This window comes from Sphingomonas sp. Leaf230 (assembly GCF_001421745.1).
Taxonomy (GTDB): Bacteria; Pseudomonadota; Alphaproteobacteria; order Sphingomonadales; family Sphingomonadaceae; genus Sphingomonas.
In genome coordinates this window covers 1-379,869 of the sequence record NZ_LMKW01000011.1, presented here as the reverse complement: position 1 = coordinate 379,869, position 379,869 = coordinate 1, and the positions used below count along the sequence as shown (strand labels likewise).

The 379,869-nt window shown below is 65.6% G+C and carries 322 protein-coding genes, 2 tRNA genes, 3 pseudogenes and 2 riboswitches; of the genes and pseudogenes, 159 read left to right on the top strand and 168 right to left on the bottom strand.

The genetic code is table 11. From position 1 onward, the window contains the following. Positions 1 to 16: 16 nt before the first annotated feature. Positions 17 to 93: transfer RNA gene (locus tag ASE82_RS15945), tRNA-Met, on the top strand. Between the two features lie 1,178 nt (positions 94 to 1,271). Here ASE82_RS15945 and ASE82_RS15935 read toward each other — a convergent pair. Next, the gene (locus ASE82_RS15935; RefSeq protein ID WP_056065374.1) at positions 1,272 to 2,090 is read right to left on the bottom strand and encodes a 23S rRNA (adenine(2030)-N(6))-methyltransferase RlmJ; all 819 of its coding nucleotides are present in this window, start codon (positions 2,088 to 2,090) and stop codon (positions 1,272 to 1,274) included. A 1,229-nt stretch (positions 2,091 to 3,319) separates the two neighbouring features. Here ASE82_RS15935 and ASE82_RS15930 point away from each other — a divergent pair. Next, complete coding sequence (locus ASE82_RS15930) at positions 3,320 to 3,502, top strand: hypothetical protein (protein ID WP_056065371.1); 183 nt, start codon at positions 3,320 to 3,322, stop codon at positions 3,500 to 3,502. Between the two features lie 523 nt (positions 3,503 to 4,025). Here the strand turns inward: ASE82_RS15930 and ASE82_RS15925 are convergent. The 3 genes from ASE82_RS15925 to ASE82_RS15915 form a co-directional block, all read right to left on the bottom strand. Further along, positions 4,026 to 4,391, bottom strand: coding sequence for a hypothetical protein (locus ASE82_RS15925; RefSeq protein ID WP_056065368.1), 366 nt, complete (start codon positions 4,389 to 4,391; stop codon positions 4,026 to 4,028). 705 nt (positions 4,392 to 5,096) lie between these two features. Continuing rightward, entirely contained in the window at positions 5,097 to 6,275 is a 1,179-nt protein-coding gene (locus tag ASE82_RS15920; protein ID WP_056065363.1) for an acetyl-CoA C-acyltransferase, read from the bottom strand. A 137-nt stretch (positions 6,276 to 6,412) separates the two neighbouring features. Continuing rightward, positions 6,413 to 6,847, bottom strand: a complete 435-nt coding sequence (locus ASE82_RS15915; protein ID WP_200910739.1) for a MaoC family dehydratase — start codon at positions 6,845 to 6,847, stop codon at positions 6,413 to 6,415. Positions 6,848 to 7,004: 157 nt separating this feature from the next. Here ASE82_RS15915 and putA point away from each other — a divergent pair, with 157 nt between their 5' ends. Then, positions 7,005 to 10,052: a bifunctional proline dehydrogenase/L-glutamate gamma-semialdehyde dehydrogenase PutA gene (gene putA, locus ASE82_RS15910; RefSeq protein WP_235524762.1), complete on the top strand. Its 3,048-nt coding sequence runs from the start codon at positions 7,005 to 7,007 to the stop codon at positions 10,050 to 10,052. 354 nt (positions 10,053 to 10,406) lie between these two features. Here putA and ASE82_RS15905 read toward each other — a convergent pair whose 3' ends face one another. Both ASE82_RS15905 and ASE82_RS15900 read right to left on the bottom strand, forming a co-directional pair. Continuing rightward, the gene (locus tag ASE82_RS15905) at positions 10,407 to 11,576 is read right to left on the bottom strand and encodes a mechanosensitive ion channel family protein (RefSeq protein WP_056065355.1); all 1,170 of its coding nucleotides are present in this window, start codon (positions 11,574 to 11,576) and stop codon (positions 10,407 to 10,409) included. A gap of 11 nt (positions 11,577 to 11,587) precedes the next feature. Further along, entirely contained in the window at positions 11,588 to 12,544 is a 957-nt protein-coding gene (locus tag ASE82_RS15900; protein ID WP_056065516.1) for a DNA topoisomerase IB, read from the bottom strand. Positions 12,545 to 12,726: 182 nt separating this feature from the next. Here ASE82_RS15900 and ASE82_RS15895 point away from each other — a divergent pair, with 182 nt between their 5' ends. Then, positions 12,727 to 13,290, top strand: coding sequence for a type 1 glutamine amidotransferase domain-containing protein (locus ASE82_RS15895; RefSeq protein ID WP_056065353.1), 564 nt, complete (start codon positions 12,727 to 12,729; stop codon positions 13,288 to 13,290). Positions 13,291 to 13,377: 87 nt separating this feature from the next. On the opposite strand, the gene ASE82_RS15890 is transcribed toward ASE82_RS15895, so the two are convergent. Genes ASE82_RS15890 through ASE82_RS19885 form a run of 3 tightly spaced genes read right to left on the bottom strand, consistent with a single transcriptional unit; the run spans position 13,378 to position 15,921 of the window. Next, positions 13,378 to 14,433: an acyltransferase family protein gene (locus tag ASE82_RS15890; protein ID WP_056065350.1), complete on the bottom strand. Its 1,056-nt coding sequence runs from the start codon at positions 14,431 to 14,433 to the stop codon at positions 13,378 to 13,380. Next, positions 14,430 to 15,773 carry a putative O-glycosylation ligase, exosortase A system-associated gene (locus ASE82_RS15885; RefSeq protein ID WP_056065347.1) on the bottom strand — a complete coding sequence of 448 codons (1,344 nt, stop codon included), beginning with the start codon at positions 15,771 to 15,773 and terminating at the stop codon, positions 14,430 to 14,432. Before ASE82_RS15885 ends, ASE82_RS15890 begins: the two co-directional genes overlap by 4 nt. After that, positions 15,766 to 15,921 (bottom strand): hypothetical protein, encoded by a 156-nt coding sequence (locus ASE82_RS19885; RefSeq protein WP_165895506.1) that lies wholly within the window; start codon positions 15,919 to 15,921, stop codon positions 15,766 to 15,768. The genes ASE82_RS15885 and ASE82_RS19885 overlap by 8 nt, the downstream gene beginning before the upstream one ends. Positions 15,922 to 16,021: 100 nt before the next feature. Between ASE82_RS19885 and ASE82_RS15880 the strand changes: the two genes are divergently transcribed. The 3 genes from ASE82_RS15880 (at position 16,022) to ASE82_RS15870 (ending at position 19,709) form a co-directional block, all read left to right on the top strand. After that, a complete protein-coding gene (locus tag ASE82_RS15880; protein WP_056065344.1) occupies positions 16,022 to 17,230 on the top strand; it encodes a TIGR04063 family PEP-CTERM/XrtA system glycosyltransferase in 1,209 nt (402 codons plus the stop codon). Beyond that, positions 17,230 to 18,036 carry a hypothetical protein gene (locus ASE82_RS15875; protein WP_056065341.1) on the top strand — a complete coding sequence of 269 codons (807 nt, stop codon included), beginning with the start codon at positions 17,230 to 17,232 and terminating at the stop codon, positions 18,034 to 18,036. The genes ASE82_RS15880 and ASE82_RS15875 overlap by 1 nt, the downstream gene beginning before the upstream one ends. A gap of 104 nt (positions 18,037 to 18,140) precedes the next feature. Continuing rightward, positions 18,141 to 19,709: a spinster family MFS transporter gene (locus ASE82_RS15870; protein WP_056065338.1), complete on the top strand. Its 1,569-nt coding sequence runs from the start codon at positions 18,141 to 18,143 to the stop codon at positions 19,707 to 19,709. 251 nt (positions 19,710 to 19,960) lie between these two features. On the opposite strand, the gene ASE82_RS15865 is transcribed toward ASE82_RS15870, so the two are convergent. Then, positions 19,961 to 20,497 (bottom strand): superoxide dismutase family protein, encoded by a 537-nt coding sequence (locus ASE82_RS15865; RefSeq protein ID WP_056065335.1) that lies wholly within the window; start codon positions 20,495 to 20,497, stop codon positions 19,961 to 19,963. A gap of 44 nt (positions 20,498 to 20,541) precedes the next feature. Further along, positions 20,542 to 21,099, bottom strand: coding sequence for an RNA 2',3'-cyclic phosphodiesterase (thpR, locus tag ASE82_RS15860; protein ID WP_056065330.1), 558 nt, complete (start codon positions 21,097 to 21,099; stop codon positions 20,542 to 20,544). Between the two features lie 122 nt (positions 21,100 to 21,221). Here thpR and ASE82_RS15855 point away from each other — a divergent pair, with 122 nt between their 5' ends. The 4 genes from ASE82_RS15855 (at position 21,222) to ASE82_RS15840 (ending at position 24,011) form a co-directional block, all read left to right on the top strand. Then, a complete protein-coding gene (locus ASE82_RS15855) occupies positions 21,222 to 21,971 on the top strand; it encodes a Bax inhibitor-1/YccA family protein (RefSeq protein ID WP_056065328.1) in 750 nt (249 codons plus the stop codon). 88 nt (positions 21,972 to 22,059) lie between these two features. Then, positions 22,060 to 22,839: a transglutaminase-like domain-containing protein gene (locus ASE82_RS15850; protein WP_056065325.1), complete on the top strand. Its 780-nt coding sequence runs from the start codon at positions 22,060 to 22,062 to the stop codon at positions 22,837 to 22,839. 81 nt (positions 22,840 to 22,920) lie between these two features. Further along, positions 22,921 to 23,220 carry a hypothetical protein gene (locus ASE82_RS15845; protein WP_056051272.1) on the top strand — a complete coding sequence of 100 codons (300 nt, stop codon included), beginning with the start codon at positions 22,921 to 22,923 and terminating at the stop codon, positions 23,218 to 23,220. 236 nt (positions 23,221 to 23,456) lie between these two features. Next, a complete protein-coding gene (locus tag ASE82_RS15840) occupies positions 23,457 to 24,011 on the top strand; it encodes a hypothetical protein (RefSeq protein WP_056065323.1) in 555 nt (184 codons plus the stop codon). A 158-nt stretch (positions 24,012 to 24,169) separates the two neighbouring features. Here ASE82_RS15840 and ASE82_RS15835 read toward each other — a convergent pair whose 3' ends face one another. The 9 genes from ASE82_RS15835 to ASE82_RS15795 all read right to left on the bottom strand — a co-directional run bounded on the left by ASE82_RS15835 (position 24,170) and on the right by ASE82_RS15795 (position 32,031). After that, positions 24,170 to 24,898 carry an extensin-like domain-containing protein gene (locus ASE82_RS15835; RefSeq protein WP_056065322.1) on the bottom strand — a complete coding sequence of 243 codons (729 nt, stop codon included), beginning with the start codon at positions 24,896 to 24,898 and terminating at the stop codon, positions 24,170 to 24,172. Between the two features lies 1 nt (position 24,899). After that, entirely contained in the window at positions 24,900 to 25,661 is a 762-nt protein-coding gene (locus ASE82_RS15830) for an NUDIX hydrolase (RefSeq protein WP_056065320.1), read from the bottom strand. A gap of 173 nt (positions 25,662 to 25,834) precedes the next feature. Next, complete coding sequence (locus ASE82_RS15825; RefSeq protein ID WP_235524752.1) at positions 25,835 to 26,806, bottom strand: FAD:protein FMN transferase; 972 nt, start codon at positions 26,804 to 26,806, stop codon at positions 25,835 to 25,837. A gap of 24 nt (positions 26,807 to 26,830) precedes the next feature. Then, entirely contained in the window at positions 26,831 to 27,670 is an 840-nt protein-coding gene (locus tag ASE82_RS15820; RefSeq protein ID WP_056065318.1) for a DUF4198 domain-containing protein, read from the bottom strand. Between the two features lie 10 nt (positions 27,671 to 27,680). Continuing rightward, positions 27,681 to 28,175, bottom strand: a complete 495-nt coding sequence (locus tag ASE82_RS15815) for a DUF2271 domain-containing protein (protein ID WP_200910736.1) — start codon at positions 28,173 to 28,175, stop codon at positions 27,681 to 27,683. Positions 28,176 to 28,186: 11 nt separating this feature from the next. After that, positions 28,187 to 28,843 (bottom strand): PepSY-associated TM helix domain-containing protein, encoded by a 657-nt coding sequence (locus tag ASE82_RS15810; protein ID WP_056065314.1) that lies wholly within the window; start codon positions 28,841 to 28,843, stop codon positions 28,187 to 28,189. Between the two features lie 105 nt (positions 28,844 to 28,948). Then, entirely contained in the window at positions 28,949 to 29,716 is a 768-nt protein-coding gene (locus ASE82_RS15805; RefSeq protein WP_056065312.1) for an SDR family oxidoreductase, read from the bottom strand. A gap of 75 nt (positions 29,717 to 29,791) precedes the next feature. Then, positions 29,792 to 30,985 carry an MFS transporter gene (locus ASE82_RS15800; protein WP_056065310.1) on the bottom strand — a complete coding sequence of 398 codons (1,194 nt, stop codon included), beginning with the start codon at positions 30,983 to 30,985 and terminating at the stop codon, positions 29,792 to 29,794. 11 nt (positions 30,986 to 30,996) lie between these two features. Then, on the bottom strand, positions 30,997 to 32,031 hold the full coding sequence (locus ASE82_RS15795; protein WP_056065308.1) for an aldo/keto reductase: 1,035 nt from the start codon (positions 32,029 to 32,031) through the stop codon (positions 30,997 to 30,999). Between the two features lie 87 nt (positions 32,032 to 32,118). Here ASE82_RS15795 and ASE82_RS15790 point away from each other — a divergent pair, with 87 nt between their 5' ends. Next, a complete protein-coding gene (locus tag ASE82_RS15790; protein WP_056065306.1) occupies positions 32,119 to 33,027 on the top strand; it encodes a LysR family transcriptional regulator in 909 nt (302 codons plus the stop codon). 9 nt (positions 33,028 to 33,036) lie between these two features. Here the strand turns inward: ASE82_RS15790 and ASE82_RS15785 are convergent, their stop codons facing one another. The 3 genes from ASE82_RS15785 to ASE82_RS15775 all read right to left on the bottom strand — a co-directional run bounded on the left by ASE82_RS15785 (position 33,037) and on the right by ASE82_RS15775 (position 34,949). Then, complete coding sequence (locus ASE82_RS15785; protein WP_082441568.1) at positions 33,037 to 33,456, bottom strand: lysozyme inhibitor LprI family protein; 420 nt, start codon at positions 33,454 to 33,456, stop codon at positions 33,037 to 33,039. Positions 33,457 to 33,534: 78 nt separating this feature from the next. After that, a complete protein-coding gene (locus ASE82_RS15780) occupies positions 33,535 to 33,792 on the bottom strand; it encodes a hypothetical protein (protein ID WP_056065305.1) in 258 nt (85 codons plus the stop codon). Positions 33,793 to 34,010: 218 nt separating this feature from the next. Continuing rightward, entirely contained in the window at positions 34,011 to 34,949 is a 939-nt protein-coding gene (locus ASE82_RS15775) for a Gfo/Idh/MocA family protein (RefSeq protein WP_082441566.1), read from the bottom strand. Positions 34,950 to 35,095: 146 nt separating this feature from the next. Here ASE82_RS15775 and ASE82_RS15770 point away from each other — a divergent pair, with 146 nt between their 5' ends. Beyond that, positions 35,096 to 35,449, top strand: a complete 354-nt coding sequence (locus tag ASE82_RS15770) for a lysozyme inhibitor LprI family protein (protein WP_056065303.1) — start codon at positions 35,096 to 35,098, stop codon at positions 35,447 to 35,449. Between the two features lie 145 nt (positions 35,450 to 35,594). On the opposite strand, the gene ASE82_RS15765 is transcribed toward ASE82_RS15770, so the two are convergent. Further along, positions 35,595 to 37,418, bottom strand: coding sequence for a diguanylate cyclase (locus tag ASE82_RS15765; protein ID WP_082441564.1), 1,824 nt, complete (start codon positions 37,416 to 37,418; stop codon positions 35,595 to 35,597). 286 nt (positions 37,419 to 37,704) lie between these two features. Between ASE82_RS15765 and ASE82_RS15760 the strand changes: the two genes are divergently transcribed. Genes ASE82_RS15760 through ASE82_RS15750 form a run of 3 tightly spaced genes read left to right on the top strand, consistent with a single transcriptional unit; the run spans position 37,705 to position 40,717 of the window. Then, positions 37,705 to 39,003 (top strand): Hsp70 family protein, encoded by a 1,299-nt coding sequence (locus ASE82_RS15760; protein WP_056065504.1) that lies wholly within the window; start codon positions 37,705 to 37,707, stop codon positions 39,001 to 39,003. Further along, positions 39,000 to 39,662: a spermidine synthase gene (locus ASE82_RS15755; protein ID WP_056065501.1), complete on the top strand. Its 663-nt coding sequence runs from the start codon at positions 39,000 to 39,002 to the stop codon at positions 39,660 to 39,662. The genes ASE82_RS15760 and ASE82_RS15755 overlap by 4 nt, the downstream gene beginning before the upstream one ends. After that, positions 39,659 to 40,717: an AbrB family transcriptional regulator gene (locus ASE82_RS15750; RefSeq protein WP_056065301.1), complete on the top strand. Its 1,059-nt coding sequence runs from the start codon at positions 39,659 to 39,661 to the stop codon at positions 40,715 to 40,717. The genes ASE82_RS15755 and ASE82_RS15750 overlap by 4 nt, the downstream gene beginning before the upstream one ends. A gap of 94 nt (positions 40,718 to 40,811) precedes the next feature. On the opposite strand, the gene ASE82_RS15745 is transcribed toward ASE82_RS15750, so the two are convergent. Further along, positions 40,812 to 42,149: a sigma-54-dependent transcriptional regulator gene (locus ASE82_RS15745; protein WP_056065298.1), complete on the bottom strand. Its 1,338-nt coding sequence runs from the start codon at positions 42,147 to 42,149 to the stop codon at positions 40,812 to 40,814. Further along, positions 42,146 to 43,930, bottom strand: coding sequence for a sensor histidine kinase (locus ASE82_RS15740; RefSeq protein ID WP_056065296.1), 1,785 nt, complete (start codon positions 43,928 to 43,930; stop codon positions 42,146 to 42,148). The genes ASE82_RS15745 and ASE82_RS15740 overlap by 4 nt, the downstream gene beginning before the upstream one ends. 207 nt (positions 43,931 to 44,137) lie before the next feature. Here ASE82_RS15740 and ASE82_RS15735 point away from each other — a divergent pair, with 207 nt between their 5' ends. The 4 genes from ASE82_RS15735 to ASE82_RS15720 all read left to right on the top strand — a co-directional run bounded on the left by ASE82_RS15735 (position 44,138) and on the right by ASE82_RS15720 (position 49,600). Then, on the top strand, positions 44,138 to 45,478 hold the full coding sequence (locus ASE82_RS15735) for a dicarboxylate/amino acid:cation symporter (protein WP_268795439.1): 1,341 nt from the start codon (positions 44,138 to 44,140) through the stop codon (positions 45,476 to 45,478). 51 nt (positions 45,479 to 45,529) lie between these two features. Next, the gene (locus tag ASE82_RS15730; RefSeq protein WP_235524751.1) at positions 45,530 to 47,068 is read left to right on the top strand and encodes an alginate export family protein; all 1,539 of its coding nucleotides are present in this window, start codon (positions 45,530 to 45,532) and stop codon (positions 47,066 to 47,068) included. A 248-nt stretch (positions 47,069 to 47,316) separates the two neighbouring features. After that, entirely contained in the window at positions 47,317 to 48,513 is a 1,197-nt protein-coding gene (locus tag ASE82_RS15725; RefSeq protein WP_056065494.1) for an acyl-CoA dehydrogenase family protein, read from the top strand. Between the two features lie 4 nt (positions 48,514 to 48,517). Next, positions 48,518 to 49,600, top strand: coding sequence for an acyl-CoA dehydrogenase family protein (locus ASE82_RS15720; protein ID WP_056065292.1), 1,083 nt, complete (start codon positions 48,518 to 48,520; stop codon positions 49,598 to 49,600). An 81-nt stretch (positions 49,601 to 49,681) separates the two neighbouring features. Here ASE82_RS15720 and ASE82_RS15715 read toward each other — a convergent pair whose 3' ends face one another. After that, the gene (locus tag ASE82_RS15715) at positions 49,682 to 50,071 is read right to left on the bottom strand and encodes a hypothetical protein (protein WP_235524750.1); all 390 of its coding nucleotides are present in this window, start codon (positions 50,069 to 50,071) and stop codon (positions 49,682 to 49,684) included. A gap of 53 nt (positions 50,072 to 50,124) precedes the next feature. Continuing rightward, on the bottom strand, positions 50,125 to 51,042 hold the full coding sequence (locus ASE82_RS15710; RefSeq protein WP_056065290.1) for a LysR family transcriptional regulator: 918 nt from the start codon (positions 51,040 to 51,042) through the stop codon (positions 50,125 to 50,127). A 106-nt stretch (positions 51,043 to 51,148) separates the two neighbouring features. Between ASE82_RS15710 and ASE82_RS15705 the strand changes: the two genes are divergently transcribed. Continuing rightward, positions 51,149 to 52,675, top strand: a complete 1,527-nt coding sequence (locus ASE82_RS15705; RefSeq protein WP_056065288.1) for a CoA-acylating methylmalonate-semialdehyde dehydrogenase — start codon at positions 51,149 to 51,151, stop codon at positions 52,673 to 52,675. A 90-nt stretch (positions 52,676 to 52,765) separates the two neighbouring features. On the opposite strand, the gene ASE82_RS15700 is transcribed toward ASE82_RS15705, so the two are convergent. Then, entirely contained in the window at positions 52,766 to 53,062 is a 297-nt protein-coding gene (locus ASE82_RS15700; protein WP_235524749.1) for a GIY-YIG nuclease family protein, read from the bottom strand. Between the two features lie 137 nt (positions 53,063 to 53,199). Here ASE82_RS15700 and ASE82_RS15695 point away from each other — a divergent pair, with 137 nt between their 5' ends. The 4 genes from ASE82_RS15695 (at position 53,200) to mmsB (ending at position 57,392) form a co-directional block, all read left to right on the top strand. Continuing rightward, complete coding sequence (locus ASE82_RS15695; RefSeq protein WP_056065284.1) at positions 53,200 to 54,345, top strand: acyl-CoA dehydrogenase family protein; 1,146 nt, start codon at positions 53,200 to 53,202, stop codon at positions 54,343 to 54,345. A gap of 115 nt (positions 54,346 to 54,460) precedes the next feature. Then, on the top strand, positions 54,461 to 55,504 hold the full coding sequence (locus ASE82_RS15690; protein ID WP_056065282.1) for an enoyl-CoA hydratase/isomerase family protein: 1,044 nt from the start codon (positions 54,461 to 54,463) through the stop codon (positions 55,502 to 55,504). Between the two features lie 103 nt (positions 55,505 to 55,607). Then, the gene (locus ASE82_RS15685) at positions 55,608 to 56,384 is read left to right on the top strand and encodes an enoyl-CoA hydratase (protein ID WP_056065281.1); all 777 of its coding nucleotides are present in this window, start codon (positions 55,608 to 55,610) and stop codon (positions 56,382 to 56,384) included. 132 nt (positions 56,385 to 56,516) lie between these two features. Beyond that, on the top strand, positions 56,517 to 57,392 hold the full coding sequence (mmsB, locus tag ASE82_RS15680; RefSeq protein ID WP_056065279.1) for a 3-hydroxyisobutyrate dehydrogenase: 876 nt from the start codon (positions 56,517 to 56,519) through the stop codon (positions 57,390 to 57,392). 3 nt (positions 57,393 to 57,395) lie between these two features. On the opposite strand, the gene ASE82_RS15675 is transcribed toward mmsB, so the two are convergent. The 9 genes from ASE82_RS15675 to ASE82_RS15635 form a co-directional block, all read right to left on the bottom strand. Further along, positions 57,396 to 57,794, bottom strand: coding sequence for an MAPEG family protein (locus ASE82_RS15675; RefSeq protein ID WP_056065277.1), 399 nt, complete (start codon positions 57,792 to 57,794; stop codon positions 57,396 to 57,398). A 37-nt stretch (positions 57,795 to 57,831) separates the two neighbouring features. After that, complete coding sequence (locus tag ASE82_RS15670) at positions 57,832 to 58,053, bottom strand: hypothetical protein (protein ID WP_056065275.1); 222 nt, start codon at positions 58,051 to 58,053, stop codon at positions 57,832 to 57,834. 85 nt (positions 58,054 to 58,138) lie between these two features. Then, positions 58,139 to 59,512 carry an MATE family efflux transporter gene (locus ASE82_RS15665; RefSeq protein WP_056065274.1) on the bottom strand — a complete coding sequence of 458 codons (1,374 nt, stop codon included), beginning with the start codon at positions 59,510 to 59,512 and terminating at the stop codon, positions 58,139 to 58,141. A gap of 350 nt (positions 59,513 to 59,862) precedes the next feature. After that, on the bottom strand, positions 59,863 to 60,981 hold the full coding sequence (locus ASE82_RS15660; protein ID WP_082441560.1) for an extracellular catalytic domain type 1 short-chain-length polyhydroxyalkanoate depolymerase: 1,119 nt from the start codon (positions 60,979 to 60,981) through the stop codon (positions 59,863 to 59,865). A gap of 92 nt (positions 60,982 to 61,073) precedes the next feature. Further along, complete coding sequence (locus tag ASE82_RS15655) at positions 61,074 to 62,333, bottom strand: adenosylmethionine--8-amino-7-oxononanoate transaminase (protein ID WP_056065272.1); 1,260 nt, start codon at positions 62,331 to 62,333, stop codon at positions 61,074 to 61,076. Then, the gene (gene bioD / locus ASE82_RS15650; protein WP_056065270.1) at positions 62,330 to 62,947 is read right to left on the bottom strand and encodes a dethiobiotin synthase; all 618 of its coding nucleotides are present in this window, start codon (positions 62,945 to 62,947) and stop codon (positions 62,330 to 62,332) included. Before bioD ends, ASE82_RS15655 begins: the two co-directional genes overlap by 4 nt. Beyond that, complete coding sequence (locus ASE82_RS15645; RefSeq protein WP_056065268.1) at positions 62,944 to 64,065, bottom strand: 8-amino-7-oxononanoate synthase; 1,122 nt, start codon at positions 64,063 to 64,065, stop codon at positions 62,944 to 62,946. Before ASE82_RS15645 ends, bioD begins: the two co-directional genes overlap by 4 nt. A gap of 56 nt (positions 64,066 to 64,121) precedes the next feature. Continuing rightward, the gene (locus tag ASE82_RS15640; protein WP_056065266.1) at positions 64,122 to 64,754 is read right to left on the bottom strand and encodes a 2-dehydro-3-deoxy-6-phosphogalactonate aldolase; all 633 of its coding nucleotides are present in this window, start codon (positions 64,752 to 64,754) and stop codon (positions 64,122 to 64,124) included. Beyond that, positions 64,751 to 65,614 (bottom strand): 2-dehydro-3-deoxygalactonokinase, encoded by an 864-nt coding sequence (locus ASE82_RS15635; RefSeq protein ID WP_056065264.1) that lies wholly within the window; start codon positions 65,612 to 65,614, stop codon positions 64,751 to 64,753. The genes ASE82_RS15640 and ASE82_RS15635 overlap by 4 nt, the downstream gene beginning before the upstream one ends. A 159-nt stretch (positions 65,615 to 65,773) precedes the next feature. Between ASE82_RS15635 and ASE82_RS15630 the strand changes: the two genes are divergently transcribed. From ASE82_RS15630 to ASE82_RS15620, 3 genes are all read left to right on the top strand, one after another. Next, the gene (locus tag ASE82_RS15630) at positions 65,774 to 66,499 is read left to right on the top strand and encodes a FadR/GntR family transcriptional regulator (RefSeq protein WP_056065262.1); all 726 of its coding nucleotides are present in this window, start codon (positions 65,774 to 65,776) and stop codon (positions 66,497 to 66,499) included. A 31-nt stretch (positions 66,500 to 66,530) separates the two neighbouring features. Beyond that, positions 66,531 to 67,472, top strand: a complete 942-nt coding sequence (locus ASE82_RS15625; protein WP_056065261.1) for a Gfo/Idh/MocA family protein — start codon at positions 66,531 to 66,533, stop codon at positions 67,470 to 67,472. A gap of 82 nt (positions 67,473 to 67,554) precedes the next feature. Continuing rightward, a complete protein-coding gene (locus ASE82_RS15620; RefSeq protein WP_082441558.1) occupies positions 67,555 to 70,740 on the top strand; it encodes a TRCF domain-containing protein in 3,186 nt (1,061 codons plus the stop codon). Positions 70,741 to 70,750: 10 nt separating this feature from the next. Here ASE82_RS15620 and ASE82_RS15615 read toward each other — a convergent pair whose 3' ends face one another. After that, complete coding sequence (locus tag ASE82_RS15615) at positions 70,751 to 71,596, bottom strand: N-formylglutamate amidohydrolase (RefSeq protein ID WP_056065259.1); 846 nt, start codon at positions 71,594 to 71,596, stop codon at positions 70,751 to 70,753. A 110-nt stretch (positions 71,597 to 71,706) separates the two neighbouring features. On the opposite strand from ASE82_RS15615, the gene cpdR reads away from it, so the two are divergent. Both cpdR and ASE82_RS15605 read left to right on the top strand, forming a co-directional pair. After that, positions 71,707 to 72,084, top strand: coding sequence for a cell cycle two-component system response regulator CpdR (cpdR, locus tag ASE82_RS15610; protein ID WP_056065257.1), 378 nt, complete (start codon positions 71,707 to 71,709; stop codon positions 72,082 to 72,084). A gap of 44 nt (positions 72,085 to 72,128) precedes the next feature. Beyond that, positions 72,129 to 72,203: transfer RNA gene (locus tag ASE82_RS15605), tRNA-Val, on the top strand. Between the two features lie 191 nt (positions 72,204 to 72,394). Here ASE82_RS15605 and ASE82_RS15600 read toward each other — a convergent pair. The 3 genes from ASE82_RS15600 to ASE82_RS15590 form a co-directional block, all read right to left on the bottom strand. Then, positions 72,395 to 73,582 carry a hypothetical protein gene (locus tag ASE82_RS15600; RefSeq protein ID WP_235524748.1) on the bottom strand — a complete coding sequence of 396 codons (1,188 nt, stop codon included), beginning with the start codon at positions 73,580 to 73,582 and terminating at the stop codon, positions 72,395 to 72,397. Beyond that, positions 73,543 to 73,956: a hypothetical protein gene (locus tag ASE82_RS20160; protein ID WP_235524747.1), complete on the bottom strand. Its 414-nt coding sequence runs from the start codon at positions 73,954 to 73,956 to the stop codon at positions 73,543 to 73,545. The genes ASE82_RS15600 and ASE82_RS20160 overlap by 40 nt, the downstream gene beginning before the upstream one ends. A 152-nt stretch (positions 73,957 to 74,108) precedes the next feature. Continuing rightward, positions 74,109 to 75,506 (bottom strand): AAA family ATPase, encoded by a 1,398-nt coding sequence (locus tag ASE82_RS15590; RefSeq protein ID WP_056065251.1) that lies wholly within the window; start codon positions 75,504 to 75,506, stop codon positions 74,109 to 74,111. A gap of 657 nt (positions 75,507 to 76,163) precedes the next feature. Between ASE82_RS15590 and ASE82_RS20155 the strand changes: the two are divergent. Continuing rightward, a pseudogene (locus ASE82_RS20155) lies at positions 76,164 to 76,517 on the top strand (recombinase family protein); the annotation flags it as partial. Positions 76,518 to 76,739: 222 nt separating this feature from the next. Here the strand turns inward: ASE82_RS20155 and ASE82_RS20150 are convergent. Together ASE82_RS20150 and ASE82_RS20145 are read right to left on the bottom strand one after the other, a co-directional pair. Next, the gene (locus tag ASE82_RS20150) at positions 76,740 to 79,679 is read right to left on the bottom strand and encodes a MobA/MobL family protein (RefSeq protein ID WP_056065247.1); all 2,940 of its coding nucleotides are present in this window, start codon (positions 79,677 to 79,679) and stop codon (positions 76,740 to 76,742) included. A 358-nt stretch (positions 79,680 to 80,037) separates the two neighbouring features. Continuing rightward, positions 80,038 to 80,352 carry an HNH endonuclease gene (locus tag ASE82_RS20145; RefSeq protein WP_056065245.1) on the bottom strand — a complete coding sequence of 105 codons (315 nt, stop codon included), beginning with the start codon at positions 80,350 to 80,352 and terminating at the stop codon, positions 80,038 to 80,040. A 282-nt stretch (positions 80,353 to 80,634) separates the two neighbouring features. On the opposite strand from ASE82_RS20145, the gene ASE82_RS15570 reads away from it, so the two are divergent. Then, positions 80,635 to 81,696 carry a DNA cytosine methyltransferase gene (locus ASE82_RS15570; RefSeq protein WP_082441549.1) on the top strand — a complete coding sequence of 354 codons (1,062 nt, stop codon included), beginning with the start codon at positions 80,635 to 80,637 and terminating at the stop codon, positions 81,694 to 81,696. A 279-nt stretch (positions 81,697 to 81,975) separates the two neighbouring features. Here the strand turns inward: ASE82_RS15570 and ASE82_RS15565 are convergent, their stop codons facing one another. The 10 genes from ASE82_RS15565 to ASE82_RS15515 all read right to left on the bottom strand — a co-directional run bounded on the left by ASE82_RS15565 (position 81,976) and on the right by ASE82_RS15515 (position 100,491). Continuing rightward, a complete protein-coding gene (locus ASE82_RS15565) occupies positions 81,976 to 83,169 on the bottom strand; it encodes a PP_RS20740 family protein (RefSeq protein ID WP_056065243.1) in 1,194 nt (397 codons plus the stop codon). Then, positions 83,169 to 85,076, bottom strand: a complete 1,908-nt coding sequence (locus ASE82_RS15560) for an ATP-binding protein (RefSeq protein WP_056065240.1) — start codon at positions 85,074 to 85,076, stop codon at positions 83,169 to 83,171. Before ASE82_RS15560 ends, ASE82_RS15565 begins: the two co-directional genes overlap by 1 nt. A gap of 72 nt (positions 85,077 to 85,148) precedes the next feature. Then, positions 85,149 to 90,650 (bottom strand): DEAD/DEAH box helicase, encoded by a 5,502-nt coding sequence (locus tag ASE82_RS15555; protein ID WP_056065238.1) that lies wholly within the window; start codon positions 90,648 to 90,650, stop codon positions 85,149 to 85,151. Between the two features lie 880 nt (positions 90,651 to 91,530). Beyond that, entirely contained in the window at positions 91,531 to 94,014 is a 2,484-nt protein-coding gene (locus tag ASE82_RS15545; protein ID WP_056065235.1) for a hypothetical protein, read from the bottom strand. A gap of 718 nt (positions 94,015 to 94,732) precedes the next feature. After that, complete coding sequence (locus ASE82_RS15540; RefSeq protein WP_056065233.1) at positions 94,733 to 95,257, bottom strand: hypothetical protein; 525 nt, start codon at positions 95,255 to 95,257, stop codon at positions 94,733 to 94,735. Between the two features lie 69 nt (positions 95,258 to 95,326). After that, the gene (locus ASE82_RS15535) at positions 95,327 to 95,725 is read right to left on the bottom strand and encodes a hypothetical protein (protein WP_056065231.1); all 399 of its coding nucleotides are present in this window, start codon (positions 95,723 to 95,725) and stop codon (positions 95,327 to 95,329) included. Beyond that, positions 95,722 to 96,363: a hypothetical protein gene (locus tag ASE82_RS15530; protein ID WP_056065229.1), complete on the bottom strand. Its 642-nt coding sequence runs from the start codon at positions 96,361 to 96,363 to the stop codon at positions 95,722 to 95,724. Before ASE82_RS15530 ends, ASE82_RS15535 begins: the two co-directional genes overlap by 4 nt. Position 96,364: 1 nt before the next feature. After that, positions 96,365 to 96,883 carry a hypothetical protein gene (locus tag ASE82_RS15525; protein ID WP_056065227.1) on the bottom strand — a complete coding sequence of 173 codons (519 nt, stop codon included), beginning with the start codon at positions 96,881 to 96,883 and terminating at the stop codon, positions 96,365 to 96,367. Between the two features lie 477 nt (positions 96,884 to 97,360). Beyond that, entirely contained in the window at positions 97,361 to 98,443 is a 1,083-nt protein-coding gene (locus ASE82_RS15520) for a catalase family protein (protein WP_056065225.1), read from the bottom strand. A gap of 8 nt (positions 98,444 to 98,451) precedes the next feature. Next, positions 98,452 to 100,491 carry an L-dopachrome tautomerase-related protein gene (locus ASE82_RS15515; RefSeq protein WP_056065223.1) on the bottom strand — a complete coding sequence of 680 codons (2,040 nt, stop codon included), beginning with the start codon at positions 100,489 to 100,491 and terminating at the stop codon, positions 98,452 to 98,454. A 197-nt stretch (positions 100,492 to 100,688) separates the two neighbouring features. Between ASE82_RS15515 and ASE82_RS15510 the strand changes: the two genes are divergently transcribed. Then, positions 100,689 to 101,150, top strand: coding sequence for a hypothetical protein (locus ASE82_RS15510; RefSeq protein WP_156348922.1), 462 nt, complete (start codon positions 100,689 to 100,691; stop codon positions 101,148 to 101,150). Positions 101,151 to 101,210: 60 nt separating this feature from the next. Here the strand turns inward: ASE82_RS15510 and msrB are convergent, their stop codons facing one another. Together msrB and ASE82_RS15500 are read right to left on the bottom strand one after the other, a co-directional pair. After that, positions 101,211 to 101,660, bottom strand: a complete 450-nt coding sequence (gene msrB / locus ASE82_RS15505) for a peptide-methionine (R)-S-oxide reductase MsrB (RefSeq protein WP_056065219.1) — start codon at positions 101,658 to 101,660, stop codon at positions 101,211 to 101,213. Between the two features lie 16 nt (positions 101,661 to 101,676). Beyond that, positions 101,677 to 102,438 (bottom strand): SDR family NAD(P)-dependent oxidoreductase, encoded by a 762-nt coding sequence (locus tag ASE82_RS15500; protein WP_056065217.1) that lies wholly within the window; start codon positions 102,436 to 102,438, stop codon positions 101,677 to 101,679. A gap of 147 nt (positions 102,439 to 102,585) precedes the next feature. Between ASE82_RS15500 and ASE82_RS15495 the strand changes: the two genes are divergently transcribed. From ASE82_RS15495 to alr, 7 genes are all read left to right on the top strand, one after another. Continuing rightward, the gene (locus ASE82_RS15495) at positions 102,586 to 103,050 is read left to right on the top strand and encodes a DUF4126 family protein (protein ID WP_156348921.1); all 465 of its coding nucleotides are present in this window, start codon (positions 102,586 to 102,588) and stop codon (positions 103,048 to 103,050) included. A 48-nt stretch (positions 103,051 to 103,098) separates the two neighbouring features. Continuing rightward, complete coding sequence (locus ASE82_RS15490) at positions 103,099 to 105,162, top strand: TonB-dependent receptor (RefSeq protein ID WP_156348920.1); 2,064 nt, start codon at positions 103,099 to 103,101, stop codon at positions 105,160 to 105,162. A 313-nt stretch (positions 105,163 to 105,475) separates the two neighbouring features. Beyond that, positions 105,476 to 105,676, top strand: a riboswitch (cobalamin riboswitch). 116 nt (positions 105,677 to 105,792) lie between these two features. Beyond that, positions 105,793 to 107,691, top strand: coding sequence for a TonB-dependent receptor plug domain-containing protein (locus ASE82_RS15485; RefSeq protein WP_056065214.1), 1,899 nt, complete (start codon positions 105,793 to 105,795; stop codon positions 107,689 to 107,691). After that, the gene (locus tag ASE82_RS15480; RefSeq protein WP_056065212.1) at positions 107,688 to 108,494 is read left to right on the top strand and encodes an ABC transporter substrate-binding protein; all 807 of its coding nucleotides are present in this window, start codon (positions 107,688 to 107,690) and stop codon (positions 108,492 to 108,494) included. Before ASE82_RS15485 ends, ASE82_RS15480 begins: the two co-directional genes overlap by 4 nt. Positions 108,495 to 108,651: 157 nt before the next feature. After that, on the top strand, positions 108,652 to 109,620 hold the full coding sequence (locus ASE82_RS15475) for a FecCD family ABC transporter permease (RefSeq protein ID WP_056065210.1): 969 nt from the start codon (positions 108,652 to 108,654) through the stop codon (positions 109,618 to 109,620). Continuing rightward, a complete protein-coding gene (locus ASE82_RS15470; RefSeq protein ID WP_056065208.1) occupies positions 109,611 to 110,390 on the top strand; it encodes an ABC transporter ATP-binding protein in 780 nt (259 codons plus the stop codon). Before ASE82_RS15475 ends, ASE82_RS15470 begins: the two co-directional genes overlap by 10 nt. A gap of 49 nt (positions 110,391 to 110,439) precedes the next feature. Next, a complete protein-coding gene (gene alr, locus ASE82_RS15465; protein WP_235524760.1) occupies positions 110,440 to 111,465 on the top strand; it encodes an alanine racemase in 1,026 nt (341 codons plus the stop codon). A 4-nt stretch (positions 111,466 to 111,469) separates the two neighbouring features. Here alr and ASE82_RS15460 read toward each other — a convergent pair whose 3' ends face one another. From ASE82_RS15460 to ASE82_RS15445, 4 genes are all read right to left on the bottom strand, one after another. Beyond that, the gene (locus tag ASE82_RS15460) at positions 111,470 to 112,453 is read right to left on the bottom strand and encodes a 2OG-Fe(II) oxygenase (protein ID WP_056065204.1); all 984 of its coding nucleotides are present in this window, start codon (positions 112,451 to 112,453) and stop codon (positions 111,470 to 111,472) included. A gap of 79 nt (positions 112,454 to 112,532) precedes the next feature. Beyond that, positions 112,533 to 115,766, bottom strand: a complete 3,234-nt coding sequence (locus ASE82_RS15455; protein WP_443025116.1) for a TonB-dependent receptor domain-containing protein — start codon at positions 115,764 to 115,766, stop codon at positions 112,533 to 112,535. Between the two features lie 294 nt (positions 115,767 to 116,060). Beyond that, positions 116,061 to 117,248 (bottom strand): acetyl-CoA C-acetyltransferase, encoded by a 1,188-nt coding sequence (locus tag ASE82_RS15450; RefSeq protein WP_056065200.1) that lies wholly within the window; start codon positions 117,246 to 117,248, stop codon positions 116,061 to 116,063. Positions 117,249 to 117,281: 33 nt separating this feature from the next. Beyond that, positions 117,282 to 118,277, bottom strand: coding sequence for an alpha/beta fold hydrolase (locus tag ASE82_RS15445; protein WP_235524746.1), 996 nt, complete (start codon positions 118,275 to 118,277; stop codon positions 117,282 to 117,284). Positions 118,278 to 118,354: 77 nt separating this feature from the next. On the opposite strand from ASE82_RS15445, the gene phaR reads away from it, so the two are divergent. Further along, the gene (gene phaR, locus ASE82_RS15440) at positions 118,355 to 118,897 is read left to right on the top strand and encodes a polyhydroxyalkanoate synthesis repressor PhaR (RefSeq protein ID WP_056065197.1); all 543 of its coding nucleotides are present in this window, start codon (positions 118,355 to 118,357) and stop codon (positions 118,895 to 118,897) included. Positions 118,898 to 118,921: 24 nt separating this feature from the next. Beyond that, positions 118,922 to 119,098, top strand: a complete 177-nt coding sequence (locus tag ASE82_RS15435; protein WP_235524745.1) for a hypothetical protein — start codon at positions 118,922 to 118,924, stop codon at positions 119,096 to 119,098. A gap of 15 nt (positions 119,099 to 119,113) precedes the next feature. Here the strand turns inward: ASE82_RS15435 and ASE82_RS15430 are convergent, their stop codons facing one another. From ASE82_RS15430 to ASE82_RS15420, 3 genes are all read right to left on the bottom strand, one after another. After that, positions 119,114 to 120,556 (bottom strand): hypothetical protein, encoded by a 1,443-nt coding sequence (locus tag ASE82_RS15430; RefSeq protein WP_056065193.1) that lies wholly within the window; start codon positions 120,554 to 120,556, stop codon positions 119,114 to 119,116. A gap of 8 nt (positions 120,557 to 120,564) precedes the next feature. Next, complete coding sequence (locus ASE82_RS15425; protein WP_056065191.1) at positions 120,565 to 121,788, bottom strand: hypothetical protein; 1,224 nt, start codon at positions 121,786 to 121,788, stop codon at positions 120,565 to 120,567. A gap of 498 nt (positions 121,789 to 122,286) precedes the next feature. Beyond that, the gene (locus ASE82_RS15420) at positions 122,287 to 123,831 is read right to left on the bottom strand and encodes a CpaF family protein (RefSeq protein WP_056065184.1); all 1,545 of its coding nucleotides are present in this window, start codon (positions 123,829 to 123,831) and stop codon (positions 122,287 to 122,289) included. Between the two features lie 144 nt (positions 123,832 to 123,975). Here ASE82_RS15420 and ASE82_RS15415 point away from each other — a divergent pair, with 144 nt between their 5' ends. After that, complete coding sequence (locus ASE82_RS15415) at positions 123,976 to 125,478, top strand: S1C family serine protease (RefSeq protein WP_082441591.1); 1,503 nt, start codon at positions 123,976 to 123,978, stop codon at positions 125,476 to 125,478. On the opposite strand, the gene ada is transcribed toward ASE82_RS15415, so the two are convergent. Continuing rightward, positions 125,454 to 126,500, bottom strand: coding sequence for a bifunctional DNA-binding transcriptional regulator/O6-methylguanine-DNA methyltransferase Ada (ada, locus tag ASE82_RS15410; protein WP_056065183.1), 1,047 nt, complete (start codon positions 126,498 to 126,500; stop codon positions 125,454 to 125,456). The two genes, ASE82_RS15415 and ada, sit on opposite strands and share 25 nt — an antisense overlap. Positions 126,501 to 126,613: 113 nt before the next feature. Here ada and ASE82_RS15405 point away from each other — a divergent pair, with 113 nt between their 5' ends. Further along, positions 126,614 to 127,459: an oxidoreductase gene (locus ASE82_RS15405; RefSeq protein ID WP_056065181.1), complete on the top strand. Its 846-nt coding sequence runs from the start codon at positions 126,614 to 126,616 to the stop codon at positions 127,457 to 127,459. 280 nt (positions 127,460 to 127,739) lie between these two features. On the opposite strand, the gene ASE82_RS15400 is transcribed toward ASE82_RS15405, so the two are convergent. Next, positions 127,740 to 128,417, bottom strand: coding sequence for a dienelactone hydrolase family protein (locus tag ASE82_RS15400; RefSeq protein ID WP_056065180.1), 678 nt, complete (start codon positions 128,415 to 128,417; stop codon positions 127,740 to 127,742). A gap of 333 nt (positions 128,418 to 128,750) precedes the next feature. Between ASE82_RS15400 and ASE82_RS15395 the strand changes: the two genes are divergently transcribed. The 5 genes from ASE82_RS15395 to ASE82_RS15375 all read left to right on the top strand — a co-directional run bounded on the left by ASE82_RS15395 (position 128,751) and on the right by ASE82_RS15375 (position 133,746). After that, positions 128,751 to 129,320, top strand: coding sequence for a F0F1 ATP synthase subunit delta (locus tag ASE82_RS15395; protein ID WP_056065179.1), 570 nt, complete (start codon positions 128,751 to 128,753; stop codon positions 129,318 to 129,320). A gap of 4 nt (positions 129,321 to 129,324) precedes the next feature. Next, positions 129,325 to 130,854, top strand: a complete 1,530-nt coding sequence (gene atpA, locus ASE82_RS15390; protein ID WP_055873607.1) for a F0F1 ATP synthase subunit alpha — start codon at positions 129,325 to 129,327, stop codon at positions 130,852 to 130,854. 124 nt (positions 130,855 to 130,978) lie between these two features. Continuing rightward, positions 130,979 to 131,872: a F0F1 ATP synthase subunit gamma gene (locus tag ASE82_RS15385; protein WP_056065178.1), complete on the top strand. Its 894-nt coding sequence runs from the start codon at positions 130,979 to 130,981 to the stop codon at positions 131,870 to 131,872. Positions 131,873 to 131,889: 17 nt separating this feature from the next. Next, a complete protein-coding gene (gene atpD, locus ASE82_RS15380; RefSeq protein WP_056065176.1) occupies positions 131,890 to 133,371 on the top strand; it encodes a F0F1 ATP synthase subunit beta in 1,482 nt (493 codons plus the stop codon). A 120-nt stretch (positions 133,372 to 133,491) separates the two neighbouring features. Further along, on the top strand, positions 133,492 to 133,746 hold the full coding sequence (locus ASE82_RS15375) for an ATP synthase F1 subunit epsilon (protein WP_056065173.1): 255 nt from the start codon (positions 133,492 to 133,494) through the stop codon (positions 133,744 to 133,746). 6 nt (positions 133,747 to 133,752) lie between these two features. Here the strand turns inward: ASE82_RS15375 and ASE82_RS15370 are convergent, their stop codons facing one another. The 3 genes from ASE82_RS15370 to ASE82_RS15360 form a co-directional block, all read right to left on the bottom strand. Beyond that, a complete protein-coding gene (locus ASE82_RS15370) occupies positions 133,753 to 134,829 on the bottom strand; it encodes an acyltransferase family protein (RefSeq protein ID WP_056065171.1) in 1,077 nt (358 codons plus the stop codon). A 47-nt stretch (positions 134,830 to 134,876) separates the two neighbouring features. Continuing rightward, complete coding sequence (locus ASE82_RS15365) at positions 134,877 to 137,048, bottom strand: primosomal protein N' (protein ID WP_056065169.1); 2,172 nt, start codon at positions 137,046 to 137,048, stop codon at positions 134,877 to 134,879. 66 nt (positions 137,049 to 137,114) lie between these two features. Beyond that, positions 137,115 to 138,521: a sensor domain-containing diguanylate cyclase gene (locus ASE82_RS15360; protein WP_235524744.1), complete on the bottom strand. Its 1,407-nt coding sequence runs from the start codon at positions 138,519 to 138,521 to the stop codon at positions 137,115 to 137,117. Positions 138,522 to 138,679: 158 nt separating this feature from the next. On the opposite strand from ASE82_RS15360, the gene ASE82_RS15355 reads away from it, so the two are divergent. Then, on the top strand, positions 138,680 to 139,555 hold the full coding sequence (locus tag ASE82_RS15355; RefSeq protein WP_056065482.1) for a tyrosine recombinase XerC: 876 nt from the start codon (positions 138,680 to 138,682) through the stop codon (positions 139,553 to 139,555). On the opposite strand, the gene ASE82_RS15350 is transcribed toward ASE82_RS15355, so the two are convergent. From ASE82_RS15350 to rsmI, 4 genes are all read right to left on the bottom strand, one after another. Then, entirely contained in the window at positions 139,552 to 140,151 is a 600-nt protein-coding gene (locus ASE82_RS15350; RefSeq protein WP_056065166.1) for a DedA family protein, read from the bottom strand. The genes ASE82_RS15355 and ASE82_RS15350 overlap by 4 nt on opposite strands. A 166-nt stretch (positions 140,152 to 140,317) precedes the next feature. Then, positions 140,318 to 141,271, bottom strand: coding sequence for a glutathione synthase (gshB, locus tag ASE82_RS15345; protein ID WP_056065164.1), 954 nt, complete (start codon positions 141,269 to 141,271; stop codon positions 140,318 to 140,320). A gap of 64 nt (positions 141,272 to 141,335) precedes the next feature. Continuing rightward, positions 141,336 to 141,641, bottom strand: coding sequence for a YraN family protein (locus tag ASE82_RS15340; protein ID WP_235524742.1), 306 nt, complete (start codon positions 141,639 to 141,641; stop codon positions 141,336 to 141,338). Positions 141,642 to 141,785: 144 nt separating this feature from the next. Further along, positions 141,786 to 142,631: a 16S rRNA (cytidine(1402)-2'-O)-methyltransferase gene (rsmI, locus tag ASE82_RS15335; protein ID WP_156348919.1), complete on the bottom strand. Its 846-nt coding sequence runs from the start codon at positions 142,629 to 142,631 to the stop codon at positions 141,786 to 141,788. A gap of 10 nt (positions 142,632 to 142,641) precedes the next feature. Between rsmI and ASE82_RS15330 the strand changes: the two genes are divergently transcribed. After that, a complete protein-coding gene (locus ASE82_RS15330) occupies positions 142,642 to 143,844 on the top strand; it encodes a penicillin-binding protein activator (protein WP_056065159.1) in 1,203 nt (400 codons plus the stop codon). Positions 143,845 to 143,904: 60 nt separating this feature from the next. Here the strand turns inward: ASE82_RS15330 and hemW are convergent, their stop codons facing one another. Beyond that, the gene (hemW, locus tag ASE82_RS15325) at positions 143,905 to 145,089 is read right to left on the bottom strand and encodes a radical SAM family heme chaperone HemW (protein WP_235524741.1); all 1,185 of its coding nucleotides are present in this window, start codon (positions 145,087 to 145,089) and stop codon (positions 143,905 to 143,907) included. 31 nt (positions 145,090 to 145,120) lie between these two features. Here hemW and ASE82_RS15320 point away from each other — a divergent pair, with 31 nt between their 5' ends. Next, a complete protein-coding gene (locus ASE82_RS15320; protein ID WP_056065155.1) occupies positions 145,121 to 145,678 on the top strand; it encodes a CAP domain-containing protein in 558 nt (185 codons plus the stop codon). A gap of 154 nt (positions 145,679 to 145,832) precedes the next feature. After that, complete coding sequence (locus tag ASE82_RS15315) at positions 145,833 to 146,543, top strand: EAL domain-containing protein (protein ID WP_056065153.1); 711 nt, start codon at positions 145,833 to 145,835, stop codon at positions 146,541 to 146,543. A gap of 165 nt (positions 146,544 to 146,708) precedes the next feature. Here ASE82_RS15315 and rdgB read toward each other — a convergent pair whose 3' ends face one another. Both rdgB and rph read right to left on the bottom strand, forming a co-directional pair. After that, positions 146,709 to 147,344, bottom strand: a complete 636-nt coding sequence (gene rdgB, locus ASE82_RS15310) for an RdgB/HAM1 family non-canonical purine NTP pyrophosphatase (protein ID WP_056065151.1) — start codon at positions 147,342 to 147,344, stop codon at positions 146,709 to 146,711. Next, the gene (gene rph, locus ASE82_RS15305) at positions 147,341 to 148,057 is read right to left on the bottom strand and encodes a ribonuclease PH (RefSeq protein WP_056055360.1); all 717 of its coding nucleotides are present in this window, start codon (positions 148,055 to 148,057) and stop codon (positions 147,341 to 147,343) included. Before rph ends, rdgB begins: the two co-directional genes overlap by 4 nt. Before the next feature lie 210 nt (positions 148,058 to 148,267). Between rph and hrcA the strand changes: the two genes are divergently transcribed. The 5 genes from hrcA (at position 148,268) to ASE82_RS15285 (ending at position 151,719) form a co-directional block, all read left to right on the top strand. Beyond that, the gene (hrcA, locus tag ASE82_RS15300) at positions 148,268 to 149,311 is read left to right on the top strand and encodes a heat-inducible transcriptional repressor HrcA (RefSeq protein ID WP_056055363.1); all 1,044 of its coding nucleotides are present in this window, start codon (positions 148,268 to 148,270) and stop codon (positions 149,309 to 149,311) included. Between the two features lie 25 nt (positions 149,312 to 149,336). Then, positions 149,337 to 149,876 (top strand): nucleotide exchange factor GrpE, encoded by a 540-nt coding sequence (gene grpE / locus ASE82_RS15295; protein ID WP_056065149.1) that lies wholly within the window; start codon positions 149,337 to 149,339, stop codon positions 149,874 to 149,876. Between the two features lie 17 nt (positions 149,877 to 149,893). Then, positions 149,894 to 150,019, top strand: coding sequence for a hypothetical protein (locus ASE82_RS20285; RefSeq protein WP_268795438.1), 126 nt, complete (start codon positions 149,894 to 149,896; stop codon positions 150,017 to 150,019). 129 nt (positions 150,020 to 150,148) lie between these two features. Further along, entirely contained in the window at positions 150,149 to 151,372 is a 1,224-nt protein-coding gene (locus ASE82_RS15290; RefSeq protein WP_056065147.1) for a threonine synthase, read from the top strand. Positions 151,373 to 151,479: 107 nt separating this feature from the next. Beyond that, positions 151,480 to 151,719 carry a hypothetical protein gene (locus ASE82_RS15285; protein WP_056065145.1) on the top strand — a complete coding sequence of 80 codons (240 nt, stop codon included), beginning with the start codon at positions 151,480 to 151,482 and terminating at the stop codon, positions 151,717 to 151,719. A gap of 57 nt (positions 151,720 to 151,776) precedes the next feature. On the opposite strand, the gene ASE82_RS15280 is transcribed toward ASE82_RS15285, so the two are convergent. Together ASE82_RS15280 and ASE82_RS15275 are read right to left on the bottom strand one after the other, a co-directional pair. Next, positions 151,777 to 152,313, bottom strand: a complete 537-nt coding sequence (locus ASE82_RS15280) for a hypothetical protein (protein ID WP_056065144.1) — start codon at positions 152,311 to 152,313, stop codon at positions 151,777 to 151,779. Then, a complete protein-coding gene (locus ASE82_RS15275) occupies positions 152,310 to 152,747 on the bottom strand; it encodes a copper chaperone PCu(A)C (protein ID WP_056065142.1) in 438 nt (145 codons plus the stop codon). Before ASE82_RS15275 ends, ASE82_RS15280 begins: the two co-directional genes overlap by 4 nt. A gap of 168 nt (positions 152,748 to 152,915) precedes the next feature. Between ASE82_RS15275 and dnaK the strand changes: the two genes are divergently transcribed. The 4 genes from dnaK to ASE82_RS15255 all read left to right on the top strand — a co-directional run bounded on the left by dnaK (position 152,916) and on the right by ASE82_RS15255 (position 157,107). After that, a complete protein-coding gene (dnaK, locus tag ASE82_RS15270; protein ID WP_056055380.1) occupies positions 152,916 to 154,823 on the top strand; it encodes a molecular chaperone DnaK in 1,908 nt (635 codons plus the stop codon). Between the two features lie 121 nt (positions 154,824 to 154,944). Further along, positions 154,945 to 156,075, top strand: a complete 1,131-nt coding sequence (dnaJ, locus tag ASE82_RS15265) for a molecular chaperone DnaJ (RefSeq protein ID WP_056065140.1) — start codon at positions 154,945 to 154,947, stop codon at positions 156,073 to 156,075. 75 nt (positions 156,076 to 156,150) lie between these two features. Next, the gene (locus ASE82_RS15260; RefSeq protein WP_056065138.1) at positions 156,151 to 156,579 is read left to right on the top strand and encodes a hypothetical protein; all 429 of its coding nucleotides are present in this window, start codon (positions 156,151 to 156,153) and stop codon (positions 156,577 to 156,579) included. Between the two features lie 75 nt (positions 156,580 to 156,654). Beyond that, positions 156,655 to 157,107 carry a TM2 domain-containing protein gene (locus tag ASE82_RS15255; protein WP_056065135.1) on the top strand — a complete coding sequence of 151 codons (453 nt, stop codon included), beginning with the start codon at positions 156,655 to 156,657 and terminating at the stop codon, positions 157,105 to 157,107. A 170-nt stretch (positions 157,108 to 157,277) separates the two neighbouring features. Here the strand turns inward: ASE82_RS15255 and ASE82_RS15250 are convergent, their stop codons facing one another. Together ASE82_RS15250 and purB are read right to left on the bottom strand one after the other, a co-directional pair. Next, complete coding sequence (locus ASE82_RS15250; protein WP_056065134.1) at positions 157,278 to 157,541, bottom strand: PepSY domain-containing protein; 264 nt, start codon at positions 157,539 to 157,541, stop codon at positions 157,278 to 157,280. Between the two features lie 503 nt (positions 157,542 to 158,044). Then, positions 158,045 to 159,343, bottom strand: coding sequence for an adenylosuccinate lyase (gene purB, locus ASE82_RS15245; RefSeq protein ID WP_056065132.1), 1,299 nt, complete (start codon positions 159,341 to 159,343; stop codon positions 158,045 to 158,047). 231 nt (positions 159,344 to 159,574) lie between these two features. Between purB and ASE82_RS15240 the strand changes: the two genes are divergently transcribed. Further along, entirely contained in the window at positions 159,575 to 160,003 is a 429-nt protein-coding gene (locus ASE82_RS15240) for a calcium-binding protein (RefSeq protein WP_056065130.1), read from the top strand. A gap of 75 nt (positions 160,004 to 160,078) precedes the next feature. Here the strand turns inward: ASE82_RS15240 and ASE82_RS15235 are convergent, their stop codons facing one another. From ASE82_RS15235 to radC, 3 genes are all read right to left on the bottom strand, one after another. Beyond that, positions 160,079 to 160,480, bottom strand: coding sequence for a BLUF domain-containing protein (locus ASE82_RS15235; protein ID WP_056065128.1), 402 nt, complete (start codon positions 160,478 to 160,480; stop codon positions 160,079 to 160,081). 65 nt (positions 160,481 to 160,545) lie between these two features. After that, positions 160,546 to 160,755: a hypothetical protein gene (locus tag ASE82_RS15230; RefSeq protein ID WP_235524740.1), complete on the bottom strand. Its 210-nt coding sequence runs from the start codon at positions 160,753 to 160,755 to the stop codon at positions 160,546 to 160,548. Positions 160,756 to 160,837: 82 nt separating this feature from the next. Further along, complete coding sequence (radC, locus tag ASE82_RS15225; RefSeq protein ID WP_056065124.1) at positions 160,838 to 161,542, bottom strand: RadC family protein; 705 nt, start codon at positions 161,540 to 161,542, stop codon at positions 160,838 to 160,840. A gap of 86 nt (positions 161,543 to 161,628) precedes the next feature. Here radC and ASE82_RS15220 point away from each other — a divergent pair, with 86 nt between their 5' ends. From ASE82_RS15220 to ASE82_RS15135, 18 genes are all read left to right on the top strand, one after another. Continuing rightward, entirely contained in the window at positions 161,629 to 164,796 is a 3,168-nt protein-coding gene (locus ASE82_RS15220) for a YdbH domain-containing protein (RefSeq protein WP_235524739.1), read from the top strand. 44 nt (positions 164,797 to 164,840) lie between these two features. Next, complete coding sequence (locus ASE82_RS15215) at positions 164,841 to 165,020, top strand: YnbE family lipoprotein (RefSeq protein ID WP_082441587.1); 180 nt, start codon at positions 164,841 to 164,843, stop codon at positions 165,018 to 165,020. 1 nt (position 165,021) lies between these two features. After that, on the top strand, positions 165,022 to 165,402 hold the full coding sequence (locus ASE82_RS15210; RefSeq protein WP_056065119.1) for a YdbL family protein: 381 nt from the start codon (positions 165,022 to 165,024) through the stop codon (positions 165,400 to 165,402). A gap of 278 nt (positions 165,403 to 165,680) precedes the next feature. After that, positions 165,681 to 166,001 carry an AtpZ/AtpI family protein gene (locus tag ASE82_RS15205; protein ID WP_056065117.1) on the top strand — a complete coding sequence of 107 codons (321 nt, stop codon included), beginning with the start codon at positions 165,681 to 165,683 and terminating at the stop codon, positions 165,999 to 166,001. 70 nt (positions 166,002 to 166,071) lie between these two features. Then, on the top strand, positions 166,072 to 166,830 hold the full coding sequence (locus ASE82_RS15200) for a F0F1 ATP synthase subunit A (RefSeq protein WP_056056028.1): 759 nt from the start codon (positions 166,072 to 166,074) through the stop codon (positions 166,828 to 166,830). Positions 166,831 to 166,869: 39 nt separating this feature from the next. Next, positions 166,870 to 167,097, top strand: coding sequence for a F0F1 ATP synthase subunit C (locus ASE82_RS15195; protein ID WP_055873230.1), 228 nt, complete (start codon positions 166,870 to 166,872; stop codon positions 167,095 to 167,097). A 54-nt stretch (positions 167,098 to 167,151) separates the two neighbouring features. Beyond that, positions 167,152 to 167,646, top strand: a complete 495-nt coding sequence (locus tag ASE82_RS15190) for a F0F1 ATP synthase subunit B family protein (protein ID WP_056065115.1) — start codon at positions 167,152 to 167,154, stop codon at positions 167,644 to 167,646. Further along, positions 167,639 to 168,256 carry a F0F1 ATP synthase subunit B family protein gene (locus tag ASE82_RS15185; RefSeq protein ID WP_056065113.1) on the top strand — a complete coding sequence of 206 codons (618 nt, stop codon included), beginning with the start codon at positions 167,639 to 167,641 and terminating at the stop codon, positions 168,254 to 168,256. Before ASE82_RS15190 ends, ASE82_RS15185 begins: the two co-directional genes overlap by 8 nt. 156 nt (positions 168,257 to 168,412) lie before the next feature. After that, the gene (locus tag ASE82_RS15180; protein WP_056065110.1) at positions 168,413 to 168,733 is read left to right on the top strand and encodes a DMT family transporter; all 321 of its coding nucleotides are present in this window, start codon (positions 168,413 to 168,415) and stop codon (positions 168,731 to 168,733) included. Positions 168,734 to 169,038: 305 nt separating this feature from the next. After that, positions 169,039 to 170,964 carry an excinuclease ABC subunit UvrC gene (uvrC, locus tag ASE82_RS15175; protein ID WP_056065108.1) on the top strand — a complete coding sequence of 642 codons (1,926 nt, stop codon included), beginning with the start codon at positions 169,039 to 169,041 and terminating at the stop codon, positions 170,962 to 170,964. Between the two features lie 155 nt (positions 170,965 to 171,119). After that, on the top strand, positions 171,120 to 172,097 hold the full coding sequence (locus tag ASE82_RS15170) for a polysaccharide deacetylase (RefSeq protein ID WP_056065106.1): 978 nt from the start codon (positions 171,120 to 171,122) through the stop codon (positions 172,095 to 172,097). A 119-nt stretch (positions 172,098 to 172,216) separates the two neighbouring features. Beyond that, entirely contained in the window at positions 172,217 to 172,948 is a 732-nt protein-coding gene (gene recO / locus ASE82_RS15165) for a DNA repair protein RecO (protein ID WP_056065104.1), read from the top strand. 41 nt (positions 172,949 to 172,989) lie between these two features. Next, positions 172,990 to 174,036 carry a 3-isopropylmalate dehydrogenase gene (leuB, locus tag ASE82_RS15160; protein WP_056065102.1) on the top strand — a complete coding sequence of 349 codons (1,047 nt, stop codon included), beginning with the start codon at positions 172,990 to 172,992 and terminating at the stop codon, positions 174,034 to 174,036. Continuing rightward, a complete protein-coding gene (locus ASE82_RS15155) occupies positions 174,033 to 175,133 on the top strand; it encodes a glycosyltransferase family 2 protein (protein WP_056065100.1) in 1,101 nt (366 codons plus the stop codon). The genes leuB and ASE82_RS15155 overlap by 4 nt, the downstream gene beginning before the upstream one ends. A gap of 206 nt (positions 175,134 to 175,339) precedes the next feature. Next, entirely contained in the window at positions 175,340 to 176,545 is a 1,206-nt protein-coding gene (locus ASE82_RS15150; protein WP_056065098.1) for a trans-sulfuration enzyme family protein, read from the top strand. Further along, positions 176,542 to 176,940 (top strand): Co2+/Mg2+ efflux protein ApaG, encoded by a 399-nt coding sequence (gene apaG, locus ASE82_RS15145; RefSeq protein WP_056065095.1) that lies wholly within the window; start codon positions 176,542 to 176,544, stop codon positions 176,938 to 176,940. Before ASE82_RS15150 ends, apaG begins: the two co-directional genes overlap by 4 nt. Beyond that, positions 176,937 to 177,719, top strand: a complete 783-nt coding sequence (locus tag ASE82_RS15140; RefSeq protein ID WP_056065093.1) for a LysR family transcriptional regulator — start codon at positions 176,937 to 176,939, stop codon at positions 177,717 to 177,719. The genes apaG and ASE82_RS15140 overlap by 4 nt, the downstream gene beginning before the upstream one ends. A 41-nt stretch (positions 177,720 to 177,760) precedes the next feature. After that, positions 177,761 to 178,288 carry a GNAT family N-acetyltransferase gene (locus ASE82_RS15135; protein ID WP_235524738.1) on the top strand — a complete coding sequence of 176 codons (528 nt, stop codon included), beginning with the start codon at positions 177,761 to 177,763 and terminating at the stop codon, positions 178,286 to 178,288. A 162-nt stretch (positions 178,289 to 178,450) separates the two neighbouring features. On the opposite strand, the gene ASE82_RS15130 is transcribed toward ASE82_RS15135, so the two are convergent. Next, on the bottom strand, positions 178,451 to 179,722 hold the full coding sequence (locus tag ASE82_RS15130; RefSeq protein ID WP_056065089.1) for a serine hydrolase: 1,272 nt from the start codon (positions 179,720 to 179,722) through the stop codon (positions 178,451 to 178,453). Then, positions 179,722 to 180,576 carry an ABC transporter permease gene (locus ASE82_RS15125; RefSeq protein ID WP_056065087.1) on the bottom strand — a complete coding sequence of 285 codons (855 nt, stop codon included), beginning with the start codon at positions 180,574 to 180,576 and terminating at the stop codon, positions 179,722 to 179,724. Before ASE82_RS15125 ends, ASE82_RS15130 begins: the two co-directional genes overlap by 1 nt. Before the next feature lie 65 nt (positions 180,577 to 180,641). Here ASE82_RS15125 and ASE82_RS15120 point away from each other — a divergent pair, with 65 nt between their 5' ends. After that, the gene (locus tag ASE82_RS15120) at positions 180,642 to 181,406 is read left to right on the top strand and encodes a GcrA family cell cycle regulator (RefSeq protein WP_056065084.1); all 765 of its coding nucleotides are present in this window, start codon (positions 180,642 to 180,644) and stop codon (positions 181,404 to 181,406) included. Positions 181,407 to 181,828: 422 nt separating this feature from the next. On the opposite strand, the gene ASE82_RS15115 is transcribed toward ASE82_RS15120, so the two are convergent. Then, positions 181,829 to 182,686, bottom strand: a complete 858-nt coding sequence (locus tag ASE82_RS15115; RefSeq protein WP_082441546.1) for an outer membrane protein — start codon at positions 182,684 to 182,686, stop codon at positions 181,829 to 181,831. Between the two features lie 159 nt (positions 182,687 to 182,845). Between ASE82_RS15115 and parE the strand changes: the two genes are divergently transcribed. Beyond that, a complete protein-coding gene (parE, locus tag ASE82_RS15110; protein WP_056065081.1) occupies positions 182,846 to 184,855 on the top strand; it encodes a DNA topoisomerase IV subunit B in 2,010 nt (669 codons plus the stop codon). 190 nt (positions 184,856 to 185,045) lie between these two features. Here the strand turns inward: parE and ASE82_RS15105 are convergent, their stop codons facing one another. Next, positions 185,046 to 185,834, bottom strand: coding sequence for a hypothetical protein (locus ASE82_RS15105; protein ID WP_056065080.1), 789 nt, complete (start codon positions 185,832 to 185,834; stop codon positions 185,046 to 185,048). Positions 185,835 to 186,087: 253 nt separating this feature from the next. Between ASE82_RS15105 and ASE82_RS15100 the strand changes: the two genes are divergently transcribed. The 5 genes from ASE82_RS15100 (at position 186,088) to queE (ending at position 190,928) form a co-directional block, all read left to right on the top strand. Further along, on the top strand, positions 186,088 to 187,278 hold the full coding sequence (locus ASE82_RS15100; protein WP_056065471.1) for an aspartate aminotransferase family protein: 1,191 nt from the start codon (positions 186,088 to 186,090) through the stop codon (positions 187,276 to 187,278). A 140-nt stretch (positions 187,279 to 187,418) separates the two neighbouring features. Beyond that, positions 187,419 to 188,339: an ornithine carbamoyltransferase gene (gene argF / locus ASE82_RS15095; protein WP_056065078.1), complete on the top strand. Its 921-nt coding sequence runs from the start codon at positions 187,419 to 187,421 to the stop codon at positions 188,337 to 188,339. Between the two features lie 32 nt (positions 188,340 to 188,371). Further along, positions 188,372 to 189,289, top strand: coding sequence for an Hsp33 family molecular chaperone HslO (gene hslO, locus ASE82_RS15090; RefSeq protein ID WP_056065077.1), 918 nt, complete (start codon positions 188,372 to 188,374; stop codon positions 189,287 to 189,289). Positions 189,290 to 189,589: 300 nt separating this feature from the next. Continuing rightward, positions 189,590 to 190,294, top strand: coding sequence for a 7-cyano-7-deazaguanine synthase QueC (gene queC, locus ASE82_RS15085; RefSeq protein ID WP_056065075.1), 705 nt, complete (start codon positions 189,590 to 189,592; stop codon positions 190,292 to 190,294). Between the two features lies 1 nt (position 190,295). Next, a complete protein-coding gene (queE, locus tag ASE82_RS15080) occupies positions 190,296 to 190,928 on the top strand; it encodes a 7-carboxy-7-deazaguanine synthase (protein ID WP_056065073.1) in 633 nt (210 codons plus the stop codon). Positions 190,929 to 191,085: 157 nt separating this feature from the next. Here the strand turns inward: queE and ASE82_RS15075 are convergent, their stop codons facing one another. The 3 genes from ASE82_RS15075 to lipB form a co-directional block, all read right to left on the bottom strand. Then, complete coding sequence (locus ASE82_RS15075) at positions 191,086 to 191,796, bottom strand: hypothetical protein (protein WP_056065070.1); 711 nt, start codon at positions 191,794 to 191,796, stop codon at positions 191,086 to 191,088. A gap of 273 nt (positions 191,797 to 192,069) precedes the next feature. Continuing rightward, positions 192,070 to 192,351 (bottom strand): hypothetical protein, encoded by a 282-nt coding sequence (locus ASE82_RS15070; protein WP_056065069.1) that lies wholly within the window; start codon positions 192,349 to 192,351, stop codon positions 192,070 to 192,072. A gap of 103 nt (positions 192,352 to 192,454) precedes the next feature. Further along, positions 192,455 to 193,108, bottom strand: coding sequence for a lipoyl(octanoyl) transferase LipB (gene lipB / locus ASE82_RS15065; RefSeq protein WP_056065467.1), 654 nt, complete (start codon positions 193,106 to 193,108; stop codon positions 192,455 to 192,457). 118 nt (positions 193,109 to 193,226) lie between these two features. Here lipB and ASE82_RS15060 point away from each other — a divergent pair, with 118 nt between their 5' ends. Beyond that, a complete protein-coding gene (locus tag ASE82_RS15060; RefSeq protein WP_056065067.1) occupies positions 193,227 to 194,087 on the top strand; it encodes a hypothetical protein in 861 nt (286 codons plus the stop codon). Further along, positions 194,084 to 194,824 carry a hypothetical protein gene (locus ASE82_RS15055; RefSeq protein ID WP_056065065.1) on the top strand — a complete coding sequence of 247 codons (741 nt, stop codon included), beginning with the start codon at positions 194,084 to 194,086 and terminating at the stop codon, positions 194,822 to 194,824. The genes ASE82_RS15060 and ASE82_RS15055 overlap by 4 nt, the downstream gene beginning before the upstream one ends. Before the next feature lie 181 nt (positions 194,825 to 195,005). Here ASE82_RS15055 and ASE82_RS15050 read toward each other — a convergent pair whose 3' ends face one another. The 3 genes from ASE82_RS15050 to ASE82_RS15040 all read right to left on the bottom strand — a co-directional run bounded on the left by ASE82_RS15050 (position 195,006) and on the right by ASE82_RS15040 (position 197,077). Then, positions 195,006 to 195,605 (bottom strand): GNAT family N-acetyltransferase, encoded by a 600-nt coding sequence (locus tag ASE82_RS15050; protein ID WP_056065063.1) that lies wholly within the window; start codon positions 195,603 to 195,605, stop codon positions 195,006 to 195,008. Positions 195,606 to 195,609: 4 nt separating this feature from the next. Beyond that, a complete protein-coding gene (gene hemF / locus ASE82_RS15045; protein WP_056065061.1) occupies positions 195,610 to 196,452 on the bottom strand; it encodes an oxygen-dependent coproporphyrinogen oxidase in 843 nt (280 codons plus the stop codon). A 175-nt stretch (positions 196,453 to 196,627) separates the two neighbouring features. After that, positions 196,628 to 197,077: a tRNA (cytidine(34)-2'-O)-methyltransferase gene (locus tag ASE82_RS15040; RefSeq protein ID WP_056065058.1), complete on the bottom strand. Its 450-nt coding sequence runs from the start codon at positions 197,075 to 197,077 to the stop codon at positions 196,628 to 196,630. 203 nt (positions 197,078 to 197,280) lie between these two features. On the opposite strand from ASE82_RS15040, the gene petA reads away from it, so the two are divergent. From petA to ASE82_RS15015, 5 genes are all read left to right on the top strand, one after another. Further along, positions 197,281 to 197,847 carry a ubiquinol-cytochrome c reductase iron-sulfur subunit gene (petA, locus tag ASE82_RS15035; protein WP_056065465.1) on the top strand — a complete coding sequence of 189 codons (567 nt, stop codon included), beginning with the start codon at positions 197,281 to 197,283 and terminating at the stop codon, positions 197,845 to 197,847. Between the two features lie 10 nt (positions 197,848 to 197,857). Then, positions 197,858 to 199,189: a cytochrome b gene (locus ASE82_RS15030; protein WP_056065057.1), complete on the top strand. Its 1,332-nt coding sequence runs from the start codon at positions 197,858 to 197,860 to the stop codon at positions 199,187 to 199,189. Positions 199,190 to 199,210: 21 nt separating this feature from the next. Continuing rightward, entirely contained in the window at positions 199,211 to 200,053 is an 843-nt protein-coding gene (locus ASE82_RS15025; RefSeq protein WP_056065055.1) for a cytochrome c1, read from the top strand. 146 nt (positions 200,054 to 200,199) lie between these two features. After that, on the top strand, positions 200,200 to 200,748 hold the full coding sequence (locus ASE82_RS15020; protein ID WP_056065053.1) for an adenine phosphoribosyltransferase: 549 nt from the start codon (positions 200,200 to 200,202) through the stop codon (positions 200,746 to 200,748). 253 nt (positions 200,749 to 201,001) lie between these two features. Continuing rightward, positions 201,002 to 201,733, top strand: coding sequence for a hypothetical protein (locus tag ASE82_RS15015; RefSeq protein WP_056065050.1), 732 nt, complete (start codon positions 201,002 to 201,004; stop codon positions 201,731 to 201,733). 285 nt (positions 201,734 to 202,018) lie between these two features. Here ASE82_RS15015 and ASE82_RS15010 read toward each other — a convergent pair whose 3' ends face one another. From ASE82_RS15010 to ASE82_RS14995, 4 genes are all read right to left on the bottom strand, one after another. Next, positions 202,019 to 202,480: a MaoC family dehydratase gene (locus ASE82_RS15010; RefSeq protein ID WP_056065048.1), complete on the bottom strand. Its 462-nt coding sequence runs from the start codon at positions 202,478 to 202,480 to the stop codon at positions 202,019 to 202,021. Positions 202,481 to 202,491: 11 nt separating this feature from the next. Next, positions 202,492 to 203,802: an alkaline phosphatase family protein gene (locus tag ASE82_RS15005; protein WP_443025114.1), complete on the bottom strand. Its 1,311-nt coding sequence runs from the start codon at positions 203,800 to 203,802 to the stop codon at positions 202,492 to 202,494. A gap of 272 nt (positions 203,803 to 204,074) precedes the next feature. After that, on the bottom strand, positions 204,075 to 205,712 hold the full coding sequence (locus ASE82_RS15000; RefSeq protein ID WP_235524737.1) for a hypothetical protein: 1,638 nt from the start codon (positions 205,710 to 205,712) through the stop codon (positions 204,075 to 204,077). Between the two features lie 51 nt (positions 205,713 to 205,763). Then, positions 205,764 to 206,105: a hypothetical protein gene (locus tag ASE82_RS14995; protein ID WP_056065042.1), complete on the bottom strand. Its 342-nt coding sequence runs from the start codon at positions 206,103 to 206,105 to the stop codon at positions 205,764 to 205,766. A gap of 123 nt (positions 206,106 to 206,228) precedes the next feature. On the opposite strand from ASE82_RS14995, the gene ASE82_RS14990 reads away from it, so the two are divergent. Next, on the top strand, positions 206,229 to 206,468 hold the full coding sequence (locus ASE82_RS14990; protein ID WP_056065039.1) for a hypothetical protein: 240 nt from the start codon (positions 206,229 to 206,231) through the stop codon (positions 206,466 to 206,468). A gap of 541 nt (positions 206,469 to 207,009) precedes the next feature. Then, the gene (locus tag ASE82_RS20140) at positions 207,010 to 207,411 is read left to right on the top strand and encodes an excalibur calcium-binding domain-containing protein (RefSeq protein WP_156348918.1); all 402 of its coding nucleotides are present in this window, start codon (positions 207,010 to 207,012) and stop codon (positions 207,409 to 207,411) included. A 22-nt stretch (positions 207,412 to 207,433) separates the two neighbouring features. Here the strand turns inward: ASE82_RS20140 and ychF are convergent, their stop codons facing one another. Next, positions 207,434 to 208,531, bottom strand: coding sequence for a redox-regulated ATPase YchF (gene ychF, locus ASE82_RS14980; protein ID WP_056065037.1), 1,098 nt, complete (start codon positions 208,529 to 208,531; stop codon positions 207,434 to 207,436). A 342-nt stretch (positions 208,532 to 208,873) separates the two neighbouring features. Between ychF and ASE82_RS14975 the strand changes: the two genes are divergently transcribed. Further along, positions 208,874 to 209,938, top strand: coding sequence for an NAD(P)-dependent alcohol dehydrogenase (locus tag ASE82_RS14975; RefSeq protein WP_056065036.1), 1,065 nt, complete (start codon positions 208,874 to 208,876; stop codon positions 209,936 to 209,938). Between the two features lie 308 nt (positions 209,939 to 210,246). Here ASE82_RS14975 and ASE82_RS14970 read toward each other — a convergent pair whose 3' ends face one another. The 4 genes from ASE82_RS14970 to ASE82_RS14955 form a co-directional block, all read right to left on the bottom strand. Beyond that, on the bottom strand, positions 210,247 to 210,852 hold the full coding sequence (locus ASE82_RS14970) for a TIGR02466 family protein (RefSeq protein WP_056065034.1): 606 nt from the start codon (positions 210,850 to 210,852) through the stop codon (positions 210,247 to 210,249). Next, entirely contained in the window at positions 210,849 to 211,418 is a 570-nt protein-coding gene (pth, locus tag ASE82_RS14965) for an aminoacyl-tRNA hydrolase (RefSeq protein ID WP_056065032.1), read from the bottom strand. The genes ASE82_RS14970 and pth overlap by 4 nt, the downstream gene beginning before the upstream one ends. Positions 211,419 to 211,627: 209 nt before the next feature. Then, positions 211,628 to 212,326 (bottom strand): 50S ribosomal protein L25/general stress protein Ctc, encoded by a 699-nt coding sequence (locus ASE82_RS14960; RefSeq protein WP_056065030.1) that lies wholly within the window; start codon positions 212,324 to 212,326, stop codon positions 211,628 to 211,630. A gap of 271 nt (positions 212,327 to 212,597) precedes the next feature. Further along, on the bottom strand, positions 212,598 to 213,464 hold the full coding sequence (locus ASE82_RS14955) for a TraB/GumN family protein (RefSeq protein ID WP_056065458.1): 867 nt from the start codon (positions 213,462 to 213,464) through the stop codon (positions 212,598 to 212,600). Between the two features lie 201 nt (positions 213,465 to 213,665). Here ASE82_RS14955 and ASE82_RS14950 point away from each other — a divergent pair, with 201 nt between their 5' ends. The 3 genes from ASE82_RS14950 to ppdK all read left to right on the top strand — a co-directional run bounded on the left by ASE82_RS14950 (position 213,666) and on the right by ppdK (position 219,888). Beyond that, a complete protein-coding gene (locus ASE82_RS14950; protein ID WP_056047263.1) occupies positions 213,666 to 214,505 on the top strand; it encodes a glycine--tRNA ligase subunit alpha in 840 nt (279 codons plus the stop codon). 186 nt (positions 214,506 to 214,691) lie between these two features. After that, positions 214,692 to 217,133: a glycine--tRNA ligase subunit beta gene (gene glyS, locus ASE82_RS14945; RefSeq protein ID WP_056065028.1), complete on the top strand. Its 2,442-nt coding sequence runs from the start codon at positions 214,692 to 214,694 to the stop codon at positions 217,131 to 217,133. Between the two features lie 91 nt (positions 217,134 to 217,224). Continuing rightward, positions 217,225 to 219,888, top strand: a complete 2,664-nt coding sequence (gene ppdK, locus ASE82_RS14940) for a pyruvate, phosphate dikinase (RefSeq protein ID WP_056065027.1) — start codon at positions 217,225 to 217,227, stop codon at positions 219,886 to 219,888. A gap of 44 nt (positions 219,889 to 219,932) precedes the next feature. On the opposite strand, the gene ASE82_RS14935 is transcribed toward ppdK, so the two are convergent. Beyond that, complete coding sequence (locus tag ASE82_RS14935) at positions 219,933 to 222,071, bottom strand: GDSL-type esterase/lipase family protein (protein WP_056065455.1); 2,139 nt, start codon at positions 222,069 to 222,071, stop codon at positions 219,933 to 219,935. Positions 222,072 to 222,108: 37 nt separating this feature from the next. After that, positions 222,109 to 224,232: an alpha-glucuronidase family glycosyl hydrolase gene (locus ASE82_RS14930; RefSeq protein WP_056065025.1), complete on the bottom strand. Its 2,124-nt coding sequence runs from the start codon at positions 224,230 to 224,232 to the stop codon at positions 222,109 to 222,111. Positions 224,233 to 224,386: 154 nt separating this feature from the next. Between ASE82_RS14930 and ASE82_RS14925 the strand changes: the two genes are divergently transcribed. The 5 genes from ASE82_RS14925 to ASE82_RS14905 are packed head-to-tail and all read left to right on the top strand — an operon-like array spanning position 224,387 to position 231,716. Beyond that, the gene (locus tag ASE82_RS14925; protein ID WP_056065023.1) at positions 224,387 to 226,756 is read left to right on the top strand and encodes a glycoside hydrolase family 3 N-terminal domain-containing protein; all 2,370 of its coding nucleotides are present in this window, start codon (positions 224,387 to 224,389) and stop codon (positions 226,754 to 226,756) included. Positions 226,757 to 226,766: 10 nt separating this feature from the next. After that, positions 226,767 to 227,978: a D-mannonate dehydratase ManD gene (gene manD / locus ASE82_RS14920; protein ID WP_056065022.1), complete on the top strand. Its 1,212-nt coding sequence runs from the start codon at positions 226,767 to 226,769 to the stop codon at positions 227,976 to 227,978. Next, positions 227,972 to 229,261: an MFS transporter gene (locus ASE82_RS14915; protein WP_235524756.1), complete on the top strand. Its 1,290-nt coding sequence runs from the start codon at positions 227,972 to 227,974 to the stop codon at positions 229,259 to 229,261. Before manD ends, ASE82_RS14915 begins: the two co-directional genes overlap by 7 nt. Beyond that, positions 229,258 to 230,670, top strand: a complete 1,413-nt coding sequence (uxaC, locus tag ASE82_RS14910; RefSeq protein WP_056065020.1) for a glucuronate isomerase — start codon at positions 229,258 to 229,260, stop codon at positions 230,668 to 230,670. The genes ASE82_RS14915 and uxaC overlap by 4 nt, the downstream gene beginning before the upstream one ends. Then, the gene (locus tag ASE82_RS14905) at positions 230,667 to 231,716 is read left to right on the top strand and encodes an SMP-30/gluconolactonase/LRE family protein (RefSeq protein WP_056065017.1); all 1,050 of its coding nucleotides are present in this window, start codon (positions 230,667 to 230,669) and stop codon (positions 231,714 to 231,716) included. Before uxaC ends, ASE82_RS14905 begins: the two co-directional genes overlap by 4 nt. A 39-nt stretch (positions 231,717 to 231,755) precedes the next feature. On the opposite strand, the gene ASE82_RS14900 is transcribed toward ASE82_RS14905, so the two are convergent. The 3 genes from ASE82_RS14900 to ASE82_RS14890 all read right to left on the bottom strand — a co-directional run bounded on the left by ASE82_RS14900 (position 231,756) and on the right by ASE82_RS14890 (position 237,020). Beyond that, positions 231,756 to 234,749: a TonB-dependent receptor plug domain-containing protein gene (locus tag ASE82_RS14900; RefSeq protein ID WP_082441543.1), complete on the bottom strand. Its 2,994-nt coding sequence runs from the start codon at positions 234,747 to 234,749 to the stop codon at positions 231,756 to 231,758. Positions 234,750 to 234,952: 203 nt separating this feature from the next. After that, entirely contained in the window at positions 234,953 to 235,684 is a 732-nt protein-coding gene (locus ASE82_RS14895) for a FadR/GntR family transcriptional regulator (protein WP_056065016.1), read from the bottom strand. Then, positions 235,674 to 237,020 (bottom strand): GntP family permease, encoded by a 1,347-nt coding sequence (locus ASE82_RS14890; protein ID WP_056065014.1) that lies wholly within the window; start codon positions 237,018 to 237,020, stop codon positions 235,674 to 235,676. The genes ASE82_RS14895 and ASE82_RS14890 overlap by 11 nt, the downstream gene beginning before the upstream one ends. A gap of 285 nt (positions 237,021 to 237,305) precedes the next feature. On the opposite strand from ASE82_RS14890, the gene ASE82_RS14885 reads away from it, so the two are divergent. Together ASE82_RS14885 and ASE82_RS14880 are read left to right on the top strand one after the other, a co-directional pair. Then, complete coding sequence (locus ASE82_RS14885; RefSeq protein WP_082441542.1) at positions 237,306 to 237,563, top strand: helix-turn-helix domain-containing protein; 258 nt, start codon at positions 237,306 to 237,308, stop codon at positions 237,561 to 237,563. Between the two features lie 220 nt (positions 237,564 to 237,783). Continuing rightward, positions 237,784 to 240,813, top strand: coding sequence for a glycosyl hydrolase family 28-related protein (locus tag ASE82_RS14880; protein ID WP_056065012.1), 3,030 nt, complete (start codon positions 237,784 to 237,786; stop codon positions 240,811 to 240,813). Positions 240,814 to 240,830: 17 nt separating this feature from the next. Here the strand turns inward: ASE82_RS14880 and ASE82_RS14875 are convergent, their stop codons facing one another. The 4 genes from ASE82_RS14875 to ASE82_RS14865 all read right to left on the bottom strand — a co-directional run bounded on the left by ASE82_RS14875 (position 240,831) and on the right by ASE82_RS14865 (position 244,344). Continuing rightward, positions 240,831 to 242,036 carry an MFS transporter gene (locus ASE82_RS14875; protein ID WP_056065009.1) on the bottom strand — a complete coding sequence of 402 codons (1,206 nt, stop codon included), beginning with the start codon at positions 242,034 to 242,036 and terminating at the stop codon, positions 240,831 to 240,833. A 96-nt stretch (positions 242,037 to 242,132) separates the two neighbouring features. Beyond that, positions 242,133 to 243,560, bottom strand: coding sequence for a deoxyribodipyrimidine photo-lyase (locus tag ASE82_RS14870; RefSeq protein ID WP_235524736.1), 1,428 nt, complete (start codon positions 243,558 to 243,560; stop codon positions 242,133 to 242,135). A 100-nt stretch (positions 243,561 to 243,660) separates the two neighbouring features. After that, on the bottom strand, positions 243,661 to 243,801 hold the full coding sequence (locus ASE82_RS19545; RefSeq protein WP_156348917.1) for a hypothetical protein: 141 nt from the start codon (positions 243,799 to 243,801) through the stop codon (positions 243,661 to 243,663). 141 nt (positions 243,802 to 243,942) lie between these two features. Beyond that, entirely contained in the window at positions 243,943 to 244,344 is a 402-nt protein-coding gene (locus tag ASE82_RS14865; RefSeq protein WP_056065005.1) for a GNAT family N-acetyltransferase, read from the bottom strand. A gap of 185 nt (positions 244,345 to 244,529) precedes the next feature. On the opposite strand from ASE82_RS14865, the gene ASE82_RS14860 reads away from it, so the two are divergent. The 5 genes from ASE82_RS14860 to ASE82_RS14840 all read left to right on the top strand — a co-directional run bounded on the left by ASE82_RS14860 (position 244,530) and on the right by ASE82_RS14840 (position 249,707). Continuing rightward, positions 244,530 to 244,865 (top strand): hypothetical protein, encoded by a 336-nt coding sequence (locus ASE82_RS14860; protein WP_056065003.1) that lies wholly within the window; start codon positions 244,530 to 244,532, stop codon positions 244,863 to 244,865. Positions 244,866 to 245,164: 299 nt separating this feature from the next. Beyond that, a riboswitch (TPP riboswitch) is annotated at positions 245,165 to 245,274 on the top strand. A 53-nt stretch (positions 245,275 to 245,327) separates the two neighbouring features. Then, entirely contained in the window at positions 245,328 to 247,637 is a 2,310-nt protein-coding gene (locus tag ASE82_RS14855) for a TonB-dependent receptor (RefSeq protein ID WP_443025113.1), read from the top strand. 1 nt (position 247,638) lies between these two features. After that, positions 247,639 to 248,772 (top strand): phosphotransferase enzyme family protein, encoded by a 1,134-nt coding sequence (locus ASE82_RS14850; protein WP_056065000.1) that lies wholly within the window; start codon positions 247,639 to 247,641, stop codon positions 248,770 to 248,772. After that, a complete protein-coding gene (gene pnuC / locus ASE82_RS14845; RefSeq protein ID WP_056064998.1) occupies positions 248,769 to 249,326 on the top strand; it encodes a nicotinamide riboside transporter PnuC in 558 nt (185 codons plus the stop codon). The genes ASE82_RS14850 and pnuC overlap by 4 nt, the downstream gene beginning before the upstream one ends. 27 nt (positions 249,327 to 249,353) lie before the next feature. Beyond that, positions 249,354 to 249,707 carry a hypothetical protein gene (locus ASE82_RS14840; RefSeq protein WP_235524754.1) on the top strand — a complete coding sequence of 118 codons (354 nt, stop codon included), beginning with the start codon at positions 249,354 to 249,356 and terminating at the stop codon, positions 249,705 to 249,707. Positions 249,708 to 249,755: 48 nt separating this feature from the next. Here ASE82_RS14840 and ASE82_RS14835 read toward each other — a convergent pair whose 3' ends face one another. From ASE82_RS14835 to ASE82_RS14800, 8 genes are read right to left on the bottom strand one after another with little or no spacing between them, the layout of a single operon-like run. After that, positions 249,756 to 250,148, bottom strand: a complete 393-nt coding sequence (locus ASE82_RS14835) for a hypothetical protein (RefSeq protein WP_056064994.1) — start codon at positions 250,146 to 250,148, stop codon at positions 249,756 to 249,758. A 52-nt stretch (positions 250,149 to 250,200) separates the two neighbouring features. Then, the gene (locus ASE82_RS14830) at positions 250,201 to 251,193 is read right to left on the bottom strand and encodes a type II secretion system F family protein (protein WP_056064991.1); all 993 of its coding nucleotides are present in this window, start codon (positions 251,191 to 251,193) and stop codon (positions 250,201 to 250,203) included. 10 nt (positions 251,194 to 251,203) lie between these two features. Further along, positions 251,204 to 252,169, bottom strand: coding sequence for a type II secretion system F family protein (locus ASE82_RS14825; RefSeq protein ID WP_056065440.1), 966 nt, complete (start codon positions 252,167 to 252,169; stop codon positions 251,204 to 251,206). A 46-nt stretch (positions 252,170 to 252,215) separates the two neighbouring features. Then, positions 252,216 to 253,505, bottom strand: coding sequence for an AAA family ATPase (locus ASE82_RS14820; protein ID WP_056064990.1), 1,290 nt, complete (start codon positions 253,503 to 253,505; stop codon positions 252,216 to 252,218). Then, a complete protein-coding gene (locus ASE82_RS14815) occupies positions 253,505 to 254,137 on the bottom strand; it encodes a CpaD family pilus assembly protein (RefSeq protein WP_056064987.1) in 633 nt (210 codons plus the stop codon). Before ASE82_RS14815 ends, ASE82_RS14820 begins: the two co-directional genes overlap by 1 nt. Before the next feature lie 47 nt (positions 254,138 to 254,184). Next, a complete protein-coding gene (locus ASE82_RS14810) occupies positions 254,185 to 255,783 on the bottom strand; it encodes a type II and III secretion system protein family protein (protein WP_056064985.1) in 1,599 nt (532 codons plus the stop codon). Position 255,784: 1 nt separating this feature from the next. Further along, positions 255,785 to 256,828 (bottom strand): Flp pilus assembly protein CpaB, encoded by a 1,044-nt coding sequence (gene cpaB / locus ASE82_RS14805; RefSeq protein WP_056064983.1) that lies wholly within the window; start codon positions 256,826 to 256,828, stop codon positions 255,785 to 255,787. A gap of 49 nt (positions 256,829 to 256,877) precedes the next feature. Then, positions 256,878 to 257,351: an A24 family peptidase gene (locus ASE82_RS14800; RefSeq protein WP_056064981.1), complete on the bottom strand. Its 474-nt coding sequence runs from the start codon at positions 257,349 to 257,351 to the stop codon at positions 256,878 to 256,880. A 78-nt stretch (positions 257,352 to 257,429) separates the two neighbouring features. Between ASE82_RS14800 and ASE82_RS14795 the strand changes: the two genes are divergently transcribed. Then, positions 257,430 to 258,377 (top strand): alpha/beta fold hydrolase, encoded by a 948-nt coding sequence (locus tag ASE82_RS14795; protein ID WP_056064979.1) that lies wholly within the window; start codon positions 257,430 to 257,432, stop codon positions 258,375 to 258,377. Next, on the top strand, positions 258,365 to 259,465 hold the full coding sequence (locus tag ASE82_RS14790; RefSeq protein WP_268795436.1) for an NAD(P)/FAD-dependent oxidoreductase: 1,101 nt from the start codon (positions 258,365 to 258,367) through the stop codon (positions 259,463 to 259,465). Before ASE82_RS14795 ends, ASE82_RS14790 begins: the two co-directional genes overlap by 13 nt. Positions 259,466 to 259,468: 3 nt before the next feature. On the opposite strand, the gene rnhA is transcribed toward ASE82_RS14790, so the two are convergent. Genes rnhA through ispH form a run of 3 tightly spaced genes read right to left on the bottom strand, consistent with a single transcriptional unit; the run spans position 259,469 to position 261,838 of the window. Continuing rightward, complete coding sequence (gene rnhA / locus ASE82_RS14785) at positions 259,469 to 259,933, bottom strand: ribonuclease HI (RefSeq protein ID WP_056064977.1); 465 nt, start codon at positions 259,931 to 259,933, stop codon at positions 259,469 to 259,471. After that, entirely contained in the window at positions 259,930 to 260,880 is a 951-nt protein-coding gene (thrB, locus tag ASE82_RS14780) for a homoserine kinase (protein WP_056064975.1), read from the bottom strand. The genes rnhA and thrB overlap by 4 nt, the downstream gene beginning before the upstream one ends. Position 260,881: 1 nt before the next feature. Then, complete coding sequence (ispH, locus tag ASE82_RS14775; RefSeq protein ID WP_056064973.1) at positions 260,882 to 261,838, bottom strand: 4-hydroxy-3-methylbut-2-enyl diphosphate reductase; 957 nt, start codon at positions 261,836 to 261,838, stop codon at positions 260,882 to 260,884. Between the two features lie 157 nt (positions 261,839 to 261,995). Between ispH and ASE82_RS14770 the strand changes: the two genes are divergently transcribed. Then, complete coding sequence (locus ASE82_RS14770; protein ID WP_056065434.1) at positions 261,996 to 262,598, top strand: hypothetical protein; 603 nt, start codon at positions 261,996 to 261,998, stop codon at positions 262,596 to 262,598. Between the two features lie 81 nt (positions 262,599 to 262,679). Here the strand turns inward: ASE82_RS14770 and ASE82_RS14765 are convergent, their stop codons facing one another. Continuing rightward, positions 262,680 to 263,288, bottom strand: coding sequence for a Dps family protein (locus ASE82_RS14765; RefSeq protein WP_056064971.1), 609 nt, complete (start codon positions 263,286 to 263,288; stop codon positions 262,680 to 262,682). A 164-nt stretch (positions 263,289 to 263,452) separates the two neighbouring features. Between ASE82_RS14765 and ASE82_RS14760 the strand changes: the two genes are divergently transcribed. The 3 genes from ASE82_RS14760 (at position 263,453) to ASE82_RS14750 (ending at position 268,215) form a co-directional block, all read left to right on the top strand. Continuing rightward, on the top strand, positions 263,453 to 264,367 hold the full coding sequence (locus ASE82_RS14760; RefSeq protein ID WP_056064969.1) for an ROK family protein: 915 nt from the start codon (positions 263,453 to 263,455) through the stop codon (positions 264,365 to 264,367). Between the two features lie 87 nt (positions 264,368 to 264,454). After that, positions 264,455 to 266,365, top strand: coding sequence for a putative bifunctional diguanylate cyclase/phosphodiesterase (locus ASE82_RS14755; RefSeq protein WP_082441541.1), 1,911 nt, complete (start codon positions 264,455 to 264,457; stop codon positions 266,363 to 266,365). After that, positions 266,365 to 268,215 (top strand): sensor histidine kinase, encoded by a 1,851-nt coding sequence (locus tag ASE82_RS14750; RefSeq protein ID WP_235524734.1) that lies wholly within the window; start codon positions 266,365 to 266,367, stop codon positions 268,213 to 268,215. Before ASE82_RS14755 ends, ASE82_RS14750 begins: the two co-directional genes overlap by 1 nt. A 2-nt stretch (positions 268,216 to 268,217) precedes the next feature. On the opposite strand, the gene dinB is transcribed toward ASE82_RS14750, so the two are convergent. Further along, on the bottom strand, positions 268,218 to 269,303 hold the full coding sequence (gene dinB, locus ASE82_RS14745) for a DNA polymerase IV (protein WP_056064967.1): 1,086 nt from the start codon (positions 269,301 to 269,303) through the stop codon (positions 268,218 to 268,220). Between the two features lie 100 nt (positions 269,304 to 269,403). Here dinB and ASE82_RS14740 point away from each other — a divergent pair, with 100 nt between their 5' ends. Further along, the gene (locus ASE82_RS14740) at positions 269,404 to 270,843 is read left to right on the top strand and encodes a phospholipase D-like domain-containing protein (protein WP_056064966.1); all 1,440 of its coding nucleotides are present in this window, start codon (positions 269,404 to 269,406) and stop codon (positions 270,841 to 270,843) included. 234 nt (positions 270,844 to 271,077) lie between these two features. Here the strand turns inward: ASE82_RS14740 and ctrA are convergent, their stop codons facing one another. From ctrA to ASE82_RS14720, 4 genes are all read right to left on the bottom strand, one after another. Further along, a complete protein-coding gene (gene ctrA, locus ASE82_RS14735) occupies positions 271,078 to 271,779 on the bottom strand; it encodes a response regulator transcription factor CtrA (protein ID WP_056064964.1) in 702 nt (233 codons plus the stop codon). A gap of 152 nt (positions 271,780 to 271,931) precedes the next feature. After that, the gene (locus ASE82_RS14730) at positions 271,932 to 273,023 is read right to left on the bottom strand and encodes an AI-2E family transporter (protein ID WP_056064962.1); all 1,092 of its coding nucleotides are present in this window, start codon (positions 273,021 to 273,023) and stop codon (positions 271,932 to 271,934) included. A 364-nt stretch (positions 273,024 to 273,387) separates the two neighbouring features. Beyond that, on the bottom strand, positions 273,388 to 275,103 hold the full coding sequence (gene mqo / locus ASE82_RS14725; RefSeq protein ID WP_056065431.1) for a malate dehydrogenase (quinone): 1,716 nt from the start codon (positions 275,101 to 275,103) through the stop codon (positions 273,388 to 273,390). A gap of 254 nt (positions 275,104 to 275,357) precedes the next feature. Next, positions 275,358 to 276,263, bottom strand: a complete 906-nt coding sequence (locus ASE82_RS14720; protein WP_056064960.1) for a LysR family transcriptional regulator — start codon at positions 276,261 to 276,263, stop codon at positions 275,358 to 275,360. Between the two features lie 238 nt (positions 276,264 to 276,501). On the opposite strand from ASE82_RS14720, the gene ASE82_RS14715 reads away from it, so the two are divergent. The 3 genes from ASE82_RS14715 (at position 276,502) to ASE82_RS14705 (ending at position 278,567) form a co-directional block, all read left to right on the top strand. After that, complete coding sequence (locus ASE82_RS14715) at positions 276,502 to 277,221, top strand: pirin family protein (RefSeq protein WP_056064958.1); 720 nt, start codon at positions 276,502 to 276,504, stop codon at positions 277,219 to 277,221. A gap of 117 nt (positions 277,222 to 277,338) precedes the next feature. Further along, positions 277,339 to 277,941 (top strand): NAD(P)H:quinone oxidoreductase, encoded by a 603-nt coding sequence (wrbA, locus tag ASE82_RS14710; RefSeq protein ID WP_056064956.1) that lies wholly within the window; start codon positions 277,339 to 277,341, stop codon positions 277,939 to 277,941. 110 nt (positions 277,942 to 278,051) lie between these two features. Continuing rightward, positions 278,052 to 278,567: a YciE/YciF ferroxidase family protein gene (locus ASE82_RS14705; protein WP_056065428.1), complete on the top strand. Its 516-nt coding sequence runs from the start codon at positions 278,052 to 278,054 to the stop codon at positions 278,565 to 278,567. A 63-nt stretch (positions 278,568 to 278,630) separates the two neighbouring features. Here the strand turns inward: ASE82_RS14705 and ASE82_RS14700 are convergent, their stop codons facing one another. The 6 genes from ASE82_RS14700 to ASE82_RS14680 all read right to left on the bottom strand — a co-directional run bounded on the left by ASE82_RS14700 (position 278,631) and on the right by ASE82_RS14680 (position 288,112). Next, entirely contained in the window at positions 278,631 to 279,011 is a 381-nt protein-coding gene (locus ASE82_RS14700; protein ID WP_235524733.1) for a hypothetical protein, read from the bottom strand. Positions 279,012 to 279,111: 100 nt separating this feature from the next. Then, positions 279,112 to 281,370, bottom strand: coding sequence for a glycosyltransferase family 4 protein (locus ASE82_RS14695; RefSeq protein ID WP_056064953.1), 2,259 nt, complete (start codon positions 281,368 to 281,370; stop codon positions 279,112 to 279,114). Then, a complete protein-coding gene (locus ASE82_RS19875) occupies positions 281,367 to 282,467 on the bottom strand; it encodes a zinc-dependent alcohol dehydrogenase (RefSeq protein ID WP_200910732.1) in 1,101 nt (366 codons plus the stop codon). Before ASE82_RS19875 ends, ASE82_RS14695 begins: the two co-directional genes overlap by 4 nt. Continuing rightward, positions 282,460 to 284,544 carry a glycosyltransferase gene (locus ASE82_RS19870; RefSeq protein ID WP_200910731.1) on the bottom strand — a complete coding sequence of 695 codons (2,085 nt, stop codon included), beginning with the start codon at positions 284,542 to 284,544 and terminating at the stop codon, positions 282,460 to 282,462. The genes ASE82_RS19875 and ASE82_RS19870 overlap by 8 nt, the downstream gene beginning before the upstream one ends. Beyond that, the gene (gene glf / locus ASE82_RS14685; RefSeq protein ID WP_082441578.1) at positions 284,541 to 286,742 is read right to left on the bottom strand and encodes a UDP-galactopyranose mutase; all 2,202 of its coding nucleotides are present in this window, start codon (positions 286,740 to 286,742) and stop codon (positions 284,541 to 284,543) included. The genes ASE82_RS19870 and glf overlap by 4 nt, the downstream gene beginning before the upstream one ends. Before the next feature lie 167 nt (positions 286,743 to 286,909). After that, complete coding sequence (locus ASE82_RS14680) at positions 286,910 to 288,112, bottom strand: glycosyltransferase family 4 protein (protein ID WP_056064950.1); 1,203 nt, start codon at positions 288,110 to 288,112, stop codon at positions 286,910 to 286,912. Between the two features lie 341 nt (positions 288,113 to 288,453). Between ASE82_RS14680 and ASE82_RS14675 the strand changes: the two genes are divergently transcribed. Both ASE82_RS14675 and ASE82_RS14670 read left to right on the top strand, forming a co-directional pair. After that, positions 288,454 to 291,249 carry a DUF2339 domain-containing protein gene (locus ASE82_RS14675; protein WP_235524731.1) on the top strand — a complete coding sequence of 932 codons (2,796 nt, stop codon included), beginning with the start codon at positions 288,454 to 288,456 and terminating at the stop codon, positions 291,247 to 291,249. Beyond that, a complete protein-coding gene (locus ASE82_RS14670; RefSeq protein WP_082441540.1) occupies positions 291,246 to 292,595 on the top strand; it encodes a DUF3999 family protein in 1,350 nt (449 codons plus the stop codon). Before ASE82_RS14675 ends, ASE82_RS14670 begins: the two co-directional genes overlap by 4 nt. Positions 292,596 to 292,663: 68 nt before the next feature. Here the strand turns inward: ASE82_RS14670 and ASE82_RS14665 are convergent, their stop codons facing one another. Then, on the bottom strand, positions 292,664 to 293,506 hold the full coding sequence (locus ASE82_RS14665) for an alpha/beta fold hydrolase (RefSeq protein WP_056064944.1): 843 nt from the start codon (positions 293,504 to 293,506) through the stop codon (positions 292,664 to 292,666). A gap of 309 nt (positions 293,507 to 293,815) precedes the next feature. Between ASE82_RS14665 and ASE82_RS14660 the strand changes: the two genes are divergently transcribed. Then, positions 293,816 to 294,418, top strand: a complete 603-nt coding sequence (locus tag ASE82_RS14660; RefSeq protein ID WP_056064942.1) for a TMEM175 family protein — start codon at positions 293,816 to 293,818, stop codon at positions 294,416 to 294,418. A gap of 34 nt (positions 294,419 to 294,452) precedes the next feature. On the opposite strand, the gene ASE82_RS14655 is transcribed toward ASE82_RS14660, so the two are convergent. The 10 genes from ASE82_RS14655 to ASE82_RS14620 all read right to left on the bottom strand — a co-directional run bounded on the left by ASE82_RS14655 (position 294,453) and on the right by ASE82_RS14620 (position 304,744). After that, positions 294,453 to 296,024, bottom strand: coding sequence for a phospholipase D-like domain-containing protein (locus ASE82_RS14655; protein ID WP_056064940.1), 1,572 nt, complete (start codon positions 296,022 to 296,024; stop codon positions 294,453 to 294,455). Between the two features lie 124 nt (positions 296,025 to 296,148). Continuing rightward, positions 296,149 to 296,292, bottom strand: coding sequence for a hypothetical protein (locus ASE82_RS19540; protein ID WP_156348916.1), 144 nt, complete (start codon positions 296,290 to 296,292; stop codon positions 296,149 to 296,151). Positions 296,293 to 296,464: 172 nt separating this feature from the next. Beyond that, complete coding sequence (locus ASE82_RS14650) at positions 296,465 to 297,358, bottom strand: hypothetical protein (RefSeq protein WP_056064938.1); 894 nt, start codon at positions 297,356 to 297,358, stop codon at positions 296,465 to 296,467. 38 nt (positions 297,359 to 297,396) lie between these two features. Beyond that, a complete protein-coding gene (locus ASE82_RS14645) occupies positions 297,397 to 297,648 on the bottom strand; it encodes a hypothetical protein (RefSeq protein WP_056064935.1) in 252 nt (83 codons plus the stop codon). Further along, on the bottom strand, positions 297,645 to 299,177 hold the full coding sequence (locus ASE82_RS14640; protein WP_056064933.1) for a PAS domain S-box protein: 1,533 nt from the start codon (positions 299,175 to 299,177) through the stop codon (positions 297,645 to 297,647). The genes ASE82_RS14645 and ASE82_RS14640 overlap by 4 nt, the downstream gene beginning before the upstream one ends. 4 nt (positions 299,178 to 299,181) lie before the next feature. Further along, the gene (locus ASE82_RS14635) at positions 299,182 to 299,547 is read right to left on the bottom strand and encodes a CsbD family protein (protein WP_056064930.1); all 366 of its coding nucleotides are present in this window, start codon (positions 299,545 to 299,547) and stop codon (positions 299,182 to 299,184) included. A 40-nt stretch (positions 299,548 to 299,587) separates the two neighbouring features. After that, a complete protein-coding gene (locus ASE82_RS14630; protein WP_235524730.1) occupies positions 299,588 to 299,875 on the bottom strand; it encodes a hypothetical protein in 288 nt (95 codons plus the stop codon). 164 nt (positions 299,876 to 300,039) lie between these two features. After that, positions 300,040 to 300,213, bottom strand: coding sequence for a hypothetical protein (locus tag ASE82_RS19535; protein ID WP_156348915.1), 174 nt, complete (start codon positions 300,211 to 300,213; stop codon positions 300,040 to 300,042). A 185-nt stretch (positions 300,214 to 300,398) separates the two neighbouring features. Then, entirely contained in the window at positions 300,399 to 302,324 is a 1,926-nt protein-coding gene (locus ASE82_RS14625; RefSeq protein WP_056064927.1) for a CocE/NonD family hydrolase, read from the bottom strand. Positions 302,325 to 302,398: 74 nt separating this feature from the next. Then, positions 302,399 to 304,744, bottom strand: coding sequence for a GH92 family glycosyl hydrolase (locus ASE82_RS14620; protein WP_082441576.1), 2,346 nt, complete (start codon positions 304,742 to 304,744; stop codon positions 302,399 to 302,401). A gap of 361 nt (positions 304,745 to 305,105) precedes the next feature. Between ASE82_RS14620 and ASE82_RS14615 the strand changes: the two genes are divergently transcribed. The 6 genes from ASE82_RS14615 to ASE82_RS14590 all read left to right on the top strand — a co-directional run bounded on the left by ASE82_RS14615 (position 305,106) and on the right by ASE82_RS14590 (position 317,100). After that, positions 305,106 to 306,305 (top strand): ROK family transcriptional regulator, encoded by a 1,200-nt coding sequence (locus tag ASE82_RS14615; RefSeq protein WP_056064925.1) that lies wholly within the window; start codon positions 305,106 to 305,108, stop codon positions 306,303 to 306,305. Positions 306,306 to 306,675: 370 nt separating this feature from the next. Further along, positions 306,676 to 309,747: a TonB-dependent receptor gene (locus ASE82_RS14610; protein ID WP_082441539.1), complete on the top strand. Its 3,072-nt coding sequence runs from the start codon at positions 306,676 to 306,678 to the stop codon at positions 309,745 to 309,747. 83 nt (positions 309,748 to 309,830) lie between these two features. Beyond that, positions 309,831 to 310,925: a glycoside hydrolase family 43 protein gene (locus ASE82_RS14605; RefSeq protein WP_235524729.1), complete on the top strand. Its 1,095-nt coding sequence runs from the start codon at positions 309,831 to 309,833 to the stop codon at positions 310,923 to 310,925. Beyond that, the gene (locus tag ASE82_RS14600) at positions 310,922 to 313,291 is read left to right on the top strand and encodes a GH92 family glycosyl hydrolase (RefSeq protein ID WP_056064923.1); all 2,370 of its coding nucleotides are present in this window, start codon (positions 310,922 to 310,924) and stop codon (positions 313,289 to 313,291) included. The genes ASE82_RS14605 and ASE82_RS14600 overlap by 4 nt, the downstream gene beginning before the upstream one ends. Positions 313,292 to 313,305: 14 nt before the next feature. Beyond that, positions 313,306 to 314,751, top strand: coding sequence for a glycoside hydrolase family 125 protein (locus tag ASE82_RS14595; RefSeq protein WP_056064921.1), 1,446 nt, complete (start codon positions 313,306 to 313,308; stop codon positions 314,749 to 314,751). 21 nt (positions 314,752 to 314,772) lie between these two features. Beyond that, positions 314,773 to 317,100, top strand: a complete 2,328-nt coding sequence (locus tag ASE82_RS14590) for a GH92 family glycosyl hydrolase (RefSeq protein ID WP_056064919.1) — start codon at positions 314,773 to 314,775, stop codon at positions 317,098 to 317,100. 42 nt (positions 317,101 to 317,142) lie between these two features. Here the strand turns inward: ASE82_RS14590 and ASE82_RS14585 are convergent, their stop codons facing one another. After that, positions 317,143 to 318,900 (bottom strand): aspartyl protease family protein, encoded by a 1,758-nt coding sequence (locus ASE82_RS14585; protein ID WP_056064916.1) that lies wholly within the window; start codon positions 318,898 to 318,900, stop codon positions 317,143 to 317,145. A 263-nt stretch (positions 318,901 to 319,163) separates the two neighbouring features. On the opposite strand from ASE82_RS14585, the gene ASE82_RS14580 reads away from it, so the two are divergent. The 7 genes from ASE82_RS14580 to ASE82_RS14550 all read left to right on the top strand — a co-directional run bounded on the left by ASE82_RS14580 (position 319,164) and on the right by ASE82_RS14550 (position 324,119). Further along, positions 319,164 to 320,057: a ubiquinol oxidase subunit II gene (locus tag ASE82_RS14580; protein WP_056064914.1), complete on the top strand. Its 894-nt coding sequence runs from the start codon at positions 319,164 to 319,166 to the stop codon at positions 320,055 to 320,057. Further along, a complete protein-coding gene (locus tag ASE82_RS14575; RefSeq protein WP_082441538.1) occupies positions 320,054 to 322,153 on the top strand; it encodes a cbb3-type cytochrome c oxidase subunit I in 2,100 nt (699 codons plus the stop codon). Before ASE82_RS14580 ends, ASE82_RS14575 begins: the two co-directional genes overlap by 4 nt. Beyond that, the gene (locus tag ASE82_RS14570; RefSeq protein WP_056049740.1) at positions 322,150 to 322,776 is read left to right on the top strand and encodes a cytochrome c oxidase subunit 3; all 627 of its coding nucleotides are present in this window, start codon (positions 322,150 to 322,152) and stop codon (positions 322,774 to 322,776) included. Before ASE82_RS14575 ends, ASE82_RS14570 begins: the two co-directional genes overlap by 4 nt. Then, entirely contained in the window at positions 322,773 to 323,078 is a 306-nt protein-coding gene (locus ASE82_RS14565; RefSeq protein ID WP_056064912.1) for a cytochrome o ubiquinol oxidase subunit IV, read from the top strand. The genes ASE82_RS14570 and ASE82_RS14565 overlap by 4 nt, the downstream gene beginning before the upstream one ends. Positions 323,079 to 323,178: 100 nt before the next feature. Continuing rightward, a complete protein-coding gene (locus ASE82_RS14560) occupies positions 323,179 to 323,367 on the top strand; it encodes a hypothetical protein (protein ID WP_056064908.1) in 189 nt (62 codons plus the stop codon). A 40-nt stretch (positions 323,368 to 323,407) separates the two neighbouring features. Further along, entirely contained in the window at positions 323,408 to 323,767 is a 360-nt protein-coding gene (locus ASE82_RS14555) for a hypothetical protein (RefSeq protein ID WP_056064905.1), read from the top strand. Positions 323,768 to 323,915: 148 nt separating this feature from the next. Then, entirely contained in the window at positions 323,916 to 324,119 is a 204-nt protein-coding gene (locus tag ASE82_RS14550; protein ID WP_056064902.1) for a DUF5818 domain-containing protein, read from the top strand. Between the two features lie 261 nt (positions 324,120 to 324,380). On the opposite strand, the gene rpsU is transcribed toward ASE82_RS14550, so the two are convergent. Both rpsU and ASE82_RS14540 read right to left on the bottom strand, forming a co-directional pair. After that, positions 324,381 to 324,581 (bottom strand): 30S ribosomal protein S21, encoded by a 201-nt coding sequence (gene rpsU, locus ASE82_RS14545; RefSeq protein WP_031393196.1) that lies wholly within the window; start codon positions 324,579 to 324,581, stop codon positions 324,381 to 324,383. Positions 324,582 to 324,726: 145 nt separating this feature from the next. Then, positions 324,727 to 327,705, bottom strand: coding sequence for a TonB-dependent receptor (locus tag ASE82_RS14540; protein ID WP_056064899.1), 2,979 nt, complete (start codon positions 327,703 to 327,705; stop codon positions 324,727 to 324,729). 367 nt (positions 327,706 to 328,072) lie between these two features. Between ASE82_RS14540 and rhmD the strand changes: the two genes are divergently transcribed. The 7 genes from rhmD to ASE82_RS14505 all read left to right on the top strand — a co-directional run bounded on the left by rhmD (position 328,073) and on the right by ASE82_RS14505 (position 335,004). After that, positions 328,073 to 329,257: an L-rhamnonate dehydratase gene (gene rhmD, locus ASE82_RS14535; protein ID WP_056065412.1), complete on the top strand. Its 1,185-nt coding sequence runs from the start codon at positions 328,073 to 328,075 to the stop codon at positions 329,255 to 329,257. A 43-nt stretch (positions 329,258 to 329,300) separates the two neighbouring features. After that, positions 329,301 to 330,158, top strand: a complete 858-nt coding sequence (locus ASE82_RS14530; RefSeq protein ID WP_056064897.1) for a fumarylacetoacetate hydrolase family protein — start codon at positions 329,301 to 329,303, stop codon at positions 330,156 to 330,158. After that, positions 330,155 to 330,904, top strand: coding sequence for an SDR family NAD(P)-dependent oxidoreductase (locus tag ASE82_RS14525; RefSeq protein ID WP_056064894.1), 750 nt, complete (start codon positions 330,155 to 330,157; stop codon positions 330,902 to 330,904). The genes ASE82_RS14530 and ASE82_RS14525 overlap by 4 nt, the downstream gene beginning before the upstream one ends. A gap of 218 nt (positions 330,905 to 331,122) precedes the next feature. Next, positions 331,123 to 332,025 carry an amidohydrolase family protein gene (locus ASE82_RS14520; RefSeq protein WP_056064892.1) on the top strand — a complete coding sequence of 301 codons (903 nt, stop codon included), beginning with the start codon at positions 331,123 to 331,125 and terminating at the stop codon, positions 332,023 to 332,025. Then, a complete protein-coding gene (gene rhaT / locus ASE82_RS14515) occupies positions 332,022 to 333,089 on the top strand; it encodes an L-rhamnose/proton symporter RhaT (RefSeq protein WP_056064889.1) in 1,068 nt (355 codons plus the stop codon). The genes ASE82_RS14520 and rhaT overlap by 4 nt, the downstream gene beginning before the upstream one ends. Continuing rightward, entirely contained in the window at positions 333,086 to 334,168 is a 1,083-nt protein-coding gene (locus tag ASE82_RS14510; RefSeq protein WP_056064886.1) for a glycoside hydrolase family 43 protein, read from the top strand. Before rhaT ends, ASE82_RS14510 begins: the two co-directional genes overlap by 4 nt. After that, entirely contained in the window at positions 334,168 to 335,004 is an 837-nt protein-coding gene (locus ASE82_RS14505) for an alpha/beta hydrolase (RefSeq protein ID WP_056065409.1), read from the top strand. Before ASE82_RS14510 ends, ASE82_RS14505 begins: the two co-directional genes overlap by 1 nt. On the opposite strand, the gene ASE82_RS14500 is transcribed toward ASE82_RS14505, so the two are convergent. From ASE82_RS14500 to ASE82_RS14450, 11 genes are all read right to left on the bottom strand, one after another. Further along, positions 335,001 to 335,969, bottom strand: coding sequence for a glycoside hydrolase family 43 (locus ASE82_RS14500; RefSeq protein ID WP_235524728.1), 969 nt, complete (start codon positions 335,967 to 335,969; stop codon positions 335,001 to 335,003). The two genes, ASE82_RS14505 and ASE82_RS14500, sit on opposite strands and share 4 nt — an antisense overlap. Then, positions 335,966 to 337,510: an MFS transporter gene (locus tag ASE82_RS14495; protein ID WP_235524727.1), complete on the bottom strand. Its 1,545-nt coding sequence runs from the start codon at positions 337,508 to 337,510 to the stop codon at positions 335,966 to 335,968. The genes ASE82_RS14500 and ASE82_RS14495 overlap by 4 nt, the downstream gene beginning before the upstream one ends. Further along, positions 337,500 to 340,055: a glycosyl hydrolase 115 family protein gene (locus ASE82_RS14490; protein ID WP_056064882.1), complete on the bottom strand. Its 2,556-nt coding sequence runs from the start codon at positions 340,053 to 340,055 to the stop codon at positions 337,500 to 337,502. Before ASE82_RS14490 ends, ASE82_RS14495 begins: the two co-directional genes overlap by 11 nt. A 14-nt stretch (positions 340,056 to 340,069) precedes the next feature. Further along, on the bottom strand, positions 340,070 to 341,182 hold the full coding sequence (gene bglB / locus ASE82_RS14485; RefSeq protein ID WP_056064879.1) for a beta-galactosidase BglB: 1,113 nt from the start codon (positions 341,180 to 341,182) through the stop codon (positions 340,070 to 340,072). After that, positions 341,183 to 342,415 carry a glycosyl hydrolase 53 family protein gene (locus ASE82_RS14480; protein WP_056064877.1) on the bottom strand — a complete coding sequence of 411 codons (1,233 nt, stop codon included), beginning with the start codon at positions 342,413 to 342,415 and terminating at the stop codon, positions 341,183 to 341,185. Then, positions 342,412 to 345,435 (bottom strand): glycoside hydrolase family 35 protein, encoded by a 3,024-nt coding sequence (locus ASE82_RS14475; RefSeq protein WP_056064874.1) that lies wholly within the window; start codon positions 345,433 to 345,435, stop codon positions 342,412 to 342,414. Before ASE82_RS14475 ends, ASE82_RS14480 begins: the two co-directional genes overlap by 4 nt. Further along, on the bottom strand, positions 345,428 to 345,742 hold the full coding sequence (locus tag ASE82_RS14470) for an L-rhamnose mutarotase (RefSeq protein WP_056065402.1): 315 nt from the start codon (positions 345,740 to 345,742) through the stop codon (positions 345,428 to 345,430). Before ASE82_RS14470 ends, ASE82_RS14475 begins: the two co-directional genes overlap by 8 nt. A 73-nt stretch (positions 345,743 to 345,815) precedes the next feature. Next, positions 345,816 to 347,330, bottom strand: coding sequence for a rhamnogalacturonidase (locus ASE82_RS14465; protein ID WP_056065400.1), 1,515 nt, complete (start codon positions 347,328 to 347,330; stop codon positions 345,816 to 345,818). Positions 347,331 to 347,350: 20 nt separating this feature from the next. Continuing rightward, positions 347,351 to 348,115: an SDR family NAD(P)-dependent oxidoreductase gene (locus tag ASE82_RS14460; protein WP_056064871.1), complete on the bottom strand. Its 765-nt coding sequence runs from the start codon at positions 348,113 to 348,115 to the stop codon at positions 347,351 to 347,353. A 10-nt stretch (positions 348,116 to 348,125) separates the two neighbouring features. Next, positions 348,126 to 348,929: an IclR family transcriptional regulator gene (locus ASE82_RS14455; RefSeq protein WP_056064869.1), complete on the bottom strand. Its 804-nt coding sequence runs from the start codon at positions 348,927 to 348,929 to the stop codon at positions 348,126 to 348,128. Positions 348,930 to 349,063: 134 nt separating this feature from the next. Next, positions 349,064 to 352,249 (bottom strand): TonB-dependent receptor, encoded by a 3,186-nt coding sequence (locus tag ASE82_RS14450; protein ID WP_056064866.1) that lies wholly within the window; start codon positions 352,247 to 352,249, stop codon positions 349,064 to 349,066. A gap of 339 nt (positions 352,250 to 352,588) precedes the next feature. Here ASE82_RS14450 and ASE82_RS14445 point away from each other — a divergent pair, with 339 nt between their 5' ends. Then, positions 352,589 to 354,508, top strand: a complete 1,920-nt coding sequence (locus ASE82_RS14445; RefSeq protein WP_235524726.1) for a rhamnogalacturonan lyase — start codon at positions 352,589 to 352,591, stop codon at positions 354,506 to 354,508. Between the two features lie 12 nt (positions 354,509 to 354,520). On the opposite strand, the gene ASE82_RS14440 is transcribed toward ASE82_RS14445, so the two are convergent. From ASE82_RS14440 to ASE82_RS14425, 4 genes are read right to left on the bottom strand one after another with little or no spacing between them, the layout of a single operon-like run. Then, positions 354,521 to 355,822 (bottom strand): oligogalacturonate lyase family protein, encoded by a 1,302-nt coding sequence (locus ASE82_RS14440; protein ID WP_056065397.1) that lies wholly within the window; start codon positions 355,820 to 355,822, stop codon positions 354,521 to 354,523. 16 nt (positions 355,823 to 355,838) lie between these two features. Beyond that, positions 355,839 to 356,813: an alpha/beta hydrolase gene (locus ASE82_RS14435; RefSeq protein WP_056064861.1), complete on the bottom strand. Its 975-nt coding sequence runs from the start codon at positions 356,811 to 356,813 to the stop codon at positions 355,839 to 355,841. Between the two features lies 1 nt (position 356,814). Then, a complete protein-coding gene (locus ASE82_RS14430; protein ID WP_056065393.1) occupies positions 356,815 to 358,008 on the bottom strand; it encodes a rhamnogalacturonan acetylesterase in 1,194 nt (397 codons plus the stop codon). Positions 358,009 to 358,037: 29 nt separating this feature from the next. Further along, positions 358,038 to 358,760 carry a rhamnogalacturonan acetylesterase gene (locus ASE82_RS14425; RefSeq protein ID WP_235524725.1) on the bottom strand — a complete coding sequence of 241 codons (723 nt, stop codon included), beginning with the start codon at positions 358,758 to 358,760 and terminating at the stop codon, positions 358,038 to 358,040. A 250-nt stretch (positions 358,761 to 359,010) separates the two neighbouring features. Between ASE82_RS14425 and ASE82_RS14420 the strand changes: the two genes are divergently transcribed. The 5 genes and pseudogenes from ASE82_RS14420 (at position 359,011) to kduD (ending at position 364,249) form a co-directional block, all read left to right on the top strand. Further along, entirely contained in the window at positions 359,011 to 359,670 is a 660-nt protein-coding gene (locus ASE82_RS14420; RefSeq protein ID WP_056065386.1) for a DUF6250 domain-containing protein, read from the top strand. Beyond that, positions 359,670 to 361,103: pseudogene (locus ASE82_RS20410) on the top strand (Tat pathway signal sequence domain protein); the annotation flags it as partial. The gene ASE82_RS14420 and the pseudogene ASE82_RS20410, both read left to right, overlap by 1 nt. Positions 361,104 to 361,106: 3 nt before the next feature. Next, a complete protein-coding gene (locus ASE82_RS20405) occupies positions 361,107 to 362,408 on the top strand; it encodes an exo-rhamnogalacturonan lyase family protein (protein ID WP_443025115.1) in 1,302 nt (433 codons plus the stop codon). 110 nt (positions 362,409 to 362,518) lie between these two features. Then, a complete protein-coding gene (kduI, locus tag ASE82_RS14410) occupies positions 362,519 to 363,361 on the top strand; it encodes a 5-dehydro-4-deoxy-D-glucuronate isomerase (protein ID WP_056064857.1) in 843 nt (280 codons plus the stop codon). Positions 363,362 to 363,478: 117 nt separating this feature from the next. After that, the gene (kduD, locus tag ASE82_RS14405; protein WP_056064855.1) at positions 363,479 to 364,249 is read left to right on the top strand and encodes a 2-dehydro-3-deoxy-D-gluconate 5-dehydrogenase KduD; all 771 of its coding nucleotides are present in this window, start codon (positions 363,479 to 363,481) and stop codon (positions 364,247 to 364,249) included. A gap of 464 nt (positions 364,250 to 364,713) precedes the next feature. Here the strand turns inward: kduD and katG are convergent, their stop codons facing one another. Beyond that, entirely contained in the window at positions 364,714 to 366,939 is a 2,226-nt protein-coding gene (gene katG, locus ASE82_RS14400; protein ID WP_056064852.1) for a catalase/peroxidase HPI, read from the bottom strand. A 267-nt stretch (positions 366,940 to 367,206) separates the two neighbouring features. Here katG and ASE82_RS14395 point away from each other — a divergent pair, with 267 nt between their 5' ends. Together ASE82_RS14395 and ASE82_RS14390 are read left to right on the top strand one after the other, a co-directional pair. Continuing rightward, entirely contained in the window at positions 367,207 to 368,772 is a 1,566-nt protein-coding gene (locus ASE82_RS14395) for an amino acid permease (protein WP_056064850.1), read from the top strand. A 652-nt stretch (positions 368,773 to 369,424) separates the two neighbouring features. Beyond that, entirely contained in the window at positions 369,425 to 370,204 is a 780-nt protein-coding gene (locus ASE82_RS14390; protein ID WP_056064847.1) for a COG4705 family protein, read from the top strand. A 39-nt stretch (positions 370,205 to 370,243) separates the two neighbouring features. Here the strand turns inward: ASE82_RS14390 and ASE82_RS14385 are convergent, their stop codons facing one another. Next, the gene (locus ASE82_RS14385; protein ID WP_056064844.1) at positions 370,244 to 371,569 is read right to left on the bottom strand and encodes an NADPH cytochrome P450 oxidoreductase family protein; all 1,326 of its coding nucleotides are present in this window, start codon (positions 371,567 to 371,569) and stop codon (positions 370,244 to 370,246) included. A 120-nt stretch (positions 371,570 to 371,689) separates the two neighbouring features. On the opposite strand from ASE82_RS14385, the gene ASE82_RS19045 reads away from it, so the two are divergent. Beyond that, positions 371,690 to 372,016: a DUF1272 domain-containing protein gene (locus tag ASE82_RS19045; protein ID WP_335337811.1), complete on the top strand. Its 327-nt coding sequence runs from the start codon at positions 371,690 to 371,692 to the stop codon at positions 372,014 to 372,016. Between the two features lie 155 nt (positions 372,017 to 372,171). Here the strand turns inward: ASE82_RS19045 and ASE82_RS14380 are convergent, their stop codons facing one another. Next, entirely contained in the window at positions 372,172 to 372,642 is a 471-nt protein-coding gene (locus ASE82_RS14380; RefSeq protein ID WP_056064841.1) for a group I truncated hemoglobin, read from the bottom strand. A 12-nt stretch (positions 372,643 to 372,654) separates the two neighbouring features. Further along, positions 372,655 to 373,542 (bottom strand): DUF3034 family protein, encoded by an 888-nt coding sequence (locus tag ASE82_RS14375; RefSeq protein ID WP_156348914.1) that lies wholly within the window; start codon positions 373,540 to 373,542, stop codon positions 372,655 to 372,657. A gap of 148 nt (positions 373,543 to 373,690) precedes the next feature. On the opposite strand from ASE82_RS14375, the gene ASE82_RS14370 reads away from it, so the two are divergent. The 3 genes from ASE82_RS14370 (at position 373,691) to ASE82_RS20280 (ending at position 376,984) form a co-directional block, all read left to right on the top strand. Next, a complete protein-coding gene (locus tag ASE82_RS14370) occupies positions 373,691 to 374,290 on the top strand; it encodes a methylamine utilization protein (protein WP_235524724.1) in 600 nt (199 codons plus the stop codon). Then, positions 374,290 to 376,629, top strand: coding sequence for a putative bifunctional diguanylate cyclase/phosphodiesterase (locus ASE82_RS14365; protein ID WP_056064835.1), 2,340 nt, complete (start codon positions 374,290 to 374,292; stop codon positions 376,627 to 376,629). The genes ASE82_RS14370 and ASE82_RS14365 overlap by 1 nt, the downstream gene beginning before the upstream one ends. A 226-nt stretch (positions 376,630 to 376,855) precedes the next feature. Beyond that, positions 376,856 to 376,984 carry a hypothetical protein gene (locus tag ASE82_RS20280; RefSeq protein WP_268795435.1) on the top strand — a complete coding sequence of 43 codons (129 nt, stop codon included), beginning with the start codon at positions 376,856 to 376,858 and terminating at the stop codon, positions 376,982 to 376,984. Positions 376,985 to 377,043: 59 nt separating this feature from the next. On the opposite strand, the gene ASE82_RS14360 is transcribed toward ASE82_RS20280, so the two are convergent. Beyond that, positions 377,044 to 377,910, bottom strand: coding sequence for an SDR family oxidoreductase (locus tag ASE82_RS14360; protein ID WP_056064832.1), 867 nt, complete (start codon positions 377,908 to 377,910; stop codon positions 377,044 to 377,046). Between the two features lie 106 nt (positions 377,911 to 378,016). Between ASE82_RS14360 and ASE82_RS14355 the strand changes: the two genes are divergently transcribed. Next, positions 378,017 to 378,901, top strand: coding sequence for a LysR family transcriptional regulator (locus ASE82_RS14355; RefSeq protein ID WP_056064830.1), 885 nt, complete (start codon positions 378,017 to 378,019; stop codon positions 378,899 to 378,901). A gap of 493 nt (positions 378,902 to 379,394) precedes the next feature. Here the strand turns inward: ASE82_RS14355 and ASE82_RS20135 are convergent. After that, positions 379,395 to 379,493, bottom strand: a pseudogene (locus ASE82_RS20135) (epoxide hydrolase N-terminal domain-containing protein); the annotation flags it as partial. Between the last annotated feature and the right edge of the window lie 376 nt (positions 379,494 to 379,869).

Sequence of the window (379,869 nt, the reverse complement as noted above, 5' to 3'; positions counted from 1 at the left end):
CGCAACAGCGAAGTGTCGCGGGGTGGAGCAGCCCGGTAGCTCGTCAGGCTCATAACCTGAAGGTCACAGGTTCAAATCCTGTCCCCGCAACCAACTCTGAATATACCATAACCGCCCGGGACATCCTGAGGCGACTCTTTGTGTTTGTGATCCAGCGCATAGTGCCAACATCGAAGTACGCTGCCGCACAGATCGATCGCGAGATCGCCGCCTTCCGGCGTCAGCACCACTGCCTCGATGAGCGCGCGCAACCGTTCGAACGCCTGCGCTCTCAGCGCCCCGTCNCGCAACCAACTCTGAATATACCATAACCGCCCGGGACATCCTGAGGCGACTCTTTGTGTTTGTGATCCAGCGCATAGTGCCAACATCGAAGTACGCTCCCGCACAGATCGATCGCGAGATCGCCGCCTTCCGGCGTCAGCACCACTGCCTCGATGAGCGCGCGCAACCGTTCGAACGCCTGCGCTCTCAGCGCCCCGTCCTCAAAGGCCGCGGTGATCTGTTTGACCTTCTTGGCATAGACGCGACCGAGGTTGGTGAGCAGTAGTTCGGCATCGGTCGATGCGGCTTGAGCATTGTTCTGCTCTGCAACCGGAATTCTGCGCCGTTCAGTCCAAATCTCATCTCCTGACCAACATTGCCGCGACGACGGCCTTCAGGATAGCCTCCTCGGTGGCACTATCCGTTATAAGGCGCGGTGCGTTCGCCATTGCCGTCGTGCACGATGCGCTTTTCAACCGTAGGAAACCGCCGGAATATTTTCCATCGCGCGCCGACGGGCCGCGCATCTCGGGTCTTGTCGCTAGTTGCGCTCAGTGTTCGGCGTTGATGGTGCAGATCATACCGATATGCAGCGGGGTCGCTACGTCATTCCTGTGCGTCGCGAGCATGATGCCATGAAATAGAAGGCCATCGAACAATGTCGGACATCGGCCTGACTGCGCGACAACCGGTCCATCGCATCGGCGTAGACGATGACGACGCCGCCTGCCGAAACGGCCGCCAGCAGCGCACTCTTTTCGCGAGTACCACAGCAGACATCCATTCATGTCGGCCTACGCATCGACAAGCGGCCTTTGAAGGGCAGGAAGTGAGGTTTGGTTGCCGTTCGCAGGACCGTGGATAATCGACTATTTTTCGAACAAAACAGACCTGTCAGCTCGCCGCGAGGAACACGGACGACAACCAGCGAGAGTCACCAGCAAAGCTCTGACAGCGAACGATTCCTTCCGGAGAGGGGGCATTGCAGATTTACTTTAATTGCCCAGTCAATCGGTAGTGATCTCGCCCCTGTGTCCCTCCGGGGCTAGCACGGTGCGCAGGGCTTCCAGGAGAGGTGGTAGGGCCTGCGTGAAAGCGTAGGGCGGATTGATGATATAGAGGCCCGCGCCATTATAAACGCCGGGTTGATCGCCATCGTACAACCAATGCTCCACCCCCAACATTTTTGGGATGCCGAGCTTGCGTAGCTGGTCCTTCCAGCGCCAATGCGTAGTGCGGTCTTTCAGTGGATACCAGATCACTGTCACGCCGTGCGCCCATTTGCGGTGAGCAACGGCGAGGGTGGCTGTGATACGTTCGCGTTCGTCGGGCTGCTCGTACGGCGGGTCGACCACCACCACGCCCCGGGCGGTTCGGGGCGGCAGCATCGCCAGCCAAAGCTCGTAGGCGTCGCGCTCATGCACAGCAGCGGACGTGTCGCGCATCGCTCTGCGCAGAGTCGAGGCGTCCTGAGGATGCTTTTCGTTCAGAATTAGGAAATCCTGTGGACGTAGAAGTTGCGCCAGTATCCGCGGCGAGCCGGGATAGGAGTGTAGCTGGGGCCCCACATTCACCGCCTGTACGGCGGCGCGGTAGTCCCTCAACAAGGGGTTCGGATCAGCTAAAGCGCGCAGCACGCCCTGCGCGGACTCGCCGGTACGTTGAGCGTCCTCGCCGTCAAGGTCGTACAGGCCGCAGCCGGCATGGGTGTCGATCAGAGTCAGCGCGCCCTGTTTTTGCTGCAAGGCCTGTACAAGGGCAATCAGCAGGCTGTGCTTCACGACATCGGCACTATTGCCAGCATGGAAGGAGTGCCGATAATTCATTGCGATTCAAAATCCTGACAATCTATTTTGATGCGTACTGCTGGGCTCTGTTGCTGAGCACGAGGCGACCGGAGTAGCTGATCGAGTGCTATTATGAATTCGGGCGGCAACCTTCAACGCACTTCTGCGCGAGGCTTCGAGCCCCCGTTTGTGGAAGGGAAGGGGGCTTGGGGATGGCTTTCGCCTGATACAATGCGCTGTGTCGGGGCAATAGACGTCGTCTGCGCGAAGCAGTCATTCGATGGTTTACGCCCGACTTCAGGACCACCGCGCTACTGGCGAAAGAAGTTCGAGAGCAAGAAGGGGCGAACACGCGCGCTCGGTCAGAATTGTTGAGACGGTGTCATTCAGTCGGCAGGGCATCAACGGAAATCTGCCGGTGGGTGGCGCGAAACGCAGCCTACCGCGGCTGGTAGAGATGTCGATCGTCAAGGTCGAAGAGGCGGCAAAGGCATTCTCGAGTCACTCGCTGCGCGTGAGGGTTACGCGGGATTGTTTGTGGCCGGTGAGGATGGCGTGGGGATTGCCCAAGCACCTCTTTGATCGGCGTCGTCGACGGCACTTGCTAGGGGCGGAAGCTTGCCGCGGACAGCAATGTCGCAGTGCGCGCGTGTTGCTGAAGCTCACAAGTTGATCGCCGCCTTGTCCAACGCCTTATGGCACAGACAGTGGTCTTGGACACTGCCGAGGAAACCGCCTCAGGAGGACATCGGAGAGAGTTCCGCCATCAATCGAGGTATCCCCTTTTCGCGTCCCGCTTGCGCGCAGCGTAGTCGCCTGCCCCCTCCAGACGATGCGGTTATCGCGGTGTACCGAGACGCTCACCTCGAGACGGGGCACGATCAGACCGTACGATTGATCCGGTCGGCGCGCCGGCAATCGCATTCAAACTCGGCGAGTTCGCGGCGCCGAACCTGCTGGCAGCGATCATAAGTTGCTTCCTCGGCACCGGTCATTCGGCGCGGTCGACGGCAACGACGGCGATGAGGTATCGTTCGAATCTGATGTCCCCGCCGGTCCAGATATAGCCGGCGCGATACGCGTTGGGGCGCCAGGTGGTGCCCGCGACGGGCGGTATGACGGTGTTCGATCTTGCGGGGATCAGCGTTTGGCTTGGCTGTCGCTGATAAATGAGGGCGACCGCTGTCTAGCGGTGCACCTGCGATACGGTTCTGTACAGAGGCTGTGGCCGCGGCTTCTAGCGGTTTTGCTTTGCAAGGGCTTGCCGCATGATCGAAGCGAGCGAGTTCGGACTACCGGCGCCGACCTTCGATCGACGGGATGACAGCGACGACCTTGGCTTCTGCGCGCGCCTGGGTTTAGTCACGCTCAGTAACAAGGTAGCTGTCGCCGCACTGACCAGCTCGATCGTAGCTGGCGGGCAGGTGCTTGACCTTGTGTCGATCTGGTAGCCATTTGCTGAATGAGACCGCCTATGCCGAGGTGATCAGCCACGGCATAAATACGGACGAACTTGCGGCCAACTCCCGCCTAGACAGGTGCTGCGTCCAATACCTCAACGATGTGTCTGATTTGTCCGAAGAGGATGCGTGCTACGATAACGCGCCGATATGTGTAGGCGCTCAGTATCTGCAACACTTGCTAGCGGTACTACGCCACGTCGTCGCGTGATGAAGCCAGAGGCCATAGCCATCATAAGCTTTTCGAAACCGCCGCTTTCCAACCAAGGCCGCGGCAGTCTGGTGCGCTGTAAATACACTGGCCCGGGCTTCGGTGGCCCGCGTTTATCTGAAAACGGCGGGGTTCTTGGATATCACGATGTCTCTACTCGCCGACGGCTGTCTAGGCGATCAATTCGCAATAATCGGTTGCGCCTGAGGCTATGGGAATTACTCCAGCAACAAGGCGGCCGCCCGCCATTTAATCCGTTGCGCCTGTTACGAGCATGTACCAGGCGCAACAGTGACCCAGTGGTCAGGCCTCGGCGCTGGTGGTCAAAGGTGGCGTTTGCTGGTGTTGAACGACCAGCCAATCGTCGTGTCCCCGCATCCGTAACGTCGAGGTGCAGTGTGCTTCGTACTTCTCGTCGCCGCTCGCGCACCGCACGGTGTAGGCAACGGCGATCAGGCCATCCTGAGGGCGTGACACTCGTCGGTCTGACAATTCGACCGAATCCCAGTCGGGCGTCGCCTTGACGGCGTTCTTCGCTTCCTGTCCCTGGAAAACATACGGCGGACGGGGAAGGACCATGATGATCTCCTCGTCTATCCGCTCCTGATAATGCTCGTCGCTGGCATCCCATAAGCTGCCTTCGAATTCCCACACGCGCTGGTCGTCCATTCTATCTCTCCTTGGTAGCTCAAGCGCGGAGGATGGAAGACGGTTCCGGCGTTTTGGTGCTAACGCGCCGATATTCGTCGGCGTGTCAGGCCAAACGTCTTCGATAAATGAGGCGCCTGGCGTTGATGCAACAAACCTTCCGCTACAATTTCAACAGGGGGAGGATCGGCTGATCAATGAAGGATGATCGTGGTCTTGCGCAGACCGTCAGGTGCTCTCACATCGCCTCCAGGAGCGGTACGATCCCCGGGGGGATGCAGCAGTCCAATCCCTATTGCACGAGTAGAAGCCGTGAGTTCCGCCTGAATAGATCACGAGGTGAGCAGCGTTCCTCGTTGGCTACCGGCTCTTATGTATGAACAGGCTGTCGTCCAGCAGCTCCGATACTGAACAGAGTCGGGGGGTGTCTACAGATAGGGGCATTATTTCGCTGCCAGCAACCTCGCGTCGCAACGGTCGCTTTGGCGCCAAATCTCGTCGGGGTTAGTTTAAAGAAGGTGGCGGGCCTGCTGGACCTTACCATTCAGCAACCGATAGATTGGTCAACTTGGATTTGAAACTACTCTCTTTGCGCGAGGGAGGTCGACTGCGCAAAGTTGCAGGACGTATTGAGTAGAGCTATTAACACAGCCGGTGCCCATACAGGAAAGACGGTGGATGCAACGTCGGTATAGGCATGCGCTATACCGACGTTGCATTTCAAGGTCACAGTACTTCGAACAACCCGGCTGCGCCCATGCCGCCGCCGACGCACATCGTCACTACAACATACTTCGCGCCGCGACGCTTGCCTTCGATCAGCGCATGGCCGGTCGCGCGGGCGCCGGTCATGCCGTAGGGGTGACCGATCGAGATCGCGCCGCCGCTGACGTTGAGCAGTTCGTCGGGGATGCCGAGGTTGTCGCGGCAATATAGCACCTGCACCGCGAACGCCTCGTTCAGCTCCCACAGGCCGATATCGTCCATCTTCAGGCCGAAGCGCTTGAGCAGCTTGGGGATCGCCACCACGGGGCCGATGCCCATCTCGTCGGGTTCGGTGCCGCCGACCGCCATGCCGACATAGCGACCGAGCGGCTGGAGACCGCGCTGCGAGGCGATCTTCTCTTCCATCAGTACCGACGACGACGAGCCGTCCGAGAGCTGCGACGCGTTGCCCGCAGTGATCGTGAAGTCGGGCCCCATAACCGGTTTCAGCGACTGGAGTCCCTCCAGCGTGGTGTCGGCGCGGTTGCCCTCGTCCTTGGTGATCGTCACGTCCTTGTACGTGACTTCCTTCGTTTCCTTATTGACGATGGCCATGTTGGCATCGACGGGCACAATCTCGGCGTCGAAATAGCCCGCGGCCTGCGCGGCGGCGGTGCGTTGCTGCGACTGGAGCGCGTACGCGTCCATCGCGTCGCGGCTGATCCCGTAGCGCTTGGCGACGACCTCAGCGGTCTGCAGCATCGGCATGTAGACGTCCTTGTGCATCGCGATCAGCTGGGGATCGGCCGCGACGCGCATCTGCGGGGTCTGGACGAGGCTGATGCTCTCGACGCCGCCGCCGATCGTGATGTCCATGTTGTCGGTGATGATCTGCTTGGCCGCGGTGGCGATCGCCATGAGGCCGGATGCGCACTGGCGATCGATCGACATGCCCGAGACGGTCACCGGCAGCCCGGCGCGGAGCAGCGAGGTACGGGCGATGTTGCCGGCCTGATGACCCTGCTGGAGGGCGCAGCCGAAGACGACGTCGTCGACTTCCGCGCCGTCGATGCCGGCACGCTCGACCGCGGCCTTGATCGAATGCGAGGCGAGGGTGGGGGCGGGGGTGTTGTTGAAGCCACCGCGATAGGCGCGGCCGATGGGGGTGCGGGCGGTGGAAACGATGACGGCTGAACGCATGAGTGTTCCTCTTCTTCACTCCCCTCACGCATGCGGGAGGGGTTGGGGGTGGGCGCCCGGCCAAAGCGGGCGAAACGGTCGTGGAGAGCGGCAGCCCACCCCCCGGCCCCCTCCCGCAAGCGGGCGGGGGAGCAGTTTTAGACGAAGACCTGGCTGATCCATTCGGCGATCAGGGCGGGCTTTTCCTGGCCTTCGATCTCGACGGAGAAGGCGTTGGTCTGCTGCCACTGGCCGGGGCGCTTTTCGTCGAACGAGAGCAGCTTGAAGCGGCCGCGGACCTTCGAGCCCGACCGGACCGGCGTCAGGAAGCGGATCGAATTGCCGCCGTAATTGACGCCCATCTTCGCGCCCTCGATCGTCGGCGCGTCGGGGACCTTCGACGACAGCAAAGGCATCAGCGATAGCGTCAGGAAACCGTGCGCGATCGTGCCGCCGAACGGGGTCTGTGCCGCGCGGACCGGATCGATGTGGATGAACTGGTGGTCACCGGTCGCATCGGCGAACTTGTCGATCATGGCTTGCGTCACCTCGACCCAGTCGGAAACCGTCTCGGTGCCGATGCGCTGTTGCATCTGCGCGGTGGTGATCGTCGCCACGGCATTCCCCTCAAAGCTCATTTGGCGCTAAGCGCTGGAATGTCTCTAGGCGTACAGGCGAGCGGATCGCAAGCCTCACCCAACCGGAAGCTGGAAAATGTCGACTGCCGTAACGTCCCATGCCCGCGATATCATGGCGAAGCTGTACCGCGCGAGCGAACCCGATGTTCTAAAACCGTTGCTGGACCGCGCCGCGCTCGATTCGGATTCGCGCGAGCGGGTGATGGGGCATGCGCTCGGACTGCTCGCGGACCTGCGAGCGGCGCAGAGCAAGGGCTGGGTGAACCAGTTCCTCCAGGAATATCGGCTGAATTCGTCGGAAGGCGTTGCGTTGCTGTCGTTGGCGGAGGCGTTCCTGCGCGTGCCCGATCCCGAGACCGCGGATCTGCTGATCGCGGACAAGCTGGGCGATGCCGATTGGCGTGCGCATGCGGGCAAGTCGAATTCGAAGCTCGTCAATTCGGCGACCTGGGGTTTGGTGGTCGGCCGCGTGCTGGTCGGCGAGGGATCGACCGGGCCGCTGCGGCGCCTGATCAGCCGCGCGGGCGAGCCGTTCGTGCGGCAGGCGGTCGGCGCGGCGATGAAGATGATGGGCGAGATCTTCGTGATGGGTCGCACCATCGACGAGGCGATGAAGCGGATGCGGCGCCCCGAGAACAAGGGCTTTACGGCGAGCTTCGACATGCTCGGCGAGGCGGCGCGGACTCATGCCGATGCGCAGCGATACTTTCAGGCGTATGTCGGCGCGGTCGATGCGGTCGGGCGCGATCCGGCGGCGGGGCACTCGATCTCGGTCAAGCTGTCGGCGCTGCACCCGCGGTACGAGGTGGCGCGGTGGAGCGAGTGCGTGCCCGCGCTGACCGAGATGCTGGAGGCGCTGGCGGTGCAGGCGGCGTCGAAGGGCATCGCGCTGACCGTCGACGCGGAGGAATCCGAACGGCTGGAAATGAGCCTCGACATCATCGGCGCGGTCGCGGGTTTGCCGTCGCTGAAGGGTTGGGATGGGTTCGGCATGGCGGTGCAGGCCTATGGCAAGCGCGCGCGGCCGGTGATCGAATGGGCGAACGGGCTGGACCGCGTGATGAACGTGCGGCTGGTGAAGGGCGCGTACTGGGATAGCGAGATCAAGCGGACGCAGGTCGAGGGGCTGGCGGACTACCCATTGTTCACGCGCAAGGCGGCGACCGACGTGTCGTACCTGGCCGTGGCGAAGGACATGCTGGCGGCGGAGAATATCCGGCCGGCGTTCGCGAGCCACAATGCGCTGACGGTCGCGACGATCATGGAATGGGCGGGCAACTCGCGCGACTTCGAGTTCCAGCGGCTGCACGGGATGGGCGACGGGCTGTACGAGCGGCTGGTGCAGGAGAACGGCTATCATTGCCGGGTCTATGCGCCGGTTGGCGGGCACCGCGATCTGCTGGCGTATCTGGTTCGGCGGTTGCTGGAGAATGGGGCGAATTCGAGTTTCGTGCATCAGTTGGCGGACGAGCGGCTGACCGAGGCTGAGATTCTGGCGGATCCGGTGGCGAAGATCGCTGCGGTGGGGGGGAAGCGGCATCCTAGCATTCCGTTGCCGGTGGATCTGTTCGGGGCTGGGGGGCACCGGAATTCAGCCGGGTTGGATTTGAGTGATGTGGGGACGCTGGAGGCGACGGTTGCTGCCGTTAATTCCCCCCTCCCGCAAGCGGGAGGGGCCGGGGGTGGGCTCGCGCTATCGTCGGATGCTGAGGCTGGCGTTGGGCGTTCTACTGCAAACGGTAGCGTCGGGGGTGAGCGCGTGCCCACCCCTAGCTTCTCCCGCTTGCGGGAGGGGGATCAGGTTGTGGCTGCCATTACGCGTGCGCATGCGGCGTTTCCGGGTTGGTCGACCACGCCGGTCGACGAACGCGCCGCTTGCCTCGAACGGCTCGCCGACCTGCTCGAGAAGCATCGCGACGAACTGATGGCGATCTGCGTGCAGGAGGCGTTCAAGACGATTGGCGACGCGATCGGCGAGGTGCGTGAAGCGGCGGACTTCTGTCGCTATTATGCGCAGCAGGCGCGGTTGAACCTGCATCCCATCGAGCTGCCGGGGCCGACGGGCGAGCGCAACACGCTGCATATCGAGGGGCGCGGAGTCTGGGCGACGATCGCGCCGTGGAATTTCCCGCTGGCGATCTTCCTTGGTCAGACGGTGGCGGCGCTCGTCACCGGCAACACCGTGGTCGCCAAGCCTGCACCGCAGACTCCGCAGATCGCGGCGCGTGCGGTTGAGCTTGCGCATGAGGCTGGCGTGCCGGTTGATGCGCTGGTGCTCGTGACCGGCGGGCCGGAGGTCGGCGCGGCGCTGACCGCGGACGTGCGGATCCAGGGTGTCGCATTCACCGGGTCGACCGCGACGTCGCGGAAGATCGCGCGGTCGTTGCTCGACGACGAAACGCGGCCGATCGTGCCGCTGATCGCGGAGACCGGCGGGATCAACGCGATGATCGTCGACTCCACCGCGCTGCCCGAGCAGGTGGTGGCGGACGTGATCGCGTCGTCGTTCCGGTCTGCGGGACAGCGTTGCTCGGCGTTGCGCTTGCTGCTGGTGCAGGAGGACATCGCGGACGGCGTGATCGAGATGCTGTCGGGGGCTATGGAGACGTTGCGGATCGGGCGGTCGGGCGATCCGGCGACCGATGTCGGGCCGGTGATCGACCAGGCCGCGTATGATCGGCTGATGGCGTATCGCGAGAGCGTGAAGGCAAAGATCGTCAAGACGCTCGATGCGCCGGCGGATGGGCTGTTCGTGCCGCCGACTTTGGTGCGGATCGGGGCGATCGAGGACCTCAACCAGGAGTGGTTCGGGCCGATCCTGCATGTCGCGACGTGGGAGGCGGGGAAGCTCAGCGAGACGATCGCTCGGGTCAATGCCAAGGGTTACGGCCTGACGATGGGCCTGCACAGCCGTATCGCGCGCGCGGCCGAGGTGATCGAGGCCGAGGCTGCGGTGGGGAATCTGTATATCAACCGGTCGATGATCGGGGCGGTCGTGGGGTCGCAGCCTTTTGGGGGCGAGGGTCTTTCGGGGACCGGGCCGAAGGCCGGCGGGCCGCGGTATCTGTACCGGTTCTGTGCGGAGCGGGCGGTTTCGGTGGATACGACGAGCGCTGGGGGGAATGCGACGTTGTTGTCGTTGGATGAGGGTGGGATTTAGCCTCTCCTCAACCGGACACGGCCTACGCGTGGGTCACTTGTCGAGCACCTCCCCGGCGGAGGCCGGGGTCCAATTGGGGAACTGTGCTGACGACCGTCGCGCTTCGTTACTGCGACCTCGCCAATTGGGCCCCGGCCTTCGCCGGGGAGGTGTTGGGGCGTGGCGGCGAGCTCTTTATGTCCAGCTTGTCTCGGCCGACGTGATTTCACGGTATTCTAGCAAGCATTGTTTCCCCCGCGAAGGCGGGGACCCAGACTGGGCTCCCGCCTTCGAGGGAGAACAAGGTAGGGTAGGGCTGCCCTAACCGGCGCGTACATATCCGAAGGCGAAGACGACGAGCTACCGGGTGGATAATCAGGCGGGCGTTGCCTCCGCCCGTCGCCCCTCAGGATACGGCATCACCACCGAGCCATCCGGTGCGGCCATCATATTCACCTGGGTTGGGAAGGCGATCTCGATCTTCTCGTCGTTGAACCGCTTCAGGATAGCGATCCCCACCGCCGTCCGACCGTCGTAGAAGCTGGCATAATCCGGCCCCTTGCTATCGAACTGCACCTCGAAATCCAGGCTCGACGCGCCGAAGCCGGTGAAGCCGGCGCGGATGAAGATCTTGTCGTTGGCCTCGACGATCTCCTTCAGCATCGCGGGGACCTGCGAGCAGACTTCCGGGGGCGTCGAATAGGTGACGCCGATGACGAACTTCGCGCGGCGGTGGTTGCGTTGCGTGTTGTTGAGGATCTCCTTGTTGAGGAGGTTCTTGTTCGAGATCACGCGCTCCTCGCCGTCGATGCCGCGGATGCGCGTCGATTTGAGGCCGATCGCCTCGACGCTGCCCGAGGCGGTGTCGTAGCTGATCGAATCGCCGCGGCGGAACGGGCGGTCGAAGATGATCGCGAGCGCGGCGAACAGGTCGGCGAAGATGCCTTGTGCCGCCAGGCCGATCGCGATGCCGCCGACGCCGAGACCCGCGACGAGGCCGGTGACGTTGACGCCGAGATTGTCGAGGACGACGACCAGCGCGACCGCGAACACCACGAAGGTGACGAGCAGGCGGATCAGGCCCATCGCCGAGAGCAGCGCTTCACCTGAATAATGTTCGGACTGCGTGCGGTGCTCGATCGCGCCGAGGATGATCTCGCGCACCCACACCGCGGCCTGGAACACTGCGGCGACGGTGAAGAGGAAGTTGATCGTCGTCGCGACCTCGCCGGGGGCGGCGGAGTATCCCGCGACCAGCTTGGCGGCGAGCATGACGATGAAGAAATTGCCGGTCCGTGCGATCGCCTTCCCGACGACGATGCCCCAGCCGTTGAGCGCGCGCGGACGTTCGCAGAGCTTGCTGCCGAAGCGGCGCGCGGTGTGGAGCGCGACGACGATCACAGCGCCGATCCCGAACGCGATCAGGATCTGGAGCCAATAGGCCTGCACCCACGCGACGCTGGCAGTGACGAAGCCCTGGGCTTGGTTACCGACGTCGCCCGCGTCGAAGATCGGTTGCTTGGCGGCAGCAGTGGAATTGGACATGGGAATACTCGTCAGGCCGCTTTTGCGATCGTTGCAAGGGCGGGGGTGCCGGCTTCGAGGAAGGTGATCAGGCCACATTCCTCACGGCTTAGGTAGCGCTTGGCGCGGGGGAGGCGGAGCGCCTTGCGGAAGGTCGACTGACCGGTTTTCACCAGCGCGATCAGCGACGGGTGAACATAGCTCTTCCGCGCGATGGCGTGGGTGTTGCCTAGCCGCGCGACGACGGGTTCGAGCATCGACTTAAGGCTGAGGTCGCGTTCGGCGGACGCAAGCGCCTCGAACGCGGCGACGCTAGCGGCCCAGGTGCGGAAGTTCTTGGCGGTGAAATCGGTGCCGGTGACATCGCGGATGTAGCAGTTCACGTCGGTCGAGGTGACCGGGTGCGCGACGCCGGCATCGTCGAGCCAGGCGAACAGGTGCTGTTCGTCGAGGTCCTGGCATTTCTTGACGAAGCTGCTGAGCGAGCGGTCGGTGATCCTCAGCGTCCGCATCTTGCCGGACTTGCCCTTGTACTGGAGTTTCAGCGTCGAGCCCTTCACTTCGCCGTGGCGCTTGCGCAACGTGGTGGCGCCGAAGCTCTCGTTTGCTTCGGCATAGGCTTCGTTACCAATGCGGATATGGCCGCCGTCGAGCAGGCGGATGACCGCCGCGACGGCGCGTTCGCGGGTCAGCGAGCGTTTGCGAAGGTCGGCCTCGACCGCCTTGCGGATCTTGGGGAGGGCGTGGCCGAAATCGGCGCAACGCTCGTATTTGGCGGCCTCCTGCGCTTCGCGGAAACCGAGGTGATAGCGGTATTGCTTACGCCCCTTCTCGTCCCAGCCGACCGCCTGGATATGGCCGTTGGGCTTTGGGCAGAACCAGGCGTCGCGGTAGGCGGGGGGCAGGCCGACCGCGTTCAGCCGGTCGATCTCGTCGCGGTCGGTGATGCGTTCGCCTTTGGCATCCCAATAGCCCCAACCGTTCCGCATTTTCTTGCGGGTGATGCCGGGCTTGGAGTCGTCGGAATACACGATCTTGGTGGGCAATGCAGTGGTCCCTTGGGGGCGTCTGATTCTGACTATCTCTGCAAATGTTCGGCAAGGCGCATCGTTCCGGAACGACGGGCGCAGCGCGGTGTTGAGGGGACACGGGATTTCACTGGAGACATGACATGGCCGATCTTTCCCAAGCTCGCGTATTGATGCTCGCTGCCGATGGTTTCGAGACCGTCGAACTGTTCGAACCACGCAAGGCGCTGGAGGCGGCGGGTGCGAAAGTGACGCTCGCGTCGATCAAGACCGACCCGATCCAGGGCATGAAGGGCGACATCAACAAGGCCGAGACGGCAACGCCCGACCTGACGCTCGATGAGGTCGATACCGACGATTACGACGCGCTGGTGCTGCCGGGCGGCGTCGCCAACCCGGACACCATGCGCCAGGAAGAGCGCGCCATCGAGATTATCACCGAGTTCATGGAGGACGGCAAGATCATCGCCGCGATCTGCCATGCCCCGTGGCTGCTGGCCGAGGCGGACGTGATCGACGGTCGCCGCGTGACGAGCTTCCCGTCGATCCGCACGGACCTGGAGAATGCGGGCGCGGATGTGGTGGACGAGGAGGTCGTGGTCGACGGCAACCTCATCACGAGCCGCAAGCCGGACGATATCCCCGCGTTCAACAAGGCGATCATCGACGCGCTCGAGGAAGAACTGGCGGACGAGCCGGTCGACTGATTCTCGAGGGCGGCTCTTCCTTGTTCTCCCGCGAAGGCGGCAGCCCAGACTGGGTCCCCGCCTTCGCGGGGAAACAAGGGGGGCGGTCTAGAGCCTGTTGAGCCAGCGCTGAGCGGGGCGCTCTATTAGGTGATAGAGGGCGATCGAGGCTAGCAGGACTGTTGCGAGATAGAGCGCGATCTTCGTAGGCGATACCGCCGTCGCGTCAGCAACTAAGACGAGTTTGAACGCCTTCCATAAGATGAAGTGGCTGAGATAGGTCGCGTAGCTAGTCTCGCCGAGATAGTGCGTCCATCTCAGTTCGAACGGGTTACCGGGCTTGTCGGCGGTCAATGCCAGCAGCAGCAGGATCGCTGCAAATAGTGCCGGAACGGCCAGCGTTTCCGGCGTGCCGGCGATCCAGCCTCCTGCGAAAAGCACAGCCACCAGTGTCGCCCATACCGGGGCGCGCAAGACGCCACGCCAGCGCAACCACAACGCGCAGACGATGCTGCCCGTGGTGAACTCCCCTAGGCAGCGTAAGAGGCCGTAGCGCGGGATGTCGGTGCCGAGCGTCGGCGCATTCATCGCTAGGTGCAGGCCGACGAGGAAGCCGCCGGCAATTGCCAGTAACGCCCAGCTCGGCAAGCGCCGCCAGTCCACCGCCATCACGAGCAACGGAAACAGCAGGTACGCACCTAGTTCGGCGCTGATCGACCAAGCCGGGTCGTTCCAGGCGAGGTGATGCGTGAAGCCCCAGTTCTGGATCAACAGGATGTGGAGCGGCAATTCCGGGAAGACGAACTGCGGATCGCTGCGGCCGGTTGCGCGGAGCATCAGGGCCAATACGACGGCGCCGCCTAACGTGACCAGATGCAGAGGCCAGATACGGGCGATGCGTTTTTGCAGGAAGCGCGGAATGCTTGCCCCACCGTCATGGGCCCCGGCGGTACGAATGCGGTCGGACCAGGTCAGCCAGATTACAAAGCCGGACAGCAGGAAGAAGAAATCGACCGCCAGATAACCTTTGGCGAAGACGTCGCGCACACCGCTGGGCAGCCCCGCGATCGACAGGCGGATGTGATAGAAGACGACGAACCATGCGGCGATCCCGCGCACGCCGGTCAGCGCGCGCAATTCGTGAACCGGTGTGCGATCCGTCATGCTGGAGATGGCACGGCACGGCGGCGCATCGGCCGGAACGACTGTTCGCTTTGTTTGCGCGCCAGATACGTGTCGAGACCTATCTGCGCGCCGATGAGCATGTAGATGAACGGCTGGAACGCGATCGCGATGAACCCTGCGCCGAGCAGGTAGACGATGTGTCCGCTTTGCAGCGCGGCTGCGAGCGGTCCGGCCCAGGCAAATTCCCCGTCCGGATCGCGGTAGCGGCGACGGATGAGCTCCATGCGGACGATGCCGATCAGGTTGATCGCGAGCCATATCGCAAGGCCGGGATAGCCCTGCTCGCCGAGCATCTCGAAATAGGCGCTGTGATACGCGCGGGCCTTGTCGACCTCGACCTTGGGGGCCTCGGCAGCGCCGGGCGTGGTCTTCAAATCGTAGCGGATGTGGTTGCCCAGATACGCGTTGAAGCCCCCGCCGAACGGGTTCGCCTTCGCGTATTCGATGGTCCATTTCCATACCGCGAGCCGCGTCGAGGCGGACTCGTCCGCGTCATAGGTCTTGATGGTGTTCATGCGGTTGGTGAAGGTCGAGGGCAGGAACGGGATCGCTGCCAGCCCCAGCACGCCGAGCATCGCCAGATACGCGACCTTGCGCTTCACGTTGCGGATCGACAACAGCGCAAGCAGGCCGATGCACAGCAATCCGGTGCGCGTCGACGTGCCGACCGGGATCAGCAGGCAGGCGAAGACGAGCGCGAGGCAATAGGCCTTCACCCGCCAGTCCGGCCTGAAGATCGTCCCGTGATGTATGAACCAGACGATGATCGGGACGATCGCGATCGCCACCGCGCTGATCGTGCTGCCCTCGTACAGGCCTGAATTATTGTCGACCATCAGGTTCAACTGACCGTAACCGCCGCCGCCGCTGGCGATCGTCTTGATGCCGCCGACGACGATGATCGACGATGCGGCGAGGATCATGAACAGCAGCAACGCCTCGATCCGGACGCGCGTGCGCAGTGTCAGGGGGAGGAAGGCGGCGAAGGCGAGCGCCTTCCACACCCAGTCCCATTTCTCCTTGGCCTCGACCGGGAAGTCCGCGGCGATCGTCGTGCCCCAGCAATAGAGCAGCAGAAGCACGATTAGCACCTGTCGCCCACCGACGCGCGTGTCGCGCTTGTCGTCGGCGAGGATCCACCCGCCGACCGCCAGCGCGACCGCGATCAGCGAGATCGGCACGCTGTTGAGTAGCAGGTAGGTAAGCCGCTGCGGCGATACGATGTCGATATAGACATAGACGAGCACGAGCAGGAACGGCCGCTTGAACCCCATTCCGAAGAACGCGAGCAGGAACGCGATGAACGCGAGGTCACGCATCGTGGTGGGGTTTCTCGGTGGACTTGCGCTTCGAATCCGAAGTGTCGTGCGGGCTCGGCTCGCGATCGAGGTCGGGCCGCTTGAGCAGCAGGAACGCGGCGAGCATCATCAGCCCGTGGCTGAGGCCGAGCGCGAGATTGTCGATCATGGGTACGGCCTCCTTTCCGAATATGCGGACATCACGGAATCGTCTGTACGTATAGTCGGTTGACGCGCCGTTAAGCGATCTGTGGCAGACGGCATCCACGATGCGTATCCTTCATATCCTCGATCATGGCCTGCCGCTGCAAAGTGGCTACACGTTCCGCACGCGGGCGATCCTCAAGGCGCAGGAGGCGCTCGGCTGGACCGTCGCTGCGGTAACCGGCCCGCGGCATGGTGTCGCGCCTGCTTCGGTTGAGTCGGTCGACGGGCTGACCTTCCACCGTACGGATGCGGGCTTGAAGCCGGGGCCGGTCGGCGAGGTCGTCGGGATCGCGGCGTTCGCCAAGCGGATCGAGGCGGCGGTCGATGCCTTCAAGCCCGACATCCTCCACGCGCATTCGCCGGTGATCGATGCGCTCGCCGCGTTGATCGTCGCGCGGAAACGCAAGCTGCCCTTGGTGTACGAGATCCGCGCATTCTGGGAGGATGCGGCGGTCGGCAACGGGACGGGCACGGCGACATCGTTGCGGTATCGGGCGACGCGGGCGCTGGAGACGTGGGCGGTGCGGCGCGCGGATGCGGTTGCGGTGATCTGTGAGGGCCTGCGGGGCGACCTGATCGCGCGGGGAATCTCCGGGGACAAGATCATGGTCTCGCCCAACGGCGTCGACCTCGACCTGTTCGGCAACGCGCCGCCGCGTGACGATGCGCTTGGGGCTGAGCTGGGGCTCGACGGTGCCGACGTCGTCGGGTTCATCGGCAGCTTCTACGATTATGAAGGGCTCGATGACCTGATCGCAGCGATGCCCGCGCTGGTCGCTGCGCGTCCCAAGGCGCGGCTGGTGCTGGTCGGCGGTGGGCCGATGGAGGCGGCGTTGCGCGCGCAGGCACAGGCATCGCCGGTGGCGGATGCGATCCGCTTCGTCGGGCGCGTCCCACATCAGGAGGTCGAGCGCTATTACGGGCTGGTCGACATCCTCGCCTATCCACGTAAGAGAATGCGCCTGACCGATCTGGTCACGCCGCTGAAGCCGCTGGAGGCGATGGCGCAGGGGCGGCTGGTCGCGGCGTCGGATGTCGGCGGGCACCGCGAACTGATCCGCGACGGCGATACGGGCACGCTGTTTCCGCCCGACGAGCCGCAGGCCATCGCGGATGCGCTGGCGGGGATGTTCGCGGATCGCTCGGGGTGGGACGAACGGCGTGCACGGGGGCGTGCTTTCGTTCAGGAAGAGCGTAACTGGTCGTCAAACATTCGCCGTTATGCTCCGGTCTATGAACGGCTGATCGCGGCCGCGGTGCGGGAAAACTAATGGCAGAGTTTGCTCTTCGGACTTTGCAGCGTGGCAATCTGAATCGTCTGGTGCCGATCGTCGGTGCGATTGCCGGGGGCGTGATCGCGGCGGTGGGCGTGATGCTGTCGTCGGGCGATGCGCTGGAGGCGCTAGTGTCGGACACGGGTATAGCGGCGCTTATCCCGATGGCGGCGCCACCGCTCGGTGCGACTGCGCGCGCGATCCTCGCGCTGGGGGCGGGGGCGTTGGTCGCGGCGATCCTGTGGTCGTCGCTGTATTTGCTGTTCGGGCCGGGTGGGGTGTTTGCCGGTGCGCGACCGCGGGAAGACGGCGTGCCGGTGATCCGCCGCGCCGACGCGCATCCCGACGCGCCACCGCGCAAGCCTATGTCTGCGGCCGATCTCGGTACGCCCTTGATGGAGGTCGGCGTTGCGGGGTCGGTCGATGGGGCCGCGCGCGATGAGCGGACCATTCCCGCCGACCTCGACCTGCCGCTCGCCGCCTATGATCCGAAGGCGATGCGGCCGGTGCCGATGGAGCCTGCCCGGCCGGTCGCGCCGTTGACACCCCCGACGATGGTCGCGCCGGTGATCGAAATGTCGCCGACCGCCGAGGCGGACACGTTCGTGACTGCGCCCGTGCCGAAGCCGGTCGAGGCGCCGGTCGTCGAAACGTCGCAAACGGTGGAGGAGGTCAGCGCGCCGACGCCGATCGCCCGGCCTTTGCGTGCGCAGGCCGAGCCGACTACGCCGCCGACGATCGAGACGCTCTTGCAGCGACTGGAGCAGGGGGCGCTGCGTCGGGGGCGGATCGGGTCACACTGAGGTAGAGGCGCACCGCTCGCCTGGCGTACCCGGGCCTGCCGAAAGCGCTGTTTCTCTCTTCATAGCTCTGATACCCATAGCTCGAAAAACATCGGGGAGGGATCATGGCGAACGCCGAAACCGTTATGGGCGAGCCGGAGAAAGGTGCATCGCGCTACGCCTGGTACGTGTTGTCGATCCTGTTCCTCGTCTACGTCCTGAACTTCGTCGACCGGCAGATCATCTCGATCCTGGCGGAGGACATCAAGCGCGACCTGGGGCTCAAAGATCAGGATCTCGGGTTCCTGTACGGTACCGCGTTCGGGGTGTTCTACTCGCTGTTTGGCATTCCGCTGGGGCGGCTGGCGGACAATTGGCACCGCATCAGGCTGATGACGATCGGACTGTCGCTCTGGTCGGTGATGACCGCGCTGTCGGGCTTTTCGAAGACCGGCGGGCATCTTGCCGCGGCGCGGATCGGCGTCGGGATCGGCGAGGCGACGGCGAGTCCGTCGGCGTATTCGATCATCTCCGATTATTTCCCGAAGCGGCTGCGGGCGACGGCTTTGTCGATCTATTCCGCTGGATTGTACGTGGGCGGCGGCTGTTCGTTGTTCATCGGCGGGCTGATCGTGCAGGGCTGGAACAAGGCCTATCCGGGCGGCGGACCGCTCGGGCTGGTTGGCTGGCAGGCGGCGTTCATGGCGGTCGGCGTGCCTGGGCTGTTGCTCGCCGTCTGGATCGCGACGTTGAAGGAGCCAATCCGTGGGCTGGTTGAGGGGCTGCCCGAGCCGGAAAAGCATCCGGCGCCGTTCCGCGCGTTCGGGGCCGAACTGGTGACGATCGTGCCGCCGCTGACCTTGATCGGTGCGGCGATGGGAGGGGCGCGGGCGCTCGGGTATAACCTTGTTGCGCTAGCGCTGGTGGTCGCGGCTGTGTCGGGGCTGGTGGCGGCGGGCGAGCCGTGGCCGCAATGGGTGGCGATCGGGATCGGCGTGTATGCGGTGTTCTCGTGGGCCTCGGCGCTGAAGCGGCGCGATCCGCCGACGTTTGCGCTGATCGTGGGGACGCCGGCGTTTCTCTGCACGGTGGTGGCGTATGGGCTGAACGCGTTCCTGAGCTATGCGGCGAGTTTCTGGGCGGCGCCCTATGCGTTGCGCGAGCTTGGTGCGACGCCGGCGTCGGCGGGGTTCATGATCGGCAGCCTTGGCGCGACCGCTGGTTTCCTGGGGCTGACGATCGGCGGCGTGGTGTCGGATCGGTTGCGGCAAGGCAACCCGGCGGGGCGGTTGTGGGTGGTGATCTTCGGTGCGGTGGTGCCGGTGCCGTTCCTGATCCTCGCCTTCACCGCGTCGTCGCCGGTCGCGTTCTATACCGGGATATTCCTCGCGCAGTTGACCGCGTCGTGCGCGCTCGGGGCGGCGGCGGCGACCACGCAGGACATGGTCTTGCCGCGGATGCGGGGGACGGCGACGGCGACGTTCTTCATCGGGACGACGCTGATCGGGCTGGCGCTCGGGCCGTATATGGCGGGGCGGGTGTCGACGCTGACCGGGAGCTTGTCGATCGGGATGCTGTCATTGCTGGTGGTGACGCCGATCACGCTGGCGTGTGCGGTTGCTGCGTACCGGCTGGCGCCGGGGGCTGAGGCTACGCGGGAGGCTAGGGCGCGGGCAGCGGGGGAGACGGTTTAACCGCTACTGTTGAACCTATCCCGGCCACCCTCTTCCGTTCGTGTTGAGCGAAGTCGAGCCACCTGCGCCTGGGGCATGCCCTTCGACTTCGCTCAGGGCGAACGGGGAGGGGGCGGGTCGGTGCGCGAAACATGTGCTTCGAGACGAGCCGTCGATACGCCGCCTTCGGCGACTACTCGGTCTCTGCTCAGCACGAACGGACGTTGCGCAGGCGAATGTGCCCCTCCTGAAGATTAGGAGGGGCCACGTACTCACCCCGCCTGGAACACACCGCAGGCGATTCGCCCGCCGCTGTTGCCGGCCGGATCGGTCATCATGTCGTCGGGACCGGCATGCACCACGAACGCCGAGCCGTCCGTGTCCATCAGCCCCGCCATCGTCGCGCCGGGGATCGTGATGCCGATCGTGCCGCGGCCGTCGGTGCCGATGATCAGGTTGGGCAGGTCGCCCTCGTGCGGACCCTGCGGGTTCATGCTGCCGTGCTTCATGCCGGTCGGGTTCCAGTGGCCGCCCGCGGTCGTGAAGTCGGGGGCGTCGCAGCGGCCGACCATGTGGATGTGCGCGCCGTGCGTGCCGGGGGGCATCGCCTTGGCGTCGAGCGTGAAGCGGAGGCCGCCCGCGACTTCGGTGGCGGTGGCGCGGCCGACGTCGGTGCCGGTCGCGGTCTGGAGCGTGGCGGTGGCGCGCTGTCCCCCTGCAACGGGTGCGCCGGTCTCCATTCCAGTCTTCTCGCAGGCGGTGAGCCCAATCGTTGCCGCGCCGAGCAGTGCCAGTGTCGCAATCCGCATAGTGTCTCTCCCTGTTGATCTCTTGGCGAACCCTTCGCCGTGGCTCAGGTTCCACCCCCGGTATCGAGCGGCCAGCGCGCGACGGGTTCGTACGTCGCGCCGTCGCGGCCGAGGTGGCTCTGGTACAGCACGAGATGGGGTAGCGGGAAGGGCGCGCTTGACAGTGCGGCATGCGTCGCGAGCCAGTCCTCGATCGCGAACCCGACGCCCGCCGACCGTGCCAGCCGCGCGACGGTGATGTGCGGGAGATAGGCGCGGTGTTCGGGCGGGAGGCCGGCGCGGACGCACGCCTGGTCGACCTTGCGGTGGAGCGCGGCGAGCGCGTCGGGGGGCGTCACGCCGGCCCAGAGCGTATCGGTTCGTCCGCGCTTCTCGAACCGGCCGACTCCGATGAGCGCGACGCTCGGGGCCGGCGCGACGATCTGGCTCAAAGCGACCGCGACGTCCTCCGCGACCGGTCGTTCGACCTCGCCGATGAAGCGGAGCGTCACGTGCAGCTGTTCCTCGTCCTGCCAGCGTGCGGTGGGCACGCCCTCCATTATGTCGAGCAAGCTCTGACGGATAGCGGGCGGCGGGCGAAGGGCGACGAAAAGGCGGATCATGGATTGCGGCAGGTTAACCGCGAACCACCATCCCGATGCAACCACTCTGCTTGAAAAGCGTCCTGTAAAAGACGATATTCACCGTAACCGGCACCATGCCGGACAAAGGAGCTGATTTCACCATGGCTAATTGGTCTGACCCCCGGCCCCGCGCCGCGCCGTTCGGAACGACGGCCACGGGCCAGCGTACCGAGGCCTATGACGCTGGTCTCCGGTCGTACATGCTGTCCGTGTATAACTACATGGGCTCGGCTGTCCTGCTGACGGGCATCGTCGCGATGCTGTTCGCATGGGGCGGCGCAGAGTCGCCTGCCGCACAGGTGTTCATGAGCGGCGGCATCCTGAAGTACGTCATCATGTTCTCGCCGCTCGCGATCGTGTTCGGCATGAGCTATGGCCAGAACAAGATGTCGACCGGCACGATGCAGATGCTCTTCTGGGGCTTTGCCGTCCTGATGGGCCTGTCGATGTCGACCATCTTCCTGGTCTATAGCGGCACGTCGATCGCGGGTGCGTTCTTCGCCACCGCAGCCGGTTTCGCTGGTCTCAGCCTGTACGGCTACACCACCAAGCGCGACCTGTCGGCGTTCGGGACCTTCCTGATCATCGGCGTCGTCGGCCTGCTGGTCGCGAGCCTGATCAACATGTTCCTGCAGTCGGGCGTCATGCAGCTGGTCATCAGCGGCGTCGGCGTGCTGCTGTTCGCGGGCCTCACCGCCTACGACACGCAGCGTACCAAGGCGCTGTATGCGCAGGTCGCTGGCACGGACATGGTTGGCAAGGTCGTTATCATGTCGGCGCTGAGCCTGTACCTCGACTTCATCAACATGTTCATGTTCGTGCTGCGTCTGTTTGGTAGCAGCCGCAACTAACTCCCGCTAAGGGTGTGACGAACGCAGGGCTCGGCGGGACACCGCCGGGCCCTTTTCTTTTGGCCTCGGGACAGGAATGGGACGCGCAATGCGGCTCTCGATCGACGTGCGTCTGGATTACGGGATCACGGGGGACGCCGATGTGCTCCTCCAGATCGAGGCGGCGGCGATGGCCGACCAGACGATCGAGTCCGAGTCCCTTACCCTGTGGTCGGACAGTCCGATCCGGGCCGTGCGCGGCGAGGACGGGATCGGCCAGCGTTGCTGGTCGCGCGGACATGGGCGGTTCACGGCCGAGTATAAGGCCATCGTCGCGGTGAAGCGCGAGCGGGTGCAGCTCGAGCTGTATCCGGCGACGTCGCCGCGGATGCTCGATGGCGAACTGACGCCGTATCTGATGCCCAGCCGTTATTGTCCGTCGGATCGGTTCGAGGGGTTCGTCGCGCGCGAATTCGGGGGACTGGAAGGCGGACCGCTGGCGGCGGCGCTGACCGAGTGGGTGTATCAGTCGCTCGACTATCGATGCGGATCGAGCAGCGGGGAGACGACTGCGCTCGATACGTTTGCGTCGCGCTCGGGGGTGTGTCGGGATTATTCGCATCTGCTCGTGTCGCTCGCGCGGGCGGGTGGGATTCCGGCGCGGTGCGTGTCGGCCTATGCACCGGGTGTCGATCCGCCCGACTTCCATGCGGTCGCGGAGCTGTGGCTGGCAGGCGACTGGCGGCTGATCGATGCGACGAAGATGGCGACGTGCAGCGATATCGCGCGGGTCTGCGTCGGGCGCGATGCGACCGATATCGCGTTCATGACGGTGTTCGGGCAGGCATATCTGTGGGAGCAGACGGTGAAGGTGACGCCGCTGGATTGAGCCGCCCCGCGGAGCCCATCGCCGGGAAACAAACTTCGCTTCGACCGTTGGTCATCGCCAAGATTAAAAAGGGACGTCGCAATGACCGACATAGACAAAAGCGCGCTGGATAGCCTGTCCGTAGCGCCCGACGACAAGGATGCCGAGGGCAAGAGCTCGGGTCGCGATCCGCGCCAGGAGGCGGGCCAGGACAAGTCGATCGGCAAGCGCCTGCAGAAGAACCCCGACAGCGCCGACGCGCGTCTCGACAACGGGCTCGACGAGTCGATGGACGGCAGCGATCCGATTTCGGCGACGCAGCCGGGGTCTGGCACCGAGCCGGCGAAGTCGTCGGGCTATGACGAGGATGCCGAGCGGGCGCTGCGCGAAAAGCAGGCGTAACCCTCGCATTTGCTCAACGAACGGGCGTCGGTCAGCAACGACCGGCGCTTTTTTGTTGCCCAAACGCCTCGCAAGACGATCAAATCGCTTAGTTTCGTTCGGTTCGTCGCAGCCTTGTTGCAGCGCAACAGCTTTCATGGTCGCTTGGTGTTACGGAAAGATGACGCGCGATAGGGTCGTTGTTAACCATCCGAGCGCATAGTCTGCCGGTTCCTTGACGAGAGCGGGGTGACGACATGGCTTCCAGAATGAAACCGGCACAGGGGTCGATGACCCTCGCCGAGATGAAGGAATTCGCGGCTTTTCCGAGTTCGACGCAGCGGTATATCCGGCGTTCGCTCGACGTGGGGCTGGACCGTGAGGACGCGATGCAGCGCTGGTCCCGCGACGTGGTCGAGGCGGCAAGCATCCGGGCGCAGGCGCGGCTGTACAACAACCTTCCCGATCTGCGCGCGATGGTGCCGGACGATAGTGGGCTCGATGCGATCGAGCCGTTTCTGGCGCCACTGATGACGCTGGTTGCGTTTGACCTGGGGCAGGGGCGGCTGACGAGTTTCTCGGCGTTGCGGTTCCTGTACGAGCGGTTGATCGGGGCGGAAGTCCGGCCGTGGCTGCCATCGGCGTTCTGCGCGGCGGCGGCGCTGCCGCATCTGCATCCGGAACTGCGGCGGAAGCTGCTCCAGTCGATCAGCGAGGCGGCGGCGACCGCGTCGGGCTGGTCGAACCGGCAGCCGGCTTTCTTTCCGTATTGGGTCGAGAAGGTGGATTCGGGGACGACCTTGGCGAGCTGAAATCTCACGGGTAGCGAGGCGGACTGTCAGGGCGTTATCCACCCCGGCGAAGGCCGGGCCCAATTGGAGAGGTCGCAGTAACGATGCGCACCCCTTCGTTTAGCCAGGTCTCCCAATTGGACCCCGGCCTTCGCCGGGGGGGTACGAGGGGGATCGGATCACCGACACGCACGCAATCCCATCGACCCACGGTTCGCCTGGTCGAGATGCAGGTGATCGGCATGCGCGGCGTTGTATTCGGGGGATAAGGTCGTCGCGAACAGCTGGCAGGCGCCGTCGCGGACGTCGCGGAGGAATGCGGCTTTGGGATCGTCGCCTTTCCAGTCTCGCGCGACGGTGACGCGGGTGCCGTCGGTCAGGCGGAAACCGGCGATGTCGACCGCGTCGGCAGTCGCGTGTTCGCTCCAGTTGCTCGAATGACTGCCGGCGATGCGGCGGCAACTATAGCTGCCGAAATGATCGATCGTCGCGACGCGTGCGCCGAAGTGCCGTTCGGCGGCAGGCTGGACGATGTTCCATTCCCACATCGCCAGCGCCGCGGCGACCGGACAGGCGACGCCTAACCCGGCAGGTGCGAAGGCGATCTTTCGAGCACCGCCGGTCAGGCGCACGCCGTCTGCATAGCCGCATTGCCCCTCGCCCTTGCGTGGCGGCAGGACGGTGTAGCGCACCCCCGCGCGGTCGAGCAGCGCGCGGCATTGCGGGAAATCCTCGGTCAGCGCGGTGAGCTTGCGGCCCGTGAACAGGCCGATCGGCTGGCCGAGATCGAGCGGCGCCCAGGGCACGTCCTGCGGCCGGCCGCGCAGGCTAGCCCACAGCATCAGCGCGAGCGTCGCGATAACGACCAGCGCCACCAGCCACCCGATCATCCTCCGCACCGCGCGCATGTCAGCCGCGCACCGCGTCCGACATCGGCTCCGACGTTATCGGATAACCGAGGTCGTCGGGGATGCAGAGATGCTCGACGCCGTCGCGTATCTCGGTCCACGGCGTGACGGTGCGGATAGGATGCGCGCGGGCGTTAGCGACCGCGGCGTCGAAATCGGTGAATTGCGCGAGGCGTTCGAGATTGCGGCGGGTCGGGAAGATGATCGTCGCGCGTCCGGCATCGGTCTCGGCGAGAATGTGCGCCGCGGTGGCCCAGAACAGACGGACGTTTTCGGTCTCGTCGACCCGCGCCGCGGGAGCGTCGGCGGGCAGGCGGGCGAGATAGAAGCGCGTGTCAAAGATGCGCGCGTGGGCGTGCGCTGGCCGCCAGCGGGCGAAATATTCCAGTGCATCGAGATCGAGGGACGTGGCTGCGTCCGCCAATGCTTCACCGAACGCGGTTCCGGCGTGGAGAGCGGCGCGCAACCGCTCGAAGGCCTGGATGGAGGGCATCGGTGACAGGCCGATCGGCAGCCCGGCCTCCTCGATCGTCTCACGGATCGCGGCGATGCGCGCGGCGGTCTCGTCGTCGGGGCGGCCGAGCATAGCCGCCAGCGCGTGGTCGCCGGGATCGACGCGGCCGCCGGGGAATACCAGTGCTCCGCCCGCGAACGCCATCGCCTTGGCGCGCTCGACCATCAGCAGTTCCGGGGGGCCGGCTGGCGTGTCGCGGAAGATGACGAGCGTCGCGGCGGGGATGGCGGGGGGAAGCGCGTCGGTCATTGGCTTTGGTAACGCGCGAGGGCGGAATCGGGTAGCGTCGTGGGGGCGTTGGCGTTTCGGTGCTAGGGATACATGCGATCCGGCGCGGTTAACCTTGTTCTCCCGCGAAGGCGGGAGTCCAGTCTGGGTCCCCGCCTTCGCGGGGAAACTGGGAGACGCTCGGTTGTAAGCTGTCAGTCTGCGAGCATGGCGGCGAGTGCGGGGGTTAGGTATTCGCACGTGGTGCCGCCGATTTCGGTGATGAGGCGAGCGGCGATGCCGTGATTTCGCGCAAGGTCGAAGCCGTCCGGGCCGAGCACGGTGAGTGCGGTCGCCCAGGCGTCGGCGTCGAGCGCGGTCTCGTGGATGACGCTGGCGGAGACGACGCCGGTGTCGATCGGGCGTCCGGTGCGTGGATCTAGCGTGTGGGCGCCGCGGCGGTAGTCGCCGGAGGTTGCTACTGCCTGACCGTGCAGCGCGATTCTGAGCGGGGGGAGTGTCAGGCCGGGCGGGCTTTCGAGGTCGACCCACCAGGGGTCGCCGTCGGGCCTGATCCCGCGACCGACGAGTTCGCCGCCGATCTCGACCAGTGCGTTCGGGATACCCGCGTCGTGCAGCAGGTCGGCGACGGCGTCGACCGCGTGGCCCTTGGCGATCCCCGACAGGTCGAGTGCGGTGCCGCCGGGTTGGTGAAGATGCGCGCCGGTGGCGGCGAACGAGAGGCGAGACCAGCCTGATGTCGCGCGGGCCATCTCGATTTCGGGTATGCTAGGGGGGCAAGCGACGGGGACGGGGCCGAAACCCCAGGCATCGACGAGCCTGCCGATCGCCGGATCGAACGCGCCACCGGTAGCCTCCGCGATCGCCAGGCTGCGCGTCACGACGTGCGCGAAGTCGCGTGGGAGCGTCGTCCAGGTGCCGCCCGGCGACCGGTTGAAGCGGGACAGGAGCGAGTCCGGTGCCCAGTGGCTCATCTCGGCGACAATCCCGGCCAGCCGCGCGACGATCGCGGCGCGGATCGACGACGGATCGGTGCCGGGGGGCGCAGCGAAGCGCGCGCTCCACGACGTCCCCATCGTCTCGCCGTGCAGATCGAGCACCATCGCCGACGGATCGCGCGCCGCGAACGCCGCGGCGTCGATCGTCGGCGGCAGCGCGATCCTCATGCCGCCAAACTCATGCCGCACGCCTCAGGGCGTGAGCACTTCGAGCGTCGTGACGTAGCTCATCCGGCGTTCGGTCGCACGCGGGCTCGTTGCCTTGGCGTCGGTCAGCGTTGCGTTGAGCCAGTACATCCCGGCGGTCGGCCACGAGACGCTCAACACGCCGTCAGCGCCGGTGGTCAGCTCGCGTGCGCCCTCGTCGTTGCGATAGCGTTTGCCGCCTGGAATCACTGTCACCTTCAACCCCGCCTCGGGCTTGCCATCGACCAGGAAGCGGAACTTGGCGGTCTCGCCCGCGACCAGTTCGTCGGGGTGGGTGATCGGTGCGAACTCAAGGCCCTTGCCGGTCGGCTTGAAGACGGTGGTGGTCGGCGCGCCGGCGGTCACGAAGATCTCGTTGCGGCCCGATACCTCGGTGACCTTCACGTCAGTCGCGTTGGCGGGGATGTCGGCGACGGTCAGCGGGGCGGGCGCGTTCGGCTGCGGCGGACCGCGACGGCCGCCGAGGCGCTTCTCGACGCCATCGACCTTGAAGCTGCCCATGACGGCGGACATCTGCGTGCCGATCTTCCACGTGCCGGGCTTGTCGAGCTTGACGTCGAACACCGAGCGATAGCGCCCGGTCGCACCGTTCTGCAACGCGCCTTCGCTGCCGTCGGGCTGCCACACCTTCATGCCGTCGAGGCGGAGCGGCTGGTGATCGAAGAAGAACAGGTCGTTCGAGACCGCGGCGTCGACCGTCACCCAGCCATCGGTCCCTGAGAACACGGTGGCCGACGGCAACAGCCACATGCGGTGCGCAGACAGCGCGGCGGGGATCGACAGCAGCGCAGCGGCGGCCATCAGGCGTGCAACAAAAGGCTTCATGCTGTGATCCTTAGCGGGCGGAGATGGCGACGGCGCCGAGCTCGGTCTTGCCCGTGGTGCGGGCTCCGGCGGTAAGCGGTACGGAGACGAGTTCGCGACCACCGGTCTCGCGCGCAGCCTCGACATTGAGGACATACTGGCCGGGTTTGACGTCGGCGGGCAGGGGGATGGTGTACTGGCCCGGCGTCCGCGTCGCGCCGCTGACGCCGTCGGCGGGCATCGTCATGCTGCGGCCGCCCTTGCGCCACCATGCGCGCAGGTCCGCGAGCCATTTGGTACCGGGATCGTTGCCGCGCTTCTTGAGGTCGTACCAGACCGCCAGCGTCCGCGGCGCGCCGCCGCCGACCGGCTCCAGCCATACCGCGACATAGGGGCGATGATATTCGGCGACGTCGAGCCGCGGAACCGTGATCGTCACCGCACCGGGCGGCGCTGCAACCGCAGGCGACGACAGGGCAGGCGCGGTGATCGCCCCGCCGAGCAACAGGAACGCGGTAGGACGCATGGCGAAACCCCTCAATGGATGAACAGTATGGCGAGCAAGACGGGAAGCGCGAGTCCGGCCGCGACGATCGGCCAGGTCGAGGGCCGGTGCCGCGCGTGGAGTTGCAGCAGCAGGAGCCCGGTGAGCGTGAAGAGGATGCACGCCCCTGCGAAGACGTCGATGAACCAGAACCACGCCGCGCCCGCGTTGCGACCCTTGTGCAGGTCGTTCAGATACGAGATCCAGCCACGATCGGTGGTTTCCGCGGTGATCGCGCCGGTCGCGCGCGCAATGCTGACCCAGCCGTCGCCGCCGGGGCGGGGCAAGGCGACATAGGCGTCGCTATCGGACCATTCGACGGGCTTGCCGGCGGGATCGAGCCCGACCGCGTTCGCGACCGCCTTGGCGACGGGAACGGGGAGCGGCGCGTCGGCGGTATGCGGTGCGCTGAGCATGTGGAGCAGCGAGCGCGGTAACGTCCCGCTTTTCTCCACGACCACCGGTTTGGCACCGATCGACGCGGCGTGATTGAGCGTGATGCCGGTGATCGCGAACAACAGCATCGCGGTCAGCGACAGCGCCGCGCTGATCCAGTGCCAACTGTGCAATTGCTTGAGCCACCAGCTTCGCCATTTGCGTTTGCGCTTGGCGATCGTCGCGGGCGACGGGGAAGTTTGGGACGCGTTCACGCTGATCCGCCTATCGGCTCGCAACAGGCAGATCAAGGCTATTGAGAATAGTTAGCAGAAAAGGCGGGTGGTGCTTCGACGTTTCGTACGTCGAGGCACCAGCGATCAGCCCCCGCGGCGCGCGCGTTCGGCCATTTCGTTCAACTGCACGACGGCTTCCGGAAAGCGATGATCGGCTTCGGCATTGCGCAACGGCCGAACACGTTCGACGAGTATCTCGTTAGGCGTGGGCTGCTGCGTCCAAAGCGCCATGACCTCATCCGCAAACGCCTCCAGCGGCATGTAGCCGGGGCGCGTTTCCTGCCCGGGGGTAAGACCGGTCTGCACGCCGGGGGGCGCGATCTCGACCACCTCGACCTTGCCGTCCAGGACGCGACGCAAGGACACGGTGTAGGAATGGATCGCCGCCTTGGTCGCCGAATAGGTGGGTGCGGCGGTCAGTGGGACATAGGCGAGCCCGGACGTCAGGTTGACGATCGTGCCGCCGGACTGTGCCGCAAGATGATCGACCAGCGCATTGGTCAGCCGGATCGGACCCAGCAGATTGGTGACGATCGTGGCCTCCGCATCGGTCAGATCACGGCGGGTCGCGGCGTCCTCCAGCTTCATGATGCCGGCATTGTTGACCAGTACGTTGAGTGCGGGATGTTCGGCGACGACGCGCTTGGCAAAGTCCTCGATCGCGGCGGGGTCGTCGATGTCGAGCGTGATCGCACTCATGTTCTCCCGCCCTGCGATCGCCTCGTCGAGCGCTTCCTGACGTCGGCCGGCAACGATCACCGCGTTGCCCGCATCGTGGAGACGCTGCGCCAGCGCGGCGCCGATACCCGACCCGCCGCCGGTGATGAGGATAGTGTTGCCGGTTGGGTTCATGGTGCGTCTCCTGATGATAGCGGCCGTACAACGCAGGCGATGCGCGTTCGGTCCCCATCGTCCAGGGGGCGGCTTCTACATAGCCTCGACCGTGCCCACCGACGCAGGATGGCGGCGACTGCGCGTGGCAACCCTACGAACGCTGACGACGACCGCGATCAGCCCGAGAGCCGACGAGACGGCACCCGCCATCGCCACCGCCGGATACCCGAACCCTGCCGCGATCACGCCACCGCCGACTGCCGCGCCGATCGCGTTGCCCAGGTTGAACGCGCCGATGTTCATCGCGGATGCGAGGTTGGGCGCGTCCGCCGCGGCATGCATCACGCGGATCTGCAGCGGCGGAACGAGCGCGAAACTCGCGATACCCCAGAGGAAGATGAGGATCGCGGTCGGAATCTTGAACGGCATCAGCAGTGCGAACACGATCAAGATTGCCGTCAGGGAGGCGAGCGTGACGATCAACGTCCGGTCGACCGAGCGATCGGCGAAACGGCCGCCGAGCCAGTTGCCGAGCGTTAGCCCCAGGCCGTAGGTCACCAGCATCGCGGTGATGTAGCCGAGCGAGGCGTGGGTCACTTCGCGCAAGATCGGCGTGATGTAGGTGAACACGGTGAACATCGCGCTCGCGCCCACCACGGTCAGGCCCAGCGCGCCGAGCACGGGGCCCCGTGTCAGTACGCGCAGTTCCGCCATCGCATCGCTGCCCTCGGGCGCAGGCAAAGCCGGCAGCGTCAGCCGCAGCGCCGCCATCGTCGCCACGCCGAGCGCCGATATGCCCCAGAACGACGCGCGCCAGCCGAGATGGTCGCCTGCCCAGGTCGCGAGCGGCACGCCGACGACGTTCGCGATCGTCAGCCCCATGAACATCGCCGCCACCGCGCCCGCGCGTCGTTCCGCCGGTACGAGGCTGGCCGCGACGATCGACCCGACGCCGAAGAACGCGCCGTGGTTGAACGAGGTCAGGATCCGCGCGGCCATCAGCATGCCGTAGCCGGTCGATACCGCCGCGAGCAGGTTGCCGATGGTGAAAATACCGGCGAGGGCGATCAGCAACGTCCGCCGCGGCACCCGCCCGGTGGTAAGCGTCATCAACGGCGCACCGATCACGACACCGAGCGCATAGGCGCTGATCAGCAACCCCGCGGTCGGGATCGACACGCCTAGATCGGTCGCGATGACGGGAAGCAGGCCCATCGGCGCAAATTCGGTCACGCCGATGCCGAACGCGCCGACGGCGAGGGCCAGCAGGCCGGGATTGAGTTTCATGATGTCGTTCCTCAGACCAGCGCAGGGTTCAGCCGGGCGAAACCCTCTTGCTGGCGATAGGGCGTATGGGGGTAGGGTGGCAGCACATCGCTGGCCGTATCGAGCATAGCGACCTGTGCGACCGTCAGTTCCCAGCCGACCGCCCCCAGATTGTCGCGCAACTGGGCTTCGTTGCGTGCGCCGATGATGACGGACGATACGGTTGGGCGGCGCAACAGCCAGTTGATCGCGACCTGCGGCACCGTCTTGCCTGTCTCCGCCGCGACCGCCTCGAGCGCGTCGATCACGCGGTAGAGGTGCTCGGCCTCGACCGGCGGTGCGAATTGTTCGGTATCGTGCAGGCGGCTGCCCGCGGGGATCGGCCGGTCGCGCCCGATCTTGCCGGTCAGGCGACCCCAGCCAAGCGGGCTCCACACCAGCGCGCCGACTCCCTGATCCGCGCCGACCGGCATCAGGTCTGCCTCGTACGCGCGACCGATCAGCGAGTAATAGACCTGGTGCGCGACTAGCCGCGGCGAGCCGTGGCGGTCGGCGATGCCTTGCGCCTTCAGAAGCTGCCAACCGGGATAGTTGGACACGCCCGCATAGCGGATCTTGCCCGCAGCGATCAGCGTGTCGAGCGTGCCGATCACCTCCTCGGTCGGGGTCGATGCATCGAAGGCGTGAAGCTGGAGCAGGTCGATGTAATCGGTTCCTAACCGCCGCAACGAATCCTCGACCGCGCGGATCAGTCGCGACCGGGACGCGCCCCAGTCCTGCGGGCCGTCACCCATCGGCAGGCCGGTCTTGGTCGAGATCAACACCCGGTCGCGCCGCCCCCTGATCGCCGCGCCGAGCACGGACTCCGAGGCACCGTTGGAATAGACGTCGGCGGTGTCGAACAATGTCACGCCCGCCTCCAGGCAGACATCGACCAGCCGCCGTGCTTCGGTCTCGTCGCTGCGTCCCCACGCGCCGAACAACGGCCCGGTGCCGCCGAAGGTCGCGGTGCCGAAGCTCAACACGGGAACGCGCAAGCCCGATGATCCCAATTGCCGATAGTCCATGTGCGTATCCCCGATGTTCGCGTTGGTGCATAGATGGACGGTATGGTGCCCCCTTATTAGACGATGTGACGGCGAAGGATTTGTGACGTGGACGCAAAGATCGGGATAGGCGCCGACCGGGCCCGTGCGCTGGAGATCTTCGCGACGGTGATGCGCGAGGGCAGTTTCTCGGGGGCTGGTCGCGCGCTGGGGCTGACGCCATCGGCGGTGGCGCGGTCGATCGACCGGATCGAGACACGGCTTGGCGTGCGGTTGCTGCTGCGCTCGACGCGGGCCCTGACGCCGACCGTCGAGGGGCAGGTCTATCTGCAGACCGCGCGGCGGATCCTCGCCGACCTGGACGACGCGGAACAGCAGATCGCGGATCAAGGTGCGCCGCGCGGGCGGCTGCGGATCAGCGCCGCGCTATCGCATGGGCGGTTGTGCATCGTGCCTCTGCTGGGCGAGTTCGCGCGTTCGTATCCGCATATCCTGGTCGATTTCGCACTAACCGATACGCTCGTCGATGTCGCGGGCGGGCAGGCGGACGTCGCGGTGCGCTTCGGTCCGCTGGCCGACAGCCTGCTGACCGCGCGCAAACTGGGCGAAAGCGGCCGCGTCATCGTCGCGGCGCCCGACTATCTCGCACGGTGCGGGACGCCGATGGTCCCGGAAGACCTGCACGCGCACAATTGCCTCAACTTCAACTTTCGTCGCGTCGAACCGGTTTGGCCATTCCGCCGCGACGGGCAGGATATCGCGTTGTCGGTGAAGGGCAATATCGAGGCGAACAACGGCGAGACGCTGGGCCAGCTTGCCTGTGCGGCGGTCGGGATCGCGCGTGTCGGCGCGTTCAGCGTCGTCGACGACATCGCCGCGGGACGGCTCGTGCCCGTACTGGAGGACTTCAATCCAGGCGATGTCGAGCAGATCCACGCGGTGTTCGTCGGCGGCACGAACACGCCGGCGCGCGTGCGCGTGTTCGTCGATTTCCTCGTCGCCCGACTTGCCAGTTAATCGGGACGGTTAGCGCTCGATCGAGAGTACGCGGGCATAGCCTTCTAGTAGCAGCGCGCGGTCTCGCGTCAGGATTGTCCCGGCAGCCGCCTCCATCGGGACGTACATCGTGCCGCTGCGGGTGGCGTAGATAGCAGTTCGCGCCCTGTCCTCGGCATCCCGGAAGGTGATCCAGGCCCTTTGCGATTGGCGCAGGGATTGCGCTGCCGGGGCAGGGAGCCGCCGCAGCAGTGCCGCGTACGCAAGGTTCATGCGCCGATCATAGTCGCGCAGCGCTGTAGCTTGGCATTCGGTCTGGCCGGCGGTGGAGGCGTTGGCTTCGCGCTCCAGGCAACGCGCCAATCCGGTGCCGGTAGGATCGGCCGACGGCATTGCGGCAAGGTCGGCGGGCCATGCCAGCAGCGCCAGTAGAAGCCATGCGCGGGTCATCGGTTCGCCTCGATGCGGGTCGATCCGCGGCAATCTGTTCGATAGAAAAATGGGCCGGTGTTACCCGACCCATTTCACTTAGTTGCTGTCGGAGTTGTTGTCGTCTTCATGGTCGACGATCAGGTACGTCACACCAGCGACGATGCCGACGCCGATGATCAGCGGAACAATGCTCACGCCGGTGAGATTGCTTGCCTTCTTCGACGACGTGCCCGCACGAACCGGCGACGCCACCGAGAGCGACTGTGCCGAATTGGCGACAGGCGCGGCGCTGGCCGCAACTGGCAGGGCAGTCATGGCGACGGCGGACGCGCCGAGAATCAATGTTTTAATCATAAGTCACTCTTCTCATGGAACAGCCGTTGCGGCTGCGGGGCACCAACGATTCCAGACCGCGTGGGTTCCTGATGATAACATGTCCGGATCGGACGGATAATTGTATCGGTTATCGATGCGGACTAGTTGCTTACGATGAGGAGAATTCGACGCTCAAACCCAACCGATTTGGTTTTGAGATACTTGACGCGTATTTCTCAAGTGCCTCGGACGATGTTCTAATTAGCTGAAATATTTGTATAAGACGGTCGGTCCGGTGTTGCTTGCGCATCCGCATGGAAGGTGATGGCTTCGCAGAGCGCGTGCGTCGCCAGGATGTCTGCAGCCGGGGTGGGGCGTTTCTCTCGTACTGCCGTCAGAAAGTCCGCGCACATGTCCTCGAAGCCACGCTGACGTCCGACGGAGGTCCAGTCACCGCGCCGGTGGTGGCACTCCGTGCCTGCGGAGCGCACCAGTTCCGACATGTTCCGGACCGACTGCCGCACGCCGTTACCGATCACGTCCAGTCGTTCCTCATCGAGTCCGCTATCCCGGTGCATCGTGCCGATGGCCGTAAAGCCGTCACCGGCCAGCATCAGCGTCACCGCCTTGAGCAGCCCATGCTCAACATGAGTCTCGATCGTGCGGCGCAGTATTGGGGCAGGTGCCAGAAACAGCAGCGTGTCGACGACATGGATGAAGTCGTCGAACACCACTTTGCGCGGCGTGTCGGCCTGTCGGTGACGGTGCTTTTCCATGACGATCAAATCCGTGTCGGCACCACGAAGCGCCGCATAGTCCGGGGCAAACCGGCGGTTGAATCCTATTGTCAGGAGGGTTTCCTGGCGTTCCGCCAGCGCCACAAGCTGTTGGACTTCGGCAAGATTGTCGGCGAGCGGCTTGTCGACGAAGGTGGGGATACGCCGCTCCAGCAACAGTCGAACGAGCGCAGGATGCGCGCTGGTGGCCGCGTGGATGAACGCCGCGTCGAAGGTCGCCGCCTCCAATGCATGCTCTACGCTGGCATGAAGGTGAGGCACGCGGAACGAACGTCCGGCTTCACGGAGAACCCGCTGGTCGCGTGTCGCCAGATGGAGTTCCAGTTCGGGGTTGGCCGCCAGCACCGGCAGATATCCCTTGTGAGCGATGTCGCCCAATCCCGTCACCAACACGCGCATCGCGATCTCCGATCTGTCAATTCCGGTGCGCTAGATACCGCAATCGCGCTTCGTGCCGATACGTGGCTTCGCGGGGCTGACGATTTACGCAGTCGCCACAGAACCGACCCGGCCTTGCGACGTTGGACAGGGAAAGGAGACCTGAAATGCTGATCCTAGCGCTTGCCCTCACCCTAGCCGGCTCGCCCGATCTCGACCGCTGCCTCAACACCGGGGAGGCCGCGCAGGGTATCACCCCAGCGATGGCGGCCTGTTTCGGCGCCGACCACAAGCGGGCCGATGGGCGACTGAACAGGACCTATGCCGCCACCATGAAACGGTTGCCGTCTGCGCGTCGCGCCGCATTGCGCACGTCGCAGCGCGCCTGGATCAAGCAGCGCGACGCCGCCTGCCCGCTCGACCAAGGCGACGGCGTCGGCACGATCGAACGCCTGAACCATCCCGCCTGCCTGACCAAGCAGACCGATCGGCGCACCGCGTGGCTTGCGCGCTACCGCTGATGTGATCCCTGCCACAGCCGTTTGGAAGCGGAGCGGGGTCGGAGAGGGTCTTCAATTCGGTGAGATTCTCTATCCGGGCAATCCGGTCCTCAGCATGACGCTGTTCCAGCCAACGGCGCACCGGGAGCGGGCCGAACGGCCCGGATCAAGCCGCTAGCATGCTGATCGTGGCGCGGTTGCGGCCGTCACGCTTGGATTGATACAGTGCCATGTCCGCCGCCTGGATGAGTGTCGCGCCGTCCCGGTCCATGGCGTCGGACCAGGTTGCGATGCCGAACGACATGCTGGTCGAGCCCAGCGTGCGGTTGCCGTGCCGGACGGCCAGTTCCGCAATGGCGCGCCGCACGGTCTCGACGCGACCGGCAAGCGCTTCCGCGGTCGTGCCCGGCGCGATGATCGTGAACTCCTCGCCGCCGAAGCGGCAGATGACATCGCCGTCGCGGAACCGACTGCGCATCTCCGCGGCGACCATCTGCAGCACCGAGTCGCCGGCATCGTGGCCGAACTCGTCGTTGAACCGCTTGAAATGATCGATGTCGCACATGACGAGGCTGAGCGGACTCCCCGCGCGCAAGGATCGGGCGATCTCCAGCTTGAGCGTTTCTTCCATGTAGCGACGATTGAACAGGCTGGTGAGCGGATCGCGGATCGTCTGCTCGCGTAGCGATCGCTGCAAGCGGTGGTTGACCAGCGCGGATGCGATGTTCTCGGTCAGCACGTTCATCCGGAAGCGGTTCTCGGCTCCGATCCGTCCCTGGAGATAGAGCACGCCGATGACCTCGCCGCCCGCGAGCAGGGGTTCGCAATGATACACCTCGTTCTCCGCGACATGCCCGCAGACGATCTCGCGGCTGGGGTCTTCGACGGAGTGGCTCTGGCCGCGACGCAGCGCCCAGCACCGCTCTGGCGCAAAGCCTTCGATCGGCACGGTAATGCCGCCCCAGCTCGCGACGGGGGCAAGGCAATTACGCGAGTTGTTGTGCGCGTACAGCGCACCGGGGATGTCGGGAAGCACCTGCGGTACGAATACCCGGACGATCTGCGCCAACTCATCGTCGGTGCGCGCGGCCTGCATGCGATGCGCCATGCCGCCGAGCAGTTCGATCACCTCGCCGCGTTCGCGAAGCGACTTCGTGTTCTGCTCGAGTTCGGTGTTGACGATCTGCAATTGCCGCTCGCTGGTGCCCTGGTCTGCGACGGCACCCCTTAATCGGTCGGCCATCGCATTGTAGCCGACGGCAAGGCGGGTGAATTCTCGCGATCCCATCGCAGTGTCGATGCGGGCGTCCTGTTCGCCGCTGCCTAGCGCGGTCATCGCTCGCATCATGGTCGCCAGCGGGCGGCGGATCGCCCGGACGAGCAGCGCAAAGCTGCCGACGACGACGAGTGCGACGGCGATCGCGCCGAGTATCGCCAGTCTCTTGCCGCTTTCCAGCCGCTGAACCGCTGCGTCCTGCCGCGTGGACTGGAGCGCGCGTTCCTCATCGAGAAAGCCCTGTGCGCGCACGCTGATCGCATCCATCAGTTCGCGACCGCGGCCACTCGCGATGACCGCGACCGCGCCTGAAAAATCACCCCGGCGGGCAAGATTCAACGGTTGCAGCAAAATAGTGGAGCGCTCCTTCATCAGCAACGCGATTTTCTGCGCCCGTGCATGCTGAAGCGGATTGTCGTTGGTCTGTTCAACGACTCGGGCGATGGTTCGGGCAGCGCTATCCACAAGTTCGGCGTACGACCGAGCATAGGCTGGATCGCGCGTGATGACGAAGCCACGCTGGCCGGATTCGGCCTCGCGCAGATCGCCCAGCGCCGCCTCGGTCGTCTCGATGATCCCAGCGGAATGCGCGGCCCAGTGAACGCTCTGGCTGGCCTGATACGACGCATCGGCAAGGAGCCCCGCCAAAGACGCCAACGCGAGGAGGACTATGAGCCCGATCGCGGTGATACGCGCTGTCAGCGATACGAACATCGCGGCATGCTTATCCCCAAGAGCTTAGCGTTTGGTTACGCTGCGAGGGACCGGTCTTGTTTCGTCCGCGGGAAAGGGGCGGCCCGATAAAATCGGGGCGAACGGCGTTCCTCGAAAAAGGCAAACCGCTGGAGACCGACTCTTAACGGGCTTCCGCTGTGTGCGGTCATCCGGTCATAGATCGCGGCTCAACCAAACCCGCTCAACTGGTCCGCCGAAGCACGCACGGGGTTGCCATCCCGCACCCCGCATCGGCATAGGCGCGCGTTCATTGAAGGACGACGCGATGCAGACGGACGCTGGCGGCCCCGCCTTGGGGCTGGATTTCGGCACGACCAACAGCGTCGTGGCGCTGGGGACGCGCGGCGGGACGCCCGAACTCGTGACGTTCGCTGCCCCTGCCGAGACGAGCCCGGTATTCCGCTCGGCGTTGTGTTTCTGGCAGGACGACAGCGGCAAGGGGCTCGCGTCGGATGCGGGGCCGTGGGCGATCGCCGAATATATGGAATACCCGCTCGACAGCCGGTTCATCCAGTCGTTCAAGTCGGTCGCGGCGATGAAGACGTTCGAGCAGGCGTCTGTGTTCGACAAGCGCTATCGCTTCGAGGAGATGGGCCAGCTGTTCCTCGAAAAGCTTATTTCCCATGCGGGCGGCAAGCTCGACACGCGGCCGCACCGGATCGTGGTGGGGCGCCCGGTCGAATATGCCGGCGCGCGGCCCGACGAGGCGCTGGCGCGGACGCGGTATGACGCGATGTTCAAGGGCTTCGGGGCGGAGATCCATTACGTCTACGAACCGCTCGGGGCGGCGTATAGCTACGCGACGCGGCTGACCGAGCCGGCGACGATCCTAGTGGCGGATTTCGGCGGTGGTACGAGCGACTTTTCGGTGGTGCGCGTGGCCGAGCCGGGCGCGGCGCGGCGGTGTACGCCACTGGGTCATGCGGGCGTCGGGATCGCGGGCGATCGGTTCGATTACCGGATTCTCGACCGGCTGGTGCTGCCGATGCTCGGCAAGGGCGGCGCGTACAAGTCGTTCGGCAAGGAACTGGAGATTCCGCGCGCGTATTTCGCCGATTTCGCGGACTGGTCCAGGCTGGCGCTGATGCGCAATCGCAAGACGATGACCGAGCTGGAGCGGTTGCAGAAGACCGCCGTGGATCCGGATGCAATCGGGCGGATGATCGCGGTGATCGAGAACGAACTTGGCTATCCGCTGTATGATGCGGTCGGGTCGCTCAAGCGTGCGCTGTCGAGCGGTGAGGATGCGCATTTCCACTTTGCGGGCGCGGGGCTTGAGATCGAGGCGGACGTGACGCGGGCGCAGTTCGAAGGCTGGATCGCCGACGACGTGGTGCGGATCGAGGCGGCGGTCGACCGGGCCTTGGAGGTGGCGAACGTCGGTGGCGGCGAGATCGACCGGGTGTTCCTGACCGGCGGATCGTCGTTGATCCCGCGCATCCGCCGCATCTTCGTCGAGCGGTTCGGCGAGGCGGCGATCATGAGTGGTGGCGAGCTGACGTCGATCGCGCACGGCCTCGCGCTGATCGGCGAGCAGGACGATATTGCGGCTTGGTCGGCATGATCCCGCGCGTGCTTCTCGGGACGGCGCAGGTGCCGGGTGGGGGTGAGCTTCGCTTGCTCCAGCGTGGTGCGGAGTTCTCGATCATGCTCGGCGCGAACGAGTTGATGAACAGTCGGCTTAGCGGGTCGGAAGAGGCGTTGGCGGAGCAGGCGTGCGATCGGATCGGTGGGCGGCCAGGCGTGCGGATGCTGATCGGCGGGCTTGGGATGGGGTTTACCCTCCGCGCGGCGTTGGCTCGGCTTGGGCCTGACGCGGAGGTAGTTGTGGCGGAGATCGTGCCGGCGGTGATCGAATGGGCGCGCGGGCCTATGGCGGCGGTGCATGGCGACAGCCTTGCCGATCCGCGGACGCGTATTTTCGAGGGCGATGTCGCCGCGGCGATCGCCGAGGGCGATTGGGACGCGATCCTGCTCGACGTCGACAACGGTCCGGACGGAATTTCGCGGCCGGGTAATGACCGGCTTTACGGGGCGCGCGGATTGTCTTTGGCGCGGGCGGCGTTGCGACCCGGTGGCGTACTTGCCGTGTGGTCGTCGGCACCGAGTAAGCCGTTCGCTACCCGACTTGCCGAAGCAGGGTTTGCGGTCGACGAAGTTAGCGCGCGCGCTACGCGGAAGGGCGGCGCGCGGCACACGATCTGGTTCGCTACCAAGGCATGATCTGGCGCTGGGCCGTCTTGATCGCGCTGTCGGCGGTGATCGCGGGGCTGCTGGAGCTTGTCGGGCTGCCGGCGGGGTTGCTGCTCGGGCCGATGGTCGCGGCGGTCGTGCTGGCGGTGCGGGGGTGGTCGCTTAGCGTGCCGACGTCGGCGTTTCGCGGGGCGCAGGCGGCGGTCGGGACGCTGATCGCGGGGTCGATCACGACCGGGATCGTCGCGACGGTGGCGGATCACTGGCCGGTGTTCCTGATGGTCAATTTCGTCACGCTCGCCGCTAGCAGCGTGCTCGGATACCTGCTGAGCCGGTGGCAGGTGTTGCCGGGGACCGTCGCGGTGTGGGGATCGACGCCGGGTGCTGCGAGCGCGATGGTGTTGATGGCGCAGGCTTACGGCGCGGACTCGCGGCTGGTCGCGGTGATGACCTACACGCGGGTGGTGAGTGTGGCGGTGGTTGCGTCGGTGTTGGCGGCGGTGATGGTCGGCGGCGGGAGCGGGCATCATGTTGCGGGCACGTGGTTTGCGGCGGTCGATCCGGTTGCCGTGCTGCGGACGATCGCGATTGCCGGTGTTGGTGCGACCGTGGGGGTCGTGCTGAAGCTACCCGCCGGCGCGCTGCTCGGGTCGCTTGTGGCGGGGGCGGCGCTCAACGTTACCGGCGTCGCGCAGCCAGTGTTGCCGCAGTGGTTGCTGGCGATCAGCTATGCGGTGGTCGGGTGGCGGATCGGGCTGTCGTTCACGCGCGATACGCTGCGGGTGGCGGGGAAGGCGATGCCGCGGATCCTATTGTCGGTGGCGTTGCTGATCGCGTTCTGCGGCGGGATCGCCGCGGCGTTGACGCGCTGGTGGGGGATCGATCCGGTGACGGCGTATCTGGCGACTAGCCCGGGCGGGATGGATTCGGTCGCGATCATTGCTGCGTCGAGTCCGGTGGATGTGCCGTTCGTGATGGCGCTTCAGGTGTTGCGGTTCCTGGGGGTGTTGCTGATCGGGCCGCCGCTCGCGAAGTTCGTGGCGACGCGGCAGGGCGGTGTGCCGCCGCCGGTAATCCCGACTTAGCGCGGCAGGGCCTCATATGCCGTCGTCATCCTGACGAAAGTCAGGACCCAGGGTTACAGGGGACAGCGGTCGTGGCTCTGGGTCCTGACTTTCGTCAGGATGACGGGGGAGATTTGTTCGGGCGATACGCCTCGACGTCGATGTCGTGGCGCTTGAGCTTGTCGTAGAACGTCTTTCTCGGGATGCCGAGTGCGGCCAAGGCCGAGCGGACGTCGCCGCTGACCTGTTGGAGCACGGCGCGGATCGTCGCTTCCTCGAACTTGTCGACGCGGGCGGGGAGGGGGATGTCGCTGTCTTCGTCGACGGGGTCTTCGGCTTCCACGCGGAGCACCATGCGCTTGGCGAGGTTGTCGAGTTCGCGGACGTTGCCGGGCCAGTCGTGCTGGCCGAGATACGCTAGCGTCGCGGTGTCGATCGTCGGGACCTCGCGGCCGAACCGTTCCGCCGCCTGGTGGAGTAGGTGACCGAACAGCAGCGGAATGTCGTCGCGGCGTTCTCTGAGCGGCGGGATGCGTAGGCGTACCGCGTCGAGGCGGAAGAGGAGGTCGGCGCGGAAGCGGCCTTCCTCGACCGCGTGATCAAGGCCAGGCTTGGCGGCAGCGATCACGCGCAGGTCGAGCGCACGCGGGAGGTCGCCACCGACCGGCATCACCTCGCGCTCCTCGAGCACGCGGAGCAGTTTTGCCTGAAACGCCGGCAGCGTGCTCTCGATTTCGTCGAGGAACAGCGTGCCGCGGTTCGAGGCCTCGATCCGGCCGGTGCGCGGCAGGCGGGAGTCGCCGTCGTGGCCGAACAGCTCGATTTCCGCGACAGCCTCGGGCAGCGCGGCGCAGTTGACTGCCACGAAGGGCCGTGACCGTCGGTTGCTCCAGCGGTGGAGCAGGACGGCGACGAGTTCCTTGCCGGTGCCGGTCTCCCCCTCGATCAGAACGTCGATGTCGGCCTGAGCAATTTGGCGCATCGTTTCGCGGAGGCGGACCATCACCGGGGTCTCGCCGATCAGCGGTTCGGCGCCGACCGTTTCCTCGGCGGCGGCGCGGAGGCGGCGGTTGTCGAGGACGAGGCGGCGCATTTCGAGCGCGCGGCGTGCCCCCGCGATCAAATGGTCCGTGGCGAACGGCTTCGGGATGAAGTCGAACGCGCCGTTCTTCAGCGCGGCGACCGCCATCGCGACGTCGCCGTGGCCGGTCATCAGCAGCACCGGGATCTCGTGGTCGATCGCGGCGATCCGGCGGAAGAGTTCGAGGCCGTCCATCTTCGGCATGCGGATGTCGGACACCACCGCGCCGTCGAACCCGGCGGTAACGCGGGCGAGCGCGACGGTCGGGTCGCGCTCCGCGATCACCGCGATCCCGGCGAGTTCGAACGATTGCTCGAGCGCCCCGCGCAACACGTCGTCGTCGTCGACGAGCAGAACCGCCTGCTCGCTCAAGCCTTCACCAGGATCATACGGAAGATGGCGCCTTCTGGAGCGGGGACGAGGTCGAGCGTGCCGCCGAACTCGGTCATGATGTCGCGCGCGATGCCGAGGCCGAGCCCGAGGCCGTCCTTCTTGCTGGTCGCGAACGGAGTGAAGAGGTGGTCGGCGATGTCGGGCTCGATGCCGGGGCCGTTGTCGGCGACGGTCAGCACGACATCGCGGCCTTTCCGTCCGACCGTCACGCTCACCCGGGCATCTCGGCGGTCGGCGACCGCATCGAGCGCGTTCTGGAGGAGATTGACCAGCACCTGCTCCAGGCGGACGCGGCCGGCGATCACCGTCAGTCGCGCCTCGGGACCGTTCGGCAGGTCGAGCGTCACGCCTTTGGCGCGGAAGCGGTCGCCGATCAGCAGGCGGACGCCGTCGATCGCCTCGTCGAGCGCGACGGGGCCGATCGAGCCTGCGCCGCGCCGGGCATAGCGCCTGAGCCCGGCGGTGATCGTCCCGATCCGGCTGGTGAGGTCGACGATCGACTGGAGATTTGTTGCCGCGCGCGCGGGTTCGCCGCGGTCCAGGAACGCCGCGGCATTGTCGGCGAAGGTGCGGATCGCGGCGACGGGCTGGTTGATCTCGTGCGCGACGCTGGCGGTGATCGTGCCGATCGAGCCGACGCGGTTGGCGTGCGCCAGTTCCTCGCGCGCCTGGCGGAACCGCTGGTCGGAGGCCTCGCGCTGCTCGACCTCGATCTGGAGGCGGTCGGCGGTGGCGCGGAGTTCGGCGGTGCGGCGGGCGACCTCCGCTTCCAGTTCTGCCCGCGCGCCGACGTTGCGCTTGCGTCGCTCGTACAGCCACCACGCGCCGAGTATCGTCGCGATCGTCAGCATCGCGGCGATCGCGGTGGCCCAGCGCGTGCGCGCAGCGGCGGTGCGCAGGGCAGCGTCGAGCGGCTCCATATGCACCAGCCGCCAGCCCGAGATCGGTACCGGCAGCGATACCGTGATTGCAGGCGATCCGTCGGGCAGACGTGAGATCCCGTCGGCGAGCGTCAGTGGGGCGGGGGCCAGTGGCGATGTTCCGAACTGGCGCGTCTCGACCAGCTCGGCGCGACGCGAAGGCGAGAGCGGGCGGGTGGTGCGAAATTCGAGCTTCGGATCGCTGGAGATCAGGATGATGCCGTCGGGATCGGTGACGAAGGTCGCCATCCGGTCCTGGATCCACGCGCGCGCGATCTTCTCGAACTCGACCTTGACCACGACCACGCCGAGCGGGCGCCCGGCGCGGTCGATCCGGCGCGATAAGTACAGGCCGGGCCGCCCGCTGACGCTGCCGAGAGCGAAGAACTCGGTTGCGCCGGAGGCCATCGCCTTGGTGAAATAGTCGCGGAAGCGGTAGTCGTGGCCGAGGAAGCTGTCCGGGCGCCCGGCGTTCGAGGCGGCGATCGTCATGCCCTGCGTATCGAGCGCGTAGATGACCGGTGCGCCGGTGCGCTCTGCCAGCAGCGCGAGCTTGGTGTTGAGCGCGGGGTCGACCTTACCCGACGCGAGTGCCGCGCGGACATCGGGATATTCGCCGAGCATGATCGGCAGCAGGCGATAGGTCTGCAATTCGGCTTCGAGCAGACGAAGGTTGCTCCGCGTCTGCTGGACCGCGCGCATACGCACGCCCGCGCGCGCGTCTTGGGCGGCGCGCTGGCCGTAGATCGAGGCGACTCCCGCGACGATCACGCCAAGCGCTGCGAATGCCATCAGCACCGTCAACGCGGTGACGAAAAGGGAGGATCGGAGTCGCCTCATTTTGTGCGGATTATCACACACGCAGCGGTTACGCTATTACTGAAACATGACATTTCCCACACGTCAGAATAATCGGTATGCCAATAAATGGCTTAAAACCAACGTTTTGCGGGCTTGTGACCCCACTCTTGTAGTCCCCGGTCCGGCCCGGCATTACCGTCGCACACAACGTCCCGCGTGAGTGGACGAGAATACCAGGAGGCGATGTTGACCCTACCCACCCAGACATATGGCGTCGCGGAAACGCCCGCGCGGAAGCGCTGGAGCGGCCAGCTCTATATCCAGGTCCTGATCGCTATCGCGCTCGGCGCGGCGCTCGGACATTTCTATCCGGCGTACGGCGCGGCGCTGAAGCCGCTCGGCGATGCGTTCATCAAGCTGGTGAAGATGATCATCGCCCCGGTGATCTTCCTGACGCTCGTCACCGGCATCGCCGGCATGAAGGAGCTCGGCTCGGTCGGCCGCGTCGCGGGCAAGGCGTTCGCCTACTTCCTGTTCTTCTCGACGCTGGCGCTGATCGTCGGGTTGATCGTCGCCAACGTCGTCCAGCCGGGCGCGGGGATGAACATCGACGCCGCCACGCTCGATACCAAGGGCATCGCCGACTACACCGTGAAGGCGCACGAGACGACGATCACCGGGTTCCTGATGAGCATCATCCCGGACACGATGGTCAGCGCGTTCACCGAGGGCAACATCCTCCAGATCCTGCTCGTCGCGATCCTGTTCGGTATCTCGCTCAGCCTGGTCGGCGAGCCTGCCAAGCCGGTGCTGAACTTCCTCGAGCGGCTCAGCCTGATCGTCTTCAAGCTGGTCGGCATCCTGATGCGCGCGGCCCCGCTCGGTGCGTTCGGTGCGATCGCGTTCACGATCGGCAAATACGGAATTGGCAGCCTTGCCAATCTCGGCGCGTTGGTCGCGACCTTCTATCTCACTGCGGCGCTGTTCGTGATCGTCGTGCTCGGCACGGTCGCACGGCTGACCGGCTTCTCGATCTTCAAGCTGATCAAGTATCTGAAGGCGGAACTGCTGCTGGTGCTCGGGACGTCGTCGTCGGAAGCCGCACTGCCGAACCTGATCCAGAAGATGGAGGCGGCAGGCTGCGAGAAGTCGGTGGTCGGGCTGGTCGTGCCGACCGGCTATTCGTTCAATCTCGACGGTACCAACATTTACATGACGCTGGCCGCGCTGTTCATCGCGCAGGCGACCAACACGCACCTGACGCTCGGCCAGGAACTGTTGCTGCTGGTCGTTGCGATGATCTCTTCGAAGGGTGCCGCGGGCGTCACCGGCGCGGGCTTCATCACTTTGGCCGCGACGTTGTCGATCGTGCCGACCGTGCCGATCGCCGGCATGGCGCTGATCCTCGGCGTCGACCGCTTCATGAGCGAGTGCCGCAGCCTCACCAACTTTATCGGCAACGCGGTCGCGACGATCGTCGTCGCTCGCTGGGAGGGCGCACTCGACCGCGACAAGCTCGACGCTGCGCTGTCGGGCAAGCTTCCCGAGTTCGTGCCTGCTCCCATCGCTGCCGTTCCTGCCCACTGACGCGTACGGGGCCGGTTCGCCGGTCCCGCGTCCTGTACCGGATATTTGCTTATGACCTCGATGACGATCCGCCGCATGGCGTATGCGGCCGGCTTTGCCGCGTCCGCGCTTTCGACCCTGGCCTTTTCGAGCGCGGCGATGGCGCAGGCCGAAGCGCCGCCCTCGCGACAGGCGAATGCCGGCGCCAAGGACGTGTCGAGCACCGCCGAAGCCTCGCCGATCGCCGAGAGCTATCCCAATGCCGCGATCGGCGACGGGGTGACGGCGGGTGGCTACAACCAGTCGCGCTGGGCGGAGGACTGGTCGAAGCTGCGCGATCCGAAGAAGCGCAAGGACATCGTCGACCAGCTAAAGTTCATCTCGATCGCGGGTGATGGCGACGTCTATCTGACGCTATCGGGCGAGGCGCGGTTCCGCGTCAACCAGACCACCAACCCCAACCTGCGCGATGCCGAGGCACAGCGGCAGGACATCCTTCGCCTGTTCGGTGGTGCCGACCTGCATGTCGGCCAGCACCTTCGCTTCTACGGTGAACTCGCGCACGGTACTCTGGAAGGGCGGAATCTCGGCACCGCGCTGCCGAACCTGCGCAACAAGCTGGCCGTGCAGCAGGCGTTCGTCGATCTTACCGGGACGGTCGCCGACGTCGATGTCGGCGTGCGCTATGGCCGCCAGACGTTCGCCGACGGCCCGAACCTGCTGGTCGTGCCGCGTGACAACAACACGCTGTTCTTCGGCTTCAACGGCTTCCGCGCCTGGGCACGCACCGCCGGCGTCCGCGCCGACGTGTTCGATTACAAGCCGACCGCGTATGGCAATGGCGGTACACAGGATGACAATGCGGAGAGCGCGCGGCGCTTCTCGGGTATCTCGACGGGCATCGTCGTGCCGGAGACGCTGTTCGGCGGCTCGAAGTTGTACGTCGATCCGTTCCTTTGGCGCCTGCGCAACCGCGCGGCGGTATGGGGCACCGACAACGCGCGCGAAGTTCGCAACTTCTATGGTTTGCACGTCTGGGGCGATGCGGGGCCGGTCAATCTCGACTGGACGATCAACTATCAGGGCGGTTCGTACGACAATCGCTCGATCAAGGCGTGGCTGATCCTGCTGGCGCAGACCTACAAGCTCGGCGAGGGCAAGTCCGCGCCGCGCGTCGGCTTCCATGCGGACTATGCCAGCGGTGGTGGCGCATACGGGAAGGGCACGCTGCGCAACTCGCTCGCGCCGTTCGGCAACAACATCTATTACAGCTATCAACTGTTCGCGACGCCGACCAACCTGGTCGCGCTGGCGCCGAACGTGACGTTCAGCGTGTTCGACAAGCTGCGGCTGACCGCGGAATATCAGCGCTCGTGGCGCGATACGACGAGCGATGCAGTGTACCGCGCGAACGGCTCGGCGTTTGCCGGCACGCAGAATTTCGGGGGGAAGAAGATCGCCGATACGCTGCGGTTCCAGGCGGTGTATCCGTTCACCTCACGACTGTCCTTCACCGGGCGCTATGAGCATCTGATCGCGGGGCCTGCGCTGACGAATGCGGGGTACAAGAACTCCGACTTCCTTGCCGGCTGGATCAGCTATCGGTTCTGACGCTTTCTCCCCTCCCTGGAAGGGAGGGGCTGGGGGTGGGTCGGCTTCCGCATAGTCGAACACGCGGGGCTCAAGCTGGCCGACCCACCCCCGACCCCTCCCTTTCAGGGAGGGGAGAAGTAGTCGGATACCGTCCGGATTAACCTGCGTCGTTCGGCACTGCGTTTTCTTCGTTTTGGACCATACCGGTCCTTCAATTCCTCGATCGACTGTGGCACATGGACTCCAACATCAGGAGTCACATGGCCATGGATCTCAGCTTCACGCCCGAGGAAGAAGCCTTCCGCGACGAAGTCCGCGCGTTCTTCCGCGACAAACTCCCCGCGCGGCTCTCGACACTGGTCCGCGAAGGCAAGCGCCTCCGCAAATTGGACATGGAGGAATGGCACGCGATCCTCAACGAACGCGGCTGGCTGGCGAACCATTGGCCCGAGGAATGGGGCGGCCCTGGCTGGAGCGTGATCCAGCGCTTCATCTTCGATAACGAGTCCGCGCTCGCGCACGCGCCCCGCGTCGTTCCGTTCGGCGTCAACATGCTCGGTCCCGTGCTGATTAAATACGGCTCCGAAGAGCAGAAGAAGCAGTGGCTGCCGCGGATTCTCGACGGCTCCGACTGGTGGTGCCAGGGCTATTCCGAGCCGGGTGCTGGCTCCGATCTCGCGGGCCTCAAGACCACCGCTGTCCGTAAGGGCGACGTCTATGTCGTCAACGGCCAGAAGACCTGGACCACGCTCGGCCAGCATGCCGACATGATCTTCTGCCTCGTCCGCACCGATGCGACCGCGAAGAAGCAGGAGGGCATCTCGTTCCTGCTGATCGACATGAAGTCGCCCGGCATCGAGGTCCGCCCGATCACGCTGATCGACGGCGAGCAGGAGGTGAACGAGGTGTTCTTCACCGACGTCGAGGTGCCCGTCGCCAATCTCGTCGGCGAAGAGAATATGGGCTGGACCTACGCCAAGTACCTGTTGACCTATGAGCGCACCAACATCGCCGGCGTCGGCTTCTCGATCGCGTCGTTCGAGCGGTTGAAGGAAGTCGCGCAGATGCAGAAGAAGGGCGGGCGCTCGCTGGCGGATGATCCGTTGTTCGCGGCGCGGATGGCGCGGGTCGAGATCGACTTGGCCAACATGCAGACGACCAACCTCCGCGTGTTGGCGGCGGTCGCGGGTGGCGGTGCGCCTGGTGCGGAAAGCTCGATGCTCAAGATCAAGGGCACCGAGATCCGCCAGGAGATCACCTCGCTGACGCGTCGCGCCTATGGTTCGTATGCCGCGCCCTACATACCCGAAGCTCTGGAGGCCGGGTGGAACGGCGAGGATGTCGGGCCGGAGGACGCGGCGATGGCGGCGCCGAGCTATTTCAACAATCGCAAACTGTCGATCTTCGGCGGGTCGAACGAGATCCAGAAGAACATCATCTCCAAAGCCATTCTGGGTCTGTGATACCATGAACTTCGAACACACCGACGACCGCCGCATGCTTGCCGACACGCTCGTGCGGGCGTTGCGCGACGGCTATCCGATCGAGACGCGCAACGCGGGCGCGTATGGCGAGGCGGGATACGGTCCGGCAATCTGGCAGCAGTTGAGCGAACTCGGCATCGTGTCTGCACTGTTCGACGAGGCGGCGGGCGGCTTCGGCGGCAGCGGGTTCGACATTATGGTGGTGTTCGAGGCGCTCGGCCGCGCGCTGGTGGTAGAGCCGTTCCTGGGTGCGCTGATGGCCGGGCGCGCGCTGGCGAAGGCTGGCGGGCACGACGAGACGCTCGCCGGGATCGTGTCCGGCGAGACGATCGCTGCGTTCGCGCATGAGGATGCCGCGACGCCGGTGACCGCGACGAAGAGCGGCGATGGCTGGACGTTGAGTGGGACGAAGGCAGTCGTGCCGCAGGCGGGCGCGGCGTCGGTGCTTGTGGTGACGGTCGAGCAGGACGGCGACCCGCTCGTATTACTCGTGCCGGCGGAAACGGCCGGGGTATCGGTCCGCAGCTTCAACGTCGTCGAGGGTGGTGCGGCTGGTGACGTGACGTTCGAGAACGCCACGCTTGGCGCCGATGCGCGTGTTGGGAGCGAAGGGCAGGGGCAGGCGATCGTCGATGCGGCGGTCGGGGCGGGGTTGCTGGCGCTGTCGGCCGAAGCGGTCGGTGCAATGGAATTCGTCAAGGAAGCGACGCTCGGCTACCTCCGGGACCGCAAGCAGTTCGGCGTGCCGATCGGCAAGTTCCAGGCGCTCCAGCACCGCATGGCGACGGTGTTGCTCGAGATCGAGCAGGCGCACTCGGCGGTGATCAACGCGGCGTCGGCGTTCGATGGCGACGATGTGAAGGCGCGCGAGCGGGCTCTGGCGGCGGCGAAGTATACGATCGGGCGGACCGGCGCACTGGTCGCGGAGGAGACGATCCAGCTTCACGGCGGCATCGGCATGACGTGGGAATATGCGGTGTCGCACTATGCCAAGCGGTTGGTGATGATCGACCACCAGTTGGGCGATGAGGATTATCACCTGCAGCGGTACATCGCGCTAGGCTGAACCGGGCCTATTGGCTGTCTGGAATAGACCAAGCCAGCCCGCCCACAACGCGTTCCCCTCCCTGGAAGGGAGGGGGGCAGGTTAGTGCTTGGTCTCGACTGGAACGCCTTCGATGGGGACGGCATCCGACCCGGTCTCCACCACACCCGCCTTGACCGTGACTCGCTGCGCAATCATCGGGCGCAATCGCACCCCAACGCAGATCACCGTCGGCCACAGTAGCGTGTTGACGATGTCCAGCGAGGTGTCCTCCCAGCGCCAGGACCCGAAGTTAAGCCGGTCCATAATCTCGTTGAACGCCTCGCCCGCGACGACCACCCACCACGGAATGAACGTCCCGAACGACCGCCGCGTGATCAGCCGCGCGATCATCAGCAGGGCCATGCCGGCATGAATATGGAGGATGATATCGGGCAGGCCGGTGCCGTCGCCGATCGCGTCGATCATCTGGTGATAGAGATTGGGGATCAACGCGCTGCTCCAGGCCCGGCGATGCTGCCATGCAACATCGATCTATACGGCCCTCACTCGGGGGCGGCAATCGGCGGGGGCGACACGCCTAGCATCAGCGGCTTCAAGTCGCCGATCGTCGTGTCCAGCCAGGCGATGAACCGGTCGATCCGCGCGATCCGGCGGACGTCGCGGTGGACGACGAGCCAGAACGACCTTTGGATATCCACCGCGTCGGGCAGCACGCGCACCAGTCCCGGCATTTGGTCGCCGATGAAGCACGGCAGGATTCCGCAGCCCGCCCCCGCTGCGATCAGTTCGGCCTGCGCGACGATGCTCGAACTGCGGATCGAGGCATCGAGCCGCCCGTCGATCTCCGCTAGATAGCGGAGTTCGGGCGCGTAGATCATGTCCGGTACGTAGCCGATCAGGCGGTGCCGCATCAGGTCTGCAGTGGTCGCGATCGGTCCCGACCGTGCGAGGTGATCGGGATCCGCGTAGAGGCCGAGGTGATAGTCGGTGAGTTTTCGCGCCACCAACGGGCCGCTCTTCGGGCGCGCGAGCATCACCGCGATATCCGCCTCTCGCCGCGACGGGTTGAGGAACCCCGTCGACGCAATCAGGTCCACCGCGATCCGCGGATGCTGGTTGGTGAACGACGCGAGGCGCGGTGCGAGGATGCGACTGCCGAAGCCTTCCGAGACGCTCAACCGGATCGGCCCGGCGAGCACGCCTGCGTCGTTGCCGACGACTTCCTGAATACCGAGCGCTGACGCCTCCATCGTCTCGGCATGGTCGAGCAGCGCCGCGCCGCGTTCGGTCAGCGCGTATCCGGCGACGGTCTGTTCGAACAACGTCGTCTGGAGTCGCCGCTCCAGTCGCTGGAGTCGCCGCGACACCGTCGTCGCGTCCTGTCCCAGCAGTTTTGCAGCTGGCCCAAGCCGGTGCGTGCGCGCCAGGGCGAGGAAATACCGGACGTCGTCCCAATCCATAAACGCCTCACCCTATGCTGCATATTCGCAGAGCGATTCTGCAAACAACCCCGCTTGGCTGCGAAACGCTTATGCCCGACGGTGCGTGCAACAAGAAGAGGATGCCATGCGGACTATCGAGAATTTCGTTAGCGGTGCGGCCAGCACGGCCGAGCGCTTCGGCGACGTGTTCGACCCGAATTCGGGCGAGGTGCAGGCGCGCGTGCGGCTGTCGGGTGCGACCGATCTGGACCGTGCGGTCGCCGCGGCGCAGAAGGCGCAGCCGGGCTGGGCTGCGACTAACCCTCAACGGCGTGCTCGCGTGATGTTCGAGTTCAAGCGGCTCGTCGAGGCGAACATGGACGAACTCGCGCGGCTGCTGTCGTCCGAGCACGGCAAGGTGATCGCGGATTCGAAGGGCGACATCCAGCGCGGGCTGGAGGTGATCGAGTTCTGCTGCGGCATCCCGCACATCCTCAAGGGCGAATACACGCAGGGCGCCGGGCCGGGGATCGACGTGTATTCGATGCGCCAGCCGCTCGGTATCGGCGCGGGCATCACGCCGTTCAACTTCCCGGCGATGATCCCGTTGTGGATGTCGGGCGTCGCGATCGCCACGGGCAACGCGTTCATCCTGAAGCCCAGCGAGCGCGATCCTTCGGTGCCGGTGCGGCTCGGCGAATTGTTCGTCGAGGCGGGGCTGCCCGAGGGCATCTTCCAGGTCGTCCACGGCGACAAGGAGATGGTCGACGCGATCCTCGATCACCCGGCGATCTCGGCGGTGAGCTTCGTCGGATCGTCCGACATCGCGCATTACGTGTACCGTCGCGGCGTCGAGGCGGGCAAGCGCGTCCAGGCGATGGGCGGCGCGAAGAACCACGGGATCGTCATGCCCGACGCGGACCTCGACCAAGTCGTTGCCGATTTGTCGGGCGCTGCGTTTGGCTCGGCGGGCGAACGCTGCATGGCGCTGCCGGTGGTGGTGCCGGTCGGCGAGAAGACCGCGATTGCGCTACGGGAGAAGCTGATCCCGGCGATCGCGGCGCTGCGCGTTGGCGTGTCGACCGACAACGATGCGCATTACGGGCCGGTGGTGAACGCGGCGCACCGCAGCCGGATCGAGAACTGGATCCAGACCGGCGTCGACGAGGGCGCGGAACTGGTCGTCGACGGGCGCGGATTTGCGTTGCAGGGGCATGAGAAGGGCTTCTTCATCGGGCCGTCGCTGTTCGATCACGTGACGACGGAGATGTCGGCGTACAAGGAGGAGATCTTCGGGCCGGTGCTCCAGATCGTCCGCGCCGCCGATTTCGAGGAGGCGGTGCGCCTGCCGAGCGAGCATCAATACGGCAACGGCGTCGCGATCTTTACGCGCAACGGCCACGCGGCGCGCGAGTTCGCGGCACGAGTAAACGTCGGGATGGTGGGGATCAACGTGCCGATACCGGTGCCGGTCGCGTATCATACGTTCGGCGGCTGGAAGCGGTCGGCGTTCGGCGACACCAACCAGCACGGGATGGAGGGCGTGAAGTTCTGGACCAAGGTCAAGACGATCACGCAGCGCTGGCCGGACGGGTCTGCATTGCCGGCGATGGCCGAGGATGGCGGTCCGGCGCGCAATAACGATGCGTTCGTTATTCCGACGATGGGGTAGGAGGTTGCCGGCCCATCGCGTCATCCTGGACTTGATCCAGGATCCAGATTTACGAGGCGCTACGCCTGTGGCTCTGGATCCTGACTTTCGTCAGGATGACGGGATTGGGGTGGGGAACGGTTCGAAACCCCAGTCTTCGGCCAGATCGCGCCAGGTTGGATTGTCGGTTTCGATTAGTTCTATCTTCCAGGAACGCTTCCAGACCTTCATCTGCTTTTCGCGCGTGATCGCCGCCTCCATCGTGTCGGCCATCGCGAACCGCACCAGCCGGTTCACGCCGTATCGTTTTGAGAAGCCATCGAATGTACCCTCGCGGTGCTGAACGATCCGTGCCATCAGATTGGACGTCACGCCGATGTACAGCGTTCCGTTGCGCCAGCTCGCCATGATATAGACCGCGGGTTGCCTAGCCACATCATTCCCCCAAGTCGTCATCCTGACGAAAGTCAGGATTCAGAGCCACTAGTTTCGGCGTTCCTGGCTCTGGATGCTGGGTCGAGCCCAGCATGACGGAAGAGAGACCTATGACCAACCAGTTCGACCTCACCGACGACCAGCGCGAAATCCAAGAGCTGGCGCGCCGCTTTACCGCAGACCGGATCACACCGCACGCGGCCGAGTGGGACGAGAAGCACATTTTTCCACGCGAGACGATCAAGGCGGCGGCCGAACTCGGCTTCGCGGCGATCTATGTCAGCGAGGAGAGTGGCGGGATCGCGCTCGGGCGGCTTGAGGCGGCGCTGATAATGGAGGCAATGTCGTATGGCTGTCCTTCGACGAGCGCGTTCATCAGCATCCACAACATGGCGGCGTGGATGATCGACCGGTTCGGATCGGCTGCGGTGAAGGACAAGTACCTTCCCAGCATGGTGACGATGGACCGGCTTGGCAGCTATTGCCTGACCGAGCCGGGGTCGGGTTCCGACGCGGCTGCTCTGAAGACGCGAGCCGTCCGCGACGGCGACGACTGGATCGTGACCGGCTCGAAGCAGTTCATCTCGGGTGCGGGCGAGAACGAGGTGTACGTGACGATGGTCCGAACCGGTGAGGACGGGCCCAAGGGCATCTCGTGCCTCGTGATCGAGAAGGACATGCCGGGCGTGTCGTTCGGCGCGAACGAGAAGAAGCTCGGCTGGCATTCGCAACCGACGCGGCAGGTGATCTTCGACGGCGTCCGCGTGCCGGGGGCGAACATGGTCGGCGGCGAGGGCGAGGGCTTTCGGATCGCGATGATGGGGCTCGATGGCGGGCGGCTGAACATCGGCGCGTGCTCGCTTGGCGGTGCGCAGCGGTGTCTCGACGAGGCGATCGCCTATACCAAGGACCGCAAGCAGTTCGGGAAGGCAATCGCGGACTTCCAGAACACGCAGTTCATGCTGGCGGACATGGCGACCGAACTGGAGGCGGCGCGCGCGCTGCTCTACATCGCGGCGGCGAAGGTGACGGCGAACGCGCCCGACAAGACCAAGTTCGCGGCGATGGCGAAGCGGCTGGCGACGGACACGGGGTCTTCGGTGGTCGACCGCGCGTTGCAGTTGCATGGCGGTTACGGGTATCTGCAGGACTATCCGATCGAACGCTTTTGGCGTGATCTGCGGGTTCATTCGATCCTGGAGGGGACAAACCAGGTCATGCGGATGATCGTCGGCCGCGAACTGACGCGGCAGTGAGTCCGCGCAGCTTCGCTCATTCCTTCTGCTCCGCGGCTCCGCGTCTCCGCGTGAATCAAGAATTTTTGCACGCGGAGACGCGGAGGCGCGGAGATGGTGCTTTGGAGGTGACCGCGTGACCGATGATCTGATCGTCGAGAGTGAAGGGCCTGTCGGCCGTATTCGTCTCAATCGGCCTAAGGCACTGCACGCGCTAAATTTGGCGATGTGCGATGGCGTGCTCGAGGCGCTGGAGGCGGCTCGTGGCGATGCGGCGGTCGAGGCGATCGTAGTCGATCATGTCGAGGGGCGTGGGTTTTGCGCTGGCGGGGATATCCGCATGCTTGCAGCCTCGGGCGCGACCGACGGCGTCGAGGCGCGGGCGTTCTTTCATGCCGAGTACCGGATGAACCACCGGCTGTTCACCTATGCCAAGCCGATCGTCGCGTTCATGGACGGGATCACGATGGGCGGCGGCGTCGGCCTTGCGCTGCCGTGCCGATACCGGGTGGCAACCGAGAACACCAAGTTCGCGATGCCGGAGACGGGGATCGGGCTGTTCCCGGACGTCGGCGGTGGCTGGTATTTGTCGCGTTTGCCGGGGCGGATCGGACAGTATCTCGCGCTGACCGGGCACCGGCTGGATGGCGCGGAGTGTCTCGCGCTCGGGTTGGCGACGCAGTATCTCGCGAGCGATACGGTCGATACGGCCAAGGCGCGGATTGCGGAGACGCCTCAGGATATCGCGGGCGTGCTGGACGCGTTGGCCACGTCGGCACCCGACGCGAAGATCTTGGCTCGCAAGGACGAGATCGACCAGCTTTTCGCGTCGGACGTGCTGGAGGAGATTTACGCTGCACTCGACGCCGATGGTGGGGAGTGGGCAACGCAGACGCTCGCGACGCTGAAGACCAAGTCGCCGCAGACGATGAAGGTGTCGCTCCGGCTGCTCCGCGAGGGGGCGGGGATGGCGAATTTCGCGGATGAGATGCTGCAGGAATATGCGGTCGGCGCGCACGTCGTGCAGCGGCATGACTTCATCGAGGGCGTGCGGGCAGTAATCGTCGACAAGGACAATGCGCCGCGTTGGGACCCTGCGACGCCCGAGGATGTGACCGATCACGTAATCGACCAGATCTTCGCGCCGTTGCCTGAGCATGAGGCGTGGACGCCGGGCTGACTCGTCATCCTGACGAAAGTCAGGATCCAGAGTTACAGATGCCCACATGTGTGGCTCTGGATCCTGGATCGAGTCCAGGATGACGTAGTAATTGGAGAACGACATGGCCGAATACGAAACGATCCTGGTCGAGCAGCGCGGTGGCGTTACGCTCGTCACGCTGAACCGGCCCCAGGCGCTGAACGCGCTCAATTCGCAGGTGCTCGTGGACCTGATCGCTGCGTTCGCCGCGTTCGATGCGGATGCGTCGCAGGGGTGTGCCGTGCTGACTGGGAGCGCGAAGGCGTTCGCGGCGGGGGCGGACATCAAGGAGATGCAGTCGCAGGGCTTCGCGGAGATGTACGCGAGCAACTTCTTCGCGGGGTGGGAGAATTTCACGCGGACGCGCAAACCGGTGATCGCGGCGGTCGCGGGCTATGCGCTCGGCGGCGGGTGCGAGCTGGCGATGATGTGCGACTTCATCCTAGCCGCCGATACCGCCAAGTTCGGCCAGCCCGAGATCAAGCTCGCCGTGTCTCCCGGCATGGGCGGATCGCAGCGGCTGACGCGCGCGGTCGGCAAGGCCAAGGCGATGGAGATGTGCCTGACCGGGCGGATGATGGATGCCGCCGAAGCGGAGCGCTCGGGGCTGGTCTCGCGGATCGTGCCGGCAGACGAGCTGGTCGAGGAGGCGGTGAAGACCGCGACCACGATCGCTGCGATGGCGCCGCTGGCGGTGCTGGCGAACAAGGAAATGGTCAACGCGGCGTTCGAGACCGGGCTCGCGATGGGCGTCCAGTTCGAGCGACGGCTGTTCCACGGGCTGTTCGGGACTGAGGACCAGAGCGAAGGCATGGCTGCGTTCGTCGAGAAGCGCGCCGGGACCTGGACGGGGAAATGATCGTAATTCCCCTCCCGCTTGCGGGAGGGGTCAGGGGAGGGGCCTGCCGCGACTGCCGACGCTTTGATTGTGGCACCGCCCTCCCCCAACCCCTCCCGTGAACGGGAGGGGAGCAAGATTAGGAGAGAGAACATGGCACGGATCGGTTTCATCGGGCTCGGCAACATGGGCGGCGGGATGGCGGCGAACCTCGCGAAGAAGGGCCACGACGTTCGCGCGTTCGATCTGAGTGCCGATGCGCTCGACAAGGCGAAGGCCGCCGGATGCCTGCCGGTGGCGTCCGCTGCCGAAGCCGCCGACGGTGCCGAGGCGGTCGTGACGATGCTCCCCGCCGGCAAGCATGTCGCCGAGGTCTATGACGCGCTGTTCGTCGTCGCGGCGCCGTCCGCGATCCTGATCGACTGCTCGACGATCGACGTGGCCACCGCCAAGGAAGTCGCTGCGGCTGCGCAGGCGAAGGGCCTCGTCGCGGTCGACGCGCCCGTCTCCGGCGGGATCGGCGCGGCGAACGCGGGGACGCTCACGTTCATGGTCGGTGGGTCGGCGGAGGCGTTCGACCGCGCGCAGGGGATCCTTGCCGACATGGGCAAGGCGGTGATCCACGCGGGCGCGAACGGCGCGGGACAGGCGGCGAAGATCTGCAACAACATGATCCTCGGCGCGACGATGATCGTGACCTGCGAGGCGTTCGTGCTGGCGGAGAAGCTCGGGCTCGATGCGCAGGCGTTCTACGACATCGCCAGCGTTTCGTCGGGGCAGAGCTGGTCGATGACGACCTATGCGCCGCTCCCCGGCATCGGTCCCGATACGCCCGCCGATCATGACTATCAGGGCGGTTTCGCGGCGGCGCTTATGCTCAAGGACCTACGGCTTGCGATGGCGGCAGCGAAGGACACTGGTGCCGATACGCCGATGGGCGCGAAGGCAGCCGAGCGTTACGAGGCGTTCGCCGAGGCCGGACAGGGCGGTCTCGACTTCTCCGCGATCATCCGCACGCTGCGCGGTTAGGTCTTAGAGGAAGCGTATCAGCATCAGCAGCAGGCTGAGGATAGACACCGTCCAACACAGGCTGCGGACATATTTGATCCCGAACAGGTAGAGCGGGATGTACGCGATCCTCGCACCGAACCAGAGCCATGCGCCGATCGCACCCAGCCCGCCGGTGCGATCGGTCACGGCCAGCCCCAGCGCAAGCGCGATGAAGACGGGGTAGGTTTCCTGGAAATTCTTCAGCGCACGTTCGGCGCGACCAGCCATATCGCCGAGCGGCTTCTGCTCGCCGTCGCGGGGTCCCGCGTTCCAGTCGAGCCCGCGGTCGCGCGTCGCGGTCTGCCCCTGGATCATGATGTATGTGAACAGCAACACCGTCGACCAGCCGAGCAGCAGCAATTCCGTCGGTAAATGCGTCATGATCGATCTCCGCTAGGGCAGCGGGTCTCGAACGCTGCTAGCGTGCTTGTGTTGCAACCTTGATCTGCTGATCCGCAAGCGATTGGCGGGCATCGTGCTCGCGGTGAAACGCGCGGTCGGCGTCGTCGATCGCGCCGAGCAACGCGCCGAAGCAGGGGGCCTCGTCGATAGGATAGACGCGCGAAAGATCGTGGCCCAGCGCAAACACGTCGCGCTGCGTGAGGAGCCCGATCGCGACGATACGGTCTGGGTCGGACATGTTAGGCTCCCGTGGTGCAATATATGTTAACGCGCTCCACGTGTTATCGGTACCGGCCCATCGCGAAAACACGCCCATCGGAGCGTCAACCGAGGCCGAGCCGCTCGCGCGCCTGCCACCGAGCCATCATCAGCACCGATACCACGGCCAATCCGGTCGCCAGCCCGGTCCAGATACCGACGCCGCCCCAGCCGCGGGCAAAGGCGAGCCACGCGCCGACCCCGATGCCGATCCCCCAATAGCCGATCGCGGCGAAGATCATCGGCACCGTGGTATCCCCCAATCCGCGCAACATCCCCGCGCCGATCACCTGTGCGCCGTCCACCACCTGGAATATCGCAGCCACCGCGAGCAGCGAGATCGCCAGCGCCACCACTGGTGCGTTCGCAGGCGCATCGACGTCGAGGATAATGCCGATCAGCATTTGTGGGGCGAGGATCAGCAGCGCGGCGGTCAGCACCATGAAGCTCTCGCCGATTGCGAACGCCGCCCAACCTGCGCGCCCTATGCCGGCCCGGTCGCCACGTCCCGACGCCAGGCCGACGCGGATCGTCGCCGCCTGCGCGATGCCGAGCGGGACCATGAAGGTGACGCTGGCGATCTGGATCGCGATCGCGTGCGCGGCGAGCGGCACGGTGCCGAGCAGCCCCATCAGGAACACCGCGGCGATGAACACGGTGGATTCGAACCCGAGCGTGATCGCGATCGGCAGGCCGAGCGTCCAGACCGCGCGGTATCGCGGCCAGTCGGCGCGCCAGAACCGGCCGAGCAGGCGGTAGCGGCGGAACGGCGTGGCATAGACGATGACCGCCGCCATCGCGACGAAGCTCAGGCCGTTGGCGATGCTGCTCGCCATTCCCGAGCCGAGCAGCCCGAGCGCGGGGAGGCCGGCATGACCGAAGATCAGCAGCCAGTTGAGCCCGGCGTTGACGACCAGCAGCCCGACCATCACCACCAGCGACCAGGCGGGTTTCTCAAGCGCGGCGACGAATGCGCGTAGCACGAGGAAGCAGAGGCTCGGCAGCATTCCCCACATCACCGCGCGCACGAACCTTGCGGCTTCGTGCGCGAGCAGCGGATCCTGGTCGAGCAGATGGACTAGGATCGGCTCGGCGTTCCACAGCACGATCCACGATGGCAGGCAGAGGGTGGCGGCGACCCATATCGTCTGGCGCACGGTTCGCCGGATGTCGCGTACCGCATGCGGCCGCGCGCCGCGCTCGCGTGCGATCATCGGGACGGCGGCGGTAGTGAGGCCCATCCCGAAGATCAGGAAGACGAGGTAGAGGTTGAGGCCGAGCGTCGCCGCCGCCAGCGTGTCCGACCCGAGCCGGCCCAGCATCGCGACGTCGGTAGCGCCGACCAGCGCCTGGGCGAGATTTGTCGCGACCAGCGGCCAGGCGAGTTTCAGCGTGGCGGCGAACTCGGTGCGCCAGGGGCGGGGAGGGGTGGACGTCATGCGGTGGCTTTAGCCGGGTTGCGCGGCTTGTCGATTGCTCCCGTCGATCCTCCCCCTGTCAGGCAGGCGCGTTAGGTGGCGGAGGGTGAAAACGCGCAACTATGGTTGTCCATGCCGCCCCCTCCGTCAGGCGAAGTGCCTGCCACCTCCCCCTGGCGGGGGAGGATCAGGGCGCGATGCGATGGAAGGGCACGGGTCGAATTGCCCAACGCTTCCCAACCACTCCGTCATCCTGACGAAAGTCAGGATCCAGGGTAACGGATGGTGTCCTATTTGGCTCTGGATCCTGACTTTCGTCAAGATGACGGGGCGCGCGCGCGCTGACGTCCGACCCCACGCTGATCTCTATCCTACCGCATCAACCCAGCAGCGCGGAGGGCGTTCTCGATCGTCGCCTGGAGACCCGCGGGGGCTTCGGCGCGGGGCTTCGACGCAGGCTTCGGCGAGACGGGAATCGCGATCTTGGCGACGCGTTCGACCGGTGCCGGCTTGACCGCGGTTTCCACCTTTGCCGCCGCAACCAGACCCCAGGACTTCGCGATCACCGCCGTGCTAGAGATTCCGACGTCGAGCATGAACGGCCCCGCGGCGCCCAAGCGCTCGCCGCGCAACGGATCGATCGGCGTGCCGTGGCCCATGCCCGGCACGGTCCAGTCCTCGACGACATCGCGGCCTTCCGCGTCTGACCAGATCCGGTGGACGGCGGTGCCTATCCGCTCGGTGCGCACGGCCTTCGCATCGACGCCGTGGATGCCGCGCCATTGCCGCGCGATCGTGTCGGCGTTCGCCACGCTCACCGTCGCGTCCGCGCCGCCGTGCCAGATCGCGAGCGTCGGCCAGCGTCCGTCATGCCCGCGCGCGCCGCTGCGGACCATGTCGACCAGTGCGGTGTCGCTGGTATCGCCGTGCCCGCGCATCCGGTCGAGCGCCTGCGACACGCCGGTCGCGGTACCGTAGGCGAGGCCGCCGATCACCGCGCCGCCGGCGAACAGATCCGGCCGCGTGGCGAGCATCGCCATCGTCATCGCGCCGCCCGCCGACAGCCCGGTGACGTACACGCGGCTGCTGTCGAGGCCGTGGCGCGCGATCATGGTCTCGGTCATCTGCGCGATCGATTCCGCCTCGCCCCCGGTCTGCGCGGTGTCTTCCGACGCGAACCAGTTAAAGCAGAGGTTAGGATTGTTCGCGCGCGTCTGCTCGGGGAAGATAAGCGCGAAGCCTGCGCGATCGGCGAGCTTCGACCAGCCTGAGCCGTGGTCATAGCCTACCGCGGTCTGCGTGCAGCCGTGGAGGACGACGACCAGTGGGGCGTTCGCGCGCAGGTCGGCTGGAACGTAGCTGAAGCCGAGCAGCGCGCCCGGATTGGTCCCGAATTCGGCCAGTGGCGTCAGGCGGCTGGGCGCAGTGTCGCGCGGCGTCGGCGCTCCGGCGCGCGCCATGCGGGCGAGGGTATCGGCGATGTTTCTCACGGTAATCGAGCCTTTCGTCGCCAGCGTACTCGGCCGCGATCTTATCTCAACGTCGCATGTACTTCATTTGTTGCTGCAATGCAGCAATAGCGTCAGGAGTCTTGCCCGATCGTGTCGCATGCTTCGGCGATCGCCGCGTAGATCCGGTCGAGATCGGGATCGTCGATGCAATAGGGCGGCATGACGTAGACGGTGTTGCCGAGCGGGCGGAGCAGCAGGTCGCGCTCGCCGAAGAACGCGAGCAGGCGCGGGCCGATCTGCGACAGATAGCCGTCCTCGCCGCGGAGTTCGACCGCGGTGATAGTGCCGATCTGGCGCGCGTTGGCGATGCGGGGGTGGCGGGCGAGAGCTTCCAGCCGCGAGGCTTGGCGTGTGGCGAGGTCGGCGATCCGCTCGCGAACCGGCTCGTCGCGCCAGATCGCGAGGTTCGCGTTAGCGGCGGCGCAGGCGATCGGGTTGGCGGTGTAGCTCGACGAGTGATAGAACATGCGCGCACGGTCGGTGCCGTAATGCGCCTGGTAGATCGCCTCGGTGGCCATCGTCACCGCGAGCGGGATCGCGCCGCCGGTCAGGCCCTTCGACAGGCACAGGATGTCGGGCACCACGCCTGCCTGTTCGCACGCGAGCAAGGTGCCGGTGCGGCCCCAGCCGGTCATCACTTCGTCGGCGATGAACAGCACGTCGTGTCGTGCGCAGATGCGGCGCATCTCGGCGAGGATGTGTGCGGGATAGATGTGCATTCCGCCTGCACCGAGTAGCAACGGTTCGACGATGAACGCGGCGGGATGCGCCGCGCAGGCGGCCTCCAGCGCGTCGAGCGCCGCCTGTTCGTGCCCGGCGGCGGGGAAGGGGATCGTGCCGACGTCGAACAGCAACGGCGCATAGGCGCGGTTATAGACGCCGCGCGCGCCTACCGACATCGCGCCGATCGTGTCGCCGTGATAGCCGTGTTCGAGCACCAGGATGCGGTGGCGATCCTCGCCGCGATCGAGCCAGTAACCGAGCGCCATCTTCAGCGCGCACTCGACACTGGTCGAGCCAGAGTCCGAGAAGAACACCCGGGTCAGTTCCGGCGGCATGATCGTGATCAGGCCACGCGCGAGGTCTTCGGCGGGCTGGTGCGTCCAGCCGGCGAAGATGATCTGGTCGAGCTTGCCCGCCTGTTCGGCGATGGCGGCCATGATCTTCGGGTTGGCGTGGCCATGTGTCGTAACCCACCAGGACGAGATCGCATCGACGATCCGCCGGCCATCCGACGTGTAGAGCGCGGCGCCCTCGGCATGCGTGACGAGCGGGATCGGCTCGCGCAGGCCGTGCTGCGTGAAGGGGTGCCAGACGGGGGAGTCGATCATCGGAACGCTTCCAGGTCGAAGTTCGCAGCGAACGCCTGCGCCAGCGTCGCGGCGTTGAGCGGATCGAGGCGGGGCAGGCGGCCGAGCCGGCGAACTTTGCCGAGCGTGGCGATTGTCGCCTCACTATCCTCGACCGCGTCGCCGACGAAGGCGATGCCGAGGATCGGTACGCCGCGGCTGCGCAGCGCCTCGATCGAAAGCAGGCTGTGGTTGATCGTGCCGAGACCCGTCCGTGCGACGAGCACGACCGGCTTGGCCCACCGTGCGAACAGGTCTGCGAAGATCAGGTCGCGTGTCACGGGGACCATCACGCCGCCCGCGCCCTCGACCACCAGTGGGCCATCGACCTCTGGCAGCGCGAGACGGTCGGGATCGATCGTCACGCGGTCGATCTCCGCGGCGAGATGCGGCGAGCACGGCGTCGTCAGCCGGTATGCTTCGGGCAGCACGTGGTCCGCAGGAACGCCGAGCGTCACGACCGACGCTGCGTCGCTGCCGTCTGCGAGCCCGGCTTGCACCGGCTTCCAGTAGCGCGCGCCGAGGGCTGCGGTGAGCCCGGCGGCGAACACGGTCTTGCCGATATCGGTGTCCGTTCCGGTAACGACGATCGTCATCGCAATGCCTCTTCCATGACCGTTCCCAGAGCCTCTATATCCGCGACCGTCGCGTTGAGCGTCAACGATATCCGCAACCGCGATCCGCCCTCTGGCACGGTCGGCGGCCGTATCCCGCGCACGTCGAACCCCGCCGCCTGGATCGCGCCGGCGACGCGCATCGTCCGCGCGGCATCCTCCAGCACCAGGGGCAGGATCTGCGAGCCCGTTGCCGCGACGCCGTATGGGGCGAGCACGCGCTCCGCCGTCGCGATCAAGTCCCAAAGCCGCTCCCGCCGCGCCGGTTCATCTGCAATGATGCGGAGGGCTTCACCGACCGCCAGTGCCATCAGCGGCGACGGCGCGGTCGAGAAGATGAACCCGCGCCCGCGATTGACGATAAAGTCGCGCATGACTGCGGGCCCGCACAACAGCGCGCCCTCACACCCAAGCGCCTTGCCGCAAGTCCTCAAGGTAATGACGTTCTCGCGACCGTCGAGCGCTTCGGCGAGCCCGCGGCCGTCGGTGCCGAACACACCGGTCGCGTGCGCTTCATCGATCAGCAGCACAGCGTTGTGACGGTCGGCGATCTCGGCAAGTGCCGGAAGCGGGGCCTGGTCCCCGTCCATGCTGTAGAGGCTCTCGACCGCGATCCATACGCGGCCTGTGCCGCCCGACGCGCGCCATGCGGCGATCGCGTCCTCGAATGCATCGGCATCGTTATGCGCTGCGGCGACGAAGGTCGCCCGGGTGAGCCGCATGCCTTCGTGCGCGCTGGCGTGGATCAGCGCGTCGTGGACGATCAGGTCGCCGCGTTGTGGCAGCGTCGCGAACAGGATCGTGTTGGCGACATAGCCGCTCGCGAAGAACAGCGCCGCCTCGGTCCCGAAGAACCGCGCGGCATCCGCCTCCAGCGCCTCGTGCTCGGGCGCATTCCCGCGGAGCAGCCGCGACCCGCCCGACCCGACCGGGACGCCGCGCTGCAACGCATCGGTCATCGCCGCGCGCAATCGATCCGATCCGGCGAGTCCGAGATAGTCGTTCGAGGCGAAGTCGACGCCCGTACGCGGCCGGAGCGATCGGTACCGGTTGGCAGCCGTAAGTTTGGCGAGGTCTCGTTGCTGTTCGGCGAACATCATCGCGCGGCCCTAAACCCTGCGCGCCGCGAAGACGATCCCTGCTTCCAGTCTTGGGTCTAACCTGCGTTCCACGTCTCGATGAACGTCTTGGCGCGTGCGCCGACGTCCGCTGCGGTCATGCCTGGCGCAAACACGGCCGAGCCAAGCCCGAAGCCAGCGGCGCCAGCCTTCCGCCAATCCGCCATCAGTTCCGGAACGATCCCGCCGACCGGCAGCACGCGCGTGTCCTTGGGGAGGATCGCGCGCATCGCTTTGAGTACCGCGGGACTAGCGGCTTCGGCGGGAAACAGTTTCAGCGCGGAGGCGCCGGCGTCGAGCGCGGCGAACGCCTCGGTCGGAGTCGCAATGCCGGGGAGCGCGACATAGCCCTTGTCCGCCGCCGCCGCGATCACGCGCACGTTCGCGTTGGGCGCGATGATCAGGGTGCCGCCCGCAGCGCCGACCGCCTCGACGTCTTCGACGCGTAACACGGTGCCCGCACCGACGACCGCGCGTCCCTCGAACCGGCGCGCCAGTCGCGCGATGCTGTCGAGCGGATCGGGCGAGTTCATCGGCACTTCGAGGATCGTGAAGCCCGCCTCGACCAAGGCTTCGCCGATCGCCTCGACCTCGTCGGGCTTCACCCCGCGGAGGATCGCGATCAGCGGGCATTTCGCGAAGGCGTCGTCGAAGGCTTGGCGGTTGGTCATGCTGCAAGATCCTGGATGCGGGTGATGCCGGCGACGAACGCGGCCTGACTGTCTATATGGTGCGAGGCGCCGCCGAGCGCATCGATCGCGCTGGCATACAGCGCGCCGAGGGTTGCGTCGGCTAGGATGTGGACGGTCGCGCCGGGCTCGATTCGCGCGGCGGTATCGGCACCGATCAGCAGCCCGCTCGCGAACGAGGCGGCGTTCGTGTCGTCGGCGATCCCGAGTACGCCGCGCGCGCGGATCGCGAACAGGCTGGCGGCGAGATCGCGTTTCGCGCCCTCGGCGACACCTTCGAGGAACGCTTCACCCGGCTCGACCGGATGGCCGAGCTGGCGTGACAACACGCCATGCGCGCGGAGCAGGGCGAACAGCTCGCCGGTCATTGCTGTCGTGAACCGGGCGATCCTGCCGCCCTCGACGGTCGCCCATTTGCAGTGCGTGCCGGGTTGGCAGAGCAACGCGTCCGCCGGCACCAGCTCTATGGCGATCGCGCCCAGCAGTTGCACTTCTTCGCCGCGCATCACGTCGGCGTGCAACCCGTCGCGGTACGACATGCCGGGGACGATCGCGGTCCGGTCGTCGATCCGGTCGAGTGCGGCGGCAACGTCTGCAAGTCCTGCGGGGGCGGCGACATAGGGCACGCTACGCCAGCCGATGTTCGATCCGACCATCCCCGCGAGCAGCATCGGCAGATCGCCCAGCCGTTCGCGGATACCTGCAACCTCGGCGCCGTACTCGACGGCCGCTACGGCCGCGGCGCCGCGATCGTCGCGTTCGGTCGCAACGACGGTACCGTCCTCGATCCGGAACGCGCGCCGATTGGTGGTGCCCCAGTCGACTGCAATGAAAGGCTGCATAACTCTACCTCGACGTCGTCGCGAGCTTGACGATTACGCCCGCCTTTGCCCGCATAGTCGCCAATTGTACGATGATTGCCGCAAGCCTTCCACCGGATATCGTTGCGGCGCGTTGCAAGACGCGTGACACCAGGAGCGCGTTGCGCCAAAACCCGGCCGATGGCGACCGATACGACAGACACCGACGTTCTTCCGGCCACCGCGATCTTGGGCCGTAATCTGACGCATGGGATGCTCGACACGCTCGGGCGGGCGATCGTCACCGGGCGCTATGAAAACCGTCCGTTCCCGACCGAAGCGGAGATCGCCAAGACGCACGGCGTGAGCCGATCCGTGACGCGCGAGGCGGTCAAGATGCTGACTGCGAAGGGCCTGGTCAGCGCGCGGCCGCGGCAGGGGACCGTCGTGCAACCCGCAAGCTCGTGGAACCTGTTCGATACCGACGTGCTGCGCTGGACGCTGGAGCGTAAGTTCTCGGTCGAGTTGCTGCGGCACTTCAACCAGTTGCGCGTCGCGATCGAGCCGGAGGCCGCGGCCTTGGCGGCGCGGTTCGGCGACGCCGCGGATGAGGCGGCGATCCGCAACGGACTGGCGCAGATGGAAGCGGGCGAGGCGGGAACGACCGATCCGCTCGAGGCCGACATCGCGTTTCACATGGCGATCCTGCGGGCGTCGAAGAACCCGTTCTACGCGCAGTTCCAATCGGTGGTCTCGACCGCGCTGCGGACGTCGATCCGCTTCACCAACCGGATCAAGGGCCGTTCCGCCAATATCCCCGATCACGCCGCGGTGGCGGACGCGATCATCGCACGTGACCCGGCTGCGGCACGGATCGCGATGACGCGGATCATCGGCGACGTGCTGACGCTGATCGGCGACGACTAAGCACCGTTATACTGTAACTGAGAGGGTTTTAATGGCGACCGAGGCAAAGTCCGCAAAGCCGATCCGGCTGGCGATCATCGGCGTTGGCAAGATCGCACGCGACCAGCATCTGCGGGCGATCGCGAACGATCCGTGCTTCGAACTGGTCGCTGCGGTCAGTCGCAACGCGGTGGTCGACGGCGTCGATAATTACCACGACATCGCCGAACTTCTTGCGGCCGGACATGACCTCGACGCGGTGTCGATCTGCACGCCGCCGGTCGGACGATCCGCGATCGCGATGGCGGCGCTCGACGCCGGGCTGGACGTGATGATGGAGAAGCCGCCCGCTGCTACTCTCTCCGAAGTTGCACGGATCGAGGCGCATGCGGTTGCCGCGGGTCGTTCGCTGTTCGCAACCTGGCATTCGCGCGAGGCGGCGGGCGTGGCGCCGGCGCGCGCGTGGCTCGCCGATCGCACGGTCGAGCGCGTCACGATCGCATGGCGCGAGGATATCCGGCGCTGGCACCCCGGGCAGGACTGGATCCTGGAAGCGGGCGGGTTCGGCGTGTTCGATCCCGGCATCAACGCGCTGTCGATCGCGACCGAGATCCTCCCCGGCGACTGGGTGGTGCATCGTGCGGACCTGCAGGTGCCGGAAGGCCGGATGTCGCCGCTGGCTGCCAATATCGATCTCACCTGCGGCGACATCCCCGTCACGGCGGCGTTCGACTTCCTCCACGAAGGGCCGCAGCAATGGGACATCGTCGTTGAGACCGACGGCGGTACGCTCAAGCTGAGCATGGGCGGCGCGATCCTGGAGATCGACGGCGAGGTCACCGAGGCCACGGATGCCGAATATCCCGGGCTCTATGCCAAGTTCGCCGCACTCGTCGGCTCGCGCTCCCGCGACGTGGACGTAACACCGCTGCGGCTCGTGGCCGACGCGTTCCTGGTCGGACGGCGTACGATCGTTCCCGCCTTCGCATGGTGATCGAATACCCTGATCGAGGATAGTATCGCCGGAACGCACGCTGCCTGCATCACGTTCATCCTCGAAAGAAGGATGCGTATCGGTGCTTCAGGTCAGTCAAGACGTCGAGAATGCGGATATCGCGCCAGCGATAGCGGCGAAGCCTAGCGCGGCGGTGGCACCGCTGGCGGCGGTTATCGTCGAGCGCTTGTCCGGCGGGAACCTCGTCTACGTCGCGGCGGACGATCAGCGTGCGACGGAGATCGCTATGATCGCGGCGGCGCTCGCGCCCGATGCGCTGGTCGTCCATGTGCCGTCGAGCGACGCGCTGCCCGGCGACGACGCGCCGGCATCGCCTGCCAATGTCGGACGTCGCGTGGCGGCGTTGCGGCGATTGCGCGCGGGATCCGAGAGTAAGGCGGCACCCATCCTGGTGGTGACGACTGCCGAGGCGACGGCGGTACGCTATCCGCCGCCGCCGATGTTCGACGTGGCGCCACCGCGGCTACAGGTCGGCGATCCGATCGACATCGAGGCGTTTGCCGCGATCGCCGAGGAGGTCGGCTACCTGACCGACGATCGGATCGACGAACCCGGCGAGATCGCGGTACGCGGTGGCGTGATCGACGTTTTCCCCGCCGATCGCGAGACCCCGGTCCGGATCGAATTCGCCGATGGCCGCATCACTGGCCTGCGTGATTATGATCCGGTGTCTCAGCTCGGCTTGGGCGACGTCGACGTCGTCGAGATCGGCCGCGCGACCGAACCCGCGGTCGAGAAGGGCGTGTCGATCCTCGCGCACCTGCCGGATGCGGCGATCGCGTTCGACCGGGATGCGGAAAAGCGGCGCGATCGGTTCCTTGCCATCGCCGCAGACGGATTGCCCCGACGTCGTGCCTCCGCCGATCTGGTCCTCGAAAAGGTCTGGGCAACCGAGATCGCGAAACGTGAAACGGCCGCGTTCGACGTCGGCGACGAAATGCCCCCGCGGTTCATCGAACGCCGCGATCCGGCGCGTGCGTTCGCCCGGTTTGCCAAGGACGCGCTCGCGGATGGGCGTCTGCTGGTCGTGGGATCGCCGCGCGACCTGCGGTTCCTCCAGCCCAAGCTCGAGCGTGCGGCGAAAATCGCCTTTACGTCGATCGATCGCTGGACGGACGTCGTTTCGGCCAAGCCCGGCACCGCGATGCTGCTGGTTGCTCCGATCGATCGCGGCTTCGTCGCGAGCGGGACCTCGGTCGTTGCCGGCGCGGACCTGCTCGGGGGGCGGGCGCGTGGCGACGAGATCGCGGGCGGCAGCGCTGGCATGTTGCCGGGATTGACGAGCGAGCTGCGATGCGGCGACGTGATCGTCCACGAGGAGTTCGGGATCGGCGTCGTCCGTGGGCTCGAGATGCTGCCGGGGACCGACGGCGACGCGATCGTCCTGGAATATGCCAAGGAAGGCCGCCGCCTGGTGCCGGTGCGCGAGGCCGACCGGATCTGGCGGTACGGTGCGGAGATCGACGCGGTCACGCTCGATTCGCTCGATGGCGCGTCATGGCAGAAGCGGCGGGGCGCTATCGATGCCGCGATCGCCGAAAGCGCGCGAGACCTCGCCGCGATCGCCGCCGAGCGCGACGCACGCACTACCGACCCGATCGAGCCAGACCGGGCCCGCTACGAGAAATTCGCCGCGGGCTTCGCGTTCACCGAGACGCCTGATCAGGCAAAGGCGATCTCGACGACATTGGCGGACCTAGCGAGCGGCAAGCCGATGGATCGGCTGATCATCGGCGACGTCGGCTACGGCAAGACCGAGGTCGCGTTGCGAGCCGCGGCTGCCGTCGCACTGGCCGGGCGCCAGGTGGCGATCGCCGCGCCGACGACGGTGCTGGTCCGCCAGCATATCGAGACGTTCTCGAAGCGCTTCGAGGGGACCGGCGTGGCCGTCGCCGGTCTGTCGCGGCTGTCGAGCACTGCGGAGAAGGCACGGGTTCGGGCGGGGCTTGCGGACGGATCGATCGGCGTCGTGATCGGCACGGGGGCGATTGCCGGCAAGGGCGTCGCGTACAAGGATCTCGCGCTCGTGGTGATCGACGAAGAGCAAAGGTTCGGTGCGGCCGACAAGGCCAAGATGCATGCGCTGGGGGCGGGGCATGTCCTGACGCTGAGCGCGACGCCGATCCCGCGGACGCTGCAATCCGCGATGATCGGGTTGCAGGGCTTGTCGGTCATCGCCACCCCACCGGCACGTCGCCAGCCGATCCGCACGTCGGTCGCGCAGTTCGATGATGCGACGGTGCGCGCGGCGCTGCGTCGCGAGCGGGCGCGCGGCGGACAGAGCTTCGTCGTGGTGCCGCGGATCGACGACATGGCGCCGCTTGCCGCCAAGCTGGCCAAGCTCGTGCCTGAACTCGGGCTGGTGCAGGCGCACGGGAAAATGCCGGCGGGGGAGATCGACGAGGCGATGGTCGCGTTTGCGGCGGGCGACGGCGACGTACTGCTTGCGACCAACATCATTGAGGCCGGGCTCGACGTGCCGCGCGCGAACACGATGATCGTGCATCACGCGGACCGGTTCGGCTTGTCGCAGCTGCATCAGCTTCGCGGCCGCGTTGGTCGCAGTGGACGGCGGGGGCAGGTGATGCTGCTGACCGACGGCGAGGCGACGATCGCGGAGGCAACGCTGAAGCGGTTGCGGACACTGCAGGCGTTCGACCGCTTGGGCGCGGGCTTTGCGATCAGCGCGCGTGACCTCGATCTGCGGGGCGCGGGCGATCTGGTCGGCGAGGCACAGGCTGGTCACATGAAGCTGATCGGTATTGACCTCTACCAGCATCTGTTCGGTCGCGCGTTGCGGCTGGCGCGGATCGACCGCGAGGGCGGTGCGCCGATCGACGATTGGATTCCCGAGCTCCACCTCGAACTGGGCGGCAGCCTTCCCGAAGCGTGGATCCCCGAAATGGAAGTGCGGATGTCGCTCTACGGTCGCCTTGCGCGGCTGGAGGACGTCTCGGCGCTCGATCTGTTCGAGGCCGAGCTCGACGATCGGTTCGGCAAGGCGCCCGAGGAGGCGCTGCGACTGTTGCAGGTGGCGCGTATCCGGATGATGGCGCGTGAAGCAGGCGTCCGACAGATCGATGCCGGTCCCGCTGCGATCGCGTTCACGCCGCACGATCGGACTGCGGCGAAACCCCTCGACGACCTCGTCGAGAAGAACGGGCGCTGGATCGCCGCCGAGGGCATTGCCGACCCGATCGCGCGGGCAGGACGGATCGAGGAACTGCTGGACGCCCTGATCGGCTAGGCTCGTTCGGTCATTCGGCGGCAGCGGCGAGCGGGACAGGCAAGGCTTCGTCGGTGAGTGCCGCCAGGATCGCGCGGACCAGATCGACCACGCGCGCGAAGCCGGGGCCGGGCGCGTGGAGCTTGCGATCGAGATACAGCGTGCGGTCCAGCTCGAACTGGACCGCGTGAACGTTTGCGGCCGGGCACGCGTGACGTTCCAAGATGTGGCCGCCCGCATAGGGTGCGTTGATCGCGGTCGAGAACCCGCGCGCGACACACTCGGCTTCGATTCGCGCGACGAAGCGCGGCTCGGCGGAGTGGCCGAAGCGGTCGCCGATCACGATTCGCGATCCACCCGGCCCGAGCGGCGGCATCGAATGCACGTCGAGCAACACGGCTACGCCGAACCGGTCGTGCGCCGCCTTCAACGCCGACGCGAGCGCCGCATGGTAAGGGCGGTGATCGTTGGCGATCCGCGCGGTGACGTCGGCATCGGTAAACCGCCGCGCCCACAGATCGCCCGCCCCCGATGCACGACGCGGGACGAGCCCGAGCCCGCTGCGCAGCTTGGCGGATTGCTGGGCGAGCGGCATCGACGGCGCACCCTCGTCGAGCAGCGGATCGCGCTCGTCCTCGCGCCGGTTGAGATCGATCCAGGCGCGCGCGCGGGTCTGGACGATCGTCGTCTGATCGGTCCGTGCGGCACGCGCCACCGCATCAACGAGCCTGTCCTCGAGCGGCAGCAGCCCGGCAAGCGGCACGCGCAACGCCGTCTTGAGCGCAAGCGGATAGTCCCGGCCTGCGTGCGGGACGGACACCACCACCGGGCTCACGGGCGGCATTGCGCCCAGGCGCTCGAAGGAAGAAGACTGCATCGCACCACGCTAGGGCCAGCACCGGGTATGGGCAATCGACCTGGATATGCTAACCATTTTCAGGGTAGGGCGACCGCGGAATGTGCGTGTGAAAACGGGACTTTAGATCGATGTTACGAATTCTGCTGGCCGAGGACGATCAGGTCATGCGCGAGTATCTGACTCGAGCGCTCGAACGCTCGGGCTATGCCGTGACCGCGGTCGACCGCGGGACGGCGGCGATTCCGTTGCTCGAAACCGAGACGTTCGACCTGCTGCTGACCGATATCGTCATGCCCGAGATGGACGGCATTGAGTTGGCGCAGAAGGCCGGCGAGATGTGCGCGGACCTGCGCGTGATGTTCATCACCGGCTTTGCGGCGGTCACGTTGAAGGCCGGGCGGGCGATGCCGCAGGCGCGCGTCCTGTCCAAGCCGTTCCACCTGCGCGACCTGGTCGCCGAGGTCGATCGCCTGTTCGAGATGGATAATGTGACAGGCATGCATTGAGGGCTTGCACGCCGCGAAGAGCGCGGCTAGTGGAGCCCTCCGGCGGGCGTGTAGCTCAGTGGTAGAGCACTGTGTTGACATCGCAGGGGTCGCAAGTTCAATCCTTGCCACGCCCACCATTGAAAACCCCGCTAAGCCAACGGCTTAGCGGGGTTTTTAGTTTATAAAGCTTGCTCTTGCGCGTGCCGGTTTTGCGTGGTGTTTGCGTGCTATACCAGGCGGAGCATCTGTAACCACCGACTGCCCTACGGCCCGTAGCTTTTCGCTGGGACATCTGGACGATGACCCGGGATAGTAGAATGACCTGTAATCAGCCCGGCCGCCGACGCCCATCGATGCTCAGTTGCGTGCGACGTGCGTGGAGCGGGACTGCCACCTTGCGCGCTAGTTCAGCAGTGATGTCCTCGATCGCCCGACGCGTGTCGGCGAGATAGTGCGGGCTGAAGATCACGTAACGTCGCGTCGATGGCGGTAGCATCGCATGTCCCAACGCCAGCGGAATCTCCGTCGGCGAGACGCCGCGTTGCGCGACTAGCGTCGCCATGCTGTGCCGCATCAGCTTCGGTCCGTATCCGAGCGGGATGCCGAACCGCCTCGCCATGACGCTCCATGCCTTCTTAACGTCGGCCACCGGGCGCTGGACGAGCCAGCGGTCATCTCCCTCTTCGACGATGCTCTCATGGCAGACGAGCCGGTCATCCGTTGCCGCCAGCCAGTCGACGAGCAAGCCGGTGACCGGAAGCGCCGGACGATATTTGCGCGTCTGAATGCGTCCGGCCGGATTGAGATCGATCACGCCAGCGTTACGGTGCCATTGCTGCCGGGTCGGCAGGACCGAAATATCGTAGAGCGCATCCGGCCGCGCAAGCGTGCAAATCGCACCTATCAGATAGCGGCGTAATGGCATCAGCCGCGTCGCGTGCGCCGGACTGAGCGTCGGGTCGCCCTCCGCGGCATAGTCGAGCATTTCGGCAATTTGATCGAGCGACAGGCGGTAGCTGCGCTCCGGCGTCACCGCTGCCCGCGTTAGGTGCTTGAGCGTCGGCACCTCCTCCATTCGCTTCGCATTGAACCGCAGTGCCGCCTTGAGCTGAATGATGCTCTCCTCGACGGTCGACTTCGATCGCGTGCGCGTCGACACGGTCCATTCCCTCGTCTCGGGATCGCGCCGACGCTGGGTGATAGGGTCCACTTCGGTTCCCCAGGTCCGGAAACGCTTGAGCCACTCGTCATCCAGCACCGAAGGCAGGACCGGCTCCTGGAGCAGGCCCTGCGCAAGTTCATAATCGATGAACCGGTTGAGGAGTTTCAGCCGCGCGCGGATCGCGTCTGCGCTGCTCTGTGTCGATCCGTGCAGCGTCCAGTAATCGGTCATCGCCTGGTGGACGGTGTAGATGGCGCGTTCATCGTCACGAGGTTTGTGGATCGCCAAATAATGGCGGTCCAGCGCCTCTATCGCTAGCCGAAGATCAGCCGTGCGCGTGCTGCGTCGCTGCATCCGCCCGGAGACCGGGTCATACCAGCAGATGTAGAGGTTGGGACTGACGGGTTTGCCGTCCTTGCCGAGGAGCCGGTCGAGTTGGAACTCGCCGCGACGATAGAGATCATCCGATGACGGCACTGCGCTTTTTCCTTCAGAACTTCGCTTCGTGCCTTTCCCAGCAAATTCACCGCCCCCACCAACGTGAGCAGGTCGAGTTCGTCCGGCTTCAGGTTGATGCCCTTCTCCGTCTGGATCGCGCGGGCGATCTTGCGGTCCAGGCGTAGGATCGCGTCGGCGATCGCTGTGTTTTCGATATCGGGGGTGAGGACCGGATGGTGGTCCTGCAGCATCGTGGGATCGTCACGGGCGTCCGCGTCGATGCTACTCATGAGTTTTTTCCTTTTTTACGTGGGCGATGACCACGCAGAAGGCTTTTTCCCCTAATCTAAACTACCGTCCGCAGCTCTGAGGCAGCACGCGGTATCGTTCGAGAGGTATCAGGTCGTGGACGGGTGCCAGCCGTCTTGAACCTGGCGGTTGCTTACCTCGCGGTATTGAGTTCGTCAGCCCATACAGCCTCGGCGATTGCGGCAGCGTCCGCGGCGATCGCATACGCCCGTTTGTGCCGAACGAGCAGATTCAGTTCGAAAAGCCGCTTCAAATGCCAGTTAGCTGCACCTTCGCGAGGACTGCCGTTGTCGGTGCCAGCGAATTTAACGCTGGCGAGATGCGGGATGGTTCCAGCGCACGTCTTCAGTTTACGAGATATTTTATCAGCGCTTACCGCTGCGCCGACTTCGCCGCCCGTCAATTCGCAGATAAGGTGCCAGACGGCTCGGGTTCCCTCCGCCAGCGTGACGACAGGTGCCGTGGCATCTTCGTCTGCATCGTCAGAGGCAGCCTCGACGTCGACTGGTGACAAATCGTCAGTGACATACTCCAACAGCCCGCCGGGGCGGCGCACGAGGAAGTGCTTGCCGCGGTAGGAATCGTGCAGGTTCGATTTGGCGAGACGTAGCACGATGACGTCGTCGGCGTTGGCCGCAAAGCCGGCGTCAATGACTGGTTTGGCCTCAAAGGGCGTAGGCTTCCGGTTTCTGCCGGGTTGGCCACCCCGGGCACGTGGTCCGAGAGCCAAGCGCACCTCGACCGTCGTGCGCGGCGCCGTTGTCCAAAGCGCGACACCTCGTAGACGTGCGGCGGCATCTGCGTCCGGGTTGGTATGATCGATTTTCTGCACTTTCGGTGTGTGCCCGATGATAATCCAGAAGATCCCAAGCGCCTGGCACAAGCGGTTCACGTAGAAGAAGAAGTTCGTAACCGCGTCCGCGGCGTTCGCGTCGAAGCCTGCCATCGACGTTGCGGAGTCCATGATGACGCCAACGATACGGTCCTCTGGCCGCCTCGCCGCGTCGTTCCACTGTGTGATGAAGACGCGAATAGCCTTCATCGTCTCGGATGGTCCCCAGGCGCCAGCCGCAGCAAACAGACTTGGGTTGGGGCGGTCGAACTCTTTTTCGGTCATGCTGACGAAGGGCATAACGTGGATGCGGGAGCAGACCTCACGCGCGATTTGATCTGAGAAGCCGTGCATCTCCGTCAGCACGCTGCGAAGGCGCATGAACAATTGCTCTCGCGTGTCTTCAGCAGAAAGGATTAAGACGTGGCCCGTCCCACGGATGGCATGCCCCAGCCATTCCGGAACGTCCGATCGGCTGGCCGCGATTGCCGTTGCCATCCAGATCAGCACCTGGGTCTTGCCGGTGGATCCGGCTCCGAACCAGACCGACGCCCCCGTGCGCGGAAGAATGCCCTCGATGAGATAGTCGTTTGTCGTTTCGTGCTGGTCCATCGCGGCGGTGGCTTGCCAATGGCCCTCGACCGACTGTGAAATCCATGGCAGCAACTCATCCAGTTCCTGACGCTCTTCCTCGTTCATTCCCGATCCTCTGCTGTCCCGGAGACATTTAGAGAATGAGCGTTACCTACTGGTAACGAAGAGGCCGACTAGGAGCCGCTCGACGGCTTGGCGGAACGTGAGCAGCGTATTCAGCAATTCAGCGCAGCAGGGTTATATATATAAAGGGGTAGGCTTGATGCCTCCCTTTATACCTGCCGCTGAATAGCTGAATGCGTGCGTTCCGCAAATCGCCCGGTCTGCTCCGAACCGCGCATGCTCGAGCCTGCGCGACGCTACGTCACGCGCTCGCATATCACCGGTCCGTGGGCCACAAAATGACGAAGCGATACCGTCCGCTTGATACGAGGCAGAAGTGCCGTGAACCCCGGTCCGTTCCTACCGTTACCGGACTAGCACCGTCGTTTGCGGATGTCGTCTCAATGGGCAGGTCTTCCATCCCGTCACACAGATCGCGCCAGATCGCTTCTGCCCTTTCATCGGTCAGCCATGACGTGTCCATTTCATCCTCCTCAAACCATTCCGCTCGTTCCTTCCCCGTCTGAATCCTAGGCGCAAAAGTTCCGGCTTTCGCGCCGGTCTGCCGACAGCCGATTAGGTAGGTCCAAAAGGTAGGGAGGCGGTAATTGAGCGGGGTTCGGAAGTGCTGGGGTAACTTTAACCCCAGGATGAAATAGAATGAGTGAGATTGCTTATTACCGTGTGTCGACCGGCGGCCAGACGATCGATGCTCAGCGCAGCTCGCTGAGCAGTCTGTCGCAGCGACCCTTCGACAGGGAGTTCGTCGACCAAGGCATCAGCGGCACGACCCTTGCGCACAAGCGGCCCGGCTTTGCCGCGCTGCTCGGATATGTGCGCAGCGGCGACGTGCTCCATGTATTCGCCATCGACCGACTAGGCCGCGACGCACTGGACATCCAATCCACAGTGCGTCTGCTGATGGAGAAGGGGGTCGTTCTTGAGGTCCGTGGCCTTGGTCGGATCGCACCCGGCGTCGGCACACTGATCGTTGCAGTGCTGGCGCAGATCGCGGAAATGGAACGTGCCGCGATCGCCGAACGCACCGGCGCCGGCTTGGCGATGGCTAAAGAATCGCTTGCCGCGACCGGTCGGACGCATCGTGGCAAGATCAGCTTGGGGCGCCCGCCGAAGCTCGACGCCGCCCAGGTTCATGCCTGGCGCGTCGCACATAAGGCCAGCGCAGCGCAGACCGCTGATCAATTCGGTATCAACGTATCAACGGTGAAGCGCTATTCAGCGTCCCAGGTCGCCGCGCCGAAACGGGCTGGCTGGCTTGACGACGGGGAATCCCGCGATGACATGCTCGGGCAAGCGGTCGCGGTTTCTATCGCCATGTCTGGCACGATCAACCACGACACCGCCGTTCCCGGCGACGCTAGTCGGGCCGTCAACATAGGCCTCTCGAGCGCGCCAGTGGCGGTCGGCGCGGACGAGGACGGCGGCAAGCCCGTCGTATCCGCGCCAGCGAGTGACGATGTCGCAAAGCCGTTCGTCGGCGAGCTCGACGTGCCACTGCCCCTCGGTCTCGATGAGCCGGCGTCGGTCACCTGCTGTAAGGGCCGCGCCAAGCTCGGTGAGTATCCGATCTCGATCGACAGCGGGGACATCGAGCCACGGCGAACGGTAACGCTGACGCATAGCCGTGAGAACGGCGGGCGATTCTGCAAAGGCCGCGACGGAGTGGATCCAATCGGACGCGAGGGTAGCGTCGATTACGAGCCCATGCTCCCCTTCGATGACGCGCAAGGCCGGTTCGGCGACAATCGCGGCCGCTAGCGCGTTAATGGCTTCCTCGCGTGTCGAACGTGGCGTTGCTGTGGCCGACGCGGCTGTCACGGCCGGTTCTACGGCGGGACTTGGTGCGGTTGGCATATCCTGTCCGACCAGCTTGGCGAATTGGTCCCGCATACGCGTGCTCCAGCCGCCGCGCCTCGAGGTGGCGGGTCGGGACGGCGGCTGTGCCGCCTCCGCATCCGCAAGCGTGCGACGATAGCCCGGATGATCGGCATAAGCACGGGCGTGCTTCAAGGTCCGCGCCGCGTCGGCGTCCCCATTCTCTGCGGCGCGCTCGATGCCGTCCAGACCGAGGCTGGCGACGACGTTGGCGGCCGCGAACATGCGCTTGTCCTGAAGATCGGAAAGGGCCGCAAGACGGTTTTGCGCCATCTCGCTCAAAGCCGGCGCGGTGATCGCTGCGAACTCCGTGCGGGTAATACCGGGGACGCGATAGCCGGTCCCGGCGCCGTCCGGCGGTAGGATCGGTATGTCGTGTGTCATTATGCGGTCGAACAGAGCTTCCAGCGTCGCTCGCCCGTCAGCCTTGGTGGATGGAACCGGACGTGCCTGCTCGCGACGATCGAGCAATGCGACGGCGGCCGCCGCAACGGCGTCGGCATCGGCGCTTGCGGCCGCCACGGCGGCTCGCTGAATGGCAAGTATCGGCGCATTGCTGCGGTCGATCGCTGCGATTTCAGCGAGGAAAATCTCGGCTTCGCGTGAACGGTTGGCGATCGCCCGACGGGCCCGGCACTCGGCAGCCAACGCTTCACCGGCATCGACCGCCGCGAGGATACGGCGACAGGTATCGAGCGTCTTGTCCGGACGTGCCCGTGCCATGGCGAGCGTGACATCATATTCGGCACATTCCGCATCGTTCCGGCCTAGCACGGCCTCGGCCGCATCAAGCCGCGCTACCAATTCGCAGGCCGCCACGCCTTGGGCCTGCCTAGTGACGGAGCCGGCTTCCCGCTCGATCTCGACGAGCCGTCGACGCAGATCGGCACGGGTCTCCGCGCGCTGTTCGGCCGCTGCCCATGCCTCCCGCAACAGCGCGGACCAGAGTAATTCGGCATTGTCGATACCGGTCTTCGTTGGCACACCGGCCGCCTCGAGCGGAGCGGCTCGGGTGCCGAGCGGCTTCTGCGCCTCGCGATCGCAGCCCAGCGACCGCAGATCGCCTGGATGCAATTGGCGAGCGACGCTCAATCGGCATAGCTGTTCGTTGCAGAGATCGGCGAACAGCGTCCGCATGTCCTCCAGCGTCTTGCTGCCATGCGCACGATGGCCGCCGCCCTCTGGATCGCGCGACCATTCGCCGACCTTGTTCTGCCGATGCGGATAGCGCACCCGCTTGTGCTGACCGTCGACCGGTTCGGCGATCTCGAAATCCCAACGGTCCCCCATCCGTTTCGCAGGACGATCGTGGAAGGCAACATGGAGATGGTGGTTGCGGCGGTCATTGTGATGATCCGGTGCATGGATCGCAGCGACATACATCAGGCCGGCTTCCTTCATCGTCGCGCAGAAGCCTTCCGTCACGGCCCACCGCCCGGCCGCATCGAGCCCATCCGCAAACTCGGCAGTCAGGCGATATTGTGATCGGCCCCCACGCCCTTCTGAAGAGCGGACTGCCTGTTTGCCCTTTGCTGTGCCGAGAATCGTCGCAATCATGCGGACAAGGCCGCGCGCCGCCTTCCGGTCGAGCTTTATGTCGTCGAGCGCGACCATCCTTGTCTTACGCTTGGTTCTCGATGTAGCGAAGTTTGTCGCGACTTGGCGGATGGCGGCCGGTATCTCGGGGGCATCCGCCAGCCGCTGCCATGCCGTGGGCGAAGCCTTCTCGGGCGTGAGCGTCAGCCGGTCTGTCCCCGGCGTGCGTTCATGCTTGTGGACGGCGCGCCAGTAGGACTGCCGCTCCTCCGCGGTCGGGGCGATGTTGGTGAAGATCGCGCGCTCGCCATCGATCGTCTCCGTGGCGGACGGTCGCCCCGCGTAGTCGTCGAACCCTGACGGCGAGATCGTGATTTCCACGGCGTCTTGCCGCTCGATATAGGCACCGTGGTCGGCCGGAGCGCCGTTGGCGAGCCGCTTGCTTCCCTTGGGCGTCGTGATGCGGCAGCCGCTGTCGCTGGCCTTGCTCACCGCCTGCAATGTGAAATGGAAGGTGACCTTGCCGCCCGCGGATACGAAGCGGGTATGGAAGGCACCTGGCACCGCGAGGTCGGCGGATCGGGACCAGCGATTACCGCGCAACCTCCTGTCGGTCGCCCGATCCGTGGCGGACTGGCGAACCCGCACGGTGCGCCCGAGCGCCGCCTCCTCCTCGATCGCAAGCGCTCGCCGCAGCCGCGCCGAACAATGACCGATAGGACCGATAGGACGCTGAATCGACATAGCCGGGCTCCTTTTGGCAACACCAGCTTACAGCATGCGAATCACGGGGTGAATCACCCCCTGGCCACTTTTTGTTCTCCTATCCCGAGGGGCGTTGCCCTGACGGGCCGCGCGTCCACGTGCGCCCTTGAGGACGCGGACCCCGCGTCCTGGCGTTGCCTCGCCGCATGGCGACGCACGCAAATGTGAGCGACTCACGTTTGCGGAATTGCGCCTCTTTAAAAGTCAGGCTGGACGCAACAGCACCTGCACGGGTCAGTTGCGTCCATGCCCCTCATCGTTTGAAGCGGTGGTCGCGATGCCAGCGCACGAAATCAGGGTGCGGTCGGCTCGTCAAATGTGCGGGCAGGATCGCGTGTCACGTCGCGTTGACGATCGAGAGGACGCTGTCGGGATCGTTGGCTTGCCGCGACACCAGAATGCGCGTCTCGCTGTCGAACCCGATCAGTCCCCGGTCGAACATCCAGCGCGCCGTGCCGGACAACGCCATCCCGTTGCTGATGATGTCCGGGCCGTTCGCCTCGACCGGCTGGATATGCGCTGCCTCGATCTCGGCGCGGCCGCCGCCATTGATCAGCTTCAGCCCGGTAACGGCACAGCACTCATCATAGGCGCGTAGAACAACGCGGCGGAACACCCGGTCCCGCACGACCGGCCAGACCAAGGTTGCCACCCCTTCGCGTCCTTCATCGAAGAGGACCGGCGTGCGTTCCTCTCGACATAGTCGTTGGAGGATCGGTGTCGTTCATTCTCGGCAGTAGCGGGCTGGCGTCCTCAAGCCAGGCAGAGACGATGCGATTGCCCGCATCGCATCGCATCGCAGCTTGAGCGTGGGCGAGGAGCCTCGACTCGATGACGGATATACACGACGAAAGGTGCTCCCAAGGCCTGCATTCGACTTGCGCGCGCAGATCCCCGCGTCTACGATTCCGCTTCAATTTCGGGGAGGCGTTGTATGCTACTCAGCCTCTTCTGCGGCGCAGGCGGACTCGATGTCGGGTTCGAAGCCACCGACTATGATGTCGGCCTGGCTTTCGATCTGCGCAAGGACAGCATCGCATCCTACAATAACAACCGTAAGGGTAGACCCGAGCACGGGCATGTCGGCGATGTGTCGAAACTAACGCTCGCGAAGCTCGACGAGCTCCATGGCGAGGAGTTTGCGCCGGAGGGCTTGATCGGTGGGCCACCCTGCCAGAGCTTCAGCCGCGCGAACACAGTCTACCTCGACGCCGATCCCCGGCACTCGCTACCACTAGCTTATGCCAAGTTGCTGAAGCAGCTTAACGAGCGCAACCTAGTGAAGTTCTTCGTGATGGAGAACGTCACCGGCCTTCTGAGCGAGCGACATGCGCACCGGCTCCGACGATATGAAAAGGCATTCGAGGAAGCCGGTTTTTCGCTGAGCCGCGCGGTGCTGCTTGCCACCGACTACTCGACCCCACAGATCCGCGAGCGTCTATTTGTCGTTGGCTTCAACCGCGACCTCTACGGTGAGGCGAAGTGGACGCCGCCCGCCAAGATCCCGTTTATCGATGGCCGCCGTCCTGACGTCCGTGGCGCCATCGGTCACCTTCCCGACGCGACCTATTACGAGCGTGGCCTAACGCCGGACAAGATTGCCTACCACGTCAATCATTGGTGCATGAAGCCGAAGTCGGCCAAGTTCACCACTCCGGGCGCCCTCACGCCAGGCTATGGCGGCAATCGGAGCTTCAAGACACTCGGATGGGACAAACCGAGCCTCACAGTCGCCTACGGCCATCGCGAGGTCCACATCCATCCGAACTGCACCCGCCGCCTAAGTGTTTATGAAGCAATGCTGCTACAGGGTTTTCCGACGGACTACGAGTTGACCGGCAGCCTCTCATCGCAGATTGTCCAAATCAGCGAGGCGGTGCCCCCGCCGGTAGCGGGCGCGGTAGCGCGATCCGTCCGTGCGCAGATCGCTTGCCTGGACGCAATGCGCGAGGCCCCGCGAGATGAGCCCGAGGTGGAAACCCGCGCCTGCGCCTAGCGCGATGCGCCGACCGGACGCTAACACCGAGCATCCCCACGGCTCTTAAAGTGCATGGCACAAGTCCGCGCTTCGGATGAGTAGGTTAAAAACGTCCTCGAAAACAACTGCCGTTGCAATCGCTGCGACCTGCTAAGTAAGCCGGACACGTATTCCCGACACACCTCACGGCCATCCTATTGCACGGCCGCTTTGGCATCGGCATGTCGGCTGCCACTATACGAGGACGCCTACCATTAATCTCCCGCCCGACGTGATATCTCGCCGGGCGGATCTACTTCAGGCGGCGCGTATCTGCGGCCCGGCGAGCCATCCGCGATACCCCGGATCCCCATCAACGTCATAGTGAGCGGACTTGAGGAGCTCTGCGGCTTCGACCGTCACGGCCTCCATAAGCTGCTCGTCGCCAGCCAGTTCAGCATCCAGGTCCAGCAACCGCTCCGTAACATCGAGCAACGCCAACGCCTGATCTACCTCGGCAGCCGCTGCATCCCCCCCGCGATCCTCAACCAGCTCATACTGGTCTCTCGCGGGCGCCGTCCGCACGTCGCAGCGGAAGCCAAGCGACAGCATGTCGGGCCGCCCCGGGACGACGGCGTAGAAGCAGCTAGGCAGCATCGTAAGTCGCCTCTCTGGATGGGCAGCGCCCACGAAGCGTAACAGCCACTTGCCGAAGCCAATTGCGAAGAGCTTGGTGAACTCCTGTGGCTCGAGCCGCGTGGGATCGGCCAGCAATGCGCGCAGACCCTCCGCCTCTGTGCACAGCAAGGCCGCTGTCCTACCCTCAAATCCAGCGTTCGCGTTGATGTTATCAGTGACCGCTTGGATCAGGGCAGCGAGGTTATCGGCATCAATCCGGTCAGGCGCCACGCGCGTGGTTATGAACAGCAGCCAAGGGTGCATGGCGTTGCGCAGCTGCAGTTGAATAACTGCCGCAAGAGCGTCGATCACGGTATGCTTCCCCCGTCCCTGAGGACGCAGCGCCAAGTGGTCGCACAGATCAATGTTTACGGCGTGGAACGGGCCACCATCTCGGACCTCGGCAAACGCGATCGATTCTGCGTTCGCGACCGTCTCGAAGCGCTCACGCAGAATGGCCGAGCCCTGGTGGATGCCTGCAAGTCCACGAACCTCGCTCTCCGCGATATTCATCCGAATATCTCGCGCCGAGCCCGCCCGCACGGCGTTCAACCCGGTGAACCTGAGGTCGACTGCCGCAGCCTCGCACGCTTCGCGAAGGACCCGAACATCGAGAAGGTCATCGCCGGGCAGGCTCAGGTAGCGCAAGATGCGTGCATCAGCCGGAAAGTGCGTCTCCCGCAGGATTCCAACAAGCGACTCATGCCACTGGTAGCGGCGCACCCATTGCTTCCTTGGTCGGTGCCAAGGCTCGAAGGGGCGCTGCAGTGGCTCCTCGGCCACGCGCCGACGTGCGATGCGGCCGACAAGGTCGGCATCGTTAAACTCATCCATCAGCCACGCACTCCGAACACGGCGGCGATGTCGGCGAGTAGCGACTGCTGATCCTCCCAAGACAGATCGTCCAGCAGACCCCAGGCAGACAGCACTTTCGCTAGAGCCTCCAGCTGTGGGTCCTGGATCGCGGCACCGCGATTGTCGGCCTTCGCGGCTATCTCATCGGAGTCGAAAACCAGCACGCCGCGCTCTCGGTCGTCGAGCAACGCTTGGCCTCGCGGTGCCAGGCGCACTGTGGGCGGTGGCTCCGCGTCAGCTCCCCGCCGCGCCTGCCAGACTTGCTCGACGAGGGTGTCGAGACGCGAAGCCCGCGTGTCGGCCTCGCGGGCGCGCTTGGCCTCAAGATTTTCCTTGTTGAGACCCTTGAGCTTGTTCGTCGTCTGACGGACTGCGAAGTGAACCCACTTCTGCAGGTATTGGTAGTGCGGGTGGCTAAAGTTAAACGACTCGCGGTCGATGTTCAGCGCCGCATCAAGGCCCTCGGTTATGAACACTTCGGACATGAGCTGTCGCAGCCGCGTGAGTTCGGATACCTGGTATCCTAGGAAAGCGGGGTCGAAGAGCACGCCGCTTGCGTTGTTCACGCGCACAAGAACGCCGTTGTTTTCCTTCGGGGTGATCTTCTGGTTCCAATAGAGGTAGGCCTCGAACGTCAAAGCGCCTCCACCCTCGTCGGAGGGCACGGCGCCCAGGCCGGAGACAACCTTGCCGAAAAACATCAGCGGCCTACCGATGTCGCTGTTTCCACGCAGCTGGCTGTCGAAAGAGATTGGCCGCATCAACTCGATATCGTCTACTAGGACGCGAAACCCACCCAGCGGATCCTGCGAGCTTGTCAGCGCCAACTTCTCACCAATGGTCTCACCGCCGGCCAACAGGACCGGCTCTGCTGTTCTACTGGTCAGATTAAAGAAGCCGATGCCGTCGGCTGCCGTGAGGTCGAACGGGTGCCTGTCGATGTAGCGGACGGGGACTGCGAGGCTGAGAAGCCAGATCATCCCGAGATAGTCGTCGAGAGAATCTTCAATAACCGGGGTCGCCTTGCGCTCCCTGACCTCGTTGCGGACGGCGTCGTAGAGTTTACGAAAACGTGTCTTCGGGCTGTCCGCCGACGCCCAGGGCAGCCGCGGCTCCTCCACGAACACATCGAAGTCATCCGTGGCCACGCGGCCGATGTGGTAGCTCGGCCGCTTGGGCGGCGTGCCGTCGATGTCGCCCTTCTCGGCGCGGTCGAGTATCGACCAGCGTTCCATCCCCTGGAGCAGCTCACGCGCCTGATCGGTCAACTCCATCAGGATGATTTCGGTCCCCTGCGCATGCACGTCGGCGGCCGGCTCGCTCGTAATCGTAACCGTCCCAGTCTCGAAGACATCTCCGTCAGATATCGTCGCGAGCATCTCCTCGGTATGCGTCTTCATGACGATGACCGCGGAGGTGCGGAAGTCGTCTCCGCGACGCTTGGTGATGACCTGAAAATGGTGGGTGAGCTGGGCGACCGAGAACATCCCGATACCGATCTTGCCGATCAGCCTGCGTCCCCCGATCGAGAGCTTCGGGTCGGATGGGTCTACAGTGCCAAGACGCTTCCCCTTTGCGGTCCGCTTTGAGCTACCGCCGATGTGGGTAACGAGGTCGGCCAGCATCTCTGGCGACATGCCACGCCCGTTGTCGCGCACGATTATGCGCTGGAAGCGCGGTGCGTCAGTTTGGAGGATCACCTCAGTCGCGTCGGCATCGTAAGCGTTCGAGATGAGTTCTCGGAATGCGGACGACGGCCGACGGTAGATGCCGTCAGTCACGCGTGCGAGAACGCGGTCGTCCACGCGCAGTGTCGTCCGCACTGTCTGCCCGCTCTGTCTCCCCAGCCTTATCTCGCGCGCGAGATCTTCAGCACGGTCGGTCATGGCTTACCCCTTCCACATCGCCCATGCGCAGCACGGTGACCTGATGCAACCTGCAGGCCATAGCTGTCGCCCTCAATTGACCGGCCGCCGGATCGCCATGAACGTGGAGCGTCCGCCAACGCTGAGCCCGGCCTGGGCTCCAGCCGCCATCGCCGCTGTGATGGCCGGATGAGTGCTGCCCTGCCGCCCGTCCCAAAGTGGGTGAATGATAACCGTTGCCCGCCCACCAGCGACTACGGCTTCCAGTCCGGCGAGCGTCGTTCGGGTAGATCCTGGCATCGCGGCATGGATGCGGGCCGCCGCGTGGTCAGCCACACCGATCCAGTGCGCGGGTGTGAAGTCAATAGGAGCGGCGGCGTTCAGCGACAGCCGCGCCATATCGATGGCGAGCCGCCAGTCGAGAATGCTGTGATAGGCGAGATTTCCGTAGTCACGCATGCACTCGTGACATGACGTCTGACAGACAACGCCATGATCGTCCGGTCGCGCCATCGTCTGAAACATCCCGAGCATGGTCGGCGCAAGCATGTCCTGAAGAAGCGCCGCGAACTCTGACGGTGCGCCAAGGTGGGTGCTGTATCCGGCCCCGTTCTCCAGCGTGTCTGAGAGAAATACTTGGCCGATGACGTTACCCGCCTGATCACGCGTCGTGCGCAGACCCGCTTTGAGTTCGGCGTCGCTCACGTCGAGCCTGACTGCCGCGGCCCGTCGAAGAAGGAAACCAAACGAATACAGCGCGGCGCGGCCCTCCACATCGAGCGGGTTCGCGAAGATTCCGGCCGGCCACTGGTGCACGCCAGCCACAAGGACGTCGGTTTGGCTGATCGCGGCCAGCGCACGGGGGTCGGGACCGGCAATCGGCTGACCGCTAGCGGGATGCCCGATCTTTTCGAGCGCCTGTCGGGTCGCCCAAGTCTCGCCGAAAAACTTTTCGAACTCGAACAACTGTCCGTTGTTGTCGTTGATCACATGGACCGTCTGCTCTCCACTGTGGATCTCGAAGTTCAGGTGCGGCGTCAGCGGAAGTCCAGCCAGACCCAATTTCGGTCGAGTTGCGCGTGGCGTCCATTCGAACGTGCCGTCGTAATCGCGCTCCGTCCGATATCGGGTTCTGAAACCTCTCGGCTCGGATAGGTTCACAACTTGATAATGCGCCGGTCCAGCCCCGCACACGCTACAGTTCGCAGCGGGGGTCCCGCTTGCGTCTATCGACTGGCAGAAGCGGCAGATGCCCGTGGGGATTGGAGGTCCAAGGGGGTCAGCTACCTCATCGGCGCGCCCCCTAACCATCTGGTAGTTCACGACACCGATCGATGTGTGGATCATGCCTTCCTTCACGGTCTCCGAGCCTGGCGCGAATTGGCTAATCGCTAGGTCGAGTGGGCGATCCACGACGTCGGGCGGTGGAAGCTGGCCGCTGGGCCAGTCATGGTATAGGAACCGCGTCCTCGTCGGAAAACCGAACATGGGGAGCACGCCAGCATTGGCGAGCCGCTCACTAAGAAGTGGCTGCACCAATCGAGGGTTCGAAACGGCTGAATCGACGGCGAGGATTAGATCGTTCGCGGCCCATCCCTCTAGCGCACCTTGCCGTGCCTGGAGTTGAGGTTCCGCAGCGTGAAGGAGCAAGCTCGTTATGCTCGATATCCTGGTCGTGCTCGAGGCGATCCAATTTAAGATTTCAGCGCGAACCGTGTTGCCGCCGGGAACCGTTGGCTGATGCCAGTCCGCGGTCTGACCAAACTCCCCGTGGACATCGTAACCGGCTGGTTGGGTCGAAGACAGCGTCGCGAAGGCCTCTCGCAGCACCTCCTTGGCAAGCACTCGCTTGACGATGGGCTCCACGCTCAGGTCCACATATGGCTGAGGGGGGAGGTCGGCCGTGATCTTCGCCGGCCTCTGGAAGTAATAGTCGTCATGGCTGCGCCCGCGGCAGAGGGTCAACGCTAGGGAAAGCGCGCTTCCACGCCGACCCGCCCGGCCGACGCGCTGCTGATAGTTGAAGCGCAGCGGCGGCATGTTAGCCATCATGACTGCGAGAAGCGATCCGATGTCGACACCGGCCTCCATCGTGGTTGTGACGCTCAGCAGGTCTACCGTGTCGACCAGTGGTATCTCCTGGGGCGGCGGGAGGCATACGCCCTGAAAAAGCCGTTGCCGCTCGCGGGCCGCCTGCTTGCTCGTCTGCCCTGTCATCTCCTCGCAGTTGAGCCGGAACAAGTCGCCTGCGTGCCGAGCGAGATAGAGGTAGTAGTCGTCCTCCGTCGCGCCAGTCCCCAGCGGCTGCGCCGCACCGAGCGGCTGCTGGCAGTCTGTGCACACGGTCCCGCTCGGGTGCAGGTGAATCCGCCTGCAAGCCGTGCACTCCCAGGAAGTTTGCCCAGGGCGCGAGATCTCCAGCCGATCCGGCTGGATGAGCCAGTCGACGACGAGCGCGCCGTGTGTCAGGCGCGCCTCGACATCCATGGTCAGCGCGGCCGTGGTCCGACCAGCCGCCGTCGCGACGGCACTCAAGTAGTCATTTACGAACCCTGGCGCTGCCGCCCCTGGAGTGCCGATCGCCCTGAACGGTTCGCCTTCGATCCGCCTGCGCTCGCCCAGCAGCCGCAATACGCCGTTCGCCGCCTCAACGATTATCGGGTCTGTCTCGCCTGGCGCTCCCGGACCGACCGCCGCGAAGGCGATCTGGAGCGATTCCAAGCCGCGCCGCCCAGAGGCAAAGATTACCTTCAACACCTCCGCGTGAGCGGTGCGCCTCAGCCGCTGCAGATGGTCGACCTGCTGGACGGAAAGCCCGCTTCCCATCGCTGACGGAGGGGTCGTCAACCAATTGAAAAGGTTGCGCCAGCTGCCAGTCCGATCTCCGGTGTCGGTCCATAGGCTCTCGAGCCCATAACCTCCAGGATTGATGCCGGCCCCGAGCAGCCGCAGCTCCGCATCCGCGAACAGGTTTGCGACGAGGAACGGCCCGGTGCTGTTCGCCACGATCGTCGAAGCCGCCTGCGCGTAGGTCATCCCAGGGTGAAAGGGGCAGCTTGCGCCGGCCTGCGGGCCAGCAGCTGCCATGATGATGAGCGCATCCTGCAAAGAGGCGAGCTGAAAGTCAGCCGCGGCCCTTGCCTGCTCAGGCGTCAGCGCAGCACCTGACATCTGCAACTGAAAGGCGGCGGCACCCTGTCCTGCGACACCGAGAGCGGAGACCAAAGCCTGGCGCACGGAGTCGAGGTGATGAGCCTGCCGCATACCCGCGGAGAGCTTCGCCGCATCCTGCCGGCTGTCGGAGAAGACGACCAGCTTGCGCTTGTCATCCTCGCCCGATGGGGCGATGTCGCGCAGCAGTGAATCCGCGAGGATCTGTGCGACCTTTTGGAAACCCGTGCGCTGGCCCCGGATTGGAGATCCCCCAGCCGATCCCGAGCTGCGACCGCCCCAATCGGCATCGCAGCATGGGCAGCGCGAGGGAAACGCACCTGGCGTCTCGGAGACGCGCGCACCGGGGCGCGGCGGGCGGTGGCGCGACGGGATGAAATAGACGTAGCCGTTGCCGGCCGCGCCTACGGTCAGCATGCCTGAACCTGGGGCTAGCTGAGCCCGGCGCCACTGGCGATCCACGCGCTTCAGCGACCAGCTCCGTGTCCGTGGCGTGCGGCCACCGGAGGGCCAAAACACGGCGTAATTCTCGTAATCGCGCTCCGCGCCGGCGCGGTCGGGAACCTGTTCAAGGTCCGGGAAGTCCGGGGTGAGTCGCCAACGCTGGCTGTTATTCGTATCGGCGCGATATCCGCCAAGAAACACCTCGCCACAGGGCTCGCAGTAGAGAAGCTCCAGCACCCTGGCACCGCAGCCGCAGCCAGACGCCGGCACGTGGTGAAGTGCACCCACTTGAGGATTGTCGGCGCGCTGCGGTGCCTGGTTGCAGGCCGGGTCCGCGCATGCCCACAGCCCTTGGACGTTGCGGAACATGATGTGAGCGCGCACCGGCAGTAGCGGATCACCGTTCGGCAACTCCGCAGATGCGATCGCGGTGACCATCCCCTCCGCCGCTGCACTGGCCTGCTGCGGCGTGGAACCGGTAAATAGCCGGGAACCGATGTCAGCTGTCTGTCGCGGCTCTGGCCGGCTGCCGTCTTCATTGCGGCAGACTGACCTTAGAGCGTCGGGAGCCTCAGTGCTCGCCAGTGCCCGTCCGAGCCGAGCGGGCGTCGCCAACGACGAGCCGTCGCCAGCGCCTACGGCGATCTCCAGGGCCGCCGCCGCAGCGTCAAGTCCCTGCGCTTCAACCGCTGCAGGGAACGCCGCCAGAGCCGAAGCGTGCTGCGCTACGGACGTGCGCGCCGTGGGCGAAAGCGGCCGCTGCTGGCCGCCGATGACGGCGAAGCGTGAGCGGTCGCGGCCGAAGAAGCCGTGCAGGTAGTCGCGGCCGGCCTGATCATCGGACAGCGATGCTGAGGAGGCTATGATGCGGAGCTGGTCGTGATCAGGATGGAGTCCGAGCCGCTCCAAGAGCACCCGCAGGAGGTAGGCCACCTCCGTCCCGGGCGTGCCGCGGTAGGTGTGCAACTCATCGACGACGAGGTGAAAAACGTTGCGCGAGTCGAGTGCCAGCCAGTCACGTGTAGCATCAAAGATGGGAGCGTCGACGCCACGCATCAGCATGATGTTGAGCATGCTATAATTGGTAATCAGAAGGTCTGGCGGACTATCCTGCATGTCCCAGCGAGACCACATCTCGGCGCCGTCCATGCTCTGGAAGAACTTGGCCGCGTCGGTCGGGGCGACCGCCGCTGCATCACGCGCCATCGAGCGAAGCTCATTGCGCAGCTCAGTCAGCTTGGTGCCCGACGTCGGATCGCCAGCAACCGGGGTCCGGCCGGTGTAGCGGCCGAAGTATAGCCGGTTGCCGTGCCTGTTCGCGCCAAGCCATGTGCGAGCGGCCGCGCTGTCGAAGCCTAGGCGAAGTCGGACCAGCTGATCCTCGGCAAGAGCGTTCAGCGGATACATCACGAGCGCGCGCATGCCCGGCGGGCGCGCCACCGCGTCCTCGTGCCCGCGCTGCGAGACGCGCGGATGGAAGCGTTGGCCGCCGGGACCTGGATGATCCCACCATTCGTGCGCTGCCGGAATTGTGGCGGGCGGCCCCCATCGGTCAGATTCCGCAACCAACGCGGCGGCGATAGGGATCAGGAAGCACTCGGTCTTCCCTGAGCCCGTGCCGCTGGTCACGATCACGTCGCGGCCTTCGCGCATCGAGGCGTCTAAGGCGGCGAACTGATGCGCGTATAATTCACGGCCTGCCGGAAACAGTCCTTGGGAAACGAACCCCGAGATGTCCGCGACCTGCTGTGCCGGAAGAGATCCTCCAAGGATCGCCCTGACCGCCGCCGCGATGTCTAGGCCGCTCGACGCATATGGCGGGGCCGGCTCGATGAGCGGCTCGCGATACAGGCGCCCGTCTTGGTTCAGCAGAGCCCGCCGCTCGGCGACCAAACTGTCATATCGCAGGTCGAAAGGGCTATCGAGGTAGCGCAGATAGGTGTCGCGCATCCCCTCGAAGATTGAAACCGGATTGGTCAACTGTCAGCTCCCGTTGCAATAGCCCGAAGCGAGGCGGCGACTACCGCCGCTAGCGGAGCGTTAATCCCCGAATATGTCAGTCGTCCGCCCTCAAGAGCCGGAAGGGCCCCAGACGCAATTACGAGCGCGCGATCGATCAATCCCGGTGGGCGCGCTGCAATGGGGAAGCTGACCTGACCACGCGACAGATCAAGACGCATCGCTCGCTGCCGCCTACCGAGCGCCCAATACTTCGCGATCCCTGGCGGGACCTTCCGCGTAACGCCGGCCAACTTGTAAATGTGCCGGGTGTCGTAGTCAGACTTGAAGCGGAAGAGTCCGCGCTGCGCCCGCACCGCCTCAGCCACTGTAGACGCGACCCATGCCGTCTTCGAGCTCGAGAAGCGCTCGACCGCCCAGCCGCCAGTGGGAACCGTTGACTCCTCGAAACTCGCCAGTGGCGGCGGGACGAAGGCAGCCATGACGGCGAGCGGCGCATTCCACTGGATGGGGAGCCCGGCCTGACCCGAGACCCGAATCAGATCATCGGCGCATGCCATATCAATCCGGATTACGTCGGGTCCATCCCGCTGCTCGGTGACGTTAGCAGAGTCACCCGCGGCCGCCATCAGTCGGCCAAGAAGCGGAGCCGACCTCGCGCCGCATAGGACCGCTGAGACCGCTCCGGCAGGACCACCAGCCGCTAGGACCGGTGGGGTAACCCGCCACCACTCGCCAGATGCCTCACCGAACTCGCAGTGCGCAAGACTGTTGAAGCTCCATATCGCGCGACTGAAGGCGGAGGGTGCGCCTCGGCGCGCCGACACTAACTCCGTCGCGCGGCGCTTGAAGATGGAGCCGGAGCCGGAGCCAACCGCGGACGCCCAGAAAAGAAGCTCGTTCATCGGCGACGCTTCCGCAGCGAGCGGGCAGTGGCAAGATATCGGTTCCAAAGTGCACGTTCGGCACCGTTATCTCCGCCAGCGCGCCGGCTCGCGCCGATCGCACGCGCCCACCGGGACACGGCATCAGCTGATCCGACAGATGCGCCGGGCAACACCTTCCGTCCAATCATCGCAGGAATGGCGCGATGGATCCCGACGCCACCGGACAGCATCCAGACCGGTTCGAACCGTGGCGACGCCATGGCCACCCCCCCGTTAATCGACGTGAACGTGCAGATTTCGCCGGGACGGGCGCCAATCAACGTTCCGGATGCGCCTGCCTGGAAGAAGCGTCCCCCTCCCGGTCCCGATAGCGCGCCGGCCAGCGCCGCCGCGTCACGCCACGCAGGCCACCAGTCCCAGTCGGACGCCCCGGCCTCGATCGCGTAGTTCGCCGTGACACCGCCATGCTCAACTCGGTGCTGGCCGGCCGCGTCCCATCGGTCTGCCGTCCAGACGCCTTCTGCATCCTGCGTTCCCTCGTGACCATCAAACAGGACGGGGTCGTCCTCTGAGAGAAGGCCCAGCAGCTGGATCATCGGCGGATACCCTTCGAGCCACGCCGTTTGAGAGAGCTTTATGCCCCCGGAGAACTCGATCGAAACCGCAGGTAGGGGATCTAGCGCATCGAGTATGCCAGGTCCGCCGACGGGGAGGGATGGACGCGCCGGCCGGACCCCCCGCCAACAAATCCACCCGTCAGGCACATTCGGCCCCTCAATGCGCACAGGCTCCGGTGAACCGGTAGCGAGGATTTGCAAAAGCGCGACCTGAGAGAGGGCCTCCCGGCATATGACGACGCTTTCCTGACCGATAGTCACGCGCGGTTTGCTGACGAACCCAGCGACGCGCGGATCCGGGCTCAGAACATGCAGATCCCGCGAGGTGCGCTTCCAGTTCACTGGCATACCCGTGGCAGCGACGAGAAGCGGCTCGCCGAATGCGGCAGTGGCATTGGGCAGTGCGAGTGGCTCGAGTAGCTGCTCGTCGAGTTGGCCAAGCCAAAACTCGTCTCCGTCAAAATCGACAGCGACGTCGTCTTGCGCACCATTCGGCACGCGAAGAAGCGCCCAGAGTTCGACGCCCCAGTCGCCAGGGCCGATCAGCAGCTGGAGCGCGACATCGAGATTTTGGACTTCGGCGCCGCCCGAAGACCCTGCCACGGGTGCGCGCCGTGTGCGGGCGCGGTTAAGCCTTGGGCGATAATCCCCGGGCTTTCGGTTGTGCATCACTACGGCTTTGGCTGGCAGATCCGTGCCGGTCAGTTTCGCCGCTACCAACGCTGCGGATAGCTCCTGCACCTCCGCGTCGACATCTTCCGCTTCGGGGTTAAGGTTGAATACAGGCACCTCGACAACCGGATAGTGTTCATTCGGCGCTTTGAGTGAATGGGCCTCATCGACGGTTGCGCCCTCATAGAAGGATTCTGAAACTTCGGCCGCATCCCGCGCCCGGTCCGCTTCATCCATTGGCCAGCCGTCAGCCATGAATGTTGCCTCAGTTGGCGCTACGAAGTCGTCGCGTCCGCTTGGTGTGTCGGCAACGACCGGCGGCTCGCTCGCGGAACTCTCGGACGGCGGGTTAATCAGACCTCGATCAAGAAGGGGCGCTTCTGAGATGCCGACTCTGTCAGCTGGCGCATGATCCGGGTCATTGGCGTCGATCGACCCCAAAGACAGGTGCTGACCACCGGCGGACGTCGCAAGAACGGCGAGCGCCGAATGCTCATGGGACGTTGAGTCGTTTGGCACCTCGTTCTGAAGCGCGGCGCGATCGAGATGGCAATTGTCGAACTCGACAAGGTCTTGAGCCGTTCGCACATGAACTGGTGTGGACGCGAGCCCGTCTTCGGTCAAACCAAGGTAGGCCTCACGATTCTCATCGCTCGGATCCATCAGTCCGCCGACATCCCGCCCTATTTTGGGTTCGGATACCTGCGCATCATGCAATGTTCCCGTTGGCTCGATCTCGTCGCTGACGTCCTCCGAAACGACAATGTCGATGTGTGTGGGTTCGACAGTCGGCCCGCGGGTGACCTCCGGCTCAATCTGCAGCGACACTAAATGGACCTGATCGGGTCTCTGCGAAACAGGCACCCGAAGTTCGGGATCGCTCGCGATTCCCGGCGACAGGTTGGCCGGCTCCTCGACGTCGGCCGCGTCGATTGGTTCAACATCGTCAGGGCGGTCGCTACCCGTGTTGTCGGAGTTAATGCCGACGCGCAGTCTGTTTACGACATCGACATCCGTCCCGTAGATAAGCGGAACGTCATTGGGAAAGGGTGGGTTTAACTCGCTATGAGCAAACAACGCCGCGGGACGGGGAGGGATCGAGACAGTGCTGTCCCTTGTAACTTCAATCTTCGCAGTCGACGCTGATTTGCGCCCCGCCTGGAAAATCCGATCAAATAGCGCCCTCAGCCTCACGAGCAGATCTAGCACGGGCAAACCTCGTGCACGCCGCGTCGCACCGTCCAGCCGAACGGAATTCGATCCCAAACCTCTCCCGCAATCCCGTGCCTGTCCGACAATCCAACTCCCCCATCCGTCGGCACGCTAACGGATGCGGCTTCCGGGGCAATCGAAATCCACGATTTGAAAGCACCCGCCAGAGCTCGCGAACCTGTCACCCCATCCGTGGATCGCTACGATACCGGCTAGTTACAAACCCACGCGATACTTGGTTATCCTTGGAGAGCAAGAGCGGAGACCGCATCTTCTTGGTTCAAAATGGTCGCAGTTTACTCGCGGTAAAGTGTCTGAGCTGACTGCGTAAAGCATGCTCCGTAGATCCAACCTTAGCGGTCAGACCGCGGACCGTCGCCAATTCGGCCGGAGTGATGCTCAAGTTTGGTAGGAGCAACGGGCTCTGGCGCTAGGCCCTGAGCAGCATGCGCTCGCTGTAGATATCGCGGGCCTTGAGCGCGGCTATCTCGGCGACACGCAATCTGGGGCCGCCGCGCCCTGGCTTAGGACCACTGGGAACTTGCACAGGTGGCACATGCGGACCAGTTCGCGCGCCAAATCCGGGCAGTCGAGCGTCTGAATAAAAAGAACTGCAGCCGACACAATGGCATTCATGGTCAGCGCCGCCATCCATATGTCACATTGCTCGATCCAGAAAAGCCGACCCACCTCATTTACTTGTGATTCGGCTTCATCAAATGCCGCCAGCAGCCTTTATCCGGTCAGGCCATATGTCCTCGACGATGGAGCAGTTGGCAAATTCGGTGACCCGCGAACCGGTCCGTTGCTTCAGCCATGTCACCGCCCGGTGGATGCCATCACCCGGGGCCGCCGCCGGTTTGCCGTCGATGTGGATGAGCTCACGCGGCGACAGGCGAAAATGCCCGCGGGATTCTGGCCGGGGCAGAATCACCACACGGTTGCCCGCCTTGCTCAACCACAACTGACAGTTTGTCTGGACAAAGCAGCCGTTGTCGCACGGCATGTAGATCGTGATTCCCGTCAGTCCGTAGCTGCCAACGTCGGTTACGCCGAACTCCAGTCCGACGATATCGGGGTTGGAAAGCGTGGCCATCCGGGCCATCCGGGTCCGACCTTCGAAATCGAGGTGTTCGCAACCCGTGACGACGACGCCGTTGTGCATCTTGCGGTTGCCGAGCAAAAGCCGGGTCACCGCAACGGTGTGGGCGCGGAGGAAGACGTCGTCGTCGTTGGTCATGGCCGCTTACTCCTGTTTTCGTCCCGCATTCCGGGATCAGCTTCCCCTCCTCATTCTCGTGACGGTTGGTCAGTGACCAACTCGCCACCATTTGACCGTCGGCGCATCGACGGTGGCGATGGCGCTGCGCAGCTTTCGCAGGTCCTCCAGACGCTCGCCGAGCAGATCGGCGGGCGTGGAACCGCCAAGTGCATCGAGCGGTCGGTCGAGGGCATCGCGGATCGCACGGCTGTCATGCTCTAGCCGCCACTCCAGCCGCATCAGGATGTTGACGAACAGGCGCAGCCGCTCGTGACGAACGATGCCTAGCGGCGACCACAATCTGCCGAGCTGGATTAGATCTTCCGCTTCGGACCGATCGATCGCGAGCAGGCGCATGGCATGCCGGCAGTCAAGACCATGGGTCAGCATGATCCGTCCGGCGAGATCGACGAGCGTTGCGGCGGGATCTGAATGCGTTTCGGTCATCGGAACGTTGCCACATGATCCGCCCACATCGCCTCGACGATCAACTGTCCGGCATCGCGCGTTAGATCCTCGTCATACAAACCCTGCCGTATCCCGAGACCCGTGATCCGGCGGGGGACAATCAGTGCATGGGCATGAAGGGGGAAGGCAGCGTTGATCGTAGCCGGCGCGTGAAGGATCAGAACGGAAGCGAGCTGGCGGTCACGAGTGAACCGTTCTCTCAGGAATGCGCGCGCTCGCTCCCAACCGACATGCACGCGATCGACATCGCCAAGCGGCAACGTCAGGTAGGTGAGCAGCGCCTTTTCGCGATCGACCGCGTGCACGTCCATCTGCGCAAGCAACGTCGCCGGATCTGCAAGATAGTCGTCGGCCCCGCCGGGAAGTAGCACCTCGACACGCTCGACGTTCGGCGACCAGACGGCGAAGTCGGTGCTGACGGGAACGGAGCCGAGATGGGCTTTGCGATAACCGAACTCCAGCGCGCTGTTGGTGCGACCAGCATATGCCTTCCGCAATACGGCAAAGACGGTCCCTGTCGGCGAGAGACCAGCGGGGTTGAGATAGAGCCAGCTTTGCGGATCAGCGTCAGTAAACGTTGTCCTGGTGGATGCCTTACGTGGCTTGTTCGCGGCCATCTCAGCGTTCCCGCCGACGGGTGACTAGGCGGACGATCTCGTTCGCCGCGCGACAGACGCCGTCGCAGCGTTCATCCCAGGTAACGAACGGGGGCGTTGTCTGCAGCGCCAGCCCGTCCCCACGAATCTCTATAAAGGGGCCGACCTCGGCAGGCACCAACCACAGGCTGCGGTCGAAGTGACGCAGGAAGCTGAGCCCAGAGATGGTGAACGGTCCATCCGGTCCGACTAGCGCGATATCGACTGTGACCGGGTTCATCGTCTCCGGGAACAGGCCGGTGCGCACGAGCATGACATCGCGGCCGAAGCGGGCGCATACGCCTTCGACCTTGGCCCCGAACAGCGGCGCTTCGCACGGCGTCGCGGCTATGACGAGATTGGCGGAAGCAAAGTCCAGCGCCCCCGCCGGCAACCCGGCCAGTGCGCCGAGCGGGATTGGCGCTTCGTAGAGAGCGGCGAGCGGCAGCGACAGAACACGCTGCGAGGGATCGAGCGACTGACCGATTGGGGAGGTCAACATGGGGAAGGGCTTTCATCAGGGGGATCACCGGCCCGCAACGGATCCGGATCAGGCCGCCTGCCTTTTTCATTCGGCTGGCAGCTTCGCTGCGCACCGCGCTTCTCTCCTCCCGACCTCGCTTTAGCGGTCCTTAGATGCCCGAGTGATCGGTTCGATCGATTGTGCACCTTCCCTCCGCCGTTGCTCGACGAACACCTAAGTCACTGGTTCAAAACGTATTGGTGCGAAAAAGCGACTTGCGTGTAATTTGCGTGAAACACACCAGATTCCACGCTACGTTTCTGCTACGTTCTCGCTGCTTCGCGCGATTGAGTGACGTGAAATCAATAACTTAGCAGCTCTCCCCTTCGTTGACATCGCAGGGGTCGCAAGTTCAATCCTTGCCACGCCCACCATTGAAAACCCCGCTAGTCCCATGGACTAGCGGGGTTTTTATTTGCCTGGAGTGCTAGCGGGGTCCCCGAAGGGACCCTTGCCTCAGGCGGGTATCTGGTCGATCGTAGCGGTGTTTTCGGCCTTGATGCCGTTCTCGCCATGCCGCAGCTTCGACAGCGCGTGATAGACCTGCAAACGGGCGCGCATCACCGAACCGAGCGGGCGATGCGCCGCGAGTGCGTGCGCGGGGCGGAACGTCATCACATCGTCGAAATACCGGACGCGCGCGGCGCTATAGGCTTCCTGCCGGGGGATGCGGATCGTTCCGACCGTCAGGTAGCGGCTGTCCGCCTCGGGCCAGTCGACCGAGGTGTCTTCGATCGGCTGCGTGTCCGCGTTCGCCCAGAGCTGTACGCGCAGTTCGAATACTGCGTCGTGTTCGCCGAAATAGCGGACGGCGGCATGACGGAAACCGTCCTCGTCCTGCTTCGGGTCGAGTTCCCAGTCCTTCAGCGCGGCCTGTTCGGGCGAGGCGGGGAAGGTGCCGAGCTTGGCGACGTAATCGCCGTAGCGGATCGGACATTGGCTGAAATACGGTTCGGCGAGCGGATGGCTGAACGGGTGGCCGAAAAAGTCCGCCTTGGGGCTCTCGGTGCCGACCGCGTGCAGCGCCGTGTTCACGTTGCGCGCGAGGCTCGACACCGCGCTCTTGAAGCCCTCCGGCAAGGGCACGGCCGCACCGATCTTCTTGGCGTCGCTGAGAAACCCCTGCGCGGTGCCGGACGGAAACGTCGTGCCCGTCGCGAACACGAAATCCTGCGTGTCGGCATCGTGGCCCGACAGCTTGTCGCCGGGTACGTCGAAGATCTTGATCGCCATGCCGCGGTGCGTCGAGACGCGGTCGCCAAGCGTCTCGCCGGGTCCCTGCGCGAAGCGGATTGCGACGGGGTGCGGGCCGGGCGTCGCGAACACGCCTTGTGCGAGTTCGGGCGGCAGGCCGGGCGCGATCGTCAGTTCGCCGATCACGCACGCCGAACTCTTCGCATGGCTCGCGCGGACCGCATGGCCCTCGCGCTTCTCGACGGTTTCGGTCTGCTGCGACATGCCTTGAATGATGCCGTCGATCGATTCCTGCTCGTTGGGCTGGATCGTCTCGATGTCGTCGCTGTAGCGGAGATAGGTCATGTCGAGCCTTACTTTGCGGGTGCGAACGAGAACAGCTCGGTCTTGAGCGACGCGGGCGCATCAGGCTTGAACCAGTTGGTGTCCTGGATGTGGCTGGCGGTGACGTAGATGCGGCCGTCCGCGCCTTCCGAGAACGTGTCGGGCCAGCGCAGGCGGGCGTCGGTCAGCACCGGCTCGACATGATCGCCGACCAGCCGGGTGATGCCGTTGTTCACCGGCGACGTCAGGTAGAGCGTGCCCGCCTTGCTCATCCACAGGCCGTCGGCGACGTGCGTCTGCGCGACCGTCTTCACGCCCGCGGCCCGCGTCGCCTCGCTGACGCCGTCACGCAGCAGGGCTGTGTCGATCGAGTAGAGCGTCTTGCCGGTGAGCGCTTGGTAATACAGCGTCTTGCCGTCGTTGGAGATCGCGATGCCGTCCGCGGCGAAGGCGGGCTGGCGACCGTCGGGGCGGACGAGCGGCTTGCCGTCGGTCATCACCTTCACGGTCTTGTCGATCTGCGTCGAGCCGTGGCCGTCGAGCGCGCGGAAGCCCTTGCCGGTTTCGAGATCGATGACGATGATCGCGCCGCGCGTCCCGGAATCGGTGATGTAGCCGGTCTTGCCATCGGGCGAGAAGCGGATGTCATTGAGGTAGGTGCCCTGAAGCGCGACATCGAGCGGCACCTTGATGACCTTTGTCACGCGGTTGGTGGCGAGGTCGACCTTGACCAGCTTGGGTGCGCCTTCGAGGATCTTTTCGTTACCGGGCGCGCCGGGATCGAGCACCCACAGGTTGCCGTGGCCGTCGGGCACGATCGACTGCACGCAGACGAAGTAATCGCCGACCGGCATTTCCGCGGACTTCGCGTTGCGCCAGCTGTTCCACTTGGCGTCCGGATAGGCCTTGAGCGAGCCGTCCTTCATCACTTCGGCGACCGAGATCGGCGCGTCGTCGGTCCAGCGCGGGAAGTTGACGAAGCGGCGGCCGTCGGCGGTGACGGCGACGCCGGTCGCCTGGTGATCGAACTGCGCGACCTGGGTAAGCGGGCGACCGCTGGTCTGCGATGCGGTCTGCGCACTGGCGACGCCGATCGCCGCGGCGGCGACGACGGCGATCGCGGCAGCGCCGGCGAGGAAGGGCTTGGTCTTGGACATAATGAGGCTCCGGTCGGTGGTGTCGGACAGGTCGGCGGGATTGCCGGTGAAAAGCTGGATGAGATGGCGCGCGACCGCGTCGGGGGCTTCGCGCTGGATGAAATGACCGACGCCGTTGAGCGTCACGAACGCGAACGGGCCGGTGAACTTGGCGGGTACCGAGGTGCTCGCCGATGGCGGGTTCACGCCGTCGACCGCACCCTGGAAATACATCGTCGGCAAGGAGAGCGTCTTGGTCGCCTTCACCTTGTCCTCGAGCCACTGGCTGCGCGGATCGGGCTCGGCCTCGTTCCAGCGCGCGCGATAGCTGTGAAGCGTGACGTCGGCCCAGTCGGGGTTCTCGAACGATCGTGCGACACGGGCGAAGGTCGCCTCGTCGAACCAGCCGGGGGGCGACCAGTTGACCCAGTGGATGTGCGCGAAGCCCTTGTGGTCGTCGCGAACGGCCTGCGCACCGCGCGCGGTGGCCATGAACCAGTGATACCATTGGCGCTGCGCCTGCTCGAACGGCGGCGTCGGCATGCCGCCGAGACGGGGCGGGGTGGCGAGCATCGCCATCCGCTCGACGCGGTCTGGCCAGCCGACTGCGAGCGCCTCCGCGGTATTCGAGCCCCAGTCGTGCCCGGCGACCATGAATGTCTCAATACCGAGCCCATCCATCAGTGCGATCATGTCCATTGCCAGGATTGCGCTGTTGCCGGTGCGCGGTGCATTCCCGACGAACCGAGTTTCGCCGAAGCCGCGCAAGGTCGGCACGATGGTCCGCAATCCGGCCGCATTGAGCGCTGGGACGACGTCATCCCAGGTCGATGCGTCGTCGGGCCAGCCGTGGATCAGCAGGACCGGCGCGCCGTCGGGCGGCCCGGTATCGGCATAGGTGATTGCGAGATCGTCGGTGGTCTGGATCGGCATGATGGTCCTCGTCGGATCGGGGCGTCGGGCTCGCGGTGGAAGCGGGCGACGCGAAGGGTCCTGGTACCAAAACAGTCTCGGAAGGCTGCTGTTCCGGCGGCTAAGCCAATGATTCGCAATGATGATCGGGCGGCGCAACGTGGTGGGCCGAATTGCGATCCACGCGTTGTGGACGGCAGAACTTCAGGAGCACGACGATGGATTCACGACGTATGGCCGGCGCGGTCGCAGGTGGCCTGGTGGCCGGGCTGGGCATCACCGCGCTGTTGATGGCAGGCGAGCGCAAGACTGGCGAACCGTCCGAGATCGTCACGCTCGAACGCAAGACGGCGGAGAAACTGGGCATCGACACGCCGGCCGCGGATGCCCTGCCGTCGTCGCGCGAGCAGGCGGTCACGCAGGGCGGTCACCTGTTGCTGTCTGCGGCGGCGGGTGCGGTCTATGCCGCGACCGTCGACGAAGAAGCGTCGGTCGTCGGCTCGGGCCTGGTGTTCGGCGCGGCGTTCTATGCGGCGATGCACTGGATCACAGGGCCGTTGCTCGGCGTGAAGCCACCCGAGTGGCAGGCCGATGCGAAGACGATCGGCATGCACAGCGTGAACCATGCGGTGTTCGGGCTGGTCACGGCGCTGGGCGCGAAGCTCGCGACCCGGCGCTGAAGAGAAGTCTCGTCAAGACGTGACGGTGTGCCCGTGCGGCACACCGTTCACGCGCCATCGTCAGCCTGCCGCGTCGACCTGCGGCAGGTATGCGGCATACCCGTTGGCTTCCATCTCGGCGCGCGGGACGAACCGCAGCGACGCCGAGTTGATGCAGTAGCGCAGGCCGCCCTTGTCCTGCGGGCCATCCTCGAACACGTGGCCGAGGTGGCTGTCGGCACCCGCCGAACGGATCTCGGTGCGGACCATGCCGTGGCTGCGATCGTGCAGTTCGGCGACGTGCTCGGGCATGATCGGCTTGGTGAAGCTCGGCCAGCCGCAATGCGAATCGAACTTGTCGGCGGACGCGAACAGTGGCTCGCCCGAGACGATATCAACGTAGAGGCCGGGCTCGCGCGTGTTGAGATATTCGCCGGTGCCCGGCCGCTCGGTGCCGCTCTGCTGCGTGACGTGGAACTGCTCGGGCGTGAGCTTGGCGATCGCCTCGTCGGTTTTCTTATAGTCGGTCATGGTGATCCTCTCGCGCTCAGGAGAGCGCCGGTTGGCCGTTCGAGGCGGACAGGCCGCCGTCGACCGGCAGGTTGACCCCAGTTATATAGTGCGCGTCGGCGCTAGCCAAAAACGCGATGGCGCCGGCGATGTCTTCGGGCTGTGCTCCGCGTGCCATTGGGATGCGCTCCTCGAACTTCGCGATCAGGTCGGGCTGGTCCTTCATACCGGCTGTCAGCGCGGTGTAGGTCAGCGAGGGGTTCACCGCGTTGACGCGGACGCCGTGCTTCGCCTCGTCCATCGCGAGCGCGCGCGTGAAGTTGGTCACCGCACCCTTGGCGGCGCAGTAGAAGCTGTGGTTCCAGTCGCCGCCGAGGCCCGACACCGACGAGACGTTGACGATGCATCCCTTGTTCGCGCGCAGCGTGGCAATCGCGGCGCGGCTCATGTGGACGACGCCGTAGAGGTCGGTTTCGATGACCTTGGTGAATTCGGAAAGGTCGCCTTCGTCGAGCTTGCCGAGATGGTCGACGCCGGCATCGTTGACCAGCACGTCGATGCGACCGAACTTATCGATCGCGCGGGCGACGAGCGCCTCGCAGGCGGCCATGTCGGAGACGTCGGTTTCGAGCGTTTCGACGGTCGTGCCGTCGAGGCTGGCGGCGACCTTCGCGAGACCGTCCGTGTCCTTGTCGCCGAGTACGAGCGTCGCGCCCTCCGCGGCGAAACGACGCGCGGCGCCTTCGCCGATGCCGGAGGCGGCACCGGTGATCACTATGATCTTACCATCGAATCTCATCGATCTGTGTCCTGAAGCTTTGGGAGATACCGCGATGAACGACCGACATGCGTTCAGGTTTCCCTGTCGAATCAAGGGGATCGGCGGCGGACCCCGGCTGGTCCCGCGTGCGTTAATGCGATTGAACCTGCTTTTCCGGAGATCATCATGCTCGCATCCTTCCTGATGGGCCTCGTCGGTGGCCAGCGCGCGATGACGCCGCTCGCCGCGGTCGCCATCGCCGCCGCTCGCGACGAACTGCCCGCCGACAATGGTGCGCCGAAGCTGCTGTCGCATCCCATCGTCGCGGCGGGTGCGCTGGCGCTCGCGATCGGCGAGATGGCAGGGGACAAGCAGAAGACCGCGCCCGACCGGATCGTCGCGATCGGCCTGGCCGCGCGGTTCGTCACGTCGGCTATCGCGGGCGCGTCGCTCGTCCCGCGGCGGCAGCGGTGGATCGGTGCAGCGGTCGGCGGACTGACGGCGGTGGCCGCGTCCTATCCGGGCTGGCGTGCGCGGATGGCGGCGATGTCGCAGTACGGCCAGACGCCGACGGGTTTCGTCGAGGATGCGGTGGTTCTTGGCGGCGCGGCGGCGATTGCGCGCAACGCGGCGAAGCTTGGCGCGGCCTGACGCCGGACGTGTATTCCGGGCGGGCCGAAAAGCTGCCATGCGGCGGCGATGATCCGTATCTCGCTCTCTACGCTTGCCTTCGTATTGATTTCGTCCGGGGGTGCGTTCGCGCAGACGACTGTCGCGCCTAGCGACCAGCAGGCTGACATCGTCGTCACCGGGCGCGGGCTGGCCGATGCGCCCGGCGATCGTGCGTACGACGTCGTCACTATCGATCGTGCGCGGATACAGGCGAATGCGAGCAATCGGCTGGAGAGCGTGCTGGCCGACGTCGCGGGGCTCCAGCAGTTTCGTCGGTCGGACTCACGCAGCGCCAACCCGACCAGCCAGGGGATTTCGCTGCGCGGGATCGGCGGCAATGCCTCCAGTCGCGCGCTGCTGATCTTCGACGGCGTGCCGCAGGCGGATCCGTTCGGCGGCTGGGTCGCGTTTCCGGCGTATGCGACGGGGCGGCTCGGGCGCATTCGCGTGACGCGCGGCGGCGGGAGCGGGTATCAGGGGCCGGGGGCGTTGGCGGGGACGGTCGAGCTCGAGAGCGCGACGCCGGACCAGGCGGCGCCTTTCCAGGGCAGTGTCGCGTATGGCAGCCGGGATTCGGTCGATGCACAGGGCTCTGCGGCACTGGTGCACGGGTCTGGGTTTGCGACCTTGTCCGGAGCCTATGCGCGCGGGGACGGCTTCACGCCGACCGTCGAGGAAAGCCGGGGAATCGTCGATCGCGCCGCGCCGTACGAGCAGGCGTCGGGCGCGCTGCGGACCGTCGTCGGGATCGGCTCGAAGACCGAATTGCAGATGAATGCGAGCGCGTTCACCGATCGGCGCGACCGGGGGAGCGACTTTACCGACAACAAGAGCGAAGGCGCGGACGCGAGCGTCCGGCTCATCGGGCGCGGGCGCTGGGGGTATTCGGCGCTGGCGTATCTGCAGACGCGCGCGTTCGCGAGCAGCTTCAACAGCATCAATGCCGCGCGGTCGACCGCGATCCAGTCGTTGAATCAGTATAATACGCCCGCGACCGGGCTTGGCGGACGGATCGAGATTGCGCCGCCGCTGGGCGAGAGCATCACGCTGCGTCTGGGCGCGGATGTTCGCGAGGTCAGCGGCAAGACGCAAGAGCTGTATACGTTCGTCAATACCGTGCCGACGCGGCGGCGCGAGGCTGGCGGGAGCACGACGACGACCGGCGTGTTCGCGGATGGGAGCCTGGTCGCGGGCGACTTCACGTTCAGCCTGGGTGGCCGGGTCGACTGGTGGTCGATCGACGGTGGCTATCTGTCCGAGCGGCCGCTGGCGGGTGGCGCGGCGTTGACCAACCTCCGGTATGCGGATCGCGACGGCAGCGAGACGACCGGCCGGGCAGGCGTTGCGTACCAGCCGGTCGAGGCGATCACGCTGCGCGCGGCCGGGTATCGCGGGTGGCGGTTGCCGACGCTCAACGAACTGTATCGCCCGTTCCGTGTCGGCAACGATGCGACCGCGGCGAACGCGCTGTTGGCGCCGGAGCGGCTGACCGGTGTCGAGGGCGGGGTGACGCTGACGCCTGCGCCGGGGATGAGCATCGCCGCGACGTATTTCTACAACCGGCTGAAGGATGCGGTGGCGAACGTCACGACGACCAACCCGCCGCAGGTGTTGCCGGGGGTGACGACCTACCGCGTTCGCCAGAACCTCGACGCGATCCGCGCGCATGGGTTCGAGCTGGATGCGTCGTATCGACCGGGGCCGTTTGGCGCGCAGGCATCTTGGTCGCACACGAATTCGAAGGTCGAGGGTTCGGGGATCACCGCCGCGCTGGACGGCTTGCGACCGGCGCAGACGCCGCGCGACCAGGTGTCGGGGACGGTAGACTGGCGGCGCGATGCGACTGCGCTGTCGCTGACGGTGCGGCATATCGGGCGGCAGTTCGATGACGACCAGAATACGCGGGTGCTCGATCCGGCGACGACGCTGGACGGGTATGCGGCGCTGCCGATCATGCGCTCGCTGGTTGCGGAGGTGCGCGGGGAGAATCTGTTCGACGAGCGCGTCGAGGCGGGGATCAGCGGTGCGAACATCGTCGAGCGCGCGACGCCACGGACGATCTGGGTCGGGCTGCGCTACGGGGGGCGGTGATATCCTCCCTGCCAGGGAAACGAAGACAGCATGTTTCCCCGCGAAGGCGGGGACTAGACTGGCCTCCCGCCTTCGCGGGAGAACATTTTGGGCGAGCACTGCCATTCATTAAAGCCACCACCCCGGCGAAGGCCGGGGCCCAATTGGAAAGGTGGCAATAACGAGCCACCGCGCTCCGTTATCGACGTCTCCCAATTGGGCCCCGGCCTTCGCCGGGGTGGTGGGATGGACCATGAGCCTGCTGACTCAGCGCCACTCCGTCCGGCGGGGAGGATGAATAGGCGCCGCGTTGACCCGTGTCTGGCGCGCGACTAATGTCGCCTACGTGAAGGGTTCCCGGCGACGGGATCAAAAGGGAAGTCGGTGCGCGGATATGTCCGCAAGACCGGCGCTGTACCCGCAACTGTGACCGGATAGCGGCCACCCCGAATATGCCACTGGGTCTCGACCTGGGAAGGCGGGGTGGGCGCGGCGACCCGGAAGCCAGGAGACCTGCCTCTCACGGTCGATCCACTGCGCGGGCGGGTGTCCGGCGCGGACGAGTGCTCCGGTCATGCCGGGTTTCCTCGAGCGAGAGACGTCTGGCCGCCCGGCGAATGGTCGCTGGCGGTTCTGGTTAGGACGCAGCCGATGACGAAATTCTTCCTTCTCCTGAGTGCCGCGGCGATCGCATCGCCCGCCTATGCGCAGGACATTCCCGACCCCGACGCCCCCGAAATCGTCGTCACCGCGACCCGTGCAGCGCAACCGCTGAGCGAGATCGGCCAAGCCGTGACCGTGATCGACCGCGCCGAGATCGAGCGCCGGCAGACCACCATCGTCTCCGACCTGCTCGCGACCACGCCCGGCGTCACGGTCACGCGCAACGGCACGGTCGGCGCGCTGACCAGCGTCCGCATCCGCGGTGCCGAGGCGGACCAGACGCTCGTCGTGATCGATGGCGTGCGCGTCAACGATCCGTCGTCGACCGGCGGCGGCTTCAATTTCGGCAATCTCCTGTCGAGCTCGGTCGAGCGGATCGAGATCCTGCGCGGCCCGAACTCGGTGCCTTGGGGCAGCCAGGCGATCGGCGGCGTCGTCAACATCATCACCGCCGCGCCAACCGAAGGCGTGCAGGCGCGCGCCAACGCCGAGTACGGCTATGCCGACAGCGTGTTCGCGAGCGCGGGCGTGTCGGGCAAATCGGGTCCTGTGTCCGGATCGCTGACCGGCGGATATCTGCGCACCGACGGTATCTCGTCCGCGGCGAGCGGCACGGAGCGCGACGGCTATCGCCAATATGGCGCGACCGGGCGGGTCGGCGTCGAGTTCGCGCCGGGCATCGGCCTCGACCTGCGCGGCTATTTCGCTGACAGCCGCGTCGACATCGACGACGGTTTCGACCCGAAGACCTACGTGGTCGCCGACAGTCCCGCCTACGCCACCACCCAGGAGCTGTACGGTTATGCGGGGCTGTACGCGAACTTCGCGGACGGCCGGTTCAACAACCGCGTGGCGTTCACGATCGCCGATATCAACCGCGACAATTACTCGCAGCCCGGTGGGGACGTGACGTTTCTCGGCCGCGGCCGCAGCGAACGCTATGAATATCAGGGCGACTTCCGTCCGCTCGACCAAGTGCGCGTCGTCGCCGGCGTCGAGCGCGAGAACAGCCGCTTCAACGACGGCGTCACCTTCGCGCATACCGGCATCACCAGCGTCTATGGCCAGCTGATCGTCAAGCCGCTCGACGTCCTCACGGTCACCGGCGGCGTCCGCAACGACGACCACGACGATTTCGGCAGCCACACGACGTTCGGCGCCAACGCAGCGTTGGCATTGCGGACCGGCACCACCGTCCGCGCGAGCTATGGCGAGGGCTTCAAGGCACCGACCTTGTACCAGCTCTTCTCCGACTACGGGAACCGCGGCCTCGATCCGGAGACCGCGCGCAACTTCGATGTCGGCGTCGAGCAAGCCTTCCTCGGTAACCGCGGCCGCGTCGGGGTGACCTACTTCAATCGCCGCACGCGCAACCAGATCGACTTCCGCGATTGCAGCCCGACCGAGCTGACGACGCCCAGTTCGATCTGCGCCAATCGCCCGTTTGGCGTCTACGACAACGTCGCGCGTGCCGAAGCGGATGGCGTCGAGTTTACGCTCGCGCTGCGCCCGGTCGACGCGCTGAAACTGACCGCCAACTACAGCTATATCGATACCGAGAACCGCTCGATCGGGGACAATTTCGGCAATGATCTCGCGCGCCGGCCCAGGCACACCGCGAGCGTCGACGCCGATTACGGGTTCGCGTTCGGCCTCTCCGTCGGCGGCACCGTTACGATGGTCGGCGACAGCTTCGACGAGGCGAGCAATACCACACGTCTCGACGGCTATGCGCTGGCCGGCGTGCGTGCGGAACTGCCGATCGGCGAGCGGTTCGCGGTCTATGGCCGCGTCGATAACCTGACCGACTCGCGGTACGAAACGATCGCAGGCTACGGTAATTACGGCCGCGCGGCCTATGGCGGCGTGCGGTTGCGCCTGAAGTGAGGCGCGCGGCGATTCTCCTTGCGCTCCTGCTTGGGGGCTGCGGCAAGCCCCCAGGTGTCGCCGCGAGCGGAGGCGGGGGGATCGTCTCGACCAATCCGTGCGTGGATTCGGTGCTCGTCCGCATCCTGCCGCCCGCAAGGATCGCCGCGATCAGCCATTATTCGCAGGATCCCTCCGCGACCTCGATCCCGATCGCCGTCGCGAGGCGGTTCCGCGGGATCGCCGGGACCGCGGAGGAGGTGATCGCGCTGCACCCCGATCTGGTCATCGCCAGCACCTACACGCCGCCCGCGACTCAGGCGGCCTACGCGCGCGCCGGACTGAAGACGCTGCTGGTCGGCATTCCCGACTCGATCGCGGAGAGCCAGGCGCAGGTGACGCAGATCGCCGACGCTGCCGGAGCGCCGATGGGCGGCGCGCGGATCAATGCCGAGATCGACCGCGCAGTGGTACGCTGGAGCCGCAAGGATGGCGCTTCGCCGAGCGCGTTGCTCTATATCAGCGGCGATCTCGCGACCGGGGGGAGCACGTTGCTGAACGACATGATGACGCGTGTCGGCTTTCGCAACGCCGCCGCGAGCTACGGCCTGACGCATACCGGCACGCTGTCCGCCGAGACGATCGTGACGCAGCCGCCCGCCGTCGTGATCGCCCCTGAACGCGCCAGCCGTGGCACGACACTGCGCCGCCGCCTGCTGCCGAACACGCCGCAAGCCGTCTTCCCGCGCGTCCTGATCAATTGCGGCGGCCCGACCATTCCACCGGCGCTCGAACGCCTCGCCGCCATTCGGGCGGGGCTGTGATGCGGCGACTATACCAGAACCACCCCGGCGGCGGCCGGGGGCCAATTGGAATGGCGGAAGTAACGGAGTGCCGCGCGCCGTCACGACCGTCCCCCAGTTGGGCCCCGGCCTCCGCCGGGGTGGTGGCGGTGGTCGGCATGGGCGAGGAGGCGTTTCGATGACCCGCACGCTCAAAGTTATCGTGCTCGTCCTGCTTGTGATTCTCCTATTCGGCCTGTCGCTCGGCTGCGGCAAGGTCTGGGTGCCGGCCTCTGCCTGGTTCTCGACCGACCCGCGCTGGTGGATCATTCTCGAGCTACGTCTGCCACGTGCGGTGCTTGGGCTAGCGCTCGGCGCCACGCTCGGGCTGTCGGGTGCGGTGCTGCAGGGCTATCTCCGCAACCCGCTCGCCGACCCGGCAGTCGTTGGCGTGTCGTCGGTCGCAGCGCTCGCGGCAGTAGCGGCGATCGTGTTCGGGCTCGGCTCGAGCCCCGCGATCTTCGCCGCCGCGATGCTGGGCGCAGGCGGTGCGGTCGCGCTGCTCGCCGCGCTGACATGGCGGTCGCCGAGCGCGATCACCTTCATCCTCGCGGGCACGGTGCTCTCGAGCCTTGCCGGCGCGCTGACTGCGTTCCTGATCTCGATCGCGCCGAACCCCTATGCGGTCGCCGAGGTGATCGACTGGATCATGGGCGCGTTGACCGATCGCGGCTGGGACGACGTGACGCTCGCGCTCCCGCCGATGGTCGTCGGCGCCGTGCTGCTGATGCTCACCGGCCGCAGTCTCGACGCGCTGTCGCTCGGCGAGACTGCGGCGCGCTCGCTAGGCATACGGATGGGTCGCGTCCGGTTGCTGGTGGTGCTCGGCACCGGCCTAGTGGTTGGCGCAGGCGTCGCGGTGACCGGCGTGATCGGCTTCGTCGGGCTGGTCGTACCGCACCTCCTGCGGCCGATCTTCGGCCACCGCCCGAGCGCCTTGCTACTCCCCTCCGCACTCGGTGGAGCGGCGCTCGTGCTCGCTGCCGACAGCCTCGTCCGCCTCGCACCCGGCGCTGGCGAAGTACGGCTCGGCGTCGCGATGGCGATGATCGGCGCGCCGTTCTTCCTCGGATTGCTGGTCAAGGAACGGGGCCGCGCATGGATCTGATTATCGACACACTGCGCGTGAAGCTCGGCAAACGTACCGTCCTCCACGACGTCTCCGCGCATCTCCGCCCCGGCCGAGTCACCGCGATCCTCGGCCCCAACGGCGCCGGCAAGAGCACGGTTGTCAAGGCGGCTGCCGCGCTCGTCGACCGCAGCACCGGCAGCGTCCGCCTCGATGCGCAGGACGTCGCCAGTATGGACCCGCGCGCCCGCGCACGCGCGATCGGCTATCTCCCGCAGGACGCAACGGTCCACTGGAACATCGTTGCGCGCGATGTCGTCGCGCTCGGCCGCCTTCCGCACCTCGGCGCCCATGCTGCCCCGTCGCCCGAAGACCGCGACGCCGTCGACCGCGCGATGCACGACACCGAGACCACGCACCTCGCCGATCGCCCGGTCGGCGAACTCTCCGGCGGCGAGCGCGCGCGCGTCCTGCTTGCGCGCGTGCTGGCGGGCGAGCCGCGCTGGCTGCTCGCCGACGAACCGCTCGCGAGCCTCGACCCGTCGCACCAGATCGACCTGCTCGCCCGCCTGCGAGGCTATGCGCTCGGCGGGGCAGGGGTGGCGATCGTCCTCCATGACCTCGTCCAGGCACAGCGCGCGGCCGACGACGCGCTGCTGCTCGCCGATGGCCGCGTCGTCGCGTTCGGTCCCGTGGCCCAGGTGATGACCGCGGAAACGCTCGGCGATGTATTCGGAGTCCGGGTGGCCGGGTTGGACGACGGCAACGGCTGCCTGCTCGTGCCGGTCGGACGCATCGAGGCGGCATAGACGGTCGACGCGCCGCGCCCGCGGCACTATCCCACGCCGGGTGATCGATATTCATGCCCCCCTCCGCCTGCGCCTAGACGGCGACGCTCTCGTCCAGAACTGGCGCACGCTCGACCGCATGAGCGGCACCGCAGCGTGCGGCGCCGCGGTGAAGGCGAACGGCTACGGTCTCGGTGCGATCGAAGTCGCGAGCCGCCTGGCACACGCAGGGTGCCGCGACTTCTTCGTCTCGAACTGGCAGGAAGCCGCCGAACTCGCGCCGCTGGGCCTGACGGTTTCCGTCCTCCACGGCGTCCGCGCGGAAGACATGCCCGCCGCAGCCGCCAGCTTCGCCCGCCCGGTCCTCAACACCCCGACACAAGTTGCGCGCTGGAAGGCAGCCGGGGGCGGCGTGTGCGACGTCATGGTCGACACCGGCATGAACCGCCTCGGCGTGTCGGCGGACGACGTCGCAAGCGGCCTACTCGACGGGCTCCAGATCGAAACGCTGATGAGCCACCTGGCCTGCGCTGACGAGGATTCGCTGATGAACGCGGAACAGCGCGACCGGTTTGCGGCGTTGGTCGGTAGGACGATGGCTAAACGCATGAGCTTGGCAAACTCGGGGGGAGTCGCGCTTGGCGAGCGATATGCGTTCGACCTGACACGGCCCGGCCTTGCTCTGTATGGCGGCATCCCCCGGCCCGAACTGGGCGATCTGATCCGACAAGTGGTCAGGCCCGAAGCGCAGATACTACAACGGCGTCGCGTCTCCAGGGGTGGGAGCGTCGGTTACAATGCGCAGTGGTATGCGGCTGTCGATACCGAGGTGGGAATCGTCAACCTCGGCTATGCGGACGGCTATTGGCGGGGTTTTTCCAATATCGGAACAGCGTCGTCCGTTGCGGGCAACGATTTGCCGGTTCTGGGCCGCGTTTCGATGGACCTGGTGGCGATCGCCCTGGCGGGGGACGAGATCGAGGGGGACTGGGTGTCGTTCGACTATCGACTTCCTGCGGCGGCGGCGGCGTCAGGCATGAGCCAGTACGAGTTGCTGACAGGGCTGGGCGGCCGGTTCGTGCGGATGTGGAATTGAGCGATCATGCCGCGTTTTCGGGGCCGGTCCAGACACTGAACGGTCGCGCGCGAATCCAGCGTGTTGCGAGCCACTTGACCCCGGCGGTGACCGGTTCTCCCGCATGTTGCGTCGCCGGATCGATCGAGCCATCCGCGCGAACATTGTCGAAGATGATCGCATCGCCGGTGCGTGGCGTCACCCTGAGTGCGTTGTTCACGAAATAGGTCGCGCCGCCAGCAAAGCCTTCGTTCAGATAGACCAGGACAGTCCGGATGCGCTGGTTGCTCGTGACCGGCAATGCATCGACATGCGGTCGGAACTGCTGGCCGGGTTGGTAGCGTAATATCGACAGCGCTTCGCCTTGCCGCCAGTCTGTCCCGGTGACGGCCGCAAGGCGTCGGTTCAGCGCCTGGACGACCAGCGTCTCGCGGGTCGGGCCGATGACGGCGCCATCGGACGTGCGGACCGGGTTGGCGACGTTACGCCCGGTCCGCGGATCGGCGACCGTCGCGGGTTGAAGCATATCGGCCGCGCACTGGGCGATATGGAGGCACTCCTCCTGCGTGAATAGCCGGGCGATATGCCGAACGTCGGGGTTCTCGCCGATCCTCTGCGCGCGTGGTGGATCGATTGGCGCACCGTCTTTGGTTAGCGTCATTGCATCAAGCAGGGTCAGTTGGTCGGCGGCGACCTGATCGGTTCCCGCCGCCGCGTCGAGCAAAGCGCGGGCGCCGGCCCAATCCGCTGGGGCGCCACTGCCGTTCGCAGTCAGTGCGATCTCGACGAGCGCCGCTTCTGGATTGCCCAGCGACGTCGCCTGTCGAAGCAGGACGCGCGCGCCGGGCAAATCGCGCGGGATGGGAGTACCCGCGAGCTTCCACGTCGCATGCCGGAACAGCGCATCGATGTTGCCCGAATGGCCAGCCTGCTCGATCAGCATCACGGCGTCGCGAACGCGGCCTGCGGCGAGCAGGCGATCGGCTTGCGCAACGGGATCGTGGATCATTCGTCACCCATAAAAAAAAGGGGGCCGGTGGAAACCACCGACCCCACAATATCGCACGTCTGGTTCGTTTGGAACCGGATCAGAAGCGTGCGCGGACGCCCGCATAGAAGTTACGCCCACGGATGTCGTAGATCGAGCTGCCGGCGCCGGTGCCGGAACTGCCGAGCGGCGGCAGCTTGTTCAGAACGTTGTCGACACCGAAGTAGAACTGGAAGTCATCGCCGGCACCGCCCTGGTTCGACAGGTTCCAGGTGAACCGTACGTCGTTGTAGAAGACGTTCGGGTACTTGCGGATATCCGAGTAATCCGCGTTGACTGGTGGACAACCGGCAGGCGTGCATGCCGATTGCAGCGCGTTGAAGTCTTCGTACGCGTTCACCCACATCGGCCCAATATAGCGGAGCCGATAACCGAAGCTGACCGCACCTACGCTAAGGTCGGTGTCGAAGCGGACTTCGTCGACCGGATCGCCGAGTTCGCCGAGCAACCTGTTCTCGAATGACGGGATTGCCGGGTTCTCGAAGTTGCTGCTTTCAAGGCCATGGACATAGATCACACTCGAGTTGATCCGGACGTCGTTGGCAATTTCCGCACGGTAGCCGACGTTGACGTCGATGCCGCGACGGACGCGCTTGGCAAAGTTTACGCCTGCCGACACCAGCGAGTTGCCGAGGATCTGACCCGGCTGCTCACCGAACGATCCGGTGCCTGGCCCACGGAAGCGCGTGAAGAGCGAGCAGAAGATGTTGCTGGTCGTAGCCTGGTCATAGCAGTTGTTAGCGATCGTCTGTGCCGTCAGCGAGACGATGACGTTGTTCACCTTGATGTCATAATAATCGACGCTCAGCGACAGGCCGGGCACGGCACGCGGGGTAAACACGCCGCCCAGAGTGAGCGACTTAGAGGTCTCGGCATCCAGGTTCGGATTGCTGCCGCTGATGATGTTCAGCGAATATGAGACGTTTGGCAGTCCTGCGAGCAAGCCGGCACCGAGGTCGGCGAGGCAGTTGCCCGCACGATTGGGGTTGTTGGCGATGTTGCCCGACGCGCAAGGATCGAGGAAGCCCGGTGCGAAGTTGGGCACTGCCGGGAAGCCGGTTTCCGACACGTTCGGTGCACGAACCGACTTGCCGTAGTTCGCACGGAAGCGGATGTCGGGGATCGGAGCCCATTCTCCGCCAAAGTTGTAAGTATAGACCGTGCCGACGGAGCCCTTGTAGTCGGACACGCGCCCTGCACCGTTGAACGTCAGTTCGTGGAAGAACGGCATGTTCTTCAACAGCGGAATGCGGATTTCGCCGAACGCTTCCTTCACCTCGAACGCAGGCGGGTCGAACTCGCCGATGATGACCGCATTGGTCGCGCCGCTCTCGACGAACGGATCGTTCTGGTAACGTGCACGCTCCTTGCGATATTCGCCACCGAGCGAGAAGCCGATCGGACCACCCGGCAGTTCGAACAGCTGGCTCAGATCGCCTCCGACAAAGCCCTGGATATCGAGCTGCGACAGGCTTGCCTTGTGGCGGGCGTTGTAGCGGAAGTAGTTCGCCGCTGCCGAGTTGTCCGCGCCACCGAACGGGTTGTAGGGAACGCACGCCGCGATGTCGCTGGCGAGACGCGCGTCGCTGCCGGCGAACGGCACCGCGGAAGCCGCATCGAACTGTGCGCGGCACTGGATCTGGCCGTTTGCCGGGTTACGGCCTGCGTCGAGCGACAGCAGGAAGCGCTGCTTGTCGAGATAGCCGAACGTCGTCGTGTCTTCCTTGAACTTGCCGTAGTTGCCCGAGATTTCGTAGTTCCAGTCGTCGTTGAAGTTGCCGCGTACGCCACCGACGATCCGGTAGGTGTCACGACGGAACTTCTCGTCGCGAATTCCGGAGTCGGCAAGGACACGCGAGTCCACGAAGCGATAGGTTCCAGCTGCGATTGCCGCGCGATCCGCTGCGTTCAGAGGGCCGCCGATACCTTGACCGCCGAACGTCGAGCGGCTTCCCGTCGGCGAGCAGGCGGCCGTCAGGCTGGTGTTGCAGCCTGACGCTAGGATTGCATTGGCAAGCGTTGCGCGGTCAGCCGGATTGAGGAACGGGTTGTCGAGGCGAACGCGCTCGCGCAGATCCAACTGGCTAAAAGTCCCCTGGATGAACGACGGTCCAGCGTTGGATCCGACCGCATCGACACGATTCCACTTGGCTTCGATAAAGGGCACGAATGCATCGCTGACCTTGAAGTGGCCAAGGAGGTTGAAGTTCAACCGCTGCTGGTACGGCAGCACCGACAAAAGTTGACCTTCTCGACCGGTCTGGCCGTTGCCGCCGAGAATGCCGCCGATGATACCTTGGCCGTAACGGGTGCCGGTCTGGGGCGTGAGGCGTCCGTCCTGCGAGAAGACGTAGGTGCAGTTATACGCCGTGCCACCCGTTGTGCCGGGCGCCCCGTTGGTGGAGCCGATCCCCGTACCGCAACCGGGGTTGGTCGACAGCTGCGTGATCGGGACCAGACCATAGCGGTTAATGGCGGCGCTACGGATGTCGCGGAGGAAGATACGATCTGGGAAACCGTCGCTGCCGTTGGGCAGGCCTGCAGGATCAACATCGACGATGCCAAGTCCGTCAACGCGGCGGAACGAGGGAATGTCCGATCCGAAAACACGCTCCTGATGCGAGTATTCACCGTGCAGCGTCAAATTGCCACGGCCATCGGCGAAGTTCTTGCCGACCATCGCCGACACGTACTGATTGCCGCCGAAGCCCTTTTCGGAAACGCCAGCCTGGCCGCGGATCTGCGCGCCGTCGTAGCTGTCGCGCAGCACGAAGTTGACGACACCGGCGATCGCGTCAGAGCCGTAGACCGACGATTGAGCACCGGTAACGATGTCGACCCGCTCGATCAGGTCGTTCGGAATTGAACTGACGTCGGGCGAAACCGCGTTGTTAAGGATATCGGCTGGAACGTGACGACGGCCATTGACCAACACCAGTGTACGCGACGTGCCGAGTCCACGAAGATCGAGCAGGCTGAGACCGGCGATGCCGATGCCCGAGCCGGGATTCTGCTGCGAGAACGTGCTGCGCAGCTGCGGCAGATCGTTCAGCGTGTCACCCACGTTGGTGTTGCCGCGCTGGAAGAAGACGTCGCCAGCGATCGAGGTGATCGGGACGGCCGAGTCTAGGTTAGGGCGACGAATGCGTGAGCCCGTAACGGTGATTTCACCATTTTTGGCTTCTTGGCCGTCTGCGCTCTCCAGCGTCGTGCCGTCCGGGCAAGGCGACCCCGGGGTTGGCGTGCAAGCCTGAGAATTAGCACCGTCGGGCACTCCTCCGGCCGTCGCGGGTGCGACCTGCGCGGATGCCGCGGACGGCAGGATGACAGCTCCGGCCGCAAGGATCGTCGCAGATAGGAAATCACGTGCTCTAGACAATTAATGTCCCCCATTTTCCGGCACTTTTGCCGTTATGGGTGACATACAGCCCGCATAGCAGCGAACTGGCAAGCCTGTGTTCAGGTTGAGATGAGCTCACCTGTACGTTTGCAACCGGATGTGACAAAATCGTCACAATTTGTCACACCCGGTAGCGCTATCGATACAAAGTTACGGGATTTTGGGGTCTTACCGCTCGATACACATGGCGATCCCCATGCCGCCGCCGATGCAAAGCGTGGCGAGTCCCTTCTTCGAATCGCGCTTCTGCATCTCGTAGATCAGCGTCGTCAGGACGCGGGCGCCGCTGGCGCCGATCGGGTGGCCGATCGCGATGGCGCCGCCGTTGACGTTGACCTTCGATGCGTCCCAGCCGAGTTCCTTGCCGACCGACAGTGCCTGGGCGGCGAAGGCTTCGTTAGCTTCGATCAGGTCGAGGTCGGCTAGCGTCCAGCCGGCCTTCTCCAGCGCGCGCCTTGTGGCGGGGACGGGGCCGATGCCCATGATCGACGGGTCGACGCCGGCCGAGGCCCAGCTCTTGATCGTCGCGAGGATGGTCGAGCCGCGGCGTTCGGCTTCGTCGCGGCGCATCATCACGAGCGCGGCGGCGCCGTCGTTGAGGCCGCTGGCGTTGGCGGCGGTGACGGTGCCGTCCTTCTTGAACGCCGGCTTCACACCGGAGACGCTCTCGATCGTCGCGCCGGCGCGGATGTACTCGTCGTCGGCTACCACGGTGTCGCCCTTGCGGCCCTTGATCGTGACGGGCGCGATCTCGTCCTTGAAACGGCCTGATCCGCGTGCGGCCTCGGCCTTGTTCTGCGACGCGACCGAGAAGGCGTCCTGCTCGCCGCGCGTGACCTGGTATTGCTCGGCGAGGTTCTCGGCGGTGATGCCCATGTGATAGCCGTTGAAGACGTCGGTCAGGCCGTCGCTGACCATCGTGTCGACGAGGCTGAGATTGCCCATCTTCTGGCCGCCGCGGATCGATTGGGCGTGCGCGGAGAGCGACATCGATTCCTGGCCGCCCGCGACGACGATGGTCGCGTCGCCGGTCTGGATCGCCTGTGCGGCGAGTGCGACCGCGCGGAGGCCCGAGCCGCAGACTTGGTTGACGCCCCAGGCGGGGATTTCCTTGGGCACGCCGGCCGCCATCGAGGCCTGGCGGGCGGGGTTCTGGCCCTGGGCTGCGGTGAGGACCTGGCCGAGGATCACTTCGGAGACGTCTTCGCCGGCCACACCCGCCTGTTCGAGCGCGGCTTCGATCGCGATGCGACCGAGTTCGTGCGCGGGTACGCTCGCGAACGCGCCGAGGAAGCTGCCGACGGGGGTGCGCTTGGCGGCGGTGATGACGACGTCGTGGGGGTTCAGGTCGGTCATGTCGGGATCCTCTATGGTTGGACCCCATGTAGGTCAGCCGAGCGCGGCGATCCAGTTGGCGAGCGGTTCCCAAAGGCGCGCGCGTGCAGAGCGGCCGACGATCATGCCGACATGGCCTGCGCCAAGATCGCGGCGGTCGGCGAGGCCGATCGCGGTGGCGGCGGGGACGATGCGGTCGCTGAGCGATACGAACTCGACCGTGGGGCAGGCTAGTGTGAGCGGGGCGACCGGGGTGCCAGCGATCTCCCAGCGGCCCTTGCCGGGCAGGTCGTTGGCGATGCAGTCCTCGAACAGCGAGGCGGCGGCGGCGTAGGGTAGGGGCGCGCCGGCGTTGGCCCAGTCCTCGAGCCGGACGAATGCGCGGGCCGCGTCGCTGTCTGGGGCGAGATCGGCGAAGGCTTCGTATTTGGCGATCGTGCGTGTCGGGTCGAGTTGCCAGAAGCCGGCCTGGAGCACTTCCATCGGGAGGAGGCCGAGCATCGCGGCGGCGGGCTGGACCGCGGCCCAGGTCGCGGCGAGCGTGGGACGGCCTTCGCCATAACCAGCAAAGTGCCACGGGGCGGCGATCGTCGCGACACCGGCGGTGGGCGTGATCGCAGCGGCGCCCAGTGCGAGCGTACCGCCGAGGCAATAGCCGACCAGTACCGGCGGCTCGGGGAGTGCCTGGAGCAGCGGGACGAGCAACCGCTCGACATGCGCCGCCAGATCGAGGTCGCGGTCCGCGTCGCCGGGCGATCCCCAGTCGACCAGCCAAACGTGGAATCCTTGCTTGGCGATCCATTGCACCAGCGAAGACTCGGGCGAATGATCGAGGATGTCAGGCGGGTTTATCAACGATGGTACGAACACGACGGGACGCCCTTCGCCCCCATAGTCGCGCAGCGCGACCCGGCCGGCGCGGTGGATCGCAGGCCGCGGAACAGGGCGTTCCTCTCGCGGTGCGCCCTGATAAGCGCGCAATCCCGCTAGCGCGCGGGCCATGCGTTCCGGCGATGCTGCAGTCTCGTTGCGCAGCACGGAAAGGAACAAGGGTAAGGGCCTCGGACCTTGTTGCGGTGCGTCATCAAAGACTGTAGCCTCCGTTTCAAACATAAGACGGGGGATCCATGAAGAAGCAAAAGGCTGCCGACGGAATCGTCATCATCAAGAAGTACGCCAACAGGCGGCTCTATAACACCGAGTCGTCATCCTACATCACGCTCGATCATCTCGCGACGATGACTCGCGAGGGACGCGACTTCAAGGTGGTCGATGCGAAGACCGACGAGGACATCACGCACAACGTCCTCACGCAGATCATCATGGAGGAGGAGAGCCGCGGCGAGACGATGATGCCGGTGAACTTCCTGCGCCAGCTAATCTCCATGTACGGCGATTCGATGCAGACGATGGTGCCCGGCTATCTGGAGGCGTCGATGGACAGCTTCCGTCGCAACCACGACCAGTTCAAGTCCGCGGTCGAAGGCGCGTTCGCGAACTCGCCCTTCGCCGACATCGCCAAGCGCAACCTCGAGATGTTCGACGCCGCAACACAGGCGATGACGCCGCCCGCACCTGCGCCTGCACCCGCCGCCAGCAAGGACGACGAGATTGCGGCGCTGCGCAACGAACTCGCCAAGTTGCAGGAAAAGGTCGAGAAGCTCGGCTGAACGCTTGGACTGATGGGGGCGCCGGTGTTGTGGAGTGCAAGCGGCGGACTGGCCGTGCTGGCCGTTGTGGCGGGGCTTGGCGAACGCAGACGGCGCCGTCGGCGCGACCCGGATTCGGTGGGCTGGGTCGACTGGCCGACCGTCCAGATGCTGGCGCTGATCGGACTCGCGGTGACGATCGGCCTCGCGTTCAAGACCTGAGGTAACCGCGCCTCGTCAACGGGCAGCGTCGGTGCGCAGTCGATAGACGCTCTGCGGCAACCCGCCGATCTTCACCGAGCCGACCAGTCGATACCGCGTGGCGATCGCGCGCAGTACGAGCGCCTGGGTCGCGAGGTTCGTGGTGGGCTTGGGCGCGCGTACGACGATCACGCCGGGCCGGGCTGCGAGCAACCGCGCGACTTCCACGACCGGATCGATCCCCGTGCCGTGCGATTCGGCCGCCTGGCCCAGATGACTCCGGAAGATATACGGCGTCGGCAGGCAGGACCGGGTCAGGAAATAGAGGATCGGTTCGCTGCCATAGGCGAACATGCAGCCGCGGGGTTGCTGGCCGATCATCTGGACAAGTTCCGCGATCTGGCGCGCATTGCCGCGCCGTCCGATGCGGACGCTGGTCATGATTGTCGCCGCGAGCGCGCCGAACACCAGTACGGCGGCAAGGCGGACCATGGTCGTGCGGACGGTCGGGCTGCTCAGCCCCGTGCCGGCCGCGACCGACAGCGGCAGCGCGAGGGGCAGCAGATAGAGCAGCTCGAACGTGTGCATGATGAGGATCGCGATCACCGCTGCCGCGAGCCATCCGAGCGCGAAGCTTCCCGCCCGACGGCCACGCCACGCAAGCCAGGCGAGCGGCAGGCTCATGCCCACGCCGCCCAGCAGCTTCAGCAGGTTGGAGCTGAGCGTATCGTCGTCCTGCTGACCGAAGATCGACAGGAAATTGGCGAAGACGAAGGCGTCGCCGTGGCCGGCCGCGGCATAGACTGCCCAGGCAAGCGCGGTCGGGAACAGCGCTGCGCCGATCCACAATCCGGCATCGGCCGCCAGGCGACCGATAGACCGCCCCTCGCGATACGCGGCCCACACCAGCGTCAGGCCGAAGAATATCCCCTCGAACATGGCGGTGTACTTGATCTGCATCGCCAGGCCGATCAGCAGCATCGCACCGGCACCGCGCAAGGAGATATGCCGGTGGCCGCGCGTCGTATCGAGCACCAGCAGCGCGGCGGCCGCCATCAAGGCATTGCCCCATATTGCCGACTGCCCGCCCGCACCGTCGAACACGATGATCCACACGAGATAGATCAGCGCCGCGCCGACGCTCGCCACCGGGTTCGCATCATCGGAAGACAGGCGGCTGACGATCCGCGCGACCAGGAATGCCGTGGCGGTGGCGACGAGCGTCGCGGCAAGCTGGTACATCAGCACGCCATCGCCGCCGACGCTGCGGATGGCGGCGAAGATCAGGAACAGGCCGACCGGCTTGCGATCGAAGATGTCGACGAATGGCCATGCGCCGTGCAGCAGGCGATCGCCGACCAGCAGGTAGAATTGCTCGTCGCTATGGATCACCGGATTGCCGAAGAACGGACTACGGAGCGCGAAGGCGACGAGGAGCAGCAGAATTGCCTGCCCCGATCGGTGACGCAGGCTAAACATGGGCAGTCCTAATAAAAATGCGTCAATTCGAGCTTGCGTATGGTGCCGTCGCACAGTCCGAGCGTCACGACACGGCCGGGCATACCCGCCGTCCATGACGCGATCGGGCTCGTCGAATAGCCGCTGGTGACGGGTGTGCCGTCGATCGTGCAGATCAGGTCGCCGTCCTTCCAGCCCGATGCCGCCGCCGGGCCGCCACGCATCACGTGAAGGACTTTCAGTCGGTCCTTCTCGATGCCGATGAGCAGGCCACTGGTCGAACGCGGCGGCGGCAGGTCGGCCTTGGGACCTCGGCTGAGCACCATGCGCCGTGCGCCGGGATCGAGCAGGACGCGGTAATTCTGGAGGAAGCCGGAGCCGATCCGCCCGGCGGTGCCGATCGCCTGCGAGAAGCCGCCGGCCGGCTCGATCCGGACCTCGGCCTCGCGTGCGATCATCTCGCCGACGCGAATCTCGGGAACGATCGCAAGGCCGCTGACCGCCGGGCCGGCGAGCCCGAACGCGATCGCGCTGGTGGTGCGCAACGCCTTCAGGTCCGCCGCCTGCCATCCCGCCGCGGTGACGGTGATCGACGAGCCGTCGCCGGTATCGACCACGATCGGCGCGAGGCGCCGGCCGCCCAGCGTGAGCGCGCTTTCATACACGCTGCGTTCTGCGGAGACGCGCAGCGGTGCGCTCTCGCCCTTGAACGGCAGGCGGCCGGAGCGGAGCAGGCGGAAGCGCTTGGCGGCGTAATCGATGTCGAGCGCATGGCCGGCGAGCATGTCGGCACCGACCAGCAGGTCGACCGCGGACGCGCTGCCCGTGGCGATCGCGGGCAGATCGGCGACAGTCACGCCGCCGCCGGTCCGCGCGAGGCCCCCGAGCGCGACCGAGCGCGTCGGCATCCAGCCGAGTGCGACCGATCCGCCGATCGCGGTCGCGCTGCCACCCGCGACCAGCTTGGCGGGATCGACCGCGGAAGAGGCCTTGGCGAGCAGCGTGTAGCTGACGCCGGTGTCGAGGATCGCGGTCACGTCGCGGCCGTCGAGCTGCATCTTGAAGCGGATCTGGTTGCCGGGGGTGAGGTCGAACGCGATCCAGCGCGCTTCGGCGTCCGCCGCGAGATGGTAGACGCCGCGGTCGCGTGCGGCGGGGGAGGTCGCGGTTGCCGGAGCGGATTTCGAGGGCTCGCGCGCCGAGACGAAGAGGACCGCGATCAGCGGGACGAGAGTGAGCAGGGCACGACGCATGTGGCGCTGTCCCCTAGCGAGTCGGGGGACGGGTACAAGCGGGGGCTTCGCCGGGGCGGGGCGGAGACGGGGTGGATAGCGATGCGGCGTGCTTGCCTGCGAGACAGTATCCGCTTGGCACGGTGCGCTTTATCTTGGTCCAGTTAAGCCTGGCCTGGCGAAACAATAATTGTCCTTCCAGGAACGCGGGGGGCCAGTGTCACAAGCGGAGACGTTCGTGGATCCTGGCCCCCCGCGTTCGCGAGGGAACGGTATAAGGCGGGCTAGCCTGCCGAACCTAGCTCTAGGAAACTGGTGATAATCAGGCCGATGAAGGCCCAACCGAGATGCGCGCAACGCCTGCAGAGCACACCACCCCGGCGAAGGCCGGGGCCCAGTTGGGGGACGGTGATAACGTCGGGCAGCACCCCGTTTTTGGTACCTTCCCAATTGGGCCCCGGCCTTCGCCGGGGTGGTGGAAGTGGAGCTAGAGATACTCGATTTCGGCACGCTTCGCCCCTACAGGCACGCCTCCAGATACGCTTGGTCGAACCCGAACTGCTTGGCCTTCTCCAGCGTATACGGCCGCAGCCCCATCGACCGGTACTCGCCCAGGATCTTCCCGTCCGCCGACTCGTCCATGTATTCGAACTTGAACAGCTCCTGCGTGACGATCACCGGGCCCTCCATGCCGATCACCTCGGTAATGTTGGTCACCCGGCGCGAGCCGTCGCGGAGGCGCTTCACCTGGATGATCAGCTCGACTGAATCCGCAATCTGACGCGAGATCGCTTCCTTCGGCACCTTGATGTCGGACATCATCACCATGTTCTCCATACGCGCGAGCGCCTCGCGTGGGGAGTTGGCGTGGAGCGTGCACATCGAACCGTCGTGACCGGTGTTCATGGCCGCGAGCATGTCGAAACACTCGGAGCCACGAATTTCGCCTAGGATGATCCGGTCGGGACGCATACGCAGCGCGTTCTTGACGAGATCGCGGATCGAGATTTCGCCCTGGCCTTCGAGATTGGCGGGACGCGTTTCGAGCGGTAGCCAGTGCGGCTGTTGCAGGCGAAGCTCGGCGGCGTCCTCGATCGTCAGCACGCGCTCGCCCGGGTCGATCATCTTCGACAGCGCGTTGAGCATCGTCGTCTTGCCCGAGCCGGTACCGCCCGAGATCACGACGTTGAAGCGCGAGGCGCCCGCGATCTTCAGTGCAGTCGCCATCTTGGGCGACATCGAGCCGAACCCGGCCATCATGTCGAGCGTGATCGGTTTCGCGGAAAATTTACGAATCGAGATCGCCGTGCCGCGCAAGCTCAGCGGCGGCACGATGACGTTGACGCGCGAGCCGTCCTTCAGACGCGCATCGGCCAGCGGCGAGGTCTGGTCGACGCGACGGCCGACCGAATTGACGATCCGCTGCGCGATCTGGAACAGATGCTCCTCGTCACGGAACTGGATCGGCGCGAGTTCGAGCTTGCCCTTGCGCTCGACATAGGTCTGGTCGGGGCCGTTCACCATGATGTCGGTGATGTTCGGATCGGCCAGCAGCTCTTCCAACGGTCCGAGCCCGAGCAGTTCGTCGACCAGCACCTTTTCCAGCGCGAACTGTTCGCGGCGGTTGAGCGTCAGCTTCAGCTCGGCGAGTACTTCGCCGATGATCGGACGGAATTCCTCGGCCAGCTCGTCCTTGTTGAGCGTTGCCGCGGCCTCCGGGTCGACGCGTTCGAGCAGGCGCGGGAGCACCTGTTCCTTGATCTTGTGGATCGACTGTTCGAAGCCCTCGGTCCGGCTGTTGCCCGCTTCCCCGCTCGCATTCTGGCGATCGGACAGGCGCTGCATCGCGTCCAGCTGTCCGGCGGGCATCATGCCCGAGCTGAACCCGTCAGTCTCCCCGGGCATCGGCAGCGAATCGATCGGCGGGAATTGGGCACCGCCCTCGGGTTCCGCGCGCGCCACGGGATTGCTGCCCGAGCTTCCCTGCATCGGACGCGCGACGCCGAATGCGGGACGGGCCGACTGCCCCCCGCTGATGCCATTACGACGCCCGAATGCGCTCATGCCTGTATCCCTGGATGAATGCCGACCGGGTTAGGCGCGAAGGCTTGATAATTTGCTAACCAAAACAGGCGCGTGAAAGCGCCGCTGTCGCGCGGTGCGATGGTCAGGGTTGATCGCCGCCGCGAACTCCCCGAAGGCAGGCACATGATCCGCCTGCTGCTTCTTCTCGCGCTCACCTTCGGGTTGGCGAGCTCCGCATCTGCGGACGACATCGCCGCCACCGGGCGCGGCGTCGTGCGCGTCGTGACGATCGCGGTGGTCGACGACCAGGTGGTCGGCTTCGGCCATGGCAGCGGCTTCGCGATCGCGCCGAACCGGATCGTCACCAACGCGCACGTCGTCGATCTCGCCGAGCGCTATCCCGACAACGTCGTCGTCGGCATCGTCCCGACCGAGGGCAGCAAATCCTACCAGGGCAAGGTGATCGCGTATGATTCGCAGCGCGATCTGGCGCTGATCGAGTTCACCGGCGCGCGCCTGCCGCCGAGCGCGCTGTATACCGGGCCGATGACCGAGGGCGACCCCGTGGTGTCGCTCGGCTTCCCCGGTAACGTCGACTTGGCGACGGCGCGATCAGCAGCGGATTATATCCGGCCGATGACGCCAGTGCGGTCGGAGGGCGTGCTCTCCGGTCGCCGGGTGTTGAGTAGCGTCGAGGTTCTGCTGCACACGGCGAGCATCGCCCGGGGCAATTCAGGTGGTCCCCTGCTTGACCGGTGTGGGCGGGTGATCGGGGTGAATTCGGCGATCACGCGCGGCGAGGAGGGCGATTCGACGTTCGGGTTCGCGATAGCGGATACCGAGCTGGCCGGTTTTCTGCGCGATGCGAAACAGCCTTATGCGTCGATCGGAACGGGATGCACGTCGATCGAGGATCGCTTGCGGCAGGACGCCGACGCGGATGCGAAGGCGACCGCCGATGCGGCGTCGGCCAAGCGCGACGCGGCGACGCAGGATGCGATGACCCGCGAGGTCGCGCTGGAGAAGGCGCGGACCGAGGCCGGGCGGGCTCGCGAGAACGTCATGGCGCTTGCCGGGCTGTTGCTGGTGGCGGGGGCGCTGGTGATCGGAAGCGCGGGGCTGCTCGAATCGCGTGGCCAGCGGCGGCAGGCGGTGTGGGCGCTGGGTATCGGCGGGCTGAGCGTGCTGGTCGCGATCGTCGTATTCGTGCTGCGGCCTTCGGGCGAGGTCGACGTGCCGCTGTCCGCGCTGCCCAAGACGCGAATATCGACGCCCGATGCCGCGCTCGGCAAGCTGATGTGCACGCTGATCCCGGAGCGCAGCCGGATCACGATCTCGTCCAGCGAGGACGTGCCGATCGACTGGGGCGCGAAGGGGTGTGTGAACGGCAAGACGCAATATGTCGGCGCGAATGGTCGCTGGGACCGCGTGCTGGTGCCCGACGCCGAGCAGACCGTCTCGGTGCTGTCGTTCGATCCCGCGACGCGCGTCTATTCGAACACGCGCTATCTGATGTCGGCGGCGGGGATGGAAGCAGCGCGGACCGCGCGGGGCGTCGTACCGAACGTGTGCAACATGGATGAGGCGGCGTTGAGTCGGCTCACGGGGCAGCAGGCTGCGGTGCGTGCGGTGTTGCCGCCGTTGCCGAACGAGAAGCTCGTCTATTCCTGCAAGTCGGCGCGCTGAGCCTCGGAGGCGAGTAGTGCGCGCTTGCGGTCCAGCCCGTAGGCATAGCCGCCCAGTGCACCGCCGATCCGCTGTGCGCGGTGGCAGGGGATGACGATCGACACGGGATTCTGGCCGCACGCGGTGCCGGCGGCGCGGACCGCGGCGGGGCGGCCGGCCAGGGCTGCGAGTTCGCTGTAGGTGCGGGTTTCGCCGATCGGGATGGTGCGTAGGGCTTGCCAGATCGCCTCCTGGAACGCGGTGCCGCGGACGTCTAGCGGGAGGTCTTGGTCGCGCTCGGGGGATTCCACCGCCGCGACGACTTGTGCCGTCAGGTCCGCGAGGGCTTTGTCGCCGAGCTCGATCGTGGCGTTGGGGAAGCGGCGGCGGAGTTCGTCCGCGTCTTCGTCGAACGACACGCGGCACAACCCCTTGTCGGTGGCGGCGACGAACAAGGCGCCCAGGCTCGTGTCGGCAGTGGTCCAGCGGATCGTGACGCCCTCGCCGCCGCGCGCCCAGGCACTGGGCGCCATGCCGAGCCGTTTCGCGTCCGCCTCGTAGAAGCGGCTGGGGGCGGAATAGCCGGCGTCGTAGATCGCTTCGGTCACGGTCGAATCCTTCGATAATGCGTTTGCCGCACGGCCGGTGCGGAGCGCGCGGGCATAGGCGGCTGGGGTGACGCCGGTGGCGCGCTTGAACAGGCGGTGGAAATGATGGGGGGCGTAGCCGACTTTGGCGGCGACCTCGTCCAGCGAGAGGCGGTCTTCGGCGGCTTCGAGCAGCGCGATGGCTGCGGCGACGGCGGTGCGGTCGCGGCCGACTTCGTCGGGCGTGCAGCGCAGGCATGCGCGGAAGCCGGCGGCGCGGGCGCTGGCTGCGTCGGGGTGGAAGGTGACGTTCTCGCGCTTGGGGTGGCGCGCGGGGCAGCTTGGCTTGCAGTAGATGCCGGTGGTTTTCACGCCGACGACGAACCGGCCGTCCCACGCGCGGTCGCGGCGCTCGAACGCGGTCCAGGCGGTGTCAGTGTCGGGGGCGGTGCTCATTGGATCGGTATAGCCGGTCGCGCGGCGCGCGCATCCCGTGGCTTGCGGTCAAAGCGGAGCCAATCGGTGGTCCGGCCGTTCTTCCGTGCATATCCCCTAACGAAAGATGTCTCATGGCCTCCGACACGCCCGTCTGGTTCATTTCCGGCTGCTCGACCGGTTTCGGTCGCGAACTCGCCAAGCTCGTGCTCGCGCGCGGCTGGCGTGCGGTGGTGACCGCGCGGGATGCGGATCGGGTCGCCGATCTGACGGAGGGTGCCGAAGATCGTGCGCTGGCGCTGTCGCTCGACGTGACGGAGCAGGTGCAGATCGACGATGCCGTGGCGCAGGCCAAGGCCAAGTTCGGGCGGATCGACGTGCTCGTGAACAATGCGGGTTACGGCTATCAGGCGTCGGTCGAGGAGGGCGTCGAGTCCGAGATCCGCGCGCAGTTCGATGCGAACGTGTTCGGGTTGTTCGCGCTCACGCGGGCCGTTCTGCCTGTGATGCGTGGGCAGAAAAGCGGCAATATCATCAACATTACGTCGGTGGCGGGTCAGGTCGGGTTCCCGGGGTCGGGCTATTATGCCGCGTCGAAGCATGCGGTGGAGGGGTGGTCGGACGCGCTGCTCGCCGAGGTGAAGCCGCTTGGGATCGAGGTGACGTGCGTGGAGCCGGGGCCGTTCCGGACGGATTGGGCTGGGCGTTCGCTGAAGCAGACGCCGGTGAAGATCGCGGACTACGCCGATACGGCGGGCAAGCGGCTGGATGGTACTCGGGAGGTTAGCGGGACGCAGGCGGGTGACCCGGTGCGGGCCGGTGAAGCTATGATTGCGCTGACCGAGGATGCGAACCCGCCGCGGCATCTGGTGCTGGGGGCTTGGGGGTATGATGCGGTGACGACGAAGCTGGCGGCGCGGTTGAAGGAGATCGAGGCGCATAAGGCGGACAGTTTGGGGGCGGATTTTCTAGAGAAGTAATCTCGACCGAGCGAAATAGAATTGTTTCCCCGCGAAGGCGGGGACCCAGACTGGGCTCCCCCCTTCGCGGGAGAACAAGGAAGCAGGGAGTGGCCTTCACGTCTGTGATGCTGCCCTGCGCCGGATTCTTCCTCGTGAGCACTCTACGAGAGCCACCACCCCGGCGAAGGCCGGGGTCCAATTGGGGGGACGTTGCTAACGGAGCGCGTCCCCCAATTATTGCCACCTTTCCAATTGGGCCCCGGCCTTCGCCGGGGTGGTGTCAATAGGATGCAGCCGCTCAGCCGCCGTTGGCGCGGAACAGGTCCAGCGTCCGCTGTTTCGCCAAATCCGCACTCGGCTCGTGATAATCCTTACGCCGGTCCGAGTTGAACCCGTGGCCCGCCTCGTAGACATACACCGTCGCGTTGGGCCAATCCTTCGCGATCACCTGCTCGACCCCCTCCATCAGGATACCGTGGTCGTGGCGTCCGAAGTGCAGGATCACCGGCACCTTCGGTTCCTCGTCCGCCGCCGCCGGGATCATGCTGCCATAATAGCCGCTCGCCGCCGCGACGCCGGTGAGCTTGATCGAAGCGAACCACGCGACCGAGCCGCCATAGCAATAGCCGACCACGAACACCGGCCCGGCGGGGGCGAGCGTGTCGATGCAGGTCTGGACGTCCTTCAGCGACAGGTCGAACGGGTGGAGTTGCCGCGCGAGTTCGACGCCACGCGCGAGGCCGTCGCCCGAATAGTCCGCCTCGAAGCCAGGATGCTCGCGGTCGAACAGCGCGGGGGCCAGGACTTCGTAGCCGTCGGCGGCGTACTCGTCGCACAGGTTGCGGATGTGGTCGGTCACGCCGAAGATCTCCTGCACCAGCACGAGGCCACCGCGGCGCTCGCCGGTCGGCTGCGCATGATAGACCGCGACGGTCGCGCCGTCGGACATCGTCATCGTTTCCATCGTGCCGGTCATTCTTGCGTCCTCGTCGATTGGTCGTAACGCCTGCCAATACCGTCATTCCCGCGGAGGCGGGAACCCATAGTGGCAGGCCGTGCGGTGAAAGCGCCGATTCCAGAAGATAAGGATCCCCGCCTGCGCGCGGATGACGGAGAGGAGAGGAATCGTGGCCTTTCAACCCCTGATCAATGACAAAACAGTCACAAACCCGCCCCTCTAGCCCTCCCGCCGGGTTGCCAATCCGCGAACCCGATGCTAGCCGCGCCGCGTCCCATGAGAGGTGCTTTCGCGCCCTCTTCCCCCATGGGGCGGCACTATTTTCGGTTTCAGGCGAGGATTCAAAGGTCCGTGGAGACATCCCCCGGTAATGTCGGCGGCGCCATTCAGGCGAGCTTGGGCGGGCGTTATGCGCTGGCTCTGTTCGAACTCGCCCGTGACGCCAAGACGATCGACGCGGTCGAATCGAGCCTGGCGAACGTGCGCGACGCGCTCGCGCAGTCGGAGGACTTCCGTACGCTGACGTCCAGCCCGATGGTGTCGCGTGGCGCTGCCGTGAAGGCGGTCTCCGCGGTCGCCGACGAACTCGGTGTCGATGCGACCACCAAGAGCTTCCTCGGCGTCCTCGCCGAGAACCATCGGCTTGGCGCGCTGCCGAAGATCATCAAGGCATTCCGGACACTTGCCGCGCAGCATCGCGGTGAGATCGCCGCCGAGGTGACGTCCGCGCATCCGCTGACCGACGAGCAGGTGATCGAGCTGAAGCATCAGCTCCGCCAGCGCGTCGGCCGTGAAGTTTCCGTCGACCTCAGCGTCGACCCATCGTTGCTGGGTGGACTCGTCGTCCGCGTCGGCAGCCAGATGATCGATTCGTCGATCAAGACGCGTCTCAACACTCTCGCGCACGCGATGAAGGGCTAAGCTAATGGATATCCGCGCCGCAGAAATCTCGAAGATCATCAAGGATCAGATCGCCAATTTCGGCACCGAGGCCCAGGTCAGCGAGACCGGCCAGGTGCTGAGCGTCGGCGACGGCATCGCGCGCATCTTCGGCCTCGACAACGTCCAGGCCGGCGAGATGGTCGAATTCTCGAACGGCGTGCAGGGCATGGCGCTCAACCTCGAGGCCGATAACGTCGGCGTCGTGATCTTCGGGAGCGATTCCGAGATCAAGGAAGGCGACATCGTCAAGCGCACCGGCACGATCGTCGACGTGCCGATCGGCAAGGAGCTGCTCGGCCGCGTTGTCGATGGTCTCGGCAACCCGATCGACGGCAAGGGTCCGATCCACACCACCGAGCGCAGCCGCGTCGAAGTGAAGGCACCGGGCATCATCCCGCGCCAGTCGGTCAGCGAGCCGGTCCAGACCGGTCTCAAGGCGATCGACGCACTCGTCCCGGTCGGCCGCGGCCAGCGCGAGCTGATCATCGGCGATCGCCAGACCGGCAAGTCCGCCGTCGCGATCGACGCGTTCATCAACCAGAAGATCGCCAACGCCGGCGACGACGAGTCGAAGAAGCTGTATTGCGTCTATGTCGCGATCGGCCAGAAGCGCTCGACCGTCGCACAGCTGGTCAAGACGCTCGAAGAGAATGGCGCGATGGAATATACCATCGTCATTGCCGCGACCGCGTCGGACCCCGCACCGCTCCAGTATCTCGCACCGTACACCGGCGTCGCGATGGGCGAGTATTTCCGCGATCGCGGCATGCACGCGCTGATCTGCTACGACGATCTGTCGAAGCAGGCGGTCGCCTACCGCCAGATGTCGCTGCTGTTGCGTCGTCCTCCCGGCCGTGAGGCGTATCCGGGCGACGTGTTCTATCTTCACAGCCGCCTGCTCGAGCGTGCGGCGAAGATGTCGGACGCGAATGGCGGCGGCTCGCTGACCGCGCTGCCGATCATCGAGACGCAGGCGGGCGACGTTTCGGCGTACATCCCGACCAATGTGATCTCGATCACCGACGGCCAGATCTTTCTCGAGACCGACCTGTTCTTCTCGGGCGTGCGTCCGGCGATCAACGTGGGTCTGTCGGTGTCGCGCGTCGGCTCCGCGGCTCAGACCAAGGCGATGAAGAAGGTGTCGGGTTCGATCAAGCTCGAGCTGGCGCAGTACCGCGAGATGGCGGCGTTCGCGCAGTTCGGGTCGGATCTCGATGCGTCGACGCAGAAGCTGCTCAACCGCGGCGCGCGCCTGACCGAGTTGCTGAAGCAGGCGCAGTTCTCGCCGCTGCCGTTCGAGGAACAGACCGTGTCGATCTTCGCTGGCACCAGCGGCTATCTCGACAAGGTGCCGGTCGCCGACGTGACGCGCTACGAGCAGGCGCTACTGGCCGACATGCGCGCGAACCACGCCGACGTGCTGAAGCTGATCCGCGATACCCGCGACCTGGGTAACGAGGCGAAGGACAAGCTGAAGGCAGCGCTCGAAGCGTTCGCGAAGACTTTCGCTTAAGTAAAACTCCCTCTTCCCGCTGGGGAGAGGGTCGGGGTGAGGGGTAGTACCGCGAGGTGCCGCTCCCGTGGCAGCCCCTCACCCCAACCCTCTCCCCGGAGGGGCGAGGGAGCAGGAAGAGAAGATGGCATCACTTAAGGCCCTCAAGATCCGCATCGGCTCGGTGAAGTCGACGCAGAAGATCACCAAGGCGATGAAGATGGTCGCCGCCGCGAAGCTGCGCCGTGCGCAGGACGCGGCGGTTGCCGGGCGTCCGTATGCCGAGCGTCTCGAAGCGGTGATGGCGAGCCTCGCGGGGCGCGTCGGCATCGCGCCGGGCGCCTCGCCGCTGCTAGCGGGCACGGGCAAGGACCAGGTCCACCTGATCGTCATCGCGACGTCGGAACGTGGCCTAGCGGGTGCGTTCAACACCAACATCGTCCGCGCCGCGCGCCGCAAGGCCGAGGAGCTGATCGCGGCGGGCAAGACCGTGAAGTTCTACGTCGCCGGCAAGAAGGGGCGCGTGATCAAGCGCTTCTTCCCGAACGACATCCTCGCCGATCACGAGATGGGCCAGATCAAGCGGCTCGCGTTCAGCGATGCGCAGGAAATCTCCGAAGACCTGATCAAGCGCTTCGGCGAAGGCCAGTTCGACGTCGCGCATCTGTTCTATGCGAAGTTCGTCTCGGCGTTGGTGCAGGTGCCTACCGGTATCCAGATCATCCCGATCCCGCTGTCGGCGATCCCCGGTGCGGAAGCCAAGCCGGGTGCACCCGCCGAAGCCGTGGTCGAGTACGAGCCCGACGAGGAAGCGATCCTCGCCGATCTCCTGCCGCGCAACGTCGCGATCCAGATTTTCCGCGCGCTGCTCGAAAACGCAGCGTCGGAGCAGGGTTCGCGCATGAACGCGATGGACAACGCCACGCGCAATGCCGGCGATATGATCACGCGCCTCTCGATCCAGTATAACCGTACCCGCCAAGCCGCGATCACGACCGAGCTGGTCGAAATCATCTCGGGCGCCGAAGCGCTCAAGTAAGTCCAAGGAAGCAGACAATGGCAACCGCCCCAGAGACCCTCGGAACCACGCTCGCCCCCAAGGCCACCAACAACACCGGCCGCATCTCGCAGGTCATCGGTGCGGTCGTCGACGTGCATTTCCCCGACAATTTGCCCGCCATTCTGTCGGCGCTCGAAACCGACAACAACGGCAACCGGCTCGTCCTCGAAGTCGCGCAGCATCTCGGCGAGAACACCGTTCGCACGATCGCGATGGACGCCACTGAGGGCCTGACCCGCGGCCAGACCGTCACCGACACCGGCTCGCAGATCCGCGTGCCGGTCGGCCCGAAGACGCTCGGCCGCATCCTCAACGTCATCGGCGAGCCGATCGACGAGCGTGGCCCAGTCGGCGCAGAGACGACCGCCCCGATCCATGCTTCGGCGCCTTTGTTCGTCGACCAGTCGACCGAGAGCGCGATCCTGGTCACCGGCATCAAGGTCATCGATCTGCTCGCACCTTATGCGAAGGGCGGCAAGATCGGGCTTTTCGGGGGCGCTGGCGTCGGCAAGACCGTGCTGATCCAGGAGCTGATCAACAACATCGCCAAGGGGCACGGCGGCACGTCGGTGTTCGCAGGCGTCGGCGAGCGTACCCGCGAGGGTAACGATCTGTACCACGAGTTCCTCGACGCGGGCGTCATCGCCAAGGATGCCGATGGCAATCCGCAGTCGGAGGGCTCGAAGGTCGCGCTGGTGTTCGGCCAGATGAACGAGCCGCCAGGCGCACGTGCCCGCGTCGCGCTGTCGGGCCTGACGATCGCCGAGTATTTCCGCGACGTCGAAGGCCAGGACGTGCTGTTCTTCGTCGACAACATCTTCCGCTTCACGCAGGCGGGCGCAGAGGTTTCGGCTTTGCTCGGTCGTATCCCGTCGGCGGTGGGCTATCAGCCGACGCTGTCGACCGACATGGGCGCGCTGCAGGAGCGCATCACGTCGACCAACAAGGGCTCGATCACTTCGGTGCAGGCTGTGTACGTGCCGGCCGACGATCTTACCGATCCGGCGCCGGCGACGTCGTTCGCGCATCTCGATGCGACCACCAACCTCAACCGTGCGATCTCCGAGCTGGGCATCTACCCGGCAGTGGATCCGCTCGATTCGACCTCGCGTCTGCTCGAGCCACGCGTCGTCGGCCAGGAGCATTACGACACCGCGCGTGCGGTGCAGTCGACTTTGCAGAAGTACAAGTCGCTGCAGGACATCATCGCGATTCTCGGCATGGACGAGCTGTCGGAAGAGGATAAGCTGACCGTCCAGCGTGCGCGGAAGATCCAAAAGTTCCTGAGCCAGCCGTTCCACGTCGCCGAGGTCTTCACCGGCATCAGCGGCAAGTTTGTGCAGCTCGAGGACACGGTCCGGTCGTTCAAGGCGGTGGTCGAGGGCGAGTATGATCACCTGCCAGAGGCCGCGTTCTACATGGTCGGTGGCATCGACGAAGCCGTCGCCAAGGCCGAGAAGATGGCCGCGGAAGCTTAAGCCAAACTGCTCCCTCCCCTTTCAGGGGAGGGTTGGGGTGGGGCCTGACCGCGCGCGTCGCGCCTGCCGCACTCCCCCACCCCGACCCTCCCCTGAAGGGGAGGGAGTGAGAAGATAGACATGCTGCATTTCGAACTCGTCACGCCAGAAAAGCTCGTCCGCTCGGAGGAGGTCTACATGGTCGTCGTCCCCGGCACCGAAGGCGATTTCGGCGTCCTCGAAGGCCATGCGCCGTTCATGTCGACGGTCCGCGACGGCGGCGTGCAGATCTTCCGCACGCAGAACGGCACCCCCGAGGTCATCGCGATCAAGGGCGGTTTCGCCGAGGTCAATGCCAAGGGCCTGACCGTCCTCGCCGAACACGCCGGCGAGTAACTCCTGTCAGGCGAGCGCTGGTGCTCGCCTGATCGATACTGACGGGCGACGCTGCAACCGCGCCAGCAGCGGCCGCTCGATCCACCGATGCACCGCCAATCCCAGCATCGTCGATGCGACGATGAACGCCAGCGCGAACAGATAGGGTGACATGGTCGGGGCATAGCCTCCGACCATCCAGAGCAGCGCGATCAGGCAGGGATGGGTCAGGTACGTCGAATAGGACGCATCGCCCACGCGTGCGACGATCCGTTCGAACCGTCCCTCCGCCGATGTGTCGATCACCCCGACTACCACCAGTGCCCAGGGAATGCCCCACGTCCAGGTTCGCGCGAGACCCGAGGTACCGGCAACGGCAACTTCGATCTGAAGTGAGAGCGGCACGCCTAGCCCGAAGGCGATCCCGACCACCAGCAGCACGGTCCCGATGACGAGCGCAGGCGTCGCATAGCGTGCGCTGATCCCGCTGCGCCAAGCCATCCACACACCCACGCCGAGCGCAAATTCGAGCAGGAGCGGGTTCAGCAGCAGCCTCAAAGGTGCCCAGCCGGGATGAACGACGCTGCCGATCAGCGCCAGCGCCGCCGTGAGGGCCAGCAGCATTTCGACACGGCGCTGCGGCGCCCGCATGGCAACCGCCACGATGGCGTAGAACCCGAATTCGAACCCGAGCGTCCAGCCGGGATACAGCGCGGGAACATGGTAGCCCGCTCCGTCGAGAACGGGCAGCACGGTGATCGACATCCACGCCGCCGGTGCGGTCAACGGGTCGTGCATGATCAGCATGTAGACTGCGCTGACGCACGCGAACAACGGTACGATCCGCAACCATCGCTTTGCCAGGAACCGCCACGAATCAGCGTCCGCGGTCGCCAGCGATTGGGCCATGACGAACCCGCTGATGACGAAGAACAGGTCGACCCCGCTCGCACCGAACATCGACAGATTGGGGACCGACGGTACGAACTTGCCGGTCACTGCGACCGGCCCGGAATCGATTATGTCGGACGCGTGCATTAGCAACACGAGCGTCGCCGCGAGTGCGCGAAGCCACTGGATGGGTGCGATGCGGGACGGCGTCATCGGGCACGCATACCGGGCGGAGCGTTAAGGCCGCGTTGCCCGCACGATCAGAGGAAATTATACGGGTCGACGTCCACCGTCACCCGCGCCTTGGAAGGCCATTCCAGCTTCCCCAGCCAATCCCGTATGACTTCCTGCACGTCCAGCGCGCGCCGCGCATGGACGAGCAGTCGGTAGCGATGCCGGCCGCGCAGCATCGCCAGCGGGGCGGGGGCGGGGCCGTAGACCTGCATGCCGTCGACTTCCGGCGCACTGCGGCCGACGAGCTTGGCCGTCTCGTGCGCGCAGGACTGGTCCTCCGACGACACCACGATCGCGGCATAGCGCCCGAACGGCGGCGCGCCTGCGTCCTTCCTTGCGTCCGTTTCCGCGGCGTAGAACGCGTCGGCATCGCCGGTGATGAGCGCCTGCATCACCTGTGCCCCTGGACTATGCGTCTGGATGAACACGTGCCCCGGCTTTTCGCCACGCCCGGCGCGCCCCGACACCTGCCGGATCTGCTGGAACGTGCGCTCCGCAGCCCGCAGATCGCCGCCGTCTAGCCCCAAGTCTGCATCGACCACGCCGACCAGGGTGAGGTTCGGAAAGTGATAGCCCTTGGTCACCAACTGCGTGCCGACGACGATGTCGATATCGCCGGCTTCCATCCGCCCGACGAACTCCGCCGCCTTGGCGGGCGACCAGATCGTGTCGGACGTGACGACGGCCGTCTTCGCCTCGGGGAACAACGCCGTTACCTCGTCGGCGATTCGTTCGACGCCGGGCCCGCAGGCGACCAGCGTGTCCTCGCCCTTGCACTCGGGACACACCCGCGGCGTCGGCTCGGCATGCCCGCAATGGTGGCACGCCAGGCGGCGCGTCAGGCGGTGCTCGACCATCCAGGCGGTGCAGTTTGGACATTGGAACCGGTGCCCGCATGTCCGACACAAGGTCAGCGGCGCATAGCCCCGCCGGTTGAGGAACAGCAGCGATTGCTCGCGCCGTTCAAGCGTCTCCTGCATCGCCTTCACCAGTCGCGGGGCCAGCCAGCGGCCGCGTTCGGGCGGTTCCTTGATCAGGTCGATCGGCTCGATCGTAGGCATCTCCGCCGCACCGAACCGGCCGGGCAGCTTCAGTTCGGCGTAGCGCCCGGTCGCGACCTGTTGACGTGTCTCGATCGCGGGCGTCGCGGAGGCGAGGATGACCGGGCACCCCTCGAACTTGCCGCGCATCACCGCCACGTCGCGCGCATGATAATGCACGCCCTCTTCCTGCTTGAAGCTGGTTTCGTGCGCCTCGTCGACCACTATCAGCCCGAGGTCGCGGTAGGGCAGGAACAGCGCCGACCGCGCGCCGACCGTGACCAGCGCCTCGCCGCTCGCGATCGCGCGCCACGCGCGCCGGCGCTGGGTCGAGCGCAATCCCGAATGCCACGCGATCGGCTCACAGCCGAACCGGTCGTGGAAGCGCTTGAGGAACGGCTCGGTCAGCGCGATCTCGGGGAGCAGGACGAGGGTCTGGCGCCGATCGCGGATAGCCTGGGCCACCGCCTCGAAATACACCTCGGTTTTGCCTGACCCGGTGACGCCGTCGAGCAGCGTCGGGTGGAACGCATGCTCCGCCACGCCAGCGACCAGGACATCGGCTGCCGCGCGCTGGTCTTCTGAGAGCGTCGGCTCATGATGCTGCGGATCGGGGAGGGGGTAGGGGTTGTCGATACTCACCTCGACCGCCTCGATCGCGCCGACCTTCACCAGCCCGCGGATCACCGCGTCGCTCACTTCGGCGATCGTCGCCAGTTCGCGGATCAGGCCCTGGCGATCACCGATCCGCTCAAGCGCCTGCTCACGCTGTGGTGTCAGGCGGGGCGGCACGACTCCGGTCGAACGATACTCGACGGCGGTCCGCGCGCCCTCCAGCGCGGAGGTCGAAGCGAGCGTCATCCGCAACACCGACGCAGCCGGCGCGAGGTAATAATCCGCGGTCCACTCGACCAGCCGCCGCAACGGCGCCCCCAGCGGCGGCACGTCGGCGACCGCGAGCAGGTTGCGCAACCGGTTGTCGCCGACCTCCGCATCGGACGGCATCCGTTCGGCTTCCCACACCACACCTAGCAACTGCCGCGGTCCGAGGGGGGCGACCACGATTGAGCCCGGTCCGACCTCCATGCCGGCGGGCACGCGGTAGTCGAGCGGCCCGAGGGCGGCGTTGAGGATCAGGACACGGGCACGGGACGACATCGTGTTCGTATATGGGGACAGATCGACTCCGCGTGAACCGCTTACGTCGGGTTGGTCGATGCAGCCTTACGCGGCGTCGCGGTTCGGACGGCGTCGTTCGCCGACACGCGCACGCTTCGCCTGGTACAGGATCGTATCGGCGCGGTGGATGAAATCGCGCACCGAAAGGCAGTCGCGGTCGAGTGCGGTGATACCGACCGTGCCAGCGCTGACCATCGCGAGGCCATTCAGTGCGATCGGAAAGCGCAACGCTTCCTCCAGCCGGGCAGAGATATAGCCGGGGTTCGCGGCCATGCCGGGGTCCTCGATCAGGATCGCGAATTCGTCACCACCGACGCGGGCGGCAAAGCTGTTCTTGAGCCAGGGAGCTTTCAGGATCCGGCCGACGCCGCGCAACACGTCGTCGCCCGCGGTATGGCCGAGGGTGTCGTTGATCGCCTTGAACCCGTCGAGATCGACCAGCGCGAGCAACAACGGCGTGCCGTCGGCATGCGACCGCGTCATTGCTGCATCGAGCGTACGATCGAACGCCGCCCGATTGGCGATGCCGGTCAGTGAATCGGTATTCGCCGAGCGCCGCAAATTGACCTCGAGCGCGTGGCGTTCCGTTACGTCTTGGAAGACGCCGACCAACGCTATGGTCTGGCCGTCGACGGTCTCGCACTCGCCCAGCACGCGGACACGGCGCTGTTCACCCTGCGCGTTCTTGAAATCGACTTCGATATCGAACGGGGCACCGGTTTCGATCGTCCGCCGAAGCGATGCGTTCATCTCGTCGCGGGCATGCGGCGGATAGAATTCCATCGCCACCGGCATCTCGGGCAGGTCGCCGATCGGCAGGCCGTGGATGTGGTAGACCCCGTCGGACCATTGCAGCTTGTCGTCGGCCAGCGACACGCGCCACGATCCGATCGCCGCCATCCGTTCCGCCTGTCGGAAGACGCGGTCCTGACGGGCCAACGCAGCCGCCTGGCGATCCGCGGTCGTGGCAATCGCGATGGCCTCGCGTGCAGCGGACCGCGCGGCGATCATCGCCTCGGCCAAGGTCGCGAGATGGGTCAGCGCCTTGCGCCCGGCGTCGTTCAGCGAACGCGGTACAGTATCGACGACGCAGATCGAGCCGATCGCATAATATTCACCGCTCGCGTCGCGCGCATTGACCGGCGCGCCCGCGTAAAACCGAATACCGTCAGGCGGTTGCGTCCAGGGATTGGCCACGAATCGTAAATCGCTCGACACGTCTTCGATGACCATCGGTTCTTTGCCGAGGATCGTGTAATTGCACATGCCGATTTCGCGGGAGATCTCACCGCGTTCGCCGTCGCTCGCAGCCTTGATCCAGAGCCGATTGCTGTCGACGAGTGTTAGCAAGGCGTTAGGGCAACCCAGCATTTCTGCGGCCAACGCGACCAATGCATCGAATTCACGCTCGGGTTCGCTATCGAGCAACGCCAAGGCCTGAAGCGCAGCCACGCGCCGTGCTTCGTCTGAAAAGTTGTCTGTGATGAGATCGACAGGCGACATGAAACTCGAATATAGCGGCTGGGTTAATTTTCTTTGCCTGTTCGGGGCGTTACTGTCCACACATGCCCACCGATAAAGACCAGACGCTGGAAATTCTGCCGCCGTCGATGCTCTGGGCGGAGCATCTCGGGCGTGATCGTCGGCGATCGGTCCACACGATCCGGGCTTATCGGGCGTCGGCCGAACGGCTGACGGCGTTCCTGGTCGGACATTGGGGGGAGCGGATCACGCGCGGGGCGCTCGCACGAGTAACCGCGACAGACCTGCGAGCGTATCTGGCGCAACGCCGAGAAGCCGGGTTGGGTAACGCGTCGGCGGCGCGGGAATTGTCCGCGGTGCGCGGGTTTCTCGCCTGGGCGAACGAAGGTGCGGAGCAGCCGCGGATGCGGGGGCCGCGCGTGAAGGCGGGCGTGCCGCGACCGATCTCGCCGGCCGAAGCGGTCGCGCTGGCTGAGGAGGTGGCCGACGATGCCGCCGAGCCGTGGATCGGCGCGCGCGACTGGGCGGTGTTGCTGCTGCTGTATGGCGCGGGGTTGCGGATCGGCGAGGCGTTGACGTTGCGGGGCGATATCCTGCCGCTCGGCGAGACGATCCGGGTGACGGGCAAGCGCGCCAAGACGCGCGTGGTGCCCTTGTTGCCGCAGGTGCGTACGGCAATCGAAGCATATGTCGCGCAGACGCCGTGGCCGGTTACGCGCGGCGAACCGTTGTTCCGTGGGGCGAAGGGCGGGGCGTTGTCGCCAGTCATGATCCGCCGCGCGGTGCAGTCGGCGCGAGCACGGTTGGGGCTGGGCGATCGGACGACGCCGCATGCGCTGCGCCATAGTTTCGCGACGCATCTGCTGGGGCGGGGGGCGGATCTGCGCGCCCTGCAGGAGTTGCTTGGCCATGCGAGCCTGAGTTCGACACAGGTCTATACGCAGGTCGATGCCGCGCATTTGATAGACGTGTACCGCAACGCCCACCCGCATGGCGGGGTCTAGCCCTTCGGCTTCCAGGTCAGCACGCGCCAGCCATAGCCGATGATGATCACCACGAAGGTCGCCACCGCGACCGGGCCGACATAGCGGTCGAGTTCCTCGAAATGCGAGCCGAGCAGGATGCCGGCATAGGTGAGCACGGTGTTCCAGATCGCGCTGCCCGCCGCGGTCCAGATCACGAACTGCCAGATCGGCATGCGCGTCATCCCCGCTGGCAGCGAGATGACGGTGCGGAAGGTCGGCATGAACCGGAACACGAAGATCACCCAACCACCGCGCTTCATGAAGAAGCGGTGGATCTTCTCGACGTCGGACCATTCCATCGTCAGCCAGCGGCCGTTGCGATCGATGAACGGGCGGAAGCGCTCGTAGCCGATGTTGCGGCCGATATAATACCAGAAGTAATTGCCGACGACCGAACCCGCGGTGCCCCAGGCGATCAGCGGCACGACGCTCATGTTGCCCCGCGCGACCGCCATGCCACCGAGCCCCATGATGACTTCGGATGGCACCGGGGGAACGATGTTCTCGAGCGCCATCAACAGGAAGATACCGAAATATCCGCCCCAGGCGATGAGATCGAGGATGAATTCGGTCATGGGTATCACATACTGCCGGGATGCCGGATGTGTTCCACCGACATCACACCACCCCGGCGAAGGCCGGGGCCCAATTGGGGGACGGTCATGACAAAGGGCGGCGCTCCGTCACTGCGACCTTTCCAATTGGGCCCCGGCCTTCGCCGGGGTGGTATCCTCGCTTCGACTACCGCGCCGCGACCTTCGCTTCGATCGCATCCCAGATCATGCCCGCAACGTCCGTCCCATCGAACTTCTCGATCGCGACGATACCCGTCGGCGACGTTACGTTGATCTCCGTCAGCCACGTCCCGCCGATCACGTCGATCCCGACGAATAGCAGCCCGCGCTTCTTGAGTTCGGGCCCGAGCACCGCGCAGATCTCGCGCTCCTTGTCCGTCAGCACCGACTTCTCCGCCGACCCGCCGACCGCGAGGTTCGAGCGGATCTCGCCTTCGCCCGGCAGGCGGTTGATCGCGCCCGCGACTTCGCCGTCGATCAGTACGATGCGCTTGTCGCCCTTCGCCACGTCGGGGAGGAACGCCTGCACCATGTGCGGCTCGCGCCAGGTCATGTTGAAGACCTCCATCAGTGCCGACAGGTTGGCGCCGTCCGACTCGACCTTGAAGATCGCCTTGCCGCCATTGCCGTGGAGCGGCTTGATGACGATCGCGCCGTGCTCCGCGAGAAACTTCCGCGCCTCGTCGAGCGAGCGCGTGACGAGCGTCGGCGGCATGAACTGCGGGTAATCGAGCACGAACACCTTCTCGGGCGCGTTCCGCACCTGCGCGGGGTCGTTCACGACGAGCGTCTTGTCCGCGATCCGCTCGAGCAGGTGAGTCGCGGTGATGTAGCCGAGATCGAACGGCGGATCCTGCCGCATCAGCACGACGTCGGCCTCGTCGCCGAGGTCGAGGTTGACGGGCTCGCCGACGCTGAAGTGATCGCCGACGACGCGCTGCACGGTGACCGGATGCGCCTTCGCCCAGACCCGGCCGTCGCGGTAGTTCAGGTCCTCGGCCGAGTAATGGAAGAGCGTATGGCCACGGTCCTGCGCGGACAGCATCAGCGCGAAGGTCGAATCGCCGGCGATGTTGATGCTGTCGAGCGGGTCCATCTGGACGGCGACGGTGAGGCTCATGCGTCTTCCTTCTGTTCGGTCGAGCGCATGTAGGCGCGGGCGGGCGCGAAGTCACCGGGCGGCGTCACCCGATCCAGGCATTCTCGATATGGCGTGGTCGCGTGCCGGGGGCGAGCAGGATGACGTCGACGCGGATGTCGTCGCCGGGTCCGGCGTAGCGCGGCATCAGATACTCCGCCGCTGCGGCAACGCGCGCGAGGCGGCGTTCGTCGATCGCGAAGTCGAGTTCGGCGGAGGTCGCGCGGGTTTTTACTTCGACGAACGCGATCAGGTTGCCTTTGCGGGCGATGAGGTCGACCTCGCCGGCGGGGGTGCGGACTCGGCGATCGAGGATGCTCCAGCCCTTCAGCCGCAGCCACCAGCCAGCCAAGCGCTCGCCGCGACGGCCCGTCGCTTCCGCAACCTGTCGGTCCTGCGTGTTCCCCTTCCGTTTGCGGGAGGGGCTAGGGGAGGGCGGGGGCGGCACGTGGATGGCATGCCCTCCCCCGACCCCTCCCGCAAGCGGGAGGGGAGATCAGGCCTTCGGCTTCAATTCCAGCGCCCGCGCATACAACGCCTTCCGGTCGAGGCCGAGCTTCTTAGCCACCTCGCTCGCGGCCTGCCCGGTCGACAGGCGGGTGAGCGCCTCGGCCAGCGCAGCATCACCGTCCTCCGCACTCGCTGGCGGCGCCTCCCCCGGCGGTGCGACGACGATCACGATCTCTCCTCGCGGCGGCGCATCCGCATAACGCGCCGCTAGGGTCGAGAGCGTGCCGGTCACCGCCTCCTCGAACTTCTTGCTGATCTCGCGCGTTACCGCCGCCTCGCGGTCGCCGAGCCCCTCCAGCAGAGCCGCGAGACACGTGCCAAGACGCGGCCCCGACTCATACATGACGAGAGTCGCGCGGATCGTCGCAACCTCCGCGATCGCCTCCGCCCGCGCGTGCATCTTCGACGGCAGGAACCCCACGAACAGGAAACGGTCGGTCGGCAGCCCCGCCAGCGTCAGCGCCGCCACCGCCGCGCACGGCCCCGGGATCGTCACCACTAGATGCCCGGCCGCGCGCGCGTCGCGCACCAGTTTGAACCCAGGATCCGAAATCAGCGGCGTTCCGGCATCCGACACCAGTGCCACCGCCTGCGTCGCCATCCGCGCGATCAGCGCCGGGCGCACGCCTTCCGCGCTGTGATCGTGATACGGCACCATCGGCGTCTTCGTGCCGATGTGGCGGAGCAGACCGGCGGTGACGCGGCTGTCCTCGACCGCGATCACGTCGGCGCGGCGGAGGATGTCGGCGGCGCGCGGCGACAGATCGCCAAGATTGCCGATCGGGGTCGCGACGATGTAGAGGCCGGGATCGAGAAGAGTTTCAGGGTTCATGGGGACGGTCATGGCAGACGCGACGACGATAGGGCAATCCGCACGTACTGCAGGGCGATGGGCGACCCTTGTCGCGGCGTGCCTGCTCGGCGCGTGCCAGACGATCGTCCCGCGTGGTCCCGTCGAGCCGACGCAGCAGCGCCCGACCACGCGGCCCGTCGATCGGCCCGAGATCGGCGTCGAGACCGGCATCCCGCGCGATGCCGAGCGTAACCGCGTCGCGCTGCTCGTGCCGCTGTCGGGCAGCAACGCAGGCGTCGGCACCTCGATCGCCAATGCAACGATGCTCGCGTTGCTCGATACGCAGAACCAGCGCGTCCGCATCACCAACTACGACACTGCGACCGGTGCCGCCGCCGCCGCGCAGCGTGCGATCGCCGAGGGTGCGCAGCTGATCCTGGGGCCACTGCTCGCCGACGACGTCCGCGCGGTCGCGCCGATCGCGCGCGCCGCGAACATTCCGGTGCTGAGCTTCTCCAACGATCTCGGCGTGGCGGGCAACGGCGCTTACCTGATGGGCTATGTCCCGACCCAGTCGATCGCGCGCGTCGTCGACTTCGCCAAAGAGCGCGGCGTCAGTAACTTCGCCGGCCTCGTCCCCAACGGGCTGTATGGCGAGCGTGCCTCCACCGCCTTCCTCCGTGCGGTCGAGGGCGCGGGCGGGCAAGTCGTCTCGCTCCAGACCTACGCGCGCGGTCCCGGGGGCGTTTCCGGTGCGGTCACGCGGCTTGCGGCGAAAGCCCCCTATGATGCGGTCCTGATCGCCGACGGCGGCGCCACCGCAGCTTCGGCCGCAGCGATGGTCAAGCGCGGCAGCGGCGCTTCGACGCGCATCCTCGGCACCGAACTCTGGAACTCCGACACCGCGATCGCCGCCAAGGCAGCGCTCAACGGCGCCTGGTATGCGAGCGTTTCGGACACGCTGTACCGCCAATACGCGGCCAAATACCGCGCGCGGTTCGGGGCAGGGCCGTACCGCCTGTCGAGCCTCGGTTATGATTCGGTACTGCTGACGGTCCGCATCGCGCGCGACTGGAAGCCCGGCACGCCGTTCCCGGTGAACCGCCTGCGCGACGGCGATGGCTTCGCCGGCATCGATGGTGCCTTCCGCTTCGGCAAGGACAGCGTCGCCGAGCGCGCGCTTGAGGTGAAGGAAATCCGTGGCGGCACGACCACGGTGGTCTCGCCCGCACCGGCTGGGTTCGGGAAGTAAACTTGTTCACCCGCGAAGGCGGGTGCCCAGACTGGGCACCCGCCTTCGCGGGTGAACAAATTAGGCGGTGACGATCTCCGGCAGGATCGCGTCGAGTAGGAGGGCGCCGGCTTCAGTAACCCGCAGGCGCCCCGGCGAGTGAACGATCAATCCGAGCGCCTCCAGCCGAGCCACCGCAGCCAGGTCGACCGGTACCACGCCGGCGTTCAGCTCGGTGATCCGGTCCAGATCCACGCCTTCCGCCAACCGCAACCCCATCAGCAACGCCTCGGTCGCGCGCGTCGACGGCGTCAGCGGATCCTCGACCTCCATGCCGTGGCCATTGCGCTCGATCGCCGCCAGCCAGTTCTCCGGCTTCTTCCGTCGCACCGTGGCCAGTCCGCCGCGACGCCCATGCGCGCCCGGCCCGATCCCGGCATAATCCTGGTACCGCCAGTAAGCGAGATTGTGGCGGCTCTCCGACCCCGGCCGTGCATGGTTCGACGTCTCGTACGCCGGCAACCCCGCCGCGGCGGTATCGGCGCGGGTCGCCTCGAACAGGTCGGCCGCCGAATCGCCGTCGGGGATGACGATCCGCCCCGCCAAAGCCTCGGTCGCGAACCGTGTGCCGGCCTCGATCGTCAGCTGATACAGTGAAAGATGCTCCGTCCCGAGACTCAACGCGCGCGCCAATTCCGCACGCCAGTCGTCGAGCCGCTGCCCCGGCAATGCATAGATCAGGTCGAAACTTACCCGTGGGAACACGCTCTGCGCGGTCGCCAGCGCAGCCTGTCCCTCGTTCACGTCGTGCGCGCGCCCCAAAAACTTCAGCGCCTGATCGTCGAGCGATTGCAGCCCCAGCGACACCCGGTTCACGCCAGCACGCGCCAGATCGGCAAACCGCGCCGCCTCGACCGAAGACGGATTCGCCTCCAGCGTGATCTCGATCCCCTCGGCGAAGCCCCAGGCCTTCTCCGCCGCATCCAGCACCGCAGCGACCGTCGACGGCGGCATCAGCGACGGCGTGCCACCCCCGAAGAAGATCGACTGCAACCTCCGCCCCGGCAACACTCGCGCCTCATGCGCGAGGTCGGTGAGCAGCGCATCCCGCCACGCCGCCTGGTCCACCTCCTCGCGAACATGGCTGTTGAAGTCGCAATACGGGCATTTCGACACGCAGAACGGCCAGTGGACGTAGAGCGCGAGGTCGCCGGGGGAATTGGACCGGGGGCTTGGTGTTTCGAAGACGGGCATTATCTCGCGCATATGGTCGCACGGGGCGGCCGAAGGAAGCGCAATGACGGCACGGATGGGTTTGGCGATCGCCGGGGCGCTGTTGATGGCAGGCTGCGCACAGGGCCCCGAGCGTGTCGTCGAGCGTCGCGATACCATGGCGCCGGCACCGCGTGGTGCGAGTCTGCTCAAGACCGCGATGATGGACGGCCACAATGCCGCGCGCGCCGCCGTCGGCGTGGCGCCGCTCACCTGGAGCGATACGCTGGCGACCACTGCGCGCGCCTATGCCGAGGAACTGGCGCGCACCGGCAAATTCGCGCACGCCCCGCAACCCCAGGGCATGTCGCGCGAAGGCGAGAACCTCTGGACCGGCACGCGCTATGCCTATGCGTATACCGAGATGATGGGGCACTGGGTCGCTGAGAAGCGCGATTTCATCAACCAGCCGACTCCCGGGTTCAGCCGGACGGGCAAGTTCGAGGACGTCGCGCACTATACGCAGATCGTCTGGCGCGGCTCGACCCAGGTCGGTTGCGCGATGGCGAGCAACAAGACCGACGACTATCTGGTGTGCCGCTACTCGCCCCCCGGCAACGTCTTCGGCGAGCGCGCTTATTGATCTGGAGCAAATGGTTAGACCCAAAGTGGTGGCACTTTCTTAAGCGGTCGTCGCTTAATCTGGTTGAATGATACCAGTATCCAAACCTGATGGCTCTCGGCCCACTGGCTGCGTCGGATGCCGAGACGGCGCCGGCCTGTCCTTCGCCTTCTCGATGGCGTTCCAGCCGATCGTCGACGTCGATACCGAGACCGTCTTCGCGTACGAAGCGCTCGTGCGTGGTCCCGAGGGCCAGTCGGCGGCGAGCGTCCTCTTGCAGGTCGACGGCGCAAATCTGTACGCGTTCGACCAGCAATGCCGGGTGCGCGCGATCGAGGCTTCCGTGAAGGCCGGGTTGCTCGATACACCCGCGCGGCTTTCGATCAATTTTCTCCCGAACGCGGTGTATTCGCCGGCGGCGTGCATCCAGTTGACGCTGAAGACCGCGGCGGCGGTGGGCATGCCGACCGACCGGCTGATCTTCGAGTTCACCGAGAACGAGGAGATGCTCGATCCCGCGCATGTCGCGAACATCATCGCGACGTATCAGAAGATGGGTTTTGGTACCGCGCTCGACGATTTCGGCGCGGGGCATGCGGGATTGAACCTGCTCGCGCGGTTCCAGCCGGGCATCATTAAGCTCGACATGGAACTGATCCGCGACATCGACACGAGCCTGCCGCGGCGGATGATCGTCGAGGGCATGCTGCGGATGTGCACCGCGCTGGGGATAACGGTGATCGCCGAGGGGGTCGAAACGCTCGGCGAGTTCGAGGCGCTGCGGGGGCTCGGCGTGCGGTACATCCAGGGGTATCTGCTGGCGAAACCGGCGTTCGAGGCGCTGCCTACGGTGACGTGGCCTGTGAAGCAGGCGATCGCGGTCTGAAGCGTGACGTAATTTGCAATCCTCCCCCGCCAGGGGGAGGTGGCTGGCCCTTGCCAGATGGAGGGGGAGGAAAGGGAAACGCCTGCTCCGTGTCCTCCCCCTCCGTCACCTACGGCGCCACCTCCCCTGGCGGGGGAGGATCGATCGTTCCGCCCTCGGGGCAAATCAGAACACCGCGGCTTCGAGCAGTTTGAACGCCTCGTTCCGATGGCTGATCGCGTTCTTCGTCTCGTGCGGCAGTTCGGCATAGGTCTGGTCGTAGCCCAGCGGCACGAACACGGGGTCATACCCGAACCCGACATCGCCGCGCGGCGGCCAGACGAGCGTCCCCTCGGCACGGCCCTCGAACCATTCGACATGCCCGTCGGGCCAGGCCAGCGCGAGCACGCTGACGAAATGCGCGCCACGCGTTGCTTCCGGGCCCTTCGCGACCACCGCGTCCTCGACCTTCTGCATCGCCATCATCCAGTCGCGACCGTTCGGCGTTTCCGCCCAGTCGGCGGTGTAGACGCCAGGATCACCGTTCAGCGCGTCGACGCACAACCCGCTATCGTCGGCGAGCGCGGGGTAGCCCGATAGATCGGCCGCCGAGCGAGCCTTCAGTTCGGCGTTCGCGAAGAAGGTGGTGCCCGTCTCGACCGGCTCCGGCAGGTCGAGCTCGGCGGCGGAGACGACTTCGAGCCCCCGCCCTTCGAGCAACGCCGCGATCTCGCGGACCTTGCCCTTGTTGTGGCTGGCGATCACCAACTTGCCAGGCTGGAGCTTGCGGATCGCCTGCGGGACCTCGCCCTCGCCGCTCACTTGGCGACGGCCTTGGCCTGCGCCGCGAAGATGTCGGTGCAGCCGATCCGCGCGAGACGCAGCAGGCGGAGCAGCGCCTCCTCGTCATAGGTCGCGCCCTCGGCAGTCGCCTGCGCCTCGGCGATGTTGCCGTTTTCGAGCAGCACGAAGTTCGCATCCGCATCCGCGCCCGAATCCTCGATATAGTCGAGGTCGAGCACCGGATTGCCCTGGTAGATGCCGCAGCTGATCGCCGCGACCTTCTGCGTCAGCGGGTCGGCGGTCAGCTTGCCGCTGGCCAGCAGGCCGTCGATCGCGAGCCGCAGCGCGACCCAGCCGCCCGAGATCGACGCGGTGCGCGTGCCGCCATCCGCCTGGATAACGTCACAATCAATCACGATCTGGCGCTCGCCGAGCAGCTTGAGATCGACCACCGCGCGAAGGCTACGCCCGATCAGCCGCTGGATTTCCTGCGTGCGCCCCGACTGCTTGCCCTTGGCGGCCTCGCGATTGTTGCGCGTGTTGGTGGCGCGCGGGAGCATGCCGTATTCGGCGGTCACCCAGCCTTCGCCCTTGCCGCGCATGAACGGCGGCACCTTCTCCTCGACGCTGGCGGTCACGAGCACTTTCGTGTCGCCGAAGCCGATCAGGACGGAGCCCTCGGCATGCTTGGTGAAGCGCGGCTCGATCGTGATCGCACGCATCTGGTCTGGGGCGCGGCCGGATGGGCGCATAGTCTTGTCCTAACGGGAGTGAGTGGTTGCCCGCTGCCTAGCCTTTCGTTTGGTCGCTCGCCAGCCTTCCCCGTCATCCTGACGAAAGTCAGGATCCAGAGCCACGAAGGACAGCACTCGGTTACTCTGGATCCTGACTTTCGTCAGGATGACGGGTGAGGAGGGTGCATTCCTCTTTGTACGCCCGTCGATCAGCCCTAGATCAAAGCGATGGCCACGCCCCCCGTCACCGAACTGACCGATCGCGCGCGCGACATTTTTCGTGCGGTGGTCGACAGCTATCTCGCCAGCGGTACGCCGGTCGGGTCGAAGACGATCGCGCAACTGACCGGCCTCAGCCTTTCCCCCGCCTCGATTCGCGGCGTCATGGGCGAACTTGAAGGTCTCGGCCTGCTCGCCAGCCCGCATACCAGTGCCGGTCGCATGCCGACCGACCGGGGCCTGCGACTGTTCGTCGACGGCATGATGCAGGCGATGGAACCGTCGTTCGAGGAGCGCCAGACGATCGAGGCGCGTGCGGGCGTCGGTGGCCCGGTCGAGGAGGCACTCGCCGCGACCACGCTCGCGCTTTCCGGGCTCTCGGCGTGCGCGGGGCTGGTGATGGTGCCGAAGCGTGAGTTGAAACTCCGCCAGATCGCATTCGTCGCCCTGTCGCCGGAGCAGGCGCTGGCGGTGCTGGTCAGCGAGGACGGCTCGGTCGAGAATCGCGTGATCGCGCTGCCGAAGGGCATGTCGCCGTCCGCGCTGGTCGAGGCGGGCAACTACATGTCGGCGACGCTCGGCGGCCTGACGCTGGCCGATGCAAGGACCCGGATCGAACGCGAACTGGCGGACGGTCAGGCAGCGCTCGATGGTGCGGCGCGGACGCTGGTCGAGCGCGGGATCGCGGTGTGGAGCGAGGATGCGGATCGCCGCCCGGTGCTGATCGTGCGCGGGCAGGGGCGGTTGATCGATGCTGCCGCTGCGGCCGATCTCGACCGGGTCCGCGACCTGCTCGACGATCTTGAGGGAAAGCAGGAAGTCGCATCGCTTCTGGACAGCGCGCGGGCCGGTGATTCGACGCGGATTTTCATCGGCGCGGAGACCAAATTGTTTGCGTTGTCAGGGTCTTCGGTCATCGCTCGGCCCTTCCGCGGATTGGACGGTCGCGTCGTTGGTGTCGTCGGTGTCATAGGCCCGACGCGGTTGAACTATGCGCGCGTCGTGCCCATGGTGGATTTCACGGCTGCAACGCTCGCCCGGTTGATGGGTTGAGCCGGCCCAATTTATAGGGAAAACCATGTCCGACATCGACCAGAACACGCCTGCAGACCTGCGCGAAGAAACCGCCGAGGCCGCCCCCGAAGTGGCCTCGAACGACCGCGTCGCCGAGCTCGAGAACCAGCTCGCCGAGGCCAAGCAGAACGTCCTCTACGCTCAGGCCGAGATCCAGAACGTCCGCCGCCGCGCCGAGAAGGAAGCGCAGGACGCTCGCGCCTATGCCGCGACGGCGTTCGCGCGCGATGTGCTGTCGGTTGCCGACAATCTCTCGCGGGGGCTGTTGGCGATTCCGGCGGACCTGCGCGCGGACGACAAGATGAAGGGGCTCGTCACCGGGCTGGAGGCGACCGGTCGCGAGCTGGAGAGCGTGTTCCAGCGCCACGGCATCACCAAGATCGCCGCGGAGGGCCAGATGCTCGACCCGAACAAGCACCAGGCGATGCTCGAAGTGCCAAGCGACCAGCCTGCCGGGACGATCGTCCAGGAGATGCAGGCGGGCTACATGATCAAGGACCGTCTGCTGCGTCCCGCTATGGTCGGCGTCGCCAAGGCTGGGTAACGTGTAGGGAGAGCGGCGTGCACGATCTGGTCGGAGTGCTGATCGAGGGACTGGGCGCCGCAATCCCGGATACGTGGAAGCAGTTTTTCATTTGGCTGGCGGTGGTTGTGGTACTGACCGGTATCGTCTTCATGTTCATCTAAACACTCCGTCATGCCGGGCTTGTTCCGGCATCCACCGCGCCGCGCATTCACGGCCGCTTGGTTCGCGGATCGGTGGCCCCCGGAACAGGTCCGGGGTGACGGAGGTTTTGAGCTTCGTCAGGATAAAAAATGAACCAGAACCTCACGACCGATCGCCAGACTTTCGTCACGCATCTCGAATGCTCGATTACCGGCGAGCGATATGAGGCGGATCAGCTTCACGGGCTGTCGCGCGCCGGGCGACCGTTGCTGGTGCGCTACGACCTCGACGCGGTGCGGTCCGCGGTTTCTCGCGACACGATCGAGGCTCGCCCGACCGACCTGTGGCGCTGGCGCGAGCTGCTCCCCGTCCGCCACACGTCCAACATCGTCAGCCTCGGCGAGATCGAGACGCCGCTGGTGCCGCTGACCAGGTCCGGCGGCCCCAACGTGCTCGTCAAGGACGAAGGCCGTCTTCCTACCGGCAGCTTCAAGGCTCGCGGTCTCGTCATGGCCGTCGCGATGGCGAAGGAGCTCGGCGTCACGAAGATCGCGATGCCGACCAACGGTAATGCGGGCGCGGCGCTGGCGGCCTACGCGACGCGCTGCGGGATCGAGACGATCGTGTTCTGTCCCGACGACACCCCCGAGATCAACGTTCGCGAGATCGCGATGCAGGGCGCGCGCGTCTGGCGGGTCAACGGCCTGATCGACGATTGCGGCGCGATTGTCGGCAAGGGCGCCGCGGAAGGCCGATGGTTCGATTTCTCGACGTTGAAGGAGCCCTATCGGATCGAGGGCAAGAAGACGATGGGGCTCGAACTCGCCGCGCAGTTCGGCTGGAAACTGCCGGACGCGATCTTCTACCCGACCGGCGGCGGCACCGGGCTGATCGGGATGTGGAAGGCGTTCGACGAGTTGGAAAAGCTCGGCTGGATCGGCTCGGAACGCCCGAAGATGTTCGCGGTGCAGGCGAGTGGCTGTGCTCCGATCGTCCGCGCGTTCGAGGCGGGCGAGGAGCATGCCGAGCGTTGGGAAGACGCGAGCACCGTCGCGGCGGGCATCCGCGTGCCGAAGGCGGTCGGCGACTTCCTGATCCTCCGCGCGGTCCGCGAAAGCGGCGGGCAGGCGCTCGCGGTCGGCGATCCCGCGATCCTGAAAGCGGTCGACGCGGCGGCGAAGCAGGACGGTCTGCTGCTATGCCCCGAGGGCGGCGCGACGCTGGCGGCGTATCATCAGGCGCTGAACACCGGGCTGGTCGACGAGGACGAAAGGGTCGTTCTTTTCAACTGTGCGACCGGATTGAAATATCCGATGCCCGAGGCGCCGCAAGCGCTTGATAGAACACGACCTATCGATTTCGACGCGCTGTAAGCGGCGGATTTCTGCTGTTTGGGTGGGTCTCGATCTACCAGATCGGTGGTTGAAATTGATCCATGTTGGCTGCAACGGGGCGCCCTTCTTTACAAGAAGGGTCCCCAATGCAGAAAATCGTCCAGGTCGTTTGTGTCGTGCTCATCGCGGCGGCGGTGATGTTCGGCGGTCGCTGGTACATGTACGTCGCGCGCGGCTCGAGCCCGTATGACGAGGTCGGCATCGCGCTGAACGGCTATGCACCGGGGCCGATGCGCGCCTGGGGCTGCCACAAGATGCAGGCGCGGTTCCCGGGCCAGTTGCCACCTTACGGGTGTGCCGGGCCGGATGGTCGTAGCTGGCTCTGATCCGCGATCGTCATCCTGACGAACGTCAGGACCCAGAGCGACGGCCGGCGCGCTGAGTTACTCTGGGTCCTGACTTTCGTCAGGATGACGTGGTGTGTCAGGATGACGGGGTGTGTTGGGGTGATGAGCAGGCGTGAACGGCAGCACCGTCTCGTATTGCGCGAGCGGCGGCGCCCCCGCCACCTTCGCTCCCGCGCGCAGCAGGAAGGCGTGTCGCACAATCTCGCCCTGTTGCTCGATGCCGTAGCGATGCAGCGCCACGCCAGGCCGGAACGCATAATCGTACCGACACCACGGATGCCGCGCCAAGGGCAGGAACACGCCGCGCTGGTGCTGCCAGATGTGTGTCATCTCGTGGATGAACAATCCCTGCAACGTCAGGTTGGCGTGCGCGAAGTCGTCGCACCACAGATCGCCCTTGGGGTGGAAATGGATGCACCCCCGCGGTGCCATCACCGTATCGCGCGGCTGGAAGAACGCCCATTTGCTGCGTACCAGACCTACCTGGGAATACTCGATCGCGCCCCCGAACACCGATGCCGCGAGCGCCGTCTCTCCCTCGGTTAGCGTGCGCCTTGAGCCTGCTCCGGTCACTTGCCGACCGGGGTTCCCGCCGCGACCACGGTCGCGTTGTTTATGATGCGCGTCCCATCGGCAAACGCGAACGTCAGCGTCACGCGATCGGCGGGCTTGATCCCCGAGTTCATGTCGAACAGCATCACGTGCCGCCCACCCGGCGCGAACGCCACGTCCGTATTCGCTGGAATCTCGACCTTCGCGAGCGGCGTCATCGTCGACATGCCGCCCTTGTCCATGGTCTCGTGCATCTCAGACCTGATCGCGACGTCGGTGGTGGCCGAAATCAGCGTCGTCGGCGTAGGCCCCCCATGCACCGTGAAGTACGCCGCCGCAGGCCGTCCGGTCACCGCGCCAAGCCGCACCCAGGCCCCGTCGACGGACAGCTCCTTGGGCGGCGAGCACGATGCCAGTGCCATCGCGGCAACACCCAGTCCGAAAACGATACGCATAGGTTACTTTTCTCCGGGCCCGACCACTTGCGCATCCTATGACCGGTACAATCTTGCGGCAAGCGCGAGGCCACCTATATCGCGCCCATCATCAGAAAGGTTCCACTGCCGTAACGGGGTGGAACCGGTTTCGTATTTTCGTTTCAAGTGAGGGGCTAATCAGAACTCATGGCTAAAGTAATCGGTATCGATCTCGGCACGACCAACAGCTGCGTTTCTGTCATGGAAGGCGGCAAGCCCAAGGTCATCGAGAATTCCGAGGGCGCGCGCACCACGCCGTCGATCGTCGCATTCGCCAAGGATGGCGAGCGACTGGTCGGCCAGCCAGCCAAGCGCCAGGCAGTGACGAACGGCGACAACACCATCTTCGCGGTGAAGCGCCTGATCGGCCGTCGCTTCGACGATCCGATCACCAAGAAGGACACCGAGCTGGTCCCGTACAAGATCTCGCGCGGGCCGAACGGCGACGCATGGGTCTCGGCTGGCGGCAAGGATTATTCGCCGTCGCAGATCTCGGCGTTCACGCTGCAGAAGATGAAGGAAACCGCCGAGTCGTATCTCGGCGAGACGGTCACGCAGGCGGTCATCACCGTTCCCGCGTACTTCAACGACGCACAGCGCCAGGCGACCAAGGACGCCGGCCAGATCGCCGGCCTCGAAGTGCTGCGCATCATCAACGAGCCGACTGCGGCGGCGCTGGCCTACGGCCTCGACAAGCAGGACGGCAAGACGATCGCGGTCTACGATCTCGGCGGCGGCACGTTCGACATCTCGGTGCTGGAAATCGGCGACGGCGTGTTCGAGGTGAAGGCCACGAACGGCGACACCTTCCTCGGCGGTGAGGATTTCGACAACAAGATCGTCCAGTACCTCGCCGACGAGTTCAAGAAGGCCGAGGGCATCGACCTCGCCAAGGACAAGCTGGCGCTGCAGCGCCTGAAGGAAGCCGCCGAGAAGGCGAAGATCGAGCTCAGCTCGGCGCAGTCGACCGAGGTCAACCTGCCCTTCATCACCGCGGACCAGAACGGCCCGAAGCATCTGGTGAAGTCGATCACCCGCGCCGACCTGGAGCGGATGGTCGAGGATCTGGTCAAGCGTACGCTCGAGCCTTGCCGCAAGGCGCTCGCAGATGGCGGCCTGAAGCCCGAGGACATCTCGGAAGTCGTGCTGGTCGGCGGCATGACGCGCATGCCGCGCGTGCGTGAAGTCGTGAAGCAGTTCTTCGGCAAGGAGCCGCACACCGGCGTCAACCCGGACGAGGTCGTCGCGATGGGCGCCGCGATCCAGGCCGGCGTGCTGCAGGGCGACGTCAAGGACGTGCTGCTGCTGGACGTAACGCCGCTGTCGCTCGGCATCGAGACGCTGGGTGGCGTGTTCACCCGGATGATCGATCGCAACACGACGATCCCGACCAAGAAGTCGCAGACCTATTCGACCGCCGACGACAACCAGGGCGCGGTGACGATCCGCGTGTTCCAGGGCGAGCGCGAGATGGCCGCCGACAACAAGATGCTCGGCAATTTCGACCTCGTCGGCATCCCGCCCGCACCGCGCGGCGTGCCGCAGATCGAGGTCACGTTCGACATCGATGCGAACGGCCTCGTCAGCGTTTCGGCCAAGGACAAGGGCACCGGCAAGGAGCAGCAGATCCGCATCCAGGCTTCGGGTGGTCTTTCGGACAACGACATCGACCAGATGGTCCGCGACGCAGAGACCTTCGCCGAGGAAGACAAGAAGCGTCGTGCGGGCGCCGAGGCGAAGAACAACGCCGAGTCGCTGGTCCACACCACCGAGCGTCAGCTTGCCGACAATGGCGACAAGGTCGACGAGTCGCTGAAGACCGAGATCCAGGCCGCGATCGACGCGACCAAGGCTGCGGTCGAGAGTGGCGATGCCGACGCGATGACCGAGAAGAGCACCGCGCTCGCCCAGGTCGCGATGAAGCTCGGCCAGGCGATCTACGAGAAGCAGGCCCAGGCTGACGCATCGCCGTCGGCCGATGGCGACGCGGCGAAGAAGGACGACGACGTCGTCGACGCCGAGTTCTCGGAAGTCGACGATAACCCGAAGGCGTAACCGAAACTCCCTCTCCCCCTCGGGGAGAGGGCCGGGGTGAGGGGCAGTTCCGCGCGCTGCCGTGTGGAACTGCCCCTCACCCAACCCTCTCCCCGGAGGGGAGAGGGCTAAGAGGGCCGCTATGAGTACCCAGATAGATTATTACGAACTGCTCGAATGCGAGCGGACCGCGGATGCGGGGACGATCAAGTCGTCCTACCGCAAGCTCGCGATGAAGTATCACCCGGACAAGAATGCCGGCTGCAAGGATTCCGAAGCGCAGTTCAAGGCGGTCAGCGAGGCGTACGAGTGCCTCAAGGACCCGCAGAAGCGCGCGGCCTATGATCGCTTCGGCCATGCCGCGTTCCAGAACGGCGGCGGCGGTCACGGTGGCGGCGCGCAGGATTTCGGCGGCTTCAGCGACATTTTCGAAAGCGTCTTCGGCGAGTTCATGGGTGGCGCGCAGCGTGGCGGCGGCCGGTCTGCGGCACGGCGCGGCGCGGACCTGCGCTACGACATGGAAGTCACCCTGGAGGAAGCGTTCCACGGCAAGACGACCGAGATCACGATCGACGTCTCCGCGCTGTGCGACACCTGCGACGGCTCGGGTGCAAAGGCCGGGACGCGCGCGAAGACCTGCCAGCATTGCGGCGGCCACGGGAAAGTCCGTGCGCAGCAAGGCTTCTTCGTCGTCGAGCGGGCCTGCCCGGTCTGCAACGGCGCTGGTGAAGTCATCGCCGACCCATGCCCGGACTGCCGCGGCGAAGGTCGAGTGGAGAAGACCAAGACCCTATCGATCAACGTCCCCCCCGGCGTCGACGAGGGCACGCGGATCCGCATGTCGGGCGAAGGCGAGGCGGGTGCCCGCGGTGCGCCGTCCGGCGACCTCTACATCTTCCTCCACGTGACCAAGCACAATCTGTTCGAACGTGAAGGCACGACGCTCTTTGCGCGCGCACCGATCAGCTTCACGGTCGCGTCGCTCGGCGGGTCACTGTCGATCCCCGGCCTCGACGGCCGGACGCACGAGGTGAAGATCCCCGCCGGCATCCAGTCGGGCAAGCAACTCCGCCAGCGCGGCGCCGGCATGCCTGTGTTGCAGGGCCGTGGACACGGTGACCTCGTCGTCCAGATCGACGTCGAAACCCCAACGCGCCTCAGCAACCGCCAGAAGGAACTGCTCGAGATGTTCCGCGAGACGGAAACGGGTGACGAATGCCCGGCGAGCCAGGGCTTCTTCGCCAAGCTCAAGGGCGTGTTCGCCGGGGAATAAGCCGCACTACGATACTGAACCGAGGGGGGCGCAATGTTGGCATGTCTTTTCACCGCGATAGCCTGTTGGCTGGTCATGGCCACCGCCCCCCAGACGCCGATCGGCAAGGCGATGCGCCGAGCGCTGATCGACAAGCCTGCCGCGCGGTTGGCACGGTTCACGCGAGGCGATGCCGCGGTCATGTTCCTGCTGATGCTGACGGCGGCGATGGTTACGCTCGTCGGCGAAGGCGACGGTATCAGGCTGCTCACGCTGGCCGCCCCCGATGTCGCGATCTGGATCACGACGTTCGAGGTCTCAGCCTATGTCGACATTCTCATGGCGCTGGCCGCTGCGGCATCCAGCCTGCGCGTTCGGGGTTTCATGACGCGCTGGCTCGGCGTCTTTACTTGCCGTTCGGGTGCAAAGGCGCACCAGCGCGCGATCCGCTCGCGGAAAACGCGATCGACGGATGCCGACAACGACGACGACAGACATTGGCGTCAAACCGCGCTCGCTGCCTAATCTGGCAAGGCATGAGTTCGAGCTTGCCTGATCCACATCATCCGCCAGAATGCGAAACGAACACCGAGGAATAATATGCGCGGACAGGTTTTAGGCGTCGATCCCCGCACGGGCGAAGGACTCGTCGCGGGACAGGACGGACAGCGTTACCGGTTCGCGCGCGAAGACTGGGCGCATCGTGGCGAACCCGCGATCGGTCTGGAAGTCGATTTCGAGGCCGCCAACGATCGCGCGCTCAGCGTCTTCCCGATGCCGACCGCACCGGGCCCCCGTCGCGCCGTGCCGCCCGAGGCTCTCCCGATCAACGATCGCAACAAATACGTCGCGGCGGTCATGGCGTTCGTGATCGGCACGCTGGGCATCCACCGTTTCTACCTCGGCCGGACCGGCTCCGGGATCATCATGCTGGTGCTGAGCATCACGGTGATCGGGTTAGTCATCAGCGCGCCTTGGGCGTTGATCGACATGATCCGCTATCTGATGATGTCCGACGAGGAATTCGCCGCACGCTATCCTCGCAAGCGGTAAAGACCGGCGATCCGGTGACGTGAACTTCGTGCGATCCTCCCCCGCAAGGGGGAGGTGGCTGGCTCTTGCCAGACGGAGGGGGAGGCACGTACAAACCCCGGCTCCGTGTCCTCCCCCTCCGTCACCTTCGGCGACACCTCCCCCTTGCGGGTGAGGATCGCGTAAGCGGATCAGTCGCGATCGCGCTCCAGCTTCGTGACCTTGCCGTTATGCGGGTCGACGTGGAATTCGTACTGCGCGCCACGCCGCGCGGCTTCACCTTCCCAATGGCCGTCATCGGCCTCAATTTTGGTGACCTTGTAACCGCGCTTGGCCAGCATCGTCGTGACGCGCGCGCTGCTGATCCAGCCACGGCCCGGTTCGTCGGCAAAGGCGGGCGCGCTGGCCATTGTGGTCATGGCGAAGGCTGCGGCGATCAGAATGGGTTTCGACATGATACGATCTCCTTGTTGCGCGTATCGAACGCGAGGAAATCGATTTGGTTCTAAGTCAGACACTTACGCGGCCAGATCGACCGCGCGAAAACTCGGGCCCTAGCCGCGCCCCCTTGGAAGGGGGCGGGCGGGCCGATGGATCAGAAGGCGGTGATGACCACCCCGACCACCAGCGCTTGAGCCGCGATCGCCAGCATGGTGCTGGTCACGGTTTCGAACATGCGCATGGGTAGGTCTCCGATGCCGGAACAATATCCGGCAAGCGGGATATGGGCTTAGTTGCGCGTTGTCGCAATTTTGTAACACGTAATCGCAATTGCGTTACCTGCATTTGGGTCGTTTCGGACGTTACATCCGCCGATCCGCAACGGTCTCCCCTCCCTGAAAGGGAGGGGCAGGGGGTGGGTTGGCATCCGCAAGCGCCAGACGGGTGTGGCTCGAGCCAGCCGACCCACCCCCAACCCCTCCCTTTCAGGGAGGGGAGTAACCTTTGCCTTTAGTCCTCAGGCCGCGCCGAACACCCGTGCGAAGATCGTGTCGACGTGCTTCAAATGATAGCCGAGGTCGAACTTGTCCTCGAGTTCCGCATTCGACAGCGTCACTTCCGGATCCGCCTTCAGCAGTTCGAGCAGCGACAGCGCGCCGTCCGAGTCCCACACCTTCATCGCATTGCGCTGGACCAGCCGATACGCGTCCTCGCGGCTCACGCCCGCCTGCGTCAGTGCCAGCAGCACGCGCTGCGAATGGACGAGACCGCCCATCTTGTTGAGGTTCTTCAACATCCGCTCGGGGTACACGACCAGCTTGTCCATCACCCCGGTCAGCCGCGCGAGCGCGAAGTCGAGCGTGATCGTCGCATCGGGCCCGATGTACCGCTCGACCGACGAGTGCGAGATGTCGCGCTCATGCCACAGCGCGACGTTCTCCATCGCTGGCGTGACGTACCCGCGGACCATCCGCGCGAGGCCGGTGAGGTTCTCGGTCAGCACCGGGTTGCGCTTGTGCGGCATCGCCGACGAACCCTTCTGGCCGGGCGAGAAGAACTCTTCCGCCTCGAGCACCTCGGTACGCTGCAGATGACGCACCTCGGTCGCGAGTCGCTCGATCGAGCTGGCGATCACGCCCAAGGTCGCAAAGAACATCGCATGGCGATCGCGCGGGATCACCTGCGTCGAGACCGGCTCGACGGACAGGCCGAGCTTGCCCGCGACGTATTCTTCCACGAACGGATCGATGTTCGCGAACGTGCCCACCGCGCCGGAGATCGCACAGGTCGCGACGTCCTCGCGCGCCGCCACCAGTCGAGCCCGGTTGCGCGCGAACTCGGCATGCGCCTGCGCCAGCTTCAGCCCGAACGTCACCGGCTCGGCGTGGATACCGTGGCTGCGACCGATCGTCGGCGTCATCTTGTGCTCGCGCGCGCGGCGTTCGAGCACGTCCAGCAAAGCGTCGAGATCGGCGATCAGGATGTCGCTCGCCTTGGCCAGCTGCACCGCGAGGCACGTGTCGAGCACGTCCGACGAGGTCATTCCCTGGTGCATGAAGCGCGCCTCGGGGCCGACATGCTCGGCGACGTTGGTCAGGAAGGCGATGACGTCGTGCTTGGTCTCGCGCTCGATCTCGTCGATCCGGTCGACTTCGAACGCGCCCTTTTCCCAGATCGCGGCGGCGGCTTCCTTAGGGACAACGCCCAGTTCGGCGAGCGCGTCGGTGGCGTGCGCCTCGATCTCGAACCAGATCTTGAAGCGCGCTTCGGGCGTCCAGATCGCGACCATGTCGGGGCGGGAATAGCGGGGGACCATCGGGTTTCCTCGGGAGCGTGAAGGGTAGGGCGCGTCGCGTGCCGTTCGGCCCGCGGTTGCATGCGAAACGCGGTAGCAGGACGCAGGAGAAGGTTCAAACACCCGTCGCGAGGTATAAATCCGGGCATGTGCCGCGTATATAGTGAGCAAGCGGTTCGCTATGCCGAGTATATATCGGGCATGGTCGCAAAATCGCTTAGTAGACGCGTAGAACACTACCGGAGAGACGCAATGTTGAAATATGCTATGCTGGCCGGCGCGGTACTGGTTGCTGCACCCGTATTGGCGCAGACGACCACGACATCCCCGCAGACTTCGGCGCCGGGCGGTGCTGCTGTCGGGCAGGCCGCCCCATCTGGTACGCCAACCGATGCGGTGCCGATGCAACCCGCCGCGCGCGAGCAGCCCGCGACCGGCAGTCAGGTCGCACAGGTCGTCGACACCGAGTTCCCGACCTACGACAAGAACGGCGATGGCAAACTCAGCGCGACCGAATTCGGCGGCTGGATGGTCGCACTGAAGAGCAAGACCGATCCCTCGACGAAGCCCGACGCGCCCGAGACCAAGAAATGGGTCTCCGCCGCCTTCGCGCAGGCCGATACCGACAAGAGCAAGTCGCTGACCAAGACCGAGGTCACCAGCTTCCTGTCGCAGGGCTGACCGCAACGACACGTCCGCAAAGTGCCATCTCACGGATCGAGGCCGTCGGGTTTACGCCCGGCGGCCTTCGTCACGTCAGCCGTCCAGCGAACCCGTCGCCATCAGCGCGAGGAAGGGATCGCGCACCCGCTGCGACGCGCCGCTGAGCAGGCGCCGCATGCGCGCATCATACGCATCGACAGGATCGTCCGCGCGCCTGTGTGCCATCGTCCAAGCACCGAACTGCCGTTCATGGATTGGGATATTGTGCTGGAGCGACAGGTCGTAATGACGATCGTCCTGCGTAATACGGCCGAACGTCGCGTCGACGAATGCGGTAGGCCCCTCGATCACCTGCAAAAAATGCGTGCCGTCCGACCACAACAACCCAGTGATGTCATGCAGCGCATTATTGTGCCGGGACTGCTGCAATATTCCCACGAGATCGGCCTTGTCGCCGGCTATGGTGCTCGAACTCATGTAGAGAATCTTGCGCATCGCGTCTCCGGTCGATAGTCGCGCTGATCGCTACTATGGATCGAAGAGAAGCGACTTGCGGTAGATCAGTCGGCTTTGCGCACTCGATCTTTAGCGACTCGAGTTTCAGCCAAAATCTGCCCCTGCGCCTCGACGGCGGCATTGAGCAGCCGATCGGAAGTTTCGGCCGCGGCGTCGGGCGTCAATGATACCGCGACCCCGTCCGGCCCGTCGACCATGACCTGACCGTGCTCGGCGGTTACCTCCGAGGCTTCGTCGTGCAACTTGTTATCCACATGCAATTCCTTTGCCGTGACAACGAAGATACGGATGAAAAGGCACGAGGAGTTTCGGATGTTTCTCCTTTATCTGATTGCGTCAGATCAACCCCTGCGCGCGCAGGCTGACATGGCCGCCGGTGCCCATCACGATATGGTCGTGGACGGTGATGCCGAGCCGCTTGCCTGCTTCCGCGATCGTCCGCGTGATGTCGATATCGGCGCGGCTGGGGGAGGGGTCGCCGCTCGGATGGTTGTGGACGAGGATGATCGACGCGGAGCCGAGGTCGATCGCGCGGCGGATGACTTCGCGGACATACACCGCGGCCTGGTCGATCGAGCCCTTGCTCATCACCTCGTCGCGAATCAGCATATTCTTCGTATTGAGATGCAGCACGCGAAAGCGCTCGATCGCGTGGTGCGCCATGTCCGCGCGGAGATAGTCGAGTAGCGCTTGCCAGTTGGCGAGCACGGGGCGGTCGCTGACGTGCGACTGGAGCAGGCGGATCGCGGCGGCATGCGCGATCTTGATCGCGGCGGTCGAGATTTCCCCCATGCCCTTCACCCGGCCTAGCGCCTCGGCATCCGCGGTCAGCACGCCACCGATCCCGCCGAACTCGCGCATCAGCGCCTTGGCGAGCGCCTTGGTGTCGCCGCGGGGTATGGCGATCGCTAGAAGGTATTCGATGAGTTCGTGGTCGAGCAGTGCGTCGCTGCCGCCTTCGAACAGGCGTTTGCGGAGGCGGCCGCGATGGCCCTTCAGATCGTCCCCCCGGACGTCAGCGTCTTCGTCCGGTTCGGCCATTTTGCGATGCTAGCACATCCCTGGGCAATTGCATGACGACCTCGCTCCCGCCTATGCAGAGACCTCGAATATGGCGGAGTGCGTTGGTGAGCGAGACGAGCGAGACGGGGGCCGACCCCGGGGCCCATCCTCGCCGTACCGCGACCGCCCGCCGCGTTGCGCTGGGGATCGCGCTGCTGCTGATCGCCGCGCTGGTCGTGCTGTGGCTGGTGCGGAAGCCGATCGCCGAGGGTTTCATCGACCGCGAACTCGCCAAGGCCGGCGTGCCTGCGCGCTACGACATCGCCGATCTTGCGCTGGGCGGCCAGCGATTGACGAACGTCGTAATCGGTAATCCAGCGCATCCCGATCTGGTCGCCGACTGGGTTGAGACGCGAACCGGTGTCGGGTTGTCGGGACCGTATCTGGTGGGAGTACGCGCGGGGAAGGTCCGGCTGCGCGGGCGGCTGGTCGACGGCAAGGTCTCGCTTGGCGCGATCGACAGGTTGCTGCCAGCGCCGTCGGGGAAGCCGTTCGCGTTGCCGGCGCTCGACGTATCGGTCGCCGATGGGCGCATGCGGCTGGAGACGCCGCAAGGGATCGTCGGACTGAAGCTCGCCGGTTCCGGCAAGCTCGACGACGGGTTCCGCGGTACGCTGGCAGCGATCAGCGAGCGGCTCGATGTCGGCGGGTGCGTGATCGATCGGCTCGCGGCAACGGTGAAGCTACGGATCGACGCGGCGAAACCGACGATCACGGGGCCGGTGCGCGTGTCGCGGCTCGCCTGCGGGACGACGCAGGCGGAGCGGATCGTGGCGGATCTGGACGTCGGCCTCTCCGCCGCGCTCGATCGCTGGCAGGGTAAGGCGACGCTCAAGACAGGCGCGGCCCGGACGCCGGGTGCGACTTTGGCGGGTGTCGGGGGCACGATCGACTTCACCGGAAGCGCGGCGACGACCGGCGGCAAGGCGAACATCGCCGCCGATACCGTTCGCACGATCGAGGGCGGCGCGCGGCGGGTTTCGTTCGCGGGCACCTACCGGATCGGGCAGCAGATCGCGTTCGACGGGCGCGTCCAGGCGAGCGGGGCGGCAGTGGCGCAGAAGCGACTCGCGGGACTGACGGGCATCGGTGATGCGGGCGCCGGGACGCCCGTCGCGCCGTTGGCTAAAGCGGTAACGCAGGCGGTCCAGAAGGCCGGCCGCGGATTTGCCGCTGACGCCGACCTTCGCGTGCGGGTCAACGGTGGGCGCGGCCAGGCCGTGCTGTCGCGTCTGGCGCTCGCGTCCGCCAGCGGTGCGCGAGTGGCGCTCGGCGGCGGAACCGGGGTCGCGTTCGGTTGGCCGAACGGCGGCGTCCGGCTCGACACGGTACTAGCGATGCGCGGCGGCGGCTTGCCCGAGGCGCGCGTGTCGCTGGCGCAGGCGAAACCGGGCGCGGCGATCCGCGGTGTCGCCACCATCGCGCCTTATGCGGCGGGTGGCGCGCGACTGGCGCTCAACCCCGTCACCTTCAGCGCGACGCCGGGCGGGGCGACCTCGATCATGACGCGTGTCACGCTCGGGGGACCGATCGGTGCGGGCGGTCCCGGCAACCGGGTCGATGGTCTGTCGATGCCGGTTGCGGCGCTTTGGGACGGTCGCGGGCGGCTGGTCGTCAACACTGGTTGCGCGCCTTTGGCATTCCAGCGCTTTGCGATCTCCGGCCTCGTGCTCGATCCGTCACGGCTGACCTTGTGCCCGCTCGACCGTGCGTTGGTGCAGGTCAACGGCGCGCGGGTCAGCGGCGGCGCGAAGATCGCCCCGGCCAAGCTGGGTGGGCGACTCGGCACAACCCCAATCACGCTCGCGACCGCGGGAGCGACCGTGCGGCTGGCGGATCGCGGTTTTGCGATCGACGGCGTGCAGACCCGGATCGGCGTCCCCGAGCGAGTCACGCGACTCGATTTCGCCACCGTCACGGGCCGCATGACCGGGCAGGGCGTGGTGGGCGCGTTCACAGGTGGCTCGGGACAGATTGCCAACGTGCCGCTGCTGCTCGGCGAAGCTGCCGGCGACTGGACGCTCGTCAATGGCGCGCTCAACCTAACCGGCGCGATGGGGGTATCTGATGCCGCGCCGACGCCGCGTTTCAAGTCGCTCGCCGCGCGCACCGTGACGCTCGCGCTCGTCAACGGCACGATCACCGCGGCGGGCACGCTGTTCGAGCCGACCACCAACACCAAGGTCGCCGACGTCACTCTGACCCACGCACTCGGCGCCGGCGCCGGCAAGGCCGACCTGAATGTCCCCGCGATCGCGTTCGCCAAGGACAAGCTGCAACCCGACGCGCTCACCCCGCTGACCTTCGGCGTGATCGCCGATGTCAACGGAACGGTCAGCGGTGAGGGGCATATCGTCTGGAACCCCGACGGCGTGACCAGCACCGGCGTGTTCCGCACCGCCGGCACCGATCTCGCCGCCGCATTCGGCCCCGTCACCGGGATCGCCACCGAGATCCGCTTCACCGACCTGCTCAACCTCCAGAGCGCGCCGGGTCAGGTGGCGACGATCCGCACGCTCAACCCTGGCATTCCGGTTACCGACGGCACGATCCGCTATCAGACTCTCCCGGGCGCGCGCGTTCAGGTCGAAGGCGGCGCGTGGCCGTTCGCGGGCGGATCGCTGACGCTCGACCCGACGCTGCTCGACTTTTCCGCGCCGAAGGAGCGGCGGATGACGTTCCACGTCGCGAACATGGCGGCTGACCAGTTCCTCCAGCAGTTCGACTTCAAGAATCTAGATGCGACCGGCATCTTCGACGGCGTCCTGCCAATGATCTTCGACGAGAGCGGCGGGCGGATCGAGGGCGGCGACCTGCGCGTGCGGCCGGGCGGCGGCACGCTCGCCTATGTCGGCGATCTCAGCCAGAAGGATCTCGGCGTCTGGGCGAACATCGCGTTCCAGGCGCTGAAGTCGCTCCGCTACCAGTCGTTGCGAGTCGGCATGAACGGGCCGCTCGCGGGCGAAATGGTCACCGACGTGCGGTTCGCCGGGATCAGCCAGGGCGAGGGGGCAAAGGCGAACTTCATCGTCCGTCGCCTGCAGAAACTACCGTTCATCTTCAATATCCGGATCAAGGCGCCGTTCCGCGGGCTACTCGATTCGGCGCAGAGCTTCTACGATCCGAAGCGGCTGATCCAGCGCAACCTGCCGGCCTTGCTCCAGCAGCAGGCCGCACCGCCTCCTCCTAAGCTCCCAACCATTCAGCCTCCCGCAAGCAGGATCGTGCCATGACCGAAACAGGATTGAAGAAGCTGGAGCAAAGGCCGATCTTGCAGATGATGACGAGGACGATCGCACTAATCGGGCTGACGGCGGCCTTGCCGGGCTGCATCAACGTGTCGGCGCCCGACAAGCCGATCGAGATCAACCTCAACATCAACGTCACGCAGGAAGTGGTCTATCGTCTCGATGGCGAGGCGAAATCGTTGATCCAGCAGAATCCGGGGATATTCTAAGATGAAGACCAAGGTCCTTATGATGGTTGCCGCAGCGGCGGCTCTCGGTGGCCTGTCTGTCGCGGCGACCGCGCAGCGCGATCCGGCCTACGCCGCAGCGCGTGCGGGCGGTGAGGTCGGCGAGCAGCCCGACGGCTATCTGGGGCTGGTCGGCGCGGCGAGCGGCGATCTTCGCGCGCTGGTCAACAACATCAATATCCAGCGCAAGTCGGCGTACACGCAGAAGGCGCAGGCAAGCGGGGCTACAGTCGAGCAGCTTGCGTTCACGAGCGGCTGCAACCTGATCCTGCAGACCAACCCTGGTGAGAAGTACAAGACGCCGAACGGTGTCTGGAAGACGCGCACCGCCGGCGCCCCCGAACGCGATTCGCGCTGCGTTTGACCTAACGTGCTCCCCTCCCTGACAAGGGAGGGGGTGGGGTGGGTAGGCTGCTTGGGGACCGTGACGCCAGCCAACCGGCCGACCCACCCCCGGCCCCTCTCTTCCAGGGAGGGGAAAGAAGTAGGGGCGGCTCAATCTCATCCGCCGCCTCGATTAATGACACCCCTGTCACACCGGTTGACTTGCACCCCCCCCTTTTCTAAACGGACCGCGCCTTGGCGGGATCGCTCGTCGCTGCTTGCTTCCTCCCCGATGCGAAATCAGGTGGAGGAACGTGCGTGGCGGAGATCGAACCCGGACAGGACCCCCAGGGTGTTGAAGATCCGCGACTTTCCGCGCTCGATGAGCGATTGCGAGAGGCGCAGCATCGGGAAACGCTGACAAAGGGGCAGAAGGGGGCGGATGCCGAGCGGGGTTACTCGCAAGGCAATCGCGTCATTTCCGCTCTGATCGGGAGTCTCGTCGGCAGTGCGCTGATCGGATGGTTGATAGACCATTGGTTCTGCACTGGCCCTTGGGGACTGATCGTGTTGCTGTTCCTCGGGATAGCGGTCGCGTTCAGGCAGATCATTCGAATTTCAGGCGAACGCCCGGAGTAACCGGGCGTTTGTCGTATCAAGACGGCAGGGATTCCACGTGGCGGCAGAACAGGGCGGCAAGATCGATCCGATGCACCAGTTCCTGATCGAGCCGGCGTTCGGCTCGCACTGGATCGTTGGTGGCTATGACCTGTCGTTCACCAACTCCGCATTGTGGATGGTGGTGACGCTGGTCGCGCTTTGGGCGTTCATGATCGGTGGCATGAAGCGCGAGCTCGTCCCCGGTCGCTGGCAGATGGCGGTCGAAGGCTTCACCGGCTTCATCTCGGGCATGCTCGAGCAGAATGTCGGCCCCGGCGGCAAGCGCTTCGTGCCTTACGTCTTCTCGCTGTTCATGTTCATCCTGTTCGCGAACATCATCGGGCTCCTGCCGTTCGGCATCGTCCCGGGCGTGCATCCGTTCACCGTCACCAGCCACATGACCGTCACCGGCGTGCTGGCACTGATCAGCTTTGCGATCGTGCTGCTCGTCGGCTTCGGCAAGCACGGCTTCCACTTCTTCTCGTTGTTCGTGCCGAGCGGCACCCCGGCGCTGATGATCCCGCTGATCTTCGTGGTCGAACTGATGTCGTTCCTGGTGCGTCCGTTCTCGCTCGGTCTGCGACTGTTCGTGGCGATGACCGCGGGGCATATCCTGCTCAAGGTGCTGGCCGCATTCGTGATCAATGGCCTGAACCTCGGCGGGATGTATATCGGTCTGGTGAGCGCGCCGAGCATGCTGCTGATGATCGGCATCACGCTGCTCGAACTGCTGGTCGCCGCGATCCAGGCATACGTGTTCGCGTTGCTGACGTCGGTCTATCTGAACGACGCGGTCAATCTCCACTAAGTTTTCCATTACCTAACTGATTTTCAAAGGGAATTTACCATGGACGCACAAGCAGCAAAGATGATCGGTGCCGGCCTCGCAGCGATCGGCATGGGCCTCGCAGCACTCGGCGTGGGCAACGTGTTCGCCCAGTTCCTCGCCGGCGCTCTCCGTAACCCAGGCGCAGCCGACAGCCAGCAGGGCCGTCTGTTCATCGGTTTCGCAGCAGCCGAGCTTCTCGGTCTGCTCGCCTTCGTCACGATGATCATCCTCGTGTTCGTCGCCTAACAACTCGCTGAATTGGCCGGGCGACCGCGCCCGGCCGTTTCACGAAGGACCGACATGCCCCAGATTTCCCAGATAGCCGCTACCTACGCCTCGCAGATCTTCTGGCTGCTCCTCACCTTCGGCATCCTGTATTTCGGGATCGGCAAGGGAATGGTGCCAAAGATCGTGTCCAACGTGGACTCGCGCGAAGGCCGAATCGCGGGCGATCTGGCGGCAGCGGTCGCTGCCCGTACGCAGGCCGATACGGTCCAGGCGAACTGGCAGGCCGAAATGGACGCGGCTCGCGTCGCGGCGCAGGCCGAGACCGCGGCAGCAGCCAAGCGCGCGGCGACCGCGTTCGAGCAGCAGGTCCATGCGGCCGACGCCGAACTCGCCGAGCGTCTGGGTCATCACGATCTGGCGGTCGCGAACGCTAAGGCCGAGGCGCTCTCGAACTTGCAGGGTGTCGCCGCCGAAGCAGCACAGCAATTGGCCGCCAAGGTAGCCGGCCTCCAGGTCAGCCTGGACGCGGCGACCGACGCGGTACGCAGGACGACGGCGCATGGCTAATCCAGATTCGGCCGCAAAGGTCATCCACGGCGACGGCATGGCGCCCGAGGGTGCGATCGACAATCAGGGCCTCCAGGGTCACACGGCCGCGCCCGGCGGCGTCGAGCATGTGCCCGATCCGACCGCGCTCGGCCTGACCTCGACCGGCTGGGTCGCGGTGGCGATGATCGTCGTCATCCTGCTGATGATCTGGAAGAAGGTTCCAGGGATGATCGGCCAGATGCTCGATACGCGCATCGCCGGCATCCGCACGCAGCTCGACGAAGCCAAGGCGCTCCGTGCCGAAGCCGAAGCGATCCGCACCGAGTACGAGGCAAAGGCCAAGACCGCGCACGTCGAAGCCGAAGCCATGAAGGCTCACGCGCACCACGAAGCCGCGGCGATCATCGCTAAGGCGAAGGCTGGTGCCGAAGACCTCATGACCCGCCGCGCGAAGATGGCCGAGGACAAGATCGCCGCCGCCGAGCGCGCCGCGATCGCCGAAGTCCGCGCGCGGGCGGCTGATGCTGCGGCGAAGGCTGCCGGTATCCTCATCGCCGAGCATCACGACGCCGCCGCCGACCGCATGATGGTCGACCGCTCGATCTCCGGCCTAAGCCGCCTAAACTGATCCTGCTCCTCTCCCCTCGGGGGAGAGGAAGGGGCCCGCTGCAAAGCAGTGGGAAGGTGAGGGCACGTTCCTCCCGCGACCCATCATTATTGACGGCCGTCTCTTCCCGGGTTTCCGGCGGCCGAGTCTCCAATCTGAGCCCGTTGGAGAATATTCATGTCCTGGCTCATCCTCGCCGTCGCCGTCGTCACCGAAATTTGCTGGGCGCTCAGCCTGAAATGGGCGGCCACCGTCGCCACATGGCAGGCCTCCAGCGTCCCGATCATCCTGAGCTTCGTCAACATGGGCCTGCTCGCGCTCGCCATGCGCGGCCTTCCAGCGGGCACAGCCTATGCGATCTGGACCGGCGCAGGCGCGATCGGTGTCATCATCGGCGGCGTCATCCTGTTCGACGACAAGGTCAGCGGCATCCAGGCCTGCTTCATGGCCGTGACCGTTGTCGGCATCGTCGGCACCAAGGTCTTCGCCCAAACCTGACCTTCTGCCTTCGCCCGTAGGGCGCGTAAGATTGATTCACGCTAAGGCGCGAAGGCGCGAAGAAAAGGTGGGTTCACGCGGAGACGCGGAGCCGCGGAGGTGTTGCGGCTCGGGATGATGTACCGAGCAGCCACGAGCGGATGTAAGCCTTCGGCAGCGTGAGAGCGAACGCCGGGCGCTCGAACCTTCTCTCCGCGGCTCCGCGGCTCCGCGTGAACCAACTCCTCCCTTCTCTTCGCGCCTTCGCGTGAACATCACTGCCTTAAGCTGGCATAACCCCCTCGCACTCCCTAGATTCCTGAGCGATGTCCTCCCCCAATTCCCCCGACCGGTTCAACGAAGACAAGTCCACGTTCGCCGTCCGCGGTGGCGGTGAAGCGCCAGACCTCGCGGCAGGCGTAGCGGCGATCCGCAACGTGCTAGACACGCTGCCGATCCGCCCCGGCGTCTACCGCATGCAGGACGCGCGCGGTGACGTGCTCTATGTCGGAAAGGCGCGTGCGCTTCGGAACCGCGTAGCGAATTACGTCCAGGTCGAGCGGCTGACGAAACGCCTCCAGCGGATGGTGTCGCAGACCCGCTCGATGACGATCGTCACCACCAACAACGAAGCCGAAGCGCTGCTGCTCGAATCGCAGCTGATCAAGCGCTATCGCCCCGCCTACAACGTGCTGTTGCGCGACGATAAGAGCTTCCCGTTCATCCTCCTGCGCGACGACCACGCCTTCCCGCGCGTCCAGAAGCACCGCGGCGCGCGCCGGGCCAAGGGCAATTACTACGGCCCGTTCGCCAGCGCCGGGTCGGTCAACAACACGCTCAACGCGCTCCAGAAGCTGTTCCTCCTGCGCAGTTGCACCGACAGCTTCTTCAAGACCCGCGACCGACCGTGTCTGTTGTATCAAATCAAACGCTGCTCGGCGCCGTGCGTCGGCCGGATCGACGAGGCCGCGTACAGGGAACTGACCGAGGATGCGAAGGCGTTCCTCGGCGGCAAGTCGACCGGCGTGCAGGCCAAGCTCGGCGCGCAGATGCAGGCGGCTGCCGAGAACATGGACTTCGAACTCGCAGCTTTGCTCCGCGACCGTCTCCGCGCGCTCACGTTCATCCAGGGCACGCAGGCGATCAACGCGGAGGGCGTGGGCGACGCCGACATCTTCGCGATGGCGTGCAAGGACGGGCTGATCGGCATCCAGGCGTTCTTCATCCGCGGCGGCCAGAACTGGGGGCATCGCAGCTTCTTCCCGCAGCATACCAACGACGTCCCCGAGGACGAGGTGCTGACCAGCTTCCTCGGCCAGTTCTACGAGGAGGTCCCGCCGCCCAAGCAGATCCTGCTCGACCGCGAACTGGCGGAAGGCGCGCTGCTGGCCGAAGCCCTAGGCGAACGCGCCGGCTACAAGATCGCGTTGCAGGTTCCGCAGCGCGGCGATCGGCGTCGTCTGATGGACCAGGCGAAGCGCAACGCGATCGAGGCGATCGAGCGCCGCCAGGCCGAATCGACGACCCAAGCCAAGCTGCTGCGCGAAGTCGCCGACCTGTTCGACCTCGCCGAGCCGCCCGAGCGTATCGAGATCTACGACAACAGCCACATTCAGGGCACCGCTGCGACCGGCGCGATGGTCGTCGCGGGGCCGGAGGGCTTCCGTAAAGGCCAGTATCGGAAGTTCAATATCAAGAACAAGGATACCGCGCCGGGCGACGATTTCGCGATGATGCGTGAGGTCTTCACCCGGCGGTTCTCACGCGCGCAGGCCGAGGACCCCGATCGTGATTCAGGCGACTGGCCGGATCTCGTCTTGATCGACGGCGGCAAGGGCCAGCTCAACACGGTGAAAGCCGCGCTCGAGGAGATCGGCGTCGAGGACGTGTGCCTGGTCGGGATCGCCAAGGGCCCGGAGCATGGCCGCGATGGGCGAGAGGTGTTCCACATGCTCGACGGTCGCGAGTTCCAGCTCCCCGTCAACGCCCCGGTGCTGTTCTACCTCCAGCGCCTGCGCGACGAGGTCCACCGCTTCGCGATCGGCGTCCACCGCGACAAGCGCAGCAAGGCGATCGGCGCCAGCCCGCTCGACGAAGTCCCCGGCATCGGCCCCGCGCGCAAAAAGGCGTTGCTGATGCACTTCGGCACCGGCCGTGCGGTCCGCAACGCGAGCTTGCAGGATCTTCAGCAGGCACCCGGCGTATCGGCAGGCGTCGCCCAGCAGGTCTACGACTTCTATCATTCACGGTAGCCGCATGGACTTGGCCGTCGATCGAGAACACACAGATGGTCGTGCGGACCTAAAGACGATGACGTCCCGGATCGGGAAAAAATTATAACCCAAATCAAGTTGATTTGTATAAAATCGCAACGCCATTTTCACTACTGATTGTTACATACTAATCCGTGACTACGCCTGTCTTCCTGACCATCGATACCGAGTTCGCGTGGCGCCACCATGCCGCCGGTCTGGATTGCGACGCGATCTACGCGCGTTCGCTGGAGCCGGCGGGGGTCGGTCTGGGGTATCAACTTGCGGAACTCGCCCGGCACAATCTGAAGGCGTGTTTCTTCGTCGATCCGATGCCCGCGATCACGTTTGGGCCTGCCCCCATCCGCCGCATGATCGAGACGATCCTGGACGCCGGCCAGGAGGTCCAGCTCCACCTCCACCCCAACTGGACCAGCGCGCGGGCGGGCGATCGCGGCGTCGCGCACGACCGGTTCCAACTGTACACGTACAGCCTTGCCGAGCAGACCGACCTGCTCGTTCGCGCGACGGAATTGCTGGTCGAAGCCGGCGCGCCGCACCCGATCGCGTTTCGCGCAGGGAGCTATGCCGCGAACGACGACACGCTGACCGCGCTCGAAGGCCTGGGCTTTGCCTATGACAGCAGCCACAACGGGTCGGAGGCGCCGCACACCAGCCGTATCTCGCTTCCCGCCCGCCAGATCGCCCCGGTCCGCCGCACGAACGGCACCGGCATCGTCGAAGTCCCGGTGACGGTGATCGAGGACCTCCGCGGCAGGATCCGCACCTTCCAGCTCTGCGCCTTGTCCGCGGGCGAAAGCTACGACGCGCTCGAACATGCGGCGGTGTCGCACCATGCCGCGGTGACGATCGTCAGCCACGGCTTCGAACTCGCCAACCGCCGCGGCACACGCGCGAACGCGGTCCATGTCCGCCGCTTCCAGGCGTTGTGCACCATGCTCGCAGAGATGCGTGACGTGCTGCCGACCACGCATTTCACTGATCGCCCGGTGCTCGAACTCGACCGGGGCGACGTCCCGCTCGGCCCCGACCCGGTGCGCACGCGCTGGCGACAAGCCGAACAGCTGTGGTCGAACTGGATCTCGGAACGCCCCCGGTCGCGGCGCACCTGACACGCGTCGGTCGTGGCACAGAGGGTTCGGTTCGGCTTGCGAACGCTCGGCGTGACGGCGGAGCCTATCCGCGGCTAAATCTCTCTTCTCCTTCGAGCGAGAGCGGTACAGGGTAACCCATGCACCTCCGCGCCTCCGCCATCGTCGTCGCCGTTCGCCAGCATGGCGAGCATGGCGCGATCGTGCGCGCGCTGACCCGGAACGATGGCGTGCAGCCTGGCTACGTCCGCGGCGGGCGGTCGCGCGCGATGCGGCCGGTGCTGTTGCAGGCGAACGTCATCCAAGGCGAGTGGCGTGCGCGGACCGGCGAGCAACTGGCCTCGCTGACCGCCGAGCTGATCCACAGCCGCGCGACGCTGCACGGCGAGCCGCTCGCAGCCGGTGCGCTCGAATGGGCGACTGCGCTGGCCGCCTCCGCTCTCCCCGAAGCACAGCCCTATCCGCAGATCCACGACGCGCTCGACGGCGTGCTGGGTGCGATCGAGAGCGCGCCATCCGCCCGCGGTTGGGCGGCGGCGCTGGTCCGGTACGAATTACTGGTGCTGGCTGAACTGGGGTTCGGACTTGATCTCGACCGCTGCGTCGCGACCGGAGCGGAGGACGATCTCGGCTTCGTGTCGCCAAAAAGCGGCGCAGCCGTCTCGCGCGGGGCGGCGTTCGGGTATGAAGGCAAGCTCCTGCGATTACCCGACTTCCTGCTGGCAGGCGGTGAAGCGGCATGGCCGGACATCTTCGACGGCCTGCGGTTGACCGGTCACTTCCTCGCCCGCGACATTCTCGTCGACCGCCGCGCCGATCCGTTGGCGGCGCGCGACCGGCTGGTCGATCGCCTCAAAAGGGCGGTTGCGTGAGCGCGCACCGCCCGGCAAGGGGCCGCGCAGGAGAAACGCACATGCCCTTGATCGCGATACTGGCCGGCGACGGCATCGGACCCGAAGTCACGGCGGAGGCCCGTCGCGTGCTCGATACGCTCGGCCTCGACCTGACCTATGACGAAGGCCTCGTCGGCGGTGCCGCGTACAAGGCGGTCGGCCATCCGCTTCCGCCCGAGACGCTCGAACTCGCCCGCCGTGCGGATGCAATCCTGTTCGGTGCGGTCGGTGATCCCGACTGCGACGCGCTCGAACGCCAGTTTCGCCCCGAGCAAGCCATTCTCGGCCTGCGCAAGGACCTTGGCCTGTTCGCCAATTTGCGTCCCGCCAAGCTGTTCGCCGGCCTGGAGGACGCCTCCGCGCTCCGCCCCGAGATCGCCCGGTCGATCGACATGGTCATCGTCCGCGAACTGACCGGCGACGTGTATTTCGGCGCCAAGGGCATCCGCACCACCGCTGATGGCCTGCGCGAAGGCCATGACGAGATGCGCTACGACGAGACCGAGATCGCGCGCATCGCCCGCGTCGGCTTCGAGACCGCACGCACTCGGAAGGGCAAGCTGCTCTCGGTCGATAAGGCAAACGTCCTCGAAACATCGCAGCTCTGGCGCGACGTCGTGATCGAGGTGTCAGCCGACTATCCCGACGTCGAACTCAGCCACATGTACGTCGACAACGCGGCGATGCAGATGGTCCGGAACCCAGGGCAGTTCGACGTGATCGTCACCGGCAATCTCTTCGGTGACATCCTCTCGGACGAGGCATCGATGTGCGCCGGCTCGATCGGCATGCTGCCGTCCGCCGCGCTGAACGGATCGAACAAGGGCATGTACGAACCGATCCACGGCAGTGCGCCCGACATTGCAGGGCAGGGCAAGGCCAACCCCTGCGCGGCGATCCTGTCCGCGGCGATGATGCTGCGGCATTCGCTCGATCTGCCCGAAGCGGCGGATCGGATCGAAGCGGCCGTCGCTGCCGCGATCCTCGACGGCGCGCGCACGCCCGATCTCGGCGGCACGCTGTCGACTCGCGACATGGGCGATGCAGTGCTGGCTAACCTCGTTTGACGGGTGACCTGCTGCAACTCGCGGTCGTCATCCCGACGTTCAATGAGAAGGCCAATGTCGCGACGCTGATCGCAAAGCTCGATCAGGCACTGGTCGGGCTGAACTGGGAAGCGATCTTCGTCGACGACGACAGTCCCGACGGCACCGCCGACGCCGCGCGCGAGATCGCACGGCTCGACAAGCGGGTGCGTGTGATTCAGCGGATCGGTCGGCGGGGGCTGTCGTCGGCCTGCATCGAGGGGATGTGCGCGACCGCCGCGCCGGTCGTCGCGGTGATCGACGGCGATCTCCAGCATGACGAGACATTGTTGCCGGCGATGCTCGACCTGTTGAAGGACGGCGAGACCGACGTGGTGATCGGTTCGCGTTTCGTCAGCGGCGGCGGCACCGGCGAGTGGGACAACGACCGCGTCGCCAAGTCGGCGCTCGCCACAAAGCTTTCCCGCCGCGTGCTGAAATGCGATCTCAACGATCCGATGAGCGGCTTCTTCATGATCCGCACCGACATCGTCCGCCACCTCTCGCCGTCGCTGTCGGCGATCGGCTTCAAGATCCTGCTCGACCTGCTCACCGCCTCGCCGACGCCGCTGCGCTTCGTCGAGGTGCCGTACACGTTCCGCTGTCGGACCGAGGGCGAGAGCAAGCTCGATCACGTCGTCGCGATGGAGTATCTGATCGCGATCTACGACCGGATGTTCGGCCGCGTCGTGCCCGTGCGGTTCGCGATGTTCTCGGCGATCGGCGTGCTCGGCGTCGGCATCCACATGGCGGTGCTGACCGCGTTGTTCGTCGGGTTCGGCACGCACTTCCTGGTCGGCGAGATCGTCGCGACGCTCGCCGCCCTCACCTTCAACTTCTTCCTCAACAACGCGCTGACGTACCGCGACCGGCGGTTGAAGGGGTGGCGGCAACTGGTCGACGGCTGGGTGTCGTTCGCGGTGATCTGCTCGGTCGGCGCGGTCGCCAACGTCGGCATCGCCGCGTTCCTGTACGAGATGCGCGACGGGGCCTGGGCGGCCTCGGCACTGATCGGCGTTCTGGTCGGTGCGGTGTGGAACTACGCGCTGTCGTCTAAATTTACGTGGGGACGATACTAATCTTCTCGCTCCCCTCCCTGGAAGGGAGGGGCTGGGGGTGGGTAGGCCAGCTCAAGTCGCGACCGTTCCACGATCCGGAACCCGACCCACCCCCAACCCCTCCCTTCCAGGGAGGGGAGAATGACGGCCCTTGGAACAGGGCTTCACACCCGCAAGGCTTGTCCCCGGGCTTGTCATCGCGGCTCCCCCCCGGCAAAGCGGCGCGCATGAAGCGCAAGACCGGCCAGGATCGTTCGATCACCCAGAATTGGCGTCCCACGACGCGCGCCATTCGCGGCGGCACCGCCCGCAGCGAATATGGCGAGACGTCGGAGGCGTTGTTCCTCACCTCGGGCTATTGCTACGACAAGGCGGGCGACGCCGCGGCACGCTTTGCCGGCGAGCAGGAGGGGATGACCTATTCCCGCCTCCAAAACCCGACGGTGCAGATGCTCGAGGAGCGGATCGCGCTGCTGGAGGGCGCCGAGGCATGCCGGACGATGGCAACCGGTATGGCGGCGATGACCGCGTCTCTGCTGTGCCAGCTCCAGACCGGCGACCATCTCGTCGGCGGCCGCGCGGCGTTCGGATCGTGCCGCTGGCTCACCGACACGCTGTTGCCGAAGTTCGGGATCGCCACGACGATCGTCGACGCGCGCGATCCGCAGGCGTTCCTCGACGCGGTCCGCCCCGAGACTAAGGTGTTCTTCTTCGAGACGCCCGCCAACCCGACGATGGACATCGCCGACCTCAAGGCGATCTGCGACATCGCGCGCGAACGCGGCATCACGACCGTGGTCGACAACGCGTTCGCGACGCCGGCGCTTCAGCGGCCGATGGAGTTCGGCGCGGACGTCACCGCCTACAGCGCGACCAAGATGATGGACGGGCAGGGCCGCGTGCTCGCCGGCGCAGTTTGCGGGACCGAGGATTTCATCACCAACACGCTGCTGCCGTTCACGCGCAACACTGGCCCAACGCTGTCGCCGTTCAACGCGTGGGTGGTGCTCAAGGGCCTCGAGACGCTCGACCTGCGCATCCACCGCCAGTCCGAAAACGCGATGAGGATCGGCGAATTCCTCGAAGGCCGCGTGCCCCGCGTGCTGCATCCCTTCCTGCAGAGCCATCCGCAGCACGAACTGGCCAAGCGCCAGATGGACGCCTGCGGGCCGATCTTCGCGTTCGAGGTCGAGGGTCGCGATCAGGCACACGCACTGCTCGACGCGCTGGAGCTGGTCGATATCTCGAACAACATCGGCGACTCGCGCTCCCTGATGACGCACCCCGCCTCGACCACGCACGCCAGCGTTTCGCCCGACAAGCAGATCGAGATGGGCGTGACCGAGGGGCTTCTCCGGATTAACGTCGGGCTCGAAGACGCGCAGGACGTGATCGACGACCTCGATCAGGCCCTAAAGCAGGCCGGTCTATGAAGGCGCTGTTCCCCAACGCGGCGACGACCGATGGGGTGACGGTGCGCGTGTCGGTCAGCTATTTGCCCGAACAGTCCGAGCCCGAGCGGGACCGCTGGTTCTGGGCGTATCATATCCGCCTCGAGAACGAGGGCACCGAGACCGTCCAGCTGCTTACCCGCCACTGGGTGATCACCGACGGCCGCGGCGCGCGTCATTCGGTCGAGGGCGAAGGCGTGGTCGGCGAACAGCCGGTGATCGAACCGGGCGCGAGCTTCGACTACGTCTCGGGCTGCCCGCTCGCGACCCCGTCGGGTGCAATGCAGGGGAGCTACCAGATGGTCCGCGAAGACGGCGCCGTGTTCGCGGTCGAGATCCCCCGCTTCTCGCTGTTCGCCCCCGCGGTGCTGAATTGAAGCGCACGCATCTCCCGCTTAACGGCCTGCGCGTGCTCGATGCGGCCGCGCGGCATCTGTCGTTTACGCGAGCGGCCGATGAGCTGGCGGTGACGCCGGCGGCGGTCGGGCAGCAGATCCGCGCGCTGGAGGATACGCTCGGCGTCGTGCTGTTCCGCCGCACCACGCGCGGACTCGAACTGACTCCCGAGGCTGAGGCGGGGCTAGGCGCGCTCCGCGGCGGGTTCCTCCAGTTCGAGGAAGCCGTGCGCGCGATGCAGGCGGGGCAGTCGTCGAAATCGCTGACCATCGCAGCGCCGCGCGATCTGACCGAGAAGTGGCTGATGCCGCGGCTCGCGCAGATCGCGGAGGCGGATCCCGAACTGCGTTTCGTGCTGATCACCGCGGACGAGAATGTCGACTTCACCGAAGCCAATCTCGATCTCGCGATCCGCTGGGGTGATGGTCCGGGCGAGCATGAGGGCGAGGCGCTAGAGTCGGAGGGCATGGTGACGATCGCCAAGCCCGGCACCGACACCGAGTCGGCAATTGCCTGGTCCGGAGAAGACGGCGTCGCGCTGGTCCGCGTCACCGACGCCGGGCTCGCGATCGACGCGGCGGCGGCGGGGCTTGGCCGCGCGACCGTGCCCGAACTGCTTGCCCGCCGCGATCTGGCGCAGGCCCGCGTACGGCTTATCGGCGAGTCGCAGCCCTCGAAGGGGGGGTATTGGCTGGTCGCCCCGCTCCCGCAGTGGCGTCAGAAGAAAGTCCGCGCGCTCGTGGATGCCCTGACCGCGTGAGGCAACCCGGACGCAGACCACGGCGCGCCGGCGTATCGCCGGTGCTGAAGACGCGACGGCTTCGACTGCGACCGCTGGTCGAGGGTGACGCGACCGCGCTGCACCCGATGCTCGCCGACGCGGAGCTGATGGCCTATTCCGCCGACGGGCCCTTGGGCTCGGTCGACGACGTCCGCACGTATCTCGCCGAGGAAGCCGCACCGGGCAACCAGCGCACCTGGGCGATCACCCGCACCGGCGACGACCGCGCGATCGGCTGGGTCTCGGGTAGCGAGGCCGACGGGGCAGGGGTGACGGAGATCGGGTTCATCCTTGCGCGCGAGGCCTGGGGACGGGGGATTGCGCGGGAGGCTGTGTCGGCAGTGATTGATCGCTTGTTCGCGGAAGGCCGGAGCCGGGTTTTTGCGGATGCAGATGCCGAGAATACTGCGTCGATCACGTTGTTGGAACGCTTGGGTTTCCGCCGCGAGCGCCTGTTGCGCGACGAATGGGAAACGCATCTGGGGTTGCGCGACAGCCTGATCTACGGGCTCTGTGCTGATAGCTGGCAGGCGGCAGGGCGGGCCTGATCCCCACTTAATAAGCTGTTCTCCTGCGAACGCAGGAGCCCAGGATCACAAACGCCATCTTCAGTTACCCTGGACCCCCGCCTTCGCGGGGGAACGGCATGGGTTGGCGGTCGCGCTGCAATTAATCAGCCTATGGGGGCATTCAGCGAAAAGCAGCGAATCCTACCGCGCCGCCAGCAACGCCAACGCTCGCCCCATCAGCCCTGCAAACCGAACCTCGTTCACGCCATCATCAGCCCGGTGCCAGTTCCCGGTCGCCGCATACCAGCGCCCATCCTTGGCCTGCACCAGATAGTTCAAGCTCAGAACCCCCGGCTCGCCGCCACCCTTGAACCCGACATACCCAAACCGCTTGGCGATCGCCGGATCGACCCCCGCATTGACCGCCAGCACCGCCCGTGTCGTGGCATCCGCCCCGCGCAATCGATCCAGCAGCCCCGCCATTGCCGAAGGACTCGCAAACCATTCGACGCTGTCGATCGCCACCGGCTTCCCCGCGAACACGGTCGGATCAAGCTTGGCCGTCGCGATCTTCACCGCATTGTCCACCAGCAGCGCCCGCCGCTCGTCCACCGACCCAGCCGCCCAAGCCTTGGTCAGCGCGGGATCCCCCTTCAGCGCGAACATCTCGCGCGTCGTCATCACCGGCACGCTGCCGCCTGACGCCGCCGCCATCGCATCGACCTTCGCGCGTCCGAGCGTCGTCAGCAGCGCATCCGTCGCGGTGTTGTCGCTGATCGAGATCATCATCGTCGCGAGCGTCTGCACAGTCACCGGCGATCCGGCAGGCCAGGTCTGCAACACCCCCGACGGCAGGGATGGCGCCCCGACCTTCACGACGTCATCCCAATGCCGCTCGCCCGCCGCAACCTGCCTTGCTAGTTCCGCCAGCACCCAGAGCTTGAACGCCGACCCCAGCGGTGCAGCGACATCGGCACGGTATTCGAGGATCAGCTCGGGCTTACCCTCGCCGAGCGCGTAAAGCCCGAACCCGCTAGCCCCCGGCAGAGCACGAAACTCCGCCTCGACCTTGGCGAGGCTATCGTCGCGCGCGCCCGTGCCGGTGATCAGCAACCCGGTCGCAGCATGCTGCGCCGTGGGATCGATCACCAGCCGAACGCTTGCCGTTCCCCGCGCATAGCCAACGACCAGATCCGCGGACCATGCCGACGTCGCCGTCAACGACTCGATCTTCTGGGGCGCGCCTAGTGTCGCCTTCAGCTTCTCGACAATCGCCAAGAACTGCGCCTTCGGCACCTTCTCGCGGAAGCTCGCAGCGAAATACGCATCATATGCGCCGCGCCCGTCAAGGATCGCGACCAGCGCATCCGCCTTCGTCCGCAACGCCGGGTCCGCCACCGCGCTCTGCGCCACCGCAGCGACCGGCAGCAAGGCCACCGCCAACGCCACCAGCCAGAGCGCGAGCCTGTGCATCAGTTCTTCAGCTTCCAACCGCTCTTCAGCAACCGGTAGCAGAGCGTCGCCAGCACCAAGTCGATCACCAGGATCACGATCCCGCCGATCATCACCGGCGAGTCGGCGATCCCCAGGAACCCGTAGCGGAACCCCGAGATGATGTAGAAGAACGGGTTCGCATGACTGAACGCGCGGAACGCCGGCGCCAGCTTGTCGACCGAATAGAACGTCCCCGACAACAGCGACAGCGGCGCGATCACGAAGTTGGTGACCGCCGCGGCGTGATCGAACTTGTCCGCCCAGATCGACGTCAGCACGCCGAGCAGCGCGAGGAACGTCGCACCCAGCAGCCCGAACCAGATGATCGCGAGCGGCGCATGCGGCGTCACGTGCACACCCGGATACAGCGCCATCGCCGCCCACACGACGATCCCGACGATCACCGCGCGAGTCACGGCGCCGGCGACCAACGCGCCCAGCAGCTCACCCGTCGACAAGGGCGGCTGGAGGTAATCGACGATCGTCCCCTGCATCTTGCCGACGAGCAGCGAGAAGCTCGCATTGGCGAACGCCGGGCCCATCATGCCCTGCGCGATGATCAGCCCCGGCGCGATGAAATCGGCGAACGCGACGATCTGGCCATCGACTGGAACCGGGCTTTTCGCACCGGTCGCGATGGTGAACACGATCAGAAACAGGAGCGTCGTGATCGCCGGCGCCCACACCGTCTGAAGCTGCACCTTGAAGAACCGGCGCACCTCCTTGATATAGAGGGTTCGCAATCCCTCCCAGTTCACGCTCTTTATGACGGGAACGCCGGGGGCGGAATGCACCGCCGAATGGATTTCACCGATTGGGGGCTGGCTGCTCATAGGCGTTGCGGGTAATCGCTGCCGCTGCCGCCCGCAACCCGGCTGAGCAAGACTAAGGAACGAACATGTCCTGGACCGACGAGCGCATCGCGACGCTCAAGACGATGTGGGAGGCCGGCCAGACCGCCAGCCAGATCGCCGAAGCACTGGGTGGCGTGAGCCGCAACGCCGTCATCGGCAAGGCCCACCGCCTCGAGCTGCAGGCGCGCCCGTCGCCGGTGAAGCCGAACGATCCCGAGGCGAAGGCGGCTGCTGCTGCCGAAGCATCGGCGTCGGCTGCTGCGGCGGCCCCCGAGCCGGTTGCGACTCCGGAGCCGGTCGAGGTCGAGGCCCCCAAGCCCGCGCCGGTCGCAGAGCCCGTCGTCGCAGCGGCCAAGCCTGTTGCGCCGGTCGAGCCGGAGTCGGTCGCGGAAGAGCCTGAGGACGACGAAGACGACGACGAGGATGAGGACGAGGCAGCTCCGGCCGTCGTCGCCCCCGTCCGCGCGCCTCAGCCGATCCTGCGCTCCGTCGGCCCCGGTGGCTTCCTCCGCCAGGCGCCTGGCGAGCAGCAGCCTCCGAGCACGCCCGCACCGCCGCGTCGCCTCGTCCCCGCCAAGCCGTCGGCCGAGATGGCGAACAAGACGAGCCTGCTCGAACTGAACGACCGCATCTGCAAATGGCCGCTCGGCCATCCCGGCGAGCCCGACTTCCACTTCTGCGGCAAGGCGGTGAACCCGGGGTTCCCGTATTGCGTCGATCATTGCGGCCATGCGTACCAGGCACAGTTGCCCCGTCGCGATCGTCGTCCCACGCCGCCGCTGCCGTTTGGTGGTCCGCGACCAAGATAACATTCTAATTTGATGGCAAACGGCTCTTCCAAGAGGTGCCCCCCCGGCGAAGGCCGGGGCCCAATTGGGAAGGTCGCGGTAACTGAGCGCCGCCCGCGTTTAGCAACGTCGCGCAACTGGGCCGCGGCCTCCGCCGGGGTGGGGCACATGGAGGGGGTGGCACCCTTCCTTGTTCTCCCGCGAAGGCGGGAGCCCAGACTGGTCCCCGCCTTCGCGGGGAAACAAGCTTGCGGCTGGCAACTGGCTATCGAATGGCGGAAGCTACAGCGAGCAACGAAAAGGCCGCTTCCCGTGTGAGGAAGCGGCCCTTTCTATATCAGCTAGCCATGGGCAAAGCCCATGTCGTCGGCCGCGGCTAGCCGCGCCGGCCGGGCTTGGGCGAGTCCTGCACCAGCTTGGTGCAGGCCGCCCTTCGCCGCGCCTCAGAACCTAAACGCCACCGTGCCGCGCAGGCTGTGCCAGCGGAAGTTGTCATCCGAGCGCTTGAACGCCGTCCCGGCCGTGTTCGGCGCGAGCACGAACGGGTTGTTCGCAGGCTGCGTGCCGCGGGTCACGAGAACGCGGGCATCGTCGTCCTGATACTGGTGGAACATATATTCCATGCCGACCGAGATGTTCTTGCCGAGCTTCTGCTCGATGCCACCGCCGCCGGTGATGCCGAACTGGTTCTTCTTGCCGCTCTGCGCATAGGCGTTGGCGGTGTTGCTCGAATAGAAATCGCGGTTGATGCGCGCATAGCCCGCACCGAACGTGCCGTAGAACAGCGTCGTGTTGACCGCATAGCCGGCGCGGCCGCGGATCGAGGCTTCCCAGTCGAGGTCGCGCGTCATCGTGTAGAAGGCGGGCGTGGTCGAGAACGCGGTGACGCTGTCGCGGATGTTCGACTTGCCGAACTCGCCGACGACGCCGACGACGATGTTCCCGCGCTGCTGGTCGATGCCGACGCGGGCGTAAAAGGCGGTGTTGTCCTTGTCGTTGCGGCAGCCACGGCCACCGACGGCAGGAGCAGTGCTGCTCCGCGCTGCGCCGTTGCAGAAGCCAGGCGAGAAGGCGTTGGCACCGGCAGCGGTCGTGACGGCGTCGCCGAACCGGCCATCGAGGTTGCGATCGAACAGGATCGACGAACCTTCGTCGTTCGGCTGTACGTCATAGCCGCCCGCTGCACCGAAATAGATGCCGCTGAACGGTGCGTCTTCGGTCATCTCCTGTGCGGCGGCAGGCATTGCGGCAAACCCCAGTGTAGCGGCGCCAGCAAGCGCCACCATCATCGTCTTAGTCATATTCACTCCCGGAAACTTCATGACAGGTTTTTCATAAACGGCCGGTTCCGCGAAAGTTATCCCCCCAAAGCAACAATCTATATCAATGTGACTTTTCGATCACAGGGAGAACAAACGGAGCCTGTGGCTTTGTCCGACGCCTGCGGCTACGTTCCCGCCATGGCTGAAGATCTGTTCGCGTCCCCCTCGACGCCCGGCGCCGGCAAAACCGCCGCCAACACCTATGACGCGTCCTCGATCGAGGTGCTCGAAGGCCTCGAACCCGTGCGTCGCCGCCCCGGCATGTACGTCGGCGGCACCGACGAGCGCGCGCTGCATCACCTCGCCGCCGAAGTGCTCGACAACGCGATGGACGAGGCGGTCGCCGGTCACGCGACGCGCATCGAAGTCACGCTCGAAGCGAACAACCGCCTGACGATCGTCGACAACGGCCGCGGCATCCCCGTCGATCCGCATCCGAAATTCCCCGACAAATCCGCGCTGGAAGTCATCCTCTCGACGCTCCACTCGGGCGGCAAGTTCGCGGGCAAGGCCTATGCGACGTCGGGCGGCCTGCACGGCGTCGGCATCAGCGTGGTCAACGCGCTCTCGTCCGACACCGTCGTCGAAGTCGCGCGCGACCGGCAATTGTACCGTCAGCGCTTCGCCAAGGGGCTGACGCTCGGGCCGATCGAGCATCTCGGCCCCACGCCCAATCGTCGCGGCACCAGCGTCGCCTTCACGCCCGACACCGAGATCTTCGGCACCGAACTGAACTTCAAGCCGCAGCGCCTCTACAAGCTCGTCCGCTCCAAGGCGTATCTGTTCGCGGGCGTCGAGATCCGCTGGCACTGCGCCCCCGACCTGATCGGTGACGACACCCCCGCACAGGCCGTGTTCCAGTTCCCCGGCGGCCTGGCCGACCACCTCCGCGACCAGATCGCCGGCCGCGAGTGCGCGACCTCCGACTTCTTCTCCGGCTCGCAGGACTTCCCGAGCGCGAACGGCGAAACCCAGGGCCGCGTCGAATGGGCGGTCGCATGGCCGCTGTGGAGCGACGGCTCGTATAGCTGGTATTGCAACACCATCCCGACCCCCGACGGCGGCACGCATGAGCAAGGCCTGCGCCAGGCACTGGTCCGCGGCCTGCGCGCGTTCGGCGATCTCGTCGGCAACAAGAAGACCAAGGATATCAGCGCGGACGACGTTATGGTCGGCAGCGAACTGATGCTGTCGGTCTTCATCCGCGAGCCGCAATTCCAGAGCCAGACCAAGGATCGCCTGACCAGCCCCGAAGCCGCCGGCCTCGTCGAGAAGGCCATTCGCGATCATTTCGACCATTTCCTCAGCCACAACATGGATCGCGGCAAGGCGCTGCTGAACTATGTGCTGGAGCGGATGGACGAACGCCTGCGCCGCAAGCAGGAGCGCGACGTCAAGCGCAAGACGGCGACCTCCGCGCGGAAGCTCCGCCTGCCGGGCAAGCTGACCGACTGCTCGGCGAACTCACCCGAAGGCACCGAACTGTTCATCGTCGAGGGTGATTCGGCAGGTGGCTCGGCAAAACAGGCGCGTGACCGGAAAACGCAGGCGATCCTCCCGATCCGCGGCAAGATTCTCAACGTCGCGTCGGCGACCAGCGCGAAGATCTTCGCCAACCAGGAAATCGCCGACCTCACCCTCGCTCTCGGCTGCGGTACGCGAAAAGACTGCACGCCGGACACGCTACGCTACGAACGCATCGTCATCATGACCGACGCCGACGTCGACGGCGCGCACATTGCCACGCTGCTGATGACGTTCTTCTTTCAGGAGATGCCCGAACTCGTCCGCCGCGGGCATCTCTACCTCGCGCAGCCCCCGCTTTATCGCCTGACCGTCGGCACCAAGAGCGTCTATGCAAGAGACGACGCGCACCGCGCCGAACTCGAACGCACAGTGTTCAAGGGCAAGAAGGTCGACGTCGGCCGCTTCAAGGGCCTCGGCGAAATGAACCCGAGCCAGCTCCGCGAAACCACGATGGACCCGGCGACGCGCGGCATGCTCCGCATCACGCTCCCGCAGGAATACGAGGAGCGCGCGCAGGTGAAGGACTTGGTCGACCGCCTGATGGGCAACAACCCCGCGCACAGGTTCGCGTTCATCCAGGAGAATGCGGGGCGCATGGACGAGGAAGCGATCGACGCGTGACGTAACGGTACAGCGTGTCGAGAACGGGTGGCGATGTCGCGCCAGTCCGAAAACGCCACGGAGGCGGCCCGAGTTCGCCAAGCTTGCCACCACCACTGTGTTCACCCGCGAAGGCGGGTGCCCAGCCTTGGCTCCCGCCTTCGCGAGAGTGCAATCTAGCTGGGCACCGACGTCGCTTTCAGACGATCAGCTACTGCTTGTATGCGACCAACGTCGACGTCCGGCCGTATTTGATGTCGTTGACGTCCATCGTCATCTTCTTCCCATCGGGGGAGACCGTCATGACGTATTTGCCGATCACCTTGCCGTCGAGATAATCGGTTTCGTGCAACGTATTGAGGTTGGGCTGACTGAGCGACACCGTCGTCCAGCCGGGATCTCCGGCGACGGCGACCGTCGGGCCACCCGTCGTCGCGACGTAGGATGTGCCGGTCGGCGTCGAATACGTCACGACCTTGCCGGCCTTGGCGAAGGTGAACACGAGGCCGCTGTCGGAAACCTGGGTCTGGTTCGTCTGGCGCCACGATCCTGACGTTGCATGAGACCCCGCCGGGCCTGCCGTGACACGCTCGCTGACCGTCATGCCAGTGACGGCAATACCGTTGGGGGCGCTGGTATCGTTGAACACGGTGGTCATCGAACTATTGTCGGCGGACAGCGTCGCGGTGGCGTCGCTCATCGGCTTGCCGCCCTTGCTCGTCGTATATTTGACGGTGGCCGGATCGACGACGGTCACCGACATCGCGTCGTAATAGGCGTGGCCGGCGACGGGATGCGGCGCACCGTCGGCGGCGATCTTGACCACGGGGATGCAGCTCGAGCAGGTATAGACCCCCTGGTCGATCAGTGCAGCCGAAGGTTTGGTCGAGAGCGCGCTTTCCTTGATGTCGCCCTTCCAAGTTCCGGTGAAGGCGTCTTTGGCGTAGGCGGGCGACGTCGTGGCGAGCAGAAGTGCGATACACTGTAATGTTCTAGACATGGTGATCTCCCCTATAGTGCGGCGGGGTGATCCGAATCGAATCAAAGCGCACAGGATCCTGGCACCACGTCCTGATGATCATGCGCCTCTTCTGCCAAGTGCGGCAAGAGCTATGGTGAAATCACAAGCATCCGGCCGGTCGGCGTTTGCCGCGCAATGCCACGCGGTTGTTGCTCCCAGCCTCATGCGCTCGTATCAGGCGGTTCGGGCGGCCGATAAGGGTCGCCCTTGCTGTTTGAAGGAGCTTGCCGTCGTGACCATCACCCCGCTCATGCCCGTCTACCCGCGGTGTGGCGTGCGTCCGGTCCGAGGCGAGGGCGCGTACCTCTTCGGCGAGGACGGCCAGCAGTATCTCGATTTCGCCAGCGGCATCGCTGTCAACGCGCTCGGCCACGCGCATCCGCATCTGACAAAGGCGATCGCCGAGCAGGCCGCGACGCTGATGCACGTGTCCAACCTGTACGGGTCGCCGCAGGGCGAGCACCTCGCGCAGCGCCTCGTAGACAACACATTCGCGGACACCGTGTTCTTCACCAATTCTGGTGCGGAAGCGGTCGAGTGCGCGATCAAGACCGCGCGCCGCTATCACTTCGCCAACGGCAATCCGCAGCGGCACACGCTGATCACGTTCGACACCGCGTTCCACGGGCGCACGCTCGGCGCGATCTCGGCGACCAACCAGGCGAAGATGCGCGACGGGTTCGAGCCGCTGCTGCCGGGATTCGCCTATGCGAAGTTCAACGATCTCGAAGGCGCACTCGCGCTGATCGACGACAACACCGCGGGTTTCCTGGTCGAGCCGATCCAGGGCGAGGGCGGTATCCGCCAGGCGAGCCACGAGTTCCTCACCGGTCTGCGCAAGGCATGCGACGAGCACGGCCTGTTGCTGGTGCTCGACGAGGTCCAGTGCGGCTACGGCCGGACCGGCAAGTTCTTCGCGCATGAGCTGTACGGCATCACGCCGGACATCATGGCGGTCGCCAAGGGTATCGGCGGCGGCTTTCCGCTCGGCGCGTGCCTCGCGACCGAGGAAGCGGCCAAGGGCATGGTCGCTGGCACGCACGGCTCGACCTATGGCGGCAACCCGCTGGCGATGGCGGCGGGCGAGGCGATCCTCGACGTGATGCTGGAGGACGGCTTCCTCGACAACGTCACGGCGATGGGCGACCGGTTGCGGCAGGGGCTCGAGCAGATGATCCCCAACCACGATCATTTGTTCGACAGCGTCCGTGGCACCGGACTGATGCTTGGGCTGAAGCTGAAGAGCGACAGCCGGGCGTTCGTCGCGTTCGCGCGCGACAACCATAATCTGCTGCTGGTGTCGGCGGGCGAGAACGTCGTCCGCATCCTGCCGCCGCTGGTGATCGACGAGAGCCATATCGCCGAATGCATCGACAAGCTGTCGACTGCCGCGCGTGTCTACGTGCCCGCTGCCGACGATTGAAACTGATCCTCCCCGGTACGGGGAGGGGGACCATGCGAAGCATGGTGGAGGGGGCTTTCCCCGCAGCGTAGCGCCCGTGGAGGTCCCCCTCCACCCCGCTCTGCGAGCGCGGTCCCCCTCCCCGTGCCGGGGAGGATATTATGACCCGCCATTTCCTGAATCTCACCGACGCCGGAGCCGACGGCATCGCCGCGATGCTGTCCGATGCACTCGACCGCAAGGCGGCGCGCGCGGGCTTCCCCAAGGGCCGCGCGGACGCCGATGCGCCGCTCGCGGGCCACACGCTCGCGATGGTCTTCGAGAAGAGCTCCACCCGCACGCGTTTCTCGTTCGACATGGCGATCCGCCAGCTCGGGGGCAGCTCGATCGTGTCCGACGGAGGCTCGATGCAACTCGGCCGCGGCGAGTCGATCGCCGACACCGCGCGTATCCTGTCGGGCTATGTCGACGCGATCATGATCCGCACCGACGATCATGCCAAGATCGAGGAGATGGCGCATTACGCCAGCGTGCCCGTCATCAATGGCCTGACGGACGCGTCGCATCCGTGCCAGATCATGGCCGACCTGCTGACGATCATCGAGAGCGGCAAGGTGCTGCCCGGCCTCAAGGTCGCGTGGCTCGGCGATGGCAACAACGTGCTCGCCTCGATCGTCGAGGCCGCCGGGCTGATGCAGTTCGACGTCGTCGCCGCCTGTCCGCAGGGGTTCCAACCGGAGGAAGAGGCGATCGTCCGCGCATCGGGCCGCGCCCGCGTCGTGGCCGACCCGCGCGAGGCGGTCGAAGGCGCGGACATCGTCGTCACCGACACCTGGATTTCGATGGGCCAGGCGCATGCCGAGGCCAAGCTGAAGGCGCTCACCCCGTACCAGGTCGACGCCGCGCTGATGGCGATGGCCAAGCCCGACGCGAAGTTCCTTCACTGCCTGCCGGCCCACCGCGGCGAGGAGGTTACGCCCGAGGTGATCGACGGCCCACAGTCGCTGATCTGGCAGGAAGCGGAGAATCGCCTCCACGCGCAGAAGTCGGTGCTGCGCTGGTGCTTCGGGCAGATCGGTTGACCTGAACGGGCAGGGTCACCATCTGGCGGACGATGAACGATACGCCAAAATTCGATCCCAACGTGACCGATCTCGACCGCGCGCTGGCTTTCGCGATCCCCACGCGGAGTGCCCGCGGCCGGATCGTGCGGCTCGGCACCGCGCTCGACGAAGTGCTTGCCGCGCACGCCTATCCGCCCGCAATCGAGAAGCTGCTCGCCGAAGCGCTGACGCTCGCCGCGCTGATCGGCTCGACGCTCAAGGATTCGAGCGGCCAGCTGACGATGCAGACGCGCACCGACAATGGCGTCGTCCAGCTGCTCGTCTGCGACTATCGCGGCGGCGAAGTGCGCGGCTACATCGAATACGACGCCGGCAAGCTCGCCGAGGCCCCCGCCGAGCCCTCGTTGTTCGCACTGTTCGGCGCCGGCTATCTCGCGATCACGTTCGACATGGCGACCAGCAATGAGCGCTATCAGGGCATCGTTCCCCTCGATGGCGATACGCTGTCGCAGGCCGCACAGAGCTATTTCACGCAGTCCGAGCAGATTCCGACGATGATCCGCACCGGCATGGCGAAGGGCCCCGACGGTCGCTGTATTTCCGGCGGGCTGTTCCTCCAGCATCTCCCCGAGGGCGAGGACGGGCGCGAACGCCTGCATACCAAGCTCGATCATCCAGAATGGGAGCATGTCGCCACGCTCGGCAATACGATGGGCGTCGATGAACTCACCGACGCGACGTTGCCACTGGAAACGCTGGTGTGGCGCCTGTTCAACGAAGAGGAGGACGTCCGCATCCTCGCCGATATCCCGATCATGCGCGGTTGCCGCTGCGATCCCGAGTATATCCGAGGCGTGATCTCGAAATTTCCGTTGGAGGAACGCCAGTCGATGGCGGACGAGTCTGGCTTCATCATCGTGGATTGTGCATTCTGCGCGAAGAAATTCCCGGTGCCGGTGGAGGGGTAGAACCCTCTCCCTGCAGGGGAGAGGGAGGGGCCCGCGACGCAGTCGTGGGAGGGTGAGGGCACGGTCGCGTCCATCACGTGCCCTCACCCTCCCGCAGCCAAGGGGCTGCTCCTTCCCTCTCCCCCAAGCGGAGAGGGCAAACAGGCGTTAACCGCAATTTTACCCCTCACCCTTACCACTGGTCACGTGCTCTTATTCAGCACGTTTCTCCCTTGTGGCGCGCGTCCGCGCCAAACTCGGGGCCGCTCCGCCGGGCGGCCCCTTTCTTTTTTGCGCTCGCCGGCCTAGCGAACACGCATCATGACATCCCCTGCTCCCTTTGCGGTCGCCCTCGTCTCGGGCGGGCTCGACTCGATGGTATCCGCCGCGCTCGCGCGCGAAGCCGGCCAGCGCGTGCTCGCGCTGTCGTTCGATTATAACCAGCGCCACCGGATCGAACTCGACGCCGCGCGCCGCGTCGCCAGCGCACTCGGTGCCGAGCGCCACATCGTCCTGCCGATGGACCTCTCCGCGTTCGGCGGCTCCGCGCTGACCGCCGATATCGACGTGCCGAAGGACGGCGCGGGTACCGAAGACGGCGGCGGCATTCCCGTCACTTACGTCCCCGCGCGCAACACGATCTTCCTCAGCCTCGCACTCGGCTGGGCCGAAGCGGCTGGCGCGCGCGACATCTATATCGGCGTCAACGCGCTCGATTATTCCGGCTATCCCGATTGCCGCCCCGAGTTCATCGCCGCGTTCGAAGGTCTCGCCGAACTCGCCACCAAGGCCGGCGTCGAGGGCGAACCGTTCCGCATCCAGGCGCCGCTCCAGATGATGACCAAGGCGGATATCGTCCGCGAAGGCACGCGTCTCGGGCTCGATCTAGGCCTGAGTTGGTCGTGCTACGATCCAACGCTTGCCGGTGAGCATTGCGGCGAGTGCGACAGCTGCCGCCTGCGTTCGCGCGGCTTCGACGAAGCCGGGATCGCCGACCCGACGCGCTACGCCGTCAAGCCGGCCTGACATGAGCTACGCCGTCAAGGAAATGTTCCTCACGTTGCAGGGGGAGGGCGTCAACGCCGGTCGCCGCGCAGTGTTCGTCCGGTTCGCTGGCTGCAACCTGTGGTCGGGCCGCGAACAGGATCGCGCGACCGCGGTCTGCAAGTTCTGCGATACCGAATTCGTCGGCACCGACGGGCTTGGCGGCGGCAAGTTCGCCGATGCGCAAGCCTTGGCGTCAGCGGTAGCGGGCTTCTGGGGTGAGGGCGAGCGCGACCGCTTCGTCGTCCTGACCGGTGGCGAGCCGATGCTCCAGATCGACGACGCGATCGTCGATGCGCTGCATGCGTACGGCTTCCGCATCGCGATGGAGAGCAACGGCACGATCCCGGCGCATCCCGGTATCGACTGGATCTGCATCAGCCCCAAGGCCGGCAGCATCGTCGTCCAGCGTGCCGGGCACGAGTTGAAGCTCGTCTGGCCGCAACCGGGTAGCGACATCGACGAAGTCGAGACCTGGGATTTCGCGAACTTCCTGCTCCAGCCGCTCGACGACCCACGTGCCGATGCGAACCGCGAGGCGTGCGTGGATTTGGTGATGGAACGCCCGCAATGGCGACTGTCGCTCCAGACGCACAAGCTGCTCGGTCTGCGCTAACCCTAGCCTCACGCACCACTCCAGCTCGGCTGGGTATTGCGTAACGCTAGGTGATCAGGATGTTGAACAAAGGGAAGGCCCGGCGGCCGGTTGCCAGGTGCGAAGGGTGAGGACTGGGAGGTACTTTTCCAGATCACTCAGCCCTCGGCCAGCCCTCTCAGCGAGTCGCCATACCCAAACCGACCGGCGGCCAGTTCTGCGCGCCGCACTTCTTCACGACCCATTCGCCCTTCTTGTTCCAGCAGATCGGATCGAGGCGGATCATCATCGGTGCCCCCCGCTCGCGACCGATGTACCGGGGAAAGCGCTGCTCGCCCCACGGGATCAGGCTGTTGCGCAACTCGCGCGAGCGGGCGAGTGCGACCTCGAAGAAATGCCCGCGCGGTGCGAACACCGCATCGCGCCCGATCGACCCTGCGGTCTGGCAAAAACCGTACTGCGCCGCCACGGTGGCAAAGCTCGAATAGGTCCGCGTCCCGAACTGGTCGAGCGCGCTCTGACCCGCCCTAGGCCCCGCCGCCTTGTTCACGCGCAGGAAGTATTTGGTGAGCGTGTCGAACGCCCCCTTCAACTCGTCGCCGTGATCGGCCAGGATCGAATTATAGTTCGGCACGGTCAACAGCGTCGGTTCGAACTGGCACTGCAATGCCGCGACGTTGAGCGCCGCACGCATGTGCCACACCAGCGCCGCCCGCATCTCCGCCGACGTCGCGCCGGGCAGGGCTTGGCCAAGATCGGATTCCTCACCGGTGACGGCTGCGCCCGAGAAATCGCGCGACTGTAAAAAGAACTGCGCCGACGCCGACTGCGCCACAGCGAGCCCGCTCGACGCCACGCAAAGCGCGAGCGCGGTACGCAACACCTTCATTCCAACCTCCCCAGGGCGTTCCAAGTGATCGAATCTAAAGCGTTTCCGTGAAACTCCCAAGCGATTTTAACCTTTTCGACCCGTCGTCCGACGCCGTTGCCGGGTGGGAACGTCAGAAATTCGTCGGCGCCGAAACGATCGCTCGACGACGGAGCTGTGGGGGTGCCCCTGCACGCGCTGCGATCGCCGAAACCACCGCACTTCGCCGATAACGAAAAGGGCCGCCCGGTTGCCCGGGCGGCCCTACACAACGTCGTAGTTTCCTTGCGGAAATTACATTGCGTTGGTGGTCATCGCGTTGTTCGTCATCATGGTGTCGTTCGACATCATCGTGTCGTTCGCCATCATGGTGTCGTTGGCCATCATGCCACCGTTCGACGCGCCGTCGACTGCGGTCATGTTGTCGGACATCGTGTCCATGCCCTCAGTGGCGTTCATGTCGGTGACCATCGTGTTGTCGGTCGTGGTCTCGGTCTTGGGACCGCAAGCCGAAACAGCGAGTGCTGCGCTGGCGATCAGCGAACCGGTCAGAACCTTGGAAATGAGTGCACGCATGTGGAAGCTCCCTAGATAGAGGATTTGGCTGGCTGCTCGCCCTTAATACCCAAATCGTAGTGGACATTAATCCGATAACGCTTTGCCCTCAAGCCTCGTTTTCTCAAGGACAAGAAACTGTTTCAAGGAAAGCATCGGCCGTCAACGCCAGGGCCGCGTCGAAAGTTGCAAGGTCGGCCGGAATGCCGAGCGATTGCAGGCTGGTAACGCCGTATTCCGGCAGGCCGCAGGGCACGATACCACCAAAGTGCGACAGGTCCGGGTCGACGTTGACCGAGAAGCCGTGGAGCGTCACCCAGCGCTTCACCCGCACGCCGATCGCCCCGATCTTGGCCTCGCGACCCCGATCGAGCGTCCAGATGCCGACCCGGCCATCGACTGCGAACGCTTCGACGCCGAGTTCGCCCAAGGCTGCGATTACCCAGGATTCGAGCGCATGGACGTAACACCGCACGTCACGCCCGCGCTTGGTCAGGTCGAGCACGACATAGCCGATCCGCTGCCCCGGCCCATGATAGGTGTATTTCCCGCCTCGCCCGGTCGAGATCACCGGAAAGCGTGCGTCAATCAGGTCGCCCGGCTCGGCGCTGGTGCCCGCGGTGTAGACCGGCGGATGTTCGAGCATCCACAGCAGTTCGCGCGCGTCACCGGTGCCGACTGCGACCGCGCGCGCCTCCATCTCGGCCAGCGCATCCGCATAGGGGGTAAGGCCGGCGTTGGTCCGCCATTCGATATCGGAGAGGGGAGGGGTGGTCACCGGACCCAATTGCGCACCCGTGCCGCAAGTTGCAACCGCGACGCGCGTTTCAACCATGTGGTCAAGCGCGGGACCTTGGGCTAGTCCGCGCAGGAACGGGAATGGCGGGAGCAAAGGCATGGCGACGACAGGCGCGACGACGGGCATAGTCAACGCACGCGTGAAAATGGGAACGGTCTGGGATCGCACGATCGAGGTGCTCAACGGGCGCACCGGCATGATCGCGCGGATCGCGGTGCTCGGCATGTTGCTGCCGACGGTCGTGCGGGACGGATTCGTCGCGTTCACTTCGCGCGCAAATCCGGTTTCGATGCTGGTCGGCGCAGTCCTGACGATCGGCGCGCTTGTCGCGATGATCTGGGCGCAACTCTCGATCGTCGCGATCGCGACCGATCCGGCGGTCGATGCCGCGTCTGCGCGTCGTCAAGGGAGCGCGCGCGTCTTGCCGGCGCTTGGCATCACCGTCCTGTTGACGATCGTCGCGTTCCTGCTCGCGGTGCCGCCGATCGTCGTTCTGGTGCAGTCCGGTTTCGACTTCGCCGCTGCCGCCAATGGCTCCAGCGCACAGATGACGCCGCCCAGCGTCGGTGCCGCCAGCTTCACTGCGCTCTACGGTCTCGCCTATCTCCTCGTACTACTATGGATCGGCGCGCGATTGGTGCTGCTTAATCCGGTCATTCTCAACGAACGCCTCGGTGTCGGGGCGATCCGTCGGTCGATCCAGCTGACCAAGGGGATGACGTGGCGGATCATCGGCGTCCTGGTGCTGTTCTGCATCGTGCTGCTGGTCGCGACCGGCGCCGCGCAGTCCGTCACGGGTATCGTCTTCCGACTCGTGCTAGGCGCGGATTCCGTCGCAACGGCGGCCTTCCTTGCCGGGGTTGCGGGCTCGATCGTCACCACCGCCTTCACCGCGCTCGCCGCCGTCTTCACTGCGCAGCTCTATGTCGCGACCAGAGAGAAACACGCCGTCCCATGAAGCTCGATTTCGCGACCGTCCTCACCGACGCCTGGACGCTGTTCAAGCGCGACCGCGACCTGTTGCTGCGGATCGCCGCACCGTTCCTGTTCCTGCCCGCATTCGCACTCGCGCTGGTCGTTCCCGACCCGCCGATGCCGGACGCGGCGGCGGGTAATAACGAAGCGCAGGCGATGGTCTGGGCCGATGCGGTGCAGACGTGGGCGGCGGCGCATGGCGGCTGGTATCTGCTCGCCTATGTGATGAGCTTCTTTGGCACGTCGCTGTTCTACGCGCTGTATCTCGATCGCGATCAGCTGGACCTGCGTGGCAGCCTGACGCGCTGCCTGCGAATCTTCCCGCGGTTCCTGCTGGCGATGGTGATCGTGTCGCTGCCGGCGGGGGCGGGGCTGTTGCTGTACGCGATCCCCGGTCTCTACATTCTCGGTCGGACGATGCTGACCGGCCCGGCGCTGTTCGCCGAAGCCCCGCTCGGCGCGCTGGCCGCGATCCGCCGCAGTCTCGTACTCAGCCGTGGGTCGGGGTTGCCGCTGATGGGGCTGGCCGCGTTCAGCTACATCAGCGGCTGGCTCGTCGGCGCGCCGTTCATGATGGCCGACCGAGCCCTCCGCGAAGGCGGACAGGCCAACCCGGTAGCACTCGCGATCGTCGATGCCGGCGCCGCGGTGGCGGCCATGGCGGCGGGTATAGCGATGGCCCTGATCGCGATCTCCGCCTACCGCCGCTTGGCGCGGTAAGGAGGCGGCCCGTCTAATAGAACAGCACCTCCCCGGCGAAGGCCGGGGCCCAGTTGGAGAGGTCGCAGTAACGACGCGGCACCTTCGTTAGCAACGTCCCCCAACTGGACCCCGGCCTCCGCCGGGGAGGTAGAGATGGGCTAACGGATTGGCGACGAACTGTTCGACGAGACCGAGTGCATTAGCCCTCAGGCTTCTTATCCAGATACGGAATCTGCGGCGCCGTCTCCGGCGGCAGTAACCCGGACGCGCGCGGGTCTGGAAACGTCTCGATCGTCCGCTTCACCGCCACAAATCCCTGCGCCCGATAAAACCCCAACGCGCTCGGATGATCGAGTGTGCAGGTATGCAGCCAGACCCGCTCCACCCCCTTCGCCCAGGCCCGCGCGCAAGCTTCGGCCATCAACCACCGCCCATGACCTTGCCCCGCCAGCTCCGGGATCAACCCGAAATACGAAATCTCGCACGCACCCGCCCCGCGAAAGTCGAGTTCGAGCATCCCGACCTCGATCCCCGCCGGATCGAGCACCGCATACACCGCGATCCCCGGATCGTGCACGATCGCCGCCAGCGCATCGTCCGCCATCACCAGCCGCGAGAACCACAGCCACGGGCTCCCCACCCGCCGGAACAGCGCGCGGTATTTCTCCAGCGTCGGCCGCTCCCACTTCACCAGCCGCAACCGCGATCCCGGGCTCGGCCGCAGCGGCGGTCGCTTGCGCATTTCCAATGTCGTGACGATCGTCGCGAGGACGTCGTCGGCAACCGGGATCAGCGCCACTGGATCACGACCACGTAGCGCGCGGCGGCAGGCTCATCAGGATCGCGTCGATGTTGCCGCCCGTCTTGAGCCCGAACAAAGTCCCCCGGTCATAGACGAGATTGAACTCGGCATAGCGCCCGCGCCATTCGAGCATCTGCGCCTCTTGGGCCGCATCGAAGGGCGTATCCATCCGCCGCCGCACGATCCGCGGATAGGCATCTAGGAACGCCTCGCCGACATCGCGCGTGAACGCGAAGTCGGTCTCGAAATCGCCGTCGAGATGATCGAAGAAAATCCCGCCGACGCCGCGGCTCACCTTCCGATGCGGGATGTAGAAATAGGTCTCCGCCCACTCCCTGAACTGCTCGTAATGCGCCGGGTCATGCGCGTCGCACGCCGCCTTCATCGTCGCGTGAAAGTCGGCCGTATCCTCCTCGATCGGCAAGGGCGGGTTGAGATCGCCGCCGCCGCCGAACCAGCGCTTGGTGGTGTTGAGGAAGCGGCAGTTCATGTGCACCGCGGGCACGTGCGGGTTGGTCATGTGCGCGACCAGGCTGATCCCGGTCGCAAAAAACCGGGGGTCTTCGCCGGCCCCGTGGATCGACTTGGCGAAATCGCCCTCGAACGTCCCGCCGACGGTCGAGACGTTGACGCCGACCTTCTCGAACACCTTGCCCTTCATGACGCCGCGAACACCGCCGCCGCCCGGCTCGCCCGACGGATCGATCCGGTCCCACGGCGTGTACTCGAACGACGCGTCGGAACCCGCCTCCCGCTCGATCGCCTCGAACTCCGCGCAAATGCGATCGCGCAGGGATTCGAACCAGGTTCGGGCGGCGGCTTGCTGGGGGTCGAGATCGGTCATGCGCGGGTCTCTACCAAATCCTCCCCGGAACGGGGAGGGGGACCGTTCGGCTACTTGGCCGAAGGGTGGAGGGGGATTTCCGCGAGCGTTACGGTTGTGATGGCGAAGCGGGACGTTCGCGGTGAACCCCCTCCACCATGCTTCGCACGGTCCCCCTCCCCGCGTGCGGGGAGGATCAGCTCGGCCAGCCGCCCGTCTGCCGCAACGCCTCCGCCGCGACGATCCCCGTCGCCACGGAAATGTTCATCGACCGCAACCCAGGCCGCATCGGGATCAGCACCCGCACGTCGGCGCGCGCATGCACCTCCTCAGGCACCCCGGTCCCCTCGCTCCCCATCAACAACACGTCGTCGCTACGAAACTCGGCAACATCCAGCCGCACCGCGCCCTTCGTCGTCAGCAACACGATCCGCCCGCGCACCTGCGCCAGAAACGCGTCCCAATCGACATGCCGCACCACGTCGACCGCCCCGACATAATCCATCCCCGAGCGCGCCACGGCCTTCTCACTCCAGGTGAATCCCATCGGTTCGATCAGGTCGACGCCGATCCCCATGCACGCGGCGGTCCGCAGGATCGCGCCGACATTTCCGGCGATATCGGGCTGATAGAGGGCAATTCTCATGCCCGATCCCTTAGCGCGAAGAGGGCCGGACGGTAACCCAAAGCAAAATGCAGTTGGCAAACCCGCACCCCGCCGTCTATCAAAGGCCAGCCTCCGTGGGGACGGTCGGGCAGGGTGGGCAACGGTTCGTCGAAACCGGAAGCCCCGCCAGGCCACGAAAAAAATAACGTGCAAGGGCGAGATGAATGGCGACAGTCGACGACATGGTTCCCCCCGGCGAATCGCCAGAGCCGTTTCACGAAGAGGCCCATGATTCTCGCCGCCGTGATTTCATCAATATTGCAGCCGTCTCGTTCGCCGGCGTCGGTGCGGTCGCGATCGTCCTGCCGCTGATCAACCAGATGAACCCCTCGGCCGACGTGCTCGCACAGTCGACCACCGAGATCGACTTGTCGAAGATCCTCCCCGGCCAGGCGATCAAGACCTCGTTCCGCAAGCAGCCTCTGTTCGTGCGCAACCTGACGCCGAAGGAAATCTCGGAAGCCGACGCGGTCGACATCTCGACGTTGCGCGATCCGCAGACGCTCGAACAGCGCACCAAGGCCGGCAAGAAGAACTGGCTGATCACGCTGGGCGTCTGCACGCATCTCGGCTGCGTCCCGCTCGGCGCCGGTGAGGGCGAGAACAAGGGTCCGTTCGGCGGCTATTTCTGCCCGTGCCACGGCTCGGCCTACGACACCGCCGCACGCATCCGCAAAGGCCCCGCTCCGTCGAACCTCCACGTTCCGGACTATGCCTTCAACTCCGACACCGTCGTCACGGTAGGCTGAGGAAAACGACATGAGCTTTCCCTGGGCCAAGCAATACGAACCGAAGCTGCCGCTAACGCGGTGGCTGGATGAGCGGCTTCCCGTTCCCCGGCTCGTCTATAATTCACTCGGCGGTGGCTATCCCGTCCCGCGCAACCTCAACTATTTCTGGAACTTCGGCGTGCTCGCCGGCGCCGCGCTGGCGATCCAGATCGTCACCGGCATCGTCCTGGCGATGCATTACGCCGCCAACGGCGCGGTCGCGTTCGACTCGGTCGAGAGCATCATGCGCGACGTCAACGCGGGCTGGTTCCTGCGCTACGCCCATGCGAACGGCGCCTCGATGTTCTTCATCGTCGTCTACACGCACATCTTCCGCGGGCTCTATTACGGCTCGTACAAGGCGCCACGCGAGATGGTGTGGCTGCTCGGCGTGGTCATCTTCCTGCTGATGATGGCGACCGCGTTCATGGGCTACGTCCTTCCATGGGGCCAGATGAGCTTCTGGGGCGCACAGGTCATCACCGGTTTCTTCTCGGCGATTCCATTAGTCGGCGACACCATCCGCATCTGGCTGCTCGGCGGATTCGCGCCGGACAACGCCGCGCTCAACCGCTTCTTCTCGCTGCATTACCTGCTGCCGTTCGTGATCGCGGGCGTCATCATCCTGCACATCTGGGCGCTGCACATCCCCGGCTCGAACAACCCGACCGGCGTCGACGTGAAGGGCGAGCAGGACACCGTCCCGTTCCACCCCTATTACACGGCCAAGGACGGCTTCGGGCTCGGCATCTTCATGCTGATCTTCGCCGGCCTGCTGTTCTTCTTCCCGAACTATCTCGGCCACCCGGACAATTATATCCCGGCGAACCCGCTCTCGACGCCCGCGCACATCGTCCCCGAATGGTATTTCTGGCCGTTTTACGCGATCCTGCGCGCCTTCACCGCGGACTTCATCCTGCCGGCCAAGTTGTGGGGCGTGCTGGCGATGTTCGGCTCGATCCTGCTGCTGTTCTTCCTGCCCTGGCTGGACAGCTCGCCGGTTCGCTCGATGAACTATCGTCCCAAGGCGCGGATCGCGTTCTGGGTGCTGGTCGCGGACATCTTCGTGCTCGGCTATTGCGGTGGCGCACCGGCCAACGCGTTCTACGTGATCCTCAGCCAGATCTGCGCGGCCTATTACTTCGCGCATTTCCTGATCATCCTGCCGCTCATCTCGCGCTCTGAGCGTCCGCGGCCGCTGCCCAACTCGATCACCGAGGCCGTGCTGAACAAGCATGGCGGCACCAGCCCGGCCCACACCGCGCTGTCGACGGCGCCCACGTCGCATGGTGCGCCCTCCGCGCCGCACGCCGCGCACTGATACGAACTCGAGGACACACACATGGTTCGTCTCATCGCATCCATCGTCGGCGCGGCCTTCGTGCTGGTGCTCGGCATCGCGCTCTTCGGCAGCGTGGCGGGGGTCATCACCGATCCCGTCGCGCCGACCGCGGAAAGCGTCGCGCACAAGCACCCCAAGGAACTCGAGCTCGCCTCCAACGGCGTGTTCGGCAAGTTCGACCGTCGCCAGCTCCAGCGCGGGTTCCAGGTCTACAAGGAGGTCTGCTCGGCCTGCCACTCGCTGCGGCTGGTGTCGTTTCGCGACCTGACCAAGATCGGCTATACCGACCCCGAGGTTAAGGCGATCGCCAACCAGTGGGTGATCGAGCAGCCCTCGATCAACCCGGAAACCGGTGAGCCCGCGACGCGCAAGAATATCCCGTCGGATCACTTCCCGTCGCCGTTCGCCAACGAGATCGCCGCCCGCGCCGCGAACAACAACGCGTTGCCGCCCGATCTCTCGCTGATCACCAAGGCACGCGAGGACGGCACCGCCTATGTCCATTCGCTGCTGACCGGCTACACGACGCAGCCCGCCGCGCTGCTGAAGGAGTTCCCGGACATCAAGACGCCGACCGGGCTTCACTACAATCCGTATTTCGCGAACCTCAACATCGCGATGCCGCCGCCGCTGACGTCGGATGGCCAGGTCGCCTATGCGGACGGGACCAAGGCAACGAAGGAGCAGATGTCGACCGATGTGTCCGCGTTCCTGACCTGGACCGCCGAGCCTAACCTCGAGGCGCGCCATGCCGCCGGGTTCGCGTCGATCATCTTCATCCTGATCTTCTGCGGCCTGGCCTGGGGCGCCTACCAGAACGTCTGGCGCGACGTTAAGCATTGATGACGGCCCGGCTCCCGCGGTAAGGGCGCACGGATAGAGGGAGCGGCGGACGGGCGACAAGCCTGATCCGCCGCTTTTGTTTTGGCCGTCGCGCAACACAGCGTGTCGGCACGTCCGCCGCCCCCGCGCGGAAAGAAGGAACGCCCATGTCCGATACCGACGCGCGCAACGCCGATCTGAAGGCCCTGATCCGCACCATCCCGGACTTCCCCAAGCCCGGCATCCAGTTCCGCGACATCACGACTTTACTGCTCGACCCGCAAGGTTGGGCGACCGCGATCGAGCGGATGGTCGCGGCAGTCTCCGGCCCGGTCGATCTGGTCGCTGGCATCGAAGCCCGCGGCTTCCTGTTCGCCGCCGCGCTCGCTGCGCCACTCAAGGCCGGCGTCCTGCTGATCCGCAAGGACGGCAAGCTCCCCGGCGCCACCATCGCCGAGGACTATGCGCTCGAATACGGCACCGACCGCATCGCGATCCATGCCGACGCCTTCGCCCCCGGCGCGCGCGTCCTGCTGGTCGACGACCTGATCGCCACCGGCGGCACCGCCCGCGCCGCCGTCCGCCTCCTCCACAAAGCCGGCGCGGTGGTCACGCAGGCGCAGTTCCTCGTCGACCTCCCCGACCTGGGCGGCGCGGAAGCACTGCGCACAGACGGCATCGAAGCAACCGCCCTGATCCACTTCCCCGGCCACTGACCGCCCGGAGGACATGACCCCCATAGCCGTTCCCCCGCGGACGCGGGGGCCCAGCTAAATACCGTAGCGCACCGCTACCCTGGACCCCCGCGTACGCGAGGGAACAGTAAGGAGAGAGCGCCCCCGTGCGCACAGGCGCTGCGCCAGCCCCCAAACCCGTCAGACCCCATTCATGGAACTTGCGACATAACGACTCCGTTGTGCGATGAATGGCGGCGCGTTGTGTCCGCTCTCCACGTACGGGAGAACCTCCATGTTTATGAAGCGCTTCGGCATTATCGGCCTAGCCCTGGGTCTCGGACTAGGCGTCGCAGGCTGCACCGACGGTTACGGCTATGGCGGCGTAGGCGTCGGTTATGCCAGCGACCCCTATTACGGCGGTGGCTACGGCGATGGCTATTATGGCGCAGGCTACGGCGGCGGCTATGATGGCTTCGCTGGTTACGGCGGCCTGAACTCCTATTACGGCTGGAGCGGCGATTATTATTATCCCGGTTCGGGCGTGTACGTTTACGACCGCTACCGCCGCCCACACCGCTGGAACGGCAACCAGCAGCGCTACTGGCAGGGCCGCCAGCAATATCGCGGCAACCGCAACGACGGTGGCCGTGGCAATTGGGGCGGCTTTGGCAACCGAGGCAATGGCGGCCGGGACGGCGGCTGGCGCGGCAACCGTCCGGGCTATCAGAATAATCCCGGCACGCCCGGTCAGGGTCAATTCGGCAACGGCCGTCCCGGCCGCGGCGACGATCGCGGCCGTGGTCCCGGTCGCGACCAATTCGGTCAACCCGGCCAGCCTCCGCAGCCGGGTCAGGTAGCCAACCCACAACAGCCACAAGCGCAAGGCGGTTTCCGCGGCAATCGCGGCGACGGCGCATTCCGAGGCAATCGCGGCGGCGGTGGCCAGCGTTTCGGCGGCGGACAGCGCTTTGGTGGCAGACGTCAGGGCGGTGGCAACCGAGGCGGCGGTCGTCCGGCGCAGTAACTAGAGCAGATTTGGTTCACGCGAAGGCGCGAACAGAAGGTTTGTTCGCGCAGAGGTGCAGAGGCGCAGAGAGTAATTTAGTACGAGTGGGCGAGCCTTCGCGGTGGCAGCGAAGCTTACCCAACGCTCTGCCATCTAATATCTCTCTGCGCCTCCGCGCCTCTGCGCGAACAAACACTATCTTCGCGCTCGTTCGGCGAAGCTCAGGACGGCTTAGCGCTTTCGCGTAAATAATTACTGCATCGTCAATTCCGTCAGCCGCCCATCCGGGCAACAGCTCGGTAATCAGCCGTCGTTGGCATCCGACGGGCGCGTCGCAACTAGCCCATTAGACACGAACGTCATCACCATCACGTCGTCCTGATTGAACACCCGCATCCGGCTCTTGAAGATCCCCATTTCCGGCCGACTCGCCGATACGCGTTTCTCCAGGATCTCGGTCTCGCAGCGCAGGGTGTCCCCCGGATACACCGGCTTCACCCACTTCAACTCGTCGATCCCAGGCGACCCGAGCCCAGCCTGCTGGTTCTCCTTCAGGTTCGCGACCACCATAGACATCACCATCGCGCACGTATGCCAGCCGCTCGCCGACAACCGCCCGAAATGCGTCTGCGCGGCCGCCTCGTCGGACAGATGAAACGGCTGCGGATCGTATTTCGCGGCGAAGTCCATCACCTCCTCGCGCGTGACCGCGTAGGAACCGAACGACGCGGTCCGACCGACCTCGATATCCTCGAAATACTGCATAGCCTCTCCTCTTATCGTTGCAGCACCTTCTGGAAGGGTGCGTCGGTGCCGTCCAGCCCCGCTTCGGCCGGCAACCCGATCAGATCGCGCAGCAAAGGTTCGATCGCGACGTTGTCGAAGCTCGCAATCGTCTTGCCGCGCGCAAACGCCGGCCCGTTGGCGATGAACAGCGCGCGCATCTCCGGCGCCATATTGTCATAGCCGTGCATCCCGCCGACCGAGGCCTTGGTCGGCGCGCTCGGATCGACCCGCCAGCCGACATCGGCGAGGCACAGATAGCTCGGCACACGCGGGTTGCGTCCATAATGGAACCGCGCCGGGATCTCCCCCTTCCGCCAGCATTGCAGATGATCGTGGCGGGTCAGCAACCGTGCCTCCAGCGCAGCCTCATGCCCCGGCACCGCGAACAGGGTCGCGTACGGCCCCGTCTCGACGGTGCGATAATCCGCCTTGTCCGCGATCGCATCCAGCGCCACGACCCGCGTGCTGCTAGTCGCCGCCATGCCGTGATCCGCGACGATCACCAGGTTCGCCCGCTGCCCCAGCGCGGCAAGCCCGTCGACCAGCGCGCCGATGCTCGCATCGACATCCGCCACCGCCTGCGTCACCCCAGCACTGTCCGGCCCACCCGCATGACCCGCGCTGTCGACCGTATCAAAATACAACGTCACCAGTTTAGGCCGGATCGCGGCCGGCCGCCGCATCCAGTCGAGCACCGCGTTGACGCGCTGCGTCCCCGACACCTGCTGGTTGAACTGCTGCCAATCCTCCGGCCGCGTACCGCCGTCGATCGCGCCATGGCTGTCGGGCTTCACCTTGCCGCCGACGGCAACGTTCGCGCCCGGCCAGAACATCGTCGCGGTCCGGATCCCGGCCTTCTCCGCATCGACCCAGATCGGTGAACTCTCGCTCCACCAGAACGGATCGTCCGTCGCCATGGTGAACGTCTCCCCCGGCCGCGCCGGGTCCTCCATCCTGTTTCCAACGATCCCGCTGCGATCGGGCCGCAGACCGGTCACCAGCGTCCAGTGATTGGGAAAGGTAATGCTAGGAAACGACGGCCGCATGCTCGCGAACACCCCGCCGGCGCGCAGCCGGTTGAGATTGGGCGTCACCCCCCGGTCGAGATAATCCGGCCGAAATCCGTCGATCGACACGAGAATCGTGACCGGCGCCCGAGTCTCGCCCGGCATCGCAGCCGCCGCCATCGTGGTCGGAGCAGGTGCAGTAATCGGCGCAAGGGCAGGGGGCGTATACGGATAGGCACACCCAGCGAGCGTCAGCCCGAGTGCAGAACCGAGGAGAGCCAGCGCGTTCTTCATCATAACCGTTCGTCCCGACCAAGTGGCGAATTCGCGCGATCCCTACTCGGCACGAACGACGAGAGAAAGCGACCGTTTGCGCGGGGGTACCGGTCGCCCAACGGGCAGCACCACCCCGGCGAAGGCCGGGGCCCAGTTGGGGAACGTAGCTGAGAGGCGTTGCGCGCCGTTACTCCCACCTACCCAACTGGACCCCGGCCTCCGTCGGGGGGTAAAGGAGGTGCCGAGACGTACAGGTGAGGTGGCCACCCGCAAGACTCAGCACGGGTCGTCTACAGCCCCACCGCCAGCTTGCTGAACAACGTCCAACTCACCGGCGTCTTCCCATACGCCGCCTCCAGCGCCGCCGGCTTGGCATACGCCGCCACCGTCCCCCCGAGCGCCAACCCAAGCGGCCCCACGATCGGCACCCGGTAGGCATACCCGACCTCAGCCTTCGTAACCCGGAACTTCCGATCGTGCAGCGGATCGCCCTCGTCCGGAAAAAGCTCGTCGTTCGCCACGTTCTCGACCCTGCCAAACACCGCATGCCGCGCCGAAAGTTCATACGTCGCCTCCGCCAGGAACGCGCTCAGCTTCTCCCCCGGCACCCGGTCCTTGAGACTATACGCAAACGTCGCCGCCAGCCCGCCCCGCGCATATTGCACGCTGGCGGTCGAGCGGTTCTCGTCCTCGCCCGGATGCTGCGCCTCGGGCTCCTTCAGCCGACCATGGCTGACCTGCACCGCCCAGAACGGCGACGGCGTCCACGTCCCCCGCACGCTCCACGAATCGAGCCGCGGCGTCTCGATATTCCAGCGATGCTCGTCCGGCTCGCGCCCCTTGAACGCCGACGCCTCGAGCTGGAACGCGGGCGTCGCATACCCCGCCGTCACCACGCCGTAGGTGATGTGCGTCGAATCGAACCAGTGATGCGTGATCGGCGACATCGGCTGATACCGCGCCGACCCCCGGTGCATGAACGCGCTCGGCCCCAGCGCCGGCTCGCCGACCGGTCCGCCGTACAGGAACACGCTCGCGCCGTTCCCCAGCCGGTAATCGACCTTCGCGGCCAACTCCATGAACAGGTCGTGCGGATGCTGGCGATCGACCAGCGGCCGGTCGTTCGCCAGCTCACCCGTCGCAAACAAGTTCGTATAGCCCCGCGCGCCCATCAGCGGCTCGAGGCTGTTCATCGTCCGCAGCTGGATATGGAACCGGTCGCCCAGGTCGCGATCCGCCATCAGCATCGCCATCGACTGCACGAACGCCTCGCTCTTCCCGCGCGGGCCGCCCTGGTCGGTCGCGACGCCCCACGCATAGCCATGCGCCATCAGCATCCATTCGCCGACCTGCGCCATATACCCGCGCATCGGCCCCTCGGCCGCCGGCAGCCGCGACGTCCCGCTACCCTGGCTGTAGAACCCGGCGGAAGTCCCCATCGCCATCCCCGCCATCGCCGAACCCGCCGGCATCTTCGCCACCGCCGCATCGGACGCCGCGCGATAGGCGGGGTCGGCGATCATCGCATGCCCCATCGCGCCATGATTCATCGCCATGCCAGGCATCGCGGAATGGTCCATCTGCGCATGGTCCATGCCGGGCATAGCCTCGGGCATCGCGGACGGCGTGGTTGGAGTCGGAGGAACAACCGGAGCGGGGTGGCCCATCGCTGAATGATCCATCATCGAATGATCAACGGCACCCCCAGACCGCGACGGTTGAACCGCCGGAGTAGCCGAACGCTTAGACACCGGCCGCGACTTGGCCTTCTTCACCGTCTTCGCGGAAGCCGCATCCGGCATCGTCATGCCCGGCATAGACATGGAATGTTGCGCCACCGCAGCAACCGGCAACACCGCCGCCACGACACCGCCCGCAAGCAGCATCGCCCTCACGGCCCCAGCCGCGAGAAACCTCGATCGAGTCATAAGTATATCCTTGGAAAAGCCTGAAAATCTGGGCGCCTTAGCACCCGACGATCAAGCCTTCCGCGGAGGCCGCAAAGCCGGCGCGACGCCCGCCCCAAGATCCAGCACCGCCACGCGCTCGGTCACCATAACCGGCTCCCGCAACGCCACGCCGAGCACCCGAGCGGCATTCCAGTTCGAAGGCGGCACGCACCCGATGCACCCATGCAGCGGCGTAGCCTTCCGGTCGGGCGCCTCGTGATCCGGCATAGCTGCCGGCGTCCCGCCCATCGCCGCCATGTCCATGACGACGTCACTTCCCCGCGAAGCAGACGCGTCATGACACGCCGCCGGCGCCACCGCAGGAAACGCAAACGCTGCAAGGAGCAAAGCCAGGATCAGGCGCGCGAGCATGCCGCCGGTCTAACCCCGCGCACGACCCGCGACAACCGCGCAGTATTTCCTCGAACCCGGGAAAGCCACGGTCGCGCCAATCGCCGACTTGCCCGCGAGCCGCGAAAGGTTCAGCCTCGACCCATGAAGACCCCAACGCACCCCGAACGAACCAAAACCCCGAGCACCCCCGCCGCCAAAGTCTCGATCAGGATCGGCAAGCGCACGACCCTCGACGCCTCGATGACCACCGCCGGCCTGCTGTCGGTCGGCGCCCTCGTATCCAGCATCCTCCTGTCCAGCGCAGTCATAGTCGTCGCTGCCGGCCGCAAGGCCGCAAGACGACCACTGGCATTGCCTGATCATACCAAGGCCAACGGCTAGGGCTCAATTGCGGTCATAGACACAGTAGGGAAACATTCGGTCATGCCGATATGCTCACTTCGTTACGCTCGAACCATGGCGGCCCTACTTGTTACCGTAATTGCTGGAAGTTGCAGCAGCTTGCCTAAGCGCCTGAATGTGTCGGAAAGCCGCACCTGCCTAAGCCAAGGAGGATATGAAAGCCGCAGCGCTTTCGGCTTTCCAATCTGTCAATTCCGCTACGCCGATGGCGGAAAGGTGTGTGCCGACAAGGCGGATTGCCAAGGTCAGTGTCTCAGAAGCGTCGATGGACCGCGGCAGACACCTATTCCACCGGCCGGCGAAGCCGCAGAGGGGCTATGCCAAGCTGAACGATACAATCCCGGATGCTTCGCGACGATCGAAGGTGGTAAAATCACAGTAGAAGGCGAGGTGTGCGAGGACTGATAGCTACGTCTGCAATCTTGTTAACATCGACATCAAGTCTTTCACCATCTTTGCCTTGCCCTAAAACAGCAACCCAACAAACATTCGTAAACCACTACGCCCGTACGGTGGCGTCATGGAGCGTTCCTTTATCGCGGTCACGGCGATCGCCTCGACATTGATGTTTGCCGGTGTCTGGAAAGCCACTGAGCCGACATCGATTCCAGCCCCGGCTATCGTCGATACCAAGGCGGTCCCCGATGTGGCGATCGCCGCGCCGCCGGTACTGCGGCGACACGCCGTCGCGCCTGCACGACGCGTCGCAGACGCCGAGCCCTACAACGTCGTTCGGCCGGCATACGGATCATCGCCACCGGACCGCCGTTCGACCGGCTCCGGGACGGAAAGCTCCGTCTTCTACAGCGGATGTCGCGCAGTACGCGCGGCAGGGGCCGCGCCGCTCCATCGTGGCCAGCCGGGCTATCGTGCCGGCATGGACGGCGATGGCGACGGGATAGCCTGCGAAAACTATCACTGAGCTACCCGCCGCCGCCGAACCCTCAGCTATGCAGGAAGTGCATCACGTCGCCGTCGTGCACGACGTACGCCTTGCCTTCCGCGCGCAATTTGCCCGCTTCACGTGCCTTCGATTCCCCACCCAGCGCGATGAAGTCGTCGAACGCGATCGTCTCGGCGCGGATGAAGCCCTTTTCGAAATCGCCGTGGATCTCGCCTGCGGCCTGCGGTGCGGTGGCGCCCTCGTGGACGGTCCAGGCACGCGCTTCCTTCGGGCCGACCGTGAAGAACGTCAGCAGGTGCAGCAGCTTGTACCCCGCGGTGATGACGCGCGCGAGGCCGGTCTCCTCCAGCCCCAGTTCGCCGAGAAACTCGCCGCGATCCTCGGCCGGCATCGTCGCGATTTCCGCCTCGATCGCCGCCGACACGACGACCGCCTCGGCGCCCTCGGCCTTCGCCTTTGCGAACACCCGCGCCGACAGCGCATTGCCGTTCGCCGCATCGCCCTCGTCGACGTTGCACACGTACAGCACGGGCTTCGCGGTCAGCAGCTGCGCCTGCGCGAACACGCGCGCCTCGTCCTCGTCCTTCGGCACGGTCAGCCGCGCGGGCTTGCCCTCGCGGAGCAGCTCGAGCGCCTGGCCCAGCACGGCGGCACCGATCTTGGCCTCCTTGTCGCCCTGCATGCCCTTCTTGGCGAGGTTCGGCACGCGCTTCTCGAGGCTTTCGAGATCGCTCAGCATCAGCTCGGTGTCGACCGTCTCGGCGTCGGCGATCGGATCGACCTTGTTGTCGACATGCGTCACGTCGCCATCCTCGAAACAGCGCAGCACGTGGACGATCGCGTCGACCTCGCGGATGTTGCCGAGGAACTGGTTGCCGAGCCCTTCGCCCTTCGACGCGCCGCGCACGAGGCCGGCGATGTCGACGAAGCCGAGCTGGGTCTCGATGATCTTCTGCGATCCGGCGATCTTTGCGAGCGCGTCGAGCCGCTTGTCGGGCACGCCGACGTTACCGACGTTCGGCTCGATCGTGCAGAACGGATAGTTCGCCGCCTGCGCCGCGGCCGTCTCGGTCAGCGCGTTGAAGAGAGTGGACTTGCCGACGTTCGGCAGCCCCACGATGCCGCAGCGAAAACCCATGATATGCCCTTGGTATAAGAATGTGGTGGCGCTTTAGGGCAGGGCGCGAAGGAAGGCCAGCAAGGACGCAGGCGCGCATCGTTGGACGCCACTCGGATTAAGGCCACCACCCCGGCGAAGGCCAGGGCCCAATTGGGGGACGTTGCTAACGATGGTCGGCACCCCGTTATTGCCACCTTTCCAATTGGGCCCCGGCCTCCGCCGGGGTGGCGTCCCTGCTTGATGCGGGCGTGATCGACCCACTCGATTGCCGCAGTGCAGCAAAATAATCATACCGGTCGGTAGTTATCATATGGTCGACGCTTATATCCCGATCCCAGCTCGAGATAGACTAGGAACTCCATGACCACGACCGCCCACGGCTACGCCGCGCAATCCCCCGAAACCCCACTCGCACCGTTCTCGTTCGAGCGCCGCGAGCCCGGCAAGACCGACGTCGCGATCGACATCGCGTTCTGCGGCGTCTGTCATTCCGACCTCCACACCGCCAAGGGCGAGTGGGAAGGCACGCTCTACCCCTGCGTCCCTGGCCACGAGATCGTCGGCCACGTCACCGCGGTCGGCAGCGACGTCACCAAGTTCAAGGTCGGCGATGTCGTCGGCGTCGGCTGCATGGTCGACAGCTGCGGCGAGTGCCCGTCGTGCAAGGACGGCGAGGAGCAATATTGCGAGACCACCGGGTTCGTCGGCACCTATAACGGCCCCGATCCCGTGCTCGGCGGCCACACCTTCGGCGGCTATTCGGACAAGATCGTCGTCGACGAGGGCTTCGTGCTGAAGGTCTCGCATCCCGAAGCCGACCTCGCCGCGGTCGCGCCACTGCTGTGCGCCGGCATCACCACCTACTCGCCGCTCAAGCACTGGAAGGTCGGGCCCGGCCAGAAGGTCGGCATCGTCGGTCTCGGTGGTCTCGGCCACATGGGCGTCAAGATCGCCAATGCGATGGGTGCTGAGGTCTATGTGTTCTCGACCTCGCCGAACAAGCGCGACGACGCCAAGCGTCTCGGTGCGAAAGACCTGATCGTGTCGAAGGACGAAGCCGCGATGGCCGAACACGCCAACAGCTTCGACTTCATCCTGAACACCGTCGCGGCGAGCCACAACCTCGACACGTTCACCGCGTTGTTGAAGCGCGACGGCACGATGACTCTGGTCGGCGTCCCCGAGCACGCGCATCCGTCGCCTTCGGTCGGCAACCTCATCTTCAAGCGCCGCGCGATCGCCGGCTCGCTGATCGGCGGCATCGCCGAGACGCAGGAAATGCTCGATTTCTGCAATGAGCACGGCCTGGTATCGGACATCGAGATGATCCGCATGGACGAGATCGAACCCTCGTATCAGCGCATGGTGAAGAGCGACGTGAAGTACCGCTTCGTCATCGACATGGCGACGATGAAGACGGCCTGATCGGGCAGGGCGCGGCGTGCGCGTCGGGTGCCGCCCCCATTGCTCCCTCCCCTTCAGGGGAGGGTCGGGGTGGGGCAGTGCCACGAAGGTTAACCTATGCGGCCAAGCCCCACCCCAACCCTCCCCTAAAGGGGAGGGGGCAAGAAGGTGCCGAACGCTCCCCCAAACACTACCACCCCGGCGCAGGCCGGGGCCCAGGTGGGAAGGCCAGCGTGATGAAGCGCAGCCCTTCGTTAGCAACGTTTCCCAATTGGGCCCCGGCCTGCGCCGGGGTGGTACTTTGCACGCCGAGCTGGCTCAGCCCCCCATCACCACCGATAATTAAAACTAATACTAATCCGCTCACCCTTGGCGGCATTCGGCACGACCTCATGCCGCAACCAGCTCTCCCAAAGAAACACACTCCCCGGCTTAGGCTCGGCATAAACAAACGTCCGCAGATTCTCCGCAGCATCCTCCAGCCGCGTCGGCGCCGCCATCATCATAGGCAACCGCGGATCCTCCAGCTTCAACGCCCCAGCCCCCTCCGGAATCGCCACGTACATCGTCCCCGACACGACGCTATGCGGATGAATATGCCCCGAATGCGCGCCACCGGGCTTCAGGACGTTCACCCAAAGACTATCCAGCTTCAACTTCCGCCCGCCCAGATCGAACGCACAATCCTTCGCGAACTGCGCGACGTGCTTGTTCAGCCGCCGCACCAGATCCCCGAACCGCGGATCGCGCAGCGGCAGGTCGTTCAGCGACGCATACGAGGTATACCCGCGATACCCATGCGCCTTCGACCACGCGACGCCCGCGCGATCCGCCTTCGCCAGTTCGAGCGCCGCGTCCTCCAGTTCCTCGACCAGATCGGCGTCGCCGAGATCGGCCTCGTAGAACCGCGTGGCAAACAGGGAACGGGTGGTCATGGCTGCATCCTCAACGCGACATCGTTCATGAAGCGGACGTCGTCGCCTTCCGCCAGCCACTTGGCCTCCGCCGCGACCGCGCCGAGCATGTCGGACAACGGCTCGATCTCGGCTTTCGCATAATTCCCGAGCACGTAGCCTGTCACGCGATCCTTGTGCCCCGGATGCCCGATCCCCAGCCGCACGCGCCGAAACTCCGGTCCCAGATGCTGGTCTGTCGAGCGCAGCCCGTTATGCCCCGCGGTCCCGCCGCCGGTCTTCACCTTCACGCGGAACGGCGCAATGTCGAGTTCGTCGTGGAACACCGTCAGCGCCTCGACGCCAAGCTTGTAGAACCGCAGCGCTTCGCCGATCGCGCGGCCGCTCTCGTTCATGAAGGTCGCGGGCTTCAGCAGCAAGATCTTCTCCGCGCCGATCCGCCCCTCCTGCGTCCAGCCCTGGAACTGCTTCTTGACCGCGCCGAAGCCGTGCACCTCGGCGATCGCGTCGGCGACCATGAACCCGACATTGTGCCGGTGCATCGCATATTGCGCTCCCGGATTGCCGAGTCCCACCCAGATCTGCACGTGTGATTCTCCATAAGACGCGTCAGCCACTTAACCGTGTTCTCCCGCAGACGCAGGAGCCCAGGGTAACGGGCGATGGCGTTGCTTGATCCTGGACCCCCGCGTTCGCGAGGGAACAGGAGGGCAGGGCAAGCCCCGTAAAACGAAACGGGCGGGAAAGCCCTAGCTTTCCCGCCCGCCAGATCATCCTAAGACGAAGGGCTGAACCCTCAGTCCTTCTTCTGCGGCGTGATCTTGTCGTCGTGGTTGTCGTCGTCGTTCGGCTCAACAACCGGTTCTTCGTCCGAAGCAGCCTCGGCAGCCTGAGCTTCGGCGACTTCAGCCTCGAGCTCTTCGTCCTCGACGGTCGGCACGGTCGGCGGCACGATCGTGGCGATCGCGAAGTCGCGGTCGTCGATCGCGGGCGTCGCGCCCTTGGGCAGCTTCACGTCGCTGATGTGGATCGAATCACCGATCTCCAGACCGGCGAGCGAAATCGTGATCTCGCTCGGGATGTCCGAAGCGTCGACGACCAGCTCGATCTCATGGCGCGTGATGTTGAGGACGCCCTTGCCCTTCTTGATGCCCGGTGCGTCGTCCTCGTCCGCGAACACGATCGGCACCGCGACCGTCACGGTCGAATGCTCGCCGATGCGCAGGAAGTCGACATGGATCGGGCGATCCGAAACCGGGTGGAACGACACGTCCTTGGGAAGCGTGCGCACGCCGTTGACCATCACCACGGAATTCATGAAGTGGCCGGTCATCAGCGCCTTCATCAGCGCCTTTTCCTCGAGGTGAACCGAGGTTGGTTCCTGGTTCAGGCCGTAGATCACGGCAGGCACGCGGCCATCACGACGCAGCGCCCGGGAGGCTCCCTTGCCAACCCGGTCACGCGTCTCGGCTGCGAGCGTCAACTGGTCGCTCATCTGTATTCTCCGAAACTCGTTTGTTGTCCTTCCCGCCCACGCCTCCAGGGATGACCATGGACCGGAAGCGCGGGCGCATAGCGGAAAGCAGCGTTAGAATCAACTAAACCTGCACCCTCGCCCCTCCGGGGAGAGGGAGGGGCCCGCACGCTCTTGCGTGTGGGAGGGTGAGGGGAGGTGAGGCTCGGGACGTTTATCCCAACTCCCCCTCACCCTTCCGTCGCAAGGGCTCCTCCCTCCCTCTCCCCGAGGGGAGAGGGACTCGGGCACCTCAATACTTGACCCGCTCAGCCTTCACCCCAAGCTTAGCCAACTGCGCCTGCACGCTGTCCTTACCCGCCAGATGCCCCGCACCGACCGCGATAAACACCGTCCCCGGCGACTTCATCCGGTTGGCGACCCACTCCGCCCACCGCGCATTACGGTCCACCAGCAGCACCTTCGCCACCTCCGGCGAATCCTTGAGGCTGTCGTTCATCTCCTTGGCGAGCGCCTCGGGATCGCCCTTCGCCCATTCGTCGACCATCGTCGCCATCGTCTTCTCAAGCGTCGGCAGCTCGTCGATCGTGCTCCCCAGAAACTGGATCTGCGCGGTCTGCGACAGTCCCCCGAAATACCCCAACTGCTGCTCCGCCGTCTCAAGCCCGATCACCGGCTTCCCCGCAGCCTTAGCCGCCGCCGTGATCACCTGCTCCGGCCCGTTTGCCGCATCGTACCCAAGCTTCGACAAAGGCGCGATCGACAGGTTGGTCGCCGCCAGCCAAGGCTTGAATCGATCGAACGCATTCGCCGGCAGCCCCAGATCGGTCACCGCCTTCGCATACGCCGCACGCTTGTCCGCGGGCAGCTGCTCGGTCAGCGTCGGTCCGTCCTTCGACACGCCGGTCGCCATCACCAGCGACTGCATCTTCGCCGGATCCGGCATCACCAGCTCCAGCACCACCTGGTTCGAGCGGTCGAACGCGGTCTTCACCGCCTCGTCGAACCACGTCATGCCGGGCTTCAACACATGGATCGTCCCGAACAGGTAGATCGTCGTGTCCTTGTCCTTCACCACCCAGAGCGCCGGATCGGCATCGTTCGCGGCTTGCACAGGCTTCGGCGCGACCTGCGCACAGGCGGGCAGGGCGAACGCCATGGCGATGGCAGACAGCGCGGATCGGAACGAAACGATCTTCGAAAACAGCTTCAAGACGACGACATCCTCATTGTTGGTTTGGCCCCATGTAGGACGCCCGGCCGCAACGCACCACTTGCCTCCCGCACCCCCATCCGCCAAAGCCCGCGCGTGACCCAGCCCGTGACCCAGCCACCGACAAAGCCTCTTAGCTTCCAGCGCATGATCCTCACGCTCCACGATTACTGGAGCGAACACGGATGCCTGATCCTGCAGCCCTACGACATGGAAATGGGCGCGGGCACCTTCCATACCGCCACGACGCTCCGCGCGCTCGGGCCGAAACCGTGGAACGCCGCGTTCGTGCAGCCCTGCCGCCGCCCGACCGACGGCCGCTATGGCGAGAACCCCAACCGGCTCCAGCATTACTATCAGTATCAGGTCATCCTGAAACCGAGTCCCGCCAATCTCCAGGAACTCTACCTAGGCAGCCTCGCGGCGATCGGTATCGACATGCTGAAGCACGACATCCGCTTCGTCGAGGACGACTGGGAAAGCCCGACGCTCGGCGCCTGGGGTCTCGGCTGGGAGGTCTGGTGCGACGGCATGGAGGTGACTCAGTTCACCTATTTCCAGCAGATGGGCGGCTTCGACATGAAGCCCGTCGCCGGCGAACTCACCTACGGGTTGGAGCGCTTGGCGATGTACATCCAGGACAAGGACTCGGTCTACGACCTGGCGTTCAACGATGCCGGCGTGACCTACGGCGACGTGTTCCTGGAGAACGAGCAGGAGATGTCGAAGTGGAACTTCGAGATCGCCGACACGGACTCCCTGTTCGACCAGTTCCGCAAGCACGTCGCCGAATGCGAGAACAGCCTCTCCGCCAAGCTCCCGATCCCAGCCTACGAGCAGGCGATCAAAGCCAGCCACATCTTCAACCTGCTCCAGGCCCGAGGCGTAATCTCGGTAGCCGAACGCCAAGCCTATATGGGCCGCGTCCGAGACCTCGCGAAGGGCGCCTGTGCCGCCTGGATGGACAAACACGGATGGGCGGCGTGAGCCTCCATCCTTCCTCCCCTCCCGCAAGCGGGAGGGGGCCGAGGGGTGGGCACGCGCTCACCACCACCGCTACGCCAGCCATGACGCTCCCCACCGCCGCGCCACGTTCCACGCAAATGCTGCGCATGGACGGGCCGGGCGCCCACCCCTCGATCCCCTCCCGCTTGCGGGAGGGGAGGTGAAGATATGACTGATTTCCTTCTAGAACTCCGCTCCGAAGAAATCCCCGCCCGGATGCAGTCCAAGGCGCGTGAAGATCTCGCCAGGCTGTTCACCGCCGAGCTCGCCAAGGCCGGCATCGCCACCAGCGCGATCGTCACCTACGCGACCCCGCGCCGCCTGACGCTGATCGCGCGCGACCTGCCGCTCGAGACCGCCGCCGTCTCCGAGGAAACCAAAGGCCCCAAGACCTCCGCACCCCCGCAGGCGCTCGAAGGGTTCCTCCGCAAGACCGGCCTCACCCGCGAGCAACTCATAGACCGCAACGGCACGCTGTTCGCAGTCACCGAGAAGCCCGGCCGCGCCACCGCCGCCGTGCTCGCCGAGGCGATCCCCGCGATCGTGCGCGCATTCCCGTGGCCGAAGTCGATGCGCTGGGGGGATGCCTCCGCCAGCACCGAATCGCTCCGCTGGGTCCGCCCGCTGCAAGGCATCGTCGCGTTGCTCGGCGAAGCGATCGTGCCGTTCGAGATCGCCGGCATCGCCAGCGGCGCCGCCACGCTCGGCCACCGCTTCCACCACCCGTACCAGATCACGATCGGCGGCGCGCACGACTATGTCGAGAAACTGCGCGCCTGCCACGTCATCGTCGACCACGACGAACGCGCCACGCTGATCCGCGACCACGCCCGCGAAGCCGCAATGCAAGCCGGTCTCGAACTCATCGAGGACGAGGGCCTCGTCGCGGAGAATGCCGGCCTGACGGAATGGCCGATTCCCCTGCTAGGCCAGTTCGACCCCGCGTTTCTCGACGTCCCGCCGGAGGTGATCCAGCTCACGGCACGCGTGAACCAGAAATATTTCGTCTGCCGCGGGGCCGATGGAAAACTGGCGAACGCATTCGTCTGTACCGCTAACATCGCCGCGCACGACGGCGGCGCGAAGATCGTCGAGGGTAACCGCAAGGTCCTCGCGGCGCGGTTGTCGGACGCGAAGTTCTTCTACGACACCGACCTGAAGGTCCCGCTTGCAGAGCAGGCGGCCAAGCTGTCGAAGATCGTCTTCCACGAAAAGCTCGGCACCGTAGCCGACAAGGTCGACCGCGTAGCGAAGCTCGCCCGCTGGCTGGTAGAAGAGGGCATAGTCACCTCTGCTTCTGCTCCCCTCCCGCTCGCGGGAGGGGTCGGGGGAGGGCCCGACACAACCACCACCGCCGCGTTTGAGGCTAGCCCCTCCCCCGACCCCTCCCGCAAGCGGGAAGGGAGCAGTGAGTTGGCAACCCTAGCAGACCGAGCAGCCCGCCTCGCAAAGGCAGACCTCGTCACCGGCATGGTCGGCGAGTTCCCCGAGCTGCAAGGCCTGATGGGCGGCTACTACGCCGCCGCGCAGGGCGAGCACCCGGCCGTCGCCACCGCCATCCGCGACCACTACAAGCCGGTCGGCCAAGGCGACGACGTCCCCACCGACCCGGTAACGGTGGCCGTAAGCTTGGCGGACAAGCTGGATACGCTGGTCTCTTTTTTTGCTGCCCAAGAGTTCCCGACGGGGTCAAAGGATCCGTTTGCACTCCGGCGCGCAATGCTCGCAGTAATTTCAATCATCGAGACTTGTGAGTTGCGGTTGAACTGGCTGGCAGTTTTTGCTGAGGCCGCCGACCAAATTTACCCGCCGATCATTCAATTGAAGCTTTCCCACTTGGGGGCCGATCTTGCGTACGGCTTTTCGCTACATCGCTATCCAGATCGCCCGGACCAAGATGAATACGGATATACTCAAGCAGCGATTGCCGAGTTTTTTGACGTAGCGCGAGGGGTGGATATCGCGGTTGAAAATGCTTCTCGTCAATTAGGCGCATTTTTAATCGACCGCCTAAAAGTCCAACAACGCGAAGCCGGCGTCCGCCACGACCTTATCGACGCGGTGTTCGCGCTCGGCGGCGAGGACGATCTCGTCCGCCTGCTCGCGCGCGTCCACGCGCTCCAGGCGTTCGTGACCACCGAGGACGGTGCGAACCTGCTCGCCGGCTACAAGCGCGCCGCCAATATACTCAAGAAGGAAGCGCCGAAGGACGACGCGGCCTCTTCTGCTCCCATCCCTGAAAGGGAGGGGCCGGGGGTGGGTAGCCCTCGTGGGAACGCCGCGCCCGCCTCGGACCGACCCACCCCCAACCCCTCCCTTCCAGGGAGGGGCGAAGAGAAGGTGCTGTCCTACACCCCCGAACCCGCAGAGACTGCGCTGATGACCGCGCTCGACTCCGCCGAACCCCGCGCAACGGCCGCGATCGCACGCGAGGATTTCGCCGCCGCCATGGCCGCGCTCGCCTCGCTCCGCGCGCCGATCGACGCATTCTTTGATAGCGTTATCGTCAACGATTCCGATCCCGCCAAGCGATCCGCTCGTCTCGCGCTACTTGAGCGAGTCCGCGCCGCAGTGCACAACGTCGCAGATTTCTCGAAGATCGAGGGGTGATTTAAGGCGAAGTGCAGATGCTCCCAGCGTCTGCACTTTGTGCACTTCCGCGCCGTCTTGCGGGTAAAAACAAACACTTAGAGGACCGACCATGACCCAATATGTGTATCGCTTCGGCGGCGGTGTTTCGGATGGCGGCAAGGGCGACAAGAACCTGCTCGGCGGCAAGGGCGCGAACCTCGCCGAGATGGCGTCGATCGGCCTGCCGGTCCCTCCGGGCTTCACGATCTCGACCGATTTCTGCGCGGTCTATTACGACGAGGGCGGCCAGTTCCCGCAGGGCCTGCGCGACGAGGTCGCGACCGGCCTCGCGCACATCGAGGGCGTCACGGGCAAGACATTCGGCGACCCCGCCGACCCGCTGCTCGTCTCGGTCCGTTCGGGCGCCCGCGCGTCGATGCCGGGGATGATGGACACCGTCCTCAACCTCGGCCTCAACGACCAGACCGTCGAAGGCCTCGCCGCCAAGTCCGAGGACGCGCGCTTCGCGTGGGACAGCTATCGTCGCTTCATCCAGATGTACGCCGACGTGGTGCTCGAACTCGATCACGGCGCGTTCGAGGAAGCGCTGGAGATCGCCAAGGAAGACCAGGGCTTCACGCTCGACACCGAACTCTCGGCCGACGATCTCCGGAAACTCGTCGCGGAGTATAAGGGCCTCGTCGAGAAGCTCTGGGGCAAGCCCTTCCCGCAGGACGTCCACGACCAGCTCTGGGGCGCGGTCGGCGCCGTCTTCGGCTCGTGGCAGTCCGAGCGTGCGAAGGTGTATCGCCGCCTCAACGACATCCCCGGCGGCTGGGGCACCGCGGTCAACATCCAGGCGATGGTGTTCGGCAACATGGGCGACACCTCGGCGACCGGTGTTGCGTTCACGCGCGACCCGTCGAAGGGCGACCGCGCCTATTACGGCGAATTCCTGATCAATGCGCAGGGCGAGGACGTCGTCGCCGGCATCCGCACGCCGCAGTATCTCACCAAGACCGCGCGCGAAGACGCCGGCGCCAAGCCCGCCTCGATGGAAGAGGCGATGCCCGAGGTCTACACCCAGCTCGCCGACGTGTTCGACACGCTCGAAAACCACTATCGCGACATGCAGGACATCGAGTTCACGGTCGAGAAGACCAAGCTCTGGATGCTCCAGACGCGCGCCGGCAAGCGCACCGCCAAGGCCGCGCTCAAGATCGCCGTCGACATGGCGAACGAAGGCCTCATCACCCGCGAGGAAGCTATCCTGCGCGTCGAGCCGATGGCGCTCGACCAGCTTCTCCACCCGACGCTCGACCCCAAGGCGCACCGTGACGTGTTGACCAAGGGCCTCCCCGCATCGCCGGGTGCAGCCTCGGGTGCGGTCGTGTTCGACGCCGATGCCGCGGAGAAGAAGGCTGCGGACGGCGTCGCCGTGATCCTCGTCCGGACCGAGACCTCGCCCGACGACATCCACGGCATGCACGCGGCCAAGGGCATCCTGACCGCACGCGGCGGGATGACGTCGCACGCTGCAGTCGTGGCGCGTGGCATGGGACGCCCCTGCGTTTCGGGCGCCGGCACGCTGTCCATCGACGCGAAGGCGAAGATCATGCGCTGCGGCGGTCGCGAGGTGAAGGAGGGCGACCTGCTCACCATCGACGGCACCACCGGCGAAGTGATGATCGGCGCGGTCGCGACCGTCCAGCCCGAGCTGTCGGGCGATTTCGCGACCTTGATGGTCTGGGCCGACGAGGTCCGCCGCCTGAAGGTACGCGCCAACGCCGAGACCCCCGAGGATTGCCGCGTCGCACGCGAATTCGGCGCCGAAGGCGTCGGCCTCTGCCGCACCGAGCACATGTTCTTCGAGAGCAGCCGCATCACCAACGTCCGCCAGATGATCCTGGCGAGCGACGAGAAGGGCCGCCGCGTCGCACTGGAGAAGCTGCTCCCCGAACAGCGCAAGGATTTCACCGAAATCCTTGAGGTGATGGCTGGCCTGCCGGTGACGATCCGCCTGCTCGATCCGCCGCTCCACGAGTTCCTCCCGCACGAGGAATCGGAATTCGCCGAAGTCGCGACCGCGGCGGGCGTCGACGTCGACACGCTCAAGCGCCGCGCCGCGGAACTGCACGAGTTCAACCCGATGCTCGGCCACCGAGGCTGCCGTCTCGGCGTGACCTATCCCGAAATCTACGAGATGCAGGCCCGCGCCATCTTCGAGGCGGCGGTCGACGTCGCGGAGAAGTCCGGTGCGGCCCCGATTCCCGAAGTTATGATCCCGCTCGTCGCCACCCGCCGCGAGCTGGAACTGATGAAGGCAGTCGTCGACAAGGCTGCGCAGGCCGTGTTCGCCGAAAAGGGCCGCACGATCGAGTATCTCGTCGGCACGATGATCGAACTCCCCCGCGCAGCACTCCGCGCCGGCGAGATCGCGGAAGTCGGCGAGTTCTTCTCGTTCGGCACCAACGACCTGACGCAGACCACCTTGGGTGTCAGCCGAGACGACGCCTCGCGCTTCCTCGGGGCGTATGTCGAGCAGGGTATCTACGCCAAGGACCCGTTCGTCAGCATCGACGTCGAAGGCGTCGGCGAACTGATCGAAATTGCCGCGGAGCGTGGCCGCAAGACGCGCGCCGGCATCAAGCTCGGCATCTGCGGCGAACACGGCGGTGATCCGGCAAGCATCGCGTTCTGCGAAAAGGTCGGTTTGGATTACGTCTCGGCCAGCCCCTACCGCGTCCCGATCGCGCGGTTGGCAGCGGCCCAAGCGGCGCTCAACAAGAAGTGACGTGAAACCCCTCTCTCCCGACCCGCGGGAGAGAGGGGCGGTAATCAGCTACAAAGCCCCGCCGGCGGACCGGCCAGCGCGGGTAGGGTAGGCGGACCGGCGAGCGACGGCGTCGGCCCCGGCAGCGAAAGGTCGATCGCCCGCGCATAATAGGGATCGGCTTCCGCCTCGGGCAGCGTCACGAAACGGAACCCCATCTCGCGGTACAGAGCGAGCAGCTTGGGTAACATCCGCGCATCGAACGCGCCGACATGCATCAGCAGGACATAGGGAATATCCCGCCCCACCTGAGCCTTGGCCCGCGCCCGCGCCGCCAACGCCGCAGTCCGCGCATCGCCCAGAAAGCTGGCCTCCAGCTTGGCGATCGCCCCCGCATCCCGCTTGACCGAGCAGGCGGCGTAAACCGGGTTCCAGCTGAAATCGCTAAAACTCATCGTCACCGCCGCAGCCCGATACCCGCGAGCCCTGAGGTCGGCACGAGCCGCGTCGCGAACCGCCGGCGAACTACCCTCGGAAAGGAACGGATACCGAAACCAATGCCAGTCGGTCCCCTTCGCGGCGGCGGCAAGCGGTGCCTCGTTCCGCACCACATCGGCCGCAAACGCCGCCACACCCACCGTATCCAGATTGGCATGCGAATAGGTATGATTGCCAAGCGGCAGTCCGGCAGCACGCCACGCCGCTATCGCCTTCGCAGCATCATCCGGCGCATCAAGCCCGAACCCCGCGTTCAGAAACCCGAACGCAGGCGCCTTCGCCGCGGCCAGCGCCCCGGTAATCGCCCGAATCACATCCACCCGAGTCTGTCCGGGCACCAGCGGCCCATGAGCAGGAATATCGTCGAAGGTAAGTGCAATGGCAGGACGTTTGTCCGCGCGGTTCGAGGGGCCGACCGGCACCGGCGCCGCAACGCCAATGACCGATCGCGGCCGGTTCGACGCGCGCGAATTACCAAACAGACTCAGCGGTACGGCCTCGCCCATCGTCCGATAGCCGGCCTCCGACGGGTGCAGGTGATCACCCGAATCATACGCGGGGGACAGCCGGTCGGGATGCGCCGGATCGCGCATCACCTTGTCGAAATCGATGACGGCGTCGAACACTCCGGACGTGCGGATGAACGTGTTGACGGCCTGCCGATCCGCCTCGTTCTCCGCGGTCGGATGATAATAGGTATTGCCGCCGAACGGCATCACCGTCCCGCCGATCATCTTGATCCCGTGAGCATGTGCACGCGCGACGACCTGCGAAAAGCCCGCCGTGATCTGCGCGACGATCGCGGCATGTTGCGCAGGGGTTGCCGGGGCCTCGCGCGTCAGGACGCCAAGGTCGTTGATGCCTTCCAACACGATCGCCCAGCGCACGCCGCTGCGTGCGATCACGTCGCGATCGAAACGCGCGAGCAGATTGGGGCCAAGCCCGTCGAGCAACACGCGATTGCCGCCGATCCCCGCATTGACGACGCCGATCGCTCGTGTCGCCGTCGTTCCGCGAAGTCTTTGTGCTAGCACGTCAGGCCAGCGGGTGTTGCGCTCGGGCTTCACGCCGTAACCATCGGTGATCGAGTCGCCGATCGCGACGATCGTACCCGCCGCCGGCGCGGCAGCGACCTCGACATCCGCGATCGCATACCAGTGCGTCGTCGGCGTCGCGCCCGCCAACGTCGCGTCCGCCACTGCGTTGCCGGCCAGCGTGAAACTCGTCGCGCGAGAGCCGGGGTGGCCGGTCTGCGGGCTGGCGGCGTCCGGCAGATATAGGCTGATGGCGATGTCTGCACCGGCTGCAACGGGCAACGCGACAGCGTCGCTATACATTTCCGCGCCGGCCGGGATGACCGCGTCGCTACGGCCGGAGAAGGTCAGCCGCGCGCCGCCTTCGATCCGCGGTGTGCCGGGGGCGACCGATCGGGCGACGTGCGCACCGCCGATCGCCAGTGGGCGCGTGCCGAACGCGTTGGAGAGTCGAATGCGTACGCGTTCGCCGCCGGCCGAGACCCGCACCACCTGCCGTAGCGTGATCGCGCCGGCCCGATCGGCCGGGAGCGCATTGTCCCCCTCGGCGATCATCTGCGACGATCCCCATGTTGCAATCCAATGTGCGTCTCGGGTCGACGCAGTGTCCCGCGCGCCTGCGCCCGTCACGATCAGAGCGCCCAACACCAGCGCTACCGGCCACCGTCTCATCATCGCGTCCTCGTCCTCATATAGTGTCAGCGCGTCGCTATTGCGGGTTGCCGGGCGCGTACGGAAAGCGCTGCGCCTTGTACCATGCAAGGTCATGCGCGGGTGCCGCGGCTCCAGCCGGCAGCGGCAGGCCGTTGACCGACATCCAATAGGCAAGGCTCGCATCGCGCCACCAGCGCGCCTCGCGCTCTTGGACCGCTAGATACGTCGCGGTCTTTGCCCAGCGCTCGGCATCGACCTGCGGCTTCACGCCGTCCCACTGCCGACGCATGCCGGCCACGTAGCCGACGCCTGCATCGTAATCATGGACCATCTCCGCCCAGACCGATCGCCCTGAGTTCGTCCGGTACGTCCAAGGCACATGGTGGAACCACAACAGGTCGCGCTCCGGCGTCGTTGCAGGGGCGGCCAGCTTGCGGGCAAGCTCCGGCGCATATTGCGCAACCGCGTTGCTCCCCGTCTTGGTCCGGTCGAAGCCAATCCCGGCCTTGTCGGCGCGGTGGTAATAGACCGGGTTCCATTCGGGGCGCTTGAGGTCGGCCACCCACGGGCCGGGGCCGTAGTGATGCCCCGTCGCCATGACGTGCGCGAGGCCGAGGGGTGTCATGTAGTCGATTACCGCCTCGCGCGATCCCATCATCATCGCGACCACGGGATCGACGACGGCGGGGGAGGGCGCGAACGTCATCGCCGCCCATTCGCGCGCGACCGGGGCGGCGCCGAGCGTCGGATCCCACGCCATCCGGCCGAACGCGTACCAGTTCGCCTGGTTGAAGGTGGAGCCTGCCCAGTCGCGGTCGCGGCCGATATTCGCCACGCCCGCCATGCCGGTAAGTCTATGACCTTCGACCGAGCCATCGACGACCTTCGCCACGGTTTCGCCGGGCGTCCGCATCGTCTCGCGGCCGAGCGTCTCGGCGAACAGCGGCCCGAGATAGGCGAGGTGCGTCGCGAAGCCGAGATACTCCTTGGTGATCTGGAACTCGATCATCAGCGGGGTCTTGGGCATCGCGCCGAACAGCGGGTGGAACGGCTCGCGCGGCTGAAAGTCGATCGCACCGTTCTTGACCTGAACGATGACGTTCGGCGCGAACTTGCCGTCGAGCGGCTTGAATTCGGTATAAGCCTGCTTCGCGCGGTCATCGGGGTCGGTCTCGGCATAGACGAACGCGCGCCACATCACGATCCCGCCATGCGGTGCAACCGCGGCGGCGAGCATGTTGGCGCCGTCCGCATGGCTGCGGTGATAATCGCGCGGGCCCGGCTGGCCCTCGCTGTTCGCCTTGACCAGGAAGCCGCCGAAATCGGGAATGCTGCGATAGATTTCGTCGGTCTTCGCTTTCCACCACGCAGCGACTTGCGGATCGAGCGGGTCGGCGGTCTTCATCCCGCCGAGTTCGATCGGGGCCGAGAACCGTGCCGACAGATATACCTTTATCCCGTACGGCCGGAATACGTCGGCAAGCGCAGCAGCCTTGGCGATATACCGCGCGGTCAGGCTGTCGGCCTTCGCGTTGACGTTGTTGAGGACGGTCCCGTTGATCCCGAGCGACGCGTTGGCGCGCGCGTAATCGGTGTAGCGCGGGTCGCGGAAGTCGGGGAGCGTCCACCAATCCCACAGCGACGCGCCGGCATAGCCACGCTCGACCACGCCATCCAGATTGTCCCAATGGTTGAGCACGCGCAGCTTCACGCGCGGAGTTGAGGTCAAATCGATTCGGTCGATGCCGCCGCCGGTCTGCAGGTGACGCAGCAGCGCGAAGCTGCCGTATAGAATACCGCGATCGGTGTTGGCGGTGACGAGAAGCACACGGCGGGAGCCGAGCGTAACTCGTCCGACGCGGTACCCCTCATCGCCGAGCGCTGCCAGCGGAAGGCGAAGTGCTGCGACGTCGCGATCGCTGGTGGTGGCCAGCAGGATCGGCAGCGTGCTCGTCCCGAACAGGCCTAAGCCGCGGCGTAATTCCGCTGCTGCCGCCTTGAGCGTAGGCGTATCGCCGCGCGTCTCGATCGTGGTTGCGCCACGCGCGCCTGCCGTCGCTGAAGCCGGATATCGCAGCCAGAGATCATAGCCGTCTTCAGCTTGCGCCGGTCCGGTCAAACCAATTACCGCTCCGAACAGAAGCACGAACTTACCGATCCATCGGCCGAATATCGTCATAATCCTCTCCCGCCGTTCCGCACCACATTGACAGGATCGCGGATGATCAGCCATGTTATCGCTATCACGACGACGGCTTCGACAGCAATGCCGCGTTTCACATTAGGAGATAATCTTGGCCGGTACGAAGACAGTAGGGAGTGCCCCGACTTTGATGCCGACCCGGCGTGACCTTTTCGGCCTGCTCGGCTCGGTCTCCATTACAGGGCTCATTCCCGGGGTTGCGTACGCCGCGACCGCGTCACCCACCTACCGCGATTCCCGCGCGCCGGTCGATCTTCGGGTCCGCGACCTGATGGCGCGGATGACGCTGGAGGAGAAAGTTGGCCAGACCATTTCCCTGTGGGCGACCAAGGCTGACGTGATGGTGCCAGGTGGCCTCGATTTCGATCCGGCGCGCGCGACCGCGGCGTATCCGGCGGGGTTCGGGCAGGTCACGCGGCCGTCCGACAAGCGCGGCGGGCCGTCGGTGGCGGTGACGGCCGGCGGCACTGGGGCCGCGTGGCGGGGGACGGCTTCGACGATTGCGTTCGTCAACGCGGTCCAGCGCTGGGCGCGGGGCACGCGGCTCGGCATCCCGGTGATCTTCCACGAGGAATCGCTGCACGGATACATGGCGCCCGACGCGACGATGTTTCCGCAGGCGATCGGCATGGCAGGCAGCTTCGACCGCGACCTGATGCGCCGCGGACAGGCGATCATCGGCCGCGAAGTGCGCGCACACGGCAGCCACCTCTCGCTGTCGCCGGTCGTCGATATCGCCCGCGACCCGCGCTGGGGCCGGATCGAGGAGACGTTCGGCGAGGATCCGTATCTGTGCGGCGAGATGGGGGTCGCCGCGGTCGAGGGGCTGCAGGGCGACAGCACGACGCTGGCGCCGGGCAAGGTCTTCGCGACGCTGAAACACATGACCGGGCACGGCCAACCCCAGGCGGGCAACAATATCGGTCCCGCTCCGATCGGCGAGCGCGAACTGCGCGAGAGCTTCTTCCCGCCGTTCCGCGCCGTCGTGACGCGCACCGGGATCGGCGCGGTGATGCCGTCCTATAACGAGATCGACGGCGTCCCGAGCCATGCGAACCACTGGCTGCTCGGCGACGTGCTGCGTGGCGAATGGGGATTTTCAGGCGCGATCGTCAGCGATTACGGCGCGATCGAGGAACTCGACACGATCCACCACGTCGCGCGCGACCTGAACGGGGCGGCGAAACTCGCACTGGCGGCCGGCGTCGACAGTGCGTTGCCTGATGGCCTGGCCTACCGCACGCTCCCCGCCCAGGTGCGCGCGGGGACGGTTCCCATCGCGCAGGTCGACGCCGCCTGCGCAAGCATGCTGGCATTGAAGTTCCGCTCCGGCCTGTTCGAGGAGTCGCCGGTCGATCCCCGCGCCGCCGCTCGTCTGACCGGTAACGCGGAAGCGCGCGGCGTCGCGCTGGAGGCTGCCCGCAAATCGATGTGCCTGCTCACGAACGACGGCACGCTGCCGCTTGCACCCGCGGGCAAGATCGCAGTGATCGGCCCGAACGCGGCGATCGCCCGGCTCGGAGGCTATTCCGCGCCGCCGCGCCAGTCGGTATCGCTGCTCGACGGCGTGCGTGCGTTGGTCGGCAGCACGGCGACGATCGTCCATGCGCAAGGCGTGTTCATCACCCAGAGCGAGGATCGATCGCAGGACGAGGTGTTGCTCGCCAATCCGGAAAAGAACCGCGCGCTGATCGCCGAGGCGGTCGAGGTCGCACGCGGGGTCGATACGATCATCCTTGCGATCGGTGATACCGAGCAGACCAGCCGCGAGGGGTTCTCGAAGAACCATCTCGGGGACCGCACCACGCTGGACCTGCTGAGTGAGCAGAACGCGCTGTTCGACGCGCTGCATGCGTTGGGCAAGCCGATCGTGATCGCGGCGATCAACGGCCGTCCACCGAGCTGGCCGGGCGTGATCGCGAAGGCGAACGCGGTGCTGGAATGCTGGTATCCGGGGCAGGAGGGCGGCACCGCGATGGCCGAGGCGCTGTTCGGGCGGATCAATCCGGGCGCAAAGCTGCCCGTGACCGTGGTGCGCGAAGTCGGCCAGGTGCCGTTCTATTACAACCGCAAGCCCTCGACCCAGCGTGGCTATCTGTTCGCGGAGACGGCGCCGTTGTTCCCGTTCGGGCACGGCCTCAGCTACACACGCTTCGAGGTTAGCGCACCGCGGCTGTTGGCAGCGAAGATCGGCATCGCCGGCAGCGTCGGTGTCGAGGTCGACGTCGCCAATATCGGCCAACGCGCCGGCGACGAGGTCGTGCAGCTATATGTCCGCGACCAGGTATCGTCGGTCGCGCGACCCGTGATGGAGCTGAGGGGCTTCGAACGCGTGACGCTCGCGCCCGGCGAGCGGCGGACGTTGCGCTTCACGCTCGGCCCCGACGCGTTCGCATTGTGGGACGTCGACATGCGCGAGGTCGTCGAACCGGGCCTGTTCACGATCATGGCCGGGCCGAGTTCGGCACAGCTGAAATCCGCCATCCTCGAAATCGCCTGAAGGACCTTCGATGCCCAAGATCGTTTCCGCCCGAGTCATCGTCACCTGTCCGGGACGCAATTTCGTCACGCTGAAGATCGAGTGCGACGATGGCACCACCGGACTCGGCGACGCCACGCTCAACGGCCGCGAGTTGAGCGTCGCGAGCTATCTAACCGATCACGTCGTGCCGTGCCTGATCGGCCGCGATGCGCACCGGATCGAGGACGTCTGGCAGTATCTCTACAAGGGTGCGTATTGGCGCCGCGGCCCGGTGACGATGGCGGCGATCGCTGCGGTCGACACCGCGCTCTGGGACATCAAGGGCAAGCTCGCGGGGTTGCCGGTGTACCAGTTGCTCGGCGGCGCGGCGCGCGATGCGTGCATGGTCTACGCGCACGCCAACGGCACGACGATCGAGGACACGATCGAGGTCGCAAAGGCGGAACAGGCCAAGGGCTACAAGGCGATCCGGCTGCAGTGCGGCGTACCGGGGCTCGCCTCGACCTACGGCGTCGCCAAGCACGGCGCGCGCTACGAGCCCGCCGACGCGGACCTGCCGAGCGAGAGCGTCTGGTCGACCGAGAAATATCTCCGCGTCGTCCCCGAACTCTTCAAGGCCGCGCGTGAGGCGATGGGCTGGGACGTGCATCTGCTGCACGATATCCATCACCGGCTGACCCCGATCGAGGCGGGACGGCTTGGCAAGGCGCTCGAGCCGTACAACCTCTTCTGGATCGAGGACCCTACGCCCGCCGAAAACCAGGAGGCGTTCAAGCTGATCCGCCACCACACGACGACGCCGATCGCGGTGGGCGAGGTGTTCAATTCGATCTGGGACGCGAAGGACCTGATCCAGAACCAGCTGATCGACTATATCCGCGCGACCGTCGTGCATGCCGGCGGCATCACGCATCTGCGCCGGATCGCGTCGCTCGCCGACCTGTATCAGGTGCGGACCGGCTGCCACGGCGCGACCGACCTGTCGCCGGTCGCGATGGCGGCGGCGCTGCATTTCGGGCTGTCGGTGCCCAATTTCGGCGTGCAGGAGCATATGCCGCACACCGACGAGACCGATGCGGTGTTCCCGCACGCATACAGTTTCGACGACGGCATGATGCATCCGGGCGAGGCGCCGGGGCTCGGCGTCGACATCGACGAGGATCTTGCCGCGACCTACGACTACAAGCGCGCCTATCTCCCGGTCGCGCGTCTCGAGGATGGCACGCTGTGCAACTGGTGAACGAGACCGCCGCTCCCGGCAGCGAGAAGCCGCGCGGCAAGGTGCGGTGGATCGTCTGTGCGTTGCTCTTCGCCGCGGTCGCGCTGAGCTATATCGACCGGCTCGTGCTGCCGGTGCTCAAACCCGAACTCCAGGCGCGCTATAACTGGAGCGAGCAGGGCTATGCCGATCTCGCGATCGCATTCCAGGCCGCCTACGGCATCGCCTATGTCCTGTTCGGGCGGTTCGTCGACCGGGTCGGCGCGAAGATCGGCTATGCGGTCGCGGTGACGCTGTGGACGATCGGTCATGTCGCGCATGCGCTGTTCACCAGCGCGGGCATGATGATCTTCGCGCGTATCCCGCTTGCGATCGGCGAGGCCGGTGCGTTTCCGGCGGCACTGGCGGCGGCGAACGAATGGTTTCCGCAACGCGAACGCGCGCTGGCGATCGGCATCTTCAACGCGGGCTCGAACGTCGGGGCGATCCTCACGCCGTTGATCGTGCCGGTGATCGCGGTGACGTTCGGCTGGCGGATGGCGTTCATCGCGACCGGCGCGCTGACCGTGCTCTGGCTGGTCGCCTGGCTCGCCTTCTACCGCTCACCGCGCAAGCATCCGCGCGTGACGCCTGAGGAACTGGCATGGATCGAAGCCGATCCGGTCCCCGCCTCCAAGCCGGTCCGCTGGCGTACGCTGCTGCGGCTGCGACAAACCTGGGCGTACATGCTCGGCCGGTTCCTGATCGACCCGGTGTGGTGGACCTTCCTGTTCTGGCTCCCTGACTTCTTCAATCGGCAATACGGCGTGAAGATGCTCGATTTCGGCCCGCCGCTGGTCGCGGTGTACGTGCTGGCCGACGTCGGATCGGTCGCGGGCGGCTGGTTCTCGTCGCGACTGCTGGCACGCGGCCAGACGCCCAACCGTGCGCGAAAGACTGCGCTGTTCGCCTGCGCGCTGTTCGCCCTGCCGATCATCTTCGCCGCGCAGGCACCCGGGCTGTGGTGGGCGGTCGCGGCGATCGGCTTGGCGTGCGCGTGTCACCAGGGCTTCTCCGCCAACGTGTACGCGATCCCCGGTGACCTGTTCCCACGCGGCATGGGCGGATCGGTGATCGGTCTCGGCGGGCTGGCCGGAGCATTCGGCGGCATGCTGATGGCCAAGTTCGCGGGTACTATCCTCGCCGGCGTCGGTAGCTATGGTCCTATCTTCGTGGTGGCCGGATGCGCCTATCTTGTCGCGTTGCTGGTTATCCACCTGCTCGTACCGCACTATACTCCCGTCGATCCGGAACGCCTCGCATGACCCATCCGCTACGCCTCCATCCCGATCGCCTCTTTCCCAGCGACGGCCGTACCCGCGACATCGCCCGCGCGCTGCATGCGGGCGTGAAGGACCTGCCGATCGTCAGCCCGCATGGGCACACCGATCCGGCATGGTTCGCGCGGAACGAAGCGTTCAGCGATCCCGCATCGTTGCTGATCGTGCCCGATCATTATGTGTTCCGGATGCTCTACAGCCAGGGCGTGCCGCTGGAAGCGCTCGGCGTGCCGACGGTGGACGGTAGCGCGACCGAGACCGATCCGCGAAAGATCTGGAATATCTTCGCGGCAAACTACCATCTGTTCCGCGGCACGCCGTCGCGGATGTGGCTCGACTGGGTTTTCGCCGAGGCGTTCGCGATCGACGTCCGTCTCGAACCTGCGACCGCGGACCTGTATTTCGACACGATCGATGCCGCGCTGAAGATCCCCGAGTTCCGCCCGCGCGCGCTATTCGACCGGTTCGGCATCGAACTGATCGCGACCACCGAAAGCCCGCTCGACCCGCTCGACCACCACGCCGCGATCCGTGCGAGCGACTGGAACGGCCGCGTCGTCACCGCCTATCGTCCCGACCCGGTCGTCGATCCCGAGACGCCGGGCTTCGCCTCCAACGTCCGCCGTTTCGGCGAGACCGCGGGCGAAGACGTCGGCAGCTATGCGGGCTATCTCGCCGCGCACCGCTTCCACCGCGCGCGCTTCCGTGATGCGGGCGCAACCTCGACCGATCACGGCCACCCGTCGGCCTCGACGGCAGACCTGACGCCCGCCGAAGCCGAGGCACTCTATGCGCGCGTCATGGCGCAGCCGACCGCAGCCGAGGCCGAACTCTTCCGCGCGCAGATGCTGACCGAGATGGCGGCGATGTCGGTCGAGGACGGTATGGTGATGCAGCTTCACCCTGCCGTCTCGCGCAGCCACAACACCTCGGTGCTGGCACGCTTCGGTCGCGACAAGGGTGGCGACATCCCGCTGCCCGGCGAGTTCGTCCGCGCGCTGAAACCGCTGCTCGACCGGTTCGGCAACGATCCTCGCCTGACGCTGATCCTCTTCACGCTGGACGAGGACACCTATTCCCGCGAGCTCGCCCCGCTCGCCGGGCATTATCCGTCGCTGCGGCTTGGCCCGCCCTGGTGGTTCCACGATAGTCCGGAGGGCATGCGCCGCTTCCGCAAACGCGCGACCGAGACCGCCGGCTTCTACAACACCGTCGGCTTCAACGACGATACGCGCGCCTTCCTGTCGATCCCCGCGCGACACGATGTTGCGCGCAGGATGGACTGCGCGTTCCTGGCGAAACTCGTCGCCGAACACCGGCTCGAAGAGGATGAGGCGCACGAGGTCGCCCGTGCGCTCGCCTACGACCTCGTCAAGCAAGCCTATCGACTATGAAGCAGCCCGACCTTGAGCTTTGCGCGAAGGGCACGTTCCGGCCGGGACGTCGCGACATCCTGTTCGGAGCGATGGCGATGGTCGCCGCGCCTGCTTTTGGTTCTGGCCCCGCCGCCGAGCCGCGTATCCAGCGTCTGTCGCCCGCGTTCGACCGAATGGTCGCGCCGGGCACGCGGGTCGAGACGATCGCGACCGGCATTCGCTGGGCGGAGGGGCCGGTATGGGTGGAAGCCGGCCAATATCTGCTGTTCTCCGATCCGCCTGCCAATATCGTTCGTCGCTGGCACAAGGGTGGCCCCCCCGTGCCGTTCCTCGATCCGTCGGGGGCAGTCGGTACCGATCCGAAGCTCGTCCGGGAGCCGGGTGCGAACGGACTGACGCTCGATCGCGAGGGGCGGTTGCTAATCGCGAACAGTGGCGGGCGTTCGATCGACCGGGTCAATCTGGTTACGCGGCGGCGCGAGGTGGTGGTCGACCGGTATCAGGGCAAGCGGTTCAACAGCCCAAATGACATGCATGTCGCATGCGACGGGACGATCTACTTCACCGATCCGCCCTACGGCCTGACCGAAGGCGATACGTCGCCGTTGAAGGAACTGGCGATGAACGGCGTGTATCGGCTGCGCCCCGGTGGTGTGGTCGAATTGCTGGAGGGAAGCCTCACGCGACCGAACGGCATCGCGCTGTCGCCTGACGAGACGCGACTCTACGTATCGGTATCGGACGAGACCGCACCACGGATCATGGTCTACGACCTGGATGCGAAGGGCGTGCGCAATACCCGGGTGCTGCTCGATGCCAAGGCGATGAAGGCGCGGGGCGGGGCGGGGTTGCCCGACGGCATGAAGGTCGCGCGGGATGGGACGCTGGTGTGCTCGGTGCCCGGCGGGATGATGTTCATGACGCCCGATGCGGAGCCGCTCGCGCTGGTGACGACCGGCGCGCCGATCGCCAACTGCGCGTTCGGGGAGCGGGGGCGGGCGCTGTACATGACCGCCAACGACCGCGTCCTGCGCCTGCCGCTCCGTGCGGGTTGGCAAGGCTGAGATACCCCCGGTAGCAATCGCTACCGGGGTCGAGGTCGATCAGAACCGGGCGCGGACCCCGAGCCGGTAGATGCGGCCCAGTGTGTCGTACAGCGCCGGATTGACGTCGAGCCCGGTGTTGGTCTGCGGTGCGGGCGCGGGGTCGTGATCGAACAGATTGTCGACCTTGAAGAACATGCTGACCTGCTTGGTCAGGTTCACCGAACCGCCGAGGTCGATGTAGAAGGCACCCTTCATCTTGTTATAGTCGATGGTCGGGTGGTTGGCGGTCGAGGCCGGGCAAGCGCTGGTGCAGACGACATATTGATTGCCGAACACGCCGTCCGAGAACCAGCGCTCCTGCAGGTTGAGGCTAAAGACGTCGTTGTCGTAGCTCTGCGTCGCCAGCCACTTCCAATCCGGCGTCGCGCCGTTGTTGGCCCCGGCTTGGTCGACCACGTCAACGCCGGCGATCCCGGCGTCGACGAGGAACTCCTTCACATGCGTACCCAGCACGCGGAGCGTGAAGTTGCCGGGGATGCCGAGCGGCTTTTTCCACTGATAGCTCGCCTCGATATCGAACCCGCTGGTCTTCCACGATGCCAGATTGAACGGCTGGACGTTGATGAAATTGCCGCCCTGGGTCGGGCTGTTCAGCACGAAGCCGCCGCAGAACGCCTGATTGCCCTCGAAGCAGAAGCGGACGATCTGGTCGGGCGACAATGTCGAGACGACGCCGTCGAGCTTGATCTTGTAATAGTCGAACGACAGGCCGAGACCCGGTGCCCATGACGGATGCGACAGGACGATACCGACCTCGGTGTTGCGCGCGATTTCCGGCTTCAGATCGGGGTTGCCGACGGTGTTCTGGAACGCCTGCACGCCGCTACCGGAAAAGGGATTGGTGAAGTTCGGCAGCGTGGTGACGGTCGGTGCGGCGAACAGTTCGGACAGGTTCGGCGCGCGGACGTCGCGCGACGTGACGGCGCGCAACCGGATACCGTCCAACGGCGTATCCCAAGTGCCGCCGGCCTTCCACGCCCAAACCGTGCCCGACGTTGAGTAGTGCGTCACGCGACCGGCGCCGTTCAGGTTGGCACGACCGATGGCTTCGCTGTTGAACAGGGGCAGGTTGAGCTCGAGGAACCCCTCGTAAACTTCGTACTTGCCGCGGCCGTTCTTGTAGTTGCCTGCCGCCCAGTTGCTACCCAATGCAGAATTCAACAGCGGATCGGCGGGATAGGCGGTGCTGTTGGGGCTGAGTGCGGTGACGCCCGCACCATAGGGGTCGCCGTGGACGCGGTAGAATTCGCGACGATACTCGCCACCGAAGGCAACCGCCAACGGCCCGGCCCACAAGTTGAGCGGCTCGCCGGAGAAGTTGAGGCTGGCGACGTCCTGCGTCAGCTTGGTGCGCTGGAGCGGGCCGTTGGCAGGCGTGACATAGGCGAGCGCCGATGCCGACGGCACCGCACCGCCGAAGATGTTGATAGGCTGGCACCCGGCGGCGCGCGCGGCCGGATCGGCGCAGACAATCGCGCCGTTCAGCGTGATCGCGTTGGTCGCCGCGACATAGCGGGGCTGCAACACGGTATTGTCGACGTCGATCGCCGCCTTTGTGATGCCGTGCTCGTAATAGGCATCGTAGGTCCAGGGCGTGCTGCCGATCTCGAATTTGCCTTTCAGCCCGCCGACGAAACGGTATTGGCGACGGTCCGTCTGGACCAGCGGATCGGGGAAGTTGCCGTTGCTGGTACCGAAGTTGAATTGCGTGATCCCTGGAGTACCGGTGGCGGGATTGATCGCCGTCGCACAACGATCCCGCACCAGCTGTGGCAGGAAGGGGTTGGCGCATTGCACGGCCAGGTTCGGGCGGTTGTACCCTGGGCTCGGCTGGTTGCTGGTCTTCACCTGTGCGACGTTGACGGTGACATAGGCCTCGTTGTTTTCGGCAAAGTCGAAGCCGATCCGCCCGAAGCCGTTGAGCCGTTCCAGCGAGGATTTGAGCGATGCGCCCGAGCCCGGCGCGCCCGACAGGTCGCCGCCGACGCAGAAGCTGTTGGCGGGGAAGCAGTTGGTGACGCCGCCGGTGCCGGTCGGACGACCGTTCGAGCCATAGTTGAAATTATACGGCGCGCCGTTCTGGTCGAACGCGATGCCCTGCAACGGGCCGTTGTTGATCAGGCCGAAGCGCGCATATTGATAGGGCTGGGCATAGTCGCGGTAGTTGAACTGCGGCAGGCCGTTGTTGGTCTGGCCGGTGTTGACGAGCGTGGTCGCGCGATACCAGTCGCGACCCTTGGCGAGGTCGGTGCCGAAATCGCCCGGCCCGACGCCGTCCTCGTCGTCATATTCGCCGCTGACGATCAGGTGCAGTTTGTCGCCGAACAGCGACGTGCCGAACGCGGCCTGGACCAGGCCCTGCTTGTCGTCGCCGTAATTGGTGATGCCGCCCTGCACGTTCGCCTTGAAGCCCTTGAAGCGCGTGTCGGTGATGAAGTTGACCACGCCGCCCACCGCGTCCGAGCCGTAGGAGGCAGATGCGCCGCCGGTGACGACGTCGACGCGCTTGACCAGCAGCTGCGGGAACATGCTGATGTCGGGCACGCCGGAGACGTTGGCGCCGACGACGCGCTGGCCATCGAGAAGGGTCAGCGTACGGATCGGGCCAAGGCCGCGCAACGAGAACGAGCTCAATCCTTGCGTACCGCTCGACGTGCTGAACGTGCCGGTGGAGGCGCCGGTCGAGCCTTGCAGCGACGGCAACTGCGCGACGGCGTTGAAGATGTTTGGCTGCGCGTTCTTGAGGATCTGGTCCTCGCCGATCACGGTCGTCGGTGTTGGCGCGTTATAGCCACTCGAGACGATGCGAGACCCCGTGACGACGATGTCCTTGTCCGGCGCGGCCTGCTCTTCTGCGGCGGTCTGCGGGGTCAGGGGCTGAGGCGGTGCTGCCGGATCGGCCGATTGAGTCGAAGCGGGCAGGTCGGACGGCGGGGCAATTGTCTGGGCTGCGGCAGGGGCGCAGAGCAACGCGGTGGCCAGCACGATCATGCTGGTTGCGTTAACATTGAAAGATCCGACTGACCGTCGACCGCGCGTAACCTTGTTCATCCGTCCATCCCCTTGTCGCACGTAGCGCGTGCCGTGGTCCGGCTTGGCGACGTGTCATTCTTGTCGTTCTCTACGATATACTGAGCGCGGTATCATCTACGACCATGGTCGCAGGTGCGGCGCGCGAGCCGAAGCCTGATGCGTCAGGGCATCAGGCGCTTGCGGCCTTGCGAGAGATGCCAGCGCATCGCCAGCGCCGCGCCGTCCGCATCCTGCGCGCGGATGGCTTCGACGATCGCGTCGTGCTCGTCCATCATCGCCTTGATCACTTCCGGCGCACGCGACCGCGAGATGTCGACCCCGGCGCGGAGGATCCGCATCACCGCATCCTGGAGGTGATCGAAGACCGGCAGGAACGCGGCGTTGGCGGTCGCCTCGGCGATCGCGCGGTGCAGCACCCAGTCCTCGTCATGCGCCGGCGCGTTCGACAGCAACGCGGTGCGCAATGCCTCCAACGCGTGTTCGATCGCGTCCATCTGGTGGTGCGACCGGCGTTGTGCCGCGAGTCGCGCCGCCTCCGCCTCCAGTACGAAGCGGACTTCGTAGGTGCCGAGCGTCGCCGCGATGTCGGCCATCTGCATGTGCGACCCGAGCCGCTCCGACGGTCGCCGCTTGACGTAGGATCCCGCACCGCGCCGCGCCTGCGTGATGCCGTCGGACGCGAGCCTCGCCAGCGCCTCGCGGACGATCGTGCGGGACATGCCGAACATCGTGGCGAGCTTGTCCTCGGCGGGAAGCCGGTCGCCGACCGCGAGCTGCTCATCGAGGATGATCTGGACGATCGCGGTATAGGCGCGGTCCGCCAGCCTTATGCCGTTCGCGGCGGGCTTGTCCGGAACGGTCGGCGGCGGGGTGCTCGGAGTCTTAGACGACATGGCTGAGCGCCAGGACGAACGCGAGGCCGACGACCGAGATCGACGTTTCCAGCAACGACCAGGTGCGGAACGTGTCCGCGGTGCTGGTGCCGACATAGCTCTTGACGAGCCAGAAGCCGGGATCGTTGACGTGACTGAAGAACACGGAGCCCGCGCCGATCGCGAGCACGACGAGTTCGGGCGACACGCCCGAGCTTGCGACGACGCCTGGCATGATGCCTACCGCGGTGATCGTCGCGACCGTCGCGGAGCCGGCAGCAAGGCGGATCCCGACTGCGACCAGCCAGCCGAGCAACAGCGGCGAGATCGAATACATCAATACGGTGCGCGCGAGCAGGTCGGACAGGCCTGCGGTCACCAGCACCTGCTTCAACGCGCCGCCCGCGCCGATCGCGAGCAGGATCGCCCCCGCGGCCCCCATCGTCTCGTGCCACACCGCGTTCTGGATCGCAGCCTCGCGCAGCCGGCGGCCGAACAGCAGCGGGAGCGCGATGAGGTTGGTCAGCAGCAGCGCGACGACAGGGTTGCTCGCGGCAACCAGCCATGCGGTTCCTTTCATGCCCGGGATCATCTGTCCCAGCTCGCCGGTCGCGATCATCAGCACCGGCAGGAGCACGATCAACAGCGACCACAGCCGCGGCGGCGGGGCGATGCCGAGCCCCGGATCATGCAACACCGGTGCTTCCAGCCGCACGCCGCGCGTCGTGAACTTCGCGAGCAGCGGACCGGAGATGATCGCCGTCGGAATGGCGATCGCGATGCCGTAGAGCATCGTCTTGCCGAGGTTGGCGCCCAACGCCTCGACCGCGAGCAGGGGGCCGGGATGGGGCGGGACCAGAGCGTGGACCACGCCGAGTCCTGCCAGCGCCGGCATGATCAGCCTCAACTTGGCGGCATCGCGTTCCGCGCCGTCCTTGCCGGTCATTTCCTCGGCGGCCGCGACGACGATCGGCAGCAGCAGGACGAGGCCGGTCTCGAAGAACAGCGGAAGCCCGACGATGATCGCGATGCCCAGCGTCGCCCAGGGTGCGGCCTGCTTGCCGGTCAACTGCAGCGCGCCTTTGGCAAGCGACGCAGCCGCGCCCGACAGATGCAGCATCGCGCCGAGCGACAGGCCGAGCGCGACGACCAGCCCGGTGCCGCCGATAATGTCGCCGACCCCCTTCTGCACCGCCTTGGCGACGTCGGGGAGGGGGAGCCCGGCGAGCAGGCCGACGGTGAACGCACCGCACAACAGGCCGATGAAGGGGTGGAGTCGACCGCGAACGATCATCAGGACGGCAAGCAATATCCCCGTGAGTGCAGCGATCACGAGTCGCATGTCGGGGCTGATCATCGGCGTACAGATCGCAGTCGCGCGCGCTCGTCCAGTGCTCGTGACATCACGCCCCTCCCGTTGGTCGGCGGCGCCTTCGCCTGCCAATATGATGGCAGATCTGTACGACAGGTCTTTTCGATCTGACAACAAAAAAGGCTTGATTGCGTCCGATAGCGCGGCCCATAGTCAAAACCTGTCCAACCGAATCCGCGTAACGGATCACTGGATCAATAGCGGCTGCCACCGCGTCTCGGCCACCCATCGGCCGCTACGACTTCGGCCGGCGCACAGGGAGGGATGACCATGGAACGGCCTGGATACGATACGCACCAACCTTCGGCCGCGACCACTGCCGTGACGTGCGCCGCGTCGCCGCGCCTGACGCCGACGCAGATCAGGGTCCTTCGCGGCGTCCATTCGGGTTTGCTCAACAAACAGATCGCGTTCGATCTCGGGATCGCGGAGGCTACCGTGAAGGTCCACATGACAGCCCTGATGCGCAAGCTGAACGTCCGCAACCGGACGCAGGCTGCGATCGTCGCGCAGACGCTAGCGATCTGACATCCGCTTTATCCTCCCCCGCCAGGGGGAGGTGGCGCCATAGGCGACGGAGGGGGCGGACGCGGAACAGACGTTATCCTTACCTCCCCCTCCGTCTGGCAAGGGCCAGCCACCTCCCCCTTGCGGGGGAGGATTGAAGGTTCCGAATACGACCTTCGTCGCAGATGAAGCGGGCCTCCACGAACGGTAGGACTGCTGTCCTGATAACGGGAGACGGACGATGGTTGCGAAATGGCTGCTCTGCGGAACAGCGCTTCTTGTCGCCAGCCCGGCTTTCGCAAAGACCGTGTCCGCAAAGACCGCGGCGCCGACCCGGTCGGTCTCGGTCTATCTCAGCCAACCCAATGATCCGCGCGCGATCACCGTCAAGGGCGTCGGCGACGGCCGCGTGGACGACAGCGTGGCGATCCAGCAGGCGATTGACGCGGCGGCGGCTGGTGGTCATGGCGGCGTCGTGTTCCTGCCGTCGGGACGCTACCGGATCACCCGCACGATCTTCATCCGGTCCGCCGTCCGTGTCTTCGGCGTCGGCGCGACTCGCCCCGAGATCGTACTCGCCGACAACAGTGCAGGTTTCGGGTCCGGGGTGGCGGCGATGGTCAGCTTCACCGGCGAGGACCAGTACCGCGTCGGCAAGGCACCCGTACCGCCGCGTACCAGCGTGCCATTCGATCCGGCGATCTTCGACGCGACATCGAGCACCTTCTATTCCACGCTGTCCAACGTCGATTTCCGGATCGGCGACGGCAATGCCGGTGCGGTCGCGGTGCGCTTCCGAGTCGCACAGCACGGCTATCTTCGGCACGTCGACTTCCATATCGGATCGGGTCTCGCCGGCGTCTATCAGGCGGGCAACGAGTTCGAGAATCTGCGCTTCTACGGCGGTCGCTACGGCATCATGTCGGAGAAGACGTCGCCCGCGTGGCAGTTCACATTGCTCGATTCGGAGTTCCAGGGGCAGCGCGACGCCGCGATCCGCGAGCATGAGGTCGACCTGACGCTGGTCAACGTCGCGATCCGGGATACGCCGGTTGGAATCGAGATCGACCGCGGTTATTCGGATTCGTTCTGGGGCAAGGACGTCCGGTTCGAGAACGTGTCGCAGGCGGGCATCGTCGTTTCCGCCGAGAACAGCGTCTTCACGCAGATCGGCTTCGACAATGCGGTCGCGAGCAACACGCCGACCTTTGCGCGCTTCCGTGACAGCGGCAAGACCGTCGCGGCGGCGGGGCCGACCTACCGAGTCGCCGACTTTTCCTACGGTCTGAAGCTCGCGGGCCTCGGCACGATCGGCGAATATGCGACCGACGTCTCGATCGCGCCGCTCGCACGCCTTCCTGCCCGACGCGCGCCGGCGATCCGGGCCATGCCGGCCGTGCGCGAATGGGCGAACGTGCATGATTTGGGCGTCAAAGGTGACGATACCACCGACGATACCGCAGCCTTGCAGCGCGCGATCGACACCCACCGTGTGCTGTATCTTCCGGTCGGTCGCTACCGCGTCACCGACACGCTGAAGCTGCGGCCCGACAGCGTGCTGATCTCGCTACACCCGAGCCTCACGCATCTCTATCTCCCCGACGAGACGCCGGCCTATATGGGCGTCGGTGGCCCGAAGGCTCTGCTGGAGAGCGCGAAAGGCGGCAACGCTATCGTCTCCGGCCTGGGCTTATGGACCGGCGGCGTGAACCCGCGTGCGACCGCGCTTCTCTGGAGGGCGGGCGAGGCGTCGATGATCAATGACGTCAAGATCCAGGGCGGCGGCGGCACCGTGCTGACCAAGGGCAGCCCGATCGGATTCGGCGATCCGCGTGCGCGCTTCGATGGCCAGCATCCGAGCATCTGGGTGACCGACGGCGGCGGCGGCACGTTCGCGGCGATCTGGTCGCCGAACACGCTGGCATCGGCTGGATTCCACGTCTCGAACACCAAGACCCCCGGCCACGTCTACGAACTCTCGGCCGAGCATCATTATCGCGCGGAAATCGTACTCGACAACGTCGAGAACTGGGAATTCCTCGCGCCGCAGACCGAGCAGGAGGTGCGCGACGGCGTCGATGCGATTTCTACGGAAATCCGCAATTCGCGCAACATCCTGTTCGCCAATTATCACAGCTACCGCGTCACGCGGTCGATCAAGCCGATGGACGCCGCGGTAAAGCTCTACAATTCCGGCGATATCCGTTTCCGCAATGTCCATGTGAACGCCGAAAGCGGGTTTGCGAGCTGCGATGCGAAGGGCTGCGGCACATATCTGCGCGCGAGCAAGTTCCCGTTCGAGAACGCGATCAAGGACATGACGCGCGGGCAGGAAGTGCGCGAACTCGAGTTCGCCAAGCTCGACGTGCCGGCCGCACCTGCAACGGCGGTCCAAATCCCGATACCCGCAACGCCTGGCGTCGAGAAACTCGCCGACGGTTTCTATTCGATCGCCGGTGGCGCGGTCGATGCGCAGGGCAAGCTGTACTTCATCGATCGCCGCTTCCAGCGGATCCATGGCTGGTCGAAGACCGAAGGCCTGTCGATAGTCGCGGAAGCGCCGCTCGACGCGGTGAACCTCGCGGTCGACAAGTCCGGCGATCTGCTGGTGCTGTCATCGGCCGGGCGAGACGGGACCGTCTACAGCATCGACCCGACCAAGCCCTCCGACGTCAAGGTCATTGCGCCGACCCCAGCCAAGGCGCGACGCGGTGCGGCGACGGTGCTGCCCGTCAACGTCTGGGCGAATGGAGAATTCGCCGACCGGATCGATCCGACGACGTACCAATATCCACCGCTCGCCGATTTCTTCACGAGCAAGATGGGCGAGGCGAAGGCGCAGGAATATGTCTCGCCCGACGGTTCGCTGGTGCTCCCGGCGTTCCGCGTGTGGAACCAGGGGCCTGACGATCATCAGGGTTGGCGCTGGTCCGATACGCTCGACTCTTACGGGTTCGTCACGGCGCCCCCCGGCGAGCGGGTGGTGCTGACCAACGGATCGGAGAACCGCACGTACAGCGGCCTGGTTGGCGACAATGGCCGGGTGACGGACCTCAAGGTCGTCGCACCGCGCGGCGGTGAGAGCGCGGCGCGCGACGCGGCCGGCAACCTGTACGTCGCCAATGGACAGGTGTTCGTCTACCGGCCGGACGGCACGCTGTTACGCCGTATCGACGTACCGGAACGTCCGCTGCAACTCGTCATCGGTGGCGCCGATCGTCGTACGCTGTTCATCCTGGCGCACCACGCACTCTACTCTATCGGACTGTAAGCGCGCCGGGCGGTCGGTCAGATCGCCCGCTTGCGCCGAACCAGGCTGACCGTCTGGATCAGCGTCGCCAGCGCGGTCAGCACGATGCCGAGCATGGCCACGCCGGACCAGCCGGCCGCGGCCCAGGCCTGCGTCGCGGCAGCGGACCCGACCGCGCCGCCCAGGAACATCCCGCCCATGAAGATCGTGTTGAGCCGTGCCCGGGCCTCCGGGCGCAGCGCGTAGACGATGTGCTGGTTGGAGACGAGCGCGCTCTGGACCGCGAAATCGAGCACGATGACGCCGACGACCATGCCCACGATCGACGTCCACACGCCGAACAGGATCCACGACACCAGCGTCAGCGCTGCGCCGAGCGCGATCACCGTGTGCGGGCCCTTTCGATCTGCGTACCGTCCGGCGATCGGTGCGGCGAAGATGCCGACTGCGCCGACGATGCCGAACAGGCCCGCGACGTCGGCGCCCAGCGCATAGCGCGGCTCTTGAAGTCTGAGCGCGAGGATCGTCCAGAACGCGGTGAATGCGGCGAAGATCAGCGACTGGGTGACGGTCGCCAGTCGCAATGCGCCGAACTCGCGCCACAGCCCGACGAGCGAGCGGAGGAGGCCGCCATAGGACAGTGTGGCGGCTGGCTGGCTGCGGGGCAACTTGATCGCCATCCAGAGGCCGACGGCGAGCGCCATCGGCACGCCGAGCCAGAACATCTCGCGCCAGCCGGCATGCGTGGCGACGAAGCCGGCGAGTGTTCGGCTCAGCAATATGCCGCACAACAGGCCCGACATGACCGTGCCGACGGTTGCCCCGCGTCGGTCCGGCGCGGCGAGGTTGGCGGCCAGCGGGACGATCTGCTGCGCGACCGTGGAGGCGATACCGACCAGCAGCGATGCAGCCACGACGAGCCCAGCGGTGGGCGCGACTGCGGCGGCGACCAGCGAGGCGGCGAGGACGGCGAACTGGATCACGATCAGGCGCTTGCGCTCGATCAGGTCGCCAAGCGGTACGAGGAAGAACAGGCCGGCGGCATAGCCGAGCTGTGTGGCGGTGGGGATCAGCGTGGACAGCTTGCCCGGCAGGTCTTTCTCGATCACGCCCAGCATCGGTTGATTATAATAGATGTTGGCGACCGCGACGCCGGCAGCGGCCGCCATCGCGAACGTCACGCTGCTGGTCAGGACATAGCCCGTCGTACGAGGTTCCGGGCGGTCTTGCGCGGTCGATGTCATGGTCAATTCCGGTGTACGGCGCCGCGCCTGACGGGCGCGCCATGCTTGCAGGTGAATGGGTCGAGCGTTGTTAGCGGGCGGCGACGCGCGCTCGGGTTAGATGGGCAGTTCGCCCGTAAGGTAAAGTGCGGACGGCAGGCCCGATGGCAGCGTAGGTTCGGGCGCGGTACGCGTTGCGGCGGCGTGAAGCCACTCTGGGCCACCGTCGCGGTGCCGGGTCGAGCCATCCGACCGCGTCGGCACCTTGCCGTAAATCGGCGGCCCGTCGCGACCGGGCGATCCTGCGCCGAACGACGCCGCGATGTTGCCGTAGGTCGACGGATCGCGCCCGTCGAGACTGAGCCGGTCGTTCAGGTAACAGGCGGTCGCCCACGCCGTCTCCGGATCGGGGGTCAAGGCGATGATCCGTTTCGCCCAGTACATGCGCAGGTTGTTGTGCATCCAGCCGTCGACCAAGAACTGGCGCTGGCAGGCGTTCCAGGTCTCGTCGCGGGTGGTTCCGTTGAGCAGGTCGGCGAGCGTTTCCACTTCCGGACGCGGGTCAGAAGCGTGAGCGGCCAGCGTTTCGCGGGCCCATTCCGAGACGCGGTCGTAGCGCTCGGGCGAGGGAAGCGCGCGAGCCTGGTAGTGGAACCACTCGCGCCATGTCAGCAGTTCGTCGGCGAATTTGGTCTTGGCGGCGGCGGGCGCATCGGCGGCTTCGACGGTGGCCATGACTTCGCGCGGGCCGATCACGCCGAAATGCAGATAGGGCGAGAGCATGCTAGCACCGACCGGCTTGGTCGCATCGTTGCGGGTCGTCGCATAGGTCGGCAGCACAATGTCCATCAGCCGTTCGAGCTTGCTTAGCGCGCCCTCGCGACCGGCCGGGAAGTCCGGACTGAGCGCAAGCGAATGATCGATCGCCGCGCTTTCGACCAGACGGTCAAGGTCGTCATCGCTGCATGACTCAAGTCGATCCGATGTGAAGGGCAGGGGGCCGTCATACGCGGCAACGCCCGCCTGAAGGTCGTCGGTCGCCAGCCAATCCGCACGCACTGCCTCGTGCTTGCGCCGGAACGCGGTGGTCGAGCCGATGCCGTCGCCGAGCAGCGCGGGGGGTACCAAGCATGCGGCATTGACCGCGAACATCGCGACTTCGGTACGGGCGGCGACACGGTCCGATTGCCAGCGCGCGACGAAAGTCGGCTGGTCCTCGACGAACACCGCGGCGCTGTCGGCGGCCAGACGGTAGACCAGACCCTTCTCGCGTGCGTCGGCGCTGTCGACATGCTGGACGCAGGCAAGGCGGCGCTGCCGGCAGTCGCGCGCCAGATCGCGGCTTGCGCTGAGAATGAAGCGGTGAAGGCGATCGGACGCGTAGGGGTAGTCCTCGCGCAGCCCGTGATAGACGAGGACCGGCAGGCCGAGATCGTTGCCGAGACGGATCGCCGCGTCGATTACCGGATTGTCCCGCGCCCGCAACGCCTGTTGCAGCCAGCAGAGAACGTAGCGTCCGCTTGGTCGGACTTCGGCTGCGTTCATCCGGCGAACGCGAGGCGCCTCCGACCAGGATTGTAGCGGCGGGACGTTCGAGGCTTGCGGAAATTGCGGTATCATTGTCGCCCAACACACAGGCTTCGTTCTACGATCCCTTAAGGTCGTGAGTATGCATTGCATCGAGCGCCTCGGAGATCAGCGCGGCGACGACAGTCTGGCCAAGCGCATCCGCCTCCACCAAGGCATCCTCAAGATGCTCGCGAAGCCGTTGATCGGGATTTAGCATCCGTTGTGGCATATCCGAATATACCGACCGAAACGTCTGGCTACAGAAGTCGTCTCTTCTACTAGTCCCGCAAAAATACCACTTCGGCCCATTAATTCCAAAAAAGGTATCGCTACCTTACGCGGCGGCCGAATTTTCGAATCATAAATCGCGGTAGTAAAAGATTTCTGGTTCGTCTGCCGGACGTAAGCCGACGATCTGCCCTGCCGGTTGCCAGTTGGTAAGCCTCAAAAGTCCGATTGCTGCGCTGTTGTCGGCACCGGTCGAGATGAAAACCCGCCCGTTCAGGATCGAATTAAGCTCGGCTATCAACGATTGGGCGATCCCGTGGCGACGATAGTCGGGATCGACCACCAGTTTGTTCACATAGTCCATGCCGATGCATCCACCGGTCTGCCACGCGATATAGCCTGCGATGACGCCGTCCACTTCAGCTACAAGCATGCGGCGCTCAACGATCTCTGCGATCCGGTCTCCGGGGAAGGAATCGAACGCCATCAACCGGGACAGGTCATAGGGTTCGGCGGCTCGGATCGCGGTCATGGTCTCTCCCTGCTGCCACCGATCGCTGGGTCCAGGTCGGCGGCTTGAAGGGCAGAACGGACGTTCCGGCTGGAAGTCTCACGAGTTGCTTTAGATTATAGAGATTCCTGGTACGTTCTCGCTGCGGGTAGCGGCCGTGCGCGAACGAGTTGCCTGGACCGTGTTCGCGCGGATAAGCTGGCGGAATGGAAAACACCGCACCGCAGCTCGATCTGTTCACCCGCCTCGAAATCGCGATCGAGGAGCGCAACGAGGCCGCCGAAGCCTTCGACGTCTTCAAGCAGGATGCCGTGATGGCACACGCCCCGGCTGCCGGAGCGGACCCGGCCGTGACGAGCGAGGACGCCGCCGATGCCGCGGCGGGCGAGGTCGACGACTTCAACGCCGAGGTGAACGCGCTGTTGCAGGGCGCGACGGACGCGGAGCTTGCCGGCGCATACGAACAGTCGGGTGGCGAGGTCGGCCACCCGGTGGCCGAGGCGCTGCTGGGCGAGATCAAGCGTCGCGAGGGTCGCGCCTAACCGTCCGACGCCGCCGTTAGCCGGGACATTTCACGGCACGATGAGTCTAAATGCCGCGCTGCAACGTATTTGTCATACCGTTGCGGCGTTGGCGCTCCCTTGCCGGCCCGGACGGTGCTCGTTGATCGAGCTGCCGAGGCGGTCGGCCTACCTTGTTTTCACAGCATGTTTTCTGGGTAGGCCGGCGGCTGCGCGCCGTTCTTTGCGATTGGAATGCAGTTCGCCAGCGCACGGCGTGCGGCACTCCAGCCAGATCAACGCGATAGCCCTTTCCACCACTCGCCCAACCGCCTAAGCGAAACGCATCCCCGGGGGGCCGCTGATGTGCGGCTGAGAGGTGGGCAACAGCCCATGACCCGCTGAACCTGATCCGGCTTATACCGGCGTAGGGAGGGTCTGCGGCTGGCCCGTCGTCCCTCCGATTGGAGTGGACGTGACGTTTTTTATTGCTGGTTTTTCGTTGTGACGCGCCCGTTTATAGCGCGTGGCCGCCCCGCTCTTCTGGTAGTGCTGACCCTCTCGGCGAGCCTTGCCGCGTCCTGTGCAAGCGCGCAGGTAGCGTCCGAGCCGGTCGAACCCGCCGAAATCCGCGTGGTCGGCAAGCAGGACCCGGCCGGCTTGTTGCCCGACCAGAAGGTCCCGCGCGCGCAGAGTGCGATTTCCGCCGACTTCATCGTCAAGCAGGCGCCGACGCTCAACGCGTTCCAGCTCGTCACGCTGCTGCCCGGCGCGAACGTCGCATCGAGTGATCCGTACGGCCTGTCGACCAGTTCGAGCCTGACGTTGCGGGGGCTTGGCCAGGACGAGATCGGCGTGCTGATGGAAGGCGCGCCGCAGAACGACATCGGCTATTATTATGCCTATCCGTCGCAGTTCGCGGATCCCGAGAATCTGAAGCGTATCTCGCTGGCGCAAGGATCGGTCGATATTGATTCACCTACGCTCGGAGGGGCAGGGGGGCTGTTGTCGCTCGCACTCGACGATCCGAAAGCACGGTCCGGCGCGCTCGTCGATCTGTCGCTCGGCAGCTACGCGGCGCGGCGCGGCTTCTTCCGCATCGATAGCGGGACGATCGGCAATACTGGGCTGAAGGCGTTCCTGTCCTATTCGAACACCCGCGCGGACAATTGGCGGGGTGCCGGTTTCGACACGCGCCAGCATATCGACGCGAAGATCCTGGGCGAGTGGGGCGCCGGCAACCGCGCCAGCCTCGCGCTGTCGTACAACGACGCGAACTCGTCGAGCTACCCGAGCCCGACACTCGCCGAATGGACCGCGCAAGGTCGCGGCTTCAACTACGACAAGCGCTACACCGCGGGGAACACCAACTACTGGCGCCTGTACCGCGCGCCGTTCCGCAATCTCTATGCCTCCGCACCGGTGCATCTGGTGCTGACGGACCGCCTCGCGCTCGACACCACCACATACCTCCAGTTCGGTTACGGCAACTCGCCCTACGGCACGCAACTGACCACCGAAGGGAATTTCCTCGGGACCGAAGAACTGGCGCAGCCGATCGCGCTGCCCGGTGCGGTCGACGGCGTCGCGACCGTGCTCGGCAATTACACCGGCGACCAGATGCGGACCGGCAACGTCAGCAAACTGACCTTGAAGGCTGGCACACACACGCTCACGGCGGGACTCTGGTTCGACTACGGCACCGACCGCGTCACGCAGTCGTACACCTCGATCGACACCGATGGGCAGCCATTCGATCGCTGGGGCTATCGCGCGGAGGCGATCCGCACCGCCGACGGGCGCCTGCTCGCCTATGAGAACCAGCGCACCGTGACGGTCACAAAGGGCTTCTTCTTAGCCGACAGCATCGCGCTGACGCCGCGGCTGACGATTGATGCCGGGTTCAAGGGCGTCAACGTGCTGCGCAACGGGCGCAATTACCTGCCCGGGCCGCAGAACAAGGTGCGCAACGACAGTTTCGCCGCCTTGCCGCGTGCCGCGATCCACTACCGGCTCGACGATCGCCAGCAGCTGTTCGCCAACATCACCACCAACTTCCGCACGCCCAACGAGTTCACGCTCTACAACAGCTATTATGGCGGCGAAGTGGTCGTGCAGGGGACGAACGCGCTCAAGAACGAATATTCGGTGTCGCAGGAGATCGGCTATCGCTTCGTCGGCGAACAGCTCTCCGCCTCGGTGACCGGCTTCCACTACAAATTCCGCAACCGCCAGCTCGCCACCGTGATCGACCAGGGCGGCGCACAGGTCAACGCGACGATCAACGCCGGCGGACAGACCTCCTACGGCGTCGATGCGGAGATCGACTACCGCCCGGTCGCCGGGGTCAGCCTGTATCTTTCCGGCGAATATCTGCGCGCGCGGATCGACGACGACTTGCCGGTCGGCGCGGACTTCCTGCCGACCAGGGGGAAGCATGCGGTGTCCAGCCCGACCGTGCAGTTCGGCGCAGGCGGGATCTACGATGACGGCCGGTTCTTCGGCAGCGTCGCGTCGAAATATATCGGCCGGCAATATGCGAGCTTTATGAACGACGAGCGCATCAAGGGCTATGCGACGCTCGACCTGTCGGTCGGCATGCATCTGGCGGACTGGCTCGACGGCAAGCGGACCGACCTGCGCGTCAACGCGATCAACGTCACCGATCCGCACGTCCTCGCCGGCGTGCAGTCGGTCAGCACCAACGCGCAGGACACGATTGGCCGAGGCGGCACGGTCATCGCCGGCGCGCCGCCCGCTTATTATGTCGGCAGCGGCGCGGCGGTCATGGCGACGATCTCGCGAGCGTTCTGAGGTGGCGTCGCAGCTGAAGCACCTCGTCCACGGCATGGGAACTGCGATGGAGGCGCCGACTTGGCCCGCCATCGCTGCGGACGAGGCCGAGGCGGTGCTGGCGCATTTTCCGGCGGCGGGGCGGATGACCGGGCTACACTGGCATTCCCCGCGCCCCTTCTCCGCCGCGACGCTGGTGCACACGACGAACGGCTCGTTCCTGTTGAAGCGCCACCATCATCGAGTCCGCACGGTCGAAGGGCTGGCAGAGGAACACGCGTTCATCGCGCATCTCGCTGGCACGGGCGTATCGGTGCCCGAAGTGATCGCGACCGCAGGGGGAGCGAGCGCCGTTGCGATGGGGCCTTGGTCGTACGAGTTGCACCGTCAGGCGCCGGGGGAGGATCTGTATCGCGATCGGCTGTCGTGGACGCCGTTCCTTTCGCTCGACCACGCCCATGCCGCCGGCGTAGCGTTAGCGGAAGTGCACGTCGCGGCGCGCGGATTCGCGGCGCCAGCACGACGCCAACACCCTCTGGTCTCGAGTTTTACGATACTCCCTGCCGCCGATCCCGTGGCCGCGGCGAACGCGTATGTCGCCTCCCGCCCTGCGCTGGCCGCGTTCCTTTCCACCCGGCCGTGGCAGGCGCAACTCGCGCGACTGTTCGAGCAGGCCGATAGCGATCTTTCGTCGCTTCTCGCGAAACAAGCGCCGTTGTGGACGCATAACGACTGGCATCCCTCTAATCTTCTCTGGACGCAAGAGGGCGCGGTGCGGACCGTGTTCGACTTCGGGTTGGCGGATCGCACCAATGCCGTTCACGACATCGCGACGGCGATCGAGCGAACGGCGGTGCGCTGGCTGGATCTGGGGCAGGGGGCTGACGATGCGATCGCCGATCCCGAGACGGCGCTGGCGCTGATGGCGGGCTATGCCGAAGTCCTACCGCTGAGCGATGAGAAGATCGCCGCGGTCGTGTCGCTGTTGCCGCTGGTCCATGTCGAATTCGCGCTGTCGGAGGCCGATTACTTCACCGCCGTCGTGGCGGACACCGCGTCCGCCGTCATGGCCTGGGATGATTATCTGATCGACCATGCGGCGTGGTTCTTTTCGCCTCCGGGCCAGGACTTTCTGCGTCGGATCGCGCTGTCATGACGCCGCTAGAGATCGTTGCGGTCGTCGTGAGTTTTGCCGGGATATGGCTGACCGCCAAGCGCAACATGCTGTGCTGGCCAATCAATTTCGTCGCCTGTGCGCTCTACTTCAAGCTGTTCCTCGACGTACGGCTCTATGCGGACATGGTGCTCCAGGCGCTGTTTGCGATCGCGATCGTCTATGGCTGGCTGGCATGGGCGCGCGGCAAGGACGATAAAGGCGATGTCGTCGTGGAGCCTTTGCGGCCATCGCGTGCGCTCGCCAGTCTCGGCGCGGGCGCGGTAGGGGCGTTCGTGATCGGCTGGTTCATGAGCCGTTACACCGACGCGGCATTGCCATGGGCCGACGCGACGCTCAGCAGCTTCAGTCTGGTCGCGCAATATTGGGTCGCGCGACGTCATTCGGCGAACTGGCTGCTATGGATCGCGGTGGACGTCCTGTATATCGAGATGTTCGCCTACAAGGGGCTCATGCTCACGGCCGGCCTGTACGCGGCGATGGTCGTGCTGGCCGTGATCGGATATCGGCGCTGGCAGGCGCGCTCCACCGGCTAGTGTGCGCGAAACGGAGATTGGGCGTTGGTGGACAAAAAGGACTGGGACGGCGACGCGGTCCGCAAATGGCTGGACGCACGGGCGATTGCCGCACGCTCCGAGCAGGTTGTGGCCGAGCGTGGCGGCCGTGAATTGCAGGATGACTGCGACAAGGCATCAGCCGAGGAAATGGTCTGTGCGCTGATGAGCCGGAGGGGCGTAGCGGACAGCCAAGCCGCGTTTGCCGCCGCGCTTGCTGCGCTGTTGGAGCGCAACGAGTATATCTGGCGCGGCGTCTACAACGATACGCGCTTCGACCGGCACGTGCGGTCCTACGCTAGAAAGCTGGTTAAAATGGCGAAGACGAACACCGGGTTCGAGAACGTCGCACATTACCAATAGGCTTCGATAAGGCGGCCCGCTCGATGGAGAGCGGGCCGCCTTAAGATATTAGCGACGGTCGAAGTCGAACCAGCCGCGCTTGGTGCCATCATTATTGTAGGCCGGGCGCGCCGACGACGCGGCTACGGGACGCGTGTCAGGCGACACGAAGATCGAGCGATCCTCGACCGGCGCACGGGTCGTCGTCACGGGGGCGACCGGCGCTACCGGCGTAGCCTTTACCAGCCGCGCATGCTCATGCTCGGCCTCGACCGCGCGCTTTTCGGCGGCGGCGGCGCGGATGTCGGCATCCTTCTTGGCGACCGCATGGGCATCTCGCTCGGCGTGATAGCGCGCCTTCCACTTCTTGCCGCCGGGATGGCTCGCCAATCCGAAAAGCCAGCCGGCGACGAAGATCAGTGCGAGCGCGGCGAATTGCGTAGGCGTGGAAAACAACGGCATCGAAAAACCCTCCTGTTACGGGGGCTCAACGATCCGTTGGCGTTGGGGTTGCTTACCCCTTCAGCAGCGCGTCGGAGATCGAGCAGGCGGCTGGCCCGAGGATGACGACGAACAGCACCGGCAGGATGAACAGGATCAGCGGCACGGTCATGATCGCGGGCAGACGTGCGGCCTTTTCCTCGGCGCGCATCATGCGTTCGTTGCGGAATTCGCCCGACAATACACGCAGTGCAGAGGCAAGCGGTGTGCCGTATTTCTCGGTCTGGATCATCGTCGTCACGACGCCCTTCACCGCGTCGAGCTTCACGCGCAACGCGAAGTTCTCGAATGCGCTGCGGCGGTCGGTCAGGAAGCCCAGCTCAATCGCGGTAAGGGTGAATTCCTCGCCCAGCTCGGGATAAGCACGGCCGAGTTCGCGCGCGACGCGGTGGAACGCGGCATCGACGGTCAGGCCGGCCTCGGCGCAGATCACGAGCAGGTCGAGCGCATCGGGAAGGCCCTTGCGGATCGCATCCGAGCGCTTCTTGATCTTGTTGTCGAGATACAGGTCCGGCGCCTTGTAGCTCAGGATGAAGCTCATCGCGACGAGCCCGTATTTCTTGAGCGGACCCCAGGTCGCGAAACCGTCGGTGCCATAGACCCAGTAGAGCATCGCCCCGCCGATCACGATCGGCAGCACGAGCCGCCCGAAGATTACCGCGGGCGCCCATTCCTTCGAACGGATGCCGGCCTGCATCAGCTTGACCTGGACCGCCTTGACCTGGCTGTCCTGCAGCACCTTCATCGACGACAGGATGCCGCGCATCCGGTCCGCGGTGTCGTTGCGCGTGACCAGTTTGGCGCGGCGCTTGGTCGAGGCGGTGATGCCGGCCTTCAACTGTTCGCGCCGGTCGTTCAGCGCCTTGACGCGCTTCGACATCGGATCGTGTACGGTCGTCACCGCATAGATCGCGATCATCACGGCGAACGCGGCGACGCCCGACAGGATCGTCGCGACCCAGAGTACGTCGACCCCGAGCAGGGTAGGTCCGGCGGTCTCGCCCATCGTCAGTCCCTCAGATCTCGAAGTTGATCATCTTGGCCATGATGAAGGCGCCGATCGCCATCCACGTCATGCCCCCCATGCCGATCATTATCAGCCGCTCGTCGACGAAGAACCGCTGCATGTAGGTGCCATTGATGAACCAGATCAGCCCGAACACGATGAACGGCAGCGCGCCGATGATGTACGCCGACGCCTTCGATTCCGACGACATCGCCTTGATCTTCAGCTTCATCTGGCCGCGCATGCGCAGCACGTTGGCGAGGTTCGCCAGCGTCTCCGCAAGGTTGCCGCCGGTCTCCCGCTGGATCGCGATGGTGATGACGAAGAACTGGAATTCGGGCGTGCCGAGCCGGTCCGCGGTTTCCTGAAGGGCGGCGTCCATCGTCCGCCCGATCTTCATCTTGTCGCTGACCGAGCGGAATTCCTCACCGACCGGGCCGTCGAGTTCCTGGCCGACGACGCCGATCGTCTCGCTGATCGGCAGGCCGGAGCGCAAGCCCCGGACGAGCAGTTCGATCGCATCCGGAAACTTCGCGGTGAACTTGGTGACACGCCGCTTGATCGTCTTGCCGACGACCAGATGCGGCAGGCCGATGCCGACGAACAGGCCGAACAGCAATGCGAGCAGGATCGGCATGCCCTTGAACAGCATGAGTGCGGCGACGACCAAGGCGATCCCCGCGGTCGCCATGCCGTATTGGCCGACGGTCCAGTCTTTGCCCGTCATCGCGAGCCGCTTTGCGAGCTGCACCGGGTTGGGCAGGATGCGACCGAACGCCAGGTCCATCTTAGTGTCGCGGGCATGCGAAATGCGCCGCATGTGCGCGTCCGCCACGGTGATCTCGTCGCCGTGGCGTTCGCGTAACGCCACGAGCCGACGCGATTTCGCGCGGCCCGGCGATGGCCCGGCGAACGCGAACACGATCATCCCCAGCACGATGCTCGCGCCGATCATCACGAGCAGCAACGGCGCCATGCCGGTCATTGTTCGGCGCTCGTCATCTGGGCGTGACCATGCGCGGTCATTTCGCTTTTGCCGGCTTCAGCGTGCGCTTGGTCATGAGCCCGCGGAGTTCGCCGAACTTGCCCATCAACGACCGACCCCTTGATGCCTTCGCACCGTCGAGGCCGCAGTCCGCGACCGCGGCGGCGAGCGCGCTGGCGAGCGCGACGATCGGCGTGATCGTCTTGCTAGCCTTGCCGACCTCGACGATCGGCTTGCCGAGCTTGGCCGACTGCGCCGCGAGCTTCTGGTCGAACGACACGAGGTAGTCGATCTTGCGCTCGATGGAGCCCTCGAAATCCTTGCGGCTGATCTCGAGCTGACCGCCGGTGTGCACGCGGTTGGCGACGACGAACAGCTCGATCTGCGGCGCATTCGTCTTCAACCACGACAGGATACGGATCGTGTCGCGCGCGGCCGCCAGCGTCAGGTCGGTGACGATCACCGCGAGCTTCACGTCGCTGATCAGATGCGGGTGCTGGATCATCATTGCGCGCGGCAGATCGACGACGGTGCATTCGAAAGCCGCGCGCATCTCCTCCTGCAACTGGTAGAAGGCGGAGCCGTCGGTGACCACCGGCGAGCTGATCGGGGCCTCCGCGCTGAGCACCGACAGGTTCTCCGTCGCCTTGACCATCGCGCGTTCGATGAACAGCCCGTCGATGCGGCTCGGGTTCTCGATCGCATCGGTGAGGCCGCGGCCGGGCTCGAGGTCGAGGCTGAGCGCACCCGTGCCGAAATGGACGTCAAGATCTAGCAGTGCGGTCGAGCGCTTCTCCTTGTCGGCGAGCAGCCATGCGATCGAGGTCGCGATCGTCGATGCGCCGACGCCGCCACGCGTGCCGATCACGCCGACCGAGCAATGCGGACGCTCCGGCGATAGGTCGACGGGCTTCGGTGCATTGAGCATCATCTGCGCATGAACGAACGCCTCGCGCAGCATGTCGGGATGGAGCGGCTTCAGGAGGTAATCCTGGATACCGCTCGCGACGAGGTCACGGTACAGGCGAACGTCGTTCACCTGGCCAGCGGCGATCACCACGGTGCCGGGCTCGCAGACTTCGGCAAGCGCGTGGATGTCGTTTAGCGGATCGCCCGACTCGGCGAGATCGACGAACAGGATTTGCGGGGATGCGGCAACCGACAGCGACTGGATCGCGTTGCGCAGTCCGCCCTTGTAGATCTTGTCGACCGACCAGCCGAGTTCGGTCGCGATCGGGCGCAATGCCGCCGCGGTCGTCTCGTCGCAGACATAGGCGGTGAAGGGATCGCGACTGGCGGCGCCAGCGGGCTTCCACGGAGCGTTCATCACTTGCCTCCCGGCGTAGCTGCGGCGAGCGAACCGGCACCGGTCGGCGCTTTCTTGCGGTACGTGTCGATCGCCTTGTACGAGGCGGCGGTATCGGTGGTCTCCGCCCCTTCCTTGCCGCGCACTAGGTCGGCCGGGTTGGCGATCATCGCCGCGAGGTTGCTGTTGATCGCGCAACCGAAGTTGGACGACGTGTTGGATTCGAACTCGTTGGTCGCGTTGCGCGACCAGTCCGGGCAGTGCGGCACCTGCGCGCGCATCCGGCTGACGACCACCCGGATCGATCCCGGCGTGACCGAAGCCGGGGTGACCGGCGCGTCGTCGCTGAGCAACAGGCCATAGCTCGCGACCACCGCGGCGACGTCGCCGTGCGCGGCAGGGCCTTCGCCCGCGGGATCGTCGATGGCTACGCGGTCGCCATAGCCGAGTCGCATCGCGTTCATCCAGCCGGCAAGCCGTTGCTGTTCGCCCGGCGCCAGTGCACCGCCCGACACGCCGAGATCGAGCGCATAGTCGGAGCGGCTGACGACCGGTTGGTGGATCGATTCAAGACCGCGATTCTCGGTACCCATGCATCCGCCGAGCAGCAGCGCGGGGACGAGGGACGCTAACAGGATCGACTTGGTGATCATCGGAAATCCTTGATGCGGTGTTCGCGATCGGCGGGGCAGGGGCCGGCTCAATTCGAGAAACCTGGCGCCGGCACGGCGCCCTTCTTGGTCTTGGCGCCATTCCCGTTGGCAGGGCGCGCGGCGATATCGTCCTCGCTGCGGCGAACGTCGCTACGCGGCATCGGCATGACCGGGGCGGCGGCACCGATCGCCGGTGGAACATAGGAAGGCCGCGCGATCGTCGGCACAGGCCGCTTGCCGCCGCCGGTGGCGCTGAGCGTTCCCAGCAGCACGCGGTCGATATCGGTCGGTGCGCGCGCGCCATCGGTCGGCAGCGCGATGTCGCTGGCGTTGTTGACCGGCTTCACCAGATACGGCGTGATGACGATCACGAGTTCCGTCTCGTTGCGCTGGAACGCGTTCGAGCGGAACAGCGCGCCGATGATCGGCAGGTTCGAAAGGCCCGGCGTCTTGTCGTAGCTGTTGTTGTTGTTGTTCGATAGCAGTCCGCTGATCATCATGCTCTGGCCCGAGCCGAGTTCGACCGTCGTCTCGGTACGACGCGTCGTGATGCCGGGCACGCGCGTACTACTGAGCGTGATCGCGTTGGCATAATCGAGCTGCGAAACCTCCGGACGTACCCGAAGCGAGATTCGACCATCCGACAAGACCGTCGGCGTGTAGGCGAGGCTGATGCCGTATTGCTTATACTCGACCGAGATCGTGCCGAGCGCCTGTGCCAGCGGGATCGGGATTTCGCCACCGGCGAGGAACGTGCCCGTCTCGCCCGACAGCGCAGTCAGGTTCGGGTTGGCGAGCGTCGTCACCTGACCGATTGTCTCACCCAAGTCGATCGCGCCGATGAGGTCGAGCCCGAGCAGCTTGCCGGCAAGGCCGAAGGTAGAGCCTAGCGTCGATTGCGTGACACCGCTTTGAGTGGGGGCAGTAAAGCCTGTCGACAGCGTGCCGCCCGGAAGGAATTGTGTGCTGGCGCCGCGGCCTTGGGCAACGCCAAATTTGAAGCCGCCCGTGCCGTCGCGGCTTTGTATGTTCACCCCGATGTTCTTGATGAAACTCCGAGAGACTTCGGCAATCCGCACTTGCAGATTCACCTGCAAAGGCGTTGCGGTCTTCAGTCGCGACAGGACCTTTGTCGAATCACCGACGAACGCCTGCACCAGCCGCTCGGCTTCGGCGGCATCCTCGGGTGCGGCGACCGTACCCGTGAGCAGGATCAACCCGTTCATCGGCGTCGCGACGACCTGTGCTTCGGGCATTGCGAGCCCGAGCATCTGCTGCACCGAATCGAGGTTGTTGCCGACGCGGATGGTCGAGGCGTAGACGACGCCGCCGCCCTTCGCGGTTGCCGAGATCGTCGTCTCGCCGGTCTTCTTGCCGAACACGTAGAGCTGAGTCGGCGAGCGGACCTGAACGTCGGCGATGGTGTCGTCGGCGACGAACAGGTCGCTCATCGGCCGCGCCAGCGTGACGAGACGTCCGCGACCGGTGTTGACCTGGACGACGGGCAGTCCCGAGGGGGCGGCGTGCGTACGAGCCTGAGCCCGCTGGGCGAGTGCAGGGGCGGAAGGAGCTGCGGTCGCAGCCACCAGCGCGATTGCGAGCGGCCAGCCGATATGGGGCAGGCGGCGCGTCATGGAGATACGCATCTTAATTCTTCCCCCCGACCGGAACGAAGGTCACTGCGTTGCCGCGGGCGACCCGTACTGCCGGGCCTTGCGTCACGACGGTGCCGCCGCCGCTCGGCTGTGGACTGTTCATGACCTGCATCGGTCCACCATTTGGTCCGCCGCCTTCCGGTGGCCGGCCGGGCACCGTGCTGCGCCGATAGCGCGAGACGTCGGCGCCGGTCTGATAGCTGGATGCGCCGGAGATGGGCTGGCTGGCGACCCGCACCAACATCGCCTTCTCGGCTTTCGGGTCGGTGCCGTTGGGCACGCTAACGGCGCCCGACGCGATCGCTTCCTCCAGCTCGGCGGAATTGTCGGCGATCGACCGCAGCGACAATGACAGCGAGCCGAGCGTCTGTGCGAGCGCAACCTGCTCCGCGATCTTCGGCGTCGCCTCGATCGTCACGTTGGAGAAGGTCTTGACCTCGGTCTTGCCGTCGGATCCCACCAGATTGTCGGTACGCTGATCGGTCGCGAGCACGCGGATGTTGCGCAGGATCGTCTCCGACACCTTGAGCGGCTCTCCGTCGCCACCGCCCTTGACCTCCTGTGTAAGGACGAGATCGATCCGGTCGCCCGGGAACACGAACCCGGCGACGGCGGCCTGTGCCGAGACGGGGACGGTGACCGCGCGCATGCCGGGCCCGAGTGCCGCGGCGAGGAACCCGCGATCGCCGGGCTTCACGAGGGCACCCTGCGTCACCGGCTGCCCGGCGGTGATGATGCTGCGCACCACCGTGCCCTGGAGCGATTTCAGGTCGGTCTTGTCGCGGAGGTAATAGGCGTTGTCGACCAGCTCCTTAGGCCAGGGCTGGAACTTCAGCGCCGTGGCGTCGAGGATCGTGCCGACCGGGAGCGAGCGGGTTGCGACCAGAACTTCGGGGCCGTCGATGATCGGCGCGGCGATGGCGGTGGCGCCAGCTTGCGGCGCCGAACTGCCGGCGATCAGCGTTCGGGCGAAGAAGGCCGTGACGGCTGCGACTATAAGCGCGCCGACCAGCAAAATGATCTTGCGTGTATCCATGACTAGATCGTGCCTTTCAGGCGCCGCGAATGTATTTCGACGTTAATCATCACTGAAACTGGTTAAGGAGTGGTTCGCGCAGCGCGAGAAGGCCGGCGATTGCTATTGCGACGCCGTAGGGGACCTCGATCTGACCGGCGTTCTTCTTGGCACGATGCTCGATCATCATCACGAGCGTGACGAGGCCGCCGACGATCGACATCACCATCAGCATCGACAGGAACGCCGGGAACGGCAGCCACAGCGAGAGCGCGACGATCAGCTTAACGTCACCGCCGCCCATCATGCCGAAGTGGAAGGCGAGCAGGAACAGAGCGAAGACGATGAGCGCGACGCCGATCTGCAACGCCATGTCGGGCCACGGATCGAGTCCGTTCGCATACCACCACAGCGGCGCCAGCAGAGCGACCCCCGCGGTCTTCCAGTTCGCGATTTCCCGCGTTCGCGCATCCTGGATACCCGCCGAGACCAGCAGGCCACCGAGCACCAGAATCAAAATTGGAAGAGCAATGTTCCATCCCATCGGCTAGTCCCTAACGGACATGGCTTTCGAAAAAGTAACCGTCCCTGGAGAATTTCGAATGGTGGCACGGGTTTGCGCATGACGATCGATCCGCCGGCGGTGCGTCGGACGATTCCCGACGAAGCGCGCATCGGCTATTGGACCGCGCCAGACGGCTGGAAGTTGCGCCGATTCGACTGGCCTGCGCAGGCGCCACGAGGGCGGATTCTGTTCCAGACGGGGCGTGGCGATATCTTCGAGAAATATCTCGAGACGTTCGCGTACCTGCATGCATCGGGGTGGTCGGTGACGGCGTTCGACTGGCGCGGGCAGGGCGGTTCCGGGCGCTTGTCGAGCGATCCGCATGTCGGCCACGCGAGCGACTATCGCGTCTTCGATGCCGACCTCACGGCGTTCTGGTCGGATTGGAGCGCGGAGGACGCGGGCCACGGCCTGCCACGCATTATACTCGGCCATTCGATGGGCGGGATGATGGTGATGCGCGCGCTGGCCGATCGGTCGATCCAGCCCGATGCGGCGATCCTGGTCGCGCCGATGATCGGGTTGAAGGGGCCGTTCGGCGCGGCCTTCAGCGCACGGATCGCGCGGTGGATCGCCGGCCGCGGCGACCCTGCGCGCGCGGCATGGCGCAGTAACGAGCGGCCGGGATCGGTCGCCTCGCGCCAGTCGCTTTTGACGCACGACGCCGATCGCTACAGCGACGAAGGCTGGTGGCAGGCGGCGCATCCCGACCTCGTGTTGGGTCCGCCGAGCTGGGCGTGGCTCGCACAGGGGTTCGCGGGCGCTGCGGCGCTGGCGACCGATGCGCGGGTCGAGTCGATCGATACGCCCGTGCTGATGCTGATTGCGGAGGCCGACAAGCTGGTCGATCCGCGTGCGGCGCTCCGGCTTGCGGCGCGGCTGCGTAATGCGCAGGTCGTTCGGTTCGGTCCGGAGTCCGCGCATGAGATCCTGCGCGAGGCGGATGGCGTGCGAGATCGGGCGTTGTCGGCGATCGATTCGTTCCTGGCTGCGTGCGTGGCCTGACGGTGACGGGCGTGTACGATGTCGCGATCGTCGGCGCAGGCATGGCGGGGACAAGCTTGGCCGCGGCGATCGGGTCGCAGGCGCGGGTGCTCGTCCTGGAGGCAGAGGACACGCCGGGTTACCACGCAACGGGGCGCTCGGCCGCCTTCTGGTCGGAAACGTACGGCGGACCGGGTATCCAGCCGCTGACCACCGCGTCCGGTCCGTCGTTACGTGCGGGCGGCTATCTTGCTCCGTTGGGCTCGCTCCACATCGGCCGTGCCGAAGACGAATCGGCGATGGACGCGTTTCTTGCCGAGTTCGCGGATAGCGACGTGCGCCTGGACCGAGTCGATCCTGCCGATTCCGTGCCCGGACTGCGTTCCGAATGGACGCTCGGCGTGCAGGAGGCGAGCTGCGCCTATATCGATGTTGCCGCGCTTCATGCCGAAAGCATCGCCACTGCCCGGCGCGCCGGTGCGGACTTCGTCACCGATGCCGCGTTTGCCGGAGCGACGCGCGCCGACGGGATCTGGACGATCGAGACGAAGGCAGGTGCGTTCCAGGCAAGGACGATCGTCAACGCGACCGGGGCCTGGGCGGATACGGTCGCAGCGCGGGCCGGCGTCCGCCCGCTAGGCTTGCAGGCCTATCGCCGGACGATGGTGCAACTGCGTACCGACCCCGGCGCACCCGAAGGGCTGCCGCATATCGCCGACATCGCCGGGCGCTTCTATTTCAAGCCCGAGCCCGGCGGTCGGCTGTGGCTGAGCCCGCATGACGAGACGCCGACGGACCCGTGCGACGCCGCTCCCGAGGAGATCGACGTCGCGATCGCGATCGATCGGTTCGAGCAGGTCGTCGACTGGCGAGTCGCCGCCGTCGAGCGTCGCTGGGCAGGCCTGCGCACATTCGCACCCGATCGCCTGCCGATCTATGGTTTCGACCGCGACGTGCCGGGCTTCTTCTGGTGCGCGGGGCAGGGCGGCTTCGGCATCCAGACCGCCCCCGCGGCTGCGTTGCTCGCCGCCAGCCTGCTGCTCGGCGTTAGTCCGGACCCCGCGGTCGCAGCAATCGACGCCGCACGGTATTCGCCCGAGCGGTTCTAGCTTCTACTTACGCCCGGCAGCGACCGCGGCATCGCTCGCCAGCTTGTCGGCGCGCTCGTTTTCCGGGTGGCCGGCATGACCCTTGACCCACTGCCACTCGATCTTGTGCCGTGCCACCGCCGCCAGCAGCGCGTGCCACAGCTCCGCATTCTTTACCGGCTTCTTGTCGGCGGTCTTCCAGCCGTTGCGCTGCCAGCCCTTCACCCACTTGGTGAGGCCGTCCATCACGTATTTGCTGTCGGTATACAGCGTCACCGCGCATGGCCGGGTCAGCGCGTTGAGCGCCTCGATCGCCGCGGTCATCTCCATCCGGTTGTTGGTCGTCGGCGTCTCGCCGCCCGACAATTCCTTCTCGTGCGCGCCCATGCGGATCACCGCACCCCAGCCGCCCGGCCCGGGATTACCCTTGCACGCGCCGTCGGTGAAGATCTCGACCTTGGTGATGGAAACGGGAGCTTCGTCAGTCATGCAAACAGGTCGTCCTTGAGATACGTCTCGAGCCGCCGCCAATAGGCGAGTGGATCCTTGCGCGTCACCAGCGCATCAGCCGGCGTGTTAAGCCAGTCCCACGCGCGCGTCAGCAGGAACCGCAGGCAGGCGCCCCGCGCCAGGATCGGCAGCGCGGCGCGTTCCGCATCGGACAGCGGGAAGCGGCTGGCATAGCCGTCGATCAGCGCCTTGCCGATCGCCGGGTCGTAATTCTCGCCATTTCCGTCGAACGCCCACGACGTGTGCATCACCGCCAGATCATAGGCGCGAATGTCGGTGCAGGCGAAATAGAAGTCGATCACCCCGGTCACGCGGTCGCCGAGCATCAGCACGTTGTCGGGGAACAGATCCGAATGGATCGCCGCCATCGGCAGGTCGCGCGGCCATTCCGCCAGGACCGCCGTCAATGCCGCCTCGGTCCGGTCGAACAGCCCCGGTTCGATCGTGTCGATGTCGCGGCCGCAGCGCTCCAGGAACGGTCGCCACGTATCCGCGCCGAGCGGGTTGGCGCGGACCTGATCGAACCCTGCGAGGCTCGTGTGCATCTGCCCCATCGCCGCACCCGCCGCAAACGCCTGCCCCGCGGTTGGATGCGATACCGAAACCCCGGTCAGGAACTCGATCAGGCATGCCGATCGCCCGGCGAGCTGCTGGATTGCCGCGCCGTCACGATCGGGCAATGCGCGCGGTACCGGATTGCCGTCGGCCGCAAGATGATCGAGCATGTCGAGGAAGAACGGCAGGTCGTCGGTCGACGTCCGTTCCTCGTACAGCGTCAGGATGAAGCGGTCTGCGGTCGTCTCGACGAGGTAGTTGCTGTTCTGCACGCCCTCTGCGATGCCCTTGGCGGACAGGAGTTCGCCCCGATCGTACCGCTCGAGGAATGCGCCCAGTGCCTCCGCCGACACCTGCGTGTAGACCGCCATGCTAGGCGGCCGCCTCCAGTCCGCGTGGCAGCTTGAACGCGATCGTCTCGCGGTTCGTCTCGACCTCGCGCTCCGACACCGTGAAACGCTCCGACAGCCGATCGACCAGTTCGCGGACCAGCAATTCAGGCGCCGAAGCGCCGGCCGTGATGCCCAGCGTGCCGACGCCCGCCAGGAAATCCCAGTCGAGTTCGCTCGCGCGCTGGATCAGCATCGCCGGCGTACCCTCGCGCTCGGCGACCTCGACCAGCCGCACCGAGTTGGAAGAGTTCGGCGCACCGATCACCAGCACCGCGTCGACGCTGTGCGCGATCGCCTTGACCGCGGTCTGGCGGTTCGACGTCGCGTAGCAGATGTCCTCGCCACGCGGCGGCAGCATCTGCGGAAAGCGGCGCTGCAACGTCGCCACCACCGCGGCGGTATCGTCCACCGACAGCGTCGTCTGCGTCAGGAAGGCGAGATTGGTATGATCGATCGGCATGAACACCTCGGCGTCCTCGACCGTCTCGATCAGCGACATCGCGCCCGCCGGCACCTGGCCGAACGTGCCGATCACCTCGGGATGCCCGGCATGGCCGATGAACACGATATGCCGCCCCTGCGCGACCAGACGCTCGGCCTGGCGGTGCACCTTCGACACCAGCGGGCACGTCGCGTCGAGATATTCGAGCCCGCGATTTTGCGCGTCGAGCGGCACCGACTTCGGCACGCCGTGCGCGGAGAACACCACCGGGGCACCGTCGGGCACCTCGTCCAGTTCCTCGACGAAGATCGCGCCTTGCGCCTTCAGCGTGTCGACGACGAACTTGTTGTGGACGATCTCGTGGCGAACATAGACCGGCGCCCCGTGTTTCTCGATCGCCAGTTCGACGATCCGGATCGCGCGGTCGACGCCTGCGCAAAAGCCTCGGGGTGCTGCGATCAACAGTTCGAGCGGCGGCTTGTCGATTGGGCTCATGATGCCACGCCTCTACGCGATTGCTTGCCTGGACGATAGCCGGTTCCTATGGTGCGCCGCGACAGGGGCCGCTTGCGACATGCGGTGGCCCTTTCGCTCGTTCGAGAAGGTAAGCGTCGCCGTGAAAGCCCCCATCCTAGCCGTTTCTGCGTGTGCGATCTTGTTGAGCGGGTGTGCCGGCAAGGGCGAAGTCGATGCGACCGGCGGCATTTCCGCAGTCCGTTCGGTCTGCCCGCCCGTGGCGATCCCGGCAGCGACCGGCGACATCACGCTGTTCGATCCGGTCACCAGCCGCGACCAGGCGGCGATCGACGTCGCCGGCTTCATGACCAACGTCCGATCGACCTGCGCCGATGCGACCGACCAGGTCGTGACCAACGTGACCTTCGACATCCGCGCCCGCCGGACGCGCACCGAGGCGGCGCGCGACGTGACGTTGCCGTATTTCATCACCGTCGTGCGCGGCGGCAGCGCGGTTGTCGCCAAGCGCATCGGCCGGGTGGCGTTGCACTTTGCCGCCGGACAAGCGCTGGCATCGGCGTCGGCCACGACGACGGCAACGGTATCGCGGGCTGCGGCCACCTTGCCGGAAGACGTTCGGGAGAAACTGACCCGCAAGCGCAAGGCAGGCGATCAGGACGCTGCGGTCGATCCGCTGAGCACGCCGGAAGTTCGCCAGGCCGTGCTGCGTGCGAGCTTCGAGGCGCTGGTCGGGTTCCAGCTCACCGACGATCAGTTGAAGTATAACGCCACGCGCTGAGCACGTCGGGCGGGCTATCGCCCACGGCATTGCCGGAACGAAAGTACGGCCCCCTCTTCGCATGAAGAGGGGGCCGTAATCTTACTTGTCGCTGCGGACCAGTTCGGTCGCGGCGAGGTGTTCTGCGAGGAACCACACCTGCGGCTCGTGTGTGCGGATGATGTTGCTCACCAGCAGATCGTTGGTGCCGTCGTCGCCCGATTCGTCGGCAGCTTCGGCGCCTTCATGGGCCTGACGCAGGATGATCTCATGCGCTTCGAGCAGGCGCGCAAGCTGCGTCGGGACGTCTTCGCGACCCTTGGGCGGGCGGGGGATCGTCGTCATCTCCGCAACATCGTGCGACATCGCGATCGAGATACCGCCAAGCGCCATGATCCGTTCGGCGATGAGATCGACGAGTGCCGCCTGCTCCTCGTAGTGCTTGTCGAGCAGCAGATGCAGTTGATAGAAGGTCGCGCCCGACATCTGCCAGTGATGCTTCTTGTACATGTCGCGGATCGTCATCGTGTCCGCGAGCACCTGGTTAAGCGTCGCGACGCTCTGGGCACGGGCATTGTCCTCAAGTGCGATCGGGAGTTTCTTCAGCGTCCCATAAGGCTGGATCTCGCGATATTCGACCTTGTACTGTGGCTGTGCCTCGACCGATACATCGGTGTCCGTCTTGATCAGCTTCGCGGGTTTCTTCGCCATTCGGAATTCCTGTCTGTTCGGGTGAACTCGACCGGCATAACGCACGAACGGACGGATCGACAGCAGATCAAATCCTCGTTCAGCGTGATCGTCAGAACCGACCTGCTCTTGACTGGACGGCGTCGGCGAAGGAAGCGGGCGCGGTAACGTGTTGGGAGTTGAGGATGACGGAAGCACCGCTGGTCGCAGGTATCGAACTTGGCGGCACCAAATGCATCTGCATTCTTGCGCGCGGACCCGACCAGATCGAAGAAACCGTGCGGATCCCGACGACCCGCCCCGAAGAGACGCTGGCGGCGATCGAGGCGGTACTCGATCGCTGGAGCGGGTTCGTGGCGATCGGTATCGCGAGCTTCGGGCCGGTTTCGATCGATCGCCATTCGGGCGATTACGGCCATATCACCTCGACGCCGAAGCCGGGCTGGGCCGGGACCGACATCGCGGGACGGCTGAGCCGGCGCTACGGCGTGCCCACGGGTTTCCATAGCGACGTGGTCGGCGCGGCGCTGGCCGAAGCATTCTGGGGGGCGGCGAAGGGCCTGCCGGACATCGCCTATGTCACGGTCGGCACGGGCGTCGGCGCCGGCATGATCGCGGGCAACCGTCCGGTCGATGGCCTCACGCACTCGGAACTCGGCCACATCCGCCCCGCTCGGTTCCAGGGTGACGACTGGATCGGCAATTGCCCATTCCACGGCGCGTGCATCGAGGGACTGGTAGCGGGACCCGCCATCGCGGCACGGATCGGCTTCCCCGCCGACGAAGTGCCTGCCGAGCATCCGGTTTGGGATAACGTCGCCGACGCGCTCGGGCAGCTTTGCCACACGCTCGTGCTCACCGGCATCCCGCGGCGGATCGTGATGGGCGGCGGCGTGATGGGGGCGTCGCACCTGTTTCCGCGGGTCCGGGCGGCGATGACGCGGAGCCTCGGCGGGTACATCACGCTGCCCGAGGTCGCGCTCGTCGATACGTTCATCGTGCCGCCTGCGTTAGGCAACAACGCCGGGCCGCTCGGCGCAATCGTGCTGGGCGCTCAAGCACTTGGACATAAGTTACAAACATCGTTCACAGCGTCTTAACTGCTTTAGGTTACTATCCTTCGTAACGATGAAGGCACTTGGCGTACCGCAAGGCACGGATGCGGTGGCCAGTGAGGAACTGTATCGATGCGCATTCTGATCGTGGACGACGAGCCAGCGATGCATGACAGCTACCGGCGCAGCTTCGCCGGTCAGCGATCGGAGAGCGGCGAGGCGCTCGGCGCGATGGCGGCGGACCTGTTTGGCGGGAACGCCAGTGAGCTCCGCCGCGGGGACATCGCCGGCTTCGCGCTGACGCATGCGCATCAAGGGCTGGACGCGGTCGCGGACGTCGCGCGGGCGTTGGCGGACGGCGAACCGTTCGCAGTCGCGTTCATCGATATCCGCATGCCGCCGGGTATAGACGGGCGCGAGACGGCGCAGCGCATCCGGGCGCTCGATCCGGAGATCAACCTCGTCATCGTCACCGGTTTTTCCGATTTCTCACCGATCGAGATCAGCAAGGTTGCCGGACCCGCCGACAAGATTTTCTACATCGCCAAGCCGTTCGAGGTCGCCGAGGTGACACAGACCGCGACGGCGCTTGCGAAACGGTGGGAAATCGATCGCGAGTTGAAGGCGGCCCGCGTCACGCTGGCCGCGCAGGTTGTTCAACTCGAAGAGCAGAGCGCTGAGCTTGCGGCGAACGAGAGTCGCGCGGTGCATATGGCCACGCATGACTCGCTGACCGACGCGCCGAACCGGCTCGCGTTCCTGCGCGCGCTTGCCGAGCGGACGCGTGCGGCGGGACTGTTCGCGACGGTCATGGTCGATCTGGATCGCTTCAAGCTGGTCAACGATACGCTTGGCCATCTGGCAGGCGACGCGCTGATCCGTGAGATCTGCACGATCCTGCAACGATCGGCGCCGGAGGGAGCATTGGTGGCCCGGCTCGGCGGCGATGAGTTCGGCATCCTGTTCGAGACGTCCGGTGAGGCGGCGGGCGTCATGGCGTGCGAGCGTGTCGTCGCGGCGTGCTCGGTCAGCCTGCAGGTGTTCGGCAATTCGGTGCAGGGCGGGGCGTCGGCGGGCGTGGTTGTCAGCGAGGGTGGGCAGGGCCGCGATCCGGTGGATGTCATGCGACGGTCCGATCTCGCGCTTAACGACGCCAAGCGTGGTGGGCGAGGGATCGTCCGCCTGTTCGACGAGAGCATGGACGAAGGCATCCGTTTTCGCCGGCGGGTCGAGGGTGGGCTGAGCCAGGCGATTGCGAAGGGCGAACTGAGCCTGGTCTATCAACCGATCGTATCGCGCGACGCGGTCGAGGTGATCGGTTTCGAGGCGCTCATCCGCTGGAACACCGACGAATATGGCGCGATGAGCCCGAGCACGTTCATCCCGATCGCCGAGGAATCGAACCTGATCCACGAGCTTGGCGACTGGGTACTGGGCGAAGCGCTCGACGTCCTGAAGCAATGGCCCGGCCAGTATGTCTCGGTCAATTTCTCGCCGCGCCAGTTTCGCCGACACAATTTCGTCAGGCACATCATGGAGAGCGTCGAGCGCGCGGGGATCGAGCCCGCGCGATTGCAGATCGAGATTACCGAGACCGCGATCTTCGACGATGCCGAACGGGCGGCGGAAACGCTCTACAAGCTGCGCCAGATGGGGTTTCGGATCGCGCTCGACGATTTCGGGACGGGCTATTCGAGCCTCTACAACATCCGCAAGTTCGCGCTCGATTGCCTGAAGATCGACCGTTCGTTCATCGACGGTATGGGTAGGGAGCGCGAAAGCGCGGCGATCGTGCATTCGATCATCCATCTCGGTCGCGCGCTGGGGCTGGGCGTGATTGCGGAAGGCGTCGAGACCGACGCGCAGGTCCAGGCGCTCAAGCTGGCCGGGGCGAGCCACTTCCAGGGGTATTTCTACTCGCGACCGGTTGCGGCGGATGTCGCACTCGGCATGGCAAACGCGCGCTATCTCGGCGGCGAAGACGATGTGGCGGGTGACGGGCCAATGGCACCGCGGCAATTGGGCAACGGAATGCTGAACTGATGCCGACGGTCGGGATGGGTCGCGTCCCGGCGACGCTCGGCCGGCAATTCGGCAAGATGCGGCGGCCTGCGTCGCTCGGTGCGAAACTCGTGCTGATCATGACGGGCGTGGCACTGTGCGGGACGGTCGCGATCACGGTGTTGCTGGCGTCGATCATCACGCCGAGTTTTACCAAGCTGGAAGACGCGGCGATCGCGGGGCAGGTCGAACGGACCCGCGCGATGCTGACCAGATACGCTGCAGAGGTCCAGGCGGAGGCACGAGATCGCCGAGATGTACCGAAGCTGTCTGGAGCTCGGCTTGCGCCCAATAGTCGCGCTGCGCCGGTCACGCGATTACTCCCCGCAGATGGTCTCGCCGAGATTGCCGTGGACGGGCGTATCGCCCTCGCTGAATGGAGTGGATCGTCAGGTTCGAGTCTGCGGGGGCCGTGGGTATCGCTGCTCGATCGTACCGACTTCGCACGCGTGCTTGGCGATCGGCGCTCGACTCGGTTCTATGCGCGGCTGGGGAATAGTGTCGCAGCGGTAGGTGTCGCGCGAATGGGGGGGGCGAGCGGCGTGGATGCCGGGCAAGGCTATATCGCTGTCGCGCGCGTGATAACTGCCAAGCAGATTTCCGAAGCTTTGGGTGTCGACGCGACATTAGATGTCGGTTCCAGCAGTTCGAGGGTGGCGACCTATCAAGGGTCGAGAGCGGCAATTGCCGTGCCACTGATCGGCGCCGATGGGCGCGCCGTGGCCACGGTTCGGTTTGCCGTGCCAAGTGATGCAACGCGGCTCGGCAGGCGCGTGCTGGTGTTTGCGATCGTGGGATCGATCGTGCTTCTGCTGTTCGTGCTCATCGTGCTGCGTCGTCTCATTGCGCAACTCGTGTTGCGTCCGTTGCTGCGTATCGAGAATCATATGCGGCGGGTTCGCGCGTCGGGATCTCTCACCCTGCTCGAAGAGGATGAGCGGCGCGACGAGATCGGTTCGCTCGGGCGCAACTTCAACGCGATGTTGCAGCAATTGAAGGATCTGCGCGAACAGATCGGCGTGCAGTCGTTCGATCTCGGGCGGAGCGAAAGTGCGGTGGCGGTGATGCACAACGTCCGCAACGCGCTGAACCCGATCAGCACGATCCTCAGCCGCGAGATCGCGCAGGTGCCGCCGATCGATCGCGCCACGCTCGATCGGGCGATCGAGGAACTCGCTCGTGGCGACGTTTCGGACGAACGCCGCGCAAAGCTTGCCGCGTTCGTCTCCGCAGCCATCGACGCGGACGCCGCCAACCGCGAATCCACCCGTCACGAACTCAGCATCGGCCGCGAGGCGATGGGGCATGTGCTCGAGATCATCGGGCAGCAGCAGCAGGGCGCGCACGAACGTCCGGCGTTGGAGATATGCGACGTCACCGCGATCATCGCGCGTAACGCGACGATCGTCCGCTATCTGGACGGCGCATCGATCGCGTTCGGGTTTCCCGCAGGACCCAATCTGGTAATGGCGAACCGGCTGATCCTGAGCCAGGTGATCGGCAATCTGTTCGCCAATGCCGCCGAGTCGATCGTCGCGCGGGGGACCGGCAGCGGATCGATCGTTACCACCATCGAGCAGGTCGACGGCCGCGTGGCGATCGAGATTCGCGACGATGGCGAGGGGATCACGCCCGAGGTCGCAACGACGCTGTTCCACCGGGGCTTCTCGACGCGCGCGCACAAGTCTGGCGGGCTGGGGCTGCACTGGTGTGCCAATTCGGTGAACGCGATGCAGGGTTCGCTGCGTCTGGAGAGCGAAGGGCCGGGGCAGGGCGCTGTCGCGATCCTGACGTTGCTGGCGCCAGATGCGGGGGTCGCCGACGTCAGTTGAAGCTACAACAGGCTTGGCTGCACTTCGTCGTCCTCGCCCATGATGCCCGACAACGTCAGCCCTAGCAGGCGCACGCCGCCTGGTACGGGCAATTGCGCGATCAGCAGGTCGAGGCCTGCCGCGAGGAATGCGGCCTTGTCCGTCACCGGGGCCTGTGACGATCGTGCGCGCGTGATCGTGCGGAAGTCGGCGTGACGCAGCTTGAGCGTGACCGTGCGACCACGCGTACCGTGCCGTTCGATCCGCACCCACGCGGCATCCGCCACCCGGTGCAACGCCGCGCGCAGATCCTCCGCGGTCGTCAGGTTCGTCTCGAACGTCCGTTCTGCGCCGACCGACTTGGCGGCACGGTTGACGCGCACGGGTCGGTGATCGATGCCGCGCGCCGCACCGTAGAGATAGTCCGCATAGCTGCCGAAATGCGCCTGAAGGAACGCGAGCGTCATGCCGTAGAGGTCCGCACCGGTGAGGATGCCGAGCCGCTCCATCTTTTGCGCGGTCACCGGCCCGACACCGTGGAAGCGCTTGACCGGCAGCGACTGGACGAACGCCGCGCCGCGCTTCGGCGTGATGATGCAAATGCCGTCGGGCTTGTTCTGGTCCGACGCAAGCTTGGCGATGAACTTGTTGTAACTCACCCCGGCGGACGCGGTGAGACCGGTGTCGGCCTTGATCCGAGCACGGATTTCCTCCGCGATCGCGGCGGCCGTGCCGAGCCCGCGGATATCTTCGGTGACGTCGAGATACGCCTCGTCGAGCGACAGCGGCTCGATCAGGTCGGTATAGTCGGCGAAGATCGCGCGAATCCGGTCCGAGACTTCGCGGTACACGTCGAACCGAGGGGGCACGAACACGAGGTCGGGACATTTTCGGATCGCGGTGACCGACGGCATCGCGCTGCGAACGCCGAACGCGCGCGCCTCGTAGCTTGCCGCCGCCACTACGCCCCGCGCGCGCGATCCGCCGACCGCCACCGGGCGGCCCTTCAGCGAGGGATCGTCGCGCTGTTCGACCGACGCGTAGAAGGCGTCCATGTCGACATGGATCACCTTGCGCTGCGCCGGCGGCTGGGTAGGAGGAGCGGCCATCGTCATCCCAGATAGGGCGGCAGGGCGCGACGATACAGGGCATTGACGCAACCAAACCGCGCGCCACGCATATCAGTCGGCAACGGACGAAGGGACACCGATGCAGGTTGGGACGGAGTGCTGGCGGATCGAACGCGCCGAGCGGATGGCGGTGATCGTCGATGCGGCGGACTATTTCCGGACGGCGCGCGTCGCGATGCTGGGAGCGAAGCGCCGCATCCTGCTGATCGGCTGGGACTTCGATGCGCGTATTTCGCTCGAGCCCGGCGTCGATCGGCCGGGCGAACCCAAGACCCTGGGCGCGTTCATGCACTGGCTGGTCGAGCGCGAACCCGACCTCGAGATCTTCGTGCTGCGCTGGGATACCGGGGCGATCAAGTCGCTGTTCCGCGGGTCGACGCTGTTTACGATGATCAAGTGGATGCAGCACAAGCGGATCCATACCAAGCTCGACGGGCATCACCCGACCGCGGCGTCGCATCACCAGAAGATCGTCATCATCGACGATGCGCTGGCGTTCTGCGGCGGGATCGACATGACCGGCGACCGCTGGGACACGCGCGAACACCGTGACGGCGATCCGCACCGTGTCCAGCCATCGGGCAAGCCGTACAAGCCGTGGCACGACGCGATCAGCGCGGTGCAGGGCCCCGTCGCGCATGCGCTGGGGGAGCTGTTCCGGCGGCGCTGGCGGCTGGCGGGGGGCAAGCCGTTGGCGGCAGGCGTGCCGGGCGGGACGTTCTGGCCTGAGGGACTCGCGGTTGATTTCCGCGACGTCGATGTCGGCATCGCGCGGACGGAGCCGGAGATGTCGGACCAGGCGCCGGTGTACGAGAGCGAGGCGCTGTTCCTGGGGCAGATCGCTCGCGCGAAGAAGCATCTGTATATCGAGAGCCAGTATTTCGCGTCGCGTAAGGTGGCGGAGGCGGTAGCGCGGCGGCTCGACGAGGCGGATGGGCCAGAGATCGTCATCATCAACCCGACCGTGGCGCAGGGGTGGCTGGAGCCGCTGGCGATGGATACCGCGCGGGCGCGGTTGATGGAGGCGCTGCACCGGCGCGACACGCACCGGCGGCTGCGGATGTATCATCCGTACACCAAGGACGGGGCGCCGATCTATTGCCACGCAAAGATCCTGATTGCGGACGACGACGTGTTCCGGTTGGGGTCTTCGAACGTCAACAACCGGTCGTTGCGGCTCGATACCGAGTGTGACCTGGCGATCCGGGCTGGCGACGCTGCGACCTCGAAGGCTGTTGCGGCCATCCGGGACGGGTTGCTCGCGGAGCACCTCGGCGTCGCGGTGGAGGTGGTCAGTGCGATGATCGCCGAGACCGACTCGTTGATCGAGACGATCGAGCGGTTGCGTCAGGAACAGGTCGGCGTGAGCAAGACGCTGCGGTGTTACGAGGTGCCCGATCTGACTGCGGTCGAGGCTTGGTTGGCGGATAACGAGGTGCTCGATCCGGAGGGGCCTCAGGAGATGTTCGAGTCGCTCAGCAAGCGGGGGCTGTTTCGGCGGTGGCGGCGTAAGACTTAGAACGAGTTCCAGTATCCTCCCCCGCCAAGGGGGAGGTGGCGCCGTAGGCGACGGAGGGGGAGGATGCGGAACGGAGGTTTCCCTTTCCTTCCCCTCCGTCTGGCAAGGGCCAGCCACCTCCCCCTGGCGGGGGAGGATGAGAGGGGCAGCTTCGCACCCCATACGTAGGAATAACTAGGAAAGGCCGCGGCACCCCCCGATGCCGCGGCCTTCGTGCTCCCGAAAACTGGGGAGTTACGCGACCTGGGATTCGAGCACTTCGTCGGGCTCGCGCAGCACGTAGCCGCGACCCCAGACGGTCTCGATGTAATTCTCGCCGTCGCACGCGAGGCTGAGCTTCTTGCGGAGCTTACAGATGAAGACGTCGATGATCTTCAGCTCGGGCTCGTCCATCCCGCCGTAAAGGTGGTTGAGGAACATTTCCTTGGTCAAGGTGGTGCCCTTGCGGAGCGAAAGCAGCTCCAGCATCGCATATTCCTTGCCGGTCAGGTGAACGCGGCTGCCGTTGACCTCGACCGTCTTCGCATCGAGATTGACTGCCAGCTTGCCGGTGCGGATGACCGACTGGCTGTGACCCTTCGAGCGACGGACGACGGCGTGGATGCGCGCGATCAGTTCCTCGCGGTGGAACGGCTTAGTGACATAGTCGTCGGCGCCGAAGCCGAAGCTGCGGACCTTCGAGTCCATCTCGTTGACGCCCGACAGGATCAGCACCGGCGTCGCGACACGGGCGACACGCAGGCGTTTCAGCACGTCATAGCCGTGCATGTCGGGCAGGTTGAGGTCGAGCAGAATGATGTCGTAATCATACAGCTTGCCCAGATCGAGGCCTTCTTCCCCGAGATCGGTGATGTAGACGTTGAACCCTTCGGTCGTCAGCATCAGCTCGATAGCCTTGGCCGTCGTCGGCTCGTCCTCGATCAGCAGCACTCGCATGCGTCGTCCCCTGTTCGCGAGACCGCCCGACACCCCATGTCAGCAGCTCGACTTCCATTCATTAACCACACAACATCTGAAGGCAAAAGGTTAATTTCGGACTAAGGTTGACGCGACGAATCGGTTGGATCGCCGCCGAGCAGTTGAATTCTTTACAAATCTTCGCTCGGAGGGCTCGGCGTCAGGTCGGGGCCGAGCAACGTCCGGTGGACCGTCTTCGGGATATCTTCGCCCAGAACCTCGCGCAGATACAGGCTGCGGACGAGCGTGAAGATGACCACCAGCAGAGCGGCCGAGAAGAACAATCCGAACAGGCCGAAGATCGTACCGATGCCGATGATCGCGAAAACCGTGATCGCGGGGGGGATCGAGATCACCCGGTTCTGCACGTACGGGGTGATGAAATTGGTCTGGACGAGCCGTACGACCGCATATGTCACGAGCGTGCCGACGATCGACGAGGTCCCTTGCGTCGCGGCGAGCCCAAGCGCGGGGATCATCGCCGCGGTGGGGCCGATATAGGGAATGAACTCGGACAATCCGGCGAGCAGGCCGAGCGCGGCGGCGCTGGGGACGCCCGACAACCAGAGCCCGATGCCGACTAGGATGCCCATCGTCGTCATGAGGATCAGCGACGAGCCGAGCCACAGCCGGAGCGTCGAGCCGACGTCGAACAGCGCATCCTCGACCGCGGCCCGCTTCGAGCGCGGGATCAGCAACAGGAAGCCGCGCTCATACACCTTGGGATCGGCGGCGAAGAACAGCGCGCCGACCAGCAGCAACAGGCAGTTGAGCACGAGTTCGCCCGCGCCCGTCACGAGGCCGCCGACATCCTGCGCGACCTTCGACCCGGCATAGGCCTGTTGCACGGCGTCGACGAGCTTCGCGCCGACCGCGCTTTGCGAAAGATACGCGGCGAGTTGGTCGAGCAGCGCCGGCGTCTGGGCGATCAGGACGTTGACCTGGCTGCGGAACTGCACGCCGAACAACCAGACCAGGAACGCAATGACGCCGAGCACGGTGGCGATGCCAAGGCCGAGCGCGGGCTTGCGCGGAACGCGGAGATGGTCGCGGTAGAGATCGGCGATCGCGTGGATGACGATCGCACCCAGGATCGATCCGAAGGCGAGGATGAGCAGGTCGCCCGCCTTGTAGAGTGCGGCGACGACCGCGACGATCACGATGGTCAGGATGACGCGACGGATGAAGCGCGAATCGTCTGCATCGGGGGCCAGGCGGTTCATGCTGCGGCCCGCCGAAAAGCCGGAAGTTCACAAAGTGCACACGCTGGCGCGGTTTGCGCGGAGTGTGCACTTCCGGCTTTTGGAGCCGATCCTTGGCCGGATCGGTGGTGGATTTGCGAGGGTGGCGGGGCGATCATCTTGCGACCGTGGCAGATCGTCGCAGCGTAGGACAGCCGTTCCAAGGACTTAAGGTACGTTCCGGAAACGACACTCGCTGATCCTCCCCCGCCAGGGGGAGGTGTCGCCGAAGGTGACGGAGGGGGAGACATGCAACGGCAGTCATCGCCTGCCTCCCCCTCCGTCTGGCAAGTGCCAGCCACCTCCCCCTGGCGGGGGAGGATTGTAGAATGGACGTCGGTATAGCTTAGAGCGCGAGGTCGGGGCTGCGGTCTGGCTTTACGCGCATGGCCGCGGGGCGTGGGCTGGCTGCGACGCCGACCGTGGGCGAGGGGATGGCGAGTTGCAGCGTGTCCGCGGTCGAGGCCCAATGCTCGGCGAGGACGTCGGGGGTCTCGTTGAGCATTACGCCGTAGGTCGGCACGATCTCGCGGATCTTCGCCTGCCACCCCGCGGTCGCCAGATGGTTCGGGAACACCTTCTTCAACAGGTTGAGCATAATCGACGGTGCGGTCGAGGCCCCCGGCGAGGCGCCGAGCAGCGCGGCGATCGAGCCGTCCTTCGACGCGACGATCTCGGTGCCGAGGCGCAGCACGCCGCCCTTTTCCGGATCGCGCTTGATGATCTGGACGCGCTGGCCAGCCTGCCACAGGCGCCAGTCGCCGTCCTTCGCACCCGGGAAATACTCGCGCAGGGCATCCATCCGGTCGCTGTCCGACATGATGAGCTGGCCCGCGAGATATTCGACGAGGTCGAAATCGTCCCAGCCGACCGCGAGCATCGGCCGGAAATTGTCGAGCGTGACCGACGCCGGAAGATCGAAATACGAGCCTTCCTTGAGGAACTTGGTCGAGAAGGTCGCGAACGGGCCGAACAGCAGCGCCTGCTTGCCGTCGAGGAAGCGCGTGTCGAGATGCGGCACGGACATCGGCGGCGAACCGACCGCCGCCTTGCCGTAGACCTTGGCGAGGTGGCGGTGGGTGATTGCGGGCTTGTCCGCGACGAGGAACGAGCCGCCGACCGGGAAGCCGGCATAGTCGTCGGCCTCCGGAATGCCCGACTTCTGGAGGATCGGCAGCGCGCCGCCGCCCGCGCCTGCGAACACGAAGCGTGCCTTGATGACCTGCTTCTCGTCGGTCTTCATGTCGCGCGCGGTGACGCGCCAGCGCGCCTTCTTGCGGCCGATCGTCTCGCGTTCGAGCGAGCGGACCTCGTGGCCCGTGGTCAGCGTGAAATTGTCCTGCTTGGCGAGCGAGGCGATATACTGGCGCGTGACCTCGCCCCAGTCGCAATCGGTGCCGAGCGGCGAGCGCGTCGCGGCGAGCTTCGTGCCGGGCGCGCGGCCCTCCATCATCACCGGCACCCACTGCGCAATCTGCTTCGGGTCGGTGGTGAATTCCATGCCGGAGAATAGCGGGCTCGCCTGGAGCGCGGCGTGGCGCTTTTGCAGGAAGGCGACGTTGGCATCGCCCCACACCAAGTTCATGTGCGGCGTCGAATTGATGAACGAGCGCGGGTTGGCGAGGATGCCGGTATCGACCTGGTGGCTGAGGAACTGGCGGGTGACCTGGAACTGTTCGTTGATCTCGACCGCCTTGGCGATCTCGACCTTGCCGTCGGCTTTGTTGACCGGCGTGTAGTTCAGTTCGCACAGCGCGGAGTGGCCGGTGCCGGCGTTGTTCCAGCCGTTCGAGCTTTCGTCGGCGACCTTGTCGAGGCGTTCGACCATCTCGATGGTCCAGGTCGGCTCGAGTTCGCGCAGCAGGACGGCGAGCGTCGCGCTCATGATGCCGCCGCCGATCAGCAGGACGTCGACCGTCCGCTCGGTGGTCGCGGCATCGGCGTGCGCGATCGGCAACGCCGCTGCACCGCCGGCGACGATCGCCGAGCCGAGCAGGTTGCGCCGCGTTACGCCGGTACGGAGGTTCGGGGAGTTCACGTCGTCGTTAGCGTCACGCCGCATGGTCATGCCTTTTCGTTTCGGCATGGTCCGCTGTCCCGACACAGGCCGAGGACGACGAGAATCCATAACCGGATTATCGGGTCAGCCACGCGGGAATCACGGAATCGATACACATACTACCGACTGAGCGCGGCCGCTGCTCAAAGTCCTCATCCCGGTATCGGGTGTCGTTGGGATCGCGCTGGGGTGCAAACTCGAGCGTCTATCCAGCCTCTTACATGGCATCCGGCCCGGTTTTGCGCAAGGTCGCCGCTTTACGCTTGCCCTGCGTTCGGATCCCGGAGGCGTGCGGCGAGGAAGTCTATCAGTGCCTCGACGCGCGCCGGGCGGAGCGGGCTTGGCGGGGTGAGGAGATGGAGCCCGATCTTCGCGGGCGCCCAGTCGTCGAGGATCGTGACGAGTGCGCCGGACGCGATATGCCGGTCGACGATGAAGTCGGGCAGGCGCGCGATGCCGAGGCCGGCGATCAGCGCTGGGACGATCGCCTCGCCGCTGTTGGCGGTGAGCTGGCCTTGCAGGCGGACCGAGACGTCGGCGCCGCCGGGGCCATGGAAGCGCCACGGCCCCACGACGTTCGAATAGCCGACCAGCTGGTGCTCGCCGAGCTGTGCCGGGTGCGTCGGGGTGCCGTGCTTGGCGAGGTAGCTTGGTGCGGCGACGGTGTGCGCCTGGATGCTGCACAGGCGGCGGGCGCGAAGCGAGCTGTCCGGGAGCTCGGCGATCCGCAGTGCTACGTCGAAGCCTTCGGCGACGATGTCGACGCGCGCATCGGAGAGGTGGAAATCGACCTCGATACCCGGGTGCGCGACGAGGAACTCCGCGAGGATCGGCGCGACGTTGGTGACGCCGAAGCTCATCGGGGCGGCGAGGCGGACGCGGCCGGTATGCGCGCTGGCGGCGTCGTGTGCGGACTCCTCGGCGGCGCGGGCTTCGGCGAGAATGCGCGCGGCGTGCTCGGCGAGCGGCTTGCCGGCTTCGGTGAGCGCGAGGCGGCGCGAGGTGCGGTGAAAGAGCGACTGGCCGAGATGCGCTTCGAGGCGGGTGATCGCCTTCGACACGGTTGCCTTGCTGAGCCCGACCGCGTCGGCGGCGGCGCTGAACGAGCGGTGCTCGACGACACTGGCGAAGATCGCCCAGGCTTCGAGATCGGGCAGGCGCATCTCTGGTCTCCGCAAACATCCGTAGAATACCACCCCGGCGGAGGCCGGGGCCCAATTGGAAAGGCCAATGTAACGACGGACGGCGCGTCGTCATCGATGTCCCCCAATTGGGCCCCGGCCTTCGCCGGGGTGGTCGATTGGCTGGCACAGGATAGCCACCGAAACGATCGGTTTCCAGCGTTTCTATTTACGGCGTAATCGCAGCGCCTATCTTGGGGTCAACCAGTGGAGACCTATCATGACGACCACGACCCTTTCCAAAGTTGAACGTCGCCCCTTCGACAGCCTCGGCCACGCCGATCATGGCTGGCTGAACGCACGCCATCATTTCTCGTTCGCGAGCTATTACGATCCCGCCCGGATGGGCTGGGGCGCGATCCGGGTGTGGAACGACGACCAGATCGCCGCGAACTCGGGCTTCCCGCCGCATCCGCATCAGGACATGGAGATCATCACCTATGTCCGCTCGGGTGCGATCACGCATCAGGACTCGCTCGGCAACAAGGGCCGTACCGAGGCGGGTGACGTGCAGGTTATGAGCGCAGGCACCGGCGTGCGGCATGCCGAGTATAACCTTGAGCCGGAGACGACGACGATCTTCCAGATCTGGATCGAGCCTTCGCGTAAGGGCGGCGCGCCGAGTTGGGGTGCCAAGCCGTTTCCGAAGGGCGAGCGTTCGGGCCAGTTCGTGACGCTGGCCAGCGGGTTCGAGGGTGACGGCGATGCGTTGCCGATCCGGGCGAATGCGCGGGTTCTGGCGGCTACCCTGAAGGCTGGCGACAGCGTCGACTATGCGGTCGGTGAGGGACGCCACGTGTATCTGGTGCCGGCGACCGGTGCGATCACGATCGGCGACGACGCCTTTGGTGCGCGCGACGGAGCGGCGCTGCTGGGCGGCCAGACGGTGACGATCACGGCTCAAGAGGACGCCGAGATCGTTCTGGTGGACTCGGAGTAAGACTCCCCTCCCGCTTGCGGGAGGGGTCGGGGGAGGGGCTTCCTCCCGCGATCCCGCCCGGAACTGCCCTCCCCTAACCCCTCCCGCAAGCGGGAGGGGAACTCGAAGGAAACACATATGACCAAGGTTCTCGTGCTCTATTACTCGTCCTACGGCCATATCGAGCAGATGGCGGATGCCGTCGCCGAGGGCGCGCGCGCCGGTGGTGCGGAAGTCGATATCCGCCGCGTCGCCGAAACCGCACCGCAGGCGGTGATCGAAGCCGCGCATTTCAAGACCGACACCGCGCATGCCGAGATCGAAGGCCCCGCCGCGCTCGAGCAGTATGACGCGATCATCGTCGGCGCGCCGACCCGGTTCGGTCGGATGCCCGCGCAGATGGCGCAGTTCTGGGATACGACCGGCGGCCAGTGGTTCTCGGGCGCGCTTATCGGCAAGGTCGGCGGTGCGTTCACCTCGACCGCGAGCCAGCATGGCGGCCAGGAAACGACGTTGTTCTCGATCATCACCAACCTGATCCATCACGGCATGACGATCGTCGGGCTCGACTACGGCTTCCAGGCGCAGATGGGCGTCGACACGGTCAAGGGCGGCTCGCCCTACGGCGCGACGACGATCTCTGACGGCGACGGCAGCCGCATGCCGAGCAAGGACGAGCTCGATGGCGCGCGCTACCAGGGCAAGCGGATCGCCGAGACGGCGGCCAAGCTGAAGGGCTGATCCCCCGAGTCTTCGGTGGCTGGAGAGACGAAACTTACCCCGCGGTAAGGGCGTTTCCCCACCACCGGAGCATTTCGCTTCGCGTGCACCAGCTATGCGAGGATATGATCATGGGCTTGTTTTCCAAGGACATCGCGACGTTCGAAGACCTGTTCCTGCACCAGTTGCAGGACGTGTATTACGCCGAGCACCAGATCACCAAGGCACTGCCGAAGATGACCGACAAGGCGACCGCGCCGGGTCTGAAAGCCGGGTTCGAAACGCATCTGCGCGAGACCGAGGGCCAGATCGTTCGGCTCGAGCGGATCTTCGAACTGCTCGGCGAGAAGGCCAAGGCGGTGACCTGCCCGGCGATCGACGGGATCATCAAGGAAGCCAACGAAGTCGCGGGCGAGATCGCCGACAAGGCGGTGCTCGATGCGGCGCTGATCGCGTCGGCGCAGGCGGTCGAGCATTACGAGATTACGCGCTACGGCACGCTGATCGCGTGGGCGAACCAGCTTGGTCGCGGCGAGATCGCGGCGATCCTTAAGGAAACGCTCGACGAGGAATATGCGACCGACGACAAGCTGACCGCGATGGCGACGTCGAAGGTCAATCCGAAGGCCGAGGCGGTTACCGCCTGAGGCTTTCGCGACGTAACTAAGAAAACGGGCCGGCGATCATGTGATCGCCGGCCCGTTTTTCGTTCAGGCCTTCTTGCGGGCGCGCTTGGGCGCGGCGGCGGCGGCGACGTCCTCTTCTTCGTCCGGTGCGTCTTCACCGGCTTCGGTCAGCGCTTCGCCGAGTGCCTTCAGCTTGTCCTGCGACTTGTCGGCCTTGTCGGCGATCTTGGTCGTCGCGGTGCCGAGGCGGTGGAGCAGCGCATGGACGCGGTCGGCGTCGGGCGTGTCCTTCTCCAACTGCTTGCGCAGCGAGCCGAGGTCGCGAAGGATGCCCTTGGCGCCGGAGACGTCGGTATCGGCCAGCGCGGCTTCCCAATCCTCGACCATGTCGGCACCCTTGGTGGGCTTGGTCGCGTCGAGCCCGCGATTGATCGCGTTCATCGTTCCTGCAAATTTAATGGCCATGTGATCTCTCTCCGCATGCCTTTGTGGCAACCGTCAACGCGACATGGCGGCGGAAATGTCCCCTCGATCGTATCGACTTCGATCAGTATCGGGGCCCAAGTTAACGCAGGATATCGGGCCCCTCCGCCTGCCGGATGACGTCGGCGAGTGCGGCGTCCGGCACGCGGTCCGCGAGCACCGGCGAGCAGGCGAGCAGGCCGTTGGGGCAGTAGCGATCGTCGTCCCAGCCTGGGTGGTCGAGGATGGGGTAGAGGCACACGCCCTCGACGGGCACGCCGAGCGATTGGGCGATCTTCACCTCGCGCAGGATCATGCGGAGCCAGGCGGGGCGGGCGCTGCCCTCGATACCGGTTTCGGCGATGAAGATCGGGCGGCCGTAGCGCGCGTAGGCGTCGGCGAGGATCGCGTGGAGCGGGCGGCTCAGCGGATGGTCGTACGACAGCGGGGGGCCGCCGTGGATCCACTGGTTGTTGTGGTAGAAATTGACGCCGACGATATCCAGCAATGGCGCGCGGCCGCCGATCTGCGGCCATGCTTTCCCCGCGATCATGTCCCACGCCTGGTATTGCGCCAGGCGGTGGCCTTCTGCGGCGGGGGCGTCGTGCGGGCGCGTGGGGTCGGTGATGACGTTGATGACCGGGTCGGCGTGGACGAACCTTGCGGCGGGGTCGATCGCGATGATTGCCTCCATCGCGGCGATCGATGCGCGGGCGAGTTGGACCTTCAGTTCGTAGCCGCGGCCTCGAGCGAACGGGTTGAGATAGGCTGCGTCGCCGCCGCCCCAGGCGAAGAACGAGATCTCGTTGACGGGGGCGTAGAAGCGGGTCTCGCCGGGAGCGGCCGGGCCGATGTGGCGGGCGGCGAAGGCGGCGAAGGCGGCGAAGCGGGTGACGAAGGCAGGCGTCCAGATATCGATGTCGTCGGGCCAGCCGTAATGGAGCAGGTCCCAGATGACTTCGGTGCCAATCGTCTTGGCGGCTTCCAGCTGGCGGTCGAGGCTCGACCAGTCGTAGCGGCCGGGTTCGCGTTCGATCAGATGCCAGCGCAGGCCATCGCGGACGGTCAGGATGCCGAGCTTGGCGAGCTCATTGTAGTCGTGCGCGGCGAGGGTGTCGTGGTGGCTGGCGGCGATGACGTCGACGCGCTTGCGGTCGTGTGCGCGGCGGTGGGTGGAGGATTCGAAGCCGCCTTGCAGGAAGCTTCGGAAGAGTCCGGTTGGGCGGGGGCGAGGCGGGCGGTCGGACAGGACTTCGACGAACAAGGCTTCCCAGCGGGGGACGACGGCGGCGACGGCGTACTCGCTGTCGACTTTTGCGCGGAGGGCGGTGCCAAGGCGGGTCCGGAGTGCCTGGTCTTGTAGCAGTTTGCCGATCGCGGCTGCAACTGAGGGCGGGTCTTCGTGCGGGACGAACAGGCCGCTGACTCCGTCGACGATCTGTTGTTCGGAACCGTTGTCTCGCGTTGCTATGACGGGGAGGCATGCGGCGCCGGCTTCGGCAATGACGTGCGGCATGCCTTCGCCGCGGGAAAGCCAGACGAAGACGTCGAGCGCGGCGAGCAGGTCGGGCACGTCGTCGCGGTCGCCAAGGAAGGTCAGGGCGGTGTCGAGGCCGAGCGCGTGCGCTCGGTTGCGGAGGGCGGCGGCGTATTCGGGGATGAAGGCGTCGGGGCCGCCGATTACCACGAAGCGCGCGCGGGGGTGGCTGGCGTGGACGAGCGCGGCGGCTTCGATGAAGTCCTCGACGCGCTTCTTCGGGTCGAGCCGGCCCAGCCAGCCGATCAGCGGTACGTCGTCGGCGATACCGAGGGCCGCGCGCACGGGGGCGCGGCGGGCGGGGTCGAAGGCGCGCGTGTCGACCATCGACGGGATCTCGACGGCGTGGTGTTCGCGGCCGGGCATGCGGCTGGCGGCGGCGTCTCGGATCGACGCGCAGACGCCGACGTAGCGCGCGGTGAAATGCTTGGGGCCGGCGAGTGCTTCGGAGACGAGGCCGCCATGTTCGATCAACGGCGGTCGGAGGTGCATGCGTTCGAGCGCGGGATAGATGTCGGCGACGTTCTGGCACGAGACGACGACGTCGTACGCGGGCAGCTTGCTGGCGAGGTAGGCGACGGTCTCGTCAAAGCCGAGCGCGTAGGGCGTGCGGTCGACGGGGACGCCGATCGCTTCCAATTGCGCGTGCGTCTGCTCGGGCATGCCGTCTTTCCGGAAGCAGGCGACGACCTCGATCCGGTAGCGGGTCGGGTCGAGCGCCTGGGCGAGCAGACGCACTTCCGTCTCCTCGCCGCCGACGACGAGCCAGGCGAAGACGAACAGGATGCGGATCGGTCGGGCGTCGGCAGTGAGTGCGGTACTCAATCGCCGACCTTGAAGACGATCTGGAGGAATTCGGGCCGCTCGCCGACCAGCCGCGCGATGAAGGCTGGCGCGTCGTCATAGGGCACGACGTGCGTGATGAGCTGCGCGCGGATCTCCGGGCCGCGGGCGAGGAGGAGCTTGACCGTCTCGTTGGCGAGGCGGCGGCGGTCCCACTGGAAACCGAGCCCGCGGGGGACGCGGTTGATCTGCGCGCAGCGGAGGTTGAGGCCGTTGTGGTGGAATTCCTCGCCGAGCCTGAGCCGATCCGCGCCGCCCTGGTAGAAAGCAAGGTCGATCACCGTGCCCTGCGGTCTCAGCGCGCGCATCGCGGCGTGGAGGCTGGCGGCGTCGGCGCGGGTTTGGAACACGACGTCCGCGCCGCGATCGTCGCCGCCGTGGAGCCAGCGTGCCTTGGCATACGCCCAGGCCTGATCCTCGGTCATAGCGGTGATGCCGAGGCATTCGGCGCGCAGGCGGCGGAAGGGGGACGGGTCGGCGATCACGACTTCACTCGCGCCGGCGGCCTGTGCGAACAGGGCCGTCAGCATGCCGACGATGCCTGCGCCGATCACCAAAGCGGGACGGCCACGGATGCCGTCGCCTAGGTTGACGACGTTGGGTCCCAGCAATTCGAGTTCCGCGTGGAGAATGCCGTTGGCGGCGATCGGACCCATCTGGCCGATATAGATGCCGAGGATCGGATCGAGCTCGGGCGGGAGCTTGGTCAGCAGATCATTGAACGGGTCTGCGGTGTGGCCGGTCTTGTGGCCGAAGACGGTGCCGACGACGTCGCCGTTCGCGAAATCGTCGACCCGGCTGTCGCTGACGCGTGCACATTCCATGTAGCCGAGGAACGGCACCGGATAGTGCGCGCTCGATTCGCCGGGGACGAACACGCCGCGGCCTGCGTCCCAGCGCGAGTGGAAATACGGGTTGCTGTTCTTGACGAAGGTGAGTTCGGTGCCGGCGGAAAACCCGGTGTAGAGCAGGTCGAGGCGGACCTGGCCGTCGCCCGGAGGTGCTTCGTCGTAGCCGAAGAAATAGGCCTGGCCGGGACGTTCGACGCCGAGCGAGCGGACGTGGCGCCACTCAGACATGCCCCATCTCCTTGGTTGCCTCCCGCTCGCGGACGTCGATCGCGCGGCCTTCGACGGCGGAGCGTTCGATCGCCAGCGCGAGGCGGAGCGTTTCGAGGGCGGCGGGGTAGGGACAGCGGATGCGGTTTTCGCCGCCGCGGACTGCGTCGATAAAGTCGCGATCCTCCAGCACGACCGGATCGCTGCCGGTGCCGCGGACCGGACGTCCGCGGCCGATGTCGATCATGACGTCGCGGTCGGTGAGTTCGATCGCGAGGCCTTCGCCAAACAGGTGCAGGCCGACGCGGTGGTTCCAGTTGAGCAGGCAGGTCGAGGCAAAATTGGCGATCGCGCCGCTCGCGAAGGTGAGCATCGCCGTACTGGTGGTGGCGACGTCGAGGCCGGGGAAGGCGGCGCGGTCGATGTGGCCCGATTGGCCGTAGACGCGGACGACGTCGCCAACGAGGTAGCGCGCGAGATCGACCAAGTGCGTCGTCTGTTCGAGCATCTGGCCGCCCGATGCGTCCTTCTTCCACCACCAGCGCGGCGGCGGGGTTGAGTCGAGCCAATAGCCGGAGAGCAGGCGGGCGGGGGTTGCCGAGAGGAGCGCCTTCACCTCGTCCACGGTATCGAGATAGCGCCAGTGATAGCCGACCGCGGTGACGAGACCGAGCCGGTCGACTGCCGCCGCGACGTCCTCCGCGGTGCCGAGGTCTAGCGCGACGGGCTTTTCGACGAAGAACGGGAGCTTGTGCTCGATCGCGAGGCGTTCGGGTTCACCGTGCGCGAAGGGTGGCACGCAGATGTAGAGCGCGTCGAGGTCGACCGCGGCCAGCATCGCGGACGCATCGTCGAAGGCGCGCGCGCCGAAGCGGGCGGCGGCTTCGGTCGCGCGCGCCATGTCGACGTCGGCGACCGCGACGATCGCGACGTCGTCGAACTGCTCCAGCACGCCGAAATGGCGGTTGGCGATGCCGCCCGCGCCGATGAACCCGATCCGTGTCCGCTCCACGCCGTCTCCCTTATGTTTGGTGTCTGTCTCGTCGTGCACGGCGGCGTAGACCGCGCGCGTGTCGGCGATCATGCGATCGGCTGAGAATAGGTCCTGCTGGCGTTCGATCGACGCGCTGGCCATCGTTTTCAGGCTGTCGCGGTCGGCTAGCAGCGTGACGATCGCATCGGCGAAACTGGCCGGGTCCGCGGCGGTCAGGCGGCCGGTGACGCCGTCCTCGATCGCTTCGGCATTGCCGGGGGCGACGGTGGCGACGACGGGGAGGCCGGCGGCCATCGCCTCAAGCGCGACCAGCGGCAGGCCTTCGAACGCCGACGGCAGCACGAGCAGGTCGGCGAGCGTCATCAGGTCGGCGACGTCGCTGCGGGTGCCGAGCATTCGGACGGTGCCGGCCAGACCTTTCGCTGCGATCGCTCGTGCAGTCTGGGTGAGGAGGGGGCCTTCGCCGGCAAGCAGCACGATCAGGTCTGGATGCGCGGCACGGATTGCGGGCAGTGCGTCGAGCAGGAGCGCGTGGCCCTTTTGCTCGGCGAAGCGTGCTACCATGAGCAGGACGGGGGCATCGGCGACGCCCCATTCGCTGCGGAGGGCTTCGCGGGAGCGCGAGGGTTTGTGTGCGCCGACGCCGTTATGGATCGTGGCGACGAGGGCCGGATCGACGCCGGCTGCGCGGTGGCTATCGCCGACTGCGTCCGAGACGCAGATCAGGCGCGCGAGTGCGGCCGAGGTGTCGCGGTGTTCGTCGCGCTGCGCGGTGTCGGTGAGAAGATAGGGGAGGTGTTCGGTGCGGATCACGGGGACGCCAGCCGCGTGCGCAGCGCGGACGGCGGCGTGGCCTTCCCAGCCTATGCCGGCATGGACGTGGACGATGTCGGGCGCGGCGCGATCTAGCCAGCGCGCGAGATTTGCATCGTCGTCGAGCGCTTTCACCGCATAACCCTTGGCGGCGGCGTGTTCCAGCAGGCCGGTGCCGGGACGCGCGGCGACGACGATCTCGTCTCCGCCCAGTCCTTCGGCGAGCGTCATCATGTGTGCACCGACGCCGGACGGGGCGAGGCTGTCGGTCAACAGGCAAATGCGGGTCATTCGGCGGCCATCACGGGGGTTTCGAGGACGGCGGATTTCGCGACCATGCGGCGATAGGTGGCGAGCGCCTGGCCCACGACCTGGTCCATATTGTAATAGCGGTAGGTCGCGAGCCGGCCGACGAAGGTCACGCCCTCTTCGGCATCAGCGAGCGCTTCGTAGCGTTTGAACAGTGCTTGGTTCTCGGGGCGGGGGATCGGGTAATAGGGATCGCCCTCCGCGCTCGGGAATTCGTAGCTGATGCTGGTCTTCGCGTGGAGCTGGCCGGTCAAATGCTTGTATTCGGTGATCCGCGTCTGCGGCACGGCTTCGTCGGGATAGTTGACGACCGCGACCGGCTGGAACTGCGCGACGTCGTGCGTCTCGTGGCGGAACTGGAGGCTGCGATAGGGCAGCTTGCCGAAGCGGAAGTCGAAATATTCGTCGATCGGGCCGGTGAAGACGATGTGGTCGACGTCGATGCGGTCGATCACGTCGCGATATTCCACGCCGAGATCGAGCGTGATGCCGGGGTGGTCGAGCATCGCCTCGAACATCCGGGTGTAGCCGTTGGCGGGCATCGCCTGGAAGGTGTCAGTGAAATAGCGATCGTCGGTCGAGGTGCGGGTTGGCACGCGCGCGGTGACGGCGCGGTCGAGTTCGGATGGGTCGAGGCCCCATTGCTTCCGCGTGTAGCCGCGGAAGAATGTCTCGTAGAGATCGCGGCCGACTGCGGCGACGACGACGTCCTCGGAGGTGCGGATGTCCTCGACCGATTCCGCGCGGCTGGCGAGGAAGGCGGCGGCTTCCGCGTCGTCCTCGAGCGACAGGTCGTAAAGGTCGTTGAGCGTGGTGCGGTTGATCGGCATCGGCACGAGCTTGTCGTCGACGCTGGCGAGCACGCGGTGTTCGTACGGGCGCCATGCGGTGAAGCGCGACAGATAGTCGAATACATCGGCGGAATTGGTGTGGAAGATGTGCGGGCCGTAGCGGTGGATCAGCACGCCGGCCGCGTCGTGCTCGTCATACGCGTTGCCGCCGATGTGTGGGCGGCGATCTACGACAAGCACGCGCTGGCCGCTGTCGCTGGCCAGGCGTTCGGCCAGGACCGCGCCGGCGAACCCTGCACCGACGATCAGCGTGTCGTAGCGTTCGCGTTTCGGCGCTGGGCGGAAGGTGCGTTTGGCGCGAAGGATGCGGTCGATCTCGATGGCCATGGCGGTTTGCGTGCGGTCCCAGGATTGCGTGGCGAGCAGGCGGTCGGCTTCGTCGCGCCATGCGCCTTCGCGGGAGAGCGCGAGCGCGGCTTCGCAGGCGGCGACGAACGCGGGCGCATCGGCGGCGATCGCGACGGCCGCTGCGTCGCCGTAGTGGCGGATCACATCGACGATCGGTGTCGAGACGACGGGCAGGCCGCCGGCGAGATATTCGGGTGTCTTGGTCGGGCTGATGAAGCGGGTCGCGGCGTTGATCGCGAAGGGCATCAGCGCGACGTCCCAGCCGGAAAGGTATGCCGGGAGTTCGTTGTAACCGCGTCCGCCGAGCCAGTGGATGTTGGCGCGGCGTGGCAGGTGCGCGGGGTCGATCTTCACGACCGGGCCGATCATGATGAATGACCAGTCGGGTCGCTGAGCGGCGACCGCGTCGAGCAGCGCGAGATCGATGCGTTCGTCGATGACGCCGAAGAAACCGAGCTTCGGGCCGGGGATGTGGCGCTGGTCTTCGGGTTCGGTGTTGCCCGTCCGCGCGCGTGCAAAATGCGCGACGTCGACCGCCGAGGGGAAGGCGTGGACGTCGCGGTGGCGGTCGCGCTTGGCTTCGTAGAGGCTGTAGCCGCCGGTGAAGACGAGGTCGGCGCGCGCGAGCAAGCGGGCTTCGCGGTCGAGCAGGGCGGGGTCGGCGAAGCGGAACGCGGACAGTTCGTCCATGCAATCGTAGACGACCGCGGCGGCTTCGAGATGCTCGGCGAACGGGAGCATCATTGGCGTGTAGAACCAGAGGACGGGCTTCGCGCGAATGCTCGTCGCGACCAGCATGTCGAGCAGTTGCCGCAAGCCTGCCTCGATCTGCTCGGCGTTCCACCAATGCGGGAGGCGCGGGCGCAGTGCGATCACGTTGTCGGCGGGAAACGGGTGGTGTTCTAGGAAGGGCAGCGGATGGTCGCAGGGGATGTGTTCTTCCCAGACGAACACGCTCTGGGCTTGCGCGAACCGCTTCATCAGATGCTGCGGGCGCTGCGTGACGAAATCCCAGCGGAGATGCGAGAAGCAGATCAGCGGCGGCGGGGGGCTCGTATCGTCTGTCGTGGCGAGGGTGGGAGTAGGTCCGATACCGTGCACGCTCTTCCAATCCGCGAATCCGCGGTCATCCGCGTTGTTGATCGAACCTAAGCCCACGCCTCAGACCTGACTATGCAAATGTAATTGCTTTCATCATGTATTCGCTGGATAATTGCACCCAAACGCACAACGCAATGCTGCCAAGTCCAACGCTCCAATACGGCGTCGCGGGGCCGGAATTCGGCGTAGGTTTCGCGCATTGTAAGGATCGCATCGGCAAACCCGGTCGTCGAAGCGGTCATGCCGGTCTCAGGCAGAATAAACTGCAATCCGCAGCGTAATTCTGCGTTGGCGAGCACGGGCAGGCCGGCGAGCATGTATTCGGTGAGGATCGCGGGCGCGCCGTCGTCGATGCCGCAGACGACGCCGAACCTCGCGCGGTTCATCAGGCGATTCACCTCGTCGATGGGTACGCCCGGCGGTCCGACGAACTCGATCGAGAGGTTCTGGTCGCGGGCGCGTTGGCGGAGCGCGTCGGCATCCTCGCCGTAACCGAATACGCAAAGTGCACGCACGTCGCGCGGCAGTTGCGCTAGTGCGTCGAACAGGATGTCGTGGCGCTTATACGGTTGCGCGGCGGCGACGTAGATCAGGTCGACGTCCTTGGGTGTGCCGAGCGGGCGGAACTGGTCGATCGCGGCGAATTCAGGGCCGACGGGCAGGATCGCAGTGCGCATGCCGGGGTGGCGCGCCTCGACCTCGTCCGACTGCCACTGCGCGCCGGTGATGACGAGATCGAAATGCTCGCTGACTTCGGGCGGCACGCGCAACGAGGGCGCGTCGATCGAATTGTAGAGGATGATGCTGCTTTCGCAGAGCGCGAGCAGTTCGGGTGCGACGCCTAGCCCGAGCACGACGAGGATGTGTGGCGCGCCAAAAGTCCGCACGAAGTCGATCATCTCGGTGGAGGCGAACGGTGCGTGGTCGTGGTCGAGGCGGAAGGCGCGGCGCGCGAGCACCGGGCTATCGCGGTGGAATGGCGGGTCGCCTTCGCCGCGCCAGTGATGCCAGATCTCGGCCTGCTCGACGATGCCGGCTGCGACGAGCGCGAGCGGAAGGCGTTCGAGATACCCGCCGGTGACAGGCACGCGGTGGCCGGCGGCACCCGTCCAGGGTCGGCTAGCAGGATCGAGCGCGCGCCATGCCGATCCGTCGCGAGGAGGCGTTGCGGCGGAGGGATCCGCAGGGGGCCAGCCGTCGACCCAGTCGCTGATGACGACGACCGATCGCCGTTCGCTCAACGCCACCATGCATGCATCCCCTGCATCGGTATCTCCCCTGGTCTTGCACCCTTTCGTGGCAGGGCAGGCACTTAACGGGCGAAATCGAGAAACGGGATCATGCAGCTTAAATTTAGTCGGCGCGCGTATTCGCAATCACGCTCGACCGCCGGCGGGGCTTGCGCCATGTTAGTGCAAAGACGTCCATGAGTAGGGGGGGCGATGACTAGGCGAGGGCAGCGCGGACGATGCTAATCTGGATGGCGATAGTCGGTGCTTTGCTCGGCTGGGTGCTCGGAAGCTTTTCAGAAACCGCTTTATTCTTGGGCGGGGCGGTTGGCTTGTGCATCGGCTGGGCGTTGCGGCGGGCGATGCGGATCGAGATCGTGCGCGAGACGGCCGTACTGAGCGCCGAGGTCGCCTTGTTGCGGGCCCACGTCAACGAACTGATGGACGCGCCGCGTTATCGCACGGACGGTGTCGCCGATGTGCCCGAGGTCCGCACCACGCCGCGATCGATCGAGCCGTTGGTGGCCGAGCGGCCGACCGGGATGGTTGCGCCGGAGGTCGTATCGCAACGTGAAGCACTAACCGATTTCGATACCGCGGCGGGAAGCCGTTGGGGTTCGCCGCCTTCGGGCGACCGCGCTGCGTCTGTACCTGCGCCCGCCGAACCACGCGAGCCGGGCTGGCTGGCGAGCGGCGTGGCGGCCGCGCGCGGCTGGCTGTTCGGCGGCAACACGATCGTCCGGCTCGGGCTCGTGATCCTGTTCGTCGGACTGTCGTTCCTCGCCAGCTATGCCGCGGCGGCGGGGCTGTTCCCGATCGAGTTCCGTCTCGCGGTGGTCGGCCTGTTCGGCATCGCGCTGCTCGGCATCGGCTTTCGGACGCGGACCAAGCGTCCGGATTTCGCGCTGGCGTTGCAGGGCGGTGGCGTCGCGATCATCTATCTGACGCTGTTCGGGGCGGCGCGCTTCTACGACCTCGTACCGCTGTCCGCGGCGTTCGTGCTGATGATCGCGGTCTGCGCGCTCGGCTGTGCGCTGGCGCTGTTGCAGCGATCGCAAGCCCTGGCGGTGACGGCGTTCGCGGGCGGGTTCGCGGTGCCGTTGCTGCTGGGCGGGGAGGGCGGCAATGCGCTCGGCCTGTTCGGGTACGGCACGATCCTGAACCTCGCGATCCTGTTCATCGCACGGGCACGGACCTGGCGCGTGCTGAACCTGGTCGGGTTCTTCGCGACCTTCGGGATTGCGAGCCTGTGGGGCGCGACCGCGTATCGGCCCGAGCATTTCGTGATCGCGCAGATATTCCTGATCGTCTCGGTGCTGATCTACGTCGTGACCGCCGTGCTTTATACGCGGGCGACGCCGGGCAAGTTCGGCAACGCGGTCGATACGACGTTGTTGTTCGGGCCGGCGCTGGCGGGGTTCGGGCTCGAGGTAGCGCTGATCGGCGACCGGCCGTTCGGCAGCGCGTTCGCTGCACTGGGCTTTGCGGCATTGTATCTGGGTGTCTCGCTGGTGGCGCGGCGCCGACAACAGGAGGGGCTGCGCGTGATGAACGAGGCGATGCTGGCGATCGGCATTGGCTTCGTCACGATGGCGATCCCGCTCGCGCTGGGCGCGCGCTGGACCTCGGCGGCGTGGGCGCTGGAAGGCGCGGGCGCGTTCTGGGTGGGGATGCGACAGGCGCGCTGGATGCCGCGGCTGTTCGGGCTGGCGCTGCAGGTCGTCGCGACCTTGCTGTATCTCGGCACGCTCGACGACAATATCGCGGCGCTGCCGTTCGCCAATCCGGCGTTCGTCGGTGCAATCCTGGTGGCGCTCGGCTGGTTCGCGACGGCATGGTTCGCGCGGAAGACGATCGCGCGGGAGACGATCGCGCCTGGGGAGACGCGGCTTGCGCGGGCGTATGCGCGGGGCGAGGGGGTAATCGCGACGCCGGCGTTCCTGACCGGGTTTGCGGCGTGGTGGATCGGCTGGATGATGGAGGCGACGCGGCTTTATCCGGCGGTCGAGCGATCGTTGGCGCCTGTGCCGGTGTTCTCGACGAACGTGCAGATCCTGTTGGCGATGCTGGCGTATCTGGTCAGTGCGGCGGCGTTCCAGACGATCGCGCGGCGGCGTGACTGGCCGGTCGCGGCGTGGCCGGCACGCGTCAGTGTGGGCGCGTTGTGGATCGGCTTCGTCGCGCAGGCCGATCGGGGCGGCACCGTGCTGTCGTCGCCCGGCTGTTTCCTGTGGATCGCCGCGCTCGCGGTGCATGGCTGGATGCTGTTCCGCAGCGACCGTGATGGCGTCGAGACACCGGGCACGCGGGCGGTGGCGTCGGCAAGCCATGTCGCGGGCGTCTGGCTGGCGGTGGTCCTGCTCGCCGACATGCTGTGGTACGGGATCGATCGCGCAGCGCTGTGGTCGACGGCGTGGAACGAGGTGACGTTCTTGGCCGGCGCAGTGGCGGTCCTGGCGGGCCTCACCTTGTGGGCGGGACCCGCGTTGCGCGGCGACCGGGCTGCAACGCGTTGGCCGCTCGATCGCCATGCCCTGCACTATGCGTGGACGGCGGCGGTGCCGATCGCGCTGGGTATCTTCGGTGGCGCAGTCGCGATCGCGCTGTTTTCGTCGGGCGATACCGCGCCGTTGCCGTTCGTGCCGCTGCTCAATCCGGTCGACGTGATGGTCGCGCTGGCGGCGGGCGTGCTGTTGCTGTGGCGGCGGACAGTGCTGGCTGCAGATGCGGTGCCGGCGGGCGCGGCGCTGTTGGCGAGCAAGCGCATCTGGCTGCCGATCGCTGTGCTTGGTTTCGTTGCGGCGAACGGCGCGTGGTTGCGGACGGCGCATCATCTGGCGGGTGTCGCATGGGAAGCGGATACGCTGCTCGGCAATGCGCTGGTCGAGACCGGGATCGCGATCCTGTGGACGGTGATCGCGCTGACGCTGATGGTCGTCGCGCATCGGCGTGCAACGCGCAGCCTGTGGCTCGCGGGGGCAAGCCTGTTGGGGGCGACCGTCGTCAAGCTGCTGGTGGTCGACCTGTACGCGACCGGCGGCGGCGCGCGGATCATCGCCTTCATCGCGGTCGGGATGCTGATGCTGCTGGTCGGGTATCTGGCGCCGTTGCCGCCCAAGGTATCATCGGACGATACGAAACGCGGGGCGGTGGCATGAGCAGGGTTCGGTGGCGGTTGGGCGCACTGGTCGGCGCCGTGTTGTTGGTCGGTGCGGCGCCGGCGGGATCGGATGGCGAGCCGGACGGCTACGCGCTTCGCCTGCCGCTGTCGGTGGAGGCAGGTGCGAAAGTCCAGCGACTGGCGTTGCCGGCCGCGGTGCTGGCAGGATTGCAGACTGGCGACGGGCATGATTTGCGCGTGTTCGATGCGAAGGGGCGCGCGATGCCGATCGCTCGCACAGGCGCGTCTGCGGTGGTCGACCATGTGTCGCTCGATCCGATGCCGATCCTGGGCGCGCCCGATGCGCTGAAGGTGTCGGGGGTGTCGTTGAGGCTCGATGGGCGCGGTGCGGCGCAGGTCGCCGAAGTGCGCGGCGAGCCGGTTGCGGCTGGCGCCGCGCCCGTGCTGCTGGGCGTGCTGCTCGATGCGCGGCGTGTGTCGGGCGCGGTCGCGCGGGTTGCGGTTGCCGCGGACTTGCCGGTGGGGCAGCCGGTGACGTTGACGGTCGAGGCCAGTGCGGACCTGCGCGAGTGGCGACTGTTGGGCGAGGCGACGGTCTATCGGCGCGCGGGCGAGGCGGTGCGGTCGTCGATCGTTGCGTTGGACAATGCCGCCGTGGCGCGGGAGTATCTGCGGATCACGTGGAGCGCGGGGTCGCGGTTGCTGGCGCCGGTCGCGATCCGTGGTGCCGTGCTCGACGTGCGGCCCGACGGTGCGGCGGCGTCGGAAACGGTCGAGGCTCAGGCGCCCGCTCCGGCGTCCGGGAATGCGCGCATCGTAGATTTCGCGGTGCCGTTCGCGACACCGATGGCGAGCCTCCGGGTGATACCGGTCGAGGGCGATGGCGTCGTACCGGTTCGGATATTGGGGCGGGACGACCGCGAGCAGCCCTGGACCTTGCTGGGGCAAGGCGTTGCGCGCAGCGATGGCGGGCGCGACATCACGCTGTCCGGCGATGCGCCGCGTGCGATCCGGATCGAGGCCGATGGCCGCAGCGCGGGGTTCACCGTCGCGCCGCGCTTTCGGATCGGCTTTGTGGACCGCAGCGTGATCTTCCTCGCCAGCGGCACCGCGCCGTTCACGCTGGCGGCCGGGCGCGTTGCGGCGAAGGACGTGTTCCTGTCGCCCGCCGATCTTGCCGATGGACAGGGCAGGCCGGGCGAAGCGCGCCTAGTGTCGACGCCGTCCGCGACGGTAACGCTGTCGGCGCTCGGCGATGCGGGAGCGCCGACGCGGAATATCGTGCTGTGGGTGGTGCTACTTGCGGCGACGGCAGTGCTGGCCGGGGTGGCGTGGATGCTGTGGCGGCAACAAGCGACGCAAGCGCCGCGCGATCCGAGCTGAGGTCGTGGTCCAAGGTACCGGCCCGCAGCGGGATTTAGATCACGCTGCGGGCCGATCGTGGCGGGTGTTCAGCTCTTCACGAACGCCAGCAGATCGGGGTTGAGAACCTCGGCGTGCGTCGTCAGCATGCCGTGGGGAAAGCCCTTGTAGATCTTCAGCGTGGCGTTCTTGAGCAGTTTCGCCTGTACGAGCGAGGCGTCTTCATAGGGGACGATCTGGTCGTCATCGCCTTGCAGCACCAGCATCGGCACGGTGATCGCCTCGAGATCCGCGGTCTGGTCGGTCTCCGAAAACGCCTTGATGCCGTCGGAATGCGCGAGCGCGCTGCCCATCATGCCCTGGCGCCACCAATTCCGGATGACGCCGTCCGAGACTACGGCGTTCGGACGGTTGAAGCCGTAGAACGGCCCCGATGCAACATCGAGGAAGAACTGCGCGCGGTTCTCGGCGAGAGCTTTGCGGAACCCGTCGAACACCGCGATCGGCGTGCCGCCGGGATTGGCGTCGGTCTTGAGCATCAGCGGCGGGACCGCGCTGACGAGGACGGCCTTGGCGACGCGGCCCTGGGGCTGGCCGAACTGCGCGACATAGCGCGCGACTTCGCCGCCGCCGGTCGAGTGGCCGATGTGCACTGCGTTGGTCAGGTCGAGATGCTCGGCGACAGCGGAGGCGTCGGCGGCATAATGGTCCATGTCGTTGCCGGTGTCGGCCTGCGACGAGCGGCCATGCCCGCGGCGATCATGCGCGACGACGCGGTAGCCCTCGGCGAGGAAGAACAGCATCTGCGTGTCCCAGTCGTCCGACGACAAGGGCCAGCCGTGGTGGAACACGATCGGCTGCGCGTCCTTCGGTCCCCAATCCTTGTAGAAGATGTCGACGCCGTCTTCGGTTTTGATGAAGCCGCTGCTCATTTCGATAACTCCGTCTTGTCATGGAAGTGCAAGGAAGCGTGCGATTCAGGGTCAAGTCTCTCCGAACACAGGTTTTCCTGATCTGCCGGGCGTTTATCACGTCTACAAATGGCAAACAGACACTGCGTCGTCAGGGGAATGACACGCCGCGACGCGATGTAAAAGCCCGGATCAGACTGGGATAGATCGGTCGATCGTTTATAGGTCCTAGTATCGAAACGGCCGAGACCGAGCCGGTTTATTGCAAGATACTGAGTTCACATTTCTTATTGTGGCCAAGCTCACGGTGAGAGCTGGCGGGGGGCGACTATGAGCGGACGACGACTGGGGCCGGGGAGAGTCGAGGCCTTCACCGACGGCGTGGTCGCGATCATCATCACGATCATGGTGTTGGAACTGAAGGTGCCGGAAACGGGCGACCTGCACGCGTTGATCGGGAGTGCGCCGGTGTTGCTGGCGTATGTGTTGAGCTTCGTGAACGTCGGGCTTTTCTGGAACAATCACCACCATATGTTTTCCGCGGTCGAGCGCGTCGACGGGCGCGTGATGTGGGCGAACCTTTTCCTGCTGTTCTGGCTGAGCCTGGTGCCGTTCGTGATCCGCTGGCTCGACGAGAGCGCGTTCGCGGCGGGGGCGACGGCAGCCTATGGCATCGTCCTGGGGCTCGCGGCGATCGGCTATTCGCTGACCGAACGCGCGATCATCGCCTGCAACGGCAAGGAGTCGGCGGTTGCGCGCGCGATCGGTTCGGACTGGAAGGGGTGGGGCAGTATCGCGCTGTATTTCACCGGCGTGCCGCTGGCGTTCGTCAGCCGCTGGTTCGCGATCGCGTTGTACGTGGCGGTGGTTGCGCTGTGGCTGATTCCCGACCGGCGGATCGTGCGCGCGTTCGAGGGTGAGCTTCGAGGCTGAGTCCTCCTCCCCCAAGCGGGGGAGGATTTGCGCGTCATTTCCTGGCGCGGAGACCCCACAGCATCGTCCCGATCAGCGCGATGCCGGCCGCGGTGCCGCCGACCGCGACCGCTGCCATGACCGGCGAGATGCTGCCGTCGGCACGGTGGAGGTGCGGGCGCAGGTTCTTGAGCAAAGGCTTGCGGCCAGACAGTCCCTCGAACATCTCGCCCGGACCCTCGGGATCGAGGATCTTGTTGTCGGCCAGCCACTCGCGCACGGAGTCGAGTTCGGGAACCTCGTAAGGGCGGAGCGAGCGGCCGTCGCCGCGCAGCCGTTCGATCGTTTCGATCAGCGAGCCCGTTTCCGCGATCGACGTCTCGATCGTCGCGACGTCGGTGTCGAGATGTTCGGCGAGCAGGCCATTGCGGATGCTGGCGATCGTGTCGCGCTCACCGGCGTTGCGATCGCGCGCGGCGTCGATGACGACGTCGCATTCGCTGTCGAGCCGCAGCGAGCGGTTGTTGAAGTTGGACGAGCCGACGCGGAGCACTTCGTCGTCGACCACCGTCACCTTGGCGTGGACGTAGATCGGCTGCCCACCCGCGGTGAACGGGTGGTAGAGGCGCAGCCGATTGTGCGGATCCTGTTCGTGCAGCGCCTCGACCAGCCGGGCGCGCGCGGAGTCCATCGCGATCGGTTCGAGCCAGCCCTCCGCGGTGGTCGGGTGGACGATGACGAATTCGGGACCATCGGGTTCGCGCAACCGCTTGCCGATCGCCTCGGCCACTTTGCGCGACGCGAAATACTGGCTCTCGGCGTAGAAGAAGCGCTTCGTCCGCGCGATCAGGTCGACGTACAGTGCCTCGACGTCGTGGCGGGGCTCCTGTTCGGCCATTTCGGGTATCGTGAGCGCGATGCCGACTTCGACGTCGGTGAAATCGGCCTTCACATGATCGGGCCAGCAGTCGGCGCCGTCAGTCACCGGCTCCAACGCGCCGCCGCCGGACACTTCCCAGCGTCCACGGCACATGTCGCCGAGTGCGCGGGCGACCGGGCCTTGCAGGATCGTAGTCGCGTCGTGCCACGGACCGTAGGGCGAGCCGTCTGGCTCGATCCGGCGCGGTTCGTCGTCGGCGTGCGCGCGCGTATCCCAGCGGTCGACGGTCATGTCGATCCCGCCGCAGAACGCGACGTCGTCGTCGATCACTACCACTTTCTGGTGATGCGAGCCGGCGGGGGGATGATGGCCGTCGAGCCGCAGATGGACCTGCGGGTCGCGGATCCACTTGGCGATGCGCAACAGCGTCTGGCCGTGGAACAGCGTCTTGATCGCGCCGGTATCCCAGCGGAGGATATGGATGTTGAGCCCCGGCGTGCGACGTGCGAGCCAGGTGACGAACTCGCCGACGCGCTCGGGGCCGCCATCGTCATCGTCACCACTACCGAAGCGGATGCGCGCGTCGAAATCCCAGCCGACGAGCAGGATCTGCTTCCTGGCCTTCATCATCACCGCGCGGGCGGCTTTGAAATAATCGTCGGCGTCGACGATGACGGTGGCCTGCTTGGCGGGTTCGATCCGCCAGCAGTTGCGACCGGGCTCGAGCAGTGTTCCGTGAGAATTCATGGTGCTGCCATCGCAGGCTTGGTGCGATCAGCCAACCCACAGAGGCGAGTTTTGGCCTTCGGTGGACCGACGGACGGCAGCATTCATTATAAAATGTTCGTGGCGCGCACGCACCATCGGTACTTTATTCGGACAGCTCGTTCTCGGCTGCGTCGAGCGCCTGCGCCAGCAAGGCCGCCACGAGATGGTCGTCCTGGGCGTCGGCAAGTTGCAACGCGCGGACGATGGCAATGCGAAGCGAACGGCGATCCTGTTGCGACGTGGTCATCTCGGTACCCTTAGATTTCTATCAGGTCCTCGCCGCGGCTCCTTACCCGGTCGGCAGCGACGATGTAACCTGTTTGACGAACGAACGGCCGCGCGATTGCGCGGCCGTTCGCCGAATGGGATGCCGTCCCGTTACGCGGACGGCGCCCCGTTACACGAACCGATCGACCGTATCAGACGGCGTCGGTGTAGACGCGGCGGCGGGCGGCGGTGGTGGCACCGAAGCCTGCAGCGGCAGCGCCGATGAGCAGCGCGATCACGATCATGAACGACGTGCCTGCGGCTGCACCGGCGGCGGTGTCGGTCGCCGACTTGGCGGTCTCTACGGTCTTGTTCTTGGTCTGGACGAACTGTGCCTTGGCGCGCGTCACCTGGGCCTGAGCCTCCGGACGGCTGATCTTGCGCTGGGCCGCAACGATGTCGACGATGCGGCTTTCAGCCTGCGCGCCGTCCTGGCCACCCTTTGCGAGTGCCGGCAGCTCCTTCGCGATTTCCTTCTGCGCCTGCTCCGGCGTCATCTGCGCAGGATCCGACGGTGCGTCCGACAGATACTGAGCAGCTTCGGCGCGAACGTCGGTGACGTCGACGTTGGCGACGTCGGCAACCTTCGGGGCTGCTGCGCCGATGCCGGTGCCGGCTGCCGACGCGACCGAACCGACGGTGCGGAATGCGCCGCCGATGATGCCGCCGACGGCCGAGGTGAGCAGGTACATGGTGAGGATCAGGGTGACGCCCCAGACGACCAGGCCGTGGATCAGGCCGTCGAACCGGTCATGTACGCCAGCGCCGCGTGCTGCGGCATAACCGCCCGCGCCGAGAGCGATGATCGTCGTGATGATCCAGTAGATCCCTGCGCCGATGCCGAAGCCGGTCGCGCCGGGGGTCGTGCCCTCGACCGGATCGACCAGGCTGAGGCCGATGCCGGTGCCGAGGATGCCGAGCACCAGCTGGATCGCGATCGCGATCACGACGCCGGCGAAGATTGCGCCCCACGAGATGCGGGTCGGGGTCTTCACGCGACGGAAGTCGTCCGTCGGCAGGACGCCGGGATTTACATGGTTAGCCATAATTCACTCCTGTTATTCACGAAATTCGAGGAACGGCGTCAGTCTTTGCCGTGCCTATCGATGGGTGTGTCGATCTGTTTGTCGGCCTTCGCGGTTCCGGCCTTCGAGCCTTTGCCAGCCTTGGAGGCTTCGTCGGCCTTGGCTTCGCGGGCACCGGCTTCGCTCTCCTGCGAGCCACGCTGTTCGATCGCGGCATTGCCGATGATCTTGCCGATCGCCTCCTGGATCGAGCCCTTCGCCTGGCGGGTGCGGGCTTCGTCCTGGTCCGATTTATCCTTGTCGCGCGTCATGCTGCGATCTCCTTCGAAGGCGCCTTGAGGTGGAGCGCGTGCGGGATGGAATCGCCATCGAACCCTCGCGCGCGCGCCCAGGCGGCGGCGGCGTTGCGGCGGTTGACGCCGATCTTCGAATAGATCCGCGCGACATGGTTGCGCACGGTGTTGCTGGAAACGTCGAGCGTGCGCGCGATCGACTTGTCGTCGAGCCCGCGACAGATCAGCGCCAGCACCTCGCGCTCGCGCTGCGTCAGTTCGTCGAGCCCGACGCCGACCGGCTCGGCGTTCGGCGTGCGGATTCGCGCAAGCTTTTCCATGATCGACCGGCTGAGCCAGCTCGTGTCCTTCATCACCGCCTCGATCGCGTTGACGAGTTCGCGCTCGGACGCTTTGCGCGTGCTGATGTCGCGCATTGCCCACAGCACGCAGGCTTCGTCGTCGAGTTGGATCGGCTCGGTCGAGACGATGCAGTCGATGATGTCGCCGTCCTTGCCGCGGATGCGGACTTCGCGGTCGCGAATCGGGAGGCCGGCGTCGATATCGGCCTCGATCGCATGGCGCAGCGCGGGCGTTTCCCACAGGTCGACGTCGCCGAGCGGGCGACCGATGATCTCCGCCGAGGAATAACCGGTGAGGCTGGTGAAGGCCTCGTTGACGTCGCACAGCCGGTGACCGTCGCGCGCGCCGATCGCGAGCGCTACGGGCGCGAGGGAGAAGGTCCGCATGAAGCGCTCCTCGCTATGGCGCAGCTGCGTCTCCGCTTTCCGGCGCGGTTCGAGGTCGGCGAAGGTGAACAGCATGCACGGCTGATCGCCCATGTCGATCGGCTGGCCGGCGACGATCACGAGCTTGGTCGCGCCGTCGGGCAGGCTGAGCTCCGCCTCCATCTGCGGGATGGTGCGGCCCTCGGCGAGGCGCTCCTTGCCAAGATCGCGCTTCTCGCCGCGTTCGAGGACGTCGATATCGTAGACCGTGCGCGACAGGACGGCATCGCGGTCGTGCCCGGTCATGTCGATAAAACCCTGGTTGACCTTCACGAAGCGAAGATCGCACAGGCGACAGATGACCGCGGGCGCGGGATTCGCGTTGAACGACTGTTCGAAGCGATCCTCGGCCTCGAACTGTGCGGACACGTCCTGGATGATCATGACGAGGCATTCGGGCTCGTCGTCGTCGTTAGTCAGGACGAGGCTGCGCACCTGATGCACCCAGCGGGGTTCGTCCTCGCCGGCGACCGCGACCTCGACCACGACCTCCGAGAAGGCCTCGCCCGACACGACGCGCTCGATCGGGTAGTCGGCGTCGTTGAGCTTGTGGTTGTTGCGATAGCGCAGCTGGAAACGCTGGCGATAATCGTCGACCGTGGCACCAAGATCCTCGACCGAGTCGACCCCGTGCATTCCGAGTGCGGCCGTGTTGGCCCACAGGATGTCCTGGTCGGGATCGACGAGGATGACGCCTTCGTCTAGCCCCGCGATGATCTGGCGCAGATGGCGCAGATCGGCGGAGTCACGAAGCGACTTGAGAGGCGGCGCCACGGTCATGCGATCAGTCGCGCTGGCCGTGGACGAGCCAGGCGAGGCCGTAGCCGATTGCGGCGGCGCCGAGCGCCCAGAGGACGGGGGCGTCCTTGGCCGATGCCTGTGCGGTCGAGGCGGCGCGACGAGCGGCGTCGGCGGCACGATCGCCGGCTTCGCGCGCCTCGCTGCCGATCTTGTCGGCGAGTTCGGGGGCACCGTCGACGGCGTCCTCGATCGCCGACTTGGCGCGGCCGTACAGGTTCTGCGCACCGCCGGCGACCTGATCGACGACGCCGTCGACCTGCCAGTCGCGGCTGTTCACGGTGTCGCCAACGGCCTTCTCGACCTTGCCGCCGACATAGCGGGCACCGCCCTGGAATTCGTCCTTGTTCATGTCAGGTCCTTCAGTTTGAATTTAGGGGAAGAAGATCGCGTTACGGCAGCACGCCGCAGCCCGCGGCGGCCTTGCCGACTTCGAGCGCGATCTTCGGATCGCGGAGCTCGGAGGCGACGCGGATGAGATCGGACGGGGTGAGCACGCCGGGCGTGGTGTCGCCCTGGCGGTACGCCGCAACGGCCTTGCCTAGGCGCTGCAACTGGCCGAGCGATAGGTTCGCCTGGAGCCGACCGCCGACGCAATCGGAGCGCGACTGATCGAGCCCGTAGCGCTGGAGCCCGCTCGAGATACGCGTCGCGGGCGCGGCGCAACCGGCAATGGACACCAGCAGGGCCAGGGCCCCGGTGGCGGACGTCATGCGCTTCATGTGAGCAGCTCCAGTACATTGCCGCACGCGGGGTATCGCGACGGGACTGGACGCATAAACCTACCGGTAACCTCTTGGTTCCTGGTAGTTTTGTGTAAGAATACTAGCTGTAATGTACCATATCAGGACGTCGCGCGCGCCGTATAGAGCCGCGCGAACCGCAGATGCAGCGACCGTGTGCTCGTATCCTCGGCGACCTCGGCGCGGCCTTCATGCCACTCGGCTCGACGCTGAAAATAGCTCGAATCGTCGTTGTCGTCGGCGGGAAAGTGGCTGTCGTCTTGAACCTTCGTCATCGCATTGCCCTTGGTAACCTGCGCCTTCAGTACGAAATTGCAGGCGCCCGCGCGTGATCGGAAACGACTAGGCGATACGGTAGTATGATCAGTCTGGCGGGAGGAGCAGCGACGCTGTGGGGACGCCGCCGCGGCCGAGGCGGCCGGGCGACGACGTCGTCTTTATGTCGGACTGGTTCGATCGATTACTTGGCCATTGCCGCGGACTGGTCGAGCGGGACGACCGGCAACCAGACCGCGCTCGCGGATGCGCCGCCGCGGACGATCGTCACCGTTGCCGGCTTATAGTCTGCTTTCTTCGCGAGGAAGATGTTGGGGACGAACGTCTGCGGGTTGCGATCGTAGAGCGGGAACAGGCTCGACTGGACCTGGATCATGATCTTGTGGCCCGACTGGAACACGTGGTTCACGGTCGGCAGGCGGAACTTGTATTCCTGCACCTTGCCCGCCGGGATCGCGGTCGGCTTGGCGAAGCTCTGGCGATAGCGGCCGCGGAAGATGTCGAGGCTGATTGGCAGTTCATACCCGCCCATCTTCGGATCGGTCGCGTTCTCGGCCGGGTAGACGTCGATCACCTTGACGACGAAATCGCCGTCGGTGCCGGTCGTCTTCGCAAAGATGTCGGCGATCGGCGCACCCGACACGCGCACCGGCGTGGTCAGCACTTCGGTGGTGTAGGTCATCACGTCGGGTCGACCATCGACGCCGCGCTGGTCGCTGACGAGCCAGTCGCCCCAGCGACCGTCGCCGAAGTTCACCGGGCGGGGCAAATGCGGCACGGGCTTCGACGGATCGGAGACATAGCTGTCACCGCCGGTCGCGGCCTTGCCGAACCCGAGTGCGCCACCCTCCTGCAGGTAGATCGGCTTGAGCGGCGACGTGCATCCCGTCTCGCAGGCGAGCGGCCACGTCGCGAACTTGTCCCAGTGGTTCTCGCCGGTGTTGTAGATCGCCGCGGCGGGCAGCGTGACGGCCGGGCCATCCTTCAGATACTGGTTGAAATAGGGGAGCAGCATGTCCTCGCGGAATTGCTGTGCGGTGTCGCCATTCCACTGGAACGGCCCGAGGCTGCGGCCCTCGCGGTTGATCTGGCTGTGCCGCCATGGACCCATGACGAGGTGGTTGTTGCCGAGCTTGCCCTTGGCTTTAAGCGCCTCCCACGCAGTGATCGTGCCGTACATGTCCTCCTGGTCCCACAGGCCCTGTTCCCAGACCGTTGGTACGTTCGACGGGTTGGCGGCGAGCAGCTTGTCGAGCGCCTGGCCCTGCCAGAAACCATCATAGGCGGGGTGCGACACCATCCGCTGCCAATATGGAAGCTGGTCATAGCCCGACTTCTTCGCCCAGTCGCCGGCCGAGCCGACCTCGCGGAAATTGTCGTAATCGTCGTAGCCGCCGGTGGGTGGCGCCTTGCCCGCGCCCTTGTAGCCGGTCTGGCTGCCGAGCCACGCGATGTTGGCGAGACGGAAGGCGCCGTAGTGGAACCAGTCGTCGCCCATCCAGCCGTCGATCATCGGGCTCTCGGGCGCGGCGACCTTCAGCGCGGGGTGCGGGTTCAGCAGCGCCATCGCGACCGTGAAGCCTTCGTAGGACGAGCCGATCATGCCGACGCGGCCGTTGCTCTGGGGCAGGTTCGCCTTGTTCACCAGCCAGTCGATCGTGTCGTACGCGTCGGTGACGTGATCGACCTTGGTCGGGTTGAGCGGGCCGATCACCGGACGTGTGACGACATACTCACCCTCCGACCCGTATTTGCCGCGGATGTCCTGATAGACGCGGATATAGCCCGCCTTGACGAACATCTCGTCGGCGAGCGGCAGCGTGGCGAGGATGCTCGCACTGTCGGAGCGGTTCGCGCGACCCTTGGCGTTGTAGGGCGTGCGGGTGAGGACGATCGGCGCGTTTGCGACGCCCTTGGGATAGACGATGACGGTGTAGAGCTTGGTCCCGTCGCGCATCGGGATCATCACCTCGCGCTTCACGTAATCCTGCGCGGCGGTCGGCGGGACGAACTTGGCGGGGATGTCGCCGCCGACGGGTGCGGTCTTGTCCTGCGCGATTGCAGTGGTGGCGAGGGCGATCGAGGCGAGCAGGACGAATTTGACGGTCATTTGCGACGGACTCCGGAAGCGTTGGGGCGAAGCTAGGCGCAACCGGGGCGCGGGGGCAATCGGTCTGACGGTCTTTAGTGGCGCGGCATGGTCGATGGCGCGGTCGAGGACGAGAACGGGCGGGCCTTCGCGCCCTTGCCCCAGAGCTTGTTGGGTTTCGCTGCCATCACGAAGCGAAGTTCGCCGCCCTGACGTATCTCGTCGTCGCGCAGATAGCTGCGGGTGAGGGGCGTGCCGTTCAGCGTGACCGAGCGGATGTAGGGGTTGGCGTCCGACAGATTATCCGTGCGAATCGCGAACTGCTTGCCGCCGGGTAGCGCGAGCGTTGCCTGCGACAGGAACGGGCGGCCGATGACATATTCGTTCGATCCCGGCGCGACCGGGTAGAAGCCGAGCGCGGTGAAGACGAGCCATGCGGACATCTGGCCGAGATCGTCGTTGCCGCTGAGCCCCTCCGGTTTGGCGCCGTACTGGCTCCGCACGATCTGGCCGAGCCGCTCCTGCGTCCGCCACGGTGCGCCAGCGTAATTGTAGAGATAGGCGACGTGGTGGCTCGGTTCGTTGCCGTGGATATACTGGCCGATCAGCCCGGCGATATCCTCCGCGTGGCTGTAATCGACCTTCGAATTGTCGAAGTCGAACATCGCATCGAGTTTCCTGACGGTCTTCGCATCGCCGCCGAGCAGCCGGAACAGTCCCGCCTGATCCTGCGGCACGAACCAGCTATATTGCCACGCATTGCCCTCCGTATAATCGGAGCCGTAGTTGATTGCGGTCGGATCGAAAGGCGTGCGGAACGTTCCGTTCGCGAGCCTCGCGCGCAGCCAGCCGGACTTCGCGTCGAAGCTGTTGCGCCAATTGCCCGCGCGCTTTTCGAACCGCTCGGCGATGTCCGTCTTGCCCATCCGCCGCGCCATTCGCGCGATCGTCCAGTCGTCATAGGCATATTCGACGGTCTTCGACGCGGCCTCCGGCTCCTTGTCGATCGGGACGTAGCCACGCTGGATATACTCGCCGAGCCCGCCATAGGAGGCGTGGTCGGCGCTCGCGACCATCGCCTGCAACGCGGCGTCCGCATCGAAGCCGCGAATGCCCTTCATATACGCGTCGGCGATGACGGGGACGGCGTGATAGCCGATCATCGTCCATGTCTCGCGTCCGGCGAATTGCCAGACCGGGAGGATGCCGTCGGGGCTGTGCTGCTGGCTGGCGATGAGCGAGCGGACGATGTCGCTATTGGTCTTTTCGGGTTGGATCAGCGTCAGCAGCGGATGTTCGGCGCGGAACGTGTCCCAGAGGGAAAAGGTCGAGCGGACGGTGAAGCCGGACGCCTGATGCACCTGGTCATCGGGGCCGCGGTAGCGTCCGTCGCTGTCGCTCCAAACGCTCGGGGCGAGCAGGCTGTGGTAGAGCGCGGTGGCAAAGATGCGGCGCATCGGTGCCGCGGCCTCGAACTTGACCGCACCGAGTGCGGTATCCCAGTCGGTTTGCGTCTTGCTGCGGACGGCGTCGAAGCCACCGGGTTCGCTGTCGAGATTGGCGAGCGCGCCGGCTTCGTCGACGCCGGAGATCCCGACCTTCACCTCCAGTGGTGCGTCGAGCGGACCGAAATCGAGCCGCGCTTCCAGCGCCTGGCCGAGTTTTTCCGCGACCGCATCGCTGCCGCGGCCTGGGCCCTGGAACCCTTTGTACGGGATGTCCTTCTCGCGGTTGACCAGCGCGTGGCCGACCAGCGGCGCCGAGAACCGCATCGCGAAGTAGAGCTTGCGGCCTGGTGCCCAGCCGCGGGTTTCGCGAAAGCCGGTGAGCACGCCGTCGTCGCGCAGGTGCAGCCCCGACCACAGGATCTTGCCGGGGTAATTATAAAGCGACGACCGAAGATCGACGACGAGGTGCGCGGCCTTGCCCTTGAGGAAGCTGTAGCGATGCACGCCGATCCGGGTACCGGCGGTCATTTCCGCGCGTACGCCCGGACCGTCGAGCGTGACCGCGTAATAGCCCGGCTTGGCGACCTCGCTGGCGTGCGAAAAGCGCGAGCGATAGCCAGAGGCGGCGGGCGTGCCAGGGTCCATCGGCACATTGTCGCCCGATACCGGCATGACGAGGATGTCGCCGAGATCGGAATGCCCCGCGCCCGAGAAATGCGTGTGGCTGAACCCCTCGATCGTCGGATCGTCGTAGCGATAGCCGGCGGCGTGGCCATAGCAGGTGCGGATTACGCACGAGGTATCGGTATCCGGCGATAACTGCACCATGCCGAACGGAGCGACTGCGCCTGGGAAGGTGTGGCCCTCGCCGCCGGTGCCGATGAACGGATCGACCGCATCGCTCGGTTTTGCGGCATCCTGCGCGAAGGCGGGGCCGGCGAGGATCGTGGTGAACAGCGTGCCCACGAGGCACGATCGCGTGAAGATGGACATCGAGGTCACCCGTTCGGAGGGAAATAGGCGGGGGAGCTTGCCGGGTGCCAGGTGAACCATGTCGCGCACATCCCCTCTATTCGTTCGGTCGCCAGACTGGCTTCATCGCCAGCTCTTGCGCAACCGCAGAAGTGGATTAGAACATCAAATTGGATAATTCAAACAAACAGTTTGAAAGCGGGGGGATGCAGAAGATGGTCTTCAGACCGGGTCGATATGCCGCGAGTTCACTGAACGCCAATAGTGTGCACTTGCCAAGCCTTCGCAATCGCGGAATCACTTCGTCGCCAACGCTGAAATCGCTATGTTGCAGCGCAAAGCGGCTTCGTTTTCTGTTCTCCAACCTGGATGATCGGTCCGCATGACTCTTCAAACGCCGCCGCGTCTGTCGGGGACCAACCTCGAGCGCGCCGCCGACCACAACCAGCGCGTGACGCTGCATGCCATTCGCCTCGGCGGATCGCTGACGCGGATCGACCTTGCGAGGATCACCGGGCTGACCGGGCCGGCGATCGCCAACATTACGCGGCGTCTGCTACAGGAAGGGATGATCGAGGAGGCGGGGCAGCGTCGCGGCGGGCGCGGCCAGCCGCCGACCAAACTCGTCGTCCGGGCCGATGCGTGCTATTCGATCGGCGTCAATATCGACCGCGACCATATCACGATCGTGCTGGTCGATTTCCTCGCCCAGATCCTCGCGCGCAAGTCGATCGAGATCAGCTTTGCGCTGCCCGACGACGTCCGCGATCTCTTTCGGCGCTCGGTCCGCGCGATGCTGAAAAGCGCGAAGGTAGATCCCGCCAAGCTGGTCGGCATCGGCGTCGCGCGTCCCGACGACCTCGCGCTGGTCGCGATGCCGGGCCGTCCGGCGGCCTATGCGGCGTGGGACGGAATCGACATGGCGACGCTGTTCGACAAGCCGCTGTCGCTGCCCGTGTTCGTCGAGAACGATGCTGCCGCCGCCGCGATGGGCGAGATGCAGTTGGGCTTCGGACAGAATTACAGCAGTTTCTTCTATATCCTCGTGTCGTCGGGGCTGGGTGGCGGCTTCGTTGCGGATGGCGCGTATGTTCGCGGCACGCACGGGCGCAGCGGCGAGCTAGGGTTCATGGCGGCCGGCGGCGGCAAGCGGGGACGCGAGACCGTGCAGAAACTGGTATCGCTATCCGGACTTGCCGAGCATCTGGCGAATGCGGGATTCGAGATCGGGCAGGTGCTGCATCAGTCCAATTGGGCGCCGGATGTCGAGCGTTGCCTGGAGGAATGGGTGGAGCGGGCGGCGCGCACGCTCTGCACGCCCCTCGACGCGATCAACTGCCTGATCGATCCGGCGGTGATCCTGATCGGCGGGCGCCTGCCGAGCCGGTTGGTGGAACGGGTGGCGGAGCGGGTCAACGCGCTGATCCGGGACGCCACCGATGCGCCCGCGATCGCGCCGGTCCGCCGTGCCGCGCTGTCGGAGGATGCGCCTGCCGTTGGTGCGGCGATCCTGCCGTTCAGTCATTTCCTGCTGCCCAAGGCCGCTGCGCTCTGGAAGGATTCCGGCGCGGCAGCCGACTGACGCCGGTAATCGGTTTCGGTACCGCTATCCCGGCATGAAGGGACTCCGCGCGCTTGGCGTTGCAGAGCGCATGCTGCTGTCGTTGTACGTGTGCGACTACACGAAGGCAGACGTGAATCGTTGCGGTGTCTTCGCTCAGACTATCGGCCCGTCAAAGGGTATTCGGCGAGTTACGTCCACAGCGGGCCAAAACTAGCGCAACAATCTATTTGACAACTTGCTTTTACAATTGGCAAATAGACGGGTCGAGACTGCACGCCGCCAGGATCCGATTCAACCGGACAGCCCAACCGAAAACGGGGGCAGGCGCGCTATTCGCAGGGGTAAGTGAGGGGGGCGCAGGCATCCTCACGAGGAAGAGGAAAGTCTGATGACCGCAAGCATAGAATCGTACTCGATCGTGGCGCGCCGCCATCGTCCGTTGTCGTTCCTGTTGGCCACGGTCAGTCTTACTGCTGCGTTGGCCGGTGCGGCGCAGGCTCAACAGGCCGCGCCCTCCGCTATGCCTCCCCAGAGCGCGACGCCGTCCGACCAGGCGCAGCCCGCCTCGACCGCTACGGCGGAGTCCGGGCTAGCCGCCGGCACGACACAGCCGGATGGGTCGGCGCAGGACACTGGCGACATCGTCGTTACCGGGTATCGGCGCTCGATCGAGAAGAGCCTTACCCAGAAGCGCGAGGCGAACGCGTTCGTCGACGTGATCACCGCCGAGGACGTCGGCAAGTTCCCCGACAAGAACGTCGCCGATGCGTTGCAGCGCGTGCCGGGCGTGGTCATCACCCGTGACGGCGGCGAAGGTAGCCGGGTCAGTATTCGCGGGCTTCAGTCGGGCCTGACGCTCACCTTGCTCAACGGCAATTTCCTCGCCGGCGCGGACAGTGGCGAGCCGCAGCGGTCGTTCAACTATGTGCTGTTGCCGTCCACGTTCATCGCCAGCACCGAGGTCTATAAATCGCCCGAAGCGCGGCTTGAAGAAGGCGGCGTCGGCGGCACGATCATCCTCAACACGCGGCGGCCGTTCGACGTGCCGGCGTGGTCGGGTTTCGTCTCCGCCGAAGGGACCTATTCGGACACGACCGAGAAGTACGAACCGCAGCTTGGCGGGCAGGTGTCGTGGAAGAACAAGGAGGAGACGTTCGGTCTGCTGGTCGGCGGCGTCTGGCAGAAGCGCACCAACCGCGAGTTGCGCAGCTCGTCCGAGAGCTGGCTGTGGTGGAGCGACCGCGACGCGCAGGGCAACGTCCTGAAGCCCGCGACCGACGTCAACGGCAAGACCTTCGCGAACAACGACGCGATCTCTTATTGGCCGGGGCAGGGCACGACTGCGCGCGATGGCACGCATTATTCGGGCTATTGGGCGCCGCAGTCGGTCAACGCCGAAGTCTTCGACCAGGAGCGCGAGCGGTACGGCATCCAGGCGACCGCGCAGTTCAAGCCGTTCGAGGCGGTCACGGTCACCGCGAACTATTTCCGGTTCGGCTATAGCAGCAACTATACCTCTAACGTGCTGAAGATCCCCGAATGGGGCTACGACAACTTCTTTACCGGCGCGACGTTCGACAAGAGCGGGACGATCTTCCAGTCGGCCAATTTCGCGGTGCCGGCGGCGGGAACGGGCTGTCTCGCGCGCCCGACCCCGTGCACGATGGAGACGCCGCAGATCGCCGGCACGTACAGTCGCGAGAAACAGGTTTCGAACACGTTCGAGACCGAGGTCAAATATAGCCAGGATCGCTTCGACGCCGTCCTGAAACTGGGCAAGACCAAGTCGAGCGGTGGCCCGTCGGTGCGCTTCAGCGTCGCCGCCAAGCCCCGCCTGACGACGCCCGGCCGGGAGCAGAACGGTAATCTGGTCAGCAACTGGAACATCTCTGACGGCATCGCCAATTTCGAGTTCTCGCCCGAGCTGCAGAACAACATCCGCAACGGGATCGCGCAGATCGACGTGGGCTCGACCGGGTCGAGCTTCGTCAACAGCGACCTTGGCCAGCGTTATGCTCAGCTCGACCTGACTCGACGGTTCGACGGGTTCCTGAAGTCGGTACAGATCGGCGGCAAGTGGCGCGACCTGAAGATCGGCCGCGAGACCGGTCGCAACGACTGGTATGCCGATCCGGCGACGCTGCTCCGCTATCAGGATACCGCAGCGGGCGCGGTCGCCCGTCCCGAGTTCTTCTACGCAAACCAGATCGGCAACATCAACGGCGGCTTCAACGCGAACGTCGTGCCGGGCATTAATTTCGACGAATATCTGACGTATCTGAATTCGACCTACGGCCAGGCGGTGCGGGTCTACGAGCCCGACTTCGTCTACGCGCTGGGGGAGCGGGTCTTCGCCGGCTATGCGCAGGTGAACTTTGGGACCGGTGGACTTCGCGGTAACGTCGGCATCCGCATGGCGAACACGAAACAGTCGGGCAACACGTCCGATCGCCTGCAATATCTCAACGACTATTGCGTCAACGGCCCCGGCGGGGCGGCCGATCCCAACCGTCCGCTCGGCCCCGATGGCAATTGCCAGGTGCTGCCGCTCAGCGTGCGCGAGACGATCGTTAACACGCGTGCCGACCAGTCGAAGACGTACACGGACTGGCTGCCGAGCTTCAACGTGTCGTACGAAGTCACTCCTGATCTCCTCGTCCGCGGCGCGGTCGCGAAGGTGATCGCGCGGCCATCGTTCGAGAATTTGGGGTCGCAGCGGTCGTTGACGTTCCGCTCGGACGCCTATGCGTTCGATCGTGGCCAGTTCGGCGAGTTTGCCGGCTGGTCGGGCAGCGGCGGCAATTCAGACCTGAATCCGTTCTCCGCGTGGCAATATGATCTGGGCATCGAATGGTATTTCCACCGTGGATCGGTGCTCGGCGCGACCTTCTTCCGCAAGGACGTCTCCGATTTCGTCGTCCCGCTGGTGTTGAACGTCACCCGCGACGTCAACGGAACGCAGCAACTGATCCAGCCTTACTCGACTGTCGCGAACGGATCGAATGCGCGGTCGCAGGGTGTCGAACTGTACGCGCAGCACACGCTGTCGTTCGGTCTCGGCGCGCAGGTCAACTTCACCTACAACGACACCTCGGTGGCCGACGTGACGCTCGACGGGCAGAAGGTCGGCTCGTCCGCGCTCGTCGGCAGCGCCAAGACGCAGGTCAACGCGTCGGTCTTCTACGAACACGGCAAGGTGCTGATGCGTGCCTCGTACAACCGGCGCGGCGAAGTCGTCGGCGGGTTGCAGTCGGGCCTGAACGAATACACCGATCCGTATGCACAGGTCGATCTCAATGCGGCCTACGCGCTGACCGACCGGCTGAACCTCACCGCCTCGGTGATCAATCTCACCAAGGCCGAGGAAAGCCGCCATCTCGGCAACGATACGAAGGACCGCTTCACCTACCGGAATTACTTCGGGCGGCGGGCCTATGTGGGCGTGTCGTTCAACTTCTGATGACCTGGTTTGATCGGCTTGTCTGTCGGGTGGCGCCTTCGCGGCGCTACCCTCCCTTTTCTCGCGGCGTCGGGTCACCGCATGTGGGCGAAACGCGCGGTCGGCGCGGGGTTCGGATCGCGCTGACCGCGTCGGCGCTGATGATGTGCGGGCTGGCGAGTGCGTCGAACCCGATCGTTCCCGGCTGGTATGCCGACCCCGAGATCCGCGTGTTCGCTGGCCGCTACTGGATCTATCCGACCTATTCGGATCACTACGGCAAGCCCGACGTCACCAGCCGTTTTTCGGCCGCGCAGAAGCTGGCCCGCCAACGCAAGACGGTGCGGCCCTCCTACGGGATGCAGACCTTCTTCAATGCGTTCTCGTCGCCGGATCTAGTGCATTGGACCAAGCACGAGCATGTGTTCGACGTGCGGAACGCGGCGTGGGCGGCTTATGCGATCTGGGCGCCGTCGGTGATCGAGGCGAACGGGCACTATTACATGTTCTTCAGCGCCAACGACATCCAGAGCGATGCGGAGCTTGGCGGGATCGGCCTCGCGGTCAGCGAGCGGCCCGGTGGTCCGTTCAAGGACGCGATCGGCAAGCCGCTGGTCGGCGCGTTCCACAACGGCGCGCAACCGATCGACCCGTTCGCGTTTCGCGATCACGATGGCCAGGTCTATCTGTTCTACGGCGGCTGGAAGCATTGCAACGTCGTCCGGCTCAGCCCCGACCTCACGCGCATCCTGCCGTTCGCCGATGGCTCGACCTACAAGGAAGTGACGCCACCCGGCTATGTCGAGGGCTCGTTCATGATCGAGCGCAAGGGCGTCTATTACCTGATGTGGTCGGAGGGCGGCTGGACCGGCCCGGACTATAGCGTCGCCTATGCGACCGGGCCGGGGCCGACCGGTCCGTTCACGCCGCGCGGCAAGATCCTGTCGCAGGACCTGCGCATCGCGCGTGGCGCGGGGCATCATTCGGTGGTCAACGTGCCGGGTACCGACGACTGGTACATCGCGTATCACCGCCGCCCGCTCGACACCGATCGCGGCGAACACCGGCAGATCGCGATCGACAGGATGGTCTTTGCCGCCGATGGTCGGATCGAGCCGGTGGTGATGACCGATGCGGGCGTGAAACCGCGACCGATTGGCGTGCAGAAGCCGACACGAAATTCAGGGAGAGCGATGTGAGAAACAGGGTGATCGCCAATTTGCGCGGCACGGTAGCGGCGGTCGCGTCGCTCGCTCTCGTCGCGCCCGCGCCGATTCTGGCTCAGGCTGCCCCCGGCGCGCAGGTGCAGCCGCAGGACCAGCCTTCGGTCGATCTGGTCAACCCGCTAATGGGGACCGATTCCGACTACACCTTGTCCTACGGCAATACCTATCCCGCGGTGGCGGTGCCGTGGGGCATGAACTTCTGGACGCCGGTCACCGGCAAGACGAACAGCGGCTGGGGCTACACCTATGACGCGAACAAGATCAACGGCATCAAGCAGACGCACCAGCCCAGTCCTTGGATGAACGACTATGCCGCGTTCTCGCTGATGGCGACGACCGGTGCGCTGAAGGTGAAGGAGGACGAACGTGCGTCCTGGTACAGCCACAAGGCGGAGGATAGCCGGCCGTACAGCTACAAGGTCTATCTCGCCGATTACGACGTGACCGCGGAGGTCGCGCCGACCAACCGCGCCGCGCAGTTCCGCTTCACCTTCCCGCAGAGTAACGACGCGCACATCATCCTCGACGGCTATGCCGGCGGCTCGATGGTCTCGATCGATAAGGCCAAGCGCCGCATCACCGGCTATGTCCGCAACAACCACGGCGGCGTGCCCGACAATTTCCACAATTACTTCGTCGCCGAATTCGACCACGACTTCACCGTCAGCCAGACCTGGGATGGCAAGGGCCAGGTCACCGCGACGTCGACGCGCGAGGGCGATCATGTCGGCGCGGTCGTCAGCTTCAAGACGCGTAAGGGCGAGCAGGTCGGCGTCAAGGTCGCCTCGTCGTTCATCAGTCTCGAACAGGCCGAGCGAAACCTGCGCGGCGAGATCGGCGGCGACGGGTTCGAGCAGACCAAGACCAAGGCGAAGGCGATCTGGCAGCGCGAGTTCGACCGCGTCCAGGTCACCGATCCCAACCTCGACAACCGCCGGATATTCTATTCCGCGCTGTACCGCATGCTGCAGTTCCCGCGGATGTTCCACGAGGTCGATGCCAAGGGCCAGACGGTCCACTACAGCCCGTATGACGGCAAGGTGCACCCGGGCTTCCTCTACACCGACAACGGTTTCTGGGACACGTGGCGCGCGGTCTTCCCGTTCTTCGCGCTGATGTATCCCGAGCGCGACAGCGAGATCATGCAGGGGCTGGTCAACACCTACAAGGAGTCCGGCTGGCTGCCCGAATGGGCCAGTCCCGGCCACCGCGACGTGATGATCGGATCGAATTCGGCCAACCTGATCGCCGACGCGTATTTGAACGGCGTGCGCGGGTTCGACGTCGAAACCTTGTATGAGGCGATGGTCAAGAACGCGACGACGTCGCAAGGCCGCCCGGTCGACAGGAAGGGCAAGGTCGTCGGCGCGGTCGGGCGCGAGGGCGTCGAATATTATAACCGGCTCGGTTATGTGCCGTATGACGTCGGCATCAACGAGAATGCCGCGCGCACGCTCGAATACGCCACTGCGGACTTCTCGATCTCACGGCTCGCGGCGGCACTCGGCAAGACCGAGGATGCGAAGCTCTACGCCACGCGCGCGCAGAATTACCGCAAGCTCTACGATACGCAGAGCGGCTGGATGCGCGGGCGCAAAAAGGATGGCAGCTGGTCGACGCCGTTCAGCCCGTACAAATGGGGCGACGCGTTCACCGAGGGGAATGCGCTGCATTACAGCTGGTCGGTGATGCAGGACGTGCAGGGGCTGGCCGACCTGATGGGCGGGCGCGAGGCGTTCGTGAAGCGGCTCGATTCGATCTTCACCACGCCGCCGATCTTCGACGACAGCTATTACGGGCAGACCATTCACGAGATCCGCGAGATGCAGATCGTCGACATGGGGCAATATGCGCACGGCAACCAGCCGATCCAGCACATGACCTATCTCTACGACTGGGCCGGGGCACCGTGGAAGACGCAATATCACGTGCGCGACGTGATGAAGAAGCTCTACTCGCCCGCGCCCGACGGCTATCCGGGCGACGAGGATAACGGCCAGACCTCGGCATGGTACGTGTTCTCCGCGCTCGGCTTCTACCCGGTCACGCCTGCGGTCGGGCAATATGCGATCGGCAGCCCGCTGTTCCAGACCGTGAAGCTGACGATGCCGGGCGGCAAGACGCTGACGATCGAGGCGGCGAACAACGGCCCCGGCAATGTCTATATCCAGTCGGCGAGCTTCAACGGCACTCCGCACGACAAACCCTGGCTGACGCGCGCGGCGTTGCAGCAGGGCGGCACGCTGCGGTTCGTGATGGGGCCGACGCCGAACACCGCCTGGGGTGCGGCAAAGGCGGATGCGCCGTTCTCGATGAGTGCACCGGTGGCGGGACGTTGACCGTGGAGACCGGAATGCGCTTTCGTCGACGCGACGTCATGACCGGTGCCGCCGCGCTGGCCGTAACCGCGAGCGTGCCGCGCGCTGCCTCCGCCGCCGCGCCCCTCGTAAGCAAGCGACCGCCACGCGGCCAGCGCCGCTTCGTCAGCCCCGCGGTCGAGGCCGAGATCGCGCGCGTGAAGGCGAAGATCGCCGACCCCGAACTCGCCTGGCTGTTCGAGAATTGCTACCCCAACACGCTCGACACCACGGTCAAGGTCGGCACGGTGGACGGCAAGCGCGGCGGCAAGCCCGATGCGTTCGTCATCACCGGCGATATCGAGGCGCTGTGGCTGCGCGACAGTTCGGCGCAGATGCAGACCTATGTGCACCTCGCGCCGAAGGATGCCGGCCTGCGCCGCGTCTTCACCGGCCTGATCGCGCGGCAGGCACGCTGCATCCTGATCGACCCTTATGCCAATGCGTTCATGGAGGATCCGACCGCCAGGTCGAACCTCGGCGCGCGGACCGACCAGACCGACATGAAACCAGGCGTCGCCGAACGGAAGTGGGAGATCGACTCGCTCTGCTATCCGATGCGGCTCGCGCACGGCTATTGGAGCGCGACGCGCGACAAGACGCCGTTCGACGATCTCTGGGCAAAGGCGATGCGCCGCGCGGTCGCCACCTTCCGCGAACAGCAGCGCAAGCACGGCAAGGGCCCGTATCATTTCCAGCGCCTGAACGTCTCGCCGACCGAGACGCTGATGTTCGAGGGTTACGGTGCCCCGACGCGGAAGGTCGGCCTGATCCATTCGATGTTCCGCCCGTCGGACGATGCGTGCCTCTATCCGTTTCTGATCCCGTCGAACCTGTTCGCGGTGTCGGCGTTGCGCATGCTGGCGACGGTCCAGCGCGAGGCCCGCGGCGATATGGCGGGCGCGGCGGATAGCGAGGCGCTGGCGACCGAGGTCGAGGCGGCGTTGCGCAAGCATGGCCGGATGCCGGACGGGCAGGGCGGCGAGGTCTGGGCGTATGAGGTCGACGGCTTCGGCAACGCGATCTTCATGGACGACGCCAACGTGCCGAGCCTGTCGGGCCTGCCGCTGCTCGGCGCGGCGGATCGCAGCGACTCGCTGTTCCGCCGCACCGCCGCGCTCGCGTGGAGCGATCGCAACCCGTATTTCTTCACCGGCACCGCCGCGCGCGGGATCGGCGGGCCGCATATCGGGCTCGACATGATCTGGCCGATGTCGATCATCACGCACGCGATGAACAGCGACGACGACGCCGTGATCCGCCAGTGCCTTGCGTGGCTCAAGACGACGCACGGCGGCACCGGCTTCATGCACGAATCCTTCCACAAGGACGATCCGGCCAAGTTCACGCGCAGCTGGTTCGCATGGGCCAATGGTCTTTTCGGCGAGCTGATCCTCGACCTCGAGCGCCGCAAGCCTGCCTTGCTGGCCGCCCGCTACTGATATGAATTCCGGGAGATACACATGACCACCGCCAACCGCCGCCAAGTGCTCGCCGGCACCGGGCTTGCGGGCCTCGCCGCCGCGTTGCCCGTCACCAACGCCGTGGCCGCGCAGGCGCCTGTTGCGGGCAAGCCAGACCTGTTCGTCGGTACCGGCGGGCACGGCCATACCTATCCCGGCCCGTCGCTGCCGTTCGGGATGGTCCAGCTTGGCCCCGACACCGACAACAGCCGTTGGGATGCGTGCTCGGGTTATCACCAGGACGATGGCTCGATCATGGGCTTCAGTCACACGCATCTATCGGGCACCGGGATCGGCGACATGCTCGACGTGCTGGTCGTGCCGACGCGCGGGCCGTTGCAGCTGAAGCCCGGTGCGCTCGGCAAACCCGAACAGGGGTATCGCCAGCGTTTCACCGACGAACTCGCCGAGCCCGGCTATTACCGCGTAAAGCTCGAATCGGGCGTGCTCGCGGAACTGACCGTGACCGAGCGCACCGGCCACCACCGCTACAGCTTCCCGCAAGGGCCGGGGCACATACTGGTCGACTTCGCGCACATGATCCTCGACGTCTGGGACAAGGGCACGTTGATCGACGAGGCCTCGCTGGCGATCTCCCCCGACGGGATGCTGACGGGCAGCCGCCGCGTCCACCGTTGGGCGAAGGGCCGGCGCATCCATTTCGCGATGCAGCTGTCGCGCAAGCCCGACCGCGTCCAGTTCTTCGGTGACGACGACACGCCTGCACCCGCGGGCGCTAAGGGCGTTACCGGCAACCGCCTGAAGGTCGCGTTGTTCTTCGACCAAGCCGGCGGCGCGCCGATCCTCATCAAGACCGGCATCTCCGCGGTCGACGTCGCCGGTGCCAAGGCCGCGCTCCAGGGTGAGGCGGCAGGGTGGCAGTTCGACGCGGTGCGGCGCTCGGCGGCGCGCGCGTGGCAGGCCGAACTCGACCGCGTCCGCGTCGATGGCGGCACGCCCGAACAGCGCACGATCATGGCGAGCGCGCTGTACCACGCGTTCCTTTCGCCGACGCTCTTTACCGACCGCGACGGCCGCTATGTCGGGCTCGACCGCAAGGTGCACCAGACGACCGCCGCCGAACCCGCGTTCAGCACCTATTCGATGTGGGACACCTACCGCGCGCTGCATCCGCTGTTGACCCTGGTCCAGCCCGACAAGGCGGCGCAGTTCACCCGCGATCTCGTTCGCCAGACCGTGCAGAGCCCGACCGGATCGCCGGTCTGGCCGCTACAGGGCGTCGAGACCGCGTGCATGATCGGCTGGCATTCGGTGTCGGTGCTCGCCGAAGCCTGCGCCAAGGGGATCAAGGCGGATTACGCCGCGGCGTGGCCGCAGATCCGCAGCCGTGCGTTCGATCGCAATTTCCCCGACGTCGACAGCACGCTCGGCCGCGGCTTCTATTACGACCTCGGTTTCGTGCCCGCGGACAAGACCTGGGAATCGGTCAGCCGCACGCAGGAATACGCCTATGACGACTGGGCGATGGCGGTGCTCGCCGACGCGGCTGGCGCCAAGGCCGACGCCGCCGCGCTGCGCAAGCGCAGCCTCAACTACCGCAACGTCATCGATCCCAAGATCGGCTTCGCCCGGCCGCGCTTTGCCGATGGCAGCTGGTGGGTCGATTACGACCCGATCCAGCTTGGCCACAAGCCCGAGAAACAGCGCGACTATACCGAGGCGAACGGGTGGCAGGCGACGTTCCTCAACCAGCACGACGTCTATGGCCTGATCGCGCTGTTCGGCGGTGATGCGGGGTTCGTGACGAAGCTCGACGCGCTGTTCACCGCGCCGTCGACGCTCCCCGAGAATGCGCCGCCCGACATCACCGGGCTGGTCGGGCAATATGCGCACGGCAACGAGCCGGACCAGCACGCCGCCTATCTCTACGCCTATGCGGGCGCGCCGTGGAAGACGCAGGCGATGGTCCGTCGCCTGCTGACCGAGATGTACAAGGCCGAGCCCGACGGCGTCATCGGCAACGACGATTGCGGCCAGATGAGCGCGTGGTTCATCCTTTCTGCGCTCGGCTTCTACCCGGTCGACCCGGTCAGCGGAGTCTATGTCTTCGGCTCGCCGCTGTTCGACGCGGCGCAGGTCGATCTTGGCCAAGACCGCACGTTGCGCGTCGTCGCGAAGGGCAATGCGCCGGCCAGCCCCTATGTCCAGTCGGTCCGCTGGAACGGCAAGCCCTGGACGCGGAACTGGATCGCACACGCCGACCTCGCACGCGGTGGCGAACTCGAATTCACGATGGGACCGAAGCCGTCGTCGTTCGGTACTGCCAAGGCGGACCGCCCGCCGTCGTTCGGATCCCAGCCGCGATAAGGGTGCTGCGCCGGGCGCCAGCAGGTAGACGTCGGCGTCCAGTCAGCCGTCGAGCCCGTACCGCGCCGCGCGTTTGGCGACGTTCGGGTTGATCGCGAGCGCGGCCTTGCGGTCCGCGTCCGCCGCTTCGATCTTGCCAGCGCGTCGTTCGGCGATCGCGCGGGTGTAGAGCGACCAGGCGTTGCGCGGGTTGGCTTTGACCGCGGCGTCATAGTCGACGAGCGCGGCGTCCAGCTTGCCGAGACGCAGGTTCACCAGCGCGCGGCTGTCCAGATAGGCGGCATAGCCGGGGCGGAGCTTCACGGCGGTGTTGCAGTCGGACATTGCACGATCGAGCTCGCGGTTCAGCAGCGCGCGCGCCCAGCATCGGCCATTATATGCGGTGGAGCGGGCGGCGTCCTCGGGATGCATCTTCAGCCAGGCATCGTAATTGACGATCGCGAGCTCGGGCTGGTCGAGATTTTCGTACAGGCCGGCAAGCTGGAGCCGGCGATCCGACCCGGCCGGCAGCGCGCGATCGGCGACCCTGGCATCTTCGCCCGCGCCATCCGGATCGCGGCTCATCAAGCGGAGGCGTGCGCGCAACAGGCGGACATCGGTATTGTCCGGCATGAGCGTCACGGCCTTGTCGAGGTCGGCCGCGGCGAGCAGGAGCTGGCCGTGCGCGAGCCGGGCCTGCGCGCGCTGATACACATAGCGGCCTTCGGTCGGCGCCATCGCCACCGCCTTGTCGAGATCGGCGAGACCTTCCTCGATCCGGCGTTTTGACAGGAAGACCGCGGCGCGTCGGCTGAACCCCTCGGCATCGGTCGGCACGGCGGCGGTGTCGGTCAGGTCGAGCTTTTCGCCCGCGGTGGTGCGCGCGCCGCTCGGCGTCAGCCCGAAGACGGGTCCGCCTTCATAGGTCATGTAGAGCAGGTGGTTCGCGTTCGACACGAAGATGCGGTGCGTCAGGAAGAAATCGAACCCGATCAGCATGTCGCCGTCGATCCGGATGTCGGCGATCTCGAATTTCGGGTGCGGCACGGTCTCGCCGCCGAGGTCGATCGTATCGAACGGAGCGCGCCAGGTCGCGAGCTGCTTCGAGCCGATGCCCGAGTTCAATCCGACCGCGGTCACGCCGGGACTGGTCGGTGTGATGCCTGCCCGCTTGGCCGCGGCGAGCGTCATGACGGTGGTCTGCGCGCCCGAATCGAACACCGCGCGCATCTTGACGCCGTTGACCAAGACGGTGCCGATCGTGTGCGGCTTGAACGGTCCGGTGCCGCCGCGTTCGAGCGGGATCGTCGAAAACGGTTTTCCCGCGGCCCAATAGGCGAGCCCGACATTGCCGCAGCCATCGACCCGGATCAGCCGCACCGCGCTGTGCGGCAAATCGTATTCGACATCGGCGAGGCCGAGGATGTTCTGGCCGAGCAGACCGGCCGTCCCCGTGTCGGTGCCGCCGACGATGAAGCTCACCCGCGGGATCGGCAGGCCGGCGAGCGAGAAGTCCTTTGCGCTGGCGATCGCTGCGGACGTGTCGCCGTTGACCCCGCGCAGCCGGAACCAGGGGGGAGCCGGCTCGCTCGACAGCCCGAACTCCGCAGCCGACGCGCGCGACACCGTACTGTAGAAGGCGCCGCTATCGACGATGAATCGCGTGTCGTGCGTGCCGAACTTCGCATCGACCATCGCGCGGCGACCGGTGAGGGTCACGGGCAGTTCGGCGATCTTGCTGACCTTGCACGCGGCCACCGCCGGGCCAGCCGCCGTCAGGCCCAACAGTGCGAGCACACTCAACCGAACCCGTCCGCGCATGCCCGTCTCCAAATCCCGACTCTCGATCCCAGGCGGAAGACTATCGGAGCGACTGCTGCGGGCAAGTGACGACGGCGTCACGCGGAGCATTTGATGATCGAAGGAAAGCGGATTTCGGCATGAAGTTTTTGTTAAGGAGCAGCCGGACCGGCAGTCGCGCGTTGCGGCAGTGGGAACCTTAGAGCATCACGCCATAAGACGGCTTCTTCACGCAGCCGGCGCGAAACCGTTCCTGGGCGCGGGCGGTGCGACAAGGGGGCTAGGTGAGCGTTCGATTGAAGTGGAATCTATCGCGGTTGGCGCCGCTCTCGATCCTGATGGGTCTAGGGGGCTGCACGGCGCTGTCGCACGGGTTCTTCAACCCGCAGGGGCCGGTGGCGGGGCACGAGCGCGACCTGTTCGTCACCGTCTCGATCGTGCTGCTGTTCGTCGCCGGGCCGGTGCTGCTGCTGACGCCGCTGTTCGCGTGGCATTACAGGCTGTCCAACCGCGGCGACGCGTACCGGCCGAAGTGGAATTTCTCCTGGTGGGTGGAAGGGCTGATCTGGATCCCGCCTGCCGGGATCGTCATCGGACTCGCTGTGCTGCTGTGGCACTGGACGCAGATCGACGATCCGTATCGGCGGTTGCCCGGCGCGGCGCCGGTCGAGGTGCAGGCGATCGCGCTCGATTGGAAATGGGTGTTCGTCTATCCCGACCTCGGCGTCGCGTCGGTCGATCGGCTGACCATTCCCGCCGGGCGTCCGGTGCATATCAAGCTGACCAGCGGCACGGTGATGCAGTCGATGCTGATCCCGCAGCTCGCCGGGCAGATCTATGCGATGGGTGGGATGACGACCGAGCTGAATATCCAGGCGCACCGGCCGGGACGGTTCCGCGGCGAGAACACGCAGTATAACGGCGCCGGCTTCCAGCAGCAGAAGTTCGATGTCGTTGCAGTGTCGCCAGCCGACTATGACCGCTGGGCGGCGGCTGCACGAAGCGGCAAGCGCACGCTCGATGCACAGACGTGGCGGCGGCTGTCCGCGCGGTCGATCATCACGCACCCCGTCGAGTTCGCTCACGTCACGCCGAACCTGTTCGACCACGTCGTCGCCGCGACCGGTGGCATGACCCATTCTCCCGCGCCCCATTCTCCGCTGAAAGCCGTTCGATGACCGTTTCCGTTCCCCTCTGGCCCGCCGTGCTCGGTCGGTTCGGCTGGCAGGACCTGCCGTTCGTGCGCGCGTGGGAGAATCCGACGATCAGCGAGATCATCGGCGCGTTCGCGGGCGCGCTGGTGGTGGTCGGCGCGATCGTCGTCGCCGCGCTGCTGACGCGTTATGGCAAGTGGCGGTATCTGTGGACCGAGTGGCTCACCAGCCTCGATCACAAGAAGATCGGCATCATGTATATCGTCGTCGCGTTCGTGATGCTGTCGCGGGCGCTGGTCGAGGCGGTGCTGATGCGGATGCAGCAGGCGGTGGCGATCGAGAATCCCGGCTTCCTGTCGCCCGATCATTTCGGCCAGCTGTTCTCGACGCACGGATCGATCATGATCTTCTTCATGGCGATGCCGTTCCTGACGGGGATGATCAACTATGTCCTGCCGCTCCAGATCGGCGCGCGCGACATGGCGTTTCCCTGGGCCAATTCGATCGCGCTGTGGCTCACGATCGGCGCCGCGGGGTTGATGATGGCGAGCCTAGTCGTCGGTGAGTTCTCGACCGGCGGATGGAGCGGCTACCCGCCCTATACAGAGCGCGCGTTCAGCCCCGGTGTCGGTGTCGACTATTGGATCTGGGCGGTGACGTTGGGGTCGATCGGCTCGACGATGGCGGGGATCAACATCGCCTGCACCGTCTACAAGCTGCGCGCGTCGGGGATGCGGTTCATGCGGATGCAGATGTTCGCATGGACCAGCCTGTGCACGTCGATCCTGATGATCTTCGCGATGCCGCCGCTGACCGTCGCGACGCTGCTGCTCGCGCTCGACCGCTATCTGGGGTTCCATTTCTTCACCAACGACCTTGGTGGCAACATGATGAACTATGCCAACATGTTCTGGCTGTTCGGTCATCCCGAGGTCTACATCCTGATCCTGCCCGCGTTCGGGGTTTATTCGGAGGTCGTGTCGACCTTCTCGACCAAGGATTTGTACGGCTACACCTCGCTGGTGATCGCGACGATGGCGATCGCGGTGCTGAGCTTCACTGTGTGGGTCCATCATTTCTTCACGATGGGGCAGTCGGCCAACGTCAACGCGGCGTTCGGGATCGCGACGATGACGATCGGCGTGCCGACGGGGGTCAAGATTTACGACTGGATCTGGACGATGTTTCGCGGCGAGGTGCGCTTCGCCGTGCCGATGCTGTACGCGATCGCGTTCATGATGACGTTCGTGCTGGGCGGCTTCACCGGGATCATCCTGGCGATGCCGCCGCTCGACTACCTCGTCCACAACACGCTGTTCCTAGTCGCGCATTTCCACAACATGTTGATACCGGGGCTGCTCTACGGGATGCTCGCGGGTTATCATTACTGGTTCCCCAAGGCGTTCGGGTTCCGCCTCGACGAGCGTTGGGGGCGGATCGCGTTCACCTGCTGGGTGGTCGGCTTCTACCTCGCCTTCTTCCCGCTGTACGTGCTCGGCGCGAGCGGGATGGCGCGGCGGACGCAGGCGATCTTCGAACCGTCCTTCCGGCCGTGGCTGTATGTCGCGGGCGTCGGCGCGTTCGTCCTGCTGGCGGCACTGACGTCGCTCGGCATCCAGCTGTGGGTGAGCATCCGCGACCGTGCCAAGACGCGTGTCGAGGCGGGCGACCCATGGGATGGCCGTGGGCTCGAATGGTCGGTCAGCGCCCCGCCGCCCGAATATAATTTCGCGGTCCTGCCGCTGATCGACGGCCGCAACCCGTTCTACGATCACAAGCATGACGAGGACCAGCCTGACCCTTACGCCTCACCAGCCGCATACGAGGACATCGTCGTGCCGCGGGGCAGCGCGACCAGCGTCGTGATCGGGCTCGCCGCTGCGGTGGCCGCGTTCGGGCTGATCTGGGAGATCTGGGGGCTGACGATCGTCGCGCTGCAGGTGATCGTCGCGGCGGTCGTGCTGCGCAGCTTCGGGCGCGACCAGCACCGGACTATTCCCGCCGCCGAAGTCGCGCGCGAGCATGAGGCCTGGCTCGCGCGCGTCCGGGCCACGCCCGCGATCCCGCGCCAGCTGGAGACAGCCGCCGTCAATCGTGGCCTTGCGGAGATCGTGGCGTGAGCGAACCCGAACTGGCGCATGCCGGCCTCAACCTCGGCGACACCGGCGCGCTGACGCAGGACCAGGCGGAGAACGCGATCTTCGGCTTCTGGATATTCCTGATGAGCGATGCGGTGATCTTTGCGCTGCTGTTCGCCACCTATGGCACGATGATCGCCAGCACCGTCGGCGGCCCGACGCCCGCCTCCGAGTTCAAGCTGCTGCCGGCGTTCGTCGAGACGCTGCTGTTGCTGACGAGCAGCGCGACGTTCGGCCGGGCGACGATCGCGATGAAGTACGACGAACCGCGCCGCGTGCTGTTCGGCTGGCTCGGCGCGACGCTGGGATTGGGGCTCGTCTTTCTGGCGCTCGAGGCGAACGACTTCGCGACGATGTTCGCGCACGGGGCCTATCCGATGCGCAGCGGATTCCTGTCGTCGTTCTTCGCGCTGGTCGGGTTGCACGGGCTGCACGTCGCGGTCGCGTGCTTCTGGCTGGTCGTGATGGTCGCCCAGGTCTGCGCCTATGGCCTCGACGCGCGGGTGAGGATCAACCTGTTGCGGCTGGGGCTGTTCTGGCACCTGCTCGACATCGTCTGGATCGCGATCTTCTCGGTCGTCTATCTGCAGGGGAACATCGGATGAGCGACCGGACCCGCGAACTCAGAACCTATGCGATCGGCTACGGCCTGTCGCTCGCGCTGACGGTGGCGGCCTTCGCGATGGTCCGCTGGCCGCCGTTCGGTGCGCGCGCGATCTTCGGCGGCGTGCTGGCGCTGGGGCTCGTGCAGATGGCGGTGCAGTTCCGTTGTTTCCTCCACATCAGCCTCAAGCGATCGTCGCGGCACGACCTTCAGCTGATCCTCTTCTCCGCGTTGATTATCGCGCTGATGGTGTCGGGAACGCTGGTGATCCTGTTCAACTTGCGCGGGCGGATGATGGGGTGAGGGCGGGTCACTGCGTAGCGGGGTGAACCGAACGAGGGCCCGCAGCGTTTGAATGGCAGCCGACACGCGCGACGTGCGCGGCGCAGTAGGAGAGTAGAGCATGGCGCAATCACCGTTCCTGAACGATCCGCGGGAACAGCTGGCCAGGCATATCGCTGCGGCGGTCGCCTCACCGATCAACGAGGTCCGCGCCATGCACATCAGGGCGGCGGAGCATCTCTCCGAACTGGCGAAAGAGAACCGCCTGCCGGCGCGCTCGGGCAAGACCAAGACGGGGAAAGACGCCTAGGGGTTTCGGACCGTATCGACCTGTCGGCGAATCGACGAGGATGACATCGATCGGCTGGATGCCGGCGGCTCGGCGAGCCTGTGAGAATTTTCGCGCCGCGACCGCCGGTTCGCGCAACGCCAAGCACTCCGTCTATATCGCGCTGCTGCATGACTCGCGGTTTCCGGAGCGGTGGGGACTGTATGTCGGGCAGACGTCGCGTGATCCGGACTGGCGGTTCGATCAGCACAAGCTGGGGTACAAGGCCAGCGGCGCGGTCAGGAGGTTCGGGGTGCATCTGCTCCCCGAACTCGTCGAGCATCTGAACCCTATGCAGCAATGGGAGTCGCTGGAACTCGAAGCCGCGCTCGCCGATGCGTTTCGAGAGGCGGGCATTCCGTGGGTCGAGGGCGGCCATTAGCGCACGACCGGCATCGGTGCGGAGAGTATCGTTCGATGCAGTGATCGACCTGGTCGTTGGGGCGGAGAAATAATATGCGGCGTAACTGCATGGAAACGCCTCGCTTCTTGGGATACGCGCTATCTCGATCAACGGGAATGGCACGCGCATGACGACAATCGGGACAGTAATCGACGAGACCGGGATGCTGCTTCGCGATGGCGGTGCATTCTATCTGCGTCGGGACAGCGGCGGCCGCTATCAGCTCGAGCTGCACCGCGTACCGGTCGATCTGGTCGAGAAGCGGGTGCGCGTGCGCGGTACGCTCGTCGGCACCGACCTGGTCAACGCGGACGGCGTGGCCCCGGAATAGACGCATTAAGGTATGGATGGCGGCGTGAGGCCTGGGCCGGAGCCGGGACGGGCTCAACTGCCAAAGTCGTTAGCCAGCCGTCATCGTCAGCAGCGATGATGCTGCTGTGAACTCACAGTTACGTCGGCAGGATGTCGGGATCGAGTGGATACGCGATGTCGCGAATCAATCGGCCAGTGCCGCAGGCGCCATTCCGGAACGGCGCATGATGTCGGACCGGGCTTGCACGACCATTCTCATGCCAGCCCGGTCCGGGAACGATCAGTTATCGCGCTCGGCGCGCTTGCGATCGGCCTTGCGTGCACGGCTGACAGCAGCAGCATGCTCGCGGGCACGCTTCTCCGACGGCTTCTCGTAATGACGACGAAGCTTCATCTCGCGGTACACGCCTTCGCGCTGCAGCTTCTTCTTCAAGGCGCGGAGGGCCTGGTCGACGTTATTGTCGCGAACGATTATTTGCATGCTATCTAGGGCTCTCGGCTATCGTGACGGTCTTTCGAATCAACGCCCGCTTTATGAGCGCCGCGACAGGAAGCCAAGTCCCTATCGGCCTAGCCGACCACGCGGCCGTCATTGAAGGGGACTTTTTGCCTGTTTGGGTCGGTCGTCACAGCTTGAAGTTGACGCCGAACGTCACCGTGCGGCCGATCCGGGTCTGGAACAGCGTGTCCTGACGGACGCTGTCGGTATAAAGCCGGTTCTGCTCGTCGGTGAGGTTGGTGCCTTCGACGATCAGCTTCACGTTGTCCGTGACCGCGAACGAGGCGGAGGCGTCGACGAACAGCGTGCTGTCGTTGCCCTGGAGATCGCTGCCGGGGGAGGCCGGGATGCCGCGGATGAAGCCGTCGCGGTAATTGGCGGTGCCGCGGATGCTGAACTTGCTGTCCTCGTAATAGAGCGTGCCGGACGCGGTGTTCTTCGACAGGCCGATCAGGTTGGCAGTGGTCGTGACGGTCGGCACGCCGTTCACGCTGGCGAGGATATAGTCGATCCGCGAGGTGACATGCGTGTAGTTCGCCAGCGCGCCAAAATTCTTGAGGAACCCTGGCAGGAAGGTGAAGGGCACCTGAGCATTAACCTCGACGCCCTTCAACGGGCCACCGGGCGTGTTGAGCGGCTGCGCGATCGTGAACTGTTCGCTCGGCAACGTGTTGCTGCCCGCAAGGAGTTCGTTCGGCAGGCCGAGATCGCTGAACGGGATGAGCGTGTTGACGCTCTGCACGTAGGATTTCAGATCCTTGTAGAAGAACGCGGCGGATAGCAGCGCGCCCGGGCGGAAATACCATTCGATCGCCGCATCGAAGGTGTTGGCGCGGATCGGATCGAGTTGCGGGTTCTGTACGCTGCCGTTGCGCGTGATCGCGTTGACGCCGCTGGTGGGGGTCAGCACGCCGAGTTCCGGTCGGGCGAGCACCTTCGCGCCCGAGAAGCGGAACAGCAGGTCTTCGATCGGTTCGATCACGAGGTTACCGGAGGGCAGCCAGTCGCTGTAGCGCTTGTTCGCGGTGGCGAACCGACCGGTCACACCCGTCGGTGAGCCTGCGAGTGCGACCGAGATGAAGCCCGACGACAGCTGGTCGGTGTGGACGAAGCGGACGCCCGCATCGCCGCGAACGCCGATGCCGCCGAGCCGGTCACCGAGATCGAACGCCGCCATCGCATAGGCCGACGAGACTTCCTCGAGCACGCGGCTGGACTGCGCGCCGCATTCGGTGCCGCAATAGCGGACCGCATCCAGGTTGAACGTGCTGATCAACTTGTCTGGATCGAGCGAAGCCCAGCTCGACGGCGCGCCATTGCCCCAGAGATTGCCGACGCCGCTGATCTGGTGCGTGATGTCGGCGAGCGTGGTGCCGGCGGGCAGCGCCCTGGTGAGCGTGTCGGCAGTGTACGGAATAACGTTGCGCAATGTGAAATCGCTGCGGCGATATTGGCCGCCCGCCTTCAGCGTCAACACGTCGGCGACCTTCCAATGCAGGTTCGTTTCCGCGGTCAGTCCGTTGTTGGTGTTGGTCGAGGGACGCGCCTGGAAGCTGTAGCCGCCGCGCACTGTGCCATCGGCAAGCGCAGGTCCGTAGTTGAAGCGGGTCGGATCGGACACGTCGAAACCGAAGCCGAGCTTTGGCGTATCCTTGCCGTCGCGGTAGTCGATCGAGAAATTGGGTGTGTCGATCGCATCCATGAAATACTGGAAGCGCCGTTTGCCGAACGCCTTGGCCTGGTTGAGCCCGAACAGCGCAGTAATCCCGAAGCTGTCGGTGAAGTCGTGCTTGATGTTGAGATTGGCTTGCTTGAACGTCGACGTGAAATCGTCGACCAGCCCTTCGGAGCGAACGTCGACGCCGTCGAACAGGCCGTAGATCAGGCCGCCTTGCGGTGTCAGCTGGACGTCCTTGATCGACATCACCGGCTGGCCGTTGTTCGCCGCCGACCGCGCGAACGAAATCGCTTCGATGTAATTGTCCCGGCGCACGACGTGGAAGCGCGAATAGAGCAGGTCGAGCGAGATGTCGGTCGCCGCGTCGGGCTGGAACTGCAAGCTGAGCGTGCCACCGAGCCGCTTCTGCTTCTGCTCCGAATTCAGATAGCGCGGGATGCGCGGGAAAAACGCGCCACTGCCGGCGGTGTTGGGCAGGTCCGGCCGGCGCGCGGCGAGCACCGTGTTGAACGCCGCCGTGGTGCTGGTGCGTGGCGTGCCGGGATAGCAGTTCGCGGCATCGGCCCCCTTGCTGCCGATCGCCGGCGTGGCGGGCGCGAAGCCGACCGGCGAACAGAACAACCCGTTGGTATTGGCGGACAGGATGTCGACCGCGGAATAGCCGACTTCGCGGATGTCGCGCTCCTGATAGGCGACCGAGCCGAGGACACCGAACCTTCCGTCGTCGAACTTCTTCGCGACCAGCAGCGAGGCGCGTGGGTTCACCTTCTTCGCCAGTTCGCTGTAGACGCCGCGGACGGTCGCGCTGAGCGTGAAGTCCTGCTTGCCGGCCAGTGGCTTCGGTGCGGAGAGGTCGACGGTCGCACCGAGCGAGCCTTCCTCGACGTCGGCGGACGGCGTCTTGCGAACCGCGAGCGACGAAAAGATCTCGGTCGGGAAAACGTTGAAATCGAAACTGCGGCCGTTGTTGCCGCCGCCATAGATGTCGGACGATCCGGTCTGCGATGTGCCTTCCATGCCGTTGATGCGGACGCGGGTGAACGCCGCGCCCAGCCCGCGGACCGAGATGTTGCGGCCTTCGCCACCGTCGCCGCGCGCAAGCGCGACGCCGGGAATGCGCTGCATCGATTCGGCCAGGTTCGAGTCGGGGAACTTGCCAATGTCCTCCGCGACGATGCTGTCGATGGCCGCGGTTTCGTTGCGCTTCTGGTTGATCGCGGTGGTGAGCGAGGCGCGGAAACCCGTGACGATGATGTCGTCGGTCTGGATTGCGTCGGCGGGCGTGGCGGGTTCGGGGGGCGTCTCCGCAGTTGTCGTCGTCGGCGGGGATGCCTGCTGAGCCGTGGCGGTGGTCGCAACCCCGGCAGAGAGCAGCGCGAGCATCGATGTGCCGCTACGAATGCAGGCCGTGAGACGTAAACCGTTCATTGGTATCCCCCCCTTGCGCAGAACCACTCTTCGGTGATTTACCACATTGTAAGATGGATAATCATATATCATCAATTTACGGCCGTGTCAGGCCCTTTTTCCGTGGGGTGGTCGGATGCGTGGCGGTCCGCAGACATGCACGAGGGAATTCCAGTATCAGTTCAAGTCTGCGTTTGACGCGGACATTCTCATCAAGTAATCATTCGTCTCACAAAATGAGATGATGCAAATCATCGGATGAGACGTGGATATGCTGCGTTGCCGGGTTGAACGAGACCGGGCGGGCAGGACGCGGACATCGTTCGATGGTGTGTGCGACGCGCCTCCGGTGGGGCGCGGGGGATGAGGAGCGTTGAGCGTGGCGATTGTGACTTTGCCGAAGATCAAGCACGTCCGGGCGTTCGTCGTCCGTGGTGGTGGGGCGGACTATCACGACCAGGGCGCGGGGCACTGGATCGATGACCACATCGCGACGCCGATGAGCCGCTATCCCGAGTACCGCCAGTCGCGCCAGAGCTTCGGGATCAACGTGCTCGGTACGCTGGTCGTCGAGATCGAGGCGGAGGACGGCACGGTCGGCTTCGCGGTCACTACCGGCGGCGAGCCCGCGGCGTTCATCGTCGAGAAGCACCTCGCGCGCTTCCTCGAAGGGCGCTCGCCGACCGAATACGAGAAGATCTGGGACCAGATGTACTTCTCGACCCAATATTACGGCCGCAAGGGGCTGGTCGTGAACGCGATCTCCGGCGTCGATCTCGCTTTGTGGGATCTGCTCGGCAAGCTGCGGCAGGAGCCGGTCTATCACCTGCTCGGCGGCGCGGTGCGCGACGAACTGCAATTCTATGCGACCGGCGCACGGCCCGACGTCGCCAAGGAACTCGGCTTCATCGGTGGCAAGATGCCGCTCCACCACGGCCCCGCCGAGGGCGCTGAGGGGATGAAGAAGAACATCGCGATGATCGCCGACATGCGCGAGAAATGCGGTCCCGATTTCTGGCTGATGCTCGATTGCTGGATGGCGCTTGACGTCGACTACGCCACGCGGCTTGCGATCGCGGCGCACGAGCATGGCCTAAAGTGGATCGAGGAAGCGATCAGCCCCGACGATTACTGGGGCTATGCCGAACTGAAGCGCAACGTGCCCAAGGGCATGCTGGTCACCACCGGCGAGCATGAGGCGACGCGCTGGGGCTTCCGGATGCTGCTCGAGATGGACTGCTGCGACATCATCCAGCCCGATGTCGGCTGGTGCGGTGGCGTCACCGAACTGCTCAAGATCAGCGCGCTGGCCGATGCGCATGGCAAGATGGTCGTGCCGCACGGGTCGTCGGTCTACAGCTATCACTTCGTCATCACGCGCCACAATTCGCCGTTCGCCGAGTTCCTGATGATGCATCCGGGACCGACCGAGGTGGTGCCGATGTTCCACCCGCAGCTGCTGGGTGAGCCCGTGCCGCAGAACGGCCGGATGAAGGCGAGCGCACTCGATGCGCCGGGCTTCGGCGTCACGCTCAACCCCGAGATCGCGATGCACCGCCCGTACACGCATTGATTCAGTCTCTCCTTTCGCCATTCTCTTTTCCGAAAGTCCCCTCATGAAACTCTGCCGCTACGGCCAACCCGGCCAGGAAAAGCCCGGCATCGTCGATGCCGATGGTGCGATCCGCGACCTGTCGGGCGTGATCGACGATCTCAGCGTCGCAACGCTGGCGCAGGCGCTCGCGGCCGATCCCGCGTCGCTGCCGGTCGTCGACGGCACGCCGCGCTACGGCGTCCCGATCAAGGGCATCGGCAAGATCGTCGCGATCGGCCTCAACTACCGCGATCACGCGATCGAATCCGGCCTGCCGATCCCCACCGAGCCGATGATGTTCATGAAGCCGCTGTCCAGCCTCAGCGGCCCCAACGACGACGTCGTCCTGCCGCGCGGTTCGACGCATGGCGACTGGGAGGTCGAGCTCGGCGTGATCATCGGCAAGACCTGCCGCTACGTCGCGGAGGACGAGGCCCTCGACAAGGTCGCGGGCTATGTCCTCGCCAACGACGTATCGGAGCGCTTCAACCAGAAGCAGCGCGGGTCGCAGTGGAGTAAGGGCAAGGGCCACGACACCTTCTGCCCGGTCGGCCCATGGCTGGTGACGCCCGACGAGATCGGCGACGCGCAGGACCTCGACATGCACCTCGACGTCAACGGCGCGCGGATGCAGACCGGCAACACGAAGACGATGATCTTCGACCTGAAGCAGCTCATTTCCTACGTCAGCGAATACATCACGCTGTACCCCGGCGACCTGTTGATCACCGGCACGCCGCCGGGCGTCGGCGAGGGCAAGAAGCCCGAATCGATCTTCCTGAAGGCCGGCGACGTGATGGAACTCGGCATTGCCGGGCTTGGCACGCAGCGTCAGTCGGTCGTCGAATGGCGCCATCTGGGTGAGGGTTCGATCGCATGACGATCTATGGGGGACGGTTTGCCGGTCGCTGCGCGATCGTCACCGGCGGCGCGTCGGGGCTCGGCAAGGATGTCGCCAAGCGGATCGTCGCGGAGGGCGGCAGCGTCGTTTTGTGGGATCTCGATGCCGCCAAGCTCGCGGTCGCGAAGGACGAGGTTGGTGCGGCGCACGTCGTCGCGCTCGACGTGTCCGACGTCGACGCGGTCGTCGCGGCGGCGGCCGAGAGCGCGGCCGTGCTCGGCAAGGTCGACATCCTGATCTGTTCGGCCGGGATCACCGGTGCGACCGCACCGGTCCACGAATACCCGCTCGACAGCTGGAAACGTGTCGTCGACATCAATTTGAACGGGCTGTTCTATTGCTGCCGGACGGTCGTGCCGCTGATGCTGGCGAACGGTTATGGCCGCATCGTCAACGTGTCGTCGGTGGCGGGCAAGGAGGGCAATCCCAACGCGTCCGCCTATTCGGCGACCAAGGCGGCGGTGATCGGGCTGACCAAGAGCCTCGGCAAGGAACTCGCGGGCAAGGGCATCATCGCCAACGCGCTGACCCCGGCGACGTTCGAGAGCCCGATCCTGGAGCAGCTTCCGGCGAGCCAGGTCGAGTATATGCGCTCGAAGATCCCGATGGGGCGGCTCGGCGAAATCCCGGAATCGACCGCGATGGTATGCTTCATGGCGTCCGAGGAATGCAGCTTCACGACGGCGTCGACCTTCGACACGTCGGGCGGAAGGACGACGTTCTAGAAGGACTTTTGCATCCTCCCCCGCCAGGGGGAGGTGGCTGGCACTTGCCAGACGGAGGGGGAGGTAAGGGTAACCTCTGTTCCGTATCCTCCCCCTCCGTCGCCTTTGGCGCCACCTCCCCCTGGCGGGGGAGGATCGTTCCGACTGTCATCCCAAATCCCCCAGCAAAGCTGCCCGACACGAGGCGGCACGCCAGCAATATCCCAGGAGAGAAGGCGATGATCCCGTTCGTCGATGCGCACATCCACCTGTGGGACCTGAGCCATATCCGCTATCCGTGGCTGTCGCCGCCATTCGCCAACGACGGCCCCAATGGCAGCGTCGCGCCGATCGCGCGTGACTTCGGGATCGCCGAGTACCGTGCGGCGCTCGCGCGGTGGAATGTCGTCGGCGCGGTGCATGTCGATGCAGGTGCGGATCCGGTGCAAGCGCTCGACGAGACGCGCTGGCTGGAGGGAATCGCCGCCGAGCACGGCCTGCCCAACGCGATCGTCGCCTACGCACCGCTGGACGATCCCGACGTCGAGACGCACCTCGCCGCGCAGGCTGCATTCCCCCATGTTCGGGGCATCCGCCAGATCGTCAACTGGCATGCCGATCCGGCTCGCAGCTACACGGCGCGCGACCTCACGCAGGATGCCCAGTGGCAGGCGGGCTACGCGCTGCTGCGTACGCATACGCTCTCGTTCGACCTGCAATGCTATCCCGCGCAGATGCCCGGCCTCGCACCGCTGATCGCGCGTCATCCAGATATCCCGGTCATCATCAACCACCTCGGCATGCCGGTGCTCACCGATCCCGATGGCATCGCGGAATGGCGCGAGGGCCTGCGCGTGCTCGCCGCGCTGCCGCATGTCGCGATCAAGCTTTCGGGGCTTGGCTTCATCGCGCGCGACTGGACGCCAGAAAGCGTGCGGCCCTTCCTGCTCGACGCGATCGACCTGTTCGGCACCGAACGCTGCCTGTTCGCCAGCGACGCGCCGACCGACACGCTGTTCGCGCCGATTGATCGCTACCTCGAAACATATCACGCGCTGGTCGCGGACTTCGCCGAAGACGAACGCTGCGCGCTGTTCGGCGGCAATGCGAACCGGATCTACCGGCTGGGTCTCGACCTGTGAACCCATTGCTCGGGGTACTGTATCACTGGCTTGGCGGGCTCGCGTCGGCGAGCTTCTACGTGCCCTATCGCGGCGTGAAGCGCTGGTCGTGGGAGATCTACTGGCTGACCGGCGGTATCGTTTCGTGGCTGGTGGCGCCGTGGTTCTTCGCCAGCCTCCAGACGCAGGACCTGCTCGGCGTGCTCGGGCGCGCACCGGACGGCGCGTTCTGGTGGCCGGTGATGTTCGGCGTGCTGTGGGGGTTCGGCGGACTCGGTTATGGGCTCGTCATGCGGTATCTCGGGCTGTCGCTCGGCATGGCCGTCGTGCTCGGATTGTGCACGGTGTTCGGCACGCTGATCCCGCCGGCGTTCACGGGCGAGTTCCACGAAAAGCTGATCGCGACAACCTCCGGCAACATCGTCCTCGCCGGTATCGGCCTGACGCTGGCCGGCATCGTCGTCGTCGCGATCGCGGGCGCTATGAAGGATGCGCTGCTGACGCCGGAGCAGAAGTTGGCGGTCGTCGCCGAGTTCGATTTCCGCAAGGGCATCGTCGTCGCGATCGGCGCCGGCATCATGTCCGCGTGCTTCGCGTTCGGGCTGGCCGCAGGCGAACCGATCAAGGCGCTGTCGGCGACCGCCGGGACCGGGCCACTCTGGACCGGACTTCCCGTACTGTGCCTCATCATGGCGGGTGGGCTCGTCACCAACGGCGCCTGGTGCGCGTGGCTGATTGCGAAGAACCGCAGCGCAAAGCAATGGCTCGGCCGCACGACCGACGGCGGCCGTCCGCCGCTCCTGCGCAACTACGCACTGAGCGCACTCGCGGGGGTGACGTGGTATTTTCAGTTCTTCTTCTACACGATGGGGGAGAGCCAGATGGGACGCCTCGGCTTCTCGAGCTGGACGCTGCACATGGCGAGCATCATCATTTTCGGCACGCTGTGGGGCTTTGCGTTCCGCGAGTGGAAGGACGCCGGCGCGCGGATCCAGGCCGTGGTCTGGGCGGGCGTCGCGCTGCTGCTGATCGCGACCGTGGTGATCGGCTATGGCAACAGCATAGCGGTGGAGACCGTCGCATGACCCGGATCGCGCACCTGATCGCCGCCAGCCTGCTGGCACTCGCGGGGGCGTCACCTGCAACCCCGCCGCGGGAGCCCGACGCCCCGCTGGTCATGACCGCGATGCACCTGCACGATCCGTGGATCGTCGCCGACAAGGCCAGTCGCACTTATTACCTCTTCACCCGCAACGAGGTCGCGATGACCGGCGACTCGCGGCTGGGCACGATGATGTATGCGAGCCGCGACCTGAAGCACTGGACAAGGCCCAAGCTCGTGTTCGTGCTACCCGGCGACGTCTGGGCGAAGGCGGGAAGCTGGGCGCCGGAAGTACACCGCTGGAAGAACCGCTTATACCTTTTCGCCACCTTCCACGATCCCGCCTCGCCGCTGACGCCCAACGGCAAGCGCGCGACCTATCGCCGCGGTACCGTCCTCGCGGTCGCGGACAAGATCGACGGGCCCTACGCATTGGTTCGGGGCGGCGAGCCGATCGTGTCGAAGGACCAGATGTCGCTCGATGGCACGCTGTACGTCGACCCGAAGGGCAAGCCGTGGCTCGTCTACGCGCATGAATGGTGGCAGACGACGATCGGCACGATGGAAGCGCTGCCGCTGAACGACGACCTGTCCGCGGCAGGCTCGGCGAAGCGCCTTTTCAGTGCGAATGACGCCGCGTGGGTGGTCGGCCAGAAGCAGCCCGATGGCGACACGGTCTATGTCACCGACGGCCCGGAACTGTATCGCAGCAAGACCGGCGCGCTGCTGATGCTGTGGTCGAGCTATGGCAAGAAGGGCTATGTCGAGGGGCAGGCGCGCTCGCGATCGGGCGGCATCGAAGGTCCGTGGGAGCAACTCGGTCCGCTCGTCGAACGCGACAGCGGCCACGGCATGCTGTTCCGCGCGTTCGACGGCCGGCTGATGATGATCCTCCACCGGCCGTTCAACTTCGCGCTCGGCAAGCTGTACGAGATGCGCGACGAGGGCGATCGGCTGGCGGTGGTACGCGAGGCGACCGAACTCGACGGCGAGGCGTATCCGACGCATCCCTGCACGCCGGGGCACTCGTCGTTCGACAACGCTAAACCGGGGTGTTCGTGATGCTGGGTGCAGATGATGTGTGGCCGCTGTGGGCGGACGAGCCCGCGGTGACGTTCGAGGATACTTCGGTCGCGGCCGAGGTTGCGGTCGTGACGACGGTCGACCAGCCGGTGCTGCTCGGGTTCCGTGCCGCCAAGCCCAATGGCCGGGCGATGCTCGTGCTTGGCGGCGGCGGCTACACGCAGTTGATGGCGGGCAGGGAAGGGGTGCAGGTCGCCGCTTGGCTGACGGGGCTCGGCTATCACGCGTTCGTCCTGATCCACCGCTTCCCCAATGCTGCCAACGGCATCACCGCACCGCTCGACGACGCGCGCGAGGCTATGCGGTTGATCCGTGGAAGCGGTCTGGCGGCGGCGGGGCTCGGCACAGTCGGATTGTCGTCGGGCGGTCATCTGGCTGCCTGCCTCGCCGCGGCGTATCCGGACGGGTGGACGGCGCCGGTATCGCGTCATCCCGACGCGCCGACGCGGCCCGACGTGATGGTTATTGGCTATGCCCCGATCTCCACCAACGCGGCGGGACGGACGATCATCGCCGACAAGCCGCCTCTGCCGCCGGTCGAGAAACAGGCGATGTACGATCGGCTGCAACCCGATGCGCAACTTCTGCCGTCCCCGCCGCCTGCGTTCATCGTCTACGCCGACAACGATCCCGTCGTCCCGGTCGAGAACGCCCGCCGGCTTCACACCGCGTGGCAGGACTCAGGCGGTGCGGCCGAACTCCACGTCTTCGCCGACGCGCCGCATGGTTTCGCGCTGGATACGCAGGGGCTACCCGTCTCGATCTGGCCGACGCTGTGCGAAGTGTGGCTACGGCAGGTCGGCTTTCTCGACTAGCGGCGCGCGAGCCGGATCACGGTCGGCGCGTCGCGGTCGACCGTGAGGATGCCCTCGTTTTCCTTCAGTTCGGCGATCTGCAGCACGCTGCGGCGGTGCCATTCCGGGTCGCGCGCGGACTGCGGTTCGCCGGACTGCTGGACGAAATAGACGATGTAGGCCCGGTCGCCGGCGACGATCACGTCGGGATGCTGTCCCTTGGCGCGATCGGTCTCGGCCCGGCCGGGCGTTGCGAGCAGATAGTCCGGTTGTCGCGTCCAGTGCTCGCCATCCGTCGAGCGCATCGCGAGCAATCCCTTCCACGCGTCGGAGATCAGCCACCAGCGGCCTCTCCACCGGAACGCTTTCGGTCCCTCGCCGGGCGTTTCGACGATCGTGCCCTTCACGCGCCAGTGCACCAGATCGTCGCTGTCGGCGTAGCGGATCGCCTTGTTCAGCCGCTCGTCATTGTACCAGAGCCGATAACCGCCACCGGGCAGTGCCGCGACGCTCGCATCGATCACCCGGTCGGAGTCGAGCGACAGCCGCTCGCCGCAGGTCCAGCGCTTCAGGTCGCGCGAGGTCAGGTGGACGATGAACCGCGGCGCGTTCCAGTCGCGGAAGACGCCCGGCACGACGGTCAGCCACATATGCCACCGGCCCGCGAGATACTGGACTTCGGGCGCCCACAGCGTCGCGCCGGTGCAGGACGCGGGGATCGCTGCGGTGCCCCCGTAGCGCCAGTGCACGCCGTCACGCGATCGCGCGGTGCCGATCGCAGTACCGTGCACCCAGCGCACGTCCTTCGCGTCGGCCATCGGTAGGTCGGCGCGGCGGTTGGTGTAGAGCATCACCCATTCGCGGCGGGCGGGATCGTAGACGGTCGAGGGATCGGCGGCGCCGTCGTGCACCGGATCACGGAACAGAGGTTTCGGCGCGACTGGCGAGGCTGCGCCGGCGAGCAACGCAACGGCGAGCAGGATCACCGCGTGCCAGCCGCCGCGACGGGGTTGTTGCCCCAGAGCTGGTCATAGGACCAGCCCGACAGGTCCTCGACTACGCGCGCGTTGTCCGGCGTCGATGGCGTCCGCTCGCCGCGCCGCAGATGCTCGATCTCCTCTAGCAGGATCGCATGCGTGGCGGGCGTCAGGCGGAACCGCGTCGATACGAGCACGCCGAACACCAGCATCGCGATCGTCCCCGCACCCAGCACCGCGACGATCGCGTAGATCGCCTGCGGGCTCTGCGCGGTCGCCTTCGAGACGAAGCCCGACGCCTGCATCACCTGCCCGACGAGGATCACCGCCAGCGCCTGGCTCATCTTTCGCACGAACGTCATCACGCCGGCGAACGCGCCTTCGCGACGGCGCCCGGTGACGATCTCGTCGACGTCGGCCATATAGTTGTACGTCGCCCACGGGATGTAGTTCAGCGCGCCGCGACCGAGCCCCGCGAACACCACCGGCAGCCAGAACAGCGCTGACGTCGCGGTATACCCCGCCGCGTACATCGCAAGGAAGATCACCACGCCGATCGCGAAACTCAGCGCTGCGAACCGGTAGGCGGCGGCAGGTGACAGGCGCAACGCAAAGTTGATCGCGAGCACCACTGCGACAAGCTGGACGATGTACGTCACGCCGACCAGGTTCGCGACAATCGCTGTCGATCCCGCGAGTGCGAAGATCACGAAATAGGTGAATGCGGCGTTGTAGATGTCCTGGCTGATATAGCCGCCCAGATACATGCCGAGATGCAGGCGAAACGCGCGGATCCGCAGCGTCGAAAACAGGTTGCGGTAGAGCGCCTTGAACGCCGCGCCGAGCGACGGCTTCTCGACGGCCTGGACCTCGTCGAGCCCCTCCGGCCGCTGCCGCTCCCAGCTGAACGCGTACAGCAATCCCGCGGCACCCATGAACAGCACCGAGAAGATCATGCCCATATACAGATACGTGTCGGGCGAATCCGGTCCGAGATACGCGATCAGCCAGCCCGGCAGGAACGCCGCCGCGATCGCCGAGCACTGGCCGCACAGGATACGCGCGCCGGCGAACTTCGCCTTGGTGCGGTAGTCGGTCGCCATTTCCGACGCGAGCGTCTCGTACGGGATGATCTCCATCGCGTAGACCATCTCGAACAGCACGTACGTCACGAGGTAATACCAGAAGCCTTGCCCCGCGACCCACATGATCGCGAACGACGGCAGCAGCGGGATCGCGGCGAGGATGAAGAATCGCCGCCGCCCGAACTTGCGCCCCAGCCAGCTCCGCCCGAGATTGTCCGACAGGTGCCCGATCGTCGGGCTGGTGAACGCGTCCAGCACGCGCGCGACGCCGAAGATGATCGTCGCCTGCGCCGCGGACAGTCCGCAGAAGCTGGTATAGAAGATCAGGATCCACGTGCTGATGACCGCCATCGACCCCGCGCCGAGCACGTCGTTCGATCCGTAGGCGAGCAGATTATACCAGCGTACCGGACGGGCAGGCGCGAGCGGCATTGCCGGACTGGCGGCGATCGGATCAGTGGCCATGCGAGAGTCCTTGGGTACCGGCGTTGGCTGGAGATGAAGTGGGGGCGGGAAGCGGATCGAAGCGCAGCGCGTCGAACAGGATCGCGGGGTCGTCGATCCCGATCGTCACACTGTGCCCTCCGGCCGCAAGCGGTGTCGGGAGCGTGAGGTCGAGGCGGTTGTCGAGCACCGCGAGCGCCCATGCCCGGTCGCCGGTCTTGCGCGGAGCACCGACGTGTACGGGCGGCCCGCCGTCGATCGCGACCGATACCGCGAGGTCGGCGCCTTCGGTCGTAGGATAGGTCGGCAAGATTTCCGCTGCGAGCCGCCAGCGACCGGGCGGGAGCGTGACAGTATACGACAGCGTCGCCGGTACGCTGGTCGCTACCGCCGCGCCGTTGCGGCCGAGGCCATCGACCACGCGCCAGCCGGTGTGTGGACCTTCTGCCTCTTCCGCCTCGATCACGATCGTTGCCGTTGGCAAAACCTCCCGGTTCCCCGGCGAAGGCCGGGGCCCAGTTGGAACGACTGAGGTAACGGAGGGCGGCGCGATCTCACCAGGGACCTTCCAACTGGGCCCCGGCCTTCGCCGGGGAGGTGCAGTTGGGGCGGGCAGGATTGGAACCGACAAGCGGTAACGGCGCCATTGCCCGTCGGCAGGTTCGACCGCCATCATCCCCTGCCACTTCCCGCCGGCGATCTCGCTATTGTAGCGGCTCGTCAGCGCGGTGATTTCAGCATCCGCTGCGCGCGAACGCTCGCCAGCGACTGCCGCACCAACCGGATCGGTGTCGCGCAGGCGGTCATGCGCCTCGGCATCGAACACGCGCGTGTTCGCGAGCGCCGCCGCGGTCACCGGATAGTCGACCAGTTCGAAGAACGCGTCGCGACGGTCGGACGCAATGCGGGACGCGATCGACCGGACGCGTGCGCGTAGCGTATCGAAGGCGGCGAGGCGGGTTGCGATCTCGGCAGGGGCAAGCGGGCTCGGCTTCGAGAGTTCGCCGGGCAGCCACCATTGCAGATGCTCGGGCCGGCGCTGGAAATTAAGCCGGTGATGCTCGGCCATGATCGCGGCGATCTCCGACGCGACATCGGCGCCAACCGTGCCCGCCGCCCAGTCCGCGACGACCGTATCGATCGGCTTCGCACGCGTGCCTGCAACGTCCCACGCAAGCTGCAGGAAATAATCGGTCGCGAGTTCCGCGGGCTTGAGATCGCCGACATTGGCGATCCACATCCGCCGCGCGCCCGCATCCCAAGCCCGCCCCAGTTCCTCGCGGATCAGCGCGGGCGGGGTGGTCGACAGCCAGAGATACGACAGCGGCGCCCCGAGATAGGACAAGTGATAATAGATGCCCGATCCGCCCGTTCGCGCGCGCTCGGCGGCATCGGGGACGTGGCGGATATAGCCGAAATTGTCGTCGGGCCACATCAGCGTGACGTCGTCGGGTACCTTCAGCCCGCCGCGATATACGTCGAGGACTTCCTTGTACGGCGTGAAGACCTGCGGGACGCGCGTCAGATCCCGGTTCACGCCGCGCGCCAGCATCGCGCGCTGGTCGGCGAAGATGCGTTCGAGCAACGATTGGCGCGCATCGTCGGTGGTCGGGCCGACGATCCCGCTGTCGTGGATGCCGCGCATCCCGAGCGTCCAGACGCTCTCGTACTGGCCGTTCGCCCTGACGCGCGTGCGCCAATAGTCCGCGACGCGGGCGGGGTTGGTCAAATAGTTGAACTCTGTCGCTGGCGCCGTCCATTCGCCGACATTGTTGCGCAGCATCGGCTCGGCATGGCTCGATCCCATGACGATCGCATAGCGGTCGGCCAGGCGCGCATTCTCGGGGTTCGCGTTGAACGGCGCGGTGACCTTGTGCATCGCTGGCCAGACGATGTTCGCCTTCAGCCGCAGCATGAGCTCGAACAGTTTGGCATAGGTCTTCGGCCCGATCGTGCCGGCCTCTGGCTCGAACGTGCCGACAGCCCAGGGTTGCAGCCCCCAGTCCTCGTCGTTGAGGAAAATCCCGCGATACCGGACCGACGGCGGCCCGAAGCGGTGGAGACCGGTCGCCGCATAAATCGCGGCGTGATGCTCGGGCGTGGCGTCGGCCCACCAATGCCACGGCGACACACCGATCGCGCGCGACAGCTCGTACGCGCCGAACGCGGTCCCGCGACGATCGCTGCCGACGATCACCAGCACTGCCGGGATACCGGGTGCGGGGTTGGCGACGGTGGCGATCACGAAACTCTCCCACGCGTCGCGCAGTTTCGAGACGTCGAGTATGCCACGCCGGACCAACCGGTCGATCGCGGGGTTGCGACCGAGCGTGCCGAGCCAGATCTGCGTGCCGTTGGCCGTCGTGGCACCGGTCACGCGCCGGAGGTCGCTCGTCAGGTCGGCGGCGGCGATCCGGACGACCTCGTGGTCACCCGGCGCGGTCACCACGCGCGCGATGCCTTGCGCGTCCGCCAGTGCGAGACCCGCCCCGGGCTCGAACGACACGAGACGTGCGACCGGCTCGGCCGAGGCTGGTGCCCCGAGCCACAGCGCGGCCGCGAACAAGGCACGCCGCAGGGTCAGATATAGGTCCGCAGGAACTCGGCGAGCGCGACCATCGCGAGGCTCTGGCCGTAAGGCATCGAGGTGAGCGCGATGTCCTTGTAGAATTGCTGCGTGTCGCCCATCGCGGTGCCGAAGCTGACCTGCTTCAGTTCGCCGGCCTCGTCGATATTGGCGAGCACGCCCTGCACGGCCTTGATCCCGACCGCTTCGTAGTGGCGCGGCAGATAGCCCTTCCGGACGCCCTTCAGGATGCCGTAGGCGAAGCCCGCGGTCGCCGATGCCTCGAGATAGCTGGTCGGGTCCATCACCAGCGTGTGCCATAGGCCGCTCTCGTCCTGCGTCTCGGCCAGCGTCTTCACCTGCGCTGCGAGCGTATCGATCAGGAAGGTGCGGAACGCATCGCCCACCGGCAGTTCGAGGATTTCGATGATCTCCGGGATCGCGATCGTCACCCAGCAATTGCCGCGCGCCCACAGCGCTTCGGCGAAATTATGCCGCCCGTTGAAGTCCCAGCCGTGGAACCAGAGCCCGGTCTTCTTGTCGAACAGGTATTTGATGTGGACGAGGAACTGCCGCTTGGCCTCCTCGACATAGTGCGGGCGGTTGAGCAGCAGGCCGATCTTGGCGAGCGGCAACACCGACATCATCAGCGTGTCGTCCCACATCTCACCCGGATTCTCGTCATTGTAGACGATATGCTGGAACCCGCCCTCCTCGGTCTTGGGCAGCCCGTCCGGCGCCATCAGCCACTCGGCCCAGGTGTCGAGATAGGGGATGTAGCGCGGATCCGGCTCGCGTTCGTAGAGATAGGCGAGCGTGATGAACGGCGCGACGGTGTTGATGTTCTTGGTCGGCGTGCCTTCGGCGAAACGATCCTCGAACCACTGCTTGATGATTGCCAGCGCGCCCGCGTCGCCGGTCTGCTCGTAATAGCGCCACATCCCGAACAGGCCGACGCCGTGGGTCCATTCCCAGCCGGCCCAGCCCTTGGTGTCGATGACCCGGCCGTCTTCTAGGCGCAGCAGGAACTCGCCGGTCTCGTCCTTGATGTTGACGAGGTTGTCCATCAGCTTCGCGATCGCGGCGGTTACGTCCGCGCGCGGTACGTTATGGGTGAGGGCAGCCACTTATAGTCTCCTGTTGGGACGCGCAGGGCTGAGCCCGTAATCGCGCGCCATCGTCCGATAGAGGGTGAGAAATTCGGGGTCCGCGTCGTAGCGGCCGCCATGACCGGTCGACGGCGTCGTGCCGTTCGGTGGTGTCGGCGCGGTTGGCGCTGTCACGGCGCCGGGCGCTTCGGCGGCGTTGATCCCCTGCGAGAGGAGGTCGGGCTTGGGCCCTTCGCCGGCGGGCGTGCCGTTATGCGTGAAGATCGCTTCCTGGTGCCGCGTCGGCTCCCAGATGAAGCTGCCCCAGCCGTGCGGCTGCGCGTGGACGAGGTCGTTCACGTACCGTTTGCGCGACGAATATTCGAGCGAAAGAAAGCCGTGGTCGGGATAGGCCTTGGCGAACTCGGTAAAGGTTCGCGCCCAGTCGCCCTGCGCCTGTTGCTGGTAGCAGGAGAAGCCGGTGGCATCGAATTTGACGCCGCGCTGGAGCAGATTGTCCATCCAGTAGCGGACGATTGGCCAATGCCGCCCGAGATGATTGTGCACCGCCACCCGCGCCTCTGGCGTCGCTTCGCGTGCGCCGGCGATCCCGGCCTTCAACAGCATCGCGAACCGGTCGTACCCGCCGGCGCCGGGCACGTTCATGTGCACCGCATCGGTCTGCGGATTGCCGGTTGGAATCGTCAGCGGCACGCGTCCGTCGGGCCAGAGCATGCCGAAGGTCGTCTCGTTGCCGATCACGACCAGGTCGGGGGCGGCGCCCGCCCGCTTCATCGCCGACAGCGCGTCGACGGTATGGCGGTGGACCGCCTCGACCAGTTGCGGGAACGCGAGTGCAGCCCAGGCGGCGGGCTTGTCCTGATGCTGCGGGTCCGCCCAGGTGTCCGAATAATGCAGCGTCAGCGACAGGTCGAAACCCGCGGCCTTGATCCGCTTGGCGAACGCGATCGTGCGCGGCAGGTCGCACCACGGCCCGCCCGGCTTGCCACTCGAATACCCTTTCGCGGGATCAACGAAGAGTCGCAGCTTGATCGCGTTGAACCCGGCATCGCGGAGGATCTCGAGCGGGTCCTTCGCCACGCCAAAGTCGAAATACGTCGCGCCGGCGAACTCGTCCTCCGGGATCCACGAGACGTCCGCGCCGATTAGATAGGGCCATGGCCTCGCGCCGCTTGCGACCTTCGCGGCTGGTGCGATGCTGGCGAGGCAGGCCGCCCCAGCGCCCGCGCCAAATGTTCTGCGCGTGATCATTTGGCGGGGCCCAGCCGGTCGGGTGCCGCGACCATCCGCACCGGCACGCCGCCCTTGACGTTGCGCATCGTCACCAGGCGGACCTGCTCGATCGTATCGCCCGGCGCGCCGTCGGACGTGACCGCGAGCGCGACGGTGTTCGCGCCGTGGTGGTTGAGGATGCCCTCGGGGATCGGGAACACGCGCTGCGGTCCGACATGCGCGATAAATTGCCCCATGTTCCAGCCGTTGACGAACAGCAGCGCACGGTAGCGGGCGACCGAGCGCGGGGTGGTCGTGTCGCCGAATGCGAGGGCGATCGTCGTGTCCTGGCCCTTCGGCACGGCGAGATCGAAGCGTGTGCGGTACCAGGTCGTGCCGGGCGTCGCCGTGGTGGCCGGGATGGTCGCTGCGGCCCAGGCCTTGTCGTCGAAGCCGGGCAGGTGCCAGCCGACCCGTTCGCCATATTGGCCGCCGTTGTTGGCGGGGCCGCGCGCCGGATCGGGGAGGTCCTCGCCGCCAAGCTTGCCCTGGATCTTCCACGCGATTGGCACGCCGAAGTTGCGCCCGCCCGGCGCCTCGATCGATGCGGAAATTAGCCCGCGGGCTTCCTTGTGATAATCGTCGGAATCGAGGTCCCAATTATGCCCGTTGTTGCGCACCATGACGCTGACGACGTGCTCGCCGCTCGACTGTGCGGAGGCGGGCAAGTCGAACCGTGCGAGCCCGGTCGTGATCGGCCGCGGCAGTCCGCTCGGCAGCTCATTCTGGCCGAGGAACTGACCATCGACCCAGACTTGCACCATGCCGGAGCCGCCCGCGCCGTAAAACAGCGCGATCTGCTTCGCATCGGGCGTGCCGGTGAAGCGGCCGCGATACCAGACGTCGCCGTCGTGGAAGCCGTAGGAGTCCATCGTCAGGTTCGGTTGGCCGTCGGGTTTGGCGGTCGTCGTCGCGCTGCCGCGTCCGTCGATTGCCTGCCAGCTGGTGTCGTCAAAGCCAGGTGTGGCTTCGGGCGAACCCTGCGCCGTCCGCCAATTGGTCAGCGCCGGGATTACGACCGGGGCGGGACCGGGCAATGCCGCCGTCGCGGTTCGGCTGCCGATCACCGTCGCTTTCGTAGCAACCGCGGTGCCGTTCCATTGCACCGACCGAAGCGTGGCGGGAGCCCAGACTTCGAGCGGCGTCGTCTCGGCAGTATCGCCGGTCAGCGCGAGCGTGCCGCCGGTCGCCTTGGTCGAGCGCAGCAACGCGGGCCCACGCACGAGCACCGCGTCGCTACCCCGCCAATAGCGTACCGCCTCGGCTTCGTCGGCGAGGATCAGCGTGAGGGCAGGACGCCCGCCGCCGGTAATCCGCACCACCGCGCGCCCGGCATGCGTATAATCGAGCCGGAGATCGCCCTTCGCTGCGTCGAACGCGCTGGTGGCGGTGCCTTCGAGCAGTGTCACGGTCGGCGCGGACGTGTAGCGCAGTACCGTCTCGCCGGTCTCTCCCACACGACCGTACAGCAACATCACGTCGCTGCGATCGATCGTTAAGGCGGTCTGCAATTCGGAAGTCGAATAGACCAGCCGCTGCCCGCCGACATTCACGCCCGCGACCAGCCATTTCGCATCGAACCCGTTCAGCCGCATCGGCTCGGCCTGCGGGAAGGTGTAGCGCCCGTCCGGCAGGTCGGCGGTGATCGTGAAGCGGTCGTCGGTCTGGCCGTTGGACGGCTTGTGCGTCACCATCAGGAAGCGCGCATCGCTCTCCGGACTGCGGTTGTGATGCGCCTGCACGTTCGGCGACGACACCTGTACCGGCGCGGCGGGGACCATGCCCGCTAGGTCCGGAACGGCGGCGATCAGCCCACCGAGCTGTTTCATCTCGTCCGCCTTGCTCCGCACCTCGCGTGCTTCGGAGATCGCCGCGCCGTAATCGTAGCTCGTGAAAACGACGGGGGCGGGGAGCCAGCCCCAGCTCGTCCCGCCATAGCCCATGTAGAAGCTCTGGATATCAATGCCGTTGGCGAGGTTGGTGCCGTAGAACACGCGCTGGAACCGCTTGCCGCGCTGCACCGCGTTGCATTCGTAGCCGCCGTTCGAGCCCCAATAGTCGAACCAGCCGCCACCGAACTCGGCGAGGAAAGCCGGCGTATCGGGCGAGGCGGATGCGCCACCCTTTGCACCGCCGGGACCGTAGAACCCCCAGTCGGGGGCCGCCACGCCGCGCGTCGGCTTGCCCGCGACGGTGCAGGTACCACCTGGATAGCCGTCGAACGCGTAGAGATCGCCTGGCCCCTTCACGACGTTCGCGACGGTGGAGGACTCGGGGACCCAGTATCCGTTGCGACCCTGGTCGTTGTGGAACAGCGGCACGGTGATGCCGTCGGCGCGGGCCTTGGCGTAGAGATGGTCCATGTAGCGGCGCTGCGCCGGCGTGGTCAGCGCCAGTTCGTTCTCGATCTGGTGCAGGATGACGCTGCCGCTATGGCCCTTGCCATCGCCGTTGATCTGGTGCCGGGCGATGATCGCGTTGACGTGGGTGAGCCACTCGTCGACCGCGGCGAGATATGCCGGATCGTCGGTCCTCGCGCGGGCCTTCTGGTTGACCAGCCAGCCCGGAAAGCCGCCGCGCGACAGTTCCGCGTTCACATACGGCCCGGCGCGGGTGATGACGTAAAGCCCTTCTTCCTGCGCCATCGCCAGCACGCGCTCGACGTCGCGGATGCCGGTGAAGTCGTACACGCCCTGTTTCGGGCTGTGATATCCCCAGTCGAAATACAGCGCGACGGTGTTGAAACCGCTCGCCTTCATCTTCTGCAATATATCGCGCCACAGATCGGGGCTGGGCAGGCGGAACGGGTGGAATTCGCTCGACCAGATCACCTGACGCTTGCCGTCGATCATCAGCGACCGTGCGTCGTACGACACGCGGCCGAAGGTCTTGACCGGCGCGGCGAGGTTCTGCGTCGGGCGTGCGACCTGCGCCGCCGCGGTGACCGGTGTCAGCGCGGTGGCGAGCGCCAAGGCGATCAGGCGGGTGCGATCAATCATGGTGGAAGATCAGCGGGAGCGACCATTCCTTCGGGCGGTTGTTATCCTCAACCTCCATCAGCGGCGCCATGTGATCCCACCAGCGTTTCATCACCGGGTGATCGGGGAGGGCATCGCGGGTGTTCGGTTCGGCGAGCTTCAGGACGGCGAACAGCGCCAGCGTCGCCTCGTCGAGGAAGATCGAATAGTCATGGATGCCGCTTTCGGTCAGCAACGCGGACAGTTCGGGCCAGATTTCATCGTGGCGCTTGCGGTATTCATCGACCACGCCGGGCTTCAGCTGCATCCTGAACGCATGGATCGACATCGCACCCTTCCAATCCACTATGTGGTATTGCTATGTACGATTTGGTAAAGACGTTCGATGCTCAGGTCAAATGCTAACCGCGCCAGAGTTGGGTCCGTGTCACCGAAAGTCCGGTGGTGTTCTCGATCACGAAGGGCGGACGGGCGTCGGGTCTGGCGGCGGCGAGATCGAGGCGGTCTATCACGAGGCCCTTCGCGTGCCGGACCCACAAGCCCCAGGCGGGGAGTACACCGAACATGCTCGGCTCCGGATAGGCGCCCGCGAGGTCTTCAGGCCTGCGTGAGGCATCTTCGGGCGTGCCGCCGCCGCAATAGGACAGATGGATGCGGGATAGCAAGACGTCCTCGACCGGATGGCCGGGAAGCCCCGCGATCGCCGCGGCGAAGCGGTGATCGATCCCCGTCGCGTCGATGTCGCTTAGCATCACCCGCCGGATCGCACCTACCTGCGTTCCGGCCGGACCGCGGCGTCGGTCGCCGATCCGCAGGAACAGCGGCGCAGTCGTCACGTCGCGCATCGTGATGCGGCGCACGACGACGTCCTCCATGACGCCGCCGTCGACGGTCTCGAGGGCCAAGCCGCGGCAATGCGTAAAGCTGCAATCCTCGATCAGGATGCGCTGGTATCCGCCGTTGCTCTCGGTGCCGAGCTTGATCCGCCCGGTGACACGGTCGCGGTCGGGCGCGAGCAGTTGCGTCGTGCGCCGCGTGCCGTCGAGCATGGTGCCGAGGTCGTAGCCGGACACGGCGCAATGCCGCACGGTCACGTCCTCCGAAGCAACCGCGCGGCCGAGCGCAAAACTGCTCTTGATGACGATCGCGTCGTCGTTCGGCGTGTTGACGCGGCACCGCTCGACGATCGTGCGCTGGACGCAATCGAGGTCGATCCCGTCGCGATCCGTGTCGATCGTCAGGTCGTGGATGTGCAGGTCGCGCGTGCCCGTCGCGAGGATGGCGAAATGCCCGCATTTTAGCATCGAGAAACCGGACAGGCGGATATTGCGCCCGTTCCGGAACGCGATCGCCTTGTTGCCAAGGCCGTTCATGCGCGCTGCATCGGGTTCGAGCCGCGCGATCTCGGCCGCGCTCATCTGCCGCATCGACAGCGGCCGCTCGCCCGTCTGCGCCTTCCACCGCGCACCGGGACCATCGCGTGTCAGCCCGAGCCCGTGGATCAGGCCGGGGCCGACAATCGCGACGTTCTCGACATCCTCGCCCCAGAACAGGCTGTTACGCCAATGGCTGTGGCCGAAGTCCTGGTATAGTTGCTCGCCATTGTCCTCGGGCAGGTCGTAGCGTCCGGCATGCCGCACCGGATCCGCCGCCTCGATCACCGTGCGCTTGGCAAGCTGAATTGTTACATGGCTCCGCAGCCGGATCGAGAAGCACAGATAACGGCCCGCGGGGATGGTCACGGTGCCCCCGCCGGCCTTGGCGGCGGCGGCAATAGCGGCATTGATCGCGGTGCTGTCGATCGTCCGCCCGTCGCCACGCGCGCCATAATCGCGCACGTCGATCATGCTCGCGGCATGCGCGGGAAACGGAAGCAACGCCGCGCCTAGCCCCAGTCCGACGTCGCGGCGTGTCACGGACAAGGCCCCGGAGCCGCTTATTGCAGATTCACGTACATGCCGCCGTCGACCAGCAGCGAGGCTCCCGTGACGTATTGCGCGAGATCGGACGCGAGGAACACCGTCGGCCCGACCAGATCGTCGGGCTTGCCCAGCCGGCCGAGCGGAATGCGCTTTTCCATGTACGACCGCTTGGCCTCGTCGGCGAGGTCATCCTTGTTGATGTCCGTCAGGATCGTGCCCGGGAACAGCGAGTTGCAGCGGATCCCGTGCTTGCCCAGCGCGATCGCGACCGACTGCATCAGCGAATGCAGGCCAGCCTTGGTCGGGGTGTAGTGTGTCTGATACTCGCCGCCGACGAGCGCCGAGATCGACGACATCGCGATGATCGACCCGCCGTCGCCCTGCTTCACCATCTGGTTCGCCGCCGCCTGCACCATGTAATAGGCGCCGTGAAGATTGACGCGCATGGTCCGCTCGAACGTCTCGACCGGCATGTCGAGGAATGCGTGGAACGGGCAGATCCCGGCGTTGTTGACGAACACGTCGACCCGCCCGAGCACCGCCACAGCCTTGTCGATGAAGTCGCGCGCGGTCTCCGGATCGGCGACGTCGCCCTGGATCGCCACGGCTTTCCGACCGAGTGCCTCGATCTCGGCCACGGCGCTCTCGGCACCCGCCACGTCACGCGCGAAATTCAGCGCGATATCGGCGCCGTGTCGCGCACAACCGATCGCGACCGCCCGACCGATCCCTGCCGATGCGCCGGTCACCAGCACGGTCTTGCCTTCGAGCAACATCATCTTCTCCCAATTAATCGGTTGGCGGCTCGAAGCCGAGTTCGCGGCTGATCGCGCCCGCGGTGCCGCGCACTTCGTCGGTCAGCGTCGTCATGCGGTCGTCGCTCATATATTGCGCGGCGCTGGACACGCTGATCGCGCCGACGATCTTGCCCGCGGCATCGCGGATCGGGGCGGCGACGCAGCGGATCTGGTCCTCGTTCTCCTCCAGATCGAACGCGCGCCCGCAGGTTGCATAGCCTTGCATCCGCTCGCGCCACACTTTCGCATCGGCCCTGGGCGCACCCGCCGCCTGGTCCGCGTCGAAGCGCTCCTGCCAATATTTTGGCGGGGAATCGATCATCAGCGCCTTGCCGAGCCCGGTCGAGCTCAGCGGCTGGCGATCGCCGACCCGGCTCGAGATCGTGATCCGCCGCCGCCCCGGCACCTTGTCGAGATACAGTGCGAAGTCGCCGTCGAACACGCCGAGGTGCACGGTGTCCTCGGTGGAGGCGGCCAGCTCCTCCAGATAGGGTCGTGCGACCTGCACCAGATCGGCCTGCGCCTGCGCAAGCGTGCCGAGCAGCAACAGCTTGGGTCCGAGCCGGTATCCGGAGCGCGGCGTGAAGGCGAGATAACCGCGATCGACCAGCGCGCTCAGCAACCGGTGCGTGGTACTCTTGGTCAGGTCGAGCTTTACCGCGAGTTCGCTCAGCGTCAGTACCTCGTGGCTGACCGCCTCGATCAGATCGAGCCCGCGCATGAGGGTCTGGCTGCCGGCACCGACGCCGTTTCCGGCCGACTCCGACTTGTCGATGTTCGTCGTGGAAGTGTTCATGCCCACTCCATAAGACGGCCTCCTACATGCTGGCAATCGGCGAATCTTGAGTCGATTCCGGCCGCGCTACACGATTGGAAAACCGAGAAAAAATGGCCGACCGTCTTGCGGCGGTCGGCCGAGGAGGGAGCGCTCTAGAATTTAAGCTGGAGACCGGCAAAGAACCGCTGGCCCGCGTAATAATATTCCACCGGCCGCGCCTTGTCGATGTAGCTCGCCGACGACTCCTTGTTGATGTTCTGGATCTCCATGAACAACTGGGTGTGCTGCTCGGGGAACCGGAACGTCACCTTGGCGTCGAAATAGCCTTCGCCACGACGATAGATCGGGCTGTTGTCGAAGTTGACGTCGGACACTACCGCCAGCCAGTTCGACCGGTAGTTGTAGTTGACGCGGATGTTGAGCCAATCCTTGTCGTAGAAGATGCTCGCATTCGCGGTCCATTTCGACAGGCCGGGATAGTCGTTGAGCGGTTGACCTGTGGCGACGTTGGTCAGGTTGGTCCGGATCGCGCGTGCATAGGTGAAGTTGCCGCTGGCCCCGAGACCATCGAACGGTGCGGGGAGGAACGTGAAGGCGGTTTGTACGCTCCCTTCGATCCCGTCCAGCAACGCGCCGAAGCCGTTGACCGGCTGGCGGACCGTGAACAGCGAGCCGTCCTGGAAGAGATCGACATCGCCGCGCGTCACGTTCGAGATGACGAAGCTCTTCTCGTATTTCTTGAAATAGCCAATGCTGACCGCGGTGTCCCTGTTCGGGAACCAGCCGAGGTTCACTTCCCACTGATCGGCGCGATACGGCACGAGATCGGGATTGCCCGCGGTACAGGCGTCCTGCAGCCCGGTGATATCGGTCGAGTCATCGAGACAATTGACGTTGGGCACCAGATCGGTCGGCTTGGGACGGGCGAGATTGCGAGCCCAGTTTGCGCGGAAGGTCAGGTTAGGCGTGATTTCCAGCGCGCCGTTGAACGCGGGAAGCCAGTCGGTGTAGCTGTTCTTCAACGACAGCGAGTTTGCAGCAAGCGTGACCGTTTCGATCACTGCGGGAATACCGGGCACGCCAGTGCCGGGACGGATCCGGGTCTGCCGGCTGATGTTGGTGCCGGTGCCCTTGTCGGTCGTCTTGATATAGCGAACGCCGGCATTGCCGCTGACCCGCATGCCGAGGACGTCCTGTTCGAAATTACCCTTCAGATATGCGGCGGCAACGGTTTCCTTGATGAAAACGGTCGGAATCTGCGACTGGCCATCGGCGTTGCGCACCAGATCCTGATCGAAGCCCGAGAGGTCATAAATCTGGCCCAGTCGGTCGAAATTGATGGTCGGTACCGACAGTTGCGAGGGCAGGCCGGCCGGCGCACCCTTGAGCCCGGTGAACAGGCCCGCACCCGGCAGGCCGCCGGTATTGGCCGCGATGAACTGTGCGTACTGGGCCTGCGTCATGTAATAGGTGTTCGCGGCGCGCACGGCCGGCGGCGTATCGGTGACGACGGTGGTATACGAAACGTTGGCGCTCGTCTGATACACGGCAGGGACGGCCGCCGCGCCGGTTGACGGATTCGCCGAAACCGCGGGGGTCAGCAGGCGCGAGCCGCCGCCGTTGTAGTTCTCATACTCCTGCCAGCGGAACTGCCCGCCATATTCGATGCTCGTCAGGAACGGCAGGTTGGTGTTCCAGTCCGCGTCGAGCTTGAGCTGGTCTTCCTTGTTGTTGTTGTCGCTCGGGCGATACTGGACCGTCGGTCCGGCCTGTCGTCCGGGTGCGTTGATCGTGCCGGGGCGGACATAGGCGCCGGTTGAATTCGGGTCGAAGTTCTCGGGGAACACGAACACCGGAATGCCGAGGTCGTTGCGACGGTCTATGGTAACCCCGCCGATGCCGGTCGAATAGGCGAGCAGGTTGGTATCGTTGACGGTTCGGCCAGTCGAATGCGACGCGAGTGCCTTGATCTTCAGATCGTCGAAGGTCCAGTCGAACCCGGTCAGGTAATAGCGGGTGCGCTGATCGTATTTGAAATCGCGACGCTGGACGCCGAGGATGTTGCTGGCACCGTTCCAGACCGGTGCAGCGGCTGTGCCGACATTGACCGAATTGAGCGCGGTCAGCGCGCTGGTGACGACGTGGTTCTCGCTGGTCGATGTGCCCGCGGTGATCTGCGGACGCGACGTGGCGCCATTCAAGCCGACCGGCAGCGTGGCGTCGTAGTTGAAGCGCTCGAAACGGCCGAGATCGAGCGAGTAGTTGACGTCGTTGAACTGCTGCTTGCGGTTGGTGATGATCGCTTCGGCGTACGCGCGGAAGTTCGGCGCGAATTCATACTGGACCTGGAGATCGGCGGACAGCCGCTGGTCGTCGATCCGGCGCTGGCGCAGGCGCGGCACGGTCGGGACCCAGTCGAAGAACTGCGTCTCGCAAGCCAGCCGGCGCGTCGTCGCCGCTGCCGCATTCGCTCCGCCGACGCCTGCGCAACTGCCATAAGTGTTGAAATTGGCATAAGCGGGGTTGGCGACGGTCTTCTCGTCAGAGCGGTCGAAATCCGCGATCCGCTTCCAGTTGGTGTTGCTGATATAGTCCTGGCGAAGCTGCTTCTTCTCGTAGTTGACGGTCCCCAGGATGCCGAGGCCATCGAGCAGGAAATGGGGTGTCCCGAAGATGCCGGTGAGGCGGGGACGCCATTTCTGTGCGGTGTCGAGATGCTGGGCGGAGGCCACCGCGCTGAGGAGCGGCTTTGCCAGTTCGAGCGGGCGGCGCGTTTCGACGCTGACCGTGCCGCCGAGGCCGCCTTCGGTCAGGTCGGCGCTATAGCCCTTGTAGACGTCGATCGACTTGACGAGTTCGGTCGCGAGATCGCGCAGATCGCCCGAGCGGCTGCCATCGGCGCTGGCCTGGGTGACGCCGTTGATCTCGATGCGGTTGAGATCGGGTTCGACGCCGCGGATCGAGATCTTGGTGCCCTCGCCGAAGTCGCGGTCGAGCTGCACGCCGGTGACGCGGGCCAGCGAGTCACCGAGGTTCTTGTCGGGAAAGCTCGCAATGTCGTCGGCGACGATCGAGTCGACCACGGTGCCGGCCTTGCGCTTGCGGGCGATCGCCGACTGCAGCGAGGCGCGCGTACCGACGACGAGGATGTCTTCGGAGGTCGCGCCGTCCGGCAGGGTCGCGTCGGGCGAGGGCTTCTGTGCGGGTTGCGCAACGTCTGTCGCCGGCGTCGTAGGTGCGGTCGTCTGGGCGGTAGCGGCGGTCGCCGAGCCCAGCATCAGCGCCAGTGCCGACGTCGTGATCGCCAGATTGCGCACCGAACAAGTGTGAAGTGTCATCATATTTCCCCCGAAAGACGTTCCGGGCGGCGACGCATGCGGTAGCCGGCCCATCGTGAAGTCACCATGCTAGGTGGCTGGGCTAGCCGGCTGGGCGCGTCGACAAGGCACGGGCGCGGCAGGCCTTGCGGCATGTTGCGCGATCGATTTCTGTGCTGGGTCCAGTCATCATCATCCCCTCGTCTCGGCGCGGTCGTTACCGTCGCCAATGCCGGTACCATGACCGACTAAAAACCATATTGTGAAGCTCTGTCCCGTTTATTAGTTTGCCATTTCCTGAAGGGCAATCATAATAATTGGGATAAGTGCGATAATTGGCACGCCGCGATGGAGATGATGATGACGATAGGCAGCCGCGCGTTTCTGGCGCTCGTGGTCGGTGTTGCGACGCCCGCGCTGGCGGCATCGCCGTCCCGCGCGGTAGAGCGGCTGGATCGCGGCGCCGTTGCCACGCCCGCGAAGGACGGCGGCTGGCTTATCAGCTGGCGGCTGTTGCGGGACGATCCGTCCGCGACCCGCTTCGACGTCTATCGCGACGGCCGCAAGATCACGCCGCAACCGATCGCCGACGCGACGTCGTTCGTTGATCGGCAGGGCAATGATCGCGCCCGCTATACCATTCGTGCCCTCGTCGGCAGCAAGGCGGGGGCGCCGAGTGCCCGCGCGCTGATGGCACCGAACGGATATCTCTCGATCCCGCTCGTGCCCCCGCCCGGCGGGACGACGCCCGACGGCGAAGCGTTCACTTATACCGCCAACGATGCCAGCGTCGGCGATCTCGATGGCGACGGGCGTTACGAACTGATCCTGAAATGGGACCCGACCAACAGCCACGACAACAGCCAAGCGGGCTATACCGGCAACGTCTTCGTCGACGCCTATACGCTCGACGGCAAGCGGCTCTGGCGGATCGACCTTGGGCGCAACATCCGTGCGGGCGCGCATTACACGCAGTTCCAGGTCGCCGATTACGATGGCGATGGTCGCGCGGAAATAGCGATGAAGACCGCGGACGGCACCGTCGATGGCACCGGAGTCACGATTGGCGATGCGAAGGCGGACTGGCGCGGTCGCGACGGCGAAGTCCCGCAACCGGACAAGACCGGCGCTAAAGTGCTGGCGGATGGCACCAAGGTCGCGCCGCTTGTCGGCCGCATCCTGAAGGGTCCGGAATATCTGACGGTGTTCGACGGCCGCTCCGGCAAGGCGCTCGCCATCGCGGCCTATGATCCGCCGCGCTTTCCCGGCGGCAATCCTAGCTTCGACCAGATGCGCGAGACGTGGGGCGATGGCTATGCCAACCGCTCCGACCGGTTTCTGGCCGGGACAGCGTATCTGGACGGGCAGCATCCCAGCATGATCTTCGGCCGCGGCTATTATGCGCGCACCGCGATCGCTGCGTGGGATTATCGCGGTGGCAAGCTGACCAAGCGCTGGCTGTTCGACAGCGCCGCGCCGGGTAACGCCGACTATGCCGACCGCGGCAACCACCAGCTGAGCATCGCCGATGTCGACGGCGATGGCCGCGACGAGGTGATCTACGGATCGATGGCGGTCGACGACGACGGCAAGGGATTGTGGACCGTGCCGCTGTTCCACGGCGACGCGATGCATGTCGCCGATCTCGACCCGTTGCGTCCGGGTCTCGAGAAATGGGGCGTGCATGAGCAGGTAAAGACCAATGGCGGGATCGGCTCGGCACTGCTCGACGCGCGCACCGGCGCGGTCCTGTGGACCAAGCCTGCCGATACCGACACGGGCCGCGGGCTCGCCGCGGATATCGACCCACGTCATGTCGGGGCCGAGCTATGGGGCTCGAACAGCCGCGACCTGTTCGACGTGAAGGGTCGCGCGATCGGTCCGGCACCGCGCCAGACCAACTTCGCGCTCTACTGGGACGGCGACCTGCTTCAGGAATTGCTCGACGGTACGACGATCAGCAAATGGAACTGGAAGACAGGTACCGCCTCGCCGTTGCTGCATCCGACCGACGTCGCATCGAACAACGGCACCAAATCCAACCCTGCGCTACAGGCGGATATTCTCGGTGACTGGCGCGAGGAGGTAGTGTGGCGCTCGGCCGACAACCGCGAACTGCGCATCTACGTGACGCCGTACCCAACCAGGCACCGCCTCGTCACGCTGATGCAGGACCCGGTCTACCGCGCGGGCGTCGCTTGGCAGAACACTGCCTATAATCAGCCGCCGCATCTTGGCTATTTTCCGGGCAGCCTCAGGCCGTCGGACGACGCCGACTGAGGCTGCCGGCCGTCAGGACCGGGGCTTGGCGATCTCCACCGCGTAGATCGCCGCCTTGCCCTCGATGTTCGCGCGGAAGATCAGCCATTTTCCGTCCGGCGAGAAGCGCGCGTTGGGCTCGAGCTTGTAATCCTGCTTGCCCATGTCGACGAGTTTCTCCGCGGCGAAGGTTCCCGCTTCGATCAGGCTGTCGGCATTGTCGGCGCGGATCCCGGCGACGTCGGGCACGGGCTTTGGGCGGAAAAGGTACATCCATTTCCCGTCGGGGGCGTGCGCGACCATCTCGCTGTCGCCGCCGTCGCCCGAGAACAGTGTCTGGTCCGCCGAGACGTTATAATGGACCGACCATTCGTTGCGTTCGAGGTGGTACCAGCGGCGCTTGGCGGTGGCGACGTCATAGCCGGCCAGCCAGAAATCCTCGCCGCGCGGCGTTTGCAGATCGTACCAGATCGTCTTGCCGTCGGGCGACCAGAATTCGTGGCCGGCGATCTCCATGTTCATCGTCCGCGTGTGGACCTTGGTCATCTGGCTGCCGTCGGTGCGGATGGTCCAGATTCGGTCGACGCGGTGCCACGGCCCCTCATGGCAATACATGAGCAGCGTCGAGTCGGTCGGCGAGAATTGCAGGTGATTCAGCCAGTCGGTCGCCTTCACCACGCTGCGCCGCTGCCCGGTCGTCACGTCGATGGTGAAGATCTCCATCGGGATCTTGGCGTCGAGCCGCTGGTTCAGCCGGAACTCCTTGGCGTCGGCATAGACCATTGGCCGGCCGTCGGGCCAGTTCGCCGCGTACGCCGTCTGTCCGGTTTTGATATCGACGCCCGCCGCGTTGGGCTGGAGCGGCATGTCGCGCGAGGCGACCTGCCCGCCGAGCAATGTCTCGTCGGCGTTGAGCGTATCGATCCGGCTGCCCTTCGGCACCACCGCGATCTTGCGGACCTTGGCCGTATCGATGTCGGCGGCATAGATCGTGATCGGCGCGTCGTCGCCACCCTTGGCCTGTTCGGAGAAATACGCGGTGCGTGTCTTGTGACCGGCGAACAGCAGGTGAGCGCCCGGCCGGTGCAGCAAGGATCTGACCGCCCATGTCTTCGTATCCGCCACCGAGATACCGTCGGCAGTCTGGAATATCATCAGGTCGCCCTGCGGCGTGTAGGCGTTGTAGTTGAAATAGAGCGCGTAATTGCCGGGTGCGTCGGACAGCCGAAGGACCTTGTGGCCGGTCTTGGCATCGATCCACGACGCGGGCGCCGCCGCGATCGAGGGCGCGGCGACGGCGAGCGCGATGCTCAGCCCGAATACAGTGTTTCGCATCGTCAGATCCTTGTCGTCACGCAGGCCAGCCATGGTCGCGCGACCAGGCCAGGAAAAGGTCCATCCACGGTATCGGCGTGCCGTCGCGGTGCGGGGCAGGCGGGCCATGGCCACCTTTTTCGAACATCAACAATTCCGTGGGGATCTTGGCGGCATGCAGCGCTTCGTACAGCAGGATACTGTTCCGCGCCGGCACCGCGGGATCGTCGGCGTTCGCCATCACGAAGCTCGGCGGCATGTCGGCCGGGAGATCCAGCTGTGTCGAATAGCGGCGCTGCCACGCGGAATCTGCGGCATGCGCGCCGAGCAATTCGCGGCGCGATTGCGCATGCACGCCGTCATCGAGCATCGTCACGACGGGAAAGAACATCCCCGCGATAGCAGGCTTTGCGGACAGGTGATCGGCCATGTCGATCGGCGCGTAGCTCGGCATGGCCGACCGGGACGCCAGCCGCGCCGCGAGATGCCCGCCAGCGGAGAAGCCTGTGACGGCAACGCGCGCCGGGTCGACCGTCCAGCGCGTGCCCGCACCCGCGCGGATCACGCGCATCGCCCGCTGCGCATCCTGCAACGGCGCATCTGGTCCCGCGGCCCAGCCATCGTGCGGCAGGCGATAGAGCAGCTCGAAGGCGGTGATCCCGCGCGCCGCGAAATCGCGCGCGATGCCGCCGCCGGTCCGGCCAACCGCTACGCGCGCGTAACCGCCGCCCGGACAGATCAGCACCGCCGCGCCGTTGGGCTTCTCCGGCCGCACCACCGTCAGCATCGGCGCTGCGACATGCGGCCAGGCGATGTCGTCCGCCGCACCGGTCGGCGAACGCTTGACCCACTGGTCGACGACCGCCGGTGTCGGGGCTCCGGGTGCCGCACAAGGCCAGAGCGCAAACCTCTCCACCGCAAGCTTCGTATCTTGAGCGAATGCGCGGAGCGGCAGCAGGCTGGCGAGCCCACTGGCGAGACCACCGGCCAGGATCGTACGTCGCGTGGTCATCTCAGTTTCCGTCCGGTCGGGTGGAATCATGCGCCACGCTCGGCGCAAGCCGGAACGTGGCAGGGTCGGGCGGATAGCCCGCATCGAATGCTGTCAGATCCAGTTTTAGATGCTTAGCGAGCGGCAGTTTCGCGGTAGCAATGCCCGCCGCTACCGCCCGCGCGAGCATCCACGCGCCGTAATTGTCGTGATGCGTCGCGTCCTTGCCGCCATCGTTGAACGCGAGCGGCGCGCGGGTCGGGCCGAGCGCTTCGTAGAAGCGGATGCTCGCGGCATTCAGGTCGATCACCGGCACGCGTAATTCCGCGCCGACCGCCTTCACCGCCGCGGCATAGTCCGCAAGCGTCGGGCGGATCTTGTCGCCCGCCCACATCCGCCGTTCGGGCGAGGTCACGAGCACAGGCTCGACGCCCCGCCGACGGAACTCCGCGATCCACGCGCGGAGGTAATCCCGATAGGTCGTCTCGGCAGCGGCGTAGGTCTGCGGCCACTGCACCTTCTGGTCGTTGTGGCCGAACTGGATCAGCGCCCAGTCGCCCGGCTTCGCGGACTCCAGCACCTTGGCGAAGCGAAGTTCGGTCATGAACGACTTCATCGTCTCGCCCGATTCAGCGTGATTGGCGACGGCGATGTCCGGACGGAAGAGCGCGGGGAGCATCTGCCCCCAGCTCGCGGCAGGCTCGGCAGGCTGGTCGGTGACGGTGGAGTCGCCGAGCAGGAAGATCGTCGGCACGCTGACCGGCTCGATCGTGATCGTGGTCACGCCGGGCCTCGCGCCGAGCATCTCCAGCGTCAGCCGGTCGTCCCAACTGAACGAACCGCGCTCGCGTGGCTTGAGCAGCACCGCGGTCCCACCCGGCGCATTCAGCGGCGGCGGGGTGAGCGCGGCGTTACGGACGTTGACGACGAAGCTCTGCGTGATCGATCGCCCTGCCGGCACGACGACCGTATCGAGCATCAAGCGTCGCGACTCCGCCTTGATACTGGTGTCGGTGCGTACCTTTGGCAGGCCGAGCGTCACCGTCACCCGATAATTGCCTGGCGGAACCGCAACCGAGAACAGCGCGGGGTTGCCGCCCTCGAAACCGAAGCCGTCCGCATAAGCGCGCCCGGCCGCCACCGGCACGGCGTCTTTTGTAGCCGAGGCATCACCGAACACGAACCTCCGTACCTGCGCTTCTGCCGCCGTACTCATCAAGGCAAATCCTAGAGCCAGCGCGCCGATCAGCCGCACGACGGGCCACCCGCTGGCGTCGCGCGTGTCAGGGCAGGAGTCCCAGGCGTCACGTACCGCGCGATCGGCAGCTTCAGACGGTGGAGCCCGGTTGCCACAAGATCGGCAACCCGCCGTGCGCCGATTTCGCTGAAATGCGTGTCGTCGGCCACGCCGGTGGGATAGCCGGGCGCTCCTGCTGCGCCGGTGTAATGCAGGTAATACCCCTTCGCCGCGTCGGCCCCGGCCGCCTGCACCCACGCCTGTGACGTCTTGCCGAGATCGATCAGCGGCGTCCGCGTCTCGTGCGCAACCTGTCGCGCCGCATCGGCATAGGTCGGAAAGCTCGGTTGCTCGACCCCGTCCTTGAAGTCGCGTCGCGCGACCGGGGTCAGGATCACCGCCTTCGCACCCGCATGGCTGGCGACGTCGAGAAAGCGGCGGAGGTTCGCGCGATACTGCTCGACAGTCGTGAAGCGTTCGGGCTTGTCGACACTCGCATCGTTGTGACCGAACTGGATCAGGAGCGTGTCGCCCTTTCGCAGGTCCGCGGCGATCTTGTCGAGCCGCCCCTCGCGGATGAAGCTGTTGGTGCTGCGCCCGCCGATCGCGCGGTTCTCGATGCTGACGTTTGACGCCACGGCACAACGCAGCATCGTGCCCCAACCCGACTGCGGATAGCGATCCGCCTTGTAATCCTGTGCGGTCGAGTCGCTGGCGATGAAAATCCGCATCGGGGCAGGGGAGGCACCACCCAATGAAGGCGCAACCAGAGCGATGGCTATCAACAGGCCGTTCTTCACCCACACTCTCCCGCGTCTTCTTTCCCGCATGATGCGACGCCGTTCCGCAAAGAGCAACCGTCATCTCGATTAAATAACCATCATGTGGAATGACTAACTAATATTCGGAACGAACTTGGCGGCGACGATTTCGCGGCCTATGCAATGGCGGAGCGCGATGACAGCGCACGGGGAGGGCAGCATGCGCTTGAATGCACGGCTTCACATCGCAGCGGGTATCCTCGCCAACGTGCCGTCGATGTCGATCGCCCGCCAGCCGCTCGCCGATTGGGTCGTCGAAGCCAAGGACCCCGCGGCGCGAGTCACCGAACGCCGCGGGATCATCGATATCGATACCGCGAAGGGCCTGACGCTCTGGTGGCGCAAGCCGGTCGCGGGACCGGTCGTCATTCGGTTTCAGGCGATGGCGGTATCGCAGGGCGGCGTGAACGACAAAGTCAGCGACCTCAACGCGTTCTGGATGGCCCGTGAAGACGACGGCAGTTCCGTTCTCGTCCACCGCCGCAGCGGCGCCTTCGCGGACTATGACAGCCTGCGCACCTATTATGTCGGCATCGGCGGTAACCGGAACACGACGACCCGCTTCCGCCGCTATGTCGGCCGCGCCGGCGATCGCCCTCTGCTGCCTCAGCACGACAGGCGCGACACCGCCGACATGCTTCAGCCCAATCGCTGGACTACGATCCGGCTGATCGCGGACGGGCGGACGGTGGCGGTCGAGCGCGACGGGCGGCGGGTGTTCACGCTCGCCGATCCCGCACCCTATGCGTCTGGACAGTTCGGGCTCCGGACCACGTGGAGCCACCTGCGCATCCGCCACCTGTCGATCACGCGCCGCTGATGGAGACGATCATGACCCCGATGAACCCAACGCGGCGCGATACGCTGAAGGCGGCGCTGCTCGGCGGGGCGACCGCGTTGCTGCCGGTCCGGCTCGATGCCGCGCCCGCGCCCGCGTTCCAGCCCGCCCCGATCCGCTGGATCGACGGTGCTGCGCCGGCGGTGCACATGGGGCAGACGTTCGGCGTCGCCTGGCCGCGTGGCGTGCTGAAGCGCAACACCGCGCTCGCGGTTCGTAACGCCGACGGCGCTGACATACCTGCGCAGACCTGGACCACCGCGAGCTGGCCCGACGGCTCGATCAAGTGGAGCGCGCACGCGATACCCGCCGATGTCGCGCCCGCTGGCCTGATCGTCACGCGCGGTCGGGCGACGGCACCGGCGCGCGCGGTGAAGGTCACCGAGACGACCGATGCGGTGGTCATCGACGTCGGCGACCTGCGCTGGGAGATCGGTCGCACCGGCCCCGCATTGGTCCGCTCGGCGAGCCAGTCCGGGCGGCTCGTACTCGGTGCGGTTTCTCTGGTTGGTTCGGTAAAGTCCGACCCGCTCCACGGCGAACCCATGTCGTTCGCCGGCGAGATCGAAAAGGTGACCATCGAGCAACGCGGCCCCGTCCGCGCGGTCGTCAGGATCGAGGGGCGGCACGCGATGGCCGATCGTCGCTGGCTCCCCTTTACGGTGCGGCTCTATGCCTATGCCGGATCGGCGGCGTTGCGGATCGTCCACAGCTTCGTGTTCGACGGCAATCCCGGTCGGGATTTCCTCGCGAGCCTCGGCGTACAGGCGTCCGTGCCGATGCGTGGCGTACTCCACGATCGCCATGTCCGCATCGCCACCGACGGCCAGATGTTCGCCGAGGGCGTGCGACCGCTTACCGGTCTGCGGCGCGACCCCGGCCGAGCGTTTCGCGACGCGCAGGTCGCCGGTCGCGCAACCCCGCCGCTGGCAACGATGGCGCCAGCGGTGCGCGACACGCTGGAGCGAATCCCCGCCTGGGGCGACTTCCGCCTCGAACAGCCCAACGCCAATGGCTGGCAACTGACCAAGCGGACCGCGCCCGGCCAGGGTTGGATCGACGCCGACGAGGGCGCGCGGGCGCCGGGTCTTGCGTATGTCGGCGGTCCCGACGGCGGCGTCGCAATTGGCCAACGCTATTTCTGGCAGCGTCATCCGACCGCGCTCCACATCGACGGTGCGGATGGCGATGCGGCGCGGCTGACTGCGTGGCTGTGGTCGCCCGAGGCGCCAGCGATGGACCTGCGCCCCTATCACGGCGCGATGGGGATGGAGGGATTTGCCGCACAGAACGAAGGGCTGTCCGTCACCTATGAGGATTACGAGCCAGGCTGGGACGACGCATCCGGCATCGCGCGGACCAGTGAACTGACGCTCTGGGCGTTGTCTGCAACGCCCGACACCGTGACGCTCGCGCAGATGGCGAAGGCTCAAGCGACACCGCCGCAATTGATGGCGAGCCCCGAACACCTCCACGCCGCGCACGTGTTCGGCGACTGGGGCCTGCCCGATCGCTCGACGCCGAACCGCACCGCGATCGAGAACCAGCTCGACAATTTGATCGACTTCTACGCGGGCGAGGTCGACCGCCGGTCCTGGTACGGGTTCTGGAACCACGGCGACATCATGCACACCTATGACATCGACCGGCATCGCTGGCGGTATGATATCGGCGGGTTTGCGTGGGACAACAGCGAGCTCTCGCCCGACCTGTGGCTCTGGTATTCGGTCCTGCGCACCGGCAACGCGCAGGCGTTCCGCTTTGCCGAAGCGATGACTCGCCACACCGGCGAGGTCGATGTGTATCATGGCGGGCGTTTCGCCGGCATGGGCACGCGCCACGGCGTCCAGCACTGGAGCGACAGCTCGAAACAGCCACGCGTCAGCAACGCGAGCTATCGCCGCATCTTCTATTATCTGACCGCGGACGAGCGCGTCGGCGACCTGATGCGCGACCTGCTCACCTCCGACCAGACGCTCCAGCAGGTCGAGATCGGGCGGAAGGTGCCGGGGGCGAAGAAGTCTGTGCTACCGACGGGTACGATCGAGATGACTTTCGGCACGACCTGGTGCCCGCTCGCTGCGGCTTGGCTGACCGAATGGGAGCGGACCGGTGACTCCCGCTGGCGCGACCGAATCGTCGCGGGGCTTGATAGTATCGGCCGCCTGCCGCACGGCTGGATGACCGGTAGCGCGCCGTTCGATCTCGCCTCGGGACGGTTCATCGACCAGAATCGCGGTATCCGGCTCTCGCATCTCAACGCGGTGTTCGGCGCGGTCGAGGTGAGCTCTGAACTGATCCGCCTGCTCGATGTGCCCCGCTATCGCACCGCCTGGCTCGATTACTGCCGATGGTACAACGCGCCGCAGGCCGAATATCTGGCAAAGTTCGGCGCACCGTTTGGCCCGCGCAACCTCCGTGAGGCCCATTCGCGGCTCACCGCGTACGTCGCGCACGAAACGCAGGATGCGACGCTCGCTGCCCGAGCGGCGGGCGAATTCCTGTCGGGCGATGCAGGGCTTGGCACATGGCCGAGCGATCCGCGGCATACCGAAGGGCACGTCACCGAATGGCCCGGCGTCTCGACCAACGCGTCCGCGCAATGGGGTCTCGCCGCAATCCAGTGTCTGGCATTGATCCGCGAAGCGCTCGACCGTTCGACCATCCAATCGCCGGAGGCGTTGGGCAAACGCCGTCTTGGGGACGCAGGTCGCGATTGATTTGAAAATCCCGTATTGTGGTCACTTGCGCCAAAATATGCGGAGCGGTATCGGTTCTATCAACTGAGGTGTCGCTTCCGGCACCCATCTCTCGGCCATCGGAGTCCCGCATGTACGACCGCACCTATTACGCCACGCATCCTGACATGATGGAGTGCGTCTCCAACGACGAACTGCGCGACCGGTACCTGATCCAGGACCTGTTCCGCGAAGGCGAGTGCGTGCTCAACTACACGCATGCCGAGCGCTTCGTGATCGGCGGCGTCGCCGTCGCGAGCGGAGCTGTGAAACTGCCCGACCAGGCTGAGCCTGCGTCGGCGGCAGGGCACCCGTTCCTGGAGCGTCGCGAGCTTGCGGTCGTCAATGTCGGCAAGGTCACGGGCACCGTCACGGTCGACGGCGAGACGTTTACGCTCGGCAACAAGGATTGCCTGTACGTGACGATGGGCGCCAAGGACGTGCAGTTCTCCGGCGACGGCGCGCGTTTCTATCTGGCGTCGTGCCCCGCGCACAAGGCGTTCACGACGCGCGTGATCTCGGTCGGCGATGCGACGACGCTGGAGCGCGGGAGCCTCGAGGACTCGAACGAGCGGACGATCTACCAGATGGTCATCCCGGGCATCTGTGACAGCGCGCAGCTGGTCATGGGGCTGACGGTGTTGAAGCCCGGTTCGGTCTGGAACACGATGCCGCCGCACATTCACGAGCGTCGCAGCGAGATCTATTTCTACTTCGAACTCGACGATCTCGAGAAGGATCGCGTGTTCCATTACATGGGCGAGGGCGAGGCGACCCGCCACATCGTCATGGCGAACGAGGAAGCGGTGATCAGCCCGCCCTGGTCGATCCACATGGGTTCGGGGACGAAGGCTTATGCGTTCATCTGGGCCATGGCGGGCGAGAACCAGGATTATACCGACATGAACGTCCTGGATATCTGCCAGCTGGCGTAACTTTTGCTCCCCTCCCGTTCACGGGAGGGGTCGGGGGAGGGCGTGTCCACGAGCGTTGGTCCGCATTTCCCCTCCCCTAGCCCCTCCCGCAGGCGGGAGGGGAACGAGAGAGAAAGCATGACCACTTCTTCCGTACCTGACCCCTTCAACCTGACCGGCAAGGTCGCCATCGTCACCGGCGCCAACACCGGCATCGGCCAGGCGATCGCCGTGGCCCTCGCGACCGCTGGCGCGGACGTCGCCTGCGTCGGCCGCACGCCTGCCGAAGACACGGTAGCGCAGATCCGCGCACTCGGACGGAAAGCCGAGATCGTCTCCGCCGACCTGTCGACGATCGAACCCGTACAGCGCGTCGTCGACGAGACGATCGCGAAGCTCGGCGGTCTCGACATCCTGATCAACAACGCCGGCATCATCCGTCGCGCCGACGCGGTCGATTTCACCGAAGCCGATTGGGACGCGGTGATCGACACCAACCTCAAGTCGGTGTTCTTCCTGTGCCAGGCCGCCGGCCGCCACATGATCGCGAACGGTGGCGGCAAGATCGTCAACATCGCCTCGATGCTGACGTTCCAGGGCGGTATCCGCGTGCCGAGCTACACTGCGTCCAAGTCGGGGATCGGCGGCCTCACCAAGCTGCTGGCGAACGAGTGGGCGGCCAAGGGCATCAACGTCAACGCGATCGCACCGGGATACATCGCGACGAACAACACCGTCGCGCTACAGGCGGACGAGACCCGCAACCGATCGATCCTCGACCGCATCCCGGCAGGGAAATGGGGCGACGCGAGCGATCTCGGCGGTGCGGCGGTGTTCCTGTCGTCGGCAGCAGCCAACTACGTCCAGGGCCACATCCTTGCCGTCGATGGCGGCTGGCTCGCACGGTGATCCTCACGTCATCGTCGAGAATTGCGAGACGTTAGGGTTCCGTCTCCTCCCGAGCCTTTGCCGAAAACTATAAAATTTAGCGCAAAATTGCTCATACGAACTGCGCCGTGAGCTAAGGCATCCGCGTAACATTGGTTGGGTCGATGAGCATCGCCAGGAACCTGTCGAAATCGGCTTCTCTGGCTGGCCCTGTCGCGATCACGCGATCCGTCTGTCTACCGCCGAAACGGGTGTCTTTGGGCGTTGCTGAAGCGGCGTGACGAATGCGATCGTCTTTGCGAAGATCTGATAACCGGCGCTTTCGCAGACCGCCTCGCATACGTGTGTAGCGCAACGGCCACAGACGACGAGCGAGGGCGGGTTCCGTGTAATTGCCTATGAACAACATAGGCCAGTCACAGCTAAGCCGTGGTGTTCCGGAACATTGTCCGACCCACCACGGCTTATATTCATGTCACCGAAGCTCAGGTCGCCTGGTTGGACGACACGGGCTTGGCCGTGACGTCGAAACGGTCGGCGTTCATGACCTTGACCCATGCCTTGACGAAGTCGCGCACGAACTTCTGCTCGTGACCGTTCTCGGCATAGACTTCAGCCGTCGCGCGCAGCTGCGAGTTCGAGCCGAAGATCAGGTCGGTGCGGGTCGCCTGCCACTTCTTCTCGCGACCGCCACGATCGTAGCCGATGAACTTCTCGTCGCTCGACGTGTCGACCAGGTCCCAGAAGGTGTCGTTGTCGAGCAGGTTGACGAAGAAGTCGTTGGTCAGCTGGCCCTTGCGCTCGGTGAGTACGCCCTCTGGCGCATCGCCGAAGTTCGCACCGAGTACGCGCAGGCCACCGACCAGCACGGTCATCTCCGGCGCGGACAGGCCGAGAAGCGAAGCCTTGTCGAGCAGCAGCTCCTCGGTCTTCACCGGATGACGCGTCTTCAAATAGTTGCGGAAGCCATCGGCCTGCGGCTCCATCCACACGAAGCTCTCGACATCGGTCCACTCCTGCGTGGCATCGCCGCGTCCACCGAGGAACGGCACCGATACGTCGTGGCCGGCATCCCGCGCTGCCTTCTCGACCGCAGCCGAACCGGCCAGCACGATCGCATCGGCGAGCGACATGTTGCCGCGCAACTCGTTGAGCTTGGCAAGGACCTTGCTCAGCTGCTCTGGCTCGTTGACCGGCCAGTCCTTCTGCGGGGCGAGCGCGATGCGCGCACCGTTTGCACCACCGCGGTGGTCCGACCGACGATAGCTCGATGCCGATGCCCAGGCGGTCTTGACCAGCTGGCCGATCGTCAGCCCGCTCGACAGCACGGCGTCCTTGAACGCAGCGACGTCGGCGTCCGACGGCGCGGTGCCCTCGGGAACCGGATCCTGCCAGATCAGCGTCTCTTCCGGAACCTCGGGCCCGAGGTAGCGAACGCGCGGACCCATGTCGCGGTGCGTCAGCTTGAACCAGGCGCGTGCGAACGCGTCGTCGAGTGCCGACTGATCGTCGCGGAAACGCAGCGCGATCTCGCGGAACTCGGGGTCCATCTTCAGTGCCATGTCGGCGGTGGTCATCATCGTCGGCACGCGCTTGTTCGGATCGCGCGCGTCGGGTGCCATGTCCTCGGGTGCCGGGTTGACTGGCTGCCACTGCTTTGCACCGGCCGGGCTCTCGGTCAGCTCATAGTCGTACTTGAACAGCAGGCGCAGGTAATCGCCGGTCCACTTGGTCGGGTTGTTCGACCATGCGCCCTCGATGCCCGAAGTCGTGATGTGGCCCTGGCCGATCTCTTCGCTGTCGGTCAGCCAGCCGAGACCCTGCATGTGCACGGATTCCGAAGACGGTGCCTTGAAATGCGGCGCGGGCTTGGCGCCATGCGACTTGCCGAACGCGTGGCCGCCGGCGGTCAGCGCGACGGTTTCCTCGGAGTTCATCGCCATCCGCAGGAAGGTTGCCTTCATGTCGCGTGCCGACAGGAGCGGGTTCGGATCACCGCCCGGACCTTCCGGATTGACGTAGATGAGACCCATCTGGATCGCAGCCAGCGGGCCTTCGAGCTCGGGCATGTCCTCGCTGATGCGCGTCTGCGCACCCTCGTTGACCCACAACTCCTCGGCGCCCCAGAATGTATCGCCCTCGGAGGCGAAGACGTCCTTGCGGCCACCGGCAAAACCGAAGATCGGTCCGCCCATGCTCTCGATCGCGACGTTGCCGGCGAGGATGAACAGATCGGCCCAGCTGATGTTCTTGCCGTACTTCTGCTTCAGCGGCCACAACAGGCGACGCGCCTTGTCGAGGTTGCCGTTGTCCGGCCACGAGTTGAGCGGCTCGAAACGCTGCTGGCCCGACGAAGAACCACCGCGACCATCGGTCACGCGGTAGGTGCCGGCGGCGTGCCATGCCATGCGGATCATGAAGGGGCCGTAGTGACCGTAATCGGCAGGCCACCAGGACTTGCTGTCGGTCATCAGCGCGGTCAGGTCCGCCTTCAATGCGGCATAGTCGAGCTGCTGGAACGACTCGGCATAGTCGAACTCTTCGCCCATCGGGTCGGGGGAGACGCCATGCTGGTGCAGCATGTCGATCGGCAGCGCATCCGGCCACCAATCCTTGTTCGTACGGCCGAGCAGCGAGCGGGCCTTGACCTCGCCGCCACCGTTGGGGCCCATGGGGCAACCGCTGCTCTTGGGCTGTTCGTAATCGGCCATGTCGGCGTCCTCTCTCAATCAGTGTTACCTGCGTGATCGGAAGATGCAGGAAATGACCGACATTTGTCCAATCGATTATTCGGATACGATTGATGACAGCAGTCGATCACCAACGGTGGCCGAGTGTCGCGTTGTGGAGCGCAGGGCAGCCGTGTGTCTGCCAAGGGCTTCGAAACGCTAACCCCCTAGAAAGTAGGAAGATTGCGTTGTCCCGGTTGGTCGCTGCGCTTAGACGCGTTGGCTGGCTTATCTGACCCCGGGGGAAATATGGCAACCAAGGCCGCGAGGGGCATCGTCGAGCGCATGTTCGCGCGCAAATCCATTGCGCAGGTGCAACGCGAAACCGCGGCGAGCGAGCTGAAGCGTACGCTGGGCAAATGGAACCTGCTGATGCTGGGCATCGGCTGCATCATCGGCGCGGGCATCTTCGTGCGCACCGGCTCGGCGGCCGCGCTGCATGCAGGACCGGCGGTGCTGTTGTCGTTCGTCGTGGCGGGCATCGTCTGTGCGTTTGCCGGGCTGTGCTATGCCGAGCTGTCGTCGACGTTGCCGGTGTCGGGATCGGCGTACACCTATGGCTACACGACGCTGGGCGAGTTCGTCGCGTGGATGATGGGCGCGCTGCTGATGCTCGAATACGGGCTGGCGGCGTCGGTGGTGGCGGTCGGCTGGTCGGGCTATATGGTAAGCCTGCTGGGCGATTTCGGCGTGCACATTCCGCCGCAGTTCACCGGACCGGCCGGGTACCCGCTGATGCGGGGCGGTGTGCCCGTGCTGCTCGACGGACGGCCGGTGACGACGATCTTCAACCTGCCGGCGTTCCTGATCTGCCTCGCACTCGCCGCGCTGCTGGTGCGAGGCGTGGCGGAATCGGCCAAGGTCAACACGATCATCGTCGCGATCAAGGTCGGCGTGCTGGTCGCCTTCATCGCGGTCGGCGGCGCGATCGTGCTGTCGCACTTCAACGAATTGGTCGCGCGCAACTGGACGCCGTTCATCCCCGCCAGCCAAGGCGACGGCAAGTTCGGCGTCGACGGGATCATGCGCGCCGCCTCGATCGTGTTCTTTGCCTATGTCGGCTTCGAGGCGATCTCGACGGCGGGGCAGGAGGCGAAGGATCCCAAAAAGGACATGCCGTTCGGGATCATCGGGGCGCTGGTCGTCTGCACGCTGATCTACATGCTCGTCGCCGCGATCATGACGCTGCTGGTGCCCTATACCGCGCTCAACGTGCCCGATCCGGTCGCCGTGGTGGTCGACAGTTTCGGCCCGACCTGGAGCTGGCTCGCCAAACTCATCAAGATCGGCGCGATCATCGGCCTGACGTCGGTGGTACTGGTGCTGATGTACGGCCAGACCCGGATCTTCTACACGATGGCGCGCGACGGCCTGTTGCCGCGGGTGTTCGCGACCGTGCACCCGACCTTCAAGACGCCCTATGTCAACACGGTGCTGGTCGGCGTCATCACTGCGGTGGCGGCGGGGTTCTTCGACATCAACGTGCTCGGCGACATGACATCGGTCGGGACGCTGTCGGCGTTCTCGATCGTCTGCCTGTCAGTCATCTATCTGCGCCGGGCCGCGCCCGACTTGCCGCGCGGCTTTACGGTACCGCTTTATCCGGTAGTACCCCTGCTGGGCATCGCGTCGTGCGTCTACCTGATCACCACGGTGCCGATGAAGGTGCTGATGTTCTTCCTCTGGTATCTGGCGGGCGGGGTGGTGCTGTATTTCGCCTACGGCATCCGCCATTCGAACCTGCAGCGCGGCGAGTTGCAGGATGAGGCGCCCGACATGGGCGAGTATGTCGCCCCGGTTGGGGAGCAGCCCTAAGCGAGAGCAGAGACTGGCAAAGGCCCAGCGTGCATGCCCGCGATAGCGGGTCATTTGCAGCATGGGGGTGATCGCCCACGGCCGCTCGGCGTTCGCAGGCCATCGGCTTTCGATGGCCCGATTGGTTCGGGTTTGACGAGTTCGCTCTTGTCTATCTCGTCACACCTTGCTCGTCGCGATCGGACTCGATCCGGCCGGCGAGTTTGTTGACCTGAGCGGTCCTGATCCTGGCAAATAAGGTTCACGCAGAGCCTTCACCGAAGCTGGATCGTTGTTCCGGAATAAGGGGGACGATTGCGAACGGCATGGACCACCGCTTTCCAAAAACCAACGCGTGCCGCCGCTAGAGACCCGGACCATAACGATGCCAATCCGGGCTTGCGCGTCGGCAGGCAACGTCGGCTTGAGCACATCGCTTTCATGCCCGACAGCCTAAGTCTTCGCCGACGCAGCGAGCGATGCCGCCGGCCGGTTTTCGGACGATAGCAGTGCGCGAACATCAGGATCGGGCGTATCGGGGGCATGCTCCCGCTTGGCGGCACCCGATTGAGAGCAGCTTGCGGCGCTACACCATTCCCCAATGTTTGCAGGCGCCTCTTCGCGCCGTGCCAGCAAAGGTCTAGATGTCGCGCCGTTCGTTGGAGATCGCCCGATGCCGCTGTCAGACCCCGTCCGCGCCGCCATCATCAAGGTGCCTGCGGTCACGCTCGGCTTCTGGATCATCAAGATCCTCGCGACCACGCTGGGCGAAACCGCCGGCGATACCGTCAGCATGTCGATGAACCTCGGCTATCTGATCGGCAGCGCGATCTTCCTCGGCGCGCTGGTCCTCCTGGTCGCCTTGCAGATCGGCGCGACACGCTATCGGCCGTTCCTCTATTGGGCGACGATCATCGCCTCGACCACGGCGGGCACGACGATGGCGGACTTCGCCACGCGCTCACTCGGGATCGGCTATGCCGGTGGGTCGGCGCTGCTACTGACGCTCGTCCTGGTGGCGCTGTTCGCCTGGTATCGCACGCTCGGCTCGATCGCGGTCGAGACAGTGCACGAACCGCGTGCGGAACTGTTCTACTGGATCACGATTACCGTCTCGCAGACGCTCGGCACCGCGCTAGGCGACTGGTTCGCCGATACCGGCGGGCTCGGCTACATAGGCGCGGCAGCCATCTTCTCGGCCGGCCTTGCCCTGCTGGTGCTGCTGTACGCCAAGACAAGCGTCAGCCGGGTCACCCTGTTCTGGACCGCCTTCATCCTGACCCGCCCGCTAGGTGCCGCGGTGGGAGATTTCCTCGACAAGCCGGTCGATCATGGTGGGTTGGCCTTCAGCCGTCCGCTGGCATCGGTCGTTCTCGGGGTCGCCATCGTGCTTCTGATCGCCCTCGCTAGGGACAGGGACCGTTCGGCTGCCGTGACTCTGGGACCTGCCTAATAGATATCGCGACAATATCCGCCCTGTTCGGCCATCTCCTCAAGTCGCGCATCGCCTAGGATGGCGCGCAACGCCGCATCGACGGCGCTCGCCATGCCGGCAAGGCTGCCGCACACAATAGATGGCCGCGCCACGATCCGCCCATTCGAGCATCTCGTCAGCAGCATCGGCGACGAGGTGCTGGACGTAGCGGCCACACTCCGCGTCGCGCGAAAAGGCACGATCGATCCGGGTCAGTGACCCATCAGCGGAAAGCGTTTCCAGTTCCGCGGCGAAAGGTCGGTCGTGAGCACCCGACCGCTCGCCGTACAGCAGCCATGCCGGGGCGCCGCCGACGGCTGCGCGATCACGCAGATGCGCCATTAGGCCGGCAAGTCCTGTCCCGTTTCCGATCAGGACGATCGGTACCGTCGGGTCGGCCGGCCCGAACCCTGGGTTGTCGCGGATACGCAGAAGGATGGCGCCACCGATCGGCGCGACCTTCGTCAACCAGCCGGAACCGATCCCGAGCCCTCCATCTGGAGCGGGACACGCACGGACCAGCAGTTCGACCGCGCCGGAGGCTGCGATGGAGGCAATCGAGTAGTCGCGGTGCGCGAGGGCTTGCAGCGGAGCGTCGCCGTCGTCGTCGCGCAGCACCTTGTCCAGCAGCGTTTCACGTAACGCGGGGTCGTCGCACCGACCAACGCGGGCGAGCCATCGCTCCACACGTGCCGGGTCGTGGCGCGGCAGAACCTCCGCGATCGCGCCGGGTGTCCAAATGGTCGGCGCGTAGGGTGTCAGCACTATCCGGTAGACCGCGCCGCCCGGACTGCCCGGATTGACGTGCTCGCGCGATACGAGCGTCCACGGCGCATAGTCCGCGCGTTGCCAGTTGGACCGGATCGCCGCGCCGGCGATCGCGGACAGCTGTTGCTGCCATTGCCGTTCGGCGTCGATGTCCGCGCCATCGAGATCGACGCGGTCGAACAGCAGTCGACCACCGCTTGCATGAAGCCACGCGTCGACACGGTGTCCGAATGCACAGAAATCCGGATATTCGCGGTCGCCAAGTGCCAGCACGGCATAGTCGAGCGCACCGATGTCGATCGGGGCGGCCATCGTCGTTGCTTCGAACTTGCGGGCGCGATCGGGGGCGTCGCCTTCGCCGTAGGTCGCGACCACGAACAGCGCGCGGCGGGCGGCGCGCAGGCTGTCCTGGTCCAGCGTCGCCAGCGCACGGACGGTCGCGCCGGGAAAGGCGGCGGCGCTCAACCGGGCAATGCGTTCGGCATTGCCGGTCTGCGAGGCGTGGACGATGAGCATGTCGCTGCCGAGCGTACCGGTCGACGGAATGGTCCAATTGGCGACAGGACGGAGACCCACTGGCGGACGCTCGCGGGGAGCGGGGGCGTACACCAGACATAATGCCGAAGCGGATCGGCGACAGCCGTAACTCCATTCACCTTGTCGAGCCCCCCAAACCAGCGCGGGCCGCGACGCAAGATGCGGAAGGAAATCATGGCGCTTGAGCTAAGGCCGAACTGTGAGTTCTGTGATCGCGATCTGCCGCCCGAGGCGACGAACGCGCGCATTTGCACTTGTGGATGTACGTTCCGTACGACGTGCGTCGAGACAGAGTTGCTCAACGTCTGCCCGAATTGCGGAGGAGGGTTTACGCCGCGTCCTATCCGCCCTGCGACAGAATGGCGGCCGGGACTATCCGTCGCGAAGAGGCCACCGTCGACGCACCGTCGACAGCTGAGGTTCGAGCCAACTGACATCAGTGATTTGTCAGCCCGATTGCGAGACATACCGCCTGAGCAGCGATGAATCGCCGGCATTCTGGCGCTGAGCTCACCAACCCGGCCCGTCTCAAAACTCAATCATTCACAACAGTTGATTTTTGCGGACCCCGAGACCCTCTTCATCATCGTGCATCTGAAGTTGGGAGGCGGGGACAGGAAGCTGAACGTCCGTGAGTGCTTCTACCGGGTGACCACGTCCGGCTTCATAACGGCAAGCTTGCCGAGGAAGGCGTTTTGAACTGGAAACGGCACACCCTCGCGACGCATGGCGGCCTGAAGGTTTTCGACCAGCGCGTTCAGGTCCTTGGCCTGGATGCCGAGGTTCTTGTGCGCGGTCGCCATGTCGCGACCGGTGTAACGGCAACCGCCGTTCAGCAGGGCGCAGAACTGCTCCTTCAGCGTGCGGCGCAGGCGGATCATGTCCTGCCCCTTGAAGATGTCGCCGATCCGCGCATCGGCCTGGCTCGTCGTCACCAGATCGTCGACGATCCGGTCGATTCCGGCCACCCCGTTAAACGCCTCGAGCATGGCAACGCCTTTGAACGGGCGGCCTCCGGCATTGGCATCGCTCATTGCATGGGGCGCGACCGGGTCCTCGCCGGGCGGCGTGGGCGCGGTCTGGAGGAGGGCGAGCAGGGCAAGGAAGAGCATCGAAATCGTTTCCTAGAAGGCGGTCTGGAGCGACAGGAAGCCGCCGCGTTGGCGCTCGGCCGTCGCGATCGATCCGAGATCGACATAGGCCGCGGTCGCAGTCAGGTTTTTGCTGATCGCATACGCGGCATAGGCGGTCTTCCAGTCGTTCTCCTTGGCGAACCCGAGATTGTCCGGTTTCGACCGGTATTCGCCGCCGACGACCAACTGGCGCGAGATCTGATAGCCCAGCGTGCCCTCGACCTGGACAGTGCGATTTGAGCCACGATCGCCCCCGAACCCGAGCAGGCCGTTCTGGTTGGCCTTGGTATAGCGGATCGTGGTGCCGAACAGGATGCTCTGTCGCAGCAGCAGCTTCGTGGCAGCCACGTAGATGTCGGTACCACTGGCGTGACGTCCACCGACCGCAGCGACGATCTGCGGATCGAGATTGTGCTTGTACTGCGCGCCGATTGCGATCTGCGGCAGGTAGGGGCTGCCATAGACGGCATCGCCGACGACGCGCAGCTTGGCACCGAATACGTCCTGGTTGAGCGTATAGCCGCGGCCGATACCCAGCTTTTCACCTACGTCGCGCGTGTCGAGATTCTGTCGGGCATAGCTCAGTTCCAGCCGGTCGTGGACGCCGATAGCTGCGCCGTGGCTTTCCCACCGATAGTCCGGCAGCAGGATGACCGAGACATGCGCGGACCCGCCGATCCCGTCGACGGTCTCGTTACCGGCGATCAGCGCCCATGTGGAGATGCCGCCGCCCGAACTGCCCTCGATCGTGGTGACGCCGTTGGTCAGCATGAGCTTACCGCCGGCACGACCCTCGCGCGCCGCGGCGGGGGATGCTGTCACGACGGTGATCGCCACTGCGAGCTTGGCGATGCATCCGGCGACGGTCGATGGCGACATGCGAATCATCCGGTATCTCATGGAGACTATTGGTTAATTGTTGGTCTCCCACGCCGGGTTATCGATGCGGAGCCCGAGCGAAAAAGACATGACCGGACGTCAGTGGCGTTTACGGCTTCGCAATCTTCGGACCGTTAGAGGCCAAGCTATGTACGCATCCGTCCTCCGCCTGACCTCGATGATCGTCGTGCTCGCACTGCCGATGGCGGCGCATGCCGCCACGGTGGCGATCGACGTCCGTGGTTTCGACGGCAAGCCGTTGCCGGGCGCGGTGGTCACGATCGAGACGCCCAAGGCGCCGGCGGTGACGGTGCGTGGGCCGTACATGATCGAACAGCGCGACATCGCGTTTCAGCCGCATGTGCTGATCGTCCCCGTCGGCGCGACGGTCGGCTTCCCCAATCGCGACCGGGTGCGTCACCACGTCTATTCGTTTTCGAAGACCAAGAAGTTCGATCTGAAACTCTATGGGCAGGAGGATGCGCGAACCGTCCTGTTCGACCGTCCGGGTGTGGTCCCGCTCGGCTGCAACATCCATGACTCGATGAGCGGATTCGTGTTCGTGTCTGCCACCCCGTTTGCCGCGCTGACCGACCAGGCGGGGCATGTCAGCATCACCGGCGTTCCCGCGGGGACAGGCACGGTCCGTGTCTGGCACCCATCGATTCGCGCGCCCGGCAGCACCGCGTCCCAGCCGATCGACGTCGCCGCCACCGGCTTTGCCACGACTTTCGTGCTGCACCGGTGATGAGTCTGCGCTGGCCGCGGTTCCGTCATCTCCGGACCAAGCTGTCAGTGCTGTACGCAAGCCTGTTCGCGGTGACGCTGGTGCTGCTTGCCGTCGTCGCGCAGGTGATGATCTGGACGCACGCGCGCGATTCCGTGCGTCAGGAACTCGTTACCAGCGGCAGCGTCTACGACCGGCTCTGGTCGCTCAGGTCTCAGTCGCTGATCGCCTCGGCCGATCTCTTGTCGCGAGATTTCGGATTTCGCGCGGCGGTCGCTAGCGGCGATCGGCCGACGATCGCGTCCGCGCTTGCCAATATCAGCAACCGGGCAGAGGTTACTGCCGCGTTCGTGGTCGATCAGGACGGCCAGGTCACGGGTCCCTCAGGCGCCCTGGCTGCGACGGTCGCGCGGTTCCCCTTCGCGGTTCCGGACGGTCGGCGCGACGCGGTCGTGGTGGTGGCGGGGCAGGTGTACCGACTCATCATGTCCCCGGTGATGGCACCTATGCAGGTCGGCTGGGTGGTCTTCGCGGTGCAACTAGACGGCATGGAGATGCAGGGGCTCGAACGGCTTTCTGCGATCCCGCTGATCGCGACGATCATGCGCAGCGACGGCGCAGGGCGCTGGCACGCGGCAGACAGGTCGGTCGGATCGGACGCCGCGGTCGACGATCTGGTCGAGGCATCGCGGTCGTCTCGGACACTCGCCACCCTTAATCTGTCGACCGGCCGCGCGTTCGCGATCGCCAAGCCGCTCGCCGGCCTGACAAATCGACCGCAGGCGGCGATCCTGATCCGCTATCCCCTCAACGCCGCACTGACTCCGTATCTGCCATTGCAGGCGGGCATCGCACTAGCCGGGCTGGCCGGGCTGATCCTCGTCGTGCTGGGCAGCCGGCGCCTGGCGATGGGAATCGCCGGACCGATCGCGGCGCTGGAGGCCGCGGCGCGAGCGCTGGAGGAGGGGAGTCGCGCGCATATCGTCGTGAAGGGGCGCGACGAGATCAGCAGGCTGGCCGCCAGCTTCGACCGGATGTCCGCCGGCATCCTCGAACGCGAGAACCGGATCACGCATCTCGCGTTCCACGATGTCCTCACCGGCCTGCCGAACCGAACCTTTTTTCGACAGTCGCTCGACCAGGCGATCCTCCAGGTCCGGCGCACCGGCGGGGGGATCGCGGTGCTGTGTCTCGATCTCGATCGCTTCAAGGGCGTGAACGACACGCTCGGTCATCCGGTCGGCGATGCGTTGCTGAAGGCGATCGGCACGATGTTGAGCGAGGTCGCACCCGACGGGCTGGTCTCGCGGCTCGGCGGCGACGAATACGCGATGATCCTCTCGGGCCAGTTCGATGCCGATCGCCCGCGCATCCTTGCACAGAGCATCCTCGACATAATGCGCCAGCCGGTCGTGGCCGATGGCCACCATATCGCGACCGCGGTCAGCATCGGCATCGCGATCGGCCCGGTCGATGGCGAGGACGCCGACGAACTGCTCAAGAATGCCGACCTCGCGCTGTATCTCGCCAAGGAAGACGGCCGCGGCGTGTTCCGGTTTTTCGAACCCTCGCTCGACGCGGCCGCGCGCTGGCGTCGGCAAGTCGAGCTCGACCTTCGCGCGGCGATCCAGGCAGGCCAGTTCGTGCTCAATTACCAGCCGGTATTCGACCTGAAGGCGGACCGGATCGGTGGGTTCGAAGCGCTCGTGCGCTGGCATCATCCGGAGCGCGGCATCGTTCCCCCGGCCGAGTTCATCCCGATCGCCGAGGATACCGGGCTGATCATCGCGATCGGCGAGTGGGTGATGCAGGAAGCCTGTCGACAAGCGATGCACTGGCCAGAGCATATCCGCGTCGCGGTCAACGTCTCGCCGCTGCAGTTCCGAAACAGCGGGTTGCAGGCGATCATTCTCCAGGCGCTCGCACATAGCGGCCTGGCGCCCGACAGGCTCGAGATCGAGATCACGGAATCGGTCTTCCTCGACGGCGAGGGCCCGGTCATCGCGTTGCTGCACACGCTGCGCGCGATGGGCATCCGCGTCGCGCTCGACGATTTCGGCACCGGCTACTCGTCGCTCAGCTACCTGCGCAGCTTCCCGTTCGACAAGATCAAGATCGACCGCTCGTTCATCACCAGCATCGCCACCGATCCGAGCGCCGCGGCGATCGTCCGCGCGATCGTCGACTTGGCGACCGCGCTGGACATGGAAACGACCGCCGAGGGCGTCGAGGATACCGGGCAGCTCGACCTGCTGCGCGGTGAGGGCTGCGGTAACATTCAGGGCTATCTATTCAGTCGTCCGGTTGAGAGTGGCCGCATCGCTGGGCTGCTCGAGAACAGGATCAGCCGGGCAGCATAGCGGAAGGAAGAGCGCGCATCGCGCTCGTTGCCGGCTGTTCCTCGGGCTTTGCCTTGAAAACCGCATCAGCACTCACCGCGCGAGCAAGGCTGCGGTAAATACACTCACCGAGAGCCTCGCCTTTCGTGCTGCCGGCCCGTCCGCCGACGACCCAGTTCGGCGCCAATGCGATGCCCCTCCCGCGCGGGCTCGATAACTCGACTACAAGTTGTTGATCGAGGGGATGATGACGCCGTTCCACGAGGGCACGGGACCGGTCATGCATGTGGGCGATGTCGTTGCAACCGGGTTCGAGGTCGCCACCAATCCCGCGACGCCGCTCAAGATCGCCGCCGATGCGGTCTCGGTTGCCTGATACGCGAGCCCAGCGGCCGACGGGTGCGAACCTGCCGACCGCTGGGCCCTGCCTGAGTATCATTCGGCAGCGATCCGGGCGGCGGTCTCGCGGTAGCCGTGGAGAGGGCGGCCAAGCAGCGTCACGAGACGCTCGCGGTCGCCATCTTCCGGGATCATACCGTCGCTGACGTAGCGCTCGGCCATGAGACGCATCTCATAAGCCATCCATTCCGGCATGAACGTCGCCATGGTCTGTTCGAAGCCGCTGGGATCGTCGCCACCATAGGTGACGGTGCGGCCGAGGACGTCGGACCAGATCGTCGCGACGTCGAGCCCGGTCAGCGTCTCGGGGCCGACCAGGTTGATCGTCTCGATCGGCAGCGTGTGCGGTGCGCGCTCACGACGGATCAACTCGATCGCCGCGACCTCGGCGATGTCGCGCGCGTCGACCATCGCCACGCCCCTGCCGCCGATCGGTATCGGGTAGACGCCGTGCTGCAGGATCACGTCCTTCACCATCACCTCATTGTCGATGAAGTAGGTCGGGCGCAGGATGGTGGCGCCGAAGCCCATCGCGACCAGCATCCGCTCGGCCCCCGATTTCACCGCAAAGTGCGGGACATTGACGGCGCGGTCGGCGTCGAACACCGACAGATAGACGACGCGATCGACGCCGGCTTCGCGCGCGACGTTGAGTGTGAGGATAGCCTGGGTGAATTCGTCGCCCGTTACCGCATTGAGCAGGAACACCGTCCTGACGCCGGAGAAGGCGGCGCGCAGCGCGCCGATGTCGAGCAGGTCGCCTTGCATCACCTCGACGCCGACCGGGAACGCAGCCTTGGCGGGATCGCGCGTGAGCACGCGTACCTGCGCATCGCGCTGTATGAGTTGGTCGACGACATGGCGGCCGACGCGGCCGGTGGCTCCGATCACGAGAATGGTCATGGTGTTCGCTCCTTCGTTTTGTCTTGCTGACGATGCAAAGATGCGTGATCCACGCTCGTGCAAATAGATGCGTAATCTGGACGCATGGTCTCACTGGTGGAACGTTATGGACCTGCTCGCGCTTGCCGACTTCATACTCGTCGCCCGTCATGGCGGGTTTGGAAAAGCCGCTCGTGCCGCGCGCCGGCCCAAGGCGACGCTGTCCCGACGCGTGGGGGAGTTGGAGGCAGCGCTCGACCTGCGGCTGTTCGAACGCGGACGACGTGATCTCAAGCTGACCGAAGAAGGGCGCGCGCTGTTCGAACGCGCCGGCGCGCTGCTGACCGAATTGGAGGAAACGGCCGCGGCCATTGCCTCGGGCAGCGAACGGGTACGCGGCCGGCTGCGGATCAGCGCACCGCTGCTGTTCTCGCAGACGGCGATGGGCCGGTTGGCTGCAGAGTTCTCCCGCCGCCACACCGAAATACGGCTGGAAGTGACCACTGAAGATCGTGCCGTGGACATGATCGAGGAAGGCTACGATCTGGTGATCCGCGTCGATCCCGCGGCAGATGATGCGCTGGTCGGCCGCCCGTTTCTCCACGACCGACTGGTGGTGGTGGCCGCGCCTGACATGCCGCGCAGTGCGGGCGTCGTGACCGCCGTGGTGCGCGGTGGCGATGCCGCGCAAAACTGGCGGCTTGCCAATGCGGCTGGGACGTCGACGATCGCGGTCGATCCGGTGCTGCGCCTGTCGTCGTTGATCATGATCCGCGACGCAGTGCGCGCTGGGGCAGGGGCCGCCCGGCTACCGCTGTCGCTGGTCAGTCGCGATATCGCCAACGGGTGGCTGGCGCATTGGGGCGACATAGCGGACTCAGATATCGCCCTTTGGGCACTTTACCCGTCGCGCAGACTGCTCAATGCAAGGGTGTCCGCCTTTCTCGACTTTCTGCGGCAATCTTTCCCGCACGCCGCGCCCGAGGAACTCGCTGCCTATCTCGATGGGTGAGGCGGGAGGACATTTCGCCAACACGCAATCATCCGACAGGTTTTATAATGTTTCGAGGGTCACCTCGACGCGGCCGATCCCCGCACAGCACCCGCCGCGGCGGTGATCGATTCGGGCACATTGATGATGGCGGCGCCCGGGCAGGGTATCCCTTGCGCACCGTAACGCCAGTGGCAGCATTAATGCTTATGTGATCTGCCCGAGGAATGGCTGGCAGCAAACCAGCCAGTCGCGACCGCCCGGATAGCGACTTTGTTCAACGGCTGGGTGCCATCGATGCGTGCCCTGATCACCTGCGGCGAAAAGGTCCTGGTGGTCCGCCGCATCTACGTGTTGCCGCCCTTGCCGTGCTGGCCGCGAGTAACGGGCGTGACGCTGCTAGGCGACGCCGCGCACCTCATGTCACCGTTCGCGGGGAGGGTGCCAATCTTTCAACGCTCGATGCGGCAGGGCTCGCGTGCGCGTTGACCATCACGGCGATACCGAGGGTGCCCTAGCCATCAACGAACAGCATCCGGGTGATGAACTGGGGCAACTCATTCAGCCGCCCTTCCTGCGCGAGCCAGTCGAACCGTGCGCGCCAATAGTCGGTGAGCCGCTCATGTCCGCGAGCCCGACACCGGACCGCGACCCTCCCGCGTCATCGTTATTCCATATTTCAAAAATTCCCTGTTGACGTTCTGAGTTCGCTCTCTTAGATACATCGAACCGCAGCGGGGTGCCTCACCGGCTACCGCTTCGGTCGCAAAAAACCAGATGCTCCAAGCTTTCTCGGAAGAGAGGGTTATGCGAGTGTCGGTATTTTTGTCGGCTCTTTGACATTGTAGGTTAAGATGAAGGGACATGTGGGCGGCGGCTTGCGGTTTCCGGGCTCCTCAAGGGTTCGGGGTATCGTTTAAAGCTAAGTCGTTCTCATATGTCCTTCACATATTCCATATGTAATGGACGCTCTGTCTGGCTTTGGTCGG

Bases quoted from the DNA above. Each gene is read 5' to 3' on its own strand.
- ASE82_RS19535 (WP_156348915.1), bottom strand. From the start codon at position 300,213: ATGACGAAGGTTCAAGACGACAGCCACTTTCCCGCCGACGACAACGAC.
- ASE82_RS15215 (WP_082441587.1), top strand. From the start codon at position 164,841: ATGATGACGAGGACGATCGCACTAATCGGGCTGACGGCGGCCTTGCCG.
- ASE82_RS14895 (WP_056065016.1), bottom strand. From the start codon at position 235,684: ATGTCGTCTAAGACTCCGAGCACCCCGCCGCCGACCGTTCCGGACAAG.
- ASE82_RS15685 (WP_056065281.1), top strand. From the start codon at position 55,608: ATGGCCGAATACGAAACGATCCTGGTCGAGCAGCGCGGTGGCGTTACG.
- ASE82_RS15180 (WP_056065110.1), top strand. From the start codon at position 168,413: ATGTCCTGGCTCATCCTCGCCGTCGCCGTCGTCACCGAAATTTGCTGG.
- ASE82_RS14660 (WP_056064942.1), top strand. From the start codon at position 293,816: ATGAGCGGACGACGACTGGGGCCGGGGAGAGTCGAGGCCTTCACCGAC.
- rpsU (WP_031393196.1), bottom strand. From the start codon at position 324,581: ATGCAAATAATCGTTCGCGACAATAACGTCGACCAGGCCCTCCGCGCC.
- ASE82_RS14510 (WP_056064886.1), top strand. From the start codon at position 333,086: ATGACCCGGATCGCGCACCTGATCGCCGCCAGCCTGCTGGCACTCGCG.
- ASE82_RS14615 (WP_056064925.1), top strand. From the start codon at position 305,106: ATGACTCTTCAAACGCCGCCGCGTCTGTCGGGGACCAACCTCGAGCGC.
- ASE82_RS15370 (WP_056065171.1), bottom strand. From the start codon at position 134,829: ATGACGCCGTCCCGCATCGCACCCATCCAGTGGCTTCGCGCACTCGCG.
- glyS (WP_056065028.1), top strand. From the start codon at position 214,692: ATGACTGATTTCCTTCTAGAACTCCGCTCCGAAGAAATCCCCGCCCGG.
- ASE82_RS15695 (WP_056065284.1), top strand. From the start codon at position 53,200: ATGACCAACCAGTTCGACCTCACCGACGACCAGCGCGAAATCCAAGAG.
- ASE82_RS14475 (WP_056064874.1), bottom strand. From the start codon at position 345,435: ATGATTGATCGCACCCGCCTGATCGCCTTGGCGCTCGCCACCGCGCTG.
- ASE82_RS14720 (WP_056064960.1), bottom strand. From the start codon at position 276,263: ATGCGCCTGCCCGATCTCGAAGCCTGGGCGATCTTCGCCAGTGTCGTC.
- ASE82_RS14675 (WP_235524731.1), top strand. From the start codon at position 288,454: ATGCGGATCGAGATCGTGCGCGAGACGGCCGTACTGAGCGCCGAGGTC.
- ASE82_RS15355 (WP_056065482.1), top strand. From the start codon at position 138,680: ATGCTCTGGGCGGAGCATCTCGGGCGTGATCGTCGGCGATCGGTCCAC.
- ASE82_RS15915 (WP_200910739.1), bottom strand. From the start codon at position 6,847: ATGCAACAGCGCATCGGCACCGAGACGGTTTCCGACTGGGTCGAGGTG.
- ASE82_RS15710 (WP_056065290.1), bottom strand. From the start codon at position 51,042: ATGGATTGGGACGACGTCCGGTATTTCCTCGCCCTGGCGCGCACGCAC.
- atpD (WP_056065176.1), top strand. From the start codon at position 131,890: ATGGCAACCGCCCCAGAGACCCTCGGAACCACGCTCGCCCCCAAGGCC.
- ASE82_RS15535 (WP_056065231.1), bottom strand. From the start codon at position 95,725: ATGACCGAAACGCATTCAGATCCCGCCGCAACGCTCGTCGATCTCGCC.
- ASE82_RS14395 (WP_056064850.1), top strand. From the start codon at position 367,207: ATGGCAACCAAGGCCGCGAGGGGCATCGTCGAGCGCATGTTCGCGCGC.
- ASE82_RS15525 (WP_056065227.1), bottom strand. From the start codon at position 96,883: ATGTTGACCTCCCCAATCGGTCAGTCGCTCGATCCCTCGCAGCGTGTT.
- ASE82_RS14640 (WP_056064933.1), bottom strand. From the start codon at position 299,177: ATGACCGTGGCGCCGCCTCTCAAGTCGCTTCGTGACTCCGCCGATCTG.
- kduI (WP_056064857.1), top strand. From the start codon at position 362,519: ATGTACGACCGCACCTATTACGCCACGCATCCTGACATGATGGAGTGC.
- ASE82_RS14365 (WP_056064835.1), top strand. From the start codon at position 374,290: ATGAGTCTGCGCTGGCCGCGGTTCCGTCATCTCCGGACCAAGCTGTCA.
- ASE82_RS19870 (WP_200910731.1), bottom strand. From the start codon at position 284,544: ATGACCCGCATTTGCCTGTTGACCGACAGCCTCGCCCCGTCCGGCGTC.
- ASE82_RS14825 (WP_056065440.1), bottom strand. From the start codon at position 252,169: ATGGCGCCGTTGCTGCTCGTGATGATCGGCGCGAGCATCGTGCTGGGG.
- ASE82_RS15625 (WP_056065261.1), top strand. From the start codon at position 66,531: ATGGCGACCGAGGCAAAGTCCGCAAAGCCGATCCGGCTGGCGATCATC.
- ASE82_RS14750 (WP_235524734.1), top strand. From the start codon at position 266,365: ATGCCGACGGTCGGGATGGGTCGCGTCCCGGCGACGCTCGGCCGGCAA.
- recO (WP_056065104.1), top strand. From the start codon at position 172,217: ATGCACCTCCGCGCCTCCGCCATCGTCGTCGCCGTTCGCCAGCATGGC.
- wrbA (WP_056064956.1), top strand. From the start codon at position 277,339: ATGACCAAGGTTCTCGTGCTCTATTACTCGTCCTACGGCCATATCGAG.
- ASE82_RS15730 (WP_235524751.1), top strand. From the start codon at position 45,530: ATGACCTCGATGACGATCCGCCGCATGGCGTATGCGGCCGGCTTTGCC.
- ASE82_RS20405 (WP_443025115.1), top strand. From the start codon at position 361,107: ATGGCGAAGGCTCAAGCGACACCGCCGCAATTGATGGCGAGCCCCGAA.
- ASE82_RS14740 (WP_056064966.1), top strand. From the start codon at position 269,404: ATGCAGGTTGGGACGGAGTGCTGGCGGATCGAACGCGCCGAGCGGATG.
- hslO (WP_056065077.1), top strand. From the start codon at position 188,372: ATGAACGATACGCCAAAATTCGATCCCAACGTGACCGATCTCGACCGC.
- ASE82_RS15830 (WP_056065320.1), bottom strand. From the start codon at position 25,661: ATGACCGACGCGCTTCCCCCCGCCATCCCCGCCGCGACGCTCGTCATC.
- ASE82_RS15210 (WP_056065119.1), top strand. From the start codon at position 165,022: ATGAAGACCAAGGTCCTTATGATGGTTGCCGCAGCGGCGGCTCTCGGT.
- ASE82_RS15720 (WP_056065292.1), top strand. From the start codon at position 48,518: ATGAACTTCGAACACACCGACGACCGCCGCATGCTTGCCGACACGCTC.
- ASE82_RS15560 (WP_056065240.1), bottom strand. From the start codon at position 85,076: ATGACCGACCGTGCTGAAGATCTCGCGCGCGAGATAAGGCTGGGGAGA.
- ASE82_RS15315 (WP_056065153.1), top strand. From the start codon at position 145,833: ATGGCGTTCCAGCCGATCGTCGACGTCGATACCGAGACCGTCTTCGCG.
- ASE82_RS14830 (WP_056064991.1), bottom strand. From the start codon at position 251,193: ATGGGCGAGACCGCCGGACCTACCCTGCTCGGGGTCGACGTACTCTGG.
- ASE82_RS15500 (WP_056065217.1), bottom strand. From the start codon at position 102,438: ATGAGATTCGATGGTAAGATCATAGTGATCACCGGTGCCGCCTCCGGC.
- ASE82_RS15255 (WP_056065135.1), top strand. From the start codon at position 156,655: ATGCGCGGACAGGTTTTAGGCGTCGATCCCCGCACGGGCGAAGGACTC.
- ASE82_RS15320 (WP_056065155.1), top strand. From the start codon at position 145,121: ATGACGGCACGGATGGGTTTGGCGATCGCCGGGGCGCTGTTGATGGCA.
- ASE82_RS14555 (WP_056064905.1), top strand. From the start codon at position 323,408: ATGACATCGATCGGCTGGATGCCGGCGGCTCGGCGAGCCTGTGAGAAT.
- ASE82_RS15120 (WP_056065084.1), top strand. From the start codon at position 180,642: ATGTCCTGGACCGACGAGCGCATCGCGACGCTCAAGACGATGTGGGAG.
- ASE82_RS15195 (WP_055873230.1), top strand. From the start codon at position 166,870: ATGGACGCACAAGCAGCAAAGATGATCGGTGCCGGCCTCGCAGCGATC.
- ASE82_RS15665 (WP_056065274.1), bottom strand. From the start codon at position 59,512: ATGACGTCCACCCCTCCCCGCCCCTGGCGCACCGAGTTCGCCGCCACG.
- ASE82_RS14880 (WP_056065012.1), top strand. From the start codon at position 237,784: ATGGTTGCGAAATGGCTGCTCTGCGGAACAGCGCTTCTTGTCGCCAGC.
- purB (WP_056065132.1), bottom strand. From the start codon at position 159,343: ATGGTCCCCCGCTATTCCCGCCCCGACATGGTCGCGATCTGGACGCCC.
- ASE82_RS14440 (WP_056065397.1), bottom strand. From the start codon at position 355,822: ATGCGAAACACTGTATTCGGGCTGAGCATCGCGCTCGCCGTCGCCGCG.
- gshB (WP_056065164.1), bottom strand. From the start codon at position 141,271: ATGAGCCTCACCGTCGCCGTCCAGATGGACCCGCTCGACAGCATCAAC.
- ASE82_RS15470 (WP_056065208.1), top strand. From the start codon at position 109,611: ATGGATCTGATTATCGACACACTGCGCGTGAAGCTCGGCAAACGTACC.
- ASE82_RS14835 (WP_056064994.1), bottom strand. From the start codon at position 250,148: ATGCCGTTGTTTTCCACGCCTACGCAATTCGCCGCGCTCGCACTGATC.
- ASE82_RS14360 (WP_056064832.1), bottom strand. From the start codon at position 377,910: ATGACCATTCTCGTGATCGGAGCCACCGGCCGCGTCGGCCGCCATGTC.
- ASE82_RS15510 (WP_156348922.1), top strand. From the start codon at position 100,689: ATGGATTCACGACGTATGGCCGGCGCGGTCGCAGGTGGCCTGGTGGCC.
- ASE82_RS14430 (WP_056065393.1), bottom strand. From the start codon at position 358,008: ATGAGTACGGCGGCAGAAGCGCAGGTACGGAGGTTCGTGTTCGGTGAT.
- ASE82_RS15105 (WP_056065080.1), bottom strand. From the start codon at position 185,834: ATGTCTAGAACATTACAGTGTATCGCACTTCTGCTCGCCACGACGTCG.
- ASE82_RS14700 (WP_235524733.1), bottom strand. From the start codon at position 279,011: ATGGCCATTAAATTTGCAGGAACGATGAACGCGATCAATCGCGGGCTC.
- rsmI (WP_156348919.1), bottom strand. From the start codon at position 142,631: ATGAACCCTGAAACTCTTCTCGATCCCGGCCTCTACATCGTCGCGACC.
- ASE82_RS14525 (WP_056064894.1), top strand. From the start codon at position 330,155: ATGACGATCTATGGGGGACGGTTTGCCGGTCGCTGCGCGATCGTCACC.
- ASE82_RS15795 (WP_056065308.1), bottom strand. From the start codon at position 32,031: ATGGACTATCGGCAATTGGGATCATCGGGCTTGCGCGTTCCCGTGTTG.
- ASE82_RS15760 (WP_056065504.1), top strand. From the start codon at position 37,705: ATGCAGACGGACGCTGGCGGCCCCGCCTTGGGGCTGGATTTCGGCACG.
- leuB (WP_056065102.1), top strand. From the start codon at position 172,990: ATGCCCTTGATCGCGATACTGGCCGGCGACGGCATCGGACCCGAAGTC.
- hemF (WP_056065061.1), bottom strand. From the start codon at position 196,452: ATGACCGATCTCGACCCCCAGCAAGCCGCCGCCCGAACCTGGTTCGAA.
- ASE82_RS14450 (WP_056064866.1), bottom strand. From the start codon at position 352,249: ATGACACTTCACACTTGTTCGGTGCGCAATCTGGCGATCACGACGTCG.
- pnuC (WP_056064998.1), top strand. From the start codon at position 248,769: ATGACGCCGCTAGAGATCGTTGCGGTCGTCGTGAGTTTTGCCGGGATA.
- ASE82_RS14455 (WP_056064869.1), bottom strand. From the start codon at position 348,929: ATGAACACTTCCACGACGAACATCGACAAGTCGGAGTCGGCCGGAAAC.
- ASE82_RS15350 (WP_056065166.1), bottom strand. From the start codon at position 140,151: ATGACCGAATTCATCCTCGATCTCATCGCCTGGGGCGGATATTTCGGT.
- ASE82_RS14575 (WP_082441538.1), top strand. From the start codon at position 320,054: ATGACCGTTTCCGTTCCCCTCTGGCCCGCCGTGCTCGGTCGGTTCGGC.
- ASE82_RS15725 (WP_056065494.1), top strand. From the start codon at position 47,317: ATGGATCTCAGCTTCACGCCCGAGGAAGAAGCCTTCCGCGACGAAGTC.
- parE (WP_056065081.1), top strand. From the start codon at position 182,846: ATGGCTGAAGATCTGTTCGCGTCCCCCTCGACGCCCGGCGCCGGCAAA.
- ASE82_RS14990 (WP_056065039.1), top strand. From the start codon at position 206,229: ATGAAGACCCCAACGCACCCCGAACGAACCAAAACCCCGAGCACCCCC.
- ASE82_RS15150 (WP_056065098.1), top strand. From the start codon at position 175,340: ATGAAGCGCAAGACCGGCCAGGATCGTTCGATCACCCAGAATTGGCGT.
- ASE82_RS14730 (WP_056064962.1), bottom strand. From the start codon at position 273,023: ATGAACCGCCTGGCCCCCGATGCAGACGATTCGCGCTTCATCCGTCGC.
- ASE82_RS15805 (WP_056065312.1), bottom strand. From the start codon at position 29,716: ATGAACCCAACCGGCAACACTATCCTCATCACCGGCGGCGGGTCGGGT.
- ASE82_RS19045 (WP_335337811.1), top strand. From the start codon at position 371,690: ATGCGGAAGGAAATCATGGCGCTTGAGCTAAGGCCGAACTGTGAGTTC.
- ASE82_RS14760 (WP_056064969.1), top strand. From the start codon at position 263,453: ATGACGGAAGCACCGCTGGTCGCAGGTATCGAACTTGGCGGCACCAAA.
- ASE82_RS14705 (WP_056065428.1), top strand. From the start codon at position 278,052: ATGGGCTTGTTTTCCAAGGACATCGCGACGTTCGAAGACCTGTTCCTG.
- ASE82_RS14470 (WP_056065402.1), bottom strand. From the start codon at position 345,742: ATGTCGATCCATGCGTTCAGGATGCAGCTGAAGCCCGGCGTGGTCGAT.
- ASE82_RS15540 (WP_056065233.1), bottom strand. From the start codon at position 95,257: ATGACCAACGACGACGACGTCTTCCTCCGCGCCCACACCGTTGCGGTG.
- ASE82_RS15490 (WP_156348920.1), top strand. From the start codon at position 103,099: ATGATCCGTATCTCGCTCTCTACGCTTGCCTTCGTATTGATTTCGTCC.
- ASE82_RS15520 (WP_056065225.1), bottom strand. From the start codon at position 98,443: ATGACCTATCTCCGCTACAGCGACGACATCGAGACGATCCAGCCCAAC.
- ASE82_RS14670 (WP_082441540.1), top strand. From the start codon at position 291,246: ATGAGCAGGGTTCGGTGGCGGTTGGGCGCACTGGTCGGCGCCGTGTTG.
- ASE82_RS20140 (WP_156348918.1), top strand. From the start codon at position 207,010: ATGGAGCGTTCCTTTATCGCGGTCACGGCGATCGCCTCGACATTGATG.
- ASE82_RS14635 (WP_056064930.1), bottom strand. From the start codon at position 299,547: ATGAACAAGGACGAATTCCAGGGCGGTGCCCGCTATGTCGGCGGCAAG.
- ASE82_RS15430 (WP_056065193.1), bottom strand. From the start codon at position 120,556: ATGTTTAGCCTGCGTCACCGATCGGGGCAGGCAATTCTGCTGCTCCTC.
- dnaK (WP_056055380.1), top strand. From the start codon at position 152,916: ATGGCTAAAGTAATCGGTATCGATCTCGGCACGACCAACAGCTGCGTT.
- ASE82_RS15835 (WP_056065322.1), bottom strand. From the start codon at position 24,898: ATGCGCGCGGTGCGGAGGATGATCGGGTGGCTGGTGGCGCTGGTCGTT.
- ASE82_RS15645 (WP_056065268.1), bottom strand. From the start codon at position 64,065: ATGATGTTCGCCGAACAGCAACGAGACCTCGCCAAACTTACGGCTGCC.
- ASE82_RS14595 (WP_056064921.1), top strand. From the start codon at position 313,306: ATGCGCTTTCGTCGACGCGACGTCATGACCGGTGCCGCCGCGCTGGCC.
- ASE82_RS15600 (WP_235524748.1), bottom strand. From the start codon at position 73,582: ATGCAGCGACGCAGCACGCGCACGGCTGATCTTCGGCTAGCGATAGAG.
- ada (WP_056065183.1), bottom strand. From the start codon at position 126,500: ATGAGCACCGCCCCCGACACTGACACCGCCTGGACCGCGTTCGAGCGC.
- ASE82_RS15765 (WP_082441564.1), bottom strand. From the start codon at position 37,418: ATGTTCGTATCGCTGACAGCGCGTATCACCGCGATCGGGCTCATAGTC.
- mmsB (WP_056065279.1), top strand. From the start codon at position 56,517: ATGGCACGGATCGGTTTCATCGGGCTCGGCAACATGGGCGGCGGGATG.
- ASE82_RS15515 (WP_056065223.1), bottom strand. From the start codon at position 100,491: ATGCCGATCCAGACCACCGACGATCTCGCAATCACCTATGCCGATACC.
- ispH (WP_056064973.1), bottom strand. From the start codon at position 261,838: ATGAGCCCAATCGACAAGCCGCCGCTCGAACTGTTGATCGCAGCACCC.
- ASE82_RS15190 (WP_056065115.1), top strand. From the start codon at position 167,152: ATGCCCCAGATTTCCCAGATAGCCGCTACCTACGCCTCGCAGATCTTC.
- ASE82_RS14495 (WP_235524727.1), bottom strand. From the start codon at position 337,510: ATGGCCACTGATCCGATCGCCGCCAGTCCGGCAATGCCGCTCGCGCCT.
- ASE82_RS14755 (WP_082441541.1), top strand. From the start codon at position 264,455: ATGCGCATTCTGATCGTGGACGACGAGCCAGCGATGCATGACAGCTAC.
- ASE82_RS15875 (WP_056065341.1), top strand. From the start codon at position 17,230: ATGGCAGAGTTTGCTCTTCGGACTTTGCAGCGTGGCAATCTGAATCGT.
- kduD (WP_056064855.1), top strand. From the start codon at position 363,479: ATGACCACTTCTTCCGTACCTGACCCCTTCAACCTGACCGGCAAGGTC.
- ASE82_RS15630 (WP_056065262.1), top strand. From the start codon at position 65,774: ATGGCGACCGATACGACAGACACCGACGTTCTTCCGGCCACCGCGATC.
- thrB (WP_056064975.1), bottom strand. From the start codon at position 260,880: ATGGCGGTCTACACGCAGGTGTCGGCGGAGGCACTGGGCGCATTCCTC.
- glf (WP_082441578.1), bottom strand. From the start codon at position 286,742: ATGAAGCGGTTCGCGCAAGCCCAGAGCGTGTTCGTCTGGGAAGAACAC.
- ASE82_RS14460 (WP_056064871.1), bottom strand. From the start codon at position 348,115: ATGATGTTGCTCGAAGGCAAGACCGTGCTGGTGACCGGCGCATCGGCA.
- ASE82_RS15740 (WP_056065296.1), bottom strand. From the start codon at position 43,930: ATGAGGCGACTCCGATCCTCCCTTTTCGTCACCGCGTTGACGGTGCTG.
- ASE82_RS15780 (WP_056065305.1), bottom strand. From the start codon at position 33,792: ATGATTAAAACATTGATTCTCGGCGCGTCCGCCGTCGCCATGACTGCC.
- grpE (WP_056065149.1), top strand. From the start codon at position 149,337: ATGTCCGACATCGACCAGAACACGCCTGCAGACCTGCGCGAAGAAACC.
- ASE82_RS15285 (WP_056065145.1), top strand. From the start codon at position 151,480: ATGCAGAAAATCGTCCAGGTCGTTTGTGTCGTGCTCATCGCGGCGGCG.
- ASE82_RS15260 (WP_056065138.1), top strand. From the start codon at position 156,151: ATGGCCACCGCCCCCCAGACGCCGATCGGCAAGGCGATGCGCCGAGCG.
- ASE82_RS14995 (WP_056065042.1), bottom strand. From the start codon at position 206,105: ATGCTCGCGCGCCTGATCCTGGCTTTGCTCCTTGCAGCGTTTGCGTTT.
- ASE82_RS15880 (WP_056065344.1), top strand. From the start codon at position 16,022: ATGCGTATCCTTCATATCCTCGATCATGGCCTGCCGCTGCAAAGTGGC.
- ASE82_RS15845 (WP_056051272.1), top strand. From the start codon at position 22,921: ATGACCGACATAGACAAAAGCGCGCTGGATAGCCTGTCCGTAGCGCCC.
- ASE82_RS14935 (WP_056065455.1), bottom strand. From the start codon at position 222,071: ATGAGACGGTGGCCGGTAGCGCTGGTGTTGGGCGCTCTGATCGTGACG.
- apaG (WP_056065095.1), top strand. From the start codon at position 176,542: ATGAAGGCGCTGTTCCCCAACGCGGCGACGACCGATGGGGTGACGGTG.
- ASE82_RS14665 (WP_056064944.1), bottom strand. From the start codon at position 293,506: ATGAGCAGCGGCTTCATCAAAACCGAAGACGGCGTCGACATCTTCTAC.
- ASE82_RS14380 (WP_056064841.1), bottom strand. From the start codon at position 372,642: ATGCTCTTCCTTGCCCTGCTCGCCCTCCTCCAGACCGCGCCCACGCCG.
- ASE82_RS15475 (WP_056065210.1), top strand. From the start codon at position 108,652: ATGACCCGCACGCTCAAAGTTATCGTGCTCGTCCTGCTTGTGATTCTC.
- ASE82_RS15415 (WP_082441591.1), top strand. From the start codon at position 123,976: ATGATCCGCCTGCTGCTTCTTCTCGCGCTCACCTTCGGGTTGGCGAGC.
- ASE82_RS15750 (WP_056065301.1), top strand. From the start codon at position 39,659: ATGATCTGGCGCTGGGCCGTCTTGATCGCGCTGTCGGCGGTGATCGCG.
- ASE82_RS14445 (WP_235524726.1), top strand. From the start codon at position 352,589: ATGACGATAGGCAGCCGCGCGTTTCTGGCGCTCGTGGTCGGTGTTGCG.
- ASE82_RS15905 (WP_056065355.1), bottom strand. From the start codon at position 11,576: ATGTCCAATTCCACTGCTGCCGCCAAGCAACCGATCTTCGACGCGGGC.
- ASE82_RS14520 (WP_056064892.1), top strand. From the start codon at position 331,123: ATGATCCCGTTCGTCGATGCGCACATCCACCTGTGGGACCTGAGCCAT.
- ASE82_RS15865 (WP_056065335.1), bottom strand. From the start codon at position 20,497: ATGCGGATTGCGACACTGGCACTGCTCGGCGCGGCAACGATTGGGCTC.
- uxaC (WP_056065020.1), top strand. From the start codon at position 229,258: ATGACCCATCCGCTACGCCTCCATCCCGATCGCCTCTTTCCCAGCGAC.
- ASE82_RS15815 (WP_200910736.1), bottom strand. From the start codon at position 28,175: ATGCGTCCTACCGCGTTCCTGTTGCTCGGCGGGGCGATCACCGCGCCT.
- ASE82_RS15015 (WP_056065050.1), top strand. From the start codon at position 201,002: ATGTTTATGAAGCGCTTCGGCATTATCGGCCTAGCCCTGGGTCTCGGA.
- ASE82_RS14870 (WP_235524736.1), bottom strand. From the start codon at position 243,560: ATGAACGCAGCCGAAGTCCGACCAAGCGGACGCTACGTTCTCTGCTGG.
- ASE82_RS14955 (WP_056065458.1), bottom strand. From the start codon at position 213,464: ATGGCGTTCGCCCTGCCCGCCTGTGCGCAGGTCGCGCCGAAGCCTGTG.
- ASE82_RS14950 (WP_056047263.1), top strand. From the start codon at position 213,666: ATGATCCTCACGCTCCACGATTACTGGAGCGAACACGGATGCCTGATC.
- putA (WP_235524762.1), top strand. From the start codon at position 7,005: ATGGCGAAGCTGTACCGCGCGAGCGAACCCGATGTTCTAAAACCGTTG.
- ASE82_RS15925 (WP_056065368.1), bottom strand. From the start codon at position 4,391: ATGGACGACCAGCGCGTGTGGGAATTCGAAGGCAGCTTATGGGATGCC.
- ASE82_RS15640 (WP_056065266.1), bottom strand. From the start codon at position 64,754: ATGACCAACCGCCAAGCCTTCGACGACGCCTTCGCGAAATGCCCGCTG.
- ASE82_RS14930 (WP_056065025.1), bottom strand. From the start codon at position 224,232: ATGACGATATTCGGCCGATGGATCGGTAAGTTCGTGCTTCTGTTCGGA.
- ASE82_RS14390 (WP_056064847.1), top strand. From the start codon at position 369,425: ATGCCGCTGTCAGACCCCGTCCGCGCCGCCATCATCAAGGTGCCTGCG.
- thpR (WP_056065330.1), bottom strand. From the start codon at position 21,099: ATGATCCGCCTTTTCGTCGCCCTTCGCCCGCCGCCCGCTATCCGTCAG.
- ASE82_RS15615 (WP_056065259.1), bottom strand. From the start codon at position 71,596: ATGCAGTCTTCTTCCTTCGAGCGCCTGGGCGCAATGCCGCCCGTGAGC.
- ASE82_RS14890 (WP_056065014.1), bottom strand. From the start codon at position 237,020: ATGATCAGCCCCGACATGCGACTCGTGATCGCTGCACTCACGGGGATA.
- bioD (WP_056065270.1), bottom strand. From the start codon at position 62,947: ATGACGATCGTCGTTACCGGAACGGACACCGATATCGGCAAGACCGTG.
- ASE82_RS15900 (WP_056065516.1), bottom strand. From the start codon at position 12,544: ATGCGGAACGGTTGGGGCTATTGGGATGCCAAAGGCGAACGCATCACC.
- ASE82_RS14480 (WP_056064877.1), bottom strand. From the start codon at position 342,415: ATGATCACGCGCAGAACATTTGGCGCGGGCGCTGGGGCGGCCTGCCTC.
- ASE82_RS15365 (WP_056065169.1), bottom strand. From the start codon at position 137,048: ATGTCGTCCCGTGCCCGTGTCCTGATCCTCAACGCCGCCCTCGGGCCG.
- ASE82_RS15590 (WP_056065251.1), bottom strand. From the start codon at position 75,506: ATGAACGAGGAAGAGCGTCAGGAACTGGATGAGTTGCTGCCATGGATT.
- ASE82_RS14900 (WP_082441543.1), bottom strand. From the start codon at position 234,749: ATGATCGTGCTGGCCACCGCGTTGCTCTGCGCCCCTGCCGCAGCCCAG.
- ASE82_RS15130 (WP_056065089.1), bottom strand. From the start codon at position 179,722: ATGCACAGGCTCGCGCTCTGGCTGGTGGCGTTGGCGGTGGCCTTGCTG.
- cpdR (WP_056065257.1), top strand. From the start codon at position 71,707: ATGTTACGAATTCTGCTGGCCGAGGACGATCAGGTCATGCGCGAGTAT.
- ASE82_RS15420 (WP_056065184.1), bottom strand. From the start codon at position 123,831: ATGAGCGCATTCGGGCGTCGTAATGGCATCAGCGGGGGGCAGTCGGCC.
- dinB (WP_056064967.1), bottom strand. From the start codon at position 269,303: ATGGCCGCTCCTCCTACCCAGCCGCCGGCGCAGCGCAAGGTGATCCAT.
- ASE82_RS19540 (WP_156348916.1), bottom strand. From the start codon at position 296,292: ATGACCACGTCGCAACAGGATCGCCGTTCGCTTCGCATTGCCATCGTC.
- queC (WP_056065075.1), top strand. From the start codon at position 189,590: ATGACATCCCCTGCTCCCTTTGCGGTCGCCCTCGTCTCGGGCGGGCTC.
- ASE82_RS15400 (WP_056065180.1), bottom strand. From the start codon at position 128,417: ATGACCGGCACGATGGAAACGATGACGATGTCCGACGGCGCGACCGTC.
- ASE82_RS14620 (WP_082441576.1), bottom strand. From the start codon at position 304,744: ATGTCCATCTTCACGCGATCGTGCCTCGTGGGCACGCTGTTCACCACG.
- ASE82_RS15670 (WP_056065275.1), bottom strand. From the start codon at position 58,053: ATGTCCGACCCAGACCGTATCGTCGCGATCGGGCTCCTCACGCAGCGC.
- ASE82_RS15655 (WP_056065272.1), bottom strand. From the start codon at position 62,333: ATGATCGACTCCCCCGTCTGGCACCCCTTCACGCAGCACGGCCTGCGC.
- ASE82_RS14590 (WP_056064919.1), top strand. From the start codon at position 314,773: ATGACCACCGCCAACCGCCGCCAAGTGCTCGCCGGCACCGGGCTTGCG.
- ASE82_RS14420 (WP_056065386.1), top strand. From the start codon at position 359,011: ATGCGCTTGAATGCACGGCTTCACATCGCAGCGGGTATCCTCGCCAAC.
- ppdK (WP_056065027.1), top strand. From the start codon at position 217,225: ATGACCCAATATGTGTATCGCTTCGGCGGCGGTGTTTCGGATGGCGGC.
- ASE82_RS14970 (WP_056065034.1), bottom strand. From the start codon at position 210,852: ATGACCACCCGTTCCCTGTTTGCCACGCGGTTCTACGAGGCCGATCTC.
- ASE82_RS15405 (WP_056065181.1), top strand. From the start codon at position 126,614: ATGGCCTCCGACACGCCCGTCTGGTTCATTTCCGGCTGCTCGACCGGT.
- ASE82_RS14905 (WP_056065017.1), top strand. From the start codon at position 230,667: ATGAAGCAGCCCGACCTTGAGCTTTGCGCGAAGGGCACGTTCCGGCCG.
- ASE82_RS14815 (WP_056064987.1), bottom strand. From the start codon at position 254,137: ATGATCACCAAGTCGATCCTGTTAGCGTCCCTCGTCCCCGCGCTGCTG.
- uvrC (WP_056065108.1), top strand. From the start codon at position 169,039: ATGTCCTCCCCCAATTCCCCCGACCGGTTCAACGAAGACAAGTCCACG.
- ASE82_RS14800 (WP_056064981.1), bottom strand. From the start codon at position 257,351: ATGGGATGGAACATTGCTCTTCCAATTTTGATTCTGGTGCTCGGTGGC.
- ychF (WP_056065037.1), bottom strand. From the start codon at position 208,531: ATGGGTTTTCGCTGCGGCATCGTGGGGCTGCCGAACGTCGGCAAGTCC.
- ASE82_RS15070 (WP_056065069.1), bottom strand. From the start codon at position 192,351: ATGCGTGCACTCATTTCCAAGGTTCTGACCGGTTCGCTGATCGCCAGC.
- ASE82_RS15565 (WP_056065243.1), bottom strand. From the start codon at position 83,169: ATGGATGAGTTTAACGATGCCGACCTTGTCGGCCGCATCGCACGTCGG.
- ASE82_RS14795 (WP_056064979.1), top strand. From the start codon at position 257,430: ATGACGATCGATCCGCCGGCGGTGCGTCGGACGATTCCCGACGAAGCG.
- rnhA (WP_056064977.1), bottom strand. From the start codon at position 259,933: ATGACTGACGAAGCTCCCGTTTCCATCACCAAGGTCGAGATCTTCACC.
- ASE82_RS15930 (WP_056065371.1), top strand. From the start codon at position 3,320: ATGATCGAAGCGAGCGAGTTCGGACTACCGGCGCCGACCTTCGATCGA.
- ASE82_RS14810 (WP_056064985.1), bottom strand. From the start codon at position 255,783: ATGCGTATCTCCATGACGCGCCGCCTGCCCCATATCGGCTGGCCGCTC.
- ASE82_RS15840 (WP_056065323.1), top strand. From the start codon at position 23,457: ATGGCTTCCAGAATGAAACCGGCACAGGGGTCGATGACCCTCGCCGAG.
- ASE82_RS15275 (WP_056065142.1), bottom strand. From the start codon at position 152,747: ATGCGTATCGTTTTCGGACTGGGTGTTGCCGCGATGGCACTGGCATCG.
- ASE82_RS19885 (WP_165895506.1), bottom strand. From the start codon at position 15,921: ATGATCGACAATCTCGCGCTCGGCCTCAGCCACGGGCTGATGATGCTC.
- ASE82_RS15030 (WP_056065057.1), top strand. From the start codon at position 197,858: ATGAGCTTTCCCTGGGCCAAGCAATACGAACCGAAGCTGCCGCTAACG.
- ASE82_RS19545 (WP_156348917.1), bottom strand. From the start codon at position 243,801: ATGCTAAATCCCGATCAACGGCTTCGCGAGCATCTTGAGGATGCCTTG.
- dnaJ (WP_056065140.1), top strand. From the start codon at position 154,945: ATGAGTACCCAGATAGATTATTACGAACTGCTCGAATGCGAGCGGACC.
- ASE82_RS15235 (WP_056065128.1), bottom strand. From the start codon at position 160,480: ATGCGCAAGATTCTCTACATGAGTTCGAGCACCATAGCCGGCGACAAG.
- ASE82_RS15060 (WP_056065067.1), top strand. From the start codon at position 193,227: ATGGCGACGACAGGCGCGACGACGGGCATAGTCAACGCACGCGTGAAA.
- hemW (WP_235524741.1), bottom strand. From the start codon at position 145,089: ATGCGCGAGATAATGCCCGTCTTCGAAACACCAAGCCCCCGGTCCAAT.
- ASE82_RS15240 (WP_056065130.1), top strand. From the start codon at position 159,575: ATGTTGAAATATGCTATGCTGGCCGGCGCGGTACTGGTTGCTGCACCC.
- cpaB (WP_056064983.1), bottom strand. From the start codon at position 256,828: ATGGATACACGCAAGATCATTTTGCTGGTCGGCGCGCTTATAGTCGCA.
- phaR (WP_056065197.1), top strand. From the start codon at position 118,355: ATGAAGAAGCAAAAGGCTGCCGACGGAATCGTCATCATCAAGAAGTAC.
- atpA (WP_055873607.1), top strand. From the start codon at position 129,325: ATGGATATCCGCGCCGCAGAAATCTCGAAGATCATCAAGGATCAGATC.
- ASE82_RS15850 (WP_056065325.1), top strand. From the start codon at position 22,060: ATGCGGCTCTCGATCGACGTGCGTCTGGATTACGGGATCACGGGGGAC.
- ASE82_RS15010 (WP_056065048.1), bottom strand. From the start codon at position 202,480: ATGCAGTATTTCGAGGATATCGAGGTCGGTCGGACCGCGTCGTTCGGT.
- ASE82_RS14435 (WP_056064861.1), bottom strand. From the start codon at position 356,813: ATGACCACGCGACGTACGATCCTGGCCGGTGGTCTCGCCAGTGGGCTC.
- ASE82_RS15570 (WP_082441549.1), top strand. From the start codon at position 80,635: ATGCTACTCAGCCTCTTCTGCGGCGCAGGCGGACTCGATGTCGGGTTC.
- ASE82_RS15755 (WP_056065501.1), top strand. From the start codon at position 39,000: ATGATCCCGCGCGTGCTTCTCGGGACGGCGCAGGTGCCGGGTGGGGGT.
- ASE82_RS14975 (WP_056065036.1), top strand. From the start codon at position 208,874: ATGACCACGACCGCCCACGGCTACGCCGCGCAATCCCCCGAAACCCCA.
- ctrA (WP_056064964.1), bottom strand. From the start codon at position 271,779: ATGCGAGTGCTGCTGATCGAGGACGAGCCGACGACGGCCAAGGCTATC.
- hrcA (WP_056055363.1), top strand. From the start codon at position 148,268: ATGGCCACGCCCCCCGTCACCGAACTGACCGATCGCGCGCGCGACATT.
- ASE82_RS15055 (WP_056065065.1), top strand. From the start codon at position 194,084: ATGAAGCTCGATTTCGCGACCGTCCTCACCGACGCCTGGACGCTGTTC.
- radC (WP_056065124.1), bottom strand. From the start codon at position 161,542: ATGGCCGAACCGGACGAAGACGCTGACGTCCGGGGGGACGATCTGAAG.
- ASE82_RS15785 (WP_082441568.1), bottom strand. From the start codon at position 33,456: ATGACCCGCGCATGGCTTCTACTGGCGCTGCTGGCATGGCCCGCCGAC.
- ASE82_RS14560 (WP_056064908.1), top strand. From the start codon at position 323,179: ATGGCGCAATCACCGTTCCTGAACGATCCGCGGGAACAGCTGGCCAGG.
- ASE82_RS15885 (WP_056065347.1), bottom strand. From the start codon at position 15,773: ATGCGTGACCTCGCGTTCATCGCGTTCCTGCTCGCGTTCTTCGGAATG.
- ASE82_RS15200 (WP_056056028.1), top strand. From the start codon at position 166,072: ATGCACCAGTTCCTGATCGAGCCGGCGTTCGGCTCGCACTGGATCGTT.
- ASE82_RS15700 (WP_235524749.1), bottom strand. From the start codon at position 53,062: ATGGCGAGCTGGCGCAACGGAACGCTGTACATCGGCGTGACGTCCAAT.
- ASE82_RS14585 (WP_056064916.1), bottom strand. From the start codon at position 318,900: ATGCGCGGACGGGTTCGGTTGAGTGTGCTCGCACTGTTGGGCCTGACG.
- ASE82_RS15040 (WP_056065058.1), bottom strand. From the start codon at position 197,077: ATGAGAATTGCCCTCTATCAGCCCGATATCGCCGGAAATGTCGGCGCG.
- ASE82_RS15020 (WP_056065053.1), top strand. From the start codon at position 200,200: ATGTCCGATACCGACGCGCGCAACGCCGATCTGAAGGCCCTGATCCGC.
- ASE82_RS15895 (WP_056065353.1), top strand. From the start codon at position 12,727: ATGGCCGATCTTTCCCAAGCTCGCGTATTGATGCTCGCTGCCGATGGT.
- ASE82_RS14425 (WP_235524725.1), bottom strand. From the start codon at position 358,760: ATGCGGATTTTCATCGCCAGCGACTCGACCGCACAGGATTACAAGGCG.
- ASE82_RS15115 (WP_082441546.1), bottom strand. From the start codon at position 182,686: ATGACTAAGACGATGATGGTGGCGCTTGCTGGCGCCGCTACACTGGGG.
- ASE82_RS15800 (WP_056065310.1), bottom strand. From the start codon at position 30,985: ATGAAACTCAATCCCGGCCTGCTGGCCCTCGCCGTCGGCGCGTTCGGC.
- ASE82_RS15775 (WP_082441566.1), bottom strand. From the start codon at position 34,949: ATGCGCGTGTTGGTGACGGGATTGGGCGACATCGCTCACAAGGGATAT.
- ASE82_RS14530 (WP_056064897.1), top strand. From the start codon at position 329,301: ATGAAACTCTGCCGCTACGGCCAACCCGGCCAGGAAAAGCCCGGCATC.
- ASE82_RS15890 (WP_056065350.1), bottom strand. From the start codon at position 14,433: ATGACGGATCGCACACCGGTTCACGAATTGCGCGCGCTGACCGGCGTG.
- ASE82_RS14875 (WP_056065009.1), bottom strand. From the start codon at position 242,036: ATGACATCGACCGCGCAAGACCGCCCGGAACCTCGTACGACGGGCTAT.
- ASE82_RS19875 (WP_200910732.1), bottom strand. From the start codon at position 282,467: ATGTCTGAGTGGCGCCACGTCCGCTCGCTCGGCGTCGAACGTCCCGGC.
- ASE82_RS15935 (WP_056065374.1), bottom strand. From the start codon at position 2,090: ATGAATTATCGGCACTCCTTCCATGCTGGCAATAGTGCCGATGTCGTG.
- ASE82_RS14370 (WP_235524724.1), top strand. From the start codon at position 373,691: ATGTACGCATCCGTCCTCCGCCTGACCTCGATGATCGTCGTGCTCGCA.
- ASE82_RS14540 (WP_056064899.1), bottom strand. From the start codon at position 327,705: ATGAACGGTTTACGTCTCACGGCCTGCATTCGTAGCGGCACATCGATG.
- ASE82_RS15385 (WP_056065178.1), top strand. From the start codon at position 130,979: ATGGCATCACTTAAGGCCCTCAAGATCCGCATCGGCTCGGTGAAGTCG.
- ASE82_RS14655 (WP_056064940.1), bottom strand. From the start codon at position 296,024: ATGAATTCTCACGGAACACTGCTCGAGCCCGGTCGCAACTGCTGGCGG.
- ASE82_RS15825 (WP_235524752.1), bottom strand. From the start codon at position 26,806: ATGAGGATCGCGCTGCCGCCGACGATCGACGCCGCGGCGTTCGCGGCG.
- rph (WP_056055360.1), bottom strand. From the start codon at position 148,057: ATGCGCCCATCCGGCCGCGCCCCAGACCAGATGCGTGCGATCACGATC.
- ASE82_RS14865 (WP_056065005.1), bottom strand. From the start codon at position 244,344: ATGACCGCGATCCGAGCCGCCGAACCCTATGACCTGTCCCGGTTGATG.
- ASE82_RS15495 (WP_156348921.1), top strand. From the start codon at position 102,586: ATGCTCGCATCCTTCCTGATGGGCCTCGTCGGTGGCCAGCGCGCGATG.
- ASE82_RS15920 (WP_056065363.1), bottom strand. From the start codon at position 6,275: ATGCGTTCAGCCGTCATCGTTTCCACCGCCCGCACCCCCATCGGCCGC.
- ASE82_RS15675 (WP_056065277.1), bottom strand. From the start codon at position 57,794: ATGACGCATTTACCGACGGAATTGCTGCTGCTCGGCTGGTCGACGGTG.
- ASE82_RS14715 (WP_056064958.1), top strand. From the start codon at position 276,502: ATGACGACCACGACCCTTTCCAAAGTTGAACGTCGCCCCTTCGACAGC.
- ASE82_RS15125 (WP_056065087.1), bottom strand. From the start codon at position 180,576: ATGAGCAGCCAGCCCCCAATCGGTGAAATCCATTCGGCGGTGCATTCC.
- ASE82_RS15025 (WP_056065055.1), top strand. From the start codon at position 199,211: ATGGTTCGTCTCATCGCATCCATCGTCGGCGCGGCCTTCGTGCTGGTG.
- ASE82_RS14565 (WP_056064912.1), top strand. From the start codon at position 322,773: ATGAGCGACCGGACCCGCGAACTCAGAACCTATGCGATCGGCTACGGC.
- manD (WP_056065022.1), top strand. From the start codon at position 226,767: ATGCCCAAGATCGTTTCCGCCCGAGTCATCGTCACCTGTCCGGGACGC.
- ASE82_RS15330 (WP_056065159.1), top strand. From the start codon at position 142,642: ATGGCAGACGCGACGACGATAGGGCAATCCGCACGTACTGCAGGGCGA.
- ASE82_RS15000 (WP_235524737.1), bottom strand. From the start codon at position 205,712: ATGACTCGATCGAGGTTTCTCGCGGCTGGGGCCGTGAGGGCGATGCTG.
- ASE82_RS15005 (WP_443025114.1), bottom strand. From the start codon at position 203,802: ATGAAGAACGCGCTGGCTCTCCTCGGTTCTGCACTCGGGCTGACGCTC.
- ASE82_RS14960 (WP_056065030.1), bottom strand. From the start codon at position 212,326: ATGAGCGACCAGTTGACGCTCGCAGCCGAGACGCGTGACCGGGTTGGC.
- ASE82_RS15705 (WP_056065288.1), top strand. From the start codon at position 51,149: ATGCGGACTATCGAGAATTTCGTTAGCGGTGCGGCCAGCACGGCCGAG.
- ASE82_RS15485 (WP_056065214.1), top strand. From the start codon at position 105,793: ATGACGAAATTCTTCCTTCTCCTGAGTGCCGCGGCGATCGCATCGCCC.
- ASE82_RS14765 (WP_056064971.1), bottom strand. From the start codon at position 263,288: ATGGCGAAGAAACCCGCGAAGCTGATCAAGACGGACACCGATGTATCG.
- ASE82_RS14550 (WP_056064902.1), top strand. From the start codon at position 323,916: ATGACGACAATCGGGACAGTAATCGACGAGACCGGGATGCTGCTTCGC.
- ASE82_RS14375 (WP_156348914.1), bottom strand. From the start codon at position 373,542: ATGTCGCCATCGACCGTCGCCGGATGCATCGCCAAGCTCGCAGTGGCG.
- ASE82_RS15870 (WP_056065338.1), top strand. From the start codon at position 18,141: ATGGCGAACGCCGAAACCGTTATGGGCGAGCCGGAGAAAGGTGCATCG.
- ASE82_RS15075 (WP_056065070.1), bottom strand. From the start codon at position 191,796: ATGAAGGTGTTGCGTACCGCGCTCGCGCTTTGCGTGGCGTCGAGCGGG.
- ASE82_RS15425 (WP_056065191.1), bottom strand. From the start codon at position 121,788: ATGCGTCGTGCCCTGCTCACTCTCGTCCCGCTGATCGCGGTCCTCTTC.
- msrB (WP_056065219.1), bottom strand. From the start codon at position 101,660: ATGACCGACTATAAGAAAACCGACGAGGCGATCGCCAAGCTCACGCCC.
- ASE82_RS15635 (WP_056065264.1), bottom strand. From the start codon at position 65,614: ATGCAGCCTTTCATTGCAGTCGACTGGGGCACCACCAATCGGCGCGCG.
- ASE82_RS15450 (WP_056065200.1), bottom strand. From the start codon at position 117,248: ATGACCGACCTGAACCCCCACGACGTCGTCATCACCGCCGCCAAGCGC.
- queE (WP_056065073.1), top strand. From the start codon at position 190,296: ATGAGCTACGCCGTCAAGGAAATGTTCCTCACGTTGCAGGGGGAGGGC.
- ASE82_RS14925 (WP_056065023.1), top strand. From the start codon at position 224,387: ATGCCGACCCGGCGTGACCTTTTCGGCCTGCTCGGCTCGGTCTCCATT.
- ASE82_RS15460 (WP_056065204.1), bottom strand. From the start codon at position 112,453: ATGATCCACGATCCCGTTGCGCAAGCCGATCGCCTGCTCGCCGCAGGC.
- mqo (WP_056065431.1), bottom strand. From the start codon at position 275,103: ATGCGGCGTGACGCTAACGACGACGTGAACTCCCCGAACCTCCGTACC.
- katG (WP_056064852.1), bottom strand. From the start codon at position 366,939: ATGGCCGATTACGAACAGCCCAAGAGCAGCGGTTGCCCCATGGGCCCC.
- ASE82_RS20150 (WP_056065247.1), bottom strand. From the start codon at position 79,679: ATGTCGATTCAGCGTCCTATCGGTCCTATCGGTCATTGTTCGGCGCGG.
- ASE82_RS15530 (WP_056065229.1), bottom strand. From the start codon at position 96,363: ATGGCCGCGAACAAGCCACGTAAGGCATCCACCAGGACAACGTTTACT.
- ASE82_RS14680 (WP_056064950.1), bottom strand. From the start codon at position 288,112: ATGGTGGCGTTGAGCGAACGGCGATCGGTCGTCGTCATCAGCGACTGG.
- ASE82_RS15250 (WP_056065134.1), bottom strand. From the start codon at position 157,541: ATGTCGAAACCCATTCTGATCGCCGCAGCCTTCGCCATGACCACAATG.
- ASE82_RS15820 (WP_056065318.1), bottom strand. From the start codon at position 27,670: ATGAAGCCTTTTGTTGCACGCCTGATGGCCGCCGCTGCGCTGCTGTCG.
- ASE82_RS14650 (WP_056064938.1), bottom strand. From the start codon at position 297,358: ATGGCTAACCATGTAAATCCCGGCGTCCTGCCGACGGACGACTTCCGT.
- ASE82_RS14625 (WP_056064927.1), bottom strand. From the start codon at position 302,324: ATGACCGTCAAATTCGTCCTGCTCGCCTCGATCGCCCTCGCCACCACT.
- ASE82_RS14355 (WP_056064830.1), top strand. From the start codon at position 378,017: ATGGACCTGCTCGCGCTTGCCGACTTCATACTCGTCGCCCGTCATGGC.
- ASE82_RS15375 (WP_056065173.1), top strand. From the start codon at position 133,492: ATGCTGCATTTCGAACTCGTCACGCCAGAAAAGCTCGTCCGCTCGGAG.
- argF (WP_056065078.1), top strand. From the start codon at position 187,419: ATGACCCGCCATTTCCTGAATCTCACCGACGCCGGAGCCGACGGCATC.
- ASE82_RS14645 (WP_056064935.1), bottom strand. From the start codon at position 297,648: ATGACGCGCGACAAGGATAAATCGGACCAGGACGAAGCCCGCACCCGC.
- petA (WP_056065465.1), top strand. From the start codon at position 197,281: ATGGTTCCCCCCGGCGAATCGCCAGAGCCGTTTCACGAAGAGGCCCAT.
- ASE82_RS15185 (WP_056065113.1), top strand. From the start codon at position 167,639: ATGGCTAATCCAGATTCGGCCGCAAAGGTCATCCACGGCGACGGCATG.
- ASE82_RS20280 (WP_268795435.1), top strand. From the start codon at position 376,856: ATGACGCCGTTCCACGAGGGCACGGGACCGGTCATGCATGTGGGCGAT.
- ASE82_RS14610 (WP_082441539.1), top strand. From the start codon at position 306,676: ATGACCGCAAGCATAGAATCGTACTCGATCGTGGCGCGCCGCCATCGT.
- ASE82_RS15855 (WP_056065328.1), top strand. From the start codon at position 21,222: ATGGCTAATTGGTCTGACCCCCGGCCCCGCGCCGCGCCGTTCGGAACG.
- ASE82_RS15290 (WP_056065147.1), top strand. From the start codon at position 150,149: ATGAACCAGAACCTCACGACCGATCGCCAGACTTTCGTCACGCATCTC.
- ASE82_RS14885 (WP_082441542.1), top strand. From the start codon at position 237,306: ATGGAACGGCCTGGATACGATACGCACCAACCTTCGGCCGCGACCACT.
- ASE82_RS14820 (WP_056064990.1), bottom strand. From the start codon at position 253,505: ATGAACGCTCCGTGGAAGCCCGCTGGCGCCGCCAGTCGCGATCCCTTC.
- ASE82_RS14505 (WP_056065409.1), top strand. From the start codon at position 334,168: ATGCTGGGTGCAGATGATGTGTGGCCGCTGTGGGCGGACGAGCCCGCG.
- ASE82_RS15770 (WP_056065303.1), top strand. From the start codon at position 35,096: ATGCTGATCCTAGCGCTTGCCCTCACCCTAGCCGGCTCGCCCGATCTC.
- ASE82_RS20160 (WP_235524747.1), bottom strand. From the start codon at position 73,956: ATGAGTAGCATCGACGCGGACGCCCGTGACGATCCCACGATGCTGCAG.
- ASE82_RS14860 (WP_056065003.1), top strand. From the start codon at position 244,530: ATGGAAAACACCGCACCGCAGCTCGATCTGTTCACCCGCCTCGAAATC.